Genomic DNA, 450,751 nt, shown 5'->3' with positions numbered 1-450,751 from the left:
GGACGTCCCACCGGACGAGAAAGCCCGCTCATGACCGCACTCCTGCGCTACCAGACCGCACTCCTCCTGCGCTCCCAGCGCTGGCTGCCACCGGTGATCCTGTACGCCGTGTTCCTGGGCGTGGGTGTGCAGAGCGGTCAGCCGGTGCTGGACTCGCTCGGCTACACGGCCGCCGCACTGCTGCCGGTGGCCGCCTGGCTGGTACGGATCTGTGTCACGGGAGAACCGTCGGCCGCCCGCGCCTGTGTCACGGCGGCGCGGGGCCCGGCCAGGGTCCATCTGGCCGCCCTGCTCACCGCCCTCGCCGCCGCCGCCCTGCTCGGCACGGCGGCGACCCTGACCGTGACGGTGATCAGCCGGCACGCCACCAACGACCACCGGCTCGCCGTACCACCCCTGGGGGCCGGAGCCGCCGGTCTGCTCGCGACCCTCGCCTGCGCGCTGCTCGGCAGTGCCGTCGGCGCGCTCACCAACCGGCCGCTGCTGCGCTCACCGGGCCGGGCGGTGCCCACGATGCTGCTCGCCGCGCTGCTCGCGGTGGTGGTCGCGGGCTCTCCGGCGCACGCCGCGATCACCGGTCTGGTCTCCGGCTCGGAGTCCGGCCGGGTCCCGGTGTCACCCCTGCCCCTGGCCGCGGCGGCCCTGCTCACCGCCGCGGCCTTCACCGCGGCCTGCGTCCTCAACGGCCGCCGCTCATCCTGAGCAGGCGGTCCGCTGCGCCTCCTGCCACTCGCACCGCGGACACATCGTGATGCCCTTGTAGGACGCCGGGTACTCGGTCGGCTCCCGGCACAGCACGCACTCGGCGTACGGCGGACCGTCCGCCGTCGGCGGCTTGGCGGCCTCGGAGATCGTGCAGTAGCCCTCGTCGCTCATGTCTCCAGCGTAGGACGGTCAGCGATGACCGGGCGTCTCGCCGATCAGCTCGGACACCTTCACGAACCGGAAGCCCCGCTTGCGCAGCTCCGGTACCACGCTGCGGACCACCCGCTCGGTGGTCGGGGCGGCGCTGCGCGTGCAGTGCATGACGACCACGGAGCCGGGCTTCACCCCGTCCAGCACCTGCTTGGTCACGGCGTCGGCGTCGGTCGCGAACGCGTCGCCGCTCACCACGTCCCACTGCACCGCGGTGACCCCGAGCGAGCCGACCGCGCGCAGTGCCTGTTGGTCGTAGCAGCCGCCGGGAAAGCGGAAGTACGGCATCGGATGCGGCACGCCCGCCCTGAGCAGTGCGGCGTAGGCGCGCTGCACGTCCGGCTTCATGTTCGCGGCGGAGACGGTCGGCAGGCCGTAGCAGTCGCCGGTGAACGCGTAGTGGCTGTAGGAGTGGTTGGCCACCTCGAACTGCGGGTCGCGGCCGAGGGAGCGGGCCTGGTCCGGGTACTCGTCGGCCCAGCGGCCGGTCATGAAGACCGTGGCCGGCACCTTCAGCCGGCGCAGGGTCGCGATCAGCGCGGGGTTGTCGAAGTGCTCGCCGGCGGCCGCGCGAGGCCCCTGGTCGGCGGTCATGTCGGCGTCGAAGGTCAGGGCGACGGTCTTGCCCAGGGTGCGCGGACCGTTGGAGAAGACGGGTGCCTGGCCGCCGGGGCCCGCAGGGAGCGTGGGCGGCTTGGCGGCGGGGGCCGGCCGGGCGGGGGCCGGGTGGCCGGCGCGGCCGGTGTGGGGGGCCTGGGCGGTGCCGCAGGCCGCGAGCGCGGCGCTCAGGGCGACGCAGGCGACGGTCATACCGGTAAGACGGCGGACTGATCGGATCACCCTATGAACGTAGGTCGGATTGTCCGGTTTTTCTGGGTGGCGCGGCGCCCGGGCCGCGGGGGTCACCCGGGCGGCGGCTGTCCCCTCACCGTGTCCTCAGCGGCCGTTCCCGGCACTCCGCCACGTCGAAGTCTGCCTTCGGGTAGCGCGGGTCGAGCTCCTCCAGGTGCTCCAGGAGAAGGCGGCCGATCGCGCGGTCGCCGGCCGTGCCCGCCGCCCACGGTCGTTCCTGGAGACCGGCCAGGCGCTCGCTCAGCTCGGCCGTCGCGGTGCGCGCGGCCGCCTTGTCGTCGGGTCCCGCGGGGCGGGCGTCGGCCGGCCGGGCGTCCAGGCCGGCGCGCTCGCCCACCGGGAGCCGGAGCAGGTCACGCGGAGCGCGGTCGCTGTCGTCCGTACGCTTCGGGTGCCTCCTCGGCACGGGCACGCCTTTCGCCGGGGTCCGGGTGTCCGGGTTCGGAGGGTTCCGAGAGTTCGGCGAGCCCGGCTAGATCGGAGGGAACGTACGGTGCGCCGCCGTTCGGCGTGGGCTGCTGGGCCCGCTCCAGGAAGCGCAGCAGCTCCACCGGGAAGGGCAGCACCAAAGTGGAGTTCTTCTCGGCCGCCACCGCCACGATCGTCTGGAGCAGCCGCAGCTGCAGGGCTGTCGGGGTCTTCTCCATCTGCTGGGCCGCCTCGGCCAGCTTCTTCGAGGCCTGGAACTCGGCGTCGGCGTTGATGATCCGGGCCCGGCGCTCCCGGTCGGCCTCGGCCTGGCGGGCCATCGAGCGCTTCATCGTGTCCGGCAGCGACACGTCCTTGATCTCGACCCGGTCCACCTGGACGCCCCAGCCCACGGCCGGACTGTCGATCATCAGCTCCAGGCCCTGGTTGAGCTGCTCACGGTTGGAGAGCAGGTCGTCCAGGTCGCTCTTGCCGATGATGGACCGCAGCGAGGTCTGGGCCATCTGCGAGACGGCGAACTTGTAGTCCTCGACCTTGACCAGCGCGCTCACCGCGTCGACCACCCGGAAGTAGACGACCGCGTCCACGCGCACGGTGACGTTGTCGCGGGTGATGCCCTCCTGGGCGGGAACCGGCAGCGTGACGATCTGCATGTTGACCTTGTGCAGCCGGTCCGCGAACGGGATCACCAGATTGAATCCGGGCTGTCGTACGCCACCGGTGACCCGGCCGAGCCGGAACAGCACCCCTTGTTCGTACTGCTTGACGACCCGCGCCGCCGCGGCCAGATACAGCGCACCGACGCAGAGCGCCGCCACCACCGCGACCAGCAGCTCCTGAACCATCACGACCCCCAGCCAGAGAGGTCCGGTATGTCTGATGCTGCAACGATATGCCCGGCAGCCCGTTCGGGGCCACGGTCGCCGGGAGCAGGTCCGGGCCGGGATGCCGAGGGGCGTCGGCAACCCGGCCCGGAAGCGGCCGTCGGTTCAGACGGCCGTGACCCGGGTGGTCCCGGCCGAGGCGGCCGTGACCTGCACCGGTTCGGTGCCGGCGTCGCTGTGCCGCTCGGCCCAGCCCTCCAGCGCGGTCCGGCAGGCGTGGTCGAGATGATGCAGACCGGACAGATCCACCCGGATCGGGCGGTCCTGGGGCAGTGCCTCCAGACTGTCGAGGATCTTGGGCAGCCGCAGGAAGGTCGCGTTGCCCGAGAGGTGCGCGTCGATCGGGCCCGCGCCCTTGTCGATCACCTCCAGCTTGATGTGCGAGGCCTCCCAGGCGGTCTTGACGATCGACAGGGCCAGTCCGATGAGCACGCCCTCGAACATGCTGACCGCGACGATCGACACCGCGGTGACGACCAGGATCAGCGCCTCGCCCCGGTGCTCGCGCCACAGGACGGCCAGCGCCCGCACGGGGATGAGCTTGGCGCCCGAATAGACCAGGATTCCGGCGAGCGCCGGGATCGGTATGTGGCCGAGGACTCCCGGCAGCAGCGCGGCGAACAGCAGCAGCCAGACGCCGTGCAGCACCCGGGACGCCTTCGTCCTGGCGCCCGCCTGCACATTGGCCGCGCTGCGCACGATCACCGCGGTCATCGGCAGCGCGCCGAGCACCCCGCAGAGCGCGTTGCCCGCGCCCTGAGCGATCAGCTCCTGGTTGTACTTGGTGCGCGGACCGTTGTGCAGTCGGTCCACGGCCGCCGCGCTGAACAGCGACTCGGCGGACGCGATCAGCGTGAACGCGACGATCGTGCCGATCACGCCGAGGCCCGCCAGTTCGCCGAAGGCGCTCAGCGGCGGCGGCTGGACGGAGTCCAGCAGTCCGTGCACCTCGACGGTGGCGACCGGGAGGCTCAGCAGGAACGCGGCCAGGGCGGCGAGGCCGACGGCGGCCAGGGGGCCCGGAACCGTCCGCACCTTCGCCGGGAGGTACTTCCACAGCACCAGGACCGCGACGGTGCCCGCACCGAGGGCGAGCGAGGCCAGCGCCTCCCCGTCCCCGAGGGCGTCCGCGAACGCCCCGGGCAGTCCGGCTATCTTCCCGGGCCCCGACTCGGGGGCCTTGGCGGCGAGCGCCGGATACAGCTGACCGGCGATCAGGACCAGACCGATTCCGGCCAGCATGCCCTCGACCACCGAGACCGAGATGGCCCGGAAGTAGCGGCCCAGCCTCAACACACCCATGGCGATCTGGAGCACGCCGGTGACGAGCACGATCACGCCGAGCACCGGCAGCCCGAACTCCTGCACCGCCTCGAAGACGAGCACGGTCAGACCGGCGGCCGGCCCCGACACCTGAAGGCTGCTGCCCCGCAGCATCCCGGTGACGAGACCGCCCACGATGCCGGTGACCAGGCCGAGTTCGGCCGGCACACCGGAGGCGACGGCCACGCCCACGCACAGCGGGAGCGCGACCAGGAAGACGACGAGAGAGGCGGTGAAGTCCTGCTTTATGTAAGGGAACTTGGTCATCGCGACGCTCACAGGGTCTCGAACGCGTCGGTGGCGGCACGGTGTTCGCGCACGGCACCGGTGTGGACCTCGTAGTACCAGCCGCGCAGGGTCAGTTCGTCCTGCGCCAGCTTCCTGTCGATGAACGGGTAGGAGCGCAGCCGCAGCAGCTGGGCGAGCACATGTCTCTGCACGCCCTCGGCGACGGCCGGGTCCTCGACGGCCCCGGTCGGGCGCGGCTCGGCACGGGCCAGCCAGTCCCGTACGGCGGGTACGGCGGTCAGGTCGTCGCCGCGCACCAGCGCGCCGACGGCGCCGCAGTGCGAGTGCCCGCAGACGACGATGTCGCGGACGCCGAGCACCTCCACGGCGTATTCGATGGTGGCCGCCTCGCCGGTGGGGTGCTCCGAGGCGTACGGGGGGACGATGTTGCCCGCGGTGCGCAGCTCGAAGAGCTCGCCCGGGCGGGCGCCGGTGATCAGGGCCGGGACGACCCGGGAGTCGGAGCAGGTGATGAACAGCACCTGCGGGGACTGGCCTGCGGCGAGCTTGGCGAACTCCTCAGGGCGCTGTCCGAACGTACGGGCGTTGTCGATGAGGGGCTGCATGATGTGTGGACTCCTCCTGGCGCGCCGGAGCGGCGCGTCGGGCTTGCACGACGGTTGTGGGGGTGACGAGCCGGGGCAGAACCCGTCGCTCAGCAGCGGAAGACCTGCAGCGCGGCCGGCGAGTGGGCTCTGGACGCTCTTGACGTGCGCTGATGGCGGCCCGCAGGGGCCGCCGAGGCCGGTATCGCCTGGGTGTGCCGGGCGGTGGGCGGACGGTCGTCGGCCCAGCCGGCGGTGGCGGTGCGATGGCGGTCGGCGCTCTGCGGCGGGCTGGGGGGCTCCCCGCAGAGGCCGTGGTCGCGGAGGGTGTGCGAGCCGTCGCGCACGACCTTCGTCGAGGGCTGCAGACCGGGCTCGGCCTTGGCCTCTGCATGACTGGCTGTGTGCGCGGCTGCGAATGTTGCCGCGGGCGCGAAGAACTGGACGGCGAGCAGGGCGGCGGCCAGGAGCGAGAACACGGCCCGGGCCGTCGTACCACGGAACATGAGCCCCCCTCGCGGCAGTTCGCGCCTCTTGTGTGCACCAAGCACAGGTCAATGGTTGGTCAAGAAACACGTTAACCCTGCAAAGTCGTTTGCAGGGTTAACTCGGTGTTGCGAACCGAAGAGAGCGTGAAAAATGCCGGTGGGGTGGCTCGATCGAGCTCTTGACCCGGCGATCTTGATCGAATAGGGGGCTATCCGGCGGCGACGAGCCCCTTGGCGTCCCGGGCCAGGGCGGTGAGCCGGGATATCGCCCGGAAGTACTTCTTCCGGTAGCCGCCGTTCAGCATCTCCTCGCTGAACAGCCTGTCGAACGGCAGCCCGGAGGCCAGGACCGGGATCTCACGGTCGTAGAGCCGGTCCGCGAGGACCACCAGCCGCAGCGCGGTCGACTGGTCCGGCACCGGCCGCACATCGGTGAGGCAGACCGCCGTCACGCCGTCGGTCAGCGCGCCGTACCGGCTGGGGTGCACCTTGGCCAGGTGGTCCAGGAGCTGCGGGAAGTCGTCGAGCGAGGCGCCCTGGGTGGCGTACGCCGCCTTGGTCACCAGTTCCTCGGAGAACGGCGCCGGCGCCTCGGGCAGGCCGCGGTGGCGGTAGTCCTCGCCGTCGATGCGCAGGGCGCGGAAGTGGGCCGACAGGCCCTGGATCTCCCGCAGGAAGTCGGCCGCGGCGAACCGGCCCTCGCCGAGCTTGCCCGGCAGGGTGTTGGAGGTGGCGGCGAGCGCGACACCCGCGTCGACCAGGCGCCCCAGCAGCGTCGATACCAGGACCGTGTCGCCGGGGTCGTCCAGCTCGAACTCGTCGATGCAGAGCAGACGGTGGCCGGAGAGGGTCTGCACGGTCTGCTGGAAGCCGAGCGCGCCGACCAGGTTGGTCAGCTCGACGAAGGTGCCGAACGCCTTCAGCGCGGGCTCGGCCGGGGTGGCGTGCCAGAGCGAGGCGAGCAGGTGGGTCTTGCCGACGCCGTAGCCGCCGTCCAGGTAGACCCCGCGGGGTCCGGCCGGGATCTTCGGTGCCTTGGCCTTCCCGAATCCGAAGAAGCCGCGCTTGCCGCCGGCCGCCGCGTGCGCTCCGCCGAGACCGGCCGCGAAGCCCTCGAGGACGCGCACGGCCTCGGTCTGGCTCGGCTGGTTCGGGTCCGGTATGTAGGTCGCGAAGCGGACCGAGTCGAAGCGGGGCGGCGGCACCATCTCGGCGACCAGCCGGTCCGCGGGGACGTGCGGCGAGCGGGCGCAGAGGGACAGCGGGGCCGCGTCGGCTATGGGGCTGACCTCGGAAGCGGCGGGAGAAGACGACACGGTGGTCCATGGTAGTTGCCGTGCCACACTGCACGACATGCGACGCCTGTTCCCTGTGACCGAAGAGACAGCGGCCCCGGCCTCCGGCGGACCGGCCGAGGGGGAGTGGAGTCTCGCCGAGCTTGCGCTCGCCTATGGCTATCCCGCGGGGCGAGAGGTCTGGCTGCGGGCCAACATGGTGTCCACGCTCGACGGCGCCGCCCAGCACGACGGACGGTCGCAGCCCATCTCCAGCGACGCCGACATGCGGGTCTTCGGCACCCTGCGGGCGCTCGCGGACGTCGTGGTCGTGGGCGCGGAAACGGTACGGCAGGAGGGGTACCGGCCGGCCCGCGCGCGTGCGGAGTTCGCCGGGGCCCGGGCGGCGGCGGGGCAGAGCGCGGCCCCCGCGGTGGCCGTCGTCACCGCGAGCCTGGACCTCGACTTCTCGCTCCCGCTGTTCACCTCGCCCCTCGTCCCCACCCTGGTCCTCACCGGCGCGGCGGCCGCCCCTGACCGCGTCGCCGCCGCCGAGCAGGCCGGCGCCCGGGTGGTGGTCGCCGGTGACGGCGTCGGGGTCGACCCCGCCCGCGCGGTCGGCGCCCTCGCCGGTCTCGGCCACACCCGGCTGCTCACCGAGGGCGGGCCCCGGCTGCTCGGGCAGTTCGTCGCCGCCGATGTCCTCGACGAGCTGTGCCTGACGATGTCCCCGATGCTCACGGCGGGGGCGGCGCAGCGCATTTCCGGGGGCCCCGGTGTCACCGTGCCCCGACGTTTCGAACTAGTGTCCTTGCTGGAGGAGGCCGGATTCCTGTTCAGCCGCTACCAGCGGTCCTGAATTCGGCGGAATCTACCGTTCCGCTTAGCTTCCGGCGGGCACACTGAATCCGGCAGCAGTACCCGTGCGATCACGGGGCAGGATGGTTTCCGCAGGGCTGGCTAGGCCCAGGGAGGACAGAGGGCCCGAGCGGCCCTCTCAGGAGAAGAGGCGCCTGGTGTTCACAAGCGTTCTGATGATCGAGAAGGCCCTGACGTCCGCGGACGTGGAGTTCGTCACCACCTTGCACGGGGACGAGCAGGTCTCCTTCCATGTGCTGCTCCAGCCGCGCGGCGACCAGGCGGACCGCCTGCTGCGGGCCATCGACGACATCGCGCTCGGCGAACTGGACGAAGCCGCGCGCGAGCGGGAGACGCCGGAGGGGGACGCGGCGAAGGGACCGGCCGAACAGGCACTCGACGTGTCCCTGGCGGGCCTGCGGGCGGCGGGGAGCGCGGCCGAGGGGCGGATGGTCGAGGACCACCCGCTGGACGCGCTCAAGACGGTGGTGGAAGAGGTCGGTGCGGACGAGGTGATCGTGCTGACCGATCCGCACTACGTGGAGGAGTTCTTCCACCGGGACTGGGCGTCGCGGGCGCGGCACAAGGTGGGGGTGCCGGTGCTGAAGCTGTTCTCGCACAGTAAGGCCTAGGCGCCGTGCGGGTGCGGTTCGCCGGCGGGTGCGGGTGTGTGGTGGCTGGTCGCGCCGTTCCCCGCGCCCCTGGGTGGGTGGGCACGCCGCCCGTTGCGGAGTGAAGCGAGTGCGAGCACATAGGCTAGGCACGCTTTCGCACGTCACCGTCTCTGGGAGAAACACATGGCACCCGGCCTTCCTTCCGCCATGGAGCGACCGCACTTCATCGGGATCGGCGGCGCCGGGATGTCGGGGATCGCCAAGATCCTCGCCCAGCGTGGGGCCCAGGTGGCCGGAAGTGACGCCAAGGAGTCGGCCACCGTCGAGGCGCTGCGCGCGCTGGGCGTCACCGTGCACATCGGGCACGCGGCCGGGCACCTGGCCGACGACGCCAGCTGTGTCGTCGTGTCGTCGGCGATCCGCCAGGACAACCCCGAGCTGGCGCGCGCGGCCGAACTGGGCATCCCCGTGGTGCACCGCTCGGACGCCCTCGCGGCCCTGATGGACGGCGCGCGGCCGATCGCCGTCGCGGGCACCCACGGCAAGACCACGACCACCTCGATGCTGGCCGTCTCGCTGACCGAGCTGAGCCGCGAGCCGTCGTACGCCATCGGCGGCGACCTGGACGCCCCCGGCTCCAACGCCCTGCACGGCGAGGGTGAGATCTTCGTCGCCGAGGCGGACGAATCGGACCGCAGCTTCCACAAGTACGCGCCCGAGGTCGCCATCGTCCTCAACGTGGAGCTCGACCACCACGCCAACTACGCCTCGATGGAAGAGATCTACGAGTCCTTCGAGACCTTCGCGGGCCGGATCGTGCCCGGCGGCACGCTGGTGATCAACGCCGATCACGAGGGCGCGCGCGAGCTGACCCGGCGGCTGGCCGGCAAGGTCCGGACGGTGACCTACGGCGACGCCGCCGATGCCGATGTGCGGGTGCTGTCCGTCGTACCGCAGGGGCTGAAGAGCGAGGTCACCGTCGTGCTGGACGGGACGGAGCTGACCTTCACGGTCTCCGTGCCCGGCCGCCACTACGCGCACAACGCCGTCGCCGCGCTCGCCGCGGGCGTGGCCCTCGGGGTTCCGGCCGCCGAGCTGGCACCCGCGCTCGCCGCGTACACGGGCGTCAAGCGCCGCCTCCAGCTCAAGGGCGAGGCGGCCGGCGTCCAGGTGATCGACTCCTACGCCCACCACCCCACCGAGATGACCGCCGACCTGGAGGCCATGCGCGCCGCCGCCGGGGACGCCCGGATCCTGGTCGTCTTCCAGCCGCACCTGTTCTCCCGTACCCAGGAGCTGGGCAAGGAGATGGGCGACGCGCTGGCCCTCGCGGACGCGTCGGTGGTCCTCGACATCTACCCGGCCCGCGAGGACCCCATCCCCGGGGTCACCAGCGAGCTGATCATCGAGGCGGCACGGGCCGCGGGCGCCGACGTCACCGCCGTCCACGACAAGGACGAGGTCCCCGCCGTGGTCGCGGGAATGACGAAGCCCGGTGATCTGGTTCTGACCATGGGCGCGGGAGATGTGACCGACCTGGGCCCGAAGATCCTGGAACGCCTGGCGAAGTAAGGGGCTGAGAGTCATGTCGTACGACGTCGACAAGCCGGACGAGCAGTGGCGGTCGGAGCTGACGCCGGCCGAGTACGCCGTGCTGCGTCAGGCGGCGACCGAGCCGGCCTTCACCGGTGAGTACACCGACACCAAGACCAAGGGTGTGTACTCCTGTCGCGCCTGCGGTGCGGAGCTGTTCACCTCCACCACGAAGTTCGAGTCCCACTGCGGGTGGCCGTCCTTCTACGACCCGAAGGACACCGACGCGGTCGAGCTGATCGAGGACCGTACGCACGGGATGGTGCGCACCGAGGTGCGCTGTGCGCGGTGCGGCTCGCACCTCGGGCACGTCTTCGAGGGTGAGGGGTACGCGACCCCGACCGACCAGCGGTACTGCATCAACTCGATCTCGTTGCGGTTGGCTCCGGACGAGACGTGAGGATTTGAGCGCAGGTCAAGTGGGGTCGGCTCTCGCCAGGGTCGACCCCGTCGCTGTTTCCGGTGCTGGATCCGTGCGGGAGTCCTGACGTCGGGAGGATCCATGGGCTGGTCGTGTTGTCAGTCCTCCCTGCCATCATCCCGCCATGTTGTACGACGCCTTGGTGGCCGAATCCCGTAGGAACGACTCCCTCGACGACGTGAGGGCCGCCGCGCTCGACCGCGTCCGCTGGCTCGTCGACCTCCTGGAACGTCAGCGGACCGAGTTCCGGCGATCCACGGGGCACGAGCACCGGCGATCCATCTCATCGCCGTTCCCGACCTGGTCTTCATCAAGCTCGTCGCCCTCGTCGGCGGCTGAGGGACCGGCACTTCTCTCGATCCTGCTGCGGCTGACCGCCGGCGAGAGCTGAGACAGCGGTAGATCAGGTGAGGGTGTTGCCCGCGCGCCCGATTCGTGCGGTCTGTTGACCGACGTAAAGAAACTGCCTTGCATTCGTCGCGTTCCCGGCACGGTCGTCCCCGCCCGGCCGCTCTCTTCCTCGGCCTGTTCGTCGCCGCCGAGAACCCGGCGGCCGCCCCGCTGCTGCGCCTGGACCTCCTCAGGAACCGGGCCTTCGCGGTCGTCTCGTCCATCGCGGTCGTCGGCATGTCCAGCGCCGTTCGGGCGTAACCGGTGTGCCGGACCGCTGGGGCCGTCCGAGTCCCGGCGGGCCCGCGCGCCGGAGGCGTCCATGGCCCGGGGAGCCCGCGCGCGGATCCGTCCGTGGCCCGCTCGCACACCGGATCCGAACTACCCGGGGGTGAGCGCGCGCCGCCGCCGACGGCGCGGCGGCCGGACTCAGGCCGCCCCGGCGCACCTCCTCCGCAGGCCGTGCGGCGCGGGTGGCTGGTGCCCCCTGGGGCGCTGTTTGACATTCTGTGAGGGTGTTGGGTGTCGCGCGATGGTTCCACTCCCGCCGGGGACCCGCGTCCGCCGACGGCCCGGGGGCAGCGGACGGGCCCCTCGCGGGCGCCGACCCCTCCACGCCCTTCAGAGCGCTGCGGGCGGCCGCGGCCGGCATCGGCACCACCCTCGACGAGTCCACGACCTGCACGGAACTGTCCCGGGCGGCGGTACGGCTGACCGGCGGCGGGGCTGCCGTGATGCGGCGGGTGGGCGAGACCGTCTCCGGCTACGAGGCGATCTCCGGCGACGCCGACATGCTGCCCGACGCCCGCTGGGTCACGGCCGTGGCCCGGGAGGCGGGCTCCCCGGCGGCCGACCACTGGGCGGACCCCTGGTTGTCCCGCCCGGCCGGCAGCCGCACCCGTCCGGCCGTGTGCGTGCCCCTGACCAGTGGTTCCGACCATTACGGCGTCCTGGTCTGCGCCCGCGAGGGGATGGCCTTCCTCCGGGCGGAGGCCGAGCTGCTCGCCCTCCTGGCCGAACGCGCGGCCTCCCACATCCGGCACGCCCGCGAGTACGAGCACGTCAACCGCACCGCCGGCGACCTGCAGCGCGCCCTGCTGTCCGAGCCCGGCCGACCGCATCCCAACCTGGACGTGTCGATCCGCTATCTACCGGCCGGCGGCCGGGTGCTGGTCGGCGGCGACTGGTGCGAGACGGTACGGCTGCACTTCGGCCGTACCCTGCTCGTCGTCGGCGACGTGATGGGCCACGGCCTGGAAGCCGCCGTCGACATGAACGCCTACCGGTCCTCGCTCCGCTACATCGCCTCCTCCGAGCTGCCCCCGCACCGGGTACTGCGCCAGATGGACGCCATCGCAGCCGACGAGGCGGACCGAAGACCCGCCACCTGCCTGCTGGTGCGCGTCGACCCGAGCCGCCGTCAGGTCACCCTGTCCAGCGCCGGCCATCTCCCGCCCGCCCTGATCACCGGGCAGGGCCGGACCTCCCTGCTGCCGGTCCCGGTGGGCCCGCCGCTCGGCACGGGCTTCGGGGGCTACGAATCGGCCACCCACCCGTTCGACCCCGGCCACACCCTCGTCCTCTTCACGGACGGACTGGTGGAACACCGTGGCGAGGACATCGACCGCTCCCTGAACCGGCTCGCGGACCTGCACTTCAGCCCCGCCGTCGGCGTGGACGTCCTGCTGGAGTCGATCCTCACCCGCCTCGACGCCCGCAACGCCGAGGACGACGTCGCGGTCCTGGCGGCCCGCCCGCATCCCCGGCAGGGCGGGTTCACCTTCGTCCCGGAGGAGGAGAGGGCACCGGGCCTGTGACGGTGGGCCCGGGGACAACGCCGGCCCGCAGGACCGCGTCGCGGCAAGTACCGCCCGGGGTCCGGTGGTTGACGCCGGACGGGGGCGCCGGGCCATGCGGGGCCTCGGCTGCGCCGCCCGCCGCCGCTGTCCGGTCCGGGCCGCCGTGGGCTACCCGGGCAACGTCAGTGTGAACACGGTCGTGCCGTCCGGGCCGTCGCCCAGCCCGATGGTGCCGCCGTGTGCCGCCACCAGGGCCCGGGCCACCGACAGGCCGAGGCCGCTGCCGCCGCGGTCGCGGCTGCGGGCCTTGTCGACGCGGTAGAAGCGGTCGAAGACCCGGGCCCGGTCGGCGGACGGGATGCCGGGGCCACGGTCGGCGACGCTCACCGTCGCCGAGCCGGGCGCCGTGGTGACCGTCACCGCGACCGGTGTGCCGGTGGGCGTGTGGACGGCCGCGTTGGTGAGGAGGTTGTCCAGCACCTGGCGGATGCGGACCGGGTCCAGACGCAGCGGGACCGGGTCCGGACCGACGGTCACCGTCAGCGGATGGTCGGCGTGCGCCGCGCGGAACGCGTCCGCGGCCTCCCGCACCAGCTCCGCCAGGTCGGCGTCCTCCAGCCGCAGCGGGGCCTCCACCTCGGCCGCGTCCAGCCGGGCCAGGAGCAGCAGGTCGTCGAGGAGGATGCCCATCCGGGCCGCCTCGGCGCGCAGCCGGGCCAGGTGCCGGTCGCGTTCCTCGGGGGCGTTGGCCGCCGCGTACTGGAAGAGGTCGGCGTAGCCGCGCACCGACATCAGCGGGGTGCGCAGCTCGTGCGAGGCGTCCGCGACGAACCGGCGCAGCCGCTGCTCGGCCTCCGCGCGGACGGCGAGGGAACGGTCGATGTGCTCGAGCATCGTGTTGAACGCGATACGCAGCTCCTCGACCTCGGGTCCGCCGCCCCGCTTGGCCGCGCGCAGCGGCAGCCGGGCCGCCGACTCCGTCAGATTGTGCGAGGCGATGCCATGGGCGGTGTGCGCCATGTCGCTCAGCGGCTCGAGACCGTGCCGCAGCAGCCGGCGGCCGAACACCACAAGGGCCAGCAGCGCCAGCCCGAAGGCCACCACCTGGACCGTGACCAGCTGCCGTACCGTGTCGTCGATGCTGTCCATCGGCGCGCCGCTGACCAGCACCACCCCCGGCTTCACCTCGCAGCCGCGCAGCCGGTACTCGCCCTCCCCGGTCAGGTCCCGGGTGCTCAGCACCTCGGTGCCCGCGGCGATCTGCGCCTTCGCGACCGACGTGAGGTCACCGATGTCCGTGGGCAGGTCGCCCCGCTCCTCCGGCTTGCGCAGCACCGGCGAGCCGTGCGAGACGTCGTACACGGCGTAGTACCAGCGGTAGTACTTCTTGCCCCGCAGGGTGCCGTTCTGCTCGATGCTCTTCGACTGGGCGGTCTGGGCGAGCCCCAGCTGGTCGTCCAGCTGGGCCGACAGGTAGTCCCGCATGTACGTGGTCAGGGCCGTGCCGACGACCGCGAACACCACCAGGGCCAGCGCGCCCAGCCCCAGCGCCAGCCGGGTGCCCAGCCGCATGTTCCGGTACCGGCGCCCGCCCCGGTACCAGTGGCGCAGCCGGCCGGTCACTCCGCCGCCTGCTGCCGTATCACGTACCCGAACCCGCGCACGGTGTGGATCAGCGGTTCCCCGCCGGCCTCGTCCAGCTTGCGGCGCAGCCGGCTGACCACCAGCTCCACCACGTTCGAGCGGCCGCCGAACCCGTACTCCCAGACATGGTCCAGGATCTGCGCCTTGGTGAGCACGGTCGGCGACTTGCGCATCAGATAGCGCAGCACCTCGAACTCGGTCGGGGTCAGCGAGAACAACCGCTCGCCGCGCCGGACCTCACGGGTGTCCTCGTCCATCGTCAGGTCGGCGACCTGGAGGACCGAGCGCTGGAAGCCGGGCCCCGCGCTGCGCCGCAGCACCGTGCGCAGCCGGGCCATCAGCTCCTCCACCGCGAACGGCTTGACCAGGTAGTCGTCCCCGCCCCGGGTCAGCCCCGCGACCCGGTCGGCGACCCCGTCGCGGGCCGTGAGGAACACCACCGGCACCATCGTCCCGGAGCGCCGCAGCCGGTCCAGGACACCGAAGCCGTCCACGTCCGGCAGCATCAGGTCGAGCACGACGATGTCCGGCCGGAACTCGGCGGCCCGGGCCAGCGCGTCCTCACCGGAGTACGCGGTGACCGCCTCCCAGCCCTCGTACCGTGCGACCGTCGCGACCAGGTCGGCGATCGGCGGGTCGTCGTCCACGACGAGGAGTCGTACTTTTTCCACCCGCTCATACTGCGCTACCCGGTGGCGGACGCCAGACCCGTGCCCAGACCGAAAACACATCGATAACCAGTTGAAAGTCGTCCGACAGGAAAACGACAGCAGTCACGGGTGAAGCTCGATTCCCAGGACCCGATCAAGGAGCTGCCGACCCGTGACGACCGTCCAATCACCCCCTGCGCCCCCCACGGCGATACGCCCCGGGGTGGTGGCCCGCACGGGCCTGTACGCCGTGCTCGCCGTGAACGCGGCCCTGGTCGCCTTCTTCTTCGCCCAGGCGGGCTTCGCCTCCAACGCCCTGATCGTCATCGGCCGCTTCCTCGGCCTGTACGGCGCCCTGGTCATGGCCTTCCAGCTGGTACTGGTCGCCCGGCTGCCCTGGCTGGACCGCCGGATCGGCATGGACCGGCTGACCTCCTGGCACCGCTGGACCGGCTTCGCCCTGCTGTGGACGCTGCTCGGGCACGCCGTCTTCATCGCCTTCGGCTACGCCGACGGCGCGGGCGTCGGCCCGATCGGCGAGATCGTCGACCTCGCGGAGACGACCGAGGGCGTGCTCCGCGCCGTCGTCGCGCTCGGCATCATCCTTGTGATCGGCGCCGTCTCGGCCCGCTACGCCCGGCGCCGGCTCGCCTACGAGAGCTGGCACTTCATCCACCTTTACACCTACGTGGCCGTGGTGCTCGCCTTCAGCCACCAGGTCGCGGTCGGTACGACGTTCACGGCGTCGTCCGCCGCCACGGCCTACTGGTACGCCCTGTGGGGCGTCGCGCTCGGCTCGGTGGCCCTGGGCCGGCTGGTCCTGCCGCTGTGGCGCAACCAACGCCACCAGTTCCGCGTCTCCGCCGTCGTCCCCGAGTCGGACAACGTGGTCTCCGTCTACATCACCGGCCGCGACCTCGACCACCTCGGCGCACGAGCAGGCCAGTTCTTCCTGTGGCGGTTCCTGACGAAGGACCGCTGGTGGCAGGCGAACCCCTTCTCCCTCTCCGCCGCCCCCGACGGCCGCACCCTGCGCCTGACCGCCAAGGCCGCCGGTGACGGCAGCGCCGCCCTGCGCCACCTGAAGGTCGGCACCCGGGTGTTCGCCGAGGGCCCCTACGGCGCCTTCACCACCCTGCACCGCCGGAAGTCCGAGTCCCTGCTGATCGCGGGCGGCGTCGGCGTCACCCCCATCCGCGCCCTCCTGGAGGACCTCGAAGGCGACGCGGTCGTCATCTACCGCGTCGCCACCGACCGGGACGCCGTCCTCTACGACGAACTGCGCGACCTCGCCGTCGCCAAGGGCGCCGAACTGCACCTGGTCACGGGCCCGCCGGTCCCTGACAGGCTGGCGCCGCGCGAACTGGCCCAACTGGTGCCGGACATCGCCGACCGGGACGTCTTCCTGTGCGGGCCGCCGCCGATGATGAACGCGGTGCTGCGCAGCCTGGGAGACCTGGGCGTGCCCAAGCCGCAGATCCACTTCGAGCGTTTCAGCCTGGCGGGATGAGAGAGACACCGTGAAGCGAGCCATACCCGTCGTCGCCCTGAGCATCGCGGGCCTGATCCCCGTCTGGCGCTACGAGCCGTCCATCGGCGGTACGACGACCTCCGCCAACGAGCCCGTCACGACCCCGTCGACCTCGGCGAACGCCGCTTCGGGCACGGTCGTCAAGGGCACGACCGTCAACACCGAGAAGGGCCCCGTCCAGGTCCAGGTGACCTTCGACGGCGAGAAGATCACCGCGGTGAAGATGCTCCAGCAGCCCGACCACCCGCAGACGACGGCGGCCGTGCCGGTGCTGATCTCCGAGACGCTCAAGGCGCAGAGCGCGGACATCGACACGGTCTCCGGCGCGACGATCACCAGCGACGGTTACCGGGAGTCCCTGCAGGCCGCGATCGACGCGAAGGGCTGATCATGCACCGGGTCGAACACGTCATGGGGTTCCCCGTGTCGCTGCGGACGGACGACGAGGGGGACTTCGGCAACGCCGTGGACGCCGTCTACGCCTGGCTGCGCGAGGTAGACGAGCGGTTCAGCCCGTTCCGGCCGGACAGCGAGGTCTCCCGGCTCGACCGGGGCGAACTCTCCGAGACCGAGGTGAGCGCGGACCTCGCCGAGGTGCTCGCGCTGTGCGAGGAGTACCGGGTGGCCACCGGTGGCGCGTTCGACGCACGGCTGCCGGGGCGGGGACTCGACCCGTGCGCGGTGGTCAAGGGCTGGTCGGTGCAGCGGGCGGCGGAGCTGCTGTCGGCGGCGGGAGCGCGGCGGTTCGTGCTGAACGCCGGCGGTGACGTGGTGGCGTCCGGCGGGCCCTGGCGGGTCGGGATACGGCACCCCGAGCATGCCGGCCAACTGTGCAACGTCCTTGAGATCACGGACGGGGCGGTCGCGACCTCCGGGCGGTACGAGCGCGGTGACCACATCCTCGACGGACGTACCGGCCGGCCGGCGACCGGGCTGCTCAGCGTCACCGTCGTGGCTCCGACCCTGACGGAGGCCGACGCCGTGGCCACCGCCGCCTTCGCGATGGGCACGGAGGGTGCCGAATGGGCGGCGCGACGGCCGGGCTGCGAGGTGTTCGTGGTGGACGCGGAGCACGCCGTGCTCCGGACGGCGGGGCTGCCGGTCGCCGCGTGATCCCAGGAACGTGAGAGAGGCGGGCCGGCGGGAGCGGCCCGCCTCTCGGCCGGTGGTGCGATCAGCTCACGTCGGACGCGTCCAGCCGGTACAGGCCGCTGTAGACGCTCGCCGCGCTGCCGTGCTTCTTCACCCAGGTCGCGATCTCGGAGTCGGTGCCCTGGCCGCCGCCGCTGCTGACCACGATGTAGTGCAGCGTGCCCGACTTCACCGGGCTCTTGGGCTCGGCGAGGGTCATCGCGTTGTCGCCGCCCGACCGGCCGCCCATGGAGATGGCGGGCTGACCGGACGCCAGGATGATCGAGGAGAAGGTCAGGAAGTACGGGACGAACCAGCCGCCCCACAGCATCAGCGCGGCCCGCCCGGCGTCGGTGCGCGGCGCCCGGCCGCGCAGCACCAGCGCGCCGCTCAGGGCGATCGCGGCGAACGGGACGAGCCAGGAGATGCGGCAGGTCACAGACTGAAGACGACCAGTCAGCCGCCAAAGTGCTGAAACACTTGCGGTCTAGACTCTCCCCGCAACGGCCTGTACCACGGCGACCGTGGTCGAAAACTGGGCAGTCTCAGCCAAACCCGAAGGGCATTCGGCGTTTTGATACGGATAGATTCAGTCACCAAGCGGTATCCGGACGGTACGGTCGCCGTCGACCGACTCTCCCTGGAGATACCGGATCGCTCGATCACCGTCTTCGTCGGCCCCTCGGGCTGCGGCAAGACGACGACCCTGCGGATGATCAACCGGATGGTCGAGCCCAGCGAGGGCCGTATCCTCCTGGACGGCACCGACATCCACGCGCAGCCGGTCAACACCCTTCGCCGGTCGATGGGTTACGTCATCCAGAACGCCGGACTCTTCCAGCACCGCACGATCATCGACAACATCGCCACCGTGCCCCGGCTGCTCGGCTGGAGCAAGCAGAGGGCGCGTGCCCGGGCCGGCGAGCTGATGGAGCGGGTGGGCCTGGACTCGGCCCTCGCCAAGCGCTACCCGTACCAGCTCTCCGGCGGCCAGCAGCAGCGCGTCGGCGTGGCCCGGGCGCTCGCCGCCGACCCGCCCGTGCTGCTGATGGACGAGCCGTTCTCCGCCGTGGACCCCGTGGTCCGCAAGGGCCTCCAGGACGAACTCCTGCGGATTCAGGGCGAGTTGGGCAAGACCATCGTCTTCGTCACCCATGACATCGACGAGGCGATCAAGCTCGGCACGATGGTCGCCGTGATGCGCACCGGCGGGCACCTCGCCCAGTACGCGCCGCCGGCCGAGCTGCTCACCGACCCCGCCGACGCCTTCGTCGAGGACTTCCTCGGCGCCGACCGGGGCATCCGCCGACTGTCCTTCTTCCCCTCCGCGGACCTCGCGTTGCAGACCGCCCCGATCGTCCCGGTCGACGCCGACGCCACCAAGCTCGGCGCCCGCACGTCGACGGAGGCCCCCTATCTCCTCGTGACGGACCTGGACGGCAGGCCGCTCGGCTGGGGCGAGCCGCGTGAGCTGACCGCCGGCTCGATCGACCCGGAGCGACTGCTGCCGTACGGGCGGCCGTTCGTGCCCGGCCGGGACTCGCTGCGTGCCGCCCTCGACGGCTCCGTGCTCTCGCCGACCGGCTGGGCGGTGGCCGTGGACGGCGAGGGACGCGCGGTCGGCGTCGTCTCCCAGCAGGTCATCGGTGCCGCGATCCGCACCGCCCACGCCGAGGGCCGCGACGACACGAAGGTCGGGGGATGAGCGGCTTCTTCGACATCCCCAGCGACCTCCAGAACACCTACTTCGGTCTGATCGGCCTGCATCTGCGCGAGGCCCTCGTCCCGGTGCTTGCGGGACTGCTGGTGTCCCTCCCGATCGCCCAGCTCTGTGTGCGCTTCCGCTGGCTGTACCCGCCGGTCCTGGGCGTGACCACGATCCTCTACGCCATCCCCTCCCTGGCCTTCTTCGTGGTCCTCATCGACTACACCGGCCAGACCGAGACGACGGTGATGATCCCGCTCGCGGTGTACAGCCTGGTGGTGCTGGTCCCGGCGATCGTGGACGGCGTCCGCTCGGTCCCGGCCGAGACCCTCGCCGCCGCCACCGCCATGGGCCTCGGCCCCGTACGCCGTTACTTCCAGGTGCAGTTGCCCATCGCCGTCCCCGCGATCATCGCGGGCCTGCGGGTGGCCACCGTCTCCAGCATCTCGCTGGTCAGCGTCGGCATGCTGATCGGCAACCAGGGCGCCCTCGGCAACCTGCTCAACGACGCCAACACCTACCACCGCCCCGAGCTGGCGGTGAACTCCGTGGTGACGACGGCCGTGCTGGCGATCCTGGCGGACGCCCTCCTCGTCCTCCTGCGCCGTGTGCTGACGCCCTGGATGCCGAAGGAGAGCACCCGGTGAACGTCCTCAACTTCGTCCACGCCTTCTTCAGCGACGGTTCGCACTGGCACGGGTACGACGGCATCCCCACCCGACTGTGGGAGCACGTCCAGTACTCGCTGGAGGCGCTCGCCTACGCGGCCGTCATCGGCCTGCCCATCGGCCTGATCACCGGCCACTACGGCCGCGGCGGCAACACCCTCGCCCTGATCGCCACGGCCGGCCGGGCCCTGCCCAGCTTCGGCCTGCTGGTCCTGATGTTCATCTGGCTGGGCTTCGGCATGCTGCCGGTGATGATCCCGCTGGTGATCCTCGCCGTACCGCCGATCCTGGTCACGACGTACGAGGCGATGCGCTCGGTCGACCCGTCCCCGGTGGACGCGGCGCGCGGCATGGGCATGCCGGAGGCACGCGTCCTCTTCCAGGTCGAATTCCCGGTAGCCCTCCCGCTGATCCTCAGCGGCCTGCGCTCGGCGGCCATCCAGATCGTCTCGACGGCGACGATCGCGGCGTACGTCAGCCTGGGCGGCCTGGGCCGCTACATCATCGACGGCCTCTACCAGAAGAACTACGAGAAGGTCGTGGGCGGCGCCACCCTGGTGGCAGCCATGGCCCTGGCGACGCTGGGCATCTTCTGGGCGATACAGAGACTGACGGTCTCTCCCGGCGTACGCAGGAGCAGCTGACGTCAGGGGCGCGGGGCTGTACTGAACATGCGGCTGCCGCCGCGTGGGCGCGACCAGCGCCACGCGGCGGGCCCGCAGTCCCCCACCTACGGCGCTACCCCTCGCGCCGCGCCAGCGCCAGTTCCAGAACGACCAGCAGCGCGTCGCGCACCGAACCCCGTTCACGCGCGTCGAAGACGACCACCGGAGTCCCCTCCGCGACGTCCAGCGCCCACCGCACCTCGTCCAGCGTGTGCTCGACACGCCCGTCGAACGCGTTGATGGCGATGGCGAACGGAATCCCGCGGTGCTCGAAGTAGTCGACCGCGGCATAGCAGTCGTCCAGGCGACGCGTGTCAACGATCACCAGGCCGCCGAGCGCGCCCTCGACGATGTCGTCCCACATGAAGCCGAACCGTTCCTGCCCGGGCGTGCCGAACAGGTACAGCTTCAGCGTCGGGTCGATGGTGATGCAGCCGAAGTCCATCGCCACGGTCGTGGTGGTCTTGCGCGGGGTGAGCGTCAGGTCGTCGACGCCCGCCGCGACCTCGGTGATCGACGCCTCGGTGGTCAGTGGCTCGATCTCCGAGATCGAGCCGACGGCGGTGGTCTTGCCCACGCCGAAACCGCCCGCGATGACCATCTTCACCGGCAGCGGCGGCCGTACGGCCGTACGGCCGGCCCCCCGGGTCAGCGAGTCAGTCGGTGTCACGGAGTACCCCTCGGGAGTCTGGGATGGCCCGCAGGCCGTCGATAACCCTGCGCAGGACGGACGAGTCGTGGGTGGCCTCGAAGTCGGGCACATGCACGGTCAGCTGCCCGGCCTCACGCAGGTCTTCGGCGAGCACCCGGACCACGTTCAGGTGCAGTCGCAGCCGTGCCGCCAGTTCCGCGAGCGACTGCGGAATCCGGCACGCGGCGATGATGTCGTGCTGCTCGAAGGAGAGCCGGACGAGCGCGTCGAGCCCGGCGGTGGTGGCCACCACCTGGGTCTCGACGGGCATCGCCGGGCCGGAGGCGCTGTCCGCCACCCGGCCGGCGGTGACCAGGAACGGCCGTACGGCGGGGGCCGGGCCTACCGGGTCCGGGCCCGGGGGCGGGTAGCCGTCCGCCATGGCTGTGTCTTCCTCTCTCGACCGGCTCCGCCGGTCAGCGCGTCTGTGGGACGCCGACGCTGTTCTTCAGCTCCAGAACCAGCTGCGGACTGAGCGCGGCACCGGCCCGGTTGGCGAACAGGGTCATCTCGTAGGCGATGTTGCCGAGCTTGGCCTCGTTGTCGGCGACGACGCCGAGCACGGCGCCGCTGCCGATCGCGGAGACGATGACATGGCCGCCCTCCAGGTCGATGATGACCTTGTTGAGGCCGCCCAGGCCGTAGTTGCCGGAGGCGCCCGCGGCCAGGCTGGTGATGCCGGAGACGATCGCGGCGAGGCGCTCGGAGTGCGCGCGCTCACGCAGTTCCGACACCGCGATCAGCAGGCCGTCGGAGGACACGGCGATCGCGTCCACCACGCCGGCTGTCTCGGTCGCGAAGCGGTTCAGCAGCCAGGTGAAGTCGGCTGCGGCCGCCTGCAGGTCGGTCGGCGTGGCGGCGCCGCCCGTCGGGGTGTCACCTGTCGACGTGCTCACTGCTCGGCTCCTTCCGGAAGGTGGATCTGGTGGTGCGGCGGGTTGGTCTCGGGGTGCGGCGCGGGCCGCTCGTGGCTTCCGGTGTCGCTCTCGCGCCGGGCGCGTTCCACCGCCGCCTCGAACTCCTCCAGCGCGTCCCGTTCGGCGTCGGCGTCGCGGCTGCGCGCCGGCTGGGCGAGGGTCTGGGCGGCGCCGACGGTGGTGCGGAGGGTCGCGCCGCGTACCCGGCGGCGCAGCGGGCGCGGCCCGTCGGCGGAGTCGGCCGGGGGTTCGCCGGCGCGGGCGGCCGGGATCAGCGGGGCCGGCGCGGCCTCCGCCTCGGCGGCCTCGCGACGCGGTACCCGGCGGGGGAGCGGGCTCTCGGGCTCGGCGGCGGCCGGGATCGAGGCGGCGGGGGTGGGGCCGGTCGGCTCGGTCGGTGCCGCCGGAGCCGTCGGTGCGGTCGGCGCCGCCGGTTCCACGGCGAGCGGGGTGGCGGAGGTGCCGGCCAGCGCGCTCATCGTCAGCAACAGCCGGGAGGGCAGGGTCACTTCGGCGGTGACACCGCCGCCCGGGGTCCGGGTCAGCTCGACGCCGATCTCCCAGCGCCGGGCCAGCGCACCCACCACGAACAGGCCGAGCACCTTGGTCGGCACCAGGTCGAGGCGCTCACGGCGGATCAGCCGGGCGTTCTCCTCGGCCAGCCGCTCGGCGCTCATGCCCAGGCCGTGGTCGGTGACGACGATGTGCGCGCCGTCGTCGCCGGTGCGGACGGTCACCTCGACCGGGCTGCCCTCCGGCGAGAAGGACACCGCGTTCTCCAGGAGTTCGGCCACCATCAGCGTGAGGTCGCCGATGATGTCCGGCTCGATCAGGACGTCCGTGCCGGCGTACAGCCGTACTCGCTGGTAGCCCTCGATCTGGCCGAGCGCGGCCCGGACCACGTTGGATATCGGGGTGGGCCCGGAGGCCAGCACGGTCTCGCGGATGCCGGCCAGCAGCATCAGGCTGTCGGCGTTGCGGCGCAGTCGGACGGCGATGTGGTCGATGGAGTAGAGGCGTTCGAGCAGGGCCGGGTCGGTCTCGGCGCGCTCGACCGCGTCGATGAAGGCCAGCTGACGGGTGGTCAGGTTGCTGACCCGGCGGCCGACGTTGCCGAACATCTCGGCGGTGTTGCGGCGGCTGAGCACCTGACGTTCGAGCAGGGCCGCGGCCGTGGTCTGCACCTGGTTGAAGGCCTCGGCCAGGTCGCCGATCTCGTCGCGGGCGGTGACCGGCATGTCCCGCAGCCGGGGCGGGCCGGCGTCCTCGGCGTCGTCGTCGGCGACCCGGGCGAGTTCGCGGCCCGCCACCTCGGCGACCTCGTGCGCGACCCCGGTCAGGGCCTGCACCGGGCGGATCACCGAGCGGCGGACCAGCGCCGCGAGGGTGATCCAGAGGATGAAGCCGAGCAGCGAGCCGCCCAGCAGCAGTACCGCCCGCAGCTCGGCGGCGCGATCGGCGGCGTCGGCGCGGTCGGCGATCTGGCCGATGAGCGAGGCGGTGATGGTCAGCCGGGCGGTGGCCTGCTGGAGATAGGCCGGGTAGTCGGTGAGCGCGTCCTTGACGGCCTGTCGGATCTGGTCCTGGTCGCCGGACTGCAGCTTGCTCGGGTCGATCTGCAGCTCGGCGAAGGACTCGGCGATGGTGCTCTGGGCCTTGGTGTGCTCGACGTCGGCCAGCTGCCGGGCCTGTCCCTCGGTGGCGAACCGGGTGAAGCGGTCGGCCTGGTGCTGGTACAGGTCGTAGGCGCCGATCGCGTTGGTGAACTCGATCAGCGCGTTGGTGTCTCCGGTGGTGGCCGCGAGCACGTTGGTCTCGAAGGCGCCGTGGGCGGCGTCCGCGCGCAGCAGCGAGTCCAGCAGGTTGCCGGTGAAGGTGGCGGCGAGGTCGGCGTTGCGGTCCAGACCGAGGCCGTCGATCAGGTCGTTGGCCGCGTTGCTGTACGCCGGGTCGATGTTGTCCGCCGGCAGGTACGACTGCTCGACGGAAGCGCGCAGGCTGGACAGGCCCTCGACCTGTCGCAACGCGTTCGCCTCGGTGCCCGGCAGCCGGTCGCCGAAGGTGTCACGGACCGTCCGGAGCTGGGCGGTAACCGCTTCCTGGGCCGCGCGGTAGGCGGCCTGCGAGGGGGTGTTGTACCCGGACTCGTACCGGGCGGAGAGCAGGATCGCCTGCTGGTGCTCCGCCTCGACCTTGTCCACCAGGCGTGCCACCTGGGTGCTGTCCCGGACCAGCTGCGCCGCGTTCTCCGCGCTGGTGGACTGCTGCAACAGATCGGTGAAGACATAGGCGAGCAGTACGGCGATGACGGCGAGCGGCACACCGACCAGCAGGTTCAGTTTGCGCCGGAAGGGCCAACGGTCGGCGAAACCCCGTATCCCACCCCGCGTCGGGGCGGGCCGGACGGGCGCGTCCACCTGGTTCGTGGACACCGGGCCTCCTTCATGAGGGTGTCTCGACTGTGGGGGGCGTCTTCACCCCGAGCTGCTGCAGAACGACACCGAGTAGCGGGCCCCGTGCACCGCTGTGACCGATATCAACTGCCGTGAGACTACAGCGTTATTGAAGCGTCATTCCGCTTGCTCTTTATCAAGAATCCGTTACAAAGAGACCGCTCTCCGTCCGCAACTGGCCACGGATTGAAGCCAATCGGTAACCCGGAGGCACTTGACTGACCGAGAACCGGCTGGATTGGATCGTGCGGAGTGGTTCGCAACAACCCCACGTGGTTCGCAACACCCCCACCCTTCTGCCCACAGCTCCCGGAACGGCAACCGTGACTTCCAACACCCTTCCCAGCAGGTCAATCCGGACATACCGAGGCGTGGCGGCCGTCGCGCTCGCCGCGACGACGGCCCTGCTGGCGGGCTGTTCCTCTTCCGACGACAGCAAGTCCGACCCGCTGACGGACAGCAAGGCGAGCGTGGACACCGTCGTCGTCGGCTCCAACAACTTCGCCGAGAGCACCCTGATCGCCGACATCTACGGCGAAGCACTCAAGGCCAAGGGCATCAAGGTCACTTACAAGCCGAACATCGGCAGTCGTGAGACGACCTACGGTCTGCTCAAGAACGGCTCCATCTCGGTCCTGCCCGAGTACAACGGTGCCCTGCTCGCCTACCTCGACCCCAAGGCCGCCCCGAAGACCGTCGAGGAGACCACGTCGGCCATCGAGGCCAAGCTGGACTCCAAGCTGACGCTGCTCGACCCGGCGGACGCGCAGGACAAGGACACGGTGACGCTCAACGCGGCGACCGCGTCCAAGTACAAGCTCACCGAGAAGTCCTCCATCGCCGACCTCAAGGACATCGCCAAGGACCTGGTCATCGGCGCCTCGCCGGAGTTCCAGACCCGCCAGCAGGGCCTGGTCGGCCTGAAGTCCGTGTACGGCCTGGAGTTCAAGTCCTTCAAGGCGCTCGACGCGGGCGGCGCGCTCACGGAGGCGGCCCTGACGAAGAACGCGGTGCAGGCAGGCGACATCTTCAGCACGGACCCGACCATCTCCAAGGAGAAGTTCGTCGTCCTCCAGGACCCGAAGAACCTCTTCGGCTTCGAGAACATCCAGCCCCTGGTCTACAAGAGCGCCCTGAACCAGAAGGCCACCGACGCCCTCAACGCGGTCTCCGCCAAGCTCGACACCGCGACCCTGCTGGACCTGGACACCCAGGTGCAGTCGGACAACAAGGACCCGCTGGACGTGGCCCAGGCCTGGCTGAAGAAGGCCGAGCTCAGCAGCTGACCCGACCCGCGCCCGACCTCCCTTGGACAGCACCACCGACCTACCGAGACAGGTGCCTTCCCGGCCCTGTGTAGTGCTCGACGGCGACGGCCTCGGCCTGCCCGGACTCGTCCGGCTCGCCGACGCCGTCGCCGACCCGGTCGTACCGCCCGAGGCGCTCGTCCGGTGCTGGCCGGCCGGAGTTCCGGGACGCGTCCGGTCCGCAGGTGGTCTACGCCTCGCTGCCCGGCCGCGCCGCCGTCCGGGCGGGGGTCGGCGCGACCGTCACCGCCGGTGCCGAGGTCGACGACCGCCACAGCGGACCGCTCACGCTGACCGGCGTGCGGGCCCGGACCATCCCGGCGTCGAACGAACCGGCCACCGTCTCCGGTGCCGAGGAGTGAGGACCGCGCCGGTCAGAGGTCGAACTCGTGCGGCGGCAGGTCGAGGGTGAAGCAGGCCTCGCGGACCACGGCCTGCTCGGTCTTGTCGAAGTCGCCGTCCGCGCCGCCGATCACGATGCCGATCTGGATGACGGCACGCGCCTCGGCCGGCTTCTTCTTGGCCTTGGCGACCTCCTGGAGCACGCTCACCTTGCCGAAGGCGAAGTCGGCGGTCAGTTTGTTCAGGTTCTCCTCGAAACGCCGGCGCAGGTCGTCCGCCGGGAAGTTCTGCAGCACCTCGTTGGTGGCGATGAGCTGGGCGACCCGCTGCCGCTCCGCCGGGTCGATGGTGCCGTCGGCAGCCGCCACGAGCGCGCACATCGCCATGCTCGCGTCGCGGAACGCACCGCTCTTCAAGTCGTTCTTCTTCGCCACGAGCTGGGTCTGCATCTGCGTCGCGGAGTCCTTGATGCGGTCCCACAGAGCCATGCGCACTCACTCCTCGTTCGGTATGTGCTTGCCAAGAGTCTTGCTTGCCAAAGAATTTACTTCTACAACAACGTAGAAACTGACGCGGAGGCCGAGAAGTTCCCGCGTCCTAGACTGGTGTCTTCGACTTGGCGGGCAGGAGGACGACAACGGTGGCGACAGGGCCCGGAACAGCTGTCGAGGACCCCTCCGCGGACGTGCTCACGGACGCCGCCGCGGCCTTCGGGCTGCTCGCCTCGCCCGCCCGGCTGCACATCGTCTGGGCGCTGGCGCAGGGCGAGAGCGACGTCACGGGACTCGCCGAGCGGGTGGGCGGCGCACTGCCGGCCGTCAGCCAGCACCTCACCAAGCTGAAGCTCGCCGGCCTGGTCCGCTCCCGCCGGGAGGGCCGCCGCCAGGTGTACCTGGTGGACGACCCGGACGTGGTCGACGTCGTACGCCTGCTCGTCGGCCGCCTCACCGCCCGCACCACCGGCGCCGAACTCCCGGCCCCCCGGCGCCTCCGTGGTCTCTGAGGGCGGGGCCGCCACCGCGCTGCAGGTGCTGCGCCGGCTGGACACGGGACCGCGCGGGCTGACCGAGGCCGAGGCCGCGGCCCGGCTCGCCGACGCCGGCGAGAACACCCCGCCCCTTCCCCACACGGTCTCCTGGCCGCTGCGCTGTGCCCGCGCCCTGCGGGACCCCTTCACCGCCGTCCTGCTCACCCTCGGCCTGGTCTCCGCTCTCGTCGCCTCCTGGGGCACGGCGGTGGTGATCCTCGCCCTGGTCGCGGTCAGCTGCGGGCTGCGCGCCGCCGGCGAACACCGCGCCGACCGCTCCCTGGCCGCACTGCGCGAACTCGTCGCCGGCACCGCCACCGTGCTGCGCCGCACCGGGGCGGAGGCGGCACCGCGGACCCGGGAGGTCCCGGTCGCCGATCTGGTACCGGGCGATGTCGTACGGCTCGGCCCCGGCGACCTGGTCCCGGCCGACGTACGACTGCTGCGCGCCCGTGGCCTGACCGTGCACCAGGCCGTGCTCACCGGCGAGTCGGCGCCCGTCGCCAAGGCCGCCGTCGAGATCCCCGGCGCGGACCCCCCGGCCGGCGCGGGCCCCTTCCAGGAGCCGTACCTCTGTTTCCAGGGCAGCGGGGTCGCCTCGGGCAGTGCCACGGCGGTGGTCGTGGCGACGGGGGAGCGGACCCGGTTCGCGGTGGCGCAGAGCACGGCGGGCGGGCGGCGGGAGGCCAGCGCCTTCGACCGGTCCGTGCACGGCATCTCCTGGGTGCTGATCCGGTTCATGCTGCTCACCCCGCCGCTGGTCCTCATGGCCAACGCCGCCCTGCGCGGCCGGGGCCTGGAGACGCTGCCCTTCGCGGTCGCGGTCGCCGTCGGGCTCACCCCCGAGATGCTCCCGGTGATCGTGACCACCTGCCTGGCCCGGGCCGCAGCCCTGCTCGCCCGCACCCACCAGGTCGTCGTACGACGGCTGCCCGCGCTGCACGACCTCGGCGCGGTCGACGTCCTCTGCCTCGACAAGACCGGCACCCTCACCCAGGACCGGCCCGTCGTCGAACGCGCCCTCGGCCCGGACGGGCACGACGACCCGGACGTGCTGCGCTGGGCGGCCGTCGGCGCCTGGTGGACCCTCCAGCTCGCCGAACTGCCCGCCGCCGACGCCCTGGACGAGGCCCTGCTCACGGCGGCCGGACCGGTGGGGGAGGAGTACGACGGCATCGGCGCCGTCCCCTTCGACCCCGGCCGGCGCACCGCCACCGCCGTCGTCGCGGGCGGCCTGGGCAGCCATGTCCTGGTCGCCAGGGGCGCCGCCGAGGACGTACTGGCCCGCTGCGACCTCGATCCCGCCGAACACGAACGCCTGCTCGCTCTCGCCGCCCGTGAGGCCGGCGCCGGGCTGCGCGTCCTCGCCGTCGCCACCGCCGAAGGACCCGCCCGCACCCGCCCCTACACGGCCGCCGACGAACACGGCCTCACCTTCCGGGGCCTGGTCACCTTCCGGGACGCCCTCGCCCCCGGCGCCGCCGAGGCCCTGCGCCGCCTCACCGGCCTCGGCATCACCGTCCGCGTCCTCACCGGCGACCACCCCGCCACGGCCGCCCGTGCCTGCCGGGACCTCGGCCTGGCCGCGGGGCGGGTGGCCGTGTCCGGTGAACTCCTCGACCTCGACGCCGACGTCGTCGCCCGCTGCACCCCCGAGGACAAGGCCCGTGTCGTCAGCGGGCTGCGCGCCGCCGGGCACACCGTCGGCTTCCTCGGCGACGGCGTCAACGACATCCCCGCCCTGCGCGCGGCCGACGTCGGGATCGCGCCCCGCACCGCCGTGGACCTCGCCCGCGAGACCGCGGACGTGGTGCTCGCCGAGAAGGACCTCGGCGCGATCGGACACGCCGTCACCGCCGGCCGGCACAGCAGCGCCAACATCGCCTCCTATCTGCGGGTCACCCTCTCCTCCAACCTCGGCAACGTCATCGCGATGCTCTGTGCCGGCCTGCTGCTCCCCTTCCTGCCGATGCTCCCGGCCCAGGTGCTCGCCCAGAACCTCTGCTTCGACGCCGCCCAGCTCGCCTTCGCGTACGACCGCCCCGGCCCGGCGGCCCTGCGCCGACCGACCGTGCTGCGACCGCGTGCCTTCCTGCGGTTCATCACCGGCTTCGGCGTGCTCAACGCGATCGCAGACCTCGCCACCTTCGGCGTCCTGGCGCTCGCCCTGCGCGGTCCCGACGCCCTCGACGACCAGGCCGTCTTCCACTCCGCCTGGTTCACCGAGAACCTGCTCACCCAGGCTCTGGTGATGTACCTGCTGCGCGGCGGCACCCGGCCGGGACCCATCGGCCGGTCCGCCGCCGCGCTCGCCGCCGTCGGCCTGCTGCTCCCGCCCAGTCCCCTGGGCGCGGCCCTGGGCATGACCGGGCTGCCGGCCGCCTACCCGCTGCTGCTCGCCGCCGTCCTCGGGCTGTACGCGCCGGCGCTGAGGGCGGTACGGGCACGCCACGACCGGCGCCGGCCGTAGTGATCGCGCGGCCGGGTCGGGGGACCGCCTTCGAGTCAGGGTTGTACAGTTGCGCAATGTGGCAATCGTCGCTGCTCGGCCGGGGCGCAGGAAGCACCCTTCGTCGGCACGGAACAACGTGAGAAAGGGAGGGGGCGGTCATGCTCCGTAACGGACTCGAACCCTGGCACCTGCTGGTCGTCGCGATCGTCTTCATCGTGCTCTTCGGATCCCGGAAGCTGCCCGACACCGCCCGGGCCCTGGGCAAGTCGATGCGCATCCTCAAGAGCGAGGCGAAGGCGATGAAGACGGACGACACGGCGGCGCCGGTGGAGCCGACGTCGGTGCAGATGGCGGCGGAGCCGGCCGCGGCCCCCGCGCAGCCGGAGCCCGGGAAGGCCGCCGGGCCGACCGTCACCGCGAGCTGACGAACGCCGGGGCCCTTCTCCTCCGCCGGACAGGCCCTGGTCCCGCCCTGGTCCTCGTCCCCTTCGGAGAAGTCCCCGATCTCGTCCACCGCCGCACTGATCACTCGCACCCCGGACGGCCACACGCCGTCCGGCTGCCCGATGAACACGCAGCGCCGGCAAAGAAGTTCCCGAGTCACCTGTTCGGGCGAACTCCCCGCGCACACAGAAGAGGCGGACCGAAACGCACCGGTCCGCCTCCTTCACCGCTTCAGACCGCTTCGGCCCCGTCCCCGAACCCCTGCGCGGCAGCCTGTGCGGCCTTACGCCGCTTGCGCCGGCTGACACGAGGTTCCTGGTCCGGCAGCCAGCCGAAGGCGATGCAGCTGCCCACGGCCCCGAGCAGCAGGCCGACCATGAAACCGCCGAGGTTCGAGGTGAGCCAGGTCCCCAGGGAGAGCAGGATGCCGAGGATGGAGTAGAAGAGGCGCTGGGCCGGGTTGAAGACGATGAGCAGGCCGCAGACGACCATCAGGGTCGGCAGCAGATAACCCGCCAGGCCCTGCATGCCGATGTGCAGGATGACCGGAAGGGGTGCCTTCATGGTCACCAGGATCTCGGCACCGGCCAGCACGAGCAGTACGCCGCCCGCGAACGGCCGCTGTCCCCGCCACCGCCGGAATCGCTCTGTCCGGGTCCCCGGGTCGGTCATCAGTCGCAACCGTCGCCGCTGAAGGACATGTGCAGGTTGGGCAGCTTGAAGACGGCCGCGGTGGCCGCGTAGTTGTGCTGGTAGAGGTGCTCGATGACGACGCCGTCGGCCTGCTGGCCGTAGACGCCCTTCGGGCCCTGCACACCGGCCTTGTCGAAGGTGCTGGCGTCGCGGCCGATCTCGATGTTGTTGAACGTGGCGTCGCCCTTGATGTCGTCGGAGTCGATCGCCAGGTTCGACACGGACACCGGCTTGGAGCCGCCGCCGGCCTTGAGGAGGAGCTGGATGCCGCCGAGGTCGACGCTCTGGCACATGTTGGTGATCGTGCCGTTCTTCACCACCGACGTGACGACCAGCTCCTGGCCGCCGGTGTCGCCGGCGTTGGGGCTGTCCGGAATCATGTTGTCGAGGCCGCCGAACTGCTCGAAGCCGGTGCCGTCGAGCCGGTCGGCGGTGACCACGAACGGCATCCCGGAGATGGCGAACTGCACACCCAGCACACCCTGTGCGGTGAAGACCGCGAGACCGGCGGCGGCCAGGGTGGCCGGCACCGCCATCACCGCGGCCCGGCGTGCGCGGACCCGTCCCCGTCTCTGTTCCCCTCCGGTGGCCCCGGTGGTGTCTGGTGTATCGGAAAGAGAACCGCTTCCCGGGTTCTCAGGCGTGTTGTCGGCGGACGGAACGTCCGGGGACGAGGCCATGTCTGCTCCCATGCATTAAGACGCGGGTTGGGCTTCAGTGGCACGTTGTCCTGGCGCGGACAGCGGCTGCCGCGCACGCCTCCTCGCAACTCCCGGCGGGAGCAAGGGATTTCTCGTTACGCAGCAGTAGCCATGCCGCAAGTTACCGGCGGTTACTTTAATGGGTCAAGGCAGTTGTGAAAAAAGGGTGTTGAATATGCGTCAATTGTGTTCCGACCTCGTATTCCCTTGATCGGTTTCTCAACTCCCTTGATCGGCCTTGACGTTGATGGTTGATCAGGTCTACAACTCTCCCTGGTTTCCTTCGGATCCGTGGCGCCGGATCCGCCGAGCGGCATCGGCCGCATCCCGGCCTCCTCGATCACCGCTCCGCTCTCGGCGTCGGCGCGGCCGCTTCCCCCCAGGGGCCGCGCCCGAACGCCCTCAATCGGCCCGGCCGGAGGCCTAACCCCCCCAGGCTTTCGGCCGGTGTCCGGCTCCACTGCCGTTGTCGGTCCGTCACGTACGGAGAAGGCGTCACGGGCTGGCAACGGCCGGCGGCGCATACGCGCCCGCCCTGAACCCCCACCTCTCCTCACCTCACGCAAGTCCCCCAAGGAAAGAGGCAACCCGCATGCGTACGCGATCCCTCCTCGCCCTCGCCGGTACCGTCGCAGCCCTCTCGGTCGCCGCCACCGTTCCCGCATCCGCCGACGGCGCGGTGCTCACCACCGGCAGCGCCGGCGGCACCGCCGTCGCCGTCGGTGACGTGCTCAGTGCGCCGCTGGCCACCGGCACCAGTGCCACCCTCTACTCCAGCGCCACCGGCACCAGTGGCGTGAAGTGCACGTCCTCGGTCTTCACCGCCACGGTCACGGACAACCCGGCCGCCCCCGGCACCGCGACCGAGTCGGTCAGCGGGCACACCTTCGACTCCAGCAGCTGCACCAGCAACGTCCTCGGTGTCACCGGCGTCACCAGCGTCACCGTCGACAACCTGCCGTACACCACCACGGTCGCCTCGGACGGCACCCTCACGGTCACCCCGGCGAGCGGCTCCACGATCCAGACCACCGTCAAGCTGAAGACCCTGCTGGGCAGCATCACCTGCGTCTACCAGGCGCCGAGCCTGACCGGTACGTCGAGCAACACCGACAACAGCATCAACTTCACCAACCAGGCGTTCACGAAGACCTCCGGCTCCTCGCTCTGTTTCGCGGCCGGTTACTTCACCGCCAAGTACGCCCCGGTCACCGACAACGGCGCCACCGTCTTCGTCAACTGACCCTCGTACGAAGGCGGTCAGCGTCGACGCAGACGCAACGCCAGGGCGGTGCCCCCGGTGAGCACCAGCACCGCGGCGGCGCCGCCCGCCAGCAGCGGCGCCGACGGGCCCGAGCCCGAGCCCGTGTCGGAGGCCACGGGAGTGCTGTCGGCGGCGGCGGTTCCGGTCTTTGGGGAGACCGGGGCCGCCGCCGTCCGCCGTGTCGGGACGGCAACACTCTTCGAGGCACTGGGAGTCGGGCTCTTGGAGGCGCTCGGGGCCGGTGTGGCAGTCGCCCGCTGCCGCGGGCGCGCGCTCGCCGTCGCCCCGCCGTCCTTCTTCGCCGTGAACACCACGTCGGAACACGAGTAGTAGGTGTCCGTCGTGCTGCTGTTCTGCCAGATCGTGTACAGCATCTGACGGCCCGTCCGGTCGGCCGGCAGTGTCGCCGTGAAGTGGTACGCCCCGTTCGTCAGCGCCGGGTCCTTGAACTCGGCGAAGGGCTGCGCGGGCAGCTCGGACCACGTGAGCGGCTTCGCGGGGTCGTACCCCTGCTTCGTCAGGTAAAGCTTGAACGTGCCGGCGTGCGCGATCGTCGAGGCGTACGTCATGGTCATCCGGGCGCCCGGGGTCAACCGGGTCGCGGGCCAGTCCGTGCGCGCCAGGTCGAGCCCCTTGTACGCCGGCAGGTTGCCGCTGCACAACCTCCCGTCCGGAATCACCTGCCGGTCACGGCCGTTGACCCCCGCCACCCGCAGGTTGTCCCACGCCACGAAGTTCTGCCCGCTCGCCGCGATCGCCGCCCTGCAGGCCGCCGTCGACGCGCTGCCGCCGCTGGGGGAGCAGGCGTAGACCCGGCTGACGGGATCGGTGGGCGCGCCGTGCGCCTGGGCGGAACCCGCCGCCCACGACAGGAGCAGCAGCGGAGCCGCGACGGCGGCTCCCGTCAGGCGGGCGGTCGTCCGGGTCATCGGGACGTCTCCTCGGCAGGCGCGGGTACGAAGTCTGCTGAGATGAGTACGGGACCAGGGCGCGCACCGTTCAGCGCGGTTGGTCACGGGCAGGCCGGTGTGTGGGGCGCCGACCGGCTCGTCCGTTTTGCGGACTGCGCAGGCGTCATTGAGAACCAACCGCGCGGCTCGTATCGTTGTGATCACCGTGGGGCGTCCGGCCGCCCGCACCGCCTCCGGAATCCGGCACGAACTCGAGGGAGTGGCGTGTTCTGATCTCGTGCGTTGGTGCAGTGTGGCCGCCGATCGCGGGGCCAAGCCCAGCAGTTGGGCATGTCCGTCACCAGGTCCGCACAGTCGCCTCCCGTTGCCGCACGGTGAGCTATCGTGTGCACGGGGTAAAAAACAAACCGCATGCCCCGTCGGTTTGGAGCCGTGAGGAGTGTTGAGTCGATGGCGAGGCAGTTACGCGCGGAGCAGACCCGCGCCACGATCATCACGGCCGCCGCCGACCTCTTCGACCGGCGTGGCTACGAATCCACCAGTCTGAGTGAGATCGTCGAACACGCCAAGGTCACCAAGGGGGCGCTGTACTTCCACTTCGCCGCCAAGGAGGACCTGGCGCACGCCATCATGGAGCTCCAGTCCCGCACCTCCAGCCAGTTGGTGAAGGAGGTGGACAGCCGCGGCTACTCCTCGCTGGAGGCCCTGATGCGCACCACGTTCGCGATTGCCCGGCTCTCCGTCGACGGCCCGATCCCGCGCGCAGGACTGCGGCTCGCCACCGCGGACGTCACCGTGCGGCCGCCGCTGAGGCATCCGTTCACGGAGGGCCTGGAGTTCGCCACGCGCAAACTCCAGGGCGCGGTCAAGGAGTCCGACGTCCACCCGGACATCGACATCGGCGCGGTCGCCCACTCCCTGGTCTGCTTCTTCGTCGGCACCCGGGTGGCCGGCCGCAACCTGGAGCCGGTGGGACGACTGCCGCGCAGGGTCGCGGAGATGTGGTACCTGATGATCCGCGGCCTGGTCCCGGTGCACCGGCGCGCCCGTTACATGACCCTCGCCACCCAGCTGGAGCGCGAGATCAGAACGGCGTGACGGGCGCCGTCGGTTCGGCGGAGCCGGGCATCTGGCGCGATAGCGTGGCGCCCATGCCCGACTCCGCCGCCGCGCCCGTGATCCTCGGCACCACCGGCCCGTTCCCGCACAGCGTGCTGGCCGAACGGCACCCCGCGATCATCCGTCAGGTGCGGGACGCCTTCCCGTACGGCCCCGCGCAGCACCGCGCCCTCGACGCGCTGCTGCGCAACTGCACCGAAGGCGTCATCGAACCCCTGCCGGACGGCGACCGGTGGCGCGGCTGGGGCCTGGACGGCTACCTCGGGCACTCCTGGTTCGACGTGCCGTGGCTGTGGTCCGAGAGCTACTTCTACCGTCGCCTCCTGGACGCCGTCGGCTACTTCGGCCCCGGCCCCTGGCAGGGCATCGACCCTTTCCGTCCTTTCAAGCTCGCCGAACTGGACGCCAAGGAGACCGACGAGGAGCTGGCGGCGCTGGAGGCCCTCGGCGACGACCCGGACCGCGCCCTGCTGTACGGCTCCCTCTGGGGTAACCGTGCCGACCTGGGTTTTCGCCTCTCCGCCGAGTCGGGCGAGGCCGTCTCCGCCCTGGTCGCCGACGACAGCGCCGACCTGTGGCGGCTGCTCCGGGGCGGCACCCTGTGCCTCGTCGCCGACAACGCGGGCCGTGAACTCGTCCCCGACCTGCTGCTGATCGCCCGCCTCCTGGACACCGGCCGTATCGCGGACGCGGTCCTGCACATCAAGCCCTACCCCTACTACGTCTCCGACGCCACGACGGCCGACGTGCTGGACGCCCTGCGCAGGCTCTCCGCCGCACCCGGAGCGGCGGCCGAGTACGGCCGCACCCTCTGGTCGGCGATGTCGGACGGCCGCCTCACCGTGCGCGCCCACCCCTTCTCCTGCGCCCCGCTGCCGTACGCCGAGATGCCCGCCGACCTGCGCGCCGAGTTCGCCTCCGCCGACCTCACGATCTTCAAGGGCGACCTCAACTACCGCCGTCTGGTGGGTGATCGGCTCTGGCCGCCGACCACCCCGTTCGCCGGGGTCACCGCCTGGTTCCCGGGGCCGGTGGCCGCGCTGCGCACCCTCAAGTCCGATGTGATCACCGGCCTTGCCGCGGACACCGAGGCGGCCCTGGACGCGGCCGAGGGACAACGCTGGCGCACGGCCGGCACCCATGCCCTCATCCAGGTCAACCCCGGGCCATCGGCAGCGACTTCACCCCATTGATGAAGTGGGAGACCGGCCGTTCGGCAGGCCCGCCCCGCTCCGGCACGGGCGCCTCGGCATGGAGCGTGCGCAGCCGCAGCCGGGCGAAATGAGCGCCCAGGCAGATGTGCGGCCCGTCCCCGAAGGACAGGCGCGGGGTCGGCGTACGGCCCACGGATCGAAGAAGTCGGGCACGGACGGCCCTCGCCGCCGCCGGCAGCGGTGGTCGTACGACCACGCCGCCCGCCCGTCGGAACCCGCCAAGGGGGACCGGGATTAGGCCGTCTGCCAGACCGTCAGGTCCGCCATCAGGAAGCTGCTCCCGCTGTCCGGCAGAGCGTCCGACTTCACCTGGACCACGAACAGGGCGATGTCGCCGTCGCGGTCCTCGGCGCAGATCTCGCTCCCGGCCGCCACCGCGGCCAGCGGGATGCTGTGGCTGGTGGCGTCGCCGAGCAGTTGACGGCACACCTTCAGGGAGCCGCGCGGGTCTCCCAGCACGTCGACGAACACACTGGTCCGGCTCTCCAGCGAGCAGCCGCCCTTGGCGCACGCGAAGCGGACGTCGCCCTTGCGGTCCTTGCGCTCGGCCTGCGCATCGATGTCGACGGAGTTCTTCTCGTCGAGAAACTCGGCGGGGTAGGGGTGGGCGACCGTGTGCGGTGACGGCGACGCGCTCGGGGACGACGACGCCCGGGCCGCACCGCCCGAGGAGACGGCACCGTCCTTACCGGACACCGTCGAACCGGATGTGCTGGACGAGGACCGGGCCTCCACCTGTCCGCGGACCCAGGTGTCCGTGTCCCTGACGATCAGCACCACGGCCGTCGTCATCAGCACCACCGACGTCACGGCGGCGACCGCTATCAGTGCCCGGCGACGGCGGCTCATCGGCTGCCCCGCCGGCGGCGCCGGCAGCGGCCTCGTGCCGGGCGGGACGGGGTAGGCCCGGGTGGGTTCGGCGACCGGCGCCGGAACCGTCGCCTCCGGGCCGGTCAGCTCCTGCCACACGGCCGGTCCCGCACCCGCGTCGGCGTCCGGACCCAGCCGCCCCCGGCACCACTCGACGATCTCCGCCAGGGTGGCCCTCCGCTCCGGATCGGCGTCCAGACAGCGGGCGATCAGCGGGCGCAACTCCTGTGGCAGCAGGGTGAGATCGGGCTCGGAGTGGACGATCCGGTACAGCACGTTGACCGCCGGGCCGTCCCCGTACAGCGGTTCGCCCAGCGCCGCGAACGCCGCCGTCTGACCGAGCGCGAAGACATCGGTCGCCGGGGTGACCTCGCCCCCGGACGCCTGCTCGGGAGCCATGAACGAGGGCGTGCCGATGGCGGTGCCCGTGGCGGTGTGGAAGGTGGCGTCGGCGGCCAGCGAGATACCGAAGTCGATCACGCGCGGGCCGTCCGAGGCCAGCAGCACGTTCGACGGCTTCAGATCCCGGTGCACGATGCCCGCGCCATGGATGGCCTGGAGCGCCTCGGCCACCCCCGCCATCAGCCACAGCACCGCCGGCAGTGGCAGCGGTCCGCGCCGCGCGACGACGTCCGAGAGGGCGGGCCCGGGCACGTACAGCGTGGCCAGCCAGGGCGGTACGCCGTCCGCGTCGGCGTCGATGAGTTCGGCGGTGTACGCGCCCCGGACCCGGCGGGCCGCCGTGATCTCCCTGCGGAACCGGCGCCGGAAGTCCGGGTCGTCGGCGAGTTCCGGCCGCACCACCTTGATCGCCACCGGCCGGCCGCCGCGGGTGTGCGACAGATACACCCGGCCCATGCCGCCCGCGCCGAGCCGTGCGGCGAGCCGGTAACCGGCGACCATCGGCGGATCGTCCGCCTGCAGCGGTTGGAACACCCCGGTCGCGTTGCTCATCGGCCCCCGCCCCCTGATCAGTTGATCCGGTGAATGGACCAACAGCGGCAGCCTAAAGGATGCCCTGTGAAACCTTCGGGGGAGGACATCCGTCCGGAGCGGGCGGCCGATACGACCGGCGGAAAAGCCAAGGGCAAGGAGTCTTCCGCTCCTTGCCCTTCGCGGCGCCCGGTTTCTTCGCCGGCATTCCCGCACCGTGGCCCGACCGGCTGGACACCGCGCATTCCTACGTCCCTCGGCATTCCGCAGACCACCACCGAGCGCCTGCCGGCCGAGCACGCCCGCCCGGGTGCACGGCGGACGCCACAAAGGCCGTCCGAAGTTCCCGGATTCCTCGCCGGTTCACGCGATGGTGTGATCATGTGTGCCCCGGTGGATGCCCGTTGGAGCCCGCGGGTAGGGCCCCGGCCATGACGCAGCCGTTCGAACTCCCGCACTTCTACATGCCGTATCCCGCGCGGCTCAATCCGCACCTGGAGGAGGCCCGCGCCCATTCCACCGAGTGGGCCCGCGGGATGGGCATGCTGGAGGGTTCCGGGATCTGGACCCAGGCCGACCTGGAGGCACACGACTACGGCCTGTTGTGCAGCTACACCCACCCCGACTGCGACGGCCCGGCCCTGTCGCTGATCACCGACTGGTACGTGTGGGTGTTCTTCTTCGACGACCACTTCCTCGACATGTACAAGCGCACCCAGGACCGCGCCGCGGGCAAGGCCCATCTCGACCGGCTCCCGCTCTTCATGCCGCTCGACCCCGCGGCGCCCGTGCCGGAGCCGCGGAACCCGGTCGAGGCGGGCCTCGCCGACCTGTGGGCGCGCACGGTCCCGTCGATGTCGGTCGACTGGCGCCGCCGCTTCTCGGTCGCCACCGAGCACCTGCTGAACGAGTCGATGTGGGAGCTGGCCAACATCAACGAGGGGCGGATCGCCAACCCCGTCGAGTACATCGAGATGCGCCGCAAGGTCGGCGGCGCCCCCTGGTCGGCGGGGCTGGTCGAGTACGCGACGGCCGAGGTGCCCGCGGCCGCCGCCGGGACACGGCCGCTGCGGGTGCTGATGGAGACCTTCGCCGACGCCGTCCACCTGCGCAACGACCTGTTCTCCTACCAGCGCGAGGTGGAGGACGAGGGCGAGAACAGCAACGGCGTGCTGGTCCTGGAGACCTTCTTCGACTGCACCACCCAGGAGGCCGCCGACACGGTCAACGACATCCTCACCTCCCGCCTCCACCAGTTCGAGCACACCGCCCTCACCGAAGTGGCCGCCCTCGCCGCCGAGAAGGGCCTCACACCCGACCAGGCCGCCGCGATCGCCGCCTACACCAAGGGCCTGCAGGACTGGCAGTCCGGCGGCCACGAGTGGCACATGCGTTCCAGCCGCTACATGAACCAGGGCGCCACCCGGTCCTCCCCCTGGCAGCACCTCACCGGGCCCGGCACCTCCGCCGCCGACGTCGGCGCCCTGCTGGCCTCGGCCGCCGCAACGGGGGCATCGCCCACGCCCTTCGGGCAGGGGGAGAGGCTGCGGGCCTACTCCCATGTGCCCTTCCAGCAGGTCGGCCCCTCCCTCCTGCCCGACTTCCACATGCCCTACGAAGTCGAGCTCAGCCCGCACCTCGACGCCGCCCGCCCCCGGCTGACCGCCTGGATGCACAGCACCGGCATGCTCGCCGAGGGCGTCTGGGACGAGGACAAACTCGCCGCCTCCGACCTGGTGCTCTGCTCCGCCGGCCTCGACCCGGACGCCACTCCCGAGGAACTCGACCTCAGCGCCAACTGGCTGGCCTGGGGCACCTACGCCGACGACTACTACCCGCTGGTCTTCGGCACCCGGCGGGACCTGGCCGGCGCCCGGCACGCGACGGCCCGCCTCTCCGCCTGCATGCCCCTCGCCGACGAGCCCGTCCCGGTGCCGGCCACCGGCATGGAGCGCGGCCTGATCGACCTGTGGGCCCGCACGACCGCCGGGACGAGCCCCGAAGACCGGCTCGCTCTCAGGCAGTCCGTCGACAGCATGACCGAGAGCTGGCTCTGGGAGCTGTCCAACCAGCTCCAGCACCGCATTCCCGACCCCGTCGACTTCCTGGAGATGCGCCGGGCCACCTTCGGCTCCGACCTCACGCTGAGCCTGGCCCGCCGCGGCCGGGGCCCCGCGATCCCCGCGGAGGTCTACCGCAGCGGCCCGGTCCGCTCCCTGGAGAACGCCGCCATCGACTACGGCATGCTCGTCAACGACGTCTTCTCGTACCAGAAGGAGATCCAGTACGAGGGCGAGTTCCACAACGCGATCCTGGTCGTCCAGAACTTCTTCGGCGTCGACTACCCGACCGGGCTCCGCGTCGTGGACGACCTGATGACCCAGCGGATGAAGCAGTTCGAGCACGTCGTCGGCAATGAACTCCCGGTCGTGTGCGACGACTTCCAGCTGTCGGCCGAGGCCCGTGAGGCCATGGACGGCTATGTCCGCGACCTGCAGAACTGGATGGCGGGAATCCTGAACTGGCACCGACGGGTGGACCGTTACAAGGCACACCACCTCGCCCGCCGGGCCCACGGCTTCCTGCCCGACCGCCCGTCGCTCGCCCCGTCGCTCCCCGTCCTCGCCTGACGGGTCGGCCGGCGGCGGTCCTGACCCCGGCCCCACAGCTGTCCGGATGGCCGTGACCGCCTGTGCGGCGCGGGCACACGTTCGCGGGACGGCCTCGGCATGACCGTCCCGCACCCGCCCGCGCACCCGACCGATTCCCCGCCGTCAGGACAAGTCCGCTCGTGAAAGCGCGAGGTCGGACTGAAACGGGTTCGTGGGTGATTTTCAGATCCGCCGCTGCGTCAGCGGAGAAGGGACTCTCAGCATCCTTCGGTGATGCCCGTCACCCCGGCATCGAAGATCGCGCTGGACTTGCCGGTCGGGGTGAGCCAGCAGGAGCTGCCCGCGGCGACGTGCACCCTGACATATATCCCACTGGAACAGTGGTTGTTGTAGTAGATCCTGGTGGACGTGATTCCGTCGCTGAACGAGTAGTTGGCGTAGGAACCTTGCGGCAGGGTGCATGCGAAGCTGTAGCTCGCCTTGGGGCTCACGATCTGGGCGTGGGCCCCGGAGCTGGTCGGCGTGGCCGCCCCGCTGACACCCGTTCCGAGTGCGAACAGGAAACCCGTCGCTGCGACTGTCGCCACTATTCGACGCATTTGTTTTCCTCCCGTGGAGAAGCGGTTTGCTTTGCCTGATTTCACGTGCGGTCGCTAACTATCTATGGCACACCCGGGGATTGCCAGTGATTATTTCCGGTCAGCGTGGCCGGGAATCGGCAATGATTAATATTTCTTGACCCGCATATCGCCCGTAGTTTTCGCAATAGAAGTGGATATTGGTAGCAGAAGGTGAGTGCGGCACCGAGGCCGGGATGATCCACGTCACATCGTCAGGCCCGGCCGGCCGACAGGTGCACCTCCTGGTGGACACCTGAACGATCAAGGCTTGCGGCTGCCGTGTCTGACGGCAGAGGCGGAGGGAGAGGCGCCGGGGAGTCGCAGCGCGCTGACCACAACGTCCTGCGGGCGTCCCGGAGTTGCCGCGCCGGTATGGTGGCTGCCCAGTGGGGGGCCGGAGATACGGAGCGATGGATCACGCATGAATGTTGAAGGTGACGGCAGCCGCGCGGCCGCCCCGGAGCCCGGGCCGCGGGATCGCGTCCGGCGTGCCGTGCCGGACGGAGCCGCCCGCGACTTCGAGACACTCCGGATTCGCCGGGTGTCCGACTCTTCCTCGGCCATGAATCCTGTCGTGACCGAGGCGGTACCGGTCGCCGGCGAAAGCTCCGACGGTAAGCGGCCTCCCGGACTTGTGAAGTCCAGCGCTTTGATGGCGGCCGGAACTCTGGTCTCACGCTTGACTGGTTTTCTGCGCACACTGGTCATGGGAGCTGCGCTAGGTGTGGGAACGCTCAACGACACCTATCAGGTGGCCAATACGCTACCCACCATGATTTACGTGCTGGTTGGCGGAGGGGCCCTCAACGCGGTCTTCATTCCGCAGCTGGTGCGATCGATGAAAGAGGACTCCGACGGGGGTGCCGCATACGCCAACCGTCTCATCACCCTGGTCATCACATTTCTCGGCTCGACCACCCTGATATGTGTCGTTGCGGCGCCGGAATTCATCCGTGTCATGTCGCCCTCGATGGCCACTCACCCCGACCAGTTGCGTGTCGCGGTCACCTTCGCCCGTTACTGCCTGCCCACCATGTTCTTCATGGGGATTCACGTGGTGATGGGGCAGATCCTGAATGCGCGCGGGCGGTTCGGTGCCATGATGTGGACGCCCGTCCTGAACAACATCCTGATCATCGCCGCCTTCGGGTCATTCGTCTGGGTGTTCGGCACGGCTGACCACTCGGGCATGTCGGCATCGACGATCACGCCGCAGGGAGTACGCCTGCTCGGCCTCGGCACCCTTCTGGGGCTGGCGGTTCAGGCGCTGGCCATGGTCCCCTACCTGGGCGACTCGGGATTCCGGATCCGCCTGCGCTTCGACTGGCGCGGTCATGGCCTCGGGAAGGCTCTCGGCCTGGCGAAATGGACCTTCTTGTTCGTGCTCGTCAATCAAGCCGGCATGGTCGTCGTCACGCGACTTGCCACCGCCGCCGGCGCGAGCGCAGAGAAGGCCGGACACCCCGGCACCGGCATCACCGCATACAACTACGCGCTCCTGCTGTGGCAGATGCCGCAGGCCATCATCACCGTCTCCGTGATGACAGCCATCCTTCCCCGCATCGCCCGCGCAGCCGCCGACGGCGATCACGGAGCAGTCCGAGACGACATCTCACAGGGCCTGCGTACATCAGCAGTCGCCATCGTGCCCTGTGCCTTCGCATTTCTCGCTCTGGGCGTGCCCCTGATCCAGCTGCTCTACGCCGGAGCCGGCGAGGAAGGCGCCCGCAACATCGGCTTCGTCCTGATGGCCTTCGCCCTGGGATTGATCCCGTACTCGGTGCAATACGTAGTACTGCGCGGCTTCTACGCCTACGAAGACACCCGGACGCCCTTCTTCAACACCCTGATCGTCGCGCTCGTGAACGCCGGCGGATCTCTCGCCGCCTATCTCCTGCTCCCCGCGCGGTGGGCCGTGACCGGCATGGCCACCGCATACGGCCTGGCCTACGTCATCGGCGTCGGCGTCGCCTGGAGACGACTCCGCAGCCGACTCGGCGGCGACCTCGACGGCCGTGAAGTCATCCGAACCTACGCGCGTCTCATCGGGGCCAGCCTTCCCGCATCCCTGGCAGCCGGATCGGTCGCCGCCTGGCTGATGACGGCCATTCACCCCCCCGCCGTTGCCGCGCTCACCGCACTCGTCGCAGGAGCGACCGTACTGATCGCTCTGTTCATCCCCCTCGCCCGCATGATGCGCATCAATGAAGTCAACGCCATGGTGAACATGGTTCGCGCCCGCCTTGGCCGCTGACAACGCAGCCGGCCAGGAGCCGGACGGCGGGGCCGCCCTACCCGTCCTCCCGCTCAAGGCGCGAGCGCCGGCCGCCGCCGTGGCGGGTGGTGGTCGGGTGGCGCGAGTGAGGTCTGAGGCTTCCCGCGGTTGACCCAGGGGCAGTCTCACTCGTTCGTGTCTCGTCACGCCCGCGTGCGCCGGGTAGAGCTGCGGCTGGAGGCGAACCATGGAACAGACCGCTTTGCGTCCCAAGCCCATTCCCGGTCAGGAGCGCCGCGACGGCTCCGAACCCGGCCCGGCCCGGCACCCGCACGCCGCGCGCCGCCGCGGCCGGCGGGTCAGGTCCCTGGTGTTCGGCCTGTCCGTCGGCACGGTCCTGGTGCTGACCGGGGTCGGACTCGGCACGGCCGGCGCCACGGTGATCGGCATGAGCAGACTGGCCGAACTACAGCGCCACACCCCTCCGACGCCGACCCGACCCTCCCCGTCCGCCACCGCCGGCCCCGCGCGGACGGCCGCCGCGACCCTGGGAGTGGAGGCCGTGGACGCCGAGAAGGTGGGCGCGCTGGTGGTGGGCGTCCATGTGCCGGGTCCGGGCTATACGGCGGGGCTGGTCCGGGGCGACGTACTGCTCCAGTTCGGCGACCGGCGCATCGACAGCGCCGCCGACCTGGTACGAGCGGTGACCGAGGCCCGGCCGGGCAAGGAGGCCAAGCTCACCGTGCGCCACGAGAGCGGGGGCTACCAGCAGCTGACTGTGCTGCCGGGCGTCGTCACCTGAGAACATCCGCACGCAGGCGCCCCGAAGAGGCGCGGGGCTGTGTCCAGGTGCGGCTCCGCCGCGTGGGCGCGACCAGCCACGACCCACCCGCACCGGCAGCACGAGCGCAACCCACGACGGCGGCTGTACCCAAACCGGCTCGCGCGGCCACGCCGCACCCGGCAGGATGCATGCCGAGGCCCCTACAGTCCCCTCACCCGCACAGGGAGGCTCGGATGACCGGTAGCACGCCCGCGCCCTTCACCGCCGGCGACTACAAGTCCCGCATGACGCGCGCGGCACACACCGCGGCCGACGCCGGACTCGCCGGCCTCCTGATCGCCCCCGGCCCCGACATGGTGTGGCTCACCGGCTACACCCCCACCGCGGTCACCGAACGCCTCACCCTCCTCGTCCTGACCCCTGGCGAGGACCCCGTGCTGGTCGTCCCCACCCTGGAGGCCCCCGACGCCGAGAAGGCCGACGGCGCGTCGGTCCTGACCCTGCGGGACTGGACCGACGGCACCGACCCCTACACCGTCACCGCCGGCCTGCTCGCCAAGGACGGCCGCTTCGGTATCAGCGACAACGCCTGGGCCATGCACCTGCTGGGCCTGCAGAAGACACTCCCCGACACCTCCTACGCCTCCCTCACCGACGCGCTGCCCATGCTCCGCGCCGTCAAGGACGCCGCCGAACTCGAACTCCTCGCCGCCGCCGGAGCGGCTGCCGACGCGACGTTCGAGGAGATCCGCAAGGTTCCCTTCGCCGGCCGCCGCGAGTCCGACGTCGGCCACGACCTCGCCGACCTGCTGCGCCGCTTCGGTCACGACCAGGTCGACTTCACCATCGTCGGCTCAGGACCCAACGGCGCCAACCCGCACCACGAGGTCGGCGACCGCGTCATCCAGGACGGCGACATGGTCGTCCTCGACTTCGGCGGTCTCAAGGACGGCTACGGCTCCGACACCACCCGAACGGTGCACGTGGGACCGCCGACCGCCGAGGAACGCGAGGTGCACGACATCGTGCGCGCGGCCCAGGAGGCCGGCTTCCGGGCCGTACAGCCCGGTGCCGCCTGCCAGGAGGTCGACCGGGCCGCCCGCGCGGTCATCACCGACGCCGGGTACGGCGAGTTCTTCATCCACCGCACCGGCCACGGCATCGGCGTCACCACGCACGAGCCGCCGTACATGATCGAGGGCGAGGAACAGCCGCTGGTGCCCGGGATGTGCTTCTCCGTGGAGCCCGGCATCTACCTGCCCGGCCGCTTCGGGGTGCGGATCGAGGACATCGTCACGGTGACCGAGGAGGGCGGGCGTCGTTTCAACAACACCACCCGCGAGATGGTCATAGTGGGCTGACCGACCCGGCCCCGGCGCACCTTCTCGCACCTACCCCACCCCGAACGGCAACGGCGCGATCCATGACCCAGGCACCGACACCCACCGCGGACACCGTCCGCCGACTGGTCCGTTCGCTGCTCAAGGAGAGCGCGACCGAAACCCCGGCCCCCGACATCCGGCCCGTGGCGGCCGGCGGTGAGCACTCCACCTGGTGGGTCGGCACCCGGTACGTGCTGCGCCTGGCGCCCGACCGCGAGGCCGCCGCACGCCAGCGCCGCGAACTGCGCCTGCGCGACCTGGTGCGTCCGTACCTGCCCGTCGCCGTCCCGGCCGGCGTCGCGCACGGCGAGTGGGCGCCGGGGCTGACCTACACGCTGGACACCGCGATCCCCGGCGGTACGGCCGAGGAGCACGACGTCTCCGCGGTCGGCGAGGCCGATCTGGCCGGACTGCTCACCGGGCTGCGCGAGGTGCCGGTACGGCAGGCCGAGACGCTCGGCGTGCCGCGTACCCCACCGCGATCCCTGGAGGCGCTGCGCCGGATGGCCGTGCCCGCCGCCGAACGCCTCGCCATCGCCGACGAGTTCGACCCCGCACCCCTGCTCCACTTCACGCCGCCGAGCGCCGCCCAGCTCGCCGCCCAGGCCGGTACGGCCGTGCTGGCCCACCACGACCTCAAGGGCGAGCACCTGGTGGTCAGCGCCGACGGCAGGGTGCGCGGCGTCCTCGACTGGACCGACGCGGCGGTGGGCGACCCCGCCGAGGACATCGCCGGGCTCGCCCTCGCGGTCGGCTCCGGCGCGGCCGTCCGCGCGGCCACCCTCGCCGGCTACGGCGCCCGCCCCTGCCTGCGCGGCCTGTGGCTCGCCCGCTGCGACACCGTCATCCGCCTCACCGACCGCCTCGAAGGCCGCGACGACAGCCCCCTGCCCCTGCTGCGCACCCAGCTCCGGCGCGCCTGGGAGGCGATCCTCCTCGAGCGCGTGTCGGACCTCCGGGAGGACGACACGGGCGAGGAGACGTAGGCACGCGCGCGTGCCCGCCGTACGCGTGTCCCAGCCGGCGCGCGTGCACCCCGTCCGCCGGTACGCGCGCGCTCACGCCTGGGTCAGTACCACGCAGGACTCGCCCGGCACCCGCAGCAGCCCGTTCGTGTCCGGTGCCGTCACGGTGTCCCACGCGGCCAGGACCTCTACCCGGGCGGTGCCCAGCGGGATGGCGGCCGGCTCCTTGCCCAGGTTCACGGCGACCCGCACGTCACCGCGCCGGAACGCCAGCCAGCGTGCCTCCTCGTCGTACGCCACCTTGGTGTCGGCGAGATCGGGGTCGGTGAGGTCCGGCTGCTCGTGGCGCAGGGCGATCAGCCGGCGGTACCAGGCCAGTACGCGCGCGTGCGGCTCGCGTTCCGGTTCCGACCAGTCCAGGCAGGACCGGTCCCTGGTCGCCGGGTCCTGCGGATCGGGTACGTCCTCCTCGGCCCACCCGTGCGCCGCGAACTCCCGCCGCCTGCCGCGTCGTACGGCCTCCGCCAGATCCGGGTCCGTGTGGTCGGTGAAGAACTGCCAGGGGGTGCCCGCCGCCCACTCCTCGCCCATGAACAGCATCGGTGTGAAGGGCGCCGTGAGCGTCAGCGTGGCCGCGCAGGCCAGCAGGCCGGGCGGGAGGGTGGCGGAAAGCCGGTCGCCCTGGGCGCGGTTGCCGATCTGGTCGTGGGTCTGGGTGTAGCCGAGCAGCCGATGGCCGGCCACCCGCGCCCGGTCCAGTGGCCGGCCGTGGTGGCGGCCCCGGAAGCTGGAGTACGTGCCGTCGTGGAAGTAACCGCCGGTGAGGGTCTTGGCGACGGCGGCGAGGGGGGCGCGCGCGAAGTCGGCGTAGTAGCCCTGGGACTCGCCGGTCAGCGCGGTGTGCAGGGCGTGGTGGAAGTCGTCGTTCCACTGCGCGTCCAGGCCGAGCCCGTGCGCCGCGCGGGCGGTGATGACCCGCGGGTCGTTCAGGTCGGACTCGCCGACCAGGAACAACGGCCGGCCCGACTCGGCCGCCAGGCCGGCGACGGCCGACGACAGCTCCTCCAGGAAGTGGCACGCGCGCGTGTCGCACAGCGCGTGCACCGCGTCCAGGCGCAGCCCGTCGATGCGGTAGTCGCGCAGCCAGGCCAGCGCACTGCCCACCAGGTACGCGCGCACCTCGTCGGAACCGGGCGCGTCCAGGTTGACCGCCGCGCCCCAGGGCGTGTGGTGCGTCTCCGTGAAGTACGGCCCGAACGCGGGCAAGTAGTTGCCCGACGGGCCGAGGTGGTTGTGGACCACGTCCAGGACGACACCGAGCCCGAGTCCGTGCGCCCGGTCGACAAAGCGCTTCAGTGCCTCGGGGCCGCCGTACGGCTCGTGCACCGCCCACAGCGAGACCCCCTCGTATCCCCAGCCGTGCCGGCCCGGGAACGGGCAGAGCGGCATCAACTCCACGTGTGTGACGCCCAGTTCCCTGAGGTGTTCCAGGCGCCCGGCGGCCGCGTCCAGGGTGCCCTCGGGGGTGTACGTGCCCACGTGCAGCTCGTAGAACACCGCGCCCGGCAGCGCGCGACCCGGCCACGCGGCACGCCACGCGTACCGGCCGTGGTCCACGACCGCGCTGAGCCCGTCCGGTCCGTCCGGCTGGCGGCGCGAGCGCGGGTCGGGCAGCACCGGACCGTCGTCCGGCGCGAACCCGTAGCGCGTGCCGTCCTCGGCGGCCGCCTCCCCGGCCCACCAGCCCGGTCGCCGCCGATCACGCTCCAACGCTTGTGCTGCGCCGTCGCAATGGAGCGTCACACGGTCTGCCTGCGGTGCCCACACCTCGAACTGCACGGACGGTTCCCCTTCGTCTGGCTCATCGTGAGGTAGTCCGTCCATCGTGCCGTGAAAAGAGATCAATCCGCTTTGAATCCCGGCTTTGCCGACGGGTGTCGCCGTAGGTACGCGCGCGTGACGGCCGTTTCCCCGTTTTCTGGACACCCGGGGTTCACTGACCCAGAATCGGCAGCGTGACGTCGTCCTTCGAGTTCAACACCTATCCCGCGCGGCTGTCCGACGCGGAGCGCGAGAAGGCGCTGAGTGTGCTGCGTGACGGCGTCGCCATGGGACGGCTGTCGCACGACACGTTCGTGCGCCGTATGGAGCTGGCGCTCGCGGCCCGCCGCGTGGACGAACTCGCCGTGCTCACCGCCGACCTGCCCCAGGAGAGCCGCTTCGCGCGCGTGCTCTTCGGTACCGTCGAGGCCGTCTCCGGGTTCACGGTACGGCTGCGCCGGGCCTGGCAGGCCGAGCGGCTGCCCAAGCTGCTGCTGCCGCATCCCGGCGCCGGGCATCCGCTGCGCATCGGCCGCGACCCGGCCAACGGGCTGCGGCTCAACCACGAGACGGTCTCCCGGGTGCACGCCGAACTCCACCGGCAGGGCGGCCTGTGGGTCCTCAGGGACCTCGGTTCCACCAACGGCACGACGGTGAACGGCCGTCGGGTGATCGGCGCCGCCGTCGTGAGCGAAGGCGACCAGATCGGCTTCGGCCGGGTGTGCTTCCGGCTTTCGACGCACTGAGTTCACACCTTCTCTCACGTGGCTGAAAAACGTTTGTCCACCACGGTGTTGACGTACCTCTCGAGTCGTGACTGACTGTGCGTGCACCATGCACATCATGTGAACCGACGGCGCGTCGTGGAGGTGTGTCCTGCCGTCACTCCTCCGCTATCCGTCCGTGGACGAGCTGGAAACGCGGGCGGCCGGGCTGGTCGCCGAGCACCCCCGGGAGGCCCGGCTGCGCCGGATCGGCACCTCCCGCGCGGGCACCCCGCTGTGGCTGCTTTCGATCGGTCACGGCAGCCGGCACGCCCTCGTCGTGGCCGGCCCGCACGCCAACGAACCCGTCGGCGGCGCCACCGCGCTCCGCCTCGCCGACCGGGTCCTCGCCGACCCCCGGCTCACCGAGGACGCCGACGTCACCTGGAACCTGCTGCTGTGCCTGGACCCGGACGGCGCGCGCCGCAACGAGGGCTGGCTGGCCGGGCCGTACACGCTCGGCCACTACTTCCGGAACTTCTTCCGGCCCGGCTTCCTCGAGCAGCCCGAATGGCTGCCCGACGGGGCCGACGCCGTCGCGCTCCCCGAGACCCGGGCACTGCTGGACCTCCAGGACGAGCTGCGGCCCTTCCTCCAGTGCTCGCTGCACGGCGTCGACGTCGGCGGCGGCTTCGTCGAGCTGACCGACGACCTGCCGGGCCTCGCCCCGCGCCTCGCGCACACCGCGAGCCGGCTCGGCATCCCCCGCGAACTCGGCGCCTACGACACCCTGTACTGGCCCACCCTGGGCCCGGCCGTCTACCGGGTGCCGCCGCCCCGCCCGGGCGATCTGGTCGCCGCCATCACCGAGGCGGCCGTCGAGTCCACCTGGTTCCATCCGCACCGGCACGGCACCGTCACCGCCATCGTCGAGGCGCCCATGTGGGGCGTGGCCGCCGTCCAGGACGGCGCACCGCCCGCCGACCGGGACGCCGCGCTGCGCGCCGTCAGCCGGACCCTGCGGCACGACACCGGCCTCCTGGAGGGCGTCCTGGCCCGGATCCGGCCCCAGCTGTCCGCCGCGCCGGACGCGGCCCGGCTGCTCGCGCCGGTGGACGACTACCTGCTCGTCTGCCCGGGCCTCGCCGACGCCTGGGACCCCGGTACCGACGCCGGCAGCGCCCGCCCGCTGCCCCCGCTGAGCACCGCCCATCTGGCCGCCCTGCGGATCGCCGGGCGCCGGCTGGTCCTGCGCACCGCCGGACTGCTGCACCGGCTGCTGCGCGGCACCGGCCACGACCCGGCCGGTGCCCTGCCCGACCTGGACCGGCTGATCGACGACTGGTGCGCGGACTACCACCAGGCCTTCGGCGCGCGCTGGATCCCGGTCGCACGCCAGGCCGAGTACCAGACGCGGGTGGTCCTGAGCGCCTTCGAACTGGCACTACGCCACACACGCGTGCGCGCTCGTTCGGGTGAGTCGGGCTGGGGCGCGGAGGCCGTTGTGCCGATGCACCGGGAATGACCCATCTGATCAGAGCGACAGCGGCCGGCGGCGCCCTGCTGGCGGCCGCCGCCCTCCTCGCCGCCGGCCCGGCCCAGGCCGCGCCCGGCGCCACCCTCGGCGGCGACTACCTGTATCTGACCGTCACCAAGGGGGACGGCCGGTCCAGCGCCACGCTGCTGCTGTGCGACCCGCCCGAGGGGCATTCCCGCGCTGCCGATGCCTGCGCCGAACTCGACACGGTGGGCGGTGACATCGCGCGCCTCACCCCGGTCAGGAACGCCATGTGCCCGATGGTCTACGCCCCCGTGACCGCGCAGGCGCGCGGGCAGTGGAACGGCCGGCCGATCGAGTACCGCGAGACGTTCTCGAACTCCTGCGGGATGGCGGCCCGCACCGGACCGGTCTTCGCCCTCGACAGCTGAACCCGGCGGCGGCGTGCGGCTCCCGGCTGTCCACCGACCCGGCCCCAGAGCCTCACGCCGCCCGCTCACGGGCGTGCTGCGCGGCCGCCAGCACCGTCCTGGACTGATGCTCCACCTGGCGCTCCAGCGGCACCCAGCGGGCTTGGAAGCGCTCCCCGTAGGCGTCGCACCAGGAGGCCACCAGCTCTTCCAGCCGCGGCACCGCAAGGTCGTCCGCCTCCCGCAGCACCCGCAGCAGCATCGACGCCGCCCGCAGCGGCAGCCGCCGCCCGAAGGCGTCCACGCTGCCGACGTACGCCATCGTGGTGTCGATCGGCGGCCGGCGGATCCAGTCCTCGGCCAGTCCGGGGATCAGCCCCAGCGCCCAGCGGGCCGCCCGCAGCAGCGGCCCGTCCAGGAGGCCGTCCAGCCGGGGCAGCGCCTCGGTCAGCACCCGCTCCACCTCCCGCGAGTCCCGCAGCAGCCGGCCCGCCAGCCGCCGCATCGCCGCGGCCGGCGCCGGGTGCGGCGCCGGGTCGTCGACCAGATCGCTCGCCCACATCGGCACCTCGACCACCGCCGTCAGGCCGCCGTAGCGGTGCGCGTGGTACCAGGTGCTGTGGCGTGCGTCGTCCGGCAGGCTCGGGTAGGCCACCCCCGACCCCGGACCCGGCATCACCCGGACCCCGGGACCGGAGGCCGGCCAGCCCGCGGCGTCCGAGGCGCCCGTCTCGACCGGGATGTGCAGCTCCGCCGCGGACTTGGCGAACGGCTCCGCGAGCCCGGGCACGTCCTTCGTCAACTGCACCCAGCTGCCGCCCAGATCCGTGCCGTGCAGGGTCACCTGGAGGTAGGGGCGCAGCTCGTCGATCACCCCGAGCAGGGCCAGGGTCTCGGGCGGCAGCCGGTCCGGGGGCAGCACCGACGGCGACCACTCGGGCTGTTCGGGACCTGCCGGGCGGTAGAAGCCGTGGTGGTAGTCGAGCAGGCTGCGCGGTGCCGGCGTGACGTGCAGGCTCGCCCCGTCCGGGTCCGCGCACAGCAGGAAGTGCCAGGAGGTCTCCGCCCGTAGGTCCCGCTCCATGAGCACCCGTTCGGCGAGCGCCTGGAGGGTGCCGCCCCCGGTCGGCTCGTTGGCGTGGGCGCCCGCGACCACCAGCACCGCCCGCCGGTCGTGCCCCACGGACAGCAGGTGCAGCGGTCTGCCCGCGCGGGAGACGCCGATCTGCCGCAACGTGCACAGGCCGGGCCGGTGAGCGGCCAGCGCCCGGGCGGTCGCGACCAGTTCGGGAACACTGGGGTAACGCAGCTCCGGCAGGAGACTCACCCCCGACTTGTCCGCCCGGCTTCGCATTCCCCAGTCCCGCACGGCATAGGTGAACTGTCAAGAACCTCCCGGGGGAGGCTCCAGGGGGCGTCCGGGTGCATGCCCCGTCGGCCGACGGGGCGGTGGGCGCCGGTGGGGGTGCGAAGCCATTACGGGGCGCGGAACGGCTCCGCGCGCCTTTACGGACGCGGCGGACGCCCGACGAGTTTCGGCAACCCCTCACCTCGCCCTCATATTCACCCGTTCGAGTGAATATGACCCTCGGTGCCCCCAGCGGCCGCAGCGGCCGCCGCGACCGCAGCGCCCCTCGTCTTCGTCGCCCCGCCGTCGACCCGCTCCAGCAGCGCCACCGGCAGCCGCTCGAAAAGCTCGGCCACGCGCGCGTGCCCCGTGAACTCCCGCTCCGGCGCCAGCACGTCCGCCCACCGCCCCGGCGGCAGCGGCAGGACCGTGTCCCGCCAGCCGCCCGCGGCGGCCAGCCGCAGCGACAGCCGGGTCACCGCCGTGACCACATCGCCGGAGCGTGCGAACGCCAGACAGTGCGCGGCGGCCGGGCCCTCGGCCGTCAGCGGCGCGTACGTCGCCGTGTCACCGAAGGCGCCCGCGCGCCGCGCCCGCAGCCGCAGCGCCGCCGTCGTCACCGCGTCCTTCTCGCCCGGGTGCCCGGGCGGGAAGGAGACCGGCCGCCGGTTGTCCGGGTCCACCAGCGCCCGGAACTCGCCCTCCGTGCCCTGGTAGACGTCCGGCACACCCGGCATCGTCAGATGGACCAGAGCCGTGCCGAGGACGTTCGCCCGGACGTGCGGCCCCAGCGAGGCCCGGAAGGCCGCCACGTGCTCTCCTGGCGCCCCGCAGGGCCCCGCCGCGACGAACGAGGCCACCGCCTCCTCGTACGGCGGCTCCTGCTCCGTCCAGCTCGTGTACAGGCCGGCCTCCCGCACATGCTTGAGCAGCGCCCCCTGCACCCGCTCGGGGGCCGCCGGGCCGAGCCCGAACACCGTCTGCCAGGCCGCCCACGCCAGCTGCGCGTCGGGTACGGCCGCCCCGTCCCGGGTCACCTCGGTCAGCACGTCAGCCCACCGCTCCGGGCACTCCGTCAGCACGGCCAGCGCCGCCCGTACGTCGGCGCTGCGCTTGGTGTCGTGCGTTGTCACCACCGTCCCGGAGAACGGCCAGTCGCGCTGCACACGCGCGCAGTACGCGTGGAAGTCGTCGGGGGAGACGCCCGGGCTGCCGGGATCACCGCCCACCTCGGTCGCGGACAGCAGCGGCACATAGCGGTAGAACGCCGTGTCCTCCACGGACTTGGCGCGCAGCGCCGAGGAGGTCTGCGCGAAGCGCGTCCGGAACTCCACGGGCCCGGGCCCGTCGTCCCCCGCCAGCAGCAGCCCGCGCACCGCGTCCACCGCCCCGCCCTCCTCGGGCACCACGAAGGCGGACCGCGCCTCCTCCGCGGCCCGCTCGGTGACCACGGCGGCCGCGTCACCGGAGGCGTACGGCCGATACACCCGCATCCGCACCAGCAGCTCCTCCAGCGCGATGCGCAGCGCCCAGGGCGCCCGGTCGCGCAGCGCGGGGTCCGGAGAGGTCGCGCACACGCGCGTGGCGGCCCGGGTCAGCCGGTCCGTCTCGGCCGCCAGCTCGTGCGTGAGCACCTTGTACGCCGCCCGCCGTACGGTCGCCGCCCAGTCGCCGCCCCGGTCCGTCTGCGGGGCCGCGAACCGCCGGTAGCCGTCGAGCAGTTCACGGGCGCCGACGGGGTCCGTGAACAGGCCGTCCACCTGCCGCAGCGCGTCGTACCCGGTGGTCCCCGCGACCGGCCAGGCGCCCGGCAGCCGCTCGCCGTCGGCCAGGATCTTCTCCACGACCGTCCAGCGCCCGCCGGTCGCCTCGTGCAGCCGCGCGAGATAGCCGTCGGGGTCGGCGAGCCCGTCGGGGTGGTCGACGCGCAGCCCGTCCACGACCCCCTCGTGCAGCAGCTGGAGGATCTTGGCGTGCGTGGCCCCGAACACCTCCGGGTCCTCCACCCGCACCCCGATCAGCTCCGAGATGCTGAAGAACCGCCGGTAGTTCACCTCGGTCCGGGCCAGCCGCCACCACACCGGGCGGTACCACTGGGCGTCCAGCAGCCGCGGCAGCGGCAGGTCCGCGGTGCCCTCCCGGAGCGGGAAGGCGTGCTCGTGGTAGCGCAGCACGTCGCCGTCGACCTCGAGCTGCCCGAGGACCTCGCCGACCGGGCCGCCGAGCACCGGCACCAGCAGCTGCCCGCCCTGTGCCTCCCAGTCGATGTCGAACCAGCGCGCGTACGGCGACTCGGGGCCCTCCCGCAGGACCTCCCACAGGGCGTGGTTGTGCCGGGGGGACATGGCCATGTGGTTGGGCACGATGTCCACGACCAGCCCGAGACCGTGCTCGCGCGCGGTCCGCGCGAGCGCGCGCAGCCCCTCCTCGCCGCCGAGTTCCTCCCGCACACGCGCGTGATCGACGACGTCGTAGCCGTGCGTGGAGCCCGGGACGGCCTCCAGGACGGGGGAGAGGTGCAGGTGGGAGACGCCGAGCGAGGAGAGGTACGGCACGGCGGCTTCGGCGGCCGAGAAGGGGAAGTCGGGCTGGAGCTGGAGGCGGTAGGTGGAGGTGGGCACGGTGGCGGGGATTCGCTCGGCTGTCATGGAGACCTACGTACCCGCCCCGCCGGATTCTCTGTCACCGGGTACGGCAGAGCGCCCCGTAGGGGCGCGGGGCTGTATCCACGTGCGGCTCCCGCCGCGTGGGCGCGACCAGCCCCCGCCGGCCCGCACCCGTACGACAGCCCACCGGAGCGCGCCCGCTACGCCGGCCTCTTCAGAACGGTCAGGCTCCGTCCCACCAACGTCAGGCGTGCCCCGCCGTCCACCTTCGGCCCAGGGGGCACCGGCTCCGCGCGTGCCGTGTCCACCACCACCTCCCACTGCAGACCGTGGTTCACCGGCACCAGGAACTCCAGCGGATCCGGTGACGCGTTGAACATCAGCAGGAAAGAGTCGTCGGCGATCCGCTCCCCGCGGGTGCCGGGTTCCGAGATCGCGTTGCCGTTGAGGAACACCGTCAGGGCCGACGCCTGTGCCGAACCCCAGTCCTGCTGGGCCATCTCATGGCCCTCCGGGGTGAACCAGGCGATGTCGGAGAGCTCGTCGTGGGTGCCCTCCACCGGGCGGCCGTGGAAGAAGCGGCGGCGCCGGAAGACCGGGTGCTCCTTGCGCAGCCGCGCCATCGCGCGCGTGAAGGCCAGCAGGCCGCTGTCGTCCTCGGGGTCCGGCCACTCCACCCAGGACACCTCGTTGTCCTGGCAGTACGCGTTGTTGTTGCCCTGTTGCGTGCGCGCGAACTCGTCGCCGTGGCCGATCATCGGCACGCCCTGGGAGAGCATCAGCGTGGCGACGAAGTTGCGCATCTGCCGCTCGCGCAGTTCGAGGATCGCGGGGTCGTCGGTGTGTCCCTCGACCCCGCAGTTCCAGGAGCGGTTGTGGCTCTCGCCGTCCCGGTTGTCCTCGCCGTTGGCCTCGTTGTGCTTGTCGTTGTACGACACGAGGTCGTGCAGGGTGAACCCGTCGTGGCAGGTCACGAAGTTGATGGAGGCCAGCGGGCGGCGGCCGTCGTCCTGGTAGAGGTCGGAGGAGCCGGTCAGCCGGGACGCGAACTCCGCGAGCGCGCGCGGTTCGCCGCGCCACAGGTCGCGCACGGTGTCGCGGTACTTGCCGTTCCACTCGGTCCACAGCGGCGGGAAGTTGCCCACCTGGTAGCCGCCCTCGCCCACGTCCCAGGGCTCGGCGATCAGCTTCACCTGGGAGACCACCGGGTCCTGCTGCACCAGGTCGAAGAACGACGACAGCCGGTCCACCTCGTGGAACTGCCGGGCCAGCGTCGCCGCGAGGTCGAAACGGAAGCCGTCGACATGCATCTCGGTGACCCAGTAGCGCAGCGAGTCCATGATCATCTGGAGGACGTGCGGGGACCGCATCAGCAGGGAGTTCCCGGTGCCGGTCGTGTCCATGTAGTAGCGGGGGTCGTCGGTCAGCCGGTAGTACGACGGGTTGTCCAGGCCCCGGAAGGACAGCGTCGGGCCCAGGTGGTTGCCCTCGGCGGTGTGGTTGTAGACCACGTCCAGGATCACCTCGATCCCGGCCTCGTGCAGTGCCCGGACCGCCGACTTGAACTCCAGGACCTGCTGGCCGCGGTCGCCCCAGGAGGCGTACGCGTTGTGCGGGGCGAAGAAACCGATCGTGTTGTAGCCCCAGTAGTTGTTCAGGCCCATGTCGACCAGCCGGTGGTCGTTCACGAACTGGTGGACCGGCATCAGCTCCAGCGCCGTGACGCCCAGCTCCGTCAGGTGCTCGATGACGGCCGGGTGCGCGAGACCCGCGTAGGTGCCGCGCAGCTCCTCGGGCAGGCCCGGATGGCGCATGGTCAGGCCCTTCACATGGGCCTCGTAGATCACCGTGTGGTGGTACTCCGTGCGGGGCCGGCGGTCGTCGCCCCAGTCGAAGTACGGGTTGATCACCACCGAGGTCATGGTGTGCGGGGCCGAGTCGAGGTCGTTGCGCTTGTCGGGGTCGCCGAAGTGGTAGCCGTACACCTCCTCGCCCCAGCGCACCGACCCGCTGACCGCCTTCGCGTAGGGGTCGAGCAGCAGCTTCGCCGAGTTGCAGCGCAGCCCGCGTCCGGGGTCGTACGGGCCGTGCACCCGGAAGCCGTAACGCTGCCCGGGCATCACCCCCGGCAGGTACGCGTGCCGCACGAAGGCGTCGCTCTCGCGCAGCTCCACCGCCGTCTCGGAGCCGTCGTCGTGCAGCAGACACAGCTCTACTCGGTCCGCGGTCTCCGTGAACACCGCGAAGTTGGTCCCGGCGCCGTCGTACGTGGCACCGAGCGGATATGCCTCTCCAGGCCAGACCTGCATGAAGTCGACTCTTCCAGGTGTGCATCGCGCGCGGGGGCGCCTTGGTCATGAGTCTGCCCGAAAGTAATGGAACCCCAGGTGACTTACACCCCTCTTACCCCGCGACCAGTGCACACAGCGGCCCATGTGGCGAAGTGTGCCGAACCAGTGGGGCAAACACGTACTCCCTGTGACCAAGGGGGAGTAGGGGGAAGATGTGCGCAAGATAGTGCACCGCCATCTGGGCAAAGTGGTGGCCGGTGCGGGCTTGGCGGTTGCGGGGACCGCCGTGATGGTCGGGATCACCCTGCCGGGCACGGCCGGGGCTGACGACTCGGGAGGGAGCGACGGGACCGGCCCGGTCGCCGCGCAGCAGGCGGGACAGGGCACGGACGCCGTCAAGCCGGGCGTGGTGGAACAGGCGCCGGCCGAGGGGAAGAAGGGCACCGGCAGCGACCCGCTGACCGACGACGAGACCAAGCGCGTCGAACAACTCGCTCTGACCAAGCAGATGTTCAACGCCGGGGAGAACGTCGAGGGCCGGCGCGGCCCGCAGCGGATCAGCGTCGACCTGGCCGAGCCGAACGCGAACGAACTGGACGCCACGAACGCGCCACGGCGCGCCGACGTGACGTTCTACGACTACCGGGACGACAGCCTCGTCACCCGGACCGTCAACCTGGACACCGGCAAGGTCGAGCAGACCACCACCCGGCAGGGCGTCCAGCCGCCGCTCAGCCACGACGAGAACGTCGAGGCGCTCCAGCTGCTCGTCGCCGACCCGCTCGGCGCCGGCCTGAAGGCGGACTTCAAGGACGCCACGGGCGAGGACCTCACCTCCCCGCAGCAGCAGCTGCTGCTCAACAGCGCGGTCTACCGCGCCACTGAGGGCGCCCAGCCGGCCGCGCTCGACAAGTGCGGCGAACACCGCTGCGTACGGCTCTTCCCGAAGGTCAAGAACGGGCCCTGGATCGACGCCCGTTCCCTGATCGTCGACCTGAGCGCGCGCAAGGTCGTCAAGCTCGGCCGCTGAGCCGCCGGTCCCGTTCGCCTTTCCCGAACGCCTTCTCCTTTTTCGACTGCATCTCCCGTACGAGGAGTCACTTCGTCATGCACCCGAACAGAATCCGCCGCGCCCGCCGGACGGCCGCCGTGGGCCTGTCCGTGGCCGCGCTGGCCGCCGGCGCGACCACCGCGGCCGGACCCGCCGCCGCCCAGCCCAAGCAGGCCGCCGCACCCGCATGGGACTGCTCCGCCGCCTACCGGATCGAGCAGAAGCTCTCCACCGGCACCACCTGGCGGATGTGCTGGCGCTACGACAGCAAGGCCGGACTGGTCCTGGAGCACATCTCCTACCAGCCCAAGGGCGAGTCGGCCCCCATCAAGGTCCTCTCCAGCGCCCGCCTCGGCCAGATCGACGTCCCCTACGACGACGGCAGCGTCGAGTACGACGACCTGACCGGCTTCGGCTTCGCCCAGGGCCTGGTGCCGCTCGACGCGGCCGAATGCCCCGGCGGCACCATCAAGACCGTCAAGGTCCCCGACGCCTGGGACCCGGCCCACCCGAACGTCAACGGCCTGTGCACCACCACCCGTTCGCGCGGCCACGCGTACCGGATGCAGGCCGACACCGGCAACCGGGTGTACCAGCAGCAGGGCAAGGACCTGCTGGTCTACACCGTCAACAAGGTCGGCTGGTACGAGTACATGACCGAGTGGCGGTTCCAGGACGACGGCACGATCAACATGAACATCGGTGCCACCGGCAGCCTCTCGCCGGGCGACTACGACGCCGGGGACGGCCGCGGCTGGCCGATCGGCAAGGGTGCCCACGCGTACGCCACCAGCCACAGCCACAACGTCTTCTGGAAGCTGGACTTCGACCTCGACGGCTCCTCCAAGAGCCGCATCGAGCAGTACGACTCGGTGGTCAGCGCGCCCGCGCACGGCCAGGAGGCGCCCAGCAACAAGACCACCCGCACCAACGTCACCAAGGAACTCGCCGGTGACTACAAGAACATGCGGTGGTGGCGGGTGGTCAGCACGGCCGGCAAGAACAAGGACGGGCACGCCCGTTCGTACGAGATCGTGCCGGGTGCCAGCAACAAGTACCTGGGTCACGGTTTCACCAAGCACGACGTCTACTTCACCCAGTACGACAAGTGCGAGCTGTTCGCCAGCAACAACCCGGGCTGCGCCAACGGCCACCCCAAGACCGTCGACCAGTGGGTGAACGGGCAGACCCTCACCAACCCCGTGGTCTGGGTGAACGTCGGTTTCCACCACATCGCGCGCGACGAGGACCAGCAGCCCATGCCGGTCCACTGGCAGGGCTTCTCCATCGCCCCGCGGGATGTCACCGCTATGAATCCGCTCACTCCGGCCGCCCTCGCTGATCAGAACGGACAGCCCGGAAACGGTAGTTGAGAAACGACCTGTCCATCCTGCTGCACCGCCGACCGCTCCCGGAGTACCCTTCCTTGATCGTTGGCACGGGGTAGGTTCGGGGGAGCGGAAGGCGGTGCACGGGTGGGCTCGGGAGGCCTGGAGCTGCCCCCTGGTGACGAGGGTCACGAGGGGAACTCCACAGACGTCCCGCCCGGCGCGGTGTCCCTGGCCCGGCCGATGGACGCCTCGGGCTCCATCGGGCCGGAGCTGGACTGGGACGCCGACGCCTGGCTGGAGGTGCGTACGCGCGCCCAGCGGGCCGGCCGTGCCTACATCTGGCTGAACCTGGTCGAGCAGCGGCTGCGTACGGTCGTGGCCGCCGTGCTGCGGCCCGTCTACGAACCCGTCCACGGCGACGAGTGGGTGGTCGCCGCGGCCGGGCCGGCCGGGCAGGAGTGGGTCCAGCGGGCGGTCGCGGTCCGCGAAGTCAGCCGTCGCAAGGGCTACTTGCTGGACCCGGCCGACGACAACGTGATCAGCTTCCTGACGCTGCCGCAGCTGCGCGAGCTGATGGTGCAGCACTGGCCGTGCTTCGAGCCGTACTTCGACGAACGCCGGGACGTCGAACTCGCCCTCGACGAACTGGAAGTGACCCGTAACGTAGTCTCCCGCAACCGGGCGCTCTCCGAGGCCGTCCTCAACCAGGCCGAACGGGCCTCCGCCCGGCTCCTGGAGATGCTCGGCGCGGGCGGTGACGTGCCCTCCGCGCGCCGACTGCCGGTGGACGCGGTGGAGGACCTGGTGGGCGACCGCTACGCGGACGTCGTCGCCGTCCACCCCGACCGGGTCCGGCTCATGCGCCAGTTCCCGGCCGAGGACCTCTTCGGCGGCGCCCGCCGGCTGGACGCCATCGGCATCGGCCTCAACCTGCTCGTGCAGAACTTCTCCGGCCGCCGCCTGGTCCGGCTCGCCGAGACCGGCTGCCGGGTCCGGCTGCTCTTCCTCAACCCCGCCTCCAGCGCGATCAAGCGCCGCGAGCGCGAACTGGGGATGAAACGGGGCGAACTCTCCCGTTCGGTCGAGATGAACATCCTCCACATGCGCCGGGTCCGCTCCCGGCTGCGCGACCCCGGCGCGTTCGAGATCCAGGTCTACGACGACACCCCTCGCTTCTCCGCCTACCTGGTCGACGGCGACGGTGCCGACGGTGTCGCCATCGTCCAGTCCTACCTGCGCGGGGCGCGCGGCATGGAGTCGCCGGTGCTGGTCCTGCGCAACGGTGACAAGGTGGTCAAGTCGGACGACGTCCTGGAAGCGGGACTGTTCCCGACCTACCGCGAGGAGTTCGAAATGGCTTGGGCGGATTCGCGCCCTGTGTCCTGAAGGTGGACGCGACGGTAAGCGGAACGCGGTCCTCTGATTGTCAGTGGCGCATGCGAGGGTGGAGACCACTGGGGGAAAGCACCACCAAGAAGGGGGACCGCCCATGGGCTGGCACCAAGAGCTCCTGATCGGCTTCGATCTGGAGACGACGGGTACGGATCCGCGCGAGGCGCGTATCGTCACGGGCGCCGTGATCGAGGTCAGGGCCGGGCAGGAGCTGGGCCGCCGCGAATGGCTGGCGGATCCGGGCGTGGAGATCCCGGCCGACGCGGTGGCCGTGCACGGCATCAGCAACGAGCGGGCGGCGGCCGAGGGCCGCCCCGCCGACCAGGTCGCCGACGCCCTCGCGGACGTCCTCACCGGGTACTGGAAGACAGGCGTCCCGGTCGTCGCGTACAACGCGACCTTCGACCTCACCCTGCTCTCCGCGGAGCTGCGCCGGCACGGCCTGCCGTCCCTCTCCGACCGCCTCGGCGGCCTCGACCCCGCGCCGGTCATCGACCCGTACACCATCGACCGCTGGGTCGACCGCTACCGCCGCGGCAAGCGCAACCTCGAAGCGGTCTGCGCCGAGTACGGCATCACCCTCGCCGCCGCCCACAACGCCTCGGCCGACGCCCTGGCCGCGGCGCGCCTGGCCCGGGCGATAGCCGACCGTCACCCGAAGATCGCGGCGCTGGGGCCGGCGGAGCTGCACCGGCGCCAGGTGGAGTGGTACGCGGAGTGGGCTGCGGACTTCCAGAGCTTTCTGCGCCGCAAGGGAGAGGCCGACGCGGTGGTGGACGGGGCGTGGCCGCTGCGGGAGCTGGCCGAAGCGGTCTGAGCGTTCCGCTGGTTGTGCGGGTCGTCTACCGCGGGCCGGCGGGGGCTGGTCGCGCCCACGCGGCGGTAGCCGCACATCCGATACAGCCCCGCCCCCCTACGGGGCGCGGTTCCGTGGTCAGAAGGGGTACCACCGCACCGACTCGTCCCCGTCCCGTAGCGACGCCACCCGGCGCTCGAACTCCGCCAGCGCCTTCGGGTTGCTCGGTGCGTGTTGGGCGACCCACGCGCAGCTCGCCGTCTCCCGGGCGCCGCGCAGCACGCCGCACCCCTGCCACTCCCGCACATCCCACCCGTAGGCCCCGACGAACGAGTCGTAGGCCTCGGCCGGCAACCCGTACCGGTCCCGGGAGAGTGCCATGACCACCAGGTCGTGCTCGCGCAGATCGGATGAGAAGGTCTCCAGGTCGACCAGTACCGGACCGTCCGGACCGACGTGCACATTGCGGGGCAGCGCGTCCCCATGGATCGGCCCCGGAGCCAGCTGCGGGGTCAGCGCGGCCGCGGCCGCCGCGAAGCCCTCCCGGCGCTCCCGCAGATAGGCCGCGTCCGCGGGGTCGATCGCGTCGCCGGCGAGTCGCAGCCAGCGCTCCACACCGCCCAGCAGCTCGCGGGGCGGCAGCGCGAAGGGCGGAGCGGGCAGTGCGTGCACGATCCGCAGGAGTTCGGCCAGATCGCGCGGTTCGGCCGGCCGTACCGGATCCGCCAGCCGGTGCCACACGGTCACCGGGTGGCCGTCCACGAGCCGCGCCTTCGGCTCGGCGGCCCGTACGGCCGGGACGCCCGCCTCCGCCAGCCACCCGGCGATCTCCAGTTCACGCCGGGCCCGGTCGAGGAGTTCGGCGTCGCGGCCGACCTTCACCACCAGCTCGCCGGCGGCGAACACCGCGTTCTCGCCCAGGGCCAGGAGCGAGGCGTCAGCCACCGCACCGGGCAGCACACCCGCCGCGGCCAGTACGTCCCGCGCCCTTGCCTCGTCCATCGTCCGCCTCCGTGTCCGCTCCTGGTGCCCGCGCCCGCGGCTGTGCGGGTGCACACGGCGCCGTCTTCCAGCCATCCGCCGGCCAGTCTCGCATCCGCGGAGGTCGCGGCGTGTGCGCGGTGCCTTGACGGGACACCCTGCCTTCACGACCATGACCGGGTCCGACCGGGCCGCGCAAAGGGGGATGACGTGGCATTGGCGACGAACGTGGCCAGCGTGCGGCGACCGGCCGCCGCACGCCTGACCGGCCACGGCGCCTGGTTCCTGGTTCTGCCGGCCCTGATCCCGATCCTCGTCCTGAGCGTCGGCCCGCTGCTCTACGGGATCCTGCTGGCCTTCACCGACGCCCAGTCGGGCCGGACCGCCGCCACCCGGTGGATCGGCGGCCTCAACTTCCAGGACCTCCTGCACGACACGCTCTTCTGGGAGTCGTTCCGGATCGGCCTGGTCTGGGCCGTCGGGGTGACCGTGCCCCAGTTCCTGTTCGCCCTCGGTCTCGCCCTCCTCCTCAACCAGGAGCTACGGCTGCGCTGGCTGGCCCGCGCGCTGGCCATCGTGCCCTGGGCGATGCCCGAGGTCGTGGTCGGCATCATGTGGCGGCTGGTCTACAACCCGGACGCCGGGATCCTCAACGAGACCCTGCGCGACCTCGGCCTCGGCGACGGCCGGGACTGGCTGAGCGGCCTCGGCAGCGCCCTGCCCGCCGTGATCGTCGTCGGCGTCTGGGCCGGCCTGCCGCAGACCACGGTCGCCCTGCTCGCCGGAGTGCAGAACACCCCCCGCGAACTGCACGAAGCCGCGGCCGTGGACGGCGCCGGCGCCTGGCGCCGCTTCCGCACGGTCACCTGGCCCGCCCTCAGACCCGTCGCCCTGGCCATCACCGCGCTCAACCTGATCTGGAACTTCAACTCCTTCGCCCTGGTCTACGTCCTGACCAACGGCGGCCCCGGCGGCAAGACCCGGCTGCCGATGCTCTTCGCCTACGAAGAAGCCTTCCGCTACGGCCAGTTCGGGTACGCGGCCGCGATGGGCTGTGTGATGGTCGCGGTGATCGCGGTGCTCCTTGCCGTCTTCCTGGCGGGCCGGCTGCGGGGAGGCGAGGACGCGTGAGGACCCGCACCGGCGCCCGCGTCGCCCAGTACGCCGCCCTGCTCGGCTACCTCGTCTTCCTGGCCTTCCCGCTGCTGTGGCTGCTCTCCACCGCCTTCAAGTCGCCCACCGAGCTGGGCAGTCTGCACCCCACCTGGATCCCCCGGCACCCGACCCTCGCCAACTTCCGGCAGGCCTTCGACGAGCAGCCCCTGCTGCGCGCCGGCCTCAACTCCCTGCTCGCCGCGGTCGGTGCCGCGCTGATCGCCGTAGTGCTCGCGACCCCGATGGCGTACGCCATGGCCCGGCGGCGCGGGGCGCTGTCCCGGGCGGCCACCGGGTGGGTGGTGGTCAGTCAGGCCTTCCCGTTCGTGCTGGTGATCATCCCGCTGTTCCTGGTCCTGAAGCACCTGCGGCTGATCGACTCCCTGTTCGGGCTGGTGATGGTGTACGTGGTGTGGGCACTGCCGTTCGCGCTGTGGATGCTCGTCGGCTATGTCCGGGCGGTCCCCGTCGAACTGGAGGAGGCGGCGGCCGTGGACGGGGCCGGACGGCTGCGGACGCTGGTGTCGGTGACGGCACCGCTGCTGGCCCCCGGGATCGTGGCGACCGGGCTGTTCGCCTTCGTCACCGCGTGGAACGAGTTCTTCTTCGCGCTGGTGCTGTTGAAGACACCGGAGAAACAGACCCTGCCGGTCGTCCTCACCCACTTCATCGGCGCGGAGGGCGTGGCCGACCTCGGCCCCCTCGCCGCGGCCGCCTTCCTGGCCACGCTGCCCTCGCTGCTCGTCTTCGCACTCGTCCAGCGGCGGATCACCGGCGGGATGCTCACCGGGGCGGTGAAGAGCTGATGCGAACCAGGGCCACCGCGGCCGTCGTCGTCGCCGTCCTCATGCTGCTCGGGGGATGCTCGGGCACCGCTCGGAAGGGCGGCCCGATCACCCTCCGATTCCAGTCCCTGGCCTGGCAGGAGGAGTCGGTCGCGGCCAACAAGGAGCTGGTGAAGGAGTGGAACGCCACCCACCCGGACGTCAGGGTCGAGTACGTGCAGGGCAGTTGGGACAGCGTCCACGACCAGCTGCTCACCTCCTTCGAGGGCGGTGAGGCCCCGGACATCATCCACGACGCCTCCGACGACCTCGCCGACTTCGCCTACGGCGGCTACCTCGCCGACCTGACCGACTTGCTGCCCACGCGGCTCAAGGCCGGTATACCGCAGCGGAGTTGGGAGGCGGCGACCTTCGGTGACGGCATCTACGGCGTGCCGTTCCTGCAGGAGCCGAGGGTGCTGATCGCCAACAGCACCTGGCTCGCGAAGGCGGGGGTGCGGATACCGACGCCCGAACAGCCCTGGAGCTGGGAGGAGTTCAGGCAGGTCACCAAGGAGCTCAGCGGTGACGGCAAGTACGGCGTCGCCTGGCCGCTCAAGGAACCCGTCTCCGCCACCCTCAACCTCTCCCTGTCGGCGGGCGGACAGCTCTTCCACCGGGGCGCCGACGGGAAGGTGACCGTGCGCTTCCAGGCCGCCGACCAGGTGGTGCCGCGCACCATCCACGACCAGGTCGGCATCGACCGCAGCGCACCCGGCTCCACGCTGGGCAGCGGTGGCTCGGACACCTTGCCGGGCTTCTTCGGCGGCAGGTACGCGATGGTCCCGCTCGGCTTCTCCTACCGCCAGCAGATCGTCCAGCAGGCGCCGAAGGGCTTCGACTGGGAGGTGCTGCCCGCCCCGGCCGGCGCCGACGGACTCGCCCAGGGCGTCAGCCCGCAGACGCTGTCCATAGCGGAGGACAGCCACCACAAGAAGGCGGCCGCCGAGTTCATCGACTTCCTGCTCCGGCCGAAGAACATGGTCCGGCTCGCCCTCGGGGACTGGATGCTGCCCACCGGCACCCAGGCCCTGCGGGACCCGGCCCTGCACACCGCCAGGTACGGCTGGGCCACCGGCACCGCCCTGGCCGGCCGGCTCAGCCCGGCCCCCGCCCAGACGGTCCGCGGCTACCCGGAGTGGAAGGACAAGGTGGCCACCCCCGCCCTCCAGTCGTACTACAGCGGCGCCATCGGCCTCGACGAACTCCGCCACCGCCTGGAGAAGGACGGCAACCTGGTCCTGGCCCGCTACCAGCGCTGAGCACCCGTAGGCAGCGAACAGGGCCCGTTGGCTCCCCCGGAGGCCAACGGACCCTGTGGCAGAGGGTGTTACCCGGGCGTCAGACCGGCAGCCGGTCCTGCTCGCCCCGGGTGACCGGCGGCGCCACCGGCTCCGGCGACTCGTCGTGGGTCAGGTCCGGCAGCCAGTGCAGCCAGCGGGGCAGGTACCAGTTGCGCTCGCCGAGCAGGGCCATCACCGCCGGGAGCAGCACGCCCCGGATGACCGTCGCGTCGATGAGGACCGCTACCGCCAGGCCCACGCCCATCTGCTTCATGGACTGCATGGAGAGCGTGCCGAAGATCGCGAACACGGCGACCATGATGACGGCGGCGCTGGTGACGACCCCGGCCGTGGTGACCACCCCGTGCTGGATCGCGTCCCTGGTGGACCGGCCGCGCAGCCGGGCCTCACGGATCCGCGAGACCACGAAGACGTGGTAGTCCATCGACAGGCCGAACAGGATCACGAAGAGGAACAGCGGCAGCCAGCTGACGATCGCGCCGACGCCCTCCGCACCCACCAGGGAGGCACCCCAGCCGTGCTGGAAGACGGCGACCAGGATGCCGTAGGCGGCACCGACCGAGAGCAGGTTGAGCAGGATCGAGGTGATCGCGACCGTCAGCGAGCGGAACGACAGCAGCATGAGGAGGAAGGCGAAGACGACCACGAAGGCGAAGACCGGGACGACCGAGCCCATCAACTGGGCGTTGAAGTCCTCGTTGCCCGCGACGTTCCCGGTCACCGGCGCCTGCAGCCCGTCGACCCTGCCGAGCGTGGCGGGCCGTACCTGGTCGCGCAGCTTCTGCAGGCTCTTGCCGGCCTTGTCCATGTCGGAGCCGCCGACCAGCGGCACGGAGATCAGGGCGACGTTCTGGGCGTCGTGCAGCCTGATGTCGACCGGGCCGCGCGAGGCACCCGAACTGATCGCCTGCTCCCGGAAGTCGGTCAGCGCCCGCTTGACCTCGGGGGCGTTGATGTCCTTCGCCCTGACGACCACCTCGGCCGGCTGGGAGCCGCCGGGGAAGGCCTGGTTGACCCGGTCGTAGGTCTGCACGATCGGCAGCGAGCCGCCGAACTCCTGGTCCAGGGTGAGCTGCGAGGTCTTCATCCCGAGGGCGGGTGCGGCGACCGCGAGCAGCGCGCCGACCGCGACGAGCACGGAGACCAGCGGCCTGGCGAGCACGCCCCGCAGGACGGCGCTCCAGAACCGGCTCTCGGAGGGGCCGCGGGCGCGCCTGCGGCGGCGCAGGAACGGGATCCGGCCCTTCTCGACCCGCTCGCCCAGCAGGGAGAGCAGCGCGGGCAGGACGGTGACCGAGCCGACCATGGCGACCGCGACGACCATCAGGGAGGCCAGGCCCATCGCCTCGAACTCGGCGAGGCCGGTGAACAGCATGCCCGCCATCGCCACGCAGACCGTGACACCGGAGACGATGATGGCCCGGCCGCTGGTGGCGGCGGCGATCCGCAGCGCCGCGCCCGCGTCCCGGCCGGCCTCCCGCTCCTCGCGCTCCCGGCGCAGGTAGAACAGGCAGTAGTCGACGCCGACGGCCATGCCGACCAGCAGCATCACGGAGTTGGCGGTGTCGCTCATCGGCTGCAGATGGCTGACCAGGCCCATCAGGCCCATCGTCGCCATGATCGCGGTGATCGCCAGGCCGACCGGCAGCAGCGCGGCCACCAGCGCGCCGAAGGCGATCAGCAGGATGCCGAAGGCCACCGGCACGGCGGAGTACTCGGCCCGCTTGAAGTCCTTGCCGAAGGCGTCGCCGTACTGCTTGTCCATGCTGGCGCCGCCGATCTCCGCGATCCGCAGCGTGCCGTGCGCCTTCTGCACCCCGGCCACGGCGTCCAGCACCGGCTCGACCCGGTCCGCGGCGGTCTCCGCGTCACCGCGCATGTCGAACTGGACCAGCGCGCTGCGGCCGTCCTTCGAGATGGTTCCGGTGGCGTACGGCGAGGTGGTGTCCGCGACCTTGCCGGTGCCGTCGACCGCCTTGACGACCTCTGCGACGGCGGACCTGAACCCGGCGTCCGTGGCCTTGACCGACGGATCCCTGGACTGGATCAGGACCGTCTCGGCGGCCGGCTCCTTGATCCCCGCGTCGTCGATGATCTTCGCTGCGGTGTGGGTCTCGCCCTTGAGCTGGTCGCTCTCGTCGACATCGACCCGGCCGGCCGCCGAACCGAGTCCCATCGCCAGGACGACGAACAGTACCCATATGCCGACGGCGGCCCAGCGGTGCCGGGCGCTCCAGCCGCCGGCCCGGGCGGCCAGGCCCCGCACCCGCGTGTCTCCGTTCCCCATGACGGGATTGCCCCCTCGTGTGCGGTGACGGCCGCCCCGGCCGCCACGACTTCTTCACGACTTCCTTCGTTCGATTCGAAGGTATGGGCCGGACAAGACCGACTCCTCGTGCTGTCCGGTGAAGTGCGGCGGCCGGCTCTCGTCGCCTGGGAGGATGTCGGGCCCTTACATCTATCGACCCATCTCGGGGGTGATGATCAGGGCTGTCCCTTCCGACGACGGGGATCCGCTTTGTGATTACAGAACCTTGTTGAACAAGTCACAGGTGCGTGTAGGAGTTGATCCGGAGCGGTCCGATCGGCCAGAGTTTCGGGCAGCCCGGCATGCCCGGCACGGCCGTCGTGCCCACCCCCACGGGGCACGACGGCCGTTCTAAGGTGTTCGAATGACGATGTATGCGGCACTGCTGCGCGGGATCAACGTGGGCGGCAGGAAGAAGCTCCCGATGGTCGAGCTGCGGGCGCTCATGACCGGCCTGGGGTACGAGTCCGTGCAGACCTACCTGCAGAGCGGGCAGGCCGTCTTCGCCGCCGCCGGCGGGGACCCCGAGTCGCTGGCCGCGGAGCTGGCCAAGGGGATCGAGGAGCGGTTCGGCTTCTCCGTCGACGTGCTCGTCCGCGACCACGCCTACCTCAAGGCGACCGCCGAGGCCTGCCCGTTCCCGGCCTCCGAGCTGGAGGCCAGGCAGCTGCACGTCACCTACTTCTCCGCGCCGGTCGCGCCGGAGCGGTTCGCGGACCTGGACCCCGCCGCCCACCTCCCCGAGGAGTTCCGGCTGGGCGACCGCGCGCTGTACCTGTACGCCCCGGACGGCCTCGGCCGCTCCAAGCTGGCGGAGGCGCTGTCCCGGCCGCGGATCAACAAGGGGCTGATCGCCACCACCCGCAACTGGAACACGGTCGTCAAGCTGGTGGAGCTCACCGCCCCGCAGGCGTGACCGTCCGCAGGCCGAGGACGGGCGCCGGCGACACGGTCTCGCGCGGTACGGCGAGCCGCGGGTCCTCGGCCGGGGTCCGAAACGGGAGCCCCAAGGGCTCGTCCGCACACGGCAGTTGTACGTCGGCGGGTGGTGCGCGCAACGGGCCCGCGGGGCCGTGCCGGTGAGCCGCATCCGGACCGCCCCCGGGTGCACCGCCTCCTCCGGCACGAACGCCCGCTGGAAACCTCCCGCCGACGCCGAGTTCGTATACACCGGCCGCGAGGCCTTCTGAGCATCGAGCGCAACGGCCGTGCCGCCGGATCGCCGGTGCCGAGAGCACCACGATCGCCCGGTCAACTGCCCAATAGGGGCAAGTCGTTGGGAAACTGAACCGGTAAAGCCCCTGGTGTGACACGTTCGCGGGCCGCGACGCTGAAGTAAGAGCCGGCCGTGGCGGTGGCGCTCGTGAGAGCCCCGTCGTGGGCCGGCCGTTCGCGGTCCGACGTCACAGGGGAGCGCCGGACCGCGAACCCCGAGGGCGCCCCTCGGACCGAAGGCCGGACCGCTCAGGCGCCCACGGCCGCCAGGGCGGGGGTGCGGGCCGCGTCGTACCGCTCCAGCAGCACCCGTGCCACCTCGGGCGCCGGGCCGAGCACCTCGGCCAGCACGTCCGCCTCCGCCGCGCCCCGCGCGATCCGGTCGGGCAGGAAGCCGGGGGCGAGGACGTAGGGGGCGACCGCCACCCGGGCACAGCCGAGCTCCCGCAGCTCCCGTACCGCGTCCTCGGTGCGGGGGAGGGACGCGGAGGCGAACGCGGGCCGCACGGCGCACCAACCGGTGTGCCGCCACTCCCGCGCGATTTCTGCGATCACCGCGATCGCCTCCGGGTCGCTGGACCCCGCCGAGGCCAGTACAACCCCGGTCGAGGGTTTGTCGGCGGGCATCAGCCCCGCCTCGTGCAGCCGCCGTTCCAGGGCCGCCAGGAGCAGCGGGGACGGGCCGAGCACCTCCGCCTGCCGGATCCGCAGCCGAGCCGGCGCGTCCCGCAGGACGGCCGGGATGTCCGCCTTCGCGTGGAACGCGCGGGTGAGCAGCAGGGGGAGGGCCACGACATCGCGGACGCCCTCCGCCGCCAGGGACTCCAGCACCCCGTGCACCGACGGGATGTTGAAGTCCAGGAAGCCGATCTCCACGCGCAGCCCGGGTCGCAGCGACCGTACCCGCCGTACCAGGGCGTGCACCGTCGCCGCGTGCCGCGGATCGCGGCTGCCGTGGGCGATTACCACGAGGACGGGGCGGACCGGCTTGCTCATGGGCTACCTCAGCTCTTCACCAGCAGACCGCGGCTGCGCAGCACCCACCGCTCCAGCGGGCTGAAGATCAGCAGGTCGATCGCGATGCCGACGAACAGGATCAGGATGATGGCCTCGAACACCATGGCCATGTCGCTGGCGGTGCGCGCGTTCTCCAGCAACTGGCCGAGGCCCACGCCGAGGTCCGGGAAGCTCGCGATGATCTCCGCCGCCATCAGCGAGCGCCAGGAGAACGCCCATCCCTGCTTCAGGCCCGCCACATAGCCGGGCAGCGCCGCCGGCAGCACCACGTGCCAGATCCCCTTCACGCCGGTCGCGCCCATCGTGCGTCCGGCGCGCAGGAACAGCGGGGGCACCTGGTCGACACCGGAGACGAGACCGTTGGCGATGGAGGGGACCGCGCCGAGCAGGATCACCGCGTACATCATCGAGTTGTTCAGACCCAGCCAGATCACGGCCGGCGGCACCCACGCCACCGACGGCAGCGACTGGAGGCCGGACAGGATCGGGCCGATGGCCGCGCGCACGAACTTCACCCGGGCCACCAGCAGACCCAGCGGGGTGCCGATGACCAGCGCGAAGAGGAAGCCGAGCAGGCCGCGGCTGACACTGGTCCAGATATAGCCGAGCAGGTCGCCCTTGAGCCAGGCGTCCTTGAACGTGTCGCCCACCGCGGCCGGCGAGGGCAGCTTGGACGGGTCGTCGACGACCGGGACGAGGAGCGTCCAGACCACGAGGACCACGGCGAGCGCGATGATCGGCGGCAGGATCTTGGCGGTGAAGGTCTGCCGGAAGGTCGGGCGGCCGGTCGTCGACGTCTCCAGAGCGTCGAGGCCCGCCTCGACACTTCCGCCCTCCTTGAGCGGCGTCGTCTCAGTGCTGGCCATGACGGCGGATCTCCCCACGCAGTACATCGGTGATCTCAAGGGACAGTTCGGCCACGGGCGCGTCCTCGATGCGGCGCGGCTGCGGTATGCCGACCTCCCACTCGCGCGCTATCCGGCCCGGGCGGGACGACAGCAGGATCACCCGCTGGGCGAGCCGCACCGCCTCGCGCACGTTGTGCGTGACGAACAGGACGGAGACCCCGGTCTCCTCCCAGATACGGGTCAGCTCGTCGTGCAGCACGTCCCGGGTGATGGCGTCCAGGGCCGAGAACGGCTCGTCCATCAGCAGCAGGTTGCTCTCCTGGGCGAGCGCCCGGGCCAGCGCCGCACGCTGGCGCATACCGCCCGACAGCTCGTGGACGCGCTTGCCGTACGCGCCCTTCAGCCGGACCAGTTCGAGCAGCTGCTCGGCCTTGGCGCGGCGGTCGTTCTTGGGAACCCCCCTGAGCTTCAGGGCGAGTTCGATGTTCTTGCCCGCGGTCAGCCACGGGAAGAGGGCGTGCTCCTGGAACATCAGGGCGGGCCGCCCGTCCGTCGCGATGGAGCCCGCGGTGGGCCGGTCCAGCCCCGCCACCAGGTTCAGCAGCGTGGACTTGCCGCACCCCGACGCCCCCAGGAGGGTGACGAACTCGCCCGGCGCGACATCGAGCGTGATGTCGTCCAGGACGAGCTGCTGTCCACCGGGAGTCGCGAAGGACTTCGAGACGTGCTCAAGGCGTGCCGCGTACTCCACCGACTCGCCGGCCTTGGCGAGTGTCGTGGTCGTGGCCATGGTCGTCACCTCCTGGGAACGCGTCGGGACCGGAGTCAGCTGCTGCCGAGACCGGCGGCGTCGACCGTGCTCGCGCCCTCGGCCTTGAGGACCTTGTTGAGGATCGTCAGGTCGTAGATGTTCTTCAGCAGCGGGTCGGTGAGCAGACCGGCCTTGACGGCGTGCTCGGCCTCGGTGTTGAGCGTGGAGGCCAGCGGATCGTCGGTGAACTGGATCGAGGACCAGGCGGAGTTCAGGACGTCGTCCGGCAGCGCCTTGCCGGAGTCGATCGCCAGCTGCTTGTTGGCCGAGGTCTTCGCCGCGTCCGGGTTGGCGTTGATCCACTTGTTGGTCTCGACCGAGCCCTTGAGGACCGCCTCGACGACCTTCGGGTGCGCCTTGAGGAACTTCTGCGACACGATGATGTTCGTGATCACGAACTTCTTGTCGGGCCACAGCGTGGACTCGTCGAGCAGCACCTTGCCGCCCTCCGCGACCAGCTTGGACGCGGTCGGCTCCGGCACCCAGGCACCGTCGATGGAACCGGCCTTGAAGGCGTCCGGGGTGATCTTGTTGTCGGTACGGACGACCGTGACGTCACCCTTGCCGCTCTGCGCGTCGACCTTCCAGCCCTGGTCGGCCACCCAGTTGAGGAACGCCACGTCCTGCGTGTTGCCCAGCTGAGGCGTCGCGATCTTCTTGCCCTTGACGTCCTTCAGGGACTTGATCTTCTTCGGGTCGACGACCAGCTTCACGCCACCCGACGCCGAACCGCCGATGATCTTCAGGTCGGTGCCGTTGGACTTGGTGAAGCCGTTGATCGCCGGCGAGGGGCCGATCCAGCCGATGTCGATGGAGCCCGAGTTGAGCGCCTCGATCTCGGACGGGCCCGCGTTGAAGATCGCGTACTTGGCCTTGGTGGCGCCGAGCTCCTTCTGGAAGAAGCCCTTCTGGTTGCCCACCAGCGCGGTTCCGTGGGTCAGGTTGCCGAAGTAGCCGATCTTGACGGTGTCGAGGCCGTCGATCTTCTTGGCGCCGGCGGCGACCTTGGTGGTGTCACTCGTGTCGGAGTCCGACCCGTACCCGCAGGCGGCGAGCGTGAGCAGGGGGAGTGCGGCGAGCGCGGCTATGCCGCGGCGAAGGAGCGTTGAGCGGTTGGCAGGCACGGGAGGCTTTCCTCTCGTTGGCCCGGCGGTCACGGTCTCTCAGGTCGTGGCCGGGAGGTCGGCAGGTCTTCGTCGCATCCGGGACGTCGGGTGGGGGGCCGGGGCGCGCAGGCAGTGCGCGTACGTCAGCACGCACATCGCGCCACCCCGCCCTGCCCGCTCCCGAGGACGCCGCTGCCGACGCGGCCGCCCTCCTTCGCGAACGTCGAGAAGACGTCGGTCATCGACATGTCAGAAGTCCCACCCGTCGTCCTCTGCCGCGTCCTTGACGGGCTCGGGGGAGGCGAACGACTCGCCGACCATGCCCGCGGTGAGCGTGGTGCCGTCGGCGGGGTCGATCAGGATGAAGGAGCCGGTGCGGCGCGAGTCGGCGTAGGAGTCGACCGGCAGCGGCTCGGCGGTACGGATCTTCACCCGGCCGATGTCGTTGGCGACGAGCTGCCCCGGATGCGGGTGCAGGGACAGGTCGTCGAGCGTGAGCCGGGACGGGATGTCCTTGACGATCGCCTTGACCGTGCGGGTGCCGTGCTTGAGCAGCACCCGGTGCCCGACGGTCAGCGGCTGGTCGGCCACGTGGCAGACGGTCGCCTCGACCTCCTGGGTGGTGGCCGGGGCGTCCTTGGTCGGCACGATCAGGTCGCCGCGTGAGACGTCGATGTCGTCGGTGAGCAGCAGGGTCACCGACTGGGTGGTCCAGGCCGAGTCGACCGGCGTGCCCAGGAGGTCGATGCCCGAGATCGTCGTCGTGCGGCCGGACGGCAGGACCGTGACCGGCTCGCCGACGTGGAAGGTGCCGGCGGCGATCTGGCCGGCGTAGCCCCGGTAGTCCGGGTGCTCGGCGGTCTGCGGGCGGATCACGTACTGCACGGGCAGCCGGGCGTGGCAGTGCGCCAGGTCGTGGCTGACCGGGACGGTCTCCAGGTGCTCCAGGACGGTCGGGCCGCCGTACCAGTCCATGTTCGCGGACGGCTCCACGACGTTGTCGCCGACGAGCGCCGAGATCGGGATCGCGGTGACCTCGGGGACGCCCAGCTCGGTCGCGTACGCCGTGAACTCCTCGGCGATCCCCGCGAAGATCGACTCCTGGTAGCCGACCAGGTCCATCTTGTTGACGGCGAGGACGACGTGCGGGACCCGGAGCAGGGCGGCGATCGCGGCGTGTCGGCGGGTCTGCTCGACGACTCCGTTGCGGGCGTCGACCAGGACCACGGTCAGCTCGGCGGTGGAGGCTCCGGTGACCATGTTGCGGGTGTACTGCACATGGCCGGGCGTGTCGGCGAGGATGAACCGGCGCTTGGGTGTGGCGAAGTAGCGGTAGGCGACGTCGATGGTGATGCCCTGTTCGCGCTCGGCCCGTAGTCCGTCGGTGAGCAGGGCGAGGTCGGGGGTGTCCTGGCCGCGGCTGGCGGAGGCGCGCTCGACGGCCTCCAGCTGGTCGGTGAGGACGGACTTGGAGTCGTGCAGCAGTCGTCCGACGAGGGTGGACTTGCCGTCGTCGACCGAACCGGCGGTGGCGAAACGCAGCAGGGTGGTCTCGGCCAGGCCGAGTTCCGTGGTGGTCGTGCTCATCTCTAGAAGTACCCCTCGCGCTTGCGGTCTTCCATCGCGGCCTCGGAGAGCTTGTCGTCGGCGCGGGTGGCGCCGCGCTCGGTGAGCCGGGAGGCGGCGATCTCCGTGATCACGGCGTCCAGGGTGGCGGCGTCGGAGTCGACGGCGCCGGTGCAGGACATGTCACCGACGGTCCGGTAGCGCACCTGCCGCTTCTCGACGGTCTCGCCGTCCTTCGGGCCGCCCCACTCGCCGGCGGTCAGCCACATCCCGCCGCGCTGGAAGACCTCCCGCTCGTGCGCGAAGTAGATCTGCGGCAGTTCGATGCCCTCGCGGGCGATGTACTGCCAGACGTCCAGCTCGGTCCAGTTGCTCAGCGGAAACACGCGGACGTGTTCGCCGGGCGCGTGGCGGCCGTTGTAGAGGTTCCACAGTTCGGGGCGCTGGCGGCGCGGGTCCCACTGGGAGAACTCGTCGCGCAGGGAGAAGACCCGTTCCTTGGCGCGGGCCTTCTCCTCGTCGCGGCGGCCGCCGCCGAAGACCGCGTCGAACTTCTCGTTCTGGATCTTCTCGGTGAGCGGAAGTGTCTGCAGGGGGTTGCGGGTGCCGTCCGGGCGTTCCTTGAGTACACCCCGGTCGATGTAGTCCTGTACGGAGGCCACATGGAGGCGCAGCCCATGTGCGGCGACCACACGGTCCCGGTACTCGAGGACCTCGGGGAAGTTGTGTCCGGTGTCCACGTGCAGCAGCGAGAAGGGGACGGCCGCCGGGGCGAACGCCTTCAGCGCGAGGTGGAGCATGACGATGGAGTCCTTGCCGCCGGAGAACAGGATCACCGGCCGTTCGAACTCGCCCGCCACCTCGCGGAAGATGTGGACCGCCTCGGACTCCAGCGCGTCCAGATGGGACAGGGCGTACGGGGTGCCCGTGCCCTCCCCGTGAGCCGCCACGGTCGTCGTCATGCCAGTCCCTTCCCGCTGAGCAGGGCGTGCACGGACGCCGCGGACTCCCGCACGGTCTGGTGCTGCGACTCGATCCGCAGATCGGGCGTCTCGGGCTCCTCGTACGGGTCGTCGACCCCCGTCAGCCCGGTCAGCTCACCGGCGGCCTGCTTGGCGTACAGACCCTTCACATCGCGTACGGAACACACCTCGACCGGGGTCGCCACATGCACCTCGACGTACGCGGTGCCGTTCTCCTCGTGGCGCTTGCGCACCGCGTCCCGGCTGTCCGCGTAGGGGGCGATCACCGGGACAAGGGCCGTCACGCCATTACGTGCCAGGAGTTCGGCGAGAAAGCCGATGCGCTGCACGTTGGTGTGCCGGTCCTCGCGGCTGAAGCCGAGGCCCGCCGAGATGAACTCGCGGATCTCGTCGCCGTCGAGCACCTCCACGAGGCGGCCCTCCGCCCGCAGCAGGCCGGCCAGCTCGTACGCGATGGTGGTCTTGCCGGCACTCGGCAGACCCGTGAGCCAGACGGTGGCTCCGGTCGTCACGTTGTTCTCCTGGTTCGTCGAAGGCGTGGTGGCCGTCATCCGTGCAGCCCGCACTCGGTCTTGGCCCGCCCCGCCCAGCGGCCGGCGCGCGCGTCCTCGCCCTCCAGCACCCGGCGGGTGCAGGGGGCGCAGCCGACGGAGGCGTAGCCGTCCATCAGCAACGGGTTGGTCAGCACGCCGTGTTCGGCGACGTAGGCGTCCACGTCGTCCTGGGTCCAGCGGGCGATCGGCGAGATCTTGACCTTCTGCCGCTTCTCGTCCCAGCCGACGACCGGGGTGTTCGCCCGGGTCGGGGACTCGTCGCGGCGCAGCCCGGTCGCCCAGGCGGCGTACTTCGTCAGGCCCTGCTCCAGCGGTTGCACCTTGCGGAGCTTGCAGCACAGGTCGGGGGCGCGGTCGTGCAGCCTGGGACCGTACTCGGCGTCCTGCTCGGCGACCGTCTGGCGCGGGGTGAGGGTGATGACGTTGACGTCCATCACGGCCTCGACCGCGTCCCGGGTGCCGATGGTCTCCGGGAAGTGGTAGCCGGTGTCGAGGAAGACGACGTCCACGCCCTTCTGGGCGCGTGACGCCAGGTGGGCCACCACCGCGTCCTCCATGGAGGAGGTCACGCAGAAGCCCTTGCCGAAGGTGTCCACCGCCCACTGGAGGATCTCCAGGGCGGTGGCGTCTTCGAGATCACGGCCGGCCTGCTCGGCCAGCGCCTTCAAGTCGTCGGCGGTGCGGTCTTCCTGAGCTGTGGTCATATCTGTTCCCCTCCGGCTTCGGAGTGCTTCAGCCCCCGGGCGAGCAGCCCGAGGAACTTCAGCTGGAATGCGCGGTTGCAGGCCGCGCATTCCCAGGCGCCGTGACCCTGCTCGTTCGGACGCAGATCCTCGTCGCCGCAGTAGGGGCAGTAGAAGGGGGCGGCCCGCTCGCTCATGAGAGGGCCTCCTCGCTGGCGCGGGACGCCCAGGCGGCGAACCGCTCGCCGTCCTCGCGCTCCGCCTGGAAACGCCTGAGCACCCGCTCGACGTAGTCCGGCAGTTCCTCCGAGGTCACCTTGAGACCGCGGACCTTGCGGCCGAAACCGGCCTCCAGACCCAGCGCGCCGCCCAGGTGCACCTGGAAGCCCTCGACCTGCTCGCCCTGGTCGTCCAGGACCAGCTGGCCCTTGAGACCGATGTCCGCGACCTGGATGCGGGCGCAGGCGTTCGGGCAGCCGTTGAGGTTGATGGTCAGCGGCTCGTCGAAGTCGGGCAGCCGGCGCTCCAGCTCGTCGATGAGCGCGGCGCCCCGCGCCTTCGTCTCGACGATGGCGAGCTTGCAGTACTCGATGCCGGTGCAGGCCATGGTGCCGCGCCGGAACGAGGACGGCCTGGCGGTCAGGTCCAGCGCCTCCAGGGCCTCGACCAGCGAGTCGACCTGGTCCTCGGTGACATCGAGGACGATCATCTTCTGCTCGACGGTGGTCCGCACCCGGCCCGAGCCGTGGGCCTCGGCGAGGTCGGCGATCTTCGCCAGGGTGGTGCCGTCCACGCGGCCGACGCGCGGGGCGAACCCGACGTAGAAGTTGCCGTCCTGCTGCCGGTGCACGCCAACGTGGTCACGCCAACGCTGCAGGGGCTCGGCCGGCGCGGGCCCGTCGACGAGCTTCCGCTCGAGGTAGTCGTCCTCCAGGATCTGGCGGAACTTCTCCGCGCCCCAGTCGGCGACCAGGAACTTCAGCCGGGCGCGGGTGCGCAGCCGTCGGTAGCCGTAGTCCCGGAAGATGCCGATGACACCGGCCCAGACATCCGGGACCTCCGCCAGCGGCACCCAGGCGCCGAGCCGGACGCCGATCTTCGGGTTGGTGGACAGACCGCCGCCGACCCACAGGTCGAAGCCGGGGCCGTGCTCGGGGTGCTCGACACCGACGAAGGCGATGTCGTTGATCTCGTGCACCACGTCGAGCAGCGGCGAGCCGGAGATCGCGGACTTGAACTTGCGCGGCAGGTTGGAGAACTCCTTGCTGCCGATGTACCGCTTGTTGATCTCGTCGATCGCCCAGGTGCCGTCGATGATCTCGTCCTCGGCGATACCGGCGACCGGCGAGCCGATGACCACACGCGGGGTGTCGCCGCACGCCTCGGTGGTCGACAGGCCGACGGCCTCGAGACGGTTCCAGATCTCGGGAACGTCTTCGATGCGGATCCAGTGCAGCTGGATGTTCTGCCGGTCGGTGACGTCCGCGCTGCCCCGCGCGAACTCCTGCGAGATCTCGCCGATCACCCGCAGCTGCTGGGTGGTGAGGCGGCCGCCGTCGATCCGCACCCGCAGCATGAAGTACTTGTCGTCCAGCTCCTCCGGCTCCAGGATGGCCGTCTTGCCACCGTCGATGCCGGGCTTGCGCTGCGTGTACAGACCCCACCAACGCATACGTCCGCGCAGGTCGTTGGGGTCGATCGAGTCGAAGCCGCGCTTGGAGTAGATCGTCTCAATGCGTGTCCGCACATTGAGACCGTCGTCGTCCTTCTTGAACTGTTCGTTGCCGTTGAGGGGGGTGAAGTGACCCATAGCCCACTGACCCTCACCGCGGTGACGACTCACCTTGCGGCGGGGCGCGGAGGCGGCAGGGTTCTGCGGGGTGGCGGCCATGGTGAATACGTCCTTCGGGACAGCGACGGAAGGGGCCGGCGCGGAGCGCCGTCGTTGAGGGGCGGAGGTCGGGCGGCGGGAGGGAGGCTCTTACCTGCGCGTACGGGCGCACGGGGGCAAATCTGCGCGACACTGCGCAAGGGAAGGTCTGGACAGGAAAGCGCGGCGGTGCTGTGCTCTCAGCCCGCCGGACAGATGGCGCTGGACATGCGGCCGAGGTCGACGTGCCGCCGACTCACCAAGGCGGTTCCAGTTCCAGACATGACGGAAGCGTGTCACGCGGATCTCGGGCCAGTCCACCATCGTCCGTAGTTCGGACGGATCTATTCTGAATACTGAGACGGGATGGTGTGGGTCACGTTGCCGGGTGCGGCTCCGGACGCGCCCCCGGCCAGGGTCCGGGTGCCGAGACGTCCGGTTCCTCCTCGACCTTCGTGTCGAAGAGCCTGAAGCCGCGTCGCTGGTAGTTGGCCATCGCGTGCTCGCCGTCCAGGCTGCAGGTGTGCAGCCACACCCGCTTCGTCGGCGGCAGACCGGGCCACCGCTCCGCCAGGTCCCAGGCGCGTGTGGCGCCGTACGACAGCAGGTGACCGCCGATCCGGCGGCCCCGGAACGCCGGTATCAGGCCGAAGTAGACGATCTCCACGACCCCGTCGTCCTGCGGTTCCAGCTCGACGTAGCCCGCCGGGGTGCCCCGGTCGTAGCCGACCCAGGTCTCCACGCCCGGCCGCTCCAGGTGTTCCCGCCACCGGGCGTACGTCCAGCCCAGCCGGTCGGTCCAGCGGATGTCGCCGCCGACCGAGGCGTACAGGAAGCGGCTGAACTCGGGGGAGGGGATCTGCGAGCGGACGACCTCGACCGTGTCGCCCTCCGGCGCGGCGGCCGGGAGGAGGTCGGCCGGGGAGGTCTGCTCCAGGGACCAGGTGGTCACGACGATGCTGCTCATGGGGGCCAGGCAATCATCCCGGCCCCGGCCGTGTCGATGTCCGTCGAACGCGGCGACGCGCCGAGTCCGTGGTCCGAGCGACGTGTCGGTGGTCCGTGTCGCCTATCCGAGCGACGCGTCGATCGAGCGCAGCGGCACCGAGAACAGCATGCGGTCCGTGACCGACCACACCTTGCCCGTGTCGGGAGCGTAGGAGAGCGAGCCGGTGCCAGCGCCCCAGCAGCGGTGCGATGCGTCCGAGCCGCAGCGGGCCGCCTGCGCGCCCCCGGTGTCCTGCCGCCACAGGCTGCCGTGCCCGTCCATGGCGCCGGGCAGGTGACCGACGTACCACTCGGAGGCGGTCGCGCCCGGCGGGCGGTACGACAGGACGCCCCGGATCTCGGAGGCCCCGGTCCGGTACGCCTCGACCGCGTCCGCCCGGCCGGCGGCGTCGGTGGCGAGCGATCCGTCGTGGGTCGGGTTCTCGTCGAACGCGTACCGCCACAGCCGGGCCCGCTGATCGCCGCCGGCGGGTGTCCACTCGCCGAGGACCAGGCTGTCCGGGGCCGTCCCGCGGTCCACGGACAGTGCGCTCGGACAGGGCGCACCGGCCTCGGAGCAGCCTCCCGCGGTGAACCGGTACGAGCCCACGGCGGGCATCACGTACCGGAAGCCGTCGGCCGACCAGCCGCCGGGCACCCGGCCGACCGCGTCGGTCAGCACCGAGGTGCGCTGGATGCGGTTGAGGTCGTAGACGTAGAGCGCGTCGGCGCTGCCCGGAGTGGTGGTGACCAGCAGCTTGTCCTCGTACCAGGCCATGCCCGAGATCTCCGAGGTCAGGCCCCGGTAGGTACGGCCGTCGGCGCTGGGCACGGTCAGCAGGACCCAGGAGTACGAGGGGTGTGCCGGGTCGTTCTCGTTCACGACCGCGACCCTGGCCAGGCCCCGGGAGGCGGCGGGGCCGCTGGAGGTGCTGTGCGTCCAGCCGGCCAGGACGACCCGGTTGGCGCCCCACAGGCCGTCGTCGTCCGCTTCGGAGGAGGTGGTCACCGAGGCCGGCCGCCAGTCGTCGGTGAGGGTGTCGGTGGGGTCCCAGCAGTACGCCTCGGTGGCCGCCGGGGTGACCGGCAGCGAGTCCCGGTCGTCGGAGTCGCAGTCGGCCGCCCGGCGCAGGGTGTGGTCGGCGTCCGCCAGGACGTCGGCGACCCCGACCGTGCCGCCCATCGCCGAGGCGAGCCGGTCCAGCGAGCGGCGCGGCACCAGGTGTTCCTGAAGCTGGAGGCGCCCGGTGTCGGCGCCGGAGGTCAGCGGCTTGAGTGCGCCCGGGTCCTCGGCGACCGTGGCCTGCGAGGCGCTGACGATCGTGGCGGTCGCGGTGAGCGCCAGCGCGGCCCCGGCCAGGGCCGCGCGCAGTGCCGTGCCCCGCCTGCGCCGCCGGTGTCTGCCGCGATGCTTCATGTTTCCTCCCGAGGCGGGCCAACTGCGCCTCATGGTCCGTACGTTGACCGAGGAGCAGCTGGGGATGCCCGTACCGGGATGCTACGGCAGTCGAGGCGGCCGTACCGCGAAGACCCCGCAAATATGCGGAAGATACGTCACCGGATGCCCCTGACGCGTCGAATGCGCCCTGGGGCACGGGCCTTCACACCGGCCTTCACACCGGCCTTCGCACGGGCCTTCGCACGGGCCTTCGCACCGGCCTTCGCACTGGCCTTCGCACCGGCCTTCACGCGGACCGGGGGCCCGGCCCTCTGTCCGCCGCCACCGCCGGGGCGTTCGAGCAGGGCAGCAGGTCGTGCGGGTCGGCGGGGAGCAGCACCTCGATCTCCGCGTCCTCCCTGAAGCGATAGGGCCGGTGTTCGAGCAGCGCCCCCAGATAGCGCCGGATCCTGGACATCTCGGCGCGCACGGTCACCGTCCGTGAGGCGTCCCCGAAGACGTCCTCGGCCAGCCCGGCCGCGCTCCGGCCGCCGCGCCGTACCGCCAGCAGATACAGCAACTCGGCGTGCCGTGGACTCAGTTCCCTGGACCAGGAGCAGGCGCCGCCGCTCACCGTCACCGAGGGCCGGCGCGGCCGGGCCAGGTCCAGCACCAGCCGGCCGCCGCCCGCCGGTGCCGGCTCGTCCACCGCCCGCAGCAGCCAGCCCCCCGCCAGCGGCTCCACCGAGCACAGTCCGAGCGCCGGCAGCCAGCGGCGGCCCGGCGAAAGGGACTTGGGCAGTGCGAGCCGCTGCGGATACGGCATGCCGGTGACCGCCGCCGTCCAGCCGTCGGCGTCCACCGCCAGCGCCCGCCCGCCCAGCCGGGCCAGCACCGGGGCCGCGACCGCGCGCAGCCGCTCCAGCGCGGCCAGATGCAGCTCCCGCAACCGGGCCTCGGCGAGTTTCGCCACCGAGTTCACCCAGGCCAGGGTGGCCGGATGCATGGTCTCCAGGGGCCCGCTGACGTCCACCACACCGAGCAGCCTGCCGTCCCGGGGATCGGTGATGGGGGCGCCGGAACACGTCCATGAGCTGAGCGAGCGGACGAAGTGCTCGGCGGCGAAGACCTGGACGGGACGCCGCACCACCGCCGGGGTGCCGACCCCGTTGGTGCCGACGATGTCTTCGCGCCAGTCGGCGCCGGGTGTGAATCCGACGCCGTCCGCCTTGCGCAGCACCGGCGAGGAACCCTCGCGCCACAGCACCCGGCCGTCGGCATCGGCGACCACCATGATGTGCTGGGCGACGTCCGCGACCGAAAGCAACCCCTCGCGCAGTACCGGCAGTACGTCCCGCAGCGGTGACTCCTCACGTCTGCGCCGGACTTCGTCGGCGGACAGCAGCCCCGAACGGAAGTCGTGTTCGGGGTCGACGCCGCCGCGCAGCATCCGCCCCCAGGACTTCTCGATCACCGGCCGGGGCGCGATCCGCCCACGCTGTCCGGCGAGTCTCGCCTCGCGCAGTTCGCTCAGTAACCGCGCCGCCTGCGCCGCGTCCACCGCGGCGAGTCGCGCCACGTCCATCGGCGGGTTCCCCACTGAGGTCCTCCCGGACAGTCCTCGGAAAAGGTGTGGAAGTGTCTTGTCAAGCCGTCCGGGCGGCGGTTTCCGGTCCGACTGTGCGTCTCATACTGCCGTTTTCCAGCGCCGGAGGCACACAGTCCGCACACAGACACCGATATGTTGCAACCCCTTGCAACCCTGGTGAACGGGCCTGGGGTGGCCGAAAATTGAGCCGACGCTCCGGCGTCGGTGGCCTGACATGGGCCGAAGAAGCGGGGGTGGTGCCGTGTCGGCGCAGCACCACCCCCGTGCCCCGCCGGAAGGCCGGATGCGGTAGGGGGTGCGGCTTGCGGTGCGTCGGCGGCTGCGGCGGGGTCGTGGCTGGTCGCGCAGTTCCCCGCGCCCCTAGGGAGTTGCGGAGGGACTTCTCAACAAGCTCGGGCCCGCTCTGCCACGGCAACCAGGTCCAGGCCCTTCGGCAAGGTGCCGAAGGATGAACCCCAGTCGTTGCCCAGTCTTGACGCGCAGAAGGCGTCGGCCACCTCCGGGGGTGCGAAGCGGACCAGCAGGGAGCCCTGGAGGACCGTCGCCAGGCGTTCCACCAGGCGCCTGGCCCGGGCCTCCATGCCTTCCAGGTCGGCCAGTTCGGAGAAGAGGTCCTTGACCGCGCGGTCCAGGCGGTGGTCGGCGCCGTGGGCGCGGCCGATCTCCTGGAGGTAGGCGTCCAGCGCTCCCGGCTCGCGTTGCAACGCCCGCAGGACGTCCAGCGCCTGGATGTTCCCCGCGCCCTCCCAGACCGAGTTCAGCGGTGACTCGCGCACCAGCCGGGGCAGCCCCGACTCCTCCACGTAGCCGTTGCCCCCCAGGCACTCGGCGGCCTCCACGGCGACCGGCGCACAGCGCTTGGTCACCCAGTACTTGGCGGCCGGCAACGCCAACCGCAGCAGGGCCTGTTCGGCCTCGCCGCCGTTGTCGTAGGCGGCGGCCAGCCGGAGCGCGAGCGTCGTCGCGGCCTCCGACTCGATCGCGAGGTCGGCCAGGACGTTGCGCATCAGCGGCTTGTCGGCGAGCTTCCCGCCGAACGTCTCGCGGTGCGTGCAGTGGTGCACGGCCTGGACCACCGCCTGCCGCATCAGCCCCGCCGAGCCCAGCACACAGTCGAGCCGGGTCGCGGCGACCATCTCGATGATGGTCCGCACCCCGCGCCCCTCCTCGCCCACCCGCCGCGCCCAGGTGCCGTCGAACTCCACCTCGCTCGACGCGTTCGACCGGTTGCCGAGCTTGTCCTTGAGGCGCTGGAGGAGGAAGACGTTGCGGGTGCCGTCCTCCAGGACCCGCGGCACCAGGAAACAGGTCAGTCCGCCCGGGGCCTGGGCCAGTACCAGGAAGCCGTCGGACATCGGCGCCGAGCAGAACCACTTGTGTCCGGTGAGCGTGTACGTCCCGGGCTCGGCGAGCGGGGCGGCGACGGTCGTGTTCGCGCGTACGTCGCTGCCGCCCTGTTTCTCCGTCATGCCCATGCCGAAGAGGGCGCCGGCCTTCTGGGCGGCCGGCCGCAGCTCGCGGTCGTAGATCACGGACGTCAGCAGCGGCTCCCACGCGGCGGCCAGCTCCGGGTCGGTGCGCAGCGCGGGCACCGCCGCGTTCGTCATCGACAGCGGGCAGCAGTTCCCGGCCTCGGCCTGGGTCCAGACCAGGAAGGCGGCCGCCCGCCGGACGTGCCCGGACGGCCGTACCCAGCCGGTGGTCAGGCCCGCGCCCACGCCCTTGCCGAGCAGCCGGTGCCAGGCGGGATGGAACTCGACCTCGTCGACACGGTGGCCGTAGCGGTCGTGGGTGCGCAGCCGCGGCGGGTGCTCGTTGGCCTGCGCCGCCCACTCCTGCACCTGCGCCGAACCGGCCGAGACGCCGATCGACGACAGCTCGGCGCGCACCTCGTCCAGCAGCTCCGGGTCGGTGTGCCGGGCCACCGCCTCGACGAGGGCGTGGTCGGCGGCGAAGAGGTCGTATCCGACCAGCGGGGGCGGCTGGTTGGTCACGGTATGGGTGGTGGTGCCTGCCATGTCTGCGAACCTATCCGGGGCCGACGGCGGTGGTCTCCAGCGTGACACAGGGGTACCCCCGGGCGCCCCGCAAGATCCTGCCGGGTCCGGAAGATCGCTTCGGGACCCCGGAAGATGAGTACTGCCCCGGACGGCGGATACCGTTAGGGCGTGCAGCCAGCAAGCGATACCCCCGAGCGGCCCTCCGGCCGGCTCCACCGGGCCAGGGCCCTCTACCGGAACGTCTCCAAGCGCAGGACGGCCTGGCTGCTGGTCAAGGACACCGTCAATTCCTGCATGGAGTACCGCATCCTCGGCCTCGCCGCCGAGGCCGCCTTCTTCACCCTGCTGTCCGTCCCGCCGCTGCTGCTCAGCCTCATCGGACTGCTCGGCTACGTCGACGACTGGACCGGCGCCCACACCATCGCCAGCCTGGAGACCAACCTCCTGGACGCCTCCCGCACGGTCCTGTCCGACAAGGGCGTGAAGGAGATCGCGGAGCCGATCCTGCACGACGTGGTGCGGGGCGGCCGCCCCGACGTGATCTCCATCGGCTTCCTGTTCGCCCTGTGGTCGGGCTCCCGCGCGGTGAACGTCTTCATCGACACGATCACCGTGATGTACGGCCTCGACGGCGTCCGGGGCATCGTGAAGACCCGGATCGTGTCCTTCCTGCTCTTCATCGCCGCGCTGCTGATCGGCTCGGTCGCGCTGCCGCTGATGGTGGCCGGGCCGGACGCGGTGGTCCGGATCGTGCCCTGGTCCGAGACGGTCGTACAGGTCCTGTACTGGCCGGTCGTGATCGTCCTGTCCATCGTCTTCCTGACCACGCTGTACCACGTCTCCGTGCCGGTCCGCTCGCCGTGGATCGAGGACGTGCCGGGCGCCCTGGTCGCCCTGGCCATGTGGGTCCTCGGCAGCTTCCTGCTGCGCATCTACCTGACCAGCACCATCGAGGGCGCGACGATCTACGGCTCCCTCGCCGCGTCCGTCGCCGTGCTCCTGTGGATCGGTGTGTCCGCCTTCGCGGTGCTGGTCGGCGCCGCCGTGAACGCCGCCATCGACCGGGTCTGGCCGGCCGCCGCCACGGCCGCGGCGCGCGCCGCCAACGAGCGGTTGCGGGAGGCCCAGGTCGCCGAGTACGTCGCCCGCGCGGCCGCGGCGCGCGAGGTCGACCCCGACGATCCGGACATGCCGTCCGAGTTCCCGGAACGCTGGTCCCGCTTCCTGCCGCCCGAGGACGTCACGGCGCGGTTGCGTACGCATGTGAAGAGCAGCCATCCGCCGCGGAAGCCGGAGGCCTGAGGGCCGGGGCCGGGTTCGTCTCGGGGGTTCGCGTCTCGGGCGGGGTGCGGGTTCGCTGCGGCTGATCGCGCCCACGCGGCGGCAGCCGCATATCGAACACAGCCCCCCGCCCCTGATGGGGCGCGTCTACGCTGCCGTCTGTGTACAAGGAGCGGGCGTCTCGACTTCCCGGTGCGGTCGTCTGGGTGAACACCCCCGGCGAGGGCGGTGCGGGGCGGGTGCTGCCCGACGGGTGTATGGATCTGCTCTGGCATGAGGGGCGGCTGCTGGTCGCCGGGCCCGATAGCCGCGCGTACGTCACCGAAGGCACCCAAGGCGTGTGGGTGGGCCTGCGTTTCTACCCCGGTACCGCGCCCGGCTTCCTCGGCGTGCCGGCGTATGAACTGCTCGACCGGCGGGTGCCGCTGAGCGACCTCTGGCCGGCCTCCGCCGTGCGGCGGCTGCGCGCCCTGGTCGGTGCCGCCGATGATCCCGCCGCCGCGCTGGAGCGTATCGCTCTGGAACGGGCCGTCCCGCCCGACCCGTCCCTGAAGCGGCTCGTCGAAGCCCTGGACGCGGGGCGCGCCGTGGGCGCCGTGGCCGATGAGCTCGGCCTGGGGGCCCGCCAGTTGCACCGGCGCAGTCGCGACGCCTTCGGCTACGGGCCCAAGACGCTCGCCCGGGTGTTCCGGATGCAGCGGGCGCTCGCGCTCGCCCGGGACGGGGTGCCGCTCGCGGAGACGGCGGTCCGGGCGGGGTACGCGGACCAGCCTCATCTCGCTCGGGACGTACGGGAGCTGGCGGGTCTGCCACTGACCGGACTACTCGGCGGGTAGCGGGGCGAACAGGTCGACGCCGTTGCCGTCGGGGTCGTGCACGGTGGCGTATCGCTGGCCCCAGAAGGCGTCCCACGGTTTGAGTTCGCCGTGGTACCCGGCGCCGACCAGGTCCTCGTAGACCGCGTCCACCTCGGCGGGCGAACCGCAGCGGAAGGCGAGCCCCACCCGGCCGCCGTCGGCCGGCGGGCGCCAGGCCGGGTGGAAGGAGCGGACCGTCTCCTCGGTGTCCAGGGCGAGGGTGAGCCCGCCGGGCAACTCGGCCTCGACATGCGGCTGTTCCTCGGCGCCGGGCGGGAAGTCCAGGCCCAGGCGACGGTAGAAGGCGAGGGACGATGCCAGGTCGGAGGCGACCAGGCCGATCACGGCGAATCGTGGAGTCATGACGTCACCGTAGGCGGGGGCCCGAGCGCCGGTCTTGAAGGAATCGGACACCAGGTAATCGGACACCAGGTAATCGGACACCGGGGAACGGACCCTCAGGAGAAGGTCACGGCTCCCCGCGGGGTGTCGACGGTGAAGGAGAACGCCACCGGTCCCTCGGTCAGGGTCAGGTCCGTGCCCAGTGCGCTCAGCAGAGGGCGGACCGCCGCGGGGTCGGGGACGGTCGCGGACACCGCGAGCAGCGGGGTGACCGGCAGCCCGGAGGCCGTCGGGTGGCGCGAGGAACCCCAGTCGATCAGGAACGGCACCAGGCCCGAGGGATGCGCGGTGGTGCTGTCGGTCAGCCGCCACTCCAGCAGCGTTCCGTCGGGGCGCCGGCGGCTCATCGGACGCGGCTCACCGGGGTCGTAGCCCCGGGCCCGCGCGGCCGCGACGGTCGCGTCCAGGTCCCGCGGGCGGATCGCCCAGGTCACCGTGCGGGCGGTGGTGAGCCCGTCGACGCCGAAGGGACGGGCGCCGGGCGGTACGGACTGCTCCGGGTCCGGGCCGATGATCTCCAGATAGCCGGTGCCGCCCAGGGACACCAGATGGTTGCGGGTGCCGAGGTCCGGGTGGGCACCGCCGGCCGCCGGCGTCACACCGGTCCGCCGGGCGAAGTCGGCGACCGTCGCGGCGAGGTCGGGGGTCGCCAGCACCAGGTGGTCGAGGAGGGGCGGGGTGGCGTTCATCGAAGCCGAGGCTAGGCGCCGTCGGCGCCGACGGACAAGCGGCGGGGCAAGTCGGAAATCCCGATGCCCGTGGAACGTCCGTGCGGCACGATGGGCGCATGATCCGTGCCGTGCGCGTCCTGCCGCCGCTGCTCCTCGCCGCCGCCCTGCTCACCGGATGCGGTACCGAGAAGGCGGCCCCCGGAGCCTCCGCCTCGCCCGCCGACCCGGCCGAACTCACCGCCAAGGCGAAGGCGTTGGGTATGGATCCGGAGCTGGTCTATGTCACCGGGGCCCCGGGGTTCACGCTCGCCCAGCAGTCCGTCGGAGTGCAGGGCGACGACGGATTCTCCGCCGCCTACACGGACAGGACCGGCGCCGTCATCCACCTCTACACCGACCACCTGCGCTACGCCGGGACACACAAGTACGAGGTGACGAAGAAGGACTGCGTGGTGTGGCTCGAAGCCGAGGGCGGGGTCTCCGGCGCCGTACTGGGCAAGGCGCTGCGCGCGATCCACCGTCCCACCGCCGGTGAACTCGACACCCTGCTGCCCACGCCCGACCCGGCCTTCACCGACGACCAGCCGGTACAGCGCGGCGACCTGCCCTCCAACGGGGACGGCGCACCCGACAACAGCGTGCCGACGCCCGGCCTTTGAACCGTCGGCGGCCATGGGCGACCATGCGGCCATGGCCCCTCGTCTGCTCGTCCACACCCGCACCACCGGCTACCGCCACGACTCGATCCCCGACGCCGTCGCCGCCGTAAGGGAGTTCACCGATCTCGACGTCGACGCCACCGAGGACCCGGCCGCCCTCGAACAGCCGCTGGACGGGTACGCGGCCGTCGTCTTCCTCTCCACCAGCGGCGAGATCCTGACCCCGCGGGGCCGCGCCCGGCTGGCCGCCTACGTCGAGGCGGGCGGCGGCTTCGCCGGTGTGCACGCGGCGGCCTGCACCGAGTACGACTGGCCGTACTACGGCGAACTCCTCGGCGCCCGCTTCGACCGCCACCCGGAGTACCAGCCCGGCCGGGCGGTCGTCGAGGACCCCGGCCATCCGGCGACCCGGGAGCTGCCGGCCGTCTGGGACTTCACCGACGAGTGGTACGACTTCCGGGACAACCCGCGCGGCCGGGTCCGGGTGCTGCTGCGCGCCGACGAGTCGTCCTACGACGGCGGCACCATGGGCGACGACCACCCGCTGGCCTGGTGCCGCGAGCAGGGGGCCGGACGGGTGTTCTTCACGGCGCTCGGGCACGCCCGGGAGGCGTACCGGGATCCGGCCTTCCTGACCCATCTGCACGGGGGTCTCACCTGGGCCGCCCGGCTCGGCCAGTGACGTTTCTCCGGTGAACCCGATCCGCCATTGGGGTGAGTAAAGCTCGCGCACGGAGATAGTCACGTGCGTATCTAGAGATGCTCTTGTCTTGGCAAAGGGCTGTCGAGACGCGAAGGCCACCGAGCCGCCGCGCCACCCACCCACAGGAGGAGCCGGACCTTGACTTACGGGAAGAAGCTGCGCGAGCAGATCGCCGGGCCGGGGACCACCCCGTTGATCGGCGTGTACGACATGTACTCGGCGTCGATCGCGGCCAAGCACTACGACGGGATGTTCGTCTCCGGCTTCGGCTTCGCCGCGTCGTACTACGGCCTGCCGGACATCGGATTCATCGCCTGGCCCGACATGGTGGCCTTCGTCCAGCGGTTGCGGGGCGCGTTCCCGCACCACCACCTCCTCGTCGACATCGACGACGGGTACGTCGACCCCGAGGTCGCCTGCCATGTCGTCGAGGGGCTGGAGCGGATCGGCGCCTCCGGGGTGATCCTGGAGGACCAGAAGCGGCCCCGCCGCTGCGGGCACGCCGACGGCAAGCAGGTACTGCCCCTGGAGGAGTACCTGGACAAGCTGGAGAAGGTCCTGGAGACCCGCCAGGATCTGCTCGTCGTGGCCCGTACGGACGCCACCGACGAGCACGACATCCTGCACCGCGCGGAGCGGCTGGCCGCCACCGACGCCGACGTGATCCTCGTCGACGGGGTCCGCAGCGAGGAGTGGATCCGCCGCATCCGCAAGGTCGTCGGCGACAAGCCGCTGCTCTTCAACCAGATCGGCGGCGGCAAGTCACCCCGGCTCTCGCTCACCGAACTGGGCGAGCTCGGCGTCGACGTCGCCATCTACTCCACCCCCTGTCTGTTCGCCGCGCACGAGGCCATGGAGAGCGCGCTCGGCGAGCTCAAGGCGGCGGACGGCCGGCTGCCCGAGGTGGACGCGGCCGGCGGTGTCGGGGTCAAGGCGTCCACCGCCCTGCTGGAGCGCAACATCGCACGGGAACGGCTCGACGAGCCCGTGCCCGTGCCCGTGCCCGAGGGCGTGGGCGTGTGACGCGCTTGCCGACGGCTGTGGCGGTCGCGGCGGTGCTGCTCGGCACGGCCGGGGTCCCCGCGCATGCGGCCGGGAGTCTGATCACCGTGATCGACAACTCCCACGCGGACTCCATCATCGAGGTGGACCGCACGGCGAACGTCCAGGCCGGGCGGGGCACGGCCGGCAGCGACCACGACGGCAGCGCCGTGGACGCGATCCAGGCGCTGCTCGGTGAGCCTCTTCGAGCCGACGACTGAAGGACCGGCCGGTGGGGAACTGCGGGTCCGTCGTGGCTGGACGCGCAGTTCCTCCCCCAGCCTTCGGCCGGGGGTACCCCCAGCGCCCCTGACGGGCGCTCCGCCTCAGTCCTCGTTCAGGTCCGGGCGGCCGTTCTCGTCCAGCTCCACGTCCTCCTTCGGGTCGTGCTCGTCGGGCGGGGCAGCCACCATGGCGTGGTGCTCGGCCGGGGCGACGGTACGGGTCGTGGCCTGGGCGGAGCCCAGGACCGTGGTCACGGCGGCCGCGGCCAGGGCGCAGGCCGCCGTGGTACGCAGGGTGAGATTCATGCACTGGAAACGATCTTGACGGAACCCCGGTCACCCCCCTACGGCCGAACGGGCAGCCGGGGCGGCCGTACTCGCCCGCACCACCAGCCGGGTCGACAACTCGGTCCGGGTGCCCTCCGGACGGTCCCCGTGCATCAGCCGCACCAGCAGCCGCAGCGCGGTCCCCGCCATCTCCGCGAGCGGCTGGCGGACCGTGGTCAGCGCCGGGGTGCCCCAGCGTGCCTCGGGCAGATCGTCGAAGCCGACCACGCTGATGTCGTCCGGCACCCGCAGCCCGCGCTCGGCCAGTGCCGTGTACACCCCGAGCGCCATCCGGTCCGAGCAGACGAACACGGCGGTCGGCGGCTCCGGCAGGTCGAGCAGCTCGTGCGTACGATGCCGGGCCGTGCCCTCGTCGAAGCTCGCGTGCCGTACGTACCCGCCGCGCTGGTGCAGCCCGGCCGCGGCGAGCGCCGAACGGTATCCGGCCACCCGGGCGCCGCCGCACATGCTGCGCCGGCTGCCGGCGATCACCGCGATCCGCTCATGGCCAAGGGCGAGCAGATGCTCGGTCGCGGACACCCCGCCCTGCCAGTTCGCGGCCCCCACCGACACGACTCCCGCCGGGGGTTCGCGGACGGGGTCGAGCAGCACGTACGGGATGCGGTGGTGGTCCAGCCACGCGTACTGCGACGGCGTCAGCTCGGCCAGGTCGAACAGCACTCCGGAGGAGCCGCGCGCGGTGAGCTTGTCCAGCCAGCCGCGTTCCGGGCGGCCGGCCCGGGGCCTGGTCGGCGCCGCCGACACCACGATCTCGAGCCCCGCCTCGTCGGCCGCCTCCTCCACGCCGTGCAGCACCGCGCCCGCCCACGAGCTGTCCAGCGCGTGCACCACGATGTCGATCAGGGTGGGGGCCTTCGCGGTGTCGAACCGCGGTCTGCGGACGTAGCCGAGCCGTTCGAGGGCCGCGGTGACCCGGCGGCGGGTCTCGGGGGCGACGTCCTCACGGCCGTTGACCACCTTCGACGCGGTCGGTACGGAGACGCCGGCTTCGCGGGCCACCACCGCCAGCGTCGGACCGGCCGCCGCCACGCTCGTACCCCCGGCACGGACCATGGGGAACCGCCTCTCCGGCCCGCCCTTGGGCCAACGAAAGTAACGAAAGTCGCGACCAACGCTGCTTCCGCGGTCTGTGTGCAAGCCGTGCAGTAAGCGCTTCCTACGATAGGTGCGCGTCAACTCGGCGTGAAGACCTGGGAATTCGCGGGATCATCCGCGCCGGGACTTTCGAAACTTCGAACAGGGATGGTCGGATCAGGCGGGCGTGGGCGACGGCCACGATCGTCCGAAGCGGCGAAGGGCAGAACTGCTGCTCGCTCTACGACGACATCGCCGCCGCCGACCGGAACGCCCCGCGCCGGAAGGCCGGCGGCGCCGACGCCGACGCCGTCTGCGCCGCGAACACCCTCAATGCCTGGTCGACGACGCTGACATCGGTCACCGGAGATGTCGGCGACGGATGGGCGCGTTCGCGAGACGGTCTGGAACCGGGGTGACGGTCTCTACTCCTACGACGACCGGCGGTTCATGAAGGCCGAGCACATCTCCGCCAGGTACTACAGCCTGGCCGCCCCCGAGGGCGGCGGCGGGGATAGCGGCTCCGACAGCGGCGGGTACGACCAACTCGGCTTCGGCACCCTGATGTACGCCAAGTAGCCGCGCGCGGCCGTCCGAACGCCGTGGGTGCCGGAATACGGGGAACGGGTGTGGTGCTCTTGTCGTACCGGCGTTGAGGCGCGCGCGGCGGGAGGAGCTGGTGGCGGATGACGGCGGAGCGGACGGACGCCAAGGACCCCGTGGTCGGCACCCCGTACGGGGCGGTGCGCGGCAGGTGGGAGAAGTCGGTCGCGGTGTTCCGCGGCATCCCCTACGCCGCCCCGCCCTTCGGGGCGCACCGGTTCCGTCCGCCCGTGCCGCCCGAACCCTGGGACGGCGTCAGGGACGCGGGCGCCTTCGGGCCGACGGCGCCCAAACCGCCGTACTCGGAGGCGTTCGCGGAATACCTGTCCGACCCGGTCATCCCCGGCGACGACTGCCTCAACCTCAACGTCTGGACCCCGGAGCCGGGCCCCGGCGCCCGGCTCCCGGTCCTGGTCTGGCTGCACGGCGGCGCCCTGACCAGGGGCTCGTCGGCCGTACCCGTGTACGACGGTCATGCGTTCGCACGTGACGGGGTGGTCTTCGTCTCGGTCAACTACCGGCTGGGGGTCGAGGGCTACGGCCTGTTCCCCGACACCCCGCACAACCCGGGCCTGCGCGACCAACTCGCCGCCCTGCGCTGGGTCCACGACACCATCGCCGGGTTCGGCGGCGACCCGGACCGCGTCACCCTCTGCGGCCAGTCGGCGGGCGCCATCAGCGCCGGCGCCCTGCTCGCCGCACCCCAGGCGCAGGGCCTGATCCGCCGGGCGGTGCTGCAGAGTGGCCCGCCCGAGGCCGCGGAGCGCGACAAGGTCCGGCGCATGGTCCGCCGGATGGCCAACCGCCTGAGGATCCCCGCCACCGCCCAGGCCTTCGCCGAGGTCGACCGTGAGCTGCTGCTGCGCACCCAGGCCGAGGTCGGCCGGCTGAGCAGCCCGGTCCTGGGCGGCCCCGCCTTCGGGATCGTCGTCGACGGCGACCTCGTCCCGCGCGACCCCCTCCAGGCCCTCCTGGACGGCGATGCGGCCCGCGGCGTCGACCTCCTCATGGGCTGGACCCGCGACGAGTACCGGCTCTGGCTGGTCCCCGGCGGCCTGCTCGATCACGTCGACCGGCTCGGCCCGGTCGCCCTCGCCGGCGCCATGGCCCGCTGCCGTGTCGGCCACGAGGTGCCGCGCGGCTACCGCGCCCTGCGTCCCGAGGCCGGCCCCGCCGAGACCGTCGGCCAGCTGGTCACCGACCACCTGCTCCGGCGCCCGCTGCACCGGCTGGCCGAGGCCCGCCCGGGCTCGTCCTACCTGTACGAGTTCGCCTGGCCCTCCAACCGCCCCCGACTCGGCGCCTGCCACGCCCTGGAGCTGGGCTTCGTCTTCGACACCGGGGACGGGCCCGACGCGGCCCGGCTGGCCGGCGAGGGTGCCCCGCAGGAACTCGCCGACGAGATGCACGGCGCGTGGGTCCGCTTCGCCGCCACCGGCGACCCCGGCTGGCAGCCCTGGGACGACACCCACCCGGTCCGCGTCCTCGGCGACGGCGAGCCCCACACGGTGTCCGGCCCCCGGGACCGCGAGTTCGCCCTCTGGATGCCCACCGCCGTACCGCACCCCGAGCGCACCGCCGAACTGGCCCTGGCCGTACGCCGGCTGCGCCGCTCAATGGCCGCCGTACGCCGCCACTGAGTCCCGTACGACCACATGCGTGCCGAGGAGCAGATGCTCGTCGGCCGACTCCCCGCCGTGCCCGAGCGCGGTCCGCACGGCGAGCCGCCCCAGCTCCTCGTAGGGCACGTGCACGGTGACCAGGGCCGGGTGCGGATCGGGTTCAAGGCCCCGGGCCCGGCAACCGGTTCCCGACGGGACATCAGCGCCCCGTCGAGGACGGGGGGAACGGGACTGCGTCGCCCCGACAGGGGCGCGGGGAACCGCGCGACCAGCCCGAGACGGCCCGCAGCCGCCCATGGTCAGAGCCCCTACTACGAACGGGCGCCCCTCAGACCACCCGGGCGATCCCACCGATCGCCTCCGGCCCCACCCGGCAGCACCCACCGATCAGCCGAGCCCCCGCGTCCCGCCATCCCTCCACCTGCCCGGGGTCGAACAGCGACCGCCCCGTCCACGCCCGAGCCGCCGCGTCCCACACCTCCCCGCTGTTGGGATAGACGACCACCGGCTTCCCGGTCACCCGCGCCGCCACCTCGACCGCCCCGGGCACCTCCTCGGGCGCACAGCAGTTCACCCCCACGGCGATCACCTCGTCCACCTCGGCGGCCAGGGCGAACGCCTCCTCCAGCGGCTGCCCCGCCCGAGTCCGCCCACCCGCCACGCTGTACGACAGCCAGGCCGGCACCCCCAGCCCCCGCACCGCCCGCAGCATCGCCGCCGCCTCCTCCGCGTCCGGCACGGTCTCCAGCGCGAGCACGTCCGGCCCCGCCCCGGCCAGTACCTCGAGGCGCGGCCGATGGAAGCGCTCCAGTTCCCCGACGCTCAGCCCGTACCGCCCCCGGTACTCGGAGCCGTCCGCGAGCATCGCCCCGTACGGCCCGACCGACGCGGCCACCCACAACGGCCGTACGATCCCCTCCGCCCGGGCCCGCCGTACCGCGTCGCGCCCCAGCCGCACGCTCAGCGCGAGCAGCCCAGCGGCCTCCTCGTGAGGGATCCCGCGCTCGGCGAAGCCCTCGAACGTGGCCTGGTAGCTGGCGGTGATCGCGACGTCCGCGCCCGCCCTGAAGTACGCGAGGTGCGCGTCGCTGACCGCGTCGGGTCGGTCGGCCAGCAGCCGTGCCGACCACAGCGCGTCGCTGAGGTCATGTCCGGCGGAGGCCAGCTGGTTGGACATACCGCCGTCGAGCACGACCGTCCCGGCGGCGAGGGCGTCGGCGAGGCTGGGGGAGTTGTCGCTGGTCATGCCCCCGACGCTAGTCGACCCGGTCTCGACCGACCGGCCGTGTCCATGGCATGAACAGAACGCGGTCGGGGCGGTGGCGGGTCCGACGGCACGGCGGGGACCGGACGAGGCCCGGGTGGGTTCCTGCGCCTCGCGGTGCGCGAGGGCGGAAGCGAAGGTGGGGGCTGTCACGGTGGTTCCGGGGGCGTTCGGGAAGCGGGAAAGCCGGCGATCGAATGTCCGGGTCCGCATGACGGGCCACGCCGCGGTCTACCAGTGCGTGCTGTTCGTGGTCGCGGGCATCCCGGGTCTACCAGTGCGTGCTGTTCGTGGTCGCGGACATCCCGGTGTACGTGTGGCCGCGTGGCCGGCCACCGCGGGAAGTCACCGGGGACGTCTGACACACCGCTTCCTCCGGTCGGTGTCCGGCCCTCGTGCTGCCCCGCGCCGTGGCCGGCCTCATGAAGGTGCCGATGATCGCTTCGACCCACTGCCGTCCCCGGGCGATTCTGCCGAAGCGGAGTCTGTCGAGCTGGTCCGGGCCGACGGCCGTCGGCGCGTCGCTCGTCGGGTGTGGTCGGGGTGTCGAGGACTCCTGAGTCCGAGGCGGGGCAAGGTCCTGTTCGGACCAGACGACCTTGCCGCCCGGCACCGGGCGGAAGTCCCATCTGCGTGACAGCTGGGCGACCAGGAAGAGGCCGCGGCCGTTTTCGTCGGTGGTATGTGCGCGATGCAGACGTGGCAGGCAGTCGGTGGTGTCGAACACCTCGCAGGTCAGGACTTGGTGCCGGATCAGTCGCAGACCGATCGGGCCGGTGCTGTGGCGGACGGCGTTGGTGACCAGTTCACTGACGATCAGTTCCGTCGAGTCCTCAAGACCGTCCAGATCCCATTCGGCCAGCTGGCCGGCTGCCAGATGGCGGGCGCTGCGGACAGCGGTCTCGTCACCCGGCAGCGTCCAGGAGGCGACCTGGGTCGGGCTGAGCGAGAGGGTGCGCACGAGGAGCAGGGTGACGTCGTCGGACGGTGCCTGGGCCGGGACGGTCTCCATCGCGCGGGTGCAGAGGTCTTCCAGGGAGCACCTCGGTTCCGCCAGGGCCGCGCCCAGGCGGTGCATGCCCGCGTCGATGTCGTGGTCCCGGGTCTCGATCAGGCCGTCGGTGTACAGGGCGAGGAGACTTCCCTCGGGCAGTTCCAGCTCCACGGCCTCGAAAGGGCTCCCCAGCCCGACGCCGAGCGGGGTTCCGGTGGGCAGGTCGGGGAAGGTGACCCGGCCCTGCGGGTCGACGATCGCGGGCGGGGGGTGCCCGGCTCGTGCCATGGTGCACTTCCGGGTGGCCGGGTCGTAGACCGCGTACAGACAGGTGGCGCCCGTCACGGCGGCCAACTGGTCCCGGGTGTCGGGGGCTCCCTCACTCAGTCGCTCCAGCGTGTCGTCGAGGCGGGCCAGCAGTTCGTCGGGCCGCAGCTCCAGCTCGGCGAGCATGTGTACGGCGGTGCGGAGCCGGCCCATGGCCGCGGTGGCGTTGATGCCGTGGCCGACCACGTCGCCGACGACGAGGGCGACCCGGGCGCCGGACAGCGGGATCACGTCGAACCAGTCGCCCCCGACGCCGATGTCCATGTCGGCGGGCAGATAACGGGAGGCCGCCTCGACCGCCGTGCCGCCCCGCAGACGCTGCGGGAGCAGGTTGCACTGGAGCGCGAGGGCCGTGGCGTGTTCGCGGGCGTACAGGCGGGCGTTGTCCAGTGACAGCGCGGCACGGCTGACGAGTTCCTCGGCGAGGAGCAGGTCGTCCTCCTGGAACGGCACCGGGTCCTCGGTGCGGATGAACAAGGCCACCCCGAGCAGGACGTGCCTCGCGCGAATGGGGACGACCATCAGGGAGTGCATGCCGTGCTCGCGGATCTTCCGCGCCCGTACCGGGTCCTGGTCGACCCAGGTGCCCGGCGCGGCGTCCAGGACCGGCTCCAGATGGGACCTCCCGGTGCGCAGGGCGTCGGTGAAGGGCGCGCCGGGCGGTGCGGGGACCGGCTCACCGCGGACCCACGGGGATTCCGGGATCCCTGGGCGGATCGAGGCCAGACCGGCCCGCCGGAAGACGGGGCGGCGCTCGCCCACCGGGCCGAGGTGGACCGCGGGACCTTCGCCGGTCGGGACCGAATGCTCCAGGTCGACGACGGCGTAGTCGGCGAACAGGGGCACGGCGAGGTCGGCCAGTTCCTGGCTGGTCCGCATCACGTCCAGGGTGCTGCCAAGACGCGTACCGGCCTCACTGAGGATCGCGAGGCGCTCCTGCGCCCGCCGGCTCTCGGTGACGTCGACGCTGATCGCGCACACCCCCAGCGCCTGGCCTTCGGCGTCCTGGAGGCAGAAGAACGAAGTCGCGAGGATGTGCTCCCGGCGCGGATCCGCCGGCAGCCGCCTGCGGAACTCGTGGACGCTGCTGGTGCCGGTGCGGGTGGTCTGCCGCATCACCGCCTCGCATGCTTCGGCCTCGCCGCAGGGCAGAGTGTCGATGGGCCGGCGTCCGAGTCGTTGCTCACGGGAGACGCCGTCGTGGCCCTCCATCGTGTCGTTCACCCAGGTGCACCGCAGTCGCGGGTCACGAATGACGATGCCGATCGGCGCGCGGGTGAGCAGCGATTCCCGCACCGATCCGCTCGTCGCCTCCTGGGAGAGCTTGCGGAGGTCGGTCACGGACACGAGCCACCGGACTGCTCCGTCCTGCCCCCACAGCATCGAGATCCGCAGGCTGACGGTGAGCAACCGGCCGTCCCGGTGGCGTACTGCCGTGGTGCCCGACCAGCCCTTCTGAACGCGGCATCGCTCGACGAACGCCGATATCGTCGGGGCTTCCTCGAAGGAGGGCAGCACGAGTGCGGCGGACTGTCCCACCACGTCCCCGGCGGGGTGTCCGACCAGCCGCTCGGCGGCCTTCGTCCAGCCGAGCACCGTCCCCTGCTCGTCGAGCATCCCGATCGCCGAGTCGGATATCGGCTGCGTGTTCGTCTGCTTGCTGAGGGTCGCCTTGTCAGTGGTGGGCATCGAGCTCATGTCCTTAGGTAAGCGGGGGAGGTGGTTGGGGGCCCGTCTCCTTCCCGAATCCAGACGCGGATATGGACGCCGATATGGCGTTATGTTCGCTTCGGGTGATTGACCGGACGGTGCCCTGATATGTGACAGAGCCGCACCCGTGCTGACTCCTGGGGCCCACCTCTCCGGAGCCCCGAAGCCGGGGCGCGCGAGGTGCTCGGTACGGTCGCGCCCGGGACGTGGCGGTGGCCGATGCCGTCGCCCGGGGCGCGACACCGGCACCGGACCGGCCGCGGGACGGCGTGCGCGTCCTGTTCGATCCCGCCGCCATCCCTTCCGTCTGTGCCGTGACGGCGGGTGGCCGGCGAGCCGATCTTCAGGCCGCGTGCCGGCCGCCCCTTTGGCGGTCCTTCTGCCGGGTGCGGGGGCCCGCCTTCCGGGTGCGCAGGCCCGCCGGGACCATCAGACCGCCCAGGAGGCCGAGGGCCAGGGCGTAGGGCCACCAGCCGAAGGAGTCGGCCGAGTCGGCGGCGGTGCGGGTGGTCACGGCCGGGGGAGCGGTGTCCCCGGCGCCGGGCGCGGCCAGCGTGTCGTGGTAGTGGCCGCCGCCGATCGGGGCGCCGAGCGTCACCGGGCCGTCGTAGTCGAAGGTGAGCCGCGACCGACGGCCGCCGGCCGCATGCAGATTGAGGTAAACGGTGTCCTTCGTTCCCGGCATGAAGACGCGGTGGGTGGTGCCGTCGCCCCAGTGCACGTCCGCGCCCTCGATGTTGGTGCCCCGTTTGTTCAACTGGTGGGCGACGGGCTTCCAGTTGAGGGACGGGTCGCTCAGCGACGGGTGGGTGTCGCCGCCCCGGTCGCTGTAGCCGTACTGGCCGGTGAGCACCACCTTGCTGCCCGGCCGCGAGTGCACATTGACGTCACTGCCGTACTCCCGCTGGTACAAGTCCTGCCGCAGGGTGATCGTCTGGTTCAGCGGGGTGTCGATGATCCAGGAGCCCTGGTTGAGGATCGCGCGGGCGTGGGGCAGTGCGACCGGGTATTCGGGGCGGCCGACGGCCATGCCGGTGCCGTTGTCGATGACCCCGGTGAAGGGTGGGTGCCGGCCAGGTCGAGGGTGCCCCACATGTTGCGGGGCTGGGTGACGAGGCCCGAACCGCTGATCGTGCCGATGTTGAAGGTGCGGGTGAGGGACAGTCGCAGGGTGCCGTCGACCCGGACGTTGAGCTGGTTCAGCCGGTAGCCGGGGGTGTCGTAGGGGAAGTGGCCGATCAGGCCGGTGCCGCCGCCCGTGCCGTACTGCAGGGTGGTGCCGCGCTCGACCGTGATCGCGGGCGGGTCGGGGTGGGTGACCGTCGTGTACGGGTGGTTGCCGCCCCGGGTGCGCACCACCTGCCGTTGCCGGGACCTGGGCAGCGTGAAGTCGCTGTCCCTGGTGAGGACCAGCGTGCCGCCCCCGCGCACGGTGAGCGTGCCCTCGCCGTGCAGGACGCCCTCGTACGTCGTCGTCCCGGCGGGCACGGTGACGACCGTGTCGTCGGTGAGGGTCACGTCCCGGCCGGCGAGGACGTCGGCGGTGGCGTCCCGGGGGCCGGCGGCGGACGCCGGGGGAGTGGAGGCGAGGAGGGCGGCGAGGGCGGCGAGGGCGCCGACGGCCGCTGCGGTGGTGTGGAGGTGGCTGCGCACGTCATCGGAGACGCGGTGGAAGGCGTCGGATAACAGAAAAACGCGGCCGGGCGGCGATCGGTTGGAAATCGCTTTCCCCCTTGTCTCGTCAGACCCGTTGACCTGCCCGTAACACCCCTTTACCTTTTCGGCGATCACAACGTTCGTGAGGGCAACCGCCGTTCGTGATCTCGAACCTGAAGGGGCGTGTGTGAGATGAGACGTGCGTACGCGATCCTGCTGTCCCTCTGTCTGGCGGTGATCGGCGCCCTGGCCACGGCGGGGCCGGCCGCGGCGGCCGCCCAGACCGTCACCAACGGCACCCAGTTCACCGACACCTCGGGGAACATCGTCCACGCCCACGGCGGCGGGGTCATCAAGGTCGGCTCCTACTACTACTGGTTCGGCGAGGACCGCAACGCCGACAACACCTTCAAGTACGTGGACGCCTACCGCTCCACCGACCTGAAGACCTGGGAGTTCCGCAACCACGTCCTCACCCGGTCCTCCGCCGCCGAACTCGGCACCGCCTACATCGAGCGCCCGAAGGTCGTCTACAACGCCGCCACCGGCAAGTTCGTGATGTGGATGCACAAGGAGAACGGCGTCGACTACAGCGAGGCCAGGGCCGCCGTCGCCGTCTCCGACACCGTCGACGGGACCTACAGCTACCAGGGCAGCTTCCGGCCGCTCGGCCAGTACATGTCCCGGGACATCACCACGTTCGTCGACACCGACGGCACCGCCTACATGGTCTCGGCCGCCAACGAGAACTACGACCTGCAGATCTACCGGCTCACCGCCGACTACACCGCCATCGCGGGCCTGGTCGCCAACCCCTGGGCGGGCGGACACCGCGAGGCGCCCGCCCTCTTCAAGCGCAACGGCGTGTACTTCATGCTGACGTCGGGCGCCACCGGCTGGAACGCCAACCAGCAGCAGTACGCCACCGCGACCTCGCTCTCCGGCCCCTGGACGGCGTTCACCAACGTCGGCGACTCCACCGCCTACAACTCCCAGACCGCGTACGTCCTCCCGGTCACCGGCACGTCCGGCACCTCGTACCTCTACCTGGGCGACCGCTGGGGCAACTCCTTCGGCGGCACGGTCGACGACTCCCGTTACGTCTGGCTGCCGCTGACCTTCCCGACCACCACCACGATGTCGATGTCCTGGTACCCGGAGGTGTCCGTCGACACGACCGCCGGGACGGTCTCCGGCACCGGTGCCACCTACAACACGCTGATCGCCCGGCACAGCGCCAAGTGTGCCGACGTCCCGAGCCAGTCGCTCTGGGAGTCCGTCGCGATCAGCCAGTACACCTGCAACGGCGGTACCAACCAGAAGTGGTGGTTCAAGGACCTGGGCACCGGCTACTACGAGCTGATGGGCCGGGGCAGCTCGCTCTGCCTCCAGGAGAACTCCACCGACGTCACCCAGGAGGACTGCACGGGTGCCACGGCCCAGCAGTGGTCGGTCGTCACCTCCGGCTCCTACGTCAACATCAAGGCCCGGACCAGCGGTGAGTGCCTGGACGTGAACGGCGCGTCCACCGCCAACTCGGCCGCCCTCATCACGTACGCGTGCAACGGCGGCACGAACCAGCAGTGGACGCGCGGTACCTGATGCCGAACCAGATCAGGCCAGCAGGTCGATCGCGTCGATCGAGGTGCCGGCGCTGAGGAAGGACGTCGTACCCGAGCCGCTCACCACATAGATCTTCAGCGTGTTGTACGCGCTGGTGTCCGTCAGCCAGGCGGACGCCGGGACGCTGTAGGTGAAGGTGTGGTTGTTGCCCCGGTAGGAGCCCACGGTCAGTGACCGGGTGCTCGGCTGGGTGGGCGGCGAGGGGACGGCGGAGGTCCAGGTGTCGTTGACGACGACCTGGGGCCTACCGTTCGCGTAGGCCGTCGTCACACCGATCCGCAGGGTGTGCGCGGCGGCGGCCTGGGCGGCCGTCAGCCTGAAGTACACGATGATCCCGCTGTTGACGTCCTTCCACAGATAGCAGGGGAAGGCCGAGGTCTCCGTGCCGCTGCCGATGACCACGTTCCCGGTCCAGGGCGCGGCCCGCACGTCCGACGGGTGGGCGTACGTCATCAGGTCGGCGTTCTTGAACCCGCCCGGCGTGCCGTCCCAGTTGTTGATCCGCCAGATCGCGGAGGCGTTGCCGGGGTCGTTGGAGGACGGGATCGTGAGGGTGTTGAGGGTGGTCGTGGCACCCGCGGTCACCGTCACCGACGTGGTGTACACCGCCAGTTCGCCCTTGAAGACGGTCAGCGTGTACGTCCCCGGAAGCACGCTCCCGATGGTGAAGTAGCCGTCCGAAGAGCGTGCCGAACCCCAGTACTGGGCCGCGGAGTTGGCGAGCCCCACCGTGTACGCGTACGCCGTGTCCCGGCCGCTGATCCCGACGCCCGCGACCTTGCCCCGGCCGCTCGCCGCGACGTATCCGGAGATGCCGAGCGAGTCCGCCCAGGACGTGGTGAGGGTGCCCGGGTAGAGGGCGGAGGCGGGCGCGCCGCCGTCCGTGAGGGCGATGACGTACGGCCCCTGGAGGCCGTAGCGCTCGGACTCGGTCTGGTTCTCGCCGTAGTACAGGATCTCGTACAGCCCGCCGCCGTCCGCGCTCTGGTGGCGCAGCAGCGAGCGGTAGAACGGGCCGCCGGAGGCCTTCTCGTGGTTGCTGCGCACGATCCACAGGCCGACGCTGCCGGTGGTCCAGCCGATGTAGTCGTAGTCCATCACCCGCAGCTTCGAGTAGTGCTTCGCGCGGGTCTGGCCGTCGGACTTCTCGAAGACGTCCGCGGACTCGATGACGGTGGGCGCGTAGGAGTAGGAATCCGGCTCGTCGTTGAGGAACAGGCCGGCCTTGACGCGCACGATGTAACGGGTCGCGGTGACGGACGAGTCGGCCTTGTCGGTCCACAGATAGACGTTGTTCTCGCCGCTGCGGGCCGCGTAGTAGTGCTTCAGCGTGCCGTACGTGACCGAGACCAGGATCGTGGTGCCGGACTGCGCGATGGTCACCGTGGAGGTGCCGAGGCCCGACTCGACGTGCGAGTTCTTGCCGCCGTAGCCCTGGTACTCGGTGCCCTTGTAGACCAGCGAGGTCAGGTCGCCGTTGGTCTTGCTGATCTTGAAGACCAGACTGGCGCCGGTGTCGACGACGTAGTTGGAGCCGTCGTCGGACCAGCCGAAGCTCGCGGCCGAGGCGGTGGTGGCGAGCGGGCCGGTGAGGGCGGCGGTGCCGGCGGCGGCCGCGCTGCCGAGGACGAAGGTACGGCGTCCGAGGGGTCTCCCGTTGACTCCGGACATGGGGGTGCCTCCTTCGGAGGGGCGGGGGTGCGGGTGACTGTGAGAGTGGCAGTTGAATCGATTTCGCGAAAGGGCTTTCGTTCTCTTGGGGTTGGCAGTCTTGTGAAAATGGTCCAAGGTCTAGAAAGCGCTTGTGAGTGGCGGTACGGTCCCCGCCAGGCCCTGTCGCCGTGACGGAGGAGTCCCGAGTGAGACGTTTCAACGGTGTCCGTACCGCCGTGGCCGCGGTCGTCCTGAGCGCGGCCACCTGCCTGGCGGGCACTCCCGCCCAGGCGCACGACCGGCACCCGCCGGTCTCCCTCGCGCACTGCACCGCCGACGCCTGCCACTTCGACGTCCCGCCGGGCGACTACGACGTGACGGTCCGGCTCGGCGGGGCGGCCGCGTCCAGCACGAGCATCAGCGGGGAGACCCGGCGCTCGCTGCTCCCCGAGACGTCCGCCGCGGCGGGGCGGCACGTCACCCGCAGCTTCACCGTGAACGTCCGGACACCCGAGGGCGAACCGACCGGGCCCGAAGGAACGCCCGGCCTCGACCTGGCGATCGGCGGTTCGGCGCCCGCGCTCGCCGGCATCCGGGTGACCCCGGCCCGGCACGCCCGGCAGCTCTTCCTGGTCGGCGACTCCACCGTCTGCGACCAGCCCGCCGCCCCGTACTCCGGCTGGGGCCAGCAGCTCCCGCAGTTCCTGCGCCGCGGCGTCTCCGTCGCCAACTACGCGGACTCCGGGGAAAGTACGGTGACCTATCTCCAGAACCCTCGACTCTGGCGTACCGTCCAGCCGTTGATCGGCCGGGGCGACCTGGTCCTGATCCAGCTGGCGCACAACGACAAGACGACGGACGAGGCGACCTACCGCGCGAATCTGGAGGCGCTGGTGGCGGGCGTCCGGGAGAAGGGCGGGCGGCCGGTGCTGGTGACACCGATCGTGCGCCGCTGGTTCAATTCCGACGGCACGCTGAACAACGACATCGCGCTTCTGGTCAACGGGCTCGGCGTCAATCATCCTGAGGTGATCCGCTCGGTCGCCGCCGCCGAGGACGTTCCGCTGATCGACCTCACGGCGAAGACCAAGGCGCTGGCGGAGTCCCTCGGCGTGGAGGGCTCCAAGGCGCTGTACCTGTACAACGAGGAGAAGGACAACACGCACACCTCCGCGTACGGAGCCACCGTCTACGCGGGCCTGGTGCGTGACGAACTGCTCGCCCGGCACCTGGTGCCCCGGGGCACCGTGCGGGTGGGATGAGCCCCTGGGGCGTCCCGACCGGAACCGGGGCGCCCCAGGTTCCAACTTCACGAGGTTCGGTACGAAATCCGGCACGCGGTCGGGCACGGGGTCCGGTACGAGGTCCGGTACGAGCGAGAAAGAGCACCGATGCAGCTGCCCGCCGAGGACCGCGGCCCCAGCCCGCGCACCGGCTACACCCGCGCCCACTGGGAGGCCGCGGCCGACGCCCTGCTCGCCGCCGTGGAGCCCTACGCCACCCCGGACCGGGCCCTCTACCACCTCCCCGGCGACCACCAGAGCTGGTCGGGGCGTCTCTCCGACGGCCTGGAGGGCTACGCCCGCACCCTGCTCCTCGCGGCCTTCCGCCGGGACGAGACGGTGCTCCAGCGGTACGCGGACGGGCTCGCGGCCGGCGTGGCGGGCGGCTGGCCGCGCGTCGAGGACCGCAGTCAGCCGCTCGTCGAGGCGGCCTCCGTCGCCCTCGCCCTGCGTCTGACCCGCCCCCTGCTGTGGGACCGCCTCGACGACGGCGTGCGGCAGCGCGCCGCAGCCTGGCTCGCCGACGCGCTCACCGCCGAACCCTGGCCCTGCAACTGGGAGTTGTTCCCGGTGACGGTCGGCGGTTTCCTCGCCGAGGTCGGCCACGAGCCGGAGGCCGCGCGCAAGGCTGTCGACCACGGCCTGGCCCGCATCGAGGAGTGGTACCTCGGCGAGGGCTGGTACACCGACGGTGACGGCCGCAAGTTCGACTACTACAACGGCTGGGCGATGCACCTCTACCCGGTGCTGCACGCCTGGCTGGCCGGCGACGAGAAGCTGCTCGACCTGTACGGCGGCCGTCTGGAACGCCATCTCGGCCACTACGCGCGGCTGTTCGGCGGCGACGGCGCCCCGATGCACCAGGGCCGCTCGCTGACGTACCGCTTCGCGACCACGGCCCCGCTCTGGCTGGGCGCGCTCACCGGACGCACGCCCCTGTCCCCCGGGGAGACCCGGCGGCTGGCCTCCGGAGCGCTGAAGTACTTCCTGGACCGGGGCGCGGTGGACGCCCACGGACTCCTGACCCTCGGCTGGCACGGGCCCAACGTGGCGGTGTTGCAAGGCTATTCGGGGCCGGCATCCCCGTACTGGGCGAGTAAGGGCTTCCTCGGCCTGCTGCTTCCGCCGGACCACGCGGTGTGGACGGCGCCGGAGGAACCGGGCCCGGCCGAGCGCGCCGACGCGGTCACGCCGATCGCGCCCGCCAACTGGCTGCTCCAGTCCACGCGTTCGGACGGCGTCGTGCGCCTCCACAACCACGGCAGCGAGGACGTCCGCTACGACCCCTACTACACCCGGCTCGGCTACTCGACCGTGACCGAGCCGTCGGCGTCGTACGACAACAGTGTGCTCGTCGGCGGCGATCCGAGCCGGACGGACATCGTGCCGCTGGGCGTCGGGCAGGGCTGGGCGGCCTCCCGGCACACGGCCGCCTCGGGGGCTCGCGTGACGAGTGCCGTGCTGGTGCGCGGGGCGGTGGAGGTGCGGGCCTTCCTGGTGGCCGGGGCGGAACCGGGGACGCCGGTACGGGTCACCGGCTGGGCCGCACCGGAGGGGCTCCGGGCCGAACTGCTGCCGGCCGTAGGCCTCGACGAGGCGCTGACCGGGGTCACGGGGGAGGCCCCGACCCTGTTCGTCGCGCTGAGCCGGCTTACCGGGGCGGCGGATGCCGAGCCGCTGGGGCAGACAGTGACGGTACGCGCCGAAGGGGCGAAGGAGTTGACCGTGCTGTGGAGCGGGGGACCCGGTCTGCGGGTCCGCTGGCAGGACGATGGAGTGGATGTGGAGCACATCGCGCCGGGCTGAGCCGCGTCGGGCATGATGCGGATCACGGGGTGGGCGTGGACGCGGCGGTGACCTGTGGTGCGTGGTGCGGAGGTCATGCCTCCTGGTCGTCGCCGGCGCGGGGAAGGTTGCCGTGTTCCGGCGCGGCCGCCGCGGGCAGTGGCGCCGCCCTTCTGATCGGGGTGCCGAGGGCGGCGAGGCCGGTCAGTGTGCAGCAGACACCGGCGACGGCGGCCACGGCGGCGGTGCCGTACCGCTCGGCCGCCCAGGTGAGGACGGCGGCGCCGGCCGGGGCCAGCGCGTACTGGAGGGTCCAGTGCGCGGAGGTGACCCGGCCCAGCAGGGGTTCCGGGGTGATCTCCTGGCGCAGGGACATGGAACAGGTGCCCGCCACCCCCACGCAGGCCAGGTAGACCGCGCACAGGACCGCCACCACGGGCACCGAGCCCACCCGGCCGAGCCCGGCGAAGGCCAGTCCGCACACCGTCATCGACGCGATCCAGGTCGGCCCGAAGCCCAGCCGCCGCCGCAGCCGGGCGACCAGCAGCGCCCCGGTGATCGTGCCGACCGCGCCGACCGCCAGCACCGTGCCCACCGTGCCGTCGTCGTGGCCGAGGTCGTGCTTGAGGTGGTAGATGACCAGGTCGTTGATGCCGAGGCTGAGGAAGCTGAAGACGGCGAGCAGTCCGGTGACCGACCGCAGGACGGGGTGCCGGACCAGGTAGCCGATCCCGGTGCGCAGGTCACGCCACACACCCCGCTTCCCGGCCGGCTGGTCGTCCCCGGCGCGCTCCCGGACCCGGACCAGCGACAGCAGGGCGGCCGACACGGCATAGCTCGCCGCGTCCACGGCCACCGCGTCGGCCGGCCCCGTCCAGGCGGCCATCAGACCCGCGCCCAGGGGACCGAGGACACCGGCCGCCGCCGCGGTGGCGTTGACCCTCCCGTTGGCCTCGGTGAGCCGGGTGACGTCGACAAGTCCCCGTACGACGGTGACGTACCCGACGGCGAAGAGCATGCCGACGGCCTCGCACAGCGGCAGGACCACGTACAGCAGCCAGAGATGCGGCCCGGCCAGCCAGACGACCGGGATCAGGCCGTAGAGGACCATACGGACCAGGTCGCAGGCGATGAGCAGCTTCCGCCGGTCGACCCGGTCCACGACCACCCCGGCGAAGACCGCCGCCAGCACCATCGCGACCCCGCCGACGGCGGTGAGCAGGCCCATCCGGGCCACCGAGCCGGTCGCCTGGAGGACCAGCAGGGGCAGCGCGACGAGACTGAAGGAGTCACCGAGGACGGAGAGGGTCTGGGCGAGCCAGAAGAGGCCGAAGTCCCGTTGCCTCCACAGTGGTTGCCCGGTCGCCGCCTCCTTGGCGCGAGCCGCCCGCTCCGCCCGTCGCGCCTCGCCTGCCACGGCTCCCCCTTCCGAGTTCCGGCAACCCTACGCCGACCGCGTCCCGTTGATAATCGCCTGGACCGCGAAACCTAGGACCTCTAGGATCCAGGCTAGGAACACCAGGGAGGTAGTCGGATGGCCCGTGCCGGAATCACCGTCGACCGGCTGGTCTCGGCGGCGGCCGAACTCGCGGACGAGGCCGGCTTCGAGCAGGTCACGCTGTCCGCGCTGGCCCGCCGGTTCGGGGTCAAGGACGCGAGTCTCTACGCGCACGTCAGGAGCCTTCAGGACCTGCGGCACCGGATCGCACGGCTCGCCGGCGGCGAGCTGATCGACCGCATCGCCACCGCCGTGGCCGGACGCTCCGGCAAGGACGCGCTCGTCGCCTACGCCGGCGCCTACCGTGCCTACGCCCTCGCCCACCCCGGCCGCTACGCGGCCACCCAGATCCGGATCGACCCCGCCCTCGTCGACCCGGACGATCCCGGCATGCGCCGCACCGTCGAGATCACCTACGGCATGCTGCGCGGTTACGGCCTCACCGAACCCGATCTCACCGACGCCGTACGCCTGCTGCGCGCCACCTTCCACGGCTACTGCGCCCTGGAGGCCGGTGGCGGCTTCAACGCCGCGCGGGACGTCCGCGCCTCCTGGGACCGGGCGATCGAGGCCCTGCACATCGCCCTTGAGAACTGGCCCCACGAGGAGACCGACCACCATGTCTGAACCCCACTACGACGTCACCGGCACCGGACCCGTCCTGCTCCTCCTCCCCGGCGGCGCCGGCCACCCCATGGGCCTGGACCCGCTGGCCGGCCACCTGGCACCGCACTTCACCGTCGTGACGTACGACCCGCTGGGCCTCGCCCACGGACGCCTCGGCGAGCCGGTCACCGACCAGCGGGTGGCGGACTGGAGCGAGGGCGCCCACCGCGTGCTGGCGAAGACGGCGGGCGAGGAGGAGGCGGCGTACGTCCTCGGGACCAGCTCCGGCGGCATCACCGCCCTCGACCTGCTGGCCCGGCATCCCGGGCGGCTGCGGGGCGTGATCGCCCACGAGCCGCCGTGTGTCACCCTGCTGCCCGACGGGGAGCGGCTGCGGGCCGAGCTGGTCGGGCAGTTGGCGGCCGGGCGGCCGGCCGCCGAAGAGCCGACGCCCTTCGGGGTCTTCCTCGACCATGTCCTGCGCCCGTTCACCGCCTACCGGCCGGCGACCGGTCTGCCCCGCCTCACGGTGGCCGCCGGAACCGAGTCCCGCGGCCAACTCCTGCACGACACGGCGAAGTTCACCGCCCAGTACACCGGCGGAGCCTTCGCCGAGTTCCCCGGCGGGCACCTGGGCACCGTGCAGCAGCCGGCCGCCTTCGCGGAGCGGGTCAGGGAGATCCTGCTCGGCTGACGGCCCCGCCGGCCGGTCAGCCGTTCACCCCCGTGTAGTGGCCCAGCGCCCACCGCCACAGCCGACGCGACGCCAGGTAGGCGAGCAGGCCGAGGAGCGGGGATCCGGCCGCCAGCCAGTAGGGGGCGCCCGTCGAGTGACCGTGGCCGGTGAGGACCGCGGCCGGGAAGTAGGCGACGAAGGCGAGGGGCAGGCCGTAGGTGAGGAGGCCGCCGACCGCGCGGGGAAGGACGTTCAGCGGGTAGCTGCCGAAGGTGCCGAGAAGTTCCTCCAGCCAGCGGCCCCAGTAGTCGGCGGCCGGGTAACGCAGCGAGGCGCAGGCCACCACCGTGAAGAGGGCCGCCTCCAGGAGCATCCCGCCGAGGACGGCCGCGACCAGGTAGCCGATGCGGCCCGCCGTCCAGTCCAGCTCGCTGCGGCCCAGCGCCCCCGCCATCAGACCGGCCGCCACGGTCAGGTCGCCGATCGCGTTGGTGGGGAAGAACTCCAGCTGGACCTGGCGGTAGACGGGCAGCGGGCGCAGGAGGTAGGCGTCGATCCTGCCCTCCTGGATGCTCCGGCCCAGGCCGTGCACCCGGCCCAGGAGGAGCACGAACAGGCCGTGCGCCAGCATGCGGGTCGCCGGGATGAGCAGGACGTCGCTGCTGTCCCAGCCGCCCATCCCGGCGAACCGGGTGAGCAGCACCGTCGCGAACACGATCACCGACACCTGCCAGACCGCGCCGATCGCGATCATCATCAGGAACTCGGTGCGGTACTCCAGCTGGGCGCGGAAGTTGAGGCGCGTGATGCGCCACATGATCCGTACGGCGTTCATCGGTCTCAGCCTCCTTGCGAGATCACACGACGGGCGGCCCGCCGCCACACGAACCGGGTGAACAGGTAGAGGGCCACGACCCAAGCGGCCTGGACGCCGAGCTGGAAGGGGGCGTCCGACAGCGGGACGCGGCCCACGTACAGCGAGAGCGGCACGCTCAGGGTCGCCTGGAAGGGCAGGAAGGAACTCAGCGTGATGAACCAGTGCGGGAAGTACCACAGCGGCGCGTACACCCCGGACAGCAGGTTCTGCGCGAAGACCAGGATCAGCATCGCGGCCGTGTTCCGCAGCGTCCAGAAACACAGCTGGTCGATGAGGAGCATGACGTGGTAGAGGACCAACTGGCCCAGCGCGAGGCTGAGGACGAACACGCCCGCCACCGCCGCCGAACCCGGCGGCTGCACGACCCCGACCGCCAGACAGACCGCGTATCCCGTCAACGCCCAAATCAGACCGTACAGTTGCTCCCCGATCGCGCGCAGGGCGTGGTAGCGCCGGGGTGGCATCGGGCGCAGGTACCAGTAGACGATCGTGCCGAAGTGCACATGCTGCATGACCGTGTCCCGGCCCGCGTACTGGTCCAGCTCCCGCAGCCGGGAGGCCAGTACGGCCATCACGGCGTAGGTCACCGCCTGGCCGCGGTCCAGACCCGCGGTCGTACCGGACTGGGCGTACAGGCCGCGCCAGAGCGAGGCCACGAGCACCACCTGCACGGTCAGCCGCAGCAGCACCCCGGTGATCCGGGGCGGGGTGTACAGCTCGCCGAGCGGGGTGACCCGGGCGGCGCGCCAGCCGTAGGACAGGGCCATCTCAGACCGCCTCGGCCTGCACGTAGGCCGCCCGCATGACGTCCTCCAGGTCCGCCTCGTCCACCGCCACGCCCGTCACCTCGTACCGCTCGATGACCAGCTTCAGCGCCTTGTGGACCGTGGGCGCGGCCGGGCCGTCCGGGCCGAACACCACCTGGGGGCCGTCCCGGCTCACCAGTGTGACGCCCGGCAGGGGGCCGACCGGCGTGTGCGGGTCGGCGAGGGTGGCCCGCACCTGCCAGGTCGAGCCGAAGGTACGGCGGATCTCCTCCAGGGATCCGTCGAGCACCAGCCGCCCGTGGTTGACCAGCACCACCCGCTCGGCGAGCCGCTCGACCTCGGTCATGTCGTGCGTGGTCAGCAGCACGGTACGGCCGCGCTCGGCCACCTGGTACCGCAGGAACTCGCGGACCTGCTCCTTCACCACCACGTCCATGCCGATCGTCGGCTCGTCCAGGAACACCACCGGCGGGTCGTGCAGCAGGGCGGCCGCCAGGTCGCAGCGGACCCGCTGGCCGAGCGAGAGGTGCCGGACCCGGGTGTCCCAGAAGGCGGACAGGTCGAGGAGTTGGTCGAACTCCCGCAGCCGCGCCGCGTGTTCGGCCCTCGGCACCTCGTAGATGTCCCGCAGGATGGCGAACGACTCCCGCACCGGCAGGTCCCACCACAGCTGGGTGCGCTGCCCGAACACCGCCCCGATGTTACGGGCGTTGCGCTCCCGCTCCTGGTAAGGCACCACGCCGGCGACCCGGGCATGGCCGGAGCTCGGGGTGAGGATGCCGGTGAGCATCTTGATGGTGGTCGACTTGCCCGCGCCGTTCGGGCCGAGCAGGGCGAGGAGTTCGCCGGGGGCGACGTCGAAGGTGATGTCGGAGACCGCGTGCTTCTCGACGCGCTCGGGGTTGACCAGGGATCGCAGGGCGCCGGAGAGACCCGGGCGCCGGACGGTGGTGTGGAAGGTGCGGGACAGACCGCGGACCTCGATGCTTCCGGCCACGCTGGGGGACTCCCTCGTTCCGTACACGACGTACGGCCGGCCGGTTTGGGAGGCCGACCGGCCGCGGATACGCAACGACGGTCGCAGAGCGCCGAGGGGCCCGGCAATGGACTAAAGGACCCGAGAGTTGGACTAATCGATCACCGGGAGACGGACGCGGTACGGCCTGGGCGGACCCCGTTGCGCTGCCCCACGGACCGCAGCGCGCCCTCCAGCGCGAAGGTGGCCGCGCCGAGGCAGACCGGGTCGGTGGGGATGGGGGAGAGCATGATCTCGGTGGCGGCGAACGGCCGCCCGAGCGCGTGGCGGCGGACGGCCTCGCGGACCTCGTCGAGCAGCGGTTCACCGAGCCTGCGGGCGACCCAGCTGCTGAGCACCACCAGTTCGGGGTTGAGCAGGTTGACCAGGTTGGCGACCCCGGCGCCGATGTACCGGGCCGTGTCCCGCACCACCTGGACCGCCACCGGGTCGCCGTCCGCCACCCCGCGGGCCAGCGCCCCGATGGTGGCCGTCTGGTCCTCGGGGTGCAGCAGCGGGCTGTCCGGGCTCGACTCGCGCAGGTTGAGCATGATGCCGGGAGCGCCGACGTAGGTCTCGACGCAGCCGTGGTTGCCGCAGTGGCACGGCCGTCCGTCCAGGACGAGCGTGGTGTGCCCCCACTCCCCGGCGCTGTTGCTGACGCCCCGGTGCAGTCCGCCGCCGAGGGCGAGCCCGGCGCCGACCCCGGTGCCGAGGTTCACCACCACCGTGTCCCCGCGCCCGCGCGCCGCCCCGAACCACTGCTCGGCCACCGCGCAGGCACGCAGCGGGTTGTCCAGGTGGAGGGGGTAGGCCACGTGTTCGGACAGCAGGTCGAGCAACGGCACGTCGTGCCAGTCCCAGTTGGGCGCGTACTCGGCGATGCCGGTGTCCCGGTCCACCTGCCCGGGGGCGCTCACCCCGACGCCCAGCACCCGGGCGCCCTCCACCCCGGCCTGCGCCACCACCGAGCCGACGGCGGCGGCGACATGGCTCACCACCTGCTCGGGCCGGTGCTCGCCGGGGCGCATGTCCTCCTCGGCGCGGGCCAGCACGTTCAGCGCCAGGTCGAACAGCTCGACATGGACGTACGTCTCCGCGATGTCCACGCCGATCAGCGCGCCCCCCGAGGCGTTGACCGCCACGAGCCCCCGGGGGCGGCCGCCAGCCGAGTCCTCGAAGCCGACCTCCGTGATCATCCGCAGTTCCAGCAGTTCGCCGACGAGCGTGGCGACCGTGGCCAGACTCAGCCCGGTGACGGACGCCAGCTCCTGCCGTGAGGTGGGAGACTCGGCGATGATGTGCCGCAGCACCTCGTAGCGGTTCGCGGTGCGGATGTCACGTGATGTGTGCTTCACACGGCGCAAGGCTATGGGCTGCGGCGGGCTTTCGACAAGGGATTAGGAAAAGGGCTTTATTAAGCCGGTCGAAGGGCTCCGCCAGCTCGTCATCCGCCCAGTACGTCCTGGACGAAGGGATTGGCGAACTTCCCCTCGGGGTCCAGGGTCCGGGCCAGCGCACGGAAGTCGGCCAGCCGGGGGTAGCGGCCGCGGAGCACCTCGCCGGGGACGCTGTGCACCTTTCCCCAGTGCGGACGCGGCTCGAACGGCGCCAGCACCTCCTCCAGCCGGCCCACCGCGGGCAGTACGGCCGCCAGGTCGTCGACCCAGGTGAAGTGCAGGGCCACGGAGTCCCGGCCGTGGGCGGGGCTGAGCCACTGCGGATCGGCGGCGATGGTCCGCACCTCGCAGGTCAGCAGCGCGGGCGAGACCGCCTGCCGGACGGCGTCGACCGCGTACAGCGCCTCGACGGCCGTCGACCTCGGCAGCAGGTACTCCGACTGGAGCTCGTCCCCGCTGCTCGGCGTGAACTCCGCCCGGAAGTGCGGCAGCCGCTCGTGCCAGGGCCCCGGCACCCCGAACTGCTCGGTGCAGTTGCGCGCCGGCATGCCCGGCACTGGGTGCATCGCCTCGGTAGCGGGCGCGGCCCAGCCGAAGTCCACGGCGGGGCGGTCGGTGCGCCGCTTCACCCACACCTGCCGGAAGCCCGGCTCCCGCCAGTCGGTGAACAGGCTCACGCTGTACGCGGCGCCGGACACGGCTGCGAAGTCCAGCCCCGTCAGCGGAAGTTCGACGTACACCGTCTGCGCGACCTCGTAGGCCGGTTCCAGGTCGAGGGTGAGCGCGGTGACGACCCCGAGCGCGCCCAGCGAGGTCACGGCACCCTCGAACCGGGCGTCGCCGCGCGCGATCGTCTCCGTCGAACCGTCGGCGAGGACCAGCTCCACCTCCCGTACGGGCGCCGCCAGCGACCCGTTGGTCACGCCCGAGCCATGCGTTCCGGTGGCCACCGAACCGGCCACCGAGATGTGCGGCAGCGAGGCCATGTTGGGCAGTGCCAGGCCGTACGCATGGACCGCGCGGGCCAGTTCGGCGTACCGCACCCCGCCCGCGACCCGGACCGTGCGGGCCGCCGTGTCCACCTCGATCACCGGCGGCAGCCCGGCGACCGAGACCAGCAGGCCGTGCGGACCCGGGTCGGCGATGCGGTTGAAGGAGTGCCCGCTGCCCAGCACCCGGACCCGCGCGGCGCCCGCCACCAGCGACCGGAGCGCGTCGAGCGAGTCCGGGCGGTGGAACTCCTTGGCCGTGTACGTGATGTTGCGCGCCCAGTTGGTGACCGTCTGCGCCGGATCCGTCATCGTGTCGTCCCATCCCTGTCGTGCCATGCCAGTTGTGCCGTGCCGTGCCGTGCCAGTTGTGCCGTGCCGTGCCGTGCCAGTTGTGCCGTGCCGCGCCGTGCCTGTCGTGTGCCGCGCTCTCGTCCGCCGGAGAGTGCGTGTGCGTTGACCCTCTCATTCGCCGAGACCTACGGTAGAGACCGGTTGCTATCCGCGCGTCACCGAGCCGGAAGGTCACTTCCTTGCCCGAGCGTCTCCAGGCAGTGTTCGCCATGACAGCCCAGAACGTGCCGCACATCTTCCCGCCGGAGGTGCTCGCACGGCTGCGCGCGTGCGTAGAAATCGATCCCACTCTGGTGGTGGACGACTTCACCGATCCCCGGGCCCGGGAGACGCTCGCCCGCGCCGAGGTCCTCGTCACCGGCTGGGGCTGCCCGACCCTGGACACGGCCGCCCTGGACGCGGTGCCCGCACTGCGCGCGGTGCTGCACGCGGCCGGCTCGGTCAAGGGCTTCACCACGCCCGAGGTCTGGAAGCGCGGCATCCTCGTCTCCTCGGCGGCCGCCGCCAACGCGCTGCCCGTCGCCGAGTACACCCTCGCGATGGTCCTCCTCGCCGGAAAGGACGTCTTCGCCTTCCGTGACCTGCTGCGCACCCGGCGCACCTACCCCTACGGCGGCATCGTCCCCGGCATCGGCAACTTCCACCGCCGCGTCGGCGTCGTCGGCGCCTCCCGCATCGGCCGCCGCCTCATCGAGCTCCTGCGCCCCCACGACCTGGTGGTGAGCCTGGCCGACCCGTACGTCGACGAGGCGGAGGCCGCGCGGCTCGGTGTGCCGCTGCTGCCGTTGGACGAGCTGCTGCGCACCTCGGACATCGTCACCGTGCACGCCCCGCAGACCCCCGAGACCCGCCGTCTCGTCGGCGCCCGCGAACTCGCCCTGATGCCGGACGGATCGGTACTGATCAACACCGCGCGCGGCTCGCTGGTCGACCACGACGCCCTGGCCGAGGAGCTGCGCACCGGCCGCCTGACCGCGATCCTCGACGTCACCGACCCCGAACCGCTGCCCGCCGACTCCCCGCTGTTCGACCTCCCCAACGCCTTCGTCACCCCGCACCTCGCCGGGTCGCAGGGCAACGAGCTGGCCAGGCTCGGGCTCACCGTCGTCACGGAGGCCGAACGGCTGCTGGCCGGCGACGGCCTGCGGTACGCGGTCGACCACTCGGTCCTCGAACGGGCCGCGTGACGGCCGTCTCGTAGGGTGACCTGAAAACATGACGAAGGGGAGCCGAGCGGTGGCGAAGCGGACACAGCCGGCGCCGAACGGGGACGCCTCGACCGTACGGGACGTCGCCGCACGGGCCGGGGTCTCCGCGTCGACCGTCTCCCGGGTGCTGGGCGGCACCTACCCGGTGGCCGCCACCACCCGCGCCAAGGTCCTGAAGGCGATGCGCGAGCTGGACTACGTGGTCAACGCGCACGCCCGCGCGCTCGGCGGCGCCACCAACAAGACGGTCGCCTTCGTCGTCGACGACGTCACCGGCCCCTTCTACGCGCACATCGCCCGCGGGGTCGAGGAGCAGGCCTCGGCGGAGGGCCGGCTGTGCATGCTCTGCACCACGCACGGCGACCCGCGGCGCATCCTCGCCGTGGTGGAGACGATGCGGGAGCAGCGGGCGGACGCGGTGATCGTGGTGGGCGGCGCCCTGGCGGACAAGGCCTACCACGACCGTATGACCCACTTCGCCCACGCCCTGGACCGGGCCGGCTCCCGGCTCGTCCTGGTCGGCCGGCCGCCGCTCGGCCCCGGCGTCCCGGCCACGGTCGTGGACTACGACAACGAGGGCGGCGCCTTCGCCCTCACCAGCCACCTGCTCTCCGGCGGCCACCGGCGCATCGCCTACCTCGGCCGTGTCCCCGGTCTCTCCACCAGCGCCCAGCGCATCGCCGGCTTCAGCCGCGCCCATGAACTCCTCGGCCTCACCCCGGACCCCGACCTGATCACCGACGGCGTCTTCTCCCGCTCCTACGGCTACCAGGCGACCCGTGAACTCCTCCGCTCCAGAAAGGAGTTCACGGCGGTCTTCGCCGCCACCGACATGATCGCCGCGGGCGTGATCCAGGCGCTGCGCGAATCCGGCCGCCGTGTCCCCGACGACATCGCGGTGGCCGGGTACGACGACATCCCGGTCGCCCGGGACGTCTACCCGACGCTCACCACGGTCCACGTGCCCCAGGAGGAGCTGGGGCGCGCGGCCGTCCGCCTCGCTCTGCACCGCGACGACCTGCCGGACGGCCAGCACCTGGTCCTGGGCACGCATGTGGTGCTGCGCGAGTCGACCCGACGGGCCGGCGGCAGCCGAACAGAGGGGTGAAACCTCCCGAAGGTGGATGAATCGCACAGCGTGAGGGGACCCGGCAGGGCCGGCGAACGAGCGGGGGCATACCGTGAGGAGTCGAACGCCTGAGTCGGAAGGAGACACGGGATGGGCAGCCGTACCGCGCTGGTCGAGGATCTGATGGAGAGGTTCCCGCACGTACCGAGGGAAGCCGTCTTCAAGGAGGACCTGCTCCGGGGCGGTGTCGCCTTCGATCCCTCCGCCCTGAGCGACAACGAGAGCGGCGAGGTCAAGCCGAAGTCGTACTTCATCTTCTCCTTCGACCACGGCACCCTGCCCGAACTGGGCGAGGCCGCGCTGCGCCGGCCGCCGGAGGAGATCATCCTCACGGGCGGCCCGTACGACCTGCGCCGGACCGTCGTCTCCGTACGCGTGAACCCCGCCTCGCCGTACCGGGTGGCCGCCGACGAGGAGGGGCTGCTCGGGCTCTACCTGGACGGCAAGCGGATCGCCGACGTCGGGGTGCCGCCGATGCCGGAGTACTACCGGCACAAGCTCGCCAACGGGAAGTCCGTGATGGAGGTCGCCCCGACCATCCAGTGGGGCTACCTGATCTACCTCACGGTCTTCCGGGTCTGCCAGTACTTCGGCGCCAAGGAGGAGTGCCAGTACTGCGACATCAACCACAACTGGCGCCAGCACAAGGCCGCCGGCCGGCCTTACACGGGAGTGAAGGACGTCGACGAGGTCCTGGAGGCCCTGGAGATCATCGACCGGTACGACACGGCGAAGACCTCCACCGCCTACACCCTCACCGGCGGTGCCATCACCTCCAAGCTCCAGGGCCGTGACGAGGCCGACTTCTACGGCATGTACGCCAAGGCCATCGAGGAGCACTTCCCGAACCGCTGGATCGGCAAGGTCGTCGCCCAGGCGCTGCCCAAGGACGACGTCCAGCGGTTCAAGGACTACGGCGTGCAGATCTACCACCCCAACTACGAGGTGTGGGACGAGTACCTGTTCAAGATGTACTGCCCGGGCAAGGAGCGGTACGTCGGCCGGGACGAGTGGCACAAGCGGATCCTGGACTCGGCCGAGATCTTCGGCGCGCGCAATGTGATCCCCAACTTCGTGGCCGGTGTGGAGATGGCCGAGCCCTTCGGCTTCACCACGGTCGACGAGGCGATCAAGTCCACCACCGAGGGCCTGCGCTTCTTCATGTCGCACGGCATCACGCCCCGCTTCACCACCTGGTGCCCGGAGCCGACGACCCCGCTCGGCAAGGCCAACCCGCAGGGCGCGCCGCTGGAGTACCACATCCGCCTGCTCCAGGCCTACCGTCAGACGATGGAGGACTTCGGCCTGTCCTCGCCCCCCGGCTACGGGCCGCCCGGCCCCGGCAACGCCGTCTTCTCCGTCAGCTCGTTCATGGACAGCCTCCCCGCGGAGGAACCGACGAAGGTGTGAGTCCCGGGGCACCGGACACAGGAGGGCGTCAGGCGGTCTGCCTGGCGCCCTCCTGGGCATTCCGGAGAGCGCCGGCCGGGCTCCCGGCTCCTCCCGCGGTGACCGCGCTCACCTCCCGGGCCTCGATGTGCGAGGGACCGGGGAGGACGGTGAGTCGGAATGCGGTTGCGGTGCGTATAGGAGGGCGGAGTTGTGGGCCACGGCGGACACGAACGCGTTCTCCGGCTGGACCGCGATCCACGGCCATGTTCCGCCATCGGCCGTCGGCGTACCTTTCGCCCGGTACGGTGACCGCGGGGATTCCGCGCGGTCGGCGTACCCGGCGTGGGCGCGCTGCGGGCGGCGGCGGGTGGTGGCCGGGGCGCGGTCAGGGCGGCTGAGCACGGCGGTTGGCGTGACGCCGGGGGCCGGTGGTACGGGTGACGGGGAGGATCCGTGACACGACCACCGGTAACCGTTTTGAATAGGCCGCTTGTCAGTTGTGCAGGAGACGTGAAAAGCTCGGGTCCTGCCGCGAGGTTCCCCCCAACTCCATTGCCGATGTGGTGAGTTGACCTCGCTTTTGATGCAGGAGACCCATGCCCGACCTGCCGATCCCCCAGGACGCCGCCGAGGCAGCGCTGTTCTCCGAATGCTGGGACGCGGTGCTCTCCTACGCCGACCTGTGCACGTCCGGCTCGCTGACGGCCAATCAACTGGCCACCGAAGCCTTCGCCCTCGGTATGCGCGAGGCCCGTGACACGGACTTCACCCCGGTCCGCAGCGTCGGACGACGTGCCGCCCGGCTGCCGATGATCCCGCTGTTGCTCACGGCCGTCCGCAACACGGCCGCCGGTTGGGAGGCCGAGAGCCTGGGCCACAAACTCGACCCGGACCTCAGACTGTGGCTCAACTCCGAGAAGGCCACACGATATACGGGCCCGCCCTTGCAGCGACCCGTCGCACTGCGCGGCCTGCGTGACATGCAGGAGGCGGACGCCGCACTGCTGTGGCTGGCCGAGGTGGAGGCGCTGCCGCTGCCCTCGGTGGCACGCCGGCTCGGCCTCGACCCGGTCGCCGCCGCCCAGGAACTGGAGCAGGTGCGCGGCCTGTTCCGGGATCGCTGCCATCGCGCGCACCTCGACACGCCGATGGCCGCCGAATGCCGCAGCTACGCCCGGCTCCTGGACGCGGTCACCCGGTCCGCCGCGGCCGACACGCCCGACGACCTCTCCCGGCACCTCGCCACCTGCGTGCAGTGCGCCGAGGCCGCCGCCTGTCTGCGGCTGCACGGCGGCGGACTGCCCGCGGCGCTCGCCGGCGGGGTCATCGGCTGGGGCGGCCTCGCCTACCTGGAACGCCGCCGCCGCGCGGCCGAGGTACGGCTCGGCGCGGGCCGCCCGGGCGCCGGCGACCACGACGGCGGCGACCCCAAGGAGGGCACCGGCCGGGGGCGGGTGCTGCGTCACGGGCTGCTCGGCGCGGCGGTCATGATCTCGCTGGTGGCGCTCGGCGTGTCGATGATGCCGATGGGCAGCGGCTCCGGCGACGACACCGCCACCGCCTCCCACGACGACCGCCAGCCGGTCGCCGACCCCACCTCCGTGCCCCCGTCGAGCGAGCCGCCCGCCACCCACACGGCCTCCGCGGCCCGGTCCTCGTCGGCCACCGCCGGCAAGCCGGCCGACAAGAACCCCGACCCGGAGCCCCAGGGCACCTCCACCGCCACGGCGGGTACCGGCGGCAAGGCCACCGGCTCCGCCGCCCCCGTTCCCGCTCCCTCGCCCACGGAATCCGCGGCGGCCACCTGCCGGGTCTCCTACGACCTGGTCAACCAGTGGACCGACGGCTTCCAGGCCACCGTCACCGTCACCACCACCCAGGCCCTGTCCGGCTGGCGGGTCCAGTGGTCCTTCCGGGACGGCCAGAAGGTCACCCAGATGTGGGACGCGAGCGTCAGCCAGAGCGGCGGCCGGGTCACCGCGGACTCGGCCGACTACAACCAGTCGGTCTCCCCGAACGGCACCCTGTCCTTCGGCTTCCTCGGCACCTGGAGCGGCAAGAACTCCTCGCCGTACGGCTTCACACTGAACGGCGGCTCCTGCTCGTCGAGTTGAGCCGGACCAGCGGTACGACCGGCGGCCGGGTGGACCCAAGAGGGCGGGTCCACCCGGCCGCCGGCCGTCCGTCAGAGGCGGCCGCCGGGCAGTCCGGTCAGCACTGCGACTTGTAGAAGTACTTGCTGACCGACGGGTCGTTCATGTTGTCCTTCGTGATCGCCACCATGTTGGTGCCGATCGTCTTGCTCACCGACTTGCCCTCGAAGGAGTCGGCGAGCTGGTCCACCGCCTGCCGGCCGATCGAAGCCGGGTCCTGGGCGACCAGCACCTGGAGGGTGCCCGCCTTCAGCGCCGCGACCTCGTCGGGCTCGGCGTCGAACGCGGCCACCTTCACCGTGCCCTGCTTGCCGGCCTGCTTCAGGCCGGTGGCGATGCCCGTACCGGTGTTGGTGTTGCCGGCGAACGCCCCGCCCAGGTCCGGGTGGGCGGCGAGCGTCGACTGGATCTGGGAGGCCGCGGTGGCCGGCAGGTCGTTGTCGTAGAGCGTCGGCAGCACCTTGATGTTCGGGTACTTGCCCATCTCCTCGGTGAAGCCCTTGATCCGGGCGTCCGTCGTCGACACACCGGGCTTGACGCTGATGACGATGACCGAGCCCTTCTCGTTCATCAGCTTGGCCAGCGCGTCGGCGGCGACCCGGCCGCCCTTCTCGTTGTCCGACGAGATCCGGGTGATCCCGACGGAGTCGTCGCTCACCGTCGTGTCCACCAGCGCCACCTTGGTGCCCGACGACTGGATCTGCTTGAGCGAGGGCGTCAGCGCGCTGGTGTCCACCGGCGAGATCAGCAGCCCGTCGGGCCGGGCCGCCGCCACCGAGTCCAGGAGCGGGCGCTGCACCGACACGTCCCACTGCGCGGAACCGTCGGCCGTGAAGTCCATCCCCTTGGCCTTGGCCTCCTGCTGCGCGGCACAGGTCATGGTGATGTAGAAGGGGTCGCTCTTCACCCCCGTGATCAGCCGGACCTTCTTGCCCTTGGCGCCGCCCGAACTCCCCGAGCCGCCACCGTCGTCCGACGAACCGCATGCCGAGGCCGCGCCGAGGGCCAGCACCGTGCCCACCGCGACCAGCAACCCGCGCCTGCTGCGAATGCTCCCCATCACAGAGTTCTCCTTGTCCTGCGCGATCGAGTAGTCCCGTGCCCTTGCGTCCTGCGCGGTCGAACCACGGGTGTGCGCGTCATGCGCGCTCCCGGGTCTTCCTGCGCATCTGGTCGATGTAGACGGCCACGACCAGTACCACGCCCACCGCCACGTCCTGCCAGTACTGCTGGACGCCGATCACGATCAGCCCGGTGGTCAGCACCGCCGGAATGAACACACCGATCACCGTGCCCAGCACCGAACCCCGCCCGCCGAACAGGCTGGTACCGCCCAGCACCACCGCGGTGATCACCTTGAGGTTGTCGGTGGAGTGCCCGGCGATCGACGTCGTGCCGTACGAGGCCAGCCACATCACCGCGCCCAGTCCGGCCAGCAGCCCCATCAGGCCGTACACCTTCACCAGATGCCGGCCCACCGGAATACCCGCCCGCCGTACGGCAGTCGGGTTCGACCCGATCGCGAGGGTGTGCTCGCCGAACCGGGTGGCGGCCAGCACCGCGCCGAAGATCGCGGTCACCACGGCGGCCAGGACCACCATCCAGGGGATCCCGAGCAGCTTGCCGAAACCGAGGCTGTTCTGCAGATGGGTGGAGGCCGCGCCGGCCGGGTCCTGGCCGCCGGTGGCGAGTTCGGCGATCCCCAGCGCCGCGCCCAGCCCGCCCAGGGTCACGATCAGCGGCGGCACCTTGCCACTGGCCACCACCACGCCCTGCAGCGCGCCCCAGGCCGTGCCCACGGCCAGCGCGATGACGACGCAGATCGCGACCGTGCCCCAGCCCGAGGCCGGGCCGCCGTGATGGATGTTGTACTCGCCCGCCGCCACCGCGGCCAGCACCAGCACCGACCCGATCGACAGGTCGATGCCCGCCGTGATGATCACGAACGTCATGCCGACGCCGAGCACCAGGTAGATGGCCGCGTTCACGGCGATCTGGGTGATGTCGTACGTGGTGAAGAACTTGCCCGGCGCCGCGATGGTGAAGAACACCACCAGCGCCAGGAGGATCACAAAGGTCCACAGTTCGTTGAGCGTTGCCGCGCGCCGGAGCCAGTCCGGCACCCCGGCACGGCTGCCGACGGCCACGGGGGCCTTCTCGCTCTCGGCCGTCATCGTGCGCCCTCCGCTTCCTTGCCGCCGCCCGGCCCGTCCAGGGATCCGGTCATCGCCCCGACGAGCTCCTCGATCGTGGTGTCCGCCGCGGTGTACGACGCGACGCGCCGGCCCAGCCGCAGCACCTCGACCCGGTCCGCGACCGACAGCACCTCGGGCATGTTGTGACTGATCAGCACCACACAGATGCCTCGGTCGGCGACCCGGCGGACGGTCTCCAGGACCCGGGCGCGCTGGACCACCCCCAGGGCGGCGGTCGGCTCGTCCATGAAGATGACCTTGTTGGCGAAGGCGACGGCCCGGGCCACCGCGACGGACTGCCGCTGGCCGCCGGACAACGTTGTCACAGCAGCTGTCACATCCTTCAGTTCCACGCCGAGTTCGGCGAAGGCCTTGACCGCCTCCCGGCGCATCGCGGGCCGGTCGAGGACGCCGACCCGTCCGAGCAGGCCTCCGCGCACGATCTCCCGGCCGAGATAGAGGTTGGCCGCCGCGTCGAGATCCGGCGCGAGCGACAGGTCCTGGTAGACCGTCTCGACGCCGTGCCGCTGTGCGTCCATCGGCCCGGAGAACCGCACCGGTGCGCCGTCCAGGCGGACTTCGCCGGCGTCAGGGGCGAGCACGCCCGACAGGACGTTCACCAGAGTGGACTTGCCGGCGCCGTTGTCGCCGATGAGGGCGACGACCTCGCCGGGGTATGCCGTGAAATCGGCGCCCTGGAGCGCCTGGACGTGGCCGAAACGCTTGACCACGCCATGTGCGGTGAGCAGTGGTTCCCTTGCAGAGGCCATGTTGTGCCTTCTGGTTGGTATCGTTAACAGCTTGGCTGATTCTTGGGGCGCTCACAGCGGGGTGTCAAGGGTGGTGCAGCCGATCCTGGACCGGGCCGTCCGGCTCCTCAACTCTTCCTATTTGCACGTCTGTTGATATGCCGTCGAGTTGGTAACGTTAACGAGTCGACGCTCAAACGTGACGCAGGTGGAGGACGTGGCGTGGCAGCCACCCGGCCGACCATGAAGGACGTTGCCGCGGAAGCGGGCGTCAGCGCGATGACGGTGTCCCGGGTCGTCAACGGGGATGCGGCCGTCGCCCCGCGCACCGCCGCGCGGGTGGAGGCCGCGGTCCGCAAACTGGGCTACCAACGCGACGACGTGGCCCGCCAGTTACGTCGCACCCACGAACTGAGCCAGACCATAGGGCTGTTGGTCGACGATGTGGCCGACCCCTTCATGGCCGCCGTGGCCTCCGCGGCCGAGGACGTCGCCCGGCAGCGCGGCAGTGTCATGCTCATCGGCTCCAGCCGCGCCGACCCGCGCCGGGAACGCGAGGTGATCGCCGCGTTCACCGCCCGCCGCGTCGACGGCCTGATCCTCACCCCGGCCGCCGGCAGCCACCGCTTCCTGCGCCCGGCCCAGGCGCAGGGCACGAAGATCGTCTGCGTGGACCGGGCGGCACCCGGGCTGAACGTGGACGCCGTGGTGGTCGACAACTTCGGCGCGGTGCGGGAGGCGGTGGGGCGGCTGGCGGCACACGGCCACCGCCGGATCGGGTACCTCGGCGACACCCCCCGGATCTGGACGTTCGGCGAACGCCGGCGGGGCTATCTGGCGGCGCTGGCGGCGGCCGGCCTCGCCGCCGACCCGGCACTGGTCAGGGACGGTCTGCGGCCGGGCCCGGAGGCGGCCGGGGCCGTCACCGAGATGCTGGCCCTGCCCGACCCGCCGACCGCCCTGCTGGCCGGCAACGAGATCCTCGCCTTCAGCGCCCTCACCGTTCTCCCCGCCGGCCTGGCGTTCGTCGCCTTCGACGACTTCGCGCTCGCCGACCGGCTGACCCCGCCCGTCACGGTGATCGCCCAGGACCCGGTGGCCCTCGCGACCAGCGCGGCACACCTGCTGTTCGCCCGCATCCACGGCGACGTCTCACCACCGCGCACGGTGGTCATGCCGACCCGCCTGATCGAGCGGGGGTCGGGGGAACTGCCGGGGCCGTTCGCGGCGTAGGAGGGGCCGCGCGACGGGCGGGGAAGGCCGGCGGAGGGCGACCGGCGAAGGTCGGTGGGGCGGCCGGGAAGGCCAGTGGTGCCGGGTGGTACGCCGCGTACGGGGAGCCGCGATCGGCTGGGGAACGGCGAGCCGCGCGCCGGGGTTTCGCAGCGTCTGCCGGCGGGTCACGGTGTCCGTCCGGCCGCTGCTCTCACACCCGCCCCGGAACCCGGGCCACCGTGGGTCGGTCGAGCCCGCGTGCCGTCGTCCACCGCGTCAGCATGACCAGCGCGGTGCCCAGCGCCAGGCCCATGGTGGGCAGTACGGGGAGCCGGCCGTCGGGCGCGAAGCCCCGCACGGCAAAGCGGGCCAGGGCGGCGGTGTCCATGGCCAGGCCGAGCCACAGCGGCCAGGCATGCCGCAGGCCGACGTCCGGAGTGGTCCGTTCGTACAGCACGGCCAGCCCGCGTTCCAGGGGCCGGAGCGCGGACACGACGCCGGCCAGGACGAGGCCGAGCACGAGCAGCCACGGGATCCGCAGGCCCCACCACGCGGCGGACCCGAGGGCCGGCTCGGGCGCGAGGCCGGTCAGGTAGAACGCGGCGGCGACGACCAGGACCGGCAGCATGTGCCACAGGTACAGGGTCATGCTGGTCGCCCCCACGGGGCGCACCAGGCGCCACACCCGCTCTCGGTCCAGTAGCCGCCGCACCGTCGGCGCGGCGAGGAGGCTCAGCCCGACCTGGGTCACCACCCACGCCAGCATCGCGGCCGACGGCGGATTGGTATTGCTGGGGTGCTGCCCGGTCACCAGGATCAGGCTGACCGGGAACGGCCCGAGGGCCACGAGCGCGGCGAAGGCCACCGCGCCGCCCGCCGCCATCATGGCCGGCACGAGCCGGCGCCCGGTCAGCAGACCGTCCCGCCAGCAGAAGCCCAGCTGATAGGCGACACCCCATACGAGCACGTAGTTCAGGAGACCCGCGTACGGCGCGTGCACCGTCATCACGAGCACGTCGGCCGCCAGGGCAACCGCCCCCATCGCCGACGGGACCAGGAGTCCCCAGCGCCGGTGTGCCGCGTACATCGGTGGCGTCAGGGCGCTGAGCAGCAGATACACCGGAAGGAACCAGAACTGCATCGCCATCGCCCATCCCACCAGCGACAGCGTGCCCGCGTCCACGCCGACCGCCGAGCAGACACCGACGGCGAGCAGCACCAGACCGCTGTAGAGGCCCGCCGGCAGCAGCAGCCGCAGCGCCCGTCGCCCCAGCCACCCGGCGGCCGTCCCCCCGGCGGCCTGGGCACGCGGCCAGGAACCGCCCGCGGCGTGGCCCCCGGCCAGGAAGAACAGCGGCATGATCTGGAACCCGAGCGTCAGCCACTGGGTCCAGGGAACGGCCGCCAACAGCTCCGGGGCGGTGATCTGCCCACCGGGCTCCCGGACCAGCGCTGTGATCAGCCAGTGGCCGAGCACCACCAGCACGATGGCCCACGCGCGCAGGAAGTCGACGTACCGGTCTCTGCTCATGGGCCGTCATGCTGCCGCAGCCCCGGCGCCGTCGTGCCGGGAAGCCCATGCCGCAACCATTCCGTGCCCGGTACGACACCGTCCCCGGTCCGCTACGGGCGAGGGGGCACCGACCGCCGGAACAACCGTCGGCGCCCGGGTGCGGGCGCCTTCTGGGGGAGAGCGCAGCGGTGGGGTCGGATGGCGTTTCGACGCGGCTCGGCCGCGGGAGCCCAGGAGCTCGTCAGAGCTTGCCGCCGATCTCACAGGCCTGGCACGGCGGCCGGCCGCAGGTGCACTGCATGAGGGCCTCGAGGACCTCGCGGTCGTGGTAGAGGCACTCGTCCTTGCAGGTGTGGCGCGGGATGAATCCTGCCGGGATCTCGCCGGGCCACGGCTCGTGGCCGTCCCGGCAGCGGATGAACCGCTCGGGGTCGGCGGAGTGCAGTTCGTGCATGCTCGACCGCGCCTCGTCCTCCAGTTCACGCACTCGCTCCACCAGAGACCTGAGCTCGGCGGCGATGCCGGAGTACCGGTCGGCGCCGGTCCTCACGTGCGCGGCCCGCAGTGCCATCGCGGCGTTGCCCAAAAACCTGCCGGCATCCTGAAGGTCGGTCACGTGATGCATCTGAATTCCGGTCACGCCCCGAACCCACACTGCGTCCGTGCTCACAGATCCACCTTCCCGGCGTTCGCCTGGTTTTCTTACGAGAGATTACCCGCGGCGCCGGTATCCCTACATAATGAAAAACAATCTATTTATGGACGCTAAAGGCTTCGCCCGGGCCCGTCCAGTAAATTCTGGGTGAAGCGGCTCACAGCCGGGTTGGTGGATCTTCTATTGAATCTGCAGCTGATTTCTCGGCCCCCGGACGTCACCCCGCCCGTGTCGGTCAGCCGGCGACCGTGTAGGAACTCGCTCCCGTCCCGGCGAGCCCCCCGCCTTCGACGATCAGGTACTCCGCGCGGATGGGGCGACCGTCGAGCCAGCACTCGAGGATCTCCCGCGCACCGGCCGCGTAGCGTGCCTGCGCCGAGAGGGTCGACCCGGACACGTGCGGCGTCATCGCCTCGTAGGGCATGGTGCGCCAGGGGTGGTCCGGCGGTGGCGGCTGCGGGTACCAGACGTCACCGGCGTAACCGGCCAGTTGTCCGCTCTCGAGGGCCCGCACCACGGAATCCCGGTTGACGATGAGCGCCCGTGCGGTGTTGACGATGTACGAACCGCGCTTCATGGCCCCGATCAGCTCGTCGTCGAAGAGGTTCTGTGTCTGTGGATGCAGCGGAGTGTGGATCGAGAGCACATCGACGGCGGGGGCCAGCGAACGGGCGTCGGGATGCCAGGTCAGCTCCAGCTCCTCCTCGACCTCCTTGTCCAGCCGGTGCACGTCGCAGTAGTGCAGCGTGACGTCGAACGGCTTGAGGCGGCGCAGTACCGCCTGGCCGATCCGGCCGGAGCCGAGGACGCCGACGGCCATGCCTTCGAGGTCGTAGGCGCGCGAGACGCTGTCGGCGATGTTCCAGCCCTTCTTGGTGGTCACCCACTCGTGCGCCGGCATGTAGTTGTGCACCAGGGTGAGAATCTGCATCACGGCGTGCTCCGACACACTGATGCTGTTGCTGAAGGTCACCTCGGCCACGGTCATGTCGTGGGCGATGGCGCTCGGCAGGTCGACGTGGTCCGACCCGATCCCCGCGGTGATCGCGAGTCTGAGCCGGGAAGCCGCGGCGATGCGTTCGGGGGTCAGATAGGCGGGCCAGAACGGTTGCGAGATCACCACGTCGGTGTCGGGAAGCTCGCGGTCCAGGGTGGAGTCCGCCCCTTCCTTGTCGCTCGTGACGACGAGGGTGTGACCCCGGTCCTCCAGGAACCGGCGCAGCCCCAGTTCTCCTGAGACGCAGCCGAGGAGGTGCCCCGGGGTGAAATCGATGGCCTGGGGGGTCGGCGCGGTCTGACCGCCCGGGTAGCCGCTGATGGTGGGAATCTCGTCGCGGGCGTAGTCGGGAGGATAACCGCCCACGGGATCCGGATAGAGCACCGCAAGAATTTTTGCCATGGCCGTCCTCCATCGGTGGAGCCACTGCTCCTGTGAACAGGTAGGGCGTCGGCAAGCCGGTCGAACACCGATGATCTTGAATTTTAGTCGCGTGCGTGTCGGCACTGCAATCCCCTGGGATGGCCGGGAGGTGCCCGGTGGACAGGGGCGCGGCAAAGACATTTTCCCGCACGGCACCTGGCCGATCAACGTGACCGGCTCGTTCGTGCCGGGCTGCTGGTGGGTCTCGGTGTGCGGCACGCACTGCCGGAACAGGCCGGAACAGGTCGTGGTCATTGCCGGGGTCGGTTTCTGCGGTGCCCGTACGACTTCTGCGGTGCCCGTAGGACGTTTCCACATTCAGTCACGACTCGGTCCACCTGTGTGAGAAAGGGCAGGTCGGCAAATCGCTGCTGTACGGCGTTTCGAGTATTGCGGCGGGACTTGCGGCGGCCTGACGATCCGGTGCCGCGCGCCGGGGTCCGGTACTTGACACCGGGATTTACGAGACGTCTCCTTGAAGGTAGGAAATGTCCTGTGGCGTGCGCCAGTCGGGTGCGCACAGCACGCACTCGGGTCTGGCAGCGTCCACCGGCATCCGGAGGCTGCTGATGGCAACCTATGAATATCTGTGCGGCCGATGCGGGCCCTTCGACGTGAAGTTGGCGATCGGGACGGCGCCCAAGTCATATGGCTGCCCCGTCTGCGCACGCGCTGCGAGACGTGTGTACTCCTCGCCCGGCCTTACGCTGACCTCGCACCCGGTCGCCGCCCTCCATGTCCTGGAGGAGCAGGCGCGTGAGGCTCCGGCAGTGGTCTCCCAACTGCCGCCACGCAGAAGGGTGCGCCCGCACCCCGCGCTCTCGCGGCTGCCGCGTCCTTGAAGGCGGTGGTGGGCAAGGCAGAACGTCTCATGCGGGTCTCGGCATCGGAACACGAAGTCGTCCCCGCAGCGATGTGCGGAATGCGGAATCACGCAACGCGGGCCGGGAGCAAAGCCGTATCATCGGCGGCCCATCGGCCTCTGGCGGCACGCGATTCCACTCCCCACGCGGACTTAGGGAGGTGCGTCCCCGTGGGAAACGTGGGACTGCTCTTCGTCGGTGCGGTGCTCTTCATGAACGGGTTGCTGCTGCTCGGGAAGGTCGATGCCCGAGCGGGAGCGGTGTTCAACCTCTTCGTGGGCGCACTGCAGGTACTGACGCCGACTTACCTCATCTTCACCGCCAACAACGACCCCATGAAGATCCTGGCGGCATCCGGCATCTACCTCTTCGGCTTCACCTACCTCTATGTGGGTATCGGCCTGCTCGTCGGTCTTGACAGCACCGGCGTCGGCTACTACTCGCTGTTCGTGGCAGTTGTCGCCCTGGGATACTCGTACGCCAACTTCCGGCTGCTCAAGGACTACCCCTTCGGGGTCATCTGGCTCTACTGGGCCTACCTGTGGTTCCTCTTCTTCCTGCTGCTCGGTCTCAAGAGGGACGACCTCACGATCTATACCGGCTGGGTCACGGCGATCGAAGGCTGGGTCACCGGTGTGATTCCCGCCGGGCTGCTGCTCTCCGGCTACTGGAAGCACCCCACCGAGATCGCCATCGCACTGGCGGCCTTCGGCGTCGTGGTGTTCGCGGGTCTGTGGCCGCGCACCCATAGAAAGCCCCGGCCGACCTCGGCTGCCCCGCGGGCCGGAGGCGTGGGCGCACCGACGTGACCGGATCAGAAACGAGGAGTTCTCATGCCTGAGATTGTCTTCAGTGTGGACCACAGCAAGTCGATGCGTGACCAGGCCGTGCCCGGCCACAACAGGTGGCACCCGGACATCCCCACCGTCGCCATGGTGAAGCCGGGAGCGGAGTTCCGCATGGAGTGCCGCGACTGGACCGACTGCCAGGTCGGCAACAACGACACCGCCAACGACGTACGCGACATCGACCTGACCATCCCTCACATGCTCAGCGGCCCGATAGGCGTGGAGGGCGCCGAACCCGGCGACCTGCTCGTCGTCGACATCCTCGACCTCGGCCCCGTGCCGCAGCAGACCGGGGACGCGGCAGGGCAGGGCTGGGGCTACACCGGCATCTTCGCCAAGGCCAACGGCGGAGGCTTCCTGACCGACTACTTCCCGGACGCCTACAAAGCGATCTGGGATTTCCACGGACAGCAGGCCGTCTCCCGTCACCTTCCCGGGATCCGCTTCACCGGGATCACCCACCCCGGGCTGTTCGGAACCGCCCCGTCCACCGAGATGCTCGCCCGTTGGAACGCCCGCGAGCAGGCGCTGATCGACACGGACCCCAATCGGGTCCCGCCGCTCGCCGTACCGCCGGACAGCACCAACGCACTCGCGGGCACGGCCACCGGAGACCTCGCCAAGCGCATCGCCGCGGAAGGCGCCCGCACGGTGCCGGCCCGCGAGAACGGAGGCAACCACGACATCAAGAACTTCACCCGGGGATCGCGAGTCTTCTACCCCGTACACGTCAAGGACGCGAAGCTGTCCGGAGGCGACCTGCACTTCAGTCAGGGCGACGGAGAGATCACCTTCTGCGGCGCCATCGAGATGGGCGGGTTCATCGACTTCCACGTCGACCTGATCAAGGGCGGCATGGAGACGTACGGCATCTCCACCAACCCCGTGTTCATTCCGGGCAACGTCGAGCCCAGGTACACGGAGTTCCTCACCTTCATCGGGATCTCCGTCGACCACGACACGGACACGAACTACTACCTCGACGCGACACTGGCCTACCGCCGGGCCTGCCTCAACGCCGTCGAGTACTTCAAGAAGTTCGGCTACAGCGGAGAGCAGGCCTACCTGCTGCTCGGCTCCTCCCCCATAGAGGGACGTATCAGCGGCATCGTCGACATCCCCAACGCGTGCTGCTCGTTGTACGTACCCACCGCCATGTTCGACTTCGAGGTCCGTCCGAGCGCGGCCGGACCGACGAAGGCCGACCGAGGCCAGTGCGCGTTGGCCACCGCGTGACGGGTCCCCGGCGGCGGCTCCGCCGTCCCGGCCGCGACACGGCGCTGCAGGTCAGCGCCGTGTGGCGGATCCGGGACGGCGGGCCGCGGCCGGGCCTTTGTCCGCGCATCGAGCCGCCCGTCTGCGCTCGCCGTGACCGCGCCGAAATTCGGTGGCGTCGCGGCCCGTGCGTCTTCTAGGGTCGGTGGTGTTCGAGCGGCAACCCCTGAGGTGCCGTGGGTGACTTGGCTGGTAGAGGAGGTGTGACCGATGGCTGTCGTTGCGATGGGCGCTGCCCGCGACCAGAAGTTCATCCATTCCACCTCCGCGGCCACCGGCTGACCTACCAGCTTTCCCGGGGCCGCCCTGTGAAGGGTCACCCTTGACTTCCAGCTCTGCTGCTGTTTTCTCCGCGCTCGCTCCCTACGGCTGGGACGAGACCTGGGCGAAGGAGTTCGCCCCCTACGCCGCCGAAGGCCTGCTGGCCGGGCGGGTCGTCCGTGTCGACCGCGGGCAGTGCGACATCGTCAGCGCCGGCGGGCCGCTGCGCGCCGACACCGCGTTCGTCACCCCGCACGATCCGATGCGCGTCGTGTGCACCGGCGACTGGGTCGCCGTGGAACCCGGCGGCAATCCCCGTTACGTACGCGCGTATCTGCCGCGCCGTACCGCCTTCGTGCGCTCCACCTCCTCCAAGCGGTCCGAGGGGCAGATCCTCGCGGCCAACGTCGACCACGCGATCGTCGCCGTGTCCCTCGCCGTCGAGCTCGACCTCGGCCGCGTCGAACGGTTCCTGGCACTGGCCTGGGAGTCCGGGGCCCAGCCGGTCGTGGTCCTCACCAAGGCGGACCTGGTCCCGGACCCGGTGACCCTCGCGCATCTGGTCCAGGACGTCGAGACCAGCGCCCCCGGCGTTCCGGTCCTCACCGTCAGCGCGATGGCGGGGGACGGCCTCGACGTCCTCGTCTCGCTCGTCCGCTCCGGTACGTCCGTCCTGCTCGGCCAGTCCGGCGCGGGCAAGTCCACCCTTGCCAACGCGCTGGTCGGCGAGGACGTGATGGACGTCCGGGCAGCCCGGGACGTCGACGGCAAGGGCCGGCACACCACGACCACCCGCAACCTGCTGGCGCTGCCGGGCGGGGGGGTGCTGATCGACACCCCCGGGCTGCGTGGCGTGGGCCTGTTCGACGCCGGGACCGGGGTCGGGCAGGTGTTCTCCGAGATCGAGGAACTGGCCGAGGGGTGCCGGTTCTCCGACTGCGGGCACGAGAGCGAGCCGGGCTGTGCGGTGCGCTTCGCGGTGGAGACCGGGGAACTGCCCGTGCGCCGGCTGGAGAGCTACCGCAAGCTGATGCGGGAGAACCAGTGGATCGTCGCGAAGACGGACGCACGCCTGCGGTCCGAGATGAAGAAGGACTGGAAGAAGAGGGGTGCGGAGGGGAAGGCGGCGATGGAGGCGAAGCAGGGGCGGTGGCGCTAGCACCACGTCCGATTCCCGCCAGACCCACCCTCGCCCATCGCCCACACTTGAAGGGTGATGGACGAAGAGACCAGGTATGAGGCGGTGCGCAGCCGGGACGGGCGGTTCGACGGCGCGTTCTTCTTCGCCGTGCGGACCACCGGCATCTACTGCCGTCCCAGCTGCCCCGCCGTCACCCCGAAGCGGCACAACGTCCGCTTCTTCCGCACCGCCGCCGCGGCGCAGGGCTCCGGCTTCCGGGCCTGCCGCCGGTGCCGCCCGGACGCCGTGCCCGGGTCCGCCGAGTGGAACGCCCGTGCCGACGTCGTCGGCCGGGCCATGCGGCTGATCGGCGACGGCGTCGTGGACCGGGAGGGCGTCGGCGGTCTCGCCGACCGGCTCGGCTACAGCGCCCGCCAGGTACAGCGGCAGCTGACCGCCGAAGTCGGCGCCGGTCCGGTCGCTCTCGCCCGGGCCCAGCGCGCCCACACCGCACGCGTGCTGCTCCAGACCACCGAGCTGCCGATCACGGAGATCGCGTTCGCGAGCGGATTCGCCAGCGTGCGGCAGTTCAACGACACCGTCCGCGCCGTGTACGCCACGACCCCGAGCCGGTTGCGCGAGGCGGCGCCCGGCGGCCGGGGCGCCCGGCGCGGCTCGCCTGCGGCCGGGATCCCGCTGCGGCTCGCCCACCGCGGCCCGTACCAGGCCGGTCCCGTCTTCGACCTGCTGGAACGCGAGGCCGTACCCGGTGTGGAGGAGGTCACCGGCGTCCCCGGCGCCCGCACCTACCGTCGCACCCTGCGACTGCCGTACGGCCATGGCGTCGTCGCCGTCGAGGAGCGGACCGGTGCCGCGGCCGGCGGTGCCCGTCCCGGCGGCTGGCTCGACGCCGGGCTGCGGCTCACCGACCCGCGCGACCTGACCACCGCCGTACAGCGGCTGCGGCGGCTGTTCGACCTCGACGCCGACCCGTACGCCGTCGACGAGCGGCTCGCCGAGGACCCACGGCTCGCTCCGCTGGTCGCCGCGCGGCCGGGGCTGCGCTCACCCGGGACCGCGGATCCGGCCGAGGCCGCGGTACGGGCCCTGGTCGGCACCGTCGGCGCCGAGCGACTGGTCCAGCGGTACGGCAAGACGCTGGACGCGCCCGCAGGCAGCCTCACCCACCTCTTCCCGGAGGCCGCCGTGCTCGCCGGGGCCGAGCCGGACGGCACCCTCGGCGCGCTCGCCGCCGCGCTCGCGGACGGCACCGTACGGCTGGACCCGGGCGCCGACCGGGACGACGCGGAGACGGCCCTGCGGGCCCTGCCCGGGCTGGAGCCGGCGGTCCTCGCCGCGATCCGGGTCCGCGCGCTCGGCGACCCCGACGTGGCCGCGCCCGGCCTGGACATACCGGACGACTGGCGGCCCTGGCGGTCGTACGCCGTCCGGCACCTGCTGGCGGAAGGAGAACTGAGGAACTGATGGATGTCACGTACTGGACGCGGATCGCTTCGCCGGTCGGGGAGTTGCTCCTGACCGCGGATGGGGACGGGGCGCTGACGTCCCTGTCCGTCCCCGGGCAGAAGGGCGGTCGGAGCGTCGCGACGGGGTGGCTCGCGGACGCGGGGCCCTTCCGGGCGGCCGAGGAGCAGCTCGCCGCGTACTTCGCCGGTGAACTGAAGGAGTTCCGGCTGGAGCTGAGCGCACACGGGACCGAGTTCCGGGAGCGGGTGTGGGGTGAGCTGGACGGCGTGCCGTACGGGGGGACGACGACGTACGGGGAGATCGCCGCGCGGATCGGGGCGTCCAGGATGGCGGTGCGTGCGGTCGGCGGGGCGATCGGGGCCAACCCGCTGCTGATCGTGCGGCCTTGTCACCGGGTGATCGGGGCGGACGGTTCGATGACCGGCTACGCGGGGGGACTTGAGCGAAAGGTGCGGCTGCTGACGCTGGAGGGAGCGGCGGGTCAGCGCGGGGTGGGGGCCCTTGGGGCACTGGGGTAGGCACGACTGCCCGCGGCTACGACGGGCCCCGTCAGGGGCGCGGGGACTGCGCGCGCAACCACTCACCACCCGCGGCCGGGATGCGGCCCGCAGTTCAACGGCGCGGCTCCGCCGGGCTCGCGCTGCGCCACCCGGGTGGTCCCCCGGTCAAGTTGCCGCCCCGCTCGGCGTCCGTATGCCACCTTCCCCTCCAGTGGGCCTCAGGAAGGGCGGGTGTGGATGGGCAAGGTCGGGCGGGTCCTCGGCGCGGCGCTGCTGATCGCGATGGGTACGACGGGGCGGGCCGGTGCCGAATCCGGCCCCTCGCTCTGGGCGGGGAGCTGGGAGGCCGCGCCTTCCGGTACCGTCCGCGCGGTGCCCGGCGCCGCCTACCGCAATGTCGTTCATCTCAGCGTCGGAGGCAGTGCGGTACGGGTCCGGATCAGCAACCGGCTCGGCAGCGCACCCCTCCGGCTCGGCGCGGTCACCGTCGCGCTGCGCCGGGGCACCGGCGCGGACGCCGTACCCGGGTCCATGCGCGGCGCCACCTTCGACGGCGCCGGCACCGCGGTCGTACCGGCCGGAAAGGACCTGGTCAGTGACCCGGTGCCGCTCGCCGTCCCGGCCGCCGCCGATCTGCTGGTCACCGTCGAGACCCCGGGCGACTCCGGTCCCGCCACCTATCACCGCGTCGCGCTCCAGACCAGCTACCTGGCCAGGCACGGCGCCGGCCGGGCCGCCGACGAACACGGGACCGCGTACACCGGGACCACCGGGAACTGGTACTACGTCGCCGGTGTCGACGTGCGCGGCGTGGCCCTCGGCACCGTGGTCGCCTTCGGTGACTCCCTCACCGACGGCAACGGCTCCAGCTTCGGCACCAACCACCGCTGGCCCGACCGCCTCGCGGAACGGCTGCGCCCCTTCCGGATCGGAGTCCTCAACGCCGGGATCTCCGGCAACCGGCTGCTGCTCGACAGCACCGGAGGACCGGGCGCCCTGAACCGACTGGACGCCGACGGGCTGACCCGGGCGGGTGTCCGGACCCTGGTCCTCCTCGAAGGCATCAACGACATCAAGGGCAACCCGGAGGCCACGGACCCCGCCGACTTCGTGCGGGCGTACCGCGCGATCGTGGCCCGCGCCCACGCACGCGGAATCCGGGTCGTGGGCGCGACACTCACGCCCTACGCGGGGTTCAGCGGCTACACCGACGCCCGGGAGGCCGTACGACAGCGGGTCAACGAGCTGATCCGCACCCGGAACGTCTTCGACGCGTACGTGGACTTCGACGCCGTCGTCCGCGATCCGGAGCAGCCGACGCGCATCCGGCCCGGCTACGACCCCGGCGACCATCTGCACTTCAACGACACCGGCATGCGCGCCCTGGCCGCCGCCGTCCGGCTCGGCGACCTGCTCTGAGCCCCCCCATGCCGCCGGGTGCGCGTCGTACGGCGTCCACCACGCCGCGGCGGCCCGCACCAGCCACGAACCCGGCACCCCGGGCACCGGTACTCCGCGCAGGCCGAGCGCCAGCACCAGGCCGACCAGCAGGAGTTCCCCTGCTCCCATCCGCCCGGCGTGCCGCGCGGGTCAGTCCCGGGCCACCCAGCCCCGCTCGTAGGAGTGCCAGCCCAGTTGCAGCCGGGTCGTCACCCCGGCCAGTTCCATCAGCCGTCTCACCCGGCGCTGCACGGTCCTGAGGCCCAGGTCGAGCTGTTTGGCCACGCTCACGTCGGTCAGCCCGGCCAGCAGCAGCGACAGCACCTCCAGATCGGTGGCGTCGGGGGCGTCCGGCCGCTCCTCGGTCACCCCCGAGGCACCGAGGCGGAGCGGCAGCGCGGACCGCCACACCGACTCGAACAGTTCGGACAGCAGCTCCAGCAGGCCGCTGGCGTGCACCACCACCGCGGCGGGCTCCGAGGTCTGCGAGGTGAGCGGGACCATCGCGAGGGAGCGGTCCGCCACGACCAGCTTGGTCGGGACCCGGTCCACCACCCGCACCTGCTCGTCCCGGCCCAGTGCCGCCGTCAACTCCGTGATCCCGTGCGGCAGATCGAGCACCGCGCGCTCCACCACCACCCGGTAGCGCACCCCCCGGCCGGCCGCCTGTTCCTCCGCCTCGTTCTCCATCCCGGAGACCACCATCGGGTTGCCGGTGACCAGCGCGCACACCTCGTCGGCGGCCCCCAGCTGGAGCTGGAGGAACCGCTGGGCGACGGCCGGGGCGCCGGTCACCACCTCGACCAGGTCGTGCACCGCCGGCTCGGCGGCCGCCGCCCGGTACTCCTCGGCCAGCAGCGCCGCCGCCAGCTCCGCCTTATCCAGTTCGTGCCGCTGCTGGGTGAGCAGCGCACCCAACGCCACCCCGGGCGGCGCCGCCACCCAGCGGCCCGGCCGGCCCGAGGACTGGGCCGCCAGGCCGTGCCGCTCCAGCCGGCGCAGCGCGCGCTCGGTGTCCGGCTCGGCCAACGTCAGGCGCCGCGCCAGATCGGGCACATCGGCGGCGCCCACGGAGACCAGCGTCCGGTACGCCGACTCGTCCCTCTCGTCCAGACCGAGCGCTGCCAGCATCGACCCGCGTCCCTCCCTCGAAGTCGGGCGTCGTGGCGGGAACTGGCCACGGCGCAAACCCGCCGCAGCACATCATCGCCGTACCGGCGGTCACTCTGCCAAGATCACGTCAGCGCAGCACCTTCACCGGGGATCCGGATCCGCGACGCACAGCTGGTCGCAAGGATCGCCCGTCACAATCTGGCCTCCGGCCGACGCGACCGCGTCCGGCCGTGCGAACGGTGGCCCGGGGCCCATGACGCGCGCACGCGTAGGGGATCTGGGGCCGGGTCACTCAGGTGTCGCCGGGTGGTTCTCCCGTGGGGGGTGGGACCACCCGGCGACTCACACGTGTCACGGGCACCATGCCCCTCACGCGTGTCGTCGACTCTCTTTCCTCGCACGGGTGTTCAGCGCGTCACTCGCCACGCCGTTCGACACCGGTTCGGGTGCGGGATTTTCCCGATGCCCCGTTTTCATCCGGGCCGTGCGGTGGACAATTAGGGGCATGAGTCAGCCAGGGGGTAGGCCCACCCGTCATGAGGACGACTGGTGGGGGCAGTTGTACGACGACTCCACCGAGGACACCGGCCCCACGGCCGCACCCGATTCCCTGGACGACCGCTTCGCCTCGGCGAAGAAAACGGTGGCGGGACGGGGACGGGGACGGGGACGGCGGGGCGTCACGGAGGAACCGGGCACCGAGCCACCCGACCCACCGGCCGCATCGGCCCCACCGAGCGCGCCGGTTCCACCGGCATCGCCCGTCCCATCGGCACCGCCGGTTCCATCGGCACCGCCGGTTCCATCGGCACCGCCCGTCCCACCGGCCGTGCCGGTGCAGCCGGGCCCGTCCGGGCCGCCGGCCGTGCCGGTCCCGTCGGCCGCTCGGGTGCCGTCGCCCGGCCCGACTGCCCCGCCGGTCCCGACTGCCCCGCCGGTCCCGACTGCCCCGCCGGTCCCGACGGCCCCGCCGGTCCCGACGGTCCCGCCGACCGTGCCCGCGCAACGCGCGCCCGCCGGCCCCACCGACGCAGCGGGTGAGAAGGCCGCCACCGTCCGCAAGCCCTGGCCGTGGGACGAGGAGGACCCGGAGTTCCCGGAGGCGGACGACGACGCCTGGGCGGACTCCCACCCCGCCACCCGCCCCGACCTGGCCACGCTCCCGCCGCACTCGGCCCCGGCAGCCGCCCCGGTCTCCTCCGTGGACTACGTCGGCTCCGGCCCGCCCACCTACGACGCCGAACCCACCGCCTTGCCCGCCGCCGACCCCGACGAACTCGACGACCTGGTCGCCGACACCGTGCTGGACGGCGCCCGCTACGGCACCTGCACCCTGCGGGCCGTCTCCCAGCGCGGCGACTCCGCCCGGTACCGGGGCGAGCCGCGCCGCGACGCCCTGCTCACCGCCCGGTTCGGCTCCGGCGACCAGGCACTGCTCCTGGTCGCGATGGCCACCGGCGCCCGGGCCACCCCCGGTGCCCACCGGGCCGCCGCCGAGGTCTGCGAGTGGATCGCCCGGGCGGTGGGCCGCAGTCACCAGCGGCTCACCGAGGACATCCAGGCCGCCCGGCGCGGCGACCTCAAGTCCGGGCTGCACCGGCTCACCGACCGCAGCCTCGGCAAACTCCGCGCCAGCGCCGCCGAACAGGGCGTCGCCGCCGAGGAGTACGCGGCCAGCCTGCGCTGCCTGCTCGTCCCCGCCCATCCCCAGTGCCGTACCCGGGTCTTCTTCGGGGTCGGGGAGGGCGGGCTGTTCCGGCTCCGGGACGGCGAGTGGCAGGACATCGAACCGCACGTCGACACCGACACCGTCGGCGAGGCCGTGGTCGGCTACGGTTCGCCGCCCGCCGAGACCCCGGAGGGCGACCGGCTCACCATGGACCTAGGCATCCCGACCCCGCCGAGCCCCTACGAACCGGCCCCCGAACCGCCCCGCGACCCCTTCCTCTTCCGGGCCTCGGTAGCCCGCCCGGGTGACGCTCTGGTGATGTGCAGCGGAGGGCTCGCCGACCCGCTGCGCGGCGAGCCCGCCCTCTGCGCGTATCTGGCCCGACGCTGGTCCGGCCGTACCCCGCCGGGCCTCGCCGCGTTCCTCGCGGACACCCAGGTACGGGTGAAGGGCTACGCCGACGACCGTACGGCGGCGGTCGTCTGGGAGGCGTGAGGCCGGTCCCTGTGCGTGGATGGGAGGTATCCGCCCACAGGGAAGGGGCACCCGTCCGCCATGGCCAAGCAGAACGTCGCCGAGCAGTTCGTCGACATCCTCGTCCGCGCCGGAGTGCGCCGCCTCTACGGCGTCGTCGGCGACAGCCTCAACCCGGTGGTCGACGCCGTCCGCCGCAACTCCGCCATCGACTGGATCCACGTCCGCCACGAGGAGACCGCCGCCTTCGCGGCCGGCGCGGAGGCCCAGGTCACCGGGAAGCTGGCGGCCTGCGCCGGCTCCTGCGGACCGGGCAACCTGCACCTCATCAACGGCCTGTACGACGCCCACCGTTCGATGGCCCCGGTGCTCGCCCTCGCCTCGCAGATCCCCTCCAGCGAGATCGGCCTGGGCTACTTCCAGGAGACCCACCCCGACCGGCTCTTCCAGGAGTGCAGCCACTACAGCGAGCTGATCTCCAGCCCCAAGCAGATGCCCCGGCTGCTCCAGACCGCCATCCAGCACGCGGTCGGCCGCAGCGGGGTGAGCGTGGTGAGCCTGCCGGGCGACATCGCCGACGAACCCGCCCCGGACGAGCCCGTCGAGAGCGCGATCGTCACCTCCCGGCCCACCGTCCGCCCCGGGGACGAGGAACTCGACAAGCTGGTCGCGATGATCGACGCGGCGGACAAGGTGACGCTCTTCTGCGGCAGCGGCACGGCCGGTGCGCACACGGAGGTCATGGAACTCGCCGGGAAGATCAAGTCCCCGGTGGGCCACGCCCTGCGCGGCAAGGAGCACATCCAGTACGACAACCCGTACGACGTCGGCATGAGCGGACTGCTCGGCTACGGCGCCGCCTACGAGGCCACCCACGAGTGCGACCTGCTGATCCTGCTCGGCACGGACTTCCCGTACAGCGCCTTCCTCCCCGACGACGTACAGATCGTCCAGGTCGACGTGCGCCCCGAGGTGCTGGGGCGCCGGTCCCGTCTCGACCTCGCCGTGTGGGGCGATGTGCGCGAGACGCTGCGCTGTCTGGTGCCGCGGCTGCGGACCAAGGAGAACCGGCGGTTCCTCGACCGGATGCTCAAGAAGCACGCGGACGCGCTGGAGGGGGTGGTGAAGGCGTACACCCGGAAGGTGGAGAAGCACGTCCCGATCCACCCCGAGTACGTGGCCTCCGTACTGGACGAACTCGCCGACGAGGACGCGGTGTTCACGGTCGACACCGGCATGTGCAACGTCTGGGCGGCCCGGTACATCTCGCCCAACGGCCGCCGCCGGGTGATCGGTTCCTTCTCGCACGGCTCGATGGCCAACGCGCTTCCGATGGCGATCGGCGCGCAGTTCACCGACCGGCGACGGCAGGTCGTGTCGATGTCCGGGGACGGCGGCTTCGCCATGCTGATGGGCGACTTCCTGACCCTCGTGCAGTACGACCTGCCGGTGAAGGTCGTGCTGTTCAACAACTCGGCGCTCAGCATGGTCGAGTTGGAGATGCTGGTCGCGGGCCTGCCCTCGTACGGCACCACCAACGTCAACCCCGACTTCGCCGCCGTCGCCCAGGCCTGCGGTGCCTACGGGGTACGGGTCGAGAAGCCCCGGCAGCTCGCCGGTGCGCTGAAGGACGCCTTCAAGCACAAGGGTCCGGCCCTGGTCGACGTCGTCACCGACCCCAACGCGCTGTCCATCCCGCCGAAGATCAAGGCCGACATGGTCACCGGCTTCGCGCTCTCCGCGTCCAAGATGGTCCTCGACGGCGGCGTGGGCCGGATGGTCCAGATGGCCCGCTCCAATCTGCGCAACGTGCCGAGGCCCTAGCTCACCCCTCGACCGGCACCCACTGGCGGACGCCGTTCACGAAGCCGTACCAGTACTCCGGCAGGCCCTTGATGGAGCTGGTGCGGAACGGCCGGCCGTGGTCGTCGATCCGGACCGTGCCGGAGCGGCCCTGTGAGGACCAGTCCAGTTCGAGGTACCAGCGGCAGTCGCAGCCCTCGGTGCGCGCGTTGACGCGGAGCACCTCCGGGTCCGTGGACGAGACCCGGTAGGGCAGCCGCATGGTCGAGACGGTCTGCCCGTCCGGGCCCTCACCGGCCACCGGGCGGGCGAGGGGGCGGTCCTTGTCCAGGTCGACGTCGAAGTAGCGCGGGGTGAGCCCGCCGCCGCAGCCGTCGGCCATGGAGTAGGCGATACCGGGTGCGGGCGCGCTACGGCCGACGACCCGCACCCGCAGGTCCTCCAGGACGACGGCCGTGGACGAGCGGCCCTGCACCGAGATCTGGACGATCGTGTCGCGGCCGTGCACCGCGTTCTGGGTGGCCGCCCAGGTGCCGGCGTCCTGCGGGACGGGCGGCGGCGGAACCTGCGCCGGCTGCTTGTCGATGACGTAGTCGTGGTCGCAGCCCAGCTCCCACACCTGGGAACTGGCGGTCCAGGCGAGCGGGACGCCGGTCGGGGCGGGGCTGGTGGGCGTGCTCGGGGCGGAGGACGACGGGGTCTTGGTGCCGTCCGGCGCCGCGGACGGCGAGCGGTGGACGGGTGAGCCGGAGTCGTCCGGTGTCGGGCCGGTGGGTGTGGGGTCGTGGCGCCGGGCGTCGCCGGCGGCGGTCGTGGGGGAGGAACCGGGGGCCCGGGCGGAGGTGCCGGCAGGCGGCCGGTCGTCCGAAGGGGCGATCAGACTGCCCAGCGTCACCAGGAGAACGACGGCCACGGCCGAGCCGACCAGGGTGCGGCGACGGCGGTACCAGGGGCGGGGCGCGGGCGTGGGCCCGGGCCGCGGTACCGGGTCTTCTTCTCCGCTCTCGGCCGCGGCTTCCGGGGTTTCCGGTTCCGCTTCGGTCCGCTCCGAGACCTCCGGAGTCGTCGGTCCGGGTTCCTGAGTCCCGGTGTCCTCCGCCGTCCGTGGCCGCTGCCGTGCCGCCACCGCCCGTAACCAGCGCTCGTGGAGTTCGAGCCGTTCCGCCGGGCTCGCCCCGCAGAACGCGGCCAGGCGCTCGACCGGAGCGAAGTCCAGCGGCACCGCCTCGCCCGCGCAGTAGCGATGCAGGGTGGAGGTGTTCATGTTCAGGCGGCGGGCCAGCGAGCCGTAGCTCCGGTCCGTACGGTCCTTCAACTGCCGCAGCAGCGCCGCGAACTCCTCGACGTCCTCGCGCACGGGCACCTTCCCCCGGTCGTCCGTATCCCAGGCACTCATATACCTGCACGTCAACAGGGCTGGGATGGTTCCAGGCCGGCGGAACGGGCGGTGACCGTTGCGGTTGCCGCAGCCGGCAGCCGATGCTTCTGGTGTCGCACCGACCAGGGCCGGACCGACCAGCCGGCGCCGTCCGCGGCATCCCACACCCATGCACCGATCCGACGGGGGACCATCCATGCCCAAGCGCACCCGAGCAGGCGCGCTCACCGTACTCGCCGGCGCCGCACTGGCCGTAGGCACCACGCTCGCCGTCCCGGCGGCGGCCGCCCCGAAGCCGCCCGGCTTCCTCGCGGCGGCCGACCTGCCGCCGCACCCGAGTTCGTCCTGGACGGCCGGCAAGGTCACCGCGGGTGTGCCGGAGGCGGTCAGGCAGGACACCTGCCTGGGCATCGCCCTCGGCGGCGGCCGGAACACCTGGTACCGGGAGTTCCGGACCGATCTCGACACCAGCGCCCGCCAGGTCAGCGTCGAACTGGCCGACGTCCGCGCGGCGAAGGGCCGGGTCGCGAAGCTGGACGAGGACATCGTGTCCTGCGCGGACCGGATCGAGATGGAGGACCCGGAGACCCGGGCGGACTTCCAGGACCACGGCGACCTGCCCGTCGGCGACGGCGCCCACGTCTACGCCCTGCACACCGAGACCTCCTGGGGCGCCAGTGACATCCGGCTGCTGTCGCTCGGCCGGGAGGGGAGCACCGTGACGGTCGTGGACTGGGGGCAGCTGGGCGGCTTCCAGGACGCGCCGGTGAAGGCGTTCAAGAAGACGACCACCACGGCCGTGAAGAAGCTCCACTGAAGGAGGGGGCCGTCCTCCCGCTCGGGGGAGGGGAGGACGGCCCCGACGGCCCCGACGGCCACCACGCACCGACCCGGTACCGAAGACCGGTACCGAAGCCCGAACACAGAAGACCAAGCAAAGAAAACGGGGAATCAGACATGAGCACCAAGACCCGCACCGTCCTCACCGCCGGCGTGCTCGCCGTGGCCCTCGGTCTCGGCTTCACCGCCCAGGCCTCGGCCGGCGCGCCGCGCAGCGTCGCCGGCAACCCGTCCGACAACCTCACCCGGATCGCCGACTTCTACGGCGCCTACATCGACGCCGAGAGCGACCTGGACGGAAGCGGCGACCTGCCGACCGCGCTGCGCGCCTACTACATCGCCCCGACCTACCTGAAGCAGCTGCAGGCCTGGGAGGACCGGGAGCACGCCGACGGGGTGCTGCAGGCCCAGAACACCCCGCTCAAGTGGAAGGTCACCGACAACGGCACGGCGAAGAACCACACCGAGGCCGTCGTCACCCTGACCTGGAGCCGCAACACGACCACGAAGCTGTTCGTCGACATGAGCCGCGGCTCCCACAAGATCATTCACATCGGCACCAAGGGCCTCGGGGTTAAGTAGGCGGAAGGGTAGGTTTCGGCCAGGTTCGCCGGTGCCGTGGACCGCGTGAAACAGCTCCGGGGGTTGTCCGAGGGGCTGTTTCACGCCGGGTCCCCGGCACCGTTGGCGCGTACGGGACCATCCGGGAGGCGACGTACGGGCCGGGGCCGGTTCAGGACATGGCCGAACACCCGGCCGTCATCGGCGTGACATGACTGGCCCGTGCCCGAGCGGGCATGGATCCCCGTGAACGTGTTCGACCAGGAGGGGAACCGGCAACAGCGCGCGGGCGGGGGTCATGAACAGTCAGGCACGAGGGGGCGGTCCCGTGGCCATCGGGGCCTCCTCGGCGCAGGCGGCGGGGGAAGAGACCGACACGAGGGAACGGGGACACCCGTCACAGCTCAGGTGCCGGCTGGGGCGGTCGGATCTGCGGGCGGTGCCCGAGGCGCGCCGGGAGCTGCGGGAACTGCTACGCCACTGGGGGAAACCGGGCCGTTCGGAGATCGCGGAACTGCTCACCAGTGAACTCGTCACCAACGCTCTCGTCCACACCGACCACGAGGCCGTGCTGACGGCCGTCGTAGGACCCAGCCAACTACGTGTGGAGGTCCGGGACTTCGTGGGCCGCCGGCCCCGCGTGTGCGCCCCGGACACCGGGGACGGCACCCACGGCCGGGGCATGGTGCTGGTCGACTCCCTCGCGGACGCCTGGGGCGTCCAGCCGCACGAGGTGGGCAAGTCGGTGTGGTTCGAACTGGACGCGGAGGCCGCCTGAGGCCGCCTTCCCACAACGGGACGGGGGCGTGACCCTGAAGGTCACGCCCCCGTCCCGAGGTGCCGTCCGGCAGCAGACGATCAACCGAACTGCTGCTCAAGGTCCTTGAGCTTGCGCTCCAGGGAGTCGAGGCGCGGCAACGCCATTGTGTCGTCCTCCGCGGTCAGGTCGACCGTGATCGGGTCAGACCCTTTGCGGACTGGCTGGAGGGAGGGCCGCTGGCGTACGGGCAGCTGCTCCGGCGCCGATATGGCAGGCTCCGCAGTGGGCTGGGAGGGACCGCGCTCGACCTGGTGCACCTCGTCCTGCCGGCCGCGTCCGACGAAGCCCCGGTGGCCGCGGCTGATGGCCTTGAGCTGGGCCCGCTCCAGACGGTCCTGCTCGCGGCGGCGCATGCGGTTCGTCTCCTTCTGCCGCTTGTCCTCGCGCACCTCGTCGACCGCCTCGTCCAGGCTGCGCACGCCCTCCAGGAGCATCAGCGACCAGGCCTTGTAGGTCTCACGGGGAGCCCGCAGCCAGCGCACGATCCGGATCTGCGGCAGCGGACGCGGCACCAGGCCCTGCTCCCGCAGGGCGGCCTTGCGGGTCTGCTTCAGCGCGCGGTCGAAGAGGACGGCCGCGGACAGCGACATGCCGGCGAAGAACTGGGGAGCGCCCGCGTGGTCGACGCCCCGGGGCGCGTGTACCCAGTTGAACCAGGCCGCGGCGCCCGCGAACGTCCACACGAGTATCCGGGAACCGAGGGCCGCGTCACCGTGGCTCGCCTCGCGGACCGCGAGGACGGAGGAGAACATCGCCGCGCCGTCCAGACCGAACGGCACCAGGTACTCCCAGCCGTCGGAGAGGCCGAGGTTTTGCTGGCCGAAGCCGACCAGACCGCGGAACGAGAGCGCCGCGGCGACCGCCGCGGAGCAGAACAGGAGCGCGTAGGAGACGGTGCCGTATATGGCCTCCTTGCGCCTGCGGCGCTCCTCGCTACGCTCCCACGAGTCGTCCTTCGCGTGCTCCCCGCCGGACCGCTTGGAGCGCGCGAGCACCGCCACCGCGACCAGCATGCCCAGGAGCAGTACGGCGCCGGGAAGCAGCCAGTTCAGCGATATGTCGGTCAGTCTCATCTAGGGGTCCCTTGCATTGGGATAGGGCGTATCGCCCGCCATAGTGGCCCAATCCCGCCGGCCCTCAGGGGGTTTCGGGGCAAGAGGCCGCCAAGGAAGTGCAAGGGGTTGCCCCAGGGCGGCATTCTGCTCGAACTGCCGCGTGAGGGGCGGGAGTTGAGTTCGAGTAAGAGTACCCATACGGGTGGTTCCTCGGAAAGTTCCTGCGGCAAGTGAGGAAGTTGTGAATTCCCTGTCGGCGCAAGGGTGATCCCGCCCTCGGTGATCTTAGTGGATCCCGTGGGGTGCTCCGTCCCGGGGGGCCTGAGGGTGCCTCAGGCCGCTGCGGCCGCCGCGAGTTTGGCGATCCGCTCGTCGTCGCAGGTGCGCGGGCAGGTGGCGCAGGTGTCCTCGGGGCGCAGCGTGTAGTACATGCAGCAGCTCGCCCGGTCCCGGGTCGGCAGCGGCTCGCCCGCCGGGCCGGCCAGTACCCGGAAGGCGGCCGAGCCGACGTACGGCTTGGTGGCGCCGGGCAGCAGCCGTTCGAGTTCGGGTACGGCCCGCTCCTCGTCGCCGAGCCGTCCGGCGACGTACCAGAGCCCCTCGACGATCTCGTCGGTCGCCATGCCCCACAGCGCGCGCCCGCGCCGCCGCATCGGCGGCCCGAAGGCGCCGAGGACCGGTTCCAGGTGCTCGGCGACGGCCGTCCGCACCTCGGCCCGCAGCGCCTCCTCGTCCGCGACGACCACCGCGCCGGGCAGTGCCGCCGCCGGGTCGCCCGGCAGGCAGGCGAAGGAGGCGACGCGCACCGCCATGCGGCCGGCCACCCGGTCGTACGAGACATGCGTCACGGGCAGTCGTGGGACCCGGCGGTCCAGGAACCAGGGGAGGGTGATCAGGAGGCAGGCGGCCCAGCCGTAGCGGTGCAGGCCGAAGGTGGCCACCACGTCCGGGCGGCCCGGCTGCCCGTAGTCCCGCAGGATCTGGTCCTCGTCCCAGGCCAGGAAGGCGTCCAGACCGGCCCCGCCCGCCGCGAGCTCGGCGGCGCCGACCCAGTCGCCGCCCCTGGGTGCCGGCTCGCCCGGGCCCAGCTCCGTGACCACCAGGTCCGGGCAGACCCCGGCCAGGCGGGCGTATGCGGCGGAGACGGGGGAGGGCATGGGCTACCACCGATCGGGTGCGGGCCGACTGCTGGATAAGTAAGGCTTACCTTACCCATTCATTCGGAAATTTGAACTATCGCCCGGGGCGCCTAAGGTGCTTGACGGACAAGTAACAACCCACCGTTAATGGCCCAAGTCCCGACGAGTCGGAGGAGGACCCGTGAACCATCGCGCGCACCCGGCTCCGGCCGAGACGGCCAGGGTGCCGGCGCAGACGCGGTCCGAGGAGTCGGCCCGGGAGACGGGCGGACATCCCGCCGGCGCGCCGGCCGCGCGCGGCGAGCACACGCACTGCGAACGGCCGATCCCGCAGCCCAGGCCCGCCGTGCAGCGGGCGTCCGTGCGCGGACAGATCCTGGACGCGTTGCGCACCGCGCTGGCGAGCGGCGAGCTGGCGCCCGGTGAGGTGTACTCGGCGCCGGCGCTGGGGGAGCGGTTCGGGGTCTCCGCGACGCCCGTGCGCGAGGCGATGCAGCAGCTGGCCCTGGAAGGCGCGGTCGAGGTCGTGCCCAACCGCGGGTTCCGGGTCGTGCGGCGGGGCGCCCGGGAACTCGCCGAACTGGCCGAGGTGCGGGCGCTGATCGAGGTGCCGGTGATGATGCGGCTGGCGCGCAGCGTGCCGGCCGAGCGGTGGGCCGCGTTGCGGCCGCTGGCCGAGGAGTCGGCGCGGGCGGCGGCGCTGGGGTGCAGGGCGACCTACGCGGAGGCCGACCGGGCGTTCCACCGGGCGGTTCTGGCCCTTGCGGGCAACGAGCAGTTGGTGCAGATCGCGGAGGACCTGCACCGGCGGGCGGTTCCGCTGAGCGGGGGCCGGGCCGACCTGATGGCGGACGCGGGTGAGCACGCGGCGTTGCTGGAGGCGTTGATCGCGGGGGAGCTGGACGCGGTGCGCCGGTTGGTGACCGGGCATTTCGCCACCGCGGGTTGAGCGGCGGAGGGTTGTTTTCGCGGCGGCTCGCCGTAGGGGTCGCGGCCGGCGCCCGGGTGCGGGTGCGTCGTGGCTGGTCGCGCCCGCGGCGGTAGCCGCATATCGATACGGCCCCGCGCCCCTGAAGGGCAGCTACAGCTGGAGGGTGACACCGGTGGATGACACCCCCAGCACCCGGCGTAGGCGGCTCAGTTGCCCTGTGCCGTCTTGTCGTACGCGTCGTGCCACGCGGCCTTCGCGCCGGAGTCGCCTATGCGGTAGACGTCGACGACCGCACCGGCCGCCACCGCCACCGACAGCACGCCCACCGCGACCCGCACCGGAAGGGCCGACAGGCGTGCGCCCCCGCTGCGGTCCGACTCCTGCCCGCCGCGCCGGGTCGCCCACCACACGACCGTGGCCAGCACGAACAGACCCAGCGCCCACGGCAGCAGTCCGTCGCCCAGCTCGGTGTGCCGGCGGACCAGGGCGTCGTCGGTCACATGCCGCTCCAGCCACTCGCCGGCCTGCGTCGCCAGCGGCACGCTGACCAGGGCGACCAGGGCGAGTGCGGGCAGCAGCACGCCCAGCCGCCGCGCGGCACGGGGCCACAGCGCGGCCGCCACCAGGGCCAGGGCGGTCAGCGGAACCAGTATGACGACGATGTGGACCAGCAGGACATGGGCCGGCAGGCCGTTGATGGTGCTCATGGCGAAGCGCTCCTGAGGAGGTCGGGGCGCGTCAGCCTGGCACAGCCAACTCTCAGTTTCCTCTGAGGCGGGTCTCAGGCGGTCGCCGCTCCCGGGGCGGGTGGTGTCAGCTGTCGCGCCAGCCAGGTAGGGACACCCCCCAGCAACCTGAACAGCCGGCCCGCCTCCTCCCGCAGCCGCGACGCCTCCGGCTCCGGCTCCGTGTCGGCCAGGGACGCGAGCGCCGGTGCCGTGCCCACCAGGTAGCCCAGCTCCTCCCTGATCCGCAGCGACTCCGCGAAACCGTGCCGTGCCTCCGCCAACTCCCCTTCGCGCAGCGCAAGTCCGGCCAGATGGCGCCAGGTGGAGGACAGCAGCAGCGGGTCGGCGTGGGCCGTGGCGGCCGCGTGGGCCCGTCGGTAGGCCGCCCGCGCCGCCTGCGGGGAGCGGGTCAGGTTCTCCGCCAGCAGACCCCGGCGGAAGTCGAGAAGGGCCCGCCCCGGCGCCCCCGGAGGGATCAGCGCCGCCGCCCTGCCGAGCGCGGCCCGCGCCTCGTCGGCCCGGTCCCGCACCCCGTGCAGCGTGGCCGCGTAGGCGAGTTGGCCGCGCTCGCAGGCGGCGGCGCCCCGTTCCTCGTCGGTGCGGGCCACCGCCTCCGCCGTCCGCAGCGCGTCCTCCGCCTCTCCCCAGCCGCCCTCGGTGTAGAGACACCGTTCGACCATCAGCCCCGCCCGCTGCAGGGAGGACGTCGGCGTGTCCGTCGGCAGCAGTGCCGCCGCGTCGGCCCAGCAGGCCCGCGAGCGCAACCGCCATACCGCGGTCTGGAGCGGATCGTCACCGGCGTTCGTTCCGTTCCCAGACATGGCGGGATACGCCACGTTGCCCTCCCCAGGGTCCTGCCCTTCGGCTCAGCCCGGGTTCGCGGGGCGTGGCACGCGCAGCCGCGGCGTCGTCGGTCACCGACGCTCCGCGTCGGCTCCCTCCTCCGCCTTGCAGCTGCACGCACCACGCCCCGCTCATCGGTGTCACGAGGCGGGGTGCCTCGACACCGACCTGTTCCGAAGGGCAGGCCCAGCGCGCCGTCGAGCTGTGAAGTGGTGGCCGCATTCCAGCATCGATCGCCACGCGGGGCCAAGAGGGTGGGTGAATAATTTCACAAAGTCGTGGGACGGCGAGGGCACTTGGCGCGAGCCGGTCGCACGCCCGCGTGACCTCAGCTCATCCGCAACGCCAAGAAGAAATCGAGCTTGTCCTCCAGCCGGGAGAGGTCCCGGCCCGTCAACTGCTCGATCCTGCCCACGCGATAGCGCAGCGTGTTGACGTGCAGGTGGAGCCGGGTGGCGCAGCGGGTCCAGGAGCCGTCGCAGTCGAGGAACGCCTCGAGGGTCGGGATCAGCTCGGCACGGTGCCGGCGGTCGTAGTCGGTGAGCGGGTCCAGCAGGCGGGCGGTGAAGGCGCGACGGACGTCGTCGGGGACGAAGGGCAGCAGCAGGACGTGCGAGGCCAGCTCCTGGTGACCGGCCGCGCAGACCCGGCCGGGGCGGGCCGCGGCCACCCGGCGGGCGTGCCGGGCCTCCTCCAGGGCCCCGCGCAGCCCCTCCGCCGAGTGCACGGCCGCACTGACGCCGAGGGTGACCCGGCCGTCGTCGTCCAGGCCCGCGGACAGGGGGCCGCGCACCGTCTTCAGGAGGGCGTCGGCGTGCACACCGGACTCCGAGCCGTCGTGCTCGGTGGAGACCGCGGGGAGCGGGACCAGGGCGACCGCCTCGTCGCCGGTGTGGGCGACCGCTATCCGGTCGGACGGCTCCGGGCCGGTGGCCAGCGGGTCGACCAGGATCTCCTCCAGGAGCGACTGCGCGACCGGACCGCCCTCGACCTCGCCTCCGTCCCATTCGGCGCGGGCCACGACCACCTGCCAGTGGGGGGCCGCGCCGAGGCCCGGCAGCAGGACGGGCGCGGCCACCCGCAGACGCGCGGCGATCTCGGCCGGGGCCGCGCCCGTCTGGACCAGCTCCAGCACCTCCTGGGCGAGCCGGCGCCGTACCGTACGGGCCGCGTCGCGGCGGTCGCGCTCGACGGCGATCAGCTGGGTGACGCCCTGGAGCAGGTCGAGGCGCTCGTCCTGCCAGTCGCTCGCGTCCGCCTCGACGGCCAGCAGCCAGTCCGAGAGCACGGTCTCGCGCACGTCCCGGGAGCCCTGCGGGGAGCGCCCTCCTCCGGCTACCGCCGGGCGGTGTCCCCAGGAGCGGATCGGGAAGAGCGAGTACGTGCTGCCGTCGAGGAGGACCCGGTGCGGGCCCCGGCGGCCGGTGCGGGTCGCGGCCAGGTGCTCGGCGGCCAGCCGGGCGCAGGCGTCGGCCGGCAGCGCGGGCCCGGACACCTTGGAGCCCGCGATCAGCCGGCCGGTCGGGGAGAGCACCCAGGCCCGCAGGTCGAGGTCCGAGCCGAGCAGGTCCAGGACCACGTCCGGGCCGCCGCCCGCCGGACCCGAGGTCATCATGCGGCGGTGCCGGTCCACGACGGCCGCGAGGTCCCCGGCCCGCTCGCCGCTGACCTGCCGTACGACATGCTCGGTGATCGTCGCGAACGCCACCGACTCGTGCACCGCGAAGAGCGGGAGGCGGTGCTGGGCGCAGGCCACCACCAGGTCGTCCGGGATGTCCCCGAGTTCGGCCTCGCCGGCGGCCAGGGCGGCCACCCCGGCCTGCGCCAGGAGTCGTACGAACGGCTCGGAGTCCGCGGCGTTCCGGCGCCAGGCCAGGCCCGTCAGCACCAGCTCACCGCCCGAGAGGTAACGGCTGGGGTCACGCAGGTCCGTCGTCATCACCCCGCGCACGGTGCGGTCCAGCTCGTCCTCGCCGCCGAGCAGCCGCAGGCCCAGCGCATCGGTGTCCAGCAGTGCGCGCAGCCGCATCTCGTCGCCGCCGTTCTCTGTCTCGAAATCTACGATGGATCTTGCAGTGTCATGGATGGGGCGCCCGGCGTGCGAGGTCACGGGCCGCGATCACGAGGTGCCTGGGCGTTTCCTGCGTTTCCACAGGAAAACCTGGAGGTTACTGATGACCTCCGTTCATACGAATCTACAAGATGCCCGTGCTGGCCAGCCAACTCCTTCATGGTTTCGGTGACTGACCCCACTGGAGTACGGGGCGGTGTACTGACCTCATTGCGCGTTAACAGGACATGAACGAGCCGGGCCCGCCGCACACGGATTGGCTCAATCCGCACGACTCACGAGACTCACGAGACGGAGAAGAGAGCCGGTCATGGACTTCCTTCGCCCCGCCAGCTGGGAGGAGGCGCTCGCCGCGAAGGCCGAGCACCCCACCGCAGTGCCGATCGCGGGTGGCACCGATGTGATGGTCGAGATCAACTTCGACCACCGCCGGCCCGAATACCTCCTCGATCTCAACCGCATCGGCGATCTCTACGAATGGGAGGTCGGCGAGGAGGGCGTACGGCTCGGCGCCTCCGTGCCGTACACCCGGATCATGGAGAACCTGCGCGCCGAGCTGCCGGGCCTGGCCCTCGCCTCGCACACCGTCGCCTCCCCGCAGATCCGCAACCGCGGCGGCGTCGGCGGCAACCTCGGCACCGCCTCCCCGGCCGGTGACGCCCACCCCGCGCTGCTGGCGGCCGGCGCCGAGGTCGAGGCCGAGTCGGTGCGCGGCACCCGGCTCATCCCCATCGACGACTTCTACACCGGAGTCAAGCGCAACGCCCTGGCGCCGGACGAGCTGATCCGGGCGGTCCACGTGAAGAAGGCCGACGGACCCCAGCAGTACTCCAAGGTCGGCACCCGCAACGCCATGGTCATCGCCGTGTGCGCCTTCGGGCTCGCCCTGCACCCGCGGACGCGGACCGTGCGGACCGGGATCGGTTCGGCCGCTCCCACGCCGGTGCGCGCGAAGACCGCCGAGGACTTCCTGAACGCGGCGCTCGACGAGGGCGGCTTCTGGGACAACGGAAAGATCATCACACCGTCGGTCGCCAAGCAGTTCGCGGACCTGTGCGCCGCCGCCTGCAACCCGATCGACGACGTCCGGGGCACCGCGAGCTACCGCCGTCACGCGGTCGGTGTGATGGCCCGGCGCACGCTCACCTGGACCTGGGAGTCGTACCGCGGCACCACCTATCAGAAGGGGAGTGTCGCCTGATGCGCGTCAACCTCACCGTCAACGGACGTCCCCAGGAAGCCGACGACGTCTGGGAGGGCGAGAGCCTGCTCTACGTGCTGCGCGAGCGGCTCGGTCTCCCCGGTTCCAAGAACGCCTGCGAGCAGGGCGAGTGCGGATCCTGCACCGTCCGGCTGGACGGCGTGCCCGTGTGTTCCTGCCTGGTCGCGGCCGGTCAGGCCGAGGGCCGCGAGGTCGTCACCGTCGAGGGGCTCGCGGACCACGCCCGGCAGCGCTCCTGCGGCGACGCCCACGGGACCTCGCCGGACGCGGCCCGGGGCTGGCAGGCCAAGGGCACCGACTCCCACACCGGCGGCGAGGGCACCCCGCTCTCCCCGATCCAGCAGGCGTTCATCGACGCCGGCGCGGTGCAGTGCGGCTTCTGCACCCCGGGTCTGCTGGTCGCCGCCGACGAGATGCTGGAGCACAACCCGAACCCGACCGACGCGGACATCCGCGAGGCGCTCTCGGGCAACCTGTGCCGCTGCACCGGCTACGAGAAGATCATGGACGCGGTCCGCCTGGCGGCCGCCCGGCAGGGAGAGGCGGTCTGAGCGACATGCCCACCATCGGCACTCCCACCAAGATCACCCAGGGCTCCCAGACCAAGGGCGGCATCGGCGAGTCCACGCTCCGCCCGGACGGCACCCTCAAGGTCACCGGAGAGTTCGCGTACTCGTCCGACATGTGGCACGAGGACATGCTCTGGGGCCAGATCCTGCGCTCCACGGTCGCGCACGCCGAGATCGTGTCGATCGACACCAGCGAGGCCCTCGCCCAGCCCGGCGTCTACGCGGTCATGACCTACGACGACCTGCCGACCGAGGTGAAGAACTACGGCCTGGAGATCCAGGACACCCCGGTCCTCGCGCACGGCAAGGTACGCCATCACGGCGAGCCGGTCGCGATCGTCGCCGCCGACCACCCGGAGACCGCCCGCCGCGCCGCCGCCAAGATCAAGGTCGAGTACCGCGAGCTGCCCGTCATCACCGATGAGGCCTCCGCGACCGCCCCGGGCGCCGTCCACATCCACGAGAACCGCGCCGACCACCACATCGGCCACGTCCCGCACCCGAACATCGTGCACCGCCAGCCGATCGTGCGCGGCGACGCCGACGAGGCCGCCAGGAAGGCCGATGTCATCGTCAAGGGCGAGTACTACTTCGGCATGCAGGACCAGGCCTTCCTCGGCCCCGAGTCCGGTCTCGCGGTACCCGAGGAGGACGGCGGTGTCCACCTCTACATCGCCACCCAGTGGCTCCACTCCGACCTGCGCCAGATCGCCCCGGTCCTCGGCCTGCCGGAGGACAAGGTGCGGATGACGCTGGCCGGCGTCGGCGGCGCGTTCGGCGGCCGCGAGGACCTGTCGATGCAGATCCACGCCTGCCTGCTGGCCCTGCGTACCGGCAAGCCGGTCAAGATCGTCTACAACCGCTTCGAGTCCTTCTTCGGCCATGTCCACCGCCACCCGGCCCGCCTCTACTACGAGCACGGGGCCACCCGCGAGGGCAAGCTGACGCACGTCAAGTGCCGGATCGTGCTCGACGGCGGCGCCTACGCCTCCGCCTCCCCGGCCGTCGTCGGCAACGCCTCCTCGCTCGGCATCGGCCCCTACGTCGTCGACGACGTCGAGGTCGAGGCCATCGCCCTCTACACCAACAACCCGCCCTGCGGCGCGATGCGCGGCTTCGGCGCGGTCCAGGCGTGCTTCGCCTACGAGGCGCAGATGGACAAGGTCGCAGCGCAACTCGGTATGGACCCGGTGGAGTTCAGGAAGCTGAACGCCATGGAGCAGGGCACCCTGCTGCCCACCGGCCAGCCGGTCGACTCCCCGGCCCCGGTCGCCGAACTCCTGCGCCGGGTCAAGGCGATGCCCCTGCCGCCCGAGCAGCAGTGGCTCTCGGCCGGCGAGCAGGCCGACGTGCGGCAGCTGCCCGGCGGCCTGTCCAACACCACGCACGGCGAAGGCGTCGTACGCGGTGTCGGCTACGCGGTCGGCATCAAGAACGTCGGCTTCTCCGAGGGCTTCGACGACTACTCGACCGCCAAGGTCCGTATGGAGGTGGTCGGCGGGCAGCCGGTCGCCACCGTGCACACCGCGATGGCGGAGGTCGGCCAGGGCGGGGTCACCGTCCACGCGCAGATCGCCCGTACCGAACTCGGCGTCACCCAGGTCACCATCCACCCGGCCGACACCCAGGTGGGCAGCGCCGGTTCGACCTCGGCCTCGCGCCAGACGTACGTCACCGGTGGCGCCGTCAAGAACGCCTGCGAACTCGTCCGAGAGAAGGTGCTGGAGCTCGGGCGCCGCAGGTTCGGTACCTACCACCCGGCCTGGGCCACGGCCGAACTGCTCCTTGAGGGCGGCAAGGTCGTCACCGACGGCGGCGAGGTGCTCGGCGACCTGGCCGACGTGCTCGGGGACGAGGCGGTCGAGGTCGAGGCGGAGTGGCGGCACCGGCCGACCGAGCCCTTCGACCTGCACAGCGGCCAGGGCAACGGCCATGTCCAGTACAGCTTCGCCGCCCACCGCGCGGTCGTCGAGGTCGACACCGAGCTGGGCCTGGTCAAGGTGATCGAACTGGCCTGCGCCCAGGACGTCGGCAAGGCGCTCAACCCGCTCTCCGTCGTCGGCCAGATCCAGGGCGGTACGACCCAGGGCCTGGGCGTGGCGGTGATGGAGGAGATCATCGTCGACCCGAAGACCGCGAAGGTCAGGAACCCGTCCTTCACCGACTACCTGATCCCGACCATCCTCGACACGCCGACCATCCCGGTCGACGTCCTCGAACTCGCCGACGACCACGCCCCCTACGGGCTCCGTGGCATCGGCGAAGCCCCGACCCTGTCGTCGACCCCGGCCGTCCTCGCGGCGATCCGGAACGCGACGGGCCTGGAGCTGAACCGCACGCCGGTCCGCCCGGAACACCTCACCGGCACCGGACCCTCCGGGGTCTGATCCGGTGAGTTCTCCTGGGGGACCCCGTCCCCCAGGACCCCTGAATGTTCGCCTCGGGCCGTCCCCCGGGTCGGGCACCTCCCCAAATCCCGCCATCGCCGAAGGCATGTCGCGGGTGCCCCTTTGAACCTTGGGAGTAGGCCCATATGACCCAGCAGTCACTGGAGCCGGAGACCGTCGCCGACGACGCGGGTGCGGGAACCCGCGTCCCGGCCGGACGATCCTGGCTCGACCGGTACTTTCACATCTCCCGGAGAGGCTCCACCGTCGCGCGTGAGGTCCGCGGCGGCGTCACCACCTTCATGGCGATGGCGTACATCCTCCTGCTCAACCCCCTGATCCTGTCCGGCAAGGACGCGGCCGGGGACACCCTCGGCCAGAAGGCCCTGATCACCGCGACCGCGTTCGCCGCGGCCTGCACCACGCTGCTGATGGGCTCCGTCGGCAAGGTGCCGCTCGCGCTCGCCGCCGGCCTGTCCGTCTCGGGCGTGCTGTCCTCGCAGGTCGCCCCGCAGATGACCTGGCCGCAGGCGATGGGCATGTGCGTGCTGTACGGCGTGGTCATCATGCTCCTGGTCGTCACCGGCCTCCGCGAGATGATCATGAACTCGATCCCGCTCGCGCTCAAGCACGGCATCACCATGGGCATCGGCCTGTTCATCGCCCTCATCGGTCTCTACAAGTCCGGCTTCGTGCACCAGGGCAAGGCCACCCCGCTCAGCCTCGGCCCGGCGGGCGAACTCACCGGCTGGCCGGTGCTGCTCTTCGCCGGCACCCTGCTGCTGATCTTCATGCTCCAGGCCCGGAACGTCCCCGGCGCCATCCTGATCGGCATCCTCAGCGGCACCGTCGTGGCCGCGGTACTCAACGGCCTGGGTGTCATCGACCCCAGGCAGTGGGCCAACGGAGCCCCCGAACTGCACGGCTCCGCCGTCTCCATGCCGGACTTCTCGCTCTTCGGGGACGTCGAGTTCGGCGGCTGGGGGAAGGTCGGCGCGATGACGGTCGCGATGATCGTCTTCACGCTGGTGCTCGCCGGTTTCTTCGACGCGATGGCCACCATCATCGGCGTCGGCACCGAGGCCGAGCTCGCCGACGACAAGGGCCGGATGCCGGGCCTGTCCAAGGCGCTGTTCATCGACGGAGCGGGCGGCGCGATCGGAGGGGTGGCAGGCGGCTCCGGGCAGACCGTGTTCATCGAGTCGGCGACCGGCGTCGGCGAGGGCGCCCGCACCGGACTCGCCTCGGTGGTCACCGGCCTGTTCTTCGCGGCCTGTCTCTTCTTCACCCCGCTCACCGCGATCGTCCCGCAGGAGGTCGCCTCGGCCGCCCTGGTGGTCATCGGCGCGATGATGCTGATGAACGCCCGGCACGTGGACTGGGCCGACCGGGCCACCGCCATCCCGGTGTTCCTGACGGTCGTGCTGATGCCCTTCACCTACACCATCACCACCGGTGTGGCCGCCGGCGTCATCTCCTACACCGCCATCAAGGCAGCTCAGGGGAAGACCCGGGAAATCGGAGGATTCATGTGGGGCCTGACAGTGATCTTCCTGGTCTATTTCGCCCTCCATCCCATAGAGAGCTGGCTCGGCGTCCACTAGGCGCTCCGCCAGTGCAGACGTGACGTGCCGGCGGTCGTCCGCGGGTCCGTCGTGGCTGGTCGCGCAGTTCCTCCCCCAGCGCCTCTTCGGGGGCGCATCTCCCCAACGTCGTCCGAAGGAGACCGAGAGATGCTGGACATCGCCGAGGAGCTGAACCGGTGGGTCGCGGACGGCCGTGACTTCGCCGTGGCCACGGTGGTGGCGGTCGGCGGCAGTGCCCCGCGCCAGCCCGGCGCCGCCCTCGCGGTGGACGCCGACGGCACCGCCGTGGGCTCGGTCTCCGGCGGGTGTGTGGAGGGCGCCGTGTACGAGCTGTGCCGGCAGGCGCTGGAGGACGGCGACACCGTCCTGGAGCGCTTCGGCTACAGCGACGAGGACGCCTTCGCCGTCGGCCTGACCTGTGGCGGCGTCATCGACATCCTCGTCACCCCGGTACGGGTGGACGACCCCGCTCGGCCGGTGGTCGAGGCCGCGCTGGCCGCCGCCGTGCGGGGGGAGGCGGCGGCCGTCGCGCGGATCGTCACCGGGCCACCGGAGCTGTCGGGCCGCGCCCTCCTTGTGGACGCCGACGGCGGCTACCGGGGCGGCTTCGGCGCCCACCCCGAACTGGACCGCACGGTGGCCGCCGAGGCCGGAGCCTTCCTGGACGCGGGCCGCACCGGCACCCTCGAGATCGGAGAGCAGGGCTCCCGCTGCGGAGCGCCGCTCACCGTGCTGGTCGAGTCCTCGGTCCCGGCGCCCCGGATGATCGTCTTCGGGGCGATCGACTTCGCGTCGGCGCTGGTCCGCGTCGCCAAGTTCCTCGGCTACCACGTGACCGTGTGCGACGCGCGGCCCGTCTTCGCCACCAAGGCCCGCTTCCCGGAGGCCGACGAGATCGTCGTCGAGTGGCCGCACACGTACCTGGAGCGCACGCGGGTGGACGGCCGTACGGTCCTGTGCGTCCTCACCCACGACGCCAAGTTCGACATCCCGCTGCTCCGGCTCGCCCTGCGCCTCCCGGTGGCGTACGTCGGCGCGATGGGCTCCCGCCGCACCCACCTGGACCGCAACCAGCGGCTGCGCGAGGTCGGTGTCACCGAGCTGGAGCTGGCCCGCCTCAGGTCCCCGATCGGCCTGGATCTCGGCGCCCGTACGCCCGAGGAGACCGCCCTGTCGATCGCGGCCGAGATCGTCGCCAACCGCCGCGGCGGCAGCGGAATCTCCCTGACCGGCGCCCACACCCCGATCCACCACGACACGGCGTCGACACCGACGCGGCGGATCGGGTCGGTGGCCTGACTCCCCCCGGGCCAGGCCACCCCGCACGGAGCGGAGCGCCCGGTCCGTTCCCCCGATCGCCGTACCGGTCCGGGCGCCAGGGGTCGATGGAAGCGCCTTCGGGGGCGTCGGACAGCGTCAAATGACGCATTCGGCGAGGGGAGTTCCGTTCTGATGCGTTCGCGGTGCACGTCTTCCGGCTTCGTGGCGCGAGCCCAGCGGGTCATTCCTCGGCCCAGCGCCGTAACCCCGCGAGATCGAGTACGACGGTGCGGCCCCGCCGGGTGGCCACCAGGCCCTCCTGCTGCATCGCCCGCAGGCAGCGCACCACCGACTCCCTGGACGCCCCGGTGGCGGCGGCCAGTTCACGCTGGGTGACCTGGACGGAGACGGCACCCGGCAGGGTCTCCGGCGCGGCCGAGCCGTACTGCGCGGCGAGCTTCACCAGCAGCCCGGCGACCCGGGCCCGGGTGGTGCGGGCGCCCTGTTCGGCGCGCAGCCCGTCGGAGTCCCGTAACCGGCCCACGACACTGCGCAGGACGGACAGACACAGTCCCGGGTCCCGTTCCAGGAGCCGCAGGAAGGCGTCCGCGGCGATCACCACGCCCTCCGAGCGGCGCATCGCGGTGACGGTCGCGCCCCGCGGGCCGCCGTCGACGCAGGCGAGTTCGCCGAGGAGTTCACCGGGGCCGCGCAGGGCGAGCAGGCTGGTGTAGCCGTTGGCCGAGTCGACCGTCGCCTTCACCAGACCGGCCGTCAGCAGGACGACGAAGTCGGCCTCCTCGCCCTCCCGCATCAGCACCTCGCCGCGGACCCACCCGCGCGGGTGCCCGGCCTCCCGCAACAGCTTGATCTCCCCGGGTGAGAAGTACGCCACCTCCGAGCCTCCCGGCCGCATCGACCCACGGTGACCGTTCGGCACCGGAGGGCCACTGTCCATCGTGCGGCCGGGATCTGCCAAGGGGCGGCCGCCGGGGGCGCCGCCTACGCCTTCCTGAGCAGCGCGTTGACCGCCCGCCCGAACACCGCCCGGGAGGCCCCGCGCACCAGCGGGTCGAAGGCCGACGGCAGCCCCCGCACCCGCAGCTCCTCGTGCCAGACCACCCGGGTACGGCCGCCCGGCCCCGGGTGCACCTCCAGTTCGGCCCAGCCGCGCACCACCCGGCCGTGCTTGACCAGGCGGCAGCGGCCGGAGCCGCCGTCCTCGGGGGGCTCCCAGACGGTCACCTCCATGGGGTCCTCGAAGGACAGCGGCCCGAGCCCGGACCGCGCCACGAAGACCGTGCCCTCGTGGGTCGGCGGATCGGTGAGCACGGTGATGCGGGTCAGAGGGACCGCATCGGCGTGCGCGGACCACTCCGTGAGCCGGCGCCACGCCTCGTCGATCGGCAGCGGAGCCGTGCGTTGGAGAAGGAAGGTGACCACGGAACGATCGTAGGGAATCGGCCAGGCTCCGCGGGGCGCACACCGCCTGTTCACAGGACCGACAGAAACGTGATGTCCGCCCTGCCGGCCGTCCGCTCCGGTCCCGACGACGGCCTCCAGGGCCGGTACACCTCTCCGGGTCCGGCCTTGCCGGGTGCCGGCGACTGGGGGACGGTCACGAAGGCGTACCCGCGCTCCTTGAGGGCGGGACTACGCGCACAGTGCATAGAGGGCGTGTGGGCATTCTCCGGACGGACTCGGTCTTCGGTGCCTTCGGGTGTGACCATGGAAGAAGGGGGCCGAGGCCGACCGGAGAGGACGAGCCGTGCGCTACCGGGACCGCACCCAGGCCGGTCGTGAACTCGCCGCCGTGCTGCGGAAGTTGAGCGACGAGGGCGATCTGCCGGACCCGATCGTGCTGGCGCTGCCGCGGGGCGGCGCGGCCGTCGCCGCGGAGGTCGCGCGCGAGCTGTCGGCCCCGCTCGACGTGCTCGTCGTACGCAAGATCGGAGCCCCGCACCACGAGGAGTTCGGCGTCGGCGCGATCGCCGGGGACGACCCGCCGCTCCTCGACCGGGCGACCCTGGCGCACCTGGGCATGAGCGAGGACACCCTGGCCCCCGTGGTGGAACGGGAGCGGCGGGAACTGCGCCGCCGTGAGCGCCGCTACCGGCAGGGGCGGCCGGCGCCCCAGCTGCGCGGCCGTACTGTGATCGTCGTAGACGACGGCCTGGCCACCGGCTCGACCGCCCGTGCCGCGCTGCGCCACGTACGGGGCCGGGGTCCCGCCCGGACCGTGCTCGCCGTCCCGGTCGGCGCGCCCGATTCCCTGGACGCGCTCGCCGCCGAGGCCGACCTCGTCGTCTGCCCGTACCGGCCGGAGCTGTTCAACGCGGTCGGCCAGTGGTACGACGACTTCGCGCAACTGACCGACGCCGACGTGCTGGACGCGCTGAGCGGTGCCTGAGGGGGAGGGGACGCCGTGCCGGAACTGGCCGAGGGCGAGGCGCGGCGGCGGTTCGCCGGGGCGCGCGTGGCACGGCTCGCCACCGTCGACGAGAGCGGCCGCCCGCATCTGGTGCCGGTCGTCTTCGCGCGGTACGGGGCCGAGGGGATCGTCACCGCCGTGGACCACAAACCCAAGACCACGCCCCGCCTCAAGCGGCTGCGCAACATCGCCGCACGGCCGGCCGTGAGCCTGCTCGTGGACGAGTACGACGAGAACTGGGACCACCTGTGGTGGGTCAGGGCGGACGGTACGGCGCGGGTGATTCCCGCCGGCGCGGGGGTCATCGAACCGCTTCGGGACAAATACCCGCAGTACCGGGAACGCCCGCCGGGCGGTCCGGTCATTCTCGTGACCGTGTCGCACTGGACCGGCTGGCAGGCGGCCGCTCCCTAGGGACCGGGGTTTCCCCACGTCAAGTCCCGAACCGTCGGAACGTGACCCTGCCGCGCACCGCGCCTCTCCTGGAAGTGTGGTGGGCAGAGGTCCTCTCGGCCATCGCCCACCGTCCCTGCGCGCGAGCACCGCCGCCCAGGCGGGACGCCGCGCCGCTGGTTTACGATTTGGACAGGTCTGACACGCTACGGGGTGGACATGCCATGGCGACGCGCATCGCGGGATACGAGGTCGAGGGCGAGATCGGGCGCGGCGGGATGGCCGTCGTCTACCGTGCCACGGACCTGCGCCTGGACCGCACCGTCGCCCTGAAGCTGCTCGCCCCGGAGATGGCCCGCAACGACACCTTCCGCCGCCGCTTCACCTACGAGTCGCGGGTGGCGGCCGCCCTCGACCACCCCCACATCGTGCCGATCTTCGAGGCCGGCGAGACGGACGGCGTGCTGTACATCGCGATGCGCTACGTGTCGGGCCCGGATCTGCGCGCGCTGTTGGACAGGGAGGGCGTGCTGCCGGTGGCCGCGGCCCTGCGGATCGCCGCCCAGGTCGCCTCGGCGCTCGACGCGGCCCACGAGCACGATCTGGTGCACCGGGATGTGAAGCCCGGCAACGTGCTGGTGGCACGGGGCACCGACAGCGACCACCCGGAGCACGTCTACCTCACGGATTTCGGGCTCACCAAGAAGTCCCTTTCGCTGACGGGGTTCACGACGGTCGGCGAGTTCGTCGGGACGCTGGACTACGTGGCGCCGGAGCAGATCTCGGGCCGCCCGGTGGACGGCCGGTGCGATCTCTACAGCCTGGCCTGCGTGGTCTTCGAGATGCTCGCCGGCGGTCCGCCCTTCGTCCGGGACGAGGACATCGCCCTGCTCTGGGCGCACCAGTACGACCGGCCGCCCGCCCTGAGCGAGGTGCGGACCGGGCTGCCGCCGGCGCTGGACGAGGTGTTCGCCAAGGCGCTGGCCAAGGTTCCCGAGGACCGCTACGGCTCCTGCCTGGAGTTCGTGGGCGCGCTGCGGCTCGCCGCGTACGGCGTCGTACCGGGGGAGTCGGCCTCGCCGGAGCGCCCCACCGACCGGACCCCCACGGTCCGCCGGGGCACCGCCCCCACCCCCGGCCCGCCCGCCTGGGCCCGCCCGGTGTTCGGCCCCTAGGCCCCCGAGCCCCGCCGGAACCATCAGTCCTTCGTGAGGAACTGCTCCGCCCAGACGGTCTTGCCGGTGGTGGCGTGGCGGGTGCCCCAGCGTTGGGTGAGCTGGCCGACGAGGAGCAGGCCGCGGCCGCCCTCGTCGTAGGTGTGCGCCCGCCGCATGTGCGGGGCCGTGTTGCTGGAGTCGAAGACCTCGCAGGTGAGGGTGTGGTCGTCGTGGATGAGCCGGAGCCGGACGGGCGGCCGGCCGTACCGGAACGCGTTGGTGACCATCTCGCTGACGATCAGCTCGGTGATGAACGTCGCCTCCTCCAGGTGCCAGGCGACCAGCTGGTCGGTGGCGTGTTTGCGGGCGTCGGCGACGGCGGCCAGGTCGAAGGGAAGCTCCCAGGTGGCGACCCGGTCGGCGTGCAGGGCCCGGGTGCGGGCGACCAGCAGGGCGATGTCGTCGTCGGGGCGGTGGGTGAGCATGGTCGTCAGGACCCGGTCGCAGACGGTGTCCAGGTTCTGCGCGGGGCGGCCGAGCGCGCCGAACATCTTGTCGAGGGCCTCGTCGATGTCGTGGTCGCGGGGTTCCAGCAGGCCGTTGGTGTAGAGGGCGATCAGGCTGCCCTCGGGCAGTTCCGTCTCGAAGGACTCGAAGGGCAGCCCGCCCAGGCCCAGCGGGGGTCCGGCCGGCACGTCGAGGAAGTGGACCGCGCCCGAGGTGACCACGGCGGGCGGCGGGTGTCCGGCCCGGGCGACGGTGAACCGGCGCGTGACCGGGTCGTACACGCCGTACAGGCAGGTGGTGCCGACGCCGCCGGCGGTCTCCTCGGCGTTGTCGGCGCCTGCCTCCTCGGCGGAGAGGTGGACGACCAGGTCGTCGAGGTGGCTGAGGAGTTCGTCGGGCGGCAGGTCGACGTCGGCCAGGGTGCGGACGGCGGTGCGGACCCGGCCCATGGTGGCGGCGGCCCGCATGCCGTGGCCGACCACGTCGCCCACGACGAGCGCGACCCGGGTCCCGGACAGCGGGATCACGTCGAACCAGTCGCCGCCCACCCCGGCCTGGCTGACCGAGGGCAGATAGCGGGTGGCGATGTCCAGCGCCGCCTGTTCGGGCAGCGTCTGCGGGAGCAGGCTGCGCTGCAGGGTCATCGTGGTGGTGTGCTGGCGCTGGGCGCGTTCGGCGCCGTGGATGCTGGTGGCGGTGCGGATCGCCAGCTGCTCGGCCACCCACAGATCCTCCGGGTCGAACGGCTCGCTGCGCAGGCTCCGCCCGAACAGGGCCACCCCGAACGTGGTGCCGGCCGCCCGGAGCGGCACCGCCATCAGCGAGTGCGCCCCGCTCTCCCGGATCCACGCGGCCGCCGGCGGATCCTCCCGCGCCCAGCGGGTCACGATCTCGTCGTCGCTCGCGTACACCGTGCCCCGTCCCTCCGCCAGGCACCGGCCCGACGGCGACCAGGGAGGGCAGCGCAGCACCTCGCCGGAGGGATGGGGGAGCGGTGGGCTCTGGGGCGCCGCCCGTACGGCCGCCCGTCGCAGCGCACGGCCGTCGGCGGCCGGTGCACCGGGCCTGGCCGCGTCCAGCAGGTCGACGGCGCAGGCGTCGGCGAAGGTGGGGACGACCACGTCGGCCAGCTCCCGTGCGGTGCGCTGCACGTCGGAGCTGGTGCCGATCCGCACCCCGGCGTCGCTGAGCAGCAGCATCCGCCGCCATACCAGCTGCTCGGACGGATCGGAGTGGGCCGTCAGGGTCACCGCCCGCACCTGCCCTTCCGTGTCCGTCAGCGGGGCGAGCCGTCCGTGCCAGTCGTGCTCGGGCTCGGCCGGGTCCGGACGCAGGTGCACGTCCTCGGGGCCGCCGCCGGCCAGGATCCGCCGCATACCGGCCTCGGCCTCGGCGCCGCCCTCGTACGGGGCGATGTCGGTCAGCCGCAGCCCGCGCATCGTGCCCTCGGCGAGGGACAGGCCGCGCTGCATCCCGACACTGGCCAGCACCAGCCGCAGCCCCTCGTCGAAGACGGCGGCGACACATGGGGACTGGCCGAAGGCCCATTCGCCGAGCGTTCGGTCGGCGGCGGCCACCGGCGGTCCGGTGACGGCGGACACCACCCGCCACTCCGTGCCGCCCGGCCGGTCGCCGGAGGGCCGGCGGTGCACGAGGACGTCCCGGTCCAGCCGGTGCCCGTCCCGGTGGCGCAGGGCCGCGGTCCCGCTCCACCGCGCGCCGGCGGCCGCCTCGCGCCAGGTGACCCCGTCCGGCTCGGCGAGCAGCCGGGCGGCCTCCTGCCCCAGGATCTCGGCGGGCGGGTAGCCCAGCAGCAGCCTGGCCCCGTCGCTCCAGCCGGTCACGGCACCCCGCTCGTCGACCGTGACCGCGGCGGTGTAGGTGCCCTGCGGTACGGCGTGGGTCTGCGCCCGGTTGCTGGGAGGGGTGGGACGTCGTTCCATCGCCGCTCATCCTTCGCGGAACCTGCACGGCCGGCTCTTCTCCCAGGATGATCCCGGCCGACACGGAGCACCAGTCCGCGCCCCTACCACCAGGCCGCCGTGGACATGCGCACCAGGGGTTCCTGTGACACGCCTGTGACGGACGGCGGACAGCCTCATGACGTCGGCTTGTCAGGGTTTTGTAAACGGACAAATCGCCACTATCGGTCAATTCACCAAGGGAATCCTCATGAGCTTCGCCGTTGTCACCCAGCACACCGAGACCACCGCCGTCGCGCTGGCCCCGCGTGAGCGCGAGACGCTGAAGCACATCGCGGCGGGCTGCACATACCTGCAGGCCGCGCGCCTGATGGGGCTCTCCCGGCACACCGTCGACGCCTACCTCCGCCGGATCCGCGCCAAGCTCGACATCAACACCACCGCCGAGCTCACCCGGCTGGCCATCTCTCTTGGCCTGTGAGATCCGCCGGACCGTGACAGCGTGGGGACAACGGCTGGGCACGGTGTCCTGGAGGCGGAGATGACGGTGAACGGGCTCGGACTTGTGGTGCACGGGGGCCGGGCGGAGGCGGTGGACGCCGCCCGAACCGTACGGGCGTGGGCGGCGGAGCACGACGTGCGGTGCACGGACATCGACGTCTGGCACGACGGCGGACGGCACAGCTCCGGGGAGGAGGTCGCGGCCGCGGGCGATCCCGACCTGATCGTCACCCTCGGCGGCGACGGCACCTTCCTGCGCGGCGCCCGGCTCGCCGCCCACCACGACGCCCTGGTCCTCGGCGTCGACCTGGGCCGGGTCGGCTTCCTGACCGAGGTGGCGGCCTGCTCGGTGCGGGAGGCGCTGGACGCGATCCGCGAGGACCGGTTCGCCGTCGACAGCCGGATGCTGCTCACCATGCGCGCCTCCCGTCGGCTGGAGGTGCCCTCCGACATGGAGGAGCTGATGCGCTACGGCCGCGGGCCGCTGCTGCCGGCGCCCGAGGTGCGCACCGACTGCCAGGAGGACGTCGACTGGGGTGTGCCCCTGCACGTCGCCGCGGTCAACGACGTCGTACTGGAGAAGCTGTCCCGGGACCGCCAGGTGTCCGTCGGCGTGTACGTCTCCGGGCGGCTGCTCGCCTCCTACTCCGCCGACGCGCTGCTGGTGGCGACCCCGACCGGCTCGACCGCCTACAGCTTCGCGGCCGGCGGTCCCGTCGTCTCACCCAGCGCGGACGCGCTCGTCTTCACGCCGGTCGCTCCGCACATGACGTTCAACCGGTCGGTCGTCACCGCCCCGGACGAGGCCGTCGGCCTGCGTGTCCTGGAACGCTCGGGGCAGGCCGCGGTCAGCGTCGACGGACAGGTCCGGGGCGTCCTGGGGCCGGGGGACTGGATCGGTGTGTACGCCGCCCCGACCCGGCTGCGGGTCGTCCGGCTCGCGCCGATGGACTTCTACGGCCGGCTGCGCGAGCGCATGAACCTCACCGACGCCCCGGCCGCCGTCGCCGACGGCACCCCCGCGCCCCTGTGGTCGACGCGGACGCCCCCGCCCGGCGACATGGCCCACCTCTCCCTGCTGCCCGCCAGTCTGTCGGGCGCCGAGCCGGAAGAGCCGTGCGTCGAGGTGGAGGAGAAAGACGCCGCCCCGGCCCCCGGACGCGGCTGACCGCCGAGGCCCTCGCGCCGCCGCGGCTGGACCGGGGCCGGTCCGTGTCGGCCGCCGGGCCGTCCGGCGGGCCGCCGCCGGGGCGGCGGCCCGCATCGTCTAGAGGGATCGGGTTTCCTGGCGGGTGCCCGTCACGAAGGCCGCCACCGCCCGGGCGAAGACCTCCGGCTCCTCGATGTGGCCGAAGTGCCCGCTGTTCTCCAGGATCAGCAGGTCCGAGCCGGCGATCAGCCCGTCTCGACGGTGTGCGTTCCGGTGGTGAGGGGATCGGTCAGGGGCTTGGTCATGGCTTCTTCTCCGTGTCCGGCGGTTCGTGGTGACAACGGCAGGACGCCGGGGACCAGGAGAAGTTCGAACCGGATGGCATGACGGCCGTCACAGGCCGACTTGGAGGCGGGCGCGGGGCGCGGGGGTGCGGGTGTGGGTGTGTGGGTGCGCCGCCCGTGCCGCTTCGGCCGGCTGTGCACCGCGCCCCGGCCCTGACCGGCTCCCGCGCCCCGGCCCTGACCGGCTCCCGCGCCCCGGCCCTGACCGGCTCCCGCGCCCCGGTCAGGGGTGGCTCCCGCGCCCCGGTCAGGGGTGGCTCCCGCGCCCCGGTCAGGGGTGGCTCCCGCGCCCCGGTCAGGGGTGGCTTCGCGCCGGTCGGGGGTGGCTTCGTGCCGGTCGGGGGAGTTCGCGGCCGGGCTCAGTAGTGGCCGCCCACCAGGTTGGGGGGCCGGTCAGTCCGCGGAGCGTACCGCCGGCATGGCGAGCGCGACCGGCCCGCTCTTGCAGGAGTCGTGGCAGTCCTTCTCCAGGCTGCAGCACAGCGAGCAGATCGCCCCGGCGTGGAACGGGCAGTTGGCCACGTCCGGCCGCTCGAACTCGGTCGTGCACACCGTGCAGGTCAGCACGGCGGCCGACGGCAGCCCGTCCGCGTCCAGCAGCGGCTGTGCCAGGTCGTCGACCCGGGCGATGTAGTACTTCCCCTTGGTCAGCACCGCGAACAGCGGAGAGAGCACCATCGCCAGGAACAGCGCGATGAACGGCGAGTACGCCTTGCCGTACTCCCCGAAGGCGTTGAAGTAGGCGGCGATCGAGACCGCCGACGCGATCAGCATCGAACCGAAGCCGACCGGGTTGAAGTTGTGCAGATGGGCACGCTTGAACTCGATGTACGACGGGCTCAGCTTCAGCGGTTTGTTGATGACCAGGTCGGCGACGACCGCGCCGATCCAGGCGATCGCCACGTTGGAGTAGAAGCCGAGCACGGTGTTCAGGAAGCCGAAGACGCCGCCCTCCATCAGGGCCAGCGCGATGCCGACGTTGAGGAAGATGTAGACGACCCGGCCCGGGTGGCGGTGGGTCAGCCGGGAGAAGAAGTTCGACCAGGAAAGCGAACCGGAGTACGCGTTCGTCGAGTTGATCTTTATCTGGGAGAGGATCACGAAGAACGTGGCCAGGCCCAGCGCGATGGGCGCGGCGAAGGTCTTGAAGCCGGACACGTACTGCTGGATCGGCTCGTTGGCCTTGGCCAGGCCCACGCTGCCGGCGATGTAGAAGGCGAGGAAGGCGCCGCCGATCTGCTTGGCCGCGCCGAGCACCACCCAGCCCGGACCGGCGGAGAGCACGGCGGCCCACCACTTCCTGCCGTTCTCCGGCGTCTTGTCCGGCATGAACCGCAGATAGTCCACCTGCTCACCGATCTGCGCGATCAGCGACAGCGCGACGCCCGCACCCGCGCCGACCCCGAGCATGCTGATGCCGGACCCCGTCGGCGAGTTGCCCGCGAAGTGCGTGAACTCCGAGAACTTGCCCGGCTCCTGGATCGCGATCGACACGAACGGCGCGACCATCAGCACCAGCCACACCGGCTGCGTCCACACCTGCATCTTCGACAGCGCGGTCATGCCGTAGATGACCAGCGGCAGAATGATGACCGAGCAGATCAGATAGCCGACGGCGAGCGGGATGTGCAGGCCCAGTTCCAGGGCCTGCGCCATGATCGAGCCTTCGAGGGCGAAGAAGATGAAGGTGAAGCTGGCGTAGATGACCGAGGTGAGCGTCGAGCCGAGGTAGCCGAAGCCGGCGCCACGGGTCAACAGGTCCATGTCGATGGAGTACTTGGCCGAGTAGTACGAGATCGGGATGCCGGTGAGGAAGATGACCACCGCCGCGGTCAGGATCGCCACCATCGCGCTGGAGAAGCCGTTGGAGATGGCGATCGAGCCGCCGATGGCGAAGTCCGCGAGATAGGCGATGCCGCCGAGTGCCGTGGTGGCCACCACGTAGGGGGTCCAGCGGCGGAAGGACTTCGGCGCGTAGCGCAGGGAGTAGTCCTCCAGCGTGTCGTTCTTCGCCCAGTCGTTGTAGGTCCGTTTGCCGTCCGTGCCGCCATCCACCACGGCCGGCGGCGCCTCTTTGCCGACGATTTCCGTCACGACTCTGCCCTCTCTCGTCCCCGGTCGTTTGCACGGAAGAGTCGCGGCGCGCTGTTTCCCGAACGTTTCACCTGCTTTAAAAGACAAGGCTTGATACTTCCCGTGGGAAGTACCGCGCGGAGTAGGGGAGTAGGGCCCAGCGTCGGGCCCAGGGTCGGGCTCAGAGTTGGGCGACGATATGGAAGTCGAAGGCGTCCGCCCGCGCCAGGTACAGCCGTTGCGCGAGATGGTTGCCGCGCAGCCGTACGGCACCGCGCGGGCCCTCGTACGACACCGGGTCCCGCACCGCGCACATCGTCCGCACATCCAGCGACCGGGCCCGTTCGGCCAGCGCCGCCAGCAGCCGTACCCCTTCGAAGCACGACTCGCCCAGGCTCCCCACGACGGGTGCGTGCATGCCGAACCGGGCCGCGTACCGGGCGCTGAAGTCGAGGCTCTCCGCGGTCGCGAGGGTCTCGAAGAAACCGGCCGTCGCCCACAGCCCGTCGGTGGCCTCCGCGCCCGTGGCCAGCAGGATGTTCTCGTCCATGTGGGTGCTCAGCCTGAGACACCGCTGATGCAGCCCGTAGCCGGCGAACGCCCGGCTGAAGCGGGCCGCGTCCGCTCCGACGAGCAGCATCAGCACCGCGTCCGCCTCGCACCGCTCGACCCGGCGCAGCACCGGCCCGAACCCGTCCGTTCCGAGCGGCACGAACACCTCGTCCCGCACCCGGCCCCCGCACTCCCGCGCATACGCCCGGGCCGCGCGGGCGGTCACCCGGGGCCAGACGTAGTCGTTGCCCACCGTGCACCAGCGCCGCACCCCGGCCGCCTCCGTCAGCAGCCGCATCGCGGGCAGGAGTTGGGCGGCATCGGTCTCACCGGTCAGGAAGACGCCCGGAGTCCGCTCGCCGCCCTCGTACTGGGCGGTGTAGACATACGGCACCCGGCCCGCGATCCGGGGCAGCAGCGCCTGCCGTACCGCCGAGGTGTGCCAGCCCACCACCCCGTCCACGGCGCCCAGCGCGACCAGGGACCCGACCTCGGCCGCCACCCGCCACGGCGGCGCCCCGCCGTCCACCGTGAGCAGCCGGATCTCCCGGCCCAGCACACCGCCCGCGGCGTTGAGTTCCTCCACGGCGAGGTGCGCGGCCGCCTCGCACGACGGCCCGAAGACCCCCGCCGGTCCCTGCAACGGCACCACCAGGGCGACGACCAGGGGCGTACCCGAGGGGTCGCTCGGCGGCGCCCTGTGCATCAGGCCACCTCCGTGCCGGCGTGGGGAGCGTGGATTTTGGTCCCGGGCCCCGGCGCCCTCGCGGAGGCTCGTATTCTGCGCGCACAGTAGACCTACCGGAAGGACACCGGCAATGTCGTCCGTACCCTCCTCGCCGGACCTGGCCCACCTCCTCAGCCACGCCGAGCGACGCATCGTGCAACGGCTGGCCGCGGTGCTGGCCGAGGAGGACTGCACGGTCGAGGAATGGCGTGTCCTTTCGATCGTCGGGGACGGCCAGGGGCATCCGATGTCCGAGATCGCCGAGTACGCGCTGATGCCGGCGCCCAGCCTGACCAAGCTCGTGGACCGCATGGTCGCCGGCACCCTGGTGTACCGCCGCCCCGATCCGCACGACCGCCGCCGCGTCCTGCTCCACCTGACTCCGCGCGGCGACGACCTGTACCGGCGCGCCGCCGGCCGGGTCCGCGCCGACCAGGCCCGGCTGCTCGCCGAGACGGCCGACGGGGGAGCGCTCGCCCGGCTGCTGCCCCGGCTCACGGCGGCGGCCGACGCCCTGACGGCCGACGTGCGGACGGCCGACGCCCTGACGGTCGACGCGCGGGCGGTCGACGCCCTGACGGTCGACACGCGGGCGGTCGACGCCCTGATGGCCGACGCCCCGACGCCCGACGCCCGGACGGTCGACGCCCGGACGGCAGGCGTACCGAGCGCGGCCCGGCCCGTCTGACGCCCGCGTGCGGGCGGTCAGCCTCGCGGACGTGTCTCGCCCCGGTGGGGCCGAGCGCCGCCGCCTCCCGGACGGCCGCGCGTTGAACGGCGGCATCCGGACGACGGCGTTCGCGGAGACCGCCGGATTCACCGGCGGAGGGTCACCACCCGGTGAACAGCAGATGGTTGATCAGGAGTGCGAGCAGCGCCTGGGCCGCCAGCCAGGCGCGCGGCCGGGGCAGAAACGCACACGCCGGGAGCAGCCACATCGCGAACGGCAGCCAGATGCGCTCCGTCTCCGCCTTGCTCATCCCGGACGCGTCGGCGACCAGCAGCGCGAGCAGCGTGACCGCCACCAGGAAGGCGAGGCGGACCGGTGCGGAGCCCGCCGTACGGCGGTGGACCAGGGCGGCACCCGCCCGCCGCAGCCCCGCCACCGTCGCCAGGCCGGTGATGACCACCGTGCAGGCCAGGTTGGCCCACACCCAGTAGCCGTACGGGCGGGTGCCGCCGACGCCCTGGTAGTAGCGGGTGACCAGCAGCCGGTACCCCTCCCACCAGTCGAACCCGGCGAGTGTGAACACCACCGGGACGACCGCCGCCCCGGCCACCAGCAGGGCGAGGACCACCGGCCGCGCCCGGACCCGGCGCCGGCCGAGGGCCAGCACCGCCGCCCCGACGAGCGCGAAGAGCGTCAGGCCGTACGAGAGGTAGACGGTCAGCCCGTACAGCAGGCCCGCGCCGACCGCCCACGCCACGGACCGTCCGGTCACCGCCAGCGCCAGCAGGGCCACCGCCCAGGCGGCGACCGCCGCGAAGTACCCGTCGGCCGACGCGCCCACCCACACCGCGGCCGGGGCCATGACCAGGAAGGGCGCGGCCCGCCGGGCGAGCCGCTCGGCGGCCAGTGCCCGCACCGCGACCAGCACGCCGACACACGCCGTGGAGCCGACGGTGATGCACCAGGCACCCGCCCAGCCGCCGCCGTGCAGCCCGACCCGGTCGAGGAGGACGAAGGTGAGGGTGGCCGCCGGCGGGTGCCCGGCGATGTGAGCGGGCCAGGGGGAGGGGGTGCCGCTCACGATGTGGTGGGTGAAGTCGCGCAGGGTCGCCGGGATGTCGTGGAAACGGCCGATGACCGTGAGGTACTCGTTCGGGCTGGTGAGCCGGCCGGCCACGCCCCGCTGCCAGCCGTCGACCAGCGCCAGCGACCACGTCCAGGCCAGGCAGGTCCCCCAGGCCGCGGCGAGCAGCCCGCGCCAGGGCAGCCGCACGGCCAGGGCCGGCCCGTACGCCACCACGGCGGCCGCGACCAGTACGGCGGCCGGGGTGCCCGGGCCCACGTGCGGGTCCCAGTCGGCGAACAGCGGCGGCCAGTGCACGAACAGGACGCGGTAGGTGTCCTGGAGGTGCCGGCCGACCAGGACGGCGACGAGCACCAGCAGGGCGGCGGCGAGGACGGCGTACAGATCGGCGGGGCGATCACGGTGGGGAGCGCGGGTCACACCGGCACGCTAGGTCGGTGACCGGGCGAAAGAGTGGATCAGGCGGCTGACGTCAGACTTTCGTCATGGGTCGCGCACCCGTTCCGGGGGTTTCCCCGGCCTACGGTCGGACCATGCGACCCGACGACCCACGGCTTCCCACCTCACCCGGCTTCTGGCGCAGCCCGCTGCGCGGCACCTGGTTCACCGCCGTGCTCGGCCTGGTGCTGCTGGTCGGGATCACCTTGCTGTTCGTGACCGGTCTGGTGTCGTACGCCGCCTACAACCCGGACCTGGCCCGGGTGAACGACCAGACCCCGGACAAGGGCATCCTCGGCTTCTACCTCTTCCCGTGGCCGACGAACCCCTCCTGGCTCTACCGGTTCACCCAGGGCCTGCACGTCACCCTCGGCGTCACCCTGATCCCGGTGCTGCTCGCCAAGCTGTGGTCGGTGGTGCCGAAGCTGTTCACCCTGCCCCCGGCCCGCTCGCTCGCGCACGCGCTGGAGCGGCTCTCACTGCTGTTGCTGGTCGGCGGCGGTCTCTTCGAGTTCACCACCGGCGTCCTCAACGTCCAGCTCGACTACGTCTTCCCCGGCTCCTTCTACCCCCTGCACTTCTACGGCGCCTGGGTGTTCTTCGCCGCCTTCGTGGCCCACGCGGCGCTCAAGATGCCGACCGCGCTCCGGGCGGTCCGGCAACGGCGCCGGGACGAAGGCGAGTTGGCGGCCGTCCGGCCGGACGCGCCGACCGTGTCCCGGCGCGGGGCGCTCTGGTTCGTCGGGGGCGCGTCCCTGCTGCTGCTCGTCACGACGGCCGGACAGAGCATCGGGGGCGCGCTGCGGCGCACCGCCCTGCTCGCACCGCACGGCGGAGCCGACCCCGGCAGCGGGCCGAACGGCTTCCAGATCAACAAGACGGCCGCGTACGCCGGGATCGACGCCAAGGCGACCGGCGGCGATGCCTGGCGGCTGGTCGTCACCGGACGCGACGGCCGGACGGTCCGTCTCGGCCGCACCGAACTGCTCCGACTGCCCCAGCACAGCGCCGCGTTGCCCATCGCCTGCGTCGAGGGCTGGTCCACCGCCGACCAGTGGTGGCGCGGGGTGCGACTGCGCGACCTCGCGGCACTCGTCGGCTACGACGGCGACCCGCCGGACGTGCTCGTGGAGTCGATCCAGCTGCACGGCGCCTTCCGCCGTGCGGCCCTGCGCGCCAACCAGGTCGCCGACCCGCGCTCCCTGCTCGCCCTCCAGGTGAACGGCGAGGACCTGTCCCCCGACCACGGCTACCCGGCGCGCGTGATCGTGCCCGCCGCGCCCGGTGTGCTCAACACCAAGTGGGTGGCCCGGATGACCTTCGGAGACCTGTGATGCGCTCGCCCCTGCCCGTCCGCGCCCGGCTGCGGCGGCTGCGCCTCCCGCTCGGCAGCCCTCTGCAACTCCTCCTGCTGGCCTGCCCGTTCGCGCTCGCCGCCTATGCCGGCGTACGGCTGCTGTCCGGCGACTGGCTCGGTGTGGTGCTGTGGGTGGTGGGCGCGGCCCTGCTGCACGACCTCGTGCTGCTGCCGCTGTACTCGCTGGCGGACCGGGCGGCGGTCCGCGGGCTGGGCGGCGCCGGGCGCCGGGAGTGGGCGATGTACGTCCGGGTCCCGGCCGCGCTCTCCGCGCTGCTCCTGCTGGTGTGGTTCCCGCTGATCAGCGGGACGGTGGCCGGGCACTACCGGTCGGCCACCGGCCATTCCTCGGACGGCTACCTGACCCGCTGGCTGCTGATCACCGCCGTGCTCTTCGGCGGCTCGGCGCTGCTGCTGGCACGCCGGCTGCGCAGGGCGACGAAGCGGCGCCCGCCGGCCGCCCACTGACCGGAGCGCCCCCAGCCCCACGCGTACCGCAGCAGGGCCGCGGTGCCGAGCCGCGCCCAGAGGAAGGGGGCGCCGACCGCCTCCTGGGCGTCGGTGAGGCGGACGTGGGCGCGTTCGTCGACGTCCACCGGGGCGGTCTCGGCGATCAACAGACCGCCGGGGGCGAGGAGTCGGGCCGCCCGGTCGAGCAGGTGGCGCGGGTCGCCGCCGATCCCGACGTTGCCGTCCATGAGCAGGACGGTGCCCCAGCGGCCCTCGCCGGGCAGCGGCTCGAAGACCGAGCGGCGCAGCGCCTGGCCGCCGAGACGCACGGTGTGCTCGACGGCGGCCGCACTGACGTCGATACCGAGGACGGTACGGCCCCGGGCGGCGAGTTCGGCGACGAGCCGCCCGGGGCCGCAGCCGACGTCGAGGACGGCGCCTTCACAGCGGTCCAGGACCTCCCGGTCGACCGGATCGGCCCGCGCGCACCAGCGCTCGACGTCCAGGGGCAGCAGCCAGCCGTCGGTGCGGCGCAGGAACAGCGGGCCGCGGCCGGTGCGCAGAGCGGTGGCGTAGGGGTCGGCGCCGGTCCAGGCGAGGGGCGGCGAGGTGGTCATCGGCGGCCCGTCCCGCTGTGCGCCGCGTACCGGGCCAGCCGGGCGGCGAAGCGGCCGTGCGGGGCGAGGGCGGCGACGGCGGCGGCGTCCGCGGCGGTGTCCACGTCCCGCAGTCGCGGCAGGTCCTGGACCCGCAGCCCGGCCGCGACGAGCCGCCGCCGCTGTACCGCGCCGGTCTCCGCCGTGGACATCGGCACCCCGCGCAACAGCGCGGGGTCCGGGTCGGCCAGCCCCAGCGCCCAGAACCCGCCGTCCTCGGCGGGGCCGAAGTACGCGTCGCAGTCCGCGAAGTCCACGGTGAGCAGGGCCGGGGTGACCTGCGGGGTGTCCATGCCGACGAGGAGGGCCGGGCCGTCGCAGCGGGCGAAGGCGTCGGCGAGCCGCGCGTCGAGGCCGCCCGCGCACTGCGGTACGACGTCGAAGCCGGGCGGCAGCCAGGGGCCGGGGTTTCCGTCGAGTACCAGGACGCGGCGGGTGGCGGGGGTCCGGGCCACGGCGTGCAGGGTGTCGGTGAGGGAGGCCTCGGCGAGCGCGGCGGCCTGTTCGGGCGTGAACGGCGGGGTGAGCCGCGTCTTGACCCTGCCGGGGCGGGGTTCTTTCGCGATCACGAGGAGGGTGGTCATGTGGGGGTTCCTTGGTGGGTGCGGCTGGGTGGGGGGCGGGGGTCGGGGTGGGGACGCTCACCGGCGCTTGCGGGGTGCCTCCCCCACTCTCGGCTTCGCTCGAGCGGGGGACCCCCATCGCCCACCCGTGCCGCCCTGGGGGAGAAGCGGCGGGACAGCGCCCCGTCAGGGGCGCGGGGCTGTATCGATGTGCGGCTCTGCCGCGTGGGCGCGCTCAGCCCCCACCGGCCCGCACCCGCGGCGGCTCGTGCAGCACCCGGCTCATGTCCCGCACCGCCTGCCACGTGCCGCGCCACGTCCCCGTCACCTTGGACGTGCCGGTGCGCGGGAGGTACGCCACATCGTGCTCGGCGATCCGCCACCCCGCGTCCGCCGCCCGCACCACCATCTGCAGCGGATAGCCACTGCGCCGGTCGTCGAGCGAAAGCGCCAGCAGCGGCTCGCGCCGCGCCGCCCGCAGCGGACCGAGGTCGTGCAGCCGCAGCCCGGTCCGGCGCCGCAGCATCCGCGCCAGCGCCAGGTTCCCGGCCCGGGCATGCGCCGGCCAGGCCCCCGGCCCCTGCGGCCGCCGTCGGCCGAGCACCAAGTCCGCCTCGCCGTCGCGGACTTCCCGTACGAACGGCACGAGGAGCCCCGGATCCAGCGAGGCGTCACAGTCGCAGAAGCAGACGATGTCGGCGGTCGCGGCGGTCAGCCCGGCATGGCACGCCGCGCCGAAGCCGCGCCGCGCCTCGTGGACGACGGTCGCACCGAGCGCCCGGGCGATGTCCGCCGAGCCGTCCGTGGAGCCGTTGTCCACCACGAGGGGCCGCCAGCCCGCCGGGATGCGGCCGAGCACCCAGGGCAGGGCCTCGGCCTCGTTCAGGCAGGGGAGGACGACGTCCACGTCCGTCGTCGAGGAGGTTGGTGAGGTGGTCACGGTGTCACCCTACGAACGCGAACCAGACATAACGGGCGCCGGCTCCTTACGAAACGCGGACGTCGGAACCGGCGGCCCAGCTCCCGGGTTTCTTACGAAACACGGACGTCGAGCCCCGTCCCCACCCACGGGCGCGACACCCGCGACGGCCCGGTGCGAGGGTGGAGGCATGCAGCAGCCGTACGAGATCACCGAGGGCCGGGCCGCCCCCGCCGCCACCCGGGTCCTTGTCGTCGACGACGATCCGACCGTCGCCGAGGTCGTCACCGGGTATCTCGACCGTGCCGGGTACCTGGTCGACCACGCCGAGGACGGCCCCACCGCCCTGACCCGGGCCACCGCCCACTGGCCGGACTTGGTGGTGCTCGACCTGATGCTGCCCGGCATGGACGGCCTGGAGGTCTGCCGGCGGCTGCGCGGCCACGCGTCCGTCCCGGTCATCATGCTCACCGCGCGCGGCGACGAGGACGACCGGATCCTGGGCCTGGAGGTCGGTGCCGACGACTACGTCACCAAGCCCTTCAGCCCCCGCGAACTGGTCCTGCGGGTCGAGTCGGTGCTGCGCCGCGCCCGCCCCCCGGCCACCGCGCAGTCCTTCTCCACCGCCGGAGTCACCCTTGATCCGGGCGCCCGCCGCGCCACCCGGAACGGCATCGAACTCGCCCTCACACTGCGCGAGTTCGACCTTCTCGCGTTCTTTCTGCGGCACCCGGGTCGGGCGTTCGGCAGGGAGGACCTGATGCGCGAGGTGTGGGGCTGGGACTTCGGCGACCTGTCCACCGTGACCGTCCATGTCCGCCGGCTGCGTGCCAAGGTCGAGGACGACCCGGCCCGCCCGCGCCTGATCCAGACGGTGTGGGGCGTCGGCTACCGCTTCGACCCCGAGGCCGCCGAGCAGGAGGTGGGCTGACATGCGCGACACCCTGCTGATCGCCCTGTACGCCCTGGCCGGTGCCGCCCTCACCGGGCTCGCCGGGGCGGCCGCGCTGCGCCTGCTCCGGCGCCGCTCGCTCACCGCGTCCATCGCCGTGGTCGCCGCCGTCGGCGTGGTCGCGATGCTCGCCGGCACCCTGGCCGTCGCCTGGGCGATGTTCCTCTCCTCGCACGACCTGTCGGTGGTGACGACGGTGGTCGCGATGGCGGCCGTGGTCTCGCTCGTCAGCGCACTGCTACTGGGCCGCTGGGTCGGCGCCCGCAGCCGTGAACTCGCCCTCGCCGCCCGCTCGTTCGGTGAGGACGGCGACTTCGCCGCGCCTGCGGTCCCGGCCACCGCGGAACTGGCCGAGGTGAGCCGCGAATTGGCGGCCACCAGCGCCAGACTCGCCGAGTCCCGGGAGCGGGAACGCGCGTTGGAGACCTCGCGCCGGGAGCTGGTCGCCTGGATCTCGCACGACCTGCGCACCCCGCTGGCCGGTCTGCGCGCCATGTCGGAGGCGCTGGAGGACGGGGTCGCCACCGACCCGGACCGCTATCTGAAGCAGATCCGCACCGAGGTGGAGCGCCTCAACGACATGGTCGGCGACCTCTTCGAACTCTCCCGCATCCACGCCGGGACACTCGCGCTGAGCCCGAGCCGGATGTCGCTGTACGACCTCGTCGGCGACGCCCTCGCGGGCGCCGACCCGCTGGCGCGCGAGCAGGGCGTACGGCTGGTCGGCGACCGGGTGGAGCCGGTGCCCGTCGAGGTGGACGGCAAGGAGATGAGCCGGGTGTTGGGCAATCTGCTGGTGAACGCCATCCGCCGGACACCGCCCGACGGCACGGTCGCGGTCGCCGCCGAGCGCGGTCCCGAGGGAGTCGTGCTGTCCGTCACGGACGGCTGCGGCGGCATCCCCGAGGAGGACCTGCCGCGTGTCTTCGACACCGGCTGGCGCGGCAGCCACGCCCGCACACCCCCTGCCGGAGCGGGACTCGGTCTCGCCATCGTGCGCGGGATCGTCGAGGCCCACCAGGGGCGGGCCACCGTGCACAACATCCCCGGCGGCTGCCGCTTCGAGGTGGTGCTGCCCACCGCCGCTTCCTGATCGGAGGTGGTGCTGCCCACCGCCGCTTCCTGATCGTGGGCAGCACCACCGGTCCATCGGGGGCTATGCGCCCCTCGCGAACTCCCGCATCCCCTCCGCGAACCCGACCTCGGCCTTCCAGCCCAGGTCGGCCCGCAGCCGCGAGGAGTCGGCCGTGATGTGCCGTACGTCCCCGAGCCGGAACTCCCCGGTGACCACCGGCCTCGGGCCGCCGTGGGCCTCGGCCAGCGCGCGGGCCATCTCGCCGACGGTGTGCGGCTCGCCGCTGCCGGTGTTGTACGCGGTCAGCGCACCCGGCTCCGGCCGTGCCTCCAGAGCCACCGCGTTGGCGGCGGCCACGTCCCGGACGTGCACGAAGTCCCGGCGCTGCCGCCCGTCCTCGAACACCCGCGGTGCCTCCCCCCGGGCAAGCGCGGAACGGAAGAAGGAGGCCACACCGGCGTAGGGGGTGTCACGGGGCATCCGGGGCCCGTACACGTTGTGGTAGCGCAGCGACACCGCCGTCCCGCCCGTCGACCGGGCCCAGGCGGCGGCCAGGTGTTCCTGGGCCAGCTTGGTCGTGGCGTACACGTTGCGCGGATCGGCCGGCGCGTCCTCGGCGACCAGCCCAGGAGCCAGGTCGGCCCCGCACACCGGGCACGTCGGCTCGAACCGCCCGGCCTCCAGGTCGGCGACCGCGCGCGGCCCGGGCCGTACCACGCCGTGGCGCGGACACTCGTACCGGCCTTCCCCGTACACGACCATCGACCCGGCCAGCACGAGGTGCCGTACCCCCGCCTCCGCCATCGCGGTCAGCAGCACGGCCGTACCGAGATCATTGCGGGAGACGTATTCCGCCGCGTCCCCGAAATCCACGCCCAGCCCGACCATCGCGGCCTGGTGGCAGACCGCGTCCACGCCCGTGAGCGCCCGCCCGACCGCCGCCGGATTACGTACGTCGGCGCCCGGATCGTCGCGCACGTCGAACACGACCGCCTCGTGCCCGTGCGCCGTCAGCGCCTCGACGACATGGGACCCGATGAACCCGGCACCGCCGGTGACCAGTACACGCATACCGCCACGCTAGGCCCGCGCGGGCACCGGACCACGCGCCCGCGCCCCAACGTCACGACTCCGTAAGGGTGACCCCTAGGCCTTGGGGGGCTTGACGGCGATGTCGAGGTAGAAGGCGTCGATGCTGCGCACCGCCGTCTCGAACTCCGCCAGGTTGACGGGCTTGGTGACATAGGCGTTCGCGTGGTGCTGGTACGCGCCGTTGACGTCGTCGGGTGCGACGGACGTGGTCAGTACGACGACCGGGATGGTCCGCAGCTCCGCGTCCTCCTTCACCACGGCGAGGAACTCGCGCCCGTTCATCCGGGGCATGTTCAGATCGAGCACGATGAGGTCGGGGCGCTCGTTGTCCGGGTCGCGCAGGTAGTCCAGGGCCTCGATGCCGTCGGAGACCTTGGTGAGATTGCGCGTACCGCGCTCGGTGAGGGCGTCCTGGATGAGCATCGCGTCGGCGACGTCGTCCTCGACCAGCAGCACGTCGTACGGGCGGATTGCGGCGGCAGCCATGATTCAGGAGCTCCGGGGTGTGGGGCGGGTCGAGTGGTCTGTGCTGCTGGTGATCAGCCCGGGCCAGCGGCGCCGAGCCCCTTGGCGGCTCATGCTCACGGCCCGGCCGATCTCCGGGTAGCCGGCGCCGCTCTCGGCGGCAGCGTGGGCGGCCTGGTCCTCCAGGTGTCTGACGGTCTGCTTGACGCCTGCGAGTACCCGCAACCGCAGCAGAGCATGCCAGCGGGCCTCGCCCGCCGCGTCGACGGGGTCCGGTGGGGGGCCGGCGGTCGCCTGGGTGAGCAGCCGGGTCAGTTCGTCCACCACCTGGGTCACCAGTACGTCCGTATCCCCGCTCGCGGGACCGGGAGGGGGAGAAGGCATGGGGCCACCCTAGGGCGTTGATCCACGATGGGACAACATGCGTTGTCGGGCCCCGGGTACAGTGTCGTTGCCGCGCGCCGAGGTGCGGCCCGCAACGGCCGGCCGAGGGAGCAGCGCACCGCGATGACAAGCAAGCCGTCAGGCGCCGTGGGCGCGTTCGCCGGCTGGACGACCCGGCGCTGGCTGCGGGCGGGCGTGGCCGCCACCCTGGTCGTCCTGACGGTACTGGGGTCGCTGGGCGGATGGGCCATATGGCGTACCTCACAGATCACGACCGCGCTGGTGGACCGGCGGTCCCCCGCCCTGATCGAGTCGATGCGGCTCGAGGAGGCGCTGGTCAACCAGGAGACCGGCATCCGTGGCTACGGCCTCTCCGGCCGGCGGGACTTCCTGCAGCCCTACACGCAGGGCGTGGCCGGCGAGCAGGCGGCGCTGAAGCGGCTGCGGCCGCTGCTCAGCGACGACGGCCGGGCCCGCGCCGACCTGGCCGAGGTCGAGAAGCTCGCCGGGACCTGGCAGGAGCGCATCGCCCGGCCCGTCTCGGTGGCCTCCCCCGCGCAGGCCGCGATGATCACCACGGCACGGGCCGGCGAGGGCAAGACGGCGTTCGACTCCCTGCGGCGCGCGATGACACGGCAGCAGGCCCACCTGGCACAGGAACGGACGGCGGCCACCCGTCAGCTGCGGCAGGCCGTGACCCTGCGGAACTGGATGTTCGCCATCATCGCGGGCGTCATCGCCCTGGTGGCCGGACTCGTCTTCGAAGGCCTGCGACGCGGTGTCACCGGCCCGCTCAGCAGGCTCGGCTCCGCCGCTCGTGACGTGGCGCAGGGCCGCTTCGACCGCTCCCTCGACGGCACCGGCCCCGCGGACCTGCGCCGGCTCGCCGCCGACGTGGAGGCGATGCGCCTGCGCCTGGTGGCGGAGCTGCGGTTCAGCGAGGAGGCCCGCGGGCTGCTGGACGAACAGGCGGAGGACCTCAAGCGGTCCAACACGGAACTGGAGCAGTTCGCCTACGTCGCCTCGCACGACCTCCAGGAACCGCTGCGCAAGGTGTCCAGCTTCACCCAGCTCCTGCAACGGCGCTACGGCGGACAGCTGGACGAGAAGGCCGACCAGTACATCGCCTTCGCCGTCGACGGCGCCAACCGCATGCAGAGCCTCATCAACGACCTGCTGGTCTTCTCCCGGGTCGGCCGCGTCCACAACGAGCAGCGGACCGTGGACCTGGAGGAGGTGCTGAGCACGACGACGGACGACCTCAGCGTGCGCGTCGAGGAGACCGGCGCCGAGATCACCCACGACCCGCTGCCCACCGTGCTCGGGGACGCGACCCAGCTGGGCATGCTGCTGCAGAACCTGCTGTCCAACGCGATCAAGTTCCACCACCCCGACCGGCCGCCGCGCGTCCACATCGGCGCGACGCGGGCCGAGGGGACCTGGGAGTTCGAGGTCCGCGACAACGGCATCGGGATCGCGCCGGAGTTCCGGGAGAAGGTCTTCGTCATCTTCCAGCGGCTGCACACCAGGGACGCCTATCCGGGCACCGGCATCGGGCTGGCGATGTGCAAGAAGGTCGTGGAGTTCCACGGCGGCACCATCTCGATCGACCCGGACCACCGGCCCGGCACCCGCGTCCTCTTCACCCTTCCCGCCCTTTCCGCCCCCGCGGCCGCGACGGCCGTCCCGGACAGAGAGACACAGTCGTGACCGGTCCAGCCACAGGCCGCGCCGAGCAGTACGACGTCCTGCTGGTGGAGGACGACGACGGGGACGCCCTCCTGGTCGAGGAGCTGCTCCACGACACCGGTCTGCCGCACACCCTGACGCGGTGCCACACCGCCGCCGAGGCACACCGGGCACTCGCGGCCGGCCCCGTCGACTGCGTCCTGCTCGACCTGCACCTGCCCGACGCCTCCGGGGTGGAGACGATCCAGACCATCCAGGCCGACACCCACGCCGCGATCATCGTCCTGACCGGCCTGGACGAACCCCGCGCCGGAGTCGATTCCCTCGCCGTCGGCGCCCAGGACTATCTCGTCAAGGGCAAGGTCGAACCCGACCTGATGCAGCGCGCCGTCCGCTACGCCGTCCAGCGCAAGCAGGCCGAACTCGCCAACGCCGCCCTCCAGATGGGACGGCTGCGCGCCGAGGAGAACGCCCGCCTGGAACGCGGGCTGCTGCCCGAGCCCCTGCTGTCCTCGACGGCCGTCACCGCCTCCAGCCGTTACTACCCCGGGCGGACCCAGGCCCTGCTGGGCGGTGACTTCCTCGACGTCGTCCAGACCGACGACGGCCAGGTCCACGCGATCATCGGAGACGTCAGCGGGCACGGCCCGGACGCCGCCGCGCTCGGGGTCTGCCTGCGCATCGCCTGGCGCGCGCTCACCCTCGGCGGACATCGCGCCCAGCACCTGCTGCACCTGCTGGAACAGATACACATCGCCGAACGCGCGGGCAGCGACCTGTTCACCACCTGCTCCCTCATCACCCTGGACCCGCGGGCCGCCACCCTCACCCTGCACCTGGCCGGCCACCACGAACCCCTGATCGTCACCCCCGACGGCACCCGGCAGGTCACCGCCGCCCACGGAATCGCGCTGGGCATCGCACCCGGAGTGGGCGACTGGCCGGCCACCACGTTGGCGCTGCCCGCCGACGGAGCGCTCATCGCCTACACCGACGGACTCATCGAGGGCTTCGCGGACGGGACCGGCGCCCGGCTGGGAGTCGACGGCCTGCTGCGCATCATCGACACGCTGCACACCCCCGACCCCGGTACCCACCTGGACCGGCTCATCGCCCGCACCCGTGCTCTCAACGCGGACCGCCACACCGACGACCTCGCCGTGCTGCGTCTGGACTGGAACACGAGCGGGTCCGCAGGCCCGGCTCACTCCTCCTGAGCGGTCTTCGCCAACTCCGCGTTGAACTGGGCGCCGACCAGCAGGGCCAGGTTGGACAGCCACAGCCAGATCAGGAAGATCACGACGCCGCCCAGCGAACCGTACAGCCGGTGGTAGCTGCTGACATGGGAGGTGTAGATGGTGCAGCCCAGCGAGACGACCAGCAGGAGAACCACCGCCAGCACACCGCCCGGCGCCATCTTCCCGACGGGGCGGGAGGACTCGGGGCCCGAGTGGTAGAGGACGAGCACCGTGACGACGGCGACCGCGACCACCAGCGGCCACCGGAGCGCGTGCCAGGCGGCCTGCGGTCCGGTGCCGAGATCCAGCGCCCGGCTCAGGAAGCCGATCAGGCTGCCGCTGAGGAACAACGCCAGCACGGAGGTGAGAAGCAGCAGGATCAGGACCAGGGCCGTGGTGACGATGCGCGGCGCGGTCCGCCACAGCGGCCGCTGCGAGCTGATCCGGTTCATGGCGTGCAACGCCCGTCTGAAGACGCCCAGATAGCTGGATCCCGACCACAGCGCTCCCACCCCGCCCAGGAAGATCAGCGTCCAGGCCGCCGACGACTGTCCGGCCATCTGCCGCAGGGTGCTCCGCAGCAGGGCACGGGACGCGAGCGGGGCGGCCTGCGCGATGCGCTCGATGACCTCCGGTCTGGCCGTGGGGATGGTCAGCCCCAGGACCGAGAGGATCACCAGCAGTACGGGGAACAGGGCCAGGACCGCGTAGTAGGTCAGCGCCGCGGCCCAGTCCGTGACGTCGTCGTTCCAGACGGACACCGGGGTCCGGCGCAGCGCCGCCCACCACCGAGCCGTACGACCGCCCGCATCATCCATGAGACGGATGCTCTCACTCCCTGGTGCCCGGTACGGCCGGCAGTCGGCTCAGTGTCGTTGGACGGCCCGGACATGGAGATGGTTCAGGGCGTCCACCACCACGGTGTTGTCGTGCCAGAGCAGCCAGCGGCCCACCTCGCCGCCGAGCTGCTCCAGAGCGGCCAGCTGGGCCGGTGCGAGTTCGTGCAGCGGGTGCTCGTGGTGCGCGGAGATCATGCCGATCACGGCGCCCTTCGGGCTGACCAGGGGGACACTGTGGCAGGCGCGGCTGCCGGCCTGCAGGATCGTCTGCCGGGAGCCCTCGTCGAAGGTGTCGCAGGAGCGGACGTCCTTCACGGTGACCTGCCGGGCCTCCTCGGCCGCCTGCGCGCACGCGGTGGTCCCGCTGTCGACGAAGGTGAAGTAGTCGGTGAAGCGCCGGTTCAGCCCGGTGTGCCGCACCATGCGCAGCAGCCGGTTCTCCACCAGCTGCACGTTGCCCATCCGGGTACCCGTGATGCGCAGGGTGCGCCGCAGCGCGGCATCGAGGACCGCCCCCTGGCTCTCCGGGCGGGTTCCGTCCGGGCGCAGGGCGGCCAGCGGGGGCGGGCCCGCCTGCGGCCGGCCCGTCACCCATCGGGGGGCCGTCGCCTCGGGGACCGGAAGCCGGACGGCGGCGGCGGCGAGGGTGTGCAGCTTGAGGTTGAACCGCTGGGAGGTGTCGCGCAGCAGCTCGAACGTCTCCTCGCGCGACGAGAGTGGGTAGTACGTCAGCAACAGCTCCTCGGCGCGGGCCACACCGGCACGCGCCAGCCTCCTGTTGCGCTCGTCCGTGATCCGCTGTTCCTCGGCTTCGGCCGCGTCGGTCGGCGGCGGAGCAGGGGTGTTGGGGTACTCGGCCACAGGCAGACCTCCTCGTCCGGCAACGGGATCACGGCGCCGCGCGGCCGCTCGCGCCGGAACACCGTGCCAGGATGTCCGCAGCCCGCAGCGCCCGCTCGGCCCTCACCGTACGCATGCCCGCTGAACGCTCCGGCAAGGCCACCTGCTCCCGCCATCCCCCTCCATGGTGTGCCGGAGTCGCCCGCAGCGATGAGTTCCGGCCGGGGCGGGAGTCTGTTCCGGTGACCGTCGTAGGCCGTCGGCCGTACGACGATGCCCGGTACCCGACACCACGGAGGACACCATGACCGCCACGCCGGACGAGCCGATCACCGCGCCGCCCGGGCGCCCGCCCGTGGTCGACCTGGCCGCCTGGCAGGCCGCCCGGGACGAGCTGCTGGTCCGCGAGAAGGCCCACACCCGTGAGGGCGACGCGATCGCCGCGGCCCGCCGCCGGTTGCCGATGGTGGAGTTCGACGGCACGGTCGAGGTCGTCGGAGCCGACGGCCCGGTCCCCTTCCTCGACCTGTTCCAGGGCCGCGACGAGCTCGTGGTCTACAAGCACATGTGGCACGACGGCGCGCCGCACCAGGGGCAGTGCGAGGGCTGCACCACCACGGCCTGGCACCTGAAGGACGCCGTCTACCTCAATGCCCGCGGTGTCTCGTACGCCGTCCTGACCACGGGCCGGTGGGACGAGGTGGCCCCCTACGTCGAGTTCATGGGCTACACCCAGCCCTGGTACTCGGTGCGCGACGTGGACGGCCCGGCCGGCGGCGACATGGGTCACCTCACCAGCTACCTGCGGGACGGCGACCGCGTCTTCCTCACCTACTCCACCACGGGCCGTGGCAACGAGCGGGTCAACGGTTCCCTCGGCCTGCTCGACATGACGCCCTACGGCCGCGGCGAGACATGGGAGGACAACCCCGAGGGCTGGCCGAAGGGGGACAGCGCCTGCTGGTCCTGGCGTTCGGACGCGGACGGCAACGCCACCTGGGGCCCGACCAGCCGCCCGGTGCCGCAGTGGTCCCGCCCCGGCGCGACCCCCGTGCAGACGCTGGGCCGGCACGGCCACCACCACTGACACCGGCCGGGTCCGCGTCAGGTGCCGGCACGGTCAGGCGGGCTGCCACAGTTCGATGCGGTTGCCCTCGGGGTCGGTGACCCAGCCGAACCGTCCGATCCCGTCCATGTCCTGCGTCTCCCCGGCCACGTCCGCTCCCGCGGCGCGGAGCTGGGCGAGCATGGCGTCGAGGTCGCGGACCCGGAAGTTCAGCATGGTCTGCTGGGTGAGGGAGCCGAAGTAGTCGGTCCCGGACTCGAAGGCCGCGAAGACCGTGGGGCCGGCCTGCTGCTGCCACAGCCCGTGGTCGTCGATGTCCAGACCCAGACAGTCGCGGTACCACGCGGTCAGGGCCGCCGGGTCCGCGGCCCGCAGGAAGTATCCGCCGATTCCAAGCACACGTTCCATGCCGTCATCCTGCCAGCACGGCGAGTGCGGGCATCGGCGGCGGTCGGTCGTGCGCGCTGTGGTTCCGCACGGCCGGGGCGAGGAGGTCCGCCGGCTCCGGTCCGCGACTTGCCCCAAAGGGCATGATCATCGTGCTCCGGAGCAGGTCGGCGGCCGAATTCTGACCAGCGGCCGGGATCCGGGGCAGGAGTAGCCTGCCACGCCGTCCCCAAGGAGAGCCGCCACGTGCGTTCCATCCTCCCTCTCGCGCTCGACTGTGTCGTCGGAGCACTGGAGAAGACCCCCGGACCGGCCGGGATCGCCCTGCACCGGGCTCCCGGCCCCGGACGCGCCCAACTGGCGGGCACCGGCTACGAGATCGTCAGCACCATGCCCTCCGGGGTACGGCTGGAGATGCTCACGGACGCCACCGAGATCGAAGTGGACGCCCGGCTCACCCAGGTCGTGATGGCGGGATCCGAGCCCTCCGACGCCGTCTTCGACCTGGTCGTCGACGGCGAGCTGCGGGCCCCCGTCACCACCTCCGAACAGACCCTCGTCCACGTCGACCCGGCCACCATGGCCCTGGACGACCAGCCGGCCCCGCCCGCCACCGTACGGTTCACGCCCGGCGCCGAACCCCGGGAGCGCCGGGTCGAGATCTGGCTGTCCAACGCCCGGGCGACCCAGCTCGTCGACGTACGGGTCCCGGAGGGCGCGTCGGTGCGCCCGGCCCCGGCGAGCGGCCCGGTGTGGGTGCACCACGGCAGCTCGATCAGCCAGTGCTCGGAGGCGGACCGCCCGACCGGCACCTGGCCGGCGATCGTCGCCCGGCGCGCGGGCCGCTCCCTCGTCAACCTCGGCCTCGGCGGCGAGTGCCACCTCGACCCCTTCATGGCCCGGGCCATCCGCGACCTGCCCGCCGACGCGATCAGCCTCGAACTGGGCATCAACATCGTGGCCGGCGACACCCTGCGGGAGCGCACCTTCGTGCCGGCGTTCCACGGCTTCCTCGACACCGTCCGCGACGGCCACCCGGACACACCGGTCCTCGTCGTCAGCCCCATCGTCTGCCCGGCCGTCGAAACCACGCCCGGCCCCACGCTGCCGGGCACCGACGGAAAGGTCCACACCCTCGACCGCCCCGCCGAACTGGCGGTGGGGGCACTGACGTTGGCGCGCGTCCGCGAGCTGCTGACCGAGCACGTGGAGCGTCGCCGGAAGGCCGGTGACCACTGTCTCCACGTCATCGACGGCACCACCCTCTTCGGCCCCGAGGACATCGCGGACCTCCCCGACGGCCTGCACCCGAACCCGGCCGGCTACGCCCGGATGGCCGAACGCTTCCTGCCCCGGGCGTTCGGCGAGGCGGGGCTGCTGCGGTAGGACGGGGGGCCGCACGGGCCGGTCCCGTGACCGGCGTTCACGGCCCGACTGGACCCGCAGATTTAACCGCGTACCCCTTGATGCGTCATTTCTACGCGCGTAACCTCAGCCGGTCGCATGGATCCCACCGGTCGAAAGCACGTCATGTGCCCTTGGCCCGGCGGACGTTGAAGGAGTCATCCTCGTGCAGATTCACAGACCCAGCGCATCGCGGGTAGCCGGTGCCGCGTTCGTGGCCGCGGCGGCCACGGCGGCCGTCATCGTGGCACCGCTGCCCGCCGCGTTCGCCACCCCGTCGGCGAGCGCGGTCATCTCGGAGGCGTACGGCGGCGGAGGCAACTCCGGGGCGACCCTCACCAACGACTTCGTGGAGCTGGCCAACCGCTCCACGGCGGCCTACCCGCTGGACGGCTACAGCGTCCAGTACCTCCCGGCCTCCGCCTCCGCGAGCTCGCCGTGGCAGGTCACCCCGCTCACCGGCGCGCTCCCCGCCGGGGGCGACTACCTGGTCGGCGAGGGCGCGGGCGCCGGCGGCACGACCGCGCTGCCGACCGCCGACGCGACCGGCAGCATCGCGATGTCCGCCACCGCCGGCACCGTGGCCCTGGTCAAGGGCACCACCGCGCTGACCTGCAAGACGGCCGCCGACTGCACCGGCGACGCCCGTGTCGTGGACCTCCTCGGCTACGGCAGCGCAGTCGTCCGCGAGGGCAGCGACGCACCGGCGACGAGCAACACCACCTCGGTGTCCCGGGCCGCCTCGCTCGCCGACACCGACGACAACTCGGCCGACTTCACGGCCGGTACGCCCACCCCCACCAACAGCGCGGGCGACACCGCGAGCGGCGGCAGCGGCGGTGGCCCCGGCGGCCCGACCGCGCCCGGCGCCTTCCGCATCCACGACATCCAGGGCACCACCCGGATCTCGCCCCTCAAGGGCCAGAGCGTGGTGGGCGTCCCCGGCATCGTCACCGCCGTCCGCACCACCGGCAGCAAGGGCTACTGGATCCAGGACCCCACTCCGGACGCCGACCCCGCCACCAGCGAGGGCCTGTTCGTCTACACCGGCTCCGCCACGCCCACCGTCTCGGTCGGCGACTCGGTCCTGGTCAGCGGCAAGGTCACGGAGTACTACCCGGCCTCCGCAGCCCAGTCGGTCACCGAGCTGGGCAGCCCGGTCTCCACCACCCTCTCCACCGGCAACGCCCTCCCGGACGCGATCGCGCTCGACGCCGCCACCATCCCGGGCGCGTACACGCCGACCGACAACGGCGGCAGCATCGAGGGCCTGACCCTCCAGCCGACCGTCTACTCCCAGGACTTCTACGAGTCCATAGAGGGCATGCGCGCCTCGGTCTCGGACGCCCGCGTGGTCGGCGCGACGAACACCTACGGCGAGATGTTCGTGACGGCCAAGCCGCACGAGAACCCCACCCAGCGCGGCGGCACCCTCTACGGCGGTTACGACCAGCAGAACACCGGCCGTATCGAGATCGTCTCGGCCGACGGAACGACCCCCGTCCTCAACGTCGGTGACCAGCTGGCCGGCACCACCACCGGCCCGGTCGACTACTCCGACTTCGGCGGCTACCTGCTCGCCCCCTCCGCGGCCACCACCGGCACGGCCGTCGACAACGGTCTCGAGCAGGAGGTGACGCGCAGGCAGACCCACGACGAGCTCGCGCTCGCCACCTACAACGTCGAGAACCTCGACCCGACCGACAGCGACGACAAGTTCGCCCGGCTCGCCAAGGGCGTCGTCAAGAACCTCTCCTCGCCCGACATCGTCACCCTGGAGGAGATCCAGGACGACAACGGCGCCACCGACGACGGCACCGTCTCCGCCGAGGCGACCCTCAAGAAGTTCACCGCCGCCATCGTCGCGGCCGGCGGCCCGAAGTACTCCTGGCGGTACGTCGACCCGGTCAACGACAAGGACGGCGGCGAGCCCGGCGGCAACATCCGCCAGGTGTTCCTCTTCAACGCCAAGCGGGTCTCGTTCGTGGACCGCGCCTCCTCGGGTGACGCCTCCACCACGGCCGTCTCGGTGGTCGAGGACCGCAAGGGCCAGGCCCACCTGTCCGCCTCACCGGGCCGGATCGACCCGGCCAGTGCCGCCTGGACGGACAGCCGCAAGCCGCTGGTCGGCGAGTTCGTGTTCCAGGGCCGGACGGTCTTCGTCATCGCCAACCACTTCATCTCCAAGGGCGGCGACGACCCGGTCCACGGCCGCTACCAGGAGCCCACCCGTTCCTCGGAGACGCAGCGGCGGCTCCAGGCGCAGGAGGAGAACGCCTTCGTCGAGTCGCTGCTCGCCGCCGACCCCAGGGCCGAGATCGTGGCCGCCGGTGACCTGAACGACTTCGAGTTCTCCGACGCCGTCAAGACCCTCACCGACGACGGCAACGACCTCACCGACCTCATCAACACCCTGCCCGTGTCCGAGCGTTACAGCTACGTCTACGACGGCAACAGCCAGACCCTGGACCACATCCTGACCAGCCCCGCCATCACCCGCTACGACTACGACGTGGTCCACATCAACTCCGAGTTCGCCGACCAGGCGAGCGACCACGACCCCCAGGTCGTCCGGATCGACGTGAAGCACTGCGGGTGGAAGGCCCACCGGCCGAAGCCGCACAAGAGGTAACGGCAACCGGTGCCACCCGCGCATCCCGCGGTCGCTGTCGCAGAACCCGCCGGGCCGGGAGGCTGGGAGGAGAACCCGGATCCCGACGGTGAGGCGGTGGTCGTCATCGCGCGCGTCACCCAGGAGGCGATCGTGGTCAACCTCCCCGGTCTGTACGCGCTTCCGGCCGACGGGGGATGACGGCCCCGCCCCGCCGCCGTGACTCAGGTGCGTGGACCGGCTTCCAGGAAGCCGTGGAGGGAAGCGGTCAGGCGGGTGACGAAGGCGTCGCGGGCCCGGTCGGTGACCAGGTCGAGGGACAGATAGGGGTTGAGGTCCTCCAGTTCGACCAGGAGCAGGGCACCCTCCCGGGTTCGGCAGGCGTCCACGCGCTGGACGCCGTGGTCGAGCGTGTTCCAGTCGATGAAACGCCGGGCGAAGACGAGATCGGCTTCGCTGGGCTCGTACGGTTCGAGGACCCAGCGGCGGCCGGGGTCGGGGGCGTACAGCGCGTACTGGAAGGCGTCGTCGACGTAGTAGAAGGACACCTCGTAGCGGAAGTCGACGCGTGGCTGGACCAGGATGTCGCCGTAGGCGAGGCCGGCCAGCCGGTCCCGGGCCACGAAGGTCAGACCTATGGAGTCCGCTCCCGTCCTGGGCTTGACCGCGTACTCGTCGCTCTCGGGCAGGCGGTCCAGATGCTCGGGCCGGTCGGCGGTGGGGATGACCGGGTATCCGGCCGCGGTCAGATCCAGCAGGTATCCCTTGCCGGCCATGTCGCCCCGCCCGTGCAGCGGGTTGTAGACCCGGGTGCCGCGCGCCGTGGCCCGGTCGCGGAAGGCGTCGTACTCGCGCTGGTAGTGGAGTACCGGACCGCTGTTGCGGACCACGACCGCGTCGAAGCGGTCCATCAGGGCCGCGGCGTCCAGCGGATGGCACAGGGCGATGTCGAAGTCCGCGCGGAGCCGGGCGGTCAGGAACACGTCCTCGTCGCCGTACCGACGACCCCGCGCCGGGTAGGCGAGGTCGGTCACGTACAGGAGGCTCGGGCGGGCTGGCATGGCGCTTCTCCTCGGCCGGTGGTCACGTCTGCGGTCAGCCGATGGTGGCACGCTCCCGGCGGGGAGCCCCGCCGCCCCCCGATCCGGCCGGCGGGACACCGATGGGCCGTCCGGCCGCTGAGGGCCACGCCCGGGGGCCGGCGGCCCGGACCCGTGCGCCGTGGGCCGACGGTTTACGACCGGAGGCGGGCGCCCGGGCCCAGGTGGGCGGTGACCTCCCCGGGGGCGAGGGGGGAGTGGTCCGCGGAGCACCGGACGACGACGCGGACCGGTGCCTCGCAGCCGGTGTGGCGGATGTCCAGCGGGGGGCTCTCCCCGGGGTCGAGGGCGTATGTCTCGCCCCACTGGGTCAGCGCCATGAGGACGGGCCACAGGTCCCAGCCCTTGCGGGTCAGCCGGTACTCGTTGCGGGCGCGGCTGCCGGGCTCCCGATAGGGGACGGTCTTCAGGATGCCGGCCGAGATCAGCTTCCGGAGGCGGTCGCTGAGGACCGCCTCCGACAGGCCGATATGCCGGTGGAAGTCGTCGAAGCGCCGGACCCCGTTGACGGCGTCACGCAGGATCAGCAGCGTCCATTTCTCTCCGACCACGTCGAGCGTGCGCTGGACGGGGCAGTTCTCCGTGCTCGCCTCAAGCCACTCCATGACGCCATCGTAAGGTCCTGGCTTCGTCATTGACAGTCAGCTGACCGAGAAGCTAGCTTCGTTTGAAAAAGTCAGAGGGAAAAGCCAGACGGAAGGGCTCAGTGCTGTGGGACGGACGCGTACGTATGAGTGGGACGATCCCGCGGTCCTGGCGGACGCCGCCGGACGCATGGCCGGTATCGACTTCCTGCGCGAGCTGCAGGCGGGCCGGCTGCCGAGCTCGCCCATCAACCACACCGTCGACTTCGCCCTGGACGAGGTGGAGCCGGGGCGGGTCGTCTTCTCCCTGATGCCGGGCGAGGAGCACTACAACCCGATCGGCAGCGTGCACGGCGGCATCTTCGCCGTCCTGCTGGACTCGGCCGCGGGTTGCGCCGTGCAGTCCACCCTCCCGCAGGGGATGGCTTACACCTCGCTCGACCTGACCGTGAAGTTCCTGCGCCGCATCACCGTGGAGACCGGCACGGTGCGCGCCATCGGCACCGTGATCAACAAGGGTCGTCAAACCGCCCTCGCGCAGGCACAGTTGGTCGACGGAACGGACCGGCTGCTGGCCCATGCCACCAGCAGCTGCATGCTCTTCCCGGTGCCGCCCGCGCGCTGAGCGGCGAGCCGGAGCAGCCCCGGCGCGCCGGTTCGCGGCGCCCGGAGCCGAGCGCGCCCCGAGGCGACCGCGGGGCGCGCGACACCGGCTACTTCGACTCCTTGGCCGACCTGCCTCAGCGGCCGGGCGCCCCCTCGGGCGCGCTGTACGCCGGCTTCCGCTCGGCCGCGCCGGTGTCCGAGTCGGCCCGGCCGCGGCCCGGTGTCCACAGGAGGGCGCCGGACGCCAGGCCGAGCGCGGCGAGGAGCCACCAGACCCGGTGGAAGGAGTCGACGGCGTTGGCCGCGGTGGGAGTGCCGAGGACGGCGACGAAGAGGCTGATGCCGAGGACCGCGCCGAGCTGGCGCAGGCTCGCGTTGATCGCCGAGCCGAGCGCGAACCGTCCCGGTGGCAGCGCCTGGACGGCGGCTCCGGACTGGACGGGCAGGGTGAGCCCGACGCCGAGTCCGGTGAGCAGGGCCGCGGGCAGCCAGTGGGTGGTCCAGTGCGGGGTGGCGCCGGCGAGGACCGCGGTGAGGGTGAGCCCGGCCGTCCAGAAGAGGGCGCCGAACGTCAGTATCCGGCGTGCCCCGTGGGTGTGGGAGAGGCGGCTGGCGGTGCGGGCCACGGCGGTGACCACCAGCGGGCTCGGCGCGGTGGCGAGGGCGGCGCGCAGCACCGAGTAGTGCCACACCGTCTGCAGGAAGATGATGTTGCTCAGCAACATGCCGTAGAAGGCGGCCGCGAACAGCAGCGTCGCCGCGTTGACCAGCCGGAACTGCCGGACCCGGAAGAGCGCGAAGTCCATCACGGGCTGTGCGGTGGCGCGGTCGCGCAGGACGAAGGCCGGGAGCAGCAGCGCGGCGAGCACGAAGGCGCCGATCACCCGGGGGTCGGACCAGCCCCAGTTCGGTCCCTCGATGATGCCGAGGCTCAGCGCGGCGGGCGTCGCGGCGATCAGCAGGACGCCGAGCGGGTCGGGCAGGCCGTGGGCGTGCGGGTCGCGGGCCTCGCGCAGCAGACGCAGGCCGAAGAAGGCGATGACCGCGCAGATCGGCACGTTCACCAGGAAGATCCAGCGCCAGGAGGCGTACTGGGTCAGCAGGGCGCCCAGGGTGGGGCCGAGCGCGGCGGCCGCCGCGCCCATGGAGCCCCAGGTGCCTATCGCGACCGGCCGCCGGGCCGCCGGGAACTCCGGGAGGATCAGGGACAGCGAGGTCGGAGTGACCAGGGCGGCGAACGCCGCCTGCAGGGCCCGCCCCGCGATCAGCAGGCCGGCGTTCGGTGCCAGCCCGCACAGGGCGCTCATCGCCGCGAAGCCGGTGATGCCGATGAGGAAGACCCGCTTGCGCCCGTAGCGGTCGGCGAGCCGGCCGGCCGGGATGAGAACGGCTGCGAAGACCAGGCTGTAGGCGTTGAGCACCCACGCCAGGTGGCCGGCCGTGGCGTGGAAGCTGCGGCCGATGGTCTCGAAGGCGACATTGACGATCGTGGTGTCGAGGAACACCACGAACGCGCCGAGGCTGCTCAGCGCCAGCACCCGCAGCGCGTGCCGGCGGGCGGCCGCGTCCTGGGCCGGTTGCTCCGCCGTCGCCGGCCCGGCGGCGGAGGCCCCCTCGGATACGGCCATGGTCCCCCCTGGGTGAGTTTGATTTCCCTACCGACTGCCCGGGACGCTACCCCGGGTGGGTCGTGAAACACAACCAACCAGGGGTAACGTGGGGCGCATGGACGTACGACCGCAGCAGGCCGGGGAGTCGCAGACGGGCGGCACCGGGACCGCCGCCAAGCCGCTGACCTCGGTGATGGCAGGCATTCCGGTGGGCGTGCGGCCCTGCTCGATGGCCGCCGCACTGCAGATCGTCGGCGAGCGGTGGTCGCTGCTCGCGCTGCGGGAGATGTCCTACGGCGTGCATCGCTTCGCGAAGATCGCCGGCTACACGGGCGCACCGCGCGACATCCTTGCCGACCGGCTGCGCAAGCTCGAGGCGGCGGGCGTGATCGAGCGGCGGCAGTACAGTGAGCACCCGCCCCGCCACGAGTACCACCTGACGCAGGCGGGACAGGAGCTCTTCCCCGTCATGATCGGCCTGCTGCAATGGGGTGACAGGTGGGCGGTGGACACTCCTGCCGTCGCCTTCCGGCACGAGTGCGGTCACCCCCTGCGAATGAAGTCCGGGTGCGGGCACTGCGAGGGGGAGATCACCCCTGAGTCGCTCTTCCCGCAGTCGCCCGACGCGCACTCCTGACCCCAGCGTCCCGGCGTCCGGAGCCCGGGCTCGTCGCTCGGACGCGGCGGCGGCCCGCCCGTGCGGCCGCCGCTCCGCGTCCTCACCCAGCGGTACCCGCGGCCGTCATGCCGCCACCCGTCACAGCCGGGTCAGCGGCGCAGCCCGAGTGCCTCCCGTCCCGCGTAACGTGCCTGCGCGCCCAGTTCCTCCTCGATACGGAAGAGCTGGTTGTACTTGGCGGTGCGGTCCGAGCGGGACAGTGAGCCGGTCTTGATCTGGCCGCAGCCCGTGGCGACGGCGAGGTCGGCGATCGTCGTGTCCTCGGTCTCCCCGGAGCGGTGGGACATGACGACCGTGTACCCGGCCCGGTGGGCGGTGGCGACCGTGCCGAGGGTCTCGGTGAGGGTGCCGATCTGGTTGACCTTCACCAGGACGGAGTTGGCGATGCCGTCGCGGATACCGGCGCGCAGCAGCGTCTCGTTGGTGCAGAAGACGTCGTCGCCGGTGAGCTGGCAGCGGTCGCCGAGCCGGGCGGTCAGGTCACGCCAGCCGGCGTGGTCGTCCTCGGCCATCGGATCCTCGACGGAGGCAACGGGGTAGCGCTCGACGAGGGTGGCGAGGTAGTCGGCGTGTTCGGCGGGGGTACGGCGGACGCCCTCGCCCTGGTAGTCGTAGACGCCGCCGTGGAAGAACTCCGAGCTGGCCGGGTCCATGACGAGCGTGATGTCGGTGCCGGGCTTGTAACCGGTCTGCTCGATGGCGCGTACGACGAAGTCCAGGGCCTCGTCGGCGGTGCGCAGGTCGGGGGCGAAGCCGCCCTCGTCGCCGACGTTGACGCTGTGGCCGGCGGCGAGCAGGTTGCCGCGCAGGGTGTGGAAGACCTCCGAGCCCATACGGACCGCCTCGGCGAAGGTGGCCGCACCGACGGGCGCGATCATGAACTCCTGGAAGTCCAGCGGATTGTCGGCGTGGGCGCCGCCGTTGACGATGTTCATCATCGGCACCGGCAGCAGCCGGGCGTCGACTCCGCCGACGTAGCGGTACAGCGGCTGCCGGTGCGAGGCCGCGGCGGCCTTGGCGGTGGCCAGGGAGACGCCGAGCAGGGCGTTGGCGCCGAGTCGCGACTTGGTCTCCGTGCCGTCCAGCTCGATCATCGTGCGGTCGACGGTCGCCTGGTCCTCGGCGTCGAGCCCGGTCACGGCGTCCGCGATGCTCTCGTTCACCGTGTCGACGGCACGCCGCACCCCCTTGCCGTGGAAGCGGGACGGGTCGCCGTCGCGCAGTTCGACTGCTTCGCGGGCGCCGGTGGAGGCGCCGGAGGGGACGGCGGCTCTGCCCAGTGATCCGTCCCTGAGTTCCACGTCGACCTCGACGGTGGGGTTGCCCCGGCTGTCGATGATCTCGCGTGCGACGACCCGGCTGATGGCGGTCACGATGCACTCCTCACGCTGGGCCCGTGCGCTGTCGGGCCAGTAAGTTCCATCGAGAAACAAAGTAAGTCCCGAAAAGGAACTTACTATGGGTGCATGAGGATGCACAACGCTGACGAGACCTGCGGGACCGCCCAGGCCGCCATGGTCCTGGGGGACTGGTGGAACGTTCTGGTCCTGCGTGAGGTCGCCCGCGGCCATGTCCGCTTCGACGCGCTGGCCGCCGAGATCGGCCTGTCCCGCAAGGTGCTCACCGAGCGGCTGGGCAGGCTCGTCGCCCACGGTGTCCTGCACCGCAGCCTCTACCAACGGCGGCCGGTGCGTTACGAGTACCTGCTCACCGACGCCGGTGCCGGGCTGCTGCCGCTGCTCGTCGCGATGCAGGACTGGGGCGACCGCTGGGTGCTGGGCGACGGCAGCCTCACCGCGACGGCGGCGGCGGACGGCGCGGAACACGCCCGTGTCCACGCATTGGTCGGCGCCCGCCTGCCCGACGGCCTCGAACTGCCCGCCACCCGGGGCGCCGAGGTGCCCCTCGTCTCCCCGGACGCCCCGGCGACCGTGCTGTTCACCTACCCCGGCACCGGAGTCGAATGGGGCGATCCGCCGATCCCGGGTGCCGCCGGCTGCACGCTGGAGAACCGGCTCTTCCGGGACGCCTGGCCCGACTTCCGGAAGGCGGGCGTGGAGGTACGCGGGATCAGCACCCAACTCGTATACGAGCAGCAGGAGTTCGCCCGCGTCGAGGAGATCCCGTACCCCCTGCTCTCCGACGCCGGCCACCAACTGGCGGCGGCCCTGCGGCTGCCGACCTTCCGCGGCGCGGGCCGGCTGCGCCACAAGCGCCTGATCCTGGTCGTCGACGCCGAACGCACCGTACGGCACGCGCTGTTCCCGGTCGACGACATCCCGCACGCGGTCACGGAGACCCTGCGGCTGACGGCGAACCGCGCCCGCGCGACATGAACCGGACTCCGTCCTCGCCGAAGCGGCTCAGACGTCCGTCACCAGCAGCCGGAGTCGACCGGGCGCGCGGGTGGGGCTAGGGAGCCGTGGGTGTCGGTCCGTCGGCTTCCGCCTCCTGGTAGGAGTAGCGCTGCTGCTTCCAGGCGTCGGCGATGTTGTGGTAGCCCCGCTCCTCCCAGAAACCACGCCGGTCGGCGGTCATGTACTCGATGCCACGCAGCCACTTGGGGCTCTTGTAGCCGTACAGGTGGGGGACGACCAGGCGGAGCGGGAAGCCGTGTTCGGCGGTGAGGGGTTCGCCGTCGTGGTGGGTGGCCATGAGGGTGTGCGGCGAGGTGAAGTCGCACAGGCGCAGGTTGGCGGAGAAGCCGTACTCCGCCCAGGCCATGACGTGGGTGACCCCAGGCGCGGGCGGGACCCGGTCCAGGACGGTGGCGGCGGGGATGCCGTACCACTCGTGGCCGGTGGAGGTGGGGCCGCTCGCGCAGTGCAGGTCGGCGACGACCGTGACATGGGGGAGCGAGGCCAGGTCGTCGAAGTGCCACTCGTGGGTCTCGCCCGAGGCGGTGGCGCCGAAGACCCGCAGGTTCCAGCGTTCGGGGCGGAAGCGGGGGACCGGACCGTAGTGCGAGACCGGCCAGCCGTGCACCAGGCGCTGGCCGGGAGGGATCCGGCCGGCGGTCCCGGCCGTGCCTGCTCGGTCGCTCGCCATGCGGGTCCCCTCTCCTCGCCGGTGCCCTGGTCGCGGCTGCCTTCCCTGTGCAGGGTAGGCGCTCACGCGAGGTACGGCCGGACCGGGACGCGGCGAGTGTCCGCAGGTGGGCCCTTGTCGGAATACCGCCACGCTGCCCCGGCGCCGACGCCCGGAACGAGGAGGGCCCCGAGCGTGCGTACGCCGGCGGACACGGCGATGCGGCGGCCGGCCCGCGGCCGCACGGGTGTACTCGCCCGGCCCGTCACCGGGCAGGGCTTCCCCGGCCATGAACCGGACGTCGACGCCCCGGCCCCGCACATCCGCCGACCACCGGCTTCGCCCACGACGAGCCAAGGCCGGGGCAACGCGGACGGGCTTCGGCCGGGGTCATGCGGTCGCGAGGGACACTTCGGTCGACTTGATCAGGGCCACGACCGGCGATCCGGCCGTCAGGCCGAGGTCGGCGACCGCGTCCTTGGTGATCGCCGAGGTGAGCTCGCCCCCGTCGACGGTGACCTTGACCGTGGCCATCGCCCCGCCCACGGCGACATCGCTGACGGTGCCGGGCAGCCGGTTGCGGATGGACAGCCCCGTCACCGGGCCGGTGGCGAGGGCGACCTCGGTGGACTTCATCATGGCCCGGACGGCCGACCCCTCGGCGAGCCCCAGGTCCTTGACCGCCTCCAGGGTGATCGCGGCGGTGAGGTCCTGGCCGCCGTTCAGGCGTACCTTCACGGTCGCCATCACCTCGCCGGGGGTGACGGCGGTGACGGTACCGGGGATCTGGTTGCGGATGCTCAGGCTCATGACTAGGCGCCTCACAGAAACAGAGAAGGGGGAGGGGGACGGGGGAGAGGGACGGGGAATGGGGAATGGGGAATGGGATGAATTGCTGGGTTTTGCGTTGATCGTGAGTCCATAAACTAGCCCGCTTCGGCAACGTCCGTTGCGCCCCCTGTCTCATCCGCCGCCCGCGTGCCCGCCCGGCCCTGGCAAATCCGAAGACGCGGAGACAAATCCGAGAGGACGCGGAGAAGGAGCTCGACCAAGCCGCCCGCGGAGACGGCGGGCGAAGTCCAATCTGATTGACTCGGGAGTGCAGCCAAACTTACCTTCGCTGCTATGGCTCATGACGAACCCACACGGGCTTCCCGACTGCTGGACGCCCAGGCCAAGGCCGAGCGGCTCTTCGCCGAGATGGAGAAGCGGGGGCTGGTGGCGCCGGGCGAAGGAGAGCGGGCGGTCAGCGACCGCGTCCGTGACCTGGCGAACGACCTCTTCGGCACGACCCGGCACTGGCACAAGCGGATCGTGCGCTCGGGCCCGAACACCCTCAAGCCGTACCGGGAGAACCCGCCGGACCGCCTGATCGGGGCGGACGACATCGTGTTCGCCGACTTCGGGCCGATCTTCGAGGAGTACGAGGCCGACTTCGGGCGGACCTTCGTACTCGGCGACGACCCGGTCAAGCGACGGCTGCGCGACGACCTGCCGAAGGTCTTCGCCGCCGGCAAGCGGTTCTTCGAGGCCGATCCGGACATCACCGGGAAGCGGCTGTACGCCGAGGTGGAGCGGCTGGCCACCGAGGCCGGCTGGGAACTGGGCGGCTGGCACGCCGGCCACCTGGTCGGCGAGTTCCCGCACGAGAAGATCGACGGCGCGGACACCGAGTCGTACATCGCACCCGCCAACGACACGCCCCTGCGCCGCACCGACAAGGCGGGCCGTACCTGCCATTGGATCCTGGAGATCCATCTCATCGACCGGCAGCGGGAGTTCGGCGGCTTCTACGAGGAACTGCTCACGCTCTGAGTCGACTCGGGCGGTGTCGCCGAGCCCCGGCACCGCCCTGCCGCAGATCGTCGACGCCGAGCGCCCGCCGCTGCGGGTGCTGTTCGGCACCGCGCCCATCGGGATCCTCGCGCCCCTGTACGCCGAGCACCCGCAGACCCGGGGCGGCCGGCAGCACGTCTGCCGCACCGCAGGGCTGACCCGTTCCCGCGGCGGCGCGCGCCGCGCCGGACTACGACGACGGTTCGGCGGACCGGCCGGGCCACCGGGTGAAGCGGCTCAGCCCCCGCCGCGTCGGCTTGAGCGGCTTGTCCTCGGGAGCGACCGGCCCCTGCCCCGCGGTCACGGCCGGAACCGCGGCCGATGCCGGTACGGACCGGCCGCCTCGGCCGAGCCGGCTCCGGACGGCCTGGGCCATGGCCTGATGGGACGGTTCCAGCAACAGGCCCTCCGTCGACAGGTGCTCCCACATGTGCAGCAGCTCCTGTCCCCGGGTGGCCACCTGGCCCTCGTCGATCAGCCGCTGCCATGCCGCGGTGGCGCGGGCCACCTCGGGCGCCGCCCGGTTCAGATCGGTGCGGCAGCGGATGCGCGCGACGGTCAGCGCGAGGACGGTGGAGAGCATGTAGTCGCCGCGCTGGTAGGCGAGGTACGCCTCGATCGCCCGTGCTTCCAGCGAGAGTTCGTCCTCCGCGCCCCTGCGCAGCGTGAGGTGTTCGCGCAGCGCGCTGGCGAGGACGAACGCGGCGTGCAGCTCCTCGCGCTGCGCGTGCTGGATGATCCGCTCGACGCGGGCGAGCGGCGGGAACGACTCCTCCTCCGCGGCCGTGCGCTCGCGCCCGGGCGGCAGGTCCTCCTCGTCGGCGATGGTCCGGCTGGAGCCGTCGGGATACACCCGCAGCCGTGCCACCTGCTGCACGGTCCGGTCGATGACGGTGGCCGCCACCGGTGCCCGCAGGGTGCGGGCGAACATGGCGATGGCGTCGAGTATCGCCTCGTTGGGCGGCCGGGTGCCGCCCATCTCCAGCAGATGGCCGTTGACCACCGTCGACCCGTCCTCGGCCACATAGGCGTCGAGCCGGATCAGCGGCGGTGCGCTGAGCGCGGGCAGGTTTCCCCCGTCACGGGGGGTCAGCGAGTAGGTCATCCGTTCAGACTCCGGGTCGGACGACACCGACGATGGGCATGGAGGCGGCCGGCGCGATCGTGACCGTGCGTCCGGGACGCGGGGCGTGCACGATCCGCCCGCCCCCTATGTACATGCCCACGTGCGTGGCGTCGTAGTAGATGATCAGGTCCCCGGGCTGCACGGAGGCCAGGCCGACCCGGGTCAGCCCCTGCCACTGCGCCTGCGAGGTACGGGGTATGGGGTGCCCGGCCGCGGCCCAGGCCGTGGAGGTGAGTCCCGAGCAGTCGTACGACGAGGGGCCCACGGCGCCCCACACGTACGGTTTGCCGATCTGCGCCATCGCGAATTCGACGGCCTTCCCGGCCGCCCCGCTCGCCTTCGTCCCGCCGCTGCCCGAGCCGGTACCGGTCGAGGTGCCGCCGGAATCGGGGCCCGTCCACCTGGACCTGGCCTCCTGCGCCTCCTTCTTCTCCAACTGGGCCAGCTTGCGGGTCTGTTCCTTCTTGAGTCCCGCCTCGATCCGCTCGGCCTCGGCGATCTTCTTCTCGATCTTCCCCTTGGCCTCGGCCTTGTCCGCGCGGCTGCTTCTCAGCTCCCGCAGTTTCCCGGCGGCGGCGTCGGTCTGCCGGTCCAGCTCCGCGCGGGCGCTCTGCTGCGTCTCGGAGACGTTGACCAGGTTCCGCATGGCCTGGCGGGCCTGGGAGGCCTCGTCGAGGGCCTGGTCGGGGTGGTCGCCGAGTAGCAACTGGATGCCTGTGGCGTCGAGATTGCCCCCGCGGTACTGCGTCCGGGCGGCCACACCCACGAGGGCGTGCAGCTCGTCCAGCCGGCTCTGGGTGCGAGCCAGGTCCTTGTGGAGCGACGCCAGCCGTTTCTCCTGCGCTGCCGCCTTCACGTTCGCGGTGTCGTACGCCTCGGTGGCCACCTCCGCCTGGCGGTAGAGGCCGTTCAGCTCGTTGTGGATGTCCTCGATCGACTGGTCGTTCCGTGGAACGGGTGTGCCCGGGGCCGCATAACTCGGGCCGGGTAACAGCGTGATCGCACAGACGAGGGCTGCTATGGCGGCACGGCCGCGCAGCCGTCTGCCGCCGGTCGACACGTTCATCGGCTCCATTTTCAGAGGTCGCGTGCAGGCGGCTCGGACGGGTGACTTGCCCATCGCGGTTGCCACCGCGGTTCTCGCGGAGGACAGTTCGAGCCTCGAACACACTACCTCCCCCTGAACGGCAGCCTCCCGTATCCCCACACGTGTCGCAAACAGCACACAGTGTCTGATCGGGTGCCGGCCGCCCTGCAGTCACTCCCGGAGCCCCGGGATCTCAACGACTCAACCCGCAACTGGTTGCCGGGGCAGGGGAGGAGGGAGACGCGAAGATGAACACCGCCACCGGCAGTAAGCCTTGGCCTGCGTCGGCGAGGTCCTACCGGATCTTCCAACGGTCGTCGGAGCCGCTCGGCCGACGCGGGCCGAAAGGGAGGGTGCCTGTCGTGGGATTACCCCTGTATCTCCGGCCACGACTGGAACCACCGCTCAGTTCACCGCTGGACGCCGGGCCGTTCCTGCACGCACTCGTCGACGCACTCGGTCCGCCGCTCAACGTGCTGCTGCCGGACCGGATCGCCGAGAACGCCGAGCGGTTCCGGGCCGTCTGCCGCGCGCACCACCTCGCCGGGCGGGTGTACTTCGCGCACAAGGCGAACCGGTCCAGCGCGCTGGTGCGGCGGCGGGCTGCCCCGGCTGTCCGGGTTCAGCCCAGCGCGTCCATCAGGGCGGTGACGTAGGCGTCCAGCCGCTTCTCCACGGCCCCTGTCGTCAGTTCCGTCCTTCCCGCCTCCCGCCACGGCCGGGCCGCCCACGGCACAGCCGCCGCGAACGCCAGAGCGTCCAGCAGCCGCCAGTACAACCGCTCGTTTGCGGTCGCGGCCAGCACCCCACCGGCCTCCTCGTACGCCTCCGCGAACCGCAGACCCCACGTCGGGCCGTGCAGCAGCGCCAGATTGGTGGAGCAGTGCGCCACATCGAGGTCCGCCGGCCCCCAGGAGGTCTGCACCCAGTCGACGACCCCGGTGATCCGGGGACCCGCCGGGCTCACGTCGAACAGCACGTTGCCGGGGTGGAAGTCCCGGTGCAGGAACCGCCCCTCGTAGGGTGGCGCAGGCCCGCGGATCACGTCGGCCGCCGCGGCCCAGGCCACCGCGTCGGCGCCGTCGGGAGGGACGACGGCGTCGGCGGTCGTCCATGCCTCGTACGTCCGGGGACGCTCGGCAGGTCTCAGCGCGTGAATGGCCACAAGCTGACGGGCCAGCAGGGGCAGGCGCGTGTCCAGTCCCTGGTCGTCAAGGACCGTCCGGCCCGCCAGATGTGTCATCAGGAGCGACGGATACTCGCACTGCGCGGCGGTGGGATCGACCGCGACCGGTCCGGGAACCGGCACGCGGGTCCCCGCGAGGAAGGTGAGGGCGCCGGTCTCCCGGTTCAGCAGGTCCTCGGCGTGCTCCACCAAGGACGGGTCGACGAAGGTCCGCAGCACCAGGTCGCGGGTGGCTCCGTGCTGCGTGCCGATGGTCAGCCGCCGCATTTCGGCGGTGATGCCACCGTGCAGCGCCCGGGTTCTGACGATCCGTTCACCGGCTTCCAGCTGCCGGCCCACCCAAGCCAGGGCCAACGGCCGGACGGCCCCCGCCGCATCGTGGTCACTCACCCGGCCGGCCGTCCCATGCGCAGCGAACCGTTCCTTCCGTCGACGTCCGGTGACCTTCGACGAACCGGTAGGCGTTCTTCGCGGCGAACCACAACGGCAGCGTGAGCGCACCCAAGCACCCGATCAGCACCGCTCGTTGCCACCACTTGAGCCCCGCCATCAGATCGGCGCTCCACGACGACGGGCCATGCCCCTGCACCTCGCTCTCCGTGCTCCCCCGGCCCGTTCGCTCCTGCCCACAGGAGGCACGGTGAAGGCCGCGTTCTTCCTGGGTGCGCCAGTGCCGGCCTCCAAGCGCCGGCCACACCGGAGCTCACATGCCGGCGTCCACCACTCCTGTCGGGGTCTGCTTCGGCCGGGTGGCCATGGCCCCCAGTGTCTCGAAGGCGGTCGCCGTCGGGCTGGCCGGTTCGGCCTGGTAGACCACCAGCTGCTGGTGCGGGGCCCCGTTGACGGTGAAAGCCGCGAACCTGATGTGCAGGTCCCCGACCTGGGGGTGCTTCAGGTGCTTGCCCTCCTGGGACTTGCCCTTGACGTCGTGCAGTTGCCAGAGCGCGGCGAACTCGGCGCTCCGGGCTGACAGTTCCGCCACGACCTCGGCGATGCGGGCGGAATCGGGGTCGTGGCCGTAGGCGGCCCTGATCTCGGCGACGCAGGAGTGCGCGGCCCGCTCCCACTCCTGGTAGAAGTCGCGCCCCGCCGGGTCGACGAACACCATCCGGGCGAGGTTGTCGAACTCCTCGAAACCGCTGTGCAGGGCCGCGGCCAGGGAGTTGGCCGCCATGATGTCGAGGGTCGGCCCGACGACGAAGGCCGGGGTGTGCTCCCACCCGTCCATCAGCTGCAACAACTGCGGGCTGACGTCGGCCACACTCCAGTCGCGCGGACGCTGCGAGGCGGCGAGGCAGAGGCGGTTGAGATGGTCGGTGGACTCCGCGTCCAGCTTCAGCGCTCGCGCCACGGCATCGAGGACCTGCGGGGACGGGCTGTTCTCGCGGCCCTGTTCCAGCCTGATGTAGTAGTCGGAACTGACTCCGGCGAGCAGCGCGACTTCCTCTCTGCGCAGTCCCGGCACCCGACGCCGCCCGTGTTCGGGCAGACCGACGTCGTGCGGCTTCAGGGCTTCTCTGCGGGCTCGGAGAAAATCACCCAAAGGCGTCCCATTGCTCATGCGGCAAGACTAGATGGATTTCGCCCCGTGCGAAGTACAGGGCGTCCGGTATCACGTGAGGTCGCGCGTTCGTCGCGGAGGGTGATTCCGTGCCGGGGGTGCCGGAGAGGGAAGGCGAGCGAGACGTAAGGCGATGGTCCGGCATCACCGTGCGCCGTGGAGTTCGTAATCCTGGGTGTAATGCACCCACCGTCGGCGGGACTATTCCGGGCGTTCCCCGCCTAGCCTCGATGGCATGGACAACGACACGCACCTCGGCTCGGTGGAAGGGCTGGGTCGGTTTCTCCGCGCCCGCAGAGAACGCCTGAGCCCCCTGGCGGCGGGGCTGCCCGCCGCCGGTCGGCGACGCGTGCCCGGGCTGCGGCGCGACGAGGTCGCGACGCTCGCGGGGGTCAGCCTGAGCTACTACAGCCGGCTGGAACAGGGCCGTGAGGACAGTCCGTCGCCCCGGGTCCTCGAGGCCATGGCCCGGGTGCTGCAACTCGGGGACGAGGACAAGCGGGAACTCTTCCGGCTGGCCCAGCCGGCGGCCCGCCGTACGAAGGCGCCCGCCCGGGTCGAGCGGGTCCGGCCGCACCTGCGCCGGCTGATCGAGAGCTGGACCACGACACCTGCCTTCATCATCGGGCACGCCCAGGACCTGCTGGCCACCAACGCACTGGCCGACGCCCTCTACCGCGACTTCGCGGAGCACGACAACGTCCTGCGCATGCTCTTCCTGGACCCCGCCGCGAAGACCTTCTACCGCAGCCCGGAACGGGCCAGGCACCGGGCGGTCGCCGACCTCCGGCAGACCGCCGCGAGCACCCCGGAGGACCCCCGCATCCTGGAGCTGGTCGGAGAGCTGTCGGTGCGCAGCGGCGGGTTCCGCGCGCTGTGGGCACGCGAGTACACCAGGGTCCCGCCCTACGAGATCAAGCAGGTGTACCACTCCGTCGTGGGAGACCTGGAGCTGCGGCACGAGGCCCTGAACATCCGCAGCGTCCCGGGACAGCAGCTCGTCATCCTGCAGGCCGAGCCGGGCTCCCCGTCCGCCGACGGACTGGCCCTGCTGGGCTCCGTCGGCGCGCCCGAGGTGCCGCACCAGCAGGACCCCGCACACGGCACCTGAGCCTCATCCTGGGTGTAGGACTCCCAGGAAAACGGCTGCCTTCATATCGGCGCGGAGGAGGGACAGACTCGAATACGTCAACAAGAAATCCCCCTCGGGGGAAATCGACGAAAGAGGTTTTCCCCATGGCTACGTGGTTTGTCACCGGCGCCTCCCGCGGAATCGGCGCGGAAATCGCCCGTGCGGCTCTGGCAGGCGGCAACAATGTCGTGGTCGCCGTGCGAAATCCGGAACGTGTACCGGACGATCTGAAGAGTTCCGACAAGGTGTTCGCGGTCGCCCTGGACGTCACGGACAACGACACCATCCCGAGTGCGGTCGACGCGGCCGTGGAGCGGTTCGGCGGCATCGACGTCCTGGTGAACAACGCCGGCCGCGGTCTGCTCGGCGCGCTGGAAGAGATCAGCGACGCGGAGGCCCGGTCGCTGTTCGACCTCAATGTCTTCGGCCTGATCAACGTCACCCGCGCGGTGCTGCCCGTGATGCGCAAGCAGGGCTCGGGCCGGCTGGTGCACATCGGGTCCCGCTCCGGCTTCGAGGGCGAGCCGGGCGTCAGCCTGTACTCCGCCTCGAAGTTCGCCGTCGCCGGCATCAGCGAAGCGCTCTCCGCCGAAATGGCGCCGTTCGGCATCCAGTCGATGGTCGTCGAGCCGGGCGTCTTCCGCACCGACTTCCTGGACGCCAGCTCCCTGTCGGTCGCCGGGAACCGCATCAGCGACTACGACGACACCCCCGCGCACGTGACGCTCGACTGGATCGACCAGGCCAACCACGCCCAGCTCGGCGACCCCGTCAAGGGCGCCGCCCTCATCGTCGAGGTGGCCTCCACCGAGAAGCTCCCGACCCATCTCTACCTGGGGCGCGACACCCTGGAGCGGCTCGACGTCAAGTACCGCCAGGTGCAGGACGACCTCGCCCCGTGGCGCGAGAAGTCCGCGGCCACCGCGCACGACGACGCCGCCTGACGCTCCGCCGGGTGCCCGATGCGTCCGGGCACCCGCACGCCGGCCCGGCTCTCCCCCCACCGCACGGGCCGACGCCTTCAAAACCCTCTGCCTTCCGAACCCCACGATCAAAGAGATCGAGGTTTTGTGATGTCCGCTGCCCTGCTCACCGGTACCCCCCTCACCGGCCGTGTCGCCGTCGTCTCCGGCGCCTCCAGCGGCATGGGCGCCGTCACCGCCGAGCGCCTCGCCGAACTCGGCGCCACCGTGGTGGTACTCGCCCGTCGCAAGGAGCGCCTGGACAGCGGGGGAGAACAGCGCGGTGCTGTTCTCCCCCGGCACGCCTCCGTCGCTGGAGAGGAGCCGGGCGGACCGCAGGCCCGGCGGCACCTCTGAGGCTCCTCAAGTCGCTTGGTGTGCGCAGGACATGGCCGTCAGGCTGAGCCTCATGACAGGAATCACGGGACTGAGCAAGAAGAACACCTTCGTGCTGGCCATCCGGGACGCGGACGTGGTCGCGGCGGCCCTGCGCCGGGCACTGGCGGAGGCCTCGCCGGAGGAACGCCCGGGCCTGGAACGCGCGGTCGCCCTCGTGGAGTCCACCGCCTCCGCCACCGAGACCGGGCTGCGCGCCCGCTGGGTCCGTGGCCGGCTGGCGGCCGTCGGTTTCACCGGGGACATCACCTCGGTCGCCGCGGTGAAGGCGCTGCGACAGGCGGAGCCGGGGCTGAGCCTGCTCGCGGCGGTGCAGCTGCAGAGGGAGGCGGCGGCGCACCCCGAGTGAATCCGGCAGCCCGCCCCGCGCCCGGGCGGGCTGCCGGAGGCGCCGTACCGCTCAGGGGGTGAGGTAGCAGCCCTTCCGGACGCCCGGCAGCGGGTCGGCGCCGCCGAACGCCGCCGTCGTGCAACCGGTTCCGCCGGTGAACGTCCGGTAGACGAAGGTGCCCCGCGCGCCGTAGGCCACAGTGCGCTGCCCGCCGAAGGCGCATGTCCCGGTCTCGTCCGAGCAGTTCGTGGCGTACCCGGCCGGCCCGCCGGTGGCGGTGTAGCACGCTTTCGACTCGCCGGGGATCGGGTCGCCGAACGTCGCGTCGGTGCAAGGGGTGTCGCCGGTGGCCCTGAGCGTCGTGAACGCTCCGAACGCGCCGTACGCCACCGGCTGTCCGGCGGCGGCCGCGCAGGTGCCGTTCTGGTCCGCGCACCTGGTCCAGCCGCCGGCCGGTGCTCCGGCGGACGGCAGGTAGCAGGACTTGGCGACACCGTCGACGGGATCGCCGAAGTGGGCGTTGGAGCAGGTGACGGAACCGTTGGTGACCTGGTGCGCGAAGTCGCCGTTCGCGCCGTAGACGACGTCACGGTTGTAGCCGGGCACGGCGCAGGTGCCGCCCTCGGCCGCGCAGACGGTGTAGCCCGGCGGGCCGCCCGCGTCGGCGACGTAGCAGGACTTCAGGAGATTCGGCGCCGGGTCGCCGCCGAAGGAGTCGCTGGTGCAGGCGGTGCTGCCGGTCACCGTCTTGTACGTGTACGTCCCGGCGCCGTAGGCCACCGAACGGGTGCCGCTGAAGGAGCAGCTGCCGCCCTCGCCCGCGCACCGGGTGTAGCCCGCGCGCAGTGCACCGGTGGTGGCCGGGTCGGTGGATGCGGCCGGGTCGCCGAGGCCGGTGGCGGTCACGGTGTAGCTGCCCGGCGCGACGCCGGTGAGGTAGACGTAGGTGTCGTCCTGACTCGCGCCGGTGATGCCGGAGGCGGGCGTGAAGGATCCGCCGCGCCAGACGACGGTGCCGTTCACGGAGACCGAGACGTCGCCGCCGCCGAGCTTCGGGACGCCGATCCGGCCGCTGGTGCCGGACGGGCTGGTCAGCTGCGCCGAGTAGGTGCCGGCGGCGGGGTCGCGGGACCAGGACGCGCTGACGGCGCCCTGGGGCAGGGTGATGCGGCCCTCGGCGCTGGTCAGGTCGCCGGGGTGCGGGACGAAGCGGTAGGCGCCGGCCGCCGACTCGGGTGCGGTGCCCAGCACGTCGAAGGTGAGCGTGGAGGTGGGCGCGGTGGACCAGCCGTGGGCCAGGCTCATGAACGAACCGCCGTAGGCGAGACCGCCGTCGGCCTTGACGCCTTCCCAGAAGGTGCTCCTCGTGCCGATGTCGCTGTCGAGCATGTGCCCCCAGGTGCGGCGGATCTGGTCCAGGGCGGTGTGGTCGTCGTTCGCCGTGAAGCGGGCGTTGAGTTCCATGCCGCCCGCGAAGGGCGAGACGTTGCCGCCCCATTCGGGGGTGGTGGGACCGTACGCGCCCCAGTTCTTCCCGAGCCCCGCGAGGACGCTCTTCGCCTTGGCCGCGGAATCGGTCAACCCGTACCAGACGGCCAGGGAGTTGCCGTCCTGCGGGTACAGGCCGCTGGTGGGATTGTCCTTGTACATGCCCTTCACGGCGTCCCACAGACGGGAGTTGGCCGCGGCCTTGATCGCGGCCGCCTCGCCGGTCCAGCTCGCGGCGAGCGCTGTGTCGCCCTCGGCCGTGGCCAGGGTCGCGCCACCCTTGAGCGCCGCGTACAGCAGCGCGTTGGCGGAGATGTTCTCACCGCCCTGGCCGACCCGGGCCCAGTCCTGGGTACGGGTCACGTCGAGCAGGCCGTTGCCGTCGATCTTGTTGGTGATGAAGGCCATCCCGCGCTTGTAGTCGGCCCACTCCGAGTCCAGCCACGCCCGGTCGGCGGTGTACGTGTAGTACGTCGACGTGCCCAGCAGCGTCCAGGTGTGGTAGGTGTCCGAGCCGGTGAGGTTGAACGGCGGCCCCGACCAGGGGATTTCGCCCGCAGCCGACTGCGCGTCGTACATCGTCGTGAGTGCGTTACGGGTCGAGGTGAGATCGCCCGAGTACGCGTACTGCGTGGGTACGGCGATGCCCATGTCGCCGGGCCACACCGTGCGGTCGCGCTTGGCGCCGTCGACCAGGACGGAGTCACCCACGCCGACGGTCGCGCCGTTGTCCCACGCGGAGGACGGTGGGGGCCAGGCCCGGCCCTGGTTCGAGGCGATCGTGTCGAGCTGCACCGTGTAGGCCCCGGCGTACCAGATGCGGTTGAGCAGGTCGTCGCTGGAGTGGAAGTAGTTGGGGTAGTCGGCCGGGTCGGACTTCCCGGGCGCGGCCGTGAAGCCGAGGCTGACGCCCTTGAGGTCGACCCAGCCCGAGGTGTCGAGGAAGACGGTCAGGTAGCGGAAGCCGCCCCGGAGTTGGGTGGTGGGCACCGTATAGCTTCCGCCCGGTGAGGCCGTGGCGTAGAGGGCCCCGTCCTCGCCGTCGCGGCCGCTGCTGCGGTCGCTGTTGTTGCCGGCGTACAGGGACGACTCGCTGAAGGCCAGGCCGACCCGTTGACCGCTGTCGCTGGCACTCCCGAAGGACAACGTTGTCACACCGCCGACCTCCTTGCCGAAGTCGAGCGTGACGGCCGACTGGGAGCCGGAGATCCGGGTCGGCTGTCCGCTCAGTACGTTCTGCGGGTTCGCGACGCTGCCGGACGTCCGATGGACGGCGGTCGGCCTGACGGTGCGTGAGGTCGGCGAGTAGTTCAGCGGGTCGACCGCCGCCGCCCGGGCGCCCGCCGGGAACATCGCGGCGGATGCCGGTGCGCCGGTGCCGGCGGCCGAGGCCGGGCCCGCGGTGAGCGTGGCGGCCGCGACGACGGCGAGGCAGAGCAGATGATGCCGGCCCGGCGGTCTGTTCAGCGGGGAGCGACGGCGCATGGAGACCTCCTGGGTGGGGGGCGCGGGTGCCTGGATGCAGTCTCTGAAACGATTCAAATCCGTGCCGCGCGAAGCCCGTTGTCTGTGATGGCAGTTGGACGCACGAGGAGCCTCGCCGAAGTTCCACCGATGATGGGCGCCGCGAAACGGGGTGTCAACCCGTCGCGGCCACCCCTCGACTCCCGTGGAACAGAGCTTCCTTTCGGCATTGACAGGACCCCGCCAAGCCGGTTCACTGCCTCGCAGACAGGTATGGACCAGTGCTCGAATCCGGCCCGGCTCGGCAGAGCCCAAGCCCCCGTCACGCGCGTCGACCGTCGTCCCCCATCGTGAAATCGAGGCGAGTCCCGGTGTCCTCACGCAGTTCAGACATCGTTGTCATAAGACGCCTTCTCGGCATCCTGCTGGCGGCCGCGCTCGCGTTCGCCGCCCTGGTCCCGGCCGCGCCCCCCGCGTCCGCCGCGTCCGCCGCGACCCAGGTCTGCGTACTGGCCTGTGACACGCTCGATCCCTCGCGGGCCCGGCAGGAGACCTTCCCGGTACCGGACAAGGACCTCAACGGCCGCCGCCTGGAACTGCACGTGTCCGACGCGGACGACATGGCGTGGGCCAGCATCGACGACGGCGTCACCGGGGATTCGGTGTGGCTGGACCGCTCCTGGGACGGCGGCGCCACCTGGGAGGGACTGCTCGGCAAGGCGAGCATCCCGGGCACCTGGACCGGCACCAGGACGCTGATGTACAACATCACCGACCCCCGCGACCACCGCCGGGGGCTCGTCCGGGCCTGCGGTGACGCGGCAGGCGTGGGCTGTACGAACTGGGTCTATCCCACTGTCTGCGACACCCTCTGCGACGGCACGGGCGCGGGCCAGGCGGCCGGCGACGACCAGCCGGTACCGTCCACCACCCTCTACGGCCGCGCGATCCGGCTGCACGTCGACCAGCGGAACTCGATGGCCTGGGCGAGCATCGACACGGGTGGCGGCGGTGACGAGATCTGGCTCGACCGCTCCTGGGACGGCGGCTCGACCTGGCCGGACGGTTCCTCCCTCGGCCGTACCAGCACCCCGTCCGGAGCCACCGGCACCCGTACCGCGATGTACGCCACCCGTGACCCGCGCGGCCTCCTCTACGGCGGCGCGGTCCGCGCCTGCGGGCGGGAGGCGAGCCACAACGAGGGCAGCTGCACCGCCTGGGTCAGGCCCGCGCCGACCCGGGCGCGCGCGGCGGCGGACGCGCTGATGACGTCCTACGACCCCTACAACGGCTGGTGGCCGAGCAGTTGGTGGAACTCGGCGGCCTCGCTCACCTCCCTCATCGACTTCGCGAGGACCACCGGCACGCACGACTACGACTGGGTCGTCGCGCGCACCTTCGACCAGAACAAGGGCGTCTTCGCCGCCGGGGTGCGCAGCTCGGACGCGATCGAGGGCGACTTCATCAGCCGGTCCATCGACGACTCGGGCTGGTGGGCGATCGCCTGGATCGACGCGTACGACTACACCCACGACTCGCGCTATCTCGACGAGGCCGTCACCATCGCCAACTATGTCCAGCAGTACTGGGACACCGGCACCTGTGGCGGTGGCGTGTGGTGGGACCGTGAGCGGACCTACAAGAACGCGGTGACCAACGGGCAGTACCTGTGGCTGACCACCGCACTGCACCAGCGCATCCCGGGCGACACCGTGTGGCTCCAGCGGGCGAGGACGTCCGCCGCCTGGTACCGGGCCAGCGGGATGATCGACTCGTCGGGTCTGGTGAACGACGGTCTGACCTCGTCGTGCGCCAACAACGGCTCCACCGTGTGGAGTTACAACCAGGGGCTGGCCATCGGCGGCTTCACCGAACTGTGGAGGTCCACCGGGGACAGCTCGCTGCTGACCACCGCGCGTACCCTGGCCGACGCCGCGGTCAGCCGTCCGGCGCTGACGGTCGGCGGAGTGCTCACCGAGTCCTGCGACGTCGGCTCGGCCTCCTGCGACGACAACCAGAAGCAGTTCAAGGGCATCTTCATGCGGAACTTCGCCGACCTGGCGACCGCCACCGGCTCCAGCACCTACCGGAGTTACGTGCAGAAGCAGGCGGACACCCTGTGGGCACAGGACCGGACCTCCCTCAACTCCCTCGGCGAGCGCTGGGCCGGCACCAGCCCGAACCAGACCGACTGGCGGACCCAGGCCAGTGCCCTCGGAGCGCTCACCGCCGCCGGGTGAGGACGGAACCGGTCGGCGCCGGGGCGTACTTTCGGGCCTGGCCGCAGAAACCGCTGCGCCAGCTCCGGCAGGGCGTGCAGCGCGGCACTGCTCATACGGCAGCGGACGAGGGTGAGTTCGGCGGCCCTGCCGGTGTCCTCGGGGAAACGGGCCCGGCGGACCACGGCCGGCAGCGTGGGGCCGAGGACGAAGGCGACGGGCCAGCCGTAGCCCAGCGCATGGGCCACGGCCGCGACGGCGACGGCGGTGGCGAGGACCAGCCCGGTGGACTGCAGGGCGATGCTGCGGAAGTTGTCGCGGATCTCGCGTACCGAGGAGGTGAGCGCCTCCCCGTACAGCAGGGCGGGCACAAAGAGGAACAGGACCACCTCGGGGGACAGCGCGAACGAGGCGAAGGGCGGCGTCAGACCCGCCAGGCAGCCCGCGCCGAGCAGCGGAAGCGGTTCGCTCAGGCCGGTACGACGCGACAGCCAGCCCATCAGGAGCACACCGACGGCGATCAGTTCCAGGCTTGCCATGGCGGATTCCCTTCGCTGTGCGTACGTCCGGGGCCGAGCGGCCTGGGGCCGCGCGAGGGGGCGGGGGGCTTTCAGAGGGGCGGGGTGTTCAGCACGTACTCGCGCGAGGCGTGCACCTCGGAGCGCAGGGCGGCCAGGTTGACGTCGAGGACCTGTCCGTCCCACTTGCGGGGCTCGCCGTTGACGAGGACGGCGCTGATGTTGCGGGCGTCGGAGCCCAGCACGATCGTGCCGATCGGGTCGTTGAGGGGCATGTTGTTGAGGTCCTCGGCCCGGATGACCAGCAGGTCGGCCTTCTTGCCCGGGGTGAGTGAACCGGTGACACCGGCCTGGCCGTTGGTGCGGGCGCCCTGGAGGGTGGCGAAGTCGAGGACGTCGTGGGTGGTGATGCGGGAGGGCTGCCGGTCGGTGCCGTAGGCGGCGTTGACCGCGCGCATCCGCTGGATGGCGTGCAGGGCCCGCATCTGGGTGAACATGTCGCCGGCCAGGGCGACTTCGACGTCGATGCTCAGTCCGGGGCGGATGCCGACGGACAGCGCCTCGTCGACTGCGGGGACCGCGGTCTCCAGGCCGATCTGGGCGTCCGAGGTCGGCGCGAGGGCCACGGTGGTGCCGGACTCGCCCATCGCCTGCCACGCCTCGGGGGTCAGCCCGGTGGAGTGGATGAGGGTGAGGTCGGGTCCGAGGACGCCGTCCTTGGCCCAGCGCAGGACCGCGTCGGAGGAGGCGGTGCCGAAGACGGCGTCCACGCTGACCCCGATGCCCAGTTCCCGGGCGGCACGGGCGAGTTCGGGGCCGTAGGCGAGGGCGGGCCCGGCGATCTCGTCGGTGGCCAGGGCCGCCAGGCGCAGGGTGAGCAACTGGTCGTCGCTGCTGAAGTAGCGGTCCTTGAGGCGGGTGAGGTCGCCGGGCCACTGCCGGTCCCAGTCGCCGAAGTGCGGGCCCATGGAGGCGTGCACACCGCGGATGCCTGTGTCGAGCAGCGCCTGGACGGCGGCGTCGGAGTGTTCGCGGGTACGGGAGTTGTGGGAGAAGTCGAGCATGGTCGTGATGCCGTTGTCGATCGCGGTCAGGGCGGCCAGTCTGGTGCCGATGTACATGTCCTGGGGCCGGTAGACCGTGGCGTACCCGGCCAGGGTGGCCCTCACATAGCCGCCGAGGTCGTCGACGTCCGGCATGATCCGGCGCAACTGGGCCTCCCAGGCGTGCCGGTGGGTGTCGACGAAGCCGGGGGCGAGGATCGTGCCGGTGGCGTCGACGACCACGGCGTCGGCCGCGTCGAGGCGGCGGCCGACGGCGGTGATCGTGTCGCCCTCGACGAGGAGGTCGCCGCCGTCGAGGACACCGAGAGCGGGGTCCATGGTGACGACGGTCGCGCCGGTGAACAGGATGCGCCGCCGGTCGGCGGGCCGGCGCCGGAGCTCTTCGAGTACGGCGGCGCTGCTGGTGTCGTCGAGGTTCATGACGGGTCTTCTTTCGGTACGGGGGAGGGGGGCCGGGAAGAGGGCGGGGGAGGACAAGGGGAGGAAAGGGAGGTCAGCCGAGCTTCATGACGTAGCCCGCGTGGTGGAGTTCGTCGCCCCGGAACTCGCCGTAGGCCCAGAAGCCGAGGTCGTCCAGGTAGTCGATACGGTCGCCGTCGACCCAGTACCGGCCCTCGTAGGCGTGCGGGCGGCCGCCCCGGGTCTCGTCGTACCGCCGTCGGCGGTGAGTTAATGCCCGGATCCTGACCACGGACCGGTTGATCGGGGCCATGGTCGGCGCCGACATCGGATCTCGCCGAGGGTCTCGGGGTTCCAGCTCACGGTGTCGGCGTCGGTGAGGGTGATGGTCATCGCGTGCTCCTCGATGGAGTCGCCTCGTCGGTGCGTGCGCTGCGGGAGTGAGCGTCGACGCGGGTCCGAGGCGCGTGTCCGGCGGCCGGGGAAGCCGCCTGACCATCAGGTTCGTCGCGCGGCGGAACCGGAACCAGGCCGCCTTGTCCCCAGGTGTCGGGCACCCACGATCCGGCCGGCTCGCGATGGTGGGTGCGCGGTACCCAGGAAGCCCTCACCTGGGAATACGGCGGCCTGGTCGCCACCGGCCGCCGGGCCGATCGTAGAAGCATGACCAGCGACGACACGCCCCGCGACCCGCACCCGTACGTCGGCATGTGGGTGACCGGCGACGGATTCATCCGCCAGGAACTGCTGCCGAACGGCCGCTACGACGAAGCCCGCGGCAACCGCCCGAGCGCCTACACCGGCAGCTACACCGTCACCGGCAACCACCTCGACTACGTCGACGACACCGGCTTCACCGCCACGGGTGACGTCCGTGACGGCGTTCTCCACCACGAGCACCTGGTGCTCTACCGCGAGGGCGGCAGTCCGCACGGCTCCGTCGACGAGGGATAGCCGAAGACCCGGTCGCGGCTCTCGTGCCGACGGTGCGCTTCGTGGCGCTGCGGGCGGACAGGCATTCCCGGGCCGAGACATCGGAGCTGAGCGAGAACGCCGCTGCCTGGGCAGGCGAACTGCCCGGTCTGGATCTCACGCCTTTCCTTGTTTCCGCCGGGATCCTGCGCCTCGCGCAGCAGGTCGAGCAGGCCTTCACGGCCCTTGCGCGAAGCAGCGGTATCGGGCCCGGCGACCTCCGCGTGCTCCTGGCGCTTCGCAGGTCCCCACCGCAGTACGCGATGAGCCCGACGGCGTTGTTCAGGCGACTGATGATCACTTCTGGAGCGGTCAGCAAGCAGGTCGACCGCCTAGCCGAGCTGGGGCTGGTCGAACGCGTACCGGATCCCGAGGTCCTGCGCGGGGTGCTGATCAGCCTTCGGCCGGCCGGGCGCACGATCGCGGAGAACGCGATGCGCCGGATCGCGACGTCCTTCTGCGGCCTGGAGCACCTGAGTGCCGCCGAGGCGAGCCGGGTGATCGACGTGCTCGGCGGCTTGCAGCGGACGATGGACGCGGCCGCCACCACGGAGCAGACATGACGGGCGTGGGAGGGAGGTCATGTTGCCACTCGACGTTCCCTTTGCCGTGAACGCGACCTCGATGCCGCACTCGACGGTCTGGGAAGACATCGAGAACGTGGCCGCGGTCCACGACCTAGCCGCCTCTCCGCACGGCAACCCGCTGCCCTACTAACCGGAGCAGGTACGCCGCTCTCGGCGAGGACGGAGAGCGAGCGGGGTCTTCGTCAGGATCTGGGGGTGATGATCGACGGCCCGGCCGGCTCACCCCTGGAACTCGGTGAGATCGATGCTGTGAACGCGCAGTGGATAGCCGTACACCGGGTGCGCCGTCTCTCGTTCCGGCACCATGCCGAGCTTGCGGATGACGTTCTCGGAGGCGTCGTCACCGAGACGGCTGATGCTGATGACGCGGTCGAGGCCACGGTCCTGGAGCGCGAATTCCAGCGTGGCCTGGGCGGCTTCGGATGCGTACCCCTGGCCCCAGAACTGTGAGCCGAGCCGCCAGTTGATCGCCACGGCGGGCAGTACCTCCGGCAGGAACTCGGGCACGGACAGACCCGTGAGGCCGGCGAGCTCACCCGAGGCCAGCAGTTCGACGGCGAAGAGCCCGAAGCCTTCCTCGTCCCACTCCTCCTCCCACTGCTCGATGGCTTCCGCGGTCTGGTCCAGGTCGCGCACCGAGCCGTCGTCGATCCAGCGCATGACCCGGGGGTCCGCGTGGATGTCCGCCATGGGCGCGAGGTCGTCGTCATGCCAGCGACGGAGGAGAAGGCGGGGGGTACGGATCTCGGTCATGGCCCTCATCCTGCCGAAGGCGACGGCCTCATGGGTAATCGACACCCACCCCTGCTGCCGCTCCGGGACGGCCCTGACCTCGGATTTCACCGAGGCTTCGGACGGGGGAGAAGGCCGGCGCAAGGTGTCCGACGCGAGCGGCACCTGGTCCACGCGGTGTTCGCGACCGACGATCCGAACGCAAGGTCGGTTTCCCGCCAGCCCGCGGTGCTGGTGTCGGCGATGCTCGACGTCATGAACCGACTTGACGGAAACACGGCCCTGATCACGGGCGGCAGCCGGGGCATCGGTGCCGCTGTGGCGTTACGGCTGGCCGAAGAAGGCGCCGATGTCGTCCTGACCTATGAGAACAGCGCGGAACGCGCCACCCGGGTGGTGGAGCGGATCAAGGCGAGAGGGCGCCGGGCACTGGCCATCCAGGCCGACAGCGCCGTCCCCGGGGCACTCACCGCCGCGGTGGACGAGGCGGCCGCGATGTTCGGCGGACTCGACATCCTGGTCAACAATGCCGCGGTCTTCCTCGTCGGCCCGCTCGAGGACCTGGGGCCGGCAGAGATCGATCGGACCCTGGCGGTGAACGTCCGGGCGCCGTTCGCGGCGTCCCAGGCGGCAGCGCGCCACATGGGCCGGGGCGGCCGCATCATCAGCATCGGCAGCAATGTCGCCGAGCGTGCGGTCTTCCCCGGACTGGCGCTGTACTCGATGAGCAAGACGGCGCTGATCGGGATGACGAAGGGCCTGGCCCGAGAACTCGGTCCGCGTGGAGTCACCGTCAACCTGGTGCATCCCGGCCCCACCGACACGGACACCAACCCTGCTGACGGGCCGAACGCCGAGGCGATCGCCGGCTTCACGGCTGTGGGCCGCTATGCGGAACCCGCCGAGATCGCGTCCACCGTCGCCCACCTGGCGAGTGCGGACGGCGCGTACATCACCGGAGCCTCGATCCATGTCGACGGCGGCTTCACCGCCTGACCCGCGCCGGTCGAATTGACGCGGACGCCACCAGGTCACAGCCCGGCGCTGCCGCCGCCGACGAAAAATCGACGAACCCACCGGAAAGACCACGAAACCGAACCGGGGTACTAGCCGATACCCAGGACGGGCAGGCACTCCTCGACGCCGGTCAGCTCGATGTCGTCCCGGCGGATCCGCTCCCACGTGTCCCGAGTGAGCCGCCACCGCTGGATGCGCGCGGGCTCACCGCGGCGGGTGTCCCAGTCCGTCCCGTTCGGTTCGTAGCCCAGGCCACGGGAAACACGGTTGGACGCTTCGTTGTCGACGAAGGCGTCGCTGCCGGCTTCGCGTGCGCCCAGCCCGGCGAAGGCCAACTGCAGGACCGCCGATCTCATCTCCTTGCCGAGCCCCTGTCCGCGGCTGCCGGGGGCCAGCCACGAGAAGCTGGACACCGTGCCGAACCGCGTGAAGTCCTTGCCGATGAGGTCCTGCATGCCGACCGGTTCGCCGTCGACGAGCACGGCGAAGTACAGCCGCCACGAATCCGGGCGCACGCGGGCGCGGCCGGCCCAGATGGCGCGCAGCCATCGCCATTCCCTTTCGGGGCTGTCGGCGTAGAACGAGATCGGGTCGTCGAACGGCCACGGTTCGGCGTCGGCGACCCCGGCCCGCACGTGCGGCACGAGACGTTCCAGCAGCTCGTCTGAGGCGCCGGCCAGCGTCAGGCGCGGTGTGCGGACTTCGACGTTCAGCGGGGGATAGGTATGGTCCACGACCGGACGGTAGCCAGCCTGCCCGGCCGCCGCATCCGGATTTCCCCAGGGGCCAGGGGCATGCCCCACCGCGTCGCCCGGCCGGGAGACCCCGCTCCCCGCCACCGGTGACGGTGAGGTCGGTGACTTGTAGCACATACATGTATGAGGGGGGTGTGTGCAAGATACGTTTTTCTTTAATTCTCTGAGAAAATTTCTACAACCATCTGCCCTAGGTGTCCGTCTGGTTAACGCAAGGCTGTGTAGAGGTTGATGTAGAGGAGCTCAGAACGTGACGGTGCGTTCCTTTGCCCGGCGGGTACGACCGCGAGTCGAGCGGAAGGCCGCCGAGAAGGTGTGGCAGCTGCGTACCCTCCGGCGCCGCCGCAGGGCAGCGGTCACGGACCCGGTGCTCCGCCCGGTGGCGGTGCGCGGCCAGCAGCTCTACGGACGGGTCGTGACCCGGTTCACCGCCGCCGAGGCGGCCGCAGCCAACCTCGGCCTGGTCCTCGCCGCGCTGGAGCAGGAAGGCATCCCCTACTTCCTGGTGCCGGCCTCGCGCACCCGCCACACCATCGGCGTGAACGCCCTCGACCGGGAGCGTTTCCTCACCGCCCTCGAGGCACGGAACGCGGGGAAGGCGGTGTTCATCGGCAGACCGCTGCCCGGCGGAAAGCTCAAGCACCCCGCCCTGTTCATGGACGGTGTCCTGCCGGCCCCGCTGCGTACGGCCCCGGTCCTGCGCGTCGGGGAGAACCTCCTGGGCCCCGCGGGCCAGCTGCTCGCCGGCCCGGAGCTCGCCTGCGACGTCGAGTTCTGGGAGGACGGGGCAGAACTCCTCGCCTCCGACAAGGGCCCCCGGCGCCTGGCCGCGGTCCAGCCGCAGGCGTCCGAGGACATCTTCGCGGAGTCCCTCGTCGCGCCGCGGAACAACGGCATCACGGACGTACTCCCGGCGTCCGAGCAGAAGCCGGCCATGGTGCGGATCGGCGACCGGGAGCTGCCGAGCTTCGTCGCGCTCACCCAGCCGACCGTGAACGACGTGACCTTCCCCGTCGACGTCGTATACACCTGGGTGGACGGCGAGGAGCCGGAGATGCGCGCCAAGCGCGCCCGGTACCAGGAGCGCGGCACCGCCGAGATCCTGGACAAGGAGACCAACGCCTCCCGCTACACCAGCCACGACGAGCTGAAGTACTCACTGCGCTCGCTCGCCATGTACGCCGACTTCGTCCGCCACATCTACATCGTGACCGACGGCCAGAAGCCGCACTGGCTCGACGACACCGCCCCGGGCATCACGGTCGTCGACCACCGCGACATCTTCCCGGCGGACGTCCTGCCGGTGTTCAACTCGCACGCGATCGAGACCCGGCTGCACCACATCCCCGGCCTGTCGGAGCACTACCTCTACTTCAACGACGACGTGTTCGTCGGCCGCCGGGTCACCGCGGAGCACTTCTTCCACGGCAGCGGTCTGATGAAGATCCCGGTGTCCCCGCTCAAGATCGGCGTCGGCAAGCCGCACGCCGAGGAGACGGCGACCAACTCCGCGAGCAAGAACGTCCGTCGGCTGCTGCTGGAGAAGTTCGGGCGGATGACCACGAACAACTTCATGCACACCCCGCTGCCGCAGCAGCGGGAGACACTGCGGGCCCTGGAGGAGCTCTTCCCGGAGGACATCCGCCGCACCACGGCGTCCCGCTTCCGTTCGCCGCAGGACATCGCCCTGACGGCCCCGCTGCTCTACCAGTACGCGCTGATGACCGGCCACGGCGTGCCGGGCCGGTTCGGCTTCCGGTACGTCAACATCAGCCGCCCGGACGCGGAGGCCCGCCTGGCCGATCTGCGCCGCAACCGCCGCTTCGACTTCTTCTGCCTCAACGACGTCGACGTGCCACCCGAGGAGCGGGAGCGGGTCGGCCTCCGGATGAGTGAGTTCCTGGAGGACTACTTCCCCTTCGCCAGCCCCTTCGAGAAGCAGGACTGACGGGGGTCGGGGGGCATGGACATCCGTCACCGTCTCACGGCGCCCGCGGGCCTGCGCGCCGCCGGCAACCTTCTGGTACGCCTGTGGACCTGGATGTCGGCCAGGCTCTGGGCGCTGCGCACGACCCGGGCCCGGCGACGCCTGCGGGCCGCCGTCCCCGGAACGCGGAGGATCACCGTCGGACCGGCGCGGCTGTACGGCCGTACGGTCGCCGCGTACACCGCCTCGGACGCCGTCGAAGCCGATCTCGAACGCGTCTGCACCCTCCTGGAAGGGCTGCAGGTCCCGTACTTCCTGGTTCCCTCCGATCACGGGCACGGCGCGCCGCGGCAGATCGTGGGCGTCGAGGAGTCGTACCGCGGCGCGATCCTCGCCCGGGCCGCCCAGCGCTTCGCGGGTACCGCCGGGTACGTCGGTGCCGTCGGACCGGACGACGCCGTGACGTCCCCGGTGCTGTGGGCCGACGGCAGGCTGCCGCGGGCCCTGAGGCGAGCCGCGGTACTCCGCACCGGTGTGGTGCGCCTCGGCCCGGCAGGGCAGGTGCTCAGCGGCCTCGAAACGGGGTGCGACATCGAGTTCTGGCGGCACGGCCGGGACCTCGGCGCCGTCCCGGACACGGCCGCGGGCATCGCCCCGGGTACGGCCGCGGGCACCGATCCCGCCTGGCTCACCGTGCCCGGCAGCCGGCTGCCGGACGTCTTCGGCCCGGCGCTCGTCGCCCCGCGCCGCAACCCGGTGGCGGAAGTGCTGCCGGTGGCCGCGCGGCAACCGGCAGCGGGTCGCCGCCGCACCGTCCCGACGTTCGCCCCGTTCGCCGAGCCGGGCATCGACGAGGTGCTGTTCCCCGTCGACGCCGTGTACACCTGGGTCGACGGGGACGACCCGGCGATGGCCGCGAAGCGCCGCGCCCATCAGGAACACTCCGACAACGTCATCGCTCCGCGCGAGACCGGCGCCTCCCGTTACACCAGCCATGACGAACTGAAGTACGCGCTGCGCTCACTGGACATGTACGCCGGGTTCGTCCGGCGCGTCTACCTCGTGACCGACTCCCAGATCCCCGCCTGGCTGGACGCGGACGCGGAGGGTCTGACGGTGATCGACCACCGGGACATCCTCCCGGCCGACGCGCTCCCCGTCTTCAACTCCCACGCCATAGAAAGCGGCCTGCACCGCATCCCCGGCCTGTCGGAGCACTACCTCTACTTCAACGACGACGTCTTCATCAACCGACCGGTAGGCCCCGAGCACTTCTTCCACGGCAACGGCATCGCCCGTATCCCGCTGTCCCCTCTGAAACTCGGGGTCGGCGCCCCGCACCCGCTCGAACCGGCCCCGAACTCCGCCGGCAAGAACGCCCGCGAGGTGATCAGGCGCTTCCACGGCAGACACGTCACGCACAAGTCGCTGCACACGCCGCATCCCCAACTGCTCTCGGTCATGCGGGAGATGGAGAGCCTCGGCATCGAGGAACTGGAACGGACCGCCTACTCGCGCTTCCGTTCCACCTCCGACGTGGCTCCCGCGTCCACGCTCCACCACCACTGGGCGATGGCAACCGGCCGGGCCGTCCCCGCCGACTACCGCTTCCGCTACGTCCAGCTGGGCACACCGGACATGCGCCGCCGCCTGGCCCGTCTCGCGGCCGGCGAGGACATCGACTTCTTCTGCCTCAACGACGTGGACACGCCCCCGGAGACCAGACCGGCCGCCCAGGCCGCGATCCACGCCTTCCTGGAGCGGAAGTACCCGTTTCCGAGCCGCTTCGAAGGAGCACCCCGCGGCACCGCCCGCCCAGTCCCGTCGCTCACGACGAGAGTCCCCTCCCAGCCGACGCGGGAGGAAGCACAGCGCCGCGAGTGAACAGGCCCGGAACCGAGCCCGGACCCCGCCGAGGGCGCCGGCCGCCGAGCGCAACCCTCGCCGGCCGGCGGCCCGCCGGCGTGGATCCGGGCGGCGGCCGACACCTCAAGCCTCACCGTCCGCATGCGGACAAAGCCCAAGACCGCGCCGATCCGCGCAGCTGGCTCCGATGGAAACGTATCGGAGTGCGCACCGCACGCAAGGGCATCGAATCCAGCGGACGACGAGGGCGCCGCCGCTGGGTCGTCGAGCGGACCGGCAGGCAGGAGTCCGCGGCGCCAGAGCACGGTTCAGGCCCCTCGATGAGCGAGCTCGGCGTCGGCCGTTGACGCTGATACCCGAAGGTTCACTGGGACCGATGGCTCGTGGCGGGGGAGAACCGGCCGAAGCGGAGCGCAGCTCATTCTCCCCGGATTCTCCGCAGCGGCCTGAGAGAGGCCTTTGCGGGTGTCCTCGCCGGTCCGAGTCCGCAGCACGCGCTCCTGCTGTCGGTTCCTCAGAGCCAGTCTTTCCGCTTGAAGATGAAGTACAAACTGGTACATACCACGGCCATCAGGACGATCGCAAAGGGGTATCCCAACCCCCAGTGCAGCTCGGGCATCTCCCTGAAGTTCATGCCGTAGATCGTGCCGACCAGCGTCGGAGCGAACAGGATCGCGGCCCACGAGGAGATCTTCTTGATCTCCTCGTTCTGTTCGAAGCCCGCTTCCGCCAACGCTCGCATTTCCGCGTTCTGTTGCTGGGTGACCAGGGTCGCGTTGACCGTGAGGATCTCCGTGAGGGCCTGGCGGAAGCCGTCCACGCGTTCGCTGATGTGGGTGACGTGGTCGGCGACGTCGCGGAGATAGCGCTGGAGTTCCTCGTCCGTGTCGTACTTGGCGAAACCGGCGATCAGGCTGTGCAGCATGCCGACCAGGGGGCGGGTGGCGCGCTGGAACTCGACCATCTCGCGGGAGAGTTCGTAGATACGGCGGGAGACCTCCGGGTCGCCGCGGAAGACCTCCGTCTCGATCTCGTCGATGTCGTTCTGCACGCCCTCGACGACCGGGGCATAGCCGTCCACCACCGCGTCGAGTATGGCGTAGAGGACTGCCTCCGGGCCGAGTTTGAGCAGGTCGGGGCTGTCCTCCATGCGGTGGCGGACCGCCGAGAGGTCGGGTGCCGCGCCGTGCCGGACCGTGATCACGAAGTCCGGGCCCACGAAGACGTGCAACTCGGCGAAGTCGACCTCCTCCGGCGCGTCCAGATAGCGGGCGGCACGCAGGACGACGAAGAGCGTGTCGCCGTACCGCTCCAGCTTCGGGCGCTGGTGTGCCTCCATCGCGTCCTCGACCGCGAGCGGGTGCAGGTCGAACTCGGCGGCCAGGGAGAGGAGTTCGTCCGAGGTGGGGCGGGCCAGACCGATCCACGCCATCCCCGCGGGCTGGTCGCGCAGTTCGCGGTACGTCTGCGCGAGAGTCGCCGGCGTCGACACCCGCACCCCGTCCCGGTACAGCGCCGCCTCCACCACGCTCAGCGGCTCGCCCGGTGTCGCCGCCGTCGCGGAGCCCGGTTCCGGCAGCTCGGCCGTGTCCTGGTCCGGCGGCAGGGCGCGGCGCCAGACAGACCTTCTGGTGCTCCGGCCGTTCCTGCCGTTCCCGGAGTTCTTCGAGGCCGGACTGGGGCGTCGCTCGGACATCGCGGCCGCCTCTCGATGGGGACTGCGTCGGCGTGATCTGTGTGATCGTAGTGGTCGGGCGCGGGCGGGTGTGGTGAGGTGTGATCAGTGGGTCTCGGTGCAGGATATACGGGGCATACAGGCCCGGCGGAGGGAATCAAGGACGGGATCCGGTGAGAGAAGCGGACAGGATCTGTCCGCTACGGACGTTAGCGTGCGCGCTATGGCGAAAACGTCTCCCGGCCCGCTCCTCGGCACCCGCGCCCTCAACCGCGCCACCCTCGACCGTCAGCTCCTGCTGCGCCGCTCACCCCGGTCGGTGAAGGACGCCGTGGAGCATCTCGTCGGCCTCCAGGCGCAGAACGTGAAGCCGCCGTACCACGCCCTCGCCGCCCGCCTGGACGGCTTCGACCCCGAGCGGCTCTCACAGCTGATGGCGGACCGGGAGGTGGTGCGTATCGTCACCCTGCGGTCGACCATCCACACCCACACCGCCGACGACGCCCGCACCCTGCGCCCGCTCGTCCAGCCCGCCCGGGACCGGGAGCTGACCGCCTTCCGCAAGGGCCTCGCCGGCGTCGACCTGGACCGGCTCGCCGCCCTCGCCCGTGACCTGGTCGAGGCCGAGCCGCGCACCATGGCCGAGCTGCGCCAGGCCCTCCTCGCCGAGTGGCCCGACGCCGACCCGCAGTCGCTCGCCATCGCCGCCCGCTGCACCCTGCCCCTCGTCCAGGTCCCCCCGCGCGGCCTGTGGGGCCGGTCCGGGCAGGTCGCCCTGACCACCACCGAGCACTGGCTGGGCCGCCCGGCCGCACCGGCCCCGGCGCCGGACGGCACCGTGCTGCGCTATCTCGCCGCCTTCGGGCCGGCCTCCGTCAAGGACATGCAGACCTGGGCCGGACTCACCCGGCTGCGCGAGGTCTTCGAACGGCTCCGGCCCCGTCTCCTCGCCTTCCGGGACGAGCACGGCGTCGAACTCTTCGACCTGCCCGACGCACCCCGCCCCGACCCCGAGACCCCCGCCCCGCCGCGCTTCCTCCCCGAGTACGACAACCTCCTCCTCTCGCACGCCGACCGCACCCGGGTCATCCCGCCCCAGCACCGGGGCCGCCTCTGGCAGGGCAACCAGCCCCACCGCACCCTGCTCGTCGACGGGTTTCTCGCGGGCGTGTGGAAGCCGGTGGACGACACCCTGTTCATCGAGGTCTTCGGGCGGCTGGGCCGGGCCGAGCGGGCCGCCGTCGTGGCAGAGGGTGAGCGGATGCTGGCCACCCTGTATCCCGGGACGTCGTACGACATCCGGTTCGCGCCGCTCCTTCGGAGCACCCGCGCACGGGGCCTCTAGAGTCGGGGCCATGGAACTGCGGCAGCTCACCTACTTCGTCGCCGTCGCCGAGGAGTTGCACTTCGGGCGGGCCGCCGACCGGCTGCACATCGTGCAGTCCGCGGTGAGCATGCAGATACAGCGGCTCGAGCGGGAGCTGGGCGCCGAGCTGTTCGACCGTTCGCCGCGCCGGGTCCGGCTCACCGGTGCGGGGGAGCGGCTGCTGCCCGAGGCGCGGGCGGTGCTGGCGGCGGCCGAGAGGGCCCGGGCCGCCGTCGCCCCGCCGGCCGGGCTCAGGATCGGCACCAGCACGGGGCTCGGCGCGCACCTGGACCGGGTGCTGGGCGCGTTCGCGCACCACGCGCCGGACGTGCCCGTCGAGCTGTACTCGCTGCCGGTCGCCGAGCGCCTCGCGAGGGTCGCGGGCGGGCGGCTGGACGCCGCGTTCGTGCGCGCCGTGGAGCCGGTGCCCGGCGTGCGGGTCCATCCGCTGTGGCCCGACCCCCTGGTGGCCGCCGTCCCCGCCGGCCACCCCCTCGCCGGACGCCCGGAGATCGGCGTCGGCGAACTGGCCGGGCTGCCCCTCGCGCTCACCGAGCGCCGCAACAACCCGGCCCTGGTCGACCTGGTCGTCGGTGCCTGCCGGGACGCCGGCTTCGAGCCGACGCCCGGACCGTCGACCGGCTCCCTCCAGGACACCCTCGCCAGCATCGGCACCCGCCCTCTGTGGACGGTCGTGTACGCGTCCCACGCGCGCGTGCTGCACAGCCCGAGGGTGACCTTCGTACCGTTCCGGGCGCCCGGCCTGGCCCTGCCGACCGGTCTCGCCGTGTCCGCCGTCGCCCCGCCCCCGCACCTGGACGCCCTGCTGCTGGCCTGCGACGATCACGAAGGCTGATCGCCGCGTTCGTGATCTGCTCCTTGGTCGCGGACGCACCCTGCGATGGAGTGGACCCACCGAACAGGAAGCGCACTCCGAGGAGTTCAGAGATGCCGATCGTCACCGTCCAGCAGGGCCCCCGCGACACCGAACTCAAGCGGGACCTCGTCAAGCGGGTCACCGACGCCTTCGTCGACGCCTACGGGATCCCCGCGGAGACCGTGCAGGTGTGGATCCACGAGGTCCCGGCGGACAGCTGGGGCGCGGCGGGCAGACTCACCGCCGACAAGTAGCCCGGCCGGGACATGGATAGGGGGCGTTGCGGGCTGCTCGTGGTAGCCCGCAACGCCCCCTGGTCACTCACCCGAGCAAGGCTCGGGAGGTCTTCTGGTTACGAGTTGACCTGCGCGGCCACCAGGTTCGAGAAGGTGGTCAGCCGGGTGTAGACACCCGGGTAACCGGCCTCCGCGCACCCCTCTCCCCAGGAAGTGATCCCTGCCAGGACGCCCCCGATGAGCAGGGGACCGCCGCTGTCGCCCTGGCAGGTGTCTACGCCGCCGGAGGTGTATCCGGCGCAAACCATGTCGGTCTGGACGAAGTCCGAACCGTAGGAGCTCTTGCAGCTGGTGTCGGACACGATCGGGACGGTCGCGGTCCGCAGCTGGTTGGAGGAGCTGCCGTTCTCCGAGGTGGTGCCCCAGCCGAGGATGCGGGCCGTGGTGCCGGCCGCGTACACGCTGGTCTGGGAGGAGCTGACGTACGACACCGGGGTGTACGACATCGCCGTCGAGAGAGTGAGGACCGACACGTCGTCGCCGTTGGTGGCGTCCGTGTAGTCCGGGTTGATCCAGATCTTGCTGACCCGGCTGACCGTGCCGTTGGTGCCGTTCAGGTTCGTACGGCCGCCGACCACGCGGACGCTGCTGGTGGACTCGCCCTCCATACAGTGGGCGGCGGTCACCACCTTGGTTGCCGACACCAGGGTGCCGCCGCAGAACTGGCTGCCGGACGCGTCCGTGATCTGCATCATGAACGGGTACGCGGTGGTCGTGGTCGTCGTGCCGCCGACGATCGGCTGGGGGGCGGCTGACGCGGTGGGGGACGCGATCAGCGCGGTCGCTGCGGCGGCAGCCGTCGCCGCCAGGACGGCGGCGGTCTTTCTGGCGCGGTTGAGCCCGAACATGAGTCTCCTCAGTGGGGGTTGCCGGTGGGGGGTCGCGCGGGCGTGGGGGGTGCACGGGGGTCGCGGGACCGACCCCCGTATGCCCGGGCGAGCGGCACATCCATAAGCTAGAACCCGGAACCCCACCCTCCCAATGAGGGAACCCCCTAGGGGGATGGGGGAGGGAAAACCCTCGGTCCGCCTCAGTTAACCGGGAGCGCTCTCACTTCGCGCGCCGCCCTGCCGCCAAACGGACTATGTCCACGCGCGATCGGATGCCCAGCTTGCGGTAGACCCGGGTGAGCGTCGCCTCCACCGTCTTGACGCTGATGAACAGCCGGGCGGCGATCTCCCGGTTCGTGGCACCCTCCATGACCAACGCGGCGACCTGACGCTCCATCGCGGCCAGCCCCTCCAGGGTCGCGGCCGGCTCGGCCGGCGCCTCGACCGCCGGCTCGGGCTCGGACCCGGGCACCGAGACGGCCTCGTCCACCTGGCGCAACCACGGCAGCGCCCGGCACCGCCGGAACAGCCGGGTGGCCTCGTCGTACGCCGTGGGGGAGCTCCGCTCGCGCAGCGAGGCCAGGGCGAACGCGGCCCGGGCCTCCTCCAGGCCGTAGCCCAGTTTGGCGAACCGGCCCTGAGCCGAGGTCAGCTGGGCCACGGCCGCCTCGTGCTCGCCGTGCGCCGCCCGGACGAGTGCCTCGGCCCGGTCCAGAACGGCGAGAACACTCTCCCGGCCGAGCCTGAGCGCGTGCTCCCGGGTGACGTCGATGACGTCCTGCGCCTCGGCCGTCTCACCCACCCGGACCAGCGCCTCGGCCAGGTCGCCCTGCCAGCGGCCGCGCGCCGGGTCGGTGATGCCGAGGCTCTGCTCCAACTCCCGCACCCGGCGCAGCGAGCGCACGGTGCCCGCCGGGTCGCCCGCCACCAACTGGGCGTATCCGAGGGCGCCGAGAGCCCGGGACAGGTACATGGTGTCGCCGTCCTGTTCGGCGTGGGCCACCGCCTCCCGGGCCAGCGCCAGACCCCGGTCCACGTCACCACCGGAGGCCTCGGCCAGCGAGGTGAGCATCGCGGAGGCGGTCTCGCCGATCCCGCAGTCGTGGGCCAGGTGCAGGCCCTCGCGGGCCAGGTCGAGGGCCCGGCCGCAGTGCCCGGCGCGCAGTTCGGTCTCGGCGAGCCCGCGCAGGAAGTGCACCTCGCTCTCCACCTGGCCGCGCCGGCGGACCTCGCGCAGCAGCGCGGTGACCGTGGCCCGGGCCTCGGCCAGCTGGTCGCCCATCACCAGCCAGCGGAACCGGGCGCTGCCGGCCCCGTTGTGATGGCACGACACGTTCGGGTCCTGCGGTTCCTTCAGCGCGCGCTTGATGGTGGCGGGTGCGGCCGGATGGCCCATCAGGGTCTCGACCTGGGCCTGCAGGGACAGCGCGAGCAGCTCGGTGCGCCGGTCGTCGCCGCGCGCGGCGAGGCCGGCGGAGTGCGCGGCCGCCTGCCGGGCCTCGGTGAAGTCGCCCTCCACGATCAGGGCCCGCCAGGCCAGCTGGTAGTGGACCTTGCCGAGCAGCCGCGGGTCGTCGCCGGCGTCGGCGAGGGCGTGCGGGAAGGCCGCGTCGACCTCGGTCATGGTGTGGCCGGCGGAGTCGATCACCAGGATCCAGGCCCGCACCCGGTCGGCGGGCCGGGTGGCCCGGGTGAGCACCTCGCGGGCGATGTCCTGGGCGAGGTCGACCTCGCCGGCGCTGATCGCGTCCTCGGCGGCCAGCAGCCGGCGCTCGTCCGGGCCCGGTCTGTTGTCCCCCGGGGTGTGCCGGGCGGCGAGCAGCCCGAGCTGGGCGGCCACCGAGGGTGCGCCCCGGTCCCGGGCCTGGGCCGCGGCCTCGGCGAGCCGGGCGGCCACCTCCGGGTCGGTACCGGTGGCGGCCAGGGCCAGATGCCGGGCCCGCTCGATCGGGTCGGAGGCGGCCGTGGACAGCGCCGCGTGCGCGGCCCGGCGCTCCTGCGCGGGCGCCTCGGCGTACAGCGCGGCGGAGATGAGGGGGTGCGCGAAGCGTACGGCCGGCCCCTCCGGCTCGGTGGCCAGCAGCCCGAGTTCGGCCGCCTGGGCGCACTCGGCCTCGGCGTTCTCCCGGCCGGCCGCGTGCAGCAGGGCGTGCGTGGGCCGGGCGCCGGCGCTGGCCACCAGAAGGGTGCGGCGGGCCTCGACGGAGAGCATGTCCAGGCGGGTGAGGACCAGGGCGCGCAGCGAGGTCGGCACCGGCAGCGGCTCGCCGGGCCGGGGCGGGGTGGGGTTCTCGGCGAGGGCGCGGCCGAGCTCCAGGGCGAACAGGGGGTTGCCGCCGCTGGTGCGGTGTATCTCCCGGACCGCGGCCCGGGTCAGCGCCGCGTGGCCGCGGTGGTCGAGGAGGTCGGCGACCTGCCCGCGGGTGAGCGGGCCGAGGCGGACGGCGACGGTGTCCGGGGGTGACGCGCGTAGGTGACGGTCGTACTCCTGGCCCTCCGTGCGGACCGCGCAGAGCAGTTGGACCGGGATGCCGCCGAGGCGGCGGGCGGCGAAGCCGAGGAGTTCGGCGCTGGCCGGATCCAGCCACTGGAGGTCGTCGGCGACGATCAGTACCGGGCCCTCGGCGGCCAGTGCGCGCAGTGCCGACAGCACCGCGAGGCGCAGGGCGAGGCCGTCGCGCTGGAGGGTGGACTCGCCGCGGCCGGTGAGCGCCGACTCCAGCGCGGTGCGCTGGGCGCCGGGCAGGTGGGGGGCGACCTCGTCGAGGACCAGCCCGAAGAGGTCGGCGAGGGCCAGAAACGGAAGATGGGATTCGGACTCGGTGGCCGAGCAGCGCAACACGGTGCGGGCGGCGCCGGCGTATTCGGCGTCCAATGCCCGCAGGACGGTCGATTTCCCTATTCCGGCGGGCCCGTGCAGGAGCACGCTGCCGCCCGAGGTGAGCTGTTCACGCGCGGCCGAGAGCAGCTCCGCCCGGCCGATGACCAGGTCGGGGCGGCATCGGGCAGGCTCCTGGAAGTCCCGTCGCACGGTCACCGCTCCCCTCGTGTGTCGTGTTCGGGCCAAATTCTAGGCAACGAACCCTGAAATCCGGCCGAACGGCATGGTGAGGGAAATAACAGCGGCCTTGCATCGGCTAATTCAAAGCGCGCATGCATGAATGGAATGGGTTCCCTCCGCTACGGCAACAACCCCGTCCGACGAGCCGCCGACACCGCCTCCCCCCGGGTGTGCGCGCCCAGTTTCCGCATCGCCGAGCGCAGATACCCCTTGACCGTCTCGGGCCGCAGGCCGAGCCGCTCGGCCACCGCCGCGTTGGTGGCGCCGGCCGCCACCCAGGCCAGCACATCCAGTTCCCGGGGCGCCAGCGTCCTCTCGGCCGCAGGCGCCGGGGCGGCCAGCAGTCCGCAGGCGGCGAGGAGTTCGGCGCGCAGCCCCGGGTCGGGGATCCGCGGGGCCAGCGCCCGCAGTGCCGCATGCGCCTCCCGCACCTGCTCCCAGGCGGCCCCCGGCTCCGCCCCGGCGGCGGGCTCCGGCCGCGCCGCCGCCAGCAGGCCCCGGGCCTCGTCCCGTATGACGAGGGCCTGCTCCACGTCCCGCGCCGCCGCCACCGCCGCGCCCAGCGTGCGGTCACCCAGCGGCTGGGCGGTGCGCAGCGCGCCGTACAGGACGCCCCGCACCCGGCGCCGTACCACCACGGGCACCGCGAGCACCGAGCGGATGCCCTCGGCCGCCACCGGGATGTCGTACTCGTGGCTGATCTGCCGGGAGACGGAGTAGTCGGTGACCGCGCACGGCCGGGCCAGCATGACCGCCTTGCCGCCCAGTCCGTTCCCCGAGCTGACCGCGAGCGAGCGCAGGGCGGCCGTGTGGGCGCCGCTCAGCTCGCTGATCCGGACCTGCGGCCGGTCGGCGTCGACGAGCCCGCCGAAGGCGATCGGGAGCCCGGTGGCGCGCCGGAGTCTGGCCAGCGCACCGCGTATCTCCACCGCCCCCGCGACCTCTGCTGCCACCTGTCCTGCCCCCTCGACCCCGGCTTCGTGCTGCCCACACCCCCGTTCGGGGGTAGTGAGACCTGCATCACGGATTACACGATGCCAGAGAGCCGCCCGGCAATGGTCCGGTACCGAAGGAGACGCGTATGACGAGTGCGACGGAGGACTTCCGCAGGGCACGGGACTTCCTGCTGGAACACCGATCGGACTATGCCACCGCCTACGAGGGCTTCGCGTGGCCGCGGCCGGACCACTTCAACTGGGCGCTCGACTGGTTCGACGTCATCGCCGAGGGCAACGACCGCACCGCCCTGCACATCGTCGAGGAGGACGGCACCGAGACGAAGCTGTCCTTCGCCGAACTGTCCGAGCGCTCCGACCGGGTCGCGAACCATCTGCGGGCGCGGGGCGTCGAGCCGGAGGACCGCGTCCTCGTCATGCTCGGCAACCAGGCCGAGCTGTGGGAGACCGCGCTGGCCGCGATGAAGCTGCGCGCCGTCGTCATCCCGGCCACCCCGCTGCTCGGCCCGGCCGACCTGCGCGACCGGGTCGACCGGGGCCGCGTGAAGCACGTCATCACGCGTGCCGAGGACGCCGCCAAGTTCGCCGAGGTGCCGGGCGCGTACACCCGGATCGCGGTGGGCGGGCTGTCGGAGGGCTGGGAGGCGTACGAGGACGCGTACGTGGCGTCCGCCGAGTTCCTGCCGGACGGGCCGACACTCGCCGACGACCCGCTGATGCTCTACTTCACCTCGGGCACCACCGCCCGGCCCAAGCTGGTCGAGCACACCCACACCTCGTACCCCATCGGCCATCTGGCCACCCTGTACTGGATCGGCCTCAAGCCCGGCGACGTCCATCTGAACATCTCCTCGCCGGGCTGGGCCAAGCACGCCTGGTCTAACCTGTTCGCGCCGTGGAACGCGGAGGCGACCGTCTTCATCCACAACTACAGCCGCTTCGACGCGGGCCGGCTGATGGCCGAGATGGACCGGCACGGGGTGACCTCCTTCTGCGCTCCGCCGACGGTGTGGCGGATGCTGATCCAGGCCGACCTGACGCAGCTGCGCACCCCGCCCCGTGAGGTGGTGGCGGCCGGCGAGCCGCTCAACCCCGAGGTGATCGAGCAGGTCCGGCGGGCCTGGAACGTCACCGTCCGGGACGGGTTCGGGCAGACCGAGACGGCCGTACAGGTCTCCAACAGCCCCGGCCAGCCGCTGAAGACCGGGTCGATGGGCCGGCCGAGTCCGGGATACCGCGTCGAACTGCTCGACCCGGTCTCGGGCGCGCCGGGGGCGACGGAGGGCGAGATCGCCCTCGACCTGTCGGCGCGGCCGGTGGGCCTGATGACCGGCTACCACGGGGACGCGGACCGTACGGCCGAGGCGATGGCCGGCGGCTACTACCGCACCGGTGACATCGGCGCCCGGGACGAGGACGGCTACATCACCTACGTCGGCCGCGCGGACGACGTGTTCAAGGCGTCCGACTACAAGATCAGCCCCTTCGAGCTGGAGAGCGCGCTCCTCGAACACGAGGCGGTGGCCGAGGCGGCCGTCGTCCCGGCGCCGGACGAGCTGCGGCTGGCCGTGCCCAAGGCGTACATCGTCCTCGCGGCGGGCTGGGAGCCCGGCCCGGACACCGCGAAGGTGCTCTTCGAGCACTCCCGCCAGGTCCTGGCGCCGTACAAGCGGGTCCGGCGGCTGGAGTTCGCGCCGCTGCCCAAGACCGTGTCCGGCAAGATCCGGCGGATCGAACTGCGCGAGGCGACCGCCGCGGGCTCGGCCGGGGAATACCGTGAGGAGGACTTCCGGTGAGCACCTCGTACACACACGGCACGAGCGGGACCGTGCTGCTGGGCGACACGATCGGCGCCGACCTCGACCGGGCCGTCACGGCCTGGCCGGACCGGGAGGCACTCGTCGACGTGCCGTCCGGACGGCGCTGGACCTACGCCCGGTTCGCCGCCGACGTCGACCGGTTGGCGTACGCCCTGCTGGCGAGCGGCGTCGCCAAGGGCGACCGGGTGGGCATCTGGGCGGTCAACTGCGCCGAGTGGGTGCTGGTGCAGTACGCCACCGCGCGCATCGGCGCGATCATGGTGAACATCAACCCGGCCTACCGCACCCACGAGGTCGAGTACGTCCTCAACCAGGCGGGGATATCCCTGCTGTTCGCCTCCCTCAGCCACAAGAGCAGCGACTACCGGGCGATGGTGGAGGAAGTGCGGGCCAGGTGCCCGGAGTTGCGGGAGACCGTGTACATAGGGGACCCGAGCTGGGATGCGTTCATCGCCCGCGGCAGCGCGGAGCGCAGTGCCGAACTGGCGACCCGCGCCGCGGAGTTGTCCTGCGACGACCCGATCAACATCCAGTACACCTCGGGGACGACCGGCTTCCCGAAGGGCGCCACCCTCTCCCACCACAACATCCTCAACAACGGCTACTTCGTCGGAGAGCTGATCTCCTACACCGAGCAGGACCGGATCTGCATCCCGGTGCCCTTCTACCACTGCTTCGGCATGGTGATGGGCAACCTGGCCGCCACCTCGCACGGCGCCTGCATCGTGATCCCGGCCCCGTCCTTCGACCCCGAGGCCACCCTGGAGGCCGTCCAGCGGGAGCGCTGCACCTCGCTGTACGGCGTACCGACCATGTTCATCGCGGAGCTGAACCTCCCCGGCTTCGCCTCCTACGACCTCTCCACGCTGCGCACCGGCATCATGGCGGGCTCGCCCTGCCCGGTCGAGGTGATGAAGCGGGTGGTCGCGGAGATGCACATGGCGGAGGTCTCCATCTGCTACGGCATGACCGAGACCAGCCCGGTGTCCCTGCAGACCCGTATCGACGACGACCTGGAACACCGCACCGGCACGGTCGGCCGGGTGCTGCCGCACCTGGAGGTGAAGATCGTCGACCCGGCCACCGGTGTCACCCAGCCCAGGGGAACGGCAGGCGAGCTGTGCACCCGGGGTTACAGCGTGATGCTCGGCTACTGGAACGAGCCCGAGAAGACCGCGGAGGCCGTCGACCCCGGGCGCTGGATGCACACCGGCGACCTGGCGATGATGCGTGACGACGGATACGTCGAGATCGTCGGCCGGATCAAGGACATGATCATCCGGGGCGGCGAGAACATCTACCCGCGCGAGATCGAGGAGTTCCTCTACGCCCACCCCAAGATCCGTGACGTCCAGGTGGTCGGGGTGCCGCACGAGAGGTACGGCGAGGAGGTCCTGGCCTGCGTCATCCCGCACGACCCGGCCGAACCGCTCACCCTCGAGGAACTGCGGGCCTTCTGCGAGGGCCGCCTGGCCCACTACAAGGTGCCGAGCCGGATCCAGATCCTGGAGAACTTCCCCATGACGGTGTCGGGGAAGGTGCGGAAGATCGAGCTGCGAGCAAAGTACGCCGGGGACCAGAGCGCCCCATAGGGGCGCGGGGAACTGCGCGACAAGCCCCCACCGGCCTGTAGGGGGTCATGAAGCCGAGCTGCGCAGTTCATCGGCGTGCCCGTTCATCGGCTGTGGCGTCCCCGTGAGGTCCAGCACGAAGAGCGGAATCCCCAGCGCGTCGGCCCGCTCGCGCGCGTCCTCGGCGTACCCCGCGAGGCAGAAGTACACGCAGCCGGAGTCCTCCGTCATCGCCGTCAGCCACAGGCACTCCACATCCCGCAGTGCGGCCGCCCCCACGGTCGGGTCCACCTGCGCGACCAGGCCGCGCGCGGCCAGGCGTATGCCGGACGGCGGCCGCCGGTCGGCGCGCCGTACGTCCCGGTAGCCGAGCCAGCGCAGATAGAGCGCGGCTGCGGTGACGGCGTCCCGGGCGGTCCGGATCGTGACCGGCTGGAAGGGCGTCCGCGGCTCGGGGGCCGGCGCGGGCCCGGACCCGGTCCCGGTCCCGGCGACCGGGACGCGCAGCACCGCCCCGCACGGGCAGCCCAGCTCCGGCTGTGGCCACTGGTCCCGGCGGCCGCAGGAGCCGCAGCTCACCGTCACCCAGTCCTCGTCCCAGGAGCGGTGCGCCACCGGGGTCGGCGCGGTCCCGCCGTCGAGGGACGGGGTGACCGGGGCGCCGCAGGCGCAGGGGTACGACGGCGCGGTGTAGACGTGCTCGCGCCGACAGGCCGGACAGCGCACCGGCACGGTCTCGGACATGGCCCCACCCCAGGCGTCGCGTCGGTTCAGCGGTCCCATGGTGCTCCCCTCGGGGCCCGGTTGTCCCTCCCTTGACGACGTTCGTCCCCGCGCCTACATTGATTTCAGATAGTAGAAGTTCATTTCCGTATTGCGGAATTATGCTCACCGCGGGGCGCGACGGGAGCAGGCATCCGACAGCCGAAGCAGGAGTACTCCATGGCTCGAATGACCGCTGCCCGTGCGGCAGTTGAGATCCTCAAGCGCGAGGGCGTCAGCGCCGCGTTCGGGGTGCCGGGCGCGGCGATCAACCCGCTCTACGCGGCGCTCAAGGCCTCCGGAGGCATCAACCACACCCTCGCCCGCCATGTCGAGGGCGCCTCGCACATGGCCGAGGGCTACACCCGGACCCGCCCCGGCAACATCGGCGTCTGCATCGGCACGTCCGGTCCGGCCGGCACCGACATGATCACCGGGTTGTACTCGGCCACCGGTGACTCCGTCCCGATCCTCTGCATCACCGGCCAGGCGCCGACCGCGGTGATCCACAAGGAGGACTTCCAGGCCGTCGACATCGCCTCGATCGCCAAGCCGGTGACGAAGATGGCGGTCACCGTGCTGGAGCCGGCCCAGGTCCCCGGCGTCTTCCAGCAGGCCTTCCATCTGATGCGCTCCGGCCGCCCCGGCCCGGTCCTGATCGACCTGCCGATCGACGTCCAGCTCACCGAGATCGAGTTCGACCCGGAGACCTACGAGCCGCTCCCCGTCTACAAGCCGGCCGCGACCCGCGCCCAGATCGAGAAGGCGATCGGTCTGCTGAACGCCTCGGAGCGGCCGCTGATCGTCGCGGGCGGCGGAGTCATCAACGCCGACGCCGCCGACCTGCTGGTGGAGTTCGCGGAGTTGACGGGGATCCCGGTGGTCCCGACGCTCATGGGCTGGGGCGTGCTTCCCGACGACCACGAGCTGAACGCCGGCATGGTGGGCCTGCAGACCTCGCACCGCTACGGCAACGCGACCTACCTGGAGTCCGACTTCGTCCTCGGCATCGGCAACCGCTGGGCCAACCGGCACACCGGCAAACTGGACGTCTACACGGCCGGCCGGAAGTTCGTGCACGTCGACATCGAGCCCACCCAGATCGGCAGGATCTTCGCCCCCGACTACGGCATCGCCTCCGACGCCAGGGCCGCGCTGCAGCTCTTCGTCGAGGTGGCACGGGAGTTGAAGGCCGCGGGCGGGCTCCCCGACCGGAGCGAGTGGGCCGCCGCGGCCCAGGAGAAGAAGGCGACCCTCCAGCGCCGGACCCACTTCGACGACATCCCGATCAAGCCGCAGCGTGTCTACGAGGAGATGAACAAGGCCTTCGGCCCGGAGACCCGGTACGTCTCCACGATCGGCCTCTCGCAGATCGCCGGTGCCCAGATGCTGCACGTCTTCAGGCCGCGGCACTGGATCAACTGCGGCCAGGCGGGCCCCCTCGGCTGGACGATCCCGGCCGCGCTGGGCGTGGCCAAGGCCGACCCGGAGGCCTCCGTGGTGGCCCTCTCCGGCGACTACGACTTCCAGTTCATGCTGGAGGAGCTGGCGGTCGGCGCGCAGCACAAGATCCCGTACGTCCACGTCCTCGTCAACAACTCCTACCTGGGCCTGATCCGCCAGGCGCAGCGGGCGTTCGACATCGACTTCCAGGTCAACCTGGAGTTCGAGAACATCAACTCGCCCGAGCTGGGCGTCTACGGCGTCGACCATGTCAAGGTCGCCGAGGGTCTGGGCTGCAAGGCGATCCGGGTGACCGACCCGAACGAGCTGGGCGCGGCCTTCGAGCAGGCGAGGAAGCTGGCGCAGGAGCACCGGGTGCCGGTGGTGGTGGAGGCGATCCTGGAGCGGGTCACCAACATCTCGATGTCCACGACCAACGACATCGGCAACGTCGTCGAGTTCGAGGAGATCGCGACCGAGCCCGGGCATGCGCCGACGTCGATCAGGACGCTGAAGGTCTGAGGTCGCCGCTGAGGGCCTGAGCCGCCACGCAACAGCCGGGGCGCGACGGCCAGGGCGCGACGACCGGAGCACGAGAACCGGGGCACGACAGAGCGGGCGGTCCATCCGGAAGGATGGGCCGCCCGCTTCGTGCCGTGGGTGACACGGGGCCCGCCGCCCCCGTGCCGACGGGCTCCGTATGCAGTGAATATGCCCCACGACTGGGGTGGTTGAAGCATGCTGAACATGATTCAGAGCTTGATTTGAGGGTTCACCATCCGCTTTACCCGGGTTCAGGGGCTTTCGGGATGCTCGGTGAGCCCCGGCCAGTCGTCCGGTCCGCCGCCCTGCCACTCGATGAGGTCGCTCTCCTCGACCTCGATCCGGTCCAGGTCGGCCATCCGCAGGATCTCGACCACGTCGTCGAGATGCGAGGCGATCCCCAGGGTCACGTCGGCCTCGGTGACCCGCCGGGAGCCGTCCAGGGCGGGAGCGTGCACGACGATATGGGGGAATTCCGTGGGTGGGTGTGCTGTCATGCCTTCAGCGTGCTGCGGCCGGGGCGGATGCGCACGCCGAAGCGCGGAAGCGGGTACGCCGAAGCGCCGGAGCGGAGGACGCGGACGGTTCCGCATCCGGCGCTCCGGCGCTCGGTCGGGCCTCTTCGGCTGTGGCCGTCCGACGGCGCGAGGCTGGGCGCGACAGGTCGTTCGCGCCGCCGGACGGGGTCTGGGAACGGCTGGGACCGCGGCGGGTGCGACGGAGCCGGGGCGGCCTTCCCTCAGGTCGAGAAGGGCGCTCGGTTCCTTCACCACCGCACTGGCTCGCACGCCGCCGCGGTCCTTGCCACGCCCGCGCACCTCCGGCCGGCCACCCCTCATCCGGGCCGTCCGGCTGTGCGCGGGCCGTCTGTGTCAGTCCTCGCGCAGGGCGTGGACCGCCTCCTCCACGCGCCTGCCGTACTCCGGGTCGGCGGCGTGGAAGTGGGCCAGGTTCTTCTCGATCACGTCGTCGCGGGAGACCTGCGAGAGACCGCGGGCGATGTTCGCGACCAGACGCCGCTTCTCCTCCTCGGACATCAGCCGGTACAGCTCGCCCGCCTGGTAGAAGTCGTCGTCCTTGGTGTGCAGCGGGGCCTCATGGGTGCCGGTGTGACCGGCGACGGCCAGCGGGGCCGCCAGCGGACGGCCGGTCTCCACCGGGCCGTCGTACGAGTTCGGCTCGTAGTTCCTGGCGTTCCGGCCCTGGGGGTTGGCGGCCATGAAGCCGTCCCGGCCGTAGTTCCGCGCGGTCGTCGCCTTCGGTGCGTTGACGGCCAGCAGGGTGTGGTTGACGCCCAGGCGGTAGCGGTGCGCGTCCGCGTAGGCGAACAGCCGGCCCTGGAGCATCTTGTCGGGGGAGGGGCCGATGCCCGGCACGAAGTTGTTCGGGGAGAAGGCGGCCTGCTCGACCTCGGCGAAGACGTTGTCCGGGTTGCGGTCCAGGACCAGGCGGCCGACCCGCTGGAGCGGGTAGTCCCGGTGCGGCCACACCTTGGTCACGTCGAAGGGGTTGAAGCGGTAGTCCGCCGCCTCGGCCGCCGGCATGATCTGGACATACAGGGTCCAGGACGGGTTGACGCCCCGCTCGATGGCCTGGAGCAGGTCCGTCTGGTGCGAGTTGGGGTCCTTGCCCGCGAGCTCCGCCGCCTGCTCACCGCTCAGGCTGCGCACGCCCTGGTTGGTCTTGAAGTGGTACTTCACGAAGAAGGCCGCGCCCTCGGCGTTCGTCCACTGGTAGGTGTGCGAGCCGTAGCCGTTCATGTGCCGGTACGACGCCGGGATGCCGCGGTCGCCCATCAGCCAGGTCACCTGGTGCGTGGCCTCGGGGGAGTGCGCCCAGAAGTCCCAGACGTTGTCCGGCTCCTGGCGGCCCGTGAAGGGGTCGCGCTTCTGCGAGTGGATGAAGTCGGGGAACTTGATGGGGTCCTTGATGAAGAACACCGGGGTGTTGTTCCCGACGAGGTCGTAGTTGCCCTCCGCCGTGTAGAACTTGACGGCGAAGCCACGCGGGTCGCGTACGGCGTCGGCGCCGCCGAGGGAGTCGGCGACCGTCGAGAACCGCAGGAAGACCTCGGTGCGCCCGCCGAGCGTGCTCAGGAAGTCGGCGTGGGTGAAGCCGGTGACGTCGTCGGTCACCTCGAAGTAGCCGTACGCGCCGCTGCCGCGGGCGTGCACCACGCGCTCCGGGATCCGCTCGCGGTTGAAGCGCGCGAGCTTCTCGAGGAGGTGCTGGTCCTGGAGGAGGAGCGGGCCGCCGACGCCGGCGGAGGCGGAGTTCTGGTTGTCGGCGACCGGGGCGCCGGACTCGGTGGTGAGCACGCGCTTCGACATCGTGGACCTTCCGTGCGGGTGTCAGCGGAAATCCATTTCCGCTTTGTGGAGCCTAGGATCGGGTCGGCTGGAGCGTCAACAGTTTGTTGAAGTGGTTTCCGGGCGGCGCCGTCGCCTGGGCGCGACAGGACAGTTGTCAGCGACGGCGCCGCCCGGAAGTCGTGGGGTCGCGGCTCAGACCTGGGCGCCGGAGAGGCGCTCGACCGCGCGCAGCAGCGCGGAGTGGTCCAGGCCGCCGTCGCCCTGCGCGCGCAGGGAGGCGACCAGTTGGGCCACCACGGCGCCGACCGGCAGGGCGGCGCCGACGTTGCGGGCCGCGTCGGTCACGATGCCCATGTCCTTGTGGTGCAGGTCGATCCGGAAGCCCGGCCTGAAGTCGCGGTTCAGGAAGTTGTCCTTCTTCCGTGCCAGCACGGTCGAGCCGGCCAGGCCGCCGCCCAGGACGTCCAGCGCGGCCGTCAGGTCCACGCCGGACTTCTCCAGGAAGACCACGGCCTCGGCGCACGCCTGGATGTTCACGGCGACGATCAGCTGGTTGGCGGCCTTCACGGTCTGACCGGAGCCGTGCGGACCGCACAGCACGATGGTCCTGCCCAGTGCCTCGAAGATCGGCTTCGCGGTGTCGAAGTCGGCCTGCTCGCCGCCGACCATGATGGACAGCACGGCCTCGATCGCCCCGGCCTCGCCGCCGGACACCGGCGCGTCCAGGACGCGGATGCCCTTGTTCCCGGCCGCCTTCGCCAGGTCGACGGAGGTCTGCGGGGTGATGGACGACATGTCGATCAGCAGCGCGCCGGGCTTCGCGTTCTCCAGGATGCCCTCGGGACCGTAGGCGATGGCCTCGACCTGTGGCGAGGCGGGCACCATCGTGATGACCACGTCGGCGTCGCGCACGGCCTCGGCGATCGAGGGGGCGGCCGTGCCGCCGGCGGCCGTCAGCCGGTCCAGCTTCTCCTGTTCCAGGGTGAAGCCGGTGACGTCGTAACCCGCCTTGACCAGGTTCTCGGACATCGGGGAGCCCATGATGCCGAGGCCTATCCAGGCGATCTTGGGGAGTGTGCTCATAGGGGGTGCCTCTCTGGCTGCTGTGATACGTCTGCTGCTCGGCGGGCGTCGCCGAAAGCGGCCCGTCCGGCGATCGGGGACGAGGCCGTTCAGGCCGAAGCGGGGGTCTGGGGGTGGCAGCCCCCGGTGGCGGTCACCTCAACGGGCGGCGCGCTGCTCCACCGGCAGCCAGCCGAAGGTGTCCGCGCTCGGGCGGTCGCCCGGCTTGTACTCCAGGCCGACCCAGCCGTCGTAACCGGCCTTCCGCAGCTGGTCGAGCAGTTCCTCCAGGGGGAGCGAACCCGTGCCCGGGGCGCCGCGGCCGGGGTTGTCGGCGATCTGCACGTGGCCGGTCTTCGCGGCGTACCGCTCGATCACCGACGGCAGGTCCTCGCCGTTCATGGACAGGTGGTACAGGTCCATGAGGAAGCGCGCGTTGCCGAGTCCCGTGGCCGCGTTGACCTTGTCGACGACGCCGACGCCGGCCGGTGCGCTGACCAGCGGATACCGCGGCGACTCGGGGCGGTTGAGGGTCTCGATCAGGAGCACCGCGCCGATCTGGTCGGCCGCGCGGGCCGCGAGTGCCAGGTTCTCCAGGGCCAGCGCGTCCTGCTCGGCCGGGTCCACGCCCTCGACGCGGTTGCCGTACAGCGCGTTGAGGGCCTTGCAGCCGAGCGACTGCGCGAAGCCGGCCGCCACCTCGATGTTGGCGCGGAACCTCTCCGACTCCGCGCCCGGGATCGACAGGGCGCCCCGGTCGGGGCCGGGCAGCTGTCCGGCGTAGAAGTTCAGGCCCGTCAGCTGCACGCCCGCGTCCTCGATCGCGCTCTTCAGCGCGTCGAGCTCGGACCGCTCGGGGGTGGGGGAGTCGACCCAGGGCCACCACAGCTCGACCGCGCCGAAGCCGGCCGCGGCGGCGGCCGCGGGGCGCTCCAGGAGCGGGAGTTCCGTGAAGAGGATCGACAGGTTGACGTTGAAGCGCTGCTCTGCGGCCGCGCTCGATTCAACACCTGGCATGGGGGCCGGCGCTCCCTTCCACTGTCTGTGTTTCCGTATTACGGAAGTTGATTTCTGCTTAATGGAAGACTGCCTGTGACCGGGGAGAGCTGTCAAGAGCGCCCGCGCAAAAGCCGCGCCCTACCCTGAAGGCATGGCACGGTCCAACGACGAGGTCGCCGCGCTGCTCCAGGAGTACGCGGACCTGATCTCCATCACCGGTGGAGACGCCTTCCGGGCGCGGGTCTACGAGAAGGCGGCCCGGGCGGTCGGCGGTCACCACGCCGATGTCGCCACGCTCGACCTCAAGGGGCTCCAGGAGATCCCGAACGTCGGGAAGTCGATCGCCCAGAAGGTCCTGGAGTTCTTCGACCAGGGCAGCGTGTCCGCCGTGGAGGAGCTGCGGGCGAAGATCCCCGCCGGGGTGCGGCGGTTGACCGCCATCCCCACGCTCGGCCCCAAGAAGGCCATGGCGGTCTACGAGGAGCTGGGCGTCTCCTCGGTCGAGGAACTGGCCGAGGCCATCCACCAGGAGCGGCTGCGCGACCTCAAGGGCTTCGGGCCGAAGACCGAGGAGAACCTCCTGCACGGCATCGAGCTGCTCCGGTCGGCCGGCGGCCGGGTGCAGCTGGACGTCGCGATGGACCTGGCGGAGAGCATCGTCGCAGCGCTGTCCGCGGTGACCGGCTGCGAGAAGTGCACCTACGCCGGTTCCCTGCGCCGGTACCGCGAGACGATCGGTGACATCGACATCCTCGTCGCGGCGGAGAAGTCGGCGCCGGTCATGCGGGCGTTCACCGAGCTGCCGTACGTCACGGAGGTCATCGGGCAGGGCGAGACCAAAACGTCGGTCCGCACCAGCAAAGGGCTCAACGTCGACCTGCGGGTCGTACCGCCGGACTCCTGGGGCGCGGCGCTCCAGTACTTCACCGGCTCGAAGGCCCACAACATCCGCACCCGCGAACGGGCCGTGCACCAGAAGCTGAAGCTCTCCGAGTACGGGCTCTTCGACGCCGAGAGCGGCGAGAAGATCGTCTCGGAGACCGAGGAGGAGGTGTACGGCCGTCTCGGCCTGCCCTGGATCCCGCCGCCCCTGCGCGAGGACCGCGGCGAGATCGAGGCGGGGCTGCGGGACGAGCTTCCGGAGCTGGTCACCGAGGCCGACCTGCGTGGCGACCTGCACACCCACACCGACCTCACCGACGGACTCGCTCCGCTGGAGGAGATGGTGGAGGCGGCCGCCCGGCGCGGCTACGCGTACTACGCGATCACCGACCACGCGCCCGACCTGGCCATGCAGCGCATGACGGACGAGCGGATGCTGGCCCAGCGGGAGCGGGTGCGCGAGCTGGACGGCACCTACCCCACCAAGGGCCGGCGCGGCGGGCTGCGGCTGCTGCACGGCACCGAGCTGAACATCGGCCCCGAGGGCGAGGTGGACTGGCCGGACGACTTCCTCGCCGGGTTCGACCTGTGCGTGGCCTCGATCCACTCGCACTTCAACCAGGAGCGCGACGCGCTGACCCGGCGGCTCGTGCGGGCCTGCGAGAACCCGTACGTGCACATCATCGGCCACCCCACCACCCGTCTCATCGGCAGGCGGCCCGGCGTCGACGCCGACCTCGACGCGGTCTTCGCCGCCTGCGCCCGCACCGGTACGGCGCTGGAGATCAACGCCCACCCGGACCGTCTCGACCTGCGCGACGAGGACATCCTGCGGGCCCGCCGGCACGGGGTGAAGTTCGCCGTGAACAGCGACGCCCACGCCGTCCCCCATCTGGCCGTCATGCGCTACGGCATCGGCACGGCCCAGCGCGGCTGGCTCACCAAGGACGACGTGATCAACACCTGGCCGGAGCGGCGGTTGCGGAGCTTCCTGCGCAAACGCGGCTGAGCCGGGAGGCTGCCCCTGGCAACTCCGTTCGGCGACGGGGAACCGACGATGCCCGGAGCGCGTTTGCCCCCACGGGTCCGGTCAGGGACCGTACGCGGTGCGCGAGAGCAACCATGTCCGGCACGTGCGAGCGGGCCTGGGACTTACCGTCGCGCAACGGGCCGGGCGGAGGGGGGCTTCGGTCGGCTAGGGTCGGCTCGTGGCGGACGCAGCGGCTCCGTCGCGGTGGAATTGACTGGCCCGGGATGTGTCGCGGCTGTGCAGCGGTCGGCGAAGCGCAGGTCAGGGACGTTTTCTGGGGGCGCAATGCGATTGAGAGTGGAGTTCACGACCGAGCCCTTCGATCTCGACGAGGCACCCGCACACGCGCTGGTCGCCCGTGCCGTCATCGAGGGCGCTCAGCTGGACGCGGTGGATGTCGGACCGTTCGGGAACACGGCGGAGGGCGGCGCCGACGCCGTGCTCACCGCCGTGGACGCGCTGCTGCGTCAGACCCTGGAGGCCGGGGCCACCCGGATCTCGCTCCAGGTCAACGTGGTGGGGGAGGACGGCGACAAGTGACCGGAAACGCGGACGAGCCCTTCATCACGGCGGTGAAGCCGCTGGTCGACGCAATCGGCGGGGAGTTGCTCCCGCCCGACGAGGCCGGCGCCGACGACGTGGTGCTCGCCTGGGAGGGCGTCGACGTGGTCGCCGTACGGCTGCCGCAGCTCGCCGACTCGCTCGACCACATCCTGGCCGCCATGGAGCGCAAGCAGGGCAAGCCGCTGGCCGACCTGGACCGCAAGGCGAAGCAGGAGGTCGTGCGCATACTGGAGGCGCGGGGCGCCTTCTCCGTACGGCACGGTGTGGAGACCGTGGCGGGTGCGCTCGGCGTGAGCCGCTTCACCGTCTACAACTACCTCAACCGCGAGAAGGAGAGCTGACCCACCGGTCGGGCCCGGGGGTTGTTACGCGGAATTTTCAACAAAGTGTTGACGCTGGGTTCCGGAGGGCGTTAGCTAACGGCAGCCCGTTCAGCACGAAGGCCGCCTACGGCCACGGAGGCTCCCGTGACGTCGACTTCCACGCCCCCGGGTCTGGCCCGGTTCAATGATCTGGAGGAGCACGCGGCCCTCGCCGCCCTCCACGAGGCGTGTGCCTCCACCGCTTGGGCCCGGCGTCTGCTCGCCGCCCGCCCCTACGCCACCCCCGAGGACCTCTGCTCCGCCAGTGACGCGGCCATGGCCGACCTGGGCCCGGCCGACCTGGCGGAGGCCATGGCCGGACATCCGCCGATCGGCCGCCCCAGGCCCGGCGACCCCACCTCGGCCCGCGAGCAGTCCGGCATGGCCGGCGCCGCCGAAGCGCTCAAGGCGGAGATGCTCGAACTCAACCTGGCGTACCAGGAGAAGTTCGGCCATGTCTTCCTGATCTGCGCCACCGGCCGCGGCGCCGAGGAGATGCGGGACGCGGTCAGGGAGCGGATCGGCAACGCGCCCGAGCAGGAGCGGGAGATCGTCCGCGCCGAACTGGGCAAGATCAACCGCATCCGGCTTGCCCGACTCGTCGCAGAGGACGCCTGACACCATGAGCACCAGCACCACCGCCTCCGTGTCCACCCACATCCTGGACACCTCGCTCGGCCGTCCCGCCGAGGGCGTCGCCGTCCGGCTGTCCGCCCGCGAGGGCCGTGACGCGGGCTGGCAGGCGCTCGGCGGCAGCGCGACCGACACGGACGGCCGGTGCAAGGACCTGCCGGCGCTGCCGGAGGGGACCACCCACGTACGGCTCGACTTCGCCGTGGAGCCGTATTTCGAGAAGAAGCAAGCCGATGCGCAGCAGGACGCCCCCGCGAATCGGGACAGCGGACCGGCCGTGTTCTTCCCGGAGGTGGCGATCACGTTCGCCGTCGTGCCGGGCGAGCACTACCACGTGCCGCTGCTGCTCAACCCGTTCGGCTACTCCGTTTACCGAGGGAGCTAGCTACATGCCTACCATTCTTGGACAGAACCAGTACGGCAAGGCCGAGAACCGGGTCGTAAAGATCACGCGGGACGGTGCCACCCACCACATCAAGGACCTGAACGTGTCGGTGGCGCTCTCCGGCGACATGGACGAGGTCCACTACTCCGGCTCCAACGCCAACGTCCTGCCGACGGACACCACCAAGAACACGGTGTTCGCGTTCGCCAAGGAGCACGGCATCGAGTCGGCCGAGCAGTTCGGCATCCATCTGGCCCGGCACTTCGTGACCAGCCAGGAGCCGATCCAGACCGCCCGGATCCGGATCGAGGAGTACGCCTGGGAGCGCATCGAGGCCTCCGACGCCAACTCCAGGTTCATCGGCGCGGACGAGGTCAAGCACTCCTTCGTGCGCAAGGGCCAGGAGACCCGGCTCACCCAGATCACCTACGACGGTGAGTCCTGGGAGGTGATATCCGGCCTCAAGGACCTGGTCGTGATGAACTCGACCAACTCCGAGTTCTGGGGCTACGTCAAGGACAAGTACACGACCCTCCCCGAGGCCTACGACCGCATCCTCGCCACCCAGGTCTCCGGCCGCTGGCGGTTCAACTGGACCGACGACGAGCAGAAGATGCCCAACTGGGAGAAGTCCTACGAGCAGACCAGGAAGCACATGCTCCAGGCCTTCGCCGAGACGTACTCCCTCTCGCTCCAGCAGACGCTGTACCAGATGGGCTCGCGCATCATCAACAACCGCGGCGAGATCGACGAGGTCCGCTTCTCACTGCCGAACAAGCACCACTTCCTGGTCGACCTGGAGCCGTTCGGGCTCAAGAACGACAACGAGGTGTACTACGCCGCCGACCGGCCCTACGGCCTGATCGAGGCGACCATCCTCCGGGACGGCTGCGAGGCGAAGATCCCGGTGGACCTCACCAACCTCTGATCCGCCCTCACATTCTCGGCACCCGCGGCCGGTGACGCCCAGCGATCCGGCCGCGGCACTCAAATCCCGGGGTCCTGCCGTGCCCTCATCACAAGTCCACTGAGCGAAAAGGACGAATCATGGCAGCAGACCAGCGCACCGTCATCGAGAACTGTTCGATCGCGACCGTCGACGCCCACGACACCGAGTACGCGAGCGGGTATGTCGTGATCGCCGGCAACCGTATCGAGTCGCTCGGCGCGGGCCGGGCACCCGAGGGCCTGGAGAACGTCGTACGCCGTATCGACGCCACCGGCCATCTGGTGACGCCCGGCCTGGTCAACACCCACCACCACTACTACCAGTGGATCACCCGGGGTCTGGCCACCGACCACAACCTCTTCAACTGGCTGGTCGCGCTGTACCCGACCTGGGCGCGCATCGACGAGCCGATGGTGTACGCGGCCGCCCAGGGCTCGCTCGCGATGATGGCCCGCGGCGGTGTCACCACAGCGATGGACCACCACTACGTCTACCCGAAGGACTCCGGCGACCTGTCCGGCGCCGTCATCCGCGCCGCCCGCGAGACCGGCGTCCGCTTCACCCTCGCCCGCGGTTCCATGGACCGCAGCGAGAAGGACGGCGGACTGCCCCCGGACTTCGCCGTCGAGACCCTCGAAGGCGCCCTCGCCGCCACCGAGGCGACCGTCAAGGAGCACCACGATCCCTCCTTCGACGCGATGACCCAGGTGGCCGTCGCCCCCTGCTCGCCGTTCTCCGTTTCCACCGAACTCATGCGACAGGGAGCCGAGTTGGCCCGCCGACTCGGGGTGCGCCTGCACACCCACGGCTCGGAGACCGTCGAGGAGGAGCAGTTCTGCAAGGAGCTGTTCGGGATGGGCCCGACCGACTACTTCGAGTCCACCGGCTGGCTCGGCGAGGACGTGTGGATGGCGCACTGCGTCCACATGAACGACTCCGACATCGCCGCCTTCGCCCGCACCGGGACCGGTGTCGCCCACTGCCCGTCGTCCAACGCCCGCCTGGCGGCCGGCATCGCCCGCGTCCCCGACATGCTCGCCGCCGGCGTCCCGGTCGGCCTCGGCGTCGACGGCACCGCGTCCAACGAGTCCGGCGAACTCCACACCGAACTGCGCAACGCGCTGCTGATCAACCGCCTCGGCGCGCACCGGGAGGCCGCCCTCAACGCCCGCCAGGCACTGCGCCTCGGCACCCACGGCGGCGCCCAGGTCCTGGGCCGGGCGAGCCAGATCGGCTCCCTGGAACCCGGCAAGCTCGCCGACCTGGTGCTCTGGAAGCTGGACACCCTCGCCCACGCCTCCATCGCCGACCCGGTGACCGCCCTGGTCTTCGGCGCGGCCGCCCCGGTCACGGCCTCCTTCGTGAACGGCCGTCAGATCGTCGAGGACAACCGCCTGCTGCACGTCGACGAGGACGCGATCGCCCGCGCCACGCGGGCGGAGGCCCAGCGGCTGGCGCACATCGCCGCACAGTAACTCCTCGCCTCCGTAGAGCACTTGAGGTACGGAGTCGCGGTACGGCACTTCAGCTGTACGGCACTTGGCGGTACGGCACTTCAGCTGTACGGCACTTGGCGGTACGGCACTTCAGCTGTACGGCACTTGGCGGTACGGCACTTCAGCCGTACGGCACTTGGCGGTACGGCACTTCAGCTCCGGCCAGGAGGGACGGCTCCCGGCCGGCAGCCGTGGACCCCAGCGGGGTCCATGGCGGCCGTCTCCTGGGCGCGTGCTTCCTCGCGCGCGCCCAGGAACGGTCCCTCCGTCCCCCTCGGTCCCGCACGACCTCCCTGAAACCCGCGTCAGAGCCGACGCGTACCCGACCGGAGGAGAGCCGCCGTGTCCTCGCACCCCGTCGACGAGAAACTCCCGCCCCTGAAAATGGCCACCACGGGCCTTCAGCACGTGGCCGCCATGTATGCCGGAGTCGTCGCCCCGCCCCTGATCGTCGGCGCGGCCATCGGCCTGTCCGGCACCGAACTGACCTTCCTCACCGGCGCCTGCCTCTTCACCGCGGGCCTCGCCACCTTCCTGCAGACCCTCGGCGTCTGGAAGATCGGCGCCCGGCTGCCCTTCGTCAACGGCGTCACCTTCGCCGGGGTCGCCCCGATGACCGCGATCGCCGCCTCCACCCACGACAAGTCCGACGCCCTGCCGGTCATCTTCGGCGCGGTGATCGTCGCCGGCCTCCTCGGCTTCCTCGCCGTCCCCTTCTTCAGCAAGGCGGTCCGTTTCTTCCCGCCCGTCGTCACCGGCACGGTCATCACCCTCATCGGTATCTCACTGCTTCCGGTGGCCTTCGGCTGGGCACAAGGCCCCGACCCGGCTGCGCACGACTACGGGGCGGCCAAGTACCTGGCCCTGGCCGCCGCGACCCTTCTCCTGGTCCTGCTCCTGCGCCGCTTCACCCGGGGTTTCGTCAAGCAGGTCGCCGTCCTCGTCGGCCTGGTCGCCGGCACGGTCGTGGCGCTGCCGTTCGGCGTCACGGACTTCGGCCCGGTCGCGGACGCGGACGTCATCGGCTTCCCGACCCCCTTCCACTTCGGCGCCCCGCAGTTCCACATCGCCGCGATTCTGTCCATGTGCGTGGTGATGGTGGTCTCGATGACCGAGTCGACCGCGGACATGCTGGCGCTGGGCGAGATCGTCGAACGGCCCGCGGACGAGCGGACGATCGCGGCCGGGCTGCGCGCCGACACTCTCGGCTCGGCGATCAGCCCGCTCTTCAACGGGTTCATGTGCAGTGCCTTCGCCCAGAACATCGGCCTGGTCGCGATGACCCGGATCCGCAGCCGGTTCGTGGTCGCGGTCGGCGGCGGTTTCCTGGTGCTGATGGGCCTGTGCCCGGTGGCTGCCTCGCTGATCGCCGTCGTACCCCGGCCGGTGCTGGGCGGGGCGGGCGTGGTCCTCTTCGGGTCGGTGGCGGCCAGCGGCATCCAGACCCTGGTCAAGGCCGGGCTGGAGAAGGACGAGAACGTGCTGATCGTCGCCGTCTCGCTGGCCGTGGGCATCGTCCCGATCACCGCGCCGGACTTCTACCACGCCTTCCCGGAGACCGCCCGGATCGTCCTGGACTCGGGCATCTCTACGGGCTGTGTGGCGGCCGTAGTGCTCAACCTCGTCTTCAACCACCTGGGCCGGCGGCACGCGGAAGCGAACGGAACGGCCCTCGAAGCCCCGGAGACCCCGGGGGCCGCGCCCCTCATATCGCCTCATTCGATCTCGTAACCGTCCGCGTGCCGACGAACCGGCCGAGCGTGCCGAGACCGTCCATCTCGGCGCACGCCACGGCCGGGCCGAAGCAGAAGCGGTATCCGAAAAGGCGGTCGGGACCGGTGCGACAACCTGGGAATGCCGTCGGCTGCCGTCAGGAGGTCACTGTGCGCCGAGGGGACCCGGCCAGGCCATGAGGCCGGCGAGCAGGTCCGCCTGCTCGATCGCGTCGTCGAGGGCGTGGTGTGTGTGCGGGCGGCCCGAGAGCAGCCGCGCGGGCATGGTCCGCTTCGCCACCGCCCGCAGCGGCAGCCCCGCCTTCGTCGCGTAGAGCGTCTTCATGTCCAGGCAGCCGGAGTGCCCGAAGGGGCTCGAACCGGTGAAGCGGATCAGGTACCAGTACAGGAACATCCAGTCGTACGACGCCGGATACCCGCACATCACCGGCTGCGCACCCGCACTCACCGCACGCACCCACTCGCTGAACTCAGCCAGCGCCACGGCGGGTTCGGCACCCTCCACCGCCAGCCGCGCCCGGTCCAGGCCGCTCACGGCGAGCGCCTCGGGGTCGAAGTCCGCGCTGATCGGCCGGAGTTCGCGGTAGAAGGTGTGTTCCGTCGGGTCCGCCGGGGTGAACCCGTCGGCGTCCTGCGTGCCGGCGACGGCCGCGCCGATGCTCAGCATGGAGTACGGCCCCGGGATCGGGCCGTCGGCCTCGATGTCGACGGAGATGCAGCAACCGGGCCTGACGCGACGGACGGACATGGTCCCGCAGCATGGCAGCCACGGCCGCCGTCGTGCATCCGAATTCACCCGACGGCCCGGACCGCCTGGCACGGGCTGAGCGCGGGGAGCCGGCCGGTCAGGTACGAGCGGGGCGGGACACCCATCAGGGCACGGAAATCGGTCGTCATGTGCGACTGGTCGAAGTAGCCGGTGGCAGCCGCCAGTTCGGACCAGGCCGCGCTGCCCGCCCGCGCGGCGAGGGTGCGCACGCGGTCGATACGGGCGTAGTGCTTCGGGGAGACACCGATACCGTCGGTGAACAGGTTGCGCAACTGGCGTTCGCTCACCGCCAGTTCCCGGGCCACGTCCCGTACCTGGGCGGGCGCCCGGTCCAACCGCACCGACAGGGCCTCGACGCCCGCCAGCAGCAGCGCCGTCCGGGCCGGATCCGTCCGCTCCGACAGCATCCCGGGCAGCACCTCGGTGATGCGCGGCAGCGCCTCCCGCGGGTCCAGCCACCGCACCTCACGAGCGAACCGGCGGGCCACCCCGGCCGGCAGGGCGTCCAGCGGCACCACCCGGCCGACCAGCCCCGCGGCCGGAACACCCAGCAGAGGCCGGGCGGTTCCCGGAGCGAGGCGCAACTCCACACACTCGATGTGCGACTTGCCCTCGTGGTAGGTAGCCCGCACCCGCGGCCCGACGGCCAGGACGTCACGCCGTCCGTCCCCCGTCACCCGCAGCACCACCTTGGTCACCGCGTCCGGCAACTGGACGAACGTCCCCTCCGGCGGTTCGGCGAAGGACATGGTCCGCACCTCGGCCACCCATGGGCGCAGCCCCTCGGGCAGGGCCGGAAGCGACTGGGCGATGGTCATCGGCACGCTTCCACGGTAAGCGAGCCGGGCCGCCGTCCGGGCGGCCCGGCCGTGCCGGAATTTCCAAGAGCCGTCCCCCCGGACCCGCCCATCGTGGTCCGCATGATTCTGGTGACGGGTGCCACGGGCACCATCGGCAGCGACGTCGTACGACAGTTGGCCGCCCGCGGCACGAAGGTGCGCGCACTCACCCGCGACCCGGCGAGGGCACGGGTGCCCGCCGGGGTGCAGGTGGTACGCGGGGACTTCGGCGACCCCGCGTCCCTGGACGCGGCGCTGGCCGGGGCGACGGCCGCGTTCCTGCTCCGGCCGCCCGGTCCCGACGGGGGAGAGGACGCGGCGCTGGTCGCCGCGGCACGGACGGCGGGCGTGGAGCGGCTGGTGAAACTCTCCGCCATCGCCACCGGCGATCCCGCCTCCGGCCCCTCCGCACAGTGGCATGTCGACGGCGAGCGGGCGGTACGGGAGAGTGGGCTCGCCTGGACGGTCCTCCAGCCGTCGTCGTTCGCCTCCAACACGCTGACCTGGAGGGAAGCGCTCGGGGCGGGCCAGCCGGTGCCCAACATGACCGGGGACGGCGCCTCGGGCGTGATCGATCCGCGCGACATCGCCGAGGTCGCGGTGCGGGCCCTGCTCGACGCCGGGCACGCCGGACGGACGTACGTCCTGACCGGTCCCGAGGCGATCACCGTGCCCGGTCAGGCCGCCGTGCTCGCCGAGGTCCTCGGCCGCCCGGTCCCGACCGGGGACCTGTCCCCGGACGAGACCCGTGACTTCCTCCGCACGGCCTGGGGCATGGAGGGGAGCCGGGTGGAAGGCGTCCTGACGGGCCTGGCGTTCGTGCGCGCCGGGGGCAACGCGTCGGTCACCGAGGACGTGGCCGAGGCGCTGGGCCGCCCGGCCCGGACCTTCCGCACCTGGGTCGAGGACAACAAGAGCCTCTTCCGGGCCAGTTGAGACGTCCCGGCGCAGGGCCCGCAGCGGCCGTGGTGCCGGCTCACCGGTTCCGCGGCCGCAGGACCGCCGCCGCCAGCACCAGGGCGGCCAGCGCGATCCCGGTGGCCGCCCGGAACGCCAGCCGGTAGCCCTCCGCCGTGGCGGGGATCAACTCCGCACCCCGGTCCAGGAGATCGCCGGTGCGGCTCGCCGCCAGCGTGCTCAGTACCGCGAGCCCCAGCGAACCGCCCACCACCTGCGTGGTGTTGAACAGCCCGGACGCCAGACCCGCGTCCTCCGCGCGCGCCCCGGACATCGCCAGCCCGGTCAGCGCCGGCATCGCCGCGGCGAATCCGGCGGCGAGCAGCAGCAGCGGCGGCAGCACGTCGACGGCGTACGAGGCGTCGACCGGCATCCGGTTCAGCAGGGCCGTCCCGGCGACTATCAGCGTCAGGCCGCAGAGCAGGACCCGGTACGCGCCGTAGCGGGCGATCGTCCGCGCGGACAGCCCCAGCATCAGCAGCCCGATCGCGACCGGCGCCGGCAGAAACGCCGTGCCGGTCGCCAACTCGCCGTAGCCGAGGACACGTTGGAGGTACAGCGCGCCGAGGAACTGGAAGCCGAACATCGTCGCGATCATCAGCATCTGTACGGCGTTGGCACCGGCGAGCAGCCGGGAGCGGAGCAGCCGCAGGCGCAGCAGCGGGCGCCGGGTACGTGCCTGCCGGAGGGTGAACGCCGCGAACAGGGCGACGGCCAGGACCGTCAGGAGGAGAGTGGCCAGCGGGCCGCGGCCGCCGGCGCCGACGATGACGTAGACCGTGAGCATCAGGGCGCCGGTGACCAGCGCGGCGCCCGGGAAGTCGGCGCCCTGGCGCAGGCCGGCGCCCCGCTCCGGGGTGAGGATCCGGGTGGCCACGAGCCAGGCGGCCAGCCCTGTCGGCAGGTTGATCAGGAAGATCCAGTGCCAGCTCAGCGCCTGGGTGAGCGCCCCGCCGAGGAAGGTGCCGAGCGCGCCGCCCGCCGCGCCGACCGCGCTGAACACCGCGATGGCCCGGCCCTGTTCACGCGGCTCCGGGAAGAGGGCGACCAGCATGCCGAGCACCACCGCGGAGGTCATCGCCCCGCCCACGCCCTGCATCGCCCGCGCCGCGATCAGCACCCCCTGCCCGGTCGCCACCGCGCACAGCAGGGAGGCGACCGTGAACAGCGCGAGGCCCGTCGTGAACATCCGCTTGCGGCCCAGCAGGTCGCCGAGGCGCCCCGCCAGCAGGAGCAGCCCGCCGAACGGGATCAGGTACGCGTTGACGACCCAGGCCAGCCCGGGACCGCTGAAACCCAGGTCGCGCTGGATGGCCGGCATCGCCACCGTGACGATGTTGCCGTCGAGGACGGTCATCAGGGTCCCCGCGCACAGAACGGCGAGGGACGCCCAACGGGGGTATGTTCGGGGGAGTGCCACCGGGGCCGCCGGTGTCGGCGTCGGTGTTCCGGTCGTGGTCGACATGGCCTCAGGCCTCCGCAATCGCCGTAGAAACTCACCAGGCAGCTGAACAGGAACCGATCGTGCACAAGGTGCACGACTTGTAACGGAGTTCATGGTGAGTGACCATGGGGGGAGACGTAAGGAGGCAGCTCGATGTCCCAGAGGAACACCGGTGTAACCGTCCAGGTCGTGAACGCGGGCTCCTGCCCGGTGCGTGAGGTTCTTGACAGGGTCGCCGGCAAATGGAGCGTCCAGATCCTGGTCGCGGCCTCGCACGGACCCATTCGCTTCACCGAGCTGGAGCGCGGTATCGAGGGCATCAGCCGCCGGATGCTGACCCTCACCCTGCGCAACCTGGAGCGTGACGGGCTGGTGACCCGCACCGTGTACCCGACCGTGCCGCCGAAGGTGGAGTACGGACTCACCCCGGTGGCCCTGGAACTGCACGAGACGCTGCAGCGGCTGACCGACTGGGCCGAGCGCAACCGCGACTACATCGCGCAGGCGCGGGCGGCCCACGACGCCGAGCACCGGCCCGAACTGCTCGACGCGTAGCCGGCGTTGACCGCGTGGCCGGTGTCGGACCGGGCGGTGGCGGGGTGCCGGACCCCAAGAAGCCGAACAGGTCCGGGGCCGAGGCCAGTTCCTTGAAGACCTCTTCTCACGCACGATGTCTCGGGCACGACGCACTGATCCTTTGCCGGCGTCCTGGCCCGGCCGTCACACCCGGCGCGGCGACGCCAGCAGATAGCGTGTGCGAGTCCGCGGCTCCGTGTACTCGCCGGTCTGCCACCCCGCCCGCTCCAGGGTGGCCGCGCAGGCCCGCAGCGGCTCGCCCGCCGGCGCGTACACGGCGACCGCCTCGGGCTGCGGGGTCGCCCGCACCCGGTAGCCGGCGGTCGCCGGTCCCTCGGGCGGGTGCCCGGCCGCCTCCAGGGCGAGCGCGGCGGCCCGCACCAGATGCGTACGTTCCCAGCCGCACGGCCGGTCCGTGGCGCCGTCGGGGTTGGTCATCCGGCGCAGCTCCAGAAGCCCCTGCCAGGCACTGTGCACCTCCCGTGCCCGGGCGGGCCCGTCGGCGGCGGCCTCCTCACCGCCGACCCGCGCGGCGAACACCCGGTCCGGCTCGGCCGGGGCCGCCGCCGGGGGCTGCGGAGCCGCCTCCTGCGCCCGTATCCGATGCCCTGCGGGCGTCAGAAAGTGGTCGTGCGGCGGCCGCGGATGCCGAAAGGCGAGCCCCCGCTTCACCAGCGCCGCCAACTGCGCCTCCGTACCCCGCAGCCGCCCGCTCACCGGATCGGCGGCATCGATGACCCGCCGCTGCGCGGCAGTGGGCGGTCGGGTCATGGCAGGCTCCTCTCCGGCGTCGATCCGTACGGACGCGTATCGATCCGTCCCTCGAAGGCTACGACCGCGCACTGACACTCGACCGGACGAAGATCATCGACCGCTGACCGCTGACCGCTGGCCGCTGGCCGCTGGCCGCTGGCCGCTGGCCGCCGAGAGCCGAGCGCCGTTACCGGCCCGGCTCGCCCGGTCGGATGTTCCACCCCGCGATGACCGGGCGGTCGTGTTCCGTGCCGAGACGGCACAGGGTGCCGGTCGCCAGTTGGAAGAGGGCGCCGTCGGCCGGGGGCAGGCCGAGACGGCGGGCGGTCAGCACGCGCAGGAAGTGGCCGTGGGCGACCAGCAGCACGACCCCCTCCGTGTTGGCGAGGGCGGCCTCGACCTTGGACAGCATCCGGTCGGCCCGCTCCCCGACCTGCTCCGGGGTCTCCCCGGGGTGCTCCGGCGGCCCGGGCGCGACCCCGTCGGTGAAGAGGAACCAGCCGGGCCGGGTCCGCTGGATCTCCACGGTGGTCACGCCCTCGTAGCCGCCGTAGTCCCATTCCCGCAGGTCGGCGTCGACCCGGGCGTCGGGCACGCCGATCAGCTCGGCGGTCTCCCGGGCCCGCTGGAGCGGGCTGACGAAGGCGGCGCCGATGCGGTGCGAGCGGATCAGCGGCACCAGCCGCCGTGCCTCCTCCCGCCCGTGCTCGGTGAGGGGCACGTCGGTCCACCCGGTATGCCGTCCGGACCGCGACCACTCGGTCTCACCGTGCCGGACGAGAAAGACATCAGCCATACGTCAGAGGCTATGAGCCCAGCGCTCCAGTTCGGCGAACTCACGCGCCCGCAGGCCGTGGCGGGGGTCGACCGGAAGGAGTAACGCTGGGGCGTCGTGACGGTGGGTGACATGGCGGGCGTCCCGGTCGGTGACCCTGTCGTCCACCCGGACGAACGGCCGCCCCGCCGCCCACGCCACGACGGTCCGCGTCTTCCAGTACAGCCCGTCCGGATCGTTGGCGAACGGCTCGGGCCACTCGATGACGGGCAGCTCGGGGAGCCCGACGGCCGGACCGATCATCTCGTTGGCCTCATGCGTCCAGGTGGTGGCCCAGGCCGGCTCGTACGGCAGCGCGAGCAGCCGCGCCCCGTGCCCCGGGTGCAGCCGCACCCGCAGGCCTCGGCGGAGCCTGCGGGAGCCGGGCCGCCGGCGGGCGGACCAGTTCGCCGGGTGCAGTCTGTGGGTCACGTACCCGCGATGCCGAACCATCCGGGCCCGGAACGGGTTGAGGGGTCCGTCGACGTCGAGGAGGAGCAGCGGGCGCTCGGTCATGGGGAGGGGTTACCCGGGTTGCCCGGCCCGGGCACGGTCCTATTGCCGGTATCCGCTCAGGCCTACTGCCGGTATCCGCTCAGGAACCGCCCGATCCGGCCGATCGCGGTCTCGAGGTCGTCCGCGTGCGGGAGGGTGAGGATGCGGAAGTGGTCCGGGGCGGGCCAGTTGAAGCCGGTGCCCTGGACGACCTGGATCTTCTCCTGGAGAAGCAGGTCAAGGACGAACTTCTCGTCGTCGTGGATCGGGTGCACCTTGGGATCGATCCGCGGGAAGGCGTACAGGGCGCCCTTGGGCTTCACGCAGCTCACGCCGGGGATCTCGTTGAGCTTCTCCCAGGCCACCGTGCGCTGCTCGTGCAACCGGCCGCCGGGGACGACGAGTTCGCGGATGGACTGGCGGCCGCCGAGCGCGGCCTGGATGGCGTACTGGGCGGGGGCGTTGGCGCACAGCCGCATGGAGGCCAGCATGGTGAGGCCCTCCAGATAGTCCTTCGCGTGCTGCTTGGGGCCCGTGACGACCAGCCAGCCGGAGCGGAAGCCGGCCACCCGGTAGGTCTTGGACAGGCCGCAGAAGGTGAGGACCACCAGGTCGGGGGCGAGGGCCGCGGCCGAGTGGTGGACGGCGTCGTCGTACAGGATCTGGTCGTAGATCTCGTCCGCGAAGACCATCAGGCCGTGCCGGCGGGCCAGGTCGAGGATGCCCTCGACGATCGCCTTCGGGTAGACGGCACCCGTGGGGTTGTTGGGGTTGATGATGACCACGGCCTTGGTGCGGTCCGTGATCTTCGACTCCATGTCGGCCAGGTCCGGGTACCAGTCCGCCTGTTCGTCGCAGAGGTAATGCACCGCCTTGCCGCCGGCGAGGGTGGTCACGGCGGTCCAGAGGGGGAAGTCCGGGGCCGGGACGAGGACTTCGTCGCCGTCCTCGATCAGCGCCTGTACGGCCATGGAGACCAGTTCCGAGACGCCGTTGCCGAGGAAGACGTCGTCGACGCCCACCTCCAGGCCGAGTGCCTGGTAGCGCTGGGCCACGGCCCGGCGGGCGGAGAGGATGCCGCGTGAGTCGGTGTAGCCGTGTGCCTGCGGGAGCATCCGGATCATGTCCTGGAGGATCTCCTCCGGTGCCTCGAAGCCGAAGGCCGCCGGGTTGCCGGTGTTCAGGCGCAGCACGCTGTGGCCCGCCTCCTCCAGCGCGTTGGCGTGCTCGATCACCGGCCCGCGGATCTCGTAACAGACCTCGCTGAGCTTGTTGGACTGCCGGAACTCCATGCGCCCCTCCGGAAACTCGTGTTGCTTGGTTTTACCAAGTAGCAGCTTGGAAAGTCCAACATCTTGTCTAGACTGCGCCGCATGTCACCTCGCCGAAGCTACGACCAGTACTGTTCCGCGGCCCGCGCCCTCGACGTGGTGGGCGACCGCTGGACCCTGCTGATCGTCCGGGAGCTGCTCGCCGGTCCCCGCCGCTACACCGACCTGCACGCGGATCTGCCGGGGGTCAGCACGGACGTCCTCGCCTCGCGGCTGAAGGACATGGAGCGGGACGGGGTCACGACCCGGCGGCGGCTGCCCCCGCCGGCTGCCGCGTACGTCTACGAACTCACCTCGCGCGGGCGCGAGTTGATGCCGGTGATCCAGGCGCTCGGCAGGTGGGGGGAGCCCGAGCTGGGCGAGCGCCGGCCCACCGACGCGGTCCGCGCCCACTGGTTCGCGCTGCCACTGCTGCGGGCCCTGGACGGCGAGGGGCTGGTCGAAGTCCGGCTCGGGGACGGGGACTTCCATCTGCACGCCGGTGCGGAGGACGGCCCGGTGTACGGCGACGGCCCCGCGCCGCGCGAACCCGACGCACGGCTCGTGCTCGACGTCGGGACGTGTACGGCCCTGGCCCGGGGGGAGTTGAGCCTGGCGGACGCGGTCCGGGCCGGGCGGGTCACGGTGACCGGGGACGGCGCGCTGGCGAAGGGGCTGCGGGACGCCTGAAACGGCGACCGGGCCCGCCGCGAACGGGGGCCCGGTCACCGGTTACGTCAGGTCAGGCGCCCGGCGGCACCCGGTACGGCCGTCCCGTCCCCCGGGTCAACGCGTATCCGCCGATGCCGGCCAGCGCGGCCAGCACCCCGCCGATCCCGGTCCACACCCAGCGGTCGGTCCACCAGCCGGAGGACCAGCCGTCGTCCGAACCGAAGCTGGAGAGCACCGCGGCCTTGCTGTCGCCGTCGCTCTTCTCGGAGCTGACCGCGATCCCGGGAACCAGCGGCTTCGCCAGCGAACCGTCCACCGCCGCCGAACCGCCGATGTCCTTCGAATCCACCCGCACCTCGGCGCTCACCGGCTGCCCGAGGTCCGCGTTGCCGAGGTCCACCACCGTCAGCCGGACGTAGTACGTGCCGGGCAGCGGGTCGTTGGCCCACGGCTCCGACCAGGCCCGGACGGTGCGCGTCACACAGGCCAGCCGCACCGAGGTGGTGCCCTGCGCGGCCGTGCGGGTCGCCGCGCCGTACTGGCAGGCCTGGCGGCGCCGCAGCCCGTCGTACACGTCGAGCTGCCAGGTCTGCGCCGCGTGCGAGTCGGGCAGCTTCACCGTCGCCTGGACGTCGGGGCGCTGGCCGGCGTCGGCGGGGAAGGACCAGTACAGGTAGTCGCCGGTCGACGCGCCCGCGGTGGCCTGCTGTCCCTGGTCGAGTTCGGTGGCCGTACGGAAGGACGTGCCCGCCTGGGTGGGCGCGCCGCTGTCCTCCGAGGCGCTCGGGGAGGGCGAGGCGTCGTCGGCGGCGGCCGGGCCCGCGGCCAGGCCCACCGCCAGCAGGGCGGCGCTCAACACACGTGTGATCGACATCAGTTGGTCCTCCAGACCGCTACCCGCCAGCGCGACACCCAGCCCCACAGCAGACCCGCGAGGAAGCCGGTCAGCACCAGCGCCCCGAGCAGCCACCAGCCGCGGCCGAGACCGAAGGAGGCGACGTCGGACGCCTTCGACGGTCCGTCCACCACGTCGACCGTCAGCTCGACGGGCAGACCGGGGCTGGTCTTCACGCCGGACGCGGCCGAGAAGGAGTTGGTCACCTGGAGACAGACGGTCTCCGGCGTGGTGTCCTCGTCGTCGTCGCTCTCGGCCTTCGGGTACCGCAGACCGGTCGAGATGACATCCGTACGACCCGTGCCCGACCCCTCGCCGCGCACGATCTCGCGTCCCTGCGCGGTCACCGCGCGCAACAGCACCCCGTAGTCCGGGTTGACGGCCCGGTCGGCGGCCACGCTGACCGAAGCCCGCAGCTCCTGGCCGGGCTTGACGTCGACCTTGTACCAGCGCTGCTGCCCGAACTCCTCGCGGTCGGTGTACAGCCCGGACTTCAGCGCGGGCGCCGAGGAGCACTGGCCGCTGCCGTCCGTGGCCACCGGCGTCACCACCGGATCGGCGGCCCGGTCCACCAACTGCCCGACCCGGTCGGTCAGTTCCTCCTTGTGCTGGACGGAGGTGTAGGTGCCGCCGGTCGCGTCCGCGATGCAGCTCAGCTGGTCCCGGGTCTTGGCGTCCGGCACCAGGCCGAGCGTGTCGATGGTCAGCCCGACGCCCTTGGCGGCGATCTCGCGGGCCACCTCGCACGGGTCCAGCGGCTGGCAGGTGTCCTCGCCGTCGCTGATCAGGACGATACGGCGGGTCCCGGCACCGCCTTCGAGATCGTCGGCCGCCTTGAGCAGCGCGGGGCCGATCGGGGTCCACCCGGTCGGCGTGAGCGTGGCGACGGCGGTCTTCGCCTCGGTGCGGTCCAGGGTGCTGACCGGGTAGAGCTGCGCGGTGTCCTTGCAGCCGGTCTTCTTGTCGTTTCCGGCGTAGTTGGCGCCGAGTGTGCGGATGCCGAGCTGGACCCCCTCGGGCGTCGCGTCGAGCACCTCGTTGAAGGCCTGCTTGGCCGCGGCCATCCGCGTGCCGCCGTCGATGTCAGCCGTCCGCATGGAACCGCTGACGTCCAGCACGAGCTCCACCTTGGGAGCGGCCTGACCCGTCTCGTCCGTCTCGTCGGCGACCGCTCCGCCGGGGAACGCGATCCCGGCCGCCAGGGCGGCGAGCAGAGCGCAGACTCCTGCCGCCGTCCGTTGTGTTCTGATCATCGGCGGATCCTATTGATCAGAGGGGCCGGGCTCCAAAACGAGGTCCGGATGCCAAAAAGAGAGCGGCCGGCGGGCCAACGGAGGGTGGCGGGCCGGAAGGTGAGCGCTCACCGCCCGTCGGCCAGTGGATTCGGCAGTGCCGCCCAGTGGTCGCCGGGTGCCTCCGGCGACAGCCGCATCAGCGTCAACGCCTTCGCCGGCACCGGTCCTTCGAGGAGGGCCGTCAGGTCGGGGGTGGCGGGAAGGTCCCGTACGGCCGTCTCCAGCGCCGTCGCCAGGGCCGGTCCGGAACCCGCCGTGCCGGCCAGGGCGCCCGCGACCAGGGAGCCGAACAGCTTGCGGCGCAGGGTCGTTTCGTCGTCCGTGACCAGGCGTCCCGTCAGCCCGGGCGGGGTGATGCCGTGCCGGGTCAGACGGGCCGGACTGAGGCGGATGTCGGCCAGGTCGCGATAGACCAGCCGCAGCGGCGCGCCGGACCCGGACAGCACCACCAGGAGGTTCTGGCCGTGTGCCTCCAGGGCCACGCCCAGGTCCAGCAGCCGCAGCCCCACGGTCAGGGCGAGCCGGGTGAACTCGGCCAGCCAGGAGGGCGATTCCGGGAGGGCGGTGGTGGCCAGGGCGGCCACCGGCAGGACCCGCTCGCCCGGCGCCGCGAACGCCTCGGGCGACTCGCGCAACACGGCCGCCAGGTCGGGGGAGTGAGCGGTGGCCGCACCCAGGGTGCGGGTGAAGTGCAGGAGCCCGTCCGTGCGGGACGCCAGGTCCGTCGCGAACGACGACAGGGTCATCGCCGCGTCGATGGAGTACGTCGAGATGTCCCGGACGGACGAGGTCAGCCGGGCGCTCAGCGCGGTCTTCACATGCGGTCCGCCGGGCAGGGCGAGGGTGCGCAGGGACATCAGGGGGTGCGCGGTCCGCCAGGGCTCGCCGGGGCCGCCCTTGAGGACATGGGCGGTCTGCCATGGATGCACCGGGATCAAGAGCCGTCCGGCGTCCCGGAGTTCCCCCGGCCAGTCGCCGGTCAGCAGACAGTCCCCGGCCGCCACCGGAACCGTCTCCAGCCGCACCACCGGCTGGTGCTCCGGCCCGTACGCGAGCTGCTCCGCCGCCGAGAAGCCGGGCCGGGACCGGCAGTTGGGGTGGAAGGGATGCCCGTCGACCACCCGCTGCTCCCACTCCCAGTCCCTGCCCCAGCCTTCGGCCGGGGGGACCCCCACCGGCCACTCCTTCGGAGGAAACCCGCGGTCCGCCCGCGAGAGCGCCAACGACGCCGCGCTGTGCGCCAGTTCGGCCGCGAACCCCGCCGAGTGCGGCCACCCCAGATCCGTCATCAACCGTGCCGGATCGTCGTACGACACCCCGTCCAGTCGTACGGCGGTCACATACGCGTCGGTGGCGTACGGATCCGCGCGCGGGCCGTGCAGGGCGCGTCCGTCGGCCAGCCACAGGGCCAGGCTGTGCGCCCCGCGCACCCGGCGCGCCACCCACGGCAGCGGCTCGTGTGCCAGCGCCCGCCACAGCCGGGTCAGCACCGCCGCCCGCGCACCGGGCAGCTCGGCCGTGTACCCGGACACCAGGTCCGGCCGCGCCTCGGCCAGCTCCGTGGCGAGCTGTGTCTCGATGGGGGAGGGACGGTGCACGGGCGGGCTCCTCGGGGACGGGTCCGACGGTCATGATGGCTGATGACGGCAGACATACTGATCGTGATCGGACCGTGTGGACGTAGAGAACGAATGGAACGCGTGGATCTCATGCCCCCCAGCGACGGCATCGGCGAGCGCGCCGACGCGTACGCTGCCGCGCCCCTGCTCAACTGTCTGCTGCGGGAGCTGGCCGAGCCGCTCCCGGGTACCGGGGACGAGCCGCTGCCGGGCACCGGGGAAGGGAAACCGCGGGTCTACCGGCTGCCCGGCGGCGGACGGCTGCTGCGGGTACGCGGTGCGCGCAGGCCGGCCGCGCCCGAGGTGTACGCGGCCGGCCGCTGGCACCGCATCGGCCACACCGAGCTGGTGAAACTCGTCGCCGAGGAGCTGCGCGCGCACACCGGGCTGTCCAACGGCGATCTGCCGGCCGAGATGATCGACAGCCGGGACGCGGTCGCCGCACTGCTCACGGCACGCGCCCGGGCGACGGCGCCCGACGACCCGTATCTGCGCTCGGAGCAGTCCCTCATCACCGGCCATCCCTACCACCCTGCCCCGAAGGCGCGCGGCGGCGGCCCGGTAACCGCCTGGTTGCCGTACGCGCCCGAGGCGCACGCCCGGTTCCCGCTGGTACTGCTCGGGGTGCGCGAGGACCAGGTGGCCGAGGAGGGCGACACGTCGGCGCTGGACGTACTGGCCGCCGCACCGCCGGGCTACCGGCTGCTGCCGGCCCACCCCTGGCAGCTCGACCTGGTCGCCCGTGACCTGGCCCCGGCCTTCGCCGACGGACGTCTGGTACGACTGCGGGAGACCGACTTCGCGGTCTGGCCGACGGCCGCGATCCGCACGGTCTACGAGCCGGAGCGCGATCTCTTCCTGAAGTTCAGCCTGGACGTCCGGATCACCAATGACATCCGCCGACTGTGGGCGCACGACCTGCGGAAACTGCGCCGCACGGACACGGCCGCGACCGCCGCCTTCGCCGCGATGGACGGGCCCGCGGCCTGGCTCGGTGACCGTGGCTACCGCACCGCCCGCTTCGCCTTCGAGGAACTCGCGGTCGTCGTCCGGGACGGGCTGCGCGGGTCGCTGACGCCCGGAGCGACCCCGCTGCTCGCCGCCGGCCTGGTGGAGGGCTTCGAGGGCAGCCCCCTGGCCACGGCGGCGGATCCGGGTGCCTGGTGGCAGGCGTACCTGCGCGCGGTCGTACCCCCGGCGCTCACGGCCTTCGCCGGCCACGGGGTCGTCATCGAGGCGCATCTGCAGAACACCCTGGTCGCCGTCGACCCGGACGGTACACCGGTGCAGGCGCTGTACCGGGACGCCGAGGGCGTCAAGCTGCTGGGCGACGTGGAGCGGGCCGCCGGGTGGGAGCGGCTGGTGTACTGCCTGGTCGTCAACCATCTGATCGAGGTCGCCGCCGTGCTCGCCGAGCGCCACCCCGGGGTCGATCCATGGCCCGCGGCCCGCCGGGAGCTGGCACGGCATCGGCTCCCTGAGGTGGCCGAACTGCTGGCTGCGCCGACCCTGCCGGGCAAGACCAACCTGCTGCTGCGCTGGACGGGAGCGGACGGCGCCGACGCGCGCTACCTGCCGCTGCCGAACCCCTTGCCCTGAAGCCGTGGCGGCCGATGATGGTGATTCTCCTTTGTGCGGTCCATTCGGGGACAATGGGAAAGGACTCTGCAGGGAAGGGAATTCCCGTTCCTGTCGCGGGAGAGTTGCATTCCCTGGTCGCCAGTATTGCGTTCGGTACGACCGTGCGGCCCCCTTCGTGCAAGCCTTCCTGAACCTAGGTCCGACTGGTCCACCTTCACCGCGCCCGCACCGCGCCGCGGGAGCCATACTGGCGATATGAGGCACGACGGCGAACTGGGTGACTTTCGGCGCTCGCGGCGTGCCCGTCCGCGTCCCGAAGACGCCGGGGTGGCCTTTACCGGCGGAACACGCCGGGTGCCGGCTGCTCGCCGGCCGGACCGCACCGACGAAGACAGCCGGGACCGCCGCCTCCAGGGCGCCGTCCAACTGACTGCGAAGGCCTGTCGCCGAGGCGAGGCCACGGGAATCACATTCGATCACCGGAGACTCGCATGACAACGCCTGCACAGAACAAAGAGCTGGTACTGAATGCTTTCGACACCCTGTTCGGAAAGCGCGATTACCTGGCAGCCGAAGAGTTTTGGTCCGAAAAGTATATTCAGCACAGCAAGCATATTCCGCCGGGCCGTGAGGGTCTTTTCGGCCTTGTCCGAGGTCTACCCGACACTCTTTGGAGGACGGCAAGCTCGCCGAGCACTGGGACGTCTGGGAGGACGAGGCGGCCCGACCGGAATCCGCGGGCGGATGGCCGATGTTCGGCGACCGGTTTCCCGGCGAGTGAGTCCGGTGCCGGGAACGGGCCCGAGGCCGGGATCTGCAGCCGGCCACGGCGGCGCTGAACGCGGCCGAACGGTCACCGGAGGGCATGCCGGGAATGGGGGACATATCAGTGTGTGTTCCGGGAGGATAACGACGAGCACCGGAGCACGACGTGAGCGCTGCGATGATCACTGCATCTGTGGTCGAGACCCTGCGAGCATGGCGCCGTTCGACGCGTCCTCGGTGGCTGGTCGGGCCCCTCCTGCTGATCGTCGCGATCCCGGTGGCCGACGGGTTCCTGCCGCCGGACATCCATCTCGCCCATCTCCTCGTCGTCGCCGTCGCGGTCACCGCGGTCGGCGCCGGGCCGCGGGTCACCGCGCTGATCGGGGCACTGGCGGTCCTCGCGCTGGTCTATGCCGGCATGGAACGGCGGTCACTGACCACCGAGAGCGTTCTCGTCGAACTGGCCGCCCTGCTCGCCGTCTGTACCTTCTTCGTCCTCTTCACCCGGCTGCGCGACCGGCGCGACCGCGAACTCGTCCGGATCCGCTCGGTGTCCGACGCGGCACAGGGTGTCGTACTGCGGCCTCTGCCGCAGCGGGCCGGTCCGGTCACTCTCGCCTCGCAGTACCGCAGCGCCGAGGCGGACGCGACCATCGGCGGTGACCTGTACGCGGCCGCCCGGATCCCCGGCTCCACGCGGCTGCTCATCGGGGACGTCCGGGGCAAGGGGCTCCCCTCCATCAGCGACACGGCGATCGTGCTGGGTGCCTTCCGGGCCGCCGCCCACCGCCGGATCCCGCTGCCGGAGCTGGTCTCCTACATCGAGGACGCCGTCCAGTGGGGGCTCGCGGAGTTCTCCGAGCCGAACGAGGACGCCGCCGAGCGCTTCGTGACCGCCGCCGTCCTGGACATCCCGGACGACGAGCCGGTGGTGCATCTGATCAGCTGCGGGCACCCACCACCCTTCCTGCTGCGCGGTTGCGCCAGGACGGCGCTGCCGCTGACGGTTCCCGAACCGTCGCCCCCGCTCGGCCTCGGCGTGTGGCCCGCCGACCCGCACGGCACGGACGGTGCCGGCGCCCGTTACGTACCGGCGACCTTCCCTTTCGAGCACGGTGACAGGCTGGTCCTGTACACCGACGGCGTCAGCGAGGCCCGGAACGCCGACGGCGACTTCTATCCGCTCGCCGAGCGCGCCACGGCCTGGGCGGACAAGGCGCCCGGCACGCTGGTCGATCGGCTCGCCGCCGACGTCCGGGCGTACACGGGCGGCCGGCTGCACGACGACATGGCCATGATCGTCGTGCAGCGCGACGCGTAGGTTCCGGTCCTGACGACCGGCGGCGCGCACCTGGTCCCCCTTGCCGGCGTCCGCAACCGCCGTCGACAGCAGCGGAGTCCGGGGCGATGCCGGCGCGACGGGTCGGGCCGCCCGGCTGTCACGCTTGGTTACTATGCTCACTTCATGCCCGGATCGCGGCACGGGGGAGCCATCCGTGGAAGGTACGGCAGACGAGCGATGGGGCCTTGGAAGATGCTGAGAGAGGTTACCGCTGACCGCTATGTCGCTCCCCTGCGCTCTGGTGGCTCCGTACCCGGGATCGTCGAGGCCGACGACCTGGGGACGTATGTCGTCAAGTTCACCGGCTCCGCGCAGGGCCGCAAGGCGCTCGTCGCCGAGGTGATCGTGGGGGAGCTGGCGCGGGCGCTCGGACTGCGCTTCCCCGAGCTGGTGCTCGTGCACTTCGACCCGGCGATCGCCGAGGACGAGCCGCACCAGGAAGTGCGCGAGCTGCACGCTGCCAGCGCCGGGGTGAATCTCGGGATGGACTTCCTGCCCGGGGCGAAGGACTTCACCCCGGAGATCGCCGAGGTCTTCCCGGTGGACCCGCTGGAGGCCGGCCGGATCGTCTGGCTGGACGCGCTCACCGTCAACGTCGACCGTACGGTGCACAGCTCCAACCTCATGGTCTGGCCGACGTTCGGCACCGCGCCCCCGCACCTGTGGCTCATCGACCACGGCGCCGCCCTCGTCTTCCACCACCGCTGGGACACCTCGGCACCCGAGAAGGCCTACGACTTCCGCCACCACGCCCTCGGCCGGTTCGGCCCCGACACCCGGGCCGCCGACGCCGAACTCGCGCCCAGGGTCACCGAGAAGCTGCTCAGGGACACCCTCGCCGAGGTCCCCGACGCCTGGCTCACCGACTTCGGAACGCCCGCGGAGATGCGCGAGGCCTACGTCGGCTATCTGCTGGCCCGGGTCCGGTCCTCCGCGCAGTGGCTTCCCACCGATTTCCCGGGCCGCGACCAGCTCGCGGCCGAGGAGGCCGCCCGCGCGGCCAGATCACAGCAGGGACGCCCGGCCTGGCTGAAGCAGGTTCCCGACCTGCACGGCAAGCCCGCGGCTCAACAGGATTGGTCGGTGCACCTCGGATGAGTGACAGCCAGCGCGTCGAGATCGAATACTGCACCCAATGCCGCTGGCTGCCCCGCGCGGCCTGGCTGGCGCAGGAGCTGCTCACCACCTTCGAGGCCGAGCTGACCGAACTGGCCCTGAAGCCCGGCAAGGGCGGGATCTTCGTCGTCCGGGTGAACGACGAGGTGGTCTGGGACCGCAGGGAACAGGGATTCCCCGAGCCCACGGCCGTGAAGCAGGCCGTACGCGACCGAGTGGCCCCGGGGAAGTCCCTGGGCCACTCGGACAAGTGAGCCTCTGAAGATCAGCCGCGCAGCTGCCGGTACGCGGGCAGCGTCAGGAAGTCCGCGTAGTCGTCGTCGAGGGCGACGGTGAGCAGCAGGTCGTGGGCCTGCTGCCAGTGGCCGGCCGCGAAGGCCTGCTCGCCGATCTCCTTGCGGATGGTGTCGAGTTCCTCGGCGGCGATCTTGCGGGCCAGCTCCGGCGTGGCCTTCTCGCCGTTCTCGAACTCGACGCCCGCGTTGATCCACTGCCAGATCTGGGAGCGGGAGATCTCCGCGGTGGCCGCGTCCTCCATGAGGTTGAAGATGGCCACCGCGCCGAGACCGCGCAGCCAGGCCTCGATGTAACGGATGCCCACCTGGACGGCGTTGACCAGACCGCCGTAGGTCGGCCTGGCGTCCAGCGAGTCGACCGCGATCAGGTCGGCGGCCTCGACGTGGACGTCCTCGCGCAGCCGGTCCTTCTGGTTCGGCTTGTCGCCGAGAACCCGGTCGAAGGACTCCATGGCGATCGGGACCAGGTCGGGGTGGGCGACCCAGGAGCCGTCGAAGCCGTCGCTCGCCTCCCGGTCCTTGTCGGCGCGGACCTTCTCGAAGGCCACCTTGTTGACCTCGGGGTCCCGCCGGGAGGGGATGAAGGCCGCCATGCCGCCGATCGCGTGCGCACCGCGCTTGTGGCAGGTACGGACGAGGAGTTCGGTGTACGCCCGCATGAACGGGGCGGTCATCGTGACGGCGTTGCGGTCCGGCAGGACGAACCTGGGCCCGCCGTCACGGAAGTTCTTGACGATGGAGAACAGGTAGTCCCAGCGGCCGGCGTTCAACCCGGAGGCGTGGTCGCGGAGTTCGTAGAGGATCTCCTCCATCTCGTACGCGGCCGTGATGGTCTCGATCAGCACGGTGGCGCGGACGGTGCCCTGCGGGATGCCGACGTGGTCCTGGGCGAAGACGAACACGTCGTTCCACAGCCGGGCTTCGAGGTGCGATTCGGTCTTCGGCAGGTAGAAGTAGGGCCCCTTGCCGAGGTCGAGCAGGCGCTGCGCGTTGTGGAAGAAGTAGAGCCCGAAGTCGACGAAGGCGCCCGGCACCTGCTCGCCGTCGACCTCGATGTGCCGCTCGTTCAGGTGCCAGCCACGCGGCCGCATCACGACCGTCGCCAGCTCCTCGTCCGGGCGCAGGGCGTACGACTTGCCCGAGCCGGAGTCCGTGAAGTCGATGTTCCGGGTGTAGGCGTCGATCAGGTTCAGCTGTCCCAGGACGACGTTCTCCCAGGTCGGCGCGGAGGCGTCCTCGAAGTCCGCGAGCCAGACCCGGGCGCCCGAGTTGAGGGCGTTGACGGTCATCTTGCGGTCGGTGGGGCCGGTGATCTCGACCCGGCGGTCGTTGAGCGCCTCGGGGGAGGGGGCCACCCGCCAGGAGTCGTCCGCGCGGATCGCGGCGGTCTCCGGGAGGAAGTCGAGCGTGGAGGTGCGGGCGATCTCGGCGCGGCGCTCGGCCCGGCGGGCGAGGAGTTCGGCACGGCGCGGCGAGAACCGCCGGTGCAGCTCGGCGACGAAGGCGAGCGCCGCGTCGGTGAGGACCTCCTCCTGCCGGGGCAGGGGCTCGGCGTCGACGATGGCCGGCGGAGACGGCGCTGGTGCGGACATGAGCTGTCACTTCCTTCAGCGGTGGCACCGGGTGCCAGTCGTTCCGGGTAGAGCGAAGCACACCCGATCAGGGGTCGGGCGCTTCTGAACAGTGGATACTAGTTTCCTCATTGTGGAAGTTCAATGGTTTGTTGATGTCGAGATTCTCCGGGTCGAGCCAAGGTGGCGCTCAGTGCCACCCCGTTCACTCAAGGTGGCCCAGATCCGCTTCGGTGTCGATGTCGAACGGCTCGGCCACATCCCCGCACTCGACCAGGGCGATGGCCGCCTCGTGAGCCTTGAGATAGGCGCGGGCGCCCCGGTCCCCGGTCGCGCTCGCGGCGATCCCCGGCCAATGCCGGGAGCCGAACAGCACGGGATGGCCGCGCACCCCGTCGTAGGCGGCCGCCACCAGCGAGTCGTCGTCCCGGTATCCGCCGAGTACCCGGGCCACCGCCTTGCCTCCGATCCCCGGCTGGTCCACCAGTGACACCAGGGCGGCCCGCACCCCCGTCCCGGCGAGCGAGGCCAGCCCCACCCGCAGCGAGGACCCCATGCCCTCGGCCCAGTCCGGGTTCTCCACGACCACGCAGCCGCCCAGCTCGGCCCGCTCCCGCACGTCGTCCGCACGGGCCCCCAGCACCACGTGCACCGGCCCGCAGCCGCCCGCGCGCAACACGCCGACCGCGTACTCCACCAGGGGCCGCCCGCGATGCGTGAGCAGTGCCTTGGGCCGCCCGCCGAGCCGTCTGCCACCGCCGGCGGCGAGCAGCAGCCCGGCGATCCGGTCATGCGTGTCCGTCATGCGTCCTGCATACCCGACGTTGGGTCCGACGGCCGGTTCCGCAGGGCTGAATTTCGGTCCGCGCTGTAGCGCGTCGAGCACGGGAAGGCGTTTACTGACCCGCGTCGCCAGCCGCCCGATCACCGTCAAGGGGCGACGGGCGAGGGGGGAGAGCTGTGTTGCGGAGCTTGGGACAGAGACCAGTGACCGGCAGTGACGAGGATCCGAGAGTTGCGGAACTACGGACGGCGGTCTCCCGACTGCGCCGCGAACTGGCCGCGCATCCGGCCGAGTTCACGGACCGCGCGATAGCCGAGGACGAGCTGGCCGCCCTGGCGGCGATGGCGACGGGCGGCATGCCGGAGATCCCACGCCTGCGCCGCTCCCTGTTACTGATCGCGGGAGCCATCGGTTCGGTGAGCGCACTGTCCCGGGGGCTGTCGGACGTACGCCAGGCGGTGGATCTGTTCGGGGAGACGCCGGGGCGTTGAGCGCCCCGCAAGGGGCGCGGGGCCGCGTCGGTATGCGGCTCCGCCGCGTGGGCGCGACCAGCCGCAACGCGACCCGTACCCGCCAATGGCGCGCCCGCTCCTATCGCTCAGGCTCCCGAACTCGCCAGCGCCTCGGACAACTCGGCAGCCACCTGCTGCAGCACCGGCACGATCTTGTCCGTCGCCGCCTCCGTCACCCGTCCCGCCGGTCCGGAGATCGAGATCGCCGCCGCGGTGGGCGAATCCGGCACGGACACCGCCAGGCACCGCACCCCGACCTCCTGCTCGTTGTCGTCCACGGCGTACCCCAGCTGCCGTACTTCCGCCAGGGCGCTCAGGAACCCCTCCGGAGTGGTGATCGTCTTCTCCGTGGCCGCCGGCATGCCGGTCCGTGCCAGCAGCGCCCGCACCTCGGCGTCCGGCACACTCGCCAGCAGCGCCTTCCCCACCCCCGTGGAGTGCGGCAGCACCCGCCGGCCCACCTCGGTGAACATCCGCATCGAGTGCTTCGACGGCACCTGTGCCACGTACACGATCTCGTCCCCGTCGAGCAGCGCCATGTTCGCCGTCTCGCCGGTCTCCTCGACCAGCCGCGCGAGGTACGGCCGTGCCCAGGTGCCCAGCAGCCGGGACGCCGACTCGCCGAGCCGGATCAGCCGGGGCCCGAGCGCGTACCGCCGGTTGGCCTGCTGGCGTACATAGCCGCAGGCGACCAGCGTGCGCATCAGCCGGTGGATCGTCGGCAACGGCAGCCCGCTGCTCGCGGACAGCTCGCTCAGGCCGACCTCGCCGCCCGCGTCCGCCATCCGCTCCAGCAGGTCGAAGGCGCGCTCGAGGGACTGGACGCCGCCGCCGTTGGACTTGGCGGAGTCGGTGGTGCTGGCGCTGGACGTCGGCACGGCGCGTTCCTTTCGGGGCTGCCTTTCGGACCGGGCAGAAGAGCAGAAGCCTACCCGGCGGCCGGTTGACGCCCTTCTTGTGCGTAGCTACGTTCTACTTGGCGGAATTCTAATTCCACTTTGTGGAAACGTCCAGAGTGTGAGCCTGTGTGGCCTCGAGAAGCAGTGTGCCCTTGACGGCACGGGGGCGGGAGTGAAGACTCCTTCAACAGAACGTTGAATTCCGTTACATGGGTGTAAATCCCGTTTCCCGGAAGTAAAACGGCGGCAGAGAGAGGGGTCCGGGTGTCCGACGCTGAACTGGTGCTGCGCTCGACGCGCGTCATCACCCCGGAGGGGACACGGGCCGCTTCGGTCGCCGTGTCCGCCGGGACGATCACTGCCGTACTGCCGTACGACGCCCCCGTCCCGGCGGGCGCCCGCCTGGAGGACTTCGGCGACGACGTGCTGCTGCCCGGCCTGGTCGACACCCATGTGCATGTGAACGACCCGGGCCGCACCGAGTGGGAGGGCTTCTGGACCGCCACGCGCGCGGCGGCGGCCGGCGGCATCACCACCCTCGTCGACATGCCGCTCAACTCCCTCCCGCCGACCACGACCGTCGACAACCTCCGGGTCAAGCAGGAGGTCGCAGCCGACAAGGCGCACATGGACGTCGGCTTCTGGGGCGGCGCGCTGCCCGACAACGTCAAGGACCTGCGCCCGCTGCACGACGCCGGGGTCTTCGGTTTCAAGGCGTTCCTGTCGCCGTCCGGCGTGGACGAGTTCCCGCATCTCGACCAGGAGGGGCTCGCGCGGTCCCTGGCGGAGATCACCGCCTTCGGCGGCCTGCTGATCGTGCACGCCGAGGACCCGCACCACCTGGCCGCCGCCCCGCAGCACGGCGGCCCCAAGTACGCCGACTTCCTGGCCTCGCGTCCGCGCGACGCGGAGGACACGGCGATCACGCAGCTGATCGCGCAGGCGAAACGCCTCCACGCGCGCGTGCACGTCCTGCACCTGTCCTCGTCGGACGCCCTGCCACTGATCGCCGAGGCCAAGCGGGACGGGGTACGGATCACCGTCGAGACCTGCCCGCACTACCTCACCCTCACCGCCGAGGAAGTCCCTGACGGCGCGAGCGAGTTCAAGTGCTGCCCGCCCATCCGGGAGTCGGCCAACCAGGACCTGCTCTGGCAGGCACTGGCCGACGGCACCATCGACTGTGTGGTCACCGACCACTCGCCCTCGACCGCCGACCTGAAGACCGCCGACTTCGCGACCGCGTGGGGCGGCATCTCCGGCCTCCAGCTCAGCCTCCCCGCCGTGTGGACCGAGGCTCGCAAGCGCGGCCACGGTCTTGAGGACGTGGTCCGCTGGATGTCGGCCCGCACGGCCGCGCTCGTCGGCCTCGACGACCGCAAGGGCGCCATCGCCCCGGGCCGGGACGCCGACTTCGCCGTCCTCGCGCCCGACGAGACCTTCACCGTGGACCCGGCGGGCCTCCAGCACCGCAACCAGGTCACCGCGTACGCGGGCAAGACCCTGTACGGCGTCGTGAGGTCCACCTGGCTGCGCGGCGAACGCATCGTCGCGGACGGCGCGTTCACGGCCCCGAAGGGACGCCTGCTGACCCGCACCCCCTGACCACCGCTCGCTTCCGCACCCGCAGCGGCCGACACCGAGAGGAAGACCTTCTTTGACGGCGATCCCGACCTTCACCGGCGACGCGAACCCCTACTCCGGCGGCGACCCGTACGCCGACTACCGCACCGCCGACTTCCCCTTCACCCAGTACGCCAACCTCGCCGACCGGCAGCTCGGCGCCGGGGTCATCGCCGCCAATGACGAGTTCTTCGCCCAGCGGGAGAACCTGCTGGTGCCCGGGCGGCCCGAGTTCGACCCCGAGCACTTCGGGCACAAGGGCAAGATCATGGACGGCTGGGAGACGCGCCGCCGACGCGGTGCCTCGGCCGGGCACCCCTGGCCGACGGCCGAGGACCACGACTGGGCGCTGGTCCGCCTCGGCGCCCCCGGTGTCGTCCGCGGGATCGTCGTCGACACGGCCCACTTCCGCGGCAACTACCCGCAGGCGGTGTCGGTCGAGGGCACGTCGGCGCCGGGCTCGCCGTCCCCCGAGGAACTTCTCGGCGACGACGTGAAATGGACGACGCTCGTCCCGCGCACGCCGGTGGGCGGCCACGCGGCGAACGGCTTCGCCGTCTCCGTCGAACAGCGCTTCACCCACCTCCGCGTCAACCAGCACCCCGACGGCGGTATCGCCCGCCTGCGCGTGTACGGCGAGGTCGCCCCGGACCCCGAGTGGCTCGCCGCGCTCGGCACCTTCGACGTGCTCGCCCTGGAGAACGGCGGTCAGGTCGAGGACGCCTCCAACCTCTTCTACTCACCGGCCACCAACACCATCCAGCCGGGCCGCTCCCGCAAGATGGACGACGGCTGGGAGACGCGCCGGCGCCGCGACCAGGGCAACGACTGGATCCGCTACCGGCTGGTGGCCCAGTCCCAGATCCAGGCGATCGAGATCGACACGGCGTACCTGAAGGGCAACAGCGCCGGCTGGGCGTCGGTGTCGGTGCGGGACGGCGAGGACGGCGACTGGCGGGAGATCCTCCCGCGCACCCGCCTCCAGCCGGACACCAACCACCGCTTCGTCCTGGCTTCCCCCGCCGTGGGCACGCACGCGCGGGTGGACATCTTCCCCGACGGTGGAATCTCCCGCCTGCGGTTGTTCGGAACGCCGACAGAATCGGGATCAGCGGGGCTGACGGCCAGGCACCGCGAACTGTCCTGACCCGCCTTTTCCGCCCGCCCACCCGGCTCGGTTGCCCCGCCCACCCGGCTCGGTTGATTTTCGAGCCCGCTGCTCCGACAACCGAGACGTGTGGGTGGGAGGGCGAGGGAACCGCTGAAGCGTCGGCTACGTTCTTTCCCCGTGACCCTTCAGCAAGAAATCGTCGGCAACGCCATGCAGATGGCGGTCGTCAACCTGCACCCCGGCCAGACCGTCTACTGCGAAGCCGGAAAGTTCCTGTTCAAGACTACGAACGTGACCATGGAGACCCGGCTCAGCGGCCCGAACGGCGGCGGCCAGCCGCAGGGCGGTGGCGGCGGCATGGGCGGCATGCTGCGCCAGGCCATGGGCACCGCCATGCAGGTCGGGCAGCGCATGCTCGCAGGCGAGTCACTGGCCTTCCAGTACTTCAGCGCGCAGGGCGGTGAGGGCACCGTCGGCTTCGCGGGCGTGCTGCCCGGCGAGATGCGCGCCCTGGAGCTCAACGGCACGCGCGCGTGGTTCGCCGAGAAGGACGCCTTCGTGGCGGCCGAGTCCACCGTCGAGTTCGGCATCGCCTTCCAGGGCGGCCGCACCGGCATGAGCGGCGGCGAGGGCTTCATCCTGGAGAAGTTCACCGGCCACGGCACCGTGATCATCGCCGGCGCCGGCAACTTCATCGACCTCAACCCCGCCGACTTCGGCGGCCGTATAGAGGTCGACACGGGCTGTGTCGTCGCCTTCGAGGAGGGCATCCAGTACGGCGTCCAGCGCGTCGGCGGCCTCAACCGCCAGGGCCTCATGAACGCCGTCTTCGGCGGCGAGGGCCTCTCCCTGGCCACCCTGGAGGGCAACGGCCGGGTGATTTTGCAGTCCCTCACCATCGAGAGCCTCGCCAACGCCCTGAAGAAGGCCCAGGGCGGCGACAAGCAGGGCCCGACGGGCGGACTGTTCTCCACGCACGCGGGGTGAGCCGCCGGAGGGACGATCACGGCCGATGAGGTGCGGGCGCCCGGCGGGTGCGGCGGGGCGGAATGCGGCGGGTTCGTCACCGAGGTCTTCGACCGGGTCGACGGTCTACTCCTTCCCTCTCGCGCGGCCGGGGCCCGCCCCGTGAAGGCCGCGGCCCCAGGTTAACTCCCTGAAAACTCAAGGGACTTGCCGGGAAATTCTTCAGACTTGTCATTGACATGCCACTGTCTACGCGCGTCATCATGAAGCCATGAGATTCCCCCCACGAATCACCCGCACCGGCGCCGCCGGCGTCGTCCTGTCCGCCCTCCTCGTCGGCGGTACCGTCACCGCCACCACGGCGGACGCCGCGGCCGCCTCGGTCGGCAGCATCTGCTACAGCGACCTGCCGTCACAGGCGTACGACACCCTCGACCTGATCGCGTCGGGCGGTCCGTTCCCGTACTCGCAGGACGGCGTCGTCTTCCGCAACCAGGAGGGCGTGCTGCCCAGCCAGGCGAGCGGTTACTACCACGAGTACACCGTGAAGACGCCCGGCTCTTCCACACGCGGTGCACGTCGCATCGTGACCGGCAAGAAGACCCGGGAGGACTACTACACGGCGGACCACTACGTGACGTTCGACCTGGTCAACTTCGGCTGCTGAATTCCGGCCGAGTCCGCCGGCCGATCGCCGGGAACGGCGCGACCTGCCGGAGGTCCGGTCCGCGTTCAGCCTGACCTCCGGCTCTCCGCGACGGCGAACAGCGCGATCGCCAGCACGATCAGTGCGACGCTCGCGTAGACGCCGTAGCCGTCGAGGAAGCCGAGCCGTTGCACGAGACCCACGTGCCAGTGGGTGAACTCGTGCAACAGGCCCAGCGCACCCTGCACCAGAGCGACGAATCCGAGCAGTTCCAGCAGCTGTTTCACAGCACGACTCTCGCCCCGCGGCCTCCCCCCATGCCATCGGCCGCGGGGCGAGCCGTGCCCGCCGGAAGTCGCCACGTACGCGCGCGTGCCGTGCCGAAAGTCCATACGAGCCTCTACTTTGGTCGACGATCCCGTGCTCGGGGAGGTGTCACCGGCGGGTTCCTGCGTAGATTCGTCGACCGTGAGCGGTGACATCTCGGTACGGACGTTCGAACGGCGGCGGTGGCTCTTCCCGTCCGCCGTGATCCATGAACTCGATCCCGACGCCGGCCCGGCCGGCCGGCGGCCCAGGCGCACCGCGCGGGACTGGCTCGTCGACTTCAGCTGTTTCCTGCTCGCCGTCCTGCTGGGCGTGGCCGCCGCGAACACCATGCGGCAGGACCCGAACGTCTCCCACGGCCTCGCGGTCTCCGACCAGCTGATCGGCGGTCTGGCCTGCGCCGCGGTCTGGCTGCGCCGCCGCTGGCCGACGGGCCTGGCCATCGCCATGGTCCCGGTCGGCTTCGCCTCCGACACCGCGGGCGGCGCCGCCATGGTCGCCCTGTTCACGCTCGCCGTGCACCGCCCGTTCCGGTACGTCGCCTGGATCGCCGGCGCCAACCTCGCGCTGGTCCCGCTCTTCTACTGGCTGCGTCCCGACCCCGACCTGCCCTACCTGGCCGTCGTCATCCTGGTCGTGCTCTTCACCCTCCTGGTCATCAGCCTCGGCATGTTCGTGCGCTCCAAGCGGCAACTGATGGTCAGCCTGCACGACCGGGCCCAGCGGGCCGAGACCGAGGCCGGGCTGCGCGCCGAGCGGGCCCAGCGGCTGGCCCGGGAGGCCATCGCCCGGGAGATGCACGACGTCCTCGCCCACCGGCTGACCCTGCTCAGCGTGCACGCCGGGGCCCTTGAGTTCCGTCCCGACGCGCCCCGGGCGGAGATCGCCCGGGCGGCCGGGGTGATCCGGGAGAGCGCCCACGAGGCCCTCCAGGACCTGCGTGAGATCATCGGCGTCCTGCGTGCCGCCGACGGCGACGAGGCGGGCGGCCGGCCGCAGCCCACGCTGGCCGCCCTCGACGCGCTCGTCAGCGAGTCCCGCGAGGCCGGCATGAAGGTCACCCTCGACAACCACGTCGGCGATCCGGCGGCCGTCCCCGCCTCCGTCGGCCGCACCGCCTACCGCATCGCCCAGGAGGGCCTCACCAACGCCCGCAAGCACGCCCCCGGCGCCGAGGTCACCGTGCGCGTCACCGGAGCACCCGGCGACGGCCTGGACATCACCGTGCACAACCCCGCCCCGGAGGCCGACGCCCCGCACGTCCCCGGCTCGGGCCAGGGGCTGATCGGCCTGACCGAACGCGCGACGCTGGCCGGCGGCCGGCTGGAGCACCGGGCCACCGGCGACGGCGGCTTCGAGGTGCGGGCCTGGCTGCCCTGGGGGGCCGCCGCCTGAGCCACCGTGCCCGCCGCCCGAACGGCCACGTGATGTCGTACCCGCGTGATTACGTAGGAGCCATGACCGCGATCAGACTGCTGCTCGTCGACGACGACCCCCTGGTGCGGGCGGGCCTGTCCCTGATGATGGGCGGAGCCGGGGACATCGAGATCGTCGGGGAGGGCGCCGACGGCGACGAGGTCGAGGCGCTCGTCGACCGCACCCACCCGGACGTCGTCCTGATGGACATCCGGATGCCGTCCGTGGACGGGCTCACCGCCACCGAGCGGCTGCGCGCGCGTGCGGACGCCCCGCAGGTCGTCGTCCTGACCACCTTCCACGCCGACGAACAGGTGTTGCACGCCCTGCGCGCGGGGGCCGCCGGGTTCGTCCTCAAGGACACCCCGCCCGCCGAGATCGTGGACGCGGTGCGCCGGGTCGCGGCCGGTGACCCCGTCCTGTCGCCCGCCGTCACCCGGCAGCTGATGCGGCACGCGGCGGGCACCCGGGCCGACACCCGGCAGGCACGCGCGCGTGACCGGCTCGCCGCCCTCAACGAGCGCGAACGCGAGGTCGCCGTCGCGGTCGGCCACGGCCTCGCCAACGCCGAGATCGCCACCGGCCTGTTCATGAGCGTCGCCACCGTCAAGACCCACGTCTCCCGCATCCTGGCCAAGCTCGGCCTGAACAACCGCGTCCAGATCGCGCTGCTGGCATACGACGCGGGACTGCTGGAGGAGTAGGGGCACCAGTCGGGCGCCCCGAACGTTCTCCGGGTACGGGACGGCCTCGGGGACCTCCTGAAGGGGGAGTACAGCATGCAGGTGACCGACCTCGGCGAGTACGGCGACGGTCTGCGCACGGACCCGCACACGGTCTACGCCCGGCTGCGCGAGCGCGGCCCGGTGCACCGGGTGCGGTGGCCGCTGCCCGACGCGTACCACGAGACCTGGCTGGTCGTCGGGTACGAGGAGGCCCGCGCGGCGCTCGCCGACCCCAGACTGGCCAAGGACACCGAGAAGGCCGGCTTCAAGTTTCTCGACGAGGAGCTGATCGGCAAGTACCTGCTGGTCGCCGACCCGCCCCAGCACACCCGGCTGCGCGGGCTCATCACGCGCGCGTTCACCGCCCGCCGGGTGGCCGCACTGGAGCCGCGGATCCAGGAGATCACCGACCACCTGCTCGACGAGATGCTCCCGGGTGGCCGCGCCGACCTCATCGACGCCCTCGCCTACCCGCTGCCGATCACCGTGATCAGCGAACTGCTCGGTGTACCCGAGCTGGACCGCGCACGGTTCCGGAAGCTCTCCAACGAGGTGGTCGGCTCCGCCCGTCCGAGCAACGAGTACGACGCGTTCGCCGAGCTCGCCGAGTATCTGAGGGAGCTGATCGAGGACAAGCGGTGCGCGGGCCCGAGCGACGACCTGCTCAGCGACCTGATCCGCACCACCGCCGAGGACGGCGACCGGCTCTCCGTCGAGGAACTGCGCGGCATGGCCTTCGTCCTGCTGATCGCCGGCCACGAGACCACCGTCAACCTGATCGGCAACGGCGTCCTCGCCCTGCTCACCCACCCTGCCCAACTCGCCGCCCTGCGCGCCGACATGGGCCTCCTGGACGGCGCGGTCGAGGAGATCCTGCGCTGGGAGGGCCCGGTGGAGAACGCGACGTACCGGTACGCCGCCGAGCCCCTGGAGATCGCCGGCACCGTCATCGAGCGGGGCGAGCCGGTGATGGTCGGCCTCACCGCCGCCGACCGCGACGGCGCCCGCTATCCGGAGCCCGACCGCTTCGACATCCGCCGCGACCACCGCGGCCACCTCGCCTTCGGCCACGGCATCCATTACTGCCTGGGCGCACCCCTGGCCCGCCTGGAGAGCCGCACGGCCCTGCGCGCCCTCCTGGAGCGCGCCCCGGACCTGGCCCTGGACGGCCCGCACGGCGAGTGGCTGCCGGGCACGCTGATGAGAGGGGTGCGGAACCTTCCGGTGCGCTGGTAGCCGGGGTGCGCTGGTAGCCGGAGTGTGCTGGTAGCCGGGTGATCCGGTAGCCGGTGGGCTGCCGGGCCGGCGGCAGCCGCGGTCAGCCCAGCCGGTCCGGGATCTCGGCGAGGGCCACCGGTCTCCGCTCGTGCCGGGAGACCTCGCAGGCCTCCGCGATCCGCAGCGCCTGGAGCGCCTCGCGCCCGTCGCAGGGGTTGGCGAGCCCGCCGCGCACCACGTCGACGAAGGCACACAACTCGGCCTCGTAGGCGGGTCCGAACCGCTCCAGGAAGCCGGGCCACGGCTTGTCCGCGGGCGGCGGCCCGGTCGGCTCGGTGGAGGCCACCGGCGTACGGTCGTCCAGGCCGACCACCACGGTGTCCCGCTCCCCGGCCAGCTCCATCCGCACGTCGTACCCGGCGCCGTTCAGCCGGGTCGCGGTGGCGGTGGCCAGCATGCCGTCGTCCAGGGTGAGCAGGGCCGCGCCGGTGTCCACGTCACCGGCCTCGCGGAACATGGCGGGCCCGGCGTCCGAGCCGGTCGCGTACACGTCGACGACCTCGCGGCCGGTCACCCAGCGCAGCACGTCGAAGTCGTGGATCAGGGTGTCCCGGAACAGCCCGCCGGACAGCGGCAGCCACTCCGGCGGAGGCGGCGACTGGTCGGAGGTCAGCGCCCGCACGGTGTGCAGGCGCCCGAGCCGACCCGAGCGCACGGCCTCACGGGCGCCCGCGTACCCCTTGTCGAAGCGCCGCTGGAAGCCCATCTGCAGCACCGTCCCGGCCTTCTCCACCTCGGCCAGGGCGTGCAGCGTGCCCGGCAGGTCGAGGGCGATCGGCTTCTCGCAGAAGACCGGGATCCCGGAGCGTGCGGCCCGGCCGATCAGGTCGGCGTGCGCCGAGGTCGCGGTGGTGATCACCACGGCGTCCACGCCCCACTTGAAGATCTCGTCCGTCCCGGGTGCCGCCGTCTCCCCGAGACGGTGTGCCAGATCCTGGGCCCGCGCCGGATCCACGTCCGTCAGGATCAGTGACCCGACCTCGCGATTGCGGCTGAGCGTGTTCGCATGAATGGTTCCGATGCGGCCCGTCCCGATGACCCCGATGCGCATGGGAACAAGGTGCGGGTGCACCCCGTGCGCTGTCAATGCGTATGTCCGGACAATCGAACTACACAACTTCCCGTCAACCCGTCACGGGGATACGCTCGGGCCCGTGCCGAAACCAGATGTGGACCCGACCGTGCCGCTCGACCTGAGTGTGGACCGGAGCTCGCCGGTGCCGTTGTACTTCCAGCTCGCGCAGCAACTGGAGGCGGCCATCGAGCACGGCTCGCTCACCCCCGGCAGCCTGCTGGGCAACGAGATCGAGCTCGCCGCACGGCTCGGCCTGTCCCGCCCGACCGTGCGTCAGGCCATCCAGTCCCTGGTCGACAAGGGTCTGCTGGTCCGTCGCCGGGGTGTCGGCACCCAGGTCGTGCACAGCCAGGTCAAACGCCCCCTGGAGCTCAGCAGCCTCTACGACGACCTGGAGTCGGCCGGTCAGCGCCCCGCGACGAAGGTACTGGTCAACACCGTCGTCCCGGCGTCCGCCGAGATCGCCGCCGCGCTCGCGGTAGCCGAGGACACCGAGGTACACCGCATCGAGCGGCTGCGGCTGGCGCACGGCGAGCCGATGGCGTACCTGACCAACTACCTGCCGCCCGGTCTGCTCGACCTGGACACCGGGCAACTGGAGGCGACCGGTCTCTACCGCCTGATGCGGGCCGCCGGGATCACCCTGCACAGCGCCCGTCAGTCCATCGGCGCGCGGGGCGCCACGGCCGCCGAGGCCGAGCGGCTTGCCGAGCCGGAGGGCGCCCCGCTGCTCACCATGCGGCGCACCACGTACGACGACACCGGCCGTGCCGTGGAGTTCGGCGACCACATCTACCGGCCGACCCGCTACTCCTTCGAGTTCCAGCTGCTCGTACGGTCCTGAGCGCGGCCCGGTTTCCGACGTTCCGTTAGTCGCAATGTCCGGACAATGTGAGCGCAGAGTGCCGCCCGCCGACGTCAGGGGTGTACCCCATGTTCGATACTGAGGCTTTTGGGGCAGGCGAGGTCGCCGTCGGTGGTCACCCACGGTGAGCTTCGCCCGCCCCTCTCGCACGTATGAGCACGGCAAGAAGGGCACGGCCTCGTGGCACGGTTTCGGACCTGGGTGGGCATCGCGGTGGCGGGGGCGCTCGGCGTCACCCTCACCGGATGCAGCAGTACCGGCGGCAAGCGGGCGGAGGACGCCCGGAACGCCGCGGCGGCCCAGGGGAGGGCGGCGGTGAACACGCCCCGCTGGACCTTCGCGATGATCACTCACTCGGGGGACGGCGACACCTTCTGGGACATCGTGCAGAGCGGTGCGAAGCAGGCCGCCCGCAAGGACAACATCAATTTCCTGTACTCGCACGACGACGAGGCCCAGCAGCAGGCGCAGCTCGTGGACGCGGCGGTCGACAAGAAGGTCGACGGGATCATCGTCACCCTCGCCAAGCCGGACGCCCTCAAGGCGGCCGTGGCCCGCGCCGAGAAGGCCGGCATCCCGGTGATCACCGTGAACTCCGGTTCCGAGGAGTCCAAGGCCTTCGGCGCCCTCGCGCACATCGGTCAGGACGAGACCATCGCGGGTCAGGCGGTCGGTGACGAGCTGGACAAGCGCGGTAGGAAGAAGGCCCTGTGCGTCCTGCACGAGCAGGGCAACGTCGGCCACGAGCAGCGCTGCGCGGGCGTCGCCAAGAACTTCGACGGCGAGGTCGAGAACCTCTACGTCAACGGCACCAACATGCCCGACGTGCAGTCCTCGATCGAGGCGAAGCTCCAGGCCGACCGGTCGATCGACGCCGTCGTCACGCTCGGGGCGCCGTACGCCGACACCGCCGTGAAGGCGAAGACGGACGCGGGCAGCACGGCCGAGGTCGACACCTTCGACCTCAACGCCAAGGTCGCCGCCGAGCTCGAGGACGGCACCCTCGGCTTCGCCGTGGACCAGCAGCCGTACCTCCAGGGCTACCAGGCGGTCGACCTGCTGTGGCTCTACAAGTACAACGGCGACGTCCTCGGCGGCGGCCGGCCGGTGCTCACCGGCCCGCAGATCATCACCAAGGACCAGGCGGCCGCGCTGGCGAAGTACACCGAGCGGGGCACCCGATGAGCGCCACCTTGGAAGACTCCCTGGATGAAAGGATTCTGCAGACCTCTCCGCTGCGGAGACTCCTCTCCCGTCCGGAGCTGGGCTCGGTCGTCGGCGCAGTCGCCGTCTTCCTCTTCTTCGCCGTGGCCGCCGACGGCTTCGTGCGCGCGTCCAGCATCAGCACGGTCCTCTACGCCTCCTCGACGATCGGCATCATGGCCGTACCGGTGGCGCTGCTGATGATCGGCGGCGAGTTCGACCTCTCCGCGGGCGTCCTGGTCACGTCCGCCGCGCTGATCTCCTCGATGTTCAGCTACCAGATGACGGCGAACACCTGGGTCGGCATAGGGGTCTCGCTCCTCGTGACCCTCGCCATCGGCGCCTTCAACGGCTTCGTGCTCACCCGCACCAAGCTGCCCAGCTTCATCGTCACCCTGGGCACCTTCCTGATGCTGACCGGCGTGAACCTCGGCTTCACCAAACTGATCGACGGCACGGTCTCCACCAAGACGATCGCCGACATGGAGGGCTTCCCGTCCGCCCACGCGGTCTTCGCCTCGACATTCACCGTCGGCGGCGTCGACTTCAAGATCACGATCCTCTGGTGGCTCGCCCTGGTCGCGATCGCCTCCTGGATCCTGCTGCGCACCCGCGCCGGCAACTGGATCTTCGCGGTCGGCGGCAACCAGGACGCGGCCCGCGCGGTCGGCGTCCCCGTCACCCGGACCAAGGTCGGCCTCTACATGGGCGTGGCGCTCGGCGCCTGGATCTCCGGCCAGCACCTGCTCTTCTCCTACGACGCCGTCCAGTCCGGCGAGGGCGTCGGCAACGAGCTGATCTACATCATCGCGGCCGTCATCGGCGGCTGCCTGATCACCGGCGGCTACGGCAGCGCGGTCGGCTCGGCGGTCGGGGCGCTCCTTTTCGGCATGACCAGCAAGGGCATCGTCTTCGCCGAGTGGAACCCCGACTGGTTCAAGTTCTTCCTCGGAGCGATGCTGCTCCTCGCGACCCTGCTCAACACCTGGGTCCGCAAGCGCGCGGAGGCCACCGCATGACCCTCGTCCGGCTGACCGACGTCAGCAAGCACTACGGCACCGTCCGCGCCCTGGAGGGAGTCTCCCTGGAGGTCCACGCGGGCGAGATCACCTGCGTCCTCGGCGACAACGGGGCCGGCAAGTCCACCCTGATCAAGATCGTCGCGGGTCTGCACCGGCACGACGGCGGCACGCTCGTCGTCGAGGGCGAGGAGACGACGCTGACCTCCCCGCGCGAGGCCCTGGACCGAGGCATCGCCACGGTGTACCAGGACCTGGCGGTCGTGCCGCTGATGCCGGTGTGGCGCAACTTCTTCCTCGGCTCGGAACCCCGCAAGGGCCGGGTGCTCAAACGCCTGGACGTCGACTTCATGCGCCGCACCACCCGCGCCGAACTCCTCCGCATGGGCATCGACCTGCGGGACGTCGACCAGCCCATCGGCACCCTGTCGGGCGGCGAACGCCAGTGCGTGGCGATCGCGAGGGCCGTCTACTTCGGCGCGAAGGTCCTGATCCTGGACGAGCCGACGGCGGCACTGGGTGTGAAGCAGTCGGGTGTGGTCCTGAAATACGTGGCAGCGGCACGCGACCAGGGCCTGGGTGTTGTGTTGATCACCCACAACCCGCATCACGCGTACCTGGTGGGCGACCGCTTCGTGCTGCTGAAAAGGGGCACGATGGTGGGGAGCTATGCACGCGACCAGATCACCCTCGAAGAACTGACCGGCCAGATGGCCGGCGGAAGCGAGCTGGACGCTCTACGCCATGAGCTGCAGCGCTCCTGAAAGGGGCGCGGGGCTGTGTTGATTTGCGGCTCCGCCGCGTGGGCGCGACCAGCCGCGACGCACCCGCACCCGGCAATGGTGCGCACCCCTCCTTATCTCCCCTGAACGGCGCCACCCCTCCCCGTACGGCAGAATCTAGCCCGATGAGCACCTACCGCGACCTCACGGCCCCCATAGGCTCCCGCCGAGCCCCCGTCCTGCGAACGGTCGGCACACGGGAGCGCCGGTCCCACCTGACGGCGCCCCGTGTCCCCACCGTCGGCATCGACATCGGCGGCACCAAGGTCATGGCGGGCGTCGTGGACGCCGACGGCAACATCCTGGAGAAGCTCCGCGCGGAGACCCCGGACAAGTCCAAGAGCCCGAAGGTCGTGGAGGACACGATCGTCGAGCTGGTCCTGGACCTGTCCGACCGGCACGACGTGCACGCCGTCGGCATCGGCGCCGCCGGCTGGGTCGACGCCGACCGCAACCGCGTGCTCTTCGCCCCGCACCTGTCCTGGCGCAACGAACCGCTGCGCGACCGCCTCTCCGGCCGGCTCTCGGTCCCCGTCCTCGTCGACAACGACGCCAACACCGCCGCCTGGGCGGAGTGGCGGTTCGGCGCCGGCCGCGGCGAGGACCACCTGGTCATGATCACGCTCGGCACCGGCATCGGCGGCGCGATCCTCGAGGACGGCCAGGTCAAGCGGGGCAAGTACGGCGTCGCCGGCGAGTTCGGCCACATGCAGGTCGTGCCTGGCGGCCACCGCTGCCCGTGCGGCAACCGCGGCTGCTGGGAGCAGTACAGCTCCGGCAACGCGCTGGTCCGCGAGGCCAAGGAGCTGGCCGTGGCCGACTCCCCGGTGGCCTACGGGATCATCGAGCACGTCAAGGGCAACATCAACGAGATCACCGGCCCGATGATCACCGAGCTGGCCCGCGAGGGCGACGCGATGTGCGTCGAACTGCTCCAGGACATCGGCCAGTGGCTCGGCGTCGGCATCGCCAACCTCGCCGCCGCACTCGACCCGTCCTGCTTCGTCATCGGCGGTGGCGTGAGCGCCGCCGACGACCTGCTGATCGGCCCCGCGCGGGACGCGTTCAAGCGCCAGCTCACCGGCCGCGGCTACCGCCCCGAGGCCCGGATCGCCCGCGCCCAGCTGGGCCCCGAGGCCGGCATGGTCGGCGCCGCCGACCTCGCCCGCCTGGTCGCCCGCCGCTTCCGGCGTGCCAAGCGGCGCCGGGTCGAGCGGTACGAGCGCTACGAGCGGTTCGCGGATGCCCGCCGCACCCGGGACACCGCATGACCGCTTCGCTGCCCCGCCAGGCCGCGTCCCCGGAGGAACCGAAGCGCCCGCCCGAGACCCCGGGGCACAAGGCCAAGCGCCGGGCGCTGACGCTCCTGATCATCGTGCTGCTCATCGGCGTACCGGCCGGCTATCTGGTGATCTCCGCCGCCCAGAGCCGCAACAGCGGCAAGGACAAGGAGTCCAAGTACTCGGCGACCGGCCTCACCGAGGGCTGGCCGTCCAAGGTGCAGCGGCGGCTCTACCAGGTGCCCGTCCCGCACCCGGCCGACAGGATCGCCTACTACGAGACGAACAACTGGAAGACCAGCCGTCTCTACGTCCAGTTCCGGACCAACAGCGCGGGCCTGGACAGCTTCCTGGAGGGCATGGGCGTCAACCGGGACGCGCTCAAGAAGGACGACATCAGCATCAGCTCCCGCGACCGGAAGATCACCGGCTGGAAGTTCACCGGCCCCGGCCCCTGGTCGGGCCTGACGCGCAAGCAGAAGAACCCGTCGCCCACCCAGGACGTGGTCGTGAACACGGCCGACCCGAACTACCCGATGATCTACGTCGTCTCCCGCACCGTTCCGTGACCACGGCCCCCGGCCGGCCGCCGGGGCCGATTGTCAGACCCCGCCCGTACAGTCGAAGACGTCTGATCCGACATGTGGGCGGGAGGTGGCAGAACGTATGAGCGGCACGGTGACCGAGACCCCTGACGGCGTTCCGCTGCGCCTGGCGGCGGTCTATCTGCCCGCCGACCTTCCGCGCCAGGGCCGGATCGCCTTCTGGGACCCGGACGGCGACCCGCTGCCCGCCGCCGCGACCGAGGACCTGACGGTCGTACGACGGCACGGCGCCGGTGTCCGCCGCCGGCAGGTGCCCGCGCTGACCCTGCCGCTCGGCGAGGCCCTCCCCCTGCTCGTGCGGGCCCGCCGTGACCCGGCCGCCCACCCCGCCACCGCCTGCTGGGGCGCCGCCGCCCAGCACGCGCTGCGGCTCGCCGCCCGGGGCCGCCTGCTGCCGGGCCTCACCCCGGCCGGACACGACGCCTGGCGCGCCGGGCCCCTGGAGCCCGCCGACATCGCCCACCTGCGTGCGGTGGCCGCCGCCCTGCCCGCCGAGGGCCACGCCGTCCCGCTGCCCGGCCCCGGCCCGCTCCTGCTGCCCCAGCCGGAGGCGCTGATCCGCTCCTTCCTGGACGCGGTCGCCGACACCCTGCCCCGCACCCCGGCCGCGCCGCACACCTCCGGCAGGCCGTTCGCCGCCCGCGAGGCCCAGCGGCTGCCCGACGCCCAGGAGTGGGCCGCGGAGGTCGCCGCCGGCATGGACGCGGGCGTGCGCATCTCGCTCCGCCTCGACCTGTCGGCCTACGACCTGTTCGACGACGGCGAGGGAGCGCACCGCGCGGGAGCGGCGATCGTCCAGGTGCACAGCCTGGCCGACCCCACCCTGATGACCGACGCGGCGGCACTGTGGGCGGGGCGGTCCGACGCCGCCTTCGCCCCCCGCGCGCGCGTGGACGCGGCGCTGGCCGTACGCCGGGCCGCGCGGGTGTGGCCACCACTGGACCGGCTGGCCGAACAGGACGTGCCGGACGTACTCGCTCTCTCCGAGGAGGAGTTGGGCGATCTGCTCGGGGTGGCCGCGACCCGGCTCGCGGCGGCCGGGGTCGCCGTGCACTGGCCCCGGGACCTGGCCCAGGACCTCACCGCGGCCGCCGTGATCCGCTCCGCGCCCGGCTCGGCGACCGACGGCACGGGCTTCTTCGAGGGCGAGGATCTGCTGCAGTTCCGCTGGCAGCTGGCGCTCGGCGGTGACCCCCTCAGCGACGCCGAGATGGACGCGCTGGCCGAGGCCCACCGTCCGGTCGTACGGCTGCGGGACCGCTGGGTGCTCGTCGATCCGGCCCTGGTCCGCAAGGCCCGTAAGCGCGAACTGGGCCTGCTCGACCCGGTCGACGCGCTCTCCGTGGCACTCACCGGCGAGGCCGAGGTGGACGGCGAGACCGTACCGGCGGTCCCGGTCGGCCTCCTCGCGGCCCTGCGCGACCGCCTCACGGCCGGCGTCCAGCCCGCCGAGCCGCCCGCCGCCCTGCGGGCCACCCTGCGCGACTACCAGCTGCGGGGCCTGGCCTGGCTCGACCTCATGACCTCCCTCGGCCTCGGCGGCTGCCTCGCCGACGACATGGGCCTCGGCAAGACGATCACGGTCATCGCCCTGCACCTCAGGCGGGCCCGCACCGAACCGACCCTGGTGGTCTGCCCCGCCTCGCTGCTCGGCAACTGGCAGCGGGAGATCGTCCGGTTCGCGCCCGGCGTCCCCGTCCGCCGCTTCCACGGTCCCGACCGCACCCTGGACGGCCTCGACGGCGGCTTCGTCCTCACCACGTACGGCACCATGCGGGCCGCCGCGGCCAGGCTCGCCGACCGGCCCTGGGGCATGGTCGTCGCCGACGAGGCGCAGCACGTCAAGAACCCCTACTCGGCCACCGCCAAGGCGCTGCGCACCATCCCGACCCCCGCGCGCGTGGCCCTCACCGGCACCCCGGTTGAGAACAACCTCTCCGAACTATGGGCCCTGCTCGACTGGACCACCCCCGGACTCCTCGGCCCGCTGAAGTCCTTCCGTGCCCGGCACGCGCGCGCCGTCGAGAACGGCGAGGACCAGGAGGCGGTGGCCCGGCTCGCCCGCCTGGTCCGCCCCTTCCTGCTGCGCCGCAAGAAGTCCGACCCGGGCATCGTCCCCGAGCTGCCGCCCAAGACCGAGACCGACCACCCTGTCCCCCTCACCCGCGAACAGGCCGCGCTGTACGAGGCGGTGGTCCGCGAGTCGATGCTCGCCATTGAGACGGCGGCGCAGGGCATCGCACGCCGGGGCCTGGTACTCAAGCTTCTCGGCGCCCTCAAGCAGATCTGCGACCACCCCGCGCTCTACCTCAAGGAGGAGGCGGGCGCCGACGGCCTGGCCGCCCGCTCCGGCAAACTCACCCTGCTCGACGAACTGTTGGACACGGTCCTCGCCGAGGACGGCTCGGTGCTGGTCTTCACCCAGTACGTCGGCATGGCCCGCATGATCACCGCGCACCTCCAGGCCCGCGCGGTCCCGGTCGACCTCCTGCACGGCGGCACACCGGTACCGGAGCGCGAGCGCATGGTGGACCGCTTCCAGAGCGGCGCGACCCCGGTCCTGGTGCTGTCGCTGAAGGCCGCGGGCACCGGCCTCAACCTCACCCGCGCGGGTCATGTCGTCCACTTCGACCGCTGGTGGAACCCGGCGGTGGAGGAGCAGGCCACCGACCGCGCCTATCGCATCGGCCAGACCCAGCCCGTCCAGGTGCACCGCCTGGTCACCGAGGGCACGGTGGAGGACCGCATCGCCGAGATGCTGGAGGCCAAGCGCGCCCTCGCCGACGCGATCCTGGGCTCCGGCGAGTCCGCGCTGACCGAGCTGTCGGACCGCGAGCTGTCGGACCTGGTGTCGCTGCGGAGGACGTCATGAGCGAGGACGAGCAGCGGCCGGGCGACGCGGCACGGCGGGCGCTGCGGGCGGCACGGGGACGCGGTACGGAGACCGGGGGAGACGAGGCGGCCGCGGCCGGGGCGCGGCCCGGAGGCCCCGCCGCGGCGGGTACGGACGCCGAGCGGCGGGTACCCAGGGCGTCCGAGGCGGCCCGGCTGGCGCTGCGGACGGCCGCGGCCTCGAAGGAGGCGGAGCAGCGGGACGCCGAAGCCGAGGCCGACGCGGGCCGGGCCGACGTGGGCGGCGGTGCCGCTGTCCCCGACACCGGGCCGGTGGACGCCGGTGGGCCGGCCCTCGCTGCCGTGCGACCGGGCGCCCGCCCCGGTGACGTGGCGCGCGAGGCGCTGCGTGCGGCCCGCGCGGAGGCCCGGCGCGCGGAGGCGGCAGCGGCGGAGGCCGCGGAAGGAGCGTCGGTTCGCGCGGTACGCCGGCTGCCGTCGCCGACCCCGGCGGAGTCGGTTCGCGGTCGCACCGCCCACGACCTGAGGCAGTTCCTGGCGACCGCGTTCAGGATGCCGAAAGAGGAACCCGAGCCGAACGAGCGGGCACCGGCCGACGCCCCGGCGGATCAGGCGATTTCGACGGCGCACCTCGACGAAGTCGGGGCGCGACCCACGGCATCGCAACATGCCCGAACCATGCTCACTCCGGCCGCGTCCACTACGACCACTGAGTCCTCCGCGTCCACCGACCGCCCGCAGCCCACGGTCCCCGCGCCCGCCGCCGCCGAGCGACCGCAATCCGGCGCCCCCGCGTCCGTCACGCCTCCCGGCCACTCGGATCCGACGGCTTCCGCGCCCCTCGGGCCCCTCGCCCCTCCCGGCTTCCCGGATCCGCGCACGCCCGCGTCCGCCGCCCCCCTCAGCTCCCCGGATCCGCGTACGCCCGCGTCCGCCGCCCCTCCCAGCCCCCCGGAACCGCACACCCTGGCACCCACCGCCCCTTCCGGCCGCCCGGAACCGACCTTCTCCTCCGCGTCTGCCATGGCCACCCGCCCCCCGGATCCGACCGGCTCCGCCTCGGCCTCCGGTCGCCCGGAGCCGGAGGGCGCCTCCACCGCCCCCCGCCTGCCCCGCACCATGGCCACCCCCCATCGCGACAGCGAGCTTCGCCGGACCTTTCCCTCGCTTCCTTCCCGCGCCGGTGCCGCTGGGGCGGACTTCGCCGGTACCTGGTGGGGGAACGCCTGGGTGCGGGCGTTGGAAGAGGGGGCGTTGGACGTGAAGCGGCTGGTGCGGGGGCGGGGTTATGCCGAGCGGGGGCACGTGGACGCCATCACCGTGACGCCGGGACTGGTCCTGGCGTATGTGCAGGGGAGCCGGCCGCGGCCGTATCGCGTGCAGGTGCGGTTGCGTACCTTCGGCGAGGACGAGTGGGAGCGGTTCCTGACGGCCGCCGCCGACCGGCCCGGAGACATCGCCGCGCTGCTCGACAAGGAGCTTCCGCAGACGCTCGCCGAGAGCGGGGTGGCCTTGTTGCCGGGGCCCGGCGAGCTCGAACCCCGTTGCAGCTGCCCGGACTACGGACACCCCTGCAAGCACGCGGCCGCCCTCTGCTACCAGACCGCGCGGTTGCTGGACGCCGACCCGTTCGTGCTGCTTCTGCTGCGCGGCCGCGGCGAGCGCGAGGTCCTCGACGCCCTGTCCCGGCGCAACGCCGCCCGCGCGGCCCGCGAGCGGCAGCCGGTGTCCCTGCCCGGCGTCCGCGCCACCGAGGCCCTGGCACCGCGACAACTCCCGCCGCTGCCGCCCCCGTTGCCGGTACCGTCGCACCCCGAGCAGCCCCCGGTGTACCCGGGCGTGCCCGGCGGACCCGACCCCTTCACGCTGGACCAGCTCGCCACGGACGCCGCCGCCCGCGCCCACGCCCTGCTCGCCACCGGACGCGACCCGGTCGGCGAACTGACCCTCTGGCAGGACGCGGTACGCCTCGCCGCGGCCCGCCCCGGCTCCGGCCTGACCGCGTCCACCCGCGCCCTCTACGCCTCGCTCGCGGACGCCGTCGGCCGCACCCCGGGCGACCTGGCCCGCGCGGTCGCCGCCTGGCGGCAGGGCGGCCCGGAGGGGCTGGCCGTGCTGGAGGAACCCTGGGATCCGCCGGCCGGCCGTTTCGACCGGGCCAGACCCCTGCTCCTGGCCGCCGACCTCCCGGCCTTCCGGCCCTGGCGCAACCACCTGACCCACCCCGGCGGCCATGTCCAGCTCCGGCTGGGCCACGACGGCCTGTGGTACGCCTACGAGTCCGAACCGGGCCACGACGACTGGTGGCCCAGAGGCACCCCCGACCTGGACCCGGTGGGCGCGCTGACGGGACTCGGGGCGACGGACGACCTCTAGAGACCCCGGCGTCAGATGGCCGCGCCGATACCGTCGTGCACTCGGCCAGCCACCCGGGAAAGGGCGTACCGCGACCGGGTCAGGACGAACGCGGCAGATACCCGCGCGCCCACCACGCCGGAGCGCAGGCCACGGCCGCGTCGACCATGTCGTCCTTGGTGACCGAGGGGTCGTCGAGCCAGGCCTTGATGGCACCGGCGAAACCGTGCGCCATGAACTGGGCGATCACCTGCGGGTTGGCGTCGGGCAGCGCGGAACGGTCGGCGCGCGCCATGAACGCCAGGGCGTACTCGCTGAAGTGGCGCACGAGCGCCTCGTAGACCCCGCTGGCCGCCGGATCGCCGAGGGAGAGCCGGTAGACCGCCCGGAACCGTTCGACATGGTTGCCCACTTCCGCGGTGGTCAGCCGCAGCAGATCGCCGGCCGAGTGCCCGTGCCGCGCCCGCTCGTCCTCCAGCCGGTGACCACGGTCAAGGTCGGCGTCGAGGACCTGGATGAGCAGCTCCAGCGGAGTGCTGTAGCGGTTGTAGAAGGTGGCTCGGGTGACCCCCGCGCGCTCGGCCAGTTCGGCGACGCTGATCTGGGAGACCGGCCGCTCCGAGGCGAGTTCCACGATGGCCCGCTCGAAGGCCTGGGTGGTCCGGGTGATGCGCGGGTCGATCCGGCCGCTCAGCGTACTGCCCTCCTGTCAACCGGCGCCCGCGTCGCTGCCCGGTTACGGGTGCCCGGTCCGCCGCCCTGTGCTGGGTCCATCTTGCGGCACGGGAATGCGAACGCCATAAAGAAGGGATATGTGAAACCGGATATCGGGAACCTTCGCGAAGTCGCCACAATGGTCGGTTCTTTGACAGGAGAAGACGGAACTCGTTCACCGTCTGGCACTCAATCCGCTGGTCGGCGAGATTTGAGAGGGTTTTCCGACGAACCCACCGGGGCCGCAGGAGCGAGAGCCCTCAGGTTCGGACCGGCGATGTCAGATTTCGTGACGCATGAGAGGGTCAGACGGGTGAGCGAGACACCACCGAACACCCTGCAATACCGCTTTGACGGGCCAGAAGAGGCTCCCGTCCTGATCCTGGGTCCCTCCCTGGGTACCACCTGGCACAGGTTGTAGGAACCGTCCAAGGGCGTCCACGTCAGTCCAGCGTGGGCATGAAATAGCAGGTCAGGGGTTCCTGGTCCGTGAGGGGCCACCCAGTTGGTGATCCCTTTGTGATACGCGAGTGATACGGCGCAGCCCCGCCGGGGACCGCTGAGGGGACTCTGCGCGGAGCCGTGAGACGGCGAAGCGGCAGCGGAGCGTTCTACTGCCGCTTCGCCGTGAGATCGGCTGCGCTGCCGCGCACGATGAGGTCGGCACCTTATGTGTTCCGGGCTCCTTTGGCGCGTGCGGCGTGCAGCTGCTTTGCGATCGCACTCGCCCAGCAGGTCCGGAAGCTGAAGGAACTGCGGGCCGCCGATGCCCGACCTTGGTCCGCGCACTGCCTACACAAGCCACCAGGGTCCGAGTCCCTACCCCCACACCGTCAGCTGACCTCCCGTAAGGCCGTTCCTGCTCATCGACCCAACGGGCGGTCACCACCTGGACGGTCGGGGCGTGGTCTTGCTTCATGCCTCGGGCGTGACCAGAAGGTGTGCCAGCCCCGCCTCTTCAGGGGTGGCGGCCCATGTGGCGAGGAGTTTGAGAGCGTCTTCGCTGACGGAGCCGGGTGGCGCGCTCATGACGCCGAGCGTGAGGCCGGGTCTGGCGGGGAACTGCATGGCGTCGAAGTCGAGTGCGAGATCCCCGACGGCCGGGTGGTGGAACTGTTTACTGCCCGAATGGTGCAGGCGCACGTTGTGCTTTGCCCAGGTGGTACGGAACTCTTCGCTGCGCGTCACCAGTTCGCCGATGAGGTCGGTCAGCCTCTTGTCGTGCGGAGCCATTCCGGCCTCGGTATGCGCAGGGCGACTGTGTTGTTCATGGACTCGTCCCAATTGCAGCCGAAGAACTCGCGCCCCCTGGGGTCGAGAACTTGAACCGGGCGATGTTCGCGGGCGTCTTTTCCCGCCGGAGAACATGGGTGCGTACAGGGCGAAGCCGAGCGGATTGGCGGCGACGATGTCGAGGCGGACGATGGCGGGCACGTCCGTCATCGCGGCCAGGGCCCGCTGCACGTTCGCTGTGATCTGCTGTCGGTCGGAGGGCCGACGGCGTCGCGGGCCAGAGTTCGAGGCGAGCGCCAGATCGCGCAGATGCGCGCGCTCTGCCGCATCGAGCTGCAGGGCTTGAGCGAGTGAGTCGAGGACTGTGTCGGAGACGCCCTTGAGGTTGCCGCGCTCCAGGCGGACGGAATAGTCGATGCTCACCCCTGCGAGCAAGGCCACCTCTTCGCGCCGCAGACCAGGCATTGGTCCGGACACGGCCGTCACTTTGCTGATCACGGTGGGGGACATCCCGGAACGCCTGGGTAGTGAGGCGTCGTTCGCGGCGCTCTGCGGGGGCAGCCCGGTCGAGCGTTCCTCGGGCAGTCGGCAGTACCGTCGCCTCAGCCGGGGCGGCGACCGGCAAGCGAATGCGGCTCTGCACCGGATTGCGCAGACTCGCCTGCGCGTCGACCCGCGCACCTACTGCGAACGTCGCAGCAAGGAGGGCAAGACCCGGCGCGAGATAGTCCGAAGCCTCAAGTGCTATGCGGCCTGCGAGGTCTTCCACCTGGTCAGGACGGTACCCAGCGTCCCCTTTGCAGGGGCAGTTGTGTCAGGCGTCCGCCGCGTACCGCCAGAACTCCCTGATCACCGGTGCCGGCACGGGACCCATCGCTGCTACCTGAGTCAGCAGGATGGTGACCGCACCCGTGGCCGGGACGACGTGCGCCGCTGTGCCCGTGCCGCCGATCCAGCCGTAACGGCCGGGCACATTCCACGGGTTGGACCGGTCGATGTCGACCGAGCCGCCGAAGCCCCAGCCCTGGCCCTCCAGGAACAGTCGGCCGATGTCGCGCTGGGCCGGATTAGTATGGTCGGTGGTCATCATGCGTACGGAGTCGGCCGACAGCACCCGGCGGCCGTCGGCCGCCATCCCGCCGGCCAGCAACATCCGGCAGAAGGCCAGCCAGTCGTCGGCGGTCGAGGCCAGCCCGCCATTGCCGAGCGGTAGCGCGGGCAGGCTGCTCCACTCGCCGTCCGGGCCGTCGGCGAGTTCCAGGCTGCCGTCGTCGCCTGGCCTGTAGAAGCTGGTGAACCGGTCCCGCTTGGCGGCCGGCACCTCGAAGCCGGTGTCCACCATGCCCAGCGGCCCGAAGATCCGCTCCGTCAGGAACTCCGGCAGCGGCTGTCCGGTGACCCGCGAGATCAATACCCCTTGCAGGACGGAGCAGGTGTCGTACAGCCAGGCAGCGCCGGGCTGGTACAGCAGCGGGATGCGGCCGAGCGCCGCCATCCACTCGTCGGCCGGCGGGAAGTTGCTCGGCACCCGGCCGTCCTTCTGCACCGTGAACAACTCCTGCACCGCCGGCAGTGTGAAGTCGGAGGGGAATCCGTACCCGGCCTGGGAGGCCAGCACGTCGAATACGGTGATGGGCCGGTCGGCCGGCACCACGTCGTCCACCGGGCTCGCCGGCGTGCGTACGACGACCGGCTTCCCCAGCTCCGGCAGCCACATCCCGATCGGGTCGTCCAGTGCGATCGTGCCCTCCTCCACGAGGATCAGCAGGGCGGCCGCGGTGACGGACTTGGTGATCGAGGCGCCCCGGAAGATGGAGTCCCTCGCCATCGGGGCGCCGCCACCGGCGTCGTGCGCGCCGACGGCCGCCACCTCGACCTGGTCACCCCGGGCCACGAGGCCAACGGCTCCCGGGAGCGTACCGGCACCAACGTGGGCTTCGAGCAAGTCGTGCAGGGTCGTCATGAGGCTGCCTTCCAGAAGCTTGCTGTCGAAAGACAGACTCCCGCACAGGCCAGGAATCATCACTGCTCGGCTTGCCGTGCACGTCGGTCTTGCCTGTGCAGCCAGCGCCAGGACGTGGAACCGGTCGGGGCGGGCGGCCTGTGATCTCGCCGGCGGCCAACCGCGGCGGCTGCGTCCGTCTGCGGGAGGCGACGCTGGAGAATGCCGACGACACCGTGCTCGCCCTCGTCGTCGATGACCGTCTGATCGTCCTCGCCCAGCGGCGTTCAGACGCACCTGACCGGATTCGAACCGATCACGGGATCGATGTCCGGCCGTTGGGCGAGCCAACTGTCGCGTCCTGCTTCTCAATGGCCGGACCGGTGCCGGGAGGCAGCCGATATCACTGGCGGCACGCTGCTGACCAGTGCATCTGCTTCTGTGTTCAGGTCGCTTTCAGGTTCGGTCCTGCCTCGGGCAACTCCCGTACTGGAAGCGCCAAAACCCTGGCAAAGGGGTCTGGGGCGAGCACTGGGCACCGTGTCATGGTGCCTGTCATGTCGACTGATCACCTCACTCACAACCGGCCCGTGGGCCACATCCGTCACGCGGCGAGCAAGGTGCCGGAGGTGACTGTCTACTTCTGGATCATCAAGGTGCTGACCACCGGGATGGGCGAGACGGCGTCCGACTTCCTGGCCCACCTGGTCGGCCCGATCCCCGCTGTCGGCCTCGGCGGCATCGCCCTGGTGGCCGCTCTGGCGGTGCAGTTCGCCGTCCGTCGGTACGTGGCCTGGGTCTACTGGACGGCGATCGTCATGGTCAGCGTGTTCGGCACCATGGCCGCCGACGTCCTGCACGTCGGCCTCGGCGTGCCGTACACGCTGTCGACCCCGTTCTTCATGGCCGCGCTGGCCGCCGTCTTCGCCCTCTGGCACCGCAGCGAGCGCACCCTGTCCATCCACAGCATCCACACCCGGCGCCGCGAGAGCTTCTACTGGGCCGCCGTGCTGGCCACGTTCGCTCTCGGAACCGCCGCCGGCGACCTCACCGCCACGATCGGCCTCGGCTACCTGGGCTCCGCCGTCCTGTACGCAGCTGCGATCGCCGTTCCGGCCGTCGCCCATCGGTGGGGGAGCCTGAACGCGGTGGCCGCGTTCTGGGCCGCGTACGTCATCACCCGCCCGCTCGGTGCCTCTGTCGCCGACTGGATGGCCCTCGGCCACGGCAGGGGCGGACTCGACCTGGGCCTGGGGCCGGTCACGCTGTCCTGGACGGTGGCCATCCTCGGCTTCGTCGGCTACCTGGCCGTCTCCCGCAAGGACGTTCAGCGCGACATCACGCCATGACACGCCGGTGGCGTCGAGTGCGGCGCGGTCACCCGGCGGGCAGGCTGACCACGAACCGTGCCCCGGGCGGGTGCCCGGGATCGTAGGTCACCTCGCCGCCGACGGAGCGGGCCAGGCGTCGCGCCAGCGGCAGTCCCAGGCCCGCTCCGCTGTGTCCGTCGCCGGGATCCGCGCGTCGGCCGGGCTCGAAGAGTTGTCCGGCGAACGGGGGCGGTACGCCGGGCCCGTCGTCGATGACGTCGACGCGTACGCCGTCGGGTGCGCGACAGCACGGATGGCGATGGAGCGGGCGTAGCGGCAGGCGTTGGTCAGGAGCGGGCTGACGATGTGTTCCAGGAGGGTGGGTGGGACTCCAGCCTCCAGAAGCGGGCCGTCAACGGCGATCGTCAAGTGCTGCGACGTGTTGAGGACTTCGGTGAGGCGTCGCAGCGCGGAGAGGATCTCGGCGGGGCCGGGAGCGGTGAGTGTGCCACTGCGGGCCGTCGTCGAGGAGGGTGTCGCAGATGTGCGCAGGGTCTGGGCGGCTTCCGTGGTCACCTTGTGGGTGGCGTGGGTCTCGTCGGCGGTGCGGGGGCGGGTCCGCCACCAGTCGAGTTCGGCGATGATCCGGCTCAGGGGTATGCACAGCCCGTGCGAGAGTTCCCCGGTGAGCTGCCGCTCGTGGCGCAGGAGGGTGCGGCTGCGGTCCAGTATGGCGTCCAGTGATGTACCGAGGCGCGCGAGTTCGGCCGGGTGCCGGGTATGGCCGAAGCGTTCTTCGGAGGCGACGGCGCTCCACTGGGTGGCCTGGTCGGTCATCGTGCGGACCGGGCGCAACGCGCGGCCTACTGCCAGCCGGGTCAGGGCGTAGGTGCAGGCGAGCATCATGACGTCCTGCGCGAGCGATCCCAGGAGCAGGGTGTCGGCCGAACTCCGGTAGGGGGAGAGGCCGAGCGCGGTGACCACCAGGGCCCCGCTCTTGTCCGTGGACACCGGCTGCGAGCACAGCCGGAGAGGGCTGTCCACGTCGGCGGTGACGCACCGCCGCCCGCCGCGCCCGGTAAGGGCGTCGGCGACGCGGGTGAGGCGGCCGGCGTTCGGCGGCTCTTTCAGCAGGCGTCGGCCGGCGTAGATCCACGCGTTGGTGTCGAGGAGGGCGTCGTTGGACGTTTCCAGGACTCGTACGGTGGTGCCGGTGGTGTCGGTGGTCGTCGCGACGGAGGCGCGGGTGCACAGTTCGTCGTCCGCCTGGTGCTGGAGGCGGTGCTGGGCCACGGCGTTGAAGGCGACGGTGAGGACCAGCATCAGTAGCGCGGCCGTGGTGAGGGCCACCAGGGACAGCCGGCCGCGCAGAGTTCGGGGTGCCAGACGGTGGAGGACACCGGTCACGGCGGGCCGTAGCCGGTGGCGGAACCCGCTCATGACAGGCGGTGGCCGACCCCGCGGGCAGTGCCGATCGTCCGGTCGCTGCCCGCCTCGCGCAGCTTGCGTCGCAGGCGGGTCAGATACTGGTCGAGGGTGTTGTCGTGCACGTGGGCACCCTCCGGCCAGGCCGCCCGGACCAGCTCGCAGCGGCGCACGATGCCGCCGGAAGCCGCCATGAGCGCCGCCAGGAGGCGGAACTCGGTCGGTGTCAGGTCGACTCGGATGCCTCGGACGCTGACCGTGTGCCGGATGGCGTCCAGTGCCAGATCTCCCGCTGCGGCAGCGGGTGGCGGTGCGGCCCGTTTGAGGGCTGCGCGCAGGCGGGCTGCGAGTTCGGCAAGGTGGAACGGCTTGGGCAGATAGTCGTCGCCTCCGGCCGAGAACCCGGACAGCCGGTCGCTCAGCCGGTGGTGGGCGGTCAGGAAGATGACGGGGGAGAGGAATCCGTTCGCGCGCATCGCCTGGCACACGTCCCTCCCGTCGGCGTCGGGCAGCCCGATGTCGAGCACGGTGGCGGAGATGTCGGGGGTGGCCAGTCGTAGGGCGGTGGCACCGTCCGGTGCGGGCACGGGGTCGAAGTCCTCGTCGCGCAGTCCGCGCATCAGCACGTCACGCAGGGCGTGATCGTCCTCGACGACCAGGATCGTCTGACGCATGGTCCTCCCTCTGCTCTCGTGCCACGTCCGTCTGTTCCGCTGCCGTGTGCGTTCGGCCCCCTGCCGTGCTGCCCGTCGGTTCTGCCGTCCCGCGCGCCGAGTCCGTGTCCGTCGCGCCGGGGGCCCAACGGTCGGGGAGCCAGCGGGCCACGGCGCTCAGGCACAGGCCGAGCCACCCGAGGGCGAACAGCCAGCCGCCGACGACGTCGGTGAACCAGTGCACCCCGAGGTAGACGCGGGTCAGCCCGACCGACGCACCCCAGCCGCCGATGACCAGGGTGAGCACAGTCCTGCCACGCGGGCCGCGTATGCGGATGGCGATGATCAGCAGTCCCGCGGTGAGGGCCGCCGTGGTGGTGTGACCGGACGGGAACGCCCATCCCGAGGCATGCGCCGCCCAGTCCGTCAGGGGCGGTCGCGGCCGGGTGACGAGTGCCATCACCGCGTACCGCAGCGCCTGGCCCGCACCGAGGCAGCCCAGACAGAGCGCCACGGCGAGCGTGCGCTGCCGTGGGGTGCGCCCCGCGATGAGCGCGGCCAGCACCGCCAGCGCGTACGGGACGGCACCGGTCCCGGTGTCGGTCAGCCCGCGGGCGAGCGCCACCGCCACGTCGGGCCGGTGGCCGACGGACCACGAGAGGAGGTCGGCGTCCGCGAATAGCGGTGTGCCGTCGTGGCCCACTACGACCATGGTCAGCACGCCGAACGCCGTCCACGCTCCGAGCCCGCAGCTGCCGGCCAGTTCGGCGGCCTCGCCGCGCTTCACGACACCACCAGCAGCGGACGCAGACGGGTGGCCGCGAGCCGCAGGGCTGCGGCCTCCGCACGCCCGCGCAGTGCCGACATGAGGAGCAGGGCGGCCACGGCGCCCACCACGACCCCGGTCAGCACGTCGTGGGGGTAGTGCGCGCCCACCCAGACACGCGAGACGGCCATCGCGCAGGCGGCCACCACGGCGACCGCGCCGAGTCGGCGGGAGACGAACAGCAGGGCGACGGCCGCCGCGGCGGCGATGGCCGCGTGGTTGCTGGGGAAGGACCAGTCGCCAGGTGCCGGACACGCCTCCAGCGTGGTCACCCGCAGGCTCTGGCAGGGCCGGTCCTCGCGCACCAGCAGCTTCAGTACCGCGTCCACACCGAAGGCCACGACCACGACGAACGGCACGGCGAGCGCCGTCACCGAGGCGGTGGCGCCCACACGCCGGGCGCGCCACCAGCCGACGGCCATGAGCACCGCGAACAGGGCGAGCCCGTACGTCGACCAGGCCGACACCGTGTCGTCCAGCCAGACGGGGGAGCTCCTGGCGAGGTTCACTACGTCGGTGTAGGCCGAGCCGTCGACCGACGAGCCGTCAAGGGCGATGATCATCCGCGTGCCTCCTTCGCCTTCGCGTCCCGGCGCGAGCGGTATACCTCGGAGGCGACCGGAATCAGCGAGAGGCCCACGATCACCGCGACCATCGGCAGCAGATAGCGGTCCACATTCGGCACGGAGGAGCCCAGCGCGTAGCCCGCCAGGGTGAGCCCCAGGCTCCACACCAGCCCGCCGGTCACCTGCCAGACGGTGAACGTGCGAACCGGCACCCGCAGGGCGCCCGCCATCGGGTTCAAAACCGTGCGCACCACCGGAACGAAGCGGGCCAGGACGATCGCCTTCGCGTACCCGTAGCGCTCCAGCAGCTCCTCCGCGCGTCTCGCCCCCTCGTGCAGGCGGGCCGAGCGGCTGCGGGAGAGCAGGGCGCCGCCCGCTCGACGGCCCAAGAGGTATCCGCACTGTGAGCCGGCCAGCGCTCCCACCGCCGCGGCGACCAGGAGCGGGGCGAGTGACAGCTTCAGGCCGCTCCCGGCGGTGCCGGTGCACAGCAGACCGGCCGTGAACAGCAGCGAGTCGCCCGGGAGGAAGAAGCCGATGAGCAGACCGGTCTCGGCGAACAGGACCACACCCACGCCCAGCACGCCGAACGCGGACAGCAGCGACCGCGCGTCCAGCACATTGACGGCGAGCTGCGACGATAGATGCATGGCTGTGGTCATCGTCGGGGGCTCCTTCATCGTTCTTCCGGACTGTCGGATGCGGCGGAACGGTGGCGCGGCGGCATCCGGCGACTGACTACAATCCTGTAGACGGTCTATTGAACTGTAGACGATGGCGGAGTGAGGAACGTTCCATGACCGACGCGAGGGGCGAGAGGCGGCCGGCAGGCGAGCTTGAGGCCGCCGTCATGGCCGCGCTGTGGGCCGCCGGGGCTCCGCTCACACCAGGGCGGGTGCGGACCGAGCTCGGCTCCGGCCTGGCCCGGACGACGGTGGCGACGATACTGACCCGTCTGCACGAGAAGGGCGTCGTCGACCGGGAGCGGCGGGGCCGCGGCTACGCCTACTTCCCCGTCCAGGACGCGCCCGGCCTTACAGCCCGGCGCATGCACACCGAACTCGACCGGGATGCCGACCGGGAGACGGTCCTGGCCCGCTTCGTGGCTCAGCTCAGTCCCGGCGACGAGCAGCACCTGCGCCGGCTGCTGGAGGGTGACGAGCGATGACCGCTCTGCTGCTCCTCCCGCTGATCCTTCCCTTCCTCGCGCCGACGCTGGCCCGCCGAACCCTCGACCGACTGGCCCCCGCCACCGCACTGTGGGTCCTCACCGCCTCGACCCTGGCGCTGGCGGGAGCCTGCGTCGCCGCCCTGGGGGCCCTCGTCCTGACCGGACTGCTCACACTCCCCGCCTTCACCCCCCTCGGTGAGCTCGTCCACCCCCTGCGGACCGCCTCGGACTACTTCGTCCTCCCCGCCGCCACGGCGGCCACCGGGGTGCTCACCCTCAGCGTCTGGACCCTCGTGCGCTCAGCCTTCCGGCAGACCCGCGCCTTCCGCGCAGCCCGTACGCAGGCCGACCGCCGCCCCGCCGCAGGTGACCTGTGCGTGATCGAATCGCCCGATCCGGACGCGTACGCTCTGCCCGGCCGGCCCCACCGCATCGTCGTCACCACCGCCATGCTGCGCAGTCTGGGATCTGCCGAGCGTGAGGCCCTCTTCGCCCATGAACGCGCTCACAACCGCGCCGGCCATCACTACTTCCTGGCCGCAGCCGAACTCGCCGCCCACTGCCACCCCGCCCTGCGCGCCACCCGCGCCACCATCCGGTTCGCCGCCGAGCGGGCTGCCGACGAGGTCGCCGCCGAGGTCACCGGAGACCGGCGCCTGATCGCTACGGCCATCGCCCGCGCCGCCCTCGCCGGAAATGCCTCCCCTTCCACCCGACCGGACTTCGCACCCGCGGCGACGACCGGACCGGTGCCGCAACGCGTCGCGGCGCTTCTCGCACCCCCCCGGACGCGCCTGCGGACCACCCGTCGTACCGCGTTCCTCCTCGTGGCCTGCACGGTCCTGTCCGTCGTCGCCGGGGCGGCAGGCGTCGTCGACTTGCACCACGAGGTCGAGGTCGCCCAGGGCGAGGAGGCTCCCTGACCGGTTCGGCCCCGGAGGCCCTCCGCCGGATGCGCAACCGGCCCGCCGCGTGATCATCCTCAGGCGAGGACCGGCTCCGGCAGCCGGAGCAGGTCGCCGGTTGCGTCTGCGGCGCCCAGCGCGGTGAGGGCGCCGAGCGCCAGAACGGTCACCGCCAGCGGCCACCGGGCGCGGCGGTCTGGAGGGCGGCGACATGGCGGGAGACCGCGAGGTCGCTGAAGCCGAGTCCGTGCGGCGGCTTCCGGCGGCGGCCGCGAGCGCTGCCCGAGCGAGGGCGCGGGCGGTGGACACGCGGCCCCCGACCGCCTGGCGTATCTCCTTGCCAGTGGCGCCGCCGTACTGCTGCCCCACCCCGGGGGGTCTGGGTCCGCTGGACGCGGCGCTCGTGCTGACGCTCACCGCGGCAGGGGTGCCGGGAGCCGCGGCCCTGTCGGCGGCCTTCGGCTACCGGCCGCTGACGGCCTGGCTGCCGCTGTTCCCCGGCCTACTGGTGCTGGGGCTGCTGGTTCGCCGCTCCGTCCTGCGATGCGGGCTGGTGCCAACGGAATGCGTGATCCACGTCGACCCTGCCGGCGCCCCTTGCCGTCCTGGCGGCGCCTGGTGAGTTGTACCCCAGCGCGAGCTCTGGTCTCGCTGGTCCCGCCTTTCCCCCGCCGCACGTCATGACGAGCGCCTTTCTGGGGCCTCTATGCCGCAGGCGCTGGGAGGACGCCTGCTGTGACGGCTGTGGGGCTGACGAATACGGAACGCAGCGCAGCTGGCCACGTAGTACCGCGGTACCACGCGCCCGCCGCGGTTCAGCCTCCCGGTACCACCGGATCCGGGTGATTCGGCGCCTAGCGTTGCCGGTGAGGCGTCCGAAGTGACGGACGCCGGAGCCCGACAGGGAGAACGCGAATGATCGACGCACGGCGGTTGACCAAGAGGTACGGCGAGAAGACGGCCGTCGACGGGCTGGACTTCGTGGTGAAGCCCGGTACGGTGACCGGCTTCCTGGGACCCAACGGCGCGGGCAAGTCCACGACCATGCGCATGATCGTCGGCCTCGACGCCCCGACCAGCGGCTCCGTCACCGTGAACGGCCACCACTACGCCCGCCACCAGGCCCCGCTGCAGGAGGTCGGCGCCCTACTGGAGGCCAAGTCGATCCACCCGGGCCGCTCGGCGTACAACCACCTCAAGGCACTCGCGCTCACCCACGGCATTCCCGGCAGCCGGGTCGACGAGGTCATCGGCCTTGCCGGACTCGACAGTGTGGCGAAGAAGCGCGCCGGCGCCTTCTCCCTCGGGATGGGCCAGCGGCTGGGCATCGCGGCGGCGCTGCTGGGCGATCCGCAGACGGTGATGCTCGATGAGCCGGTCAACGGGCTGGACCCGGAAGGAGTGCTCTGGATCCGCAACCTCCTGAAAGGGCTCGCCGACGAGGGCCGGACGGTGTTCGTGTCCTCCCACCTGATGAGCGAGATGGCCCTGGTCGCGGACCACCTCATCATCGTGGGACGCGGGCGGCTGCTGGCCGACACGACCGTGGCAGACCTGATCCGCGAGGCCGGCGGGGACACGGTGAAGGTCGTCACCCAGGATCCGGCACGGCTGCGGGACGTACTCGCCGGGCCGGACGTCGATGTCACCGGCCGGATCGGTTCCGAGGAGCTGCAGGTGACCGGGCTGACCGCCCGCGAGATCGGGCTGAGGGCCGCCGAACACGGCATCGCGCTGTTCGAGCTGAGCGCGCGAAGCGTCTCGCTGGAGGAGGCGTTCATGGACCTGACCAGGGATGCCGTGGAGTACCACGGCACCACGACCGGCATCGACACCCTCGGGAGGCCCGCATGAGCACCCTCACCGCGACCGCGGAGGAACCCAGGATCACGTCCGTCCGCCCCGCCTACCGGGTGACAGGAAGGCGCGTGCTCGCCTCCGAGTGGGCCAAGCTGTGGTCCCTGCGCTCGACCTGGATCACCCTGGGCCTCGGCCTGCTGTTCCTGGTGGCCTTCGGCCTGATCTCCGCGAGCCGCTACAAGTCGGGGATGGACTCCGGCCACATGGACCGGGACTTCGCCGACTCGACGGCCGTCAGCCTGTCCCTCTTCGGTACGAACTTCGCCCAGCTCGCCCTGGGCGTGCTCGGCGTGCTGGTCACGGCGGGAGAGTACTCGACCGGCATGATCCGCTCCACGCTCGCGGCGGTGCCCCGCCGGCTGCCTGTGCTGTGGTCGAAGGCGGCCGTGTTCGGGCTGGTCGCACTGGTCGTGGGGACGGTGGGTGGGTTCGTCGCCTTCCTGTTCGGCAGTGGAATCGTCTCGGGCACGCCCGCGGCGATGAGCCTCTCGCACGCCGGTGTACTGCGGAGTCTGCTGGGCGCCGGGCTCTACCTCGGCCTGGTCGGGGTGATCGGCGTGGCGCTGGGCGCGCTGCTGCGGTCCGTGGCCGGGGGCATCTCGGTGCTGGTGGCGGCTCTGATGCTGATCCCGGGGCTGGTCTCCCTGTTGCCGAGTTCCTGGCGGGACGACATCAGCCCCTACCTGCCGTCCAACGCGGGTGAGTCGATGTTCGCGCTGACCCACGACTCGACGTCCCTGTCGCCGGGCGCCGGACTGCTGGTCTTCCTGTGCTGGACGGCGCTTGCGCTGGGCGGCGCGGCGTACCGGCTCGCGCGCACCGACGTCTGACGCCCGCACCATGGACAGGTGACGTCCGTGACCACCGATGACATCAGCGGTATGGGACCGCTGGTCGCCCGGCTGTCCCGGGGCGGCCAGCGGTTGCGGCAGGCCGACCGGACACATCCCTGGGTGCTGGACACCGTGGTCGTGGCTGTGGTCCTCCTGATGTTCTGCCTGCCCGACCTGCTGCGCGACGGTGTGGACGACGGCGACGGCCCGCGCCGCTTCCGGCTCGCCTTCACCGAGCTGCCCCTCGCGGGAATGCTGGCACTGCAGGCAGGACTCGTGCTGCCCTTGCTGTGGCGGCGGCGCAAGCCCATGGTGGCTTTCGGGGTCATCGCCGCGGTGTTCGTCCTCCAATGGTCCCTGGGCGCGGCGCTGCGCGCGGACGTCGCGCTCTTCGTCGCCCTGTACAGCCTGGCCCTGCACGGTCGGCTGCGGCAGCTGCCGTGGGCCTGCGCGGCCATGGCGGGAGCCATGGCGCTGGTCGCGGTCCGCGCGTCCTTGGCCGTCTCCGTCTGGGACGCGCTGTTCTTCCTGCTGAGCACGGCGACGGCGGCCGTGGCACTCGGCCTGATGGTGCGGATTCGCCGGGCCCAGCTGGCCGGTCTGCGGGAGCGGGCGGCCCGGCTGGAGATCGAGCGCGACCAGCGCAGCAGACTCGCGGCCGCCACCGAACGCACCCGGGTCGCCCGCGAGATGCACGACATCGTCGGCCACAACCTGTCCGTCATCATCACGCTCGCCGATGCCGGTGCCTACGCCACGGACGTCGCCCCCGAACGGGGCAAGGAAGCCCTGCAGCTCATCGGCGACACCGGCCGGCAGGCCCTCGGCGAGCTGCGGCGCGTGCTCGGCGTACTGCGCGAGGCCGGGGACGGCCCGGTCGGCGGGCCCGAGCTCAGCCCGCAGCCCGGCATCGCGGACATCGGCGCGCTGTGCGCCACGGTGCGCGCCGCCGGACTGGAGGTCGTCTACCGGACCTCCGGCGACGTCGAGGCCCTGGACGGCGGGGTCCAGCTGACGGTGTACCGCATCGTCCAGGAAGCCCTCACCAACACCATGAAGCACGCCGCCGACGACGCCCGGGTGCACCTGGCGGTCGCCGTGACGGACACCCGGCTGAGCATCCGGGTCCAGGACACCGGCCCGGCCGCACAGCCGGGACCGCCGAACGAGGAAGGGCACGGCCTGGTGGGCATGCGAGAAAGAGCCGCTCTGTACGGAGGCACCGTCAGCGCGGGGCCGACGGGCGGCGGAGGATGGAGCGTCGAAGCCGTCCTCGACCTCACGCCCCGGGGCGGTGACCGGTGACCACTGTCCTCATCGTGGACGACCAGCCGCTGCAACGCTACGGCTTCCACCTGCTCCTGGACTCCGTCCCCGAGACCGACGTCGTCGGGGAGGCCGCCCACGGCGCGGAGGCCGTCCGCAAGGCCGCCGAACTGCGCCCGGACGTCGTCCTGATGGACGTCCGCATGCCCGGCATGGACGGCATCGAGGCCACCCGCCGCATCGTCGCCGCCGGCGGCCGTTCACGCGTCCTCGTACTCACGACGTTCGACCTCGACGAGTACGTCCACGCCGCGATCCGGGCAGGGGCCAGCGGCTTCCTCCTCAAGGACGCGCGCCCCGACGAGCTCTTCGCGGGGATCCGCGCCGTCGCCTGCGGCGACGCCGTGATCGCGCCCACCCTCACTCGCCGCCTCCTGGACGAGTTCGCCCAGTACGTCCCCGCCCACCGGGGTGACGCCGCCGAGGACCCGAGGCTCGTCTCCCTCACCGACCGCGAGCGGGAGATCCTCGTCGCCGTCGGCAAGGGCTGGACCAATGGCGAGATCGCCGCCCGGTTCGTGCTCTCCGAGTCGACCGTCAAGACCCACGTCGGCCGCGTCCTGGCCAAGATCGGGGCCCGCGACCGGATCCAGGCCGTGATCTTCGCCTACGACCACGGCCTCGCCCGGCCCAACGCGGACTGAACCCGATGAGCGGCGGCCGGGAAGACCGGCGGCCTGCTCGCTGCTGCCGCGCCGCGGGGCCCGTCAGAGTTCCAGGCGGTAGCCGTGCCCGCGCAGGGTGGTGATGCGGGGCAGGCTGACGGGCGGGACCGAGGCGCCGGCGGCCTGCGCGAGGCGTCGGCGCAGGCCGGCCATGGTGACGTCGAGGGTCTTGGTGGAGCCGAACCAGTTCTCGTCCCAGACCTCGGCCATCAGGGTCTCCCGGGAGACTGCCTCCCCAGCATGCCGGGCGAGGACGGCGAGCAGGTCGAACTCCTTGGGACGCAGGTCGATGTCCGCGTCGCGCAGTGTGCAGCGTCGGGCCACGGCGTCGAGGACGAGGTCGGCCAGCCGGACGGGTTCCTGCGGTGGCGTGGCGACGACCCGGCGGCGCAGATGGGCGCGGAGCCGCGCGAGCAGCACGGTCAGGCTGAAGGGCTTGACGAGGTAGTCGTCGGCCCCCGCGTCCAGCCCGGCGATGACGTCGATGTCGTCCGTGCGGGCCGTCAGGATGACGATCAGCAGGTCCGGGTGCCGGGCGCGCACGGCGCGCGCGACGTCCAGACCGTCCATGTCGGGCAGTCCCAGGTCGAGCAGCAGCACGTCGTACGGCGCCCGCGTGGCCTCGGCCAGCGCTGCGGAGCCCGTCCGGCTCCAGGTCGGTGCGTAGCCGTTGCCACGCAGGCCGGTCTCCAGGTGGCGGCCGATGGTGTCGTCGTCCTCGACGACGAGGACGCGGTGACGGCTCGGATCGGCGGTCGCGTGCGTACGCATGCTGGACAGCGTAGGAGCGGGTGACGCGCGCGGCCCGTCCGCTCCCGTCCGCTCACAGGTCACGCAGCTCCTCCACGGCGGGCCGGCCGGCGCTGCGGATGCCGTTCAGGGCGGCTGCCAGTACGGCGACGACGGCCGCGCCCGCGGTCAGGGCCAGGTAGCCGCCCGGCACCGCCAGGCTCGCGGGCGGCGGGTCGAAGACGCCGGTCAGGACCTTCACGAGCATCTCGGACAGGGCCCAGCCGATGAGGGCGCCGCCCGCCAGGCCGCCGGTGGCCAGCAGCAGGGCCTCGGTGAGGACCATGCCACGCAGTTGGCCGCTCTTCGCGCCGATGACGGTGGCCACGGCGAAGGTACGGCGGCGTTCGGCGAGGCCCAGGGCGAGGACGAGCCCTCCCGCCCCGGCGGCCAGCAGCACCGCGAAGGCCAGCTCGATCCGGGTGAGTCCGGCCAGGTCGACGGAGGTCAGACTGGTGCCGACCGTGCCGCGCGTCTGCGTGAGGTCGGTGACCGTGGCGCCGGTGCCCAGCTGCTTGCGCAGATGCGCGGCGATCTGCTGCTGGTGGCTGCCGCTCGTGTCGAGCAGGAAGGCGCCGACCGCGTCGCTGCCGGTCGCCCTCGCCACATAGGCGGCGTTGGCGACGAAGAAGCTGTCCTTCGGCGCGGTCGGGAACTCCTTGACGATCCCGGCATAGTGGAAGGGCACAGTGCGCAGGGCCTTCGTACGGGCGTCCTGGATGCGGAGGTTGACGGTGTCGCCGGGGGAGAGCTGGAAGTCGTGCACGGTCTCCGCGCTGACCAGCAGGTTGTCGGGTCGCTGGGCGAGCCGGCGCATCAGTTGCGCGGCCGTGCCGCCCGAGAAGTAGGCGTCCTGGAGCGAGGTCGCCCTGGCGACGGTGGCTGGCCGGACACCGTAGAGGTCCTGGAGGTCGGCGCCGACGTAGGCGTAGCGGTGCTGGAGGGGCTCGACGTGCCGGACGCCGGAGACCTTCAGCGTGTCGGCCGCGCCCGGGCGGACCTGTGCGCCGGGCGGTTCGGTGACGGTGACGTCCGCGCCGTTGGTGAGGCGGGCGTCGACCTCGGACTGCTGACGGTAGGTGGAGTTGAAGACGGCCGTGGAGATCGCGAACGACATGGCGAGGGCGAGCAGCACCACGGAGCGGGCCAGCGGCCGCCGGCGGCGGGACAGCACGGCCGCAGTGGTCGTGGCGAGGGTCGCGGTCAGCGGTCGGGCTAGGCGGGCCAGGGCCGGTCGGCCGTGGGCGAGGACCAGCAGGGTCAGCCGCCACAGCAGCAGGGCCGCGCCCAGCCACAGCAGGGCCGGGCCGAGGAACGCCCAGTAGGAGACGGAGACGCTGGGCACGCCCTCCGGGGCGAGGACGAGGGCGTACTGGTTGCCGGAGGAGGCGCGGAAGACCAGCCAGGAGCCGGTCAGCAGCGCGAAGTCCAGGCCGTACCGCAGCCACCAGGGCGAGCGCGACCCGCGCGGCTCCCGCCTGGTGTCGGCGACGGTCACCGTGCGCAGGTCCCGCAGGGCGGGCACGAGCACGGCAGCGGCGGCCACGGCCACGCCGAGGACGAAGGCGACGGCGTACCAGAGGGCCCAGGTGCCCGCGCCCGCGCCGAAGGAGGCGGCGCTGAAGGCGAGGCGGCCGGTCAGCGCGGCGAGTCCGAGACCCGTCAGGCCGCCGACGGCCCCGACCAGCGCGGCCTCCAGGCCCGCGAGCGCGGTGATCTGGCGGGGACGCAGCCCGCGCAGCCGCAGCAGGCCCTGTTCCCGGCGGCGCCGTTCGCCGCCTGCCGAGGCGACCGCCACGGTCAGGGCGGCGGCCAGGACGGCGCCGGGGACGCCGAGGAAGAGGAAGAGGATCTGGGCGTAGAGGGCGTCCTGGCGGGCGGAGTCGAGGGCGGCGCCGAGGTTGTTGCCGACGAGCGCGGAGCCGGCCGACTTGGCCTCCAGGTTGTGTGCGGCACCCGTCACGGAGGAGAAGGCGGCGGCCGGGTCGGCCGGCAGCTTCGCGTCGCGGGCCACGTGGATCTGGGTGGTGACGTCGGTGGCTCCCCGGGTGAGGGAGGCGAACCGGGCGGCGGGCAGGAGGACGACGTTGTCCGGGGGAGCGGTCGGCTGGGACTGCGGGGGCGCGCCGATCTTCTGGAACAGCGAGTCGGCCTGGGGCAGGTCGACCACGCCGTCCACCCGCACCTGCCGCAGTCCGGCGCCGGGCAGCCGTACGCCGATGGTGTCGCCGGGGGCGGCGTGCAGGTTGGATGCGGTCTGCTGGGCGAGCAGGACGCCGGTGCCGGAGCCGGAGAGCGTGCGCAGTTCGTCGGGGAAGTGACTGCGGTAGCCGGCCGGCAGGCCGAGCGCGACGCCGGGGCCGGTGGTCTGGGTGCTGCCTCCCACGGTGGCGGTGAAAACGGTGGTGCGGGCGAAGCCGACGGGCAGGGCGGCCCGGGTGCCGCCGGCGGCCTGCACCAGCGACCGGACGGCGTTCGGGTCGGCGCCCGGCTGTACCTCGACCTGCCAGTCCACGGCGACCGAGCGGACCGCCCGGTGGGTCATGGTCGCCTTGGACGCGGTGAGGAAGGAGCCGAGCGCGGCGACCAGGGCGACGGCGAGGGCGATCCCGGCGACGGCGGCCAGGAGCCGTCCGATGCGGTGGCGGGCCAGTCCGCCCGCCCAGGCGGTGATCATGACAGGCTCCCTCGTGGGTCCGGCGCGTGCGGTGCTTCGGGTGCGAGCAGTCGGCCGTCGCGCATGCCCCGCCGAACGGTGAGCCGGGCGGCGACGGCGGGGTCGTGGGTGGTGACGACGAGGGCCGCCCCCGTCCGGTCGGCCGCCGCGAGCAGGGCGTCCAGGACACGGGCGCCGGTGGCGTGGTCGAGGCGGCCGGTGGGTTCGTCGGCGAGGATCAGCCGCGGCGCCTGCGCCAGCACGCGGGCCACGGCCACCCGCTGGGCCTGGCCGCCGGAGATCTCGTCGGGCAGCCGGTCGGCCAGCCCGGCCGCGCCGACCACGTCGAGCGCCTCGGCGACCGGACGGTGGGTTTCTTCCTGCGGGCGTCCCGCCAGGACGAGCGGCAGCGCGGTGTTCTCCGTGACGTCGAGGGCGGGGATGAGGCTCTCTGCCTGGAAGACCAGGCCCACGTCCCGCGGCCCGTGGAGCCCTGGCCGGGTGATCGTGCCGCTGGTGGGGTCTTCGAGCCCGGCCAGCAGATGGAGCAGGGACGACTTCCCCGACCCGGACGGACCCACGATCGCCAGCCGCTCGCCGGAGCGCACGTCCAGGTCGGTGCCGTGCACCGCCACCACGGCGGTGGGGCCCCGGCCGAAGGTGAGCGCGACGCCCCGGCAGGAGACGAGCAGGTCAGCGGAGGACATGGCTGCTCTCCTCGGTTTGAGCGGTTCCCTCGCATCCCTCGTGAGCTCGCCCCTCGTCCAGTGTGATCACTCGGTCGGCGCCCCGCACCGCTTCCGCGCTGTGCGTCACGATCAGCACCGCGCAGCCGTCCGCCGTCCGGTCCCGCAGCATCCGCAGCACCAACTCCTCGGTCACACCGTCCAGTTCACCGGTCGGCTCGTCGGCCAGCAGCACGGCCGGGGAGTTGGCCAGCGCGACGGCGAGCCCGGCCCGGGCCAGCTCACCGCCGGACAGCTGCCGCGGCAGCGCGCCCGCCCGCCGCCCGAGCCCCACCTGTTCCAGCAGCGCCCCGGCCCGCACCGTGGGACGGCCGCGCACCGCGTGCTGGGCGAGCCGGATGTTGTCGCGCACGGTCAGATGCGGCAGCAGGTTGCGGGACTGCAGAAGCACGCCCACATGACGCGCGCGCAGCCGGGCGCGTTCGGTCTCGGGCCGGTGGCTGATGCGCACGCCCGCCACCCGGACCTCGCCGCCCGACGGCTCGTCGAGCCCGGCCAGGCACGCCAGCAGGGTCGACTTGCCCGCCCCCGACGGGCCGACGACGGCGACCGTCTCCCCGCGCCGCACCCGCAGTGACACTCCGCGCAACGCGAGCGTCTCCTCCTCACCGGCCCGGTAGAAGCGGTAGAGCTCCCGGGCGGCCAGCACCACGTCGTCGTCCGACGGATCGGCGCGCATGGCCCTCACCGCCACGCGAACGAGTCGCTGACGATCCGCCACGGATCGACGTTGTCGGCGTTGACCGGGCCGGACAGCGTCAGGTCCACCTCGTGCCCCTGCCGGTAGAAGGCGTACCGCTCGAATGTGTCCCGCACCACCTTGCCGGTGACCGGGTCCTTGGCCGAGTCGCCCTGGTAGGTGAGAAGGACGACGGGGCCCGCCTTACGGGTCACCTGCGACACCTTCGGCGATGCGAACTTCGGGACCTGCCGACGTAGTTGAGGTACCACCGTGTTCTTGACGGAGGTGACGGTCGGGGCGGTGGAGGCGCTGGCCGTAGCGATGGTGACGCTGTTCAGCTTGTCCGTGAAGACGGTCGCACCGCCCTCGCCGGTACGGGCCCAGCCCTCCGGCACCTTCACCGTGAACCCGGTGAAGCCGCCGGTGGGACGGTAGGTCACGAACACCTGGTTGTCGGGGATGTCCCCGGGTGGGTTCGACTCGGTGGGGGCTGGATTCGCCCGCACCGGGGCCGTCGCACCGGAGCCGGAATGCGCCCCGGACGACGCTCCGGAGCACCCTGCGATCACCGCCGCGACCACCGTCACCGCGACGAGGCCGGCGGAGTTGCGTTTGTACGACATGCCACTGCCTTTCCGAGGAACTGCCGGGGCCTGCTCTCCTGCCATGTCACCGACGCTAGAGAGCCGTCGGTTAACGCCCCGCACGCCGACGGTTAGACGACGGCAAAAGCGCGTGGCGGACCGCTCACGGACCGGCCGGGGACCCGCAGGATGGGGGCATGAGACAGCGCGTGGTGCGAGTCGCCCTCACCGCCGCCCTGGTCGCCGTCGTCCTCCTCGCCGTCCCGCTGGCCCTGGCGATCAGGTCGTCCCTGTACGCCGACCAGCGCGACACCCTGGAGCGGGCGGCTCTGTCGGGGGCGGTACGCGTCAGCCCGGACTACGTGACCGGCGACCCCGTGGAACTGCCCGCGCCACCGCCCGACGGCCGTCTCGGTCTGTACGACCCCTCGCTGCGGCTGCGGGCCGGCACCGGCCCCCACACCGGCGACACGGCCGTGCGACGGGCGCTGGCCGCGGAGGTGGTACGCGGCCGGCCGGGCGGTGACCTGGTCGTCGCGGTACCCGTCTCACACGCCGAGCATGTGATCGGCGTCGTACGCGCCTCCTCGCCCGCAGCCGCCGTACGCGACCGTGTCCTGATCGCCTGGGCGGTCCTCGCCGGGGTCTGCGCCCTCGCGCTGACCGTGGCCGTCCTCGTCGCCCGCCGGCAGGCGCGGGTGCTGGCCGCGCCGCTGGAGGACCTTTCCCGGCACTGCCGGGCCGTCACCGCCGGCGACCTGAGCGCCCGGGCCGCGCCCAGCAGCGTGGACGAGATCGACCAGGTCGCGCGCACCCACAACGAGATGCTGCACAGCCTGACCGAACTCCTGCGCCGCGAGCGCGACTTCACCGCCAACGCCTCCCACCAGCTGCGCACCCCGCTCACCGGTCTGCAGCTCACCCTGGAGGCGGGGATCGCCCAGGACGACGACGCCCGGCTGCGGCCCGCCCTGGAGGAGGCCCTGGCCACCACGCGCCGCCTGCACCGCACGGTGGAGGAGGTGCTGCGCCTGTCCCGCTTCCATGGCCTGCCGCGTCGGCCCGCCCCGGACACGCCCGTGTCACAGCTGCTACGCGAGACCGAGGAGCGCTGGCACGGACTGTTCGCCCGCGACGGCAGACGCCTGGAGGCAGGAGCCCTTGAGACGGGGGACGACGTTCGCGTCCTCGGCGCCCCGGTCACCGAGATCCTCGGCGTCCTGCTGGAGAACGCGCGCGTCCACGGGCGCGGCACCGTGCGCCTCACGGCCCGCGATCTCGGGGAGGCCGTCGCCTTCGACGTGACCGACGAGGGCGCGGTGGACGGCGAGGCGTCCCGGCTGTTCGACCGCGGCCGCACCGGCGCGGGGGAGGGCTCCGGCATCGGCCTGTCCCTCGCCCGCGATCTGGCCGTGTCCCTGGGCGGCAGACTCTCCCTGACCGGCCGCCGTCCAGCCACCTTCACCCTGCTCATCCCCGTACGCCGCGAGGAGCCTGGCTCCGAGGGCGACGGCTGAGGAGGGTTCAGGCGCCTGCTGCGGTGGGAGCCGGTCGCAGCCGGGTGACGATCCGGTTCGCGGCGGTCTTCTGCAGCAGCCCGTAGGCGAGGACCGGCAGCAGCAGGTGCGGTTTGTCGGGCAGAGACGCGGTGATCAGCACCGCGCTCGCGCTGCTGTTGTTCATGCCGCAGGCGAGCGTCAGTGACGAGGCGGTAGCCGCCTCCAGCCGCAGGAGGCGGGCGGCGACCCGGCCGAGGACGAAGGAGAGCAGGCAGACCAGGGCGGCCACGGCCAGAGCGGCGGCGAACAGCAGCGGGCGTGGCCGGGTGAGGACGGATCCGAGGGCGCCGCTGGCGTTGACGTAGGTCAGGACCAGCGAACCGGCCATGGCCGACGGCGCCACCGTCGTGACCAGGCGGCCCAGCCGTCGCGCGGGCAGAACGAGTGCACCCAGCAGGCCCGCCGCGCAGGGAAGGACCACGGCGGTGAGGGTGAATCCACCCTGGGCCAGCCGGCCGGTCGCGGCGAGGGTGTGCGCGTAACCGCCGCTGAGCAGCGGCGACAGCGTCGCCAGCAGCACGGGGGTGGTGAGCGGGCTGAGCAGGGTGGAGGCCAGGACGAGGCCCACCATCGTCGGCTGATCTCCCTCGCCCTTGTCGGTCCACACGGTCGCCCCGGCGGCGACGGGCATCGCCACGACGAGGATCATCGCCGTGAGCAGTCCGCTGCCGCCGTCGGCGTCCGGGGTGCGCCGCAGGAGGAAGGCGACGAACGGCACGACCGCCATTGGGATCACGAGGTGCAGCACGAGACCGGCGAGCAGGGCCTTCGGATGCCGCAGCAGGGCACCCAGCGCGCGGACGGGGACCTGGAGGCCGGCCGAGAACAGCACCAGGGACAGCAGGAGCGGTGCGGTGTGCAGCGTCGGGTGCGACGGGGTCGGCAGGGGGTGGGGGCGGCGCAGCCACAGGCCGGGTCCGGGCAGGAACAGGGCGAGGGCATAGGACAGGACGACGGCGCGGCCGAGCCGGTGCCGCAGCCAGGACGCGGCGCGGGTGTGCATGCACCCCATCGTGATCAGACGGACCCGGCGGGGCCGGGATCGCCGCGCGCAGTCAGGATGCGTTCAGGTAACCGCTGGCAGCGTCCTGTCCATGACCTACGAACTCTCCGAGACTCCCTAGGCCGAACCCGGCGCGAGTGTCTCCGCTCGCTCCTGCCGCCCTCCGCGTTGAATCAACGAGAAGGCCGGCCTGGGCCTGACCGGAGTGTTCGTGTTCATGAGCGCGCCGCTCGCAGTCGCCTCGTCGTCCAGTTCCGCACCACGGCGTACCGCGCGGGCGTGCACCGGCGGCGATCTGGACTCCGAGCGCATGGACCTCGGCTACTGGCTCGCGGCGGTCCTGTTCGCGCTGGCCATCGCCGCCTTGGCGATCGCGCACTTCGCGCTGGGCCTGGACGCGGTGTGGACCTCTGGATCGCCTACATCCTCACCCGCCCGCTCGGCGTCTCGATGGGCGACTTCGTGTCCGACAGCTCGGGCCTGGCTACGCCGACGGGGCAGCGCTGGTGACCGGCGTCCTGGTGGTGCTGGTGGCCCTGATGCGCGTGCCCGTCGTGCGCCCGCTTCCCCACCTGACTGCTGCAGCGTGTCGAGAGAAGATGCGTCTGCCGGAGTGTCCAGTGAAGAGGAGAGTGCTCCCAGGAGGTGGTCCGACGTCCAAGAAGCCATGTCCGGCCTGCCGGGCACGCGACAGCCTCGAGAGAAGTCCATGAAGCCTGCCCGCACCACGTCCGCCACGCCCGAGCCGTCGAACCCACCTGCCCGGGGGCTCTCAGCGTGGCGGTTCGTGGCGGTGTTCGGGGGCGTCAGTCTGCTGATGGACTTCGTCTACGAGGGCGCTCGTTCCGTCACCGGCCCGCTGCTCGCTCACCTGGGCGCCTCCGCGGCCGTGGTCGGCGTGGTCACGGGGGCGGGTGAGGGCGCCGCGCTCGGGCTGCGTCTGGCCTCGGGACCGCTGGCCGACCGCAGCCGCCGCTTCTGGGCATGGACGATCGCCGGATACGTGCTGACCGCGGCCACAGTCCCGGTGCTCGGTCTGACCGGTGTGCTGTGGGTGGCCTGCACCCTGGTGATCGCGGAACGCGTCGGCAAGGCCGTGCGCTCCCCGGCCAAGGACACGCTGCTCTCGCACGCCACCGCCGGTACCGGCCGGGGCCGCGGCTTCGCGGTGCACGAGGCGATGGACCAGGTCGGCGCGCTCATCGGCCCGCTCACGGTGGCCGGGGTCCTCGCCTTGACCGGCGGCGACTACGCCCCGGCGCTCGGGGTGCTCGCGCTGCCCGGCGTGGCCGCCGTCGCACTGCTGCTCTGGCTGCGTGCCAGGGTCCCCGATCCGGTGGGCTACGAGACCACCGTCGGCACGGCGGTGCCCGAGCAGTCGCCTCCCGCCGGATCCCGCGAGAGGAGGCTGCCGCGGGCCTTCTGGGCCTACGCGGTATTCACCGCAGCGACCCTGACCGGTTTCGCCACCTTCGGTGTGCTCTCTTATCACCTGGTCGTCCGCCACTTGATGCCAACCGCGATGGTGCCGGTGCTGTACGCGGCGGCCATGGCGGCTGACGCGGTGGCGGCGCTGGCCACAGGCTGGCTGTACGACCGGCTCGGCGCCCAGGTCCTGGTCGTCCTGCCGCTGCTGTCCGCCGCTGTTCCGGCCCTCGCCTTCACCGACACGGTGGGGGCCGCCGTGGCGGGTGCACTGGTGTGGGGCGCCGCCGTCGGGGTCCAGGAGTCCACGCTGCGTGCCACCGTCGCCGACCTCGTACCCGTGGGCCGCCGGGCCACCGCGTACGGCGTCTTCGCCGGGATCATGGGAGCGGCTGCGTTGGCAGGTGGCGCCCTGGTCGGGGTGCTGTACGACGTCTCCGTTCCCCTTCTGATCGTGGTCGTCGCCGGCATCCAGGTCGCCGCGCTGGTTCTGCTGTGGTTCACCCGGGCCGTGCGGTCCACGCCCGCTCACTGAGTGGTGAACGTGCGAGCAGGCATCGGGCGTTTTGGTCACCACGCCGCTGCGCGGCCGGGCATGGAGCGACGGACACCTTCGAAAGCCGGGGCGGCACGGCACGGGGGCGGGCTTGCGGAATCTGTGTCAGCTCGTGAGCATCCCGCGGCCGAGCCAGTCCTTGGTGTCGCGGACTCCGGGCAGGGCGAAGAAGTAGCCGCCGCCGGTGGGTGAGATGTAGTCGACGAGGGGTTCGTCGATCAGCCGGGTCTGGGTGGCCTCGAACTGGCGCTTGACGTCCTGCTGGTAGCAGCAGAAGACCAGGCCCATGTCGAGGTTGCCGACATCGTCGATTCCGCGGTCGTAGTTGTAGCCGCGGCGCAGGATGCGGGAATCGTCCGTGGCGGCGGTGCGTGGGTTGGCGAGGCGGATGTGGGCGTCGAGGGGGATCGCGTTGCCGTGCGGATCCTTGGTGTAGTTGGGAACATCGGTCTCCTTGACGCCGTCGAGCGGGGCGCCGGTGTCCTTGCGGCGGCCGAACATCTTCTCCTGCTCGGTGAGGGAGACCCGGTCCCAGAACTCGACGAGCATGCGGATGATCCGTATGACCTGGTAGCTGCCGCCCCTGGCCCATGCGGGCTCGCCGGCGCCGCCCCCGACCCATATGAGGCGGTTGCTTTCTCGGGACGAGGCGACGTCTGGGTTGGCGATGCCGTCCTTGAAGCCGAGCAGGTTGCGCTGGGCGCCAATGGGGCGGGGCGTGTTCTGGAAGCCGTCGATACGCCACTTGATCTGCATGGCCCCACGGGTGTGCCGGGCGATGTCGCGCAACGCGTGCAGGACGGTGTCCTGACGGTTGGCGCAGATCTGCAGGGACAGGTCGCCGTGGCACTCGGCGGGCTTGAGGTTGTCGTTGGGGAAGGTCCGCATGGGAGTCAGGCGGCGGGGCTTGGCCGTGGCGAGACCGTAGCGGTCGTCGAAGAGGGACGCGCCGACGCCGACGGTGATGGTGAGACCGTCGGCGGGGACGGTCGGGCCGAGGATGCCGTTGTCGGAGGGCGGGGCGCCGACGCCGAGATCGGCGGGGATGCCGCCGGAGGTCAGGAAGCGGGCCCGGCTGGTGAGCGTCTTCAGCAACTCCACCAACTGCGCGCGGTCTTCGGCGATGACGGTGAAGGAGACGAAGGTGGCAGCGGCCGGCGCCGGGGTGATGATGCCGGCCTGGTGGAGGCCGTGGAAGGGCACTTCGGCGGCGTTCTGCGTCTGCGCGGCCGCCTGTGCGGTCCCGCCGCCGCTCTCGGCGAGCGCGAGCCCGCCGCCGGCCAGAACCGCGCCGGCTGCTCCCGCGCCGAGGGCCGTCTTCACGAAGGAGCGGCGGTCGGCGCCCGCCGGGCAGCCACCCTGCGGGGCGGGGGTTTCGGCGGACGGCATGGGGGCGTTCCCTTCGGTGCGTGCGGGGTCGTCGATGCGGTGGTGTGCGGTGGTCATCAGGCGGACTTCCGGATCTCCAGCAGGTCCGGGACGGGGGAGAGGTCCTCCAGCAGCTGGCCGGTGGCCCCGTTTATGCGGGCGCGGGCGGTGGCGCCGAGCTGTCCGACGGGGGTCCAGTGGCTGCCATGGTGGGCGGAGTCCAGGAGCTTCTGCAGCCGTGCGACGTCCGCGTCGACGGTCGGCAGCAGGTGCGGAGAGCGGCTGGTGAGCAGCGGCCTGAGGACGGTGAGCAGCTCGCGGGTGCCGGCGAGGTTGGCGTCGGCGGTGGCGAGGTTGGTGCCGCTGCCCTCGTCTGTGTCGCCGGTCAGCTCGAACTGCAGTGTGTTCTCGAGGACCTCGTGGGCGCGCAGCGGCAGGTCGGACGGGTCGAAGTCTTGGTGCGGGAAGGCTTTCCGTAGGCCGGCGGCGTCGGCGGCCAGTCGCTGGGCCGACGCGGTAAGCGAGGTGGCGGGCTCGCCGTGCCACAGGCCGTACTCGATGCGGTGGAAGCCGGTGAAATCCTTGTCGTGCACGCCGTCCGGCAGTCCGTCGGCCCTTCCGTCGATCTTCTGGTCGAAGTCCTCGAAGGTGCCGTAGGCGGCGCCGAGGGCGGCATAGGTGCGATGGGCGGTGAGCCAGTCGGTGCGGGCCTTGCCGAGGTGGTTGTGCCTGATGTCGTCGGCCAGGGTGCGGGTCTGGGGCACGAGGGCGGCCAGGCCCTCGTCGACGTACGTCCGGTACTGCGCGAGCGGGCCGGATAGGTCGTGTTCCGAGACCGGGACGACCGCCTTCGCCGCCCCGCCACCGGTAACGCGGACGGCCTCGGAGGTGACCGCGGTGCCGCCGCTGGGTACGCACCGCCAGGCGTATGCGCCGCCGGCGACAGTGGCGACCAGGGCGCGGGTGGTGCCAGGGGCCAGGCCCTCGATCTCGCCGTAGACAGCGTTCGTGGCCGGGTCGATGAGGTACACCTCGGCAGTCTTGTCGCCGGTGTTGTGCATCTGGAAGGTCTGCCGGCCGGGCCTGGGCGCGGTGAAACCCTCGCCGCAGTGCTTCTCCGAGACGGCGACGGTCTGGGCGGCGCCGGGCTTGGGGCGGCCGAAAGCGACGGCGAGGCCCGCGAGGAGCGCGGGGACGGTGACGACGGCGACAGGAACCACCCAGGCAGGGCGGCGCCGCGCGGGCGTCGGGGCGTCCGGGGCCGGTGCCGCCTTGCCGGAGGCCGGCTTCGGCGCCGTGGCGCGCAGGCCGTGCACGAACAGCGTCATGACCACGGCGAGATAGCCGGCGTAACCGAAGACCTGCAGCCAGGTCATGGCCGGCGTCAGGTTGAACACGCCCTGCACCAGCGTGCTGTACCAGGAGCCGGCGTCGATACTGCCGCTCAGGTCGACGGCGTACGCCGCCTTGCCGGGCAGCACTCCGCCCTCTTGCAGGTCGCGCAGCCCATAACCGAGAACACCGGCCGCGATCACGATCAGGACCGCGCCGGTGGCGGTGAAGAACTTCGTCAGGTTGATCTTCAGGACCCGCCGGTACAGGCCCCAGCACAGAGCGGCCGACAGGAGCAGCCCGATGGCGGCGCCGGTCAGAGGGCCGGAGGACTCGCCGGCCGCCTGGGCCGTGGTCCACAGGAACAGGGCGGTCTCCAGACCCTCCCGGCCCACGGCGAGGAAGGAGGTGAGGATCAGCACGCCCGAGCCCATGGCCAGCGCTCCGGTGACCTTCTCCTTGATCTCACCGGACAGGCTGCGGGCCGAGCGGCGCATCCAGAACACCATGGCGGTGACGAACGCGACCGCGATCACGCTGAGGGTGCCGCCGAAGGCTTCCTGCGCGGTCGCTGAAAGGGAAGCTGCCGTAAAGGTGAGGACCGCGCCGAAACTCATGGCAAGCGCGATCGCCGCGAGTACGCCTGTCCACACCTGCGGCAGCCGGGAGCGGGCATCGGCCCGCACAAGGGTCGCGACGAGGATGGAGACGATGAGTCCCGCTTCGAGCCCTTCCCGCAACCCGATCAGGAAACTCGGAAACACGTCATCCCACATGCGACCCTCCCCGGGCGGCCTCCGTACGAGCAGCGCCCATTAGCGTAGGCAACCCTAACTAAGACTGGACCATCATGACTACAGACCTGTAGTCGGATGGTCATGGAGCAGTAATGCAGGGGTAAAACCCGGAGCTCTTCCAGCGCGGTCTGCGGGACGACGTCGCCTTCGCCCGGCCCGGTGCCACCGACCGGGACATTGCCGACTTCCGTACGAAGTTCGTCCATGAGCTCGGGTTCTTCGCAGGGCCATGAAACCGGCGCCCCGTCCTTCACGCCGGCGATCTGAGTTCCCTGGACCTGCTTGCGGCCGTGCGCGCAAGCTGCCACAGCATGTCCTCGGGGTGCGACAGGCGTCGATACCTGTGACCGTATGGTTCTCTGCGGGTCAGCCCACACGTGGGGCCGTCAACAGTGGCCTGCTCCCCACCCTCAGCGGCTGACCAGGGAAGATGGAGAACTAGGACGGGAGTATCTAGGGTCAGCCCGTGGCTTTCATCATGGTGTGTGAAGACGACGCGGCGGTCCGCGGCGTCCTCAAGCGCGCCCTGGAGCACGACGGGCACACCGTCTCCGTCGCCGCCACGGCCGACAGCCTGCTGCGGCAGCTCGAACCGGCGCCCCACCTGGTCGTCCTGGATCTCGGGCTCCCGGACGCCGACGGCCGAGACGTCTGCCTGGCCCTGCGGGCTCGCGGCGTCGACGCGCCGGTGTTGATGCTCACCGCCCTGGACGGCCTGCATCACAAGGTGGGCGGCTTCGAGGCCGGCGCCGACGATTACATGACCAAGCCCTTCGACATTCCGGAACTGCTGGTCCGCGTCCGGGCGCTGCTGCGCCGGGCCACCGTGGTGCCCGCACCGCGCGAGGTCGTCCTCGATCCAGCGAAGCACGTGGTGACCTACGATTCGGTGAGCATGAGCCTGACCCCGACGGAGTTCCGGCTGCTGGGCCGTCTGATCGCCTCGCAGGGCGACGCGGTACGCCGCCACGCCCTCGTCGCTGCCGGCTGGCCGCACGGGGCGCAGGTCAGCGACAACACCCTCGACTCCTATGTGCGCCGGCTGCGGGCGAAGCTTGGTTCGCTGGGTGTGGCCGAGCGTCTGGCGACCGTCCGCGGCGTGGGCTACCGATGGCAGTGACGGGGTTCCGTAAGCGGGTCGTCGCACTCACGGTGCTGATCGCCACCGCCGTGGTGGCGATCCTGGTCGTGGTCTCGCACGTGCTGCTGAGCCGGGTGACGGACGCCGACGCGCACGATCTGGCACGTACTCGCGCCGAGGCGGTCGCGGCGAACGTCACCGACAAGGGCGGCCGTGTCGTACTCACGGAGAACGGCAGCGAGGCGCTGGACGAGGTCGCCTGGGTGTATGCCGACGGCCGCCTGATCGACGGGAACGTCCCGCCGAGCCTGGTCGATCGCGTCGAGGAGCTGGCGGGCTCGGGGCGATCGCAGACTGTGTCGGCCAGCGACTACCTCCTGTACGCGCGGAAGATCCCGATCCACGGCCACCACGTCATGGTGATCGTCCGGGTGGACCTCACGCCCTACGAGACGTCCGAGCAGCGCAGCCTGACCTTGTCCCTGATACTGGGCGGCCTCACGATCCTCCTCGCCGGCGGTGTCGCACACCTCGTGGTGCGCCGCGCGCTGCGGGTCGTGCACGAGATGGCCGCCCTCGCCGACGACTGGGGCCAGCACGAACCTGGGCGCCGCTTCAACCTCGGCATCCCCCGCGACGAGTTCGGAGAACTGGGGCGGACCCTGGACCACCTCCTGGAGCGCGTCGACAACGCGCTGGCGGACGAGCGCCGGCTCACCGACGAGATCGCCCACGAGCTGCGGACACCGCTCACGGTCCTGCGGGCCGAGGCGCAGCTGGCGCAGCTGTCCGGCGAGCCGGTGCCGACGGAGGCGGTGCTGAGCGAGGTCGACCGCCTCGATACGGCGATCACGACGCTTCTGCACGCCGCCCGCGCACGGACGGACAAGGGCACCCGGTGCGACCTGCGCTCCGCCGCACGGCAGGCGATCGCCGGCCGCGCGGTCGAGGTCGCCTTCCCCGCGAAGGTCGAGGTCGCCGTGGCGCCCGACGTCGCCGTGTCGCTGCTGTCACCCCTGCTGGACAACGGCCTGCGGCATGCGAAGTCCCGGGTGTGGATCACCGCCCGCAACCAGGGCGAGGCCATCGTGGTCGATGTCCTGGACGACGGCCCCGGATTCGACCCCTCGGACGTCGACCGGGTCTTCGAAGCGGGGGTGACCGGCGGCGACGGGTACGGGCTGGGGCTGCCGGTGGTCCGGCGCATCGCCGCCTCGGCCGGAGTGGAGGTCCGCGCGATCGCGGACGGCCGCGGTCACGTCGAGATGACACTCCCGGCCGCCCGTGCAACCGCGTAGTCAGGTTAAGTGCAGATTCCCCGCGTAAACCTCCCCGCATGACAACGACAACGGAAGCACGCACGCGCAGCGGGCGCCTCATGCTCAACAAGGTCCCCGAGGTCACCATCTGGTTCTGGGTGATCAAGGTCCTGTGCACGACCGTCGGTGAGAGCTTCGCCGACTGGATCAACATGAAGCTGGGCGTCGGCCTGGTGAACACCGCCTGGATCTTCACCGCGGTGTTCGTAGTGGTCCTGGCCGTCCAGCTGCGGCTGAAGCGGTACGTCCCGTTCCCCTACTGGCTGACCGTGGTCGTTGTCAGCGTCACCGGCACCCTGTACACCGACATCCTGACCGACCAGCTCAACGTGCCGCTGTGGATCAGTTCCGCGGTCTTCTCGGTGCTGCTCGCGGCGGTCTTCGGCGTGTGGTGGGCACGGGAGCGCACACTGTCGATCCACTCGGTCACGACGCTGCCGCGTGAGTCGTTCTACTGGCTCGCCGTTCTCGTCACCTTCGCGCTCGGCACCGCGACCGGCGACTGGACCCTGGAACTGACCGGCTGGAGCCCGGGAGTCTCGGTCCTGCTGCCGCTCGGCCTCATCGCGGCGATCACGGCGCTTTGGAAGTTCGGCGCCAACCCGGTGCTGTCCTTCTGGCTCGCCTACATCCTGACCCGCCCGCTGGGCGCGAACATCGGCGACTGGCTCGCCTCCCCGAAGGTCGCCCAGCCCGGCGAGCCGACCGGCCTCGCCCTGGGCACGTTCACCACCAGCCTGATTTTCCTCGGCCTCATCCTGGCCACGGTGATCTACCTGACGGTGACGCGCTCGGACGTGACCGAGACCCACGAGGCGACCCACGCCGCACACACCACCGGCGACCCCCGCAAGGAGCGCGTCGCGCTGGCCGGCTTCGGACTGCTCGCCGTCGCCACCGCGGGCCTGCTCGTCTGGGCCCACGGCCAGCCGCACGTCGGCCCGGCGCCGGAGGAGGACAACACCTCCGCCGTCCAGATGGCCCCCGGCCAGGCGGTGAAGAAGTTCCCGCCCGCCAAGGTCGCCGCGCTGAAGACCCTCGCCTCCACCTCGCTCAAGGACGCACGCTCGGGGAACGAGACCGGGGCCCACGCGGCCGCCCAGAAGCTGCGTGACCTGTGGGACGCCGACCAGGCATCGCTGCAGCCGCTGGACCAGACCGGCTGGACCTCCATCGACGCCCAGATGGACAAGATGCTCAAGACGTTCGGCATCGACCACTCGAACCCGCCGATGTCTCCTGCGCAGCAGGAGAAGGAACTGAACACCCTCCTGACGGACATGGGCTGACAGGCCGCACAGCGCCCGGCCGGCCACCCGGCCGCGCAGGCTCAGAGTGCCGAGGCTGCGCAGAGAACCGCGCTTCCTCGGCACACACCGGGGAACCTCGGACACCGCAATGCGGCTGCAGCCTCGCGTGGGGCGGTTGCTGACTGGATGGCGTGGGCCGAATGAGTGCAGGCCCTACCGCGCGAACAGGCGAGGGCCAGTCAAATCTTCGTCTCGGCCGTGCAGGCGGCTGCGATCCGGTGTGGCAGGCGTGCCCATGGCAACAGAGTAGACAGGTCGCTCCCCTGTAGGCCGCCTCACAGACCGCGCAGTTCCTCCACCGCAGGGCGCCGGGCACCGCGGATGCCGTTCAGGGCTGCGGCAAGTACGGCGATCAAGGCGGCCAGTCCGGTCAGGGTCATGTAGACGCCGAGGCACCGCCAAGGCGGCGGGCGGCGGGTTGAACACGCCGGTGAGTACCTTGACCAGCATCTCCGACAGCGTCCATTCCATGACGGCACCCCCGGCCAGGCCGCCTGCGGCCAGCAGCAGGGCCTCGGTGAGGACCATGCCGCGCAGCGGATGTGTGCGTGCGCCGAGGACGGTGGCGACGGCGTAAGGTGCGACGGCGTTCGCCGAGGCCAAGGGCGAAGACTAGTCCGCCGGCTCCGGCGGCCAGCATCGCTGGCAGGAATCCCTAGCCGGGCTGCGCGAGGCCCGCCCCTTGGGCGGTGTCTCGGGCCGTTCGTGCCCTGGTCGACGGTTCGTGCCCTGGTCGACGACCGACAGCTCGTAAGGGGGCGGCAAGGCTGTCCGTCAATGCCGGTCCTGAGTAGAAGAAGAGTCAACACAGGGGCAGCTCGTCAGGGCCATATTGAGCACCGGTTCGGGCGAAGCCTTTCGGCTGTGGTCGGGTCATGCCGTTGTGTCGGGATCGATGGGACGGTTGCGCAGTGCCGTCCCGGACGGGGGTCTGACTCATGAGATATATGACCGAAGTGTCCAGTCACAGGCGTGTCGACTGTCGTTGCGGGACAGCACCTGCAGGTACCGAACCACAGGGCGTGTCCCAATAGGGGCCTTGCCGAGTTCCAGGCGCCATCACGGTTCAGACCGCCCGAGCGGGCCGGTGCCATCCACCCAGCACGTCATCACGTGGGAGGCGATTCATCATGACGAGCCGACAGCGCACCACCTCCTCAAGCACGGATCCTCCCGTGCGGCGCGAGGTCGTTCTGGGCGTGGACACGCACGGCGAGGTGCATGTCGCCGCCGTGGTCTCCCCGCTCGGGAAGATCTTGGGGACCGAGTCCTTTCCGGCGACGGCGGCCGGCTACCGGCAGCTGCTTGTGTGGGCCCGCAAGCGGGGAACGGTGCGCCGGGCCGGCGTGGAGGGCACCGGTACCTTCGGCGCGGGTCTGTCCCGCTACCTGCTGGCGCAGCATGTAGCGGTGTACGAAGTGAACCGGCCCGACCGCTCGGCCCGCCGTCTGTGGGGGAAGTCGGACCCGCTCGATGCGCAGGCCGCGGCGCGGGCCGTGCTCAGCGGTCGCGCCCGGGCCCGGGCCAAGTCCGGCGACGGTCCGGTGCATAGCGCCCGGATGTTGAAACTCGCCAAGGACTCCGCGGTCAAGGCCCGTACCCAGGCGATCAACCAGCTCAAAGCCGTCCTGGTCATCGCCGACCCCGCACTGCGGGAACAGCTGTCCAGCCTGGGCAACCGCGAGTTGTTCCGCACCTGCGCACGCCTCGGCCTATCCGGCGGTGGGGGAGACGAGGACGCGGTGGCCCAGGCCACCCACCTGACATTGCGTATGCTCGCCGAGCGCGTTGAGCAGCTCACCGGGCAGATCGATGAGCTGAACCAGCGCCTGACCCGGCTCGTCGAACGCCACGCCCCGCAGCTGCTCGAACCGGTGGGCATCGGTCCGGACAGCGCCGTCACTCTCCTGATCGCCATGGGAGACAACCCCGACCGGCTGAACACCGAGGCGTCCTTTGCTGCCCTTTGCGGAGTCAGCCCCATGGAGTACTCCTCGGGCCGTCGGAGCACGCACCGACTCAACTACGGCGGCGACCGGCAGGCGAACGCCGCCCTGCACCGCATCGTCTTCACCCGGCTGCGCCACGACCCACGGACCCAGGCGTACTACGAACGCCGCACCCAAGAAGGCAAGACCCGCCGCGAGATCATCCGATGCCTCAAGCGATATGCCGCCCGCGAGGTCTTCAACCTGGTCAGACCGGTTTCCTGCGCCCCCGCGTTATAGGGGCGTCGGTGATACGGCGAGGCCCCCTGGCCCGTCCTGACGGGACCTCTGCCCAGCCGTGAGACGACGAAGCCGCACCGGAGCGCTCCGGTGCGGCTTCGTCGTGAGATCGGGTGCGCCGGCGAGGGCGATGCGGTCGGCGCCTTTTGCGGTCCGTGTTCGTGGGACGCTTTCCGGGACGCGGGGATTTGCGATCGCACTCGCTCTCCCGTCCATACGAGGGATCCGCTCCTCTGACGGCACGCCCCGGACACGGATGGGGCGCTTCCTCCCGAACCGCACCGGGAAAGCCCAGCTCAGGCGCGAGCGCGCCCGGCATTGCGGCGTGTAACCCAGCCGAGGACGACGTCCACCGCGAGGAAGCCGGCGAGGGGGATCCCGAGCAGCGGGACGTAGTAGCCGACGACGGCGACCACCGCGACGCAGGGCGCCAGCACCTGCACCGGAATCTGCCGCCAGGCGCCGCGGGAAATCGGGCGGCCGAAGGCGGAGCCGCGGCCACGCTGCCACCACATGCGATAGCCCAGAGGATGAGGAGGATCAGGGCCAGGGCGAGGCCGGCCAGTGCGACCTGGTTGGCGAGGCGGGCCAGGGTGCCGGTGTGGGCGTCGATGCCCCACCGGGTCAGCTTGGCCAGCACCGGGTAGTCGGAGAAGCGCAGCACGTCGGTGACCTTGCCGTGGCCGGGTCGACGGCGATCGAGTCCGGCTTCTCCGGCCAGCTGCGCTGGATCTGCCGCACGACGTAGGCGGAGGAGGAGTCCGCGGGCGGCACGATTTCGACCGGGTCGGACAGGCCCTCGGCGCGGGCCGTCTTCAGGATGACGTCGAGCCCCACGTCGGACCGTGCGTCGTAGTGCGAGCCCATAACGCCGCGACTGTACTGCCTGCCGTCGAAGCAGGCACCGGGGTCGAGTTCCCAGGAGATCCCGGGGGCCCGGGGAGTAGCGTGGGAGGGCGAGGCGAGTCGCGTGTTCGCACCGGCTCCCGAAGACGGGTGGTCCTCATGACCGGCTCCGATTCACCCCCTGATTCGCGGCATCTGCCGAGCGGTGTTCACGAGGCCGTACGGCCTGGGTGCGCGCTCCTGCGGCTGGAGACTACGGGGTCGCGGGAAGGTGTCCTGGATGGTGCGTGGTGGCCGCGGTCGCGCCCCATCGGTGCCGAGCTGCCCGAGCTGCTGAGCGCCCTCACCAGGCACCTCGGCCCCGTCACCCGCGTCGGGCTGGACACCGCAGCCTGGGCAGGGCTCCCGACGCGGATCGTCGTCGACGACCGGGTGGTGCACATCGACTCCTTCCCCGTGGGTGACGACACGGTCCTGATCACCCGGGGCGACCAGGACCTCTTCTCGCTGCTGGTGGTCCCGCCGAACGCGACACCCGAGGCCGCCCGCGCTGCGATGGCCCAGGCAGTGCGGGCAGACAACATCAGCCAGGCGGAACAGATCCTCATCGATACCGGGAGCGGGCAGGAGCCGTCGGACTGATGCTCCGTACCTCGACCGAGGCCGGTGAGGTCAGTCGCGCCACTCCACCATGAGCAGCGTCGCGTCATCCGTGGTGTGTCCGCCCCGCGCCCGCTTGAGCGTGTGGGACAGGGAGCGCGTCACCGCCCGGACCCCTCGGCCGGTCCTCTCCAGATGGTTCACACAGTCGATCAGTTGGTCCTCCCCGAAGTCCTCCCCGCCGGACTTGTGCTCCTCGACCACTCCATCGGTGAAGCAGAGGACGTGGTCCCCGCGCTCCAGCCCCAGTTCGCTGACCCGTGGCTCTGAACCGCCCAGGCCGACCGGGAGGGTCGTCGGGGCGACCAGGCGCTGCGCGACGCGGTGGTCGCGGACGAGTATCGGCGGCGGGTGTCCGGCATTGACCCACTGCACCCGTCCCGTCGTCGTGTCCAGCTGCATCATCTGCACGGTGACGAAGTGCTCGGGACCGAACTGCTCCGCCACGGCGCGGTCCATGACGTCGTAGATCTCCGACAGTCCGATGCCGAGGCGGCGGGCGTGGCGGTAGGCGCCGATGGCCACGGTGGCCATCGTGGCCGCGTCCAGTCCGTGGCCCATCGCATCGATCATGACCACGTGGAGGACGTCGCCGTTGAGGGCGTAGTCGCCGTTGCCCTGGCGGCGAATCTCCTGGCCACGGGATCGGCAACCCTCGGCCCGGCCCGAAGCCGTCATGCGCGCCTCACCTACGAAGTCAACGCCTTTGGCCGTGAGAGGGATACCCGCCGAAACGGAGCAGAATGATGTTGCCGGCGCCTCGCACTGCGCCCAGCATGACAAGCTGCGCTTGCCCACCCCCGAACCCAGGAGATCACCATGACCGCAGAGCCCGTATCTACGGAAGGTTCGGAGCCGGCTGTCCCCGAGACGTCCCCTCTGGAGCCGGACAGCGACGGCAACTACGACCTCAAGCGCAAGTTCCGCGAAGCCCTGGCGCGCAAGCGCGGTGCGCAGGCGGACGCCGCTGACATTGCCGCCAAGTCCGATCCGTCGAAGGTGCGTTCGGCGCATGGCCCGGCTGCGAGCCAGCGGTCGTTCAGGCGCAAGAGCGGCGGCTGAGTCGATGAGTCCCGCGATCTACTGACCTTCAATGCGTGATGTCGTCATCGTGGAACGGGCACGACTCCGGTGCCGGAGAGGCAGCCGTCGAGAACGGCATGGCGGTACTGGAGCTGGCGTAACCCCCGCCGGACGGCGGTGATCAGGTCTTGAGGGTCGGCGAACGCACGGTTGGCCGGGGTGGTGCGCCGCAGTACCGACCAGATGCCCTCGACCGGGTTGAGGTCCGGTGCGTAGGGCGGGAGCTGGTAGACGGTGAGCCAGTCACGTTCGGCTATGTAGCGACGCATCCCGGCCGTCAGGTGCGTGGTCAGGCCCCGGCGGCTGGCACATAAGTCCGTACCCGGTGTTGCACGGCGGAGTCGCGCGGCTGGGTACGGTCGGTGGTTCGTGCGCCTTGCACAGCGCCTCCGAGTCGGGCACGCTGGCGACAAAGTAAGACTGTGTGTGCGAGTGCCCGATCCGGGAGGTGGCATGGAGGCGATGAGCCCGCAGGGCGCATTGTTGACTCAATGCATCGCCCGGCTTCCTGAGCGTTCGCTGCCGCGGCACGCCTGGGCTGCGGAGGTGCTTGTTGAGCAGCTTTGGGCCTGTTCCGTCGGAGCCGGGAGCGAAGAGTGGCGCCAGCTCTTGGCACCTATGATCGCCGATCAAGGCGTTGACGCCCGCCGGGTCCGCGGCGAGGTCTGGCAGCTTGCTCGCAGCGGCGCTCTCGAACCAGCTGGAGTAGGCCGCCTAGCGCGGTTTACCGTGACCCCAGAGGCTGTCGAGGAGTCGAAATTCGTGGCGCCGGTTGTCTGCTCGGCCGATGCAGTGCTGACGCAGGCGGTTGATCAGCTCACAGCTCGCTTGTTGGCTTCCTCGAAGTAGGCGAGGGACTTCCCGTCCTGCAACGTGGGGGCCACTTGCGACGCGCCTACGCGCCGCCATGACGCTTGCTTGCGACGCAGGAGGGTCAGTTCGACCCCGCCAGTGACGGAAGCCGCCGTGACTCTCCAGCTCTCGTCCTTCCACAGATGGCGTGCCTGCCAGGTGCCAGGCTCAGTTTGCTGCCAATCAGCGATCTTGATCGCGGCCAGGGCCGTGCTCATGTCGCGAGCGGTCGTGAAGCGCCGCTCTGGATCTGGGTGTGTGGCCTTGGCTACCAGCTGGCGAAGTCGTCGGCAGACCCAAGCGGGTAGTTTGCGGTCTTCGGTACGCAGCGGCGGGAGGCCCTGCTGGAGCGCGTCGACGACGTCGGTGCGGCTGTAGGAGGCGTAGTCGAACTTCCCCGCCAGCAGTTCAACGAGGACCAAACCAAGGGAGTAGAGGTCCGACGCTGCTGTGACGCGCGGTCCGATCATGATCTCGGGAGGTGAGTACGGATGCGCCACTTGAATGGGCGGCGTGGACCCAGAAGCGTCCATCCGGCCTGCCACGCCCAGGTCGCCGATCTTGACGAGGTCGGCATCGCCCGTGAGGAACAGGTTGGGGCTCTTAATGTCGCGGTGCAGGATTCTGTGGTGCTCGTGCATCTCACGCAGTCCCTGAAGCGCCGACTGGATGATCTGGAGGGATTTCGTGGGCGTGAACGTCCGGCCGGCCTCTAGGGCGTCGGTGATGCTTCCCGCTTCGTAGTACGGCATGAGAATCTCGATCACGCGCATCGGCGGCGGGTAGCCGGGAACCCCCGCCACGGCCCGCACAGGCACGATGTTGCGATGCTTGATCCTCTCCATGAGCTGAGGCTCGATCAGGTCCGCGTCGTCGTGGAACTCGGCAAGATCGACGCACTTGCCAACCAGCCAGTTGCCCAGGTGCGGGTCCCACCACACATGCACTTCGTGGACGCCCAGCGGCATGCTGTGCAGGGACTCGTAGTCCAGGACCAGGCGTCGCTTGTGCTCGGTCACCACTCTGCTCTCCGTTGATCGGGGTGGCGCCGGGGCTACCGGGCGGCCTGGGAGTTTGACTCATTCAGCGCGGCGAGGGCTGCGGCGAAGGCATCGCCGCGCCCGGCCCAGTATCTGGGGCGGGCGGACAGCCCCAACTGCGCCAGCTCGACACTGTCAATCGCGGTGGGCGGCACACCGATGAGCTTGCCGATCTTCTCGGTCTTCCACTCCTCACAGCGAATGCCTTCCTCATGACAGGCAAGCTGGACCAATGCTTCCAGGGACGCGCGATCGGCGGCCTGCCGGTAGGCCCACTGCGCGTTCTTGCGGGTGGCCACCAAAACCACGAGGTCGGGCGAGAGGCCATGGATGTCCTGCTTAATGCGACGGTAGATGTCCGCGACGAGATCGGCTCCCGTCAGCCCGTCCGCTTTGCCCAAACGCTCAGGGGCGCCGGCGATGGGGGAGGCGACCGGATCGGACCGGAGAGCGCCGTACTGGAGGGCGCCGGCGGCAATGGCGATGCCAAGGACTTTCACGTATCCACAGCTTTCAGACGGGACAGGGGAGTGCGGGCTAGTACGGTCGTGCGGCAGTGCTAGTGATTCAGCTGCTGTCCAGGCAGAGACCGGGCCTGGACGGGAGAGAACTCTGGCCTCCACCATCGATTCCGACAGGGACAAGCCCGAACACGAAGTCGTTCAACTCCTCCTACGGGATGAACAACTGCCCAGCGATATCGGTTGTTCTTCGCACTCAGCATGTCTCATGACACATGCTGTCGATCACGAGCCAAGCGCTGGGCCTGGGGGATTTCGCCGCTCGTGAAGCCCCCGGGGCCAGCGCGCCTCAACGGCTGCCTGACACAGTTGGAGCGAAGGGCCTCCATGCTGCGTGCCCGGGGGCCCGGTGATGGTGGTTCAGTCCTTGTCGGGCCGGCCCGGGGAGATCAGGAGCTCCGCCGGGTCGGTCAACCCGGTGTTGTACTCGTTGACGATGAGCTTTGCGAGGGGGGCAGAGCGGGAGGAGGAGCCGCCACCGCCGACCGTGTTCGCGATGGACGACTCCTTCCACTGCGCGACTGTGATCGGCTTGCGCCTGCCGTGACCGGCAAGCTTCCCGCTAAGGCGGTCGAGCCGGGCGCCGGGGTTGCGGTCGAGGACCATCGCGACGGCGCGCAACATGATCCCCTCCCACGTCGCGGGGGTGCGACCCCACGCGTCCTCGACGACCTGCAGCACCTGAGGGATCAGCGGGGAGCGCCCCTCGGGGAGAACGAGGGGGTAGATCAGGCTCCCGCTCTCGTCCCGGGCGGCGTGCTTCTCGTCCATCACCGCGAGGGCGGTGAGCGCCTGGACCGCGCCGATCTTGTTCGCCGAGGTGCTGCCCGAGATGCCGAGATCGCGGCTCTCAACCTCGGCGAGGATACGGGTGTTGCGCGGGTCGCCAGCGGTGATCGAGACACGGAAGATGTCGAACGGCTTCACGGCCTTGCGGTCGCGGTTCGCTGCGAGGAACAGCTTCGCCTCCTGCTCGTCGGAGAGCCCCTCGTAGACCATGCAGTCCCGGAGGAAGTCCGGGCCCTCCTTCTCGACCGCCACCTCCGTGGAGTGCTGGCCGTCGAGAAGGTAGTACCGGCCGTCCTCCCGGAGGGAGACGATTGCCGGGAGTAGCGCGAAGGGGTCCCACATCTTCGTGAGCCGCGCCGTCCACGCGGCGTCCTTCTTCCGCTGCGTGGCAGGGCCCGCGTCCTCGGCGGTGTTGGTGCCAAACAGGCGAGCAGAGTTGAGGGTCTGATCGACGTGCAGGTCCCCGACGGGGATCTCTGCGTAGGACTTCCGGACGGTCTTCGTTCCGGACTGCGCCGGGACGGTGGCGGTCAGTGCCACGTATCCCCCTTGATAGTGGTCAGGTGACACTCAGTCAACCATGGGAATTTCTCGCGCGTCAAACTATCTAGCGTCTTGATATTTCTCGCGTGTGCGAGCCGTGGTCTTCACCTCGGCGGTGCTGGTGCTCCGTCAACGCCGTGCTCCGCAGGGGCAGCCTTGTGGAGCTGATGCTGGAGGGCTTCGTTGTCGTGGAAAAGGTCGGCGATCGCGGTCTGGGCGGCCTTGAGTTTGTTCTCCAGGAGCTCTTGGTCAGGTGCTGGAGGCGTGACCATTCTCAACACGTAGAACTTGACAGAGAAGGCGCCCGCCGGCGCGACGCCCGCGGGCAGGCCGGGGCCGGTGGCGGACGCCCGGGCCGATGCGTGGTCGCCGGCCTGCCGCGGGCCATGACTGTGGGGCTGGCCGTGATGTTCGTCCTGCTGCTCTGAGCCGAGCCGCTCGGCGGGATGCGAATGCTCACCTGTGCGCGGAGCCCCGGCAGCTCCGGTGTTGGCGAGTTCCCCACGCGGACGTCCGGCGCCCGCTGTTCGTCGGTTCGTGCTCCTGCCGTGCGCGCTCATGATCGTGTTACGAGCTCTTAGAGAGGTAGCCGTGGAACAGTGATTCCTAATGCGGTCTGTCAAGCCGTGAGAGCACTGGGCGGGGTGAGCTCGTAGCACCGCCCGTCGCGTAGGAGTGCCCACAGGACGTTGACGCGGCGGCGGGCCAGGGCGAGGACGGCCTGGATGTGACGCTTGCCCTCGGCGCGTTTGCGGTCGTAGAACCTGCGCGACTCATCGCAGTGCCGGATGCTGAACAACGCCGAGATGTAGAAGACACGTTGGAGACGACGGTTGTAGCGCCGCGGGCGCCGCAGGTTGCCGCTGATCTTCCCGGAGTCGCGAGGCACTGGTGCGACGCCGCCGAAGCCGGCGAGGCGGTCGGCGGTGCCGAAGACCGTCATGTCGCCTCCGGTGGCTGCCAGGAACTCGGCGCCGAGGATGATGCCCAGACCTGGCATGCTGGTGATCACGTCGAAGGCGTGGTGGTCGCGAAACCGGGCCTCGATGTCCTTGTCGAGATCGGCGACCTGCTGGTTGAGGACAGTCACCTCCTTTGCCAGCGTGTGCACCAGCTCGGCGGCCAGCTTTTCGCCGGGCAGGATCGTGTGCTGCCGTTCCGCGGCCTGGACGGCGATCTCGGCGAGCCGGTCCGGGCGGACGACGTGGCGGTTGCGCAGCCAGGTCTCCAGCCGCTTGGCGCCGATTCGGCGGATGGCCGCCGGGGTCTGGTAGCCGGTCAGCAAGGTGAGCGGGCCGGTGTTGGTCAGGTCCAACGCCCGTTCCAGGCCAGGGAAGACGCTGGTGAGCTGGGCTCGTAGGCGGTTGACGGTGCGGGTGCGGTCGGCGACCAGGTCCATACGTCGGCCGGTGAGGAGCTTGAGGTCGGTGACGGTGTCGTCGTCGGCGCGTAAAAGGTGCAGGTCGCGTCGGACGCGGACCTGGTCGGCGATGACGGCGGCGTCCTTGGCGTCGGTTTTGCCCTCGCCTCGGTAGCTCTCGGAGGCGCGGTGGATGGCCCGGCCGGAGATGTAGTGCACCGGCTGGTCGTGGTTGAGCAGGATCGCGATGGCGAGGGCGGCTCCGCCGTCGGCAAGGTCGATGCCCCAGGTCACCTCGCCGCCCAAAGCCAGTACGTCGGCGAGGAGTTCGAGTAGTTCTGGCTCGTCGTTGGTAACACGTCGGGACAGCAGCCGACGGCCGCTCTCGTCTATGGCGACGCAGTGATGATGGACTTTGCCTGCGTCGATGCCGGCCCAGATCGTGGCCATGTGATGCCTCCGTGCGGTGTTGTGCTGGTGCCTCCCGACGGACGACCTCGCTGTCGATTCCCTACTCAGCGATCATTCGCAATTCCTAATTGGCAGCCGAGTCGTCGTGGGGCGCCGGGCGGCCAATCACTGAGAGCCACAAGCGGCAGAGCTTTTTCAACCACACCCGGTGCCCCTGGGTGGATGAACCATACGAAGGGCTCAACACGTCCCGCAGAACAACGTAGGGAAGGGCTCAACACGTCCCGCAGAACAACGTAGGGAGCGTTTTCAACGGGACCACTGATCGGGTGACGCCGGTCGGGTCGAGGTGAGGACCGCAACGCACGAGGCTCCCGTGCCGTTGGGGGAGGTGTTCGAAGTCTCAACCCACAGGCACAGGAGCCCTGTTGGTTCCGTATTCTGCCGCACTCGACCTCCCGCATACTCTCGTCGAGTGGGTCACGATGCTCATCGTCACCCGTGAGGGTGACCGCCGCTGCAAGCTCCCACCGCACCAGCGTGCCCTGGTCGGCCTGGTGTACCTGCGCCGGCACGACACCCTCGCCCAACTCGCGGCCGGGTTCGGCATCTCCGTCGGCACCGCTCACGCTTACACGACAGCCGTCGTCGACCTGCTCGCCGGCCGCCCACCCGGCCTGCTGCGCGCCTTGCGCGAGGCGGAACCGGACTACGTCCTGCTCGACGGCACCCTGGCGGAGTGCGACCGGGTCAGCGACAGCCGGGCCGATTTCTCCCACAAGCACCGCAGGCACGGGGTGAACGTGCAGGTGGTGACCGACCCGGTCGGGCAGCTGCTGTGGATCTCGCCTGCTCTGCCCAGCCGCGCCCATGATCTGACCGCGGCCCGCGCCCACCGGATCATCCGGATCTGCGAGCGCCAGGGCGTTCCCATCCTCGCCGACCGCGCCTACATGGGAGCTGGCCCATGGGTGACGACACCCCTCAGGCGCTCGCCGGGCCGTAACCTCACGCCGACCCAGCAAACCGTCAATCGCGCTCTGTCCGCGGCACGGGCACCGGTCGAGCGAGGCGTCGCACGCTTGAAGTCCTGGCGCATCTTCCGCCGATCCCGGTGCAGCCCGAATCGAATGTCGTCAATCTCCGCGGCCGTCCTCACTCTGGAGCGGCAGCGCTGAAAGACCTCAGTGTGCGGTCGACGAAGTGTGTGTGAACTCAGTCAATGATTGGCCTGATGGGCGTGGCTGAGCTACGGTGTCGGCATCCTGGGTCAGACCCGTCCGAACGTCGCCCTCCCGCTCGGAGAACCACATGCCAGACTCCAACGATGCGCCCGTCACCTTGGCGGGAATCGCGCGCATTGCGGGCGTTGGCCGAGCGGCGGTAAGCAACTGGCGACGGCGCCATGTCTCGTTCCCGATGCCGGTCGGCGGTACAGACACCAGCCCGCAGTTCTCCCTTGCGGAGGTCGAACGGTGGCTGTACGCCCACGGGAAGATCGAGCGGATCGGGTTGCGCGAGCGGCTGTGGCCGCACTATGAGGCCCTGGGGGATCGTGCGGTGATGGGCGCGGCGCTCGCCGAAGCCGGCTGCCGCCTGCTTGCCGGGACAGGCGCGGATCAGGCCGCACCCGAGCATTCCTTGCTTCCGGACGAGGCCGCTCGCGTGATGAACGAGACGGTCGACGTCGCACGATACGAAGGAGAGCGGGAGACATTCACCTTCCTGCTCACGCGCTGGCTTGACGCCCATGTACGGCAGGTCGGCACCACCCCAGCCCCATTGGCCCGACTGATGGCAGACGTTGCTCTAGCTGTCGTAGCGGAGGAGCGCCGGGGCGCGGATGGGCGGATCACCGTTCTCGACCCCGCCTGCGGTGTCGGCGGGCTGCTCCTGGCCGCCGGTGAGGGCATGGCGGAGCGAAGCGCCGACGCCGATCCCGGGACTACGACGCTCATCGGTACCGAACTCGACCCGGTACTTGCCGCGCTGGCGGAAGTGCGGCTGGGCTTCGCCGACGCGGAGGAGGGAAGTGGCGTTGTGAGGATCGAGGCAGGTGACTCGCTCCGCGCGGACCCAAACGACGGTGTCCGGGCCGACATCGTCCTGTGCAACCCCCCGTTCAACGCGCGCGACTGGGGTCATGAGGAACTGGCCACTGACCCCCGATGGGTCTACGGCCTGCCACCGAGGACCGAGCCTGAACTCGCCTGGATTGAACACGCGCTGGCGCGACTGGCGCCAGGCGGCGTGGCTGTACTCCTGCTGCCGCCGGCGGTGGCCTCCCGGCGCGCAGGTAGGCGCATCCGTGGAGCGCTACTGCGGACGGGTGCTCTGCAGGGAGTCGTCGCACTTCCGGCCGGGGCTGCCCAACCACACAGCGTCTCGCTCCAGTTGTGGATTCTCCGGATGCCCGTGTCCGAGGGCAGCGCTGCTTCCGGCGAACGCCTGTTTCTGCTCGACGCAGCCACATCGCATGGGGCGACGAGAGGAGCTCAAGGCATCGATTGGCCGCAGTTGACCAGCCGCGTACTCGATGCGGTACGTGCTTATGACTGGTCTGGAGAAAGGAAGGCAGGAGCAGGGAAGCAATTGCCTGAGGGGAGTGTCACCGTTCCCGTGGTGGACCTGCTCAATGAACAGACAGATCTCACGCCGGCCCGCCACGTACCGGAGACGGCCGTAGAGGCCCAGGCCAAGCTCCATGAGTCCTGGGTGCGCCTGGGTGGCCTGCTCGACGATCTGCGCGATCACTCCCAGTCTCTGGCGGCAATCGACCTGTCGGCGGGTAGTGAGGCGCTGTCCACGATCACGGTCTCGGACCTGCACCGTGCTCATGCTCTCAAGCTGCAACAGGGGCAGACTCTCCCCAGCGAACTACTGCACGGCGACGCGCTGCCAGACGGCGCAGTACCGGCCTTGAGCGTTCCCGACCTGGTCCTGGGAGGACAGCCGGGGGGCTGGCTCGCCCGGGCCGAGGCAGAGCGGGGCGCCAGTACGGGTTCGTTCACCGTGGCCGAGCCGGGGGATGTCGTCGTGGCGGGTGTCGAGAGGGCGTATCGCGTCTGGGTCCAAGAGGATACGCCCTTGGTGCTCGGACCCCAGCTTTACGCGCTGCGCCCGGACCCCGAAGTCCTCGACCCCTGGTTCCTCGCAGGCTGCCTGCGTGCGTCCGCGAACGCGCGGCAAGCGGGTTCCCACACCTCCAGCTCTGCCCGCATCGACGTACGCAAGCTACAGGTGCTCCAGCTCGCACTTGTTGAACAGCGGCCGTATGCGGCGGCCTTCAGAGAACTCCTGGCACTTGAGGAGTCGCTCCGCTCGGTCGCATCGGTGGGCGAGGCTCTCGTGCGGAGCCTCGGGGACGGGCTCGCAGCGGGAAAGCTCCACTCTTTGCGTCCGTGAGCAAGCCGCCGATCGCTTGCGGTACACCCGCCGGACCTCCCTGTACGTGACTTGCCCGCTGACCATGGATGTTGGCCCACAGGCGCTGGAGAACGATCACTGATGAGCTTGGACCGGAAAGGATCTCCGAAGACGCGAGAAGTACGCCACCGCCCAGGCACACTCACCCAACGACCTGTCCCAGCCAGCCAGAGCGCAACCTACTTACGCAAGATCGCCTAGATGCCGAAGCCCAGCTCCTCGAGCTCGATGCCGACCTCTCGGCATCGCTCAGCCAGCACTTGGGCGCGCGGGCCCCTGACGTGGGCCATCCGTTCGAGCACCATGGCCCGCGCCGCCGCGGCCGGAAGCAAGTCACCGAAGGGGATACGGCACTCCGCCGCACCCAGAGTGCCCTCCAGGTAGTCGGCCAGCTCATCCGGGCTCGCCTTGCCCTCAGCCCGCAGGGTCAGAGCCTCAAAGAGGGCGATCGCCTCCTTGCAGCGCCCGGCCACACGCATGCCATTCGCGGCCACGCGCAAGGCCGTCCGGACGCCGGGGTCGAAGGCGCCCCAATCCCGGCGGGCGGCGGGCAGCAGCTCCAGCAGCTTGTCTACCGCACTCGTCGGCTCACCGGATTCGACCTCCGCTTCCGCCTCGGTGGTGACCTCCTGAAACATCCGGCGGCTGAGGAACCCGGAACCGCGTCGCCTCCTGCCGGAACTGGACTCAGCCATCGGTGTCGCGGGCGCGATCGGCAGGTCGTATTCGTCGGGCAAGCGCAACGGACGCGTCGGGTCCGGCTCTAGCCGAGGGGACGGGGCAGCGTCACCCGGACGCGGCGCGTACTTCCGCAGCACCTCTGCGACCATGCGGGCGTCCGTCGGCCGGTCCTCCGGCTCCTTCGCCAGCAACTTCAGTACCAGCCTCTCGAGCTCTGCCGGGATGTGCCCGACATGACAGGTCGGCGGGATCGGCGCGGCATGCACATGTTGGTCCTTCAGCCCGTCACCGGAGAACGGCGGATGGCCGGTCAGCAGGTGGTAGAGGACGCAGCCCAGCGCATACAGGTCGGTCTTCGGGGTGATCTGGCGTTCCAGGATCTGCTCCGGGGCTTCGTACCCTCTGCTGCCGACGGTGGATCCGTGCTGGGTGTAGTCGGTGACGCCGGGCCAGAGCGGCTTGGCGATGCCGAAGTCGATGAGGACGACCACGCCGTTCTCGTCGATGATCAAGTTGTACGGCTTGAGGTCGCGGTGCACCACCGGCAGGTCATGGGCGCAGGTCAGTGCCTCGGCGATCTGAACCCCGATGGCCGCGCTGACCTCGATGGTGGGGGTGTACTGCTCCAAAAATCGGTGCAGGGGCTTGCCGGCGACGTAGCGCATGACGAGGTAGGGCTCGGCGTGGTGAGTGCCCTGGTCATAGAGCTGGGGAATGCTCCTGTTATGCAGCCGTCCCAGAAGGGTGCCCTCGCGCCGGAACCGGCCACGCATGCGCCGAAGTTCGTCGTGCGCCTCGTCTTCGTCGAGCGCGTCCAGGAGCTCGTTCTGTGTGCGCAGGCATTTGACGGCCACGAGCCTGTCGTCCCGCAGGTCCCTCGCCAGCCAGACCACGGCCATGCCGCCGCTGCCCAGGTGCTTGAGCAGTTTGTACCGGCTGCCCAGCACCGCGTCCTTCTTCATGCCGCCCCTTGCCTGTGAAGCGTCCCGCCTCTGGTACGCAGAAGAGGCGCGACGGTGGCGAGTTCCCGGTTCCACCAGACCGTTGCGTGGCGGAAGCGCCCAGTGTAAAGCGATCGAAGACTAAGTCGTGCATGGACTGAGTTCACAGCTGTTTTATGTCATGCTGGATCGGCCGGAACCCGGTGCGCCCGCTCGGTGGTGCCGTATCGGGCCGTCCTGTTCGAACTGCTTGGAGGAGACCGTGAGCAGTGGGCCGCGCCCTGCCGGGACCAGCGGTGACATCAGGCTGGTACGCACGAACCTCGCTGCGGCGCGCCTCGACCCCCGGGACTGCCCCACGAAGCGGGCCAGCGACGCCCGGCCGATGCTGATTGCAGATCCCCAATCCCCTCAATTTGCCGAAAAATTACAAGACTTCACACTCAAGGTCTTCATGGATGCGCTCGACCTGATTGAACACGAGCGCAAGGACCCGGAGTGGGTGATTGGGGAACTCCGGCGCACAAACGGGACCTTCGCGCTCTACCGGCGCCGTGAAGCGCACCCCCTGCTGATGTCCTGGTCAGCCGAGGCGATCCGTCGCTATCTGGCGGCCAGAGCCGCAGACCAGCACGCTCGCGAGGCCGCCGACCTGCCGCTCACGGTTCCGGTCCGTGACACCTGGGTGGTCGGCACGGACCAGGGCCCGGTCGACTCCCGGGGCGCGGACACCTATGAGATGACCGCTTGGGGACGCCGCTACGCGGCCCTCGACGGCTCCACGAGAGAACTGTGGCTGCTCACCTTCGGCACCGCCAAGGACGACCGACCCCAAGCGGAGAAGGCCGTAGCCGCATACGTGGTGGCGCGAGGGCGCCCCGCGGTCGCAGGATGGCGCAAGCGGCATACCCCGATCCCCTTCGGCGAACTTCCCCAGCACCGCGCCGCCCTGCCCGAGCGCGTCCGGGTCATCGAATTCGGCTGTGGAGACGGCAAGCGGAACGAGCTGCTCGACTGGAACAGACAAGAAGCACGTCAGCACTTCACGGCGGCGGGGTGGCCTTCGTTACTCCAGGCCATCGACGGTAGCGGGACCAGCCCCGGCACCGGCTGCATCGACTGCAAGGCACTGGCCGGCTGCCAGGCTCTCCCGCGCAGCCCGGAGATTCTGAGCATTACGCCGCCGAAGCGCCGACGTCCCCGCCGCAGCGTCTCGGTCACTGATCTGCGCGCCTATCGGGACTGTCCGGCGAAGTATCACGCGACCCGGCAGCTCAAGCTGCGCTCCTCGACGCCCGAGAGCCCAGAAGTCCGGCGCGGCCGTGTGGTCGATGCCATTTTGAACCAGCGGCACGCCGGTACGCCCTACCGAAGCTGCGAGACCTTTCCCGGCCCGGCGGACCCGGCGTCCTGGGGTGCCAGCGGTCTGCACCTGACCGGTCAAGAGGCACTCGACGGTGCCGCCATGCTCGAACAGCACAACTTCTACTGCCCCTTGGACGGCCTCGCCGCAGAAGAAGAGGTGCGAGTGCAGTACCAGGCGGTCTGCTACGACGCCGGACTCGGCCTTGTGCTGATAGCCACCCCCGATCTGCTCCACACCCGCCGCGGGGGCTGGATCTGGCGGGAGACCAAGACCGCGAGCAGATATCTCTATGAGGGCGAGCCGCTGCTGAAGCTCTACCCTCAGCTGGCGCTCGGCGTCCTGATGCTGGCCGCCGGCGTCCTGGGCGGAGACACGGCGCGCTCCCGGGTGGAGCTTGAACTGCTGCACACCGACGACGTGACCTTTGAGGAACTCGACCCCTCACACCCGGGGACCGTCGATGAAGCGCGAGAGGTGATCGCGCAACTCGCCCAGCCCTGGGCCCGGGACCAGGACTATCCGACCGCTCCAGGTCGGCACTGCGACGGCTGCGAAGCCCTCGAATGGTGCCGCGCGGGCATCGAACACCTCGCTCCGACAAGGCAGGATTCCTGATGGCCACCGTCTTTGACGCCCGAGCAGCCCAGCGCGGTGACTGGCTCGACTTCCCCGACGTGCGGCTCGTCCGCACGCTGGCCGGCGCCGTCATCCAGCTCGCCGACCTCGGCTCGCTCTCCTCCTTCAAACTGCCCTACCCGGCGGAAGCCCAGCGAGCGCTCGACCGGACCGTCCTGGCTTGCCTCCTCAGGGGCGTCGAGGAGATCCCGAAAAGCCTGCCGGAGCTGCTCTTTTGGTGCCACAGCCGCCCCCTGGAGGACTGGCCCTTAGACCTGCCGCCGGATGCTTTCGGACCGGACGACTACCTGGTGGATCCCGAGGCACGGGTTCCCACCCAGCTGTGCCACGAGTGGTGGATCAGAGGTAAGGATGCCGGCGCCGCGCAATTCGACCGGGAGGTCATTCACACGGCCATGCGCCTGTGCCGCAAGGCGTCATCACCCGAGTCCTACGTCGCCTTCCGCAGGCTCCTGGTCGAACGACCGGTACTGACCGGAGTGGAACGGTTCGAGACCGAGACCGACCTGTCCCTCGCCCCCGTACAAGAACTGCTGGACCAGTGCTACGCCCCGGTCCCGGCCTCCTACGAATCCCAGGGCGGCTACGTCACCTGCAGTCGCTGCCTGACCTTGCTCACGCCGCTCGCCGACGGCGCGTGGTGGTGCGAGAGAGACCGGTGCCGACGCCGGGGCGCACCGCCGCACGGACGGACCCTGACCGGAGCCGACGTGGCCGGACTGCTGCAACTTGTGCGACCGCTAAGGCAGTTCGTCACCGGACCGGGACGCGCCGAGGTCGAACTGGAAGCCCGACTGCGCACGCTGGGGCTCCAGGTCCAGCTCTGGCCCGGCTTCGACGCCTACGACTTGCGTGTGACCTTCCCCGACGGGCACATCTGGGCCATCGACGTCAAGGACTGGAAGCATCCCGGGCTGCTTGGCCGGTCCGCGAAACCCGTTCGCCCAGAGCCGCCCTACGACGAAGCGTGCTGGGTGGTTCCCCGCGAACAGGCCGAAGCCCACCGCGATTACCTCGGCACGTACCGCCGCAACCGCCCCGCCTCCGCCGCGGGCCTGCCCCTGCTCACCGACGACCGGCTCGTCGCCCTCGCGACAGCCCGCATCCGCGGGGCCGACGGCCCCCACCTGACGGATTCCGCACCGACGAACGGATCCCCGAGTGCGTAACAGCAGCGAGTGGTACCAGAAACTGGCCAAAGCCCTGGAGCCTGTCTGGCCCCAAGAACACCAGGACGTAAACCCCTCGTTGCTCTGCCAGGTAGAACTTGGCCTCTACCTCATGGAGAGTCTCGACCCGTCCGGCGACGCCCACGGTGTCTACACCCTCCTGGGCGGCTACCCCTTTGCCGCTGCCGCGGGCATCGCCACCACACCGGCACAGAGCGCCCGGCTGGATGTGGCACGCCACCTGCTGTGGAAGCTGCGTCGCCGCCGCATGTGGCACCAGTGCCTGGAGACGTACGTCCAGCTGCCCGAACGGCTCCGCGGCTACCGGCTGCCCGAGGGAGGAGGACCGGCGCGGCGCGTCGAACCCACCATCGCCGCGGACCGCTTCGACAGGTTCGAGCATGCGCTGTCCCGGCTTCCGGACTTCGACCAACGGCAACTGCCGCCTGCCCCGGCGGGCCAGGCCCGGTTCACCGAGCGGCACCGGCCCGCCTCCGTGACCATCCCCGAACAGCTGTGTTTCCCGCCGGCGACCGGCCACGACCTGAGCCGTGTCCCGCACACCGCAGGCCGTCCCCTGGAGGTCCCGCTGACCGAACTCGCCGAGACCGCAGGCTGGATGGAGGAAACCGAGACGGCCCGCGGGCTCACCTCCGGCCGTTGGGTGCGACGGCTGGAGGACCTGCAACTCGATGCCTTGTCTGCCGACGGGCAGCGCTTTGAGAAGACCACGGTTCTCCGCATAGACCGCCTGCTCCATCTGGTCGGCATGGTGGGCGCGGGCAAGAGCACTCTGATGCACCTCATTGCTGTCTGGGGCGCACGCAAAGGGCTCCGCATCACTCTGGTCGTCGGTGACGTCGCCGAACAGCTCACCGTGGTCGGCCAGTTACGCGACCTGGACCTGCAGGCCGCTCCCGTCATCGGCGGCACCACCCGCGAGCAGCATGCATCCCGGCTGCACCGCCGCCTTGCCGCGCGCGGCCAAGCCTCCCTCCTCCAGCACGATGATCCAGCCTTCGACGACCTGAGCTCGGTGTGCATCCTTGACGCACAGCGCGGACTGGAAGCAGCCGAACCCCTGCGCTACGTCGACGCCCCCTGCACCGAACTGCGCCCGGTCAAGAAGCCTGGTCCCACCGCTGTCGGGGAGATCCCGATGCCCGTGTACCGGCACGACCTGTCCGAGGCGCCCGCGGAAAGCGAGATGTCGCGGTCCGATCACGGCTGTCCGGTGTGGAGCGTCTGCCCTCGCCATGCCCCCGACCGGGAGCTGGTCGATGCCCTGATCTGGGTGGCCAACCCGGCCAGCCTCCTGCAGAGCGCTGTCCCCAACCATCTTAATGTCGAACGCCTCAGGCACCTTGAACTGGCCTGTCTGCGCAGCGACATCATCATCGTCGACGAGGCGGACCGCGTGCAGATGCAGCTCGACACCGCCTTCGCCCCGTCCGCGACGCTGATCGTGCGCGGCCCGGATTCCTGGCTCGACCGCCTCGGCATCCACAAGATCGATGAACTGGCCCGGCAAGGCCGTCTGCCCCTCTCGGCACGGGATGTCGAACGCTGGTCGGCCTCCCTGGACCTGGTCCACATCGCCGCCAACCGTCTCTACCGCCGACTGATCACCGACCACGACCTTCGCCGCTGGGCGGACATCGAGTACTTCAGCGCCTGGACGCTCCAGGAGAAACTCGTCAACGAGTGGTACCCCCGTCCGCGCGTCACCGGTCTCCTCCCTGACGAGACCTCCACCGACGCCGAGGTGTACGACTCCAACGACGAGGCCGACGGCGACGCACCCCTGCCGCGGACCCCAGACACCGAGCCCTGGGATATCCGGCGCAACGAAGTCACCAAGGCGTTCGACGCCTTCCGCGATGACCCGCTCGGCGATCGCGGCCCGCACAACGACCTCACCGACGCCCTGGTCCGCAGTGCCGGAGCTCTCCTGCACCACCTCGACCAGACAGCGACCAGCCAACGTGTCCGATCCGTGCTCGACACCCTGCTCACCGGGTCCCCGCTGCTGGACGGTTCGCTGCGCCAGGAGCCACCCGGCCCGGGGAAGCCCGCCCGGGATCCCGTGGATACCTGGGGGAGTGAGCCCTGGCTGGAACGAGAAGCCCGACGCCTTGAGTTCACCCTGGTACTGGCCGCCCTGCATCAGCGCCTCGAACGCGTCACCTTCCTGTGGCCGCAGGCCGAGGCGGCTCTGCATCTGGACACCGCCGACAACGAACTCTCCCGCAGACCGCCCCTCGACTACGCGCCGGTGGTGCCGGAAGCCCCGATGGGTAACGTCCTTGGATTCCAGTACCTGCCCGAAGATCCGGAGCGCGGCCCGGACGGCGACGAACACCGCAGCGGTACCCTGCGTTTCTTCCGCTGTGCCGGCGTCGGCCGCGAGCTCTTGCTTCACCTTCCCGCGCTGGGAGCCGACCCCGCAGCGGGCCGTCCCGGACCGCACGTCCTGCTCATGTCCGGCACCAGTTGGGCCGGGTCATCGACCCGCGCACACGTCATGGCGCCGGTCCAAGCGATCCTCAAACCCCACCAGGCCGCCGTCGACTCCATCCGGAAAACCCTGTTCACCACGCTGTTCCTCTACGACGGCGAAGGAACCCCACTCACCCTCTCCGGAGCCCGACTCGATACCCGTGAACGGGTCCTGGCCCAGATGGTCACCCAGCTCGGCAAACCGGTCCCGGGCAGCACCTCGCTCCTCGATCAGGAACTACGGCAGATCGAGGACGGAGAACGCCGACGTGCCCTCCTCCTGGTCGGCAGCTACCAGGACGCCAGGATCGCCGCCGACCTCCTGGAACGCATGCCGCGCTGGCGCGGAAAGGTCCGCGTCCTCGCCTCCGACAAGTCAGAGCTCGACCACGCCGGCCCCGGAGACACCGCCACGGGAGACTTCACCGGCGCCTCCGCCGTACGCCGCGGCGACCTCGCCGCCTTCGCCAAGGACGAAGACGCCGAAGTCCTGGTCGCTCCCCTGATGGCAATCGAGCGCGGCCACAACATCCTCAACCAGAGCCACAAAGCCGCCTTCGGGACCGTCCTCTTCCTCGCCCGTCCCCACCCGCGCCCCGACGACCTCTCGCTGGCCGTGTTCGCCATCAACGACTGGGTCACCAGGTTCGTGCGCAACCAGCCGGATGCCGAGGCGGGAACCTTCGGCAAACTTGTGGCCGACGCAGCGGACATGGACACCGCCGGGCTCGCCTTCCGCCTCGCCGCTCGCAAGGAGTGGCGCCGCCTGCTGTCCCGACGCTACATCTACTCCCAACTCAACGAAGCGGAGAAGACCTCCTTCGCCTGGGATCAGCTGGTCACCATCTGGCAGGTCATCGGCCGCCTGGTGCGCGGCGGAGTGCCCGCGCGGGTGGTGTTCGTCGACGCGGCCTTCGCCCCCGCACTCGCCGAGGCCGGGGCCCCGCCCGCCGCGGCGACCCGCAGCGGACGCCGACGCAACGACCGCGGCCTGCTCATCAAGCTCCGCGATGTCCTCGCGCCCTACTTCGACGACGAAACCACACCCGAATCGTTTGCCGACCCCGCCGACCCGGCCTTGGTCCGCACGCTTTACCACCCCCTCTACGACGCCCTGTGCGGCCTGAGCACCCGAACTGACCGCTGAGCCACAGCAAGGAGACAGCAAAGACCATGGCCGCCAAGTACCGCGACACCAGCCGAGCCGCCTACCTTTTGAAGTCCAACACCGCGCCCTGGACAGCCCGTTACCGGGCACTGCCCTTTGCGGAGCAGTGGCACGAGAGCGTTCTGGACCTTTGTAACCTAGGCCGTCCCCCCGAGGCCGAGCCCTACCGCTCTGCGCCCGTCGCCAGATTCAACGGAGTTCTGCAGAGCCTCGCCCCCGATCTGGTAGTCCGCGGCCGTCCCCGCGACCCGCAACAACTGGCCGAGGACTTCTGGCTCTACACCTCGTCCGACGCCCCCCACCCGCTTCCCGGCGACACCCTGGACCGGCTGAGCGGGGCCTGGCTTCAAGACCTCCGCCCTGAACCCGCACATCACCGGGTAGTCCTGGACACTCATACGGCGCTGCGCTCCTGCCCGCCGCAGTGGCAGGACGTCACCGTCGACCTCCTCGGCTGCCCCACGACCGACGGCGGAACCGCGGCTCCGCGCGACCGGCAATACCAACTCGCAACCGATGCCCTGGCCTGGCGCATCCTCGCCCTGGGGCCCTATGAACACAGCGCCGGCAGCCTGCACTTCCGGGCCGTGCCGCGAGGCCCGCGCCAGCAGGGAGCGGAACTCCTCTCACAGCCTCTCTCGCACGTGGTCAAGGGGCGCGAGTGGTGGTTCTCCATCGTGATCAACATTTCGCTACACACTGTCCCTTTCGACCCTCGACCCCGTCTCCACCTGCACACAGGGGTACGCCGCTGGGCAACTCGCCTCGACGCGAGGAAGCAGCGACTGCGGCTGCCGTATGGCCGCGATACCTCGGTCTACCTGTTGCCCGGCATCCCGTGGCTCCCCGGAGCACCCACCAGCGAGCGGTACGCCGTGGCCCGGCTGACTTGGGACCGCGGCATCGAGGGCTATGCCTGGAAGAACAACGGCCCCGCCCAGATCCTGGGCAGGCTGGCGCTCAACCGCCCCTTCCCCGACCCCGCCAGCCTGCTCGCCACACCCGAGGAGTGGATCGGCGACGGGGACGGCACCCGCGCCGCTGTCGTCCACAGCACACACATGGGTGCTCACGGCATCGGTGCCGGCCTAATGTCACACCAGCGTTCACAGATCGTTCAGTGGGCCGAACAGGCGCTGCCCGAGCAGCTACGCCGGGTCCCCTCCCTCAGCCGGGCGAGCGCCGGCAGCAGCGCCCCCGCCAATGCCCGGCCCAAGCCCAAGGCGGCGGAGAAGGAAGCGGAGGCGCAACGCGAAGCCCGCGCTCGCCGGACCGCACTCGCGGTGGCAGCCAGGATCAACCAGGGGCAGGACCCCGCCGAGGCGATCAAGGGGACGGGAGCCGGGTGTCTCGTCGAAGCCAGACTGCTGTGGCAGAGCCCGTCGTTCCGGGATGCAGCCATCGAGGCCCTCGCCGACGTCCTCGGGCTGGACGGCGACGGAAGACGCCCGGAGCCAGCCACTGCCGAGGACGCGTACGAGCGGGCCGTACCCGGAAGCCCAGTCACTCTCGAATGGAAAGCCCCGGAACTCACCCTTCGCCTCCGCTGTCTGCGCACCACCCAGGGAATCACCGACACCCTGGGCATCGACCCCGCAGCGCGGCCCAGGGGCAAAGCCCTGGAGGCCGGTATCAACGCCCGGCGGAAGACTGCCGCCGCATTCTTGGCCGACGACGGAGCTGACCCGCTCCACCCCAGCTTCGCCCTCGTGGAGATCGATCGCCGCCAGGACTTCGCCCACCGTCTGGATGACCCCAAGTACGCGCTCCGGCTGGGCTGCGCGGACGCGGGCGTCCTGACGCAATTCGCACTCGTCCCCAAGAAGGCCAAGGGCTACAACAGCGAGAAGAACCTCTCCCACCGGGTCCATTCGGGCTGGGAAGACGCTCTGCGCCAGTACGGCGTCCGTGTCCTGCCCGAACACACGCTCGGCGAAGCGATCCCCAAGGACCTGCGCTACGTCGCCACGTACATGGTCAAGCGGCGCAAGGACGGCCCCACCCGACTGCCCCGCCACACCCCGGTGGCCGTCATGGTCACACCGCTGGCACCGGGCAGCGGCCTGGCGGCCGTCACAGGCTGGGAGGAGCGGACGGGACGCTGGATTCCCTACCCCCAGTTCCTGCTCGGCCTGGTCAAGACAGCTGAAATCCCGGAGGTCAGCGAACCCACCGAGACCGAGACCGCGACGCACACGGACACCGAAGCCGCCTTCGTACCGCAGCAGCGTTCGAAGTACCGCGTCTGGCAGCAGAACATGGACGAACAGCGCAGGGCGACCGCCCGATACCTCCAGAAAATGGTCCGTTCTCTTCGCGGCCGGCCCACCGCCCTGCTGACCCATTCGCAGAACAGTCGGCTGCACTGGCCCTGGCTCCAGGACGGCCGAACCGAACGGGATCTGATCAAGACCGGGCATGCGCAACCGGTGGGACTCGACCCCGATCTCCGGTTGATTCGCGTACGTACGGCAGCAGGGCGGGAGACCCCGCAATGGTGGGGCAACGCCTCTCCCGGCGAGGTCAACGGCCTGCCCCAGGGGCTGTGGGTGGAGGACGAAGACACCGCACGCTCCTCCGGCCGGATCTTCTACAGCACCACACCCAAAGCGAGCACCTTCCGAGACTCCGCCGTCGAGGCCGACAAAATCGCGCCCCGGCCGCTGCGCCAGGGACCCAACAAGGGCAAACCCACCATCGATACACACATCCCGGCCTGGAACCCCGGGCTAGTGGAGATCGCAGTCCTGGGCTGCCACGCGGATGCCGGCGACTCACCCGAAGCACTCGCTCTGGCGGTGCACCAGCTGCGCCAAGCCCCCGACTACCTGGACGCACTCTCCCTCCCCCTGCCCCTGCACCTGGCGAGCCTCGCCCAGCACTACGTACTGCCGACGGTCGCCGAGGCAGAGTCGGGTGAGGCTGAGGAATCCTCCCTGGAGGAGCTGGCCACCACCGAGGCGGCGGGCAACGTCAATGGGCAGCGCGTAGCGGCGGCGCTGGGCGTTATCGAGGAAGGCACGGACACCGAGCCGGCAGACCTGGACCCGGAATACGCAGAGGATCCCGGCCTCGCGCAAGCACCGGAGGACGAACAGCTCGCCTTGTTCCCCTGAGGAGTGAGGGAGCGTTGGCACCCCCACCGGCGCTGCCCTTGTTCGGCGGGGCGCATCCCATGAACAGCGATCATGCTTCCCTGCGCCGGTGATGCACGGCCGCTTCCCTTCGAGGAGGCGCCGTCGGTATCGGCGGGCTCGATCTCCGATTTGAGGGCGGAAAGCCGGGGACCGGGCGCCGGCAACCGCCGTGACGCCGATGACTTCATGGGCAGCGGATCGGACGCGACACCGCTCTTGCTACGGCGGTGGCCTCCGCGCGGCGCCGTCGGTTGTCTCGCCGGGCCGCGTCCTGGAGCGCTGCCTCCGGGGCGGGGCCGGTGTAAGGCGCGTGCACGGGGCTGTCGGCGGGATGGAGTTGGTAGCGGCCGGCGGGGCTGCTCGCCTGAACGCCCCAGCGGCATCCGCCGGTGTAGCGAGGGCCCGGCGGGGCTTTCACACTGCGGATCACGGGTCGGGAGTGGGGGACTGATGGCAACACGACGACGACGGCGCCGGCGGTTGAGGAAGCGTACGCGTCGGCAACTGCAGGGCTGGGGCATCGTCGCGGCGGTGGTCGCCGCGGTGTGGCTGCCGGGGAACTGAACGGCGGTGTGGCCGGTCCTGGTGGCCGGGGTCGGCTGGGGGCTGTGGAGCGCGCACCAAGACGCGGTAGGCCAGGACCGAAAGTGGCGAGCGCAGGAGGTGTTGTTCTTCGGGTCGTACGGAGTGGCAGAGCGGTCGCGGGCGTCGATCGGAGAGAGCAGGGACGCCCGTATGAGGTGCGGAGTGCCAAGGTCCGATTCCCGCTGCTCTCACAAGGGTTGGCGATGTATCCGATGCTGGCGACGAGTCGTGGCAATCCGCAGGAAGGGCGGCGTACGGTGATCGAATGGTGGCGATACTGCGGTGCACCCCAGGCGAGGCCAAGTTCCTCGGCAGCCGGAAGCGGCAGGAGCAACTCGATGCCGGCTGGGAGTCGGTCGGAGAACGGGACGAGTGGAAGAGCAGACATGTCGTCCTGGTGGTGACCGGGCAGGAGAGCGGTCGACCGCGAGTCGAATACGTGGGGCAGGCTCGGTGCGGTCGCCCCGCCGGGACCTTCCGGCGTGTGGTCGAGGTGACTCAACTCCATCGAGTCGCGCCTCCGGTCCCGATGGAAGATTTGTCCGACCAGCTTCCGCTCCGACACAGGGATGCAGTCGACCGGACCGGCGTGCTGACGAAGCGGTCCGGCGAAGAGTTGCTGAACGCTCTTACCACGCTCCGCGCGGATCTGGCCGCGGTCATCGCCCAGTTACAGGAAAGGGTGGGGGGCGTCCGGATCCTCGGCAGAGTGCGGGAGCTGTTCCTGGAGCAGAGAGATGCCACCGGACTGGCACTTCAACTGGGCGGATTCGACCGGAGCGTCATTGATGAGGCGAAGTTCCCGGAAGAGGGCGGGGATCAGATCCCCGTCCTCGCCACCCTGCCGGGACATCCGGCGCACGAGGACCACCTCGTCGCTCACGATGCGCAACGCTTCTCTGACTGGATCGGAAGTGACGCGGAGCATCTCGCGAAGCGTGTATTCCACAAGGGCGACCAGCAACTGTTCATCGCCAACGTGAACCGCCTGCCGGCTGAGGACACGCTGGGGGTCGACCTGATCTATCACCATGTGAGCCGGGACAGCTTCATCCTTGTCCAGTACAAGAAGATGGTCCAGGTCGGAGCTGGGCGCAGCGAGTGGGGATATCGGCCGGACGGTGATCTTGACGACCAGCTCAAGCGCATGAGGCAGGTAGAAGAGGCGTGTATGCGGCTGGAACAGGATCCGCCGGCCGATTACCGCTTCGTTCACCAGCCATGTTGGATCAAGTTCTGCAAGTCCGAACAAGTGGCGCCGAAGGGAGATGCGCTGATCGGCGGGATGTACCTCACGCGCGAACACGTCGAGTGGCTGCGAGGGCGGCCCGGACTGGCCACCGGTCCGAAAGGGGGTGAGCTGTTCGGCTACCACACGGTGCCCCGGTATCTCGACAACACGACCTTCACCCAACTCGTGCAGGACGGCTGGATCGGAACCCGTGGCAGGGCCAGTGACATCATCCAGGCCCAGATCAAGGCCAGTCTCGACGGCTCACGCGCACTGGTCTTCGCCGGCCTCATCGGCGACGACACGACCCAGGCTGAGCGTACGCGGGAACGCAGGGGCGGTCTAACGGGCTGAGAGTGTGAGGGGTGGGGCCGACCGTGAACCGGTGGATCCGCCCTCACCACGGCAAGAAGCGGACTTGAGCTGCCGGTCCCGGGGAGAGCGGCGGGGTATTGGCGCGCCGCCGGCTCGGTCAGCACTCTTCGGTGGCCCGCTCGGTATGGAGAAGGCTGGCCATGTGGGGATGCGGTCACCGCGGCAGCGGAACTCGGCGGTCACGGTAGGCGGGTCCTGATCGCACGGCAGTTGGGGCACGCAATCATTGCGGCAGGTTTTGCCGCCTTGTGCGTGATCGTCAAGAGATGCGCAACGCTGCAGTGTATTGGCCGGCGGTGCGGTCATAGATGACCAGGTCGGGGTGAACGTTGGCATCGTGGACACGGCCGAGCGTCACCGCAGCCGAAACGGGCATAGCTGCCAGTACGTGCAGTCGTCGTAGGTTCTTGTGGTTGGCCTCCAGCTCGGAGAGCAGTTGCCGGAGCACCGAGGTGAACTCGTTGAGCGTGGGAACGGAATTGATTACATCGACGGACGGGGTGACGTCGTGCGGGTGAATCGTCCAGCGCGGAAGCAAGGCAAGCTGTTGGGGTAGCTCTTCTGCCTGGATCGATCCGGAGATGTTCAATATCAGCACTCCGTCAGAGGCGTCAGGGGCAGGAGAGATAGGCGGCTCGGTGACGAAGCGCACCATCCGGTCCGTCGTGTCGGGCCAGGACCAGGATTCCGTGCTGCGGTGCCGTTGGTAGATGGAGACGGTGAACGTGTCGTCCAAGCGGGAGCCGAAATAGGCAAGCAGTGGCAAGCGGGCGAAGGCGAAGGCACTCACGTGGTGCACCGAGTCCTCACGCAGCGCTTCCGCCAGCTTGTGTTCCAGGACCCGATCGATTTGCTGCTGGCACTGTTTCCAGTACGCTGGCCCGCCGGCCTTCTCACCGGGTATGCATCGTAGATCGATCTCGAAGCCGTCGCCGTGCAGGCTGAGGGGGAAGTCGGGGAATCGCTCTTCGGAGCGGATGACGGCCTCGGCGGCAGTGGGCTTGGTGAGTTCGACTTCCTGGCCGCGAACTTGTCCGATCAGCCGGATTACCACGGTGCCGGTTTCCGGGTTAAGAGCGGTCAGCCGCCGGATCCACTCCTCCCGATCGCGCTTGATGCGCCGGAGCCGTTCGACCGTCATGACGTCGAGAGAGCCCTTGCGGTCGATTTCGTTATGCTCGCCGCGGCACAGCAGCATGAGGTTGTCAGCCAGGTCGCGCTGGTCCTTCGGGAGGGGGTCCATGCCGCGCGGTGACTTCGGCGTTGCGTCCTGCCCCACGATGTGAGCGAGCTCTCCGAGGGTGAAGTCCTGATAGGTGAGTTTTCCCTCGAGAAGGTAGGTTCCGCAAAGTTCACATCGTCCGCCGGCGCGGACCCAGACCTTGAGCCGCTCGACGTCGGGGATGGACTTGCGTGCCACAGGTCGACTCCTCTTGGCGCAGGCGGGGGTTGAGTGTGTCATGGGCCTTGGTTCGGGGACACCGGTCTGTTGCTGTGGTGCCGTGCAGCGGAAGTATGGGGTATGGGCGCTCGGTCTGGCTGCACCGGCCGGGCTAGGGGACATGGGGAACGTAGTGATGATGCGGTCCGCTGCGGGCGTGTGGAAGAGCGACCAGGTGGGTTCCCGACTTCGACGCGGCCAGCTGCATGCCGAGAAACGTGGTGAGCGTGGCGGCGACGGCGGCGAGGTCGGCTGAGGATCCGTGGAAGGTGGGAACGGAGCAGCCGCGGGTCGGTATGAGTTCGTCGTCGGGCTCTGCTTCTTGCCACAGGGCGTGGTACAGCTCGAGTTGGTGGTCGTCAAGTACCGAAAAGCCAGCCAGGGAGTCCAAGCTGTGGGGGCCTTGGAGGGTTCCCGGTGCGCAGACGGTGAGGATGCCAAGTGTCCCGGTGCGGGTGTCTGTGGCGATCTGGGCGAGGGTTGCCTTGCGGTTGGGTGTGCGGGCGAGGGCATCGAAAAATTGCCCGATGGCCAGGCTGACCGTGGCGTCGATCACGAGGTCGGCGTGGTTCATGATCTGTTCTGCGTCCTCGGGGACGAGGCCCTCAGCGATGTCGACGGTCAGGCGGTCGTCGATGTTACGCAGTCGGTCAGCCAGTGCGGCGGCCTTGGCCGCGCCGAGGTCGGTCTCGAGGAAGTTCTGCCGGACGAGCAGCCCGCCGGTGACGACGCTGGGGTCGCACAGCGTGATGCGTGCTGCTCCTGCGCGTGCGATGAACTCGGCGGTCCAGGATCCGATGCCTCCGCAGCCCCAGATGTGGATGTGCTTGTTCTGGTAGCTGTTGACGGGGCGGTTGTCGTCGCGGCGGGTTGTGACGGCATGCCGTTCGTCGGACACTCGGCACCACTCGATCGGAAGGGCCGGGTTGACCGCGCTGGGGGTGAGAGTGCTCAGGCAACCGGGCTGGCGCCTTGCGAGGCTGCGGAGTTCGTTGGCGGCGCTTGCGGGGATTCGGCCCGCGAGCAGGTGGGGTGGGCCGCCGGCGGGGTGGGGTACGGCCAGGAGGAGGTATTGGGGTGTGTCCTCAGCGTTTCTCACCACGCTGGTCGCGAGGGAGGTCAGCACGGCCGGCGCGAACGGCCTGGCGGTGGGGGCACGGCTGGCGAGTGGCGCATCGATCTGCTGGAGGAGTTCGACGAGTGTGGTGCCGGCTCCCATTGGCAGGGGCGCGGGGAGGATGATGACCGGCAGGCGTGCCGTGGGAGGTTCTTGTGGAGTGAAGGTGAGGTCCAGGCGCTGAGCGGTCCTTGGGATCAGGTATCCGGCCTGGACGCACTTTCCGAGCACGGGTTCACGCACAACGATGGTGGGTGTTCCTGCGGACTGATGCAGGACTCCGCCGACCGCGTGATAGAGGGCGGTTGAGGCGTTGAACCGGTTGCCGGCGGCATCGCCGAGCCAGGCCCACAGGCGGTTTAGGCTGGAGCGGATGCCGCCTGCCGGGTTCCATTCTCGCGCCGGGTCCAGGTACAAGCACAGCCGGTAACCCTGCAGGACGTGGGGGTATCCGATGAACCGGGTGTGCGTGACGTCGACTTGTGGGGGGAGCAGCGGGGAGGACGGGACGCTGAGAACGAACCGCTCGCGCGGCTGAAGCTGAATCCCTCCCTCCACCGAGACGGTCCCCCTCGTGTCGATCTCGATCGTGATTGCCAGGGCGCCGTCGTCCGTACGGTCAGGCACTCCCACCACGCGCAGGGTGTCCGGCTGCTCGGCGCCGATCGCGCGGAGATCCGCGAGCGCCTGTCTCTGCCACGGTGTGGGAGCGCCGAACCGCCCGGGCTTTCGCTTGCTCATCCAGCGCGCCCCGACCGCCCCGTCGTCGTCACGGCGGCCACGGACGCGGCCGCGGCGGGGAACTTCGCGCTGCTCTGCTGGGCGTCGGGCTCCTTGAAGCCGGTGCCGAACAGACCCTGCCACAGCTCGATGCTGGTCTCCTTGTCCGCATGGTGGTAGGCAGCCTCGATCTCCTCCGTGTGCACGCGGATCCGCTCGCGGAAGTAGGCGTAGGTGTCCTGGGTCCAGCGATGGTCAAACGTGACGCCCGCCCCGGAGGGGTCGGCGATGGACGGCTTGTTGGGGTTGGCCTGCAGGTAGGTGTTGAGGTCCTGGACCAGGTGGAGCAGGGTCGTGGGGACGTTGGCGTAGTAGCCCGGATCGATCAGCGTCTTGGTGTCGCTGACCTGGTTTCCGAGCAGAGTCGTGAGGATGATCGACCGGGTTCCGGTGAAGGAGTTCTTGTGGTCGCGCAGGTACTTCAGCAGCCGGATGACCCTGCGCAGATTCCCGCCGGTGATGTCGTCCTGATTGCGCATCCAGGCCGTGAAGCCCTCGGGGTCCGTCGCCTCCCAGCAGTTGTCGTCCCGGTTGACGATGACCTCGCGGCCGTCGCTGAGCTGGACGTACGGGACGATGTCCACGTGCATCAGGTTCTTGTATTCCAGACGCACGCAACGGCACTTGCGCGAGTGCGGCATCTCGCGGTAACGGCTGTGGCGGTCCAGTGCCGCGTAGACCTTGTCGATGTAGGTCTTGGGGCTGCCGTGCCAATCCGGGTTCTCCTCCATCAGAAGGAGGAAGTCGGCATCGAACTCCTTGTCGCCGACCGGGTTGATGATGGTTCTCTGCGCCCACGAACCCTGAGGGATCTTGTCGAGGACGAGGTGTCCGATCTCCTCGTCTGCCTTGAGGGCTCGGTAGACACTGTCCACTCGGTTGTCGAGCATGTCGAGCTTGAGCCGGCTCAGGTTGACCGTGTCCGTGAGGAGCGTGTTGAAACAGGTGGTGAGCTGCACTGGCGCCATCCCGTAAATCGTCTTCACCGAAGATGATGACACCGTAGCGTGGGGGTACGACAGCGACGGTGACACGGCTGGCCAGCCTGCCTTCAGAGCGGGGTAGTGAAAGGGCGCGCTTGGAACGACGAAGCTCCGCCGGAAGCGGAGCCTCGTCGAAGCTGGCTTAGGGCGTGGGGCGGCATCCGGCGCGCGCATCGTTATACTCCGGATCTCCGCTTTCGAGGACGCGGAGTAGAGACGCCGTGACAACACGCGTCTTACGGCCGATGCGTAGCACACGGCACGGAAACTGCCCGTTGCGGATCAGGTCGTATCCCTTGGCCCGTGAGAATCCCAGCGCCTTTGAGGCGTCCTCCACGCTCCCCGTTCCGTCCCAGGTGGCGCGGATGTGAGCGGGGCTATAGCGAGGGCCCAGAGTCTCTTCGATCTGCGTGTGCATTCCGATTACTTTCGTCTTGGCGGGTAGCCCGTGCCGGGCCTACGGACACCGCATGCGCCGGTCATCGCGGTGACCGTCAATACTCCGCGTTATCGCCGGTTTGGCTAACCGGCGATTTGGGGCTATGTTGCCTCGCTCGCCGTGGAGGGGCTCACTCTGACAGCGTGAGGCACGATGCCGGAGAGGAGTCGGCAGAGTCCAGCACTTCACTGCATTGCCCAGCACTGTGACGAACGGTTACCACGGATGAGTTGGGTGTTGCCTGGGTCGCAGTTCACCCCGTTGCGCCACTGCAGGTCAATTGGGGTCTGGCTCTTCGGGGTCAGGCCCCTTAATTTTCACCGTGCTGGATAGGTGCTGGATTTCCTGACCCCTCGTCACCTGCCGTCAACTCCGCTTCTCCTGTAGTGTGCTGGATTCGTGCTGGACGCCGACGAATCACGGGTGCCACCGGCCTGCGTGCTGCGCGCCGGGGCAGCTGACTCAGTCGATCGGGCATCCGGCACACCTTCTTCACGTGACTCGCGCCGGTTGCGGAAATAAATCTCTGCCCGTCCGACGTTGTCGATCTCCTATGCGATAACGGGGGTGGTCGGCTTGAAGTTGTTCCGGACGGACGCATCGAAATGTGGCGTGAGCGAGGTCATGCCGCGTCTTGCTGAGGTCGAGGCAGATGTGCAGGGTCTCGTCGAGGCGCACATGGAGACGCTGCTAGGCGTCCGTTTCCTGGCGAGTGAGTACGGCACCGGGCCGGTCCACAAGGGCCGGATCGATTCGCTCGGGCTGGACGAGAACGGATCGCCGGTCATCGTCGAGTACAAGCGCGGCATCGACGCCGGCGTCATCAACCAGGGCCTGTTCTACCTGGCGTGGCTAATGGACCACCGTGCCGAGTTCGAGCACCTGGTCCTCGACCGGCTCGGGATGAGGGCCGCGTCCCAGGTCTTGTGGAGCAGCCCTCGCCTGATCTGTATCGCCGGCGACTTCACGCGTTACGACGTGCATGCCGTGCACGAGCACCGGCGGTCGATCGACCTGGTTCGCTACCGACTGTTCGGGAGCGACCTGCTCGGGCTTGAGACCGTGGCGTCCGGGAGCGGCGGCATGCAGGCGGTACGCCGAGCCCGCCGCCAGGCGGTTGCCCGGGCGACAGCCGGCATCCAGGACGCGTCGATGGTTGAGCTGGCGAGCGCGGTCGATGAGGCATTGCTCGGGCTCGGGGACGGTGTGAACCGCGTCGAGCGCAAAACGTACCGGGCGTACCAGCGGCTGCGGAACTTCGCCTGCCTCTGTCCGCCGCAGCGGAGCAAGCTGCTGGTCTACCTGAAGGTTGACCCGAAGGACGTCGACCTTGTCCCGGGATTCACCCGGGATGTCTCCGGTCTCGGTCACCATGGGACGGGTGATCTGGAGGTGCAGTTGCGTACGCCGAGGGATGTGGAGCGGGCGCAAAATCTGTTCCTGGCGAGCTACGCGGCAGCGTGACTCGTCCCTTCTGTGGCCTGCCCAAGGGCTGAGCCTGTGGCGGGTGTTTGCCTGGCTCCTGGCGACTCCGATTCTTCCGACGCTCCAGCTGCGTGACCATGCAAGGCCAGTGCGGTAGGAGTGCACCTTCCGCGCGCAGGTTCCTGCACCAGAGCGACGATCAGGGGGCAGCATCATGGACGTGGTCGAGCGCTGGACCGGCCGCTACGCCTGCCTGCTGCAGTCCGCCTTACGCCTCGGCAACGAACGCAGTCGAGAACATCGATGTCATGTGGGTCCCAAGAAACTCGGTCCCCCGCTTCATCCCCGTCGATACGCTCTTCCCACCCATCCTGGCTGTCCTGGAGGAGCAGACGTGACGCAGCAGAACGCGGAGGAGCAGCCGGGCATCGCCGCGGCCATCGTCGTCAGCGAGGGGCGCGTGCTCATGGTGCGGCGCCGGGTCAGCGAGGGACAGCTCTCGTGGCAGTTCCCGGCCGGCGAAATTGAGCCGGGCGAGAGCCGCGAAGACGCCGCCGTACGAGAGACCCACGAGGAGACCGGGGTGGAGGTGGCCGCCATGAAGCTGCTCGGCGAGCGGGTCCACCCGAAGACAGGTCGGTTGATGTCGTACACGGCCTGTGAGGTGGTGGGCGGTACTGCCTATGTCGCGGACGCCGAGGAGTTGGCTGAGCTTGCGTGGGTCGCCCATGACGATATTCCGCAGTACGTGCCATATGGGCTGTTCGAGCCGGTGCAAGCGCATCTGGACGCAGTCATGGCAACCTGAGTGGTTCCAGCTCAAATGGGTGATCTCTTGAGCTCGAGTAAGTGCGTTGGAATCAAGGCTGGAACCGGGGCGTGGCTGGTGGAGGCGGACCTCAACCTCGGTGAGCAGGACCTGCCTGCCCCTCGTGGTGAAAGCCTAGGTGGGTAGACAGCACCGGCCACCGCATCGACATCGAGATGAGCGCGAGCGTCCTCCAGGTCGAGAAGGACCTCAGCCGCCCGAAAATTCGCCTGTGTTCCGGGTTGTTCAGGTGCCCCATTCCATCCGTACGGGCTCGCGGGCTGCGGCGAGGGCGCCGTCGAAGTCGGCGAGGCGTTCGGCGAGGGTGGTGGTGGCGATGCGGGGCGGTAGGGCCGCCGAGAACTTGAGGCCGCGGACTGCCCGCGGGTCAACGGTGGGCAGGGTGAGGGAGTCGGGGAGTTCGGCGCGGGCGGTTTTCCAGTCGGTGGGGGAGAGGTCCTGGCGGAGCCGGATATGGGTGTCCGTGGGGCGCTGGACGGGGTCGGCGAGGTTGCCGAGGGAGGCGGCGAGGGTGGCGTTGGCGCGATACCCGGCCCAGGTCCACCAGCGGGTGGCGTCCGCGTCGCGGACCAGCAGGGTGCCCGCCGGGTGTACTTCGTGGGGTGCGCGATCCATACGGAGTTCAGCAAGGGCCGCGACGGCGCGGCGGGTGAGGCGGACGTCGGGATCCGTGCCGAGCAGGACGTCGCGCATGGCGCGGGTGAGGACGTAGGACAGCCCGCGGGCTTCGCTGCCCTGCCATTTGGCGATGCCGCCGTCCTCGACGGGTTCCACGAAGGCACGGCGTCGGGCCCAGTCGATGAACGTGACCTGCCAGCTGCGGCCGGCCAGCAGCAGGCGGCGCGGGCCCGGTCGTTCTTCGGTGAGGACGGTGGGGTCGGTTGTGCCGATCTCGGTGCGTCCAGCGAGCACCGTGAACTCGGGTGGTGCGGTGAAGGAGGCGGTCAGCTCCATGAAGTGCCGGCGGCCGAAGTGCTTCTCGGCTTCGGAGCCGATGAACAGCATGCCGCCGTCGCTGTCGAGGAAGCCTTCCGCGACCAGGTGCGACAGGAGGGGCGCGGCAGACTGGTCGAAGGGAGCCAGGCCGTTCCACTGCTCGGGCCACAACCGGTCGCCGACGCGGTGTTCCTGCAGGGTGACGGCGAGGAGCTGCTGGGCGACGAGATGGCGGGGTGAGGGGGGCGGGGTGACGGGTTCCACCCAGCCACGGGCCCACAGAGTGAGCAGGCCGGCGGCTTGGAGCAGGGTGTCGGGCCGGGTGGCGAGGAACAGGCAGTTGCGGGACGTGCCGGCGCGACGCCCGGTGCGGCCGATGCGCTGCAGGAACGAGGCCACTGTGCTGGGTGAGTCGATCTGGATGACACGGTCTAGGTCGCCGACGTCGATGCCGAGTTCCAGGGTGGAGGTGGAGACGATGACGCAGTCGCGGGCTTCGGCGAATGCCTGCTCGGAGCGTGCGCGTTCGTCGGTGGACAGCGAGGCGTGTGAGAGGAACACGGTGACGTCGCGGGCGCGCAGTGCCGCACCGAGTTCTTCCACCTGCTTGCGGGAGTCGCAGAAGACGAGCCGTTTCTCTCCCCGGTGCAGGGCGGAGATCACCTTGGCGGCGTTGGCGAGCGATCCGACGTAGTCGAGCTCCACCTCCCCTGCGGGGCGCGGGTGTTCGGTGGTGCCGGTTGTGGCGGGCAGAGTCACGCCGGGGGCGACGACCAGGCCGGGGCGATCGGCGGGGCGTGCGCCCTGGAGCCAGGTGAGCAGGGCGTCGGGGTTGCCGACTGTGGCGGACAGCCCGATGCGCTGGATACGGTGGCCGGCGAGCCGTTCCAGGCGTTCGAGCACGGCGAGCAGGTGCCAGCCGCGGTCGTCCCCAGCGAAGGCGTGCACCTCATCAACGACGACGGCACGCACCCGGCCCAGCATGTGTGCGTGGTCGGTCTTGACGCTGATGAGCATCGCTTCGAGCGACTCGGGTGTGGTGAGCAGGAAGTCGGGGGATTCGGTGCGGATGCGACGGCGTACGGACTCGGGGGTGTCGCCGTGCCAGAGGGCGGCTCGGCGCCCCAGCCACTGGGCGTAGCTGTCGACCCGGTGCACCAGGTTGTTCAGGAGCGCCTTGAGCGGGGCCAGGTAGAGGACTGAGGTGCCGGTCCAGCGCTGCTCTCGCATGGCGGACAGCAGGGGGAAGGTGGCGGCCTCCGTCTTCCCGCCCGCCGTCGGCGCGAGCAGGACCGCGTCCTCGCCGTTCATCAGCGGGTGCACGGACGCCTTCTGCAGCGGGCGCAGATCGGGCCACCCGAGCGTGTTGACGATGTGGTGCAGGACTACCGGGTCAAGGCGCTCCAGCGGGTCGGTGCCGCGCGGCTGCTCCTGCACGTCTGCAACTCCCGGGCTGTTCGTGAGAGTTCGGGACTTCGGGACTGGGTCGTCAGATGTCGAGGTCGAGGTCGTCAGCCGAGGCGGCCGGTGCGGGCGCGGCGAAGTTCCGTTCGGTGGCGGTGAGCTCACTGCTGCCCACGGTCAGCTTGTAGTGCCTGCGCGGGTCGAAGTCGGGAAACTGGTCGATCCGGTCGAGTACGTCGCCAACCAGCTTCTTCAGGTACAGCCGTGGTGCGACTCCGACCTTCCCGCCCAGTGCCCCGCCCACAGCCCGGGCCAGGTCGGTGAGGTAGGAGTCGTCGGCAAGCTGCTTGATCCTGTCGGGGGACTGGGAGCCTTCGGTATACAGGTCGCGGATGGTGGCGCCCAGGCCGGTCAGTGATGCCTCGGTGAATCCGGGCAGCCGGATCTGGACGGCCCGCGGGTTGTCGAAGCGGGGGTCGGTGGTGAAGTCGGTGGCGAGGCGCTGGGCGAGCGGTGCGAGTCGCTGTACGCCCTGCTGCCCGTCGTAGAAGGCGGGCGTGCCGGTGATGATGAGATACAGGCCGGGGAAGCGGCCGGAGTGGACCTCGTCGATGAGCTGCCGCAGCGCGTTGAGTGCCTTGTCGCGGGCGTCGGAGCGGACCCGTTGCAGGGTTTCTACTTCGTCCAGGACGAGGACGAGGCCGGCGTGCCCGGCGTCTCTCAGCACGGTGAGCAGGCCCTGAAGGAAGCCGAAGGCACCGAAGTGGTCGAGGTCGCCGCGGACGCCTGCACTGCGCCGGGCGGCTGCGGCGACGTGCGGCTGGCCGCCGAGCCAGGCCATCACCGCAGCGGCGGTGGCCTCGTCGCCGGCATCCAGGGACTGCTTGTATCCGCGCAGGGCGGTGGCGAACGCGGGGGCGTGTCGGGACACCTCGGCCAGACGGGCAGTGAGCAGCCGGTCCACGGCCTGTGGCAGCTCGCTCTCGCTCGCGCCGTCGGCGAGTGCATCCTCCTCGAGTGCGTAGAACCAGGCGTCTACGACCGGCCGCAGGGCGCTGGGCGGGAAGCTGGCGGTGGCCAGGCGCTCAGTGAGTCGCCGGTAGACCGTCTCCAGCTTGTGCAGTGGGGTCTCGGTCTCTGACACCTGCACCTCGGCCACGGCAAAGGTGCGCCGTTTGGCGCGCTCGCTGAGCCAGCGAGTGAAGAAGGTCTTGCCGGATCCGTACTCGCCGCGCACGGCCTTGAACACCGAACCGCCTGCGGCGGCAGTGTCCAGTTCCTCATCGACGGCCCGCTCGAAGCGGTCTAGTCCGGTGGCGAGCAGGTCGAGGCCGCTCTCGGGGACGGCGCCGCGCCGCAGCGCGTCCACGACAGCACGCCGCCGCACCGCGCTGACCGGGGTGGTAGCCCCGGATGCTGAAGATCCAAACGCGTTCACCCGAATAGTCTCCCATCCGGCTGCCCACCTGGCCGGACACCCGGCCGTGCACCGCGCCGCCGGTGCTCGGAGCGGCCGGGCGGGCCGACTGCACCGCCCGGCATGGCCGCAGACCCCCGGTTCACAGTCCGAACTGCTCGATCATCTGGCCCCGGTGCAGGCGCAGGGTGCGGTTGTCGGGGAGAATTTCCAGGATCTGGGCGCCGTCATAGTTGAGGAGCTGGGCCAGGGTCGCGGCGAGGCCAGGGGCTCGGGTGGCGGGTTGGCCGGCGCGTTCGGCCAGGGCGGTCATGGGCAGGGTGCCCGCTTCGACCAGCGCGGCCAGAGCCTTCGGCAGGACCGCCTTGTCGCGTGGCACACGGGCGAGCAGTGCCAGCTGTTCCTGGTACAGCTCGGTGGCCATGAGGCGATTCACCAGTGCGGTGGCAGGGTCCTCTGTTTGATCGGAGACGGGTACGGCCGCAGGCTTCACTACAGGGGCGACAGGTTCCTGTGGTGTGGAGGGTGCGACCTCGTCCTCGCCGAAGAGACTGATAGCGCCCTCTGTCACGGGCGGGGCTGACTTCTTGGCCTGCTTGCGGCTTGGGCGTGCAGCGGTGGCCTCGGGTGCTGCGATGGCATCGGCTCCGGCCTTCGTCTCGGCCTCGAGTCCGGCGGTGGCGTCGTTGTCCTGCTCCCACCATGCGGGCGTAAGGTCGCCCAGTTCCCGCCACCCCGTAGGTGGCTCCGCGCCGAACGGCAGTAGGGCGAGGAGGGGGATGGTGAACTCGGCGAGGGTTGCCCCGCCGTGGTAGCCCGCCTTCAGCGCGGTGTACCGCGCGTCGTGGTCCCGCAGCGCGACGATCCGCGATCCGGGCTCCGGCCAGACTACCCGCGGTCCGGACAGCTCAATTTCGGCCGGTGCGACGGGTCCGCCGGGGGTGCGGTGACGGGCCGACCCTATGGCGCCGGTGGCCGTGTCGATCTTGCTGCCGCGTCGCTCGACCACATGGCCGTGGTCGGAGGTGAGGAGCACGGTCATGTCGTTGGCGCGGGCGGCCCGCAGCAGCGGTTCCAGGCCGCCGATCTCCTTGATCTCCCAAGCGCCGTCGCCGAGCTTCTGCTCCTTGGCGAGCCGGTCGTCGACGGTGTTGAGGACGACCGCGACATGGGTGCGCTCGTCGGCGAGCGCTTCAGTCAGGGCGGTGGAGAAGGGCGAGCCGGTGTCGGGGCTGCGCAAATCGTCCTTGTGGAAGACAGCCGCAGGGGCCCCCTTCCAGCACGGGTGCTGGGGGAAGAGCCGCTTCTCGTCGTTCTGGTCGCCCTTCATCAGGGTGCCGGCGAACAGCGAGGTGCGGGAAACGGTGGTGAGAGTGGGCAGCGCAGCGGCCACGGCACGCCTCACCGGTGCTCCGGTCGCGCCCTGCAGCGGGTCGAACTCGGACCAGTGTGCGTGCAGTTCCTCACCCAGTTCGGCTGCGATCGCCGCACTCATTCCGTCGATGAGGAGAAGCAGGACCCGTCGGCCGGGACAGTCCACGACGGGCGCGACGACCCGGTCCAGGAAGCTTTCGACGGTGAGCATGGCGCCGGGGGCGGTGCCATCTGCGGTCCACACCGCGAGCCGCTCGGAGAACGCGCGGTCCAGCTCACGACGTTTGCTGCGCACCTGCTCGCCAATCCGGCTGTAGGCGTTGGCGAGTGCGTCATCTGCGTCGCCGCCCGCGTCCAGGTGTTCCAAGGCTCGGTCTACCCAGCCGAGTTCGCGGATCTGGCGGTCGGCGCCGTCTGCCACCGAGGCGATGTCGACTTCAGGCTGGGACGCCAGCCACCGCCGCAGCCGCCCTGCCATCCGTACCCGTTCGATACGGGCCTGGGTGGCGCCGTCGACGCCCAGGGCGTGTTCGGCCAGCGCGGTGATGGCAGCCGTGACCGTCTCGGGACCGCCGTCGGCGAGGGCGCGGCCCGCGGCGGTGAAGCGGGCATCGAGTCCGGCGGCGAGCAGCGGACTGGCAGCGGCGGCGGTCTGCGCCCCGAACTGTGTGACGAGCTGTGCGGCCCTGCTCAGGACCGGGTCGGCGAGCCGGTGTTCGCCCCGGTCGACGAGGCCGCGGACGTACGCCTCACCGCTTTGCCCGAAAGAGGTAAGGAGTCGGTCGAGGTCGTCGCCCTGGGCAGGGGGCTGGTCACCGAGCCATCGCTCGGCGCGCCCGCGCGCCCGGTACAGGTCGTGGTCGGCCTCTGCGTGCCCCCACAGAGCCGCGCAGACGACCGCGTAGGCGGCTGCGTCCGCCCCGTGGTCGGCGTCTACCAGGGCGGTAATGATCTTTCCAGTGGAGCCGGCCTGTTCGGGTTCGGCGAGGAAGCGGGCCAGGCCGGCCCGTTCCGGTCCGCGCAGGTCGCGCAGGAGGTTGGGGCCGCCGGGGATGTGGGTCCACCGGAACAGGGTGATGGGGTCGATGCGGTCCCCGTCGTCGTGTGCGGCCGACCCGCCCAACGCGTCCGTGTCACGGCGGCCGAGCCGGAGCCGACGCCGGGCCAGCCGGGTGAGGGCCTCGTCTCGGGACAGCAGTCCTTTACCGAGCGAGGGCCAACCGCGGCTGGCCGCCGCGTCAAGGAGCGCTTCGGCCGCCCAGGTCTCCCTCCGCAGCCGCCCGTCGAGACCGCGCGCGTCGAACGCCTCCTGCACGACCTCCCAATTGTCGACGGACCGGATCCTTCCGCCGTAGACGCGGGCGAGCAGCCCGGGGTCCAGGTCGGTGTCCTCGCGGTCGGTGAGGACGACCAGAACTTTGGGGTCGGGAGGAGTCGGCGCGTCGAGGTGGCCCAGGATCTGCTCGTGCACGGCCAGCACCGAGGGCGCGACGACCACCCGCGCCTGCAGCCCGCTCGCCGTACGCTGCACGGCGGGCCCGTCCCAGACGGGAGCGGCCCGCAGCAGCAGTACGCGGACCGTGCCGTCACCGAGCCGACTGCGGGCGGCGAGGTACTGACGGACGGTTCCTGCCGACAGCCGGGCGGGGCCGGCCGTCGCGGGGGCTGCGGTGACCGTGTCGGACATCAGTCGACGACCTTCCAGGTGACCTCGACGGTGGCGTTCGGGTGCTCGGCCGCGAGCGCCGCGATCTCCGCCTGCAGTTCGGCGGCGGCCCGGGCGGCGGTAGTCCGCCCGCCGCCGGAGCGGGCCACGGACCGGGACGGTGTGCGCGGCCCCGGCTGCTGCGGCGGCTCCGGCAGCACCTGCGGGTGGGCGGAGCCGCCGTTCAGGTCCACGCTGTCGGAGCTCGGCGGCGGAGTGGGCGACGGCTGGGGGCGCTCGGTCGTGCTCTGGCGAGACCTCAGCAGGGACAGCACTTCCCGGCTGCTAGCGTGCAGCACGCCCGGCAGGTCGGGGTAATCACCCGGGTCGCCAGCAGCAGCATCCCGCACCCGCTCCAGGACGGCCGCGCCGTCCACGCCGAGGGTGTCGGCCAGGCTCAGCTGGTCCCAGCTGGTGTTCTGCAGCGCGCTGGCGACCTTCCCGGCGCTCTTCAACGACATGCCGTACCGGTGTGCGGAAAAGTCGCCGAGAGGGAAGCGGGCGAGCCGGTCCACGACGGTCTTCGCCTCGATGCCCCCTTCCGTCACCTCCTTGACCAGCTCCTGCGCCCGCCGGGCAAGAACGAGGCGGGGGGAGTCGTCGTTCAACTGGAGGAAGGCACGGTGCTTCTCCAGCTCCCCGACGAGCCGTCCGGCGTCCTGGCCGAGTGAGGCGGCGGCGTGCTTGATCTGTGCGGCGAACTGGTTGACGATCCGGCCGCGCCGCAGTTGCGGCGCCTGGTCGCCGAGCATGGTCTCGAACCGCTTGCGCGCCTCTGCCCAGTCGCTCTCCGTGGGCAGTTGCTGCTCACGCAGGGCGTAGTCCGGCTTCAGCTCGTGCGGTGCGGGCGCGGGTTCGATGGGGACGCCGCCGCGCACCCATACCCGGTCGGTCATCTCCGCGTACGCGGCGGCGAGCAGCCGGCGCAGCGGCTCGGGCAGTCCGCGCGGCTCGGGAAGGTCGCACCAGTCGGAGAGCTTGACCAGGGTCGGCTCGGCGGTGCCGTTCCGGCGGGCTTGGTCGTTGAAGTGGTCGGACCAGGCGGTGGACTGCCGGTAGTACGCCTCCCGCATCGCGCCGAGCCCGAGGCCGCCCGCGATCCGCGCCATGGTCTTGCGGTCCTTGGAGTCGACCTCGGTCTGGCCGTCACGGTTCTCGGCGGCCTTGCGGACGTACTCGAAGACGGTCTTGATTTCGGCAGGCTTCAGGGGCCTGCCAGTGCCGTCCGGGTCCAGGTCGGGGTGGGCGGGGTACTGGTGGGCGAGCAGCTTGCCGGCCAGGTCGCGGACGGCGGTATCCAGTGTCGCGCCGAGCGGAAGCCGCAGCTCGGGCACGTCCTGCTGGGCGACCAGGTGGGTGTCGAAGCTGAGGTCGACGACCCCTTCCTGCTTCTGCGTGAGCCCGTACGCCTGCCGCAGCGCCTGGGTGACGCGCTCGGTGAGGATGAGGAGCTGCGACTGGAGCATGCCCTTGGCGCGCTCTTTGTCGTCGGCATTGAGGCTGCGCGCGAAGTCGGAGTCGAAGCGGGTCTCGTCAGCGAGGGCCTTGTCGATGACGACGAGGCGCTCGAAGTCGCCGCGGGAAGCATCGGTCAGGTGGGTGGGCAGCCAGGCCAGGGTGCGTGAGTCACCGCCCGGCTTCTCCCGCAGGGCGCGCAGCCGCTGCAGGTCGTCCATCGGCCCGAACTCACCCTCGTCGTAGGGGAAGTCGACGATGAGCCGCCAGGCGTCCTCCTGGCTTGGCCGAAGGGTCGCCTCGGGCAGCGAGTCGACATCGGCGACGTTACCGAAGACCACCTCGACCTGCCGTTCGGTGCCTTTCCACACAAGGTTGAGCACGTCGTACGCGTCGAAGCCGCCAGGCCCGTCGCTGACGCCGAGCGCCTCCTTGAGCAGGCCGCGCATCTTGGCACGCCGGTTGTTCTGGTTGTTGTGGACCTGGGCGTTGGCGAGGACGGCGTCCAGGTCGACACCGGTGAGCTCCAGGCGCACCACCGCACCCGGCCCGGTACCGGTCACCTTTATCTCGGGGAAGGTCGCCGCCCACTCCTTCGCCTTCTGCTCAAGCCGACCGACCTCCGTCCCGGCGATGCGGGTGGTGATGGAGCCGTGGTTGAGGGCGTGCAGCCGCGCCAGGGTGAGGTCGGCCAGTGCGGGCACACTGGGCGCGAGCGCAGACAGCAGCAGGGTCTGCAGCAGTCGGCTGTCACCAGTGAAGTCGCGGCAGCGGGCTGCAAGTTGCGGGTCGCCGAGGGTCTCGGGGCGGCGTCGGTACGCCTCGACTTGGTCCTCGGTGACCTGGTTGGTCTTCAGCAGGTACGGGCGGAGCTTGTCCCGGTACAGCTTGTCGGCGGCCTCGAAATGAACACTGGTCTCCCCGCTGAATGCCTTGTCGCCGCCGCCCGCGATCGCCGGGTAGAGATCACCCAACGGCACAAGCTGCCCGAGCCGCCAATCGTCGCGGTGGTCGACGAGCAGCTGACTCATCAGCTTCAGGCCAGTGCGGGAGCGCTGCAGCGCCGCGGAGATGTGTACCAGGGTGTCCATGAACGCCGGCGGGAACGGGTACGTCCGCCTGAACGCGCCCTCGTCCGCGCCGGTGGTGGACTTGTCGTGGCCGAGCAGGGTGTCCCATACGTCCGGACCGAGCCTCTTGGCCTCGGCGAACGCAGCCTCCACCTTCGCCTCGGCCTCCGGGCTGGTGGGCTTGAGCAGGCGGGCCTGCGCGATCTGTGGGAGGTTGCGGTCCTCCAAGACGATCTTGTCGAACCGCCCGCCGCTGAGCTTCAGACTGTCCTGGACGGCGGCCTCGGCGGCCCCCGACATCTCCTCGCCGACCAGCTCACGCAGGTCGCGCTGGCGGGCGATGAATGACACCACTGGGATTGCGCGCCGTTCGTCGCCGCCCTCCACAAAGTTCGTGATCTTGTCGGCTTCGCGGGAGACGAACTTCTGGTCGTGGATGCGGGAGGCCAGCCACAGGATCAGCTCGTCCATGAAGAGGACGAGCCCGTCATAGCCGAGGGACTTGGCGTGCGCGGCGATGATGCCGAGCCCCTTGTCCAGCGAGACGAACCCGTCGGCATCTTCGGAGGCGTTGCGCGAGAACGACGGGAACAGGGTCTGGGTGAGGTCCTGCACGAGCCGGGCCCGCAGTTCCCGCGGCGTGGAAGGGTTCTCCAGGTCGAGGTCCTTGGTGTTCTCGTGTTCCTCTGGCGCGTTCACCGCCTGGTCCAGCAGCTCAGTGGTCCAGGCGAAGGAGTCACCCCACTCGTCCTCCTGGCCGTCGCCGGCATCGGCGAGCTGCTCGATCACTCGCTCGTCGCCGTTCCGGCGGCGCTGCTCGGCGAAGTCCTCGAAGAGCCCGTCGGTCCGGTAGACCTGCGGCAGCGGGCAGTCTGGGTGGAGTTTCCGTACGTGCTCCACGTACTTGCCGAGCACGCGCTGCTCCAGGGACTTGGAGCCCAGCATGTGATACGGCACCAGCAGGAACTTGCGGTCGTCCGCATCCAGCCAGGCGTGCCGGGCCCGCACCGGGTCGAGGTCGCGGCGCGCCCGGGCGGCCTGGTTACGTGACAGCAGCGCGTACAGCACCGCCATGAAGTGCGACTTACCGGAGCCGAACGAGCCGTGTAGATAGGCAGCCTTCGAAGAGCAGCTGTCCAGCGCCGACTTGATCAGGTCAAGGGCCTCGTCGAAGTTGCCGAGCAGCCGGTCGGTGACGACGTAGTCCTTCAGCGCGGCCTCGGCCCCCTCAGGCGTGACCGCTTCGTTCAGCTTCAACACGAAGTCGGAGGTGGACACCGACTCCGGGATGTCGATCAACTCCCGAAGCAGCGGCCGGTCCTCGGGACGAGGATTGTTCCTGTTCATGAACGCCATGGTGTGTCTGCTCCTCGCCCTAGTCAGGCGGACTCTGCGTCGCTTACGGCCTCGGTGACGGTGTCATTGTCGGCGTCGATGATGGACGTCTGGACGGCGGCCTTCGTGCCCGTGCGCGTCTTCGATGTGGCGGCCTTCGACGCGCCGCGTCCACGGCTGACGGCGGACGGACGCCAGGCCCGCAGTGCATCGTCGGTCAACCCGAGCTCGCCCTGCTTCTGCTGCCTGAACGCCAGGATCTCGGCGGCCGGCGACGCCCCGAACTCTGGGTCGTACTCGCCATACCACTGCTCCAGCCACGGCTGCAGCTCAAGTAGCCCGGCCAGGTAAGGCACGAGGTCGTCGTCGCTGAGCCCAGCCTGCTGGATGTACGAGGCGAGTGCGAGGGCCTGCTCCAGGTGATCCCAGCCGGCCCACCCGTACAGCTCCGGCGACTGCGCGTTGACCGTGCCGTAGGACACGAACCGCTCCTTGGGCACATCCAGCTTGCCGCGCGCACGCCAGTAGCTCGGCTTCAGGAAGTCCGCCGAGGTGTACTTCGGCGGCACGGGCGTCCGCTCGCGGACCTTCCGCTTGGCGGGCTCGTCGGGCGCCGCGTCCTCCTCCCGCTGCAACTCCCAGACCTGCTCCCAGTCAGCACGCTTCTTCAGCCCGGTCGGCTTGTACCGCAGCGCGGACACGAACGGCACATGCTCCTCGGACAGCAACTCCCGCACGGTCTTCACGAGGTCCTGCCGGGGTGCGTACAGCTCGGCAACGGACGTGAAGTCCTCGTCGGCGGACAGGCTTTCGGCGAGGCGGGCGAGTGTGGTGACGGTGGGATTGCCGCTGGCGTCGAACCAGTACGCGCGGTCCTCGACCCGGTCGAGCAGCCAGGACTTCAGCGCCTTCTGCCGCATCGCATCCCAGCCCTCGGTGGCCCAGCGCCGCTTGTACTCGGGGCGCTCCACCATGCCGATCGCACGGTTCGACTCGATGACCTCGATCCGTCTCTGCACGAGCGCCTGATAGTCGGCGGGCCAGTGGGCGGGGATCTCCGTGATCGGCGTCGAGCCGTGTCGCTTGAACCACTCGCCACTGGCCTCACCGGCTGCTACGCGTCGTGCGAGCACGATCTCGAAAGCCCGCTCGCCGAGGGCAAGTTCGGGCACGGCGGAGGCGTCGGGCAGGCGTAGATCCTCGGAGTGCAGGTCGTAGAGGGAGTACACCTGCCAGTCCAGCTCCTCCTGGAGGGCGATCATGCGGGCGCGGGTGGAGTTGTAGTGGGCTTGAGCTTCGCGCAGGGCGGTGGCGGTGGGGACGGCCTCGGTGGCGAGGGCGGCGGGGGACGTCGTGGAGAGCTGCTGGGCAAGGGCGTCAAGCTCGGTGGCGAGGGCAGCGGGATATCTGGCGGGTAGAGGGAATTCCTGGAGCTTGGTCCCGGTGAACTCGTAGAAACGCTCCCATGCCTGTGATTTGTAGCCCTCGTTTACGCCCTGGCCGCCCTTGTCATGACTCACCATCTTGAGCCAGAACCCGGCCGTGGAGCTGTTGAGCAACCCAAGCAGCGCCAGATGCTCTTCCGTTGTGGCGTCATCACGGAGCTTGATTACCTGTGCCGAGTCCTTCACAGGGAGTCGGCCGGTCTGGAGGTAGAAGTGATTATGCGTTGCGACTTTTGCGTAAACGATCAGCTTTTGAGCTTTGACGCGGGAGCTGTAAACCTCACGCCATGCAATCCAAGGAATTCCCCGGTCCAGCATAGTGATACTGAAGCGCTTACGAAGTTCCAGTACGTGACGCAGTGGCCACATGAAGCGCAGCAAGTCCTCGATCTCTGCACCCTCGAGGAGCTTCATATCCTGGTCGTACGGGCTGGTGAGCCAGGTGGCGGCGGTGAGTCCCCAATCTCGGACTTCATCGCCATTGGCGACAGCGGTGGGCCTGGCACCTCGTTGGCGGGCGGCAGCAGTGTTCACCGAACCAAAGGCGTTGTCCTCGCCAGTAACGATAGACAGGCCGAGTTCTTGTGACGCAGTTCGCAGGGGCTTGCCCGCGCTATCGACGAGCTTCAGGATGTCTGGTGCGGCACCTCCCGTGAGACTCCATGGATGCTTTGACAGGTCGTCACGTTGCGTGTCGCGAACGCTGATCCAGTCGCTCTCGGAGTCCGGGGAGTCGGTCTGTTGAGTGATAGCCCGCCAGACGAGTCCATCTTCCGCCTTCTCCGGAGCCGCTGGCTCCCCCTGAACGCTCCGGACCGTGCGGATGGTGGCCCGGCGAGGGCCCGTGTAATCCAGCGGGCGGCCGATGAGGATGACCGTCGGCGTCCCATGCCCTGGGATGTACGCGCCCGACGTGTCGATGACCTCTGTCAGTTCGACCTGATCCCGGAAGAAGCTCTCGATCAGCTTCTTTCCGAACTCCCTCTTCATGAACGAGTTCGCTGTGATCTGGCCGACCATGCCGTAGCCGAGCCCGGACTTCGCCTCGTCCCGAACCGCAAGCTCGAAAAAGCGCTGCGCGAATGGGACTGACAGTGCGTACGTACCCGCGCACGCGTTGTACAGCTTGCGATACAGCTCGTTGAGTGTTTTGTCCTTGACTGTGATGTACGGAGGATTCCCCACCACGACGTGGTAGCGGCCCCGGTTCAGGATCTGCGGGTACTCGAACACGTCCTCCGTGCTCAGCGCGTAGTACGGGTCTTCGGCGTCGCCCGATTCCCCACTGTCGCCAAGGCTCAGCTGCTCGTCGCCGAAGAGACCCTCCTGCCGGTGCTCCGTAGGCAGCAGCGAGTCGCCCACCGCGAGCTGGATCGGCCACTCGTACTTCCGCGCCTCTGCGAACGTCCGCATGCCGCTCGCGGCCATCGCCGCGACCAGGAGCCGGAAACGGGCCACTGCGACCGCGAACGGGTTGAGGTCCACCCCGTGCACCGAGTTCAGGGCCGCTCGCACCCGCTCGTAAGCGCCGACCTCGGGCCGCTGCTCGGCCCACATCCGCACCAGACGCCGGAATGCGCCGAGTACGAAGTGGCCGGACCCGCAGGTTGGGTCGATCATCTTCAGCTCTTCGAAGCCGAACTCCCGCACTGCTGGGGTCATCGTCCGGTCGAGGATGAACTCTTCCACGAACTCTGGCGTTTGCAGCAGCGCGTACGTCTTGCGGGCCGACTCGCTCAGGTCCTGGTACAGGTCGCCCAGGAACCGAGTGTCCCAACCCTCGGTGCCGTCCGCGCTCAACGGGTCGCTGAAGTCGTGCACGAGGACCGGACCGCCAGTCCCTTCGTCCCCGCCGGTGCGCTGCTCCCGCCAGAACGCGAGCAGCGCGCCCGCGCCGTCGTGCGAGAGTGGGATCTGGTAGAGCGGGTTGTGGTCGCGGTCGAAGAGCAGCCGCCCGGCCTGCCCGGCGCCCAGTTCGGCGAACGCCGTCTCCAGCCACCCTCGATACGTCGGGTCGGCGTCTTTCTCCAGGTATTCCTCGTACCGCGCCTGGGCTGTCTCCCGCCCTGCCACGTCGGGGGAGGTGATGTAGGGCTCGGCGATCAGCCGGTTGTCCTCGCTGAACCGCACGAAGACTGTGCCGAGCACCCAGGCCACCGCGACCTGGGTGATCCGCTCGCCGAGCCAGGCGTTCCACGTCGCCGACGTACGGCCCAGCTTCCGGGCCTGCTCATACTCGCCGCGCAGCCGCGTCCCGACCTCGGGGACGGCTTTGACCTGCTGTTCCAGATCGGTCTCTGCCGCCTTGACCTGCTTCTGCAGGTCGGCGAGGAGGATCTTGCGGTCGATCACGAACGGCTCCTGAGGAGAAAAACGAGAGGACGGAAGAAGATCAGGTTAGGAGGAGGGGCGGGTCAGGCGTCCGGCTCGAGGTGTTTGCGCGCGACCCAGGCGTCAGGCACAACGATCCACTCGTCGAACCCCGCCTGGTACGGAACACTCTGCCCGGCCAACCGCGGCGCCCGTGCCGGATCGGACTGGGCGATGAGCAGCCACAGCGGGCTGCCGCCCTGCCGAGCCTCCTCCGCGAGCCGCCCGAGCAGGTCGAGCGCGTCGTAGCGGGCCAGCACCGCAGTGTCGGTGAGCAACAGCGGACCATCGGCCTCCGCCAGCCGCTCCCGCAACCGCGGCTCGATCCGCCCCCACGCCTTGTCGGTGCGTATGCGCAGCTGCTGGTGAGCCCGACTACCCGGCTCGGCGGCGTCCGCCTTGAGGACGGTCTCCCAGGTCGGACGGGCAGCCTCGCCGACCACGCCGCGCAGTTCGGCCACGAACAGTCCGGTCACCGAGACCGGCCGAGCCCCGTATGGCTCGCCGGCCAGCCGCCGCACCGCGTCCTCGGCACGCCGCTGGGGCACGGTCAGGACCCGGAAGCCGTCCTGCTGCGCCGAGTGCATAAGTCGCTGCTCAGCCTTGACGGCAGCGGCGACGGCCGCGTCCGCGTCGTACTGGGTGGGGGCGGAGCGGCGAGCCGCCGAGGCGCCCCAACTCGCTGAGGTCAGCCCGGCAGTGGCGTCCCCGGAGGGGCGATCCGGGATGAGCCGGAGCACCTTGTCGTAGCGGGTGGCCAGTTTCAGGTCGAAGCCGGCCTGCTTCAGGGCGCGGACCAGGGCGCTGCCCGTGGGCAGCTCGCGCGGCGCCAGCGGATCGGTGCCCAGGTCGGGGAAGCGGGTGGCGACTCGCTTGTGCAGCGCATCCACCGTCAGGCCCGGCTGCCGCTCCTCCTCGACGCCCGGCTGCACGGCGACCACGCCGGCCTGGGTGATCCGCAGCGCACGCACCAGGTCCAGGTCGCGCGGGTAGATCTCCAACCGCGGGGTGAGCGCGGCCCGGGTGGAGGCGGCGACCGCGATCTCGGCCGTGCGCCGTTCGTCCCAGCCCAGGCTGCCCGGTGGCCGTCGCACCGCATCCAGCTCAGTGAGGACCGTGCTCGCCGTCGGCAGGGACTCAAGCGCCGCGAGCCGGTCGGCCCGCGCGCCTAGGTTCAGCGCGTACTCCTGCAGGGCGGGCAGCGCCGGGGTGTCCGGACCGTCCACGTCCTCCCGGACATCCAGGGCGAGCAGGCCGAGTACCGGATCGGCGCCCTTGGGCATGCGGGCGTGGAAGTAGCGGAAGAGCGGCGGGGACTCGTTGTCGTAACTCTCTCGTTCGACCACCGCACGCAACAGCGACAGGGCGAGTGCCCGCCGGTTGCGCCGCTCCACGTGCTGGGTGCCGCGCCGGGCGATGAGGGCGTCGGCGAGCTCGATCACCGGGGCCACCCGGCCGCGCTCAGCCAGAAGCTCCACCACCTGCTCACGCAGCAGCCCCAGGGCTGCGTCCTTGTACCAGCGCTCGCGCGCCTTCTTCACGATCTGCGGGATTCGGCCCGCGGTCAGGCCCACCGCATCGGCGACGTCCCGCTGCCGGACCCAGGCCAGGCCCCCGGGCAGCGTCCCTGTCTCATCGGGCAGCCGCAGCAGCAGCCGGATTGCTTCGCGCTCCTTGGCATTGGAGCGGGCACTACCGCTGGATGGCTTCGGTACGAGACGGGCGGCGAGCGCGTCCAGGCTCAGACCGCCCAGCACTTGCGGGTCGGCGCCGTCCCCGTCGGCGGCGACCGACTCTGCGACCGCCCGCTCCAGGTCGGAGAGCTCCTGGCCCGCCGCCTTGCGGGCCTCCGCGCTGAGCGGCGCGGGAGCCGCCTTGCCCAGGCGTGCGTTCCACTCTTTCTGCCGGCGCTGGATCTCCTCCCGGGTGCGCGAGCCCATGCCCGGCGCGGTGAGGAACTTCTTCGCCGAGTAGTCCAAGACGTCCCCGACGGTGTTCAGCCCCATCGCGAACAGCTGCGACTGCGCTGCGACCGTCAGACCCGCCACCGACAGCGGCGTGTTCCGGTCGGCGCGCTCGGCCTGCTGGTCGCGGACCTGCTCGGCAGAGACGTCGTCGTCCTCCCGCCCGATCCGCGGCTGCGCCGCCGACCCGGCAACCGCGTCGGTGCCGCCCTTCGCCCCGCGCCCCGACTTCTCACCGTGACCCGTGCTCGGCGCCGTCGTCTGCTGTGCGTCTAGGAAGATCCGCTGCCAAGCACGCTCCATCGGCTTGAGATCCGGAAAGCGGTCCTTCACATCCCGGGCCAGCGCCTTACGGAAGAACGCCACCAGGCCGTCCCGGACGGCCGGCTCAAAGGCGTCTGCCGCCAGCTGCGGGTACGGCCATTCCTTCGCATCCGTCTGCCGGGCCGTGACCGAGCCGTCACCCCAGCGGGGCAGCTCGTTCGACGCCATCTCATGCAGTGTCACGGCCAGCGCATACCGCTCGGCGTGCCCGTCGTACGAGCCGCGCGTGATGACGCCCACGAACGGGTCGAGATAGCCCTCGGTCCCCGCCTCGATTTCCTTCGCCGGGTACCCGGCGAGCGAGAAGTCGATCAGCACCAGCTGACGGGTGCCGTTGGGGCGGACCCGGATCGCGATGTTGTCCGGCTTCAGATCCCGGTGCCAGATCCCCTCCGCCTCCAAGTGCTCCACAGCACCGAAGAGGTACTTCCCGTACGCCTCCAGCTGGTCCATGCCTAGGCGGCCGTTGTCCCGCAGCTGGCGGGCAACGGTGTCCTCCCGGCGGCGCGGCCCCTTACTCGCACTGCCGTCCTGGTCCTTCAGCTCCCGGCTGTCGCCCACGTACTCCAGGACCAGGACCCGGCGCCCCGCCAATGTCAGCGGCTGCGGCTCGTACAGCGAAATGATGCTGGAGTCCCTGTGGATCCGGCCCAGGACCTCCGCCTCACGATCCAGGACAGCATGCTTGGCCTCGCTCAGCGCGACCTTCAGCACGGCCACCGGCAGGCCGCCGCTGCGCCGAGGCTCGCCCTCCAGATCCCGCACCAAGAAGGCCCGCGCGGTCGAACCTGTACCGAGGCGGCGTACAACTTCCCAGCGTCCGGCCAGTACGTCCCCGGCCACGGCCTCCAGCGGGTCCTTCTCCGGCTCGGATCTTTCCTCGCCCACGCCTGCGGCTGAACCGCCGTCCCCGCCCGCGACTGCAGCCGCATCCCCGCCGCCCGGGACCTCCTCGACGAATGCCTGCTCGACGTACTCCAGCATCTCCAGGAAGTCGTCGACCGTGGACAGACGCCGACCCGGTTCGTACGCGGTGGAAGCCTCCACCAGATCGTCGATGTCCGGATTGAGACCGTCGACGAGCGCGCTGGGACGCAGACTCTCGCCGGCCTCCAGACGTGCCATGACCTCGCTCTGGCTCGCGCCAGGCGCTTGCCCGGTCACCAGCAGATACGTGAGCACGCCGAGCCCGTACACATCGAGGCGCACTGGATCGGCCTTCGGAATCCTCAGCTCCGGAGCCAGATAGGGATCAGCCTGCTCGGCGACATGGAACCCCGTCACGTTAGTCGGAGCCAGGGTCAGCGGCCGGCCGCGGCTGGAGCTTTGCCCAGTGGCGATCTGCCAGTCCGCGATCTGCGTCCACGGACGCAGCCAGCGCTGCTCTTCGCCGAGCTCCCGCCCGCGTGGACCGCGGTCGCGCGGAATCACATGCACCGCGTGCGCCGACAGCGTGCGGTGGTGGACCCGCCGGGAGTGCGCGGAGCGCACCGTCTCGGCAAGCTGCCGCACCAGCGCGAGGCGCCCCTGCAGATCGAGACCCTCACCGTGCTGGACCAGGTAATCGTCCAGGCGCAGCGTCTCCGGGTGGTAGTCGAAGAGGATCGCGGGCCCGGCGGGATGCCCCGACGGCAGATAATTCTTCAGCTGTACCGCACCGGGATGACGAAAACGGCTGAGTACCGATGCCTCGCGGGCGGCGGCACGCTCCACCGAGCGCCGCTCGTCGTCGGAGGCACCACGTTCACTGAGGAAGACCCGCACCCGTGCCAGATCGTGCAGCTGCGAATGGCGTCCCAGATAGTCGGCCCAGGACGGCCCGGAGTCGAACGCCTTCGCCTCCAGGAGGTAGGAGCCCACCTCGTACTGGCGGCGGATCGATGCGATACGGAGCTTTTTCAGGGCTGCATCGACAAAGCGGGATGCCTCGGCTGTGATCTGGTAGCGGGCGTCTCCCGGCGGCACGGCCAGCATCTCCACCAGCTGCTTGACCGTGAACACGCCGTTCATGTCGGCAGCCGGAAGGTTCACCTGAAGCTTGTCGTCCGTGAAGCAGACAGCCTCACCCACCCAGATCTTCGTTCGGTGCGCGGGCCGACCGGAGACGCCGTTAATCAGGCCCGACAGCTCCTTGGCCTTCCGGTTCGCCAGGTGCAGCGGGTTGCCGTGCCGACGGCTGGTCCCGCTGGGCGTGGTCTGCACCCAGTCGTTGCCGCCGCCGTGGACCGAGCCGTGCCAGTCCTTCAACTCGACCAGGAAGACCCCGGCCGGCGCTACCACCAGAAGATCGACCTCACGGACGTGCCCGCTGTTCGCGGTGAACATGAAGTTCGTCCAGGCACGCCACGGTTCCTCATCTGGCAGACGCCGGCGGATCGCCTCAAGACCACGGCGCTCGTGCTCATACTCGGACTCGGTGACCGTCGTCCACCGGTCTTCCAGCATGCGGCTCCCCGTCCGTGTCTGTAAGCCTGCCGTAGTTCCTGCCGCTGCGTTCAGGAAGCACAGCTCAACCCTCGGACCGAATCCTAAAGGGTGTCACTGACATCAAGAGCGGCCTGAGCGTGCTACGACCGAGGCCGCGGAATCCCAGACGTGGCGTCGATGGAACGGGGCAGAGTGCGCCGCGAACGAATGTGCGCGGGATCGCCGGTTTTACCAACCGGCGATCCCGCGCTACGTTGCCGCGCTCGTGTGCGCCAATGATCAGCGTGAACGGCTGACGGCTGGGTCGGCCGTAAACATGGGCGTGGCCGGGGGACTGGTAGCGAGGCTGGTCCTGTGTTCGCGGCCCGCAGGCTGTGCCTGGTGCGTGCCGGTCTCATGGGCGAGGGTTTCGGCGAGGCCGGCCAGCAGTGAACTCGGGGTGTGCGGGGATGCGGTGATGGCCCAGGTGGGCCGGTCCGGTCCGGGGCCGGCCCAGACGGTCCAGGTGGCCAGGTTCTGATTCGGGTGTTGTGCTGTGGAGGCGTCGAACTGGACGCCCACGTTCCCGTCGGGGGATGTCCAGCGGATCCATCGCCCGTCCACGGTGTGCTTCCATCCGGCGTCGGAGAGCGGCTGGGTGGCCGCGGTGACCCTCTTCTCGTCCACCGGGACGCCGGTGGTCGTGTCCCAGCCGTCGCCGTCGGCGAGGTGATTCAGAAGTTCCGCTATCACCGGGGCGGGGGTGGCGCCGGTCGCGGTGAGGACCCACATGCGGTCGGAGACGGGCGTCTCGTAGGCGGCTACGGTCCACGCGGTCTCGTGGGCCGGGGTCTCGTGGACGCGCTCGATGCGCAGGGTCTGCGACTCGTGGATGACGTGGGTTGTCTCGTCGGACCAGGTCCGCCACTTCTCGAACTCGCCGTGCCGGTCGAGGAAGGAGTCGAGGAGGGCGTCGTGGTCGCCTGCATCGGCCAGGTAGACGGGGACGGTCTCCGGCTCCGGGCAGTGAGGCCCGGGTTTCGCTGCGCCGAGGTCCAAGGTGGCGCGGGCCTCGACGGCGGCGCGCTCGGCGTCGGTCAGGGGTGCCGGACCGGGGCGCATGTCGGTGCGTTGGATCTCCTCGAAGGCGAGCAGGGCCTGGGCGGGTGAGTCGAAGGTGTCGGCGACCTGGCGCAGGTGGTCCTCGCCGTGGAGGTAGACGGACTTGCCGTTGCGGCCGAGGTACGTGCCGACCGCGACGGTGGTGTGGCCGTCGTGGGCGTGGGCGTGGATGAGGAGATGGCCGTAGCGGATGTCGTCGTGGATCTTCTGCGCCTGGTTGGAGACCTCGCGGATCTCGCTGCGGGTGCACCACGGCATCGGATAGTCCGCCCAGGTCCATTCCTCGTCCATGGCCTCCCGGAGTCGAGGGGTGATTTCGACGGTGATGCCGCCGGCGGACAGGTGATTGGCTGCATCCTCAGCCCAGTAGGGCTCCTCGTGGTCGATGCGGGCCAGGACCAGGACGTTGTCGGCGAGGACGGCCCAGTCGGCTGCCTCCAGAGCCATGAGAGCGATGCGGGCCTGGCTGCCGGTCAGGACAGCGGTCACGGCGCTGGGATGGGTTGGGTGGGTGTCGAGGCGGACGTGAGCGTCGATGGAGGTGGTCACGTTGGGTGTCGTCTCTTCTGCCGGTGGCCGGGCCTTCGGGTCCGGCCACCGGCGTGAGTGGGGTGTTATCGGATTGCTCGCGCGGCGCGGGCGGCGTGAGCGGCCGTCGTGGTCGGCGGGCCGGCGCGAGTGGCGGGTGCCGGGCGCGGCCGTGGTGGCGGGACAGTTCCGGTGGCGTGCTGCCAGCGGGTGCGAACGGCGCTGATGTCGGCGAGGGAGCGGCGGGCGCCCACCACAAGCTGGAAGGGGGTGTTCGCCGGGTCTCCGGCGTACGCCGAGATGCGCCGGCCAGCGTGATCGGCGGTGGCCAGGAGAGAGCGCTGCAGGGCACGTTCGCCCCAGTGCTCCACGGAACCGGCCGGTTCGGCCAGCAGGCGGAGCACCTCGCCGGGTTCACTCGCGTTGTCGAGCAGGCCGCGCTGTTGGGCCTCCCATAGGACGGTGACGGGGTCGACGGGCTCGCGGCGGCGGGCCAGGGCGGTCAGGCATTGCCACAGGCCGGCGTGCAGGGGCCGGGTGAGGTCGTCGGGGAGCAGCCACCGGACGGACTCGATGTCGGCGGGGTGGGCGGTGGCGGTCGCGAGCAGCAGTTGCTCCTCCTCGACCGCCTCGGTGCGGTCGGTGGTGATGGCCGGCGGCGGTGCCGCGGTGCGGGGCAGCACTCCGGCGCGCGGCGGGAACCGGCTCGCGATGTCGTCCACGACCGCGGTGAGCGCGTCGGCCTCGGCGAGTACTGTCTCGACTGGGTGCGGGTGGGTGGCGTCGTCGACGCTCTGGATGAGGCGTTCGGCGGCCGTCTGCAGGCGCCGGCGGGCGTGTTCGGCCTCGACCATCCGGGCGTAGGCCGGTGCGTGGCGGGGCCAGGGGCAGACCTGGACGAGGGTGTGCAGGTAGGAGGCGGTCAGCCCGCGCGCCTGTTCGCGCCCCGTGGCGAGCACTTGGTCGAGCCATTTGGTGTTCTTCGCGTGCTCGGCGGGGTCGGGCGGAGGCAGGGTGCTGATGGCGGTGAACAGGGCGGCGTGCGCGGCGGTGGAGAACGAGTCGGCGGCGATGCCGGTCACGTCGCCGAGGCGGTGTGGATGAAGGAGGAGGGCGCCGAGGAGGGCCTGCTCGACGTGGAACACCGGCTGCGGCGGTGCGATGGCGTCGAGGTGGTCTTCTTCGGGTTCGGGGACGTGGGGCATCAGGCTGCGAGGGTGAAGTCGTCGGGGTTGAGGGTGACGCCGAGGTGCGGGGCGAGGAGGTGGCCGGCGAGCAACGGCGGTACGGCGTTGCCGATCTGGGAGAACTGCTGGCCCTTGTTGCCGGCCCAGGGGTAGTCGGCGGGGAAGGTCTGCAGGAGGCCGGCCTCGCGGGCGGTGATCCGGATCGGCTCGGGTACCGCTGGTGTGTCCGTGTCCTCGGTCGGAGGCGAGGCTGGTCCGGCGACCCAGGTGCACTCGTTCGCGCGGTGCCCGAAGAACAGTGTGCCCGCCGGCTCGGACAGCGGGCGGACGGTGGCGTTCGCTTGGTTGTTGCTGCGCAGGGACCAGGACCAGCGGTGTGCGTCGGCGGTGAACGTCGGCGCCGGAGCGTCGGCGGCACGGTTCTGTCGTGCGCCGTGCCGTGCCTTCCAGCCAGTTCCTTCGCGGCGGGACTGCAGGAGCACACCGTCCGGCCTGGGCATCCAGGTGCCGCGCTCCCGGGCGTCGGAGAGCGACTTGCGGGAGCCCGAAGGGAACGGTTCGGGTCCGCCGCCGGGCCCGCCGCCGGCGCAGACGGTGGGAACGGGCCGGTCAGTCGCGCCCCATCCCAGGGCCTCTGCCATGCTGACCCAGCGGGCGCGGCCCGGACCGAACAGCGAGTCAGGCTCGGCGACCTGGGCGTGCGTGGGGGCGGGAGGCTGTGCCGTACGGACCCGGGAGGCGAGCAGGATCGCTCGCCTGCGCGTCTGTGGAACGCCGAAGTCGGCGGCGTTGAGGATCCCGTACCAGACCGAGAACCCCCAGGACCGCAGAACGGCCGCGTACTGCTTCCACAGCGGCAGGACGTCCGGCACTTCCTCCATCGCGACCCACTCGGGCTCGCCGACCGTGTTCAGGGCATGCAGGTAGCGCATCGGCTCGGCCGCGAGTAGGGAGCGCTCGTCGCGGCAGGCGGCGAGGAGGCGCTCGCGGGTGTCGAGTCCGGCGGCGAGGTCCTCCACTGCCGTGTGCACCAGCGGCTGGTCGAGCAGGCCGAGGCGTTTGCCGGCCATGCTCCATGCCTGGCACGGCGGGGAGGCGATCAGCCCGCGCGTGCGGCCGAGGAAGGGCCACGTCGGATACATGGCCACGTCGGTCCGGATCGTCAACTGCCCGGCGGCCACGCGCGTCTTGCAGGCCCATTCGTCCCATTCCAGGCCAACGTCGCGCACACCGAAGACGCCCAGTGCCCTGCTCCAGCCGCCCGGCCCCGCGAAGAGGTCGAGTATCACGTGGCCAGCCCGAAGTCGTCGCGGGTGAGAACGTCCGTGTCCCCGCGGCACGCCCAGGGGGAGCAGCCGTCCACGACGCCGTTCTCCAGCGCGTCGGCTTCGTCCGCGTCTATGCGCAGTGCTGCCCGTTCGGCGGCGGTGACGTGGTCGATCGGCGCCTGGCTCAGCGGGACGCGGGAGCGGTGCAGGAACGCCTCGCCGAGCAGTCGGCTGCCCGAGGCGTTGGCGCGGGCATTGCCTTGCCGGATGGCCGCATCGAATTCGACGACGTCCGCCCACTCGGAAGGGGATGTGTCCCTGATGTGCCTCCACTGCGCATTTCCGTGGAACGGGCATCCCAGGCAGCTCGATTTCGGTGTCTTCGCCAGCCCGAGCGAGGTCAGGTAACGAACGCAGTCCGCTCTGCTCCAGCCAAGGTCCAGGAGTGGATGCCGGTTGCGCATGTATTTCACGTCGGCGTCTTTGGCGCGGTGGAACTCGTCGGTGGAGATCCCCACCCACTGCTCAACGAACACGCCCTTGGGGATGCGCGAGGGGTAGGGGTGTCCGAGGAGTTCGCGTACCTTCTGCTTTATTGGTTTCACCTTGTATTCGCCGGTGCACTGCCTGCGGGTCATGCCGGGCCGCCCGTCCTTGTTCAGGATGTGCAGGGGCATGGAGGCGAAGCGGTGGTCCGGATTCAGGGCGTCGCTGCGAATGTTTCCGGCTGAGACGCGGAGGACCGGTATGCCGGCGGGCTTGGCTATCTCCTGTTCCAGTCGGTCCAGGTGAGCGTAAACGGCTTTGGGTTCCCATCCGGTGTCGGCGAATATCGCGTAGTCGACCTTCGGGAGGATCCCTTCGGCGGAAAGGGCGAGCAGGGTGCTGGACTGAACTCCCGCGCCCAGGGAAAGGGCACGGAATTGAGGCTGATCTGAAATGGTCTGTCCTGGAGATGGGGAAATGGGGGGCGCGCCCTCAATGAGGCTGGTGCGTCAGCCGGCTGGGCGGGATTAGCCGGTCGCGGTGTATGGCGTGGTGGAGGGTGGGGATGCGGTCGAGGAGGTCGGTGGCCGACTCGATGAACTGCTGTGGTGAGGGGCGGATGAGGATGGCCGGCCCCTTCGTGGCGTTGGCTCGGCGGCGTTGGTTCTCCACGGCGCGGGCGAGGGCTGCGGTCAGTTCGGCGCTTGCGTCCTGGGCGGCCTTGGCGATCTGCGCGATGTGGTCGAGGAGCAGCAGCTTCCCGGCCGTGGTGTGCGGCGTGTGCTGGGCGAGGTCGAGGAACAGCCGCAGGGCGGCGCTGGCGAGGTCTTGGGCGTCGTTGATCCGCGCGGCCAGTGCGTGCGCGTGGCCGATGGCGTTGGTGCGCAGGGCTCGGTGCAGGACAAGGGCGTCGGCCACGATCCGGTCGAGGACCTCGGTCAGGGTGGAGCGATCAGAGCGATCAGGCACGGGTCTCCGTGAGGGTGGTCGGGTGCAGGGCTCGGGCGAACGCGGCCGTCAGGTCCGGGGCTTGGGCAGGGTCGGTGGCCAGGGCGCGGACGACGGGGGTGCCGATGACGACGGCGTCCACCAGCGGGGCGACGCGTGCGGCGAGGGCTGGGGTGGAGATCCCGACTCCCGAGACCACGGGCAGTGGGCTCGCGGCGCGTAGGCGCTGGGTGAAGCCGGCGAGTCCGGGGATGTCGAGCGGGCCTCGGTAGCCGGTGGGGGCCGTGGTGGCGGGTGCGTAGAGCCATCCGGAGGCGCCGGCGACCGCGGCCGGGAGGAGGGGGTCAGGGGTGGTGCGCGGGATGAGGTGTGGGGTGCGAAGGCCCGTCGCTCGTGCGATTTTGTGCCAGCGGGCCGTTTGGTGGGCGGGCAGGTCGACGATCATTACGCCGGCGGCGCCGGCGTCGGCGAACAGGCGGGCCACGTACGCGGGGCCGTGGCGGCTCACGGGCTCCCAGTAGGTCATGACAACGGTCGGCCGGAGGCTGGCGGCGTGTTCGACGGCGCGCACGGCGTGGTCGAGGGCGTTTCCGCTGCGCAGGGCGCGGTGGTAGGCGGTCTGAATGACGGGGCCGTCGAGGGCGGCGTCCTCGGTGGGCAGGCCGACCTCGAACAGGTCGGCACCTGCCTGCGCGAGCTGGTCGAGGTGCTGGCGCTGTGCGGTTGCCGGGTACAGGCCGGCGGGGACGAACACGCCCAGCGCACGGGGTCCTTGGGTGAGGCGGGTGTGGAGGGGATCGGCGGTGGCCAGGTTGGAGCCTGCCTTTCCCGGCGGGTGGGCTGTCGCCGGAGGTCAGCGGCGGCGCCCGGCCGGTGGAGTCGTGGGCGCGGGTGGGCTGGCGGTGTGGCGCGGTTGCGCGGCAGGCGGCACGGGCGCGGCGGGCTGGCTGCTGAAGGCGGGGGCGACGGCGTCGAGGGTCTTGGTGACCTGCTCGGCCTGGTCGTGGGCGTCCCGGAGCTGCTCGGCGACGCTGTCGGGGAGCCGGTCCCATTGGGCCTGGTACTGGTAGCGCTGGATGATCTCGGTGGCGTTGCGTAGCTGCTCGGCGAGCTGTTGCAGGATCGCGGTCTGCTGCTCGGGGGCGGTCGCGGTGTGAGTGGCCTGCAGGAGCGCGTCCAGGGCGGTGGGCAGCGGATCGTCGTCCGTGGGAAGGCCGTAGAGGCGGGCGTGCAGTGCTTGGGCGAAGACCGTCACGGGGCCGCCGCAGGAGCCGTGATCGTACTTGGCTGCCGCCTGTCGGCGGACGCTGAAACTGACGACCACGTCACGGGGAGCAGCGCCGGGACGGATCTGGTCGGCAAGCGCGCAGGCGAGGTCATGCGCGCTCGGGGTGTCGGATGACGTGGCAAGACTCCAAGAGGGAAAGCGGTCAACGGCTGGAGTGCGAAGGTGTGTACCGCCGCGCGCCCTTGGCCGCGGCTCGACGATCGTTCACACCCCGACCCCCCGCGTGGGGTCAGCGGGTGCGACGGCGGGCCGCAGGCGTGGTCGGTGAGCCGGGGGCGGCAGCTGACGGGCGGCGGGGAGCGGGAGGGATGTCGGACGGCGTGGGGATGCCGAGGTCGACGCGGACACTGAGACCGTGGGTGTAGGCGTGGGTTTCGGCAGCTGTCACAGCGCCGAGCAGGCGGCGCTCGTCTAGTCCGTCCGGCGGCCGATAGGAAGAGCCGTTCGGGGTGAAGCCGTGCCGTTCCAAGAGGGAACGGGCGGCGGCGGTCCTGGCCGTCACCGCCACGGTGCCGTCACAGAAGTGGAAACGAATCTCCGGATCGGCGACGGGACTGCCGGGGCTCCAGCGGGTCGTCCAGCAGAGATCGATCAGGTCGTGGGTGTGGGCCAGGAGCCCGTACATGGCGACCCCGGCGCGATCGTGCGCGTCCTGGGCAGTGCCCGGGGGGAGCAGGTAGAGCGTGCGGCCGAGGTGCCCGCGGGCGAGGAACCCGGCCTCGGTCAGCAGCCGGTCGGCATCGTGGATGCGGCGGTTGATGATGACGAAGGTGTGCCCGTCGTCGGTGGACCCGATGAACACATCGGGGATCTCCAAAAGAGACACGGTGGTCCAGGGGATCGGGGAACGGGATCTGGTGGCTGTTTCAGCGGGCCCGGCGAGCCTGCACGTGGTGGTACCGCGCCTGCCGAGCGGGACGGCCGCGGCGATGACCGCGTCCAGCGCTGCTGACGGACGTCATGTCGTCGCGTTCGTGGGATGCATAGGTGCCGATGAGCGTGTCTTGTCAGGGCGCTTGCCACAGTGTGCGAGCGATCTGCGAGGTTCCGCGGTCCGTCCGCGGCCGGGACGGCGTGTGCCAGCCCGGCCTTGGAGGACGGTGGGCCAGGACGCGCCATCCCGCGCCGCGCAGCGAGGCTCCGCTCTCCCCTGCCTGCGTATAGGTGATCAGCCGCCGGTATCCGAGCGCTTTGGCCGCTCTCCAAGCAGCTCCGTAGAGCAGGGAGTTGGCGTTGCGTGTGCCGTCACTGGCGGTGCGGGTGACTTCGAGGGTGGTGCCGTCGTCCAAGTGGCGGGCGACAGGGCGGCCGACCACGGCCACGGCGCGCAGGATGTTGGGCTCGTCGGCGGCACCGAGGGAGAAGATCTGTCCGGCGGGCGGCGGGTGGTGCCGGTGCCAGAGGCGGACGAACTCCTTGGCGTCCCGAGAGCGGACGGGCACCAGGTGCAGGCGCGATTCGCTCACGCGGCGGGCCCGAAGTCGGACTGGACCGGTGCGTGCTTGGCGATGGCCCGGGCGGTGATCGCCTTGGATGCGCGGTCGGACGCCGCGGACAGTTCTGCCGCGCCGGGCTCTTGGTACCACGGGCGCAGGTCGAGCATGGCGGCGCGCAGACCGGTGGCGAAGCAGAGGGCCGTGCCCTTGGGCAGGGCGCGGATCTCGTCGGCGGGAAGGATCCGCTGCTGTCGCATCGACACCGAGGTCGACTTGCCGGACTCGGAGTGCGAGGTCGAGGTGGTCTCGACGTCGTGGTCGCCGATCAGGCGGGACAGCTTGTCCGCGAAGTCGGGGTCGTCGATACCGGAGCCGATGACCTTGACGGTAGAGGCGGACCACATGGCGTCCATGCCGGCGTCCCCCCAGACCTTCTGGCCCTGGCGGTAGGACTGCAGGATCGTGATCGGGATGATGCCGCGCGACCCGAGGTGCGAGTACAGGTCCGGAAGGTCCGAGATCTTGCACACGTTGGCGGCCTCGTCGAGGATCGCGAGCATGGGCGGGTCGAGGCGTCCTCCGGCGCGTTCGGCCTGGGCGGTCGCGGCCCGCATCACCGAGTCGGCGCACGCCGCGATCAGCGCCGAGGCTCCGCCTCCGCCGTCCTTGCTGAGCAGGAAGAGGGTGTCGGTGGAGGTGACGAACTCGGACGGCCTGAACTCGGGGACGTTCTTCTGCGGGGTGACCCAGGCGGCGATCTCGCTGTTGAGCAGCGCGGCGGCGTACTGGCGGGCGGTCTCGTAGATGCCGTCCCGGGTTTCCGGCGGTCCTTCCACGGTGCCCTTGAGCTGGGCGGCGACGGCGGTGAATCCGTGGTCGCGGAGGATGTCGAGCGGGGTTCGGTCGGCGGGGAAGGCCAGCCACTGCATGACGTCAGTGATCGGCCGCTCGTCCAGGGCCGCGGCGAGGAACAACTGGGCGAGGATGTTGGATCCGGCCTTGGACCAGAAGTCGCCCTGCTGGCTGGCGTCCACGGAGGCGGCGAGAAAGTGGCCGGCCAACCGCCCGGCGCCGTCGAGGGTTTTGGCGCCAGCCAAGGGGTTCCACCACATCTCGCGTGCGGCGTGCGCGATCTGCTGCGGGTCCATCGCCCACACCCGTCCCACCGCGGCGCGGGCGTCGTAGGTGGCGGTGAACGCATCGCCGGCGGCCTTGTTCGAGGTCAGCAGGACCGGGCCGGGCGCGGCGAGGATGGAGGGGATCGCGAGCGAGGTGGTCTTGCCCGAGCGGGGCGCCATGATGGCGACGGCCACGTCCTCGTAGCCCATGCGGACCTCGTGCTTGGTGCCCTGCAGGTTGCCGAGGAGGATGCCGGTGTCCCGGGCCTCGATGTGCTTGGCGTCCTTCAGGCTCGGGCGCAGGGAGCGGGCCTTGTCGGTGATCGCCTTGGCCATCAGCGGTTCGATGTCCCGGGCCTTGGCCATGCCGGTGATCTTCTTCTTCCGGCCGCCGCTGCGGTTCTTGTGCCGCGCCCACAAAACACCCGCCGCTGCCCCGAGGGCCAGGAGCAGGAGAACGGGCACGACGCGTGCCCCGATCAGCAGGGACGTCTCTCCCATGTAGGGCCAGAGACGCTCGGGGTGGAGCAGGGCGGTGGTCGGCTGGTACGGCGCCCAGCCGCCACCGGTGAGGTAGGCGGTGATGTTGCCGGACAGCCAGGCGAGGTGGGACAGGGGGACGATGACGGCTGCGACGCCGATCAGGAGGCGCAGGATGAGGTCGTACCCGTCGGTGGAACTGTTGGAGGAGGTGGGGGGCAAAGAGTTACGTGCCTTCCGGGCGGGGGCGGGGCATTCAGCGGCTGCGGCTGTTCCTGGCCGGCGGCTGGCGCGGCGGGCCTGGAGTGCTCGACGGGACGGTGCGGCGCGTCGTGGGGGCGTGGACGCGTTCGTCGACCGGGGTGCGGGCGCCGAAACTCGCGTACCAGGCGGGCCGGTCCGGCTCCGCTGCATGGTTGAGGGTCCACCACTGTCCGTCGGGATCGGGTTCCAGGCGCAGGAGGGTCTCCTGGTCCGGGCTGGAGAGCAGGACGCGGGGTATCAGGCGGGCGTGCTCACTTCCGTGCCGTAGCTCGCCGGTCTGGCGCGGTGGCCGGGGCCGGTGTCGGTGTGGGGGCCAGGGGTGAAGGGGCTTTACGGGCGGCCGTGTTGATCTCGCGGAGCGCCTTGCCGTGGGTGGCCCAGTCGTCGAGGTAGCTCCACGATTCGGCGTGATGTGCGGCGAGTGCGTCGTCGAAGTCCGGGGTGCCGGGCTTGGCGGTGGCGGGGAGGGCGTCGCGGGTGACCAGCCATTGCTTGTGCAGTTCGTCGAGTCGGTCGAGTGCGTCGCGCAGGACGCCCAGCTGGTAGACCCAGCGGCTCTGCACATTGGTCTCAGGCAGGTGGGCCAGTTGCGTTTCGGCCGTGGCCAGCAGGTGACGGGCGCCGTACCGGAGCGGCTCGAACGCCTCGGCGGTGTCGGCGTCGCGCTGGCTCGCGCGCCTTCCGTAGGCGTGGTCGTCGTAGGGCCAGCCGTCGAGGTCGGTGTGTTCGTCGGAGTAGGCGTCCCAGGCGTCGAGGATCTTCTTGCTGTCGCTCACGTAATGGTCGAGGTGACGGAGGAGGGCGCGGTGGGCGCGGTGATCGGCGGAAATGGGAAAGGGGTCCTGTCGGTTCAGCGGCGGGCGGCCGGCTGGGCGGTGTGGGCCTTTGCCGGGGTCGGTGCGGGTTTCGTTTGCTGCCTGCGGGCGGAGCGTGCCCGGGCACGGAGCGACTCGATACGGGCGGTGTGGGCGTCGACCACCTGCTGCGGGCGCAGCGGGCTGGGCTCCTGCACGGCGCTGTAGTGGCCGGTGCGGTCGTACATGCCGCGCTGGAGCGGGCTGCGGTCGGCCAGCGCGGTGAGGAACGCTCCGACGAGGTGGGCGGGGACGTCCTCGTCGAAGTAGGCGTGCCAGATGCGCGGGCCGGGGAACTGCCCGTCGCCGGGCTCGCAGGTCTCAACGTGCCAGGACGACCGGCCACTGAATTCGCTCAGCGGGCGCAGTTCGATGTGGCACATGGAGTCAGGCGAGCGCGCCGTACCGTCCGAGTCGCGGTGCCAGTTAGCCGAGGTCGCCGGCTGCCACGGATCGTGCTGCTGTGGCGGCAAGGCGATGAGGGCGTCGGTGAAGCCTGCGAGGACCTCGGCGGGCACGAGTTCACCGAACTCGGCGTACCAGCCGGGCTCGGTGTCGGTGGGCTCGGCCCGCAGCCGCCACCACGCAGAGGTGGCGGACTGCGGGTCGAACTGGAGGCTGTGGCGGAGGTCGGGACTACGCAGGACGATCTCGGCACTCAAAGGGTCGGAGACGGCGCTCCATCCGGCGGCGGCCAGGCCGTGGGTGACGTGGCGGGCATCCCCGGGGCCGGCGAGGTGGCGGGGGCTGGTGTCGAAGGGGATCCGCCAGGCGTGCTTGTCGGCGAACCCGGCGAGCTGCCGTTCGCTCAGCGGCACCGGCCGCACCCCGGCTCACTCGAGGCGGCGCTGACGATCTGCTTGCGTAGCTCGTCCAGGACGTAGTGGAGCATGTACTGGTCGGTCTGCACCCACGCGGCGGCACGCAGCTCGGTGACCAGATCGCTGATCTTCTCGCTGCGCGGTGTGTTCGGGTGGCTCTGTACGGCGCGGGCGAGGGCGCGCAGGGTGTCGCCGAGTTGGATGGGCAGGCCGGTGTATTCGTCGAGGAGGGGCTCGACGAGAGCGAGCGCCTCCTTGGGGTCGGGGTTCTCGCGCAGGTATTCGGTGAGGCGGCACAGGGTGTCGGTCGCGGCGCGGATGGTGTCCGGGGTGAGTGAAGGCATCGGGCTCCTCGGGGTGGTGGGTGTCGTGGTCAGCGGCGGGTTCGTGTGCCGTCGGCTGCGGCGGCGTGGGCGCGGGCGGTGGTGCGCGGTCTGGTGCTTCGGGCGCTGTTGCGGGCCCAGGTGGCGGCTCGGGCGGCCGTGATGCGGGCCTGCTGCGAGGCGCTGAGTTGGGAGGGCTTGACGGATACCGACCAGGTGCGGATCTGCGCGCTGTGGGGTACGCGTCCGCGCGGGCGCATCACGGGGTCGGGGCTGGCGAGTTCGGTGGAGAAGGCTTGCACGAGGTGCATCGGGGTGTTCGGCGTGAAGTGGGCCGTCCAGCCGTTGCCTTGCTTGTCCTGCGCTCCGCTCCACCACATCGCCGCCCCGTCGGGGTTCTGGCGGTACTGCATCCAGGCGGTGCCATCGGGGCTGGTCGCGACGTAGTGTTCGCCCTCGAAACGCGTGTGCCAGTTCTGCTCCTGCAGCGGGGCCCAGACGTTGGGGGCGTGGGCGGAGCGGGGACGGGTGAGGGCGTCGGTCAGGCCGGCGACGATCTCTACCGGGGCCTGACGGCCCAGGTGCGCCGACCACTCGCCGCTGGCCCCGTCTGCCCGGCCGTGGATGGTCCAGCCGCCGGGAAGGACGTAAGGGTCGTAGGCGACGCGGACGGTCCGGTCCGGGCTCTCCATAAGCAAGGGGCCGCCGGTCTTGGACTTGTCCCGCCAGCCCGAGGCGCGCAGGAACTCCGAGACGTGCCGGACGTCGCCGCCGCCTGCCAGGGCACGGGGCTGGACGAGGTAGTGCTGCTCGGCCTGCTCGCCGGGCCCCCAGCCCTGCCACTGCTTCTTCTTCACCGGCGCCGCCGGACCACGAGCGGTGCGGGCATCGGCGGCTTCGCCGCGGTGGTGGCGGGCTGGGTGCTGACGTGCTGCAGGGCGTCCTTGTGTTCGTCCAGGTCGAGGGTGATGTCGTGCAGTTCGTTCGAGGCACGGCCCAGAGCGAGCCACACCTCCGCGGGGAGCGCGCCGCGCTCTGCCTGGTCCTTGGCGAACACGCTTCCGGTGGCGACGAGATGAGTGACGCCACCGAGAACTCGGATGTCTGGGTCGAGAACGCGGGCGATGACCTGCGCGGCCTGGGGTGGGGGAAGCTGCGAGAGGTGGTCGGTGAGCTGGCCGAGCTGGCGGGTGATCTCGTCGGCCAGTCTCACCGGATAGGGGGCGGGGTGGGACATGCTCCTCCGGGACGGTGAACGGTCAGTGGTGGTGGCGCTGCCCGACGCGCTGTGACTCGGTGAGGACGCCCTCCGGGCGGGCGCCGGTCAGCGGGGAGGTGTGGTCGGGACCGGTCGGTATGCAAGCGCGCAGATAGCGGCGGAACAGGGCTGTGGCGAGCCGGGGCTTGAGCCGGTTGCTGATCGGTGGGGGTGTGCGGGGTGCTACGGGTTTCTCCGGGAGTCGGGCGGTGTGCTGGGCGGCCCCGGCGTGGTGCCGGGGCCGCTCGGGCGTCTTACGGGGTACGGCGGGCCGGTGCGGAGTGCGACGGGGAGCCGTCCGGTGCCGGTTGCTGCGCTGCGGGACGGGCCGCTCTGGTGCGGAGGCCGTGGATGGCCAGCCGGCAGGTGGCTTCGTCGAAGATGCCGGGCGTGCACTTGACGTCATGACCGGTCAGGAGCAGGGCAGGGATGCCCAGGTCGGCCTCCGCCTGGTTCATCGAGTCCTGGCGGTTGGCGTACGGGTGCCGGACGGGGTCGGCGGCATGGATGCCGGGGCTGAGGTAGGCGCGGTCCGTCTGGCGGGGTGCTGGAGGGCGGCACCGATGCCGAGCGCGTCGAGGCGCGGGCCGATCTCGCGTAGGGCGCGGGCCTGGACCTGGGTGTCGTCACCACTCAGGCGGTAGATGCCGCTCTGCGGGTCCTGGATAAAGCCGTGGGCGACGAGGATCGTGCCGGCCCGGTCGTCGGCGGGGGCGGTGGCGACGCTGCCGTCCGGCTGCCAGGTCAGGACGATCCGGTCCGGCTGGGAGGGCTGGATGCCACCCAGGGCGTTGTGCCGGACCTGTGCGAGCGCACGGTCGTAGCGGGCGAGCAGATCGCCGGCGACCTGCTCGGCACTCAGGAACGGGTCGTCTGCCAGGGCGACGCCGTTGGGCTCAGGGACAGCCCGGTACGCCTCGTCGGGCAGGGCGCGCGGGGCGACGGCGGCGAGAAGGAAGCCGTCGCGTCCGTCGTGCCGGTCCAGGAGGACGAGCTGGGCGCCGTCGGGGCGGCTCAGGACGGCTGCCTGCGTCAGCGGGTGCTCGGCGAGGGAGGCGGCGACCAGGTCCAGGTCCCAGATCCGGTCGGAGAGTTCGGCGAGGTCGTCTTTGGCGTCGGCTGTCAGGTGCGTGCTGGTCCAGGTATCGGGGAGTTCACCGGCGAGGACGTCGGCGTACGAGGCGAGGTGCTCGGAGGTGTCGTGGTCGTGCATGGTGTCCTTGGGCAGTTGCAGGGGCTCAGCGGCGCAGGCGGGTGGCACCGACGGGCGGCGGTGCCGGGGCCGGCAGTGCACGCGGCGGGGGTGGGCAGGCGCACACGGCGGAGCGTTCGGGCTCGTGGTCGGGCACCTGCTCGGCGCAGGGGCGGCGGCCGGGGTGAGGGGCGTGCCGGTCGGCCAGCCGTTCGCGGGTGTACGCGAGGTCGGAGTGGATGACGCGGACGTATTCGTCGGCGAGGTAGCGCAGGCGCCGGGCGGTGTGCGGATCGGTCGCGTTGCCGAGTCCGTCGAAGAACTCCGCCAGAGCGCCGAGGGTTTCCTCCAACCCGGCGAGGATGCCGTCGTGGGGCGCGGTGAGTTCGGTGAGGATGTCGGCTGCCTCGGCGGTGTCGGTGGCTTCGCGCAGGCGTTCGGCGAGGTGGGAGACCGAGGTACCGAGCGTGGTATAGCGCGCGGGGCGGGCGTCGGTGTCGAAAGGTTCGTCGCAGTCGACGTGGTACCCGGCAGCCCGCAGGCGCGCTACGGCATCGGTGGCGAGACGGGACTCGTCATCCTCGGTGAGGCCGGCGGGGGCGCGGTGGTAGGTCTCGTGGAGGCGGACGACCGCAATGAATCCCGCCCGCTGGAGAATGCTGTGTGCCGCCAAGTCGCCGCCGCGCGCGAGGAGTTCGCTGGAGTTCGAGTCGCGGCGGATGTCCATGAAGCGGCCGGTATGGGGCAAGAAGGCGTTGCTCCTACGGAGATCTGTGGGCGGACCAGGTGGGCCGCGGTGGTGTCCAGGTCCTGCTGGATCGCGTGGAGCCGGCGGGCGATCAGCTCCAGACCGTGTGCCGCTTCGGTGCTGGCGGCTCCGGGCTGGCGGGCGATGCGGTGAGCGGTGTGCTCGATCAGTCCGCGGACCGTGGCCAGCGGGCCGGCCTGCTCGTCGGCGAGCTGCGTAAGGACGCTCGCGAACTGCGCGGATGCGGTGGGCGCCGTACGGACAGCGGGGCGTGTCGCGGGTCCGGTGCGGGCGGGGATCAAGTTGAGGTCCTGTTCGATGCGGCGTGCCTCGTCCGCAAGGCGCCGCAGGATGTCTGAGGGCGGGGTGCGCCAGGTGCCGTCGAGGTGGATCAGGTTGGCGATCAGGTCCAGGCGCCCGGGCTGTGCCTGGACGGCGATCCACCGCCAGCCGTGCTCCGCGGCGCCGGGTATCTCGATACCGGCGGCTCGCGCGAACCGGTGAGCGATTTCGGCCCACTCGGGACCGGTCAGCTCCCGGTCGTCCGGGTGGAGGCGGATGACGAGATGGAGGATCGCCCGTCGATCGTCGTCCGCACTGGCAGTGAACGGATGCTCCAGATAGGGATCTTGGAGGTGCTCGGCCCACTGAACGGATGTCCAGGTTCTCTGCTCGTCGTTGGGGGTGTAGTAGTCCAGGTCCGGCCAGTGGGCGACGATGGTGAACTCCGTCAGACCCTCGTTCGGGGAAAGGGGCCGCCCGAGTGCCTCGGCGAGCGGGTCGCGCGGCGAGTGGGTCCGCGCGTTCAGGCGGGGAATCATGACGGCACCCCGCTCGACGTGCGGGTGGGCGGCCGGTGCTGATGAAGGTCGCGGGCTGTGCAGAGCAGGGAGCGCTCGCGGACCAGGTCGGCGTGCACTGAGGTGTCCCCCGGCGGGAGACAGTCGATCGCCCTGTCGATGGCGCCCAGCCCTTCGTCGTACCGGCCCAGCCGGCGCAGGGCACCCGCCACGCGGAAGAGGACGATCGGGTCGCTGCCGGTGGCGAGGGCCGGTCGGGAGCTGAGGGCCAGGAGACGCTCCGCGCCCTGGTCCAGGTCCTGGCCGAGCCACAGCCCGTGCAGCAGGACGTGCAGGGTCTTGGTGTGCTCCCCGGCCTCCGCGAGGACCTCGTCCATGACCGCCAGGCCCTCCGGGCGGGACTGGCCCAGCAGCGCGAAGGCGTACAAGGCCCGGGTGTAGCAGTCCAGCGGCTGACGCGCGGTTTCCGCGAGTTGTTCGACGAGGCGTTGGAGGGTGGGGCAGCGGAAGTCGAACCGCAGGGCGCTCAGGTACAGATGAGCCAAGGTGCGGGCGGTGATCGGGTCAAGGCCCGTTGCGGTGACGTCCTGTGGGGACAGCAGGGCCAGGACGCTGTGGCCGGCCGACCGTGCCGCCCAGGCAGCATCCGCGCACACCTCGGCCGAAGTTCTCCAGTCGGCCTCGATGTCGCGGAGGTCTTCGGCCAGGTGAAGCGGCCAGGAAGAATCGACCGGAGATGCGGTGGCTCGGGCCCTGGCTCTGTCGAGCGCGGCGGAACGGCCGGGGCGGTGCGTGGGGGAAGTCATCGGCCACTCCGGATGTCCGCGATGTGCACGAGCTGGCCCAGGGCGGTGGTTGTGTACCAGCCGCAGTCGATCAGCTCGTCGCGGTCGGCGAACCGCGTAAAGAGGGCATCCTCCATGGCGCGCAGGTAGATCAGGCAGTCCGGGCAGCGGCGCGAGAGGTGCACGAGGTAGCGGGGGTGGGCGGTGACGTAGGACTGGGCGCCGCCGGTCGCATCACGTAGCCGCCAGCCGTCCTCGTCGGTCGGGGTGTGCCAGGACGGAGCCACGACGCGCATCGCATCGCCCCACAGTTCTCCGCCGGCCATCCCCTTCAGGACGACGACAGTGTCACCGGCCTGGAAGTGGGCGTGGGTGATGTCCCGATCGGGGGTGAGCGGGTCGGGCGTCGGTGCGAACGCCGAGGTGGGCGGAAGCTGGGACATGAGTTCCTTCCACGCAGATGCTGGCGGGGTGGGAGCATCAATAGTCCGGAGGAACGCCGGTTTGGCTAACCGGCGTTCTCCGGCTATGTTGCCCCGCCATCAGCGGAGCGGGTTCTCCGTCCCGCGATCCGCCTCATCGGCTGCGTCGAGGAGTTCGAGCAGGTCAGTGCCCTCGGCGTCGCGCTGGTCGATCCACCATCCGGCACGGGTGATGGCGCGGGCCTTCTCCTCCAGCTCCGCCCAGTCCGCCTCGTCCCACGTGCCCTCGATGACGAGCGCGGTGTGCGCGGATGTCATCAGCTGGTGGCGGGAGCGTTCGCCCCAGTCCAGGGCCTTGGCCGGGCCCTCCAACTGCGGCATGTCGAACTGCTTCGCCCACGCGAGGGCTGTCTGCTGCTCCTCGGCCCGCTTGGCCGCGAGCCACTCCTCCTTGGACCCGGTGTCGGCGTCGCGCGCCGCCTTCCAGCAGTCGGTGCAGTCCTTCGACGCGAGCCATCGGGCGAAGCCTGCCCGCTTGTCGGCAGGGCGATTGGACAGGTCATGATCCACGCGGTGGGAGCAGGCGTGCTCCACGGTCCAGTGCGTACGCACAGCCATAATTCGATCTCCTCAAAGGGGTTGCAAGGTGGGGGTTGCGCCCTGATCAGGGCGTCTTATGCCGGCCTCGATGCAGGCACCGGCGCCAGCCGCACCGCGACTGCCCGCGGGGCCCAGACGTCGGCGCGCGGCGAGAAGGACGGTGAGAGCGAAGGCCGCGCCGGTGCCAGGGAGCGCCGGGTCGGCGAGCGGCTGCTTGGCGAGGTGTCCGGCGAGGGCGGTGCGGCGGGCGGGACGCTTGGCCAGGAGCACGGCCACCAGGAGAGGTGTGCCTGCAACGAGGCTTCGCGCGTGAAGACGAGGTAAGTGGGAGTCGCTGCAGATCGGCGCTTGGGCTCCCCCGAAGCGGTCACCAACTTGTCTGTGTGTCAGTGGGGTTGGCTACTATGGACGTGGTCGACGAGATCCTTGAAAGGCATGGTGCATCGGTGATGATGGCCAACCGCTACGGCGCTCCATCCGAGGAGCGATAGGCGCGCCTGGCCGGCGCTTCCCTATCGCGACGCCCGCTGGGCGGCGACGCTGTGACGTGAATCCAGCGCAGGATGCACCCTGCCCTGATTCAGGTGACGGCGCTCCGACGGAGTATGGGAGGGCCCTACTTGTCTGCCACCACTTCTACCTGTGACCACCGCGTGTATCACGTTGTCGTCGTTGCTTTGGTATCCGTCATCACTGGGCTGGTTGCGGGGATCGGCTCCGCTGTTCTGGGGCAGCCTGCCCTCACCGCCGTCGCTTCTGGCGGGGCCGTCCTTGCCTTCACCTACGGCGCCGGCATGACCGCCGTGTCACACGTGAGTAAGCGTCAGCAGTAGCCGCTGTTCCGGGGCGGCTGGCATGGCCGCCCCTAGCCGTGGGCGCTCAAGACAGCTCACGATCGTGCTCGTATTTTGCGAGGGCAAGGTTGATCGCGTACTGCTCCATGGGCTCGTGTTCGTCAAGACCAGGTGGGACATGGGCTTAGCGGTGTCGGGCGGTGGTGCTGGCGCGGGGTGGCGGCGTGGGCGGTGTGGTGTCCACGGCGGGGCGCGGACGGGTGCGCAGCACGGGGGTGCGGTGTGGGGGCAGGACGGCGACGGTCGCGCCGAGGTCCTCTGCTGCCTCTTCGAGTTCGCGGGTGAGGAACTCGATCTGCCGGCTCAGCGCTGCCAGGCGGGCGGCGATCTGGCGGCCCTGCACGGTCTCCAGGGCGCTGGCGAACTGGCCGCTGGTCTCCAGGAGTTCCTGCAGGCGGACCATCGGTCCGGCGTCATAGCCGCGCTGGACAGCGCTGAGAAGCGCATTGGAGGCGTCACCGGCACTGTGGCCTTCGACGACATCGCGGATGAGGTCCTGCAGGGACACCTCCGGGACCGGTGCCGGGCGGTTGAACCGGGAGACGTCCGCGCGTAGCACGCCGGGCGGAACCGGAGCGGGCAGCACCTTGCCCGCCTCGTACTCGTGGGCGTAGTGCCCGATCACCTGCCAGACCGGTGCGTCCGGATCGCCGCGCAGCGCGACCACCGTCGAGTCGTCGTCCTCGACCAAATAGGCGAGGGTGATCGGCTGCCCGTCGGCGGCGTACCACGACTCGGTCAGCTCCAGCTCGCCGCGCCTTTGCGCGGCCTGGGCCTTCTTGGTCCACACTTGCTGTTCCTCGTCGGTCAGCGGAGCCTTGTGGTGCTGGCCGCCCTGCTGGTCGGCGAGGTTGCTGGCGATGGAGCCGTGGTCCGCCCAGGCGGCCAGGTGCGGCCACAAGGCCGCGTGCTGAGCGCGCTCGGCCGGGGAACCGGGTGCGGCTGGCCGGTCGAGCGCCCGGCGGATCTCGGCGGCCGAAACGGCCAGGCCGTCCAGGACGGCCCGCCACCCGGCCAGGTGCCGAGCGGGTGGCAGCTCATCGAGCACCAGGCGGGCGGCATCGAGGAGCGCCTCGGCGTGCGGGGCGAGGTGGGCGGCGTACGCCTCCACCGCGGCCTTGTCGCGGTGGGCTCGTGCGGCTGCCGCGGTGCCCGCGTGGACGGTACGGCCGTAGCGGTCGCGTGTCATGTCGAGCGCGGCCTCGGTCTCGCGGTCGATGACCGCCAGCCGCAAACGGAAGTCGCGTACCGCGTTGGCCAGTTCGGGAGCGGTCGGCAAGGGGCCGTCGGGGGTCGGACTGCTCGCGGGTGTCATCGGGACCGCCCGCCGGTCGCGGCCGTCAGATGGACGGTCGGAGCGTACGTGGGCTTCGGCGGGATCGGCCGGGCCGAAGGCGGGGAGGTGGTGGGCGGTGTAGAGCGCTGCGTCGTCCGGCCGGCGGCGGCCTGGGCGAGACGGCTGCGGCGCTCCTGCAGGCCGTTCGGCCGGGCGGGGCGTGGCGGGCCGGCCGAGAGGGACGGGTCGAGGCGGATGTCGGCCTGCACGGTGTAGCCGTGGCGGCGCAGGTCGTGGACGGCTTGGCGGGTGCGGCGGACTCCGTCGCGCTCGGGCTCGCTGAGCCGGTACAGGCCGGGTTCTCCGGGAACGGGTTCGAACTGCTCGCGCTCCAGGTACCAGTGGGCGAGGTGCGCGGGCATAGAGGCGGTGAAGGAGGCGACGAAGCCGTGTTCCTCGTGGTCGCCGAAGGCGAAGTGGGTGCCGGGTTGCAAGGGGGCGATGTTCTCCTCGGGGCGGGGGGCGGAAAGGTCAGGGGCCGCGGTGCGCGGGCCGGGCCGCGGTGAGGGGGCGGGCCGGCGCGGCGACGGGCAGAGCCGGGCGGCGGTGGGGTGCGCTGATGCGGGCCTGACGCAAGAACGTTCCGCCGTCGGTGAGCCAGGTCTCGATGGCCGGCCACGCGCGTGCTCGGCGCTCTTGCTCCGGCACGAAACCGCCGTGGACGATCTCGTCGACCAGGGTCTCAGCATCGATCACGGCGTCGGCCAGGCGGGAGAGGGCCGCGGCGTCGTCGGGCCACGGGCTGCTCGCGGGTCGGCACTGGTCGAGCAGCGCCGGGGCGTGGTCGACGACGGTCAGGAAACGGCGCCAGGCGTGGTCGAGGAACAACTCCGTCGCGGCGCCGCGAGCGGCGGCGCTCAGCGGGGTGGCGTCGCTGTAGCGGCCGGAGGCGTTCATGGCCTGCCAGGTGTCGTGCTCGCAGCGGATGTCCCCGAGTACAGCGGCGATGGCCGCCGTCTGGCGGGCGTGGACGGCCTGCTCGTAGGCCGGAAGGTACCGGCCGGTGAGTGCCTGGGCAGCCCGTCCGGCAAACGGCGGCAGGACGATGCTGCGCGGGGGGTGGGGATCGCCGTAGCCCCCTTCCAGTCCCTTGGGCGAGAAGGACCCCACCAGGTAGTCGAGTTGACGGCCGGGGCGTTCGATGAACAGCAGCGTGGTGCCCTGCACCGCGTCGGTGAGGAGCGCGGCGTAGGGGATTCGCTCGCTCTGGACGGCGCGGCCGAGTTCGCCGCTGTCCCAGATCCAGGGGACGAGGTCTTCCTGCCAGGCGGGGTGCGAGTAGATCTCGACCGAGGCGTGCCACTGGCCGGGCAGGAGGCGCGCGAGGTCGCGGGCGCGTCGCCGATGAACCGGCGGCTGCTCGTGTGCACGCTGGTGCGGTGCCGCTTCGCGCACCTGATCAGGTCGACCACGGTGGTCTTGGTGCCGTCCGCGGGCAGGTGCCAGACGCCGTCGTCGTCCCGCTGGAAGCCGCTCTCCGCGAGGGCGGTGTGCGCCCAGGGGTACTGCTCGCCCGAGGCGATGGCGACGATCCCGGACTCCCGGCTGTGCGACAGGATGATCTGCGCCTCAGCCATGGACCAGGTCCTCGCCACCGCGCAGGACGGAGCGCAGGCTGCGGCCGTACGCCCAGGCGTGCTCGCGGGCCGCCGCCTCCAGTTGGTCGTATCCGACCTGGGCTGTCATCTGCCCGTTCCACTTGCGGTACCGGTACACGGGGACCGGCAGCAGGATCCCGGGGGCGAGAGCGGTCACGCCGAGGGCCGCGCAGTAGTCCTCACCCTGGACGAGGCCGCCCATCGGCGCGGCGCGCACGAGGTCGGTGCGGGCGAGGATCGTGGTCGGTCCGATGGGGATGGTGTCCGCCGGCGACTTCCAGTACGTCCACACGTCTCCGGCCTCGTGCTGGCCGGGCGGCGTGGGGCAGCGCCACAGGGTGGTCGAGCCGTCGGGGTACTTGTCCTCGCTCCAGCCCGCACACCAGCCGACCCCGGTGGACTCCAGGGTGTTCAGCCGTACGGCCATCGCATCGTCGGTGAACTCGTCATCGTCATCTGCCCAGTTGGTGTACGGGGTGCGTACGTGGCCGAGGGCCAGGTTGCGGGCGCAGGCGGCGCCGACAGGCCGGGGCAGCGCCAGGGTGCGAACGCGGGCATCTTGTGCGAGCGGGGCCGGCAGGCGGTCGGGCGAGGCACCGTCGAGTGCGATCACGGCCTCCCACGGCACGGACTGTCGGGTCAGGCTCGCGTGCATGGCGGTCAGGTAGTCGAGCCGGTCTTCGCGCAGGCGGCTGGCGATGACGACGGTGATCAGGGGCGTGGTGTGCGGGGGCAGGGAAGGCTCCGGGAAAACGAGGGAAAGCTAGCGGCGGGCGGTGGGGCGCGAGGGGCCGGCCTTCGCCGGGGCTGCGGCAGGAGCGCTCGGAGTCGGCGTGCTGCGCGATGCCCGGATAGCGGGCGGGGAGTCGCGGGAGGACCAGGCCGCCGGGTGGTCGTTGAAGGCGGTGCGCGGGTCGATGGACCAGCTCACGATGGGGCCGATGTCCTCGTGTAGGAGGCTGATCACCTCGACGCCCTCCTTGTGTAGGACGTACCCCCACTCCATGTCCTGCGCATCGGCGGTCTCGTCGGTGACCGACATGCGTACCGGCGGAGAGCTGTCCGGGGTGACCAGCTGGTCGAGGGTTCGGCTGGGCCAGTGCTCGCCGCCGGTCAGCGCGGCCACGAGTGCGGGCGGGGCATCGTCGAGGAGATCGGTGCCGAGTTCCTCCCAGCCGACGGCGACGTCGTCGATGAGGTGCCGCCACATGGCCTCGACGTTGCGTCCGAACTTGTACTGGTAGGCGGCCAGGAGCAGGGGGAGGTGGTGGCTGGGCACGCCGTCGAGCTGGACGTGGATGCCGGTGTACCCCGTGCCGACGGTGGGGCGGGCGATGAAGGAGCGAGTGGACAGGGAGTTCTCCGCAGCAAGCAGGGGGCGGGAAACGGTCGGCGGCCATCAGGTGGCGCGCGGGTGCGTCTACGCGCGGTCCGACCAGGACGGGAACGGCGGGCCGGAGGCGTCGGTGCGCGCACAGGTGTAGCCGATCAGGCGGGACGGGGCGGCCTTCGCGGGGACGGTGGCGGCGTCGTTGCACACGAACGTGTACGTGATGGAGGTGCGGGGCACGGCGTGGAGCCAGGCCCGGTCCTCCTTGCCGGGGTTGATCTGCAGGCCGGAGTGCGCGACGGCGTCGGTCTGGGTGTGCATGTGGGAGAAGAGGATCAGCGCGCCGCCGTCGGTGGTCTTGAGGGCGTAGGCGTCCTTGTAGCGGTTGTCGGCGCCGGCGAAGACGGTGGTGCCCTGGTCCCCGTAGCGGGTGCCGGTCTTGTCGTGGACCTCGATCTGCCGCTTGCTCGCCGTGGTCGGCGTGAAGACCTTCGTCCCGGTGTGCGTGCCGCCGGTGGCGAAGTTGTCGAGCACCGCGGCACGCAGAACGCCGGCGTCGGCGGCAAGGTGCTTGTTGCCGTCGGCGGCGACGGCCGTCGCGTACCCGTCGTGGTCGAGTGCGATGTCCGGCAGCTTCGGGCTGTCGAGGTCGACGACGGAGACCATCTCCCAGCGCTTGCGCTGGGGTCGTTCGGCGAACACCGCCAGACGCGAGGGGACCTTGCCCTTGTCGTCCGAGAGCGCGGCGGCGAACCAGCGGTCCTGTTCGGCGGCCAGGCGCGGGATGTACAGCTTGGCTCTGGCGGTGTCGTAGGACCAGGGCTTGTAGGGCGTGCGGTCGGCCGCGGGGAGTCCCTCGGTCTCGGTGTAGTCCGAGACGGACATGGCGTACAGCGGGCCGTCCTCGATGGTGTCGAGCAGGGCGCGGTTGCGATCGGCGTTGGCCTCGTTGTTGATCTGCGAGTAGTGGGTGATGACGGCGCGGGCCTGGGCGGCGCTGAGGGCAGGCGCCGGCTGCGGCGCGCTGCTGGCGCTGGGCGTCTGCTTGGCGACGGCAGCATCGTTGTCGGTGGCACAACCGGTGAGCACCAAGGCGAGGCAGGCGGCGCCGACGAACAGCGGCAGGGTGCGGCGGGCGATGCGGATGGAGACTCCAAGGATCTAGGGGCCGGGGGGTCAGCGCGTACGGCGGAGCGGGGACACGGCCTTCGCTAAGGCCGGCGGAAGGGCGGCGCTGGTGGCGGGCGCCGAGTGGCGCAGGTTCACGCCGATGCCCTTAGCCGTGAGCTGCTGGACCACGCCGTGGACGCGAAGGGCGCGACCGGTGTCCCCGTAGGCGGTGGGCAGGAGGAAGGCTGCTTGGTGCGGGTGGTACTGGAAGCCGTGGGCGTACAGCGTCATGCGGGCATCCACCGGCACGCTCGCGTACGGCGCGCCGAGGGCTCCGTCGCTGTACAGGGTCAGCGTGAGGATCTGGTCGACCTGCGGTGGGGCGGGCCGGTGCGGGGCCTCGGGCTGGTGCTCCGCGTTGTCGAGGACCGCGTGCAGGGCCTGTTCGTAGCGGGGCAGCAGCCGCCGGGCGATGCATGTTGCTGCCCGGGCGGGGTCCTTCGGTACGGCGATGCCGTTGGGTTCTTCGACTCCGGCGAGGTGGTGGGGCTTGATGTGCGTGCCGTCGGGGGCGAGTGGGGCGACGACGAACTGGTGCGGGTAGCGGGGGCGGTCGGCCACGTACAACTGTTGGTCGGCGGGCCCATGGAGCACGGCGTCGTGGGTGAGGACGTACTGGCTGGCGACGTAGTCGACGTGGCCGGTGTCCCAGAGCTGCTGGGTGCGGGGGAACTGGTCGGCGTACTGCGCGTGGCGCTGGTACTGGCTGGTCCAGGTGCCGGGCAGGCGCGCGGCAAGGCCGGCGGCGAAGGCGGCCAGGTCGGTGCAGGGTGAGGTCATGTGTTCCTGGGGGAGGGCGATGGTCCGGCGTCAGCGCGTGTGCCGCGGCTGTGCCGGCGGGAGCATTTGCGGGGGAAGGGACGGTGCACGGGCCGGGCTGGAGGGCAGTCGCGGTGCCGACGCGAGCGGGGTGAGGGCCCGCATGCGGTCCTCGGCCACGTGCAGGACTTCTCCGAGGTTGCGGATCTCGGCGGCGGCGTCGGCGAGGTCGTACGACAGGTCGAAGCCGTTGTCCTTCTCCGCTTCCTTGGCCTTGTCCCCGGCTGCTTCGAAGAACTCGCCGAGTTGCGCAAGAAGGCCGTCGGTGGGCTCCAGGATCTGGTGCAGCAGGGCAGCGGCATCCGCATGCGACTCGGCTGCCTTGAGCCGGTCGGTCAGTGCGCGCAGCGCGTCGCCGTAGACGTAGACGGGAGCACGGTCCGGTGTGCCGGGGACGCCCTGGGCCTGGGGCGGGGGCGTCGGCTGGGCTGAGTCCACGGATGGGCTTCCGCCGGGCAAGACGGGGTGCGGCAGCAGTCCGAGCTGGGTCAGGCGGTGGTTGATCGCCTCGATCAGGGGCTGGGCGCTGCCGCCGTGGCGGGCTTCGGGCCGCTGCGGAGCACCGGGGTCGTCGGAGGGGGCCGAGTCGTAGAGGACCTCGAACAGCGACGGGTCGTCGGGGTGCTCACGCGTCGCGATCCAGCCCTCGGGGTCTCCGGGCGGGCGCTCGGAGGACGGCTCTTGCGGCGGACCGATGATCAGGTAACTGTCGTCGGGGAGAGAGACGCGCACGATGTAGGCGCTGAGGCCGAACTCCATGTCGCACTGCAGGCCGCGCGCCCGCAGCGGCGTGGTGATGTGCGCGTGGCGACGCCACAGCTCCTGCCACCACGGGGTGTCCACGTTGCGGTGGTCGGGAAGCGGTGCGAGCCAGGCAACGCGGCGGGAGTCTGGGGTGCTCGCTTCGTCAGCGGCCACGGTTCCTCCCGCGGGAGGAGGCGGGCGATCGGTGCGGTGGAGGCGTCCGTCCAGCGGGGGTGACGCCCGGCTGCGACTCCTGACTGAAGCCGAGTTCGTACTCGTCGTGGGTGGCGATCAGGTCGTGTTCAATCTGGGCTTCCTGGTCGGCGACCTGCGCCATGACGCTGTCGTGTTCGGCTTGGCGCTGTTGGTATTCGGCCCATTCGGTGGCGTTCACGTGAGGGGGACGTTTCAAGAGGACTCCGTGTGCAGGCGGTGGCGGTGCCGTGTCGATCAACAGGGGTGGTCCCTCGGGATCGCGTTTGCGAGAAGCGGCGGGACTGGAATCGCCGAAAGAGAGCTATCGACGGGGTGCGGAGCCGGGGGACGGAGGAGCGGGTGGGACACCTGCGCTGGCCCCAGGCTGGCCGCCGGTCGGTGTCGCGGGGGTGGGGGCCGGGTCGTAGGCGGCGCGCAGCCGGCTCAGGCCGGCCTCGTCGGCGAGGGCCAGGACCGACAGCGCCCGGCTGGCCGCTGTCATCAGCAGGTTTGAGGGAGATCCCTTGGCCGCACCGCGGTTCTCCCGCCGCCACCGGGCGGCGGCGACGAGGTAGTCGCTCACGGCGCGCAGTGCAGGTTCGGCGGCGTCCAGGACGTGGTCGGTGATTGCCTCGATCTCTGCCGGAGTCTGAGCCGCGGCGAGGGCGTCCAGATAGGGGGTGAGGTCGGGTGCGGGCCAGGGCTGGTCCGGCAGCGGATGCGCGTCGAGGAAGGGCTGCGCGTCGCGTCGCGCCCACCGCTTCAGGTCGCCGCGGGTGGCGAGGTTGTAACGGGTGGCGTGGATCTGGTCGGCGTCGCGGCCGACGTTGTCGTACAGGTCGAAGTCCGGGTCACGCGGGGAGATACGAAAGTCCTTCAATGGGGTGTTGTCAGGATTCGCGAACTCGACGCTTTTTCAATGCATTCGGGCGTCGGTGTCGAAGAGCGCCAGCTCGTTGGGATGCAGCAGGTGCTGGACGATGAAGGATCTGCCAGCGACTTTCCACAGACCACGGCCCCGGTTGAGGTGCGCGATGGCGTCCATTTCCACAGAGGTCAGGCCCAGCAGGGCGGCGGCGGCGTGGAGTTGGTCGGTCTCCTGGCGGTAGATGATCCGGGTGCTGCAGTCGGCGAGGAGGCCCTCGGCGAGGGCGCGGCCTTGTGATCCGGCGTCGCCGGCGGTGAGCAGGTCGGACAGCCGGTGGATCACCATGAGGTTGGCGATACCGAGGCCGCGGCTGAGCTTCCACTGGGCCTGCATCCGCTGCAGCAGGCCGACGTGCCGCATCAGTCGCCACGCCTCGTCGTACACGATCCAGCGCCTGCCGCCGTTCGGATCGGAGAGGGCGGACTCCATCCAGGCACTTGCGCAGGTCATGGCCAGGACGAGGGCGGTGTCGTCGCCGGATCCGCCCAGGCGGGACAGGTCGATGGTGAGCATCGGCGCGTGCGGGTCGAAGGCGACGGTGGAGGGGGCGTCGAACATGCCGGCCAGGTCACCGTGGACGAGGCGGCGCGTCGCGTGGGCCAGGTCGCGTGCGGCGTCGCCGAGCTGGCCGGACATCATGCCGGCGGCTTCGTCGAGCGCACTGGGGTTGTTGAGGGTGGCGGCGACGTCGCCGAGGAGTGGGGTGCGGCCGGTGGCGGTGGCGCGGGTGACGACGGCGTCGAGGGCGACGTCGAGGGCGGTGTGCTCCATGGGCATCAGGTCCCGGCCCAGGACGGTCCGGGCGAGGGAGCCTAGCAGGAGCAGGCGCCGTTTGCGGATCTCGCCGACCCAGTCGGCCTCCGTGACGCTGTCCGGTCGCGGGGCCGCGTCCAGGGGGTTCAGGCGTCCGGGCAGTCCGGGGCCGAGAGCGACGGACCGGCCGCCGAGGGCTTGCGCCACCGGCGTCCACTCGCCTTTGGGATCACAGGGGACGTAGACGCGGTAGCCGAAGGCCACCGAGCGCAGCGCGAAGGACTTGGCGAGCGCGCTCTTGCCCTGGCCGATCACCCCGGCGAGCAGGAGGTTGGGGTTGGTGAATCCCTCGACCTTGCCGTACAGCGCGAACGGGTCGAAGACGAACGATGCCTCGGCGTGGACGTCGCGGCCGATGTAGATGCCCTCGGCGCCGAGCCCGCCTTCGGCCAGGAACGGATACGCGCCGGCGGCCACGGCGGTGGTCATGCGGTGGGCGGGCAGCTTCAGCCGGTTGTTACGGGCGGAGGCGGGCCCGGGACGTCCACTCGAAGGGTAGATCGGAGCGGGCATCTCGTGCTCGGCGGGTGTGCTCTTGGCCTGGTGGACGGTGGCTTCGGCGCGGGCCTTGGCGGTGGCTTCGGCGAGCTGGCGGCGGGCGGCCTTGCGGCTGGCCCGGTCGGTGCCGTGGGGGGTGAACAGCGGGCTGGCGGAGGCGCGGCGGGCGCGGCGAGCGGGCCGGTGGCTCATCGGGGGCCCTCGATTCTGCGGGTGGTGCTCATCGCACGCAGGCCGTGGTGTGCGGACGGAGGTCGGTGGGGGTGGTCTTGCGCCGGATGCTGTGCCCGGCGGCGAGGTGGCGTTGGCAGATGGTCAGTACGGGCGGCCCTTCGGGCAGCCGTTCCGGATGGCAGGCGCTCGTCTCGGTGTCTGCCTGCGCTGTGTTGCCGGGCAGCAGGTGGAAGGCGGCGTGGAGCTCGGTGGCGGCCTGCCACAGCCGGGTGTGCGCGGTGGCGAGGTGGCGGCCTGCTGCAGGATGCGGGGGCCGCGCTACCTCGGCCAACTGGTCGATGAACCGGTGTAGTTCGGTGAGGTGGGCGTGGAGGGTGTCGAGGTGCCCGCGATCCGGGAGCGTGGCACGGTTGAGGGCCCGAGCGTGGTGGCGGACGCCTGCGGTGGCGGCCCGAAGGTAGGGGTGCGCGTCGGGCGCGCTGGGACGGGGAGGGCTCAATGGGAGGTCCTTGCCGCCAAAGAGGCGGGAGCGGGGTGTGGGGGCGAACTGGCAGCTACAGGGTGGTGCGGGCCAGGGGGAGTGCGGCGACGGCGAACGCGTCGGGCTGCTGGTAGTTCAGCCGTCGCAGGTCGACGCCCGAGGTGACGGCGTGGGTCTCGATCTGGGCGCAGGCGGCGTCCAGGAGGGCGTCGGTCTCGGCGGTGACGGTGACGAGGCCGGTCAGGGCGACGTCCGCGTGTCCGGCGATGAGCTGGCGCTCACGCTGTTTGACGTCGGCGTACTCGACGGAGTCTTCTTCGCTGTCGACCTGACCGCGGCGTGCGCGCTCGTTGGCGTCGGCGATGATCGCGGCCTTCTTGCGCTGGACGTCCCGCAGCGCGGACTCGAGCCCCTGCGGGACATAGATCAGGGACAGGCTGCGTCGCACGCCGGCCGTGAACATGAGGCCGTGCATGAAGCCGGCGTTCGTCTCGGTGCGGGGCCAGTTCTCCACCCAATAGGTGGCGTGCCGTGCGCTGTCGGTGGCGAGGCGGTCGTACTCCTCGACCTGGACGACGGGCCCGGCTGCTGCGGGATCGGCTTCGGCGCGGCCGGTGTCGGACCACTGCTGGAGTGCGGCAAGAGCCCTGGGGTCGTAGGCGGTGCGGATGACGGCGGCGATCTCCCGCGCGGTCAGCCACCCGGTGACCATCAGTCCGGCGTTGCGGGCCGCCTGGGCGATGGAGGCGGTGGTCTGCTCCATGACGGTGAACGCCCCGGGCAGCCCGCCGCCAGCCTGCGAGATCAGCCGCCGGGCGGCCTTCAGATCGAGGGAGATGGCGAGGTAGGTCTCATGAGGTGCGGCGGCGGGACCGGCCGAGGCGACCAGTTCGGAGTAGATCTGTCCGGCGACCGGTGTCTGGGGCTGCCCGTTCTGAGCCCAGTGGCGGGAGAGGGTGTCGCCGCTGTCGGGGACGGTGCGTTCCAGCACCTGCACGGTGGCGATGTGCCCGGTGCGGGCGATGCCCGCGAGCGCGCGTCCCCAGCTGCCCACATTGTGGGTCTGGGTGGCGGGGTCGAGGAGGGCGAAGGCGCGACTGCTGACCCGGGCGATGGCGGTCAGGGTCTGCCGGTGCGGGTCGTGCACGGCCGCGGCGCCGTTGGCGGAGTCGCCGGGTGTGACCACCTTGAGGGAGGCGGCCGTGCCGGGCAGGTGGAGGATGCCATCCTGCCGGGGCCGGGTGACGGGCCGGGCGAGCCAGAGCGTCTGGCCGGTGCGTCGGCGCTGTGCGTAGCGGGTGACGATCGGCGCCCAGTCGATCAGGGAGCGTCCGTGCCGACGGATCACCACGAGCGCACCGGAAGCCGCCCACAGCGGTGCCAGGGCGACGGCGCCGACCAGCCCGGTGGAGACCACCGTCATCAGCAGCAGCGCCAGCGTGCAGGAAACAAGGACGAGTTGCGGCAGGGAGAGGCCGAGGAGGATGCCGCGGCGGGACCGGTGCGGAAACTTCACCGTGACCGGAGCGACGGAGAGATCAGTCAAGGGGCGGGTCCTGAAGACGCGGGCGGAAACCCGGGGGCGGGGGTGCAGTACACGTCCCGCCCCCGGTAGACGGACAGGGGATCAGAGGCCGGTCGCAGGCGGCGGCGGTGAGGCCGTCCCGCTGGGCGTGGCGTTCTGTGCCCCAGGGGACGGCGGTGCGCCCTGCGGCGGCGGGGTCGTGGTCGGCGGCACTGACTGCCAGCCGCCTTGCTGGCCGGACGCGGCGCTCACGCCGGATCCACCCGGCCCCGGGCTGCCGCCCACCTGGCCGCTGGTGTCATCCGACACGCTCGTCGGCGCGGGCTGGACGGCCTTCTCCAGGCCGGACTTCATGGCACCGCCACCGGGCGAGCCGCCCGTTCCGCCACCCTGCGAAGCGTCCTTGCCGCCGCCGCTGTCGCCGGTCGGGTTGGCGGCGATGTCGCCGGGGAATCCGCCTCCGCCTGCGGCGTCGGGGCCTTGCGCGGCGGCGACACCCGCTCCGGCTGCCGCGCCGCCGGTTCCGGCGGTGGCGGCTGCTGCCGCGGCCTTGCGGGCGACGTTCTCGGCGTGGGCCTTGGCGATCTGCGCTCCTGCGCCGCCGGCGCGGTGGATGGACTCGCCGTCGGTGCCGTCGGCCGCCCAGTGCACGAACTTGAAGACGGCATAGGGGCACAGCAGCACCAGGATCATGATCACGATGCCGGACATGACGTCGGCGAGGGCGGCGATGCCGTCGGTGGCGTCGGTCTTGCCCATGGCGGCGATGCCGAGCACGAAGATCACAGTCATCAGCAGCTTGCTGACGACGAGGGTGGCGGTGGCTTCGATCCAGCCCTTGCGCCAGCGGCGTGCGACTTCCCAGCCGCCGCCGGCGGACGCGAAGACGGCCAGGGTGACCATGACGAGGATGCCGACCTTGCGGACCATCATCACGCACCAGTAGAGGAAGGCGCCGATGGCGGCGCCGAGACCGACGACGACCGGGACGAGCCAGCCGAGTCCGGCCAGGGACCCGATCTGGCTGACCTTCACGATGCGGCGCACGGCCGACTCGATGCTCAGGTGCGCGGTCTTGAACAGGCCGTCGCTGACGGCGTCGACGACTTCGACGGCGACCGTGGTCAGGGCGATGGCGCAGAACGCGAACAGGACCCCTGACATGGTGCCGGTGAACGCCTGGGTGAGGGCTTGTCCGTCGCGTCTGACGGCGGCCCGGACGAGCTGCGCGCAGAAGGTGGCGACCAGCAGGACCAGGCCCAACGGCAGCAGCATCTCGTAGTTGTCGCGGAACCATCCGGCGTTCAGGTCGACCCTCGTGGTGGTGTTGACCGCCTTGGCGGCCAAGTCGGCCGCTGCCGCAGCCAGCTCACCTGCGGACTTCGCCATCCAGTCACCGATGGCCTTGCCAGGGTCCGAGGCGAAATCGACCGCGTCGCCGACGGCACAGAGCTTGTCCGCCAGGGGGTAATCACAGAAACCCACGGGGAATTACTCCTCCTTATATCGTGTCAGGCGCGGGTCATTGCGTGACGCTCGGAGCGATGGCGGCCAGGGCACAGTCGTGGCCGGGGCGGCACTGCACGGCGAGGGTCACGGCGCGGTCCTCGGCTCCGCCGCCGCCCTTTTTCCAGGCGATCTGCTGCGTGCCGTTGACGGTGACGACGTAGATGTACGCCTCGGTGATCGCCGAGGGGTCCTCGGCGAGGGCCTGCTTGAACGCGCCCGGGTAGTGGCCTTCGGTGACGCGGGCGGTGGCGTGCTGGTCCTGGTCGGCCATCCGCGACCACAGCAACGGATCAGGGACCTGGCCGGAGACGGACGCCCAGTCGGCGTAGGCGGGCTCTTTGGTCATCCACGCGCGCATGCCGGCGAGCTGCTGGTCGCGGCTGGTGTCGCGGGTGTCGTAGGACCACAGCATCTGGGCTGCTGCCTTGGCGTACGCGACCGGCTCGGCGATCTGCGGAGGCTTGGGCACGGAACCGGAGTCGGCCTCGGGTTTCGGGGCGGGGGCCTCGGAGGAGGACGGGCTGTGCGTCGCGGCCGGCCCGGCAGCGGTCGGATCCCGGTGGGCGTTGCCGCTGCCGGACAGCCAGGCGACGGCTGCGGCGATGGTGAGCAGGACGGTGACGACCAGAGCGACGATGGCGACGCGCCGGTTGGCCGACCAGCCGACGCCGTAAGAGGACAGCGAGAGGGTGGGGAATCGGTTCCGCATCAGTGAACCTGCGAGCCGAGGGTGGAGAAGAACGCGACGATTCCGTTCGCGGCGCCGAGGCCGAGGGCGGCGCCCGCGGCGACGACGGCGCCCTTCTTGCCGTTGGCCTCGGCCTGGTGGCCACCGGTGTGGTGGCCCCAGGCCCACACGCCGAGCGAGACCGCGAGGGCACCGACGACGGCGATGATCCCGAACATGTTGATGCTGTTGACGACGTTCTTCAGCACGCTCAGGCCGGGCAGGCCGCCGCCCTTGGGCGAGATCCCTGGGTCGTAGGCGAGCTGGATGACGCGGTCTGCGAGAGGGAGGGACATAGGTGTGGCGGGGCTCCTTGCATACGCGGGCCAGACGAGGGGCCGGCGAGAAGAGGGGAAGCAAAGGGGGGGGCGGGGAGATGCGCTCGGGGCGTGGAAGATCGCCGTGACCGGCCGGCCTGTCCGGAGCGGTGTCCGGGCGGGTGGCGTCAGATGACGCGGCGGGCGGCGAGAATCGTCCAGTCCTTGATCGGGGTGATCCGGACCGGCTTGGTGGTGCGCGGTGCCTCGATCACGAGGCCCTCGCCGATGTACATGCCGACGTGCTCGGGACGGCTCGCGGTGCCGCGGCTGAAGATGAGGTCACCGGGCTTGAGCTGGGCGGGCGAGACCGCCTTGCCCTCGTTGACCTGCGTGTACGTGGTGCGGGAGAGCGTGACGCCGGCGTGCGCGTACGCCTGCTGCATCAGCGAGCTGCAGTCGCAGCGGCCCATCGGGTCCGGGCCGTGGGCGTTGGTGCAGGATCCGCCCCACTGGTAGAGGGTGCCGAGCTGGTGCATCGCCCACTCGATGGCCTTGCGCGCCTTCGGGTGGGCGTCCTTGGGGATCTTGTACCCCTTCGGGACGCTGCCCTCGGGGATGGGGCCGAAGCCGGAGCCGTCCTGGCCCGGAGTGCAGCCGGTAGTGCCGGCTCCCGGGTCCTTGCCTGTGTTCGGCTCCTTGGCGTCCTTGTTGTTGCCGGCGCCGGGGAAGGTCTTGGCGATGGCTTCCTGCAGCGCGGTGGCCAGGTGCTCCCACTGCGCGTAGGCGTCCGGCAGGCCGGACTGCTGTACTGCTTGGGCGGCCTGGGTGACGGTCATCTGCTGCCAGCCGTTCACCTTGAGCAGATGCTTGTAGAACTGCTCGCTCGCGTACGTCGGGTCACGGATCTGCTCGGCGGTGCCCCAGCCCTGGGAGGGACGCTGCTGGAACAACCCAAGGCTGTCCCTATCGCCGTAGTTGAGGTTGCGCAGCCTCGACTCCTGCATCGCCGTGGCGAGCGCGATGACCTGGCCCTTCTTGGGGACGTCGAGGCTGATACCGGTGGCCACGATCGTCTGGGCATTGGGCACCTGCTCGGCGGGCAGGTCCAGGCCCTCGACGTGGACGTTCTTGCCGGACGCCCCGTCGAGGATCTTGGTGACCTGCTCGGCGACCTTGCCGGTGTCGATGTCGTTCAGGCAGATGAGGGAGCTGCTGCTGCTTTGAACGGCGTCCGCGGAGGACGCCATCATCATGCCGGTGCCGGCGAGCAGAAGCGGGGAGAGGAAGACGACGCCGATGCCGGCGGCGAGCGCCTTCAACCGGAGCGGACCGCTCGTGGGTCAGCGAGGTCGGGCAGGGGTGGGTAGCGAGACGTCATGAGCGTGTCCTTCGGGGGTGCGGTGTCCGGCGTGCCGCGTGCGCGAGGCGTGGTGGAAGGGCGCGGCGGCCCGGGTGGGCGATCAAGGCGGACCGATGTGGGGCGAGTTGCCGCTCGCTCCCAGCTGGCCGGGCCGTGAGCTAGGTGTGCCGGGGCAAGGGGGTACCTCCGTGAGGTGTGGCGGGGGAGCAGCCAGCGGCGGTGTGCGCCGGGCGGTTCAAAAACAGTAGATGCGGATTGGCGGTTGACCAAAAAGCCGGCGCGAGGTGCCGGAATCCGGCACCCTCGCACGGCACTTCTTGGTCGTCGGCGGATTCGCCTCTACAGTTTTTGGACTCCCCTCGCCTCCTCGGTCTGCGGCCCTGGGCTTCTGCACGCCCACTTCCGGCCCGCGAGGACTCCTGTGCGAGGCGGCTAGTTCACCCCGTGAATCCGCACCCGAATAGGGGCCCCTCTTTGCCTTTTTCCCTTCACCAGGGCGACGCCCTGGCCGTTCTCTCCGGCCTTCCGGACGGCTGCGTCGACTCCGTCATCACCGACCCGCCGTACAACAGCGGTGGCCGGACCGCGAAGGAGCGCACCACCCGCTCCGCGAAGCAGAAGTACACCTCCGCCGATGCCAAGAACGACCTCGCCGACTTCACCGGCGAGAACATGGACCAGAGGTCCTACGCGTTCTGGCTCACGCAGATCATGACCGAAGCGCACCGTCTGACGAAGACCGGCGGGACCGCGCTGTTGTTCACCGACTGGCGTCAGCTCCCGACGACGACGGACGCGATCCAGGCCGCCGGGTGGCTGTGGCGCGGCGTGCTTGCCTGGCACAAGCCGCAGGCCAGGCCGCAGAAGGGCCGGTTCACCCAGAACTGCGAATTCATCGTCTGGGCCAGTAAGGGGCCGATCGACGGCTCCCGGAACCCGGTCTATCTGCCCGGCATGTACTCGGCGTCGCAGCCCTCGGGCGCGCAGCGCCGGCACATCACGCAGAAGCCGGTCGAGGTGATGCGCGAGCTGGTCAAGATCAGCCCCGAGGGCGGCACGGTCCTCGACTTCTGCGCCGGCTCCGGTTCCACGGGCGTGGCCGCTCTGCTGGAAGGCCGGGACTTCATCGGCGTGGAGAAGACCGAGCACTACGCGTCGATCGCGGCCGACCGGCTCACCGAGACGATCCGCGAAACCCTCACGCAGGACGACGTGGACCTTACCGGCTGAGCCCCGTCCTTGCCTGCTGCCAAGGCGACCGGCTCCCCAAGCGTAGCCGCCGGCGCAATACCGCCGCAGTGGCCGTGCAGCTCGCCGGATGGGCCGCGCGCAGACGCTTCCGTCCTTTTCTCATCCCGTGTCTCGTAGGAGGCCGAGCTTTTCAATGCCCGAATCAACAAAGTCGCCTGACGATGGCGAGTTGGAGCCGGTTCGTATTCCGGATCGACAGCTGGAGGGAATCGAGGCGAGCGTGCGGCGGCTCATGGAGCAGTCGGCGCAACAGGCTCAGCAGCTCGACCACCTCGCGTCCGCCCCGCCGCCCAGCGGATCACCGTTCGCCGCCTTCGGCATGCCAGGACTCGGCGGGCCGCCTCCTGCCGCTCCACCGGAGCCCCGCCCGATCCTGGAACTCGACGGAGAAGAACGCGAGGACGAACTCGACGCCCTGTCCGACTGGGTGGATGACTTCTTCCTCCCGGTGTACGGGGCGGAGGTCACCACCGCGGCACCCTGGTGCCTGCAGTGGCAGGAGCACGACGACGTCGTGGCCTGGCTCCACGCCCTGTGGCTCGCCTACCAGCAGCACAAGGATCCCGAAGCCGGGCTGTCCGGCCTGTTCGTGTGGCACCGGGACTTCCTCACCCACGCCGTCGCGGCGATCCGCGCGCCGGGTGGGCCGCTGTCGGCCTGCATGACCTCACCCGACCGGCCCGCGCACCGCCTTCTGCCCGGTCCGCCGCCGTCCGTGCGCACGGAGACGGCGAACACGACACAAGCCGCCGAACCGGACGAGCCGACGTCATGACCGCGGGAGCGGGACAGCCCGCCTTCGGACTCAGTTTCGACCCCCGCGCGCTGACCGATCTCCTCCAGGCCCCCAGCGACATCCGCGACCTCACCCTCGCCTACCTGCAGGAAGTCGTGAACGCGCAGCGCTTCGGCCTGCGTCTCGACGGTGACCTGGAGGGTTTCCGGAAGCTGTTCGTGGACTCGCGCAAGGACTGGCGCGTCGTCTACGGCGTCCGCCCGGCACCCGCGGAGTCCGCGCATCCCAAGGAGATCCACGTCGTCGCCATCCGGCCGCGAGCAGGCAACGACGTCTACGACGAGGTCGGCCGCCGCCTGGGGATGACCCGCCGGCCGCTGAGCGCCCGCACCCACGCGGCACGCTCGCGTTCCCCGCAGCTGACCACCCGCGCTCCCGTGCCCCGGCCCGGTCCGCCGCCCACCGCACTGCCGGGGCTGCCCCGTCCCGCCCCAAACCCCGCGCACCATCCCCTCCGCTGAACGCACCGAGGTCCGCCTATGCCCCCTCCACCCGCGCCGACACCAGGTCGGCGCGCGGTCTCCCCGCTCGACCACCGCCTCCAAGCCGTCACCGGGCACGACATCGACACCCTGTGGGCCTACCGCGACCGCGGCGTCCTCGACGAGCAGCACGCCCACCTGGTCGACCGGCACCGTGAACTGGCCAAGGCCCAGACCAGCGTCACCTTCTACCTCCGGCTCCTCAACCGCCTGTCCAGCGGCGAGTTCGACGTCGACAGCGCCCTGTTCACGCGCATCGACCGCACCGTGGACCAGCTGGAAGAGGCCGCCGCCGCGCGGGACGCCGCCGCCCGGGCGGTGCTCGCCGCCCTGGAGCCCATCGAAGCCGCAGCGGCGGCTTCCGCGCCCGACGCACGGCAGCTCTCGACGGATGACCAGGCGGCGCTGCTCGCCATCGCCGGCGGCGCCAAGCTCTACGAACACCTGCTGACCGGCCGGATGTCCGTCACAGCCGCCTCCGGTACCCGCATCCCCCACGCCAAGCTGCAGCAGTTGGAGGACGCCGGCCTGGTCGTCCGGGACACCGGCCACCCCGTGCACGCAGGCCAGCCGGTCGCGCTCACCGACGCCGGACGGGCCGCGCTGTTCGCCGCCCGCCGGGCTCCCACGGTGCAGGCGCCGAAGGTCCCGGCTCGCCCCGGCGCATCGCGGCCCACCCCGGCGCAGCGGCGCTGACTTCACCGAAAGGCCCTTGTTGTCTCCCGCCGACCCGGCGCCGGGCCGGAAGTCCCTCCCCGAAGTCGACTTCGACCTGGACGACCTCGACGCCGACGAGGAGAAATACCTCGACTTCTACCGCAAGGTCGCCGTCCACGAGGACATGCTCGTTCCCCTCGCCGAACACCACGACGGCCCGCACACCTACTACGTCCTGTTCGACCGCACCACCACCTGGGGGCACCCCGGCATGCCGCAGGTGCTCGCCGTGCATCTGCAACGGAACCGCGAGAAGCGGACGTTCAGCTTCGAGCATGCCCCTCTGCCGCTGCCCGCGATGGCGCAGTCCTGGCTCATCCACCGTGGCTGTCCGTCCGATGCCATCGCCCTCGCCCCACTGGGCCCGCCGCCAGCGGACGAGGCCACGCGCGCGCTGGAGTTGCGCCTCGCCGGCGACGGCGACCACTACGCCATGGGCTACTCCTACACCAGCGACGACCCGGACGACATGGTCATCGTCGTGGCCCTGCGTGTCCTGGACGAGCGAGCTCCCTCGCCGTTCCGCGTCGTGGTCGAAGAGGTCGACACCGAGACGTGGACGCACACCCTGCGCGAGGGCGGCTTCGACACGCTCGGCGAGGCACTGCAGTGGTGCGACGACCGCCTCGCGGGCGAGGCCGGCCCTCTTCCGCCGGTCCGCCCGGCAGCCGCAGTTAGCCGCCCGGCCGGCTTGCCGAAGGCTCCTGCCCCGCGCCCGCCCGGCCGCTCACGCTGAGCGTCAAAGCCGACCAGGGCGGCGCAACATAGCCGACGATCGCCGGTTAGCCAAACCGGCGAATATCCGGACTCTTATACAGCCGCCGGGACAACACCCGCGGCACCTTCCCCGCAATCCCTATGCCTTCACGGAGGTTTCTTCCGCATGCGCTCCACCCGAATTGCCATATCCGCAGCCATGCTCGGCGCACTCGCTCTGCCTGTGCTGTCCGCCACCACCGCCAGCGCGACCCCCGCGAGCAGCTGCTCGTCCCAGCCGCCGCTGCCGTACGAGGTACACACCAAGGCCGTGACCATCCGGTCCAAGGCCACCACGAAGTCCACCGCGCTCGGCGTGCTCTACAAGAGCCACAAGTTCACCGTGCACAAGAAGAGCGGCAACTGGCTCTACATCACGGACAAGACCACCGGGGTCAAGGGCTGGGTCTCCGGCACGTACGTCTACCGCGACGTCCGAATGTGCCTGGACTGACAGAGCCCAGCAGGTGCCCGTAAGCGGCTCAGCCACCGGGTACGGCAGCCCCTCCCACCCCAGGGATCGGCCTTTCCAGAACAGGAGATTTCCCTTTGCCCGATGGCATATCCGATGAGTCTGAGGATGTCGTGGGCGTGCTCACCGAACGGATCGAAGCGCGCTTCGACATGGGCATGGACCAGTTGAAGGCCGCGGTCGCCGCCGCGCCGACCGCGAATCCCGATGCCACCGACGTCGTCAAGTGGCATGGCCTTCTCGTCGAGGCCCAGTCCGTGTTGGAGCGTGCGGAGGACGACCTCCTCGCTGCGCTGCAAACCCAGCCCAGCGAGATCGACGATCCGACGATGGGCCTCGCCCACCGGGTGAACGCGGCCGTCACCGCCCGCGACGGCCGAGCCATGGTCGTGCGCTGGCTCCTCGACCCGGACGCCCCGGGGAAGAAGGACCTAGCCGCCCAGCGCCTCGCCCGCCTCCGGCCCCGAACCGACCCGGCGGTGCAGACCAGCGCTCCCCACCGGCCCGCCGGCACAGCCGCACCGGCATCGGCCTGGCGGCCGGCAAGGACCGCCCGATGAGCCGGGACAAGGCCAGCACCATGGACGCCGACCTGCAGAAGGTCTTCGGCAACCCGCTACCCGAGCTGTACGAGACGGCTGCCAGCCCAGGTGCCTCGCCCGCGCTCGCCCGTGCCCTGGAGCTGCGTTCGTTCCTGGCGCTCACCGAGGAGCAGGTCGCCCGCGTCCGCGACCGCGTCCACGCCGACATGGACCCGGACCGCGACATGGGCGAACTGTCGGCGGACAAGCTCCGCTTCGACGCGCAGTGGCTGGAAGCCGCACTGGAGGCCCGCGACGGCTACCGCGCCGCCCTCGGCGGGCTGCTACGCACCATGCCTCCGCCTGCCCAGCAGGCTCGGCCCGTACGAACGGCTCAGCTCAGGGCCACCGCAACCCTGCCCCCGTCTGCCGCCCCGGCACCGCAGCGTGCCGGGGCGGCCCGGGCCCGCCGACCGTGAAAGCCCACGCTTGCCCCACCTCACGTCCACCGACATAGCCGGACGGATCGAGGACTTGTACGGCGCGCCGCTCGCCGACCTCGAAGCCCACGCCCAAGACCAGCCGCCCGGCATGCTCTCCGCCCTGCTCGGCATGCACGACGACCTCGCCCTCGCCGAGCGCAGCATCGACGTCCACCGCGACCACCTCGCCCGGCTCATCCACCCCGAGCGGCAGATCGACCCGCACGAGGTCTCCCACCTCCTCGACGGTGCACGCCGGCTCGCCGAAGCCGTCGCCGTCCGCGACGTCCAGGCCAAGTCGGTCGCCGCCGTCCTGCAGAGCCTGGCCCGCGTCCCGGCCCCGACGCCTGCCCCGCCGGCTCCCTCGCCGTCCGTTCCAGCTCCGCCTCTACCGGTGCCGAGCCCGGCACACAGCCGCTGACCCAGGCGCTCTCTCTCTTTCCTTCACCCAGGAGTTCCTCCCTTGGCCATCACCGCTCTGCCCCCTGACACCGACGCCGACATCGCCCGGGTCACCGAGGCCCTCGCCATGATCACCCCACGCTGGAACGTGAGGATCCTCCTGGCCCTCTCCGGCCCGCCGCTGCGCTACAGCGAGCTGGCGGCCAAGGTGTCCTGGCTGCAGAACGGCCAGCTCCACCCCAAGCTCAAGTCTCTGTGCGACGCCGGACTCGTCGAACGCACCGAACACACCGCACGGCACGTGAGCTACCGCCACACCGAACGTGGCGCGGCCCTGCTGCCGGTCCTGCCGGTGATCGTCACCTGGGCCGAGGAACACCTGGAGAAGGCGGACGGTCCGCTGCCCGCGATCGAGCAGATCGAGGACGGCCTCACCCTGCTCACCCGGCGCCACGCCGCCGCCATCCTGTGGGTGCTCAAGTCCCGACAGGAGGTCAGCGGCCGGGCTCTGGCCCGGATCGTGATGCCCAGCAGCGACTGGACCAACATTTATCCGCCGCTGCGGCAGCTCGTCGCCGACGGCCTGGTCGACACCGACGGCATCGGCCAGCCCTACCGGCTGTCCGCAGCCGGCGACGGCCTTGGCCCCGTGCTCGGCGCCTTGTCCGCCTGGTCCGCAGGGCAGAGCCTCGACCAGGCGGCCCAACACCCGGTCTGGGGACACCCGCAGGCGAAGCCCGCGCCGAGGCCGTGGCTCAGCAGCCAGCCACGGCCGACCCCCGCGGCGCTCCCACCCGCTCGCACGACCGCATCCTCTCCGGCGTGGCACCACCGCGATCTCTTCTCGCACGCTACGACCGCCCGCCCGAAGGCAGCCATCCCGGCGGGAGGCCCGCGCCGATGAGCACCCCCTTCACCCCTGCCGAAGTACGCCACGCCGTCGAACTTCTCGCCTCGCGCTCCTTGATCCGCCTGGTCACCGAGATCGACGACAACGGCGCCATATCGCCGCGACGGCTGGCCGGCACCCTGCCCGACCTCTCCACGCACCAACTGCGAAGCGCCTCCGACACGGCCCGCGGCCACGGCCTCGTCCGGATCGCACCCGGCTCCGGTCTCGAACTTACCGAGGCAGGAGCGGAGTTGGCCGACCTGTACGACGCGATGGCTCGCTGGGCCCGGCGTCACGCCGTCCCGGCCCCCGTCTGCGAGTTCAGCCGCCGTATCCGGCACGTCCTCGACCTGTTGGCACCGTCGCTCTCCACCGAGCGCGCCGACGCTCTCTCTCCGCTGACCGGCGACGGTGCCGAGGCGGGGCTGGCCCGTCCCCGCACCCTCCTGATCCAGTGGCTGGCCGACAACCCCCAGGTGGCCAGGGTGCCCGAGCCTGAGCCGGTCGCGTGAGCGCAGCGGTCACACCGCGGCACGCACGCCACACCGGCGGGCTGATGCGCAGCATCTACCTGCCGCGCACGGCGGACGCGTTGGCGTTCGCGATGTCCACCTACGGCATCCCGCTGCTTGTCCTAGCCACGACGCGATCCGCTGCGCTGACGGGCGCCGCCTTCGCCCTGGAGTGGATTCCGCGGCTGGCTGCGTTCGGGTGGGCCGGCTCGGTCGTTGACCGGCGCGGTGCCTCGGTGGTCTTCCACCTTGCCTCCCTGGGGAGGGCGCTGGCCCTCGCCGCTGGCGCGGTCCTGCTCCACCTCCACCCGTCCGGCACCGTGGCGGGCGCGACCGTGATGGTGCTGGCGGCGACGACCGGCGTGCTCACCGAGTTCAGCTATATCGCGGCCGAGACCGCGGGCGCCGCCGCCGGACGGCGAGCAGGACGGCGGGCCCACCGTGTCCAGGCCGTCCTGCTTGGCATCGACCAGACCGCAACCATGGCCGGGCCGGCGTTCGCCGCAGTGCTCCTGCTCGCCGGGCCGCCGCCGATGCTCGCAATGATCAGCGTGCTCTCGCTGCTGGCTGCCATGCTCGCCCTGCGCACCCCGCCCTCGCCCGTGGCACCGGCCCGCGCGCCGAAGGGGCAGTCCGGCGCCGGACTGCTCACCGGGTGGCGCACCATCCGCTCGCTGCCCGCGCTCGGCTGGCTCGTGACCGGGCTGACCCTGTCCAACCTGGCCACCGGCCTTCTCCAAGCGGCCGGCCCCGTGATCGTCGTCAAGCACTTCGGGCAGTCCACCACCGCCGTCGGCCTCGTCTGGTCCGCCGCTGCCGCAGCGACGCTCCTCAGCGTCACATTCTGCCGGTTTGCGATCGACCGCCTCGGTCTGTGGCCGGTCGGCGCCGCCTGCGCCGCCCTCGCCTCACTCGGCTGTCTCGCCGCCGCCCAGGCCCCCGACTACCGGTCCTACCTCGTCCTAGTCGCGGTCCTCATGGCGGGCGAAGGAGGCATGACGGTCGTCCTGCGCACCCTGCGCTCCCGCCTGATCCCTCCGGAGAAGTTCGGCAGCACCCTGTCGGCGACCATCCTCATCCTCCTGCTGCCCTTCCCCGTCGCCGGCGTACTCACCGCGCTCGCCCCGCCCGACGCACTGGGACACGTCATCACCGCATGCGCCGCCCTGCAGGCCATCGGCCTGTTCTGCTCCTTCGCCCGCCTTCGCACCGATCCCGTCCTGCGCACCTGACCCTGCTGCGTCCTCAGCCTGTGGAGAACTTCATGTCTATCGCCGCCCTCGGATCGCACCGCGCGACCGGTCGCACCATCACCGAGCAGTTCCACGCCTTCGACGCCCACAACCCGAACGTCTACCGGGCCCTGGAACGCATGGCCGCCCGACGTCTGGCCTCCGGCGCCACACGCGTCGGCGTGAAGGACCTCTTCGAGGACGTGCGCCGCCAACTCCCGTACGGGGTCGCCGGGCTGAACAACAACTTCACCGCCCTCTACGCCCGTCGGCTGATCAGCGAAAACCCGCACTGGGCTGCGGCGTTCGAGTTGCGCCGCCGTCGTGCCGACTGACAGCTCTCGGTTTCCTCCCGCCTAAGCATCCTCGGCCGGCACCGACTTCGCCGCTCTGCTCCGCCGGCCCCGCTCGCGGCGGCTGCTCGCCGGACACTCAGCGGCCCTGCGCCGCCGAGGGCCGCCGTCCACATATCCCTGCCCCCTCTTTAGATTCTGAGGAGCCTGTTCTTGCCCGACCGTCCTGTCGTCCTGGTCGTCGCCGCATCCGACATGGAGGCCGAGGCGTACCGCGGGTACTGCCTTCAGTCCGTGGCCGCCGTCTACGACGTCGTCCTGATCACCGGCGAAGAGCCCTCGTGGGAGACGCCGTACCTGCGGGACTGCGTGGTCGTGTCCGATCCGACCGACCAGGCGGCGCTGTCCGCCGCCGGCCGGGACCTGGCCGGCCGCTACGACCTTGCCGGCGTGTTCACGTGGACCGAGTGGTACCTCGTCCCGGTCGCCCGCCTCGCCCGCCAGCTCGGCCTGCCCACCACTGCCCCGGAAGCCATGCAGGCATGCCGCAACAAAGCCACCTCCCGTACGTTGTTCGCCCAGCACGGGGTTCCGTCGGCAGCCTCGGTGAGCGTGCGCACGCGTGCCGAGGCCCAGGTGGCGGCCGAGCAGATCGGCTACCCGGTCGTGCTGAAGCCCGCCGCGCACGCGGCCAGCATCGGGGTGATCCGCGCCGACACCCCCGAACAGCTCACCGCCGCCTTCGCGTTCGCCGACCAGGCGGCCGGGCTGGGACTCGAGTCCACCAGCGTGCTGGTGGAGGAGTATCTCGACGGACCCGAGGTGTCGGCCGAGTGTGCCACCTACGGCGGTGAGACCACCGTGGTGGCCGTCACCCGCAAGACGGTCAGCGCCCCGCCGTATTTCGAGGAACTGGCCCACTCGGTCGACGCCGCCGACCCACTGCTCGACGTGGTCGCACCGGCGGCACGCGCCGCGATCCACGCCCTGGGAATCACCGACGGCGTCTCCCATGTCGAGATGCGGCTGGTCGACGGCCGGCCGCGGCTGGTCGAGGTCAACGGCCGGATCGCCGGTGACATGATCGGCCATCTCGTCCAGCTCGCCACCGGCATCGACCTGCCGCGCACCGCCGCCGACATCGCCTGCGGCCGTGCCCCCGACCTCACCCCGACCCGGTCCTCGGCCGCCGCGATGCAGCTGCTCTACCCTGACACCTCCGGCACCTTGCTCCGCCTCGGATTCGACGGCGTCAGCCCGCGCTGGTTGGAACGCGTGCACTTCCAGCACCAGGTCGGCGACCAGCTGCTCCTCCCGGCCGACGGCGGCAACATGTTCACCGCCCGTATCGGCTACCTGATCACCACCGCGCCCACCGCGGACCTCGCACAGGCCCGCGCCAAGCAGGCTGTGCGCCATCTGCAGGTCGCCCTGGTGCCGCACACGGCCGACGAGCCTGCTGCGGGTGGCCGCCCCGCATGACCCGCGCCGACGCTTCCGTGCGCCGCAGCCGTGTCCTGCTGACCAGCTACTTCCTCGGCCTGGGCGTGGTGATGGCGGTCTGGGGCGCCCGGATGCCGGCCGTCCAGCACGCCGCTCACCTCACCACCGCCGGCCTGTCGCTCGTCCTGCTCGCCGCCGCTGTCGGCATGGTTGCCGGACTGCAGGCCGGCGGCCGACTCGCCTGGCCCGACCGACTTCCCCTGCTCCTGATTGGCGGAGCTGTCGCACTGGGAGCGGCTCTCGCCGTGCTGGGGCAGTGCCGGACGCTGACCTCGCTACTCGCGGCGGCTGTCACCTTCGGTGCCGCGCACGGTGTCCTGGACGTCGCCGCCAATACCGCGGCGGTTCGCTGCCAGAACGCCGCCAGCCGGCCGGTCATGTCCTCCCTGCACGCCGCGTACTCGATCGGTGCCCTGGGCGGTGCCGCCCTGGCCGCTGCCACTGCGCGCACAGCCCACAGTGCCTTGTTTATGGCCACCGGCCTCGCGCTGACCGCGACCGTGCTCGTGGCCGGGCCGCGCACCCTCGCGCTGAGCGGCGCCGACCAGCCCAAGCTGCCGGAGCCACAGGGGGCCGGTCAGGGCCGGGCGGGAGGTGTGTGGCTGTTGGGTGCGCTGGCGGCTGCGAGCCTGCTGGGGGAGGGGGCGGCGGCCGACTGGGCCGCAGTGCACCTGCACACGCTGCACGCCACAACCGCCCTCAGCGCGACAGCGTTTGCCCTCTACAGCACGGGCATGGCGATGGGCCGGCTCACCGGCGACTGGCTCACGACCCGCTTCGGCGCTCCTGCCGTGGTCCGCACCGGCGCTGCGCTCGCCGCCGGCGGACTGACCACCGGCGTCCTGGTCGGCAGCGTGCTTGCGGCGCTGGCCGGCTGGGCGGTCTTCGGGCTCGGCCTGTCCAGCACCGTCCCCTCCCTGATCACCGCCGCCGGCAGACACGGCCCGAGGGCCGTCGCCACGGTCTCTGTCACCGGCTACCTCGGCCTCCTCGCCGGCCCCGCCGTCATCGGCGCCCTCGCCAGCGCCACCACCTTGCCCACGGCCCTGCTGCTGCCCGCCCTCCTCGCAGCCGCTCTCGCCGCCCTCACCCGCCGAGCCCTGGAGAACACCGCCCCTTGACCCGCCCCACCGGCCCCGACGCCGTCATCCTTGACTACAACGGCGTCCTCGGCCTGCAGCCCACCCGCGCCCAGTGGCTACGGCTGGCCCGTACCGCTTCCTGGCCCGAAGACGATCTCGCAGCATTCCAGCGCGTCTTCTGGAACGCCCGCGACCTCTACGACGCCGGCCAGCTCAGCGACCTGGCGTACTGGGCCCGCGTCCTCGGCTTCCATCCGGGCCCCCGCCTGTTGCGCGAACTCCTCGCCGCAGACACCGACATGTGGACCGCGACCGACGAGGGCGTTCTGTCCGTCCTGCGCCGCGCCCATGCCACCGGACTGCCGATGGTGCTGTTGTCCAACGCACCCGCCCACCTCAGTACGGTGCTGGACACCCACGACTGGCGCCGAATGATGACCCAGGCGCTCTACTCGGCCCGCCTGCAGCTGTGCAAGCCCGACCCGGCTATCTACCAGCAGGCGCTGGCGGCCACTGGGGTCGGTGATCCACGACGTGTCCTGTTCGTGGACGACCGCCCCGACAACTGCCAGGCCGCCGCCCGCTTGGGCCTTCGCACGCTGCACTACACCGGCTCGACCGACGCCCTACGAGCAGCTTTGCTGCCCGCTGACTGACTCATCCGCCCACGCCGCCAATCAGGAACCCGTGTCCCTCCACGACGACCCTCACACGCCTGACGGAGACGTCTTCGTCTCACCGCGTCATCTCGCCAGCAGCACCAACACCGGCGACCCCGCCCTCACCCCGCTCATCGACCATGGCTGGGACGTCCAGCACGACGACCTCGGCAACGTGTACGTCAACGCTCCCGACCGGCGCATGCGCCTGGGCTACCTGCCCGAAGGCGAGGACGACGGGCTCTGGCGCATCAACGCCTACAAGGACCAGTTTGGCCCGCCGACATGGGGCGTCTGTTTCAACGACCGCGTCCCCACCGAGTTCGTCCAGGCGTTCACCACCGCCCTCGCCACCGCCTACGAACAGGGGCCGGACGCCTACCTCGCCAGACCGGTCTCGGGAACCGACGAGCACGATCCCTTCCTCGCCGTCGTGCCTCTCCTGCAACAAGGCTGGGAGATCGACCGTCCCCGCTGGGGCGTGTTCGCCGTCCAGGCCCCGGACGGCCTCGCCGGTCTGGAGTTCACCACCGGGGACCTTGATCCGGAAGCCGAGCTGACCACCCGTGACGCTCGCTGGCAGCTGTGGGCGGGAAGATCCATCGACCGGCCCGTCTGGTACGCGACGGCCAGCACCGACACCCCCGTCGCCCTGCTCACCGCAGTCACCCAGTGCGTCGCCGATCCGGCTCCGCTTCCCCGGTGGCGCCAGGACACCCTCAGCTACATCGAGGGCATGGCCCAGCTCACACCCATCATCCCACCGCAGCCGCAGGCCCCAACTCCGCTCGACGTGCAGCGGGCTGCCTCTCGCCGGCCGGCCGCGCTGCCGGCTGCGAGTGTCCCTCGGTGGAGCACCAACAGCCGACCGGCCCTGCCCGGCCCGCGCCGATAGCGCCGGCCCGTCCCCGACCGGAGATCCCCCTTGTCCCTGCACGCCGCCGAGTTCTTCGCCGAACTGTGCCTCCCCTTCCACGACCACGCCGTCGTGGGCGCCACTTACTTCGCCGCCCCGGTCCCGGGCGCACCGCTGCGGCTGCGGATCGACTTCACCGCCACCATCCACGCGGACACCTACGGCGGACTTCGTGTGGCGGTCATCCACCCGGACCGCGGTGAAATCGACGTGGTCGCCCTCAGCTTCCTCGATCACGGCACCTTCCACCGCCGCGACGAAGCCCACAACACCCGGCCGAACACCAAGCAGTACGGCACGTTCAGCACCAACCGCCGCCCCGGTCGGCCACCCTGGGAGGGAGCCGTCACCACCGGGCTGCGCGACGCCATCGAGCAGTACACCACCGTCTGGTTCCCCGGCGCCTGGGCCGCGACCACGCCAAGCCCCGCGGCGAGCCGCGCAGCGCACCGGGCGCCCGCCCCGCCAGCCACCCGCAGCCAAGCCCGCACCCGCTGAATCCCCGTGCGGTGACCGACCTTCCACCAACCGATCAAGGAGCCCCCTTCCTCGTGCACGCTCGTTTCGTCCGTGGCGCCGTCCGATCCGCCGCAGTCGTCGCCGCAGTGACCGGCACCCTCACCTGGGCGCCGGCCGCGAACGCCCAACCCTCCGAACCGACCCCCTCCGCGTCGGCCACCGTTGCCGACACACCGGCCCCGGACGCGGGCAGCGTCGAGATCACCACCAGGGACACGGCCGGCGATGGGCTCCCCGGCGCCGCGTTCCTGCTGCTCAACTCAGCTGGCCAGGAGGCCGGACACGGGACAACCGACGCGCAGGGCAAGCTGACCTTCCCCGACCTCGCCCCGGGCATCTACCGACTCAAGGAGATCGCCTCCAACAGCCCGCTCCACGAGGTTGTCGCCGACCAGGACGTCATCATCACGCCTGGCGCCACCACGCGACTGACGATCACCGACCCATTCAAGGCCGCCAAGGTTCTCCTGCAGGCCAAGGACGACAAGACCGGCAAGCTCCTGCCCGGCGCAACGGTGAACATCGGCACCGGCACATCGACGCTGCTCACCCTGACGACCGGGGACAAGGGCACGGCCTCAGGGGAGCTGCCGGTGTCGAGCCGGAACATGGAGTTCTGGGTCAAGCAGGTCAAGGCACCCGCCGGATACGACCGCTACAAGCCGTCCAAGACATTCACCGCGGGCCCCGGCGCTCCGGTGACGGTGACCGTTACCAACACCAAAACCGCCACCAGCCCGAAGCCCCACCCCTCGGACAAGCCGACGTCCAAGCCCACCGGCACCCCGACTCCTGCGGACACGCCGGGCGACGGGACCGGCGGGGTCAAGCCCTCAGCGCCGGACACCGGCACAGCGGATGCTGACTCCTCGTCCACCGCAGCCACGGCCCCGGACGGCGACTCCTCGCCGCCGACCCCGGCAGGCTCCCTCGCCCACACCGGTGCCGACGCCACGCCTTGGATCGCCGCAGGCGCGGGGATCCTCGTCATCGCGGGCGTCGTCACCCTGGTCGCCGTCCGCCGTCGTACGACGACCGAGTCCGAGCCCGACGACAACAGCAAGACCAACTAGCCGAACATCAACCACCGCCGCAGGCCCCCGTGAAGCGAATCCGGGGGCCTGCTGGCGTCTATCGACGCCGAACCGCACCGTTCAGAGCATCATCGAGGACCTGGAACAAGTCGGCTACCTCACACGGGAGCGAGACGGGCGGCGCACGCGATACTTCCTTCGCCCGGATGGGAGGCGGTGCCATCCGGAGGAGGCCCCATCTGCGCCTCGCGACGCTGCTGGAGGCGTGTGTCCGCCAGGACCAACAGGGTGCAGCCGGCGGTTCCGTAGACTGCCGTTCCGCCACGCAGTCGTGATCCACCCTGGACACTGAGGGGCGGGCGCGTGAGCACCTGAGCACCACGCACGCTGACGCTCAGTCGGCGCTCACGGACGCACAATCGGTAGGGAACTTCCCGCCACACCAGCGGCCCGTGATGCCCTTGACGCTGCGGACCGCCCTTGGGGATGCCGATGAGGACCAGCGGCCGGTGATCAGTTCCCGCCTCCGACTGTCGGCCGCGCCCCAAGATCAGCGAATCGTCTCCGTGCGTACGGTGCTCCAGCTGGCCGACGGCAGCTGACCTACCGCTCTGTCATCCAGGTTGGGTGAGCGGCTCCCAGGAACGCACCGCCACCGTTCGGGGTCGGTTGATGTGGAGATCTAGGCGCGTACCGGGGGCAGGTCGTAGCGACTGACAGCCAGGTACGTCTCTGGGGTCGCCGCTTCGAGAAGACTCGCGTCGCCTTCCAGGTCGAGTGCCGGCTCCTGGGGGCGGCGCAGCAGTTCGCTCCAGTCGCTCGTCGCACCCCGCTCGTAGGCGTCGCGGAGCAAGAGGCGCAGCCGGGGGCGGGCTTCCTCCTGCTGTTCGCGGAAGATCCGCCGTTGGGTGAGCCGCTGTTCTTCCTGGGCTTCGTCGCTGAGTTCTTGGTCGAAGCTCGGCTCGTCCTCGGCGCGAAGTCCTGGAGTGCGCCGGGCGATGGCTAGGTCTTCCTCGTGGAGGCGCTCGCAGGCGGCGAATAGCTTCCGGGACATGCCGAGATGCACTTCGGTTCCGGGGATGCGGCAGGTGAGGAAGTCGTCGAGCCCCATGGAGCGGATACCGGCGCGCAAGGTCTGCTGCTCGGCTTGGAGCGCTGCTCCGCGGGCGTCGGCCCGCATGGCCAGGGTGAGCCCGTCGTGCTCCAGGGGCGTGGTGAGCCCGGTGCGTCGGCGGCGGGAAGTGCGGTCGGCGGCCACCGGCACGGTGCGCAGTTGCGAGGCGGGAGCGGAGCGCAAGGCGAGGTAGGTGAGCATCTGGGCGCGGGCCGCGCCGATGAGCGCGTCGTCGCTGTCGCTGAGGTGGTCTTCCAGGTTGCCCGGGCCCACCGCCTCTTCGTCGATGCCGGACCCGTCAGGGCTGATGGGCGGCTGGCCGGGGTGCAGGTCGTGGTCGATGGTGAGAAAGAGATCGTCACCGGGCCGTACGGATGCTCCGACCAGGACGGTGCGGTGCGCGTACGCGCCGAGGATCTTGCTGCCGGCCGCCAGCTGCGCCCACCCCTTGCGAAGCGTGCCCAGGCCGACGTCGCCCCCCTTGGCCTCGATCAGCCAGTACATCTCCTCTGCCTCGTGGCGCCCCCACAGGTCGGGCAGCTTCTTCTTTGGATCCTTGAACGTGTCGTACAGAGCCGGGATGGGGCCGCCGAGTTCAAGATGCTGAGTCTGACCGAGGCCCAGCAGCGAGCGGCAGGCCCACTCGGTCATCGTCATGCCCAGCCGGTAGCCGGCGGCGTTCTTCGCGCTGCGCTCGGTGCCGTGCGCGTACACCGGGTTCCAGGTCAGGCGTCGTCCCTTGGACCCAGGCACAGGGTGACGGGGCTCGACGGAGTGCGCCCCGAGGTAGGCGTACAGCGGGGAAACCCGAGCGACCAGTTCGCCGTGTGCGTAGCGTGGTTGGTTCTGCAGGTGCGGGGTGACGTCCCGGCCGACCTCGGTGGCGGCTTTGATGATCTCCCGCCACGTGGTGGTCGGGGCGTACCAGCCGTCGGCCGCCGGGAAGCCGTTCGACCCGGCCCACGGCTGATGCTCGGCCGTCCGCCACTGTCTGCGCGGCTTGTTCGCGGGCCCGTTACGGAACAGGACCGGCACGTCGAAGCTGTCGGCATACGTGAGCGGCGGCTCGTCGGGAACGTCTGCGGGGATCATGTCGATCACTCTGGCACGGGCCTCGAGGTCTCCCGGCGCCGGGTATCAAGGAGCATCACGGACAGGGGCCGAGGTAGGTTCCAGCGCCCTCCGGCCGCAATTGCGCTGCTGGCCCGCTGGTTCTGGATTCACTTTGCGCCACGGCCATGCTGGTGAGTCTTACAATCCTGGACAACCTCTGGTGTGCTGGGCGCTGATGATCATCGGCTAGCGTCGATCCGCACCCCGCATGATGTCGATCAGGTCGCCAAGGCTCGGAAGGCGTCCTCGGTAGACCATGGTGAGAACCAGCGTGATGAGCAGTGCCGCTACAGGGCTTACGGCGGTGTCGGGTAGCCCTATCTGTGCCACGCCAACCAGCGCGACTGTGATCAGCACTCCGCCGAACAGCAGCCGTAGCCACCCCCAATCCCGCGGGACCTGTACGTTCTCGAGCTGCTCGTCGTCCAGCAACTGTGAGACTCGGCCTTGTGCGTACCGTTCGGCGATCACCAAGAGCATCGTCGCCAACTCGGGCAGCGCACCCGAGGGGTCTTTGTACTGGCGACTCTCGGCACTCCTCAGAGCGGCTATGACCTTTTCGGCGTGCTGTTTGAGCACCTTCCGGTCGTGGCGGCGCACCCCGTTGAACGGGCCGACCCGATAGCACGTGCGCCATGCCTGCTTGATCACGTTCTCCGCTCGCCTCACGGAGACTGGCTTGCGCTCCAGCACTCCCGTCGGCGCTTGGGACTGTCGCTGCAACTCGTGATACGCACGGCCGCACTGGATCGCGCACACGGCCAGTGCCACGACCGGCCAGTTCAGTGCGGCAGCTTCGGCGGCCTCGCGCCTATGCGTCTGCCTCGGCGAACCGGTGAGCTGAGCCTCGCCTCCTGAACGCGCCAGGTGCGCGGGCCAGCACACCAAGAGGGCTAGACCGAACATCAAGCAGAAAAAGAGAAACCGAAGCGGCAAGAACCGGCCCGGATGCTGCCCCAGAGCAACGGCCTTTCCCGGCAGGCTCTTTATCGCATCCCACTCCCCACGCGCTGCGGCAACCCAGGTCTTCATGTCGTGCGGTATGGGGCCAAGGTCTACGAGCAGGAACACCACGAGCACGACGGCGAGCTGCCAGAGCATGGTCGTGGGCATGGCTCGCGCCCAGCGCCGGACGGATACAGCCACAAGGCCACGAGTCTCCGGTCCGCGGGTCACGACGCCTTCCAGGGCCTCCCGCATCGCGGTGGAGATCCTGCGTTCGGTGTCGGCCGAGAAGGTATCTACCCGGGCTCGTACCACCGGGCGCGCCCAGCGCATCCATGCACGCCGCGCACCGTAGACGGCTGCGATCAGAGCGAGTAAGGCGACCAACAGGCGTGGGTTTTCGATCAGTACGAGGATCATCCTCGAAGTGTGTCGCAAGGCACTGACAACGAGGCATGGTCGACTGGCACGGGAAACAAGTGGTCTCCCATCTGTGGCACATGGGCCACAGAGCAGCCAGCGGTCGTGAGATGCGGTGACGCCATCTGAATGCCATCCGATTTTGATCGCCCTGTGGCGCTGGTGGCGCAGCGGCTTCGTCACATGCCGACTTCGGGGAACTCTCCCCGCGTCCGGGGTGGTATCGATACCCTCACGCAGCGTGTCTTCCGCCCAGCTCTGAGCGAACGCAAAACAAGTCAGCTGCTGGCCGGAGAGGAAGAACTTTGTGATCTGAATGATGACCTGCACGGCAAAGGAGCGATGACGGTGACCGCACCACGGTGGGCGTCGGTCGCGGCGGAACTGAAGCGATACCGTTCCGCTCCCACGGCGGCGCAGTTGGAGCTTGCTGCCGGTCTGGATGTGGACCTAGCAGGAGACACTCCAGCTGCTGTGGCGGCGGGCTTCCTGCGCATGCATCTGCGGGGGCCGCTCGAACTGGGCAGAGCCCGCGAGTGCACCTATGGGCAGTCCTCGTATCTGCATGATCTAGCGAAGTCGACCGGTGCTGTCGTGCCGGATGCAGGCATCGATCGGGAGCTCGCCCACGGATGGATCAGTGCCCTACACGCTCAGCGTGTGGCGGAAAGCCTTGAGATCTGGAAGCCCGAGCCCGGCCAGGTGGTTGTCTGCCGCAGTGGGCCCGGGGACCGCTTCGACGTGATCTCCTCGATCGCTGCCTCGGGAAGGCTCTACTTCCGTGGCGGTGGTGGCCAGTGGGCGTGGCCACAGCACGTGCAGCGCATCATTCGGCCAGGCGAGCAGGAGTACGTGGATGCCCTTGCCAAGGCGCAGCAACAGTCCGCGCTTCGGCGGAAGAACGCGCATGTGCTGGGCACTGGACAGCTGGAGCGGCTGCACAAGTGGAGGGTAGAAGACCCGCCCAACCTGGGTGATCTGCGCGCTCTGGAAGATGCTCTCGCTCAGGCTCCGGACGAACGACCGATGCAGCTCGTCCTGGAACAGCACCCGCAGATCCTCGGGCACCTGGTCACCGGCAACCACCACACCTTCGTCAGGCACCAAGTGCGGTTCGCTGACAAGTTCGTGGCCGACTTCATAGTCGGCGGGGTCACGTCCATGGGCGTGATCTGGCGGCTCGTCGAGTTGGAAAGCCCCACCGCCCGGCTAGTCCTCAACGACGGGCAACCCTCAAAAGAGCTCCGCAAGGCCACGCAGCAGATCCGGGACTGGCGCCGGTGGATCACAGAACACTTCCACACAGCTGGCTCTCCCGAGGACCGCGGCGGCACAGGGCTTGAAGGTATCCGGGTGAATCCCCCCGGACTCATCATCATTGGACGCGACAACCCTGGCGCGCCGACCGAGGCGATGCGCAACGAGTTCTTGGAAGAGAATCGCATTGAGATCCGCACCTATGACTGGCTCGTCCGAGCGGCTGCGTCCCGTCCGCCGATGGGCATCGGAGCCCTGGACATCGAACTCGATGAATCTTGGGACGAGGAAGACTGACACGCCGGACACGGGCCTGATGGGGTTTGCCAACTCGCGGTCTTGAGGATCAGCTGACGCACTACGTCGCCCGCCGGAATACTCCGGTGCTGAGCTCCCCATGCCTCGCGGGCGGTTGAGGGTGTCGCCGCGGCGACGTCTGGGGTCGCGCAGTTCCCCCCAGGCGAAGCCGAAGCCCCGCGTCGCCAACCCAGACGCCTTGACAGCGAAATCGGAAATCGCCTCCCTGCTAGACGGTTTGGAACGACCCCGGGATCGCCCCCGCTTCCCTGTGGCGTCCCGACTGTCGGCGACGGCTGAAAAGTGGACCAGGGGCGGCGCTTGAAAGTTGACCCCCTCCGGGGGTCTGGCTCGTTGAGTCAGGCCGGGAGGAGTGGTGATCAGCGTGGAGGACTGGGCGGAGATCCGCCGGCTTCATCGGGCCGAGCAGATGCCGGTTCGGGCGATCGCGAGGAAGCTGGGGATCGCGAGGAACACTGTCCGCAGGGCGATCGCGGACGACGCGCCGCCGAAGTACCAGCGAGCCCCGAAGGGCTCGATCGTGGACGCGGTCGAGCCGCAGATCCGTGAACTGCTCGAGCAATGGCCTGAGATGCCGGCGACGGTGATCGCGGAACGGATCGGCTGGGACCGGGGCCTGACCGTCCTCAAGGACCGCATCCGGGACCTGCGGCCGGCCTATCGACCTGCGGATCCGGCTTCGCGGACGGTCTATGAGCCGGGCGAGATCGGCCAATGCGACCTGTGGTTCCCGCCCGCCGACATCCCGCTCGGCTTCGGCCAGGTCGGGCGGCCACCGGTGCTGGTCATGGTCGCGGGCTACTCGCGGTGGATCACCGCGCGGATGCTGCCGTCCAGGTCTGCGGCGGACCTGATCGCCGGGCACTGGCGGCTACTGACCGAGCTGGGCGCCGTCCCGCGGGTGCTGGTCTGGGACAACGAGGGAGCCGTCGGCTCCTGGCGGTCCGGCGGACCCCAACTCACCGACGACTTCGCCGCGTTCGCCGGACTGCTCGGCATCAAGTTCCTGCTCTGCAAGCCGCGGGACCCCGAGTCCAAGGGCCTGGTCGAACGGGCCAACGGCTATCTGGAGACGTCATTCCTTCCCGGCCGGGTGTTCACCTCACCGGCCGACTTCAACATCCAGCTCGCCGACTGGCTGACCAAGGCCAACCGGCGCATCCACCGCACCTTGCAGGCCCGCCCGGCAGACCGGCTGGAAGCGGACCGCTCCCGGATGCTGGCCCTGCCACCGATCGCCCCGCCGGGCTGGTGGAAGGCCTCCCTACGACTGCCCCGGGACCACTACGTCCGCCTGGACACCTGCGACTACTCGGTGCATCCGCTGGCCGTCGGCCGCCGCATCGAGGTCGCCGCCGACCTGGACCAGGTCCTGGTGACCTGCGACGGCGTCGAGGTCGCCCGCCATGCCCGCAGCTGGGCCCGCCACCAGACCATCACCGACCCCGACCACGCGGCCGCTGCCGCGGCCGCCCGCAACAAGGCCGCCGGCACGAAACCGGCACCGGTGGACGTGACCGAGGTCGAGGAGCGGTCGCTGGAGACCTACGACCGGATCTTCGGCGTCATCGACGGCGGGCTGAGCACGGGAGAAGGGGCGGCGTGATGAGCACGAAGAACGGCACGAACCAGGCCAGGACCAGCCGCGACGTCGGCTCCGAACTCGTCTATCTGACCAAGGCGTTGAAGGCCCCGGCCCTGCGGGACGCTGCTGCCAGGCTCGCCGAGCGGGCCCGCGACGAGGGCTGGAGCCACGAGGAGTATCTGGCCGCATGCCTGCAGAGGGAAGTCGCCGCCCGCGATTCCCATGGCGCCGAGGGACGCGTCCGGGCGGCCCGTTTTCCCTCCCGCAAGTCGCTGGAGGACTTCGACTTCGACCACCAGCGGTCCGTGAAACGCGAGGTCATCGCCCATCTGGGAACGCTGGACTTCGTCGCCGGGAAGGAGAACGTGATCTTCCTGGGACCACCCGGCACCGGCAAGACGCACCTCGCCACCGGGCTCGGCATCCGGGCCTGCCAGGCCGGCCACCGGGTCGCCTTCGGCACCGCCGCCCAATGGGTCACCCGCCTCGCCGAGGCCCATCAAGTGGGCAAGCTCAGCGATGAGTTGACCCGGCTGGGACGGATCCCGCTGATCGTGGTCGACGAAGTGGGCTACATCCCCTTCGAGCCCGAAGCCGCGAACCTGTTCTTCCAGTTCATCTCGGGCCGCTACGAACGCGCTTCGGTGATCGTGACCAGCAACAAGCCCTTCGGACGCTGGGGCGAGGTCTTCGGCGACGACACCGTCGCCGCCGCGATGATCGACCGACTCGTCCATCATGCCGAAGTGATCTCGCTGAAGGGCGACAGCTACCGCATGCGCGGCCGCGACCTCGGTCGGGTTCCAGCGGCCAACACCGGGGAATGATCAACGTCAACTGACTCAGGGGGTCATTTTTCACCCGCCGGGAACGGCTCACATTTCAAGCGACGCCGACACCGACGAGACCGACATCGCGTGGGACATGGGCGAAAGACGAGGTCTCACGGTCTGGGAACACCTCATCGCCACCGGACTGGCCCGGAAAACCTAAACCTGATCCCGGATGGCGATCGCCGGACGGTTGCGCCTCTGGCCGCCAGATCGCCGGGGTGGCGAAGCACCTCGGCATCGACGCCGTCAATTGAGCGGATTGACGTCCTGCCCGACCGCTCCGCCCCGACTCTGGCCGCGTGGCTGCGCGAGTTTCCCGGGGCCGAGTACGTCTGCCACGACGGTGGGATTGACGTTGCGACGGGCTGGCCCTTCGCGCCTGGCGAAGCCAAGGACTCCTCGCCGTCCTGTGCCGGGTGGCGAGAGGGCAGACGCCTTGACAAGGAAGCCAGTCGCCCCAGATCAGAGCGACGACGTCGACTAACTTCAGTGTCGAAGGACAGCAGTTCGCCGGGGGCAGACAGGAAAGATCGCGGAAGGACTGGCCAACGTGCGCGAGAGCATGTCAACGTAGACGACCTTGCAAGAAACCCCAGGTCAGAGAGGTGATTACCCGTGACCGTGGCTCCCGCCGGCCCTGGATTCTCCACCACCGTCGAAGCCCTGCGGCTGCGCGAGTGGCAGCTGGGTCCTGGCCAGCCCACGCTCGTCATGGACCAGTTCTCCGCGGAGGACTTCAACCTCATCGTGGACGACCGTGCGGACGTACACGTCAGCTCCAAGGACGGCCGGTTCTACCTCGGCTGGTTCCCGCTCGGTCGTCCCGGCACCGACGGCGAGGGATGGAAGATCGCCGTCACCGGCACGGCCAACGTACGGGGCTACCAGCTGTCGTTCGACACCGAGACGCCGGCCGACATCGTCGCTGCCGCCGTGGCGCGCGTGCTGGAAACCTCACGTCTCGTATGACAGTGCCCCACGCGTAGTCCTCGCTGGGAGGGTGGCCGGCTGACTGCCAGGCCGCCGGCTGATTCCACCGCTCACCGTTTTCCTCACCCAAGGAGGCCGTTCATGACGTCCACGGAGATGACCGTCGGCGATCTCATCGACCTGCTGTCTGGTTGCGACCGCAGTGCTCCCGTCCGCCAGGCCATGAACCCGTTCTTTCCGATGGCACACCGCTTGGCGCAAGTCGTGCAGTCCGTGGACGAGACCGGCCAAACCGTCGTCTACCTCGCCGAAGGCCGAGACGAGGGCTCACAGCTCGGCCATCTGCCGCCCGAGGTCGCCGTCGCTCTGACCTGGCAGGGCGACACGCAGGCACCGCCGCGCCGCCCCCGCCGCCGTGCCGGCGGCAACTAGACCCGCACCGAGCCCTTTGGAGGCGCCCCTGTACCCCGAATTCCCGCCCAACCCGTCCACTCCACGCGGCGGCCAGCTCGCGTTCTGGGTCGGCCCCCGGCACCTGGCCGGTGACGATGGGCGCCTCTACGACACCGTCGCCGACACGCTCGCCGGCCTGGGCTGGACGAGCCTGACGATCGTCCGTGGACGGCACGAGCCGGACGAAGCACCCGAGGACCGCCAAGTCCTGCGCAGCACCGTCCTGCACATCAGCCCCGACGCGCGCTGCTGGGCGCAGTGGAGCCTGGGAGACGAGCCGTTCCACCTGGGCGACTTGCCGATCGCCTGGCAGATCTCCGCCCGTGCGGACACGAACAACCCGCTCGCCCAGTGGTCGGCCTACTTCACCCCCGACGTCCCCGGCGAGGCCGTGACCGACTTCCTCGTCGCGCTCGACGCCCGCGACCAGCCCGCCCTGCCGCTCGCCGGCCCCGAGCTGGTCCTCGACACCGTCGCCGCACACGGCTGGCTCCGCGACATCGACCAGCCCCAGGCGGCAGCGACGGACCCGACGTTCACCTCGCACATCAGCCTTGGCGAGGTGCCGCCGCTCATCCAGGACGCCGACCCGCGCACCCTGGTCGCCGAGGCCGACGCTGCGGGACCGGCCGGATGGCAGGCATGGGCCGAGCCCGCGCTGGGCACGCAGTGCCTGTGGGCGGCGTCCTTCGCAGCCAGCGTCCCGCACGACCTGGTCGCCGCGTTCGCCGCCTCGCTCAGCTCGACCGCACCGGTCCTGCGCCGGGTGCTGCCGGCGAGCACGCGGGACCGGCTCCTGCGCGCTCCGGCTGGCTGAACGCCGGTGTCCGTCCTTCATTCGACGCATGAAGCCCGGCCTCCCCGATTTCGGGAAGGGCGGGCTTCATGCTGCTGTCTTTGCCGGTGCGCTGAGGGGTTCGGACCGTGACGGCAGTATGTGACGACAGCGGCGACAGAACCCGTAATCCCCACCAGCAGTGCCATCTTGCCTGCCCAGACGATGCGTTCCACGATCTCGCCCCGATTGTCAGACCGGAGTGCCATCGTTCGTCCATGTTCACCCTTACGACGACCACCTCATGGTCAACCCGCACATCTGGGGCCAGCCGGCCAGCGCCAACCCGCTACTCCAGCTCCGCAACATAGACGGCGGGGAGTGGTTCCAGCGGTACGGCGACAGCTTCGAGGCCGTGTGGGCATCCGCGCGCCCCTGGGCGCCCGACAGACAGGAGTAGCACTGCCGTGGGCAGGACCGAGTACTACCACGACCCCAAGGCCCCCAAGGCCAACACCCTTATCCCCGCCAGCAACCTGCTCGTGGTCAACGACGAAGGCGCCATCCTTCTCCAGCGACGCCGCGACACCGGTCAGTGGGCCCTGCCCGGAGGAGCCCAGGACATCGGCGAGAGCCCGGCGCAGTGCGCCGTCCGCGAGTGCGAGGAGGAGACCGGCATCGTCGCGGCGGTCACCGGCTTCCTCGGCGTCTACTCCAACCCGGACCACATCATCGAGTACACCGACGGCGAGATCCGGCAGCAGTACGAGGCCGTGTACATCGGCCGCCCCGTAGGGGGCAAGCCCACCGTCAATGAGGAGGCCGACGGCGTGCGCTGGGTTCACCCGGACGACCTGGACAAGCTCGACATCACCCGAGCATGCACGAGCAGATCGGCCACTACCTGACCGGGGCTTACCCCTACCTCGGCTGACCGCTCGGACTTACAGCTCCACGCCGGCCTCGACCGCTGCCGCCCGCACCCGATCCACACTCGCGTGGATGTGCGGGGCGGCCCGGCGGATGAAACGCCCGACCACGCTGTCCTCGCCGTAGCGGCCCAAGAGCTCCTGCAGCCGCTCATGGGGCGTCGTCCGTCGGCCGTCCGGCGTCGTGGTCATGTCGCAGTAGACCAGCGCGTCCACGAGGAGCGGATCATCCAGGAGGGGGAACTCGTCGGCCAGCTCAGTCCGGAGGCCACGCTCCGCGGCTTCGAGCAGCGCATACGAGTGGTTCGCGACCAGGCGGACAACCCGTCCCTCCGCCCCGTGCACGTCACGGAGGTACCGTGCTCCGTCCAGCGGATGGAATCCGGTAGAGGCGAGCGGGGGCGCGTAGCCGATGTCATGCAGCACCGCAGCGGCTTCCAGCACCTCGGCGCTGTTACCGGCCAGCGGCGCCAGCGTCTGGGCGTAAGCGGCAACGCCCTGCGAGTGTGCCCACCTGCGCGGGAGGCTGCTACTCAGCAGCTCACCAGCCAGTTCGTAAGCCCAGTCAACCTTGGTCGTGCCACCTGGGGAGGATATGGCAGCGACGGCGAGGACGTCTTGGACATCCTGGCCGTGCGCAAAGGGGAAGCCTGGACGCTGCGGGAGCCGCCGAAGCGTTTCTCGATTGCGGACCCGATCGCGGCGTACGTATCCTTCCGGGCAACGCGTTGACGGAGACGAGTAGCCAGGGATCACGCGAGCCGAGAGAGCTGCTGGCAGCTGGGAAGGCAGCCTCGCGCCCCAGGTGAATCCCCTCCCGAGTGCGGGGAGGAACGGCCTCGGGGAAGGTCCAATGCCCCGCCGGTTGACCCCCGTGACCGGGTCGTGAATGAGGCCACCATCTGCTGGTGGCGAAGGCGCGGTGGCACCGCGAGTTGCCCCTTCTCGCCCGCGCTCCCAAGGGATCACGTCATGATGACTGATCGAACGGAGCACGGCAGGATGATCGATGTCACCCTGATCCGCCAGAACCCAGTCCGTGTCCAGCAGGCGCTAGCCAAGCGGGCGGTCCACGTCGACCTCGACGAGTTTCTTCGACTGGACGACGACTACCGACAGGTGCGGGCTGAGATGGAACGCCTCCGTGGGGAGCGCAAGAGGATCTCGGGCGAGATCGCGAAACGGCAGCGGGTTGGCGAGGGCGTGGAAAGTCTGCACGGTGAAGCATCGGCCGTGGGCGAGCAGCTGACCGCCGTCGGGGCGCGGCTCATCGAACTGGAGCAGGCGCGTCAGGTCTTCCTTGATCCGCTGCCGAACCTACCCGACGCGGACGTGCTGGCCGGGGGCAAGGAGAACAACGAGGTCATTCGTGAAGCCGGCCAGCGTCCGGAGTTCGGTTTCACGCCCAGGGACCATGTGGAGCTCGCTCGAACTCTGGGCTTGGTCGACTATGAGCGGGGCACGAAGCTCGGCGGCAGCGGCTTCTGGATCTACCGGGGCGACGGCGCGCTCCTGGAGTGGGCGCTGCTGAACCACTTCCTGGAGGCACATGTGCGGGACGGCTATGAGTTCGTGTTGCCACCGCACATCCTGACCTTCGCGGCCGGGTACACCGCGGGCCAGTTCCCCAAGTTTGCGGACGAGGTCTTCGCCTTGGAGCAGGGCGAGCACGGTCCGGAGCGGTTCCTGCTACCGACCGCGGAGACAGCGTTGGTCAATCTGCACCGGGACGAGACGCTGCCCGAGACGGAACTGCCTCGGAAGTACGTCGCGTACACGCCGTGCTACCGCAAGGAGGCCGGCGGCTACCGCACGGCTGAACGGGGGACCCTGCGCGGTCACCAGTTCAACAAGGTCGAGCTGTTCCAGTTCACCCACCCGGACGCCTCGGACGCCGCACACCAGGAGCTTCTCGGCAGAGCGGAGGACTTGGTAAAGGGACTGGGCCTGCACTATCGGATCACGCGACTCGCGGCCGGGGACACCAGCGCAGCGATGGCCAAGACGTACGACGTCGAGGTGTGGCTGCCGAGCATCGAGGCGTACGTCGAGGTCAGCTCGGTGTCGAATGCCCGCGATTACCAGGCGAGGCGTGGCAACATCCGCTACCGGCCGCAACAGGGGAAGTCGATGTTCGTCCACACGCTGAACGGCTCAGGTCTGGCCACGAGCAGGCTTGTGCCCGCGCTGCTGGAGCAGCACCAGCGGGCCGACGGCACGGTGGAGGTACCCGAGGTGCTGCGCAAGTGGATCCCGAGCGGCGTCCTGACAGCACCGCCCTCGGCCTGAGCTGAGCGGGCTGTCTGCCGAACACTGAACGGGTGGCCCCCAGGTCAGAGTGCCCAACCGCGCCGGTTGGCCAGCCATCGCAGTGTGACCTCTCCACACCACGTCTGGTGCTGGCGAAGATGCGGTGACCAGTCTGCTGCGGGCTGTCCGCCGGAGGTGAGGAAGAAACCGGACAGCGCGGCGAGCGCCGCATCGAGTTGCTCGTCGGCGACTCCGCGGGCGGTGGGGTGCTGCGCGAACAGGGTGGTGGCGTCGTGGCCGTCGGCGTAGGCGGTGGCCAGGAGCAGGACGAGGTCGAACCAGCTCGCACCCAGGCACGGCCATTTCCAGTCGCAGATCCACGCGGCGCCGTGAGCGTCGATCAGCACGTTGTCCTGTCGTAGGTCGTGGTGGAGGACGGCATTGCCCGCGACGGCCTCCCGCCATCCGCTTTCCAGGCTGGCCAGCACGTCCAGTAGGTCGAGTGGTACCCAAGAAGGGAGGGCGTTCGTGGGCGTGGCGCCTCGGGCGAGGTTGCGCCAGTCGGCGAAGTCACCGCCGTCACCCACCGGCTTGAGGCCCACATGCTGGAGTGCTGTGGGTGGGGTGGAGAGCGCCTCTGCGGTGATCGTGTACGCGTCGAGAGTGGCCGTTAGCTCATCAGGCTTCCACGGTGTGGTGGGCATGCGGCCACCGAGGACAGCGTCGATGCCGAGAACGACCCATCCGTCGTGCTCCTCAATCCACTGCAGGCGTGGCGCCGGAATCTCTGCCGGGAGCGCCTGGTTGATCAACGCTTCCCTGCGGTAGGAGTCGGCGACCACGCTGTTGTCCAGGCCGTTGACCGCCTTGACGAACAGAGGTCCGAAGGCCCCGCGGAGTACAGCGGCGAAGCCGCTGGTAAATCCGCTCCCTGCGCTGCGCCCGGCCTGTACCGCGTCTCCGAGGCGTCGGGTGATGAGATGGCGAACGTCTTGTGGGAGGTCCTTCCAGTCTGGGCGTACCGCTGTGGCGTTGTACTGAAGGCGCGAGGTGATGATGTCGGGCATTCCGTCAGGATGGGGGAGCTGTGTTTCCCGGCGCCACGAAATTGTCACGCGGATCCGTGTCCGTCCATTCGCTGACTGAGCCTCGTAGGCTGCGCCCCGGGTAGCGTCCTCATCAGTGCGACTACACCTCCTCCTTCCTGGCGCCGTTGATCGTCGGGTGGCCGCACCTGCTTCCGAACCTGCCCACTGGCACGATCACGATCTACGCAGAAATCTCGCTGTCGTCTCGAGGCCCTGGCTCGCTATCCTCCGTCACAACGCGATGACGGAGACGAGTAGCCCGGGATCACGCGAGCCGAGAGAGCTGCTGGCAGCTGGGAAGGCAGCCTCGCGCCCCGGGGTGAAGACCCTCCTGAGCGCGGGGAGGAACAGCCATGTGGTCCAATGCCCCGCCGGCTGGCCCCGTTACCGGCCACGAATGAGGCCGCCACTGTCGAGTGGTGGTGAAGGCGTGGTGGAACCGCGAGTCCCCTTCTCGCCCGCGCCCCCAAGGGATCACCATGACGCCCTGGAGGGCTGCGATGATCCATACGACCGATCGTGTACTGGTATCTGACCTGCACGAACACTTGGGTCGAACCGTTTCCGTGTCGGGCTGGGCGCACACTCTGCGCCTGCTGAGTAAGGTCCAGTTCGTCGTCGTACGCGACCACACGGGCATGGTGCAGGTCACCCACCGGCGCGGCGGCGCAGGCGACGACATCGAGGCCGCCCTGCAGCAGCTCACGCCGGAGTCCGCGGTGCGGATCACCGGCCGCGTCGTCGAGAACCCGATCGTGAAGCTCCACAGCCTGGAGATCATCCCGGAGCGGGTCGATGTCCTGAACCGGGCCGCGACACCGCTGCCCATCGACGAGCACACCAGCCTGGAGCACCGCCTGGACTGGCGGTTCCTGGACGTACGCCGCCGTCCCGCCGCTCAGCTGATGTTCGCCGTGCAGACCACCCTTGAGCAGGGGATGCGCGAGTACGCCTATGCCCAGGGCGCCACGGAAATGCACACCCCCAAGCTCATGGGCACCGCCTCGGAGTCTGGCGCGGAGGTCTTCGAACTTGGCTACTTCGATCGCAGCGCCTATCTCGCCCAGTCGCCGCAGTTCTACAAGCAGATGGCGATCTCGGCCGGAATCGATAAGGTCTTCGAGATCGGCCCCGTCTTCCGTGCAGAGCCGTCGTTCACCTCCCGACATGCCACCGAGTTCACCGGCGTCGACGTCGAGCTGGCCTGGATTGACGGCGTCGAGGACGTTATGGCGTTCGAGGAGCAGATGCTCGCCCACGCCATCACCAAGGTCGCCGGTGCACACGGCGATGCGGTCCGGGAGCAGTTCGGCGTGGAGATCACCGTCCCCACGACGCCCTTCCCCCGCATCACCATGGCCAAGGCGCACGACATCCTGCGCAAGGGCGGCTGGGACTCGGAAGGAACCAAGGAGGACCTGGACCCGGAGGGCGAGCGGAGCATCAGCGCCCACATCCAGCAGGCCACCGGCCACGAATTCGTGTTCATCACCCACTACCCCGTGGGCATCCGGCCCTTCTACCACATGCGGCCGGCCGACGACCCGAGCGTGACCCTGAGCTTCGACCTGCTCTGGAAGGGGCTGGAGATCACCACCGGCGCCCAGCGCGAGCACCGCTACGACGTGCTGCTGAAGCAAGCCGCCGAGAAGGGCATGAGTCCGGAGCCGATGCAGGACTACCTGAACGCGTTCCGGTACGGGTGCCCACCGCACGGCGGGCTGGGCATGGGCCTTGGACGCGTGCTCATGGTCTTGCTCGGACTGGAGTCGATCCGCGAGGCCACCTTCCTCTTCCGCGGACCGAACCGGCTCACCCCATAGCTGGCCTCTGTGTATGGCTGGCCTACGTCGGATTTCCCTTCCGGGGCCTCGTTCACTGAGAGCATGGACAGGTGAGTATTGAGGGAGTGGGGCGCTGGGTGCCGGCTCGTCCCGAAGATCTAGCTGTCATGTTCGCTGCGGCCGACTTCCCGTGGTGGATCGCTGGCGGGTACGCGATCGAACTCGCCGTCGGCCGTGAGCTACGCCCGCACGGCGATCTCGATGTCCTCGTCCTCCGACGGGACCAAGCTCGCGTGCGCGATCTCTTGACCGACTGGGACCTGTACGTGGCGGACCCACCTGGCATGGGGCGGCTGCGCCCGTGGCGTTCTGGGGAGACTCTTCAGCCGCCCCTCCACGACATCTGGTGCCGACGCACGCCTGAGGCACCCTGGTCCGTGCAGCTCATGCTGGACGAGGCGGAGGGCACCCATTGGGTCTCTCGGCGTACCCCACGGATCCGGCTTCCGATCGAGCGGTTGGGACGAAGAAGCGGGACTGGTATCCCCTACCTGGCGCCCGAGGTGCAGCTCTACTACAAGGCGAAGGCGACACGGGAGAAGGATGAGACAGACTTCGAAGCGGTACTGCCGCTGCTCGGCGAACCTCAACGCATGTGGTTGGCGAACGCCATCGCAGTAACCGTGCCGGACCACCCATGGCGGCAGCGTCTTACGCCACCGGACGCACACAAATGAGACGTCAGCCGCCGAGCGCGGCCCGCGGGTGACACGAAGGTGGCACGAGAGTTGTACAACCTGAAGCCCTGGCACTCCATGAGTGAACACTTGGTCGACGAGGCAATGGCGACGCCACGCTAACCAACCGCAGGCAGATCAGGCCGATTTCAGTGTCCACGACCAGTTCCTTAGCTCGTCGGGAGGGCGGTCTGATTACCCGAAGCTGCCTCGTCCTCCGTCCGCAGCACGCACCGAGGTGTTACCGGCTCAGTGCGGCGTCGAGATATACCTGCACCGCGTCGAAGAGGCCGTATGGCACGTACGCGGGAATCTGGGCATGCCGGACCCATGCCACCTCAGCCAGTTCATCGTCGTCCGCCACGTAAGGAGCGCCGGACTCTACGACACAGGCCACGTAGGTCATCTTCCGGCCAGTCTTGGGGTGAACCCGTTCTCCGAGGACCTTGAGAGCGGTCACCTCCATGCCGACCTCTTCGCTCGTCTCTCGCACGTGTAGGTTCTCAGATCCCGTGTCATTTTCTCAGTCGTGATGTCATGTGACTGGCCGAACTGACACGGGATTGAGAATCGCTGGCCACTGCCGTCACTCGTTTGAGGACTCCGTTGCCAGCGGGATACCGCACTGCGGGCAGCCGTTTGCGTGGTCGTCCTGGCAGACGTAGCCGATGGCACCTTCCACGCACCATTCGGCGGCCTCCTCGGACAGCAGGTCGGGCCCGGCAAGGAGCAGCCGATGAAATTCCGTGGCGTCCGCAATGTCGGCCGGCCGGTTGGTGAACCACTCGTCGAACCAAGGCTTGTCCCGGTGTATGCGCCAGTGCGCATTCTCCCGGTCGTCGACAGCCGTAAGGAACCGATCGACGATGCGCCCCCAACTCGGTGCTCCGAACCAGCCGTTGGCGAACGCGCAGAAGGATTCGATCAGGGTTCGCAGGCCGAACTCCTTCTCGCTAAGGCAGTACCTTCGCCCCCATGAGATCGCGCCCTGTGCCATCTCCGCGAGATCTTCTCGCGGATCATCCTCGTGCGCCGGGTCGTCAGGGTTGTGGCAGGCCAGCCCGAGCTCGAGCACGGACTGCCCGGTCGGTAGAACCCGGGACGGGTTGACGATCGCGAGACCGACAGCGATCCAGTTGACATGGTCGAACGACAGCATCGAGCGCACGAGTCGGGTGGTTGCCGCGTTGATCCGCATCATCGTGCCGTCGTGTAGCGGACTCTTCCCGGCATGCCAGTTCTCGACGGGTGTGTTGCGCCACACGGCGAGCGTGATGCGGGTGGCAGCGAGCCACAGCAGCGCGTCGTCGTCGAGGTGCCCGAACCGCTTGGCACACTCCTGGGCGCCGTAGGTGATCAACTCTTCCGGTTTCGGCCACCTGTGGCTATCGGGCCCTTCAGGCCCTTCAGGCGCGTACTCGTAGTCGTCGGCGTACTCGTCGAGGATCGCGCTCAACTCGGCTGCGCTGTAAGCCTCGCTGTACTCGGAGCTGTCCGGCTCCTCGACGGTGTACATGTCGTGGTCCCAGGAGACGTACACGTCGCCCCAGAGCACGACGTCATCGCACTCGCTGGCGTTGTCCGTCACAACCGGCCTGATGGTGATCGGGGCAGTACGCCCGTCGGTTCGCTCGCCGTCCTTCTTGGCTGCCCATGCGGTGATGACCCCGAGCGGCTTCGGAAGGAGAGGGCCGACCTTGGTGATGCTGAACGGCTCGTCGTCGTCATCGGTGTCGAACCGGCTGTTGACGAACGCGACCGCCTCGGAGGGCGTGCTGACGATGGACTGGGTACCACTCTCGTTGTCAACCACTCGCCACAACACGCTGTTCTTCACGATGCTCTCCGATCGCGGTGAGTGCACCCGGGGCGGGTGCGATGCGCCGGGTCGCTCGGCACTGACTCCAATTATGGGCTGATCAACCCGTCCGTAGTCCCGCAGGCGCTTGTCGGCGACGACACTCGGGACGTTCGTGTGCAACCTGCTTTTCGCGACCGCGGCGACACAGCCGAGATCACGCAAAGTGCAACGGCGTGTCCGTGCAACCTGCGCTACACGTCAACAGGAACTGTAGGGTCTCAGACCGCGTGGCACAGTCTCAGTCGGTGGGGGTCTGCACTGATCAACCGAAGTGTCGACTCGCCATATCGTTGGCGGTGCTGGCGACGGCTGGACCGCGCCGGTCGGCAGACCGGCGGTCACCAACGCGATCGGTTGCTCAACTCGAACGATCAGCCCGTCCGACTACCAGAAGCACCGGCCTGCTGCCGCTTCTCCGATCCCCTCCCATCTCCTCATCGGTCGTTCCACCTCGGCGAGGGTGAAGATCGTCGCGCTCCAGCGAGAGCTACTGGGGAGGTGAACCTCGACATTGAAGGACATCGTCAGCCGTATCGAGCGAGCAGTGAAGGTGTGTGAGTGGGTGGAACGGATGGCTGCCGATGCAGGTTCGTGACGCCCCGGGCCGCGTTGCAGCCTGCTGGACAGCCTGAGGAAGTGACACCGATCTGAGACAGCCGCCTGCCGACACATCGTGAGACTCAAGGGAAATATCCAGGTCACAGGGTCGGCGCCTGACACTGAAGTTGAGAACCTACAGCACGGCTGCTTGTTCAGGGGTCTCCGTCCCCTCGATCTCGCCCGCCGGGAACTGCCAAGACAGTTGACCTTCCGCGACCCGGCGGCGAACCATGAGCACGGCGCCGTCCTGTACCACGATCGCGGCTGCGATGCCCGGTCGCTCTTGTGCCGTTTGCTCGGTCATACGTCTTCCTCCAGTGCTGCCAGCATCGGCGGGTAGATCGTGTCGACGGAAATGAAGCGGCCCGCCGCATTCTTCGCCACCCAAGCCGCTCTTCAACCGCATCACTGTTCGTTGCGTCCCCTGCCAGGTACACGCAGTGGACACCCGTCGCCTGATGGATCCGCTCAACGAGACCGCGCCGTACAGCACATCACACGCCCGTCTAATCCAGCGTCTCGCGGGCCGTCGCGGTCCCTCCTGCCGCAGATCATCCCGCCGCAGCTGTTCCTCGCTCCGTAGAGGGGGGAAGTTGCCGCAACCGACCTCGTCCTTGGCGAATGCCAGGCGCTCCGCCTCTTCCCGCTCGATCAACTGCCCCACAGGATGCCGCACATCACCCACTACATTAATCAACTTACGGGTGCTTTCACCTGACGGCAGGTCGCCCCTACCCCACAGCGAGGGCCCAAGGAGTCCAGATGACGCTCTCTTCGCCTGGTGCACGGGCCGTGGACTTGCGTGTTGAGCCGGTTGATGACGTTCTCGAACACGTGGAGCGGTCCCTTCAAATGCAGTTGCTCCGTGACACCGTGGTGTGCAAGCGGCGCTCGGTTGGGGCGCGGACGGACCGTGGAACGTGGGTGAGGGTTGAGCGGCGCAGCTTCGACCGGATCGGAGCACAGGGCTGGAACGGCACCGAGGCCGCAGCGGTCTTGCATGGAGTGTCTATGCCGAAGTGGTATGCGGGGCTGGCGTGGCGCGAGCGGGACGAGCCGGTGATGTGGCGGGCAGACGAAATGGTGCTGGTCACCGCCCCGCCCGTTGGGCAAGCCGCTCTGGTGATCGAGGATCCTCAACTGTCGGACGGCTGGTGGGCGGCACTCAATGCTTCGCTGGACGCACTCGCCGCGCAGCGCACGCACCGCCTCGCCACTCCGGACACAGAGACGGCCACCCAGGAACTGGTGACTGGGACGATCCGAGCAGTCTTCCCCGAAGTAGACGCCACCGTGGATGAGTGGACGCCGGCACATGCGGATCTGACGTGGGCGAACGTGACCGGGCCCGAGTTCTGCATCATCGATTGGGAGGATTGGGGGATGGCGCCGCGCGGACTGGACGCGGCCACCCTCTGGGGGAACTCCCTCGCCGTCCCCGCCCTGGCACAACGAGTGTGGGCGGAGCGTCGGCCAGACCTGGAGAGCAGGTCTGGCCGGCTGATGGCCCTGTTCTTCTGTGCGAAGGTCGTAGGACCGCACGCCCATCCCCAGGATCCCCGCTTGGAGCCCGCCCGGAAGGAGGCGGCGCGGCTCATCGCCGAGCTTCACTCCTGACGGCGGTTGCGCAGGAGGCTGCGGTAGTGGCGGACGGCCTCCTCGTCCACCGCGAAGCTCTGGGCGTTGGTCAGCTCTCGCAGGTGGTCGGGGTTGTCCGTGCCGACCGCTACCGCGTTCACGGGCGGGAGGTGGTAGGCGGCCCTGAAGGCAGCCTGCACCGGGGTGGCCTGCTGCCGGGAGCAGGTAGGACGGGGTCCCTCAGTCAGCCCCCGCACCCTGCCGCTCCTCTTCCTCCCCTTCGGCTGGGGTCCTCCGGCCGCACGGGTTTATGCGAGGACACGCATAGTCGTGTTCGTGCATAGACGCTGCGCCCCGCCCCCTCTAACGTCGTGGGCAGGCGGCCCAATCGGGGCCAGAGCAAGGGGGTTTGGCATGTCCGAGCGTTCGGCACTCACCCGGCTCACGGGCAATGGCAACGGCGAGTGCGGAGAGAAGGACTGCCCGAACGTGTACCGCACGGCCGCGGGGTCGTTTGTGGTGCAGGGTGACGTGTCCGACGCCTTCACCCCGCCCGCAGGGGAAGGGCTTGTGGAAATCCCGGAGGCGGTTCTCAGGGAGGCGTTCCGTGCACTTGGATGGTGACGCCTGGAACGACTGCTTCGATTCCATGGAGCGTGAGGCGTGGAGGCTGGAGACGCTGCCCGTCTACACCATGCCCCAGGAAGCGGAGAAGCTGAAGCGATTCCTCGCCGGGGAGAAGTCGCCGGACGATTACACATCGGCCTGGATGGATGAGGTCCGGCAGTGGGCCTCGGAAGGAAAGAGAGTCGGCAGGGTGCACGTCGTGACCCGCCCGCTCTCGGACTACCTTCGGTTCGAATTCGAGTACTACTACCGGCACCACGTGAAGGCGGGCGAGGATATCCGTATCCTCGACCTCACCGACCGGGAGAACCCGGGACTTCCAGATCAGGACTTCTGGATGTTCGACGAGTCCAAGGTGGTCCTGATGAACTACCGGTCGGACGGGACACAGATAAACCGCGAGCTGTACGGGGGCCACCCGGAGCCCTACCGGCAGTGGAAGCGGATTGCCATTGCCGAATCCGTGCCGTTCCTGGAGTACGTGAGCAGCGGGTGACGTTCGATCCTGAGCAGCTCGGGCAGCCAAAACAGGAACTGGCGGCCCTGCTGAAAGAACTACGCAAGCGAGCCGGCCTCACTGGGGACCGGCTCGCTCGGCGTTGCAACATGTCCCAATCGAAGATCAGTCGGATCGAGAATGGGAAAGTCCAGCCGAGTCTGCTGGATCTGGAAAGGATCCTCCGGGCCGTGGTGGCTCCACCCGAGGTCATCGAGGAGGTCGTTGCCCTCGCGAGGCTGGCCAACACCGAATGGCAAGACCTGCGCTCGCTCCGACGTAGGGGCCTGGAGAAGAAACAGACTGAACTTGCCGCCCTTGAATCCTCGTCCACGGAGTTCCGCTTCTTCCTGCTCTCGATGATTACAGGACTGCTGTCCACCCCTGAGTACATCCGCGCCAGCCTTGCCCATTCTCCGGCTGATGTAACCAAGACGATCGCGAGGAAGCTGGAGCGGCAGGAGGTTCTTTACAACACGGAGAAGCGGTTCACTTTCATTCTTACCGAGCAGGCAGTGAGGTGGCCACTCCTGCCCCCGGCTGCGATGGCGATGCAGATTGACCGGCTGGCCTCACTGACCCACCTTGCGAACGTGAAGCTCGGCGTCATCCCCATCGCGGGATACAAGCCCATGGCTCCGATGGACACCTTCACCATCTATGACGACACCCTGGCCACCGTGGAGAACACCACCGGTGTCGTGATCCTGAGAGATCCACGCGACATCGAAATGCACTTGGAACTGTTCTCCACACTGGAGGGTTATGCGCTGTTCGGGGACGAAGCGCGAGCCTTGTTGGCAGAGTGGTCCGCCGCCTGCCGTTCATGATCTTTAGTCCATGACGGGAAAGAACTACACAGCCGTCGCTTTGTAGGCCAATGATTTCCCCCATGGCAGCGACCGAGCGAAACGAAAAGTGGGTCCGCTACGGCGTGGGGTGGCGGCTGGGGTACCGGCGGAGGTCCGGCCCTGACGCTGGTGTGCGCTCATGACGACCGGGCGCATGACTCTCCGGGTGTCATACGAGGGGCGCCGGATGTACGACCCGGTGCGCATGGTGCAGGTGAACCACCGCATCCCGGTGATCTTGGCTTTGCCGACCAAGTACCCGCCGTGCGCGTGCCCTCGGTGCACGGGGCGCCCGTCGTCACCAAGGTCGGCGTCCGCCGCGCTCGTCGCTGTCCCTTTGCTTCCTGCCGGAATCCCGGTGGGAGTCCCCGAGAAGAGAGAGGTAAGCCCGATGGTGGAAGAGAACACCACGTCGGCCGCCCCCGAGGGGGGTGGACTGCTCGTCGCGAAGCGGAAGATCGTGGCCGCGCGCACGCGTGCCGAGCAGGAGTCGGACGTCAGCAGTGGCCGTTCCGACGGCAACGACTGACGGGAGCGCCCGCGTTGCTTGATGCAGCCTCGTGGGCGGGGCGTCTGGGCGGGGACAGGTTCCTCGCCCAGACGTACCACCGCTCGTACGCGCACTTCCCCGGGGTCGCCGACGCGGCGGGTCTGTTCTCCTGGGACGACCTGAACCGGATCATTGCCACGCAGCGGCTGGAGCCGCCCCGGCTGCGCCTGTCGGCTGACGGCGAGATGGTGCCGCTGCACCGCTACGCGATCCCGACAACGAACCGCCGCGCGGTCACCTGGTCCCGTATCCAGCCGTCCGACTTCCACGCCCAGCTCAGGGACGGGGCGTCGCTGGTCCTCGACGCGGTGGAGAAGATCCACCCCGCCGTGGGGGCGGCTGCGGAGGGGCTGGAACGCTTCCTCGGGACTTCTGTGCAGGCCAACGTGTACGCCTCGTGGACCGAGCGGGAG

Annotated in this window: 403 protein-coding genes and 18 pseudogenes (2 of these 421 running past the window's edge); 210 read left to right on the top strand and 211 right to left on the bottom strand. The window is 71.0% G+C overall.

Annotation, left to right across the window (positions count from 1 at the left end):
* Both ACZ4N4_RS11075 and ACZ4N4_RS11070 read left to right on the top strand, forming a co-directional pair.
* On the top strand, window positions 1-34 hold the 3' portion of the coding sequence (locus tag ACZ4N4_RS11075) for an ABC transporter ATP-binding protein (protein WP_467586881.1). It extends 839 nt beyond the left edge of the window; only the last 34 of its 873 coding nucleotides appear in the window; the start codon falls outside the window, past its left edge; the stop codon is at window positions 32-34.
* Entirely contained in the window at window positions 31-702 is a 672-nt protein-coding gene (locus tag ACZ4N4_RS11070) for an ABC transporter (protein ID WP_467586878.1), read from the top strand. The genes ACZ4N4_RS11075 and ACZ4N4_RS11070 overlap by 4 nt, the downstream gene beginning before the upstream one ends.
* On the opposite strand, the gene ACZ4N4_RS11065 is transcribed toward ACZ4N4_RS11070, so the two are convergent.
* From ACZ4N4_RS11065 to zapE, 8 genes are all read right to left on the bottom strand, one after another.
* Window positions 694-876 carry a hypothetical protein gene (locus ACZ4N4_RS11065; protein ID WP_453566258.1) on the bottom strand — a complete coding sequence of 61 codons (183 nt, stop codon included), beginning with the start codon at window positions 874-876 and terminating at the stop codon, window positions 694-696. The two genes, ACZ4N4_RS11070 and ACZ4N4_RS11065, sit on opposite strands and share 9 nt — an antisense overlap.
* Before the next feature lie 18 nt (window positions 877-894).
* Complete coding sequence (locus tag ACZ4N4_RS11060; RefSeq protein ID WP_467586875.1) at window positions 895-1,725, bottom strand: polysaccharide deacetylase family protein; 831 nt, start codon at window positions 1,723-1,725, stop codon at window positions 895-897.
* 115 nt (window positions 1,726-1,840) lie between these two features.
* Window positions 1,841-2,104 (bottom strand): hypothetical protein, encoded by a 264-nt coding sequence (locus ACZ4N4_RS11055; protein WP_467586873.1) that lies wholly within the window; start codon window positions 2,102-2,104, stop codon window positions 1,841-1,843.
* Window positions 2,105-2,120: 16 nt separating this feature from the next.
* Window positions 2,121-3,041, bottom strand: a complete 921-nt coding sequence (locus ACZ4N4_RS11050) for a slipin family protein (protein WP_467586870.1) — start codon at window positions 3,039-3,041, stop codon at window positions 2,121-2,123.
* Window positions 3,042-3,185: 144 nt separating this feature from the next.
* The gene (locus ACZ4N4_RS11045; RefSeq protein ID WP_467586868.1) at window positions 3,186-4,670 is read right to left on the bottom strand and encodes a SulP family inorganic anion transporter; all 1,485 of its coding nucleotides are present in this window, start codon (window positions 4,668-4,670) and stop codon (window positions 3,186-3,188) included.
* Window positions 4,671-4,678: 8 nt separating this feature from the next.
* Entirely contained in the window at window positions 4,679-5,257 is a 579-nt protein-coding gene (locus ACZ4N4_RS11040; protein ID WP_467586865.1) for a carbonic anhydrase, read from the bottom strand.
* A gap of 89 nt (window positions 5,258-5,346) precedes the next feature.
* Window positions 5,347-5,742, bottom strand: coding sequence for a hypothetical protein (locus tag ACZ4N4_RS11035; protein WP_467586862.1), 396 nt, complete (start codon window positions 5,740-5,742; stop codon window positions 5,347-5,349).
* 191 nt (window positions 5,743-5,933) lie between these two features.
* Window positions 5,934-7,040 (bottom strand): cell division protein ZapE, encoded by a 1,107-nt coding sequence (gene zapE / locus ACZ4N4_RS11030; RefSeq protein WP_450764958.1) that lies wholly within the window; start codon window positions 7,038-7,040, stop codon window positions 5,934-5,936.
* A 37-nt stretch (window positions 7,041-7,077) separates the two neighbouring features.
* On the opposite strand from zapE, the gene ACZ4N4_RS11025 reads away from it, so the two are divergent.
* From ACZ4N4_RS11025 to ACZ4N4_RS10995, 7 genes are all read left to right on the top strand, one after another.
* Window positions 7,078-7,857: a pyrimidine reductase family protein gene (locus ACZ4N4_RS11025; RefSeq protein WP_453566275.1), complete on the top strand. Its 780-nt coding sequence runs from the start codon at window positions 7,078-7,080 to the stop codon at window positions 7,855-7,857.
* A 157-nt stretch (window positions 7,858-8,014) separates the two neighbouring features.
* Complete coding sequence (locus ACZ4N4_RS11020) at window positions 8,015-8,488, top strand: indole-3-glycerol phosphate synthase (protein ID WP_450764962.1); 474 nt, start codon at window positions 8,015-8,017, stop codon at window positions 8,486-8,488.
* Window positions 8,489-8,653: 165 nt separating this feature from the next.
* Entirely contained in the window at window positions 8,654-10,042 is a 1,389-nt protein-coding gene (murC, locus tag ACZ4N4_RS11015) for a UDP-N-acetylmuramate--L-alanine ligase (RefSeq protein WP_467586859.1), read from the top strand.
* A gap of 13 nt (window positions 10,043-10,055) precedes the next feature.
* Window positions 10,056-10,463: a peptide-methionine (R)-S-oxide reductase MsrB gene (gene msrB / locus ACZ4N4_RS11010; RefSeq protein WP_360475941.1), complete on the top strand. Its 408-nt coding sequence runs from the start codon at window positions 10,056-10,058 to the stop codon at window positions 10,461-10,463.
* 145 nt (window positions 10,464-10,608) lie between these two features.
* Window positions 10,609-10,875, top strand: coding sequence for a hypothetical protein (locus tag ACZ4N4_RS11005; protein ID WP_467586856.1), 267 nt, complete (start codon window positions 10,609-10,611; stop codon window positions 10,873-10,875).
* A gap of 77 nt (window positions 10,876-10,952) precedes the next feature.
* A complete protein-coding gene (locus ACZ4N4_RS11000; protein ID WP_467586853.1) occupies window positions 10,953-11,135 on the top strand; it encodes a hypothetical protein in 183 nt (60 codons plus the stop codon).
* A 254-nt stretch (window positions 11,136-11,389) separates the two neighbouring features.
* Complete coding sequence (locus ACZ4N4_RS10995; RefSeq protein WP_467586850.1) at window positions 11,390-12,691, top strand: PP2C family protein-serine/threonine phosphatase; 1,302 nt, start codon at window positions 11,390-11,392, stop codon at window positions 12,689-12,691.
* A gap of 150 nt (window positions 12,692-12,841) precedes the next feature.
* Here ACZ4N4_RS10995 and ACZ4N4_RS10990 read toward each other — a convergent pair whose 3' ends face one another.
* Together ACZ4N4_RS10990 and ACZ4N4_RS10985 are read right to left on the bottom strand one after the other, a co-directional pair.
* Complete coding sequence (locus ACZ4N4_RS10990; RefSeq protein ID WP_453566631.1) at window positions 12,842-14,245, bottom strand: sensor histidine kinase; 1,404 nt, start codon at window positions 14,243-14,245, stop codon at window positions 12,842-12,844.
* Window positions 14,246-14,292: 47 nt separating this feature from the next.
* Window positions 14,293-15,048: a response regulator transcription factor gene (locus ACZ4N4_RS10985; protein ID WP_467586847.1), complete on the bottom strand. Its 756-nt coding sequence runs from the start codon at window positions 15,046-15,048 to the stop codon at window positions 14,293-14,295.
* A 91-nt stretch (window positions 15,049-15,139) separates the two neighbouring features.
* Here ACZ4N4_RS10985 and ACZ4N4_RS10980 point away from each other — a divergent pair, with 91 nt between their 5' ends.
* From ACZ4N4_RS10980 to ACZ4N4_RS10970, 3 genes are read left to right on the top strand one after another with little or no spacing between them, the layout of a single operon-like run.
* Entirely contained in the window at window positions 15,140-16,477 is a 1,338-nt protein-coding gene (locus ACZ4N4_RS10980; protein WP_467586844.1) for a ferredoxin reductase family protein, read from the top strand.
* A 10-nt stretch (window positions 16,478-16,487) separates the two neighbouring features.
* Window positions 16,488-16,886 (top strand): FMN-binding protein, encoded by a 399-nt coding sequence (locus ACZ4N4_RS10975; protein WP_467586841.1) that lies wholly within the window; start codon window positions 16,488-16,490, stop codon window positions 16,884-16,886.
* Between the two features lie 2 nt (window positions 16,887-16,888).
* Window positions 16,889-17,611, top strand: coding sequence for an FAD:protein FMN transferase (locus ACZ4N4_RS10970; protein ID WP_467586839.1), 723 nt, complete (start codon window positions 16,889-16,891; stop codon window positions 17,609-17,611).
* A 61-nt stretch (window positions 17,612-17,672) separates the two neighbouring features.
* On the opposite strand, the pseudogene ACZ4N4_RS10965 reads toward ACZ4N4_RS10970, so the two are convergent.
* Window positions 17,673-18,059 (bottom strand): annotated as a pseudogene (locus ACZ4N4_RS10965) (mannosyltransferase YkcB-related protein); the annotation flags it as partial.
* A gap of 144 nt (window positions 18,060-18,203) precedes the next feature.
* Between ACZ4N4_RS10965 and ACZ4N4_RS10960 the strand changes: the two are divergent.
* From ACZ4N4_RS10960 to ACZ4N4_RS10950, 3 genes are read left to right on the top strand one after another with little or no spacing between them, the layout of a single operon-like run.
* A complete protein-coding gene (locus ACZ4N4_RS10960; RefSeq protein WP_467586836.1) occupies window positions 18,204-19,334 on the top strand; it encodes an ABC transporter ATP-binding protein in 1,131 nt (376 codons plus the stop codon).
* Entirely contained in the window at window positions 19,331-19,981 is a 651-nt protein-coding gene (locus ACZ4N4_RS10955) for an ABC transporter permease (protein ID WP_453384366.1), read from the top strand. The genes ACZ4N4_RS10960 and ACZ4N4_RS10955 overlap by 4 nt, the downstream gene beginning before the upstream one ends.
* Complete coding sequence (locus ACZ4N4_RS10950) at window positions 19,978-20,646, top strand: ABC transporter permease (protein ID WP_467586834.1); 669 nt, start codon at window positions 19,978-19,980, stop codon at window positions 20,644-20,646. Before ACZ4N4_RS10955 ends, ACZ4N4_RS10950 begins: the two co-directional genes overlap by 4 nt.
* 94 nt (window positions 20,647-20,740) lie before the next feature.
* Here the strand turns inward: ACZ4N4_RS10950 and ACZ4N4_RS10945 are convergent, their stop codons facing one another.
* From ACZ4N4_RS10945 to ACZ4N4_RS10930, 4 genes are read right to left on the bottom strand one after another with little or no spacing between them, the layout of a single operon-like run.
* Window positions 20,741-21,337 (bottom strand): GTP-binding protein, encoded by a 597-nt coding sequence (locus ACZ4N4_RS10945; RefSeq protein WP_467586832.1) that lies wholly within the window; start codon window positions 21,335-21,337, stop codon window positions 20,741-20,743.
* Window positions 21,324-21,740, bottom strand: a complete 417-nt coding sequence (locus tag ACZ4N4_RS10940; protein ID WP_450764990.1) for a DUF742 domain-containing protein — start codon at window positions 21,738-21,740, stop codon at window positions 21,324-21,326. Before ACZ4N4_RS10940 ends, ACZ4N4_RS10945 begins: the two co-directional genes overlap by 14 nt.
* 34 nt (window positions 21,741-21,774) lie before the next feature.
* On the bottom strand, window positions 21,775-22,254 hold the full coding sequence (locus ACZ4N4_RS10935) for a roadblock/LC7 domain-containing protein (protein WP_351325995.1): 480 nt from the start codon (window positions 22,252-22,254) through the stop codon (window positions 21,775-21,777).
* On the bottom strand, window positions 22,251-24,707 hold the full coding sequence (locus ACZ4N4_RS10930; protein ID WP_467586829.1) for a sensor histidine kinase: 2,457 nt from the start codon (window positions 24,705-24,707) through the stop codon (window positions 22,251-22,253). Before ACZ4N4_RS10930 ends, ACZ4N4_RS10935 begins: the two co-directional genes overlap by 4 nt.
* Before the next feature lie 344 nt (window positions 24,708-25,051).
* On the opposite strand from ACZ4N4_RS10930, the gene ACZ4N4_RS10925 reads away from it, so the two are divergent.
* Together ACZ4N4_RS10925 and ACZ4N4_RS10920 are read left to right on the top strand one after the other, a co-directional pair.
* Window positions 25,052-26,014 carry an ABC transporter substrate-binding protein gene (locus ACZ4N4_RS10925; RefSeq protein ID WP_467586826.1) on the top strand — a complete coding sequence of 321 codons (963 nt, stop codon included), beginning with the start codon at window positions 25,052-25,054 and terminating at the stop codon, window positions 26,012-26,014.
* Between the two features lie 206 nt (window positions 26,015-26,220).
* Window positions 26,221-26,397 carry a hypothetical protein gene (locus ACZ4N4_RS10920; RefSeq protein WP_467586823.1) on the top strand — a complete coding sequence of 59 codons (177 nt, stop codon included), beginning with the start codon at window positions 26,221-26,223 and terminating at the stop codon, window positions 26,395-26,397.
* A gap of 12 nt (window positions 26,398-26,409) precedes the next feature.
* Here ACZ4N4_RS10920 and ACZ4N4_RS10915 read toward each other — a convergent pair whose 3' ends face one another.
* Complete coding sequence (locus ACZ4N4_RS10915) at window positions 26,410-26,865, bottom strand: tellurite resistance TerB family protein (protein ID WP_351729144.1); 456 nt, start codon at window positions 26,863-26,865, stop codon at window positions 26,410-26,412.
* Window positions 26,866-27,017: 152 nt separating this feature from the next.
* Here ACZ4N4_RS10915 and ACZ4N4_RS10910 point away from each other — a divergent pair, with 152 nt between their 5' ends.
* From ACZ4N4_RS10910 to tatA, 3 genes are all read left to right on the top strand, one after another.
* A complete protein-coding gene (locus ACZ4N4_RS10910; protein WP_467586821.1) occupies window positions 27,018-27,380 on the top strand; it encodes an ArsR/SmtB family transcription factor in 363 nt (120 codons plus the stop codon).
* Window positions 27,370-29,874 (top strand): magnesium-translocating P-type ATPase, encoded by a 2,505-nt coding sequence (mgtA, locus tag ACZ4N4_RS10905; protein WP_467586818.1) that lies wholly within the window; start codon window positions 27,370-27,372, stop codon window positions 29,872-29,874. The genes ACZ4N4_RS10910 and mgtA overlap by 11 nt, the downstream gene beginning before the upstream one ends.
* A gap of 140 nt (window positions 29,875-30,014) precedes the next feature.
* Window positions 30,015-30,281, top strand: coding sequence for a Sec-independent protein translocase subunit TatA (gene tatA / locus ACZ4N4_RS10900; RefSeq protein WP_453566314.1), 267 nt, complete (start codon window positions 30,015-30,017; stop codon window positions 30,279-30,281).
* A 250-nt stretch (window positions 30,282-30,531) separates the two neighbouring features.
* Here tatA and ACZ4N4_RS10895 read toward each other — a convergent pair whose 3' ends face one another.
* The gene (locus ACZ4N4_RS10895; RefSeq protein WP_453566317.1) at window positions 30,532-30,972 is read right to left on the bottom strand and encodes a DUF6114 domain-containing protein; all 441 of its coding nucleotides are present in this window, start codon (window positions 30,970-30,972) and stop codon (window positions 30,532-30,534) included.
* Window positions 30,972-31,673: a DUF6230 family protein gene (locus ACZ4N4_RS10890; RefSeq protein WP_453566319.1), complete on the bottom strand. Its 702-nt coding sequence runs from the start codon at window positions 31,671-31,673 to the stop codon at window positions 30,972-30,974. Before ACZ4N4_RS10890 ends, ACZ4N4_RS10895 begins: the two co-directional genes overlap by 1 nt.
* A 613-nt stretch (window positions 31,674-32,286) precedes the next feature.
* Between ACZ4N4_RS10890 and ACZ4N4_RS10885 the strand changes: the two genes are divergently transcribed.
* Window positions 32,287-32,937, top strand: a complete 651-nt coding sequence (locus tag ACZ4N4_RS10885) for a Tat pathway signal sequence domain protein (RefSeq protein ID WP_453566321.1) — start codon at window positions 32,287-32,289, stop codon at window positions 32,935-32,937.
* A 17-nt stretch (window positions 32,938-32,954) separates the two neighbouring features.
* Here ACZ4N4_RS10885 and ACZ4N4_RS10880 read toward each other — a convergent pair whose 3' ends face one another.
* Window positions 32,955-33,887: a lytic polysaccharide monooxygenase auxiliary activity family 9 protein gene (locus ACZ4N4_RS10880; RefSeq protein WP_467586813.1), complete on the bottom strand. Its 933-nt coding sequence runs from the start codon at window positions 33,885-33,887 to the stop codon at window positions 32,955-32,957.
* Between the two features lie 432 nt (window positions 33,888-34,319).
* Between ACZ4N4_RS10880 and ACZ4N4_RS10875 the strand changes: the two genes are divergently transcribed.
* Together ACZ4N4_RS10875 and ACZ4N4_RS10870 are read left to right on the top strand one after the other, a co-directional pair.
* Window positions 34,320-34,967 (top strand): ScbR family autoregulator-binding transcription factor, encoded by a 648-nt coding sequence (locus ACZ4N4_RS10875; protein WP_467586810.1) that lies wholly within the window; start codon window positions 34,320-34,322, stop codon window positions 34,965-34,967.
* A gap of 53 nt (window positions 34,968-35,020) precedes the next feature.
* A complete protein-coding gene (locus tag ACZ4N4_RS10870; protein ID WP_467586807.1) occupies window positions 35,021-36,181 on the top strand; it encodes a damage-control phosphatase ARMT1 family protein in 1,161 nt (386 codons plus the stop codon).
* On the opposite strand, the gene ACZ4N4_RS10865 is transcribed toward ACZ4N4_RS10870, so the two are convergent.
* Both ACZ4N4_RS10865 and ACZ4N4_RS10860 read right to left on the bottom strand, forming a co-directional pair.
* A complete protein-coding gene (locus ACZ4N4_RS10865; RefSeq protein WP_467586805.1) occupies window positions 36,144-36,335 on the bottom strand; it encodes a hypothetical protein in 192 nt (63 codons plus the stop codon). The two genes, ACZ4N4_RS10870 and ACZ4N4_RS10865, sit on opposite strands and share 38 nt — an antisense overlap.
* 101 nt (window positions 36,336-36,436) lie before the next feature.
* Complete coding sequence (locus ACZ4N4_RS10860; RefSeq protein ID WP_467586802.1) at window positions 36,437-38,026, bottom strand: serine/threonine-protein kinase; 1,590 nt, start codon at window positions 38,024-38,026, stop codon at window positions 36,437-36,439.
* Between the two features lie 410 nt (window positions 38,027-38,436).
* Between ACZ4N4_RS10860 and cyc2 the strand changes: the two genes are divergently transcribed.
* Window positions 38,437-40,635: a germacradienol/geosmin synthase Cyc2 gene (gene cyc2 / locus ACZ4N4_RS10855; RefSeq protein WP_467586799.1), complete on the top strand. Its 2,199-nt coding sequence runs from the start codon at window positions 38,437-38,439 to the stop codon at window positions 40,633-40,635.
* A 239-nt stretch (window positions 40,636-40,874) separates the two neighbouring features.
* Here the strand turns inward: cyc2 and ACZ4N4_RS10850 are convergent, their stop codons facing one another.
* Window positions 40,875-41,216 (bottom strand): hypothetical protein, encoded by a 342-nt coding sequence (locus tag ACZ4N4_RS10850; protein WP_467586796.1) that lies wholly within the window; start codon window positions 41,214-41,216, stop codon window positions 40,875-40,877.
* A gap of 442 nt (window positions 41,217-41,658) precedes the next feature.
* On the opposite strand from ACZ4N4_RS10850, the gene murJ reads away from it, so the two are divergent.
* From murJ to ACZ4N4_RS10830, 4 genes are all read left to right on the top strand, one after another.
* Window positions 41,659-43,491, top strand: a complete 1,833-nt coding sequence (gene murJ / locus ACZ4N4_RS10845; protein ID WP_467586793.1) for a murein biosynthesis integral membrane protein MurJ — start codon at window positions 41,659-41,661, stop codon at window positions 43,489-43,491.
* A gap of 208 nt (window positions 43,492-43,699) precedes the next feature.
* Entirely contained in the window at window positions 43,700-44,254 is a 555-nt protein-coding gene (locus ACZ4N4_RS10840; protein WP_467586791.1) for a PDZ domain-containing protein, read from the top strand.
* A gap of 215 nt (window positions 44,255-44,469) precedes the next feature.
* Window positions 44,470-45,597: an aminopeptidase P family protein gene (locus ACZ4N4_RS10835; RefSeq protein ID WP_467586788.1), complete on the top strand. Its 1,128-nt coding sequence runs from the start codon at window positions 44,470-44,472 to the stop codon at window positions 45,595-45,597.
* 62 nt (window positions 45,598-45,659) lie between these two features.
* Entirely contained in the window at window positions 45,660-46,604 is a 945-nt protein-coding gene (locus ACZ4N4_RS10830; RefSeq protein WP_467586785.1) for an aminoglycoside phosphotransferase family protein, read from the top strand.
* 72 nt (window positions 46,605-46,676) lie between these two features.
* Here the strand turns inward: ACZ4N4_RS10830 and treZ are convergent, their stop codons facing one another.
* Window positions 46,677-48,422 (bottom strand): malto-oligosyltrehalose trehalohydrolase, encoded by a 1,746-nt coding sequence (gene treZ, locus ACZ4N4_RS10825; protein WP_467586782.1) that lies wholly within the window; start codon window positions 48,420-48,422, stop codon window positions 46,677-46,679.
* 176 nt (window positions 48,423-48,598) lie between these two features.
* Here treZ and ACZ4N4_RS10820 point away from each other — a divergent pair, with 176 nt between their 5' ends.
* From ACZ4N4_RS10820 to ACZ4N4_RS10810, 3 genes are all read left to right on the top strand, one after another.
* Complete coding sequence (locus ACZ4N4_RS10820) at window positions 48,599-49,150, top strand: FHA domain-containing protein (protein ID WP_450765041.1); 552 nt, start codon at window positions 48,599-48,601, stop codon at window positions 49,148-49,150.
* Between the two features lie 157 nt (window positions 49,151-49,307).
* A complete protein-coding gene (locus tag ACZ4N4_RS10815; RefSeq protein WP_467586779.1) occupies window positions 49,308-50,633 on the top strand; it encodes a M14 family zinc carboxypeptidase in 1,326 nt (441 codons plus the stop codon).
* On the top strand, window positions 50,630-51,037 hold the full coding sequence (locus ACZ4N4_RS10810; RefSeq protein WP_453566347.1) for an SSI family serine proteinase inhibitor: 408 nt from the start codon (window positions 50,630-50,632) through the stop codon (window positions 51,035-51,037). The genes ACZ4N4_RS10815 and ACZ4N4_RS10810 overlap by 4 nt, the downstream gene beginning before the upstream one ends.
* Before the next feature lie 52 nt (window positions 51,038-51,089).
* On the opposite strand, the gene ACZ4N4_RS10805 is transcribed toward ACZ4N4_RS10810, so the two are convergent.
* From ACZ4N4_RS10805 to glgX, 3 genes are all read right to left on the bottom strand, one after another.
* Window positions 51,090-52,343 (bottom strand): M14 family zinc carboxypeptidase, encoded by a 1,254-nt coding sequence (locus ACZ4N4_RS10805; RefSeq protein WP_467586776.1) that lies wholly within the window; start codon window positions 52,341-52,343, stop codon window positions 51,090-51,092.
* Window positions 52,344-52,579: 236 nt separating this feature from the next.
* Entirely contained in the window at window positions 52,580-55,012 is a 2,433-nt protein-coding gene (treY, locus tag ACZ4N4_RS10800; RefSeq protein WP_467586774.1) for a malto-oligosyltrehalose synthase, read from the bottom strand.
* Between the two features lie 158 nt (window positions 55,013-55,170).
* Entirely contained in the window at window positions 55,171-57,279 is a 2,109-nt protein-coding gene (glgX, locus tag ACZ4N4_RS10795; protein ID WP_467586771.1) for a glycogen debranching protein GlgX, read from the bottom strand.
* Between the two features lie 196 nt (window positions 57,280-57,475).
* Here glgX and ACZ4N4_RS10790 point away from each other — a divergent pair, with 196 nt between their 5' ends.
* The 4 genes from ACZ4N4_RS10790 to ACZ4N4_RS10775 all read left to right on the top strand — a co-directional run bounded on the left by ACZ4N4_RS10790 (window position 57,476) and on the right by ACZ4N4_RS10775 (window position 61,852).
* Window positions 57,476-58,291, top strand: a complete 816-nt coding sequence (locus ACZ4N4_RS10790; RefSeq protein WP_467586768.1) for a Tat pathway signal sequence domain protein — start codon at window positions 57,476-57,478, stop codon at window positions 58,289-58,291.
* A gap of 77 nt (window positions 58,292-58,368) precedes the next feature.
* The gene (locus tag ACZ4N4_RS10785) at window positions 58,369-59,685 is read left to right on the top strand and encodes a copper amine oxidase (protein WP_453566359.1); all 1,317 of its coding nucleotides are present in this window, start codon (window positions 58,369-58,371) and stop codon (window positions 59,683-59,685) included.
* A gap of 102 nt (window positions 59,686-59,787) precedes the next feature.
* Window positions 59,788-61,029, top strand: coding sequence for an SAV2148 family HEPN domain-containing protein (locus ACZ4N4_RS10780; RefSeq protein WP_467586765.1), 1,242 nt, complete (start codon window positions 59,788-59,790; stop codon window positions 61,027-61,029).
* Between the two features lie 103 nt (window positions 61,030-61,132).
* Window positions 61,133-61,852 carry an exonuclease domain-containing protein gene (locus tag ACZ4N4_RS10775; RefSeq protein ID WP_467586762.1) on the top strand — a complete coding sequence of 240 codons (720 nt, stop codon included), beginning with the start codon at window positions 61,133-61,135 and terminating at the stop codon, window positions 61,850-61,852.
* Between the two features lie 117 nt (window positions 61,853-61,969).
* Here the strand turns inward: ACZ4N4_RS10775 and ACZ4N4_RS10770 are convergent, their stop codons facing one another.
* Window positions 61,970-62,833 (bottom strand): phosphotransferase enzyme family protein, encoded by an 864-nt coding sequence (locus ACZ4N4_RS10770; RefSeq protein ID WP_467586760.1) that lies wholly within the window; start codon window positions 62,831-62,833, stop codon window positions 61,970-61,972.
* Window positions 62,834-63,028: 195 nt separating this feature from the next.
* Here ACZ4N4_RS10770 and ACZ4N4_RS10765 point away from each other — a divergent pair, with 195 nt between their 5' ends.
* The 3 genes from ACZ4N4_RS10765 to ACZ4N4_RS10755 are packed head-to-tail and all read left to right on the top strand — an operon-like array spanning window position 63,029 to window position 66,053.
* Window positions 63,029-63,943 carry a carbohydrate ABC transporter permease gene (locus ACZ4N4_RS10765; protein WP_467587687.1) on the top strand — a complete coding sequence of 305 codons (915 nt, stop codon included), beginning with the start codon at window positions 63,029-63,031 and terminating at the stop codon, window positions 63,941-63,943.
* On the top strand, window positions 63,940-64,773 hold the full coding sequence (locus ACZ4N4_RS10760; RefSeq protein WP_467586757.1) for a carbohydrate ABC transporter permease: 834 nt from the start codon (window positions 63,940-63,942) through the stop codon (window positions 64,771-64,773). The genes ACZ4N4_RS10765 and ACZ4N4_RS10760 overlap by 4 nt, the downstream gene beginning before the upstream one ends.
* The gene (locus ACZ4N4_RS10755) at window positions 64,773-66,053 is read left to right on the top strand and encodes an ABC transporter substrate-binding protein (protein WP_467586755.1); all 1,281 of its coding nucleotides are present in this window, start codon (window positions 64,773-64,775) and stop codon (window positions 66,051-66,053) included. Before ACZ4N4_RS10760 ends, ACZ4N4_RS10755 begins: the two co-directional genes overlap by 1 nt.
* A 79-nt stretch (window positions 66,054-66,132) precedes the next feature.
* Here the strand turns inward: ACZ4N4_RS10755 and ACZ4N4_RS10750 are convergent, their stop codons facing one another.
* The gene (locus tag ACZ4N4_RS10750) at window positions 66,133-68,382 is read right to left on the bottom strand and encodes an MMPL family transporter (RefSeq protein ID WP_467586752.1); all 2,250 of its coding nucleotides are present in this window, start codon (window positions 68,380-68,382) and stop codon (window positions 66,133-66,135) included.
* Between the two features lie 385 nt (window positions 68,383-68,767).
* On the opposite strand from ACZ4N4_RS10750, the gene ACZ4N4_RS10745 reads away from it, so the two are divergent.
* Window positions 68,768-69,319 (top strand): DUF1697 domain-containing protein, encoded by a 552-nt coding sequence (locus ACZ4N4_RS10745; protein ID WP_467586749.1) that lies wholly within the window; start codon window positions 68,768-68,770, stop codon window positions 69,317-69,319.
* Window positions 69,320-69,867: 548 nt separating this feature from the next.
* Here the strand turns inward: ACZ4N4_RS10745 and ACZ4N4_RS10740 are convergent.
* From ACZ4N4_RS10740 to ACZ4N4_RS10670, 15 genes are all read right to left on the bottom strand, one after another.
* Window positions 69,868-70,614, bottom strand: coding sequence for a sirohydrochlorin chelatase (locus tag ACZ4N4_RS10740; protein ID WP_467586746.1), 747 nt, complete (start codon window positions 70,612-70,614; stop codon window positions 69,868-69,870).
* An 8-nt stretch (window positions 70,615-70,622) separates the two neighbouring features.
* On the bottom strand, window positions 70,623-71,501 hold the full coding sequence (locus tag ACZ4N4_RS10735; protein WP_450765073.1) for an ABC transporter permease: 879 nt from the start codon (window positions 71,499-71,501) through the stop codon (window positions 70,623-70,625).
* A complete protein-coding gene (locus tag ACZ4N4_RS10730) occupies window positions 71,488-72,273 on the bottom strand; it encodes an ABC transporter ATP-binding protein (protein WP_450765075.1) in 786 nt (261 codons plus the stop codon). Before ACZ4N4_RS10730 ends, ACZ4N4_RS10735 begins: the two co-directional genes overlap by 14 nt.
* A gap of 35 nt (window positions 72,274-72,308) precedes the next feature.
* Window positions 72,309-73,418 carry an aliphatic sulfonate ABC transporter substrate-binding protein gene (locus tag ACZ4N4_RS10725; RefSeq protein ID WP_467586743.1) on the bottom strand — a complete coding sequence of 370 codons (1,110 nt, stop codon included), beginning with the start codon at window positions 73,416-73,418 and terminating at the stop codon, window positions 72,309-72,311.
* A 231-nt stretch (window positions 73,419-73,649) separates the two neighbouring features.
* Window positions 73,650-74,987 (bottom strand): sulfate adenylyltransferase subunit 1, encoded by a 1,338-nt coding sequence (locus tag ACZ4N4_RS10720; protein WP_467586740.1) that lies wholly within the window; start codon window positions 74,985-74,987, stop codon window positions 73,650-73,652.
* A gap of 2 nt (window positions 74,988-74,989) precedes the next feature.
* Window positions 74,990-75,928 carry a sulfate adenylyltransferase subunit CysD gene (gene cysD, locus ACZ4N4_RS10715; protein WP_467586737.1) on the bottom strand — a complete coding sequence of 313 codons (939 nt, stop codon included), beginning with the start codon at window positions 75,926-75,928 and terminating at the stop codon, window positions 74,990-74,992.
* Window positions 75,925-76,500: an adenylyl-sulfate kinase gene (gene cysC, locus ACZ4N4_RS10710; protein ID WP_450765083.1), complete on the bottom strand. Its 576-nt coding sequence runs from the start codon at window positions 76,498-76,500 to the stop codon at window positions 75,925-75,927. The genes cysD and cysC overlap by 4 nt, the downstream gene beginning before the upstream one ends.
* Window positions 76,497-77,207: a phosphoadenylyl-sulfate reductase gene (locus ACZ4N4_RS10705; RefSeq protein WP_467586735.1), complete on the bottom strand. Its 711-nt coding sequence runs from the start codon at window positions 77,205-77,207 to the stop codon at window positions 76,497-76,499. Before ACZ4N4_RS10705 ends, cysC begins: the two co-directional genes overlap by 4 nt.
* A complete protein-coding gene (locus ACZ4N4_RS10700) occupies window positions 77,204-77,383 on the bottom strand; it encodes a hypothetical protein (RefSeq protein ID WP_217546992.1) in 180 nt (59 codons plus the stop codon). Before ACZ4N4_RS10700 ends, ACZ4N4_RS10705 begins: the two co-directional genes overlap by 4 nt.
* Window positions 77,380-79,077: a nitrite/sulfite reductase gene (locus ACZ4N4_RS10695; protein WP_467586732.1), complete on the bottom strand. Its 1,698-nt coding sequence runs from the start codon at window positions 79,075-79,077 to the stop codon at window positions 77,380-77,382. The genes ACZ4N4_RS10700 and ACZ4N4_RS10695 overlap by 4 nt, the downstream gene beginning before the upstream one ends.
* 179 nt (window positions 79,078-79,256) lie before the next feature.
* Window positions 79,257-79,340: a putative leader peptide gene (locus ACZ4N4_RS10690; RefSeq protein WP_360476077.1), complete on the bottom strand. Its 84-nt coding sequence runs from the start codon at window positions 79,338-79,340 to the stop codon at window positions 79,257-79,259.
* A gap of 92 nt (window positions 79,341-79,432) precedes the next feature.
* Window positions 79,433-80,023, bottom strand: a complete 591-nt coding sequence (locus ACZ4N4_RS10685) for a GNAT family N-acetyltransferase (protein WP_467586730.1) — start codon at window positions 80,021-80,023, stop codon at window positions 79,433-79,435.
* A gap of 102 nt (window positions 80,024-80,125) precedes the next feature.
* Complete coding sequence (locus tag ACZ4N4_RS10680; RefSeq protein WP_467586727.1) at window positions 80,126-81,460, bottom strand: hypothetical protein; 1,335 nt, start codon at window positions 81,458-81,460, stop codon at window positions 80,126-80,128.
* Window positions 81,461-81,728: 268 nt separating this feature from the next.
* Complete coding sequence (locus ACZ4N4_RS10675) at window positions 81,729-83,006, bottom strand: GAF domain-containing protein (protein WP_453566405.1); 1,278 nt, start codon at window positions 83,004-83,006, stop codon at window positions 81,729-81,731.
* 407 nt (window positions 83,007-83,413) lie between these two features.
* Window positions 83,414-85,048 (bottom strand): acyl-CoA dehydrogenase family protein, encoded by a 1,635-nt coding sequence (locus ACZ4N4_RS10670; RefSeq protein WP_467586723.1) that lies wholly within the window; start codon window positions 85,046-85,048, stop codon window positions 83,414-83,416.
* Between the two features lie 150 nt (window positions 85,049-85,198).
* On the opposite strand from ACZ4N4_RS10670, the gene ACZ4N4_RS10665 reads away from it, so the two are divergent.
* Together ACZ4N4_RS10665 and ACZ4N4_RS10660 are read left to right on the top strand one after the other, a co-directional pair.
* Window positions 85,199-86,332, top strand: coding sequence for a YihY/virulence factor BrkB family protein (locus tag ACZ4N4_RS10665; RefSeq protein ID WP_450765097.1), 1,134 nt, complete (start codon window positions 85,199-85,201; stop codon window positions 86,330-86,332).
* Window positions 86,333-86,472: 140 nt separating this feature from the next.
* Window positions 86,473-87,147 (top strand): helix-turn-helix domain-containing protein, encoded by a 675-nt coding sequence (locus ACZ4N4_RS10660; RefSeq protein WP_453566410.1) that lies wholly within the window; start codon window positions 86,473-86,475, stop codon window positions 87,145-87,147.
* Here the strand turns inward: ACZ4N4_RS10660 and ACZ4N4_RS10655 are convergent.
* Window positions 87,133-87,531, bottom strand: coding sequence for a VOC family protein (locus tag ACZ4N4_RS10655; protein WP_467586720.1), 399 nt, complete (start codon window positions 87,529-87,531; stop codon window positions 87,133-87,135). The two genes, ACZ4N4_RS10660 and ACZ4N4_RS10655, sit on opposite strands and share 15 nt — an antisense overlap.
* Before the next feature lie 95 nt (window positions 87,532-87,626).
* Entirely contained in the window at window positions 87,627-88,259 is a 633-nt protein-coding gene (locus ACZ4N4_RS10650) for a VOC family protein (RefSeq protein WP_467586717.1), read from the bottom strand.
* 98 nt (window positions 88,260-88,357) lie between these two features.
* On the opposite strand from ACZ4N4_RS10650, the gene ACZ4N4_RS10645 reads away from it, so the two are divergent.
* The 4 genes from ACZ4N4_RS10645 to ACZ4N4_RS10630 all read left to right on the top strand — a co-directional run bounded on the left by ACZ4N4_RS10645 (window position 88,358) and on the right by ACZ4N4_RS10630 (window position 90,865).
* Window positions 88,358-88,900, top strand: a complete 543-nt coding sequence (locus tag ACZ4N4_RS10645) for a membrane lipoprotein (protein ID WP_467586715.1) — start codon at window positions 88,358-88,360, stop codon at window positions 88,898-88,900.
* A 31-nt stretch (window positions 88,901-88,931) separates the two neighbouring features.
* Complete coding sequence (locus tag ACZ4N4_RS10640) at window positions 88,932-89,582, top strand: ThuA domain-containing protein (protein ID WP_453566418.1); 651 nt, start codon at window positions 88,932-88,934, stop codon at window positions 89,580-89,582.
* Window positions 89,583-89,741: 159 nt separating this feature from the next.
* A complete protein-coding gene (locus ACZ4N4_RS10635; RefSeq protein ID WP_467586712.1) occupies window positions 89,742-90,626 on the top strand; it encodes an isocitrate lyase/PEP mutase family protein in 885 nt (294 codons plus the stop codon).
* Window positions 90,623-90,865 (top strand): hypothetical protein, encoded by a 243-nt coding sequence (locus ACZ4N4_RS10630; RefSeq protein WP_453566422.1) that lies wholly within the window; start codon window positions 90,623-90,625, stop codon window positions 90,863-90,865. The genes ACZ4N4_RS10635 and ACZ4N4_RS10630 overlap by 4 nt, the downstream gene beginning before the upstream one ends.
* 105 nt (window positions 90,866-90,970) lie before the next feature.
* Here ACZ4N4_RS10630 and ACZ4N4_RS10625 read toward each other — a convergent pair whose 3' ends face one another.
* Together ACZ4N4_RS10625 and ACZ4N4_RS10620 are read right to left on the bottom strand one after the other, a co-directional pair.
* Window positions 90,971-91,174, bottom strand: a complete 204-nt coding sequence (locus ACZ4N4_RS10625; protein ID WP_453566425.1) for a hypothetical protein — start codon at window positions 91,172-91,174, stop codon at window positions 90,971-90,973.
* Between the two features lie 30 nt (window positions 91,175-91,204).
* Complete coding sequence (locus ACZ4N4_RS10620; RefSeq protein WP_467586709.1) at window positions 91,205-92,269, bottom strand: LacI family DNA-binding transcriptional regulator; 1,065 nt, start codon at window positions 92,267-92,269, stop codon at window positions 91,205-91,207.
* Window positions 92,270-92,659: 390 nt separating this feature from the next.
* On the opposite strand from ACZ4N4_RS10620, the gene ACZ4N4_RS10615 reads away from it, so the two are divergent.
* Window positions 92,660-92,869 carry a hypothetical protein gene (locus ACZ4N4_RS10615; protein WP_467586706.1) on the top strand — a complete coding sequence of 70 codons (210 nt, stop codon included), beginning with the start codon at window positions 92,660-92,662 and terminating at the stop codon, window positions 92,867-92,869.
* Window positions 92,870-92,976: 107 nt separating this feature from the next.
* Window positions 92,977-94,533: a carboxylesterase/lipase family protein gene (locus tag ACZ4N4_RS10610; protein ID WP_467586704.1), complete on the top strand. Its 1,557-nt coding sequence runs from the start codon at window positions 92,977-92,979 to the stop codon at window positions 94,531-94,533.
* Here ACZ4N4_RS10610 and ACZ4N4_RS10605 read toward each other — a convergent pair.
* From ACZ4N4_RS10605 to ACZ4N4_RS10590, 4 genes and pseudogenes are all read right to left on the bottom strand, one after another.
* A pseudogene (locus tag ACZ4N4_RS10605) lies at window positions 94,507-94,671 on the bottom strand (LacI family transcriptional regulator); the annotation flags it as partial. The gene ACZ4N4_RS10610 and the pseudogene ACZ4N4_RS10605 sit on opposite strands and share 27 nt — an antisense overlap.
* A gap of 172 nt (window positions 94,672-94,843) precedes the next feature.
* Entirely contained in the window at window positions 94,844-95,761 is a 918-nt protein-coding gene (gene mmuM / locus ACZ4N4_RS10600) for a homocysteine S-methyltransferase (RefSeq protein ID WP_467586702.1), read from the bottom strand.
* 289 nt (window positions 95,762-96,050) lie between these two features.
* Entirely contained in the window at window positions 96,051-98,789 is a 2,739-nt protein-coding gene (locus tag ACZ4N4_RS10595; protein ID WP_467586699.1) for a SpoIIE family protein phosphatase, read from the bottom strand.
* Window positions 98,790-99,339: 550 nt separating this feature from the next.
* Window positions 99,340-100,463, bottom strand: a pseudogene (locus ACZ4N4_RS10590) (autotransporter); the annotation flags it as partial.
* Window positions 100,464-100,658: 195 nt separating this feature from the next.
* Here ACZ4N4_RS10590 and ACZ4N4_RS10585 point away from each other — a divergent pair.
* Complete coding sequence (locus tag ACZ4N4_RS10585) at window positions 100,659-102,068, top strand: RICIN domain-containing protein (protein WP_467586696.1); 1,410 nt, start codon at window positions 100,659-100,661, stop codon at window positions 102,066-102,068.
* A gap of 12 nt (window positions 102,069-102,080) precedes the next feature.
* Here the strand turns inward: ACZ4N4_RS10585 and ACZ4N4_RS10580 are convergent, their stop codons facing one another.
* Window positions 102,081-103,760, bottom strand: a complete 1,680-nt coding sequence (locus ACZ4N4_RS10580) for a rhamnogalacturonan lyase B N-terminal domain-containing protein (RefSeq protein ID WP_467586693.1) — start codon at window positions 103,758-103,760, stop codon at window positions 102,081-102,083.
* Between the two features lie 188 nt (window positions 103,761-103,948).
* On the opposite strand from ACZ4N4_RS10580, the gene ACZ4N4_RS10575 reads away from it, so the two are divergent.
* Together ACZ4N4_RS10575 and ACZ4N4_RS10570 are read left to right on the top strand one after the other, a co-directional pair.
* Window positions 103,949-105,004, top strand: coding sequence for a rhamnogalacturonan acetylesterase (locus ACZ4N4_RS10575; protein WP_467586691.1), 1,056 nt, complete (start codon window positions 103,949-103,951; stop codon window positions 105,002-105,004).
* Between the two features lie 129 nt (window positions 105,005-105,133).
* Window positions 105,134-106,831, top strand: coding sequence for a DUF2264 domain-containing protein (locus ACZ4N4_RS10570; protein WP_467586688.1), 1,698 nt, complete (start codon window positions 105,134-105,136; stop codon window positions 106,829-106,831).
* Between the two features lie 73 nt (window positions 106,832-106,904).
* Here the strand turns inward: ACZ4N4_RS10570 and ACZ4N4_RS10565 are convergent, their stop codons facing one another.
* Window positions 106,905-108,227 carry an MFS transporter gene (locus ACZ4N4_RS10565; protein WP_467586685.1) on the bottom strand — a complete coding sequence of 441 codons (1,323 nt, stop codon included), beginning with the start codon at window positions 108,225-108,227 and terminating at the stop codon, window positions 106,905-106,907.
* A gap of 117 nt (window positions 108,228-108,344) precedes the next feature.
* On the opposite strand from ACZ4N4_RS10565, the gene ACZ4N4_RS10560 reads away from it, so the two are divergent.
* Together ACZ4N4_RS10560 and ACZ4N4_RS10555 are read left to right on the top strand one after the other, a co-directional pair.
* On the top strand, window positions 108,345-108,935 hold the full coding sequence (locus tag ACZ4N4_RS10560; RefSeq protein WP_467586682.1) for a TetR/AcrR family transcriptional regulator: 591 nt from the start codon (window positions 108,345-108,347) through the stop codon (window positions 108,933-108,935).
* Window positions 108,928-109,608 carry an alpha/beta fold hydrolase gene (locus ACZ4N4_RS10555; protein WP_467586680.1) on the top strand — a complete coding sequence of 227 codons (681 nt, stop codon included), beginning with the start codon at window positions 108,928-108,930 and terminating at the stop codon, window positions 109,606-109,608. Before ACZ4N4_RS10560 ends, ACZ4N4_RS10555 begins: the two co-directional genes overlap by 8 nt.
* A 16-nt stretch (window positions 109,609-109,624) precedes the next feature.
* Here the strand turns inward: ACZ4N4_RS10555 and ACZ4N4_RS10550 are convergent, their stop codons facing one another.
* From ACZ4N4_RS10550 to ACZ4N4_RS10530, 5 genes are all read right to left on the bottom strand, one after another.
* Window positions 109,625-110,425: an ABC transporter permease gene (locus tag ACZ4N4_RS10550; RefSeq protein WP_453566462.1), complete on the bottom strand. Its 801-nt coding sequence runs from the start codon at window positions 110,423-110,425 to the stop codon at window positions 109,625-109,627.
* Between the two features lie 5 nt (window positions 110,426-110,430).
* Window positions 110,431-111,234, bottom strand: a complete 804-nt coding sequence (locus tag ACZ4N4_RS10545; RefSeq protein ID WP_467586677.1) for an ABC transporter permease — start codon at window positions 111,232-111,234, stop codon at window positions 110,431-110,433.
* A gap of 1 nt (window position 111,235) precedes the next feature.
* Window positions 111,236-112,231, bottom strand: coding sequence for an ABC transporter ATP-binding protein (locus tag ACZ4N4_RS10540; protein WP_467586674.1), 996 nt, complete (start codon window positions 112,229-112,231; stop codon window positions 111,236-111,238).
* A 140-nt stretch (window positions 112,232-112,371) separates the two neighbouring features.
* The gene (locus ACZ4N4_RS10535) at window positions 112,372-113,607 is read right to left on the bottom strand and encodes an ROK family transcriptional regulator (protein ID WP_467586671.1); all 1,236 of its coding nucleotides are present in this window, start codon (window positions 113,605-113,607) and stop codon (window positions 112,372-112,374) included.
* 89 nt (window positions 113,608-113,696) lie between these two features.
* Window positions 113,697-114,977, bottom strand: a complete 1,281-nt coding sequence (locus ACZ4N4_RS10530) for an FAD-binding protein (RefSeq protein WP_467586669.1) — start codon at window positions 114,975-114,977, stop codon at window positions 113,697-113,699.
* A gap of 194 nt (window positions 114,978-115,171) precedes the next feature.
* Between ACZ4N4_RS10530 and ACZ4N4_RS10525 the strand changes: the two genes are divergently transcribed.
* The 4 genes from ACZ4N4_RS10525 (at window position 115,172) to ACZ4N4_RS10510 (ending at window position 120,835) form a co-directional block, all read left to right on the top strand.
* Window positions 115,172-116,179 carry a hydroxyacid dehydrogenase gene (locus tag ACZ4N4_RS10525; RefSeq protein WP_467586666.1) on the top strand — a complete coding sequence of 336 codons (1,008 nt, stop codon included), beginning with the start codon at window positions 115,172-115,174 and terminating at the stop codon, window positions 116,177-116,179.
* 28 nt (window positions 116,180-116,207) lie between these two features.
* Entirely contained in the window at window positions 116,208-117,308 is a 1,101-nt protein-coding gene (locus ACZ4N4_RS10520; RefSeq protein ID WP_467586664.1) for a LacI family DNA-binding transcriptional regulator, read from the top strand.
* A gap of 111 nt (window positions 117,309-117,419) precedes the next feature.
* The gene (locus ACZ4N4_RS10515; RefSeq protein ID WP_453381298.1) at window positions 117,420-118,739 is read left to right on the top strand and encodes a radical SAM protein; all 1,320 of its coding nucleotides are present in this window, start codon (window positions 117,420-117,422) and stop codon (window positions 118,737-118,739) included.
* A gap of 578 nt (window positions 118,740-119,317) precedes the next feature.
* Window positions 119,318-120,835, top strand: coding sequence for a cellulose binding domain-containing protein (locus ACZ4N4_RS10510; protein ID WP_467586662.1), 1,518 nt, complete (start codon window positions 119,318-119,320; stop codon window positions 120,833-120,835).
* Between the two features lie 97 nt (window positions 120,836-120,932).
* Here the strand turns inward: ACZ4N4_RS10510 and ACZ4N4_RS10505 are convergent, their stop codons facing one another.
* From ACZ4N4_RS10505 to ACZ4N4_RS10495, 3 genes are all read right to left on the bottom strand, one after another.
* Window positions 120,933-121,934, bottom strand: a complete 1,002-nt coding sequence (locus tag ACZ4N4_RS10505) for an ABC transporter substrate-binding protein (protein WP_453566482.1) — start codon at window positions 121,932-121,934, stop codon at window positions 120,933-120,935.
* A 79-nt stretch (window positions 121,935-122,013) separates the two neighbouring features.
* A complete protein-coding gene (locus tag ACZ4N4_RS10500; protein ID WP_453566485.1) occupies window positions 122,014-123,048 on the bottom strand; it encodes an ABC transporter permease in 1,035 nt (344 codons plus the stop codon).
* A complete protein-coding gene (locus ACZ4N4_RS10495) occupies window positions 123,045-123,839 on the bottom strand; it encodes an ATP-binding cassette domain-containing protein (protein WP_450765159.1) in 795 nt (264 codons plus the stop codon). The genes ACZ4N4_RS10500 and ACZ4N4_RS10495 overlap by 4 nt, the downstream gene beginning before the upstream one ends.
* A 222-nt stretch (window positions 123,840-124,061) precedes the next feature.
* On the opposite strand from ACZ4N4_RS10495, the gene ACZ4N4_RS10490 reads away from it, so the two are divergent.
* Window positions 124,062-125,051, top strand: coding sequence for a LacI family DNA-binding transcriptional regulator (locus ACZ4N4_RS10490; RefSeq protein WP_453566636.1), 990 nt, complete (start codon window positions 124,062-124,064; stop codon window positions 125,049-125,051).
* 193 nt (window positions 125,052-125,244) lie between these two features.
* Here ACZ4N4_RS10490 and ACZ4N4_RS10485 read toward each other — a convergent pair whose 3' ends face one another.
* The 3 genes from ACZ4N4_RS10485 to ACZ4N4_RS10475 all read right to left on the bottom strand — a co-directional run bounded on the left by ACZ4N4_RS10485 (window position 125,245) and on the right by ACZ4N4_RS10475 (window position 128,600).
* On the bottom strand, window positions 125,245-126,564 hold the full coding sequence (locus ACZ4N4_RS10485; RefSeq protein ID WP_467586658.1) for an acyltransferase family protein: 1,320 nt from the start codon (window positions 126,562-126,564) through the stop codon (window positions 125,245-125,247).
* 223 nt (window positions 126,565-126,787) lie between these two features.
* Entirely contained in the window at window positions 126,788-127,171 is a 384-nt protein-coding gene (locus tag ACZ4N4_RS10480) for a hypothetical protein (protein WP_453566491.1), read from the bottom strand.
* 265 nt (window positions 127,172-127,436) lie between these two features.
* Entirely contained in the window at window positions 127,437-128,600 is a 1,164-nt protein-coding gene (locus ACZ4N4_RS10475) for an NAD-dependent formate dehydrogenase (protein WP_453566493.1), read from the bottom strand.
* A 509-nt stretch (window positions 128,601-129,109) separates the two neighbouring features.
* Here ACZ4N4_RS10475 and ACZ4N4_RS10470 point away from each other — a divergent pair.
* The 7 genes from ACZ4N4_RS10470 (at window position 129,110) to ACZ4N4_RS10440 (ending at window position 136,395) form a co-directional block, all read left to right on the top strand.
* Complete coding sequence (locus ACZ4N4_RS10470) at window positions 129,110-129,463, top strand: FmdB family zinc ribbon protein (RefSeq protein WP_467586655.1); 354 nt, start codon at window positions 129,110-129,112, stop codon at window positions 129,461-129,463.
* A 191-nt stretch (window positions 129,464-129,654) separates the two neighbouring features.
* Window positions 129,655-130,293, top strand: coding sequence for an AmiS/UreI family transporter (locus tag ACZ4N4_RS10465; RefSeq protein WP_453566499.1), 639 nt, complete (start codon window positions 129,655-129,657; stop codon window positions 130,291-130,293).
* Between the two features lie 24 nt (window positions 130,294-130,317).
* A complete protein-coding gene (gene fmdA / locus ACZ4N4_RS10460) occupies window positions 130,318-131,568 on the top strand; it encodes a formamidase (RefSeq protein WP_453566502.1) in 1,251 nt (416 codons plus the stop codon).
* A gap of 361 nt (window positions 131,569-131,929) precedes the next feature.
* Window positions 131,930-133,027 carry a ribosome small subunit-dependent GTPase A gene (rsgA, locus tag ACZ4N4_RS10455; protein ID WP_453566505.1) on the top strand — a complete coding sequence of 366 codons (1,098 nt, stop codon included), beginning with the start codon at window positions 131,930-131,932 and terminating at the stop codon, window positions 133,025-133,027.
* Window positions 133,028-133,084: 57 nt separating this feature from the next.
* The gene (locus ACZ4N4_RS10450; protein WP_467586652.1) at window positions 133,085-134,473 is read left to right on the top strand and encodes a bifunctional transcriptional activator/DNA repair enzyme AdaA; all 1,389 of its coding nucleotides are present in this window, start codon (window positions 133,085-133,087) and stop codon (window positions 134,471-134,473) included.
* Window positions 134,473-134,994 (top strand): methylated-DNA--[protein]-cysteine S-methyltransferase, encoded by a 522-nt coding sequence (locus ACZ4N4_RS10445; protein WP_467586649.1) that lies wholly within the window; start codon window positions 134,473-134,475, stop codon window positions 134,992-134,994. The genes ACZ4N4_RS10450 and ACZ4N4_RS10445 overlap by 1 nt, the downstream gene beginning before the upstream one ends.
* A gap of 219 nt (window positions 134,995-135,213) precedes the next feature.
* On the top strand, window positions 135,214-136,395 hold the full coding sequence (locus tag ACZ4N4_RS10440; RefSeq protein ID WP_467586646.1) for an SGNH/GDSL hydrolase family protein: 1,182 nt from the start codon (window positions 135,214-135,216) through the stop codon (window positions 136,393-136,395).
* Window positions 136,396-136,566: 171 nt separating this feature from the next.
* Here the strand turns inward: ACZ4N4_RS10440 and ACZ4N4_RS10435 are convergent, their stop codons facing one another.
* Entirely contained in the window at window positions 136,567-137,547 is a 981-nt protein-coding gene (locus ACZ4N4_RS10435) for a helix-turn-helix domain-containing protein (RefSeq protein ID WP_467586643.1), read from the bottom strand.
* Between the two features lie 487 nt (window positions 137,548-138,034).
* On the opposite strand from ACZ4N4_RS10435, the gene ACZ4N4_RS10430 reads away from it, so the two are divergent.
* Together ACZ4N4_RS10430 and ACZ4N4_RS10425 are read left to right on the top strand one after the other, a co-directional pair.
* A complete protein-coding gene (locus tag ACZ4N4_RS10430; RefSeq protein ID WP_467586640.1) occupies window positions 138,035-139,693 on the top strand; it encodes a protein phosphatase 2C domain-containing protein in 1,659 nt (552 codons plus the stop codon).
* Window positions 139,694-139,753: 60 nt separating this feature from the next.
* Complete coding sequence (locus ACZ4N4_RS10425; protein WP_453566517.1) at window positions 139,754-141,496, top strand: pyruvate dehydrogenase; 1,743 nt, start codon at window positions 139,754-139,756, stop codon at window positions 141,494-141,496.
* A gap of 1 nt (window position 141,497) precedes the next feature.
* Here the strand turns inward: ACZ4N4_RS10425 and ACZ4N4_RS10420 are convergent, their stop codons facing one another.
* Entirely contained in the window at window positions 141,498-142,871 is a 1,374-nt protein-coding gene (locus tag ACZ4N4_RS10420) for a helix-turn-helix domain-containing protein (RefSeq protein ID WP_467586636.1), read from the bottom strand.
* A 178-nt stretch (window positions 142,872-143,049) separates the two neighbouring features.
* Here ACZ4N4_RS10420 and ACZ4N4_RS10415 point away from each other — a divergent pair, with 178 nt between their 5' ends.
* From ACZ4N4_RS10415 to ACZ4N4_RS10405, 3 genes are all read left to right on the top strand, one after another.
* Window positions 143,050-143,670: a hypothetical protein gene (locus ACZ4N4_RS10415; protein ID WP_467586633.1), complete on the top strand. Its 621-nt coding sequence runs from the start codon at window positions 143,050-143,052 to the stop codon at window positions 143,668-143,670.
* Window positions 143,671-143,810: 140 nt separating this feature from the next.
* Window positions 143,811-144,275: a hypothetical protein gene (locus tag ACZ4N4_RS10410; RefSeq protein ID WP_453566522.1), complete on the top strand. Its 465-nt coding sequence runs from the start codon at window positions 143,811-143,813 to the stop codon at window positions 144,273-144,275.
* Between the two features lie 307 nt (window positions 144,276-144,582).
* Window positions 144,583-145,032: an ATP-binding protein gene (locus tag ACZ4N4_RS10405; protein ID WP_467586630.1), complete on the top strand. Its 450-nt coding sequence runs from the start codon at window positions 144,583-144,585 to the stop codon at window positions 145,030-145,032.
* An 80-nt stretch (window positions 145,033-145,112) separates the two neighbouring features.
* Here the strand turns inward: ACZ4N4_RS10405 and ACZ4N4_RS10400 are convergent, their stop codons facing one another.
* Complete coding sequence (locus ACZ4N4_RS10400) at window positions 145,113-146,147, bottom strand: DUF2637 domain-containing protein (protein ID WP_450765193.1); 1,035 nt, start codon at window positions 146,145-146,147, stop codon at window positions 145,113-145,115.
* Between the two features lie 314 nt (window positions 146,148-146,461).
* Window positions 146,462-147,286, bottom strand: a complete 825-nt coding sequence (locus tag ACZ4N4_RS10395; RefSeq protein WP_467586627.1) for a (2Fe-2S)-binding protein — start codon at window positions 147,284-147,286, stop codon at window positions 146,462-146,464.
* Between the two features lie 163 nt (window positions 147,287-147,449).
* On the opposite strand from ACZ4N4_RS10395, the gene ACZ4N4_RS10390 reads away from it, so the two are divergent.
* Complete coding sequence (locus ACZ4N4_RS10390) at window positions 147,450-148,217, top strand: GntR family transcriptional regulator (RefSeq protein WP_467586625.1); 768 nt, start codon at window positions 147,450-147,452, stop codon at window positions 148,215-148,217.
* 188 nt (window positions 148,218-148,405) lie between these two features.
* Here the strand turns inward: ACZ4N4_RS10390 and ACZ4N4_RS10385 are convergent, their stop codons facing one another.
* From ACZ4N4_RS10385 to ACZ4N4_RS10375, 3 genes are all read right to left on the bottom strand, one after another.
* Window positions 148,406-148,906 (bottom strand): DUF2231 domain-containing protein, encoded by a 501-nt coding sequence (locus ACZ4N4_RS10385; protein WP_467586622.1) that lies wholly within the window; start codon window positions 148,904-148,906, stop codon window positions 148,406-148,408.
* Between the two features lie 74 nt (window positions 148,907-148,980).
* Window positions 148,981-149,748, bottom strand: coding sequence for a hypothetical protein (locus ACZ4N4_RS10380; protein WP_453566533.1), 768 nt, complete (start codon window positions 149,746-149,748; stop codon window positions 148,981-148,983).
* Window positions 149,749-150,098: 350 nt separating this feature from the next.
* On the bottom strand, window positions 150,099-151,799 hold the full coding sequence (locus ACZ4N4_RS10375) for a PucR family transcriptional regulator (RefSeq protein ID WP_467586620.1): 1,701 nt from the start codon (window positions 151,797-151,799) through the stop codon (window positions 150,099-150,101).
* Between the two features lie 352 nt (window positions 151,800-152,151).
* On the opposite strand from ACZ4N4_RS10375, the gene ACZ4N4_RS10370 reads away from it, so the two are divergent.
* From ACZ4N4_RS10370 to ACZ4N4_RS10350, 5 genes are all read left to right on the top strand, one after another.
* Window positions 152,152-153,042 (top strand): FAD binding domain-containing protein, encoded by an 891-nt coding sequence (locus tag ACZ4N4_RS10370; RefSeq protein ID WP_453566536.1) that lies wholly within the window; start codon window positions 152,152-152,154, stop codon window positions 153,040-153,042.
* Entirely contained in the window at window positions 153,042-153,614 is a 573-nt protein-coding gene (locus ACZ4N4_RS10365; protein WP_467586617.1) for a (2Fe-2S)-binding protein, read from the top strand. The genes ACZ4N4_RS10370 and ACZ4N4_RS10365 overlap by 1 nt, the downstream gene beginning before the upstream one ends.
* Window positions 153,615-153,619: 5 nt before the next feature.
* Window positions 153,620-156,019: a xanthine dehydrogenase family protein molybdopterin-binding subunit gene (locus tag ACZ4N4_RS10360; RefSeq protein ID WP_453566540.1), complete on the top strand. Its 2,400-nt coding sequence runs from the start codon at window positions 153,620-153,622 to the stop codon at window positions 156,017-156,019.
* Between the two features lie 146 nt (window positions 156,020-156,165).
* Complete coding sequence (locus ACZ4N4_RS10355; protein WP_467586614.1) at window positions 156,166-157,623, top strand: NCS2 family permease; 1,458 nt, start codon at window positions 156,166-156,168, stop codon at window positions 157,621-157,623.
* A gap of 129 nt (window positions 157,624-157,752) precedes the next feature.
* Window positions 157,753-158,904, top strand: a complete 1,152-nt coding sequence (locus tag ACZ4N4_RS10350) for an XdhC family protein (RefSeq protein WP_467586611.1) — start codon at window positions 157,753-157,755, stop codon at window positions 158,902-158,904.
* A gap of 202 nt (window positions 158,905-159,106) precedes the next feature.
* Here the strand turns inward: ACZ4N4_RS10350 and ACZ4N4_RS10345 are convergent, their stop codons facing one another.
* Both ACZ4N4_RS10345 and ACZ4N4_RS10340 read right to left on the bottom strand, forming a co-directional pair.
* A complete protein-coding gene (locus ACZ4N4_RS10345; protein ID WP_467586608.1) occupies window positions 159,107-159,760 on the bottom strand; it encodes a Crp/Fnr family transcriptional regulator in 654 nt (217 codons plus the stop codon).
* Window positions 159,761-159,867: 107 nt separating this feature from the next.
* Window positions 159,868-160,308, bottom strand: coding sequence for an SRPBCC family protein (locus ACZ4N4_RS10340; RefSeq protein ID WP_453566548.1), 441 nt, complete (start codon window positions 160,306-160,308; stop codon window positions 159,868-159,870).
* Between the two features lie 325 nt (window positions 160,309-160,633).
* Between ACZ4N4_RS10340 and ACZ4N4_RS10335 the strand changes: the two genes are divergently transcribed.
* The 3 genes from ACZ4N4_RS10335 (at window position 160,634) to ACZ4N4_RS10325 (ending at window position 162,864) form a co-directional block, all read left to right on the top strand.
* The gene (locus tag ACZ4N4_RS10335; protein WP_467586605.1) at window positions 160,634-161,275 is read left to right on the top strand and encodes a phosphoribosyltransferase; all 642 of its coding nucleotides are present in this window, start codon (window positions 160,634-160,636) and stop codon (window positions 161,273-161,275) included.
* Window positions 161,276-161,290: 15 nt separating this feature from the next.
* Window positions 161,291-161,710, top strand: coding sequence for a TIGR03668 family PPOX class F420-dependent oxidoreductase (locus ACZ4N4_RS10330; RefSeq protein ID WP_467586602.1), 420 nt, complete (start codon window positions 161,291-161,293; stop codon window positions 161,708-161,710).
* A 203-nt stretch (window positions 161,711-161,913) separates the two neighbouring features.
* Window positions 161,914-162,864, top strand: a complete 951-nt coding sequence (locus ACZ4N4_RS10325) for a serine/threonine-protein kinase (RefSeq protein ID WP_453566554.1) — start codon at window positions 161,914-161,916, stop codon at window positions 162,862-162,864.
* Window positions 162,865-162,887: 23 nt separating this feature from the next.
* On the opposite strand, the gene ACZ4N4_RS10320 is transcribed toward ACZ4N4_RS10325, so the two are convergent.
* Window positions 162,888-165,296: a SpoIIE family protein phosphatase gene (locus ACZ4N4_RS10320; protein WP_467586599.1), complete on the bottom strand. Its 2,409-nt coding sequence runs from the start codon at window positions 165,294-165,296 to the stop codon at window positions 162,888-162,890.
* 229 nt (window positions 165,297-165,525) lie between these two features.
* Here ACZ4N4_RS10320 and ACZ4N4_RS10315 point away from each other — a divergent pair, with 229 nt between their 5' ends.
* Together ACZ4N4_RS10315 and ACZ4N4_RS10310 are read left to right on the top strand one after the other, a co-directional pair.
* Window positions 165,526-165,756: a response regulator transcription factor gene (locus ACZ4N4_RS10315; protein ID WP_453381260.1), complete on the top strand. Its 231-nt coding sequence runs from the start codon at window positions 165,526-165,528 to the stop codon at window positions 165,754-165,756.
* Between the two features lie 60 nt (window positions 165,757-165,816).
* Window positions 165,817-166,944 (top strand): NAD(+)/NADH kinase, encoded by a 1,128-nt coding sequence (locus tag ACZ4N4_RS10310; protein ID WP_453566639.1) that lies wholly within the window; start codon window positions 165,817-165,819, stop codon window positions 166,942-166,944.
* Between the two features lie 719 nt (window positions 166,945-167,663).
* Here ACZ4N4_RS10310 and ACZ4N4_RS10305 read toward each other — a convergent pair.
* Both ACZ4N4_RS10305 and ACZ4N4_RS10300 read right to left on the bottom strand, forming a co-directional pair.
* Window positions 167,664-169,364, bottom strand: coding sequence for a purine-cytosine permease family protein (locus ACZ4N4_RS10305; RefSeq protein WP_467586596.1), 1,701 nt, complete (start codon window positions 169,362-169,364; stop codon window positions 167,664-167,666).
* Window positions 169,365-169,524: 160 nt separating this feature from the next.
* A complete protein-coding gene (locus ACZ4N4_RS10300) occupies window positions 169,525-170,601 on the bottom strand; it encodes a substrate-binding domain-containing protein (protein ID WP_467586593.1) in 1,077 nt (358 codons plus the stop codon).
* Window positions 170,602-170,713: 112 nt separating this feature from the next.
* On the opposite strand from ACZ4N4_RS10300, the gene ACZ4N4_RS10295 reads away from it, so the two are divergent.
* Window positions 170,714-171,310, top strand: coding sequence for a MarR family winged helix-turn-helix transcriptional regulator (locus ACZ4N4_RS10295; protein WP_467586590.1), 597 nt, complete (start codon window positions 170,714-170,716; stop codon window positions 171,308-171,310).
* A gap of 142 nt (window positions 171,311-171,452) precedes the next feature.
* On the opposite strand, the gene ACZ4N4_RS10290 is transcribed toward ACZ4N4_RS10295, so the two are convergent.
* Window positions 171,453-172,796, bottom strand: coding sequence for a hypothetical protein (locus tag ACZ4N4_RS10290; RefSeq protein ID WP_467586587.1), 1,344 nt, complete (start codon window positions 172,794-172,796; stop codon window positions 171,453-171,455).
* Between the two features lie 113 nt (window positions 172,797-172,909).
* Here ACZ4N4_RS10290 and ACZ4N4_RS10285 point away from each other — a divergent pair, with 113 nt between their 5' ends.
* Together ACZ4N4_RS10285 and ACZ4N4_RS10280 are read left to right on the top strand one after the other, a co-directional pair.
* On the top strand, window positions 172,910-174,148 hold the full coding sequence (locus ACZ4N4_RS10285) for a molybdopterin-dependent oxidoreductase (protein ID WP_467586584.1): 1,239 nt from the start codon (window positions 172,910-172,912) through the stop codon (window positions 174,146-174,148).
* Entirely contained in the window at window positions 174,148-174,639 is a 492-nt protein-coding gene (locus ACZ4N4_RS10280) for a hypothetical protein (protein ID WP_467586582.1), read from the top strand. The genes ACZ4N4_RS10285 and ACZ4N4_RS10280 overlap by 1 nt, the downstream gene beginning before the upstream one ends.
* Here the strand turns inward: ACZ4N4_RS10280 and ACZ4N4_RS10275 are convergent.
* The 3 genes from ACZ4N4_RS10275 to ACZ4N4_RS10265 all read right to left on the bottom strand — a co-directional run bounded on the left by ACZ4N4_RS10275 (window position 174,528) and on the right by ACZ4N4_RS10265 (window position 176,780).
* Window positions 174,528-175,238 (bottom strand): class I SAM-dependent methyltransferase, encoded by a 711-nt coding sequence (locus ACZ4N4_RS10275; RefSeq protein WP_467586579.1) that lies wholly within the window; start codon window positions 175,236-175,238, stop codon window positions 174,528-174,530. The genes ACZ4N4_RS10280 and ACZ4N4_RS10275 overlap by 112 nt on opposite strands.
* A complete protein-coding gene (locus ACZ4N4_RS10270; RefSeq protein WP_467586576.1) occupies window positions 175,235-175,861 on the bottom strand; it encodes a TIGR04282 family arsenosugar biosynthesis glycosyltransferase in 627 nt (208 codons plus the stop codon). The genes ACZ4N4_RS10275 and ACZ4N4_RS10270 overlap by 4 nt, the downstream gene beginning before the upstream one ends.
* 214 nt (window positions 175,862-176,075) lie before the next feature.
* The gene (locus ACZ4N4_RS10265) at window positions 176,076-176,780 is read right to left on the bottom strand and encodes a glycosyltransferase family 2 protein (RefSeq protein WP_467586573.1); all 705 of its coding nucleotides are present in this window, start codon (window positions 176,778-176,780) and stop codon (window positions 176,076-176,078) included.
* 169 nt (window positions 176,781-176,949) lie between these two features.
* On the opposite strand from ACZ4N4_RS10265, the gene ACZ4N4_RS10260 reads away from it, so the two are divergent.
* On the top strand, window positions 176,950-177,690 hold the full coding sequence (locus ACZ4N4_RS10260) for a response regulator transcription factor (protein WP_467586570.1): 741 nt from the start codon (window positions 176,950-176,952) through the stop codon (window positions 177,688-177,690).
* Window position 177,691: 1 nt separating this feature from the next.
* On the top strand, window positions 177,692-178,804 hold the full coding sequence (locus tag ACZ4N4_RS10255) for a sensor histidine kinase (RefSeq protein WP_467586567.1): 1,113 nt from the start codon (window positions 177,692-177,694) through the stop codon (window positions 178,802-178,804).
* A gap of 63 nt (window positions 178,805-178,867) precedes the next feature.
* Here ACZ4N4_RS10255 and ACZ4N4_RS10250 read toward each other — a convergent pair whose 3' ends face one another.
* From ACZ4N4_RS10250 to ACZ4N4_RS10240, 3 genes are all read right to left on the bottom strand, one after another.
* Window positions 178,868-179,857 (bottom strand): NAD-dependent epimerase/dehydratase family protein, encoded by a 990-nt coding sequence (locus ACZ4N4_RS10250; protein WP_467586564.1) that lies wholly within the window; start codon window positions 179,855-179,857, stop codon window positions 178,868-178,870.
* A gap of 75 nt (window positions 179,858-179,932) precedes the next feature.
* Window positions 179,933-180,364, bottom strand: a complete 432-nt coding sequence (locus ACZ4N4_RS10245; protein ID WP_467586561.1) for a response regulator — start codon at window positions 180,362-180,364, stop codon at window positions 179,933-179,935.
* Between the two features lie 3 nt (window positions 180,365-180,367).
* The gene (locus tag ACZ4N4_RS10240) at window positions 180,368-180,727 is read right to left on the bottom strand and encodes a hypothetical protein (protein ID WP_467586558.1); all 360 of its coding nucleotides are present in this window, start codon (window positions 180,725-180,727) and stop codon (window positions 180,368-180,370) included.
* Window positions 180,728-180,850: 123 nt separating this feature from the next.
* On the opposite strand from ACZ4N4_RS10240, the gene ACZ4N4_RS10235 reads away from it, so the two are divergent.
* Both ACZ4N4_RS10235 and ACZ4N4_RS10230 read left to right on the top strand, forming a co-directional pair.
* Entirely contained in the window at window positions 180,851-182,437 is a 1,587-nt protein-coding gene (locus ACZ4N4_RS10235; RefSeq protein WP_467586556.1) for a sensor histidine kinase, read from the top strand.
* Entirely contained in the window at window positions 182,434-183,633 is a 1,200-nt protein-coding gene (locus tag ACZ4N4_RS10230) for a PP2C family protein-serine/threonine phosphatase (RefSeq protein ID WP_467586553.1), read from the top strand. Before ACZ4N4_RS10235 ends, ACZ4N4_RS10230 begins: the two co-directional genes overlap by 4 nt.
* On the opposite strand, the gene ACZ4N4_RS10225 is transcribed toward ACZ4N4_RS10230, so the two are convergent.
* Both ACZ4N4_RS10225 and ACZ4N4_RS10220 read right to left on the bottom strand, forming a co-directional pair.
* Complete coding sequence (locus tag ACZ4N4_RS10225) at window positions 183,621-184,472, bottom strand: YihY/virulence factor BrkB family protein (RefSeq protein ID WP_467586550.1); 852 nt, start codon at window positions 184,470-184,472, stop codon at window positions 183,621-183,623. The genes ACZ4N4_RS10230 and ACZ4N4_RS10225 overlap by 13 nt on opposite strands.
* Window positions 184,473-184,520: 48 nt before the next feature.
* Window positions 184,521-185,354, bottom strand: coding sequence for a GAF and ANTAR domain-containing protein (locus ACZ4N4_RS10220; protein ID WP_467586548.1), 834 nt, complete (start codon window positions 185,352-185,354; stop codon window positions 184,521-184,523).
* A 283-nt stretch (window positions 185,355-185,637) separates the two neighbouring features.
* On the opposite strand from ACZ4N4_RS10220, the gene ACZ4N4_RS10215 reads away from it, so the two are divergent.
* Window positions 185,638-186,420, top strand: coding sequence for a DUF899 domain-containing protein (locus ACZ4N4_RS10215; protein WP_467586545.1), 783 nt, complete (start codon window positions 185,638-185,640; stop codon window positions 186,418-186,420).
* Between the two features lie 33 nt (window positions 186,421-186,453).
* On the opposite strand, the gene ACZ4N4_RS10210 is transcribed toward ACZ4N4_RS10215, so the two are convergent.
* On the bottom strand, window positions 186,454-186,807 hold the full coding sequence (locus tag ACZ4N4_RS10210; protein WP_453566593.1) for a VOC family protein: 354 nt from the start codon (window positions 186,805-186,807) through the stop codon (window positions 186,454-186,456).
* A 225-nt stretch (window positions 186,808-187,032) separates the two neighbouring features.
* On the opposite strand from ACZ4N4_RS10210, the gene ACZ4N4_RS10205 reads away from it, so the two are divergent.
* The 3 genes and pseudogenes from ACZ4N4_RS10205 to ACZ4N4_RS10195 form a co-directional block, all read left to right on the top strand.
* Window positions 187,033-188,172 carry an SGNH/GDSL hydrolase family protein gene (locus tag ACZ4N4_RS10205; protein ID WP_467586540.1) on the top strand — a complete coding sequence of 380 codons (1,140 nt, stop codon included), beginning with the start codon at window positions 187,033-187,035 and terminating at the stop codon, window positions 188,170-188,172.
* Between the two features lie 184 nt (window positions 188,173-188,356).
* The gene (locus tag ACZ4N4_RS10200; protein WP_467586537.1) at window positions 188,357-190,822 is read left to right on the top strand and encodes an endonuclease/exonuclease/phosphatase family protein; all 2,466 of its coding nucleotides are present in this window, start codon (window positions 188,357-188,359) and stop codon (window positions 190,820-190,822) included.
* Window positions 190,823-190,888: 66 nt separating this feature from the next.
* Window positions 190,889-191,002 (top strand): annotated as a pseudogene (locus ACZ4N4_RS10195) (cupin domain-containing protein); the annotation flags it as partial.
* Window positions 191,003-191,025: 23 nt separating this feature from the next.
* On the opposite strand, the gene ACZ4N4_RS10190 reads toward ACZ4N4_RS10195, so the two are convergent.
* Window positions 191,026-191,862, bottom strand: a complete 837-nt coding sequence (locus ACZ4N4_RS10190; protein WP_467586533.1) for an ATP-grasp domain-containing protein — start codon at window positions 191,860-191,862, stop codon at window positions 191,026-191,028.
* A 173-nt stretch (window positions 191,863-192,035) separates the two neighbouring features.
* The gene (locus tag ACZ4N4_RS10185; RefSeq protein ID WP_467586530.1) at window positions 192,036-192,506 is read right to left on the bottom strand and encodes a winged helix-turn-helix transcriptional regulator; all 471 of its coding nucleotides are present in this window, start codon (window positions 192,504-192,506) and stop codon (window positions 192,036-192,038) included.
* Window positions 192,507-192,612: 106 nt separating this feature from the next.
* Here ACZ4N4_RS10185 and ACZ4N4_RS10180 point away from each other — a divergent pair, with 106 nt between their 5' ends.
* The gene (locus ACZ4N4_RS10180; protein ID WP_467586527.1) at window positions 192,613-193,110 is read left to right on the top strand and encodes a PaaI family thioesterase; all 498 of its coding nucleotides are present in this window, start codon (window positions 192,613-192,615) and stop codon (window positions 193,108-193,110) included.
* A 115-nt stretch (window positions 193,111-193,225) separates the two neighbouring features.
* Here ACZ4N4_RS10180 and ACZ4N4_RS10175 read toward each other — a convergent pair whose 3' ends face one another.
* A complete protein-coding gene (locus tag ACZ4N4_RS10175; RefSeq protein ID WP_467586524.1) occupies window positions 193,226-194,719 on the bottom strand; it encodes an MFS transporter in 1,494 nt (497 codons plus the stop codon).
* Window positions 194,720-194,816: 97 nt separating this feature from the next.
* Between ACZ4N4_RS10175 and ACZ4N4_RS10170 the strand changes: the two genes are divergently transcribed.
* Window positions 194,817-195,338 (top strand): winged helix-turn-helix transcriptional regulator, encoded by a 522-nt coding sequence (locus ACZ4N4_RS10170; RefSeq protein WP_467586521.1) that lies wholly within the window; start codon window positions 194,817-194,819, stop codon window positions 195,336-195,338.
* A 131-nt stretch (window positions 195,339-195,469) separates the two neighbouring features.
* Here the strand turns inward: ACZ4N4_RS10170 and eno are convergent, their stop codons facing one another.
* Entirely contained in the window at window positions 195,470-196,753 is a 1,284-nt protein-coding gene (gene eno / locus ACZ4N4_RS10165) for a phosphopyruvate hydratase (RefSeq protein WP_467586518.1), read from the bottom strand.
* Window positions 196,754-196,846: 93 nt separating this feature from the next.
* On the opposite strand from eno, the gene ACZ4N4_RS10160 reads away from it, so the two are divergent.
* Window positions 196,847-197,716 carry a winged helix-turn-helix transcriptional regulator gene (locus ACZ4N4_RS10160; protein WP_467586515.1) on the top strand — a complete coding sequence of 290 codons (870 nt, stop codon included), beginning with the start codon at window positions 196,847-196,849 and terminating at the stop codon, window positions 197,714-197,716.
* Window positions 197,717-197,792: 76 nt separating this feature from the next.
* Here ACZ4N4_RS10160 and ACZ4N4_RS10155 read toward each other — a convergent pair whose 3' ends face one another.
* Complete coding sequence (locus tag ACZ4N4_RS10155; protein WP_467586512.1) at window positions 197,793-198,428, bottom strand: molybdopterin-dependent oxidoreductase; 636 nt, start codon at window positions 198,426-198,428, stop codon at window positions 197,793-197,795.
* Between the two features lie 369 nt (window positions 198,429-198,797).
* On the bottom strand, window positions 198,798-199,217 hold the full coding sequence (locus ACZ4N4_RS10150) for a TOBE domain-containing protein (protein ID WP_467586509.1): 420 nt from the start codon (window positions 199,215-199,217) through the stop codon (window positions 198,798-198,800).
* A 315-nt stretch (window positions 199,218-199,532) separates the two neighbouring features.
* Between ACZ4N4_RS10150 and ACZ4N4_RS10145 the strand changes: the two genes are divergently transcribed.
* Window positions 199,533-200,222 carry a M24 family metallopeptidase gene (locus ACZ4N4_RS10145; RefSeq protein ID WP_453569219.1) on the top strand — a complete coding sequence of 230 codons (690 nt, stop codon included), beginning with the start codon at window positions 199,533-199,535 and terminating at the stop codon, window positions 200,220-200,222.
* Window positions 200,223-200,433: 211 nt separating this feature from the next.
* On the opposite strand, the gene ACZ4N4_RS10140 is transcribed toward ACZ4N4_RS10145, so the two are convergent.
* Window positions 200,434-201,348 (bottom strand): hypothetical protein, encoded by a 915-nt coding sequence (locus ACZ4N4_RS10140; RefSeq protein WP_453569221.1) that lies wholly within the window; start codon window positions 201,346-201,348, stop codon window positions 200,434-200,436.
* A gap of 4 nt (window positions 201,349-201,352) precedes the next feature.
* Complete coding sequence (locus tag ACZ4N4_RS10135) at window positions 201,353-202,435, bottom strand: C40 family peptidase (protein WP_453569223.1); 1,083 nt, start codon at window positions 202,433-202,435, stop codon at window positions 201,353-201,355.
* Between the two features lie 383 nt (window positions 202,436-202,818).
* On the opposite strand from ACZ4N4_RS10135, the pseudogene ACZ4N4_RS10130 reads away from it, so the two are divergent.
* Window positions 202,819-203,064: pseudogene (locus tag ACZ4N4_RS10130) on the top strand (Y4yA family PLP-dependent enzyme); the annotation flags it as partial.
* A gap of 14 nt (window positions 203,065-203,078) precedes the next feature.
* Here ACZ4N4_RS10130 and ACZ4N4_RS10125 read toward each other — a convergent pair.
* The 3 genes from ACZ4N4_RS10125 to ACZ4N4_RS10115 form a co-directional block, all read right to left on the bottom strand.
* Complete coding sequence (locus tag ACZ4N4_RS10125) at window positions 203,079-204,032, bottom strand: phosphotransferase family protein (protein ID WP_467586504.1); 954 nt, start codon at window positions 204,030-204,032, stop codon at window positions 203,079-203,081.
* A complete protein-coding gene (locus ACZ4N4_RS10120) occupies window positions 204,025-204,192 on the bottom strand; it encodes a hypothetical protein (protein WP_467586501.1) in 168 nt (55 codons plus the stop codon). Before ACZ4N4_RS10120 ends, ACZ4N4_RS10125 begins: the two co-directional genes overlap by 8 nt.
* Window positions 204,193-204,345: 153 nt before the next feature.
* Window positions 204,346-205,203 carry a helix-turn-helix transcriptional regulator gene (locus ACZ4N4_RS10115; RefSeq protein ID WP_467586498.1) on the bottom strand — a complete coding sequence of 286 codons (858 nt, stop codon included), beginning with the start codon at window positions 205,201-205,203 and terminating at the stop codon, window positions 204,346-204,348.
* A 235-nt stretch (window positions 205,204-205,438) separates the two neighbouring features.
* On the opposite strand from ACZ4N4_RS10115, the gene ACZ4N4_RS10110 reads away from it, so the two are divergent.
* The 4 genes from ACZ4N4_RS10110 (at window position 205,439) to ACZ4N4_RS10095 (ending at window position 208,042) form a co-directional block, all read left to right on the top strand.
* Entirely contained in the window at window positions 205,439-206,314 is an 876-nt protein-coding gene (locus ACZ4N4_RS10110; RefSeq protein ID WP_467586495.1) for a helix-turn-helix transcriptional regulator, read from the top strand.
* A gap of 125 nt (window positions 206,315-206,439) precedes the next feature.
* The gene (locus tag ACZ4N4_RS10105; protein ID WP_453569231.1) at window positions 206,440-207,279 is read left to right on the top strand and encodes an SDR family NAD(P)-dependent oxidoreductase; all 840 of its coding nucleotides are present in this window, start codon (window positions 206,440-206,442) and stop codon (window positions 207,277-207,279) included.
* A gap of 129 nt (window positions 207,280-207,408) precedes the next feature.
* Window positions 207,409-207,654 carry an SDR family NAD(P)-dependent oxidoreductase gene (locus ACZ4N4_RS10100; RefSeq protein WP_467586492.1) on the top strand — a complete coding sequence of 82 codons (246 nt, stop codon included), beginning with the start codon at window positions 207,409-207,411 and terminating at the stop codon, window positions 207,652-207,654.
* A 52-nt stretch (window positions 207,655-207,706) separates the two neighbouring features.
* On the top strand, window positions 207,707-208,042 hold the full coding sequence (locus ACZ4N4_RS10095) for a hypothetical protein (protein ID WP_467586488.1): 336 nt from the start codon (window positions 207,707-207,709) through the stop codon (window positions 208,040-208,042).
* Between the two features lie 51 nt (window positions 208,043-208,093).
* On the opposite strand, the gene ACZ4N4_RS10090 is transcribed toward ACZ4N4_RS10095, so the two are convergent.
* Window positions 208,094-210,997, bottom strand: coding sequence for an alpha-L-rhamnosidase-related protein (locus ACZ4N4_RS10090; protein WP_467586485.1), 2,904 nt, complete (start codon window positions 210,995-210,997; stop codon window positions 208,094-208,096).
* 599 nt (window positions 210,998-211,596) lie between these two features.
* Between ACZ4N4_RS10090 and ACZ4N4_RS10085 the strand changes: the two genes are divergently transcribed.
* Window positions 211,597-213,216 (top strand): glycoside hydrolase family 76 protein, encoded by a 1,620-nt coding sequence (locus ACZ4N4_RS10085; RefSeq protein ID WP_467587683.1) that lies wholly within the window; start codon window positions 211,597-211,599, stop codon window positions 213,214-213,216.
* Between the two features lie 182 nt (window positions 213,217-213,398).
* Here the strand turns inward: ACZ4N4_RS10085 and ACZ4N4_RS10080 are convergent.
* The 3 genes and pseudogenes from ACZ4N4_RS10080 to ACZ4N4_RS10070 all read right to left on the bottom strand — a co-directional run.
* Window positions 213,399-213,695 (bottom strand): annotated as a pseudogene (locus ACZ4N4_RS10080) (cation:proton antiporter domain-containing protein); the annotation flags it as partial.
* Between the two features lie 110 nt (window positions 213,696-213,805).
* Window positions 213,806-215,197 carry an amidohydrolase family protein gene (locus ACZ4N4_RS10075; RefSeq protein WP_467586482.1) on the bottom strand — a complete coding sequence of 464 codons (1,392 nt, stop codon included), beginning with the start codon at window positions 215,195-215,197 and terminating at the stop codon, window positions 213,806-213,808.
* A 73-nt stretch (window positions 215,198-215,270) separates the two neighbouring features.
* Window positions 215,271-215,432, bottom strand: a pseudogene (locus ACZ4N4_RS10070) (Atu4866 domain-containing protein); the annotation flags it as partial.
* A 407-nt stretch (window positions 215,433-215,839) separates the two neighbouring features.
* Here ACZ4N4_RS10070 and ACZ4N4_RS10065 point away from each other — a divergent pair.
* Genes ACZ4N4_RS10065 through ACZ4N4_RS10055 form a run of 3 tightly spaced genes read left to right on the top strand, consistent with a single transcriptional unit; the run spans window position 215,840 to window position 216,865 of the window.
* Window positions 215,840-216,130 (top strand): Atu4866 domain-containing protein, encoded by a 291-nt coding sequence (locus ACZ4N4_RS10065; RefSeq protein ID WP_467586479.1) that lies wholly within the window; start codon window positions 215,840-215,842, stop codon window positions 216,128-216,130.
* A gap of 41 nt (window positions 216,131-216,171) precedes the next feature.
* The gene (locus ACZ4N4_RS10060) at window positions 216,172-216,711 is read left to right on the top strand and encodes a MarR family winged helix-turn-helix transcriptional regulator (RefSeq protein WP_467586477.1); all 540 of its coding nucleotides are present in this window, start codon (window positions 216,172-216,174) and stop codon (window positions 216,709-216,711) included.
* Window positions 216,712-216,730: 19 nt separating this feature from the next.
* Window positions 216,731-216,865: a hypothetical protein gene (locus tag ACZ4N4_RS10055; protein ID WP_467586475.1), complete on the top strand. Its 135-nt coding sequence runs from the start codon at window positions 216,731-216,733 to the stop codon at window positions 216,863-216,865.
* An 89-nt stretch (window positions 216,866-216,954) separates the two neighbouring features.
* Here ACZ4N4_RS10055 and ACZ4N4_RS10050 read toward each other — a convergent pair whose 3' ends face one another.
* Window positions 216,955-217,488 carry a GNAT family N-acetyltransferase gene (locus ACZ4N4_RS10050; protein WP_453569241.1) on the bottom strand — a complete coding sequence of 178 codons (534 nt, stop codon included), beginning with the start codon at window positions 217,486-217,488 and terminating at the stop codon, window positions 216,955-216,957.
* Between the two features lie 234 nt (window positions 217,489-217,722).
* Between ACZ4N4_RS10050 and ACZ4N4_RS10045 the strand changes: the two genes are divergently transcribed.
* Entirely contained in the window at window positions 217,723-218,463 is a 741-nt protein-coding gene (locus ACZ4N4_RS10045; RefSeq protein WP_467587680.1) for a 3-oxoacyl-ACP reductase family protein, read from the top strand.
* A gap of 110 nt (window positions 218,464-218,573) precedes the next feature.
* On the opposite strand, the gene ACZ4N4_RS10040 is transcribed toward ACZ4N4_RS10045, so the two are convergent.
* Complete coding sequence (locus tag ACZ4N4_RS10040) at window positions 218,574-219,218, bottom strand: GNAT family N-acetyltransferase (protein WP_453569247.1); 645 nt, start codon at window positions 219,216-219,218, stop codon at window positions 218,574-218,576.
* Window positions 219,219-219,489: 271 nt separating this feature from the next.
* Here ACZ4N4_RS10040 and ACZ4N4_RS10035 point away from each other — a divergent pair, with 271 nt between their 5' ends.
* The 3 genes and pseudogenes from ACZ4N4_RS10035 to ACZ4N4_RS10025 form a co-directional block, all read left to right on the top strand.
* The gene (locus ACZ4N4_RS10035; protein WP_467586471.1) at window positions 219,490-221,187 is read left to right on the top strand and encodes a stealth family protein; all 1,698 of its coding nucleotides are present in this window, start codon (window positions 219,490-219,492) and stop codon (window positions 221,185-221,187) included.
* A 15-nt stretch (window positions 221,188-221,202) separates the two neighbouring features.
* Window positions 221,203-223,050 carry a stealth family protein gene (locus ACZ4N4_RS10030; protein WP_467586468.1) on the top strand — a complete coding sequence of 616 codons (1,848 nt, stop codon included), beginning with the start codon at window positions 221,203-221,205 and terminating at the stop codon, window positions 223,048-223,050.
* Between the two features lie 83 nt (window positions 223,051-223,133).
* Window positions 223,134-223,307, top strand: a pseudogene (locus ACZ4N4_RS10025) (IS5/IS1182 family transposase); the annotation flags it as partial.
* Between the two features lie 239 nt (window positions 223,308-223,546).
* Here ACZ4N4_RS10025 and ACZ4N4_RS10020 read toward each other — a convergent pair.
* Complete coding sequence (locus tag ACZ4N4_RS10020; protein ID WP_467586465.1) at window positions 223,547-224,728, bottom strand: magnesium and cobalt transport protein CorA; 1,182 nt, start codon at window positions 224,726-224,728, stop codon at window positions 223,547-223,549.
* A gap of 202 nt (window positions 224,729-224,930) precedes the next feature.
* Here ACZ4N4_RS10020 and ACZ4N4_RS10015 point away from each other — a divergent pair, with 202 nt between their 5' ends.
* Genes ACZ4N4_RS10015 through dmpI form a run of 3 tightly spaced genes read left to right on the top strand, consistent with a single transcriptional unit; the run spans window position 224,931 to window position 227,204 of the window.
* Window positions 224,931-226,052, top strand: a complete 1,122-nt coding sequence (locus ACZ4N4_RS10015; protein WP_467586462.1) for a winged helix DNA-binding domain-containing protein — start codon at window positions 224,931-224,933, stop codon at window positions 226,050-226,052.
* Between the two features lie 10 nt (window positions 226,053-226,062).
* The gene (locus tag ACZ4N4_RS10010) at window positions 226,063-226,929 is read left to right on the top strand and encodes a LysR family transcriptional regulator (protein WP_453569261.1); all 867 of its coding nucleotides are present in this window, start codon (window positions 226,063-226,065) and stop codon (window positions 226,927-226,929) included.
* A 50-nt stretch (window positions 226,930-226,979) separates the two neighbouring features.
* A complete protein-coding gene (dmpI, locus tag ACZ4N4_RS10005; RefSeq protein WP_467586460.1) occupies window positions 226,980-227,204 on the top strand; it encodes a 4-oxalocrotonate tautomerase DmpI in 225 nt (74 codons plus the stop codon).
* A gap of 98 nt (window positions 227,205-227,302) precedes the next feature.
* Here dmpI and ACZ4N4_RS10000 read toward each other — a convergent pair whose 3' ends face one another.
* From ACZ4N4_RS10000 to ACZ4N4_RS09990, 3 genes are all read right to left on the bottom strand, one after another.
* A complete protein-coding gene (locus ACZ4N4_RS10000; RefSeq protein WP_467586457.1) occupies window positions 227,303-228,094 on the bottom strand; it encodes a S1 family peptidase in 792 nt (263 codons plus the stop codon).
* A gap of 202 nt (window positions 228,095-228,296) precedes the next feature.
* A complete protein-coding gene (locus ACZ4N4_RS09995) occupies window positions 228,297-231,113 on the bottom strand; it encodes a helix-turn-helix transcriptional regulator (protein ID WP_467586454.1) in 2,817 nt (938 codons plus the stop codon).
* A gap of 143 nt (window positions 231,114-231,256) precedes the next feature.
* The gene (locus ACZ4N4_RS09990) at window positions 231,257-232,090 is read right to left on the bottom strand and encodes a helix-turn-helix transcriptional regulator (protein WP_467586451.1); all 834 of its coding nucleotides are present in this window, start codon (window positions 232,088-232,090) and stop codon (window positions 231,257-231,259) included.
* 128 nt (window positions 232,091-232,218) lie between these two features.
* Here ACZ4N4_RS09990 and ACZ4N4_RS09985 point away from each other — a divergent pair, with 128 nt between their 5' ends.
* Window positions 232,219-233,889 carry an AMP-binding protein gene (locus ACZ4N4_RS09985; protein ID WP_467586448.1) on the top strand — a complete coding sequence of 557 codons (1,671 nt, stop codon included), beginning with the start codon at window positions 232,219-232,221 and terminating at the stop codon, window positions 233,887-233,889.
* Window positions 233,886-235,505, top strand: coding sequence for an AMP-binding protein (locus ACZ4N4_RS09980; RefSeq protein WP_467586446.1), 1,620 nt, complete (start codon window positions 233,886-233,888; stop codon window positions 235,503-235,505). The genes ACZ4N4_RS09985 and ACZ4N4_RS09980 overlap by 4 nt, the downstream gene beginning before the upstream one ends.
* A gap of 45 nt (window positions 235,506-235,550) precedes the next feature.
* Here ACZ4N4_RS09980 and ACZ4N4_RS09975 read toward each other — a convergent pair whose 3' ends face one another.
* Window positions 235,551-236,228: a hypothetical protein gene (locus tag ACZ4N4_RS09975; protein ID WP_467586443.1), complete on the bottom strand. Its 678-nt coding sequence runs from the start codon at window positions 236,226-236,228 to the stop codon at window positions 235,551-235,553.
* A gap of 198 nt (window positions 236,229-236,426) precedes the next feature.
* Between ACZ4N4_RS09975 and gcl the strand changes: the two genes are divergently transcribed.
* Window positions 236,427-238,211: a glyoxylate carboligase gene (gcl, locus tag ACZ4N4_RS09970; RefSeq protein WP_467586441.1), complete on the top strand. Its 1,785-nt coding sequence runs from the start codon at window positions 236,427-236,429 to the stop codon at window positions 238,209-238,211.
* A gap of 272 nt (window positions 238,212-238,483) precedes the next feature.
* Here the strand turns inward: gcl and ACZ4N4_RS09965 are convergent, their stop codons facing one another.
* The 4 genes from ACZ4N4_RS09965 to ACZ4N4_RS09950 form a co-directional block, all read right to left on the bottom strand.
* Window positions 238,484-238,729, bottom strand: a complete 246-nt coding sequence (locus ACZ4N4_RS09965; RefSeq protein WP_360475240.1) for a hypothetical protein — start codon at window positions 238,727-238,729, stop codon at window positions 238,484-238,486.
* 375 nt (window positions 238,730-239,104) lie between these two features.
* Window positions 239,105-240,562, bottom strand: coding sequence for a catalase (locus ACZ4N4_RS09960; RefSeq protein WP_467586438.1), 1,458 nt, complete (start codon window positions 240,560-240,562; stop codon window positions 239,105-239,107).
* A 174-nt stretch (window positions 240,563-240,736) separates the two neighbouring features.
* A complete protein-coding gene (locus ACZ4N4_RS09955; RefSeq protein ID WP_467586436.1) occupies window positions 240,737-241,627 on the bottom strand; it encodes a 2-hydroxy-3-oxopropionate reductase in 891 nt (296 codons plus the stop codon).
* Between the two features lie 138 nt (window positions 241,628-241,765).
* The gene (locus tag ACZ4N4_RS09950; protein WP_453569291.1) at window positions 241,766-242,623 is read right to left on the bottom strand and encodes a TIM barrel protein; all 858 of its coding nucleotides are present in this window, start codon (window positions 242,621-242,623) and stop codon (window positions 241,766-241,768) included.
* Between the two features lie 133 nt (window positions 242,624-242,756).
* Between ACZ4N4_RS09950 and polX the strand changes: the two genes are divergently transcribed.
* The 8 genes from polX (at window position 242,757) to ACZ4N4_RS09910 (ending at window position 250,637) form a co-directional block, all read left to right on the top strand.
* Window positions 242,757-244,496, top strand: a complete 1,740-nt coding sequence (gene polX, locus ACZ4N4_RS09945) for a DNA polymerase/3'-5' exonuclease PolX (protein ID WP_467586433.1) — start codon at window positions 242,757-242,759, stop codon at window positions 244,494-244,496.
* Window positions 244,497-244,802: 306 nt separating this feature from the next.
* Window positions 244,803-245,057 (top strand): YkoF family thiamine-binding protein, encoded by a 255-nt coding sequence (locus tag ACZ4N4_RS09940; protein ID WP_450766373.1) that lies wholly within the window; start codon window positions 244,803-244,805, stop codon window positions 245,055-245,057.
* Window positions 245,054-245,422 (top strand): helix-turn-helix domain-containing protein, encoded by a 369-nt coding sequence (locus ACZ4N4_RS09935; RefSeq protein WP_453569297.1) that lies wholly within the window; start codon window positions 245,054-245,056, stop codon window positions 245,420-245,422. Before ACZ4N4_RS09940 ends, ACZ4N4_RS09935 begins: the two co-directional genes overlap by 4 nt.
* A gap of 126 nt (window positions 245,423-245,548) precedes the next feature.
* A complete protein-coding gene (uraD, locus tag ACZ4N4_RS09930; RefSeq protein WP_467586429.1) occupies window positions 245,549-246,061 on the top strand; it encodes a 2-oxo-4-hydroxy-4-carboxy-5-ureidoimidazoline decarboxylase in 513 nt (170 codons plus the stop codon).
* 4 nt (window positions 246,062-246,065) lie between these two features.
* A complete protein-coding gene (gene uraH, locus ACZ4N4_RS09925; RefSeq protein WP_453569301.1) occupies window positions 246,066-246,461 on the top strand; it encodes a hydroxyisourate hydrolase in 396 nt (131 codons plus the stop codon).
* A gap of 4 nt (window positions 246,462-246,465) precedes the next feature.
* Window positions 246,466-247,389: a factor-independent urate hydroxylase gene (pucL, locus tag ACZ4N4_RS09920; RefSeq protein ID WP_453569303.1), complete on the top strand. Its 924-nt coding sequence runs from the start codon at window positions 246,466-246,468 to the stop codon at window positions 247,387-247,389.
* Between the two features lie 119 nt (window positions 247,390-247,508).
* Window positions 247,509-248,885, top strand: a complete 1,377-nt coding sequence (locus ACZ4N4_RS09915) for an 8-oxoguanine deaminase (protein ID WP_467586426.1) — start codon at window positions 247,509-247,511, stop codon at window positions 248,883-248,885.
* Between the two features lie 363 nt (window positions 248,886-249,248).
* Complete coding sequence (locus ACZ4N4_RS09910) at window positions 249,249-250,637, top strand: nucleobase:cation symporter-2 family protein (RefSeq protein ID WP_467586423.1); 1,389 nt, start codon at window positions 249,249-249,251, stop codon at window positions 250,635-250,637.
* A gap of 147 nt (window positions 250,638-250,784) precedes the next feature.
* Here ACZ4N4_RS09910 and ACZ4N4_RS09905 read toward each other — a convergent pair whose 3' ends face one another.
* A complete protein-coding gene (locus ACZ4N4_RS09905) occupies window positions 250,785-251,387 on the bottom strand; it encodes a 3'-5' exonuclease (protein WP_467586421.1) in 603 nt (200 codons plus the stop codon).
* Between the two features lie 44 nt (window positions 251,388-251,431).
* Entirely contained in the window at window positions 251,432-252,226 is a 795-nt protein-coding gene (locus ACZ4N4_RS09900; RefSeq protein WP_467587677.1) for a helix-turn-helix domain-containing protein, read from the bottom strand.
* A 102-nt stretch (window positions 252,227-252,328) separates the two neighbouring features.
* On the opposite strand from ACZ4N4_RS09900, the gene ACZ4N4_RS09895 reads away from it, so the two are divergent.
* Window positions 252,329-253,183 carry an NAD(P)H-binding protein gene (locus ACZ4N4_RS09895; RefSeq protein WP_467586418.1) on the top strand — a complete coding sequence of 285 codons (855 nt, stop codon included), beginning with the start codon at window positions 252,329-252,331 and terminating at the stop codon, window positions 253,181-253,183.
* 40 nt (window positions 253,184-253,223) lie between these two features.
* Here the strand turns inward: ACZ4N4_RS09895 and ACZ4N4_RS09890 are convergent, their stop codons facing one another.
* Entirely contained in the window at window positions 253,224-254,669 is a 1,446-nt protein-coding gene (locus ACZ4N4_RS09890) for an MFS transporter (RefSeq protein ID WP_467586415.1), read from the bottom strand.
* A gap of 132 nt (window positions 254,670-254,801) precedes the next feature.
* On the opposite strand from ACZ4N4_RS09890, the gene ACZ4N4_RS09885 reads away from it, so the two are divergent.
* Complete coding sequence (locus ACZ4N4_RS09885; RefSeq protein ID WP_453569317.1) at window positions 254,802-255,203, top strand: winged helix-turn-helix transcriptional regulator; 402 nt, start codon at window positions 254,802-254,804, stop codon at window positions 255,201-255,203.
* 165 nt (window positions 255,204-255,368) lie between these two features.
* Here ACZ4N4_RS09885 and ACZ4N4_RS09880 read toward each other — a convergent pair whose 3' ends face one another.
* From ACZ4N4_RS09880 to ACZ4N4_RS09865, 4 genes are all read right to left on the bottom strand, one after another.
* Window positions 255,369-255,995: a hypothetical protein gene (locus tag ACZ4N4_RS09880; RefSeq protein ID WP_467586412.1), complete on the bottom strand. Its 627-nt coding sequence runs from the start codon at window positions 255,993-255,995 to the stop codon at window positions 255,369-255,371.
* A 169-nt stretch (window positions 255,996-256,164) separates the two neighbouring features.
* Window positions 256,165-256,773, bottom strand: a complete 609-nt coding sequence (locus ACZ4N4_RS09875) for a histidine phosphatase family protein (RefSeq protein ID WP_453569322.1) — start codon at window positions 256,771-256,773, stop codon at window positions 256,165-256,167.
* 3 nt (window positions 256,774-256,776) lie between these two features.
* Window positions 256,777-257,307, bottom strand: coding sequence for a hypothetical protein (locus ACZ4N4_RS09870; protein WP_467586409.1), 531 nt, complete (start codon window positions 257,305-257,307; stop codon window positions 256,777-256,779).
* 62 nt (window positions 257,308-257,369) lie between these two features.
* The gene (locus tag ACZ4N4_RS09865; protein WP_450766350.1) at window positions 257,370-258,578 is read right to left on the bottom strand and encodes a pyridoxal phosphate-dependent aminotransferase; all 1,209 of its coding nucleotides are present in this window, start codon (window positions 258,576-258,578) and stop codon (window positions 257,370-257,372) included.
* An 81-nt stretch (window positions 258,579-258,659) separates the two neighbouring features.
* Here ACZ4N4_RS09865 and ACZ4N4_RS09860 point away from each other — a divergent pair, with 81 nt between their 5' ends.
* On the top strand, window positions 258,660-259,286 hold the full coding sequence (locus ACZ4N4_RS09860; RefSeq protein ID WP_467586405.1) for a winged helix-turn-helix transcriptional regulator: 627 nt from the start codon (window positions 258,660-258,662) through the stop codon (window positions 259,284-259,286).
* A gap of 52 nt (window positions 259,287-259,338) precedes the next feature.
* Here ACZ4N4_RS09860 and ACZ4N4_RS09855 read toward each other — a convergent pair whose 3' ends face one another.
* From ACZ4N4_RS09855 to ACZ4N4_RS09845, 3 genes are all read right to left on the bottom strand, one after another.
* Window positions 259,339-260,142, bottom strand: a complete 804-nt coding sequence (locus tag ACZ4N4_RS09855) for a hypothetical protein (RefSeq protein WP_453569328.1) — start codon at window positions 260,140-260,142, stop codon at window positions 259,339-259,341.
* The gene (locus ACZ4N4_RS09850) at window positions 260,142-261,416 is read right to left on the bottom strand and encodes a VWA domain-containing protein (RefSeq protein ID WP_467586402.1); all 1,275 of its coding nucleotides are present in this window, start codon (window positions 261,414-261,416) and stop codon (window positions 260,142-260,144) included. Before ACZ4N4_RS09850 ends, ACZ4N4_RS09855 begins: the two co-directional genes overlap by 1 nt.
* 107 nt (window positions 261,417-261,523) lie before the next feature.
* On the bottom strand, window positions 261,524-263,056 hold the full coding sequence (locus tag ACZ4N4_RS09845; protein ID WP_467586399.1) for an IucA/IucC family protein: 1,533 nt from the start codon (window positions 263,054-263,056) through the stop codon (window positions 261,524-261,526).
* Between the two features lie 93 nt (window positions 263,057-263,149).
* On the opposite strand from ACZ4N4_RS09845, the gene ACZ4N4_RS09840 reads away from it, so the two are divergent.
* From ACZ4N4_RS09840 to ACZ4N4_RS09825, 4 genes are all read left to right on the top strand, one after another.
* Window positions 263,150-264,676 carry an IucA/IucC family protein gene (locus ACZ4N4_RS09840; RefSeq protein ID WP_467586396.1) on the top strand — a complete coding sequence of 509 codons (1,527 nt, stop codon included), beginning with the start codon at window positions 263,150-263,152 and terminating at the stop codon, window positions 264,674-264,676.
* 925 nt (window positions 264,677-265,601) lie between these two features.
* On the top strand, window positions 265,602-266,744 hold the full coding sequence (locus ACZ4N4_RS09835; protein ID WP_467586393.1) for a PP2C family protein-serine/threonine phosphatase: 1,143 nt from the start codon (window positions 265,602-265,604) through the stop codon (window positions 266,742-266,744).
* A 213-nt stretch (window positions 266,745-266,957) separates the two neighbouring features.
* Window positions 266,958-267,863, top strand: a complete 906-nt coding sequence (locus tag ACZ4N4_RS09830; RefSeq protein WP_467586390.1) for a HipA family kinase — start codon at window positions 266,958-266,960, stop codon at window positions 267,861-267,863.
* Entirely contained in the window at window positions 267,860-268,135 is a 276-nt protein-coding gene (locus tag ACZ4N4_RS09825; RefSeq protein ID WP_360475128.1) for an Rdx family protein, read from the top strand. Before ACZ4N4_RS09830 ends, ACZ4N4_RS09825 begins: the two co-directional genes overlap by 4 nt.
* Before the next feature lie 11 nt (window positions 268,136-268,146).
* Here the strand turns inward: ACZ4N4_RS09825 and aceB are convergent, their stop codons facing one another.
* Both aceB and ACZ4N4_RS09815 read right to left on the bottom strand, forming a co-directional pair.
* Window positions 268,147-269,769, bottom strand: coding sequence for a malate synthase A (gene aceB, locus ACZ4N4_RS09820; RefSeq protein WP_467586386.1), 1,623 nt, complete (start codon window positions 269,767-269,769; stop codon window positions 268,147-268,149).
* A 184-nt stretch (window positions 269,770-269,953) separates the two neighbouring features.
* Window positions 269,954-270,553, bottom strand: a complete 600-nt coding sequence (locus ACZ4N4_RS09815) for a nucleotidyltransferase family protein (protein ID WP_467586384.1) — start codon at window positions 270,551-270,553, stop codon at window positions 269,954-269,956.
* A 155-nt stretch (window positions 270,554-270,708) separates the two neighbouring features.
* Between ACZ4N4_RS09815 and ACZ4N4_RS09810 the strand changes: the two genes are divergently transcribed.
* Window positions 270,709-271,023, top strand: a complete 315-nt coding sequence (locus ACZ4N4_RS09810) for a DUF5955 family protein (RefSeq protein WP_453569353.1) — start codon at window positions 270,709-270,711, stop codon at window positions 271,021-271,023.
* A gap of 107 nt (window positions 271,024-271,130) precedes the next feature.
* Here the strand turns inward: ACZ4N4_RS09810 and ACZ4N4_RS09805 are convergent, their stop codons facing one another.
* On the bottom strand, window positions 271,131-271,922 hold the full coding sequence (locus ACZ4N4_RS09805) for an IclR family transcriptional regulator (protein WP_467586381.1): 792 nt from the start codon (window positions 271,920-271,922) through the stop codon (window positions 271,131-271,133).
* A gap of 285 nt (window positions 271,923-272,207) precedes the next feature.
* Here ACZ4N4_RS09805 and allB point away from each other — a divergent pair, with 285 nt between their 5' ends.
* The 4 genes from allB (at window position 272,208) to ACZ4N4_RS09785 (ending at window position 276,310) form a co-directional block, all read left to right on the top strand.
* Complete coding sequence (allB, locus tag ACZ4N4_RS09800; protein ID WP_453569359.1) at window positions 272,208-273,548, top strand: allantoinase AllB; 1,341 nt, start codon at window positions 272,208-272,210, stop codon at window positions 273,546-273,548.
* A gap of 52 nt (window positions 273,549-273,600) precedes the next feature.
* Window positions 273,601-274,713, top strand: coding sequence for an allantoicase (alc, locus tag ACZ4N4_RS09795; protein ID WP_467586378.1), 1,113 nt, complete (start codon window positions 273,601-273,603; stop codon window positions 274,711-274,713).
* Window positions 274,714-274,854: 141 nt separating this feature from the next.
* Window positions 274,855-275,664, top strand: a complete 810-nt coding sequence (locus ACZ4N4_RS09790; protein ID WP_453384763.1) for an AIM24 family protein — start codon at window positions 274,855-274,857, stop codon at window positions 275,662-275,664.
* Between the two features lie 250 nt (window positions 275,665-275,914).
* On the top strand, window positions 275,915-276,310 hold the full coding sequence (locus ACZ4N4_RS09785) for a ribonuclease domain-containing protein (protein WP_453569365.1): 396 nt from the start codon (window positions 275,915-275,917) through the stop codon (window positions 276,308-276,310).
* A 65-nt stretch (window positions 276,311-276,375) separates the two neighbouring features.
* Here the strand turns inward: ACZ4N4_RS09785 and ACZ4N4_RS09780 are convergent, their stop codons facing one another.
* A complete protein-coding gene (locus ACZ4N4_RS09780) occupies window positions 276,376-276,576 on the bottom strand; it encodes a hypothetical protein (RefSeq protein WP_450766317.1) in 201 nt (66 codons plus the stop codon).
* Window positions 276,577-276,757: 181 nt separating this feature from the next.
* Between ACZ4N4_RS09780 and ACZ4N4_RS09775 the strand changes: the two genes are divergently transcribed.
* The 3 genes from ACZ4N4_RS09775 (at window position 276,758) to ACZ4N4_RS09765 (ending at window position 279,993) form a co-directional block, all read left to right on the top strand.
* Window positions 276,758-278,011, top strand: coding sequence for a sensor histidine kinase (locus ACZ4N4_RS09775; RefSeq protein ID WP_453569370.1), 1,254 nt, complete (start codon window positions 276,758-276,760; stop codon window positions 278,009-278,011).
* 62 nt (window positions 278,012-278,073) lie between these two features.
* Entirely contained in the window at window positions 278,074-278,736 is a 663-nt protein-coding gene (locus ACZ4N4_RS09770; protein WP_467586375.1) for a response regulator, read from the top strand.
* Between the two features lie 75 nt (window positions 278,737-278,811).
* Entirely contained in the window at window positions 278,812-279,993 is a 1,182-nt protein-coding gene (locus tag ACZ4N4_RS09765) for a cytochrome P450 family protein (RefSeq protein WP_467586372.1), read from the top strand.
* 82 nt (window positions 279,994-280,075) lie between these two features.
* Here the strand turns inward: ACZ4N4_RS09765 and ACZ4N4_RS09760 are convergent, their stop codons facing one another.
* A complete protein-coding gene (locus ACZ4N4_RS09760; RefSeq protein WP_362570583.1) occupies window positions 280,076-281,086 on the bottom strand; it encodes a Gfo/Idh/MocA family protein in 1,011 nt (336 codons plus the stop codon).
* Window positions 281,087-281,216: 130 nt separating this feature from the next.
* On the opposite strand from ACZ4N4_RS09760, the gene ACZ4N4_RS09755 reads away from it, so the two are divergent.
* From ACZ4N4_RS09755 to ACZ4N4_RS09720, 8 genes are all read left to right on the top strand, one after another.
* Window positions 281,217-281,954, top strand: a complete 738-nt coding sequence (locus ACZ4N4_RS09755; protein ID WP_351698172.1) for a GntR family transcriptional regulator — start codon at window positions 281,217-281,219, stop codon at window positions 281,952-281,954.
* 201 nt (window positions 281,955-282,155) lie between these two features.
* Window positions 282,156-283,160: a sugar ABC transporter substrate-binding protein gene (locus tag ACZ4N4_RS09750; protein ID WP_453569379.1), complete on the top strand. Its 1,005-nt coding sequence runs from the start codon at window positions 282,156-282,158 to the stop codon at window positions 283,158-283,160.
* The gene (locus ACZ4N4_RS09745) at window positions 283,157-284,197 is read left to right on the top strand and encodes an ABC transporter permease (RefSeq protein ID WP_467586368.1); all 1,041 of its coding nucleotides are present in this window, start codon (window positions 283,157-283,159) and stop codon (window positions 284,195-284,197) included. Before ACZ4N4_RS09750 ends, ACZ4N4_RS09745 begins: the two co-directional genes overlap by 4 nt.
* The gene (locus ACZ4N4_RS09740; RefSeq protein WP_453569385.1) at window positions 284,194-284,961 is read left to right on the top strand and encodes an ATP-binding cassette domain-containing protein; all 768 of its coding nucleotides are present in this window, start codon (window positions 284,194-284,196) and stop codon (window positions 284,959-284,961) included. The genes ACZ4N4_RS09745 and ACZ4N4_RS09740 overlap by 4 nt, the downstream gene beginning before the upstream one ends.
* A 143-nt stretch (window positions 284,962-285,104) precedes the next feature.
* Window positions 285,105-286,250 carry an ROK family glucokinase gene (locus ACZ4N4_RS09735; protein ID WP_467586365.1) on the top strand — a complete coding sequence of 382 codons (1,146 nt, stop codon included), beginning with the start codon at window positions 285,105-285,107 and terminating at the stop codon, window positions 286,248-286,250.
* Window positions 286,247-286,828, top strand: coding sequence for a sugar kinase (locus ACZ4N4_RS09730; RefSeq protein ID WP_467586362.1), 582 nt, complete (start codon window positions 286,247-286,249; stop codon window positions 286,826-286,828). Before ACZ4N4_RS09735 ends, ACZ4N4_RS09730 begins: the two co-directional genes overlap by 4 nt.
* A 97-nt stretch (window positions 286,829-286,925) precedes the next feature.
* Window positions 286,926-289,736, top strand: a complete 2,811-nt coding sequence (locus ACZ4N4_RS09725; RefSeq protein ID WP_467586359.1) for a DEAD/DEAH box helicase — start codon at window positions 286,926-286,928, stop codon at window positions 289,734-289,736.
* A complete protein-coding gene (locus tag ACZ4N4_RS09720) occupies window positions 289,733-292,093 on the top strand; it encodes an SWIM zinc finger family protein (RefSeq protein WP_467586356.1) in 2,361 nt (786 codons plus the stop codon). Before ACZ4N4_RS09725 ends, ACZ4N4_RS09720 begins: the two co-directional genes overlap by 4 nt.
* A gap of 79 nt (window positions 292,094-292,172) precedes the next feature.
* On the opposite strand, the gene ACZ4N4_RS09715 is transcribed toward ACZ4N4_RS09720, so the two are convergent.
* Both ACZ4N4_RS09715 and ACZ4N4_RS09710 read right to left on the bottom strand, forming a co-directional pair.
* Entirely contained in the window at window positions 292,173-292,706 is a 534-nt protein-coding gene (locus tag ACZ4N4_RS09715) for a TetR/AcrR family transcriptional regulator (protein WP_467586353.1), read from the bottom strand.
* A 995-nt stretch (window positions 292,707-293,701) separates the two neighbouring features.
* A complete protein-coding gene (locus ACZ4N4_RS09710) occupies window positions 293,702-294,484 on the bottom strand; it encodes a helix-turn-helix transcriptional regulator (RefSeq protein WP_467587674.1) in 783 nt (260 codons plus the stop codon).
* Here ACZ4N4_RS09710 and ACZ4N4_RS09705 point away from each other — a divergent pair.
* Window positions 294,480-294,803, top strand: a pseudogene (locus ACZ4N4_RS09705) (transposase); the annotation flags it as partial. The gene ACZ4N4_RS09710 and the pseudogene ACZ4N4_RS09705 overlap by 5 nt on opposite strands.
* 30 nt (window positions 294,804-294,833) lie before the next feature.
* Here ACZ4N4_RS09705 and ACZ4N4_RS09700 read toward each other — a convergent pair.
* Window positions 294,834-295,982, bottom strand: a complete 1,149-nt coding sequence (locus ACZ4N4_RS09700) for a serine hydrolase domain-containing protein (RefSeq protein WP_467586350.1) — start codon at window positions 295,980-295,982, stop codon at window positions 294,834-294,836.
* Between the two features lie 536 nt (window positions 295,983-296,518).
* On the opposite strand from ACZ4N4_RS09700, the gene ACZ4N4_RS09695 reads away from it, so the two are divergent.
* Window positions 296,519-297,310, top strand: coding sequence for a COG4705 family protein (locus ACZ4N4_RS09695; RefSeq protein WP_358496232.1), 792 nt, complete (start codon window positions 296,519-296,521; stop codon window positions 297,308-297,310).
* Between the two features lie 28 nt (window positions 297,311-297,338).
* On the opposite strand, the gene ACZ4N4_RS09690 is transcribed toward ACZ4N4_RS09695, so the two are convergent.
* From ACZ4N4_RS09690 to ACZ4N4_RS09670, 5 genes are all read right to left on the bottom strand, one after another.
* On the bottom strand, window positions 297,339-297,545 hold the full coding sequence (locus ACZ4N4_RS09690; protein WP_402087835.1) for a sensor histidine kinase: 207 nt from the start codon (window positions 297,543-297,545) through the stop codon (window positions 297,339-297,341).
* A 1,162-nt stretch (window positions 297,546-298,707) separates the two neighbouring features.
* Window positions 298,708-299,370, bottom strand: coding sequence for a response regulator transcription factor (locus tag ACZ4N4_RS09685; protein ID WP_358496229.1), 663 nt, complete (start codon window positions 299,368-299,370; stop codon window positions 298,708-298,710).
* Window positions 299,324-300,136, bottom strand: a complete 813-nt coding sequence (locus tag ACZ4N4_RS09680; protein ID WP_467586347.1) for a phosphatase PAP2 family protein — start codon at window positions 300,134-300,136, stop codon at window positions 299,324-299,326. Before ACZ4N4_RS09680 ends, ACZ4N4_RS09685 begins: the two co-directional genes overlap by 47 nt.
* A complete protein-coding gene (locus ACZ4N4_RS09675; RefSeq protein ID WP_467586345.1) occupies window positions 300,133-300,738 on the bottom strand; it encodes a phosphatase PAP2 family protein in 606 nt (201 codons plus the stop codon). The genes ACZ4N4_RS09680 and ACZ4N4_RS09675 overlap by 4 nt, the downstream gene beginning before the upstream one ends.
* The gene (locus ACZ4N4_RS09670) at window positions 300,735-301,421 is read right to left on the bottom strand and encodes a DedA family protein (protein ID WP_467586343.1); all 687 of its coding nucleotides are present in this window, start codon (window positions 301,419-301,421) and stop codon (window positions 300,735-300,737) included. Before ACZ4N4_RS09670 ends, ACZ4N4_RS09675 begins: the two co-directional genes overlap by 4 nt.
* A gap of 116 nt (window positions 301,422-301,537) precedes the next feature.
* Here ACZ4N4_RS09670 and ACZ4N4_RS09665 point away from each other — a divergent pair, with 116 nt between their 5' ends.
* From ACZ4N4_RS09665 to ACZ4N4_RS09635, 7 genes and pseudogenes are all read left to right on the top strand, one after another.
* A complete protein-coding gene (locus ACZ4N4_RS09665) occupies window positions 301,538-301,909 on the top strand; it encodes a BlaI/MecI/CopY family transcriptional regulator (RefSeq protein WP_467586340.1) in 372 nt (123 codons plus the stop codon).
* On the top strand, window positions 301,906-302,835 hold the full coding sequence (locus ACZ4N4_RS09660; protein WP_467586337.1) for a M56 family metallopeptidase: 930 nt from the start codon (window positions 301,906-301,908) through the stop codon (window positions 302,833-302,835). The genes ACZ4N4_RS09665 and ACZ4N4_RS09660 overlap by 4 nt, the downstream gene beginning before the upstream one ends.
* A 306-nt stretch (window positions 302,836-303,141) precedes the next feature.
* Window positions 303,142-303,358 (top strand): annotated as a pseudogene (locus ACZ4N4_RS09655) (lysylphosphatidylglycerol synthase domain-containing protein); the annotation flags it as partial.
* 374 nt (window positions 303,359-303,732) lie between these two features.
* Complete coding sequence (locus ACZ4N4_RS09650; protein WP_467586334.1) at window positions 303,733-304,671, top strand: ABC transporter ATP-binding protein; 939 nt, start codon at window positions 303,733-303,735, stop codon at window positions 304,669-304,671.
* Window positions 304,668-305,507 carry an ABC transporter permease gene (locus ACZ4N4_RS09645; protein ID WP_467586332.1) on the top strand — a complete coding sequence of 280 codons (840 nt, stop codon included), beginning with the start codon at window positions 304,668-304,670 and terminating at the stop codon, window positions 305,505-305,507. Before ACZ4N4_RS09650 ends, ACZ4N4_RS09645 begins: the two co-directional genes overlap by 4 nt.
* A 27-nt stretch (window positions 305,508-305,534) precedes the next feature.
* A complete protein-coding gene (locus tag ACZ4N4_RS09640) occupies window positions 305,535-306,815 on the top strand; it encodes a sensor histidine kinase (protein ID WP_467586329.1) in 1,281 nt (426 codons plus the stop codon).
* Window positions 306,812-307,480 (top strand): response regulator, encoded by a 669-nt coding sequence (locus ACZ4N4_RS09635; protein ID WP_467586326.1) that lies wholly within the window; start codon window positions 306,812-306,814, stop codon window positions 307,478-307,480. Before ACZ4N4_RS09640 ends, ACZ4N4_RS09635 begins: the two co-directional genes overlap by 4 nt.
* Before the next feature lie 63 nt (window positions 307,481-307,543).
* On the opposite strand, the gene ACZ4N4_RS09630 is transcribed toward ACZ4N4_RS09635, so the two are convergent.
* The 5 genes from ACZ4N4_RS09630 to ACZ4N4_RS09610 are packed head-to-tail and all read right to left on the bottom strand — an operon-like array spanning window position 307,544 to window position 312,997.
* Complete coding sequence (locus ACZ4N4_RS09630) at window positions 307,544-308,272, bottom strand: response regulator transcription factor (RefSeq protein ID WP_467586324.1); 729 nt, start codon at window positions 308,270-308,272, stop codon at window positions 307,544-307,546.
* 52 nt (window positions 308,273-308,324) lie between these two features.
* Complete coding sequence (locus ACZ4N4_RS09625) at window positions 308,325-310,967, bottom strand: ABC transporter permease (protein ID WP_467586321.1); 2,643 nt, start codon at window positions 310,965-310,967, stop codon at window positions 308,325-308,327.
* Window positions 310,964-311,653 carry an ABC transporter ATP-binding protein gene (locus tag ACZ4N4_RS09620; protein WP_467586318.1) on the bottom strand — a complete coding sequence of 230 codons (690 nt, stop codon included), beginning with the start codon at window positions 311,651-311,653 and terminating at the stop codon, window positions 310,964-310,966. Before ACZ4N4_RS09620 ends, ACZ4N4_RS09625 begins: the two co-directional genes overlap by 4 nt.
* On the bottom strand, window positions 311,640-312,371 hold the full coding sequence (locus ACZ4N4_RS09615) for an ABC transporter ATP-binding protein (RefSeq protein WP_168218172.1): 732 nt from the start codon (window positions 312,369-312,371) through the stop codon (window positions 311,640-311,642). The genes ACZ4N4_RS09620 and ACZ4N4_RS09615 overlap by 14 nt, the downstream gene beginning before the upstream one ends.
* Window positions 312,372-312,376: 5 nt before the next feature.
* A complete protein-coding gene (locus ACZ4N4_RS09610; RefSeq protein WP_467586315.1) occupies window positions 312,377-312,997 on the bottom strand; it encodes a hypothetical protein in 621 nt (206 codons plus the stop codon).
* 158 nt (window positions 312,998-313,155) lie between these two features.
* Here ACZ4N4_RS09610 and ACZ4N4_RS09605 point away from each other — a divergent pair, with 158 nt between their 5' ends.
* Window positions 313,156-314,475: a HAMP domain-containing sensor histidine kinase gene (locus ACZ4N4_RS09605; RefSeq protein ID WP_467586312.1), complete on the top strand. Its 1,320-nt coding sequence runs from the start codon at window positions 313,156-313,158 to the stop codon at window positions 314,473-314,475.
* 7 nt (window positions 314,476-314,482) lie between these two features.
* Here ACZ4N4_RS09605 and ACZ4N4_RS09600 read toward each other — a convergent pair whose 3' ends face one another.
* The gene (locus tag ACZ4N4_RS09600; RefSeq protein ID WP_467586309.1) at window positions 314,483-315,520 is read right to left on the bottom strand and encodes a bile acid:sodium symporter family protein; all 1,038 of its coding nucleotides are present in this window, start codon (window positions 315,518-315,520) and stop codon (window positions 314,483-314,485) included.
* A 286-nt stretch (window positions 315,521-315,806) separates the two neighbouring features.
* Between ACZ4N4_RS09600 and ACZ4N4_RS09595 the strand changes: the two are divergent.
* Both ACZ4N4_RS09595 and ACZ4N4_RS09590 read left to right on the top strand, forming a co-directional pair.
* A pseudogene (locus ACZ4N4_RS09595) lies at window positions 315,807-316,233 on the top strand (hypothetical protein); the annotation flags it as partial.
* Window positions 316,234-316,307: 74 nt separating this feature from the next.
* Entirely contained in the window at window positions 316,308-317,480 is a 1,173-nt protein-coding gene (locus ACZ4N4_RS09590) for an MFS transporter (RefSeq protein WP_467586306.1), read from the top strand.
* 126 nt (window positions 317,481-317,606) lie between these two features.
* On the opposite strand, the gene efeB is transcribed toward ACZ4N4_RS09590, so the two are convergent.
* The 3 genes and pseudogenes from efeB to ACZ4N4_RS09575 all read right to left on the bottom strand — a co-directional run.
* Window positions 317,607-318,890 carry an iron uptake transporter deferrochelatase/peroxidase subunit gene (gene efeB, locus ACZ4N4_RS09585; protein ID WP_467587672.1) on the bottom strand — a complete coding sequence of 428 codons (1,284 nt, stop codon included), beginning with the start codon at window positions 318,888-318,890 and terminating at the stop codon, window positions 317,607-317,609.
* Between the two features lie 56 nt (window positions 318,891-318,946).
* Window positions 318,947-320,977 (bottom strand): iron uptake transporter permease EfeU, encoded by a 2,031-nt coding sequence (gene efeU / locus ACZ4N4_RS09580; RefSeq protein ID WP_467586302.1) that lies wholly within the window; start codon window positions 320,975-320,977, stop codon window positions 318,947-318,949.
* A 191-nt stretch (window positions 320,978-321,168) separates the two neighbouring features.
* Window positions 321,169-321,288: pseudogene (locus ACZ4N4_RS09575) on the bottom strand (DUF6624 domain-containing protein); the annotation flags it as partial.
* Between the two features lie 176 nt (window positions 321,289-321,464).
* Between ACZ4N4_RS09575 and ACZ4N4_RS09570 the strand changes: the two are divergent.
* The 4 genes from ACZ4N4_RS09570 to ACZ4N4_RS09555 all read left to right on the top strand — a co-directional run bounded on the left by ACZ4N4_RS09570 (window position 321,465) and on the right by ACZ4N4_RS09555 (window position 326,936).
* On the top strand, window positions 321,465-322,118 hold the full coding sequence (locus ACZ4N4_RS09570) for a response regulator transcription factor (RefSeq protein WP_307070316.1): 654 nt from the start codon (window positions 321,465-321,467) through the stop codon (window positions 322,116-322,118).
* Window positions 322,109-323,377 (top strand): sensor histidine kinase, encoded by a 1,269-nt coding sequence (locus ACZ4N4_RS09565; RefSeq protein ID WP_467586299.1) that lies wholly within the window; start codon window positions 322,109-322,111, stop codon window positions 323,375-323,377. Before ACZ4N4_RS09570 ends, ACZ4N4_RS09565 begins: the two co-directional genes overlap by 10 nt.
* A 38-nt stretch (window positions 323,378-323,415) precedes the next feature.
* Window positions 323,416-324,687, top strand: a complete 1,272-nt coding sequence (locus ACZ4N4_RS09560) for a COG4705 family protein (protein WP_467586296.1) — start codon at window positions 323,416-323,418, stop codon at window positions 324,685-324,687.
* A gap of 1,151 nt (window positions 324,688-325,838) precedes the next feature.
* Window positions 325,839-326,936, top strand: a complete 1,098-nt coding sequence (locus tag ACZ4N4_RS09555; protein WP_467586293.1) for an IS110 family RNA-guided transposase — start codon at window positions 325,839-325,841, stop codon at window positions 326,934-326,936.
* Here ACZ4N4_RS09555 and ACZ4N4_RS09550 read toward each other — a convergent pair.
* Together ACZ4N4_RS09550 and ACZ4N4_RS09545 are read right to left on the bottom strand one after the other, a co-directional pair.
* A complete protein-coding gene (locus tag ACZ4N4_RS09550) occupies window positions 326,905-327,657 on the bottom strand; it encodes a hypothetical protein (protein ID WP_467587669.1) in 753 nt (250 codons plus the stop codon). The genes ACZ4N4_RS09555 and ACZ4N4_RS09550 overlap by 32 nt on opposite strands.
* Complete coding sequence (locus tag ACZ4N4_RS09545) at window positions 327,561-327,803, bottom strand: hypothetical protein (RefSeq protein WP_467586290.1); 243 nt, start codon at window positions 327,801-327,803, stop codon at window positions 327,561-327,563. Before ACZ4N4_RS09545 ends, ACZ4N4_RS09550 begins: the two co-directional genes overlap by 97 nt.
* 138 nt (window positions 327,804-327,941) lie before the next feature.
* Here ACZ4N4_RS09545 and ACZ4N4_RS09540 point away from each other — a divergent pair, with 138 nt between their 5' ends.
* Entirely contained in the window at window positions 327,942-328,424 is a 483-nt protein-coding gene (locus ACZ4N4_RS09540; protein WP_467586287.1) for a DUF5994 family protein, read from the top strand.
* Between the two features lie 30 nt (window positions 328,425-328,454).
* Here the strand turns inward: ACZ4N4_RS09540 and ACZ4N4_RS09535 are convergent.
* Window positions 328,455-329,051 (bottom strand): annotated as a pseudogene (locus ACZ4N4_RS09535) (PP2C family protein-serine/threonine phosphatase); the annotation flags it as partial.
* A 210-nt stretch (window positions 329,052-329,261) separates the two neighbouring features.
* On the opposite strand from ACZ4N4_RS09535, the gene ACZ4N4_RS09530 reads away from it, so the two are divergent.
* A complete protein-coding gene (locus tag ACZ4N4_RS09530; protein ID WP_381100774.1) occupies window positions 329,262-329,504 on the top strand; it encodes a DUF5302 domain-containing protein in 243 nt (80 codons plus the stop codon).
* Window positions 329,505-329,548: 44 nt separating this feature from the next.
* Here the strand turns inward: ACZ4N4_RS09530 and ACZ4N4_RS09525 are convergent, their stop codons facing one another.
* The 4 genes from ACZ4N4_RS09525 to ACZ4N4_RS09510 form a co-directional block, all read right to left on the bottom strand.
* Complete coding sequence (locus tag ACZ4N4_RS09525) at window positions 329,549-329,980, bottom strand: transposase (RefSeq protein WP_467586284.1); 432 nt, start codon at window positions 329,978-329,980, stop codon at window positions 329,549-329,551.
* Window positions 329,981-330,337: 357 nt separating this feature from the next.
* Entirely contained in the window at window positions 330,338-331,396 is a 1,059-nt protein-coding gene (locus ACZ4N4_RS09520; RefSeq protein ID WP_467586281.1) for a serine/threonine-protein kinase, read from the bottom strand.
* A 35-nt stretch (window positions 331,397-331,431) separates the two neighbouring features.
* Window positions 331,432-331,917, bottom strand: a complete 486-nt coding sequence (locus tag ACZ4N4_RS09515; protein ID WP_467586278.1) for a hypothetical protein — start codon at window positions 331,915-331,917, stop codon at window positions 331,432-331,434.
* Between the two features lie 381 nt (window positions 331,918-332,298).
* The gene (locus ACZ4N4_RS09510) at window positions 332,299-333,267 is read right to left on the bottom strand and encodes a DUF6551 family protein (protein ID WP_467586275.1); all 969 of its coding nucleotides are present in this window, start codon (window positions 333,265-333,267) and stop codon (window positions 332,299-332,301) included.
* 161 nt (window positions 333,268-333,428) lie between these two features.
* On the opposite strand from ACZ4N4_RS09510, the gene ACZ4N4_RS09505 reads away from it, so the two are divergent.
* Window positions 333,429-333,698 carry a hypothetical protein gene (locus ACZ4N4_RS09505; RefSeq protein ID WP_467586271.1) on the top strand — a complete coding sequence of 90 codons (270 nt, stop codon included), beginning with the start codon at window positions 333,429-333,431 and terminating at the stop codon, window positions 333,696-333,698.
* A 191-nt stretch (window positions 333,699-333,889) separates the two neighbouring features.
* On the opposite strand, the gene ACZ4N4_RS09500 is transcribed toward ACZ4N4_RS09505, so the two are convergent.
* Window positions 333,890-335,080, bottom strand: a complete 1,191-nt coding sequence (locus tag ACZ4N4_RS09500; RefSeq protein WP_467586268.1) for an IS110 family RNA-guided transposase — start codon at window positions 335,078-335,080, stop codon at window positions 333,890-333,892.
* A gap of 389 nt (window positions 335,081-335,469) precedes the next feature.
* Between ACZ4N4_RS09500 and ACZ4N4_RS09495 the strand changes: the two genes are divergently transcribed.
* Window positions 335,470-336,219 carry a transposase gene (locus ACZ4N4_RS09495; protein ID WP_467586266.1) on the top strand — a complete coding sequence of 250 codons (750 nt, stop codon included), beginning with the start codon at window positions 335,470-335,472 and terminating at the stop codon, window positions 336,217-336,219.
* A 133-nt stretch (window positions 336,220-336,352) separates the two neighbouring features.
* Window positions 336,353-338,446 carry an N-6 DNA methylase gene (locus ACZ4N4_RS09490; RefSeq protein WP_467586263.1) on the top strand — a complete coding sequence of 698 codons (2,094 nt, stop codon included), beginning with the start codon at window positions 336,353-336,355 and terminating at the stop codon, window positions 338,444-338,446.
* Window positions 338,447-338,664: 218 nt separating this feature from the next.
* On the opposite strand, the gene ACZ4N4_RS09485 is transcribed toward ACZ4N4_RS09490, so the two are convergent.
* The gene (locus ACZ4N4_RS09485) at window positions 338,665-340,110 is read right to left on the bottom strand and encodes a serine/threonine-protein kinase (protein ID WP_467586260.1); all 1,446 of its coding nucleotides are present in this window, start codon (window positions 340,108-340,110) and stop codon (window positions 338,665-338,667) included.
* A 364-nt stretch (window positions 340,111-340,474) separates the two neighbouring features.
* Here ACZ4N4_RS09485 and ACZ4N4_RS09480 point away from each other — a divergent pair, with 364 nt between their 5' ends.
* The 5 genes from ACZ4N4_RS09480 (at window position 340,475) to ACZ4N4_RS09460 (ending at window position 352,234) form a co-directional block, all read left to right on the top strand.
* Entirely contained in the window at window positions 340,475-342,070 is a 1,596-nt protein-coding gene (locus ACZ4N4_RS09480; protein WP_467586258.1) for a PD-(D/E)XK nuclease family protein, read from the top strand.
* Entirely contained in the window at window positions 342,070-343,260 is a 1,191-nt protein-coding gene (locus tag ACZ4N4_RS09475; RefSeq protein ID WP_467586255.1) for a pPIWI_RE_Y domain-containing protein, read from the top strand. Before ACZ4N4_RS09480 ends, ACZ4N4_RS09475 begins: the two co-directional genes overlap by 1 nt.
* Complete coding sequence (locus tag ACZ4N4_RS09470) at window positions 343,253-346,906, top strand: pPIWI_RE_Z domain-containing protein (RefSeq protein WP_467586252.1); 3,654 nt, start codon at window positions 343,253-343,255, stop codon at window positions 346,904-346,906. Before ACZ4N4_RS09475 ends, ACZ4N4_RS09470 begins: the two co-directional genes overlap by 8 nt.
* A gap of 26 nt (window positions 346,907-346,932) precedes the next feature.
* Entirely contained in the window at window positions 346,933-350,043 is a 3,111-nt protein-coding gene (locus ACZ4N4_RS09465; RefSeq protein ID WP_467586249.1) for a pPIWI_RE module domain-containing protein, read from the top strand.
* Window positions 350,044-350,914: 871 nt separating this feature from the next.
* Window positions 350,915-352,234 (top strand): hypothetical protein, encoded by a 1,320-nt coding sequence (locus ACZ4N4_RS09460; RefSeq protein ID WP_467586246.1) that lies wholly within the window; start codon window positions 350,915-350,917, stop codon window positions 352,232-352,234.
* Window positions 352,235-352,514: 280 nt separating this feature from the next.
* Here ACZ4N4_RS09460 and ACZ4N4_RS09455 read toward each other — a convergent pair whose 3' ends face one another.
* The 4 genes from ACZ4N4_RS09455 to ACZ4N4_RS09440 all read right to left on the bottom strand — a co-directional run bounded on the left by ACZ4N4_RS09455 (window position 352,515) and on the right by ACZ4N4_RS09440 (window position 356,994).
* Complete coding sequence (locus tag ACZ4N4_RS09455; protein WP_467586244.1) at window positions 352,515-353,675, bottom strand: SAVED domain-containing protein; 1,161 nt, start codon at window positions 353,673-353,675, stop codon at window positions 352,515-352,517.
* Between the two features lie 133 nt (window positions 353,676-353,808).
* The gene (locus ACZ4N4_RS09450) at window positions 353,809-355,554 is read right to left on the bottom strand and encodes a ThiF family adenylyltransferase (RefSeq protein WP_467586241.1); all 1,746 of its coding nucleotides are present in this window, start codon (window positions 355,552-355,554) and stop codon (window positions 353,809-353,811) included.
* Entirely contained in the window at window positions 355,551-356,561 is a 1,011-nt protein-coding gene (locus ACZ4N4_RS09445) for an SMODS domain-containing nucleotidyltransferase (protein ID WP_467586238.1), read from the bottom strand. The genes ACZ4N4_RS09450 and ACZ4N4_RS09445 overlap by 4 nt, the downstream gene beginning before the upstream one ends.
* Window positions 356,562-356,718: 157 nt before the next feature.
* Window positions 356,719-356,994, bottom strand: coding sequence for a helix-turn-helix transcriptional regulator (locus tag ACZ4N4_RS09440; protein WP_390830362.1), 276 nt, complete (start codon window positions 356,992-356,994; stop codon window positions 356,719-356,721).
* A 588-nt stretch (window positions 356,995-357,582) separates the two neighbouring features.
* Between ACZ4N4_RS09440 and ACZ4N4_RS09435 the strand changes: the two genes are divergently transcribed.
* From ACZ4N4_RS09435 to ACZ4N4_RS09425, 3 genes and pseudogenes are all read left to right on the top strand, one after another.
* A complete protein-coding gene (locus tag ACZ4N4_RS09435) occupies window positions 357,583-358,479 on the top strand; it encodes a DUF5655 domain-containing protein (protein ID WP_467587666.1) in 897 nt (298 codons plus the stop codon).
* Between the two features lie 248 nt (window positions 358,480-358,727).
* A pseudogene (locus tag ACZ4N4_RS09430) lies at window positions 358,728-358,838 on the top strand (NUDIX hydrolase); the annotation flags it as partial.
* Complete coding sequence (locus tag ACZ4N4_RS09425) at window positions 358,835-359,248, top strand: NUDIX hydrolase (RefSeq protein WP_467586235.1); 414 nt, start codon at window positions 358,835-358,837, stop codon at window positions 359,246-359,248. The pseudogene ACZ4N4_RS09430 and the gene ACZ4N4_RS09425, both read left to right, overlap by 4 nt.
* A 246-nt stretch (window positions 359,249-359,494) precedes the next feature.
* Here the strand turns inward: ACZ4N4_RS09425 and ACZ4N4_RS09420 are convergent, their stop codons facing one another.
* The 46 genes and pseudogenes from ACZ4N4_RS09420 to ACZ4N4_RS09195 all read right to left on the bottom strand — a co-directional run bounded on the left by ACZ4N4_RS09420 (window position 359,495) and on the right by ACZ4N4_RS09195 (window position 412,682).
* Window positions 359,495-361,642, bottom strand: coding sequence for a DEAD/DEAH box helicase (locus ACZ4N4_RS09420; RefSeq protein ID WP_467586232.1), 2,148 nt, complete (start codon window positions 361,640-361,642; stop codon window positions 359,495-359,497).
* 52 nt (window positions 361,643-361,694) lie between these two features.
* Complete coding sequence (brxD, locus tag ACZ4N4_RS09415) at window positions 361,695-363,047, bottom strand: BREX system ATP-binding protein BrxD (protein WP_365186261.1); 1,353 nt, start codon at window positions 363,045-363,047, stop codon at window positions 361,695-361,697.
* Between the two features lie 121 nt (window positions 363,048-363,168).
* Window positions 363,169-366,087: a BREX-2 system phosphatase PglZ gene (pglZ, locus tag ACZ4N4_RS09410; protein ID WP_467586229.1), complete on the bottom strand. Its 2,919-nt coding sequence runs from the start codon at window positions 366,085-366,087 to the stop codon at window positions 363,169-363,171.
* Window positions 366,087-369,986 carry a BREX-2 system ATPase PglY gene (gene pglY / locus ACZ4N4_RS09405; RefSeq protein WP_467586226.1) on the bottom strand — a complete coding sequence of 1,300 codons (3,900 nt, stop codon included), beginning with the start codon at window positions 369,984-369,986 and terminating at the stop codon, window positions 366,087-366,089. The genes pglZ and pglY overlap by 1 nt, the downstream gene beginning before the upstream one ends.
* A gap of 23 nt (window positions 369,987-370,009) precedes the next feature.
* Window positions 370,010-373,762 (bottom strand): BREX-2 system adenine-specific DNA-methyltransferase PglX, encoded by a 3,753-nt coding sequence (gene pglX, locus ACZ4N4_RS09400; RefSeq protein WP_467586223.1) that lies wholly within the window; start codon window positions 373,760-373,762, stop codon window positions 370,010-370,012.
* 62 nt (window positions 373,763-373,824) lie between these two features.
* A complete protein-coding gene (gene pglW, locus ACZ4N4_RS09395; RefSeq protein WP_467586220.1) occupies window positions 373,825-378,513 on the bottom strand; it encodes a BREX system serine/threonine kinase PglW in 4,689 nt (1,562 codons plus the stop codon).
* Between the two features lie 261 nt (window positions 378,514-378,774).
* Window positions 378,775-380,145 (bottom strand): SPDY domain-containing protein, encoded by a 1,371-nt coding sequence (locus ACZ4N4_RS09390; RefSeq protein ID WP_467586217.1) that lies wholly within the window; start codon window positions 380,143-380,145, stop codon window positions 378,775-378,777.
* Between the two features lie 65 nt (window positions 380,146-380,210).
* The gene (locus ACZ4N4_RS09385; protein WP_360965113.1) at window positions 380,211-381,329 is read right to left on the bottom strand and encodes a DnaB-like helicase N-terminal domain-containing protein; all 1,119 of its coding nucleotides are present in this window, start codon (window positions 381,327-381,329) and stop codon (window positions 380,211-380,213) included.
* Window positions 381,329-382,600: a DNA cytosine methyltransferase gene (locus ACZ4N4_RS09380; protein ID WP_467586214.1), complete on the bottom strand. Its 1,272-nt coding sequence runs from the start codon at window positions 382,598-382,600 to the stop codon at window positions 381,329-381,331. Before ACZ4N4_RS09380 ends, ACZ4N4_RS09385 begins: the two co-directional genes overlap by 1 nt.
* Window positions 382,597-383,460, bottom strand: coding sequence for an adenine nucleotide alpha hydrolase family protein (locus ACZ4N4_RS09375; RefSeq protein WP_203349165.1), 864 nt, complete (start codon window positions 383,458-383,460; stop codon window positions 382,597-382,599). Before ACZ4N4_RS09375 ends, ACZ4N4_RS09380 begins: the two co-directional genes overlap by 4 nt.
* A 97-nt stretch (window positions 383,461-383,557) precedes the next feature.
* Window positions 383,558-384,034: a hypothetical protein gene (locus ACZ4N4_RS09370; protein ID WP_467586211.1), complete on the bottom strand. Its 477-nt coding sequence runs from the start codon at window positions 384,032-384,034 to the stop codon at window positions 383,558-383,560.
* Complete coding sequence (trpA, locus tag ACZ4N4_RS09365; protein WP_383318665.1) at window positions 384,027-384,767, bottom strand: tryptophan synthase subunit alpha; 741 nt, start codon at window positions 384,765-384,767, stop codon at window positions 384,027-384,029. The genes ACZ4N4_RS09370 and trpA overlap by 8 nt, the downstream gene beginning before the upstream one ends.
* Before the next feature lie 99 nt (window positions 384,768-384,866).
* A complete protein-coding gene (locus tag ACZ4N4_RS09360; RefSeq protein ID WP_365602308.1) occupies window positions 384,867-385,268 on the bottom strand; it encodes a hypothetical protein in 402 nt (133 codons plus the stop codon).
* 262 nt (window positions 385,269-385,530) lie between these two features.
* The gene (locus tag ACZ4N4_RS09355; RefSeq protein WP_467586208.1) at window positions 385,531-386,127 is read right to left on the bottom strand and encodes a hypothetical protein; all 597 of its coding nucleotides are present in this window, start codon (window positions 386,125-386,127) and stop codon (window positions 385,531-385,533) included.
* 181 nt (window positions 386,128-386,308) lie between these two features.
* Complete coding sequence (locus tag ACZ4N4_RS09350) at window positions 386,309-386,767, bottom strand: XF1762 family protein (RefSeq protein WP_079060030.1); 459 nt, start codon at window positions 386,765-386,767, stop codon at window positions 386,309-386,311.
* Complete coding sequence (locus ACZ4N4_RS09345; RefSeq protein WP_467586205.1) at window positions 386,764-388,557, bottom strand: type IV secretory system conjugative DNA transfer family protein; 1,794 nt, start codon at window positions 388,555-388,557, stop codon at window positions 386,764-386,766. The genes ACZ4N4_RS09350 and ACZ4N4_RS09345 overlap by 4 nt, the downstream gene beginning before the upstream one ends.
* 34 nt (window positions 388,558-388,591) lie before the next feature.
* Window positions 388,592-388,789: a DUF317 domain-containing protein gene (locus ACZ4N4_RS09340; protein WP_461095470.1), complete on the bottom strand. Its 198-nt coding sequence runs from the start codon at window positions 388,787-388,789 to the stop codon at window positions 388,592-388,594.
* Window positions 388,790-388,850: 61 nt separating this feature from the next.
* Window positions 388,851-389,375, bottom strand: coding sequence for a hypothetical protein (locus ACZ4N4_RS09335; protein WP_467586202.1), 525 nt, complete (start codon window positions 389,373-389,375; stop codon window positions 388,851-388,853).
* Between the two features lie 74 nt (window positions 389,376-389,449).
* Window positions 389,450-390,271: an SPDY domain-containing protein gene (locus ACZ4N4_RS09330; protein ID WP_467586199.1), complete on the bottom strand. Its 822-nt coding sequence runs from the start codon at window positions 390,269-390,271 to the stop codon at window positions 389,450-389,452.
* The gene (locus tag ACZ4N4_RS09325) at window positions 390,262-390,618 is read right to left on the bottom strand and encodes a hypothetical protein (RefSeq protein WP_388653584.1); all 357 of its coding nucleotides are present in this window, start codon (window positions 390,616-390,618) and stop codon (window positions 390,262-390,264) included. Before ACZ4N4_RS09325 ends, ACZ4N4_RS09330 begins: the two co-directional genes overlap by 10 nt.
* Window positions 390,619-390,647: 29 nt before the next feature.
* On the bottom strand, window positions 390,648-391,454 hold the full coding sequence (locus ACZ4N4_RS09320) for an SPDY domain-containing protein (RefSeq protein WP_467586196.1): 807 nt from the start codon (window positions 391,452-391,454) through the stop codon (window positions 390,648-390,650).
* Window positions 391,451-391,834 carry a hypothetical protein gene (locus ACZ4N4_RS09315; protein ID WP_467586193.1) on the bottom strand — a complete coding sequence of 128 codons (384 nt, stop codon included), beginning with the start codon at window positions 391,832-391,834 and terminating at the stop codon, window positions 391,451-391,453. The genes ACZ4N4_RS09320 and ACZ4N4_RS09315 overlap by 4 nt, the downstream gene beginning before the upstream one ends.
* 275 nt (window positions 391,835-392,109) lie before the next feature.
* Window positions 392,110-392,313: a hypothetical protein gene (locus ACZ4N4_RS09310; protein ID WP_467586190.1), complete on the bottom strand. Its 204-nt coding sequence runs from the start codon at window positions 392,311-392,313 to the stop codon at window positions 392,110-392,112.
* On the bottom strand, window positions 392,310-393,068 hold the full coding sequence (locus tag ACZ4N4_RS09305) for a hypothetical protein (RefSeq protein WP_467586188.1): 759 nt from the start codon (window positions 393,066-393,068) through the stop codon (window positions 392,310-392,312). The genes ACZ4N4_RS09310 and ACZ4N4_RS09305 overlap by 4 nt, the downstream gene beginning before the upstream one ends.
* 25 nt (window positions 393,069-393,093) lie before the next feature.
* Window positions 393,094-393,774: a hypothetical protein gene (locus ACZ4N4_RS09300; protein WP_467586185.1), complete on the bottom strand. Its 681-nt coding sequence runs from the start codon at window positions 393,772-393,774 to the stop codon at window positions 393,094-393,096.
* A gap of 29 nt (window positions 393,775-393,803) precedes the next feature.
* Window positions 393,804-394,616 (bottom strand): annotated as a pseudogene (locus ACZ4N4_RS09295) (relaxase/mobilization nuclease); the annotation flags it as partial.
* Window positions 394,613-395,401 carry a hypothetical protein gene (locus ACZ4N4_RS09290; RefSeq protein ID WP_399172598.1) on the bottom strand — a complete coding sequence of 263 codons (789 nt, stop codon included), beginning with the start codon at window positions 395,399-395,401 and terminating at the stop codon, window positions 394,613-394,615. The pseudogene ACZ4N4_RS09295 and the gene ACZ4N4_RS09290, both read right to left, overlap by 4 nt.
* A complete protein-coding gene (locus ACZ4N4_RS09285) occupies window positions 395,398-395,823 on the bottom strand; it encodes a hypothetical protein (RefSeq protein ID WP_055495473.1) in 426 nt (141 codons plus the stop codon). Before ACZ4N4_RS09285 ends, ACZ4N4_RS09290 begins: the two co-directional genes overlap by 4 nt.
* Window positions 395,824-395,922: 99 nt before the next feature.
* Window positions 395,923-396,420, bottom strand: coding sequence for a hypothetical protein (locus ACZ4N4_RS09280; RefSeq protein WP_467586182.1), 498 nt, complete (start codon window positions 396,418-396,420; stop codon window positions 395,923-395,925).
* Between the two features lie 960 nt (window positions 396,421-397,380).
* Window positions 397,381-398,571 (bottom strand): hypothetical protein, encoded by a 1,191-nt coding sequence (locus ACZ4N4_RS09275; protein WP_467586180.1) that lies wholly within the window; start codon window positions 398,569-398,571, stop codon window positions 397,381-397,383.
* Window positions 398,568-399,026 (bottom strand): hypothetical protein, encoded by a 459-nt coding sequence (locus ACZ4N4_RS09270; protein WP_389579152.1) that lies wholly within the window; start codon window positions 399,024-399,026, stop codon window positions 398,568-398,570. Before ACZ4N4_RS09270 ends, ACZ4N4_RS09275 begins: the two co-directional genes overlap by 4 nt.
* Before the next feature lie 37 nt (window positions 399,027-399,063).
* Window positions 399,064-399,987, bottom strand: a complete 924-nt coding sequence (locus tag ACZ4N4_RS09265; RefSeq protein ID WP_467586178.1) for a hypothetical protein — start codon at window positions 399,985-399,987, stop codon at window positions 399,064-399,066.
* Between the two features lie 174 nt (window positions 399,988-400,161).
* On the bottom strand, window positions 400,162-400,905 hold the full coding sequence (locus ACZ4N4_RS09260; RefSeq protein WP_467587663.1) for a glycosyltransferase family 2 protein: 744 nt from the start codon (window positions 400,903-400,905) through the stop codon (window positions 400,162-400,164).
* Window positions 400,906-400,953: 48 nt separating this feature from the next.
* Window positions 400,954-401,469: a hypothetical protein gene (locus ACZ4N4_RS09255; protein ID WP_467586176.1), complete on the bottom strand. Its 516-nt coding sequence runs from the start codon at window positions 401,467-401,469 to the stop codon at window positions 400,954-400,956.
* Between the two features lie 141 nt (window positions 401,470-401,610).
* Window positions 401,611-402,609, bottom strand: coding sequence for a DUF8094 domain-containing protein (locus ACZ4N4_RS09250; protein ID WP_467586174.1), 999 nt, complete (start codon window positions 402,607-402,609; stop codon window positions 401,611-401,613).
* Window positions 402,610-402,696: 87 nt separating this feature from the next.
* The gene (locus tag ACZ4N4_RS09245) at window positions 402,697-403,470 is read right to left on the bottom strand and encodes a hypothetical protein (RefSeq protein ID WP_467586172.1); all 774 of its coding nucleotides are present in this window, start codon (window positions 403,468-403,470) and stop codon (window positions 402,697-402,699) included.
* A 30-nt stretch (window positions 403,471-403,500) separates the two neighbouring features.
* Window positions 403,501-404,427 carry a hypothetical protein gene (locus tag ACZ4N4_RS09240; RefSeq protein ID WP_467586169.1) on the bottom strand — a complete coding sequence of 309 codons (927 nt, stop codon included), beginning with the start codon at window positions 404,425-404,427 and terminating at the stop codon, window positions 403,501-403,503.
* The gene (locus tag ACZ4N4_RS09235; protein ID WP_467586167.1) at window positions 404,417-404,647 is read right to left on the bottom strand and encodes a hypothetical protein; all 231 of its coding nucleotides are present in this window, start codon (window positions 404,645-404,647) and stop codon (window positions 404,417-404,419) included. Before ACZ4N4_RS09235 ends, ACZ4N4_RS09240 begins: the two co-directional genes overlap by 11 nt.
* 123 nt (window positions 404,648-404,770) lie before the next feature.
* Complete coding sequence (locus ACZ4N4_RS09230; RefSeq protein ID WP_467586164.1) at window positions 404,771-405,328, bottom strand: hypothetical protein; 558 nt, start codon at window positions 405,326-405,328, stop codon at window positions 404,771-404,773.
* A gap of 36 nt (window positions 405,329-405,364) precedes the next feature.
* The gene (locus ACZ4N4_RS09225; RefSeq protein WP_467586161.1) at window positions 405,365-406,879 is read right to left on the bottom strand and encodes an ATP-binding protein; all 1,515 of its coding nucleotides are present in this window, start codon (window positions 406,877-406,879) and stop codon (window positions 405,365-405,367) included.
* 28 nt (window positions 406,880-406,907) lie between these two features.
* Window positions 406,908-407,360 (bottom strand): DUF6238 family protein, encoded by a 453-nt coding sequence (locus ACZ4N4_RS09220; protein WP_467586158.1) that lies wholly within the window; start codon window positions 407,358-407,360, stop codon window positions 406,908-406,910.
* A gap of 55 nt (window positions 407,361-407,415) precedes the next feature.
* Entirely contained in the window at window positions 407,416-408,888 is a 1,473-nt protein-coding gene (locus ACZ4N4_RS09215) for an SCO6880 family protein (protein ID WP_467586155.1), read from the bottom strand.
* Window positions 408,889-408,969: 81 nt separating this feature from the next.
* Window positions 408,970-410,352: an SCO6881 family protein gene (locus ACZ4N4_RS09210; RefSeq protein WP_467586152.1), complete on the bottom strand. Its 1,383-nt coding sequence runs from the start codon at window positions 410,350-410,352 to the stop codon at window positions 408,970-408,972.
* Window positions 410,353-410,389: 37 nt separating this feature from the next.
* Complete coding sequence (locus ACZ4N4_RS09205; protein ID WP_382103143.1) at window positions 410,390-411,085, bottom strand: dihydrolipoyllysine-residue succinyltransferase component of 2-oxoglutarate dehydrogenase complex; 696 nt, start codon at window positions 411,083-411,085, stop codon at window positions 410,390-410,392.
* A complete protein-coding gene (locus ACZ4N4_RS09200) occupies window positions 411,085-411,399 on the bottom strand; it encodes a DUF6112 family protein (RefSeq protein WP_006143162.1) in 315 nt (104 codons plus the stop codon). Before ACZ4N4_RS09200 ends, ACZ4N4_RS09205 begins: the two co-directional genes overlap by 1 nt.
* A 149-nt stretch (window positions 411,400-411,548) precedes the next feature.
* Window positions 411,549-412,682, bottom strand: coding sequence for a C40 family peptidase (locus tag ACZ4N4_RS09195; RefSeq protein WP_467586148.1), 1,134 nt, complete (start codon window positions 412,680-412,682; stop codon window positions 411,549-411,551).
* Between the two features lie 515 nt (window positions 412,683-413,197).
* Here ACZ4N4_RS09195 and ACZ4N4_RS09190 point away from each other — a divergent pair.
* The 19 genes from ACZ4N4_RS09190 (at window position 413,198) to ACZ4N4_RS09100 (ending at window position 427,283) form a co-directional block, all read left to right on the top strand.
* Window positions 413,198-413,953 carry a DNA-methyltransferase gene (locus tag ACZ4N4_RS09190; RefSeq protein ID WP_006143159.1) on the top strand — a complete coding sequence of 252 codons (756 nt, stop codon included), beginning with the start codon at window positions 413,198-413,200 and terminating at the stop codon, window positions 413,951-413,953.
* Window positions 413,954-414,206: 253 nt separating this feature from the next.
* The gene (locus tag ACZ4N4_RS09185) at window positions 414,207-414,749 is read left to right on the top strand and encodes a DUF4913 domain-containing protein (RefSeq protein WP_061915836.1); all 543 of its coding nucleotides are present in this window, start codon (window positions 414,207-414,209) and stop codon (window positions 414,747-414,749) included.
* On the top strand, window positions 414,746-415,231 hold the full coding sequence (locus ACZ4N4_RS09180) for a hypothetical protein (RefSeq protein ID WP_467586145.1): 486 nt from the start codon (window positions 414,746-414,748) through the stop codon (window positions 415,229-415,231). Before ACZ4N4_RS09185 ends, ACZ4N4_RS09180 begins: the two co-directional genes overlap by 4 nt.
* 18 nt (window positions 415,232-415,249) lie before the next feature.
* Window positions 415,250-415,948, top strand: a complete 699-nt coding sequence (locus tag ACZ4N4_RS09175; protein ID WP_006143154.1) for a hypothetical protein — start codon at window positions 415,250-415,252, stop codon at window positions 415,946-415,948.
* 16 nt (window positions 415,949-415,964) lie between these two features.
* Window positions 415,965-416,705, top strand: coding sequence for a hypothetical protein (locus ACZ4N4_RS09170; protein WP_467586143.1), 741 nt, complete (start codon window positions 415,965-415,967; stop codon window positions 416,703-416,705).
* Window positions 416,706-416,885: 180 nt separating this feature from the next.
* Window positions 416,886-417,179 (top strand): SH3 domain-containing protein, encoded by a 294-nt coding sequence (locus tag ACZ4N4_RS09165; RefSeq protein ID WP_061915846.1) that lies wholly within the window; start codon window positions 416,886-416,888, stop codon window positions 417,177-417,179.
* Between the two features lie 95 nt (window positions 417,180-417,274).
* The gene (locus tag ACZ4N4_RS09160; protein WP_467586140.1) at window positions 417,275-417,757 is read left to right on the top strand and encodes a hypothetical protein; all 483 of its coding nucleotides are present in this window, start codon (window positions 417,275-417,277) and stop codon (window positions 417,755-417,757) included.
* On the top strand, window positions 417,754-418,197 hold the full coding sequence (locus ACZ4N4_RS09155) for a hypothetical protein (protein ID WP_006143150.1): 444 nt from the start codon (window positions 417,754-417,756) through the stop codon (window positions 418,195-418,197). The genes ACZ4N4_RS09160 and ACZ4N4_RS09155 overlap by 4 nt, the downstream gene beginning before the upstream one ends.
* Window positions 418,198-418,207: 10 nt before the next feature.
* Complete coding sequence (locus ACZ4N4_RS09150; RefSeq protein ID WP_006143149.1) at window positions 418,208-418,621, top strand: hypothetical protein; 414 nt, start codon at window positions 418,208-418,210, stop codon at window positions 418,619-418,621.
* 42 nt (window positions 418,622-418,663) lie between these two features.
* Window positions 418,664-419,506 carry a winged helix-turn-helix transcriptional regulator gene (locus ACZ4N4_RS09145; protein ID WP_006143148.1) on the top strand — a complete coding sequence of 281 codons (843 nt, stop codon included), beginning with the start codon at window positions 418,664-418,666 and terminating at the stop codon, window positions 419,504-419,506.
* Window positions 419,503-420,006, top strand: coding sequence for a regulator (locus ACZ4N4_RS09140; RefSeq protein ID WP_467586136.1), 504 nt, complete (start codon window positions 419,503-419,505; stop codon window positions 420,004-420,006). Before ACZ4N4_RS09145 ends, ACZ4N4_RS09140 begins: the two co-directional genes overlap by 4 nt.
* Window positions 420,003-421,238, top strand: coding sequence for an MFS transporter (locus ACZ4N4_RS09135; protein WP_360964992.1), 1,236 nt, complete (start codon window positions 420,003-420,005; stop codon window positions 421,236-421,238). Before ACZ4N4_RS09140 ends, ACZ4N4_RS09135 begins: the two co-directional genes overlap by 4 nt.
* 32 nt (window positions 421,239-421,270) lie before the next feature.
* Entirely contained in the window at window positions 421,271-421,573 is a 303-nt protein-coding gene (locus tag ACZ4N4_RS09130) for a hypothetical protein (RefSeq protein WP_467586133.1), read from the top strand.
* A gap of 213 nt (window positions 421,574-421,786) precedes the next feature.
* Window positions 421,787-423,013, top strand: coding sequence for an ATP-grasp domain-containing protein (locus ACZ4N4_RS09125; RefSeq protein ID WP_467587660.1), 1,227 nt, complete (start codon window positions 421,787-421,789; stop codon window positions 423,011-423,013).
* On the top strand, window positions 423,010-424,155 hold the full coding sequence (locus ACZ4N4_RS09120) for an MFS transporter (RefSeq protein WP_467586131.1): 1,146 nt from the start codon (window positions 423,010-423,012) through the stop codon (window positions 424,153-424,155). The genes ACZ4N4_RS09125 and ACZ4N4_RS09120 overlap by 4 nt, the downstream gene beginning before the upstream one ends.
* On the top strand, window positions 424,152-424,772 hold the full coding sequence (locus ACZ4N4_RS09115; RefSeq protein WP_189925673.1) for an HAD family hydrolase: 621 nt from the start codon (window positions 424,152-424,154) through the stop codon (window positions 424,770-424,772). The genes ACZ4N4_RS09120 and ACZ4N4_RS09115 overlap by 4 nt, the downstream gene beginning before the upstream one ends.
* 31 nt (window positions 424,773-424,803) lie before the next feature.
* Entirely contained in the window at window positions 424,804-425,670 is an 867-nt protein-coding gene (locus ACZ4N4_RS09110; RefSeq protein ID WP_360964980.1) for an SPDY domain-containing protein, read from the top strand.
* A 30-nt stretch (window positions 425,671-425,700) separates the two neighbouring features.
* Window positions 425,701-426,189 carry a hypothetical protein gene (locus ACZ4N4_RS09105; protein WP_006143140.1) on the top strand — a complete coding sequence of 163 codons (489 nt, stop codon included), beginning with the start codon at window positions 425,701-425,703 and terminating at the stop codon, window positions 426,187-426,189.
* Window positions 426,190-426,242: 53 nt separating this feature from the next.
* Complete coding sequence (locus ACZ4N4_RS09100) at window positions 426,243-427,283, top strand: MSCRAMM family protein (RefSeq protein WP_467586126.1); 1,041 nt, start codon at window positions 426,243-426,245, stop codon at window positions 427,281-427,283.
* Between the two features lie 643 nt (window positions 427,284-427,926).
* Here the strand turns inward: ACZ4N4_RS09100 and ACZ4N4_RS09095 are convergent.
* Window positions 427,927-429,450 carry a gamma-glutamyltransferase gene (locus ACZ4N4_RS09095; protein ID WP_365604919.1) on the bottom strand — a complete coding sequence of 508 codons (1,524 nt, stop codon included), beginning with the start codon at window positions 429,448-429,450 and terminating at the stop codon, window positions 427,927-427,929.
* A gap of 207 nt (window positions 429,451-429,657) precedes the next feature.
* Window positions 429,658-430,836 (bottom strand): hypothetical protein, encoded by a 1,179-nt coding sequence (locus ACZ4N4_RS09090; protein WP_360964971.1) that lies wholly within the window; start codon window positions 430,834-430,836, stop codon window positions 429,658-429,660.
* Between the two features lie 153 nt (window positions 430,837-430,989).
* On the opposite strand from ACZ4N4_RS09090, the gene ACZ4N4_RS09085 reads away from it, so the two are divergent.
* The 8 genes and pseudogenes from ACZ4N4_RS09085 to ACZ4N4_RS09050 all read left to right on the top strand — a co-directional run bounded on the left by ACZ4N4_RS09085 (window position 430,990) and on the right by ACZ4N4_RS09050 (window position 437,921).
* Entirely contained in the window at window positions 430,990-432,390 is a 1,401-nt protein-coding gene (locus tag ACZ4N4_RS09085; RefSeq protein WP_467586122.1) for a Shedu anti-phage system protein SduA domain-containing protein, read from the top strand.
* 376 nt (window positions 432,391-432,766) lie between these two features.
* A complete protein-coding gene (gene istA, locus ACZ4N4_RS09080; protein ID WP_467586120.1) occupies window positions 432,767-434,017 on the top strand; it encodes an IS21 family transposase in 1,251 nt (416 codons plus the stop codon).
* On the top strand, window positions 434,017-434,823 hold the full coding sequence (istB, locus tag ACZ4N4_RS09075) for an IS21-like element helper ATPase IstB (RefSeq protein WP_467586118.1): 807 nt from the start codon (window positions 434,017-434,019) through the stop codon (window positions 434,821-434,823). Before istA ends, istB begins: the two co-directional genes overlap by 1 nt.
* A gap of 621 nt (window positions 434,824-435,444) precedes the next feature.
* Entirely contained in the window at window positions 435,445-435,798 is a 354-nt protein-coding gene (locus tag ACZ4N4_RS09070; RefSeq protein ID WP_467586115.1) for an SPDY domain-containing protein, read from the top strand.
* Window positions 435,799-435,900: 102 nt separating this feature from the next.
* Window positions 435,901-436,191 carry a hypothetical protein gene (locus ACZ4N4_RS09065; RefSeq protein ID WP_061915897.1) on the top strand — a complete coding sequence of 97 codons (291 nt, stop codon included), beginning with the start codon at window positions 435,901-435,903 and terminating at the stop codon, window positions 436,189-436,191.
* 16 nt (window positions 436,192-436,207) lie between these two features.
* A complete protein-coding gene (locus tag ACZ4N4_RS09060; protein ID WP_467586111.1) occupies window positions 436,208-437,029 on the top strand; it encodes an SPDY domain-containing protein in 822 nt (273 codons plus the stop codon).
* A gap of 262 nt (window positions 437,030-437,291) precedes the next feature.
* A complete protein-coding gene (locus ACZ4N4_RS09055) occupies window positions 437,292-437,447 on the top strand; it encodes a hypothetical protein (protein WP_199880944.1) in 156 nt (51 codons plus the stop codon).
* Window positions 437,448-437,454: 7 nt separating this feature from the next.
* A pseudogene (locus ACZ4N4_RS09050) lies at window positions 437,455-437,921 on the top strand (NUDIX hydrolase).
* Window positions 437,922-437,931: 10 nt separating this feature from the next.
* Here ACZ4N4_RS09050 and ACZ4N4_RS09045 read toward each other — a convergent pair.
* Entirely contained in the window at window positions 437,932-438,468 is a 537-nt protein-coding gene (locus ACZ4N4_RS09045) for an HD domain-containing protein (RefSeq protein ID WP_467587657.1), read from the bottom strand.
* Window positions 438,469-438,891: 423 nt separating this feature from the next.
* Here ACZ4N4_RS09045 and serS point away from each other — a divergent pair, with 423 nt between their 5' ends.
* The gene (serS, locus tag ACZ4N4_RS09040) at window positions 438,892-440,205 is read left to right on the top strand and encodes a serine--tRNA ligase (protein ID WP_467586108.1); all 1,314 of its coding nucleotides are present in this window, start codon (window positions 438,892-438,894) and stop codon (window positions 440,203-440,205) included.
* Window positions 440,206-440,249: 44 nt separating this feature from the next.
* On the opposite strand, the gene ACZ4N4_RS09035 is transcribed toward serS, so the two are convergent.
* Entirely contained in the window at window positions 440,250-441,233 is a 984-nt protein-coding gene (locus tag ACZ4N4_RS09035; protein ID WP_467586105.1) for a hypothetical protein, read from the bottom strand.
* Window positions 441,234-441,754: 521 nt separating this feature from the next.
* Between ACZ4N4_RS09035 and aspS the strand changes: the two genes are divergently transcribed.
* Window positions 441,755-443,077 carry an aspartate--tRNA(Asn) ligase gene (gene aspS / locus ACZ4N4_RS09030; protein WP_467586102.1) on the top strand — a complete coding sequence of 441 codons (1,323 nt, stop codon included), beginning with the start codon at window positions 441,755-441,757 and terminating at the stop codon, window positions 443,075-443,077.
* A 128-nt stretch (window positions 443,078-443,205) separates the two neighbouring features.
* On the top strand, window positions 443,206-443,775 hold the full coding sequence (locus ACZ4N4_RS09025) for a nucleotidyltransferase domain-containing protein (protein ID WP_467587654.1): 570 nt from the start codon (window positions 443,206-443,208) through the stop codon (window positions 443,773-443,775).
* 241 nt (window positions 443,776-444,016) lie between these two features.
* Here ACZ4N4_RS09025 and ACZ4N4_RS09020 read toward each other — a convergent pair.
* The 3 genes and pseudogenes from ACZ4N4_RS09020 to ACZ4N4_RS09010 form a co-directional block, all read right to left on the bottom strand.
* Window positions 444,017-444,280: pseudogene (locus ACZ4N4_RS09020) on the bottom strand (NUDIX hydrolase); the annotation flags it as partial.
* Between the two features lie 81 nt (window positions 444,281-444,361).
* A complete protein-coding gene (locus ACZ4N4_RS09015) occupies window positions 444,362-445,612 on the bottom strand; it encodes a hypothetical protein (protein WP_467586099.1) in 1,251 nt (416 codons plus the stop codon).
* Window positions 445,613-446,375: 763 nt separating this feature from the next.
* Window positions 446,376-446,540 (bottom strand): annotated as a pseudogene (locus tag ACZ4N4_RS09010) (NUDIX hydrolase); the annotation flags it as partial.
* Between the two features lie 458 nt (window positions 446,541-446,998).
* On the opposite strand from ACZ4N4_RS09010, the gene ACZ4N4_RS09005 reads away from it, so the two are divergent.
* Window positions 446,999-447,853: a hypothetical protein gene (locus ACZ4N4_RS09005; RefSeq protein ID WP_389579042.1), complete on the top strand. Its 855-nt coding sequence runs from the start codon at window positions 446,999-447,001 to the stop codon at window positions 447,851-447,853.
* Here the strand turns inward: ACZ4N4_RS09005 and ACZ4N4_RS09000 are convergent.
* On the bottom strand, window positions 447,844-448,071 hold the full coding sequence (locus tag ACZ4N4_RS09000) for a hypothetical protein (RefSeq protein ID WP_061915924.1): 228 nt from the start codon (window positions 448,069-448,071) through the stop codon (window positions 447,844-447,846). The two genes, ACZ4N4_RS09005 and ACZ4N4_RS09000, sit on opposite strands and share 10 nt — an antisense overlap.
* 157 nt (window positions 448,072-448,228) lie before the next feature.
* On the opposite strand from ACZ4N4_RS09000, the gene ACZ4N4_RS08995 reads away from it, so the two are divergent.
* The 5 genes from ACZ4N4_RS08995 to ACZ4N4_RS08975 all read left to right on the top strand — a co-directional run.
* The gene (locus ACZ4N4_RS08995; protein ID WP_055493664.1) at window positions 448,229-448,438 is read left to right on the top strand and encodes a hypothetical protein; all 210 of its coding nucleotides are present in this window, start codon (window positions 448,229-448,231) and stop codon (window positions 448,436-448,438) included.
* Window positions 448,422-448,937 carry a DUF6879 family protein gene (locus ACZ4N4_RS08990; protein WP_467586096.1) on the top strand — a complete coding sequence of 172 codons (516 nt, stop codon included), beginning with the start codon at window positions 448,422-448,424 and terminating at the stop codon, window positions 448,935-448,937. Before ACZ4N4_RS08995 ends, ACZ4N4_RS08990 begins: the two co-directional genes overlap by 17 nt.
* The gene (locus tag ACZ4N4_RS08985; RefSeq protein WP_362491060.1) at window positions 448,934-449,767 is read left to right on the top strand and encodes a helix-turn-helix domain-containing protein; all 834 of its coding nucleotides are present in this window, start codon (window positions 448,934-448,936) and stop codon (window positions 449,765-449,767) included. Before ACZ4N4_RS08990 ends, ACZ4N4_RS08985 begins: the two co-directional genes overlap by 4 nt.
* Before the next feature lie 412 nt (window positions 449,768-450,179).
* Entirely contained in the window at window positions 450,180-450,317 is a 138-nt protein-coding gene (locus ACZ4N4_RS08980) for a hypothetical protein (protein ID WP_006143122.1), read from the top strand.
* Window positions 450,318-450,331: 14 nt separating this feature from the next.
* On the top strand, window positions 450,332-450,751 hold the 5' portion of the coding sequence (locus ACZ4N4_RS08975; RefSeq protein ID WP_362491057.1) for a cupin domain-containing protein. The gene runs 768 nt beyond the window's last position; the window shows 420 of its 1,188 coding nt (coding positions 1-420); it begins with the start codon at window positions 450,332-450,334; its stop codon lies off the right edge, out of view.

This window comes from Streptomyces sp. NPDC026538, from assembly GCF_055567535.1.
This window is presented reverse-complemented; position numbering and strand designations above follow the sequence as displayed.

What these genes read in the sequence shown, in the direction of transcription:
- ACZ4N4_RS11070 (WP_467586878.1), top strand. Translation starts at nt 31, where the DNA reads ATGACCGCACTCCTGCGCTACCAGACCGCACTCCTCCTGCGCTCCCAG.
- ACZ4N4_RS11065 (WP_453566258.1), bottom strand. Translation starts at nt 876, where the DNA reads ATGAGCGACGAGGGCTACTGCACGATCTCCGAGGCCGCCAAGCCGCCG.
- ACZ4N4_RS11060 (WP_467586875.1), bottom strand. Translation starts at nt 1,725, where the DNA reads ATGACCGTCGCCTGCGTCGCCCTGAGCGCCGCGCTCGCGGCCTGCGGC.
- ACZ4N4_RS11050 (WP_467586870.1), bottom strand. Translation starts at nt 3,041, where the DNA reads ATGGTTCAGGAGCTGCTGGTCGCGGTGGTGGCGGCGCTCTGCGTCGGT.
- ACZ4N4_RS11045 (WP_467586868.1), bottom strand. Translation starts at nt 4,670, where the DNA reads ATGACCAAGTTCCCTTACATAAAGCAGGACTTCACCGCCTCTCTCGTC.
- ACZ4N4_RS11040 (WP_467586865.1), bottom strand. Translation starts at nt 5,257, where the DNA reads ATGCAGCCCCTCATCGACAACGCCCGTACGTTCGGACAGCGCCCTGAG.
- ACZ4N4_RS11035 (WP_467586862.1), bottom strand. Translation starts at nt 5,742, where the DNA reads ATGTTCCGTGGTACGACGGCCCGGGCCGTGTTCTCGCTCCTGGCCGCC.
- ACZ4N4_RS11025 (WP_453566275.1), top strand. Translation starts at nt 7,078, where the DNA reads ATGCGACGCCTGTTCCCTGTGACCGAAGAGACAGCGGCCCCGGCCTCC.
- murC (WP_467586859.1), top strand. Translation starts at nt 8,654, where the DNA reads ATGGCACCCGGCCTTCCTTCCGCCATGGAGCGACCGCACTTCATCGGG.
- msrB (WP_360475941.1), top strand. Translation starts at nt 10,056, where the DNA reads ATGTCGTACGACGTCGACAAGCCGGACGAGCAGTGGCGGTCGGAGCTG.
- ACZ4N4_RS11005 (WP_467586856.1), top strand. Translation starts at nt 10,609, where the DNA reads ATGTTGTACGACGCCTTGGTGGCCGAATCCCGTAGGAACGACTCCCTC.
- ACZ4N4_RS10990 (WP_453566631.1), bottom strand. Translation starts at nt 14,245, where the DNA reads ATGCGGCTGGGCACCCGGCTGGCGCTGGGGCTGGGCGCGCTGGCCCTG.
- ACZ4N4_RS10985 (WP_467586847.1), bottom strand. Translation starts at nt 15,048, where the DNA reads ATGTGTTTTCGGTCTGGGCACGGGTCTGGCGTCCGCCACCGGGTAGCG.
- ACZ4N4_RS10970 (WP_467586839.1), top strand. Translation starts at nt 16,889, where the DNA reads ATGCACCGGGTCGAACACGTCATGGGGTTCCCCGTGTCGCTGCGGACG.
- ACZ4N4_RS10955 (WP_453384366.1), top strand. Translation starts at nt 19,331, where the DNA reads ATGAGCGGCTTCTTCGACATCCCCAGCGACCTCCAGAACACCTACTTC.
- ACZ4N4_RS10940 (WP_450764990.1), bottom strand. Translation starts at nt 21,740, where the DNA reads ATGGCGGACGGCTACCCGCCCCCGGGCCCGGACCCGGTAGGCCCGGCC.
- ACZ4N4_RS10915 (WP_351729144.1), bottom strand. Translation starts at nt 26,865, where the DNA reads ATGGCTCTGTGGGACCGCATCAAGGACTCCGCGACGCAGATGCAGACC.
- tatA (WP_453566314.1), top strand. Translation starts at nt 30,015, where the DNA reads ATGCTCCGTAACGGACTCGAACCCTGGCACCTGCTGGTCGTCGCGATC.
- ACZ4N4_RS10895 (WP_453566317.1), bottom strand. Translation starts at nt 30,972, where the DNA reads ATGACCGACCCGGGGACCCGGACAGAGCGATTCCGGCGGTGGCGGGGA.
- ACZ4N4_RS10890 (WP_453566319.1), bottom strand. Translation starts at nt 31,673, where the DNA reads ATGGCCTCGTCCCCGGACGTTCCGTCCGCCGACAACACGCCTGAGAAC.
- ACZ4N4_RS10885 (WP_453566321.1), top strand. Translation starts at nt 32,287, where the DNA reads ATGCGTACGCGATCCCTCCTCGCCCTCGCCGGTACCGTCGCAGCCCTC.
- ACZ4N4_RS10880 (WP_467586813.1), bottom strand. Translation starts at nt 33,887, where the DNA reads ATGACCCGGACGACCGCCCGCCTGACGGGAGCCGCCGTCGCGGCTCCG.
- ACZ4N4_RS10875 (WP_467586810.1), top strand. Translation starts at nt 34,320, where the DNA reads ATGGCGAGGCAGTTACGCGCGGAGCAGACCCGCGCCACGATCATCACG.
- ACZ4N4_RS10870 (WP_467586807.1), top strand. Translation starts at nt 35,021, where the DNA reads ATGCCCGACTCCGCCGCCGCGCCCGTGATCCTCGGCACCACCGGCCCG.
- ACZ4N4_RS10860 (WP_467586802.1), bottom strand. Translation starts at nt 38,026, where the DNA reads ATGAGCAACGCGACCGGGGTGTTCCAACCGCTGCAGGCGGACGATCCG.
- cyc2 (WP_467586799.1), top strand. Translation starts at nt 38,437, where the DNA reads ATGACGCAGCCGTTCGAACTCCCGCACTTCTACATGCCGTATCCCGCG.
- ACZ4N4_RS10850 (WP_467586796.1), bottom strand. Translation starts at nt 41,216, where the DNA reads ATGCGTCGAATAGTGGCGACAGTCGCAGCGACGGGTTTCCTGTTCGCA.
- murJ (WP_467586793.1), top strand. Translation starts at nt 41,659, where the DNA reads ATGAATGTTGAAGGTGACGGCAGCCGCGCGGCCGCCCCGGAGCCCGGG.
- ACZ4N4_RS10840 (WP_467586791.1), top strand. Translation starts at nt 43,700, where the DNA reads ATGGAACAGACCGCTTTGCGTCCCAAGCCCATTCCCGGTCAGGAGCGC.
- ACZ4N4_RS10835 (WP_467586788.1), top strand. Translation starts at nt 44,470, where the DNA reads ATGACCGGTAGCACGCCCGCGCCCTTCACCGCCGGCGACTACAAGTCC.
- ACZ4N4_RS10830 (WP_467586785.1), top strand. Translation starts at nt 45,660, where the DNA reads ATGACCCAGGCACCGACACCCACCGCGGACACCGTCCGCCGACTGGTC.
- ACZ4N4_RS10810 (WP_453566347.1), top strand. Translation starts at nt 50,630, where the DNA reads ATGACCCATCTGATCAGAGCGACAGCGGCCGGCGGCGCCCTGCTGGCG.
- treY (WP_467586774.1), bottom strand. Translation starts at nt 55,012, where the DNA reads ATGACAGCCGAGCGAATCCCCGCCACCGTGCCCACCTCCACCTACCGC.
- glgX (WP_467586771.1), bottom strand. Translation starts at nt 57,279, where the DNA reads ATGCAGGTCTGGCCTGGAGAGGCATATCCGCTCGGTGCCACGTACGAC.
- ACZ4N4_RS10785 (WP_453566359.1), top strand. Translation starts at nt 58,369, where the DNA reads ATGCACCCGAACAGAATCCGCCGCGCCCGCCGGACGGCCGCCGTGGGC.
- ACZ4N4_RS10775 (WP_467586762.1), top strand. Translation starts at nt 61,133, where the DNA reads ATGGGCTGGCACCAAGAGCTCCTGATCGGCTTCGATCTGGAGACGACG.
- ACZ4N4_RS10770 (WP_467586760.1), bottom strand. Translation starts at nt 62,833, where the DNA reads ATGGACGAGGCAAGGGCGCGGGACGTACTGGCCGCGGCGGGTGTGCTG.
- ACZ4N4_RS10755 (WP_467586755.1), top strand. Translation starts at nt 64,773, where the DNA reads ATGCGAACCAGGGCCACCGCGGCCGTCGTCGTCGCCGTCCTCATGCTG.
- ACZ4N4_RS10750 (WP_467586752.1), bottom strand. Translation starts at nt 68,382, where the DNA reads ATGGGGAACGGAGACACGCGGGTGCGGGGCCTGGCCGCCCGGGCCGGC.
- ACZ4N4_RS10745 (WP_467586749.1), top strand. Translation starts at nt 68,768, where the DNA reads ATGACGATGTATGCGGCACTGCTGCGCGGGATCAACGTGGGCGGCAGG.
- ACZ4N4_RS10740 (WP_467586746.1), bottom strand. Translation starts at nt 70,614, where the DNA reads ATGAGCAAGCCGGTCCGCCCCGTCCTCGTGGTAATCGCCCACGGCAGC.
- ACZ4N4_RS10735 (WP_450765073.1), bottom strand. Translation starts at nt 71,501, where the DNA reads ATGGCCAGCACTGAGACGACGCCGCTCAAGGAGGGCGGAAGTGTCGAG.
- ACZ4N4_RS10730 (WP_450765075.1), bottom strand. Translation starts at nt 72,273, where the DNA reads ATGGCCACGACCACGACACTCGCCAAGGCCGGCGAGTCGGTGGAGTAC.
- ACZ4N4_RS10720 (WP_467586740.1), bottom strand. Translation starts at nt 74,987, where the DNA reads ATGAGCACGACCACCACGGAACTCGGCCTGGCCGAGACCACCCTGCTG.
- cysD (WP_467586737.1), bottom strand. Translation starts at nt 75,928, where the DNA reads ATGACGACGACCGTGGCGGCTCACGGGGAGGGCACGGGCACCCCGTAC.
- cysC (WP_450765083.1), bottom strand. Translation starts at nt 76,500, where the DNA reads ATGACGGCCACCACGCCTTCGACGAACCAGGAGAACAACGTGACGACC.
- ACZ4N4_RS10705 (WP_467586735.1), bottom strand. Translation starts at nt 77,207, where the DNA reads ATGACCACAGCTCAGGAAGACCGCACCGCCGACGACTTGAAGGCGCTG.
- ACZ4N4_RS10700 (WP_217546992.1), bottom strand. Translation starts at nt 77,383, where the DNA reads ATGAGCGAGCGGGCCGCCCCCTTCTACTGCCCCTACTGCGGCGACGAG.
- ACZ4N4_RS10695 (WP_467586732.1), bottom strand. Translation starts at nt 79,077, where the DNA reads ATGGCCGCCACCCCGCAGAACCCTGCCGCCTCCGCGCCCCGCCGCAAG.
- ACZ4N4_RS10690 (WP_360476077.1), bottom strand. Translation starts at nt 79,340, where the DNA reads ATGTCTGGAACTGGAACCGCCTTGGTGAGTCGGCGGCACGTCGACCTC.
- ACZ4N4_RS10685 (WP_467586730.1), bottom strand. Translation starts at nt 80,023, where the DNA reads ATGAGCAGCATCGTCGTGACCACCTGGTCCCTGGAGCAGACCTCCCCG.
- ACZ4N4_RS10680 (WP_467586727.1), bottom strand. Translation starts at nt 81,460, where the DNA reads ATGAAGCATCGCGGCAGACACCGGCGGCGCAGGCGGGGCACGGCACTG.
- ACZ4N4_RS10675 (WP_453566405.1), bottom strand. Translation starts at nt 83,006, where the DNA reads ATGGACGTGGCGCGACTCGCCGCGGTGGACGCGGCGCAGGCGGCGCGG.
- ACZ4N4_RS10670 (WP_467586723.1), bottom strand. Translation starts at nt 85,048, where the DNA reads ATGGCAGGCACCACCACCCATACCGTGACCAACCAGCCGCCCCCGCTG.
- ACZ4N4_RS10655 (WP_467586720.1), bottom strand. Translation starts at nt 87,531, where the DNA reads ATGACTCCACGATTCGCCGTGATCGGCCTGGTCGCCTCCGACCTGGCA.
- ACZ4N4_RS10650 (WP_467586717.1), bottom strand. Translation starts at nt 88,259, where the DNA reads ATGAACGCCACCCCGCCCCTCCTCGACCACCTGGTGCTGGCGACCCCC.
- ACZ4N4_RS10645 (WP_467586715.1), top strand. Translation starts at nt 88,358, where the DNA reads ATGATCCGTGCCGTGCGCGTCCTGCCGCCGCTGCTCCTCGCCGCCGCC.
- ACZ4N4_RS10640 (WP_453566418.1), top strand. Translation starts at nt 88,932, where the DNA reads ATGGCCCCTCGTCTGCTCGTCCACACCCGCACCACCGGCTACCGCCAC.
- ACZ4N4_RS10625 (WP_453566425.1), bottom strand. Translation starts at nt 91,174, where the DNA reads ATGAATCTCACCCTGCGTACCACGGCGGCCTGCGCCCTGGCCGCGGCC.
- ACZ4N4_RS10620 (WP_467586709.1), bottom strand. Translation starts at nt 92,269, where the DNA reads ATGGTCCGTGCCGGGGGTACGAGCGTGGCGGCGGCCGGTCCGACGCTG.
- ACZ4N4_RS10615 (WP_467586706.1), top strand. Translation starts at nt 92,660, where the DNA reads ATGTCGGCGACGGATGGGCGCGTTCGCGAGACGGTCTGGAACCGGGGT.
- ACZ4N4_RS10610 (WP_467586704.1), top strand. Translation starts at nt 92,977, where the DNA reads ATGACGGCGGAGCGGACGGACGCCAAGGACCCCGTGGTCGGCACCCCG.
- mmuM (WP_467586702.1), bottom strand. Translation starts at nt 95,761, where the DNA reads ATGACCAGCGACAACTCCCCCAGCCTCGCCGACGCCCTCGCCGCCGGG.
- ACZ4N4_RS10595 (WP_467586699.1), bottom strand. Translation starts at nt 98,789, where the DNA reads ATGCCCACCACTGACAAGGCGACCCTCAGCAAGCAGACGAACACGCAG.
- ACZ4N4_RS10585 (WP_467586696.1), top strand. Translation starts at nt 100,659, where the DNA reads ATGAGACGTGCGTACGCGATCCTGCTGTCCCTCTGTCTGGCGGTGATC.
- ACZ4N4_RS10580 (WP_467586693.1), bottom strand. Translation starts at nt 103,760, where the DNA reads ATGTCCGGAGTCAACGGGAGACCCCTCGGACGCCGTACCTTCGTCCTC.
- ACZ4N4_RS10570 (WP_467586688.1), top strand. Translation starts at nt 105,134, where the DNA reads ATGCAGCTGCCCGCCGAGGACCGCGGCCCCAGCCCGCGCACCGGCTAC.
- ACZ4N4_RS10560 (WP_467586682.1), top strand. Translation starts at nt 108,345, where the DNA reads ATGGCCCGTGCCGGAATCACCGTCGACCGGCTGGTCTCGGCGGCGGCC.
- ACZ4N4_RS10555 (WP_467586680.1), top strand. Translation starts at nt 108,928, where the DNA reads ATGTCTGAACCCCACTACGACGTCACCGGCACCGGACCCGTCCTGCTC.
- ACZ4N4_RS10550 (WP_453566462.1), bottom strand. Translation starts at nt 110,425, where the DNA reads ATGAACGCCGTACGGATCATGTGGCGCATCACGCGCCTCAACTTCCGC.
- ACZ4N4_RS10545 (WP_467586677.1), bottom strand. Translation starts at nt 111,234, where the DNA reads ATGGCCCTGTCCTACGGCTGGCGCGCCGCCCGGGTCACCCCGCTCGGC.
- ACZ4N4_RS10530 (WP_467586669.1), bottom strand. Translation starts at nt 114,977, where the DNA reads ATGGCACGACAGGGATGGGACGACACGATGACGGATCCGGCGCAGACG.
- ACZ4N4_RS10520 (WP_467586664.1), top strand. Translation starts at nt 116,208, where the DNA reads ATGACGAAGGGGAGCCGAGCGGTGGCGAAGCGGACACAGCCGGCGCCG.
- ACZ4N4_RS10515 (WP_453381298.1), top strand. Translation starts at nt 117,420, where the DNA reads ATGGGCAGCCGTACCGCGCTGGTCGAGGATCTGATGGAGAGGTTCCCG.
- ACZ4N4_RS10510 (WP_467586662.1), top strand. Translation starts at nt 119,318, where the DNA reads ATGCCCGACCTGCCGATCCCCCAGGACGCCGCCGAGGCAGCGCTGTTC.
- ACZ4N4_RS10505 (WP_453566482.1), bottom strand. Translation starts at nt 121,934, where the DNA reads ATGGGGAGCATTCGCAGCAGGCGCGGGTTGCTGGTCGCGGTGGGCACG.
- ACZ4N4_RS10500 (WP_453566485.1), bottom strand. Translation starts at nt 123,048, where the DNA reads ATGACGGCCGAGAGCGAGAAGGCCCCCGTGGCCGTCGGCAGCCGTGCC.
- ACZ4N4_RS10495 (WP_450765159.1), bottom strand. Translation starts at nt 123,839, where the DNA reads ATGGCCTCTGCAAGGGAACCACTGCTCACCGCACATGGCGTGGTCAAG.
- ACZ4N4_RS10490 (WP_453566636.1), top strand. Translation starts at nt 124,062, where the DNA reads ATGAAGGACGTTGCCGCGGAAGCGGGCGTCAGCGCGATGACGGTGTCC.
- ACZ4N4_RS10485 (WP_467586658.1), bottom strand. Translation starts at nt 126,564, where the DNA reads ATGAGCAGAGACCGGTACGTCGACTTCCTGCGCGCGTGGGCCATCGTG.
- ACZ4N4_RS10480 (WP_453566491.1), bottom strand. Translation starts at nt 127,171, where the DNA reads ATGCATCACGTGACCGACCTTCAGGATGCCGGCAGGTTTTTGGGCAAC.
- ACZ4N4_RS10475 (WP_453566493.1), bottom strand. Translation starts at nt 128,600, where the DNA reads ATGGCAAAAATTCTTGCGGTGCTCTATCCGGATCCCGTGGGCGGTTAT.
- ACZ4N4_RS10470 (WP_467586655.1), top strand. Translation starts at nt 129,110, where the DNA reads ATGTCCTGTGGCGTGCGCCAGTCGGGTGCGCACAGCACGCACTCGGGT.
- fmdA (WP_453566502.1), top strand. Translation starts at nt 130,318, where the DNA reads ATGCCTGAGATTGTCTTCAGTGTGGACCACAGCAAGTCGATGCGTGAC.
- ACZ4N4_RS10450 (WP_467586652.1), top strand. Translation starts at nt 133,085, where the DNA reads ATGGACGAAGAGACCAGGTATGAGGCGGTGCGCAGCCGGGACGGGCGG.
- ACZ4N4_RS10445 (WP_467586649.1), top strand. Translation starts at nt 134,473, where the DNA reads ATGGATGTCACGTACTGGACGCGGATCGCTTCGCCGGTCGGGGAGTTG.
- ACZ4N4_RS10440 (WP_467586646.1), top strand. Translation starts at nt 135,214, where the DNA reads ATGGGCAAGGTCGGGCGGGTCCTCGGCGCGGCGCTGCTGATCGCGATG.
- ACZ4N4_RS10435 (WP_467586643.1), bottom strand. Translation starts at nt 137,547, where the DNA reads ATGCTGGCAGCGCTCGGTCTGGACGAGAGGGACGAGTCGGCGTACCGG.
- ACZ4N4_RS10430 (WP_467586640.1), top strand. Translation starts at nt 138,035, where the DNA reads ATGAGTCAGCCAGGGGGTAGGCCCACCCGTCATGAGGACGACTGGTGG.
- ACZ4N4_RS10425 (WP_453566517.1), top strand. Translation starts at nt 139,754, where the DNA reads ATGGCCAAGCAGAACGTCGCCGAGCAGTTCGTCGACATCCTCGTCCGC.
- ACZ4N4_RS10420 (WP_467586636.1), bottom strand. Translation starts at nt 142,871, where the DNA reads ATGAGTGCCTGGGATACGGACGACCGGGGGAAGGTGCCCGTGCGCGAG.
- ACZ4N4_RS10415 (WP_467586633.1), top strand. Translation starts at nt 143,050, where the DNA reads ATGCCCAAGCGCACCCGAGCAGGCGCGCTCACCGTACTCGCCGGCGCC.
- ACZ4N4_RS10410 (WP_453566522.1), top strand. Translation starts at nt 143,811, where the DNA reads ATGAGCACCAAGACCCGCACCGTCCTCACCGCCGGCGTGCTCGCCGTG.
- ACZ4N4_RS10400 (WP_450765193.1), bottom strand. Translation starts at nt 146,147, where the DNA reads ATGAGACTGACCGACATATCGCTGAACTGGCTGCTTCCCGGCGCCGTA.
- ACZ4N4_RS10395 (WP_467586627.1), bottom strand. Translation starts at nt 147,286, where the DNA reads ATGCCCTCCCCCGTCTCCGCCGCATACGCCCGCCTGGCCGGGGTCTGC.
- ACZ4N4_RS10385 (WP_467586622.1), bottom strand. Translation starts at nt 148,906, where the DNA reads ATGAGCACCATCAACGGCCTGCCGGCCCATGTCCTGCTGGTCCACATC.
- ACZ4N4_RS10380 (WP_453566533.1), bottom strand. Translation starts at nt 149,748, where the DNA reads ATGTCTGGGAACGGAACGAACGCCGGTGACGATCCGCTCCAGACCGCG.
- ACZ4N4_RS10375 (WP_467586620.1), bottom strand. Translation starts at nt 151,799, where the DNA reads ATGCGGCTGCGCGCACTGCTGGACACCGATGCGCTGGGCCTGCGGCTG.
- ACZ4N4_RS10370 (WP_453566536.1), top strand. Translation starts at nt 152,152, where the DNA reads ATGGACTTCCTTCGCCCCGCCAGCTGGGAGGAGGCGCTCGCCGCGAAG.
- ACZ4N4_RS10365 (WP_467586617.1), top strand. Translation starts at nt 153,042, where the DNA reads ATGCGCGTCAACCTCACCGTCAACGGACGTCCCCAGGAAGCCGACGAC.
- ACZ4N4_RS10360 (WP_453566540.1), top strand. Translation starts at nt 153,620, where the DNA reads ATGCCCACCATCGGCACTCCCACCAAGATCACCCAGGGCTCCCAGACC.
- ACZ4N4_RS10355 (WP_467586614.1), top strand. Translation starts at nt 156,166, where the DNA reads ATGACCCAGCAGTCACTGGAGCCGGAGACCGTCGCCGACGACGCGGGT.
- ACZ4N4_RS10350 (WP_467586611.1), top strand. Translation starts at nt 157,753, where the DNA reads ATGCTGGACATCGCCGAGGAGCTGAACCGGTGGGTCGCGGACGGCCGT.
- ACZ4N4_RS10325 (WP_453566554.1), top strand. Translation starts at nt 161,914, where the DNA reads ATGGCGACGCGCATCGCGGGATACGAGGTCGAGGGCGAGATCGGGCGC.
- ACZ4N4_RS10320 (WP_467586599.1), bottom strand. Translation starts at nt 165,296, where the DNA reads ATGGAACGACGTCCCACCCCTCCCAGCAACCGGGCGCAGACCCACGCC.
- ACZ4N4_RS10315 (WP_453381260.1), top strand. Translation starts at nt 165,526, where the DNA reads ATGAGCTTCGCCGTTGTCACCCAGCACACCGAGACCACCGCCGTCGCG.
- ACZ4N4_RS10310 (WP_453566639.1), top strand. Translation starts at nt 165,817, where the DNA reads ATGACGGTGAACGGGCTCGGACTTGTGGTGCACGGGGGCCGGGCGGAG.
- ACZ4N4_RS10300 (WP_467586593.1), bottom strand. Translation starts at nt 170,601, where the DNA reads ATGCACAGGGCGCCGCCGAGCGACCCCTCGGGTACGCCCCTGGTCGTC.
- ACZ4N4_RS10295 (WP_467586590.1), top strand. Translation starts at nt 170,714, where the DNA reads ATGTCGTCCGTACCCTCCTCGCCGGACCTGGCCCACCTCCTCAGCCAC.
- ACZ4N4_RS10285 (WP_467586584.1), top strand. Translation starts at nt 172,910, where the DNA reads ATGCGACCCGACGACCCACGGCTTCCCACCTCACCCGGCTTCTGGCGC.
- ACZ4N4_RS10280 (WP_467586582.1), top strand. Translation starts at nt 174,148, where the DNA reads ATGCGCTCGCCCCTGCCCGTCCGCGCCCGGCTGCGGCGGCTGCGCCTC.
- ACZ4N4_RS10275 (WP_467586579.1), bottom strand. Translation starts at nt 175,238, where the DNA reads ATGACCACCTCGCCGCCCCTCGCCTGGACCGGCGCCGACCCCTACGCC.
- ACZ4N4_RS10270 (WP_467586576.1), bottom strand. Translation starts at nt 175,861, where the DNA reads ATGACCACCCTCCTCGTGATCGCGAAAGAACCCCGCCCCGGCAGGGTC.
- ACZ4N4_RS10260 (WP_467586570.1), top strand. Translation starts at nt 176,950, where the DNA reads ATGCAGCAGCCGTACGAGATCACCGAGGGCCGGGCCGCCCCCGCCGCC.
- ACZ4N4_RS10255 (WP_467586567.1), top strand. Translation starts at nt 177,692, where the DNA reads ATGCGCGACACCCTGCTGATCGCCCTGTACGCCCTGGCCGGTGCCGCC.
- ACZ4N4_RS10250 (WP_467586564.1), bottom strand. Translation starts at nt 179,857, where the DNA reads ATGCGTGTACTGGTCACCGGCGGTGCCGGGTTCATCGGGTCCCATGTC.
- ACZ4N4_RS10245 (WP_467586561.1), bottom strand. Translation starts at nt 180,364, where the DNA reads ATGGCTGCCGCCGCAATCCGCCCGTACGACGTGCTGCTGGTCGAGGAC.
- ACZ4N4_RS10240 (WP_467586558.1), bottom strand. Translation starts at nt 180,727, where the DNA reads ATGCCTTCTCCCCCTCCCGGTCCCGCGAGCGGGGATACGGACGTACTG.
- ACZ4N4_RS10235 (WP_467586556.1), top strand. Translation starts at nt 180,851, where the DNA reads ATGACAAGCAAGCCGTCAGGCGCCGTGGGCGCGTTCGCCGGCTGGACG.
- ACZ4N4_RS10225 (WP_467586550.1), bottom strand. Translation starts at nt 184,472, where the DNA reads ATGGATGATGCGGGCGGTCGTACGGCTCGGTGGTGGGCGGCGCTGCGC.
- ACZ4N4_RS10215 (WP_467586545.1), top strand. Translation starts at nt 185,638, where the DNA reads ATGACCGCCACGCCGGACGAGCCGATCACCGCGCCGCCCGGGCGCCCG.
- ACZ4N4_RS10210 (WP_453566593.1), bottom strand. Translation starts at nt 186,807, where the DNA reads ATGGAACGTGTGCTTGGAATCGGCGGATACTTCCTGCGGGCCGCGGAC.
- ACZ4N4_RS10190 (WP_467586533.1), bottom strand. Translation starts at nt 191,862, where the DNA reads ATGCCAGCCCGCCCGAGCCTCCTGTACGTGACCGACCTCGCCTACCCG.
- ACZ4N4_RS10185 (WP_467586530.1), bottom strand. Translation starts at nt 192,506, where the DNA reads ATGGAGTGGCTTGAGGCGAGCACGGAGAACTGCCCCGTCCAGCGCACG.
- ACZ4N4_RS10175 (WP_467586524.1), bottom strand. Translation starts at nt 194,719, where the DNA reads ATGGCCGTATCCGAGGGGGCCTCCGCCGCCGGGCCGGCGACGGCGGAG.
- ACZ4N4_RS10170 (WP_467586521.1), top strand. Translation starts at nt 194,817, where the DNA reads ATGGACGTACGACCGCAGCAGGCCGGGGAGTCGCAGACGGGCGGCACC.
- ACZ4N4_RS10160 (WP_467586515.1), top strand. Translation starts at nt 196,847, where the DNA reads ATGAGGATGCACAACGCTGACGAGACCTGCGGGACCGCCCAGGCCGCC.
- ACZ4N4_RS10155 (WP_467586512.1), bottom strand. Translation starts at nt 198,428, where the DNA reads ATGGCGAGCGACCGAGCAGGCACGGCCGGGACCGCCGGCCGGATCCCT.
- ACZ4N4_RS10150 (WP_467586509.1), bottom strand. Translation starts at nt 199,217, where the DNA reads ATGAGCCTGAGCATCCGCAACCAGATCCCCGGTACCGTCACCGCCGTC.
- ACZ4N4_RS10145 (WP_453569219.1), top strand. Translation starts at nt 199,533, where the DNA reads ATGGCTCATGACGAACCCACACGGGCTTCCCGACTGCTGGACGCCCAG.
- ACZ4N4_RS10140 (WP_453569221.1), bottom strand. Translation starts at nt 201,348, where the DNA reads ATGACCTACTCGCTGACCCCCCGTGACGGGGGAAACCTGCCCGCGCTC.
- ACZ4N4_RS10135 (WP_453569223.1), bottom strand. Translation starts at nt 202,435, where the DNA reads ATGAACGTGTCGACCGGCGGCAGACGGCTGCGCGGCCGTGCCGCCATA.
- ACZ4N4_RS10120 (WP_467586501.1), bottom strand. Translation starts at nt 204,192, where the DNA reads ATGGCGGGGCTCAAGTGGTGGCAACGAGCGGTGCTGATCGGGTGCTTG.
- ACZ4N4_RS10115 (WP_467586498.1), bottom strand. Translation starts at nt 205,203, where the DNA reads ATGAGCAATGGGACGCCTTTGGGTGATTTTCTCCGAGCCCGCAGAGAA.
- ACZ4N4_RS10110 (WP_467586495.1), top strand. Translation starts at nt 205,439, where the DNA reads ATGGACAACGACACGCACCTCGGCTCGGTGGAAGGGCTGGGTCGGTTT.
- ACZ4N4_RS10105 (WP_453569231.1), top strand. Translation starts at nt 206,440, where the DNA reads ATGGCTACGTGGTTTGTCACCGGCGCCTCCCGCGGAATCGGCGCGGAA.
- ACZ4N4_RS10100 (WP_467586492.1), top strand. Translation starts at nt 207,409, where the DNA reads ATGTCCGCTGCCCTGCTCACCGGTACCCCCCTCACCGGCCGTGTCGCC.
- ACZ4N4_RS10095 (WP_467586488.1), top strand. Translation starts at nt 207,707, where the DNA reads ATGACAGGAATCACGGGACTGAGCAAGAAGAACACCTTCGTGCTGGCC.
- ACZ4N4_RS10090 (WP_467586485.1), bottom strand. Translation starts at nt 210,997, where the DNA reads ATGCGCCGTCGCTCCCCGCTGAACAGACCGCCGGGCCGGCATCATCTG.
- ACZ4N4_RS10085 (WP_467587683.1), top strand. Translation starts at nt 211,597, where the DNA reads ATGGCGTGGGCCAGCATCGACGACGGCGTCACCGGGGATTCGGTGTGG.
- ACZ4N4_RS10075 (WP_467586482.1), bottom strand. Translation starts at nt 215,197, where the DNA reads ATGAACCTCGACGACACCAGCAGCGCCGCCGTACTCGAAGAGCTCCGG.
- ACZ4N4_RS10065 (WP_467586479.1), top strand. Translation starts at nt 215,840, where the DNA reads ATGACCAGCGACGACACGCCCCGCGACCCGCACCCGTACGTCGGCATG.
- ACZ4N4_RS10055 (WP_467586475.1), top strand. Translation starts at nt 216,731, where the DNA reads ATGTTGCCACTCGACGTTCCCTTTGCCGTGAACGCGACCTCGATGCCG.
- ACZ4N4_RS10050 (WP_453569241.1), bottom strand. Translation starts at nt 217,488, where the DNA reads ATGACCGAGATCCGTACCCCCCGCCTTCTCCTCCGTCGCTGGCATGAC.
- ACZ4N4_RS10045 (WP_467587680.1), top strand. Translation starts at nt 217,723, where the DNA reads ATGAACCGACTTGACGGAAACACGGCCCTGATCACGGGCGGCAGCCGG.
- ACZ4N4_RS10030 (WP_467586468.1), top strand. Translation starts at nt 221,203, where the DNA reads ATGGACATCCGTCACCGTCTCACGGCGCCCGCGGGCCTGCGCGCCGCC.
- ACZ4N4_RS10020 (WP_467586465.1), bottom strand. Translation starts at nt 224,728, where the DNA reads ATGTCCGAGCGACGCCCCAGTCCGGCCTCGAAGAACTCCGGGAACGGC.
- ACZ4N4_RS10015 (WP_467586462.1), top strand. Translation starts at nt 224,931, where the DNA reads ATGGCGAAAACGTCTCCCGGCCCGCTCCTCGGCACCCGCGCCCTCAAC.
- ACZ4N4_RS10010 (WP_453569261.1), top strand. Translation starts at nt 226,063, where the DNA reads ATGGAACTGCGGCAGCTCACCTACTTCGTCGCCGTCGCCGAGGAGTTG.
- ACZ4N4_RS10000 (WP_467586457.1), bottom strand. Translation starts at nt 228,094, where the DNA reads ATGTTCGGGCTCAACCGCGCCAGAAAGACCGCCGCCGTCCTGGCGGCG.
- ACZ4N4_RS09985 (WP_467586448.1), top strand. Translation starts at nt 232,219, where the DNA reads ATGACGAGTGCGACGGAGGACTTCCGCAGGGCACGGGACTTCCTGCTG.
- ACZ4N4_RS09975 (WP_467586443.1), bottom strand. Translation starts at nt 236,228, where the DNA reads ATGTCCGAGACCGTGCCGGTGCGCTGTCCGGCCTGTCGGCGCGAGCAC.
- gcl (WP_467586441.1), top strand. Translation starts at nt 236,427, where the DNA reads ATGGCTCGAATGACCGCTGCCCGTGCGGCAGTTGAGATCCTCAAGCGC.
- ACZ4N4_RS09965 (WP_360475240.1), bottom strand. Translation starts at nt 238,729, where the DNA reads ATGACAGCACACCCACCCACGGAATTCCCCCATATCGTCGTGCACGCT.
- ACZ4N4_RS09960 (WP_467586438.1), bottom strand. Translation starts at nt 240,562, where the DNA reads ATGTCGAAGCGCGTGCTCACCACCGAGTCCGGCGCCCCGGTCGCCGAC.
- ACZ4N4_RS09955 (WP_467586436.1), bottom strand. Translation starts at nt 241,627, where the DNA reads ATGAGCACACTCCCCAAGATCGCCTGGATAGGCCTCGGCATCATGGGC.
- ACZ4N4_RS09950 (WP_453569291.1), bottom strand. Translation starts at nt 242,623, where the DNA reads ATGCCAGGTGTTGAATCGAGCGCGGCCGCAGAGCAGCGCTTCAACGTC.
- polX (WP_467586433.1), top strand. Translation starts at nt 242,757, where the DNA reads ATGGCACGGTCCAACGACGAGGTCGCCGCGCTGCTCCAGGAGTACGCG.
- ACZ4N4_RS09940 (WP_450766373.1), top strand. Translation starts at nt 244,803, where the DNA reads ATGCGATTGAGAGTGGAGTTCACGACCGAGCCCTTCGATCTCGACGAG.
- uraH (WP_453569301.1), top strand. Translation starts at nt 246,066, where the DNA reads ATGAGCACCAGCACCACCGCCTCCGTGTCCACCCACATCCTGGACACC.
- pucL (WP_453569303.1), top strand. Translation starts at nt 246,466, where the DNA reads ATGCCTACCATTCTTGGACAGAACCAGTACGGCAAGGCCGAGAACCGG.
- ACZ4N4_RS09915 (WP_467586426.1), top strand. Translation starts at nt 247,509, where the DNA reads ATGGCAGCAGACCAGCGCACCGTCATCGAGAACTGTTCGATCGCGACC.
- ACZ4N4_RS09905 (WP_467586421.1), bottom strand. Translation starts at nt 251,387, where the DNA reads ATGTCCGTCCGTCGCGTCAGGCCCGGTTGCTGCATCTCCGTCGACATC.
- ACZ4N4_RS09900 (WP_467587677.1), bottom strand. Translation starts at nt 252,226, where the DNA reads ATGACCATCGCCCAGTCGCTTCCGGCCCTGCCCGAGGGGCTGCGCCCA.
- ACZ4N4_RS09895 (WP_467586418.1), top strand. Translation starts at nt 252,329, where the DNA reads ATGATTCTGGTGACGGGTGCCACGGGCACCATCGGCAGCGACGTCGTA.
- ACZ4N4_RS09890 (WP_467586415.1), bottom strand. Translation starts at nt 254,669, where the DNA reads ATGTCGACCACGACCGGAACACCGACGCCGACACCGGCGGCCCCGGTG.
- ACZ4N4_RS09885 (WP_453569317.1), top strand. Translation starts at nt 254,802, where the DNA reads ATGTCCCAGAGGAACACCGGTGTAACCGTCCAGGTCGTGAACGCGGGC.
- ACZ4N4_RS09880 (WP_467586412.1), bottom strand. Translation starts at nt 255,995, where the DNA reads ATGACCCGACCGCCCACTGCCGCGCAGCGGCGGGTCATCGATGCCGCC.
- ACZ4N4_RS09875 (WP_453569322.1), bottom strand. Translation starts at nt 256,773, where the DNA reads ATGGCTGATGTCTTTCTCGTCCGGCACGGTGAGACCGAGTGGTCGCGG.
- ACZ4N4_RS09870 (WP_467586409.1), bottom strand. Translation starts at nt 257,307, where the DNA reads ATGACCGAGCGCCCGCTGCTCCTCCTCGACGTCGACGGACCCCTCAAC.
- ACZ4N4_RS09865 (WP_450766350.1), bottom strand. Translation starts at nt 258,578, where the DNA reads ATGGAGTTCCGGCAGTCCAACAAGCTCAGCGAGGTCTGTTACGAGATC.
- ACZ4N4_RS09860 (WP_467586405.1), top strand. Translation starts at nt 258,660, where the DNA reads ATGTCACCTCGCCGAAGCTACGACCAGTACTGTTCCGCGGCCCGCGCC.
- ACZ4N4_RS09855 (WP_453569328.1), bottom strand. Translation starts at nt 260,142, where the DNA reads ATGTCGATCACACGTGTGTTGAGCGCCGCCCTGCTGGCGGTGGGCCTG.
- ACZ4N4_RS09850 (WP_467586402.1), bottom strand. Translation starts at nt 261,416, where the DNA reads ATGATCAGAACACAACGGACGGCGGCAGGAGTCTGCGCTCTGCTCGCC.
- ACZ4N4_RS09840 (WP_467586396.1), top strand. Translation starts at nt 263,150, where the DNA reads ATGGAACGCGTGGATCTCATGCCCCCCAGCGACGGCATCGGCGAGCGC.
- ACZ4N4_RS09835 (WP_467586393.1), top strand. Translation starts at nt 265,602, where the DNA reads ATGATCACTGCATCTGTGGTCGAGACCCTGCGAGCATGGCGCCGTTCG.
- ACZ4N4_RS09830 (WP_467586390.1), top strand. Translation starts at nt 266,958, where the DNA reads ATGCTGAGAGAGGTTACCGCTGACCGCTATGTCGCTCCCCTGCGCTCT.
- ACZ4N4_RS09825 (WP_360475128.1), top strand. Translation starts at nt 267,860, where the DNA reads ATGAGTGACAGCCAGCGCGTCGAGATCGAATACTGCACCCAATGCCGC.
- aceB (WP_467586386.1), bottom strand. Translation starts at nt 269,769, where the DNA reads ATGTCCGCACCAGCGCCGTCTCCGCCGGCCATCGTCGACGCCGAGCCC.
- ACZ4N4_RS09815 (WP_467586384.1), bottom strand. Translation starts at nt 270,553, where the DNA reads ATGACGGACACGCATGACCGGATCGCCGGGCTGCTGCTCGCCGCCGGC.
- ACZ4N4_RS09785 (WP_453569365.1), top strand. Translation starts at nt 275,915, where the DNA reads ATGAGATTCCCCCCACGAATCACCCGCACCGGCGCCGCCGGCGTCGTC.
- ACZ4N4_RS09770 (WP_467586375.1), top strand. Translation starts at nt 278,074, where the DNA reads ATGACCGCGATCAGACTGCTGCTCGTCGACGACGACCCCCTGGTGCGG.
- ACZ4N4_RS09765 (WP_467586372.1), top strand. Translation starts at nt 278,812, where the DNA reads ATGCAGGTGACCGACCTCGGCGAGTACGGCGACGGTCTGCGCACGGAC.
- ACZ4N4_RS09760 (WP_362570583.1), bottom strand. Translation starts at nt 281,086, where the DNA reads ATGCGCATCGGGGTCATCGGGACGGGCCGCATCGGAACCATTCATGCG.
- ACZ4N4_RS09745 (WP_467586368.1), top strand. Translation starts at nt 283,157, where the DNA reads ATGAGCGCCACCTTGGAAGACTCCCTGGATGAAAGGATTCTGCAGACC.
- ACZ4N4_RS09740 (WP_453569385.1), top strand. Translation starts at nt 284,194, where the DNA reads ATGACCCTCGTCCGGCTGACCGACGTCAGCAAGCACTACGGCACCGTC.
- ACZ4N4_RS09735 (WP_467586365.1), top strand. Translation starts at nt 285,105, where the DNA reads ATGAGCACCTACCGCGACCTCACGGCCCCCATAGGCTCCCGCCGAGCC.
- ACZ4N4_RS09730 (WP_467586362.1), top strand. Translation starts at nt 286,247, where the DNA reads ATGACCGCTTCGCTGCCCCGCCAGGCCGCGTCCCCGGAGGAACCGAAG.
- ACZ4N4_RS09725 (WP_467586359.1), top strand. Translation starts at nt 286,926, where the DNA reads ATGAGCGGCACGGTGACCGAGACCCCTGACGGCGTTCCGCTGCGCCTG.
- ACZ4N4_RS09720 (WP_467586356.1), top strand. Translation starts at nt 289,733, where the DNA reads ATGAGCGAGGACGAGCAGCGGCCGGGCGACGCGGCACGGCGGGCGCTG.
- ACZ4N4_RS09710 (WP_467587674.1), bottom strand. Translation starts at nt 294,484, where the DNA reads ATGCCTGGTCTGCGGCGCGAAGAGGTGGCCTTGCTCGCAGGGGTGAGC.
- ACZ4N4_RS09700 (WP_467586350.1), bottom strand. Translation starts at nt 295,982, where the DNA reads ATGACGACCCTGCACGACTTGCTCGAAGCCCACGTTGGTGCCGGTACG.
- ACZ4N4_RS09695 (WP_358496232.1), top strand. Translation starts at nt 296,519, where the DNA reads ATGTCGACTGATCACCTCACTCACAACCGGCCCGTGGGCCACATCCGT.
- ACZ4N4_RS09685 (WP_358496229.1), bottom strand. Translation starts at nt 299,370, where the DNA reads ATGCGTCAGACGATCCTGGTCGTCGAGGACGATCACGCCCTGCGTGAC.
- ACZ4N4_RS09675 (WP_467586345.1), bottom strand. Translation starts at nt 300,738, where the DNA reads ATGATCATCGCCCTTGACGGCTCGTCGGTCGACGGCTCGGCCTACACC.
- ACZ4N4_RS09670 (WP_467586343.1), bottom strand. Translation starts at nt 301,421, where the DNA reads ATGAAGGAGCCCCCGACGATGACCACAGCCATGCATCTATCGTCGCAG.
- ACZ4N4_RS09665 (WP_467586340.1), top strand. Translation starts at nt 301,538, where the DNA reads ATGACCGACGCGAGGGGCGAGAGGCGGCCGGCAGGCGAGCTTGAGGCC.
- ACZ4N4_RS09660 (WP_467586337.1), top strand. Translation starts at nt 301,906, where the DNA reads ATGACCGCTCTGCTGCTCCTCCCGCTGATCCTTCCCTTCCTCGCGCCG.
- ACZ4N4_RS09650 (WP_467586334.1), top strand. Translation starts at nt 303,733, where the DNA reads ATGATCGACGCACGGCGGTTGACCAAGAGGTACGGCGAGAAGACGGCC.
- ACZ4N4_RS09645 (WP_467586332.1), top strand. Translation starts at nt 304,668, where the DNA reads ATGAGCACCCTCACCGCGACCGCGGAGGAACCCAGGATCACGTCCGTC.
- ACZ4N4_RS09630 (WP_467586324.1), bottom strand. Translation starts at nt 308,272, where the DNA reads ATGCGTACGCACGCGACCGCCGATCCGAGCCGTCACCGCGTCCTCGTC.
- ACZ4N4_RS09625 (WP_467586321.1), bottom strand. Translation starts at nt 310,967, where the DNA reads ATGATCACCGCCTGGGCGGGCGGACTGGCCCGCCACCGCATCGGACGG.
- ACZ4N4_RS09620 (WP_467586318.1), bottom strand. Translation starts at nt 311,653, where the DNA reads ATGTCCTCCGCTGACCTGCTCGTCTCCTGCCGGGGCGTCGCGCTCACC.
- ACZ4N4_RS09615 (WP_168218172.1), bottom strand. Translation starts at nt 312,371, where the DNA reads ATGCGCGCCGATCCGTCGGACGACGACGTGGTGCTGGCCGCCCGGGAG.
- ACZ4N4_RS09610 (WP_467586315.1), bottom strand. Translation starts at nt 312,997, where the DNA reads ATGTCGTACAAACGCAACTCCGCCGGCCTCGTCGCGGTGACGGTGGTC.
- ACZ4N4_RS09605 (WP_467586312.1), top strand. Translation starts at nt 313,156, where the DNA reads ATGAGACAGCGCGTGGTGCGAGTCGCCCTCACCGCCGCCCTGGTCGCC.
- ACZ4N4_RS09600 (WP_467586309.1), bottom strand. Translation starts at nt 315,520, where the DNA reads ATGCACACCCGCGCCGCGTCCTGGCTGCGGCACCGGCTCGGCCGCGCC.
- efeB (WP_467587672.1), bottom strand. Translation starts at nt 318,890, where the DNA reads ATGCCGTCCGCCGAAACCCCCGCCCCGCAGGGTGGCTGCCCGGCGGGC.
- efeU (WP_467586302.1), bottom strand. Translation starts at nt 320,977, where the DNA reads ATGTGGGATGACGTGTTTCCGAGTTTCCTGATCGGGTTGCGGGAAGGG.
- ACZ4N4_RS09565 (WP_467586299.1), top strand. Translation starts at nt 322,109, where the DNA reads ATGGCAGTGACGGGGTTCCGTAAGCGGGTCGTCGCACTCACGGTGCTG.
- ACZ4N4_RS09560 (WP_467586296.1), top strand. Translation starts at nt 323,416, where the DNA reads ATGACAACGACAACGGAAGCACGCACGCGCAGCGGGCGCCTCATGCTC.
- ACZ4N4_RS09555 (WP_467586293.1), top strand. Translation starts at nt 325,839, where the DNA reads ATGACGAGCCGACAGCGCACCACCTCCTCAAGCACGGATCCTCCCGTG.
- ACZ4N4_RS09545 (WP_467586290.1), bottom strand. Translation starts at nt 327,803, where the DNA reads ATGGGCTCGCACTACGACGCACGGTCCGACGTGGGGCTCGACGTCATC.
- ACZ4N4_RS09540 (WP_467586287.1), top strand. Translation starts at nt 327,942, where the DNA reads ATGACCGGCTCCGATTCACCCCCTGATTCGCGGCATCTGCCGAGCGGT.
- ACZ4N4_RS09530 (WP_381100774.1), top strand. Translation starts at nt 329,262, where the DNA reads ATGACCGCAGAGCCCGTATCTACGGAAGGTTCGGAGCCGGCTGTCCCC.
- ACZ4N4_RS09525 (WP_467586284.1), bottom strand. Translation starts at nt 329,980, where the DNA reads ATGCCACCTCCCGGATCGGGCACTCGCACACACAGTCTTACTTTGTCG.
- ACZ4N4_RS09500 (WP_467586268.1), bottom strand. Translation starts at nt 335,080, where the DNA reads ATGGCCACGATCTGGGCCGGCATCGACGCAGGCAAAGTCCATCATCAC.
- ACZ4N4_RS09490 (WP_467586263.1), top strand. Translation starts at nt 336,353, where the DNA reads ATGCCAGACTCCAACGATGCGCCCGTCACCTTGGCGGGAATCGCGCGC.
- ACZ4N4_RS09485 (WP_467586260.1), bottom strand. Translation starts at nt 340,110, where the DNA reads ATGAAGAAGGACGCGGTGCTGGGCAGCCGGTACAAACTGCTCAAGCAC.
- ACZ4N4_RS09480 (WP_467586258.1), top strand. Translation starts at nt 340,475, where the DNA reads ATGCTGATTGCAGATCCCCAATCCCCTCAATTTGCCGAAAAATTACAA.
- ACZ4N4_RS09475 (WP_467586255.1), top strand. Translation starts at nt 342,070, where the DNA reads ATGGCCACCGTCTTTGACGCCCGAGCAGCCCAGCGCGGTGACTGGCTC.
- ACZ4N4_RS09465 (WP_467586249.1), top strand. Translation starts at nt 346,933, where the DNA reads ATGGCCGCCAAGTACCGCGACACCAGCCGAGCCGCCTACCTTTTGAAG.
- ACZ4N4_RS09460 (WP_467586246.1), top strand. Translation starts at nt 350,915, where the DNA reads ATGGTGGCGATACTGCGGTGCACCCCAGGCGAGGCCAAGTTCCTCGGC.
- ACZ4N4_RS09450 (WP_467586241.1), bottom strand. Translation starts at nt 355,554, where the DNA reads ATGAGCAAGCGAAAGCCCGGGCGGTTCGGCGCTCCCACACCGTGGCAG.
- ACZ4N4_RS09445 (WP_467586238.1), bottom strand. Translation starts at nt 356,561, where the DNA reads ATGGCGCCAGTGCAGCTCACCACCTGTTTCAACACGCTCCTCACGGAC.
- ACZ4N4_RS09440 (WP_390830362.1), bottom strand. Translation starts at nt 356,994, where the DNA reads ATGCACACGCAGATCGAAGAGACTCTGGGCCCTCGCTATAGCCCCGCT.
- pglZ (WP_467586229.1), bottom strand. Translation starts at nt 366,087, where the DNA reads ATGTCCGACACGGTCACCGCAGCCCCCGCGACGGCCGGCCCCGCCCGG.
- pglY (WP_467586226.1), bottom strand. Translation starts at nt 369,986, where the DNA reads ATGGCGTTCATGAACAGGAACAATCCTCGTCCCGAGGACCGGCCGCTG.
- pglW (WP_467586220.1), bottom strand. Translation starts at nt 378,513, where the DNA reads ATGCTGGAAGACCGGTGGACGACGGTCACCGAGTCCGAGTATGAGCAC.
- ACZ4N4_RS09385 (WP_360965113.1), bottom strand. Translation starts at nt 381,329, where the DNA reads ATGCCCCACGTCCCCGAACCCGAAGAAGACCACCTCGACGCCATCGCA.
- ACZ4N4_RS09325 (WP_388653584.1), bottom strand. Translation starts at nt 390,618, where the DNA reads ATGCCTTCACTCACCCCGGACACCATCCGCGCCGCGACCGACACCCTG.
- ACZ4N4_RS09315 (WP_467586193.1), bottom strand. Translation starts at nt 391,834, where the DNA reads ATGTCCCACCCCGCCCCCTATCCGGTGAGACTGGCCGACGAGATCACC.
- ACZ4N4_RS09310 (WP_467586190.1), bottom strand. Translation starts at nt 392,313, where the DNA reads ATGAACCAGGCGGAGGCCGACCTGGGCATCCCTGCCCTGCTCCTGACC.
- ACZ4N4_RS09305 (WP_467586188.1), bottom strand. Translation starts at nt 393,068, where the DNA reads ATGCACGACCACGACACCTCCGAGCACCTCGCCTCGTACGCCGACGTC.
- ACZ4N4_RS09300 (WP_467586185.1), bottom strand. Translation starts at nt 393,774, where the DNA reads ATGGACATCCGCCGCGACTCGAACTCCAGCGAACTCCTCGCGCGCGGC.
- ACZ4N4_RS09290 (WP_399172598.1), bottom strand. Translation starts at nt 395,401, where the DNA reads ATGACTTCCCCCACGCACCGCCCCGGCCGTTCCGCCGCGCTCGACAGA.
- ACZ4N4_RS09285 (WP_055495473.1), bottom strand. Translation starts at nt 395,823, where the DNA reads ATGTCCCAGCTTCCGCCCACCTCGGCGTTCGCACCGACGCCCGACCCG.
- ACZ4N4_RS09280 (WP_467586182.1), bottom strand. Translation starts at nt 396,420, where the DNA reads ATGGCTGTGCGTACGCACTGGACCGTGGAGCACGCCTGCTCCCACCGC.
- ACZ4N4_RS09275 (WP_467586180.1), bottom strand. Translation starts at nt 398,571, where the DNA reads ATGACACCCGCGAGCAGTCCGACCCCCGACGGCCCCTTGCCGACCGCT.
- ACZ4N4_RS09245 (WP_467586172.1), bottom strand. Translation starts at nt 403,470, where the DNA reads ATGACCTCACCCTGCACCGACCTGGCCGCCTTCGCCGCCGGCCTTGCC.
- ACZ4N4_RS09225 (WP_467586161.1), bottom strand. Translation starts at nt 406,879, where the DNA reads ATGAGCCACCGGCCCGCTCGCCGCGCCCGCCGCGCCTCCGCCAGCCCG.
- ACZ4N4_RS09205 (WP_382103143.1), bottom strand. Translation starts at nt 411,085, where the DNA reads ATGCGGAACCGATTCCCCACCCTCTCGCTGTCCTCTTACGGCGTCGGC.
- ACZ4N4_RS09200 (WP_006143162.1), bottom strand. Translation starts at nt 411,399, where the DNA reads ATGTCCCTCCCTCTCGCAGACCGCGTCATCCAGCTCGCCTACGACCCA.
- ACZ4N4_RS09185 (WP_061915836.1), top strand. Translation starts at nt 414,207, where the DNA reads ATGGAGCAGTCGGCGCAACAGGCTCAGCAGCTCGACCACCTCGCGTCC.
- ACZ4N4_RS09180 (WP_467586145.1), top strand. Translation starts at nt 414,746, where the DNA reads ATGACCGCGGGAGCGGGACAGCCCGCCTTCGGACTCAGTTTCGACCCC.
- ACZ4N4_RS09175 (WP_006143154.1), top strand. Translation starts at nt 415,250, where the DNA reads ATGCCCCCTCCACCCGCGCCGACACCAGGTCGGCGCGCGGTCTCCCCG.
- ACZ4N4_RS09165 (WP_061915846.1), top strand. Translation starts at nt 416,886, where the DNA reads ATGCTCGGCGCACTCGCTCTGCCTGTGCTGTCCGCCACCACCGCCAGC.
- ACZ4N4_RS09155 (WP_006143150.1), top strand. Translation starts at nt 417,754, where the DNA reads ATGAGCCGGGACAAGGCCAGCACCATGGACGCCGACCTGCAGAAGGTC.
- ACZ4N4_RS09140 (WP_467586136.1), top strand. Translation starts at nt 419,503, where the DNA reads ATGAGCACCCCCTTCACCCCTGCCGAAGTACGCCACGCCGTCGAACTT.
- ACZ4N4_RS09130 (WP_467586133.1), top strand. Translation starts at nt 421,271, where the DNA reads ATGTCTATCGCCGCCCTCGGATCGCACCGCGCGACCGGTCGCACCATC.
- ACZ4N4_RS09125 (WP_467587660.1), top strand. Translation starts at nt 421,787, where the DNA reads ATGGAGGCCGAGGCGTACCGCGGGTACTGCCTTCAGTCCGTGGCCGCC.
- ACZ4N4_RS09120 (WP_467586131.1), top strand. Translation starts at nt 423,010, where the DNA reads ATGACCCGCGCCGACGCTTCCGTGCGCCGCAGCCGTGTCCTGCTGACC.
- ACZ4N4_RS09095 (WP_365604919.1), bottom strand. Translation starts at nt 429,450, where the DNA reads ATGATCCCCGCAGACGTTCCCGACGAGCCGCCGCTCACGTATGCCGAC.
- ACZ4N4_RS09090 (WP_360964971.1), bottom strand. Translation starts at nt 430,836, where the DNA reads ATGATCCTCGTACTGATCGAAAACCCACGCCTGTTGGTCGCCTTACTC.
- istB (WP_467586118.1), top strand. Translation starts at nt 434,017, where the DNA reads ATGAGCACGAAGAACGGCACGAACCAGGCCAGGACCAGCCGCGACGTC.
- ACZ4N4_RS09065 (WP_061915897.1), top strand. Translation starts at nt 435,901, where the DNA reads ATGACGTCCACGGAGATGACCGTCGGCGATCTCATCGACCTGCTGTCT.
- ACZ4N4_RS09055 (WP_199880944.1), top strand. Translation starts at nt 437,292, where the DNA reads ATGGTCAACCCGCACATCTGGGGCCAGCCGGCCAGCGCCAACCCGCTA.
- serS (WP_467586108.1), top strand. Translation starts at nt 438,892, where the DNA reads ATGACTGATCGAACGGAGCACGGCAGGATGATCGATGTCACCCTGATC.
- ACZ4N4_RS09035 (WP_467586105.1), bottom strand. Translation starts at nt 441,233, where the DNA reads ATGCCCGACATCATCACCTCGCGCCTTCAGTACAACGCCACAGCGGTA.
- aspS (WP_467586102.1), top strand. Translation starts at nt 441,755, where the DNA reads ATGATCCATACGACCGATCGTGTACTGGTATCTGACCTGCACGAACAC.
- ACZ4N4_RS09025 (WP_467587654.1), top strand. Translation starts at nt 443,206, where the DNA reads ATGTTCGCTGCGGCCGACTTCCCGTGGTGGATCGCTGGCGGGTACGCG.
- ACZ4N4_RS09005 (WP_389579042.1), top strand. Translation starts at nt 446,999, where the DNA reads ATGACGCTCTCTTCGCCTGGTGCACGGGCCGTGGACTTGCGTGTTGAG.
- ACZ4N4_RS08995 (WP_055493664.1), top strand. Translation starts at nt 448,229, where the DNA reads ATGTCCGAGCGTTCGGCACTCACCCGGCTCACGGGCAATGGCAACGGC.
- ACZ4N4_RS08980 (WP_006143122.1), top strand. Translation starts at nt 450,180, where the DNA reads ATGGTGGAAGAGAACACCACGTCGGCCGCCCCCGAGGGGGGTGGACTG.